The following is a 461,373-nucleotide window of genomic DNA, read 5'->3' as shown; positions in this document are numbered from 1 at the left end:
GGTTCGCGTTCCACGAGAGCGACGAAGGTTGGTGGATGCGCGAATCGGAAGGCCGCGTCACCAAGCCCGGCCCGCTGCCCAAGGAGCTAAAGCCCGGCGAGAAGTGGATCGACGTCAGCCTCGAGACGCAAACGCTCGTGGCCTTCGAGGGCGACAAGCCGGTCTTCGCGACGCTCATCTCGAGCGGCAAGAAGGACCGGCAGAACAAAGAGAAGAACTTCGAGACGAAGCCCGGCAGCTTCCGCATCCGCGAGAAACACATCGCCGCGACCATGGACGGCGACGTGGCGAGCGACGGGCCCTACTCCATCGAAGACGTGCCGTGGATCATGTACTTCAACGGCAGCATCGCCCTGCACGGTGCCTTCTGGCACACGAACTTCGGCAACACGCGCAGCCACGGCTGCATCAACCTCGCGCCCTTCGACGCGCGGGCGATGTTCTACTGGACCGAGCCGCAGAACCCGGAGGGGTGGCACGGCGTCTGGAGCAGCGGCGAGAAGCCCGGCACGTTGGTGGTCGTTCGGGCGGCGCCGGAGCACTGACGCGCAGCGACGCCCCTCGAAGTCTCTCGACGGACCGCACCCTTCAACAAAATTCGCATCGCGCCCTCGACTGATTCCGCGCACTTGGGCGGCTAGGCCTTGACGAGGGAGTCGGCTTCAGGAAAAAGCTGAGGGGTCATGGACCAACTCTCCGCGCACCTCGACCGTGGTTGGGATTTGGCGCAGCGCGGCGATGCAGCCGGCGCGGCGTCGTGCGCGAAGCGCGCCCTCGAGATCGATCCCCAGTCTCCCGAGGTGCACAACCTCCTTGGCTACACCGCTGCCCTCGCCGGCGACGGCGACGAAGCCCTCGAGCACTACCGTCAAGCCATCGCCCTCGATGACACCTACTTCGAGGCCATGCTCAACGCCGCCGAGGTCTTGCTGCACCCGATGGGCGAGTGGGAAGAAGCCATCACGATGTGCGAGGACGCCTACGAGATCTCCGAGACGCCGGAGGAGCGCGCCGATTGCTTGCTGCTCAAGGTGGAAGCGCTGATCGCGCTCGGTCGCACCGACGACGCCCTCCTTGTCATGGCCCGCATCCCGGACAAGTCCTACGACAACCCGAGCTACACGTTCCTCATCGGGCGGAGCTACTACGAGCTGGGCCGCGCCGACAAGTCGGCTCCTTACATCGAAGAGGCGGCGCGCAAGGATCCTCTGTCAGCCGACGCTGCGTACTACCTGGGTCTCGTGCGCGACGAGCGCGGCGACTCGCGCGGCGCCACCGAAGCGCTGCTTCGCTCGCGCGGCCTCGACGTCTCGCGTCCCCCGCCCCAGTGGGCTCCGTCCGCCGACACCTTCGCGTCGATGGTCCGGGGCATCTTGGGGCGCCTCGACGCCGCCCTCGCGCGCTACGTGCGCGGTGCCGAGGTCTTCGTGGTCGATCTGCCGGGCGCCGAAATTGTCGTCGATGGCGTCGACCCGCGGGCTCTCCTGCTCCTTGACCAATCGGCGACCGAGCTCGGCGAGCCGGGGCCGCTGCGGCTCTTCGTCTACCAGCGCAACGTGGAGCGCGTCGCCGGGTCGCTGGAGGCCATGGAAGAAGAGACGGGCGCGGCGCTCGAGCGCGAGATCGCGTCGTTCTTCTTGGAGCGCGACGCCCCCATCGCCGACAAAGAGACCGACAAGCGAAACCTCAACTGAGCCGTCGCTCGCTCGCGTCAGTCCTTCTTCTTGTCGCCGAGCAAGAATTTCACGAGCGGCTCGGCGTCGAGCCGCGCCGTCGACAAGAGTACGTCGAGGAGCTGCCGACCGAGCTTGGCCAGTTCTAGGAGATTGCCGATGCGCTCTCGCTGCAGCGCTACGCGCGCCTTCGTCGCCGCGTCGCTGGCCTCGATCGCGTCGAGGGAGCGGAGGGCTTCGGTGAACGCCTCGATGGCGCTGCCGATCTCCGCCTTTTCACGCTCGCTGTAGACGCGCGAGATCATCTTCCAAAGCTGCACTTCGGCCGTGTAGAAGTCCTTCCGCTCGCCTTGGACCCAGACCTTGCGGACGACGCCCCAGCGCGAGAGCTCCCCGAGCGTCATGCTGACGGCCCCGCTCGAGAGCATGAGCGAGTGGCGAAGATCTTCCGCGCTCATGGGCTCCGGCGAGAGGTAGAGCACGGTCCAAACGCGGCCCATGTTGCGCTTGAAACCCCAGAACTCGATGAGGCGACCCACGACGTCGCCCACGAGCGCCTCGCTCGGCCAGAGCGTGTGTCCGCCGCGCGCCGAGCCGACGTCAGACGCGGAGGCCGGCGCGCGCTCGCTGTCGGCGCGATTCATCGGCCGCGCCCCGTGAGCTCTCGCGCCACCGACGCGAGCAGGTCCCGCGCCGGCCCCGCTGGCGCTGCCGCGAGGGCCTCGAGGCAACGCTCCGTGTGGAGCTTCGCGAGCTGCCTCGTGTCGCGGCATCCGGTGCCAGCGCGCACCGCGACGAGGAGGCGCTCGACGGGCTCGCCGTCGTCGCCCGCGCGGACGGCCTCGACGTCACGCAACAGCTCCGGTCGTGTCGCCAGCGTTCGCAAGAGCGGCAACGTCAGCTTGTCTTCGCGAAGGTCACCGAGCTTGGTCTTCCCGGTGTCGCCCTCGTAGTCGATGGCGTCGTCGACGAGCTGAAACGCGATGCCCAGCTCCTCGCCGAAGGTGCCCATGGTCTGCGCTTCAGAAGCGCTCGCCCCGGCGGCTCGGGCCCCGGCGCGCGCCGCCCAGCCGAAGAGCGACGCGGTCTTGTTTCGGGCGACGTAGAAGTAGGTCTCTTCGCTTGGGTCGAGTTGCGTGCGGCCTCGCAGCTGAACGACCTCGCCGTCGACGAGCCGCCGCAGCGTCCGGAAGAGGTCCTCCATGACGTCGCTTATGCCCACGCGGCTCGTCCGCTCGAGCGCGTGGGTGAGCAACAGATCGCCTGCGAGGACGCTGACGGCATTGCCCCAAAGGCGTCGCGAGGTCGGTTGACCGCGCCGCTCGAGCCCGTCGTCGAGGACGTCGTCGTGGAGCAGCGTCGCGAGGTGGATGAGCTCGCTGACGGCGCCCAGCTCAACGGTCGCGGCTACGCCCGCGGCCTGACCGAATACGGCCGCCGAAAGCAGCACCGTGAGGGGGCGCACGCGCTTGCCGCCGGCGGCGAGGAGGTGTTGCGCCGCGTCCGTGGAAGGCGCCATCCCCTGGCGCGTCGCGGCGAGGAGCCGTTCTTCGATGCGAGCGAGATCGTCCGCGAAGAGCGCGGCGACCTCACCCAGGCGTGAGCGCACATCCGTGGAAGCCTGGGCCGCCGGGTCAGCCAGCAAGGCGACCGCGTCCCTCGGGACGAGGAGCCCATCGGATCCAAGATTCATGGCGCTCGCAACCTTCAAAACAATTTGAACTATGTGGGGGCTTCCGTGGGGGGTCAAGGCCCATCGGCCTGCCCATCTTCGTTGACGGCACCCGCAGGGTGCGGGAACAAGGAGCATGGATTCGCCGGCCCCTTCGGAGCGCGCGCCCGGGACGCCGCCGCCGGCGCCGCCCATGGGGCCAGGGCAGCGTGTCATCCTGGTCGGCTACCTGGCGGTCCTGCTGACCTTCATCGCCTGGACCTCGGCGGTGGTCGTTCCCCAGATATTCGCCAACGATCCGAAGGTCGGGCCTGACGTTTCGGAGCCCTGCGCACGGGAGCTACGAGCGCTCGCGCAGGCCCTCGATCGAGGGCTTCGCGCCTCGCTGTGGGCTCGCGACGAAGAGGACGCGGCAACACGTTTTCGCCGCGCCGTGGACCCCGATTGGGACCGTGGGAACGAGGCCGCGCGCGCCTGCGGCGGACCCGGGGAGGCAGACGCCCTGAGCGCCGTCATTCGGCAGCGGCGCATCCAAGAGGGCTGGGCACGTCGCCACGCCCGCGAGACCGGTCCCCTCGGCCCTTGGCTCGAAAGCCCCCCGGCGGGCGGCGTTTCGCGCTAAGAAGGCCGCCGTGACTGAGAATTCCCAGAGCGCCGAACCGAGCGCGCCCCCACCGGCCAAACCGACGTTCGACGTCCTTCCCCTTACCCCCGAGGTCCGACGCGCCATCGACGCGATGGGCTACGCCTCGCCGACGCCGGTGCAGCTGGCCGTCTACGAGCCCGCTGTTCGCGGGAAGAACCTCGTGGTTCAAGCGCGAACCGGTACGGGAAAGACGGCGGCCTTCGGCCTTCCCATCATCGATCAGCTCGTCCGGCGCGGTGAGCCGCGCGTGCAAGCGCTCATCCTCGGGCCCACGCGCGAGCTGGCGCTTCAAGTGTCGCGCGAGCTCGAAAAGCTCGCCGCGCACCGCGGCATCAAGGTCCTCCCCATCTACGGCGGCGCGCCGATGGGTCAACAGATCGAGGCGCTCAACGGCGGCGCTCAAATCGTCTCCGGCACGCCGGGCCGCGTCCTCGACCACATTCGTCGCGGGACCCTCGACACGAGTGGCATTCGCATCTTCGTCCTCGACGAAGCCGACGAGATGTTGTCGATGGGCTTTGCCAAAGAGCTCCACGCCATCGCCGATTCGCTCCCGAAAGAGCGTCAGGGTCTCTTCTTCAGCGCGACGATCCCGCCGGACATCGAGCGCCTCGCCGAGCGTCAGCTCAAGGAGCCCGAGTTCATCACGCTCTCGAGCGATCAGGTCGGCGCCCTTGAGATCAGCCACTTCGTCTACTTGGTGCCGTCGGGCGTCGACAAGCGCAAGGAGCTGGTGCGCATCCTTGAGGTCGAGGATCCGGAGAGCGCCGTCATCTTCTGCAACACGCGCGACGAGACGGAACGCGTGGCGGAAGCCCTTCAAAACCAAGGGTACGACGCCGACTGGCTCAACAGCGACTTGGGCCAGAACGAGCGCGAGCGCGTCATGGCGCGCACGCGCGAGGGCAAGCTTCGCTTCCTCGTGGCCACCGACGTCGCGGCCCGAGGCATCGACATCTCGCACCTTACGCACGTCATCAACCACGACTTCCCGGAGGCCGCCGAGTCGTACGTGCATCGCACGGGGCGCACCGGCCGCGCCGGCAAGACCGGCATGGCCATCTCGCTCGTAACCGGGCACGACGTCGGCAAGCTCTACCTCCTGCGGCTGACCTACAAGCTTCGCCCCATCGAGAAGCAGCTCCCCACGCCGACGGAGATGAAGACGCGGCAAGAAGCCGATCTCGTCCAGACGTTCGTGGAGGCGTTCGGTTCGCGGGATGTTCACCTCGAAGATCTCGCGCTCGCTCGCCGATTGCTTACGCACGCGAAGGGGGAGGTCGTCCTTGCGTCGCTCTTGCGCGAGCACCTCGGGGCGCGACCGGATACGACGCGCGAGGCCGCCGAGGCACGTCGCGCGAAAAATCCCAAGCCCGTCGCCGACGTCGTTCCGGCATCCGCCGTCCCGTCGACCGTGGCGGTCTCGTCGCTGCCGGAAGGTGGCCGCTCGTCGGCGCAGCGGCCGACGCGTGAACGCGACCGCGACCGTGATCGCGGGCGCCGTGAAGGTCGTGACAGTCGCGGCTCGGCCGACCGCGCGGAGCGCACGCTGCGAACGGGCGGCGGTCCCGATGTCGTCGTCGTCACGAAGACGGAGCCGCCGCTCGATGCGGCGAACACCATCGTGGCGCCGCCGCCCAAGGCCGCCACGACGCCTCGCCGCCGAGCCGACGCGACGATGCCGGCCCCGCCGCCCATGGTGGAGTTTGAACGCGAGACGCCGGAGCTCCCGGGCTATCGCGAAGAGCCCGGCCCCTTTGCGGCGCCGGCGCCTGCGACGGTCGCCGACGCGTCCGACGAGGCCTTTGCCCGCCTCTACGTCAACGTCGGGCGGCGCGACGGTGCCAAGCCCGACGACATTCAGCGACTGCTCACCGACGGGGCCGGTATCGAGCGCGCCGACACGGGGCCGATCCAGGTTCGCGACCGCGCGACCTTCGTCAATGTGCGCCGCGAGATGCTCGCGAAGGCCATTGAGGCGCTCTCGGGGCGTGTGATCGGAGGTCGTACGATTGTGGCCGAGGCGGCCCGCGAGCGGGCCTGATCGTTCCGGTGGCCAGTAGCCGGGACTAGCGAACGTCCTGTATTCTGACTCGATGTCGATGTCGTCTGCGGCCCAAGCCCATGGGCCGGCGCCTCTCGCCGGTGCTCCGCTGGGCACCACCCTCCGGTCCCTCTTCGAGAGTCGCTTTCGAATGGGGCAACGCCTGAGCGTCGGCGAGGCCATCGGCGTCTTCGTGCCCGTTTGCCTCGACGCAAAGGCCCGCCACGAGCGCGGCGAAAAGCTCTACCTCCATCCCTCGTGCATCGTCGCGAGCCCCGACGGCGCCCCCCGCATCGAGCCCTCGCTCGCCGTCGTTCCCACCTCTCCGCGCGATCGCGCGTGCACGGCCCCCGAGCTTGGCCGAACGCTAGAGCCCGGAGGCAGCCGCGGCAGCGTCTTCGCCATCGGTGCGATGCTCTACGAGGCGCTCACGGGTCAAACGGCGGGCACGGGCATGGCGCGGCCTCGCGAGATCGAGCCTTCCATCACCGAGGCGCTCGAGACGTTGCTCGCCAAGGCCCTCGTGGCCGATCCGGCTCATCGGCCCGACGACTTGGGCGCCCTCGCGAGCGCGCTCCACGGCTTCGCGCCCGAGCGGAGCCTCCCGCCGCCCCCCGTGGACGCCTCGCGGCTCGACAAGGGCGGTGACTTCGAGGTCGACATACGCCTCTCGTTTATCCCGTCGAACGCGCCGGCGCCTTCGCACGACGCGGTCATCGTGCCGACGGGCATTCCCAACATCAACGCGAGCGGCGCTGCGCTGGCGACGCCGCCCTTGCCGGCGCCCATGTCCTCGAGGCCTTCGTCGCGGCCGCCGCCGGCGCCAGCGTCGTCACGCGGGGATCTGAGTGATCCCTTCGCCGCCGCCGCTCCCGCCGCGCCGCAGTCGGCGCGCACCGTGGCCAACCCGACGGCGCAGCTCGCGGCGCTCAAGGAGCGCCTCGAGTCGGACCAGCGGCCGCGGTACGTCGTCCACAAAGATCGCATGGACCACGGCCCCTTCGCGGCCGTCGAGCTCTTGCAGCAGATCATCTCGCACCGGTTCTTGCTGACGGACGTGCTGCGCGACGAGATCTCCGGCGACAGCAAGGCCATCGCCGATTGGGCGGACTTCGCCCCCTTCGCCGACCAAGCCGAGCTCAAGCGCGAGATCGTCGCCGAGAAGAAGGCCGTCGCCGCCGTCGCCCAAAAGGACAAGACCGCCGGCATCATGAAGACCGCCGTTGGCGCCGTCTTGATCCTCGGCATCGTGGGCGCGGCCGGCCTCTTCCTCTACAAGAAAGTGGGCGAACGCAAAGACGACGTGAACGTCGAGAACGAGAACAGCGTGAGCGTCGACGTGCAAGGCGGCGTGAAGGGCCAGAAGCGCGCCGGCGGCGCCGGTGGGCGAGCTGGCAGCGGCGGCGCTGGCGGAGGTTTTCCATCGGGCATGAGCTACGAGGCGGCGCTCAACTCGAACGTGCAAGAGATCCAAATGGGCAAGTCGTCGGGGCCCGATCTCACCAACGCGCAGCTCTCGGGGCCCATGGCCAACGCGTCGTTCATCAGCGGCTGCGGCGCCCCCGACAGCATGAAGGTGACCGTGAAGATCGCCATCAAGAACGGCCGCGCCGTTGGCGTCAGCGTTTACACGAACCCGAGCGACGGCAAGGTCGCGTCCTGCGTCGACCGCCACGTGCGCGGCCTCGGCTGGCCCAACAGCGCGAAGATGGACTCGTTTACGACGACGTACTGAGCGGACGCGCGGGACTCACTCCGTGACCTTCGCTACGAATGCGCACCTGGTTGGAGAGGACACCGCTCGGCCCGGGTGGGTCCTCCCTCACGTCATCGATGCGGTCGGCTCGCGAGCACGGCGCTGGGGGGCGCTCCATCGATCTCGATGACCCGCATGTCTTCGCAGCGAAACCACGTGATGACGCCCTCTCCGTCGCAGGTGGCCATCATCGTCACGGGTACGCTGCGCGATGCGTGACTGGTCTCGCGTTGAGACTCTGCCTTAATGGGAGGGCTGGGCGTGAACATGCGGATGCCTCCGCCCAAGATCACGTATTTAGCGCCTGACTCACGATGGACGGCAATGATGGCCATGTCGATGATGCTACTGCGGCATAGGCAGCGCCAGACGGGCTAACCGACCCGAGTCGAGGAGCGTTCCCCCCCCCCGCCCTCACGTTCGCTCGAAGAGCTTCCCGTAGTAGTCCGCGACGGCGTCGCCGCCGAGCTGCGAGAAGAAGCTCGAATACGCCATCCAGATGGCGAGGCCGTTCAGGTCCCGGAACATGCTCGGGAGGTACCTCGGCGGCTTCACGACGCCTTCGTTCACCCGCGCGTAGAGCACCGGCACGTCTTCGTGGGCGACCTTGCCGATGAAGAGGTACGGAATCAGCTCGGCGCGGTTGTGCTGGATGGCGCTGCGGATGAACGCGTAGTTCAAGACCACGCCGCGGCAGTACGAAGCGTCCTTCGTGAAGGGCGCGCCACCTTCCACGACGCCGCCGCGGAAGATGCGCCGGGCGCTGTGGAAACACTCCTCTTCCTCGTAGCCCTCGGTGCGAAACCACTCGAAGACCTCCAAGAAGCTCGCGCCATCCTCCGCCTTGTCGACGGCAATGACGCGATCGTTGAGTCGCCGTGCGCGCCTCGGGTACGTCCGGAACGTGAAGATCTCGAGGAGCGCCGCCAGCCCTTCTTGAACCGCCGTCGTTCGCGGTGGCCCCTTCGCGAGCCACTTGGCGACCGGCTGCGCCTGCCCGTTGAGCGACGTCGCCACGTGAACCCAACCCTCGTGCACCTCGAGGATGTCGATGTCGCGCATCGAGAATTTCGCGCCGCTTCGGATCTTGACGTAGTCGCTGCCGGCGGCCGCGTCGGCCAAGAGCGAGTCGTCGACGTGGACGCGCACTTCCGTGTCGGCGAAATAGCGGCCGAAGCGCTCGTTCAGCTCGTCGGCGCACTCGGTCGCGCCCAGCGTGCGTTCCTGCGCCGGGCCCAGGACGCTCTCGTCGGCGTTGGTGAGAATGCCGTAGAGCACGTGGCCCAGATCGCGAACGGTGCTCTTGCCGTCCGGGAACTTGTCCTTCGGTGAGCCATAGAGCTTCCGCGCGTAGGCGTAGAACGTCGGCGTCCCGCGGGCCGCGAGCATGCGCACCACGTCGCGGTACTCGAGCGCCGTCGTGCGCAGGATCCCGCCGATGGCGTCGCCGTCGCCGATGCCCTGCTCCACGTCACGGGCGATCTCCTCGAACTCCTCGGCTTTGGCCTTCGGGTCGAAGCCGAGGTCGACGGTCTGGTAATACGCCGCGTCGACCTTCGGGAGCTCCTTGCACTTGCTCTTCCAGAACTGCTCTTCGACCTGCCCGTCCCAGCGAATCGACTGGAGGATCCGCACGGGGCGCTGCGCTTCGACGACACGAGCCGCGAGCTGCGAGACGATCTCCTTGTAGCTGCGCCACGGCCCGGCCGCTGGAATCGGCGGAATCGACGGGACGCGCTCCGAGAGGCTCTCCTCTGCGTCGAGCTTCTTGGAGGATGTGGCGGCGGCCGGGACGGGCTCCGCCTTGGGCTCCTTCGGATCCTTCGGCTCCTTCTTCGCGGAGCCACCTTTGGCGCCACGTTCGTCGCCAGGCCCGCCCGTTGGTCCTCGTTCGGCCATGGATGCATGCATTTTTCAGCCTTTTGAGGCTGAGGGCCAATTTATTCGGAAACGGGCCCCTCCACCCGACACGCGCTCACGTGGCGACGGAGGCCACAACGCGCTGCACGATGTCGAGATCGCGGACGCCCTCGGCCTCCGCCCGATAGCTCAAGACGAGGCGGTGGCGAAGGACGGCGACGGCCACAGCGCGAACGTCTTCGACGTCGGCGGCCGCTTGCCCTCGGATCGCCGCGCGGGCCTTGGCCGCGAAGATGAGGGCCTGCGAGCCGCGAGGGCCGGCGCCGAAGCGCACGTATTCGGTCACCTCGCGGGGGACGGCGCCCTGCCCTTGGGAGCCGCCGCTGGGCCGCGTGGCACGGCCCAGCGCGACGGCGTGCGCCACCGCCGCGTCGGTCACCGGCATGCGCGGCACGAGGCCCTGAAGGGCGCGCACCTCGTCGGCGCGGAGCACGCGCGGCACCGACGGCACGTCGGCGCTCGTGGTGCGGCGGGCGATCTCGCGCTCCTCGTGCTCCGACGGGTAGTCGATGTGGATCTCGAGGAGGAAGCGGTCGAGCTGCGCCTCGGGGAGCGGATACGTGCCCTCTTGTTCGATGGGGTTTCGCGTCGCGAAGACCTGAAAAGGATCGGGCAAGGTGTGCGTCGTGGTGCCGACGGTCACGCGTCGCTCCTGCATAGCCTGAAGCAGGGCGGCCTGCGTCTTCGGCGGCGTTCGGTTGATCTCGTCGGCCAAGACGAGGTTGTGAAAGATGGGGCCCGGCAAGAACCGGAGGCGCCTTCGCACGCTGCCGCGATCGTCTTCGTCCTCCTGGAGCACGTCGGTCCCGGTGATGTCTGCCGGCAAGAGGTCCGGTGTGAACTGCACGCGTCCGAAGCCGAGGTCGAGCGCCTCCGCCAGCGAGGCCACGAGGAGCGTCTTCGCGAGTCCCGGCACGCCCACGAGCAGCGCGTGCCCCCGGGCCAAGAGCGCGATGAGCATCAAGTCGATGACCTGCTCTTGCCCCACGACCTTGGCGGAGACGGCCTCCTTCAACCGACGACACGCGGAGGCCGCGCGGTCCAGGAGTTCGATGTCGGAGGGAGCCTTTGGAGAATCGACGGGCGCTTCGTGGGACACGGCGTCCCAAGGTACCAGGTTGCCGGGGCCTCTGCGCGACCCGACGTCGATCTCGACCGCGTCTTGTCGCCCCCATTGCGGTGAAGGGCGCGGCAATCAGGCCTTGCGGCGCCGAGAGAGTCTTGGCACGACGCGCGAGAAGAGCGCCGAGGAGCGTCGGCTCCGTCGCGAGGCAACCTGTGCAAGAGGCCAACACCGTCATCGTCAAGCGCCCCGAACCCGGCCTCCGGCGCGGTCTTTGGGAAGCGCCGCCGTGGTTCTTCGCCGCCGCGGCGGTGCTCGGCGTCGCCCTCGTGTTCTCCATGTTCGTGCCGCGCATCCTTCGTGCGCGAAGGTCAAAGCGATGAGTGACGTTCCGCCCACCAGCGGGTCCACCACCTCACCCAAGCCCGCCGGCGTTCCGCTGCGCAAGGTGTTGGTCGTGATGATCCTCTTCGTCCTGGTCTACGGCGCCTTCGCCATCTACCGAGGCGTCGGTGAGATCGGCGAGCGCCTCCGCGACTACGCATGGAGCACCTTCGTGCTCGGCTGCGCGCTGGCCTTCGGCAACTACGTCCTTCGCTTCTTCAAGTGGGAGTTCTACCTCGCGCGGCTCGGCCTCTTGCGAAAGGCCGACGGCGAGCGCGCCATCACGGCAAGCGACAGCTTCCTCACGTTCCTCTCTGGCTTTGTGCTCACGGTGACGCCGGGCAAAGTCGGCGAGGTCTTCAAGTCACTCGTCCTCCTCGAGACCCACGGGGTGCCGGTCGCCAAGACCGCGCCCATCGTCGTCGCCGAGCGCGTCACCGATCTCATCGGCATCATCGCGCTCATCGTCGTCGGCTCGCTCGGTTTCTCCGGCGGCCTCGTCTGGGCTGGGGTTGGCTCGGTCCTCGTCTTGACGTTGCTCGTCATCGTGGCGTCGCGCTCCATCTCGCTCACGATCATCGGCATCGTGGAGAAGTTGCCGGGCCCCTTCGCGAAGCTCGGCCCCAAGCTGCACGACGCCTACGAGAGCCTCGCCGTCTTGGTGGCGCCGCGAAACCTTTTGTGGCCCACGGTGCTCTCGGTCGTCGCGTGGTTTCTCGAGTGCATGTCGCTCTACGTGATCCTTCGCGGTTTTGGCGCCAACGTGTCGATCCCGCTCTCCACGTTCTTCTACGCGACGAGCACGCTCGCCGGCGCCCTCGTGCCGGTGCCCGGTGGCCTTGGTGTGACCGAGAGCGCCCTTCAGGGGCAGCTCATGGAGCTCGGCAAGGTTCCCGGACCTGCGAGCACGGCGTCCATGATCCTCGTGCGCTTCTCGACGCTTTGGTTCGCAGTCCTGGTCGGCTTCATCGCCCTGTCGGTCCTGAAGCGTCGCTACCCGAAGCTGCTCAAGGGGAGCTGAGGCTCCGGAGGGCCGCGAGGGCTTGGAGGAAGTCTTCAGGCAACGGTGCCTCGAAGCGCACGCGCTTGCCGCTCTTGGGATGGTCAAAGCCCAAGACCCGCGCGACGAGCGCTTGATGGCCCAGCGCTTCGCCGACGCGTGCCACCTCGCTGCTGCGATGACCGGCGCGCTTGCCGTACAGGGGATCGCCGACGATGGGCGTCCCGGCCTCCGCGAGGTGGACGCGAATCTGGTGCGTGCGCCCCGTCTCGAGACGGCAGCGTACGTGGGTCGCCAACTCCCCTAGCCGCTCGACCACTTCGACGTGCGTGACGGCGCGCTTTCCCTCGCGCACGCGAGTCGTGAAGCGCTTTCGATCGGTGGGGTGCCGCCCGTGAAGGGTCGAGTGCGTCTTCGCCTCGGCGACGCCGAGCGTCAGCGCTTCGTACACCCGGTCGATGGAGTGGGCCTGGAACTGCGCCTTGAGCGCTTCCCGCGCCGTCGCCGTTCGCGCCACGACCATCACGCCTGCGGTCCCCGCGTCGAGCCGGTGCACGATGCCGGGCCGAAGGTGCCCTTCGCGGTCGCGCTCATCGGCGATGTCGCCGCGAAAATACCCGCGGGCCAAGAGCCCGTTTACGAGCGTCCCGCTCTCATGCCCACGGGCCGGGTGCACGACCAGGCCCGCAGGCTTCCACACGACCAAGAGCGACGCGTCCTCGTGCAGAACCTCGAAGACGACCTCGGCGTCGGGGACCGCCGCCGAGCGCGGCTCTGGGCCGGGCGTGGCGACCACGCGGTCACCCTCGGCCACGCGGACGTTCGCGCTCGTGGCCGTCTGCCCGCGGACGAGTACGAGGCCCTCTTGGATCCACCGTTGGACCGTGGCGCGCGAGGGCGCAGGGGTCGCGCCGGCGAGCGCGCCCACCAGAAACTGATCGAGCCGCTTGCCCTTTTCGGCGCGCGGCACGAGGAGGTCAAACGGCTCGGAGGACACGTCAGCCCCGAGCCTGCCGAAGCAACGCCCCGGCTACCAGAGCTTCGACTTGATGTGACCCTTGTTCTTGATCACAATGTCGATGAGCGCGCGGTCGTAATAGTTCTTCGGGTAGAGCTCCGGCGAGACGCGCTTCTTGAAGAGAGCCCGGCCCTCCTCGATCTCTTCGGCCAACGACGTGAAGAGGTTGTCGTTGGTGATGCCGTTGACGATCTTCTCCTCGTTGTAGAGGGAGATGTCGCTGGCAATGGCGCGCGCCAAACGGCGAGCTGCTTCGTCGTTGTCGATGAGACCCATGGCGGAAGTATCCCAAGGAAAACCGAGCCCTGTAAAGAGGGTCGCGACGCCCCGCCGGAAGGCGCTCGGCCCTTTGCCTACGTTGTCCCCGGCGCTTGGGCGCCTGGACATCAGTTGAAGTTGTCGACGCGCACCGCACCGGTGGCGCGATTCATGGTCACGTAGAACGCGTTGTCGCCCCAGATGCTTGAGGCGCCTAGCTGCACTTCTGTCGACGGGTCGAAGCCCACCGGCGAGGTGGAAGGCGTCATCGCCTCGAGGCCCGACGCGCTTGCGAAGCGCTCCACGGAGCGCAGATAGACCTCGAGCTCGGCCCACAGGCCCGCTTGCGCCGCGAGACCCAAGGCTGATTCGACGACGAGCGCCGGGGCCAATTGGCGGAAGGCGCCTTCATCGTAGGCCCACGGGATGCGCACCGACGTCGACTCGCTGGTGGCCTGTATGGCAACCGTCGACCGGCCCGCGACGTTGTCGACCACAAGCTGCCAGACCGGTGCCATGCCGTTTGGCGAGCCGTGGGCTTTGATGCGGCCGCCAGCGAGCCCGAGTCCGCCGAGCTGGCGCTCGAAGCGATTCACCGTCCACTCATCGGTGAAACGGGGCCGATCGGTGATGGCGATCAGCTCCACGGCGGCGCCGAGCGCAAATTCCGCCGCGCCATTGCCCACGGACACCTGAACGACCGTGCGCTGGCCGTCGACGCGCGTCGAGAGGACCGCGGGATTGAAGGCGACGCCGGTCGCTGTTCCGACGGCGGCGGCGATGCGCGCTGCCACAGCCGCGTCCCCCGGATCGGGAGGCGGCGGCTCGTATTTGCAGCGCTTGACGGCGCGATAGCTGCCGCATTCGCCGAGGTCCGTCGCGGCGCCCTTCCGTGCGAGGCATCGGCGAACGGTGGCCTCGCACTTCTCCGGGAACGCGGTGTCGAGCTCGCCCGTCGTCAGGGCCACCGCGCGAAGCCTGAGGTCCATCGTCGCTGTGGCGGTGAGCGGTGCGGCGTGGGCGAACGCTGCCGTGAAGGTTGCTGCCGCGGGCGCGACGAGCGGGAGCTGATCGAAGCCGAAGTCCACGTCAAAGACGCGCGGTGAGCGCTGAAGTGTCGTGGCGGCACCGCCGACGCCTACCACCGAGAGGCTCGCTGGCGTTCGAGCAGCGACCACGCGCGTGCGGTACCGCAGCGGATCGCTTGCCACGCCGGACCAAACAGCGTCGATGGAGCCGTCGACGCGAAGGGGCGTCGGCGAGGACTCGAAGTGCCCGCCCAGATAGAGAGCCGCCTCGTAGACCTTTGCGGCCCCGCTCGTCGTTTGAACCGCGAGCCGCAGCGGCATGCCCGAGAGGATGGTGTTGATTTCGTGACCACCCTGGAGCCGAATCTCGAAGGTCCGCGGGCCCGTCAGAGTTGCCTTTCCGAAAGCGTCGTCGGGCACGAACGACAGGAGCGACGATAGGTTTCGACTCGCCTTTCCGCGGAGCGTAAGGGCGGGCTCCCCGTCGACGACCTCCTTCGCCAAAGGGCCCTCGAAGGAGAGCGTGAGAACGCCGGCTCGCACCGACGCACGGCCCTCGGCGTCTGCGTCAGCACGAGCGTTGGGGGGACCTACCCGGAGTTCGTCGTCGGTCTCGCCGTATTCGGCTGGGGCGGACGTGCCGCACGCGATGGACGCCCCGCCAAGTGCGAGCGCCAGGAATGCCACAAGCGAGCGAATCGACGCTGACGGGGGGGGCCGCATGGCCCGTGCTGTTGCACGTGCTCGGCCAAGGGCAAGCGACGATTTCGTGGCCATTTCTCCAACCCAGCCCTGGCCACGGACGAAATCGGGTGTCCGTGGCCAGGGGAACGGAATGACGCGAGCGCGCTGGCTCCGCCCTCACCGCCGGCCACCCGCAAGCGCCGCCTCCGGCTTGAGTACACGGCGGCCCAGGCTCCACGTTTGCGCCAAACCGCTTCTGGACGCCCGGGGCCTCTGGTAAGGAGCCGAATCCATGGCAGCGCGCACTCTGGTTCAGGCCATCGAAGACGCCGCAAAGGCGGACCCGTCGCGAGGCTTTCGCTTCGTCCCGGAGACCGGCGTTCCCGGCACCCCCGGTGCTGAGGGCACCAGCGAGACCTCGTTCTCGTTTACCGCCATCGAGCGCGCCAGCGGCCGCTATGGCGGCGCCTTCCAGGCGCTCGGCCTAAAGAAGGGTGATCGCGTCGCGCTGATCCTGCCGGCCAACGAGGACTTCATCCTCTGCTTCTTTGGCGCCCTGCGCGCGGGTCTCGTGCCGGTCCCCATCTACCCGCCCTTCGGCCTCGGCCAGTTCCAGACTTACCTCGACAACACCCGCCACATCGTCGCCAAGAGCGGCGCGCGCGCCCTCATCACCGAGACGCGCATCAAGCGCATGCTTGGCACTGTGCAGGCCGCCTGCCCGGCGCTCGAGCAGGTGGTCGCCATCGAGGCCATCCGCGAGTCGATGGAGGCGCTTCGGCCGGAGAAGATCACCATGGACGACATGGCGTTCTTGCAGTTCACGAGTGGCTCGACGTCTCGCCCGAAGGGCGTCGCCCTCACCTACGGGAACCTCGCCGCCAACATTCAATGCATCATGCACGACGGTCTGCGCATCAACCCCGACGACGTCGCCATCTCGTGGCTGCCGCTTTACCACGACATGGGACTCATCGGCTTCGTGCTCGCCCCGCTGACGACGGCGACGCCCGTCGTGTACCAGCCGCCGCTGCTCTTCTTGAAGCGTCCCGTCACGTGGCTTCAGACGATGTCGCGTCACAAGGGCTCCATCGCGTACGCGCCCAACTTTGCCTACGCCCTCTGTGTGAAGCGCATTCGCGAGAAGGATCTCGACGGCATCGACCTCTCAAACTGGCGCGTCGCCGGCTGCGGCGCCGAGCCGATTCGTCCTGAAACGCTCGAGGCGTTCGTCACCGCCTTTGGCAAGGTGGGCTTCAAGAAGGAGGCGTTCCTGCCATCCTACGGCATGGCCGAGTCGTCGCTCGCCATCGCCTTCACGGAGCTTGGAGAGGGTATGAAGACGCTGTCCGTCGACGGCCCGACGTTGTGGGCCGACGGCGTCGTGAAGACGGTGCCCGAGGACGCCGAGCAAGCTGTCCGTCTTGTCTCGTGCGGTCCAAACTTCCCCGACCACTCCATCGCCGTCTTCGCGCTCGAGGACGAGACGAGCGGCGCTCCCCTTTTCCCCGGCAGAGGTTGGAGAGCTACGCATCAAGGGTCCGAGCGTCATGAAGTCGTACTGGGACGACAACGAGCGCACGCGCGAGAGCTTCGCCGGCGACTACCTGCGCACCGGCGATCTCGGCTTCCTCCACGACGGTCGTGTCTTCATCTGCGGTCGCTCCAAAGAGGTCGTCATCGTCAACGGACGCAACTACTACCCGCAAGACATGGAGTGGGAGGCGTCGAAGATCGCCGGCGTTCGAAAGGGCAACGTCGTGGCTTTCGGCGCTCGCGACCCGAGCGGCAACGAACGTGATCGGGAGCGCGTCGCGCTGGCCTTCGAGGTGCAAGCGCCGGAAGATCTCGCGCGCGCCGCCGAGATTGGCCAAGCCGTCCGCCGCGCGGTCCAAGAAGGCCTCGGCCTCACGCTTGACGACGTCGTCGCCTTGCCTGCGGGGACCCTGCCCAAGACCTCCAGCGGCAAGCTCCAGCGCGCCAAGACCCGCACGCTCTACGAGGCCGGCGAGCTCAAGAGCGAACCGAAGGGGCGTGATACGAGCAAGCTCGACGTCGTGAAGCAAGCCGCGGCGAGTCAGCTCTCGTACCTGAAGCTCGCGGTCCTTGGCGGCCGCCGCCCGAAGCCCTGAGCTGGCGGCTGGCGCGCACGCGGGCCTTGTCATTTAGAATCATTCTCACTAAGGTGACCGCGTGTTGCCCGAGAAGAGCCCCGCTTCGCTTCGCATGCTTGAGGGCCTGCGGGCGGCAGGCTTCAAGATCACCGCGCAGCGTCGCGCCATCGTTGAGCTGTTCGCCGACGACGCATCCCACCCGACGGCTCAGTCGATCTACGAGCGCCTGCGCGACGCGCATCCGGGCCTGAGCTTCGCTACCGTCTACAACACACTCGACGCGCTCTCGAGCGCTGGCACAGCCGGCCTGTTGCGCGTCGGCACCGCGTCTCGATTCGACCCCAACACCGCGCCCCACGAGCACGCCATCTGCAGCGTGTGCGAGAGCATCCTCGACCTGCCCTTGCTAGACCGCGGTGAGGTTCTGCCGGACCGCCAGGACGCGCTCGCGGCCCACGGCTTTCAGGTCGCCGCGGTCGAAACGCTCTACCGCGGCGTCTGCCGTGAGTGCCAAGACCGCGCCGCCGGCGACCGCGCGCACTGACTCCTGAAAACGTGACTAGCGACAGCGTAGAAGAAAGGGACACCGTCATGCCGAAGCTTGCAGGAACCAAGACCCACCAGAACCTCAAAGACGCCTTCGCCGGCGAGAGCCAGGCGAACCGCCGTTACATGTACTTCGCAAAGGTTGCCGACATCGAGGGCCTCCCCGAGGTCGCCGGCAACTTCAAGGAGACGGCCGATGGTGAGACGGGGCACGCCCACGGGCACCTCGATTACCTGAAGCAAGCGGGCGACCCCGCGACGGGCCTCCCCATCGGCAGCACCGAGCTGAACCTGAAGGCGTCCATCGCCGGCGAAACCCACGAGTACGAGACCATGTACCCGAGCATGGCGAAGGCCGCGCGCGAAGAGGGCTTCGACGACATCGCCGAGTGGTTCGAGACGCTCGCCAAGGCCGAGAAGAGCCACGCGGGGCGCTTCACCAAGATGCTCGACAGCCTCAAGGGCTGAGTCCGGCGCGAGATCAGGGGCTCCCGCTCGCGGGCGGGGCCCCGCGGTCTCCACCCACCAAAGGCGGCGTTGGGAGAGGCGCCGCCAATGTTCGACGAGTGGACGAGGACCTGATGTCAAAGATCGACCCGATGCCGCATGCGCCCCCGGTCCGCTCGCCGAGCGAGGACCGCTATTGGGACGCGGCCGACCTCACCGTCGAGATGCGGCGCGTCCTCGAGATTTGCCACAACTGCCGCATGTGCGTGAACTACTGCGGCTCCTTTCCCGACATCTTCGCGCGCATCGATCGCGACATCGAGAAGCGTGGGGCGGAGGGCGCCGAGCTCCTCGACGACAAGGACTTCGCGAGCGCCACCGACCACTGCTGGCAGTGCAAGCTTTGCTACATCAAGTGCCCGTACACGGTCGACGAAGGCCACGCGTGGCAAGTGGACGTGCCGCGGGTCTTGGCGCGCGAGAAGGCGCAGCGCTCTCGCCGGAACGGGATTCCGATCCAAGACCGTGCGCTCGGCGAGCCGGGCCTCCTTGGGAGCCTCGTGAGCGGCTTCTTCGCCGGGCCTACGAACCTGGTGCATCAGAGCCGCCTCGTCCGCAAAGTCATGGAGGCGACGGCCGGCATCTCCGCGGAGTTCCCCCTTCCGCCCTTCGCCGTGGAGCCCTTTGAGAAGTGGCTCCGGCACCACACGCCGGTCGACGGAGCGGGCCGTGAAGGGACCGTGGCGCTCTTCGCGACATGCCTCGGTGACTACAACTTCCCCGCCGTCCCGGCCAACGCCGTGCGCGTGCTTGAGAAGAACGGCTTCGCGGTCGTTCGACCGCGGCAGGAGTGTTGCGGCATGCCGAACGTCGACGGCGGCGACGTCGAGGGCGCCGTCGCCAAAGCGAAGGCGAACGTCGCCGCGCTGCTTCCCGAGGTGCGTCAGGGCCGCAAGGTCGTCGTCACGCAGCCGACCTGCAGCTACATGCTGAAGAAGGAATACCCCGAGCTTCTTGGGACCAAAGACGCGCAAGAAGTCGCGCTCGCCACCATGGACCTCATGGAGTTCCTGGACGACCTTCGGAAGCAGAAGAAGCTCAACAAGGACTTTACCGGTGGCCTCGGCAAGGTCGCGTATCACGCGCCTTGTCACCTCCGCGCACAGAAGATCGGCGTACCCGGCGCGCGTGCTCGGGCTCTTGCCCGACACGGAGGTCGAGATCATCGAGCAATGCTCCGCCGTGGACGGCACGTGGGGCATGAAGGCGCAGTACTACGAAGAGGGTCGCCGCTACGCGGGCCGCCTGGTGCGTGGCGTCACCAACGCCGAGGCGAAGGTCGTCGTCACCGACTGCCAGCTCGCCGGGCAGCGCCTTGCCAAGGAAAACGGCGTCAAGCCCGTCCACCCTATCGAGTCGCTGGCAGAAGCCTATGGCATCGCCGTCGGCGTTCACTGAAGCCCCCCGCCGGTCTTCCAGGCGTGTTCCCCACGGTGTTCTTGAAGCGAGGTGCAGCATGAAGCTTGTCGAACGAGCGGAGATCCTCGGCATCGGAGAATACGAGCCGATTCGTCCTGCCTTTCGGGCGCGCGTGATTGAAGAGAAGAAGGCGCGAAGGTTTTCCATCGGCGCGCGCATCAGCGCCGTCTTCGAGACCCACGACTCGGTGCTGCTCCAGATTCAAGAGATGGTCCGCACCGAGCGCATCACCCGCGAAGGCGCCGTCCTCCACGAGCTCGAGACCTACAACGAGCTTGTGCCGCGCGAGGGCGAGCTGTCGGTCACGGCGCTCATCGAGATTCACGACAAGGAGGAGCGCGAGGCGTTCCTTGTGCGCGCCCGCGGCATCGAGAGCTCCTTCTATGTCGAGTGCGGCGGCGAGCGATTTGTGGGCGTTGTGGCGAAGGACCGCCTCCTCGAAGACCGGGCGTCTGCCGTCATCTACCTGAAGTTCGCGTTGTCACCGGCGGTCGCGCAACGACTCCGTGACGGCGCCGTTGGTGAGCTCGTGATCGGAGTCGAGCACGACGCGTACCGCGAAAGGGCCGCGCTAGCGGCGTCCGTCGTGCTCGCCGTAGCTGCCGATCTCAAAGAGCCGTCCTGAGAATGTTCGCGTACGAGCGCAAGGTTCATTTCGAGGATGTGGACGCGGCGGGCATCGTCTTTTTCGCGCGCTACCTCAACTACTGTCACGAAGCGATGGAGGCGTTCTTCGGGCCACTCGAGGGCGGCTACGAGCGGCTCATCACGGAGCGACACATCGGCCTCCCAGCGGTCCACGTGGAGGTCGACTACCGGGGCCCGCTGCGCTACGGCGATCAGGTCACCCTTCATGTGACAATCCCGCACGTGGGCCGCTCGTCGACGAAGCTGAAGTACGACTTTTTTCGCAAACGCGACGGCGCTCACGTCGCCACCGTCGTGCACACGTGCGCCGTCAGCGATCTCACGATTCTGAAGTCGATCACGATCCCCGACGACATGCGCGCGCTCTTGCTTCAGCACGCGCCGTAGCCCGAGGCCATCGCGCCGCTCGCGGTCCTAGGCCGGCGCTGCGCCGACGGGTGTCTCCGGCGGCGCGAGCACGCGATCGGTGAGGTCAATGCCACGCTTGTGAAGCGAGCGGGTCCAATAGAGCGTGACGAGGCCGATGGCGAAGAGCCCGATGCACGCCCATTGGCCTGGCGTCATGCCCAGGTAGCGCGGGTCCGCCGCTTCGCCTTCGGTGATGCGCAGCCGGTCCATCGCAAAGCGTACCGGCGCGTACGACAGGCAAACGGCCACGATGTACGTGCCCGTTGGCAGGCGCCGCTTCCAGGTGAGCGCCAGGAGCGCCGCCAGCACGATCGTAAACGACAGCTCCATCAAGCCGAGATCGTAGCGATGCGTATTGCCCTGGAAGAAGTCGATGGCGTTGTCCCATTGCGGCCGATCGCCAGGCCCTGGGTAGGCCACGGAAAGGAAGGCGCCGGGCGCGGACTTCGCGCCCATGTGGTCGTGCACGACGGTGCAGCCGCTGCGGCCGAAGATCCACGCCACCGGAAAGACCGAGAGGATCACGTCCATGAACGGCACCGTCGTCTCGGGCACGGCTCGGCGTCGAAGGCCGAGGAACCCGCGGCGCTTGTCGCCCTTGGGAGCCACCTCGAGGAACTTCCACATGGCGATCCCGATGGCGCCACCGGTGAAGCCGCCGAAGGAGCTAAGGCCTTCCCAGAGCCGGATGAGGGAGAGCGGATCCTTCAGGACCTGCTTCGGGTGGTAGAAGATGCTGTCCAAGACGTGGCCGCCGATGAAGCCTGCGACGAGCATCCACGTCACAAAGGAGTTGAGCTTCACGAGGTCCATCCCACGCACGCGCGCGCGCCATGTCGCGAGCCACGTGCCGAGCACTACGCCGAGGGCGACGAGGATGCCGAAGGGATGAAGGGTCAAGGGACCGATCGCGAGGTCTTTGACGTGTATGTAAGGGAGCATCGCGGTGCGCGACTATACCGCGTCAGACGCTCAGGGGGTGGTCCTCGCCACCTCAATGACGTCGTCGTCGCCGAGCCCAGTTCCGGCCGCGACCCTGACGCGGAAGCCGTCGCAGGCCCGCTCGAGGAGCACCTCCGCGGCGCGCGCCTCCGCACGAGCTCCGGCACAGCGCTCACCGGGGAAAGTGCCTTCGAAGAATCCCGTCAGCCGCTCTGTGGCGTGAGCGTTGGCGCGGCGACGTTGCGCCGGGTCGGCGGGGTCGAGGGCCAGCATGGCGTCGGCTTCCAGCCAATGGACGTAGAGGTCCGGTCCCGAGAGACGGGCACGCCGCACGCGCGCGCCGTCAAGGACCAGGCTGAGGGTGAGCGTCGCCAGGCGAGACTCACGCTCGAGGTTGGTGGGGATCACGAAGAAGAGGTCGCGCGTCGTGCTGATGGGCATCGGCCCCCAGGTCGCGCCCCCGGAGCCTGCGAGGAAGCGCTTGGCTGGCTCCGGCAGCGTCTCCCGCGTGCGGTTGTAGAGCTCGCGATCGCCAATGGCCTTGAGCCCCTCGAAGATCGTCTCGCCGACGAGTTGCCGCTGAATCTGGGCACCCGCAAGGCGCGCTTCGGTGCGCCGCGCTTCGGCGAGGAGCGTGACGCCCTCACCCTCTTCGATGCGCATGTTCCAGGCGACGAGGAGCGAATGAGCCGCGTCGGCGTGCGGGCCCCTCGGCAGGAACGTCAGGTATTCGAGCGTTCCGCCCTGCGATGTCTTGGCGGTCTCGAAGTAGCGCGCCTCTTCCTCGTCGAACAGCGCCTTGAGCTCGTCCGCGAAGGCGCCCTTGGGCCGCGCCTTCAGGTACTCCTCGGCGGCACGCAGCCGACCGCCGAGAGTCAGCGCCGTACGAACCCGTCGGTAGTCGCGGTAGTCATCAGGAGACGCCACAAAGCGCTGCGGGTTGCACGCGGCGAGCCACGCGGCAACCCCCAAGGCACCGAGGACAGCGAGGAGCTTCACGGTCAATCCCTGCCCGAAGCGCTGGCGTCGGTGACAAATGAGACGGCGCCGGCGTCCGAAGTCTCAACGCAGAAGAGGCACTCGCCGGGGGTCCGTGGCGCGCGGTCGTCGACGGCGCCGGCAAACTCGTCGCACGAGAGCGCGAGGAGCGCGCGAAGGCACACCGTGCCGTCGTGCACGAGCGGGCGGCACGTCTGAGGCAACACGACCTCGGGCTCCTTCTTTGCGTCGCACGCCCGGCGGCACCGATTCGACCCGAGCGAGCACTCGCGGCATCGTTCACACTCGAGATTCTTACGGGCGCGGCCGTAGCGCGCGCTCGAGAGCTCCTCCGGCTCCGTTCCGCAGCCGCCGATGTCGCCCACCGTCGGCGCGAGCGATAGAGCGCCGAAGAGGGCGGCGGCCACGATGGAACGCTTACCGACGGAGCGTAGGCTCGGCACGTCGGAGGACGGGGCCTCGCTCATCGCAGCACCTCGTAGGAAACGACGACACCAAGCTGCCCCGACACGATGGGGTAAGCGGGATACGCGACCTCTCGCGTGGCGGCTCCATAAAAGAGGCTCGCGTTCGCCTCCGCGAGGACGCCGAGGCCCGCGCGAAGGTAATACGAGACGCCCAGCCCCACCTCGACGCCAGCGTTCGAGTCTTGCGCAAGCACGATGGGAACACCGACTCGGGCGCACGGCTGGAAGGAGCCGACCTCACGGCAGACCAAGTAGGACGGGGCGAGGATTTGTTCGGGCACGCCCTCTAGGCCGACCGACAGGCGCAGCGCGGGACCGTGCTGCACGAGCGTGGGTGCGCCGAAGAGCACAGCAAGACCCGCGTCGACGTAGGCGGCCGTGCGGGAGACCGATTCGGCGCTGTCGCCGAGCGGCGTGGCCAATCGATAGGGGTTGTTGAAGCGAAGGCCGGTGCCGCCCTGCAGCGTCCCGAGGAGTCGAAAATAGGGCAAAAAGCCCGCGGGGGCCGCCACTGGCTCGGTGTGCACCGGAGAAGCGGCAGCAGACGTTTCGGAGCGGCCCTCGGCCTCGCCGCCGGCAAGCGCGGCCTTAGGCACAAGCGCGAGCGATGCCACCAAGCAGATCGCTTGGCCCCGTGCGAGCCTGTGCGCGTCGAGGATCATGGCTTGGAGCGTTGCGGCAGGTCCGCCGAAACGCGACGAGCATACACGCCTGGCCGTCAGTCGCGGAGGACTCGCACGCGTCGCTTCTCGCCGCTCAAGGCGAGCTGTCCGCACGCGGCGCTCACGTCATCGCCGCGCCGGCGCCTGATGAAACAAGAGTATCCAGCGTCGACGAGGACGCGTTTAAACGACAGGACGCCCGTCAAGTCCGGCGGGCCGAGCGTGCTCGCCTCGATGGGGTTCATGGGAATGAGGTTCACCTTGACGGGGATTCCCCGCAAGAGGCGCGCGAGCGCCTGCGCCTCACCAGGCGTGTCGTTCTTTCCGGCGACCAGCGTGTATTCGATCGTGATGCGCCGCCGCTTCGGGAGCGGATAGGCCCGAAGCGCGCCAAGGAGCGCGTCGAGCGGGTACTTCTTGTTGATGGGCATCAGCCGCGAGCGCGTCTCGTCGTTCGTCGCGTGAAGCGAGATGGCCAGCCCGATTTGTCCGCCGAAGTCCTCGCCGAGTCGCGCGATCTCTGGAACAAGGCCGCTCGTTGAGACGGTCACGCGGCGGCGCGACAGGCCGATGCCCTCTCGGTGCGTGATGAGCCGGAGGGCGCGCCGCGTAGCTTCGTAGTTGTGGAGGGGCTCGCCCATCCCCATGAGAACCACGTTGCTGAGCCGCTCGGTCGGATCGAGCTCGGCTTTCGCGAGCAGCACTTGGGCGACGATCTCGTCGGGGCCCATCTGCCGCTTCAGCCCGGCGACGCCGCTCGCGCAGAAGACACATCCCATCGCGCAGCCGACTTGGGTCGAGATGCACTGCGTGACGCGCACCGCGGCGTCGTCTTTTGGGGCCGACGTTGCGTCGGCATCGGCGGGGTCGTCTTCGTCTTCGTCCGCGGCGGCCGCGTCGGCGTCCCCTTCGAGCGGTGATGGAAGCGAGGAGCGTCCCCCCGTGACCCCGGGAATGAGCACGGTCTCGACGGTGGCGCCGTCAGCCATCGCTACGAGGAGCTTCCTTGTCGCGTCGGCGGCGCGGCGAACGTCGCGCACCGTGACGACGGTGGGGAGCACCAGCTCACGGACCGCGTCCCTCAGCTTTCCCGGGAGGTCCGTCATCCGGTCCGCGTCGAGCACGGCGCGCCCCTGGACCCAGCGAAAGATCTGCTGCCCGTGGAACGTTCGCCCACCGTGTGCGGTCGCGAAGCGCGCCCACTCCTCGGGCGTGCGCGCGAGCGGCGGGACTTCGGCGGTTTCCGTAAAAGCAGGCATGGCGCGTGTCTCCCGCCCGTATAGCGCGTTTTTGCGCCTGCGCCTGCGCCTGCGCCTGCGCCGCTGGCCGGTGACAGGCGGCTGCCTAGCCCCAGCAGCCGGCGCTCAGGTGGCCCCAGGCGCCCTTCGCGGCGCCGCAAAAGGCGCTACTTGCGTTCGAGCCGCTTGGCCTCTTCCCAGTAGCCATCGAGCACCGCAAGCGGGTGTTTTGGTTCGCCCGGGGCGCCCCAGCCGCCGTGGACCTCGCGAACGCGTGCTTCAACGTGTTCGAAGCGGCGACTGAACTTATCGATGGTCTTCCGCAAGGCGCCTTCCGCATCCACGTCGATGTGGCGCGCCAGATTCACGAGGGCGAAAAACACATCGCCGAGCTCCTCTTCGATGGCCTCGCGCGAACCCGACAGAATGGCCTCATCCAACTCTCGAACTTCTTCCGTGACCTTGGCTCGTGAGCCGCTTCGATCGTCCCAATCGAAGCCCACGCGAGCCACCTTCTCGCCGACGCGTTGGGCCCGCATCAACGCTGGAAGACTGCGCGGAAGGCCTGACAGGACGCCGCGCTCGCCCTTCTCGGCGACCTTTATCTTCTCCCAGTTGGAGAGGACCTCGTCGGTGTTCTTGGCCTCGACGTCGCCGAAGACATGCGGATGCCGCCGAACGAGCTTCGACACGATGGCTTCCACGACGTCGTCGATGGCAAACGTGCGCTCCGTGCGCGCCAACTCCGCTTGAAAGACGACCTGCAAGAGCAAGTCACCCAGCTCGTCCTTGAGCGCCGCGCGGTCGCCGGTGTCGATGGCGTCCATCACCTCGCAGGCTTCTTCGAGCACGTAGCGCTTGAGGCTCGCGAAGTCCTGCTCGCGGTCCCAGGGACAGCCGTCGTCGGCCAAGAGGCGTCGCATGACGCCCACCAGGCGCTCCAAGGTCGTTCCCGATTGGGCGCCGAGCTCGGCGATGGGGCGAGGGGCGTTCTCGTCGAAGCGCGGGAGCGTCATGATGCGCCGTGGGTAACCCGACGCGCAGGCGGCTGCAATCGGCCTCGCGGCGCGCGCTAGAGCGACGTCGAGTCGCTGTCGGGCAACTCAGACGCGCAACTCAGAAGGCCAGCTCAGAAGGCGCTCAGAAGGCGCGCTGCTCGACCTTGATCGTGTCGCCAGCCTGTAGCGGGATGTCCGCCTGCTGGTTCTCGATGATGCCGTCGAGACTCACGAGGACGCGCAGGCTGCGGCCGTCCTTGGTCCGTCGAATGAGGACCACGCTGTTGCTGTTGGCGAGTTGCGTGACCCCGCCCACTTGCGAGATCGCCTTGAGGAGCGTCACGCCTTCCGACCACGCAATCTGCCCGGGCTTCTGCACCTGCCCGATGACGCTCACCGACTTCGAGGCGTAGAGCTTGACGATCATCGTGACCTTCGGGTCGACGAGGATCTTCTGCTCCTTCAAGCGTGCCTTGATCGTCTCGACGACCTGTTGGGGCTCCTGCCCCGCCACGGCGACCTTGTCCAGGTACGGGAACTCGATCGAACCGTCGGAGAAAACCTGGTATTCCCGCGGCAGATCCTTCTCGCCCACGACATCGATCTGGAGGAGATCGCCAGGGCCGAGGGTCGTGTTGCGCTCGAGCGGCGGCAGCTCAGGCGGTGGCGGCCGGTTGCCGGAGCAACCAGCGGCCATCACGACGGCGAGCGTCAGCAGTCCAACGCGGAGCACTGCGAGCAAGACTCAGAGGAACCAGCGCGCGCCGAGGAACGCTTCGAACCGACGCCAGCTCAGGTCGAAGAGCCCAGCCGTACCCGGCGAAGCGGTCCCAAGCGGCAGCTGCTTGTTACTGAAATTCTCGATGTAGGTCAGGGTCGTGTTGAGCCCAAACGAACTCGTGAACCGGTACTCACCAAACAGCGTCGCGTCGGCGCGGATGTCCGTGAACTTGTCCGCGACCTGCGCGTTGGTCCCCGTCGCGAAAACCTCGGGGTACTGTATCGCGCCGACGCCGCCTTCGGCGCTCAGCAGGAAGCGGCCGCCAAACATGTAGACAAACTTCAGGTAACCACGGTCAAGGCCGTAATAGTTGCCGAGAAAGCTCGTCTGAAAGTCACGGTTGTAGCCCAACGCCACCGAAGAGACGGTGAGGCTGACGGGCTGATCGGGTGAGTCCGGAGCTGCGCTGAGGAAGTAGCGAAGTTCCGCTTGCCCGATGACGCTGTCGAACTGGCGAACCGTCAGAGCTTTTCCATCGTCGAAGAACGTGGTGCCGTAACCGGCGATGCCGAGGAAGCTGAGGCGCGGAGTCACCAGGCCCGTGAGGCCCAAGCGCGCACGTGTCGGCGATCCGTTGTTGAGGACCGTCGTCGCGCGCTGCTTCTCAGAGTAGTTGAGCCATCGGAACGAAGCGTCGTAGAGGAGCGCCGTACGCGGGCGGAAGCGCCAGCGACCCTTCGTAAAAATCTCGTGATTCGTGTTGGTGTACGGGACACCCAACGTGTCCTCGAACAACGAGGCCCGGAACTGGTACCCGAGCCGCCAATCGAGCGTGCCGCCACCGGGCTGCATGACAAGCTCGCCGCCGGCGGAGAGATCATTGCGATTGAACGAGAGGTCGGGATTACCCGCCGTCGATGGGCGAATCGTTCGCTCGTAGCCGCCAAAGACGCCGAAACCGATCGGCTTCTCCGGCAGGACGTCAAGGCGCGCCGAGACGTTCGCCGAAACGTTCCGCTGATCTTCAATCACCTTGGCGCCGAAGAAGTGGCGGTACGTACCAGCGAGTCCCATCCGGAACTTGATGGTCGGCGGCGCCACATCAACATCGCCCTCCTTGCGCTGCGCGCCCAAGGTCGAGAGCGACAACGACGGCGTGATGCGGAGAACCGCTGCCCCTTCAACAGGGGACGTCGGCGCCGAATTCGAGAACCCGGTCTTGTGCGAGCGCAAGAGGTAATTCGAATCGTAGCCAACCTCGCCGCCCAAGCCCGGGTGGAGTTCCAAGTCCCCCGTTCGGACGCCCGCCCCCTCCTGGTATTGGCGGTCCTTAAGCCACTCCTGGGCGCTTGCCCGCGAAGAGCCTAGGGCAACAACTGCAAAGGTCACCGCAACTAACGACGACCGCCTCGTGCCAAGTTCGAAGGTTTTCATTCCTGTTACGCGAAGAAGGGACTGGTACACACGTTCGCGCGTGCGACGTCGTATCACCAATAGTGAACTGCGGGATCGACTACCGGACGCACGAAGTGCACTTCGGCACTTCGGTGATCAGTGTCGGGTCAGTGGGAGGGAACTCGGTCTCCCTGGAGGGCGGGGCAAGGTTGTTGTCGCGGGTCTCAACGACCTTCGAGACACCCAGGAACGCGTCCTCCTGCCCAACGCAGGAGTTGCCTTCCGAGGCCAGCTGTTCGACGCGACGCTGAATGGTGAGAAGGATGGTGAACTCGTGCGTCGCAACCTCTTTGGATTGTGCGGCGCGCAGCGCGTTCACCGTGTCCAGGGCAGCCTGAGCTGCCGCCTTGAGAGCCGCCTGCCGGTCCTTGGCGGTTCGCTTGGCCACGTCCACCTGGTTCAGCTTGTCGTTGAGGCAGAGGCTCTTGACGACGTCCCTGCCCTCCCGGGTGACGCGCAGTTGTTTGCCGATGGATGCCGCAACGCCTTCGATCCGCTGCATCAGGAGTTCGCCGTAGGCCACCTGCTCCTGTGTCGACAGCTTCGCGGGGGTGATTACGTCCAGCTTGGCGTCCGTCGCCTTGCAAACGCCGTCGACGCAAGCGCCTGTAAAGCACTGCCGATCATCGGTGCATTTCGTCTGCTGCTGCGCGATGGCCGGCGTCGCCGCCAACCCGAGCGCCGCAAACGCCACTACCCACTTTAGCTTGGTGCCGAGCGCCATCTAACCCTCCGAGCCCTACCCCACTGAGCGGCAGGACTTACCCACGCGTTCACTCCTAGAGCACACGCAATCTATCGACTGAGGTGCTGCGGTGTCAACGTCTGTTCGGTGTGATTGTAGATATTGGAAACTATTGTCGGATTTCCGATCAACAAGGTTCGCCAGAGGATAGGTGCAGCAAGGGCCCCGCCGGTTCAACCGACGAGGCCCTTTTTGCTACCGAGCGTCACGTGTGCCGTGAACTTCCGTGCAGGACTCGCTACTTCCCCTGCTGCACGAACTTAACCGGAATGTTGATGGTCGACCCGCTGCCGCCGGGTGCCTCGAATTGGGCGCCCTTCACCGCGCGCTGGATGCACGTCACGACCTCGGCCGAGAGGCCCGAGTTGCCCTGCGCATCGGCGGCCGTGACTTCTCCGTTTGAGGAGACCTTGGTCACGATCGTGACGGCGCCAGACATCGACGGGTCGCTCTGAAGACCCTTGTCGTAACAGCGCTTGAACTTCGTGCGCAGCCCCGCGACGGTGCGCTCGGCGTTTGCCACGGGAACGCTCATTTCAGCGCGCCCGATGTTCGCGACGCCGGTGGGGCCTTTGACGGCGCCTTCCGCGCCGGCCGTGCCACCAGTGCCGCCACCACCCGTGACGCCGATGCCTTGCAGCCCGTTGCCGGCTTTGCCCGGCGTGACCATCCCGCCGCCCGCGCTACCGAGCTTCAGGTCGCCGCCCGTATTGCTGACGCCGGCGCCGGAGCGCGCGGCTTCGCTCAAGTCGGCCGGCGGAATGTCGCTGCGGTTGAGAGCGCCTTGCACTGCCGATGCGCCGCCGAAGGCTGCGAGCATTTGCATCTCCATCGCCTCGGCTTTTTGGGAGAGCGCCGCCGCGGTCTTCTCGCTCACCTTCCCTGCGCCCTTGTCACCGGGGCCCGCGGGCTTTCCGCCGGCCTTCGGCGCTTCCGCCGCCGGCGCTTTCTCCGTGGGTGCCGTTGACGTTGGTGTGTCGGGCGGCGTCTCCACCGGTGGCGTCGGAACGTTGCGCATTTGATCGATCAGCCCCGCGAGGGACACGTCGTCGCTGACCACCGGGTCAAGCCAGTCGGAGTACATCGCGCCGATGAACCCGAAGTGGAGCAAGAACGAGAACGCCGCGATGATGGTGAGGTTCCAGTCGATCTGGCTTGCGAGCCCGCCCTTGACGGCGAGCGGCAACTGCGGGCGCGGTTGCGGCGGGGGCGGCGCGACGAACTGAAACAAGAACGTCGTGTCGCCGACGACAACTTTGCCGCGGGCCTCTTCGGTGAGCTTCACCTGGTAGGCGTTGCCGGCGCGTTTCGCTTGCCCCTTCAGGCCCGCGAGATCGCTGATGCCGGTCTGCAGCGCGACGCGGCCCATCATGCCGTCCAAGAAGTTCAAGTAGTAGTCGTTGCCGACGAGCTCGAAGAGCTTGAATTGCGGTCCCACGGTCTGCGCCGTGATGACGAACATCGCCTTTTCGCTCGCGCCGATGGTGACGCTCGTGCGCTGCTTGATGATGCGCTCTTCGACGACTCGTCCGCCTTGGACGAGGCCGATGCGAAGCACCTTGGGGCCGGTCTGTTGCATGACCGCCCGCATGACGGCGGTCATTTGCCCGGGGCGTCCCGGCTGTCCTCCCGGCTGCGGTCCGACGTTCATCTCGAAGACCTTTCGCGCGCTCGCGCAGTGCAATCAACAACGTCGCGGCTCGAAGGAGCCAGTGGCCTTGCGGCTGATAAGAGTACGAGAGGTAGACTCCTCGACTCGCGCGATGTTCCCATGAACTCGCGCCGCTCGGAAAGTAAACGAGATTTCATCTGCAGAGAAGAGCCTTCGGCGGCGCCTGCTGTAGGGAAACTACCCCGGGAGGGCGAGCAGCACTTCCAAGCGCCGAGTGAGTTGATCAAACGCCGACCGGCGTGCGCGGCCGAGCCTCCGCGCTTCGTACACAACGGCGATGCACGCGATCGTGCCGACCGCGCCCACCCCCACGACCGCCAGCGCCTGACCGATGGCGGCCTCGACGGCGCCGTTGAAGGCCTCGTCGCCTAGCGCCGGTGCGCTGCCGAGGGCCGCGCGCATCGCCCATGTCGCGAAAAGGAGCCCCGTGCTGCTCGCAATGCTCGCACATACTCGTGGCACACGCGCCCAGCGCTCGAAGCGGTAGTCGAGCTCAAGGAGGTGCTCGGAAAGCATGCCCGGATCGGCGTTCGAACGGATGGCCACCAGCAAGTCCGATTCGTCGGCGACGTGCCCTTCCTTGACCATCGCATCGACGAGGGGCCCCACCAGACGCTGACCCGCGTCACCGCGCAACGCGTTGAGCAGCAGATCAGGGTCGAACGCCGACGCGTCGAGAAGGAAGACGAGGCGGCGCGCCGCCGCGGCCACGCACGCAACGCTAACGAGCGCCGCTACGCCGAAGGCCCACACGATCGATCAGAAGGGATCTTTGAGCGTCGCCTGCTCGATGCGATCCAAGAACGGCTGCCTCAGCTCCGCCAAGGTCAGCTTCGCCTGAATCTTCGACACGTCGACGGAGGCGATCGGCTTCTGCACGCGTCCGACAATCGTGACCTCGCCGATGGTGATGACGCGGCCGGCTTGCTGCGCCGAGGCGGTGCCTTCGGCAAGCGTGCTCGCGAAGAGGCCGACGAGCGCCGCCGTTGCGAAAGAAAATGTCTTCATCGTCATGGCTCCTTCGGTCAGCTTACTTCTTCGGGGCCCCAGCGTCGGCGGCGGCGGCAGGTTTTGCTTCTGGAGGCGGACTTGAGCCGGCAGGGGCTGGCTTCGCACCGGCAGGCGGGGCTGCGGCCGCCGAGGACCCAAGCTTCAGCTCGGCCTGCTTCTGCTTGGCGCGGTTGAGAAGTTCGTCGACGTCTTCTGCACCGCCCGGCGCCCGGCCCTTCATGGTCTTGTAGGTCTCGAACTCACGAATGGCGGAGGTCACCTGCTGGTCCGACGTCATGCCGGGCATGTTGGGCGCGAAGAGGTACATGAGGCCCATGTTGTAGTGCGCCGCCGCCAAGCTCGAATCCAGCGACAACGCTGTGTCGAACTCCTTCTTCGCGTCGTCGGTACGCGTCGACAGGCGGTACGCGTCACCGAGGTTGAGATGCGCGATGGCGCTCTTGGGGGCGTAGCGTGCCGCCGTCTCGAGCATCGGCAGCGCTTCGGTGACGTTGCCAGCTTCGAGCTTCATCGCACCGGCTTGGATCTGCGCCTCGACAAGGTCCGGTCGCTTGGCCTTGGCCGCTTCGAAGTCGCGCATCGCCGCGAGCCGTTGACCTTGCTCGCGACCGATGATCCCCCGCAAGAGGTGCGCCTCCGCGTTGCCCTTGTCGCGCGGCGGGCTGGAATCGCCGAAGCCATCGAGGATCGCCTGGAGCGCATATTTGGCCAGATCGATGCGGCCCGCACGGTAGTGATCGCGCGCGATGACGACCATCGCCTCTTTGTAGTCGGGGTTGATGCGCAACGCTTCTTGCGCGAGCTGCTGGGCCGTCGCGCTGTCCTTGGCGAGCGACTTCACCTCGGCCAGGCAGGTGAGAACGCGCGGGTTATCCTTCTGCTTGTTGTTGCGGTCCGTCAGGAAGGTGTCGGCTTCGCCGCCGTGGCCCGATCGCGCCAACGACAGTGCGAACGCGCTCGCGGAGGGCTCGTGATCGGGCTTCGCGGAAAACGCCGCGCGGTAGGCCTGTTGGGCCCCCGCCGTCTCCCCTAGCCGCTCGAGGACCACACCCAGCGAGTGTTGCGGCGCGGGGTTCGTCGGGGCCTTCTGCGCCGCCTCGGTGAAGGATGCCTTTGCTGTAGCAAGGTCACCCGACAGCCACGCCTTCCAGCCGCGGTCGTAGGCTTCGCGGGCGGCGCCCGTGAGGCCGGTCCCCCCGCCGCCGGCGGTCTCTCCTACCACGGCCGACTGGCCGCTCGAGTCCGCCGGTCGAACCACCGCGGCACCGCCGGCGTCGGTCGTGGGGTACTTCACCTCTTGCGGATCGCCACCGCAACCGGCGAAGGCACCGGCGGCAGACATGGAGGAGGCAATCAGCAGGAGGCTTGTGCGTAGCGCGTGGCGCATCGGTTCCTCGTCGTTCTCAAGCGAGCGCCGCGCGGGCGCGATGGGTGGACATCCGAATGAAGGTGCGATGCGTCAAGGCGCGATGGGCAGCGGGTCGGCTGCCCCCGAGGGTGCCGCCACCTGGGGAAGCCCCGGGCGCGATTGGAGGTACTGACCAGGACGGTAGTCGAGCTTCTTGGACTTTGAAGGGTCGTTGGGGTCGATGGTCTTGGTGACGTACTCGCCAAGCTTCGCGTCCCCGATGAGGTCCGTGAAGTAAGCCAGGCGTCCGATGGCGTGGGTCACGGCCGCGTTCTTGACGTTGTACTGGCGCGCAAGCGCGACGGCCGTCGCATACCGACGAACCATGATCTCGTCCGACGCCGCCAATTCGTTGTCGCGCTTCTTTCGCCAACCCTCACGGATGGTCTCGCGCAGTTGGTCGGCCTTGTCGGCGAGGTCGTCGCGACCGCTGTTCTCCATCTGCTTCAAGATCCGCTCCTGCTCCGGCGAGAACAGCTTCACGGCCGGGGGAACGGAGTTGAAGAGTCCGGTGCGGAGCGAGTCGAAGAGGGCCCCCTGCCGCGCGATGGCGGCCGGCACCCACTCGACGCTCGGATACGTGGAGACGACGTGTTGAAGCTCCTTGTCGTACTTCTCCGCGTCTTTGGCGTTCGTCTGGTACCGACCGGGCTTCTGCACCTGGCCGGTCTTCGGGTCGAACTTGCCGATGACGTCTTCCGTGGACCCGACGTACTTGTGGCGGTCGGTCTCGTATTTGGCGCGGATTTCTTCGTCTGCCAACACGAACTCCGCTTCCGCGGGGTAGTCCGCGAAGGGCGGCGTGAGCGCCTCGTTCTTGCCGTCTTTCGTCGTGGTGCCGCGCGACTTGAACGTCTCCCAAGCCGCGATCGTGTTCTTGTACCAAGTGCGGTAGCCGGCGTCGCCCGCCGAGCGCTGCATCTTGGCGTTCTGGTAGGCGGCCTGCAGCACGTACTTCGACGCTGACGCGTTCGCCTTGTTGAGGTTGAAGAAGCCCGCCAGCGACTGTTGGGCCGCGAGTCGCGATTGCCGGTTCTGCCCAGCGTCACCGCCGGCGGGGTTCCACTGCGCGTAGTCGTAGTTGGCGACGAGGAAGTCGGCGTTCGATTTCTCCTCCGCCGTTGGGCGAAGCTTTAGGAAGATGTTGTATTGTCCACGCATCTTCTCGCGCTGCGCCATGTTGGCGTAGAGGATCATGGCGTTCTTCGCGGCCGTCTTGCGACGGGCGTCGTCGAAGCGCTCGTTCCCGGCGACCTTGTCGTAGGTCTCCGCGGCCCTCTGGTAGTTGAAGAAGCCGTAGTACGTGGTTCCGAGTTCGTCGTAGGCCGTCGCGAGGAAACCCAGACGCTCTTGGTAGCGCTTCGGGTCGGGAGCGGTCTTCGCCTTTGCATCGCCCTTCTGGAGCGTCTGAAGACGCGTCTCGCTGCCGTACTCAGCGATGAACTTGTTGTAGAGCTCGATGGCCTTGTTGAACTCGCCCACCTGCTTGTACGCGTAGGCCGCGTTCATGGCCGCCTCCGGCGCCTCGTCACGGGCCGGTGCCGCCGAGAGCGCCGCTTCGTACATGCCCGCCGCTTCGCGCCAGAGCTTGTCGCGCTCGGGTCCCGGCTTCGCGTCCTTGGCCTGCTTGAACTTCTCGCGGGCCTTGATGTACGCGGCTTCCTGCAAGGTCGGGTTGATGATGAGCCCGCCCGAGGCCTTCTGCTCCTCGTTGACGGCGCAGCTCTTCTCCTTCTCGGCCTCGGCGAGCTGACGCGAGCGTTCGCTGTCTCGCATCATGTTGCTCATGCTGATGAGCTTTTCCCAGGCCTTGTACCCGTACTCGTTCTTGCCGCAGTTCTCCTTGTACATGGGCTCGAAGCGGGCGCGCGCCTCGTCGAATTGCCCGTACACGAAGTACATGTCAGCCGAATAGAACTGGTATTCGATGCCGCGCTTCTGCGCGTCGAGTTGCTGAGGAACGCGGCTGACGTATTCGTCGCGCGCCTGCATGCTCGTCAAGACCACGGGAGGAACGGCGTCCTTGACGACCTTGCGATCGGGGCCTTCCGCGTCAAAGCGGACCTGGTCGCGCTTGGCGACACCGGATGTCCCCTTGGAATCTTCGAAGCGCTTGTATTCGAGGTCGCGGAGGATGTCCGCCTCTTCGACCACGAAGAAGGCGGCGTTGTCGAGGTACTTGTCGTCCTCGTTGGAGTCACGGACGTCGATGGCGGCAGCCTTGGCGTCCTCGACCTCCTTGACGGTCGGTTCGGGGAAGCCCTTGCCCACCTTGTTCAGGAGAACGGTGATGCGGACCTGCTTGTGGCGAGAGTCGGCGAGCCAATAGCGACTCTCGTACGCGTCGGGCGCGTTCTCGTCCTGCTTCAGGTACCCCTGCCAGCCGAGCGCCGCGAGCTTGTACTCTGCACCAGCACGATTCAAGAGCTCGATCTGCTGCTTCGGATCGCCGGTCTCGTTGGCGGCCACGAGGGCTTGGCGGCCGTTGTTGGTGTGCTGTGCCGCAGCCTGACGGAGTCCGCCGCGGACGAGGCGCTCAGCATTCTGGATCGCCGCAGGGTTCTCCTTGTTGGCGTCGACCCACGGCGTGTTGCCGATGTAGTTGGCGAGCTTGGTGCGCGCTTCGAGCGCCTTGCCGGAGATGGCGTCGTGCTCGGGCGTTCCCGGCCGCTTGGTGATGGCCATCTGGTCGTAGGTCTCGGCGATGGCGTTGTGAACGGCCGGCGCCGTCGGGTCCATGGGCCACTTGGAGAGGATCAGCTCGTAGGTCTCAACGGCGTTCTTGAACTGGTTGAGGCTTCGGAACTCCTGCGCCAACGATTTGTAGATCTCGATGGTCCAGGCCTTATCCTGCGGGATGAGGGCCGGGTCCTTGACGCGATCGAGCGCGACACGAAGCTTTTGCTCAGCGACTTCCGGCCGGGGCTCGGTGTCGATGATGTCGGGCCGCTGGATGTACGGGTCCTCCGGGTCGGGGCCCTTTGAAGTCGATGACCGTCAACGAGCCTGCGATGTATGTGTAGGCCTCGTTGCGGAAGTCGGCGCCGGGATCGCCCGTCAGCTTTTGCTGCTCGTCGGTGTAGAGCAAGAGCCTCACGAACTCAGCGGTCGCGGCCGAGTAGCGCTGCTGCTTGAAGAGCGTCCATGCGTACTTGTAGAGCGAGACCCGTAGAGCGGTGGCTTGCGGAACTGGAGCGCGTGTTGGTACGCGCTCGCGGCGCGGTTGAACGCGAAGACGGCGTTCGGCTCGTCGCGAACCACGCCGGCACGCAGGTCGAGCTGGTCGAACTCCCAGTTGCCGATCTGCCACCAGACCTCCGCGACGTACTTCGGCTCCTCGCCGGGGCGAAGCGCGGACTGGGCCACGTGTTCGCAGTCGTTCGCGTAGACCTCGGTGTACTTGGTGTCGGGCCCGCCCTTCTTGAGGGCCTTCGGGTCGGGAAAACGCGAGCGCCACGCGGTCCAATAGGCTTCGGTGTTGTCTTGAGGCATCGGGACGACGGTGTCCGCGTCCGGCTTCTTCGGGTCCGGCGGCGTCGGGTACGCGTACTTGTTGTGGCAGACGAGCGAGCGCCAGACCTGCTGGGCCTCGTCGGTGCGCCCCGAGTCGTTGTAAGCGTGGCCGAGGAAGTAGAAGACGCCCGCGAGCTCGCGATACTTGGGAAACTCGTTGATGATCCGCTTGTAGAGGCCAAGGGCAGGCCGGAGGCCAATGGAGAGATCGAGCGACGAGTCCTCCGAGCGAGCCTTCTCCTCATAGAGAGCCGCGAGGCGGTACATGGCATCCGGGGTGGCTTCCGGATGCGCCGCGTCGCCCTTGTATTTCTCGATGAACTCTTCGAGGCGCTTGATGGCGTTGTCGCGCGCCTTTCGGAGCTCGCCCTTCTCGACGACGATCTCCTTGTCGAGCCCCGAGAGGACCTCGCGCTTCTTGGTCTCGTAATGGAGCTTGATGATCGACGTGATCGCGTCGCGGTAGCCCTTCGCGCCCTTTTCGAAGGCGTCGGCCTCGAGCTTCATCGAGTCGAGCGCCTGTCGCTGCTGCGCCGAGGGGGGCGGCGGCGGCGGCAACGACTTGCGCGCCACCGGTCCCGTCGCGGTGGACGCGGGCGTCGCCTGCGTCGTGGCACCTGCGTCTCCGCTCGCCGTGGAAGACGTCGCTGACGTGGGCGCCGCGGCACTCCCCGCGTCGGCGGCTGCTTTTGGAGCCGAAGTCGTCGCGGGCGCCGTCGGCTGTTGCGCCGACGAGGACACGCTGAGGGCGAGCACGAGCGCCGTCGTGCTGCCTGAGATCGTGAGCCACTTGGAAGAGAAGGTCATCTCGATGTCCCTTGAGAGAGATGAAAACAGTGTCGCGAAAGGCGCCGCCGCAGCGGCCGCCTACTTCGGCGCGTCGCCCGAATCGTCGAGGACTTCGCGCAGCTCCTCATCGAGGATCTGCTCTTGGCGAGCTCGTTCCGTTTGAAGCGTACGAACGCGCTCGAGCTCCTCTTCACGAACCTCCCAGGCCTGTTCCGTAATGCCGACGTCAGAGCGCAGCACGATGCTGCGTACCTTGTCCCGGACCAGGAGGAAGTTGCGCTGAGCAACCCTGCCGACGAGGTCTTTGGCCTCCCCGTCGAGCTTGAGGAGGTCACCCTGGTAGCCGCCGAGCTTGACGCGTTCGGCGTCAACCTTGCCCTTCAGCTCAGCGACGCGCCCTTCGACTTGCTTCTCCAGGTCGATGAACGCTTGGGTGAGTCGGTCCTCAACGGCGCGCGCCTGGACGAGGATCGGCCAAACGCGCGACGCATATCGTTGCGCCTCGGCCCCCGCCTGCCCTTGCTGCGCGAGCTGCACCTCGCGGTCGAAGGAGTCGCGGAACGACGCGCGCGCCGTGCCGTCGCTCTGGTACCGCGCGTCGCCGAGGCCGACCTGAGCGCGACCGATTTCGATCTGTCTGCGAAGGTCTGCCGCTTGCTCGCGAAAGACCTTGAGCTGCTTCTCGTTCGCCTCGATCTCGGCCTGGAATCGCTGCACCGACTGCGCATCACGCGTCACGCCGCGCTGGGCGTCTTCGCGCAGAATTCGCCGGAGGCCGTTGGCGACGGCCTGAAGCCGGTCCATCTCGAGGAGCCGCCTTGAGAGCTCTTGCGAGACGGTGTTCCACTGCTTCATGCCAGCGGCGTCACGTTGCTCGAACTCAGCAGAGAGGACCGGCATTTGTCCGACGCTCGCCATGAACTGGCGTCGCTGAGCGCGCACCGATTCAATCTCGCCAGACATCTGCGCCGGCTCAACGCCGTCGAGCGCCTTCGCAAGCTCAAGGCGAGCTTTCGCAATCCGGTTGAGGAGGCCGACGGCCTGCTGTTCGCCGGCCTTCAACTCGGGAAAGGCGCGAATGCGACTCGGCGAGTTGATGACCGTGATGAGCTTTTCGACGAGCTCCGACGAGCGGATGAGCTGCTTGCACTCGTTGATGTCGTCGATGATCCGGAAGGCCGCAGGCCCGTCTTCCATCTCGCGCGCCCACTTGAGCGTGATCGGCGGAAGCTGTTCGCTCTGGTCGAGCGCGTCGAGCTGCTGCTTGGAGATCTTCTCGTAGAAAACCGCGGGGTCGGTCGTCGTGGCTAGAAAGGTGTCGAGCTTCGCGCGCGTCGGCTCGAATTCGTCGCGAACCTTGAGGTAGAGCTCCAGCGCCTTGTCGAACGCGCCCGCTCGGAGGAGGAGGTCGGCGCGAAGGAGCGTGCCGTCACCAACGAAAGAGGACTCGGGATCGCTGATGGCGAGGACCTCGAGGGCGCGTTCGGCTCGCTGGACGTCGCCCATGCGGACGAAGACCCAGGCGAGCTCGTAGAGCATGGTCCCGAACTCGGGCGATTCGCGCGCCACGCGTTGGTAGGCGTCAGCCGCTTGCTGGTACTGCTCCATCTCGTAGAAGAGGCGCCCGATGGCCATCCAGGAGAGATCGATGACGTGGCGGTGCTCCGCCGTGTCGGGTGCGAGGTCGGTGACCGCGCGGAACGCCTCGACGGCGCTCCGGTAGTTCGGGGGAACGCGCGCGCCCGTCGCTGCCGGATCGGGCTTCGACTCGCGCATGCGCAGCAGGCCCTGAAAGTAGCGAGCCTGGTGACCGTAGAGCGTTCCGACGCCAACCTGCGAGAGCGCCTGGTTGGCGTTCGCGTAGTCCTTCTTGAAGTAGTACGCCTTGCCCTTGGCGTAGGTGAGCGCGGCGTCGACCTGCGAAGGCGGCACCTGGTTCAGCTTTTGAAAAATGTCGTCGAGGCTCGCGAAGTCCTGGAGACGAATCGCGACGTCGATGAGTCGCGCGACGGCTCGCCCCGCAAACGGCGAGTAGCTGCCGTCATTCTGCCGCTCGACGATGGTGCGATAGTCCCGACGCGCCGAGAGGTATTCGCCCGCGGCGTAGTAGGTTTCGCCGCGAAGGAACATGGCGTCGGGCGCCGAACGGGTGTCGGGGAACCCTTCGATGATCTCGCTGAAGACGAGCTGCGCGCGATCGAGGTCGCCGCGCCGGCGGCCGGGGTCGCTCGTCGCGATGGCCGTGCGGTAGAGGATCTCGCCGTTGGCGAGGCGCTGCTCGACGGTGACCAGCTGAGCTTGCGTGCTGCGGACCGTGGCCTGCACGGAGCCTGACTCACGGTCCGCCGCCATGACCTCAGACTGCGCGGTTGACGCGCTCTCTTCGGGCCCGGCCCACGCGGGACTGGATTGAACGACGGCCAAGAGACCCACACCCCACGCGCCGAGGCGGGCGAAGGCGTGGCGAGCCGACGTGCGGTCTTGCCCGTCGGTTCCCTTTGCGCGCCGCCTTCTCGCTTTCACGAGACGCGATCGCGTTGTCACTTCGTCCCCCCTCCGATCGAGAATCCGCCCGACGCGCCGCCGGCGCCGGCATTGACGCTACCCGATGCGCCGCCGCCTGATGCCGGCGTGGCAGCGGCCGTTGGTCCGGCCCCGAGCGCTTGCACCTTCTCTTCCCATTGGAGGGCGGGCCGTTCGTTGAGCGGCGTCGTAACGCCACCCTTCTCGAGCGCCGTTACGATGATGTGCATCGTCTTGCCTTCGACGGCCGTAAAGGAGTGGTTACCAGGCACGTCCCAGCGGTAGCTCTTCAGGTAGGTGAAGACGCCGTAGCCGTTTCCTTGAAACGTGAGCTTTACACCGATCGTGTGATCGCCGGCGGGCACCGAGCCGGTGAAGACGGGAATCTCTTTTTGTTCGGCGAGAGCGCCGGTGTCGTCTTGCCGGTTGTATTGCATCGCGCCGTCGAGCGTCAGCGACGCACGAACGAGCTTGAACGCGCTCGACATCTCGTTCTTGAAGACGATCTCTGCGCGGGAGCCGGCGATGCCGCCCGTCATGATCGTGTCGGACAAGAGCGCGAGCCGCGTGTGGCTGCGACGGATCTGATCCTTGAGCTCGTCGACACGCGACTCGAGATCTCTGAGGCGCACCGCGTACGTCGAGCCGTCCATTGACGGTGCGGCCAGCGGCGTGGCAGGCGCGGCGGCCGCTGTCGCCGTTGCGCCGGCGTCGCCGGTCGGCGTCGCCGCGGTCGCGGCAACGGGCGCACCCGCGTCTGCCGCTTTGGCGGTCGGCTTCGTGTCTTTCGCCGCGGGCTTTGCCGCAGGCTTTGGTGTCGCTGCGGGCTTCGCGGCCGCCGGTGCAGCAGCGGGCTTGTCACCGGCTCCCTTCGTCTGCGCGATGGAGTTTGCGGCGACTCCGGTCACCAAGACGGCCGAGAGCACAAAGGCGAAAGATGTCACCACGCCACGTCGCATCGAAGTCCCCTTGCAGAAAGCAAGTACGCCAGCGGCTCGTACGCTCGGTTGTCGCCAGGTGGCGAGCTGGGCGGAAGTGTAGTGGTCAAGGCGGCGGACTTGCAACGGGGATTGGTGGCCCCCCCCCCAGTCAGTCTCTGTCGCCGTCAGTCGGCCCGGCGGTCGCTTTCGGTTCCCGGCGGGAGCGCAAAAGCGGATAGAGTGAACCGCCGCTGCCTGGGGTGTTCGAGGGCCACGAAAGGCGGGGCAAGTGGGTCCTATGGCAATGCACTCGGGCGTCAGCGCACCGGCCGCGCAGCTAGCGTGGCGCCTCGGCGGGCAAAACCTGCAGGGACACGCGTGCGGGGGCAGATCTTTGGTCTCCCTCGAACGTCAGTCATGGGGTGAGCGTAAGGCCTCGTTATTCCAGTCACCTGCGCGACGCCGTGCCGCCTCGTGTGCCGGCCACCGCGTGTGGGACACTCGATGACCGAGGTGTCCGACGAGGCGCTCATGGAGCGCTACCAGAGGGGGGACCAGAGCGCCTTTGGGCAGCTCGTGCGGAAACACCAGGGGCCCCTCTTCCATTTTGCTCTGCGGCAGCTGCGTTCCGAACCGGCCGCGGAAGAAGTCGTACAGGACGCGTTTGTGCGGGTCGTCCAGAGCGCCGCGGACTTCAAACACGAGGCGAGATTTTCGACCTGGCTCTACACGATCGCGCGGAACCTGTGCATCGACCAGATTCGCAAGCGGGCGCATCGGCGACACCCCTCGCTCGACGAACGGGGCGAAGACGACGACGGCCCCACGCTCGGGGAGCGCACTCCCGATACGAAGGCGAGCGTCGAGCGCGAGGCGACCGGCAACGAGCTCAAGGTCCGCATCGCGGCGGCCGTCGACCGACTTCCCGAAGACCAGAAGGAAGTCTTTCTCTTGCGCGAGGTTGCCAACCTGCCCTTCAAGGAGATTGCCGATCTCGTTGGGGTGCCCGAAAACACGATCAAGAGTCGCATGCGGTACGCGCTCGAACGGCTCAAGGATGCCCTCGCTGAATACGAGGAGTATGCGCGGGCGCTCCGTTGACTTCTAACGAATGACACCAAACGTTTTCTTGGCTCTTGCCGTTGCCCTGACCCTCTGGTCGCTACCTCCAGCCAACACCCCTGACCCACACGCCGAAGCCCCGACCATGGATTGCGAGAAGTTCCAAGATGCGCTGATGGACGAGCTCTACGGAGAGCTCGACGAAGTCACCAGCGCCGCTCTGCGACGGCACGCCAGCGCGTGTTCGCGGTGCGCGGAACAGCTCGCGACGCTTCGTGCGACTCGCAACTCCGCCGTCGCCGCGCTAGCGCCCTTTGAGGCGCCGCCGGGGCTCGAAGCTCGCATCCTCGAGGCCGCGCGGGAGGCGCGCAAGGTCGTTCCGATTCATCGCGCAGGCTTCGTGTCGATGGCGGGCCGCTGGGCGATGCGCCCGCAGACGGCGATGGCGGCGGTCTTCCTCCTCATGATCGGGTCGAGCGTGGTTTTCATGAAGGGGGGTAGCTCGTCGATGAGCGCGGTTACGGTGACGGAGCAGGGCGCACCAGCCGCCGCCGAGGGCCTGCTCGATTCGCGCGAGAGCTTGAAGAAGGAGCGCGATTCGAAGGGCGCGTCCGTCGCCCATGGGCCGCAGCCACCCCCTTCGCCGCTTGCGTCGGCGACAGCGCTCCCCGTCGCGGCCGCAACCGCGCCGGCAGCGCCACCGCCAGCGGCGGTGGCCGCCGCTCCAGCCGACGCCGTCGCGAAGGGGCGCGCCGACAACGAGCTTGCGCTCAACGCGGAACCGCGGGTCGTCGGAAAAAAGACTGCCGAATGGTCCGCCCTTGCCGACGACGAAGCTCGCGGCGGGCCCGGCGCGGCCCGGGGCCCGGCCCGGGCTCCGTCGCCCGCTGCGGCTGCCGCGCCGGCGAGCCCCGCCAAGGCCGGCGCCGTGGGCCGCGCGAGCGCGGGCAGCGGCGGGTCCTCGTCAGAAGGCTTCGCCGATGCGATGGCCGCGTACCGAGGCCAGCGTTACGGTGACGCGGCGCGCCTCTTCGACGCGATGGCCGCTCAAGGGGACGGCACAGCGGCGTTGTGGGCGGCGCGCAGCGAACGCGAAGGTTCCGGGTGTTCCGCCGCGGTGGCCCGCTTTGATCGCGTCGCGACCGCTAGCTACGGCACCAGCGCCGGGTACGACGCGACCTTCGAGGCGGGACGCTGCTATCGACAGCTCGGATCGTTCGAAGCAGCACGCAACCGCTTCGCAAGGCTCCTCACGGTGCCGTCGCATGCGCCGCGGGCGCAGATGGAGCTCGACGCCATGAGCCCGCCGCGGGCGAGGCAGGCGCCGGCGGCGACCAAGCCCGCAGACCCGCCGCCGGCGACAGCGCCGATTCAAGTGGAACAGGCAAACTGATGGCGACGGAGGCCGCGAAGAGCGCGCTGGCTCGTTGGGCCGAGCACGACAGGCAGTGCGCGTGGCTGCCCAGCGACTCGCTGGTCATCGACCAGGCGGAGCCGCTGCGTCAGCTCCTTGCGGAGCGATTCGTCGCCGCCGGAGCCGGTCAAAGCGAGGGGGAGCGGGACCTCTACCATGCGTGCCTCCGCTACGGCCGGGCGCTGGCCGAGCTCGATGCGTCCCCTACCCTCGCCGCCGGCGCTCTTGAAGGAATCCTAGGCGCGCGAGACGTGAGCGCGACCGTTGCGAGCGGTGCACGGGCCGCGCTCCTGGAAGGCTACGTTCGCAGCAACCGCGAGCGCATCGAGAGCGCATGCTTCGACGCGTTCGAGGCGCCTCGCTGTTTCACCCTCATCGACACGGGGGTCGCGGCGATGGCGACGTCGCACCCCTCGACCGACATCGAGCTCCTCGGCCCGTGGGCGGGCCGCGTGGCCGGCGCTCTGCTCGCTCGCGGCGTTCGTCGGGTCATCCTGGGTGGAGGCGGCGACGGCGCCGCCACCGCGCCGCTCCAACGCGAGCTGGCGGCCGTGGGAATCGATTGGAGTTTCGAAAAGCCTCGGCGCAACGCGTAACGCGAGCACCACTCGCGTGCCTGCGAACGAACGAGGACCGATCCGATCTCGACGAGAGACCCTCGCGAAGGCCCGTCTCGCCTACCCGGGCCGTTCTTCGATAGGTCGATTCAATGGATCTCCTCCGGAGCGCGCTCCGTCGGCGCTGCGCGGTTCGGTGCCGCCGCTCGAACCCCGGCGCGCGGTTCCTTGCGGTCGCGCCCGGAAGTCGCGCTATAACCTTGTCCGACGATGCGTCGCGCGGCCCAAGTCCTCTCCGTTGGAGCGATCGCCGCGCTTTTGCCGTGGGGCTGCACCGTCAGCGGCGACGCCGCCGTTGTCGTCCTCCCAACGGTCGTCTTTCCCCGCGGCATCTTGGACCAGGTGACGAGGCTCTCTTTGTCGGTCGCCGACAGCGCGTCGGGTGTGACGTGCGATCCCGACCTGGGCCTCACGACGGGTGATCTGAGCCAGCCCGTCCTGGCGCAAGATCTCGCGTCCGAGGGGTGCGCCTCGGGGGTGCGGTTCTGCGGTGAGCTCCAAGTGCGCCGCGCTCAAAACCCTTACGTCTTTGCGGCGCGGGCCGAAGACGGCGCGGGCAAGCTCCTCGCCGCCGGGTGCTCCAGCGCAACGATCGACGACGCGCGGGTGGACCTCACGATTCAGATGCGGCGCTTCCTGGAGCCAGCGATTTGCGGCAACGGAAAGCTCGAACCCACAGAGCTATGCGACCCGCCGGGCAAACCTGACACTTCCGTTTGCGATGCGTCATGCAAGACCCTGGACGTGCTCCTCTCGGGTGGCAAGGGCACGCCAGGGACGACCGCCGATGGCAAGGCCGGTGACAAGGAACGCCCCATCGCCGTATGGCCAGCGGCAGCTGACAAGGCCGGGAAGTTTCTCGCGCTCTTCACCGACAAGACCCCCGCGACGCGGGAGATCACGATGCGCGTGCGGGGTGACGCCTTCGGCCGCTATGGCAGCCAAGGCGCCGACGTCGCCGACTTCTCGTTCTTCATGCCCCATACGCCCGGCGCGGCGTTTCCGCCGGCTGAGCAGCCGGCGAATCAGTCGGCACCGGCCGCCGTCGCCGTGGGGGAGCGAACGTGGATCGCGTTCGAAGACGACACCGACGGCAACATCGACATTCGGCTGCGATCCATTGACAGCACGCTCACCGCCGAACAGCCGACCGCGGCGCTCCGTGTCAACGGCGTTGGGACATCGGGCGAGAGCGGCGATCAGTCCCTTCCCGCCATCGCGGTGAACTCGCAGGGCATCCTCTTCGTCGCGTGGCAAGACGACCGTGATGGCTCGATCCAAGGGCGCACGTACAACCCCAGCGATGGCACGCGGGGCGCGACGCGGCTCCTCAGCACATCGGGCACGGCGAACAAACTCGTTCGGGTCGTGGGACGAGGGACCGGCTTCGTCGCGACCTGGGAGAGCGGGACCGACGCGAAGTTCGCGCAGCTAAGCCCCGACGGGACGCCGACGGCAGAACAAAAGCTCAACGGCGCGGCTCGCACCGGCCCAGTCTCTCATCCCGACATTGCGGCGCTGCCTGACGGCCGCTTCGCCATCGTCTTCAGCGACCGCGGTGACATCTTCGTGCAGCGCTTTGGCGCAGACGCGAAGGCCGTCTCCGGTGACCAGGACGCGCGCGTCAACGCCGTGGCCGTTGATGGTGATCAGTATGCGCCGGCCGTCGCGGCGCTCCCCGCGTCGGCGGGCTTTGCGCTCGCGTGGATCGACGGAGCGAGCGGCGACGTCCGCGCCGCCTACTTGGGCCCGAGCACGGGGTTCCTGTTCAACCCCGTCGACGCCCAGGGCGCCGAGTTTGTTGCGAGCGCCACGCCGGGACGGCGGCGGGCCAATCCGGCCATCGCCGTGGGCGGGGTTCCGCCCTCATCGTTTGTGGCAGTCGTGTGGGAAGACACGACGGCCGACGCCAAAGCCGGCATCTACGGAAGGCGCCTTCCGACGAGCGGCGGCCTGTAGCGCGACGCGCCGGTGCGCTCACGCGAGCGGCGACGCGTTGGGCGAGTGAGTGCGCCGAGGGGTCGGCGAACCCCGCGACTGAGCCGGAAGCTACTGGACCCGAAGGGAGCCGCCGAGGACGCGGTTGTCGCCGTCGCTCGGGCCGCTCTTCACCTTCATGCGACTCTCTCCGAGGAAGAGGCCCATGTAGATGGTGTAGTTGCCGGGCGAGAAGTTTGGCTCGAGCTGGAACTCGTGAATGTCTACGAGGATGTCGTCCTTGAGCCACTGACCGAAGGGGTATTTGCCCTGCATGATCTTGTGGTCGCCGTTGTGGCGTCGCTGGAAGCCGTCGATGTGAATGAAGGCTTCCCATTCGCTGGTCACTGGCCCAAGGCACCGGTAGTACGTCTTGATCTGGTACTTCCGCCCCGGTGAGACGACGTCGACGAGGCGGCCGTTGGCGTCGAGGAGGTCGATGCCGATGACCTCAAGTTTGTCGTCGAGGTTTGTGCCGAGCGGCCGCTGCGGCTTCGGCGCCGTCGCGAGGACGACCTTATCGAGGGGGCTCTGGCTCTTCTCGCTTCCGACAAGGCGAGAGGTGGCCAGGATGATCTGGCTGGAGCGTCCATCGAGGACGGGGACGTTGGCGTGGAGACGCTCGCGGTAGACCTTGTTGAGCCGGCCGAGCTCGTCGGCTCGCATCGCGAGGTAGCGCCGCTCGCCGCCTTCCGCGCCAACGAGCCACTCGAAGGCGCGCGGCGCATCCGAGAACGAAGGCGGCTGCCCTCCTGCGTAATACGCAGCGGTGCGACTGCCGACCCCGAAGAGCCCAAGGGGCTCGCCGCTCTTTCGAACCAGCGTGTAGCTCTCGAACACCTCCTTCGGAGAAAGCTGGTTGGCGAGCGCCGGGTAGTAATAGCCGCTGATCGCAGCGGCCACGCCACCTCCGAGGATGACCATGCCGGCTGCGCGGCTGCCGCGCACCAGCTCACCCATGGCCCCGAGGACCAAGAACGCCCCGATGCCGGAAGGAAACGCGAGCGCGAGTGCGATGGCGGGCTTGGTCCCCTGGAGGAAGAGGCCCGCGCCGACGGCGGCAGGCAACGCGAGGACCATGAGGGGGAAGAGCACGACGGCGTAGATGACTCGCAGCTCCTTGTCGGTCTCGTTCTTGAGGCGGGCGAAGAGCTCCTCGAAGGGCTCGAAGCCGCGGGTGAACGAGCCCCACGAGGGCGGCTTTGAACGGTCGAAGGCCCACACCCAAACGTCTGCGACGAAGAGGAGGCCGAAGACCACAGCAAAAGGAGCGAGCGCCGCGATCCACCAGGCGTTCAGCAGGTACTCGCTGACTTGCTTCGGGAAGACCGGGATCCACTTGAGCTTGGTCCGCGCGCCCAGGAAGACGAGGAGTCCCGCCAAAGAGGCGCCGGCAACGAGTGCAAAATACACAAGCGACAAGAGCCCGTCCCACGCCTCGCGGAGGGCCCGTAGGACCTTCAGGTACATGGCCGCGTCAAACGGGGTGCGCTTGCCGGACCGCTCGCCCCAGGTGACCAAGGTCACGGCGGCAAAGCCCATGAGGAGGATGGCCCACAGGACCACCGAGGTGTTCTTGAAGCTCTCCGGGAAGGTCGTGGTCGTCGTGACGCCAAAGACTTGGAACGCCTTGTCGGGCAGGTGCTTGAAGTCGTGGCGAAAGAGAAACAGAAGGAGGAACGTGCCCACGCCCACGGCGATGGACGAGTGGGCGCCCCGCTCATAGTCGCGGAGCGCGATGCCGCAAGCGGCGGCGGCGAGCGCCGGCCCCGCGAACGCCGTTGCGTCGACCTTGCCGACGACGAAGCCTTGCGTGACGAAGACGACGGCGAAGGCGATGAGGAGCGACGCGCGAACCGCCGTGCCCTTCGTGGTCGTGCCCTTAGGCGCGAAGAAGAGGCGACCAAAGGCGAAGGCCGCGAAGGCGCTCCACGGTGCCATCGCGTGGGCGACCTGGCCGAGCATGAAGTCGTGCGTCGGGAACTTCCCGCCGTTGCGAATCATGCCCCCCAAGACCGTGCTCATGTTCAGTCGGTCGGGATGGTCGAGCGCTCCGTACACCGTCGGCATGGTCGCGATGGCGAGCACCAACGACAGCCCCCCGACAGCGTGGCCAAAGGCGTCGAGACCTTGGCCGCTGCCGCGGAGCGAACTCACGACCAGCGCGTAGAGGAGGCCCGCGGAAAGCAGCGGCGCCGTGACGCCGAGCGCCAGCCCTCGTGAATAGTAGCCCGCGGCGAGGCCAGCGAGGGCCACCGCCAAGAAGCCAAGGCGGGGCAGCGCTCCGCGCCGGTCAAGGCCCTCAAGGGTCGCCGTGACGAGCCCCAGGAACGACATGGCTACGGCAGACATGATCACGATGTCGCCGATCATCGTCCGCGCCTGAACTGTGTAGAGCGGCGTCGTGGCGAGGACCACGGCGGCGTAAACGCCGGCGCGGCGGTCGATGAGTCGCGCCAGCGACGCGTACACGGCGCCGATGCCCGCGAGCGCCCAGATGCCAAGCGGCAAGCGGCCAGCCCACTCGTGAAGCCCAAAGAGCTTGAAGCCCAGCGCGATCGACGTGAAAGGCAGCTCAGGTTTGCCGAGATCGTTCAAGTGCGGGAGCGAGTTGTCGGTGCCGCTTAGCGCCAGGTTTGACGCTCCGTAGAGGTTGACCGCCAGGCGACGCGCCATGTCAGCGACGTTGAGCTCCGGCGGGTCCCAAAGGCCCGCGCGCGAGAGCGGCGGCAACAGGAGAATGATGACCGCGGGAACGAGCAGCGCGAGGGCCGCCGCGAGCATCGGCGGAATGTCGCCGTCGGTCGCCGCCCTCGACGGCGGCGTCGAAGTGCGGGCGGGCTCGAGCGGCGTCGCTTCTTCCGCGGGCGCCGTGACCGGCTGTTCGTTGGTGGTCGGTTGCGTCGTCATCATGGCGCTCGTGACAGTGAAGAGCCGGCGAGCTTTTCACAAGGAAGGGCGGTGGAATTGAGGCGTGTCGGCGATAGACTTCGGGCGCCGGGGACCTTAATCGCAACGCCCGTAAGGGTAAAGGCCACTAACACGCCCTTCCGTCGACCCGATCGCGCGCCCCTCGAGCGGCACGGGTCGGCCGATTTTCCCCGTGCGCCCAGCGAAATGGCGTATGTGGCGGGCCATGGCCTCGCGTCGGTCGCCCAGCCCGCCGCCTGCGGCGTCACGCGCCGGACGCGTAGCCCTCGTCGGTCGCCCGAACGTCGGCAAGAGCACCCTCCTGAACGGACTCGTCGGTGAACACCTCGCCATCGTAAGCCACCACCCGCAAACGACGCGGGAGCGGGTCGCGGGCGTGGTCAACGACGGACCGCTGCAGATGGTCCTCGTCGACACCCCCGGGCAACACACGGCGAAGAACCGCCTCGGGCAGCGCATGAACCAAGAGGTCGCCGACGCCATGGCGGGCGCCGATGTCATCGTCCTCGTGAGCGACGTCACTGAAACGCCGACGCCGACGCTCCCGGCTCTGGACGCCGCGATCGCCGCCTCGGCGCCTCCCGGCAAGCCCGTGATCTTGGTGGTAAGCAAGATCGACCGCGTGAAGATCAAGGGCGATCTGCTGCCGGTCCTGGCGGGGCGCGCCGCGGCCTTTCCCTTCGCCGCCGTCGTTCCCCTGTCGGCGAAAAAGCGCGACGGCCTCGAGCGACTCAAGCAGGAAATCGCGAGCCGACTGCCGGATGGCGAAAAACTCCTCGACGAAGAGGCCATCAGCGACCGGCCAAGCCGGTTCTTCGTGCGCGAGTACGTGCGCGAACAGGTCCTTCGGCGCACCCGGCAAGAAGTTCCGCACGGCGTTGCCGTCACCATCGATCGCTGGGAGGAGAGCCCGAAGTTGACGCGCATCGACGTGACGGTTCACGTCGACAAGGAGAGTCACAAGAAGATCGTTCTCGGTGAACGAGGGCTCCTGATGAAGGATATCGGCACACGCGCGCGCGAACGCGCAGAGGCGTTGCTTGGGCAAAAGATCATGTTGAAGATTTGGGTTCGTGTGACGCCACGCTGGTACGAGTCCGACAAGCTCCTCGCCGAGTTCGGCTACGGAGACGAGGGATGACGAAGCACCGAACGAAACGCGGGATGGGACCCCGCGCGCTCCCCGGTGGCTCGAAGGGCATGCCCATCGTGGCTGTCGTGGGGCGACCCAACGTAGGCAAATCGACGCTCTTCAATCGGCTCGCCCGCAGGCGTCTGGCCATCGTGCACGACGAGCCCGGCGTGACGCGTGATCGCCACTACGCCGACACGATGGCGTTTGGCCGCGCCTACACCCTCGTCGACACCGGCGGCTTCGACCCCGAGGACGACGACCCCATGCGCGCGGGCATCGCGCGCCACGTGCGGGAAGCCATCGCCGAAGCCGACGTCGTCGTCTTCGTGACCGACGCCACCACGGAGTTGACCACCGGCGACCGCGCCGCCGTCGACCTGCTGCGAAAGGCGAAGAAGCCAGTCTTCTTTTGCGCGAACAAAGCCGACCGCCCCGGCCTCGACGCGGAGGCTTTCGGGCTTTACCGGCTCGGCGTCGAGAAGGTGCACCCCGTCAGCGCGCTCCACGGGCGTGGCGTTGGCGAGCTCGAGGCCGACATCGTCGAGGCCCTTCCCGATGAGTCGCCCGCCGAGTCGCCGCACGCCGATGCCACGCGCATCGCCATCATCGGCAAACCGAACGCTGGGAAGTCGAGCCTTCTCAACCGTCTGCTCGGTGAGAACCGGATGCTCGTCGACGATAAGCCGGGCACGACGCGCGACGCCATCGATACGTACGTGGAGCGAGATGGCAAGGGTTACGTCTTCGTCGACACCGCGGGGATTCGCCGCAAGGGCAAAGTCCACAAGGCCAACGACGACATCGAGGCGATGAGCGTCTATCAAGCTATCCGCGCCATCGAACGCTGCGAAGTCGCGGTGCTCCTCTGCGACGCCAACGACGGCGTGTCTGAGCAAGATGCCAAGATCCTCGGGCTCGCGGAGGAGCGCGGCCGCGCCATGGTCGTCGCCCTCAACAAGAGCGATCTGCTGACGAAGCCTCAGCTATCCACGGCTGAGACCGACGCGCGCGACAAACTTACCTTCGCGCCCTACGTCCCCGTGGTGCGCATCAGCGCCAAGACCGGGCGCGGCGTGGGCGAGCTGCTCGGCACCGTCGCCACCGTTCGCAAGGCGTTCGGCGAGCGGGTGTCCACGGGCGAACTGAACCGCTTCTTCGCCGAGGTCATCGAGACACGCTCTCCGCCGACCAGCGGCGGCAAGGCGCCGCGCCTCTATTTCATTACGCAGGCGGAGTCGTCGCCGCCGATGTTCGTCGTCATCGCGAGTCATCCTGATTCGGTTCACTTTTCCTACCGGCGCTACGTGACCAACCAGTTGCGGCAGCGCTTCGGCTTCGAAGGCGTCCCCATTCGCGTCGTGTACAAAGAGAAGCGACGCGGACGGAAGGAGCCGACAGAAGGCGAAGGCACCGACTGAGCTCGCGCGATCGGCAGAGAGGTGACGCGGGTCGTCGCCGCGGCGTTGCCGCACCGCAGCCTCCGGCTCCGGGCGCCGATGAGGTCGTGTTCGGCCATCGCGCGGTCTTGGCGGCCATCGCCGCTCGTCCCGGCGATCTTCGACGGGTGCTTTGCACCGCGGCGGTGCGACGGGAGGCGGAGGCGGCGCTGCGTGCGGCGCCGGCTCGCGTGCAGTGCGAAGTGCTGGAGGACGGGGCGCTCATCCGTGCCTGCGGCTCACCGCAGGCGGAGGGGCTGTGCGCCTTCATGGCGCCCCGTCGCTTTGCATCGGCCGTTGACCTCGCCGATCGGCTCGTTTCGCGGGGCGGCGTGGCCATCGCCTTCGACCGGGTCCGTAATCCGTACAACATCGGCGCGATCTTGCGCACCGCCGCGTTCTTCGGGCTCCATGGCGCGGTGCTCGGCGCGCCGGCACCTCACCCCGCGCTGCCGCCCGACGCCGTTCGCGTGGCCGAGGGAGGCGCAGAGCACTTGATGCTGACGCGAACCACGGATCTGGCGGACACGCTCACTCGGTTTCGCTCCCGAGGGATCACGGTCTTGGGCGCCGAGAGCGAAGACGCGGAGCCGGCTCTCGGAAGGCGCTACCCGCGGCCGGTCGTTCTCGTCGTGGGACACGAGCGCGAAGGCGTCAGCGAGCGCGTGCGCGCCAGCTGCGACGGAGTGGTCGGTCTTGTGGGCGCCGGCGCCGTTCGCTCGCTCAACGTGGCCGTCGCCGCGAGCATCCTCATCGCCGAACTCACGCGGAAGACGTGAGCGCTAAGTTGGGGCGCGCGGACTTCTAGACGCCGCCGCCCACGAGCAAGGCGGCCACGTCGCCAAGCAGACGAATGTCGCGAACGTCCGACGCGAACTCCGGGATCCGCACCACGGGCACGCGCGAGCCGGCCGCCGTCGCCAGCCGCTCCACGTGAACAGCGTCGAGGCGCGCGAGCCTCGTGTGGTCCTTGTGGGCCTGCGCGAGCCGCTCTTCGGCGCCCTCGTCGAGTATCACCGACCGCGTCGCGAGCCCGGCGGCCAGCGCCTCGCGCTCGGCGCCATCGGGATGCCTCGATGGCACGCGGAGCCGATTCACGATGAACGCTCCCCGCGTCATGCGCGACGCCTCGAGCCGCTCCGAAAAGTAGAGCGCCTCACGTACGCTCATTGGGGCCGGCGAGGTCACGAGCACGAAGACCACGTCGCTCCCACGGAGCTCCCTCTGAACGACGACGGCGCGCTCGCGGAAGCCACCGAAGAGCTCGTTCAGCTCGGAGATGAGGCCCGCCATGTCCTCGAGGAGACCTCCGCCGGTGATCTTGCCCATGGTGCGGAGCGCCATGGCGGCGGACTTCGCGAGAATGTTGAACGAGAGCTTGCCCGTCGACTGAAACGCGTCGACGAACCAGCGCATGGCGGCCGAATCGAGGGCGCCCATCATGCGCTCCGGCGCGTCGAGGAAGTCGAGGGCGTTAGCCGTCGGCGGCGTGTCGAGGACGATGAGGTCGTAGCGGGCGTCGCCCTTGACCATCACGAGCTTCTCCATCGCCATGTACTCCTGCGTGCCGGCGAGGGACGTCGAGACGTACTGGTAGAGGCGGTTCTGGAGGAGGCGCTGCGCCTTTTCAGGGCTCGACGAGTGCCTTTGCACGAGCTCGTCGAAGGTGCGCTTCGTGTCGAGCATCATCACCGTGAGGCTGCCCTTGTGGGCCACGCCGGCGCGGCGAAACCGTTCTTCGTCGACGGTGACGGCCTCCGTCTTCATCGCGTCCAAGCCGAGACTCTCGGCGAGCCGCTTTGCGGGGTCGATGGTGAGGCAAAGGACGCGCTTGCCGGCGGAGGCCGCGGCGACGGCGAGCGCGGCCGCGGTCGTCGTCTTGCCAACGCCGCCGGCGCCGACCACGACGACCACGCGGTGGTTGGAGAGGAGCGGCTCGACGGGTCCAAGAGCAGGCACGACGGGGAGCGTATAGCACTGAACTCCGCAATCGCGGCCGCTCGTGGCGCCTTGGGCGGCGGGACTCGGTTCCGCCCTAGCCGGGCTCCTCGTCGGGGTATTCACCTTCCGCCAGGTTGTCGAAGCGGGTGTACTCGCTGTCGAAGCGGACCTTGACGGTGCCCGTGGGACCGTTGCGCTGCTTCGCGATGATGAGCTCCGCGATCTTGCGCTCGGTCGTGGCTTCCTTGTTGTAGTACTCGTCGCGGTAGATAAAGACGATGTTGTCGGCGTCTTGCTCGATGGCGCCAGACTCGCGAAGGTCGGAGATCTGCGGTCGCTTGGACTTCTCACTCCGGGTCTCGACGGCGCGATTGAGCTGCGAGAGGGCGATGACGGCGACGCGAAGCTCCTTCGCGAGGCCCTTCAGTCCTCGCGAGATCTCACTGATCTCTTGTTCGCGGGACTGTGCGCCGTCGCGGCCCTTCATGAGCTGCAAGTAGTCGACGACGACGAGGCCGATCTTGCGCGTCTTGCGCCCCTCTGCGTCGGTCCGGTCGAACTCGGCCTGAAGGCGCCGAACCTTGGAGCGAAGCTCGAGCAGTGAGAGCGACGGCGTGTCGTCGATCCAAACCGGCAGGCTCCCCAAGAATGACGCCGCTTGCGTGAGGCGGTTCCAGTCTTGCTGACCGAGGAAGCCGCTTCGGACCTTGGAGACATCGACGCGGCCTTCGGCGCACACCATACGATTCGCAAGCTGCTCTCGGGGCATTTCGAGGGAGAACACCGCCACGCCGTAGCCCGGCTCCTCCCAGCGCTGGTTTGGGTCTCCCTCTACCTGCCGGCCTCGCGGGCTCGCCACGTTGACCGCGAGGTTGAGTACGAAGCTCGTCTTTCCCATGCCGGGACGCGCCGCGACGATGCTCAGGTCACCCTCGTGGAGGCCCGCCGTGAGGCGGTCGTAGCGTTCGAAGCCCGTCGGCATGCCCGTGATGCGGTTGCCTCGTTGCATCGCCTCCGTGAGGGCACGGAAGGACTTCTTCATGACGCTGAGGAGCGGCTCGACGCTGCTCGACTCGCTGGTGCGCGCGATCTGGTAGACGGTCTGCTCGGCGTTGTCGATGAACGACTGGGCCTCGCCGTAGTCGATGTACCCGAGGGCCGCGACCCGCTGGCAGGCGGCGATGAGCTGCCTGACGCGCCACTTCTCGTGGATGGTCTTTGCGTAGGCCGTGATGTTCGCCACCGCCGGCGCCGCGTTCAGAATCTCGGTCAGGTACGCCATCCCGCCGATCTGCGCGATGCGCTCGCGGTTCTTGAGCCAGGTCGCGATCTGAACGATGTCGACGGGCTGCCCCACGGCGTGGAGCTCGGCGGCGGCTTCGTAGATGCGACGATGGGCCTCCGAGTAGTAGTGCTCCGCCTTGAGAAATTCCTGGACCCGGTCGAGGGAGCCGGGGTCGATCATGATGGCCGAGAGGACGGCGGCCTCCGCGTCGAGATCGTGCGGCGGCACACGGCCGTCGACGATCGGCGGCCCCGGATCCTCACGTTTCGCCCAGGGTCTCTGCATCTTTTCCACAGGTTGTCCCTCGGAACGAAGAACGCCCGCGCCGATGGACTCGGAGCGGGCGCTCGAAACGTCGCGCTACCCTGAGGAAGCGCGGCGGCCACACGGTGCTTACTTGCGGACGACCTCGACCTTCAAGGTGGCCGTCACGTCGGCGACGAGACGCACCGGCACTTCGAAGGTACCGAGCGCGCGGATCGGCTCCTTCAAGACGATCTTCTTCTTGTCGACGGTGATCCCCTTGGCGGTGATGGCGTCGTGGATCTCTTTGCTCGTGACGGAGCCGAAGAGCTTGTCGTCTTCGCCGACCTTGTGCGCGATCTTGATCTCGAGGGCGGAAAGCTTGTCGGCAATGCCGCGAGCCTCCTTCTTCGCCTTCTCGGAGCGGACGAGCGCTACGGCCTTCTCGTGGTTGACGCGGTTGATCTCCGCCGTCGTGGCGGGCGATGCGAGCTTCCGCGGCAACAGGAAGTTGCGCGCGAAGCCGGGACGAACCTTGACGAGCTCGCCGGAGGTTCCGACGTTCGTCACATCCTCTTGCAGGATGACTTGAATCGTTGCGGGCATGGCTGACTCCTCAGGACGTCACGGTGAAGGGAAGGAGCGCGATGTTGCGGGCGCGCTTGATGGCCTGCGTGACCTTGCGCTGGTGCAGGGCGCAGTTGCCGCTGATGCGACGGGGAACGACCTTGCCGCGATCCGTCACGAAGTACTTGAGGGCTTGCGGATCCTTGTAGTCAATGAAGGTGATCTTGTCCGCGCAGTACTTGCAGACGCGCTTCTTGCCCGCGCGCCGACGTCCCGAGACGTCTGCGTTCAGGTCTGGCGTGCGGCCAAAGTCTTTGTCGTCGTCGAAGGCGCTCGGCCCGGTGCTCTGATTTCGCATGGCTCAGCCCTCCTTCTCGCCGTCTTTGGCTTCGGCTTTGACTTCAACCTTGTCCTCGGCGCGAGCGATGGTGCTCTCCGGGGCTTCCTCTTCGTCGACAAACTCGTCTTCGCCGCGGGGCTCGCGCATGGAGCGCGGGGCGCCTTCGCCGAAGTCGACGAGACCGAGTTGACGCTCGCGCGACTCTTCCTTCTCGTCTTCTGCCGCCTCGATGCGGGTGTACTTCACTTCTTCCGGATCGACGGTGACGGCCGAGGCGTTGACGTCCTCGGCGAGGACCACGGTCTGGAACTTCAAGACGCTGTCCTGAAGCTTGAGGTTGCGCTCGAGCTCTTGCACGAGGCCGCCCTTGCCGACGTATTTCACGTAGACGTAGACGCCCTTGCGGAGCTTCTTGACCGGGTACGCGAGCTTGCGTCGGCCCCAGGACTCGACCTTGACGAGCTTGCCGTTCTCGCGAGCGACGACCTCGTTCACGCGGGTCTGGACGCGTTCGGCGGTGTCGGGATCGACGTCGCCGCGGAGTACGTAGATGGTCTCGTACTCCTTCGTTTTCAGGATTTGTGTGGTGCTCATGAATGTTCCCTATGGACATGAGGCCCTCGGGGGTCCGAGAGCAGGGATCGCCTCCAACGGAAGCGAGGGGCACGGCTTCTAGCACGGAAGGTGCTGAGATCAAAGGGTCAGACGCGCCACCTGCTCCCCAGGCACGCTGGCGCGGTCGGGCGGCTATGAGCCGCTGTTTAGCCGGTTCATGGCTGTCGCCACGCCGCCTTCCGCGATGGCTTCAACCATTTCGGCCGCGCGTGAGACGAGCCCACCCAGCCTGGCTCGTTCGCTGGCGTCGAAGGCTGAGAGGACGAAGGCGGCTACGTCACCACGGAAGTCAGGGGGCGGGCGCCCCACGCCGAAGCGGATGCGCACGAAGTCGGCGCCGAGGCGCGCGATGATGCTCCGGAGCCCGTTGTGGCCGGCGTGTCCCCCACCCTGCTTGATCCGCAGCGTGCCGAACGGTAGGTCGAGCTCGTCGTGGACGACGACGACGTCCGAGACGGCGCGCTTGTAGAAACGCGGCGCAGGGCTGCACGGCGTCGCCCGAGGCGTTCATGAACGTCATGGGCTTGAGCAGCGAGAAGCGGTCACCCTTCGCAAACGCGCCCGAGAATTTCTCACGAAACTCGGGCGCGTTCGCGCGTCGGCGCAGGTCGTCGATGACCATGAAGCCGACGTTGTGACGGTGCTGCTCGTATTTCGGGCCAGGATTGCCCAACCCAACAACGAGCATGACGCGTGACTACTTCTTCTTGGCGTCCTTCGCGGGTGCGGCAGCGGCGGGAGCCTTCGCGTCCTTCGCGCCGGCAGCGGCGGCGGGAGCAGCTCCAGCAGCAGCGGCGGCGGCGCCGGGGGCGGCCGCGGCCTCTTCTTCGGCCGAGCGATCCTTCTCGGGCGTGACCACAGCGACGAGCGTCAGCTCCGGGGAGAGGAGCGCGACGACCCCTTCGGCGAGCTTGAGGTCCTTCGTTGCGATGTGCTCACCGAGCTCGAGGTGGCTCACGTCGCACTCGATCTTGAGGGGGATCTTGTCGGGCACGCAGCGGAGCGGCACCGAGCGGAAGACCTGGCGGAGGAGCCCGCCCTTGGCGACGCCAGCGGCCTTGCCCGTCGTGAAGAGCGGAACGCGCACGTCGACCGGCTCATCGAGCTTCACCTGGACGAAGTCCACGTGCTCGAGCGAGCGCTTTACCGGGTGGTGGGTGAAATCGCGAACCATGACGAGGAGGTCCTTGTGACCCTCGAGGTCCATCTTGATGACGGTGTTCTTGCCGCGCTCGCTCATGAGGATCGCCGTGACCTCTTTCGGGTGGACCGAGATGGCGGTGGCAGCGAGCCCCTTGCCGTAGGTGATGGCGGGCACTTGTCCGGCGGCGCGGAGGCGGCGCGCCTCGCTCTTTCCGGAGGCTTTGCGGGGGGTTGCCTTGAGGTTTGCGATGGCCGTGCTCATGATCTCTCCTGGCCGCCGGTGCGGGGTTCTGCGGCTGCCGGTGCGCGCACGACGCGTGCGGACATCGAAGTGCCGTTCCCAACGACGGGTCGCCGGACATAGCAGAACGGCTCTTCTCCGCCAAGCGGTCCTGCTCGCGTATGCTTCCGAGATGACCGGCGCGGGACAGTTCGTGACGCTTACCCTCTTTTGGCCCGAGTCTTTTGCTGCGGCGATGCGCGAGCAGTCGGCCCGCCTGGGCCGAAGCCCCGGGGGCATCGTGGAGGACGCGTGGCGTCTCGCCGCTGGCGCCCTCGCCGCGGAAGACGACACGCAAACGATGGACGAGGGGCGTCCGCAACCTCATGTCGTCGAACTCGACGCAACGGTCTTCGGCGCGATTCAGGCGCGCGCTGAGCAGGAGCGTTGCAGCTTCTCCTGGATCATCCAGCGGACGCTCCAGGTCGCCTGGCCCAAGGTCGTCGCGCTGCCGCCCCGGCCCTGACCTTCAGACGAACAGGCTGCTGACCGAGTCCGAGCTGTGGATGCGCTTGATGGCCTCGCCGAGGAGCCGCGCAATGCCTACCTGCTTGATCTTGCCGCAGGCTTTGGCGGCATCGCTCAGCGGAATCGTGTCCGTGACAACGACCTCGTCGAGCGCTGACTCGACGATGCGCGCGATGGCCGGCCCCGACAAGACGCCGTGCGTCGCGCACGCGACCACGCGCTTCGCACCGCGATCGCGGAGCGCCTGGGCGGCTCCGCAGAGCGTCCCCGCCGTGTCGATCATGTCGTCGATGATGATGCAGTCGCGACCTTTGACGTCGCCGATGAGGTTCATGACCTCGCTGACGTTGGCCCGCTCACGACGCTTGTCGACGATGGCGAGGCTGGCGTTCAAGCGCTTCGAATAGGCGCGCGCGCGCTCGACGCCGCCGGCATCGGGCGACACGCACACGGCCGACGAGTCGAAGCTCTTCTTGAGGTAGTCCTCGAGCATCACCGGCATGGCGTAAAGGTGGTCGAAGGGGATGTTGAAGAAGCCTTGAATCTGCCCCGCGTGGAGATCGACGCTGACGACGCGGGTGACGCCGGCGGCTTGCATGAGATCGGCGACGAGCTTCGCCGTGATGGGCGTGCGCGGCGCCACCTTGCGGTCCTGGCGACCGTAGCCGTAGTAGGGCATCACGGCCGTGATCGAGCCCGCCGACGCGCGGCGAAGCGCGTCGACCATGATGAGCAGCTCCATCACGTTGTCGTTGACGGGGCTCGCCGTGGGCTGAATCACGAAGGCGTCGACGCCGCGGACGTTCTCACCGAGCTCGACGAACGACTCGCCGTCGGAGAACCGCGTCGTCTTGGCGCGGCCGAGGGGTGTCTCTAGATAGTCTGCGATCGCGGTGGCGAGTGAGGGGTTGGCGTTGCCGGAGAAGAGGCAGACCTTCTTGAACACGGCGCGGGCTTAGCGCTCGCGTTTGGGGGTGTCAACGCAGCGCCTCGATCTTGTGACCGAGGCGCCACATCGCGCCTATTTCGTGATGAGTGTTCCGACGTCTTCGCCGGCCAACGCACGCGTGATCATCCCGCGCTTGAGGCCGTTGATGATTTGTAGCTCGGTGCAATAGCGAGCACGCTGAAGGTATTCGATGACGACGCGCTCGAGGATGAGGTCGTCGAGGTTACGCGCCAAAAGCTCCGCCGCCGTGATCCTCGGGATGTGGGTCGCGTGCTTGTTCTTCTTCGGGTCGTCGGTGTAGAGGCCGTCTTCGTCCTTAATGAAGATGGCGCGCTTGGCACCGAGCACCTCGGCCGAGAGGAACACGCCAGCGTCGGTGCGGTGTTGCGGAATGCGGCCGCCTTCGGCGGGCTTCTCCCAATAGCCAAAGGGAGGCATGCCCGTCATGATGGGAATGCATCCCAAGCGGAAGTAGAGCGGCAGCTTCTCGAAGTCGTCGTGCAGCATGAAGAGGCCGCCGTGTTTCGCGAGGAGCATCTGCAGCATGCGCGCGTTCTGCCGTGGAACGTAGCCGCCGAGCGCGGCTAACACGCCGGTCGGAAGCTCCAGGTCGGAGCCAACGGCGTAGATGTGCCGCGCGCGCGTTCCGCCGCCCGTGCAGAGCAGGAGCTTGTATTGATCCTTGGCCGCGACCAGTTCGTCGAGGATCGGGAAGACCGCCTCGCGACCCCGGTCCATGATCGACTGCCCGCCGATCTTGCAGACCCTGACGTCGGGCATGAACGTGACGGGTTCGTAGGCGACGCTGCCGCCGGCGGTCATGGTGGTGCCCGACAGCGTGCTCTCGATGACGCGGCGGCTCGGCGCCTCAATGCGGTCAACCATGGTGCATCTCCTTCGTGATGACGGTGCCGACGTCTTCGCCCGCGAGAGCGGCCGCGATTTCGCCGCGGCGTAGGCCGTTGACGATCTGGACGCGGCGCACGTGCCGCGCCGACTTCCAGGCCATAAAGAGCTGCCGATCAAGGATCAGATCGGCGTCGTGGGCGCCCGGCTGAAGCGCCGGGTGCGTCTCGAGCAGCTCGTCGAGCGTGGCCTTCCTGATGAGCTTTGCGCCGGGATGCTTCTTGGGATCCTTGTCGTAGAGCCCGTCTTCGTCCTTTACGAAGACGATGCGATGCATGCCCATGACCTCGGCGTGAATGAAGAGCCCGAAGTCCGAGCCGTGCGTAGGCAACGGGCCGTCCTCCGGCGGCGGCTCCCAGAAGTGATAGGGCGGAATCGAGATGACGATGGGGAGCATGTGGCTCTCCAGGTAGAGCGGCAGCTCCCAGAAGTGCTCGCGCTGCATCACAATCGAGCCGCTCTTCGCGAGGAGCGCGTTTAGGAAGATCGCGTTCGCTTCCTCCATGGCCCCGACGAGTTGGGCGATGCCCCCGGTCGGCAGACCGAGGTCGAGCGCCATGGCGACGGTATGCCGCACGCGGGTGCCACCGCCGACGCCGATCACCATCTTGTGCTTCGAGCGCACCTCCGCGAGCTGTTCCGCGACGGGCAGGAGCGCCTCCTTGCCACGGTCGAAGATCGAGTGCCCGCCGATGCCGACGAGCGTGACGTCGGGCAAGATCTCAAACTCGCGCTCAGAGTTCGTCTTGGCAATGACGCGACGGTCGACGAGGGACTCGCGCATGAGCGACGACTGGATGTGCGTGCGGCCGTCGCCCTTGACGAGCTCGGAGGCCTTGCTGGGGTGAGGACCTGGGTTTGACTCTTTGATCATGCACTTTCCTTGATGTCGGAGGCCTTGATGTCAGGGGACTTGAACTCGGGAACTGTGAGGGGAGGAGCTGCGACGGTGTTGGGCGTGGGGGGCCCAGCGCCGACGGCGGCTTCAGGCTTGTTGGGTAAGAGGAGCAACAAAAGCGCGCGGCTGACGTAGCCCGAGATAGCGCCAAAGGTCGTGTGAATGGCGAGGCCGGGGAGGAGGAACGCAAAGGCAATGGCCGGCGGCTGAACGAGGAGGGTGACCGAGAAGATCGTCGCGAACCGCGCCGCGCCGGCGGCGGCGCCGACCGCTGCGAGGGTCCATCGCCCCGGGTCTCTGCCGGTAACCATCGCGCGGGTGACGAGGAGCGGCACGAGTGCGTCACAAACGAGACCCGGCGTGATGTGTTTGAGGATCTCGAAGACACCGTACTTTCCGTCGCCGAGGAGGAAGGCCGCGACGCCCATGGTGAGCCCGGTCCACGTCGCGCCCAGCCGGGACTTTGTGAGCGGCACGGCGGCGACGTAGAGCGGCGTCAGAAGCACGAGCTTGTGCCCCGGCGCAAAGGGCACGTTGGGAAGGATCTTCAGCGCCTTGATGCCGAGCATCGTGAGCGCGATGCCGGCGACGATGGCGACATCGCGGCTCGCTCCCGAGGCTTCGCCGTGAGCGCTCGCGCGAGCGATGTGCCGGTCGATGCGGGCCTTGATGGGACCGACGTCTCCTTTGGCGATCCGCTTTGCGGCGGCGAGAATGCCCTCGCCGGGTGGTGAGCTACTCTCGGCCTCTGCACGCCGTCGACGGCCACCACCGCCACCACCGCCACCACCGCCACCACCGCCACCACCACCACCACCCCCACCACCACCACCGCCGCCGCCGCCGCCGCGCTCGTCGACGTCACCGCCGAGCAGCGCCAGCACCGCGTCGAGGGACGCGGCGAAAGCCTTCGGTGCGCCGAGCCGCGCAAGGCCCAGCGCGATGGCTCGCGGATCGCCGGCGCGGGCCACTTGCGACGCAAGCACCAATGCGACAACGCGCAGCAGCATCGCCAAGCCCGTGGCTAAGCCGCTCAAGTTGATGGCCACTCGGAATCCGAGCGCGGAGACCTGACTCCAGCGGTCGAGCGCTGGGTCCTCCGCCGTGAGCGCGTACGAGACGAGGATCAGCGCGGCGAAACCCCAGAGCTTGGTGAACTGCCGTAGGAGGCGCCGCGCGCCGAGTCCAACGAGCAGCCAGCAGGCGGCGAGCGCGAGCGCGATGGCGCCAAGGAGAGGGAGGCTCTTGGCCGCAAACGCTGCCCCGGCCACGCCGAGGAGGAAGAGCACTCGGAGCCGCGCGTCGAGCCGTGCCACGCGTCGAGAATACGCCCCGCGACGCGCCCGTCGTGGGGTGACCCGGTGAGGTCACAAAACTGTAACCGCCCTCGTCACACGGGGACCGTCGCCGAGCTACTTCCCGCAGAGGCCCGCGGCGTAGTTGTTCAGCGCCGCTTGCACGAACACGTTGAGCCGCTGCTCCATGTCCGCTGGAATCGTGAACTTCGGGTGCGCTGCGTATGCCGGGGCGATGGCAACGACGGCTTGCTTGGCCTTGATCCCAAAAGACGGGACTGCCGCTGTGCCGTTGAGGCCGATGTACTTTGCAATGAACGGCATCACCTGCGACTTTGTAAACGTATTGGGGTCGAAGTTCGATCCGACGCCCATATAGAAGCCCCCGTCGCCGCCGGTGTGGCACGTGTTGCACATGGCCTTGTTGCAGCCGGTGCACTGGTCCGTGTTTTCACCGTCGCGGGGCTCCGTGAGCAGCTTCTCGAAGCCGATTTGCTGGAACAGCGCGCCGTTCAGACACTGACCGACCTTGTCGAGGATGTTGACGGGTGCGGCCTGGCCCACACGCTCCGTTGCCTCGAGCGCGAGCCATTGGTCTACCAGGGTGCGTTGATTGGCGTCGAGCGCCGGGCCCGTGTGTTGACCCTTCGTCACGAGCACGCTGTTTTTCGTGATGTAGGCGCGTCCGTCCATCGTCTGGTAGGCCGTCGCCGCGTCAGCCTGGATGAAGACCGGTGCGCCGGCTGCGCCCGACGCGTGGCATGAGGCGCAGCTTCCGAGCGCCGCGTGCACCTTCTCGAGATAGAACTTTCGCGCCGGTGAGCCGCTGCTCGCGGGGCCCTGCGAGGGCACGGGCAGCGGCGGTGGCGTCCACACAGACGACGTGGGGGCGGGCTGCGTCGTGGCCGCCGGCGTCGGCTGCGCGCCAACGACGGGGTCGAACGACCCGCCGGCCAACGTGGTGGCGGGCTCCGAGCTGCAGGCGGCAGCGGCAGCGGCGACGGCGATGCTGGCGAGGAGCTGAGCGAGTGCCGATGGTTCACGACTTCCTCCGCATCGTGCGGCGGGCGCGGCCCGCGAAGAGCGCGAGGGCCACACCGAGGAGCGCCGCCGCGTTGCCGCTCGTTTCGCGACCCGTGGTGCTGCACGCGCATCCCGTGTTCGTCTCGCCGGTGGGCAACACCGGCAAGCCCATGACAGGGACCACCGGGCCGGCATCGGCTCCGGTCCCTGGCAACGCCGCCGTGGCGGTCGGTTGCGGCCCCCTCATGCCCGGATCGCTCGCCTCCGTCACGGGGCCAGGGACGGCGTTGACCTTCTCGTCCCAGGTGGCCGGCACGAGGGAAATCCACAGGCTCTCTCGGTTGGTCTCGGGAGCCTGTTGGGGGTCCTTCGCGTAGCCGGGCAGCGCCGAGAGGAAGAACGTACGGACCTCCGGCAAGAATCCTTGCGGCTTTCCGTAGCCGGGGTTCTCGATGCCGCCGATGCCATTCAAGAAGCCAGCGCCCTGGTCGTTGGGGTTCCGCTTTCCGCGCGCCGGCAGGTTGGCGACGTCTGAGAAGCGCGAGACCTCAAGCTTCGCGTCGGTCGCGACAACAGGCTTCCCTACCGCATCGACCTCGACAATCTGAATGAGGCCCTTGCCCGTGCCCGTCGATGAGCCGCCCATGACGGCGACGGCGGGTTTGCCCGCGCCGGGCCCGAACGTCATCGGGAAGCTGAAGGCGTGCCGTTGGTAGGGCGCAACTCCCGTCGCGCGGTCGATGACGCTCATGTCGCTGATGCGAAGCGTCGCGAGAACCGACATGTTGGCGCCGCCGCCGTGGCCGTTGCCGTTGTCGCGCTTCTGATTGGAAGACACCTGGTAGCCAACCGCGGCGAGGCCGTTGCCGAGGTGCACGAGGCCCGAGTTCTGGACCGCGTAGAGGCTGCCTTGGCCGAACTTCGTGCCATCGGGATCGGACTCGGCGATGACCTTCGCGCCCAGCGCGTCACCCGTGATGGGGTTGATGGCGACGACCTTCACGCCGACCTCGGCGGGCTGATTGTTCGCCTCCACGGTCGTGAGGTACGCGTACGGAATCCCGGGCTGCGGGCAGGTGATCTGAGGGCGGCAGTGCCGCGCGTTGTCGACGACCTTCTTCAAGTAAGGAACGGTGACCTTCGCGCCCGTCGCCGTCGGTTCGACCTTCACCTTCATGACGTAGGCGTTGGCGTTGTTCCGCTGCATGCCCAAGAGGAACGACTCGCCGCTGCCGTCGGTGCCGAGCGAGCAGATGCTGTGGGGACCGTATTGTTGGTCGTCCTGTGCGCCCGAGAGTTGAATGAGGTTGGTCGGCTTCTGAACGTTGCCTGCGCCGCGCGTCGAATTTTCGATGGGGAGGAGCCCGCCGTTCAGGTCAGCAACGTACGCGACAGCTTGGGGGTTGTTGGTCACGCCGTTGTCTTCCGAAGCGGCAACCAGGAGCGTGAAGGTCAGTTGGCGCCCGTAGTCGATGAGCGGTCGCATGAAGGCGCGCTCGCCGTCGAGCTTCGGGAGCATCACCGTCCCGCGGTGGGTCAGGCCCGTTTCCGTGAGGTCGCTGAGGGTGAGCGCGCCCTGCATGTGGCTGCCAGCGTCGTTCGCGGTCGGCGACTCCACCGTGAACAGCGTCCCGATGCGGAAGCCGTTGGAGTTCGGAAGGCGCCGAAACGCCGGCTTCGCGTCCATGACTCCGGCGCCGGTGTTCTTCGTGACGGCCGCTGCGCCATTGGGCGCCACGTACGCGAGCGAGGTCGCCGTGCGGAGCAGGACCGACTTTTTGTCCTGCGCGCTCGTCGTGGCGGCGAAGAGCCCCGTTGCGGCGACGACGGCGAGGGCAAGGTTCGAACGCTTCGACATGAAATTCCTCCGAGACTGGTTCATTGCGAGCTCGCTTGCGGCTCGCTCGATTCGGACGGGGGCGCGTCCGAGATGTCAGTAAGGGGGCGGCCCGTGGACGCCTTGGATCGGAAGACAAGGATGGCCGTGATCTCGGCCGAACGTGTGTTGCTAGAAGCAGGTGCCTGCCACGTCGAGGGAACGTCGAGGAGCACGCGCCCCGACTGGCGTTGCGGCAGAACGAACGCGATGCCGTCGTTCTTCGTGGCGACGTCGTTGCCGCGCCCGACAAGCGCGTCGCCAGCGAGGAGTTCGACTTCACGCACCTGAGCGACGTCTACGCCGAAGCTGGTGAGGAGGCGCCCGAGGCCGAAGACGCTCTTGCCGGCGCGTTCGCCAACGACGAGGTCGCTCGTCAGCTTGCGCCGTTTGACGTGCCCCACGAGCTTGCCGTCGAGGTAGACGCGCGTGCCCTTCGGTGGCGCTTCCTCGGCGTATGGGACGGCGTCGGAGCAAGCCTTGGGTGCGCCTTCTGCTTGCGGGGCGAGGTAGCAGCTCTTGCGCGCGTCGAGCGCCGGCGCCGGCTGGTCCACGTAGACGAGGAGCTGCCGAATCTCATCGACGCGAAACGTATTGCGGAGCCCCGTCGTGTCCCACGCGACCTTGGCACCACCCGACGTGCCGCCCAAGAAGTCGAACACAAGGCGGTCTTGCTCTCGCGCGAGCTCGTCTCCCTCGATGCTCGCGATGCGCCACGCGTTTCCGCGCACGTGAACCGCGCGAACCCGGTCGACGTCGACGCCGATGGTCTTGAGGTACTCGTAGAGCCGAAAGTACCGGGCCGGTCCCGTTGGCTCGAGGCGCCGGACGAGGAGGTCCGAGGGCAGCTCTCCGAAGGACAGGCCCGCGACCGCCTTGCCGTCGACGAGCACCGGCGCGCCGATGAGCTCCTTCTTGCGGCTGCCGTGCGCATCGACCGCGGTAGCGCTCGCGCTTGTCGTCGTCGAGCTACCGACTGTCGCCGTCGCGCGACCTCCGCACGCGGAGGCGGCGAATGCGCACGCGAGGAGCGTCGTGCCGAGCGTCGAGGGACCCATCACGGGAGAGCTTCTGCGAAGCGTGTGCCGGCGTTCAGCTGTCTCCGGCAAATTCGCCCCGCGCGGAAAAATCCGAAATGTCCTGGAAAAGCCGCGTTGCGTTCTCGAGTCGCCGCAAGCGTTTCGGGTTTTGTTGAGGGCGCGATGATCCGGGATGGGCTCGTGACGCCTCTGCGCTCGTGTAGGACAAGTATTCCGCGCGGTTGTCGCGCTCGGGCGACGATCGCCCAAAGGACGATCCGGCTCCGCCCGAGAACGCGGTGCTTCGCTAACGGCCGCCCTTGCCCTTGTCGGACTTGTCAGCCTTCGCTTTGTCGGCCGGGACCGGAGCGGGCGAGAACTTCTCGATGCGCTCAAGGGTCTCCTTCTTGAGCTGAGCGAGCTCGCCGGGCTTCTCCGGCTTCACAGTGAACGCCATCCCGAGGGGGATTTCCTTGCTCTCCACCACCGTGTCTTTGAGGACGACCGGGCATCGACCGAAGCCGCCTCCGCCCGAGCCATCGCCCTTGTGCGTGACCTTCTTCGCCTCGAGCTTCGCCGCTGCGATGACCTGCTTGCCGCGTTCGCGGATCTCTTTGGCTTGCGCCTCGTTCGTACCGACGATGGTGACCTCGACGGCGTCCTTGAGGTCCTTGGCCGTCGTCTTCGCCCCGTCGGTGGCCGACGGACAGTGAGCCATCTTGCCCTGGCCCGCCTCCTTCGCCGCCCGGTCGCCGAGCTCGGCGAGGCGCTCGCGTGCCTCACGCTTGAGCCAATCGAGCTCCTTCGGGTCCTTCGGCTTGACCACAAGCTCGGCGCCGCCCTCTACGTCCTTCAGCTCGACGGCGGTGTTCCGCATGACGACGGGGCAGCGCCCAAAGCTGCCGCCACCCTCCCCGCTCCCGGTGTGTTTGACGTCCGGCGTCATGTTCTTCGCGGACTCGGCGAGGACCTTTCCGCGCGTTCGGATCTCGGTGACGCTCGCCGGCTCCTTGGCCGTGATGGTCAGCGACACGCCACCCTCCGCATCCTTGATGACCGTGTTGGCGCCCGGCACGATGTTCGGGCAGTGCGCCATTTTGCCCGCGGCGAGGGCGGCGCTCGCGGCCGGGCTCGCGGCGCTCGGACTCGCGCTCGCAGGCGGTGCGTTCGCTGCAGTGGTCGCTGCAGAAGGCGCGGCGGAAGGTGACGGGCGCGCGGTGGTGGACGACCCCTTGTCGCACGCGACGAGGGCGGTGAGCGTCGCAAACGCCCAAGAAACGCAGACTGCGTGACGCATGAGGCTCTCCTTGGCCCCGCGCTGAACGAGGCGTGCGGAGCCTATCGCAACGCTCGACGTGAACGGAAAGAGTTGCGTTCGCGCTTATTGCAGCATGGCTCGGCACTCGGCCATCGGGCCTCGTTTGCCAAGCTTGGAGCAGGATTGGAAGGCACGCCGGGCGTCTTTCTGATTGCCCTTCTCTTGGTAGGCCGCGCCGAGAATCAGCCACGCCTCGCCGTCGCTCGGATCGAGCGCAACGGAGCGCTCGCCGGCTTCGATGGCCAGCGTCGCCTTCCCTCGCTCCAACAGGCCACGCGCCTCGACCTTGGCGGACGCGGCCGCTTTCGGATCGACGGTGCCAGGCTCAACCGGCGTCGGTTCGGGCTTCGCGTCGACTTTGGTTGGCTCGGGCTTTACGTCCACCTTTGCCTCGGCCTTCGGCTCCTGCTTGGCGGGCTCATCCGCCTTCGCGGGGGCCGCGGGAACGGCCGCGGCAGGCGCCGCAGCCTTCGCCGTCTCGGGCGGTGCTTCAACGGGCGGGGGCGGCGGCACGTTCTCGGCGACGAGCGGCGCCTGCGCCGCCGTCGTGGCGACGGTCTGCGCAGGGGGCGCCGCTGGGGGGGACGGACGGGGAGCCTCGGCCAGCGCGACGGGAGCAAAATTCTCAGGAACCCGGTCCGCGTGGCCGACGACCATCCGGACGCCCGCGAGCGCCAAGATCGCGCAGCCTGCGACCATGGCGCCCTTCACGTAGCGGGAAAAGCGCTGGCGACGGGCTTTCGCCGTCGCCGACATCTTCGGAGAGGGCTTGCGCACCTCCGGTTCGAGCAGGTCGTCTAACGCGAACGTGTGCGGTGTCGGAACGCGTTCGCTGCTGAAAAAGGCCTCGTCGTCGAGCTCCTCGCCCGACGAACGGGCGGGCGGAATGCCGCTGTCGGTGTCGCGCGTGTCGCGGGCCAGCGCCACGGCGGCGGAACCTTCCGTCGCGTCGGTCACGTCCGCAGGCTCTTGCCCCGCAGGAGAGGAGTTGGACACGAGGACTAGGCGCGGCTGATCCGTGCCGCCCGAAGAATCGCGTCGCCGCTTCGACTTGTTGGAGCGCTTTTTACTCATCTTCGTACTGCGATCTCCGGGGCGCACCCACGACTTGGAAACCTATGAGACCTATGGAACGAGGGGGCCAGTTCTATCGTCTTAACTGCGTCCCGGCCCAAGTCCGGCCCCGACGAATTCTCCGGCGGCCGGGAGACAGAACTTGTAAGCAAACACCGTGCACAGACAAGGAAGTGCCGAATTTCCTGGGGACGCCCCCACGCCGTCAGAAGTGTCACGACAGGGCGATCCCAATCCCTGGCGCCTCGCGTCAACGTGGCACACCCTCGCCCCCTGCGAGCCGCTTCGATGACGCGCGAGGTCGTCATCGCTGAGCGGGCGGCCGTCGCCGTCCGGCGAGGCCATCCCTGGGTCTTTCGCGAGGCGCTGACGGAGCGGCCAACGCTACGAACAGGCGAAGAAGTCCGGGTGATGGACCGAACGCGAACGCTGCTCGGGCATGCCTGGGCCGACGCCGATTCGCCGCTTGCGCTACGAATGTGGACGCACGCGAACGTCGCCATTGACGACGCTTTGTTGGCGCGGCGCTTCGAAGCGGCCCTCCGCATTCGCGACCGGCTCTTCAAGAACGGTTCGACCTCATCCCTGCCTAGTGGCGCGACGACGGCATTTCGGATCACTCATGGCGAAGGAGATCGCACGCCCGGCGTTGTGGTGGACCGGTATGGGCATGTGGCAGTGTTGCGCCTCGACGGCGCGGCTGCGGAGGCGCACAAGGACCGCCTCATTTCGGTGTTGTGGCCGAAGCTTGAGCTTCGTGGCGTCACGACCCTCATGGAGAAGTCGCGCAATCACGCGGGCTTGCCCCCGACTCTCAAGGGCGCTCCGGGACCAGAGCGCATCGAGGTCGAGGAGCACGGCATGCGCTTCTGGGTCGATCTCGCCGAGGGGCAGAAGACCGGCGCGTTCCTGGATCAGCGCGAAAATCGCCGCCGCGTGCGCGGACTCGCGGCGGGCCGCCGGGTCCTCAACCTGTTCTCCTACGCCGGCGGCTTTTCGCTCTCGGCGGCCCTTGGCGGGGCGCGGCAGGTGGTCAGCGTCGACATCGCGGCCAAGGCTCACAAGACCGCCCAAGAGAGCTTCCGGCTCTCGGGTGTGGATCCCAGCGCCCACAAGTTCGTCGCCGCGGACGCCTTCGCATGGTTGGCGTCGGCCGCCCAACGCAAGGAGACGTTCGATCTGATCATCAGCGATCCGCCGAGCTTCGCCCCCAACGAGAAGTCCGTGCCTCGCGCCCTCAAGGCGTACCGCGACCTCCACGGCGCTGCGGCCAAGCTCTTGGCGAGCGACGGTCTCCTCTGCGCGTCGTCCTGCTCGAGCCACGTGGACCTCGAGGCGTTTCTGTCGACGCTCGACGACGAGACCCTTGGCTTCGCAGGGCTGCGCGCTGTCGAGACCTTCGGTTCGCCGCCCGACCACCCGACGCTGCCGGCCTTCCCCGAGGGCCGCTACCTCAAGTTCGTCGTCCTCGAAGGCTCGTAGCGTACGCCGCTCACGACGTGGCTTCGAGCTCGTAGAACGAGAGCGGGCCGCTCCGCCGATAGAAGAGGCCGCAGCCCACGGCCTGAAAATGGGGTTTGAGACGGCTCTTGTAGAAGTGCCCCGACCGGCCTCGCATGCCTTCCGTATCGGTTCGCTCACGGTCGACCACATCTCTCAGGTCTCGCGTCGTGATGGCTTCGAGGTAGAGAAATCCGGCGCACATGGCGGCGAGGTTCTCGATGGCGCGCGCCGCCGCGTCGTCGTCGAGGTACGGCAGGACCCCTTGGCACACGACGAGGTCGAAGCGCTCCTTCGCGCGCCACCGAGAAATGTCGCGGCGCTCGTGCCCGTAACGCTCGCAGGCGTACGCGCTCCACTCCGTCGACCGGTACCGCACGGCGGGCTTGTTCTTTCTAAACCAGTCGCGCCAAAGGCCGGTGCCAGCACCGACGTCGAGGACCGAGCGAAGGTCGGCTCCGTACCATGCGAGCAGTTCGGTGACCCCGCGACAAAGGTGCTCGACTTCGTGGTGGCCGTAAACCCGGCTCGCGTGACTCTCGTAGAATCGCTCGTAGTAGGACTCGTCGAAGGTGCCCGACGCGTCGTGGACTCGGCCGGAGAGAGGCGAGTTCTTGGCCGTGGAACGCGGATTTCGGGCTGGCTTGGTGGGCACGCTAGGCACAGCTACTGCTACCACGCTTACCATAGGGGGCTCTGCTTGAGCAGCTTGGCCACGAGCGCCGTCCAGCCCGTCTGGTGACTCGCGCCGAGCCCCTGCCCAGTGTCGCCGTGGAAGAATTCGTAGAACGTGACGGCTTCGCGAAAGTGAGGATCGTTGGCGAGCGGCATTCGCCCGTCGGCAGGCCGGCGTCCGCTTTCGTCCCGAAGAAAGATCGAGACGAGGCGTCGCGAGATCTCGCTGGCCACCTGCCAGAGGTTCATGCGAACGCCGGAGCCCGTCGGACACTCCACAAGGAGGTCGTCACCGAAGAAGCGGTGGTACTTCTGGAGCGACTCAAGGATGAGGAAATTGACGGGGAACCAGACGGGGCCGCGCCAGTTGCTGTTGCCGCCAAAGATTCCCGACGACGACTCGCCGGGCTCGTAGCTGACGCGGTGACTTGTGCCGTCGATGAAAAGTTCGAAGGGCTCGTCAGCATGCACACGCGAGAGGGCACGAACACCGAAGGGCGATAGGAACTCACGCTCGTCGAGCATCCGCTCGAGGATTCGGACCAGACGCTCGCGGGAGAGGAGCGACAACATCAGCCGGTCCGAGTGACCCCGGTCCACCATGTTGGCGTAGCGGCCCAGCTCCGGCCTGTTCTCGACGAACCACGACATGCGCTTTGTGAAGGCGGGAAACCGCTCCAAGAGCGACCGGTCCAGCGTTTCGACGGCGAAGAGCGGGATGAGGCCGACCATCGAGCGGACCTTCATCGGCACGCGGCGGCCGTTCGGGAGATGCAGCACGTCGTAGTAGAAGCCGTCGGTCTCGTCCCACAACGCGACCGAGTCACCCGACGTGTCGTTCATGGCGCGTGCAATGTGCAAGAAGTGCTCAAAGAACTTGTTGGCGACGTCTTGGTAGCTCGCGTTCTCGCGAGCCAGCTCGAGCGCCATGGCGAAGAGGTTGAGGCAATACATGCCCATCCAGCTCGTCGCGTCGGCCTGCTCGAGCTGCCCCCCCGCCGGCAACGCGTTGGAGCGATCGAAGACGCCGATGTTGTCGAGGCCGAGGAAGCCGCCCTCGAAGACGTTGCGACCCGCCAAGTCCTTTCGATTGACCCACCAGGTGAAGTTCAGCATCAGCTTGTGGAAGATGCTCTCGAGAAACGGGCGGTCGCTGCGTCCGAGTTGCCGCCGCTCGATCTGGTAGACGCGAAGCGAGGCCCACGCGTGAACCGGTGGATTGACGTCCTCGAACTTCCACTCGTACGCGGGTAGTTGCCCGTTTGGATGCATGTACCACTCACGCAAGAGGAGCGTGAGCTGCTGCTTGGAGAACTCGGCGTCGCAGAGGGCCAGCGGAATGCAATGAAACGCGAGGTCCCAAGCCGCGTACCACGGGTACTCCCACTTGTCGGGGACCGACAGGACCTCGCTGTTGTAGAGGTGCCGCCAGTGCCCGTTGCGGCCCGCGGCCCGCGACGGCGGTGGTGGCGGAAAGGCAGCGTCGCCGCGGAGCCATCGGTCGACGTCGTAGAAGTAGTACTGCTTGGTCCACAAGAGGCCCGCCATGGCTTGACGAAAGACCGCCCGCTGCTCGTCGCTCAGCTCATCGGGCGCGAGGCTCGCGTAGAAGGCGTCGGCCTCGGCACTTCGTTCATGCACCACGGCGTCGAAGGCCTCGAAGGGCGCATCCACGCGCGCGTCCGAGAGGCGCAGGCGAAACACCCTCGCCTCCCCTGATTCGAGCTCGACGCGCTCGTGCCCTGCGGCCTTCGTGCCACGTTGGCCCGGGTTGATGGCCCCCTTTTCCCCGGCGACGACGTGCCGGTGGAAGGCGTCCTTCGTGAAGCGGGCGCGATTCGGCGCGCCGTAGAGGCGCTCGAAGTTCGTCTCGTTGTCCGTGAAAAGAAGAGCGGGGTCGCCCTCGAGGTAAAGCCAGCGCGGGCCCAAGTGAGGCTGTTCGAGCGCCACAACCGTGAACCCTTCGCGAACCCACTCGGCCCACATCGAGCAGTCGGGAGCGCTCCCGGTCCAAGACCAGGTGTTCCGGAACCACACCGTTGGCAGGACGTGAAGCGCGGCGCGGGGACCGCGATTGGTCACCGTGATGCGAATGAGCACGTCGTCGACGTCCGCCTTCGCGTACTCGACGAGCACGTCGAAGTACCGATCCCCGTCGAAGACGCCCGTCTCCCAAATCTCCTGCTCGGGGCGTCCCGGGCCGAGGTCTCGGGCGGTCTTGCGCAGCTCCTCCACAGGGAAGCGCCCGTGCGGATACTTGTAGAGCGCCTTGCAGTACGAGTGGGTGGGGGTCGCGTCGAGGTAGAAGTAGAGCTCCTTGACGTCCTCGCCGTGGTTGCCCTCGGGGCCCGTGAGGCCGAAGAGGCGCTCCTTGAGCTGCGGATCCTGCTCGTTCCAGAGGGTCACGGCAAACTGTACGAGCCCGCGGTTGTCCGAGAGGCCGAGGAGTCCGTCTTCCCCCCATCGATAGGCGCGTGCGGCCGCGTCCTCGTAGCTCAAGTAGCGCCAGGCCTCGCCGTCGGGCGAGTAGTCCTCGCGGACGGTGCCCCACTGCCGTTCGCTGAGGTAGGTGCCCCAGCGCCGCCACTTCTTGCCCGACTTCGCTTCGTCGAGGCGCACCGCCTCGGCCAATCGCTTTCGCATCGCCGGCGATGCTACGCGGTCTGGCGCGGTGTTGGCGGCGGCGCTCGTGGTAGGGCCCGGCGCCGCGTGAAACTTCTGATTGTTCGGAACACTCGGGTTACAGTGAACGCGTGAGTGGCGACAAGCGGCTGCGCACGAGCCCGATGCTCCCGAAGCTCCCGGACCTGCCCGCGCCCGTTGGCGGTTCGCTGCAAAGCGCACCGCCCTCGGCGCCATCAACGGGACCGCTGCCGCCGACTTCGCAGCCGCACCTTTACGGACCGCCGCCCGTCGGGCCGTCGTTCGCAGCACCACCGCCGCCGCCGCCCCCCGGGTTCGTGCCCGTGCACATGCCCCAACCGGGCGCGACGCTGCAGTCGGCTCGCGGCAACTACTTGGTGCGGTCGGTCATCGGCGCCGGTGTCTTTGGCGCCGTCTATGAGTGCGTCGGCCCCTTTGACCAAGTCTACGCGGTCAAGGTGATCCGCCCGGCCAACAGGCCGTACGCGGATGTGCGGCACGAATGGGAGAGTGAGGTCCGCCGCCTCATGTCGCTCCGGCACCCGAACGTCGTCTACATCCACGACGCGTTCGAGGAAAAGAGCCTCTTCTTCCTCGCCCTCGAGCGTTGCGATCACCCGCTCCACGCGATGCTCGGCGCCCCGATGCAGGAGGGCCTCGTGGTCGAGCTCGCGAGGCAGCTGCTCGCAGCCGTCCAGTTCTTGCACGAGAGCGACATCGTCCACGACGACCTGCACCCCGGCAACGTGCTCATCAGCCAGCGCGACCGTCCCGTGGTGAAGATCAGCGACTTCGGGATCAGTCATGAGCTTCGGGGCGCGGTCGCGATTCGTCCAAACGTCGTCCATCACAACATCATGGCGCCGGAGGTCGTTGCCGCTGGCTATACCAGCAAGCAGAGCGACCTCTACCAGGTCGGCCTCTTGCTTTACTGGATGGTCACCGGCGAGCCGGCCATAGTGCCGGGGCTTCCCTACCAGGAGCTCGTGCGAATCGTCTCCGAGGGCGAGCCGCGAAAGCGGGCGGAGCGAATCGGCACACCCCTCGGTGACATGATCGCCAAGCTCCTAAGACGCCGCGACGCGTACAGGTACACCTCGGCGCGCGAAGTGTGGGCGGACCTGCGCGAGCACCCCGCGTGGCGCGGGCACCCTATTTTTCAGCTGCGCTAGCCGCCGCGGCCGGTGGTCCGAAGCTGACCGTCGCCGGCAATAGCCGAAACCCGCAAGAGGCGGTACTCGCGCGCGAAGTCGTTTAGACTAGGGCTTCTTGGTGTCCACCGTGGGGACAGAGAGCGGCGATGGCTTCGGTCATTTGCGCGTGATACGGCGCCTCGCGAGCACCGCTGGGCACGAGCGCGTTCTCGCGCGCTCCGGGACCGACACCCGTGAGCTCTTCGTGGAGCGTCTTGTGCTCGGGCGCCTGAACGCGACCGAGCGCGAAGAGCTCGAAGCGCGCGTCGCTCTCATGCGGCCCATCGTGAGCCCGCATCTGCCGCGGATCATAGACGTCGCGCACGACAAGGACTTCATCCTCGTCACGAGCGCGGCGGTGACCGGCGAGTGGCTGTCCGAGCTGGCGAGCACGGAGCTGAAGCGGGGCACGCAGTTTCTCTCGCTCGCCGTTGAGCTGCGCATCCAGTTGGATGTGTTTGCTGCGCTGAGCGCGCTGCACCTTCAGGGCTTCGTCCACGGCGCCCTGGGCCCCAATCAGATGCTCGTTGGGGTCGATGGTCACACTCGCCTGGTGGGCCTGCTCCGCCAACCGAGCGCGCGCGTGCCGGCCGCTTACGCGGCGCCCGAGATCCTCCTCTCGGACGGAACGGCGGACCACCGCGCCGACCTCTACTCGGCGGCGGTTCTCCTCTGGGAAGTGCTGTCCGGGGCGTCGTTGTTCGGCAACGCGGACGTCTCGGCGATTCTCGCGCGGCAGCTCGCGGGGCCGATGCCGCGGCCGGTGGTGCGCGCGGCCTGGGCCGAGCCGCTCGTCGACATCGTGATGCGCGGCCTGTCGGTGAACCCAAGCGACCGTCCCGAGGCGGCGAGCGACTTCGCTTCGGCGATACGCCTCGTTTCGCAGGCCCGCCTCGCGGCGACGACGCGTGTCGGTCGCACCGTGGAGGCCTTGGCGGAAGAGGCGCTGGCCATGCGCCGCCTCGGTCAACCCGCCGCCATCTCGTCGTCGGGCCTTCACCGTTCCATGTCGCCGAGCTCGGGCGCAATCCGCGCGGCGGGACCGTCGCCCGCGGCCGCGCCGCAGCTCGCTGGTCATGCCTCGCGAGACGGCGAAGGGAAAGCGCACCCGGACGACGAAGTCACGTCGCAGCGCGCAACGCCGCCTCGAAAGAGCGATCCGAACCTCTCGGCGACGGCCGCGACCAAGGTCTTAAAGCCTGTCACGCCGACCGCTGAGAACCGAGTGTTCGAGGGCCAAACGGTCGAAGCGCGCACGTACCTGCCGGACGCGGGTCCGTCGCCGGAAGCCAACATAGCGGTAGCCGCGACCGACTCGCGGTCGCGCGAGGCGGCGAAGGTTGCGGCCGTCTCGCCGGCGAAGCCCGCCGCTCCGCGCAAGCCTCCGCCTCCCGTGCGGCGCCCGACGGCACCAGGCATCGCGCCCGTTGATGTTTCCATCGAGGTAGAGACCAGCGAGTCTGTGCCGCCGGCCGCGGCGTTGCCCGTGCCTCTGCCGGCGCCAGAGGCACCGCTTCCCGCCGTCGCCGCGATGTCGGAGGTCTCGGCCGCTGCGGCGTCGGCGCCGGCGTCCCGCGAGCTTCCGCCGGTCCAGCCCCACGCCGTCGCCCTCGCCGTAGCGTCACCGGCGCCCGCTGCGCCCCTCTTGCTTCCGGCGGTTGCGGAGGACGCAGCGTCCCCCGCGCCGCGGCGACGCGGAATCGTCGCCGCGCTCCTCTCGGTGGCGCTGCTCGTGCTGGTCATTAGCGGGCTGGCGTTCGCGCGGCGTGTCGGCTCTGCCAGCGTGGTGCCGCCGGCGATGACAGCGCCGGTGCCGCAGGCGCTCCAGGCGGTCCCGCCCGTCGACGCGCCTCGGGAGGACACCGACGTTGCTCGCAGTCTTCCCGACGTTGCCCCGCCCGTCGACGCGCCGCGCGTCAGCGTTTCTCCGGCATCCAAGCCGAGTGCGGCTCCTCCGCGAACTCCAGAGGCGACGCCTCGCAGCGTCGCTCCCGCAAAAAGCCCACCACGCAAGGTCACTCGTTCCTACGAACCGGAAGGCATCTGATGCGTCACGCGCTTCGAGCGCTCGCCGTCGCGAGCGCGCTCACACTCGCATCGCCAACGCATGCCGCCGGCGTCGACCCGGGGGCCGCTACGTCGGTGCAGCGCGAGCAAGCGCAGGCGCGCTTCCTTCGCGGTCGACAGCTGTTCGACGCCAAGCGTTTTGAAGAAGCGCTCGCGGAGTTTCGCGCTTCTCATGAAATCGTGGCCAGCCCGAATTCGCGCCTCTACTTGGCGCGGGCCCTCGTGCAACTCGGCCGAGACGTCGAGGCGTACGTTGAGCTCGGTCGCGCCGAGGTCGAGGCGCGGGAGCAGGCGCGCGTTGACAACCGCTATGTGAAGGCCGCCGACGCCGCGGCCGACGAGCGTTCGGGCCTCAAGGGTCGCCTAGCCTTTGTGACGGTGCGAATCCAAAACGCAAAACCCGAAACACGGCTCGTGGTCGCGGGCGAGGAGATTCGCCGCGCCGGTTGGGCCGAGCCGATTCCCGCAAAACCGGGCGCCACCGAGATACGCGTCGAGTCGCCAGGGCGCGCGCCCGCGACCCACGTGCTGAGCCTCACGTCGGGACAAACCTCCGAGTTGCCCGTCGACGTCGACACGCTCGCCCCCACGGGCGATGCCGCGCCGGCCTCGGCGCGCGTTGAGGCGCCTTCGAACCAAGGTGAGGGGCCTACCAACCTCATGCCCTACGCCATCGCTGCTGGCGCCGTTGGCGTGGTCGGCATCGCGGGCTTTGCCATCGCCGGCAGCATGTCGAAGAGCACGCACGACGACCTCGCGGCGCGTTGTCCTGACGGCCGGTGCTCGACCGACCCAGCTTCCGACGTGTCGAAAGGGAAGTCACAGCAACTGATCGCCAACGTCAGCCTCGTCGTCGGAGCCGTGGGCCTCGCCGCTGGTGGGGTCCTGTTCTTCATGCAGCCCAAGGCTCGCCCGGCGAGCGCTGGCGTCCGCCCCTCGCTAGGCCTTGGGCATGCTGGCGTGAGCGGCTGGTTCTGAGCTGCCCGACGAGGTCGTCCTAGAATACCGGGTCTTCCGCGTCCCTTGCCGGAGCCGGCGTAGCGTGCACTTTCTTGACGAGCCGGAGGCGCTCTTTCTTTGCGGCCGCCAGGCGGCGGACCGCGAGTTCGCGCCATCGGTCACGTTCGGTGGCGCGCGCCACGTAGTCCGCGAAGTGACTCTCCGCCTGCTCCGCGAACCGCAGCGCTGCCCGGGCGTCGCGTGCCATGCGTGCTTGCGCCGCGTCGCCGAGCGCGAGGTACCAGGAGCGCTCATAGGCCGGCACGAAGAAGGTCTTCTCCGTATCGCTGATGGACCGCTTTCCCGGATCGAGCCTCATGGCGACCTCGGCTTCGCGCTGCGCGGCGCGAGCGTCACCGTAGCGATCGAGGGCCACGACTAGGCCCCACTGCGCCAACACGTAGTTGTTCCACGCCGTCGGGAGGCGTTTGGCGCCGTCCATCGCTGCGCGGTAGGCCGCGATGGCGTCGCCGAGCCGCCCGAGCCGCATCTCCGTCTCTGCGAGGTTGAGCGATGCCACGCCGCGCTGCTCGGGCGACGTGGCGTGGGCGAGGAAGCGCAGGTAGGTCGCGCGCTCAAGGGCGGGCTGATCGAGCTTGGCGTAGCTGAGCGCCAAGTGCCAGTAGGCGTCATCGGCAAGAGGGTGCTCCGGCGCGAGCGTCAGGGCGGCTTCAAGGACGCGGACCGCGTCGTTGTAGAGACCGAGCTCTTCGTAGACAATTCCGAGGTCGAAGCGCAGTCGAGCGTCGCCGGTGTGTTCCACATCGGCTCGCTCCAAGGCCTCGCGCACGCGAAGCAACACCACTTCGCCGAAGCTGCGGGTCGCGCTGGCTGTCCGGCGCCACCCGGACACCTCACGATGCAGGCGAGCCTGAGCGCCGACGCTCGGTTCCTTCGCCCGCGCCCAGACGTCGGGCTTCGAATCGGCGCGCGCCGATGCGGCCCAAAGGGTCGTGGACAACGCGAGCAGCGCGGCGAGCGGCCAACGGTGCCGCGTCATTTGGCTCCCCGCGCCGCATCCTTGCGGTCCCGCTTTTCCTTGGCGTGGCCGCGCCACGGTGAGTTGACCGCGGCATCGAAGTAGCTCCGCCACGCCTCTCGCGATTGGGCCATCGGCCGGCCCTCGAGGCTCATGGCCCGCAGCGCAAGGGCTTCCGGCTCCGTGGTTGATGGCCCGAGGTGTCGCTTCGCGCGCGCAGCGTCGATGGCGTCGTCGGCGCCGGCGAGCGTACGTTCGTCCAGGATGGCGCGGGCTTCGCGCGCATCGCCGCTGCGGTCCAACGCGAGGGCGAGAGCGACCGTGGCTACGAGTTGGAGGTCGCCGGTGGCCACGCGGCGCGCTTGCCGAAGTGTGACGACGGCGTCGGCCAAGCGGCTCGGTCCTGCTGCCAAGAGCAACATGCCGGCCTCGACGTACGCCGCCGAGCGCTCGGCGGGGGGCAACGCGTCGGCGCTCGCGAGGAGCGCGCCGTAGGCTTGCAGCGCTTCGGCGCCGTGGCCTGTGCGCGCCGCGGCCCGAGCCAAAGCTAAGAGCGCAGGCGGATCATCGAGGCTCCGCTCTCGGCGGGCCATGGCCTCGCGGAGTGCCGCGTAGGCCAAAGGCGCGTGGTCGAGGCGAAGGTGCGCGCGCGCCTCGAGGACCTTCGCGGGGGCGCGACCGGGCAGAATGTCTTCGGCCTCAAGCGCCGCGCGCAGTGCCTCGTTGGGCATTCCCGGCTCGGACGCGAGCTTCGAAAGACCTCCGGCAACGCGCTCGCAATAACGCCGGAGCGGTGGCGATTTCACGCGCTGCCAAACGACCGCGCTGCGCCCCCCCTCTAGCGGCGGCGGCGCGCACTCGTCGGGCGCGCGTCCGTAGCCGGTCGCTTGGGCGCTTAAGACAACGACGACGCCGATGGCAGCGAGGAGCACCCGCCCATTCTAGCCTACCGAAGCGAGCGCCTGGGCCTGCTCTCGGCCCGCGGCCCCGCTCCGCTAGGGCCCGAACGGATGCGACAGCAAGATCGTCTCGTCGCGGCTCGAGCCGACGCTGACGATGCCCAGCGGCACGCTGGTCTCGGCGGTGATTCGGTCGAGGTAGGCGCGAGCCGCCTTGGGCAGGTCCGCGAGTGTTCGGACCGCATCGAGCGGCTCGGACCAGCCGGGCATCGCTTTGTAGACAGGCTTCGCCGTGTCCAGCGCGTCGATGGGAAACTTTGTGGTGCGATCTTCCGGCGTGTCATACGCGACGTACAGCGACAACTCGGAGAAGCCGGTGAGCACGTCGAGCTTCGTCACGGCGAGGCTCGAGAGGCCGTTGATGCGCGCCGCGTAGCGCAGCGCCGGGAGATCGAGCCAGCCGGTGCGGCGGGGCCTCCCAGTCACCGAGCCAAACTCGGCACCGACGGACCGGAGCCGCTCACCAACGGCATCGGTCAACTCGGTTGGGAACGGGCCGCCACCGACGCGAGTCGTGTAGGCCTTCGCCAAGCCGACCACGTGCTCGATGGCCGTGGGGCCAATGCCGGCGCCGGCGCAGGCGCCGCCGGCCGTTGCCGTGGAGGAGGTCACGAAGGGATACGTGCCGTGATCGATGTCGAGCAGGGTCCCCTGCGCCCCTTCCAGCAAGACGTTCTTCTTTGCGCGGATCGACGCGTCGACGAGGCCCGCCGTTGACCGCAAGAGCGGCAAGATGCGCTCGCGAGAAGGAGCCATGGCGTCGAGCGTCTCTTGGACCGTGGGAAGCTTAACCCCGCCCGCGAATGCGACCGGCGCCCAAGCGTCGGTCAAGCGCTCGATGAGGCCGCGGAGCACCGACAGATCGCGGAGCGCGCCCATAAGGACGCCGCGTCGCGCCATCTTGTCTTCGTAGCAGGGACCGACGCCGCGTTTCGTTGTTCCGATGGCGCCAGCGCCCTGTTCGCGCATGGTGTCGATGGCCACGTGCAAGGGCAAGATGCAGTGAGCGCGGTCCGACACGACGAGCTCGTCGTTCTTCAAGTAGCCGCGCGCCTCGAGCGTCTGAATCTCGTCGTGGAGGGTGCGCGGGTCGATGACCATCCCCTGGGCGAGGACGCACCGCGTGCGCCGCAAGACCCCGCTCGGTATGAGCCGGACGATCACCTTCTCGCCGCCCGCCACCAGCGTGTGGCCGGCGTTGGGACCGCCGGCGAATCGAACGACCATGTCGGCCTTCTCGGTGAGAAGGTCGATGACCTTGCCTTTTCCTTCGTCGCCCCACTGGGCGCCGACCACCACAACGCTCGCCATCGGCTCTGACGTCTATCACGAAGGGAGCCGCGCGCCTGCTCCGAGTGCGCAAGAGCGGACGGGCAGGCCTTGCGGAGACCCGTTCCCCGGTTGATAAGGGGGCCGTGGGCTACGAGGCCGTTCTCTTCGACCTGGATGGCACGCTCGTCGATTCCCTCGACGACATTGCTGCCGCGTGCAACTTCGCTCGTTCGCGCCGGGGCCTCTTGCCTCAACCGAGGGAGACGCTCCGCTCGTTCGTCGGTGATGGAGCCCGATGGCTCGTTGCGCGCTCCTTTGGCTTGCGCGCCGACGAGCCGAAAGACTCCGAGGCGTTGGACGACGCGATGCGGGACTTTCGCGAATTCTACCGGGCGCATCCCGCCGATCATGCCGTCGTGGCGCCGGGCGCAGCGGCCATGCTCACGCAACTCGCGCCGCTTCCCATGGCCGTCGTCACGAACAAGTCACGCGCGCTCGCCGTCGCGCTGCTCGAGGCCACGGCGCTCTTGGCGCATTTCCGCGTCGTGCGGGGCGGCGGTGACGGCGCGCTCAAACCTGCGCCGGACCTGCTCGTTAGCGCCATGGCTGCCATGGGCGTTTCGCCCTCAAGGACCGTCATGGTTGGTGACGGGCATCAGGATCTCGACGCGGGCCGCGCCGCCGGGTGCGTCACCGTCGCCGTTCGCGGTGGCTTTGGGAGCGATGCGTCTCTGGAGGCGTGCGCCCCCGACTTCACGCTGGCGCGACTGGCGGAGCTTCCCGCCTTGCTGCGGCTGTGACGGCAGCGAAGCGCTCAGCCGGGGCCGTCTCGTACGATGGCCTTGGCTGGGGGGCACATCATGTCGAGCCGCATCCGAAACTCGCTCGGCACGTCGTGAAACATGAGACCCACGCCGGGGCCACGCTCGCCGGTGGGGCGGAGGCGAACCACCGTGGAGTCCGCCTCAAAGCTCCCGGCGGGCAAAGCGAACCGAACGTTGACCCTGCTTCCTACGATGAGCAGGCTGGGGACGCTGAGGAAGACGCCGCTCGCGGAGACGTTCTCCGTCCGAGCGTGAACGATGTTGGTCCCGACGCGCAGCTCCGCGTCGACCTCGTAGGCGATGCGGTCTGCGGTCCTCCGCTCCGACCCCCCAACGACGATGCGAGGTGCAGATTGCAAGTCATTGTCGGCCATCGCCCGGAGCATATCGTTCCGCTGCGGCCCTGGGAAGCGGCGCGCTCGCTCCCGAGCATGACATCTGGACGGCCTATGGCGCAGCCGGTTTCACGTCCACTTCGCGCAGACGGCCACGAAAGCGCTCGAGCTTCTCTTCAAGCGGACCGAGCATCGCGGGCTGCTCTGCGAGGTCGGTGAGCTCGCCGGCGTCGCGGCTCAGGTCGAAGACCTGAAACTGAGTCCCCCCGAAATGGAGGAGTTTGACGCCCGCGCCAGGGCCCGAGATGAGAGCGCGCCGAACGCCATTGTAGGGGCCGGCGGGCATGTCCAAGTAAACGTCGCGTGGCCCCGGCGACGGTTCACCGAAGACATCGTCGCTCATGGATTCGCCAGAGATCTGCTCGGAAGGCGCCGGCGGCAGGCCTAGCAGGTCCAGCACCGTGGGCACGAGGTCGATGAGCGCCCGCCGATCGGCGACGCGGTGCGCAGGCTGCCCCGGCACGTGGACCAAGAGCGGCACGCGCACCAAGGACTCCCAGAGCTCGACGCCGTGCCAGTTCATGTTGTGTTCGGCGAACGCCTCGCCATGGTCCGAGGTCACGACGACGATGGTCCGCGCGCCAAATGGCGACGACTCGATGCGCTCGAGGAGCCGCCCGACGTGCTTGTCGGTGAACCAGACCTCCTTGTCGTAGGCGGCGCGCGTCGACTCCATGAAGGTTGGTTTGGCGCCGGGGCGGAGGAACGTCGGCCCCCCGGGATGGTCCATGTATTGCGCATGCGGATCGAAGTAGTGGACCCACATAAAGAATCGCCCCCCCGTATTCTCCTTCTTCGCGAGCTGGGCCAGCGCGGCATCGGTGAGCTCTTTGCTCGTCACTGAGGTGTCGGTGTCGCCCTGTCCCGACGACGGCTTCGCCGACAAGTCGAACTCGTCGAAGCCTTGCGTAAGGCCGCTCCAAGGCAAGAAATACCAGTGCGACGCGGCTCCAAAGGTCCGAAGCCCGGCCGCTTTGAGCCGCTCCGCCAGAAGGACGTTGTCCTTTTCATACGTGTTGAAGTGGCTTCCGTTGCGAAGCGTCTCACTCGGGTACTTTCCGATGAGGACCGGCGCCAGGCTCTTGCCGGTGTAGGACGCGGGCGCGTAAGCGCGTTCGAACACCGTGCTCTTGGCGGCGAGGCGATCAAGGTTTGGGCTCACCGGCAGGTCGTAGCCGAGGAAGCCCAAGTCGGGCCTTAGCGTGTCGATGGTCACGAGGACGAGGTTGAAGTCGGTGGGAGCCTTGCGCGCCTTGACCTGCTTCGGTTGCGACGGGACCGCGAGCGGAGTGTCGGCCCCGCTGCAGTCCTCGTCGATGCCGTTGCCCGGCACGTCGAGCGCGCTGGGGGAACGGCGTGCGTTGCCGTCGTCGCAGTCGCGGCCCCCAAACGTGCGCGCCGCGCCGTCACCGTCCCGGTCTGTGAGGCGCCTTGCCCCGGCGAGCGCCAGACGCCCCAGGGGGGCACGCTTCTCGACGGCCCTCGCGAGGGTCGCGCTCCCGTCAAACATGCGAGCCGCAGGCATCGCGAGCGCGAGCGGCAAGAGCGCTCCCAAGAACAGCGCGACCAACTCCGCGACGGAGCCGCGAGGGCGAATGACGAGCGGCGCCACAAAGGCAAATGCCGCCATCAGCGCCCCGTGCCCCACGGGCCGCAAGTCGAGCTCGCTGCGTGCGAGGACGCCGAAGATCCCGAGCGCACCTCCCCCTCCGCCGACGTCGCCGTTCTTCACGCCCCACGCGATGGTCGCGACCGACGCGGCGACGGCGACGGCGCTCGTGAACACAGGGTCCACAAGCTGCGGGAGCCGTTCGGCCCCGAGCGCGAAGAGCCGCCTGAGGGGCGACACGAGCGCGAGCGCGAGGGCAAGTGCCAGGAGGGCCAGAAGGCCGCCGACGCCGACAAGTTCGGCGGCGGCGACTCTCCCCTCGCCCTGGCCCAGCAAGTCCCTCGCGACGTGCGCCATCGAGACCACCCAAACGAGCCCCGAAAGGATGGCGAGTGGAGCCGCTGCCGCCACGCGTGACCGGGTCCAGAGCGGCTCCGCTCGAACGAGTCGAGCCAGGTCACGCGGCCCCGTGGGGCCTCGCGGATCGAGCAACAGGAGCGCCGCGGCGACGGACGCGCCGACCACCAACCCAAGCGGCGCGAGGATTCCCCAGAGCGCGAGCAATCCGTCAGAGCGGCCTGTGCCAAGGCCCCGCGCCTCGACGAGGGCCACGATGGCCGTGGCCAACTGGGCCCCGAAGGCGGACGCGAGCGTGCGGCGGAGACGAGGCATCGGCGCCGACGACTCTACAACATGAGGGGCCGCTCTCGCCGCGGGCAACTCACCGCTTGACGGCTTTGGACGCGGCGCTTTTGGCCAACGGATGCGCAGCGTCGTAGGCCTTGAGGAGGTGCTCGACGGACACGTGGGTATAACGTTGCGTCGTTGACAGTGACGAGTGTCCGAGAAGTTCCTGAATGGCGCGGAGGTCAGCGCCGCCGTCCATGAGATGCGTCGCGCAGCTGTGCCGCAGCGCATGCGGGTGGAGATCGGCTCGGCCCGCTCCCGCAGCGCCCCAAGCGCGCACGAGCTTCTGCATCGCACGCGGCGTCATGCGATGCCCGCGGTGACTGACGAAGAGCGCGACGGGATCAGGTTCTTTGCGGCGAGAGCGGAGCGTCGGACGAACCTCGAGGTAGGCGCGGAGCGCCTTCTGGCTCTCTGTTCCTAGGGGAACGACGCGCTCCTTGTTGCCCTTGCCCAAAACGCGGACCTCGCCTCGGCCATCGTCGACATCAGCGGCATCGAGCCGTACCAACTCGCCAACGCGCAGCCCGGATCCGTAGAGCACCTCGAGAATCGCGCGGTCGCGGAGGCGCCTTGGCGACACTGCTCGCCGACAGCGTGCGCGAGAGCTCGCCAAGCCACCCGCGCAAGACGTACACGTCGAGGTCGTCTAGATGGGGGGGCCTGCCCGATTTCTCTCGGCGGGCGGCCACGAAGCGAACGAGCGTGGCGAGGTCGCGCCGGTAGGCGTCGAGCGTGTGAGCCGATACGCGGCGCTCGGTCTCGAGGTGCGTGAGAAAAGCGAGAACCGCCGCCTCAAGGTCCACCCCTCTCGACTAGCAGCGCGCGCCGGGGACGCAAAGAAACGCGCAGCCCGTCAGAGCTTCTGGCGACACGCACGCTCGACGTCGGCCACGGTCTTGGGGACGGACTCGGTGAGGTTGATGGGACCGTCGGGCCCGACCAGGATGTCATCTTCGATGCGAACGCCGATGCCGCGATACGCCGCAGGAACGTTTGCGTCCTTCGCGATGTAGAGACCCGGTTCGACGGTGAGGACCATCCCCGCCGCAAGCGGTCGCGGCTCGCCGCCTTGGAAATACGCGCCGACGTCGTGAACATCCATGCCCAACCAGTGGCTTGTGCGATGCATGTAAAACGGCTTGTAAGCCTCTTCGCTCACGAGCTTTTCCACCTCGCCGGTCAAGAGGCCGATGCGCACGAGGCCCTTCGTTAGGCTCTCGACCGTTGCTTGATGAATCGCGTCGATGGTCGCACCGGGCTTGGTCTTTTCGATCGACGCAAGCTGCGCCTCGAGGACGATCTCGTAGACCTCCCTCTGCTCGCGCGAGAAGGTGCCGTTGACGGGGAAGGTCCGGGTGATGTCGCTCGCGTAGTGCCCAAACTCGCACCCCGCGTCGATGAGGAGGAGGTCGCCGTCTTCGAGGCGGCGGTCGTTCGAGCGGTAGTGCAAGATGGTCGCGTTGACGCCCGAGCCCACGATGGCGCCGTAGGCCTGGCGCTCGGCGCCACCGCGCCGGAAGGCCTCCATCAAGGCGGCCTCCACCTCGTATTCGAAGAGGCCCGGCCGCGCCATGGCCATGGCCCGCGCGTGCGCCTCGCCGGAGATGGTCGCGGCCCGGCGCATGCGCGCCACTTCGTCGTCGTCCTTGAGGAGCCTCATCTCACCGAGCAGGCTGGCCGGATCCACGACGACGTGCGGATACGTCGTTGCCGTGCGCGAGCGGGACTTGAGCCGTTCGAGGGTCGAGAGGACTCGGCGGTCCATCGCCGCGTCGCGGCCAAGCCGATACACGAGCCGCGCATGGTCGCCGAGCAGCCTCGCGAGCTCCTTGTCGAAGTCGGCGACGGGAAACGCCTCGTCGAAGCCAAACGTCTCCACGGCGCCGTCGACGCCGGCGCGAGGCCCGTCCCAGATCTCGCGCTCAGGGTCGCGGGGCCGAACGAACAACGTGGCCTTACGGTGGCGGGTGGATAGAACAAGGACGCTTTCGGGCTCCGCGAAACCGGAGAGATAGAAAAAATCCGAGTCCTGGCGGTACTCCTGCTCAACGTCGCCGTTGCGCATCTGCACGGGCCATGACGGCATCACGACGAGGGCCTCGCCCAAAGCGGCGCCAGAGTCGGGAGCAGACAGCGCCTCGAGCAGCCGTGCCCGGCGGCGGCGGAATACCTCGAAATTCATCGCGGCGACCTTTGGCGATGCGCCGCGGTCGGTCAAGTGGCGAGAACGGTCTTGCTGAAAGTTTTCCTACATGGGACTACATGGCGCACTCTTCGGGGGCATGAATTTCGAAGAACGCCGCCAGAAGCGCAGCTCGGACCCTCTCGTTGCGCTCCACTATCAGCTCGCCACGGCGCGAAAGGACGCCTCCGTCGACACGTTGATCCTCGCCGACGCGTCGGGCGTGATGGTCGCCGGCGTCGGTGCGTGGGCGGCATGCGAAGAATTGGCGGCCTACGCTCCGCTCCTGCGTGAGGACGCGGCGGCCCAAGAGCCCTCCCGCTTCGCGAATTTGCGCACCGAGGTCGAGCTTCGGACACTCCGCATCGACGGCCAGGACGTCTTGCTCTGCGCCCGCGCGGCACGCCGTCGCGCCGGGCCAGCGCTGGACGCCGCCCTCGAGCGGGCCGCCCGCGGCGTCGCGCGCATCCTCGCAGCCTGACGGCCGCGTTGCGGGCTTCGTGCTCACGGGCCGGCGCCGCGATTTCGCGCAGGCTTCCGTTGACCCCGGCGCCGTGAGCCAGGTATTCCCTGGCCATGTCTGGTGACAAGCGGCGACGGCTCGAGGGCGTCATTCCAGACCTCTTGAAGCGCGCCGTCGAGATCGGGGTCGAAAAGGCCACCGAGGCGCCTGACTCGATCAAGCAGTTCATGCACGATCGCAAGGTGCCCAAAGAGGTTGCCCAGCTCCTCTTTGCTCAAATGGAGGAGACGAAGAACGGGATTCTTCGTGTCGTGGCGAACGAGTTTCGCGACTTCCTCGAACAGACGAACATCGCCGCCGATCTGCAGAAGCTGCTGACGAGCGTGCAGTTTGAGGTCAACACGACGATTCGCTTCACGCCCAACGAGCCCTCGGCTGCGGCCGCGGACCACGAGGCGGAGGGCGATCCCGAGGCGTTGCCAAAACCCCAGGTGAAGACAGACGTCTTCGTCAACAAGCGAGACGCAAAGCGGAGAAATCGAGAATGAAGTCGCTCAAGACCGGGGGAGAGGTCGACAGCTGGTGCACCAAGTGCCGGCTGGTTCTAAACCACCGCATCATCGCCATGGTGGGGCCGAAGCCCGTTCGCGTGGAGTGCTCGACCTGCAGCTCGCATCACAATTTTCGCGCTCGCCCGCCGGGGGAGAAGGAGGCTGCGTCGCCGCGCTCCACCAAGAGCGGCATCTCCGAGCCGCGGGCTCCGCGCATGTCGTCGGCCACGAAGGCCGAGCAGGCGCGCGTGACGCGCGAGGTCACTTGGGAGAAGGCGGTCACCGGGCGCGCCGTGGCTGACTTCCGGAAGTACACGATTCACGAGACGTTCCGCGAGGGCGATCTCATCAAGCACACGCGCTTCGGCGACGGCGTGGTGACTCGAATCATCGATGCGAACAAGATCGAGATTCTCTTCAAGGACGAGTCGCGGACGCTCGCACAGACGCTTCCCAAGGGATGACGCTCGCAGCGGGCTCCGCGGCGCCCGGTCGCGGCGCCAGCGCTTCGGCGAGATCCACGGAGAGCGCCCTCCGGCGCGGCATCCTGGCGCTCTTGCGCGTGGTCGCTCGCGTCTATTTTCGCAAGATCAGCGTCGTCGGGGATGTGCCTCGAGGTGCTACCGGCCGCGTCCTCTTGCCGAATCACGTCAACGGCCTCGTCGATCCGCTGCTCGTTCTCACGACGGCAGAGACGCGGGTCGCGCCCATCTCCAAAGCGCCGCTCTGGAAGATCCCGATCCTCGGGGCGCTGCTCGACGCGCTCGGTGCGGTCCCCGTCGTGCGCCGCCGCGACGATCCGACGAAAGCCGGTGGAGCGAACGACGAGCTCTTCAAGACCGTGGGGCATCACCTGGCCCGCGGCGGAAATATCCTCATTTTCCCTGAAGGAACGAGCCACAACGAGCCTGGGCTGGTCAAGCTGCGAACGGGGCCGGCCCGCATGATGCTCTGCGGCGAAGGCGTCGCGCCGGCGACGATCAGCTTTCAGGCGGTGGGCCTCGAGTTCGAGGCTCGGGATGTCTTTCGGTCCCGCGTCCTTGTGTTTTATGGCCCCGCCCGCACGTTCGCGTCGGTGGCCCCCGCCTCGCTGTCCGATGAGGAGCGCGTGCAAGCGGTCACGCGCGTGATTCAGGAGGACCTCTCGCGAATGCTGGTGACCGCCGACAACTGGGAGGAGCGGCGGCTCACCGAACAGGTCGCCGAACTCTTGGCGCACGAGGCCGGCGAGACCTCCTTCGAAGGCTTTGCCGAGCTGGCTCGGGCGGTTCGCGACGCCGGGGGAGCGCTCCGTCTTCACGCACCGGCTCTCGTGGACCCCGTGAAGGAGCGGACCGCTGCCTATTTCGCGGTCCTCGAACGCGAGGGACTCAGCGACCAAGACGTCACGTCGACGAACGTTCCGCTGCGCGCGGGTCGCGTCGCCCCGTGGCTCATGTTGCTCGTGCTGCCGTTGGCGACGCTCGGCTTCTTTCTCTACGCGTTGCCCTATCGCATTCCCCGTTGGGTCTCGGCGCGGGCTGGCGGCGAGGGCGACCTCGTCTCGACGCTGAAGCTCGTGGCCGGACTCGGGGTGTTTCCCCTCTGGGCATGCGGTTGGAGCGTCGCCTTCGCGTTCGGGTTGCCGGGAATGTGGCCGCTCCTCGCCATTTTCCTCGTGTGGACGACGCCGCTGCCAGCGCTCTGGTGGCTCGACGCGCTCGAGGACGGCTCCCTGGAGCGACGGCCGTCGAGACACGACGTCGTCGCCCTAAGGCGCGCCGCCGTCTCAGCCATCGAAGAGGCCAGGGTCGCCCTGCTCGCGGCCAAGGCGGTGTGATGCGCGAACGAAGCTGGGCCCCACTGCTCGTGTCGCTCGCCGTCGCCGCGGCCGCGCGCCCCGCGTTTGCGGCCGGGGAAGCGCCTGTGTCCGGGATTCGCTGGGCGCCTTCGGTGGAAGGGCGCCTTGGCGCCTGGCTCGTGGCTGGCCCCTTCCGCGAAGCCGAAGGGAAGAAGGGCATGAAGGCGCGGCCGCCGCAGCTCGCGTTCGTTCCTCCGGGGCTCGACGAAGCACGCCTCGCACCAGCGCTTGGCGCGCCCGTCGGTGTCGAAGGGAGGCCCTTCGTCGCGGTCGCGAGCGACGGTTCGAGCGGCGTCGACGTCCGCGGCGCCTTGGGCCTCGGCAACGGGCCGCGTGAGGCCGAATACCTGGCCTACGCGGGCATCCTGCTTGAAGCGAGCACGGCTCAACGCGGGTTCTTGCTCCTTCAAGGGGCAGAGGCGCTCCAGGTCATCGTGGACGGACGCGTGCACTATGCACGCGAGTCCCCGCTCGCCTCCGGCGACGAGGATCAGGTCCCGCTGCGCCTCTCGCGGGGCGCTCACCGGGTCGTCCTGAAGGTACGTTCGCAGGGCGGTGGGCTCCTTACGCTGAGGGCTCGGCTCGTTGACGAAACCTTTCGTGCCCCCGCCGGCGTCGTGGCGGTGCTGCCAGGCGCCCAGTCCGCGGAGGCACAGCGGCTCGCGCAGCGCGCGGCGCAGGTGTCCGTCGACCGAGGCCTCACCCCTTCGGGCTACGAGCCGAAGGTCCTCGTGCGATTTCCTGACGGCTCGCCGGTCGACGTCGTCGGCTCGATGGTGGCCCGCGTGGTCACGCGGGAGCGCGAGCTCGCGTCGACGGGGCCGGTGCCGCTTGGGGCCAAGGCCGCGGCGCGCGGCGAGTGGGAACTCTCGCTCCCCGCGCTCGAGGGCCCGCTAGCGGAGGCCGCCGAGGACCAACTCGCCAGCGTCGAGGTGGACGTGCTGGGACGAAGTTGGCGCTTCCCCTTCCCGGCTCGCGGCGCGACGCGCGCCGCGACGCGGCGGGCGCTCTTTGCGCTGGCCGCGACACCGTCCGATGCTCCCTGGTTACGCCGCGGCAGCTTCGCGAGCGTTGAACATTTACGCCGCCGCCTCGTCGACCTCGTGGGCCGCGGCGACGACGACAAGGACGCGCAGCTGCGCGAGGCGAGCGACCTCGAGAGCGTCGCGGCGCGCCTCGAGGCGAACCGTGATCCGTTCGAGGGCCGCACCGGCTTCCTCCGCCGGGCCTATCGCTCGCCTGTCGACGGTGAGCTTTCGCCGTACGCCCTCTACGTGCCCCCGGGATACCGTGAAGGGACCAAGCGGTCCTACCCGCTCATCGTTGCGCTTCACGGTCTCAACGGCAAACCGATGGCGATGCTCCGTTGGTTCTTCGGCGGAGACGATCCGAAGCGCGATCAAGAGTGGGAAGACCGTCACACCGACGGCCTCGCGCCGCTGGATGCGTTCGTCGTGGCGCCGGCGGGCCACGGCAACACGATGTATCGCCACTTGGGTCAGGACGACGTGCTGCGGGTCGTCGACGAAGTCACCGAGTTGTACCCCGCCATCGATCGCGGGCGCGTAAGCGTCACGGGCCCCTCCATGGGCGGCATCGGCGCGGCGGCGTTGGCGCTCCGGATGCCGGACCGGTTCGCAGCCGCGGCGCCGCTTTGCGGGTACCACAGCGTCTTCGTTCGGCGAGACGTGCTCGGGAAGGCGCTGCGACCATGGGAGCGCTTCCTCGCCGAGGAGCGGTCGAACGCGTCGTGGGCCGAAAATGGTGCGCGCACGCCCATGTTCATCGTTCACGGGACCGAGGACTTGCCGGTAGAGAACAGCGGCGTCTTGGTGGAGCGCTACGAGGCGCTCAAGTTTCCCGTCGTCTTCGAGGCCCCCAAGCTCGGGCACAACGTGTGGCAAACAACCTACGAAGAGCTCAAGGCCGCGAAGTGGCTCATGGCTCACGCCCGGGACCAGCACCCGCGCACGGTTCGCTTTCGCACAGCGCGCACGCGCGACGGGCGCGCGGCCTGGGTCACGGTGAGTGAGCTAGAACGACCCGACTCGTGGGCTGAGGTTGACGCTCGCGTCGTCTCTCGTCGTTCCATCGCGGCGACGACGCGAGGCGTCGGCGCCCTGGAACTCGAGCGCGACCCTCGGCTCCTCGACCCGGCCGCCCCGACCTCGGTGACCGTCGACGGGCAGACGTTCCACGTTGCGAGCGATGCGCCGCTCGCCTTCCACAAGAACGCCGGCCGCTGGTCCGCGGGCGTGCGACCGGCCTCCGCGACGCCGCGAAAGCAAGGCACCCTAACGGGGCCATTCCGCGACGTGTTCCACGAGCCCTTGCTGTTCGTCTACGGCGCGAGCGATCCGCTGGTGGCTCGCGTTAACGAGGACGTTGCGCGAGCGTTCGCTCGAGTGCGCGGCGGTGTCGACGTGCAGTACCCAATCCTGAGCGACGTCGAGTTCGTGGCGCGAGGCGAGCCGGTTGGCCATTCGCGCCCCCTCTTTCTCGTGGGCACCGCGCGGTCGAACCTCGTCTTGCGAGCGCTGGCGTCGGAGCTTCCAATTCAGGTCGACGAGCGCGGGATCAGCGTCGGTGGGCGGCTCGTCACCAACGGCGAGCGCGACGCCGGCACGGCCTTCGTCTTTCCGAACCCGAAGCGCCCGGACCGCTACGTCGCCGTCGTTTCGGGGATGACGGCGCTGGCCACCTACCGGGCGTTGTCCTTGCCCGACCTACTGCCCGACTTCGTGGTTTACGACGAGCGGGTCAAGTCGGCTCGAGGCCAGATGATCCTCGGCTCCGCGAGCGTCATCGCGGGCGGCTTCTTCACGAGAGACTGGGCCGCGCCGAGCGGCCTCGTCGATCCCTTTGCGAAGAGCTCGGCGTCGCCGGCGAAGGCGGGGCTGTCGCCGAGCGACGGCGAGATGTAGCGCTCAGAGCCCAGCGAGGACTCGCTCGAGGGCGCGCTCTTGCTCGTCATCGAGGGCGCCCCAACGAACCCCCACGGCCTGCGGCGCGCGGATGCCGCAGCGCCTGAAACGAGTGACGGTGCCAGGAAGGGTCAGCTTCTCGTCGCCCACCGTCAGTTTGACGATGATCTTGTCACCGATGTCGAGGATGCAAGGCGACCGGAGCAGCGCGCCGCCCCTCGAAATGTTCTCCGTCATCATGAGGACGTGGCCGCGCGGCGCATCGACCCCCGCGATGGCGTGGAGTGGCAAGCGCTCCTCGTCGCGTCGTTCGCCGAGCGAACCGCCGACGTGGGCGATGATGAGGCCCCAGCGCTCGAGCTCGTCCATGCTGAGGACGTCATCAAGGGGGACGGTGAGTTCTCCCGAGAAGCTGAGGCTGCCCCGCTCCCAGCTTCCCTCTACCTCGCGCATCGATAGGAGCGCCTTCATGTGAGCCCGCACGTCGTCGGAGAGCGCAGCGGAGAGCGCGCCGGCGTCCGCTAGCTCGAGCCGCAACAGCATCTCGATGAAATTCAGCTTCTCGGCCTTGCAGAGCGCGAGCACGAGGTCGAGTTCGTGAGCGCCGACGATTTCGCCGTCGATCAGCCGACGCGCGAAGCTCGGGAGGCCAAAGCCCGTCGTGCTGACCCAAGCCACCTCACCGTCGACGAGGTGAATGACCCCGCTACCTTGCTGGCCGCGTAGCCGCACGGTGTCGCAAACGCGCGGCGCGGCGACGGGGAGCTCGCGCTCGCGCGCGAGGAACTCGTGACCTTCATCGTCACCACGAACGGCCCGGTATTCGCCGGAGCCCATCGGGAGGTCGAGCGCGTGCGTGCCCGACATGCCGCGGGCGCGCGGGCCCAGCTGGCGCGCGGCCACGATCTTCTTCTGCGGTCGATGAGACATGCGTGCTGCACCTGTTCGCGTTTGGGAAGTCGACCTAGGCCCCTTAACGGGGACGCAAAAGGGACGCGCGAGGCCCTTCTTCTATGACCGAGCGCGTCCGCTTTCGCTGCAAAGGAAAGCCTGGTCACTGCATTTTCCTGCGACCGAGTGGTTCGTGTACGCACGCCGGGTACACGTGGACGAGGTCGGTCCGACGTATCGCACCCGCTGGCGCGACACGTCCTAGGGTCAACGTCCGCGCCGCTTGCCTCGCATCGAGAAGTCGCCGGCGCCAGCGCCGATGCCACCACCGGTACCCGTGGTCCGCGTGCGCCCTCCCCGCCCCGGCGGCCGCTCCTCGGTGGGGCCCTCGGCGGGACTCGAACGACCCCGGCTCGAACCGCCACCCCAATCTTGGCGGACCTCGTAGCTCCGCCGCCCCGGCGAGCCGCCGCCATAGCGAGGTGTCTCGCCGCCCGCGGCGGGACGTGCCCCTTCGCGAGTGCCGCGATTCGCTCCGCGGGGGCCCCGCCCCGGGCGCTCGTTCGTGTCGGTGTGAGGGGCTTTCTTGGTGGACCGCGCCGGCGTGCGGCGCGCGCGCTGCGACGAGTCCACCTCGTCGGTCGAGCGAATGCGCTTCGGCACCCCGTACTCCTTCTTGAGCAGTGTCAGCTCGTCGCGCGTCAGCGCACGAACGCGGCCGGGAGCGAGGCCTTCGGACGTCACGCCGGCGAAGGCCGTCCGGGCGAGGCGCATCACGGGGAAGCCGGTCGCTTCGCCCATGCGCCGAATCTGTTGGTTCCGTCCTTCGAAGATCGTGATCTCGAGCCAGGTCTTGCCGCCTTCGTGACGGAGCAGCTTGGCGGCAGCGGGGAGAGTCTTGCCGTCCTCGAGGTTCACGCCGCGGCGCCAGACCTCAATGTCCTCGTTTCCCATCTCGCCGGAGACCTTGAGGACGTAGGTCTTGGGGACCTTCTTTTTGGGATGGAGGAGTCCGTTGGCAAATCGCCGTCGTTCGTCGCCAGCAGGATCCCGCTCGTCGCGAAGTCGAGGCGCCCGATGGGATAGACGCGAGCGCCAAGAGGCGACAGCATCTCCGCCACCGTGGGCCGACCCTCGGGATCACTCAGCGTGGAAACGACGCCGCGCGGCTTGTGCAGCGCGTAATAGGCGAACTCCTCGGCGACGACCCGTTTGCCGTCGACTTCGATGCGATCGGTCGTCGGATCAGCCTTGGAGCCGAGCTCCTTGACGATGCGACCGTTGACGCGAACGCGACCGCTGGTGATGAGCTCTTCGGCGGCTCGCCGTGACGCCAAGCCGCCACGGGCGAGGATCTTCTGGAGGCGTTGAACGGTCATGGAGGCGCGATCAGCGCGCTCCGGCGTCTGCGCCCATTTGCTCGCGGGCTTGGCGCTCTGCTTCCTCGACTTGCGCCAAGTGCAGCTGATCGCGGTCCCAACGGTCGACGTGGCCATCCATGGTCTCGTCGAGGCCCATGCGCTCAAGGCGTCCGCGCGTGTAGATCTCCCAGACGTCGGGCTTGCCGTCGCCGTTTCGATCGCGCTTGATGCGGGCGAGGGTGCCGTTGGTGTAGGCCTTCCAAACGTCGGGCCGCCCGTCAGCGTTGGTGTCGAGGTTCTCTTCAGCGAGTCGGCCCTGGACGAACGAGATCCACACGTCAACGCGGCCGTCGTAGTTGGTGTCGGCCTCTTCGCGGAGGGCCTCGCCCTTGTTGTTGAACGTGCGGACGACGTCCTTGATGCCGTCGAGGTTCGTGTCGATCTCGCGGCACACGAGCACGCGGTGGCGCGAGTCGGCCTCGCCGAAGGTGCGGTAGATGCGTCGGACATTGGGCTTCACGGCGCCGGGCCCCGACGTCTCCACGTGGTCGAGCTCAGGCTTGTTGCGCCAATCGCACATCGACCGATCGTCTTTCGGCCAGTTGCTCGGATCTTTCGACCCGCCGGGGGTCACGGTGGCGGTCTTCGGCGCGGGTTGTCCCCCGCAAGCGGCCACGAGCGCGAGGGCTGCTACGGCTGAGTAGCGCACGAACAATCGCTTCATCACTTGCCCTTCCCCTTCGGCGCCGGCGCCGCTGGCTTGTCGGTGGCCTTCGGAGCGGCCTTGCCCGGGTCGGCCTTTGCGGGCGTCGCCGATCCGGCGGCTGCCGGTGCCGGCGCAGGTACCGGCAGCGGTGCGGCGCTGGGCGCTCCGGCGTCAGCGACGGCGACGTTGGACGCCGCGGGCGAGGTCGGCGCTCCGCCGTCGGCGCGGGACGCATCGCCGCCAATGGTGTCAGACGGATCGGGCTGACCGTCGCCGTTGCGGTCAAACGCGACGGTGACCTTCTCGCCTTCCCAGGTCCACCACTGATCGACCTTGCCGCTGCCGCGCGTATCGCGCTCGCGCCGCACCAGCTTGCCGCTGGCCGTATCGTAAAAGTCCCAGGTGTCGATCTTGTGGTGCGCGAGCGTGTCGTATTCGACGCGCGCCAACTTGCCGCCTTCGAAGTACTCGATGGCATCGACCACGCCGCTCTCGTCGTAGTCGGCTTCGCGGCGGCGCAAGGTGCCCGACGCGTCGAAATACTGGAAGAGGTCCGGCTTGCCGTTCCGGTTCAAATCGGTGACGCGGCACATCTCCTTGCCGCCGGCCAGCACTCGGCGAATGTCGGCCTTGCCGTCGCCGTTCACGTCGACAGCGTCGACGTTGCTGCCCTCGCAGGGCTCGTGCTGGATGGCCGTCGAGCGAACGGGCGCCTGCGCTCCCCCCCCACCGGTCGACACCGAGAGGTCCGAGCTTCCACATCCGGCCAGGAGCAACGCCCCCAGCAAAGCGACCGCCGCCGAGGGGCGAGGGAGGAGAACGTGCGTGCGATCCATGAGTGTTGGCACGATACCGACCCGCGCGGCTCGCCTGCAAGCACCTCTTTTCCCTTTTGGCGGGGGCAGCCAGGGCCAGGGGGCCCGCGTTTTGGTGCGCACGGGCCCCTAACGGAGGAAAATTCCAGCGCGAAGCGACGCTCAGCGTGAACTTGGCCCTCCACAATAATCACAAGGAATCCCGGCCACATCGATGCCATCGAGCGGCCTCCCCCCTTGAACGGTCACGTATGTTCACGTATTGTATGTTCGTTCGATGCGAACGATGGGCTTGGCGCGACACTCGGCAGGACGGTACGACGATGTCTCGTAAGAAGATTTCGACGACCATCTACGTAACGCCGGAGCAGAACGACAAGCTCAAGCTCTTGCACGAGCGCACGAAGGTGCCCGTCGCCGTCTACATTCGCGAAGGCATCGACCTCGTGCTTCGGCACTACGCGCACGTCCTTCCCGGCCAGCTGCCGCTCGATGCACCGCGACCCGCGACGGCAGAGCGCGAGTCATCGTCGAACCTGCGACGTGAGCGGACCGCCGAGGAGCGTCGGCCGCGCGACGAGGGTGATGGCCCCGTCAAGAAGGCGGGCGGCTGACGGCCCTGGACGGCGCGGTCGGAAACCCCGTCGCGAACAGCTGATGGTTGTCATCGTCGCGCGCGTCTGCTTGAAGTAGCTGGACGTCCGCCCCACCTCCGATTCAGAGAACGCCAGGCCCCGTGTCCACGCCGCAGCCCAAGATTCGCAATTTTTCGATCATCGCGCACATCGACCACGGAAAATCCACGCTGGCCGATCGCATCCTCGACGTCACCGGCGCGCTGACGCAGCGCGAACAGCGCGATCAGTTCATGGACAAGATGGACATCGAGCGCGAGCGCGGGATCACCATCAAGGCTCAGCACGCGCGGCTCCGGTTTCAGGCCAAGGACGGCGAGGTCTACCAGCTCAACCTCATCGACACGCCGGGTCACGTCGACTTCAACTACGAAGTGTCGCGGTCCCTCTCGGCGTGTGAAGGCGCGATCTTGGTGGTCCACTCGACCCAGGGCGCCGAGGCGCAGACGCTGGCGAACGTCTATCTCGCCATCGACCAGGGCCTCGAGATCATCCCCGTACTTAATAAAGTCGACCTCCCTTCGTCCGACGTCGAGCGGACGAAAGAACAGATCGAGCAGGTCGTTGGCCTCGACTGCAGCGACGCTGTCTCGTGCAGCGGCAAGACCGGCGTCGGTGTTCCCGACATCCTCGAGCAGATCGTGGCGAAGGTCCCGGCGCCGCGCGGCAACCCCGCGGCGACGCTGCGCGCGCTCATCTTCGACACTTGGTACGACAGCTATCGCGGTGCCGTCGTCATGGTGCGCGTCGTCGATGGAACCCTAAGGCGCGGCGACAAGATTCGCTTCATGGCGACCAAGAGCGACTACGAGGTCACCGAGTTGGGGACGTTCCAACCGTTCCCTGTCGCCCTCGATGAGATCGGCCCGGGAGAGGTCGGCTTTCTCGCCGCGAACATCAAGAGCGTCCACGACACGAAGGTCGGCGACACGGTAACCCACACCGGCAAGCAGGCCAGCGAGATGCTCCCGGGCTTCAAAGAAGTGAAGCCCATGGTCTTCGCGGGCGTCTGTCCGACCGACAGCTCCGACTACCCGGCGCTGCGCGACGCGCTCGAGAAGCTGAACCTCAACGACGCAGCGTTCACCTTCGAGCCCGACTCCTCCGAGGCGCTCGGCTTCGGCTTTCGCTGTGGGTTCTTGGGTCTACTCCACATGGAGATCATCCAGGAGCGGCTCGAGCGCGAGTTCAATCTCGACCTCATCACGACGGCGCCGAGCGTCGTGTACTCGGTCTACAAGACCGACAACACGGTGCTGCGCGTGGAAAACCCTGCGAAGCTGCCGTCGACGCAGTTCATCGAGCGCATCGAAGAGCCGATCGTCAAGATGACGATTCACGTACCCAGCGACTACGTCGGCGTGGTGCTCTCGCTTTGCCAAGACAAGCGCGGCGTCCAGAAGGGAATGCAGTACGCGAGCGCCGATCGCGTGATCATCACCTACGAGCTCCCCTTCGCCGAGGTGCTCTTCGACTTTCACGACAAGCTGAAGAGCATCTCGCGCGGCTACGCCTCGATGGACTACGAGGTTGTCGGGTATCAGCCTGGCGATCTGGTTCGCGTGGACCTCATGGTCAACGGAGAGCCCGTCGACGCGCTGTCGATCATTGTCCACAAGGAGCGCGCCTACAACCGTGGCCGAGGCCTGGCCGAGAAGCTGAAGGAGTTCGTTCCGCAACAGCAATACGAGGTGGCCATCCAAGCGGCCATCGGCGGCAAGATCATCGCTCGCGAAACGGTCCGCGCCCTCCGCAAGGACGTCACGGCGAAGTGTTACGGCGGCGACATTTCGCGCAAGCGCAAGCTCCTCGAGAAGCAGAAGGAGGGGAAGAAGCGCATGAAGCAGGTGGGCAGCGTCGAGATTCCCCAGAAGGCGTTCCTCGCGATTCTGAAGGTCGACTCCTGACGCGGCGGGTGCAGGCCCGCGCGCAGGCTGGGTTTCGTAAGCCGGCCTCTTGTCTGTTACCGTGGTGGGGTCCGCTTGAAGAAGCCCCTTCGAAGGCGCTCGTCGCCGACCAAGAAGACCCCTCGTACCGGTCGCGTTGACCCGGCGAAGGTGGCCGCCTCCGCGCTGGACCGCATTCGCGCGCTCCTCAAGCGGACCGGTCATCTCGGGCGGATGGGGCCGCCCGTCGATCCGAAAGAGCTGCTCGAGCGCGACCGTGTCTTGGGACAACCGCTGCCGCCGAGCTACCTCGCCACGATGGATGTCACGAGCGCCATTGGGGCCCCCGAGCGGCTCCTGACGGCGGCGCAAATGCGCTCGGCGCTGGTGGTGCTTGCGGCGGAAGGGGGCGACGAGACGCGCCTCCTGCCCTTCTGCGAAGCGCCGGGACTGCTCGTCTGTTTCGATCGGCACATTCGCGACACGCGCGGCGAGTTGGGCATCGTCGAACACACGGGCGGCGCGTCTCGCTTCGCGGCCCCTAGCTTCGGAGAGTGGCTCGATCAGGTCGCGGACGACCGCGAGGAGAACATCACCCGCGCCGCGTCGATTCCCGACTCACTGCGCCAGCTCTTGATCGACCTCGGCTTCTCGTTTGACGATCCGGTGATGGGGCGACTCGAGACGGGCGATGTCGACGCCGTCGAGGGGCTCCTAGGCAAAGAGCTCGCCGACGAGGTTCGCGGAGCCGTCAATCGGCTCTTCGATTCGAGCGGCAAGGCGTCCCTCACGCTGAACCTTGACGAGTTCACCGTGGCCGCGTCCGTTCGCACCGGCATCTACGTGTTTGAAGCGGCGCAAGTCTTCCGCTGGTTGCGTCAGTTCCGGGACCAAGACTTCTTTCGCGACCCACGCCGGCGAGCCGACGGCGACTCGGTGCGCGATCTGCGCGCGGCGCCGCGCGAGCCTGCGCTCGTGCAACGCGGGACCGTCGACCTCCACGGCCTCCCCTCGATGCGCCTCGTCTTCCGTGCCGCTAGCGGCCGCTCCGTTGACGACTTCTTCGTGCTCGGTCGGACGCCTTCGATGCGCGGCGGTAGCTGCGTGGTGCACGTCGAGCGCGGCGCGCTGGCCGAGCTTCGAGAGGTGCCAGACCCTCTTGCCGACATTTACGTCACGGACGATGGGGCCGCCTGGGGCTTGAGTCAGGAAGGTACCGCCATTCGCTTTTCCGGCGGCGAGGCGAGGGCCTTTCCCCTGAAGCGCCCCACAGCCGGGCGCACGGCCTGGTACGGAATTGGCGGCGATGGCCAGCGGATCCTCGTTTGGGGCGCCGGCGCGTTGCTCGAGTTTGATGGCACCAAGTTCGCGCCGTTCGTCCCCGACGCGAAGCTCGCGACGTCCGAGGTGATCGCGGCGCTTGCACCCGACGGCACGGGCCTGTCGATGCTCGTCCTCGACGATGGCATGGGGGCTGTCGCTCGCTTCGACGGTCGACGGTGGCAGCCGATCGACGAGGATCAACTCATCGAGGCCCCGCTCTTGGATCTAGACGCATGGCGCGGCCAGACGCTCGTCTTGACCCGCGACGGGCGCGTCCTCTCACTCGATGAAGCCGGCACGCCCAAGCCGGTCCCGCTGCCCCAGCGGGCCGACGCGTTCCAAGTCGAGCGCGGCAAACCGCGAGCGTTGCACGGCCTGCGCGGCACTGTGGGCGGCGTCCTGTTCGCCACCGAAGGCGGAGTCATTGCTGCCGTCGGCGGTGAGCCCGTCTTCTACTCGGTGGCCGGCGAGACGCGTCCGACGCGCCTCGCCCGCGTCGGTGGTCGGGTCGTGGGCACCGACGGCGTGACGGAAGCCGCCACGGCGATCCTCGTGGGCGCAAACCTGTGGCTGTGGCGCGGCGGTGCCTTGCACGTGGTCGACGCGACGGCCATTTGAGCCGGCGAGACGGCGGCGGCGGGTTCCCTGCTTCTTGAACCGCGAGTGGTGCGATACGGTGCTCGCGAACCGAGGCACGAGGACCCCCCAGCGATATGGCCACAAGCAGCGCGACTTTCGAAGAAGCCTTTCCGTTCGGCGCTGGCGCCGTCAAACGCTACCGCCTCGGCAACGGTCTCAGGGTGCTCATCCTCGTTGACAAGAGCGCGCCCGTGGTGAGCTACCACACGTGGTTCGGCGTCGGTTCGCGGCACGAAAAGCCGGGGAAGACGGGCCTTGCACACCTCTTCGAACACCTCATGTTCAACGAGACCGAGTCGATGAAGGCCGGTGAGTTTGATCGCAAGCTGGAAGAGAGCGGAGCCGAATCGAACGCCGCCACGTGGGTCGACTGGACGTACTACCACGAGGCCTTGCCCAAGGACCGGCTCGCACTCGCGGTCAAGCTCGAGTCGGAGCGCATGGCGCGTCTCGTGTTGCGTACGCCTCAGGTGGACAGCGAGAAGGAGGTCGTCGCCAACGAGCGGCGCTACCGAGTCGAGGACGACGTCGAGGGGGCGGCTTCGGAGCTCCTCTACAAGACAGCCTTTCGGAAGCACCCGTATCACTGGCCGACCATCGGCTGGATGAGCGACATCGAGGGCTTCACGCCGGAGGACTGCGCCGCGTTTTATCGAACGTATTACGCGCCCAACAACGCCGCCGTGATTGTCGTGGGTGACGTTCGCGAGGCCGACGTGCTCTCGCGCATCGAAGGCGCCTACGGCGCCATCCCGCGCGCCGAGATCCCCGCCGAAGACTACGAGCCCGAGCCGCCGCAAACGGACGCGCGACTCGTTGAGCTCAAGAAGCCCACGGCCTCCGAGAAGCTGTACCTCGGCTATCACGGTCCTGCCTTAGGCGACGCCGATCACGTTCCACTGACGTTGCTCAGCGAAATTCTCTTCGGCGGCCGCGCGTCGCGCGCGCACCGAGCGCTCGTGCAAGGCGCCGAGCTGGCTAGCGATGTGCGCGGTTGGGTCTCGACCTTTCGCGACCCCGGCCTCTTCGAGATGCACGTGACGGCGAGGCCGGGCGTCGATTCGCACGTGGCCCTCGCGGCCCTCGACAAGGAGATCGAGCGCGTGAGCCGCGAGCTCGTTACCGACGACGAGCTCGCGCGCGCAAAGGCCCGCCTCGAGCTTGGGCTCCTTCAGTCGCTCGACACTGCGTCGGGTAAAGCCGAGACCATCGGCTTCTACGAAACGGTTCTTGGCGACCCGAGCGCCGTGTTTCGCCGGCTGAGAGAGACGCGGCACGTGACGGCGAGCGAGCTCCGCGCCGCCATGCGCCGCACCCTGCTCGGACAACGAACCATCGTGCGCGTCATTCCGGACGGCTCGGAAGGCAACGAATGAGCTCAAAAGCAGGCACGCGGCGCGTTGAACTCGAGGGCGGCGCGACGCTGCTCTTGGAGGAGTCCCATCTGGTTCCGCTGGTGGCGATCACCGTCGCCCTGCGCACTGGCGCGCTCTACGACCCGGAGGGCCGCGAGGGACTCTACCGGTACGCCGGTCGCATGCTCCGTCGCGGCGCCGGCGCGCTCTCGTCGTCGGACATCGAGGACGCCATCGATCGGCTCGGGAGCGAGATCGGCGTCGATGCGGCGAGCTCTTCATTCTCCTTCGGAGGGCAGGTCATCCGGCGGAGTCTCGACCCGTTCGTGGAGCTCGCAGGCACCCTCCTCGCGTCACCGACGTTCTTCGAGGACGAAGCCGCCAAGCTCCGACGCGAATCCGTCGCGGAGCTCGTTGAGGCGCGCGACAACGACCGCTCGCTGGCGCAGCGCGCGTTTCGACGGGCCATGTTCCCGAACCACGGCTACGGGCGCTTCGCTTCGGGGACGCCGGAGTCGGTGGCCGCCATCACGGCCTCCGAGGCGCGCGCGCTCCACGGCCAGCACTTCCGTCAAAAGAACGCCATGGTGACGTTCTCCGGCGACGTCGACGAGGCGACGGCCGTCGCGGCGGCGACTCGCCTCCTCCGGGGACTGCCCGCCGGCGAGCCAACACTCATCGAGACGCCTGAGCCTCCGAAGGTCGCCGGCCGTCGACTCGTGTTCGTCGACAAGCCGGAGCGCACGCAGACGCAAATCCTCATCGGCACCCTCGGGACGTCGGCCACGGATCCCGATCACGTGCCGCTCCTCATCGCCAACGCGGTCTTCGGCGGCACCTTCACGTCGCGCCTCATGCGCGAGGTTCGGTCGAAGCGAGGCTGGTCCTACGGGGCCTCGTCACGGCTCGGCATCGACCGTCGACGCCAATCCTTCAGCATGTGGACCTTTCCCGCGGCCACCGACGCGGCGGCGTGCATTGCCCTCGAGCTCGAGCTCTTCGAGGCTTTCGTCAAGGACGGCATCACGGCTCGCGAGCTCGGCTTCATTAAGAAGTACCTGACGCGTTCCTACGCCTTCGAGATCGACACGCCGCACAAGCGCGTTCACCAAGCGCTGGACGTGGATCTCTACGGATTGCCCGCCGACTATTACTCGAGCCACACGGCCCACGTCGACGCGGTGACGGTGGACGCCGCGCGAGAGGCGGTGCAGCGCCGCCTCGATCCCGAGAGCTTGCTGTTCGTTGTCGTGGGGACCGCGAAGGACATCTTGAAGCCTATTCAAGATGCGATCCCGCGGCTCTCGGAGACGACGGTCGTGCCCTTCGACACGCTGTAAACAGGTTCGTCAGCCGGGGCGCTTGGCAAAGGCCTCGGCGAAGGTCGTGTCGTACTGACCCGATCGGAACTCAGCGCTCGCGAGCACGTTGCGCAAGAACGCAATGTTGGTCGTGGCCGGAGCGATGCGGGTGCCGGCGAGGGCGCGGTCGAGTTCGTCGATGGAGCGCGCGCGGTCTTCGCCCCAAGCCACGAGCTTCGCGATCATCGGATCGTAGAACGGCGTGATCTTGGAACCGGCGCGAACGCCCGATTCGACGCGAAGCCGCGGCGATTGGACCTCGCCGGCGCCGTCGCACCAGACCAGCTCGTCGATGGCGCCGGGCTTCGGAATGAAGCCCTTGGCCGGATCCTCGGCGTAGATGCGAACCTCGATGGCGTGCCCGTTGGGTCGCACAGCCTTGAGATCGGGCAAGGCTTCGCCAGCGGCGACCCGGAGCTGGAGCTCGACGAGGTCGAGGCCGGTCACCATCTCGGTCACGGGATGCTCGACCTGAAGCCGCGCGTTGACCTCCAGGAAGTAGATGTTGCCGTCGGCGTCGGCGATAAACTCGCAGGTGCCTGCGCCGACGTACCCGACACTCTTCATGACTCGCAGCGCTGATTCGAGGAACTTCGCGCGGCGCGCGGCGCCTGCCTCGCCCTCGAAGAAGGCGGCCGCCGAGGGGCTCTCTTCGAGGATCTTTTGGTGGCGCCTCTGCAAGCTGCACTCGCGCTCGCCGAGCGTGTAGCCGTTGCCGTGCCGGTCGCAAAACACCTGGACCTCGACGTGCCGCGGCGACGAGACGTAGCGCTCCATGTAAACGCGCGCATCGGAGAAGGACGCCTTGCCGCGGTCGGAGCAGCTCTTGAGGGCGCGGTCCAGGGCCGCTTCTTCGCGAACGACCTGCATGCCAATGCCGCCGCCGCCGCCCACGGCCTTGACCACGATGGGAAAGCCGATGCGGTTGGCCTCGGCGCGCGCGCTCACGAGTTCCTCCGGCGTGTCGATGCCGATGGGCTCGAGCGTCCCCGGGACCGGCGCAGTCCCAGCGGCGTGCGCCACGTGGCGCGCCTTCATCTTGTCGCCGAAGGCGTCGAGGACGTCGGGCGGTGGGCCGATGAACGTGACGCCGCGCGCCAGGACCTCGCGGGCGAAGGCGGAGCGCTCGCTCAAGAATCCGTAGCCCGGGTGGACCGCCGTGGCCTTCGTGCGGTCGATGGCCTCGAGGATCGCCGGCACGTTTAGGTAGGAGTCTTTTGCCGGCGCGGGGCCCACGAGCACCGCCTCGTCGGCCTCCTCGGTGTGCGGAGCGCCCGCATCGGCCTCCGAGTGGATGGCCACGGTCTTGATGCCGAGGCGGCGGCAGGTGCGGATGACCCGGCGCGCGATCTCGCCGCGGTTGGCTACGAGAACCTTGTCGAAGAGGGGCATGTGCCCCGCGTATCAAAGCAGCGAGGCGTCGTCACGCTCCAAAGTCGGCGGCGACGCTGACTCTGGCGTCGCTCACTTGGGGCGCTCGGTCGTGGTTTGGGTCACGCCGAGCTCCCAACGGAGGTTGTCGAGCAGGACGCTCGAGTCGAAGCTCGCGTCGCCCGTGTCCCAGATGAGAAACTCGAGGGTGACTTCCTCGCCGCTACCCACGGGAGCCTTGGACGTCAGCCATCCGGTCGCGCCGCCGCCGGTCGTCGTCTTGCCACCGCAGTAGCTGCCGCGCTCTTCGAAGCCCGTGCCCGCGAGCTCCGACTCACCGCCCGCGCACGATGCGGTCTTGATCTTCGGCGGCGAGCCGTTGCAGCCGGTCTGCGCGCCCGGCGTGCAGCGGTCGAAGAAGCCGTTGTTGACGCTGACGGGGTTCTGCTGCGCGTCGAAGGAGATGTTGTCGGCCTCTCCGTCGTTGAACTCCTTCGACGTCAACATGGCGACGAAGCCGTCGTTGTAACGGGAGCAGACCCATTGGGGCCATTCGCCGGAGAAGAAGTTGAAGTCGAAGGCGACGCCCTTGGCGTTGGCCGGCACCTTGATGACGAGCTTCAGGCTGATGACGTCGTTCACCGTGCTCTCGACCTGACAGCCGGCGGCAGGCTTGGGGAATCCGGGCGGCGCCTTGCCTGGCCCCGCCATGGTCTCGCCGCGCTGAAACGGCTCCGAGCCGCCGGGGCCGTTGAACTCGCGAGCCCAACCCGAGCTGAGTACGCCGAGTGCGCCGCCTTCTTGCGGCTTCAGCTTGGCGCCAAAACGCCTGAGGATGCCGTGTTGGTTTGGCTCGGCGGGGACCTTGGAGCCGTAGCCCGCCGAGAACGTCGCCGAGACGAGGCCCCAAGAGCCCTCCTCGGCCATCTTGCAGATGCCGAGCGCCTTGGCGAAGTCTTCCGCGTCGCCGTCGACGGCGAGCTTGCCGTCGCAGTCGGCGACGTTGTCGACCTCGCCGTCGTCGTCGTCGTCGCAACCGTTGTCAGGAACCTCGAAGTTGGCCTTCGACTTCTGGCACGCGCCCGCGCCGGCGTCGCCCTCGGCGAAGGCGGGCGGCGCGCCACCGGCGTCGGTGGTCGTGGGAAAACTACGGTTCGTGCCGGCGCTGCAGCCTGCGCTCAGAACGACGCCACCCAACACGGTGAGAACCCCAAAAGCCAAAGCCGTTCGCATCGATCCACCTCGGAAAGCCCGCGAACTCTGGTCCACGAACCGCCTCGGGTCAACCGAAGCAAGCCCGCGAACGACCTCAGCCGCGAAAAAAAGGCAGCGGCCCTCCATGTGGCCACGCGCGCGGCCGCCATCCCTGCCCGCGCCGAGCACCCTCCGTCGGCGCGCTAGATGAGCCAATCCTTGTCGCGGATCTTCTTCGGAATGTACTCCTCGCTGATGAAGGAGATGCTCTTGCTGAGGAGCGAGTCGACTTCCATCTTGAAGCCGTTCTTCAGAAGCTCGTTGATCTCGCGCTGCCACTTCTTGTCGGCGAACCACTGGTAGGCCTTCATCTGCTCAGCGCGAGCGATGTCTTCCTTCGAGAGCTTGATCTCGACGGCGTCGGGCAGCGTGAACTTCTTGTAGTCGAAGGCGCTCATGCCCAAGAAACGCACGTTCGGGACGGCGAGGCGCATCGATTCGTAGGCGAGGCTGATGGAGCCCTGCTTCAAGACGGAATAGATGTAGAGTCCCCACGGATCGTTGTCGACGAGCACGTAGACGGGCAGCTTCACCTCAGTGGCGAGTCGTTGGAGCAAGCGCCGCACGCCGCGGGCCCCCTGCCCTTCGCTCGTCATGAGGATGCAGTTGTGCTTCTCCCAGAAGCGGTCCTCGTTGAGGCGAAGCCAGATGGCCTGCTTCTCAACGAGCAGGACGAAGTCCGCCTTGTTGGAGACGAACTTGAGCTGGTCGTCTTCGCAGATGCTCGGAATGCCCCAGCCGCCGCGTCCCATCTTCGTGAGGTCGATGACGTCGCCGGCGTCGTTGACGACCATGGCGCCCGCGATGAGGCCCTTCTTGTTCGCGTACAGGTGGAGCTCTTCGCGGAGCGAGTCGGTTGCCACCTCGAGGTCCTCGATGATGGGATCGCTCTCGCTTTGCTCGTCGAAGGTGTTCTCGCTGGTGCCCTTCAGCGTGTGTTTCGTCATGTAGAACATCTGACGAATGCTGACGGTCTTGTTCTGCTCAAGGAGCGTCTTGCAGCCGTTGGCCACGAGGAACGTCTGCATGAACTTTCGCGCCATGTTCGTGTTGAAGAACTCGCGCGACTGCGTCTTGTCACCCAGCTCAATGATCCGCTTCTTCTCGTTGAAGGAGACGTTCGACAACGCTCGCGTGCGAATCTCGAGCGTCGGATTCGAGCCGCCCTTGACCTCGGCGAGCGTCTGCGCGGCCAGCTTGCGTATGCGCCCGAGGGTCCGCTCGTCTTTGGCCGACGGCGGACTCTCCTTCGGGAGCGAAGCTCGGGGGGCCGCCTGAGGCGTCTCGGGCGCCTTAGGCTGGGGCGTCTTCTTCGTGGCAGCTTTCTTCTTGGCGGCCATGGCTTGGCGATCCTCTCGATGTCGTGGCGGTGACGTGGAATGCGGCCTCGCGTGGGGGCTCCGAGCACCCGCTCAGACGAGCGAGAGCTGCTCCGGGGCGCCCTTCTTGCTCTTCTTGGGCGACGCCGGCGCGACCTTTGCCGCCTTGCCTTTGCCGCCCTTCGTGGGGAGAGCTGCGGGCAGCGCTGGCGGCGGCATCGTGCCGTCTCGAGGCGCGGGAGCTGGCGCCGCACCGCCACCGGGCCCGCCGCCCGAGGGCGGCGCCTCGTCGTCGGGTTGGAGCACGATGTTCACGTACTTGGGGAGGGTCTCGTAGAAGACCTTCTCGACCTTGTCCTTGGGGACGCTGAGGATCGCGCCGAGGGCTCCGGCGACCTCAGGGATGTAGCGCTGGAAGATGCTCATGCGCTTGAGCTCGTTGTCAGCCTTCGCCTTGGCGCGAACGTGCGCGCCAAGCTTGCGGCCACACTCCTGAAGCGCCAGGCGCATCTCACGAAGGAGGTCGTCGTAGTGGGCGACGGCCTCTTTTGCCTCGCTCGTGAACGGCACCCAAACGCTCGCAAGGTGCACGACGATGGCGAGCGGTCCGACGGGGAGGCCGCCCTTTGGCTGAGCCAACCCGTAGGCTTTCCAGTTGGTGTCGTAGACCGACTCGCTGATGGCGCAGGCCTTGGGTTGGTACTGCAAGGGCACACGATTGGCGAAGCGCAGAATCTCGCCGGGCTCGTCGAGCGGGAGCTCGCCGCCGTAGGCCACGCCGACCTCCACCACGAAGGGATTGCCGCGATAGACCGAGGGCGGGCGCGTCGAGGAGAAGTAGACCTCGGCCTTGAAACGGCGCTTGAGCCCCTCGATGAGGAGCTCTTCGCCGATAGGAACGATGCACGACGCCGGCGGCGCCATGACCTTGACCTGTCCAAGAGCCTTATGGAGCGCCTCAACGGCATCGCCGTGAATGCTGCCAGCCTTGGCCTTGGAGCTGACCTTGGCCATGCTGCAGATTTGCTCGGCGATGGCGGGACTCACGCGCGAAAAGGACTCCGTGAGGACGTGTTTCACCGTCTCGCCCGCGTGGTCGTTGAGCATGCTGATGAGCATGCCGAGCTCAACGCCGTGCGGGTGGGGCTTGATCTCCTGCGCTTCTCGCGGAAGGTCGTTGGAGACGCGCGGGTAGTCGGTCACCTCGCCCTTCGGGGTCTTGTAGCGGAGCGCAAGGTGCGGGTTGGCGACGACCGTCTGCTCGAGATACGCGTCAACCCCGGTGCGGCCGCCTCGATAGGCTCCGACAAGCTCGATTTCGACGCGCGTTCCGTGCTCCTTCTCCCACTCGACGGTGTCGTCTTTCACGACGTCCGGCTGATTCCGCTTGTTGTCGATGCGGATCGCCATGCGGTGCGCGGGCCGCCCCTTGCCCGTCTTCGAGATGATCGTGACGGGCTTGCCGGTGGTGAGCTGGCCGTAGAGGCCCGCGGCGCTGATACCGATGCCTTGTTGACCGCGCGACTGCTTGAGCCGGTGAAACTTGGAGCCGTAGAGCAGCTTGGCGAAGATCTTCGGGATCTGCGCCTTGACGATGCCGGGGCCGCTGTCTTCGATGGCCACGCGGAAACGGTTTTCACTCACCTCGTCGATCTCGACGATGATCTCCGGAAGGATGCCCGCCTCTTCACAGGCGTCGAGGGCGTTGTCGACGGCTTCCTTCACAGTCGTGAGGAGCGCCTTGGCAGGGTTGTCGAAGCCAAGGAGGTGCCGGTTCTTCGTGAAGAACTCGCTTACGGAAATCTCGCGCTGGCGCGAGGCCATCGTCTCGGCGCTGGCGCGGCGCGCGGGGCGAGCCTTGTCGGTGTCGACGGACTCCGGGGCATCTTCCGGGGGCTCCGTCTTCACCGGGGCCTTGGCCTTGCCCCTCGGGGCTGGCGGGGCTTCGGCTCTCGCCGCGACCTTCGGCGTCTCCGCCTTTTTTCCCTTCGCGGACTTGGCGACAGGTGGCGTTTTGGCGGCCGGGAGCTTCTTTTTGGGTTCTTTTGCCATGGTGGTCCTATCGACGCGGGCCCAAACCGGTACACGGGTAACGCGCCACGTGAACGAATGTCAAGCAAAGGGCCGGGGCTGGCCTGGTATGGTGCTCCTGGGCCATGGCGACCCGACGCTCGACTGCAGGCTCGACGGAACGCGCAACTGAGCGCACGCATGACGGCGGTGACGACCGTTTGCGCGCGCGCGCCCGCGGACGCGGCAAATACGACCGCTCGCTCGCCGCCGACGAACGCACGCGCGAGAAACGGCAAATCCTCTATCAGGCGGCGACGCGGGTCTTCGCATCACGCGGCTACACGAAGTCGACGGTCGACGACGTGTGCGACGCCGCGGGCGTGAGCCGCCGAACGTTCTACGAGCACTTCCGAGATCTCGAGGACCTCTTCATGCGCCTCCACGATCGCCTCGGTCGCATGGCCTTTGCGGCCGTCGAGGCATTCGTGACGGCACACGAGGACCCGGATGATCAGACGCGCGCTGGTGTCGAAGGGCTCTTGGGCCTCGTCGCGCGATTCCCTGCCGAGTCGCGGGTCGTGTTTCGCGAGCTATGGGGCCTCGGCCCCGAGGCATTCCGCCTCCGCTACGCGCTCCTCGCACGTTTCGCTGCGCTGATGACGCGGGGCCTTTCGGCGGCCCACGCGGCAGGTCGCTATCGGAAGCCACCGGACGAAATCCGCGTCTACGCCCTCGTGTCGGCCATCGAGGCGGTGGGAATGAAGTACATGGATTCGGGCGAGCACGAACGGGCCCTCGAGGCCGCGCCGGCGCTAGTCGACATGATCATCGCGGCCTTTCGGTGATCACGCCGGCACGGTGATTCCGGCGCGAGCGGTCTGTTACCTCGGGTATGGTCCGTCGCGCCGATGATCAAGAGCCCCGCGAAGGTCTTGGCCCTGTTAACGGGCCTGAACCTCCTCAACTACCTCGACCGGTACGTGCTCTCGGCGGTGCTCCCCAAGATCCAGGAGGATCTGCACCTCTCGAACTTCACGGCGGGTCTGCTCGGCGCCGTCTTCATGGTGAGCTACTTCCTGGCGAGTCCGCTGTTCGGCTCCCTCGCGGATCGCGGACGGCGCACGCCGCTCCTCGCGCTCGGCGTTTGTGTCTGGAGCGTCGCAACGGTGATGTCGGGGCTGGCTACGGGGACCGTGTCGCTCTTCATCGCGCGCGCGTTCGTCGGCGTTGGAGAGGCTAGCTACGCGACCATCGCGCCGACGCTCATCGACGACCTCGCGCCGATGGAGAAGAAGGGGCGCTGGCTCGCCATCTTCTTCGCGGCAACGCCCATCGGCTCGGCGCTGGGGTACCTCATGGGGGGCCCAGCGGCCCAGGCCTTCGGCTGGCGCTCGGCGTTCTTCATCGCCGGCGGCCCCGGCATCCTCCTGGCCCTCTCGTGCCTCGCCATCGTGGAGCCGGCGCGTGTCCTCGCGCCGGTGCGCGTGTCCGTACTTGCCGAGCTCCGTCCGCTCTTCGCCGGCGTGACCCGGCTCTTTGCGCGCGCCGACGCCAAGCTGACGTCTGTCTCGCCGCTCCTCGAGATCCCGCTCTATCGGGCCGCCGTGTTTGGCTATTGCGCGCAGACGGCGGCTGTCGGGGCTTTCGCGTTCTGGGCGCCGAAGTTCCTCTACGCGACGCACGGCCTCTCGCTCGGACGTGCCAATGTGCTTTTCGGCGCCGTCACCGTCATTGGTGGCGCCGTGGGTACGTGGCTCGGTGGAACGCTCGGAGATCGCGCCGGGAAGAAGCTCGCCGGCGAAGACGGCATGGTGCGCGGCTACCTGCGCGTCTCGGCGTGGGGCGGCATCATCGCCGCGCCCGCTGCGATGCTCGCGTTCCTCGCGCGGAGCTCCACGGAGTTCTTCGTTGTGGCGTTCATCTGCGAGGTCGGACTCTTCGCGGCCACCTCGCCCATCAACGCGGCCATCTTGCGCGCCGTGCCGGAAGGCCGCCGCGCGAGCGCCATGGCCCTCACGATTCTTCTGATCCACCTCCTCGGCGATTTGTGGTCCCCCGCCGCCGTTGGCTTCCTCGCCGATCAGCTGCCGCTGCGCATCGCCATGCAAGTGCTGCCCGTGGGCATCGCGCTGAGCGCACTCTTCTGGTGGCGCGTGCCGCGCACGAAAGCAGTCCCAAGCGCTTAAGACCCGCGCGCGAGGGACGTTCTAGGAGACGTACCTTGCCCCCTCTTCGAACGCTCCTTCGTCCGAGAGACGTCGCGCTGGTCGCGCTCGTCCTCGGCGGGTGTGCGAGCGCCCCGGAGGAGGTTGGCGAGGTGGGCAACGCGCCGGCGAAGGGCACGTTGAGCGTTGCCGCAGACGCGGGGACAAGTTCGGCGGTGACCTTCGACGAGATCTGTCTCGACGGCGCACCCTTGGCTCCCGCTCTCGGCTGCGACGGCTCCGATGCGCTAGACGACGCATTGGCGGCGCTGTCCTTGGACCGGTGCCGCTTCGGTGTCGATCCCGCGGCTGCCCTCATCCCCGCCAGTCCTCTCCGGAGCCCGAGTCTGGCGGCCGCGTTAGCAGGACCCCTGCGTCAGACGGTAGCGGCGCGGACGCTGGCCCAAACGTTGGGCGCGCGCGTCCGCCTCGCAGCGCCCGCGAGTCGCGTGATCACGACGCTGCGCGGACAGGCCCCGACGTGTTGGCCACGTTCGCCGCAAAAGGATCTTGTCGGCGCCCTCGGGACGGGCCTCCTCGCCGACGCCGATCGTGCCGCCGCGCTAGAAGCCGCCGCGTCGCTGCCGCCGGACATGGCGCGCGATCTCGGCGGCATCGTCCTCGCGCTCGCCGGCGCCTTTGACGAGGTCGCGCGCCTCTTGCCGCCAGCCGATCGCAACGCTTTCGAGCACTACACCAACTGGGTCCTCTACTCAGCGCCCACGGCCCCGTCGGCGGAGCAGCTCGCGTCGGTCGCGGCTTTCGATGATTCGGCGCTGACGCTCGCGGCTGCGAAGCTCAGCTACGCCGTGGAGAGCGCGAACCTCATGCGCTATGCGGGCCGTGATGTGCCCGACGTGACGATCCCGACGCGCCTTGGCGACATCGTCGTGCGAGGCCCCAGGGGCCACGAGACGCGCGCCGTGACGAGGCCCGTCGCGTTCTGGCTCGACACCGGAGGCGACGACGTCCTCCTCGTTCCCGCGGGGGCCGCCAGCCCGACGCAGCGCGTCTCTGTGCTCGTGGACCTCGCGGGCAACGATCGCTACGGCTACGTGGAGGGCGACAAGGGGACGAAGACCCGTCTGCCCGCCGACGCCAGCGGGCGCCTAGCCGAGGGGCGCACGAAATCGCGCACGGCGCGCCAAGGCGGCGCCTTCATGGGCATCGGGCTCATGTTTGACCTCGGCGCCGGCAAGGACGTGTATCGCTCGCTCGCACTCTCGCAGGGCGCGGCGGCGTTTGGCGTAGGCCTCGCCTTCGATGACGGTGGCGACGATGACTTCGCCGCCGAGACCTTGTCGCAGGGCGCCGCGGTGGCGGGCCTCGGCATCCTCATGGATGCTTCGGGCAACGATCAGCGGCGCGTCTTTACGCGTTCACAAGGCTACGGCGCCGCCCGCGGGACGGGCCTACTCCTCGATGTGAGCGGGAACGACGCGACGCGCGCCAACCCGGGCGACCCGAAGCTCGGCGGCGAGCTCTTGTACCCCGCCGATCCGGACTCCTACGTCCGCGCGTCGGCAAAGCCGAACCACAGCGCGGTGCAAGGCTTCGGCGAAGGCCGGCGCGGCCTCTCGGGCGACGGCGTCGGTGCCGGCGGCCTCGGGCTCCTGGCGGACCTCGCCGGCGACGATCGCTACGAGGCCGGCGCGTTCGCCCAGGGGGGTGGTCTCGAGGAGGGCCTTGGCATGCTGTTCGACGGCGGCGGCAACGACCGCTACGACGCGCTTGCGTATGCCCAGGGTGCGGGCAGTCACCGTGCCTTCGGGGTTCTCGTCGACGAGGGCGGCGACGATCGCTTTAATGCAGTTTACACACCCATCCGAACGGCTCTCGGCGTCGGCCACGATTACGGCGCGGGAGTGTTTCTCGACCTGGGCGGAAAGGACGCAGTCCGAGCGCCCACGCTGGCGCTTGGCGCCGGCAGCATGGGCGGCGCGGGCCTCTACCTCGCGCGAGGCGGCGACGACGCCTTTCAGGCGGCCTCCGCGGCAGCCTTCGCGACCACCGTTGCGACGGACAAGGTGACGGCCTCCACGCTCGCGGTCTTCGTGAAGGCATCGGGTAAGTCCAGCTACCGCGTCGCGAACCACGACGAGGACCTCGCCGGGTCCCTCTGGAAGAAGGACAAGGAGCCCACGCGCGAGCGCGCCGTGGGCCTCGATGCCCCATCGGGCAACTTGGACCTCTGAGTCGGAGCTGCCTCCGAGGCGGCGGAGCCCATCCTTTCGCGCGGTTCGCGTCGGACGCCTTTGAGCCACCGTCTGATCGGTGCTAACCAACGGCTCAGGTTGCTAGGGCCCCGTGGTCCCGCTTGGCGCAGAGGTTTTCGTGAGCTTCATCGACGAAAAGGCACGCAAAGAGCTCGCGCGCGTGCGCGAAGCTCGGGAAAATCAGGTCTACCCCTACTTCCGCGAGTTCGAGACCGGCGGCCTGCACACCCAAATTGCTGGGCGCCCCATCGTCAACTTCAGCTCCAACGACTACCTCGGCCTCACCAATCACCCGAAGGTCAAGGCCGCGTCCATCCGCGCCGTTGAGAAGTACGCCTGCGGCCTTTCGAGCTCTCGCGTTCAGGCCACGACGGTCGAGCACGTGGAACTCGAGAAGCGCCTCGCCAAGTGGTTTGGCTTCGAAAGCTGCCTCATGTTCACCACCGGGTATCAGGCGATGCTCGGTACGCTCGTGTCGCTCGCCGACAAAGATACGACCATCGTCCTCGACAGCTTGAGCCACGCCTGCATCCTCGACGGGACGTTCCTCGCCGCGGGCATCCCGAAAAACGGCTGCGAGGTCCGCTTCTTCAACCACAACTCGGCCAAGAGCCTCGAGCGCATCCTCTCCACGCGCGAGCGGAAGAACGCGCTCGTGGTCGTTGAGGGGATTTACTCACTCGACGGCGATCGCGCCCACCTGACCGAGTTTGTCGACATCTGCGCCAAGTACGACGCGGTCCTCGTCGTCGACGACGCCCACGGCACGGGCACGCTCGGCGAGCGCGGCACGGGCATTCTTGAAGAGATGAACCTCGTCGGGAAGGTGCCCGTCGTGGTCTCGACCTTCTCCAAGACCTTTGGCGGCATCGGCGGACTCTTGCTCGGGTCGACTGAGGTCGTCGAGTACATCAAGCACACGGCGCGCTCGTTCCTCTTCAGTGCATCGTTGCCGGTGCCCGTGGTGGCCGCCGCGAGCACCATCTTGGACATGCTCGAGCTGGAAGGCCCGGCGCTCGTCAAGGAGCTCCACCAAAAGGCCGGCTACATGCGCAGCCAGCTCACGAGCATCGGCTTCGATCTCGGAGCCTCGAACACGCACATCATGCCGGTCATGTGTCGCGAGGAGCGCAAGACGCTGTTCATGCACGTGGCGCTCCTTGAGTGCGGGGTGATGATGGTGCCCATCACCTATCCGGCGGTCAAACACGGCGAAGAGCGCCTTCGCGTCAACGTGACCCGAGGCCACACGCAAGAAGACATCGACCTCGCCTTGGAGTTGCTCAAGAGCTACGGCGAAGCGTTCTTCGTCCTCTCCGGCGAAGAGATCGGCCCGATGGAAACCGCGTGAGGGCCGGCAACGCCTAGCGCCTCGTGCCGGCCCACGAGCCGCCGTCTGTGTCGCTGTCGCCGTAGCCCCACATTCCCGTGATCGCCCGCCCGGCCTCTCCGCGCTCGAAGTAGCCACGGCCGCGCTTGCCCGAGTCGTCGCCTACCCAGATGTATGTGAACCGTGCGCCGGACACGGTGCCGGCGAGTCGTCCTTCGCCAAAGCGAGACGGCTCTGACGGCGTGCCGTAGTAGCCGACCAGGCCGGTGCCGTTGTCGGCGACGGACAACGTGAGTGGCCCCCAGTTGGTGTCGTAGTGGCCAACGAGCTCGTCACGCCCGAGCGCCTGCGCCAACGGGTGCATAGTCCCCGCGTCGACGCTGTCGGTCGTGTCTGGCAGCCCGACCGTGCACGCCGACGTGACGGCGGCGAAGGCGAGCAGGGGTGCCAAGGAGCGACGCATCCTCCTTCTTCGGAGCAAGCTTCGGGCCCAAGCGCCGACGTCGCGTTGATCTCACGCGGGCAGGCGCCCGCGACGAAAGCCCTCGTGGCCAAGCTGCGTACGCACATTGGCGACCTCTGCCTACTGGATCGGGGGCGAGCCTGGCGCCGGATCAGCTCGTTGGGGCCTTCCATGACGCCAGAGTTTGCCGCGCGTAAGCTAGTGCCAATGGTTCGCTCGGTGCGGCTCAAGGTCGGCGCAGGTGTGCTGGCGCTGTGCGGGCAGGTTCACGTCATTGGATGCCTCGACACGAGCGTCCTCACCGAGGGCGGGCCCCGACCGACTTGCGACGGCGGGGCCTGCGATGGCGGCTCCGGCGTCCTGCCGACGGGCGACGCGGCCTCCCAACCGACCCCCGACGCGGCGTTGGTTTGCAAAGCCGGTGATGTCACGACGTTCGCCCCGCAGTGGAAGCCGCCCAAGAATCGCCAGACCGTGTGCACCGCGGGTCAGGTGGACTCCTTCGCCGGCTGCTTCTTTGGGCCTGCCGCCAACAGCCCGACGTGCGTCTCGTTCGTGGATGCACCGACGAATGCACTCTGCAGAGACTGCCTCCTCTCCGACATCACCGACGCGGCCTACGGCCCCTTCGTGAAGCTCGGCACCGACGCCATCACGGCCAACGTTGAGGGATGCGTCGCGCTCGTGACGGGGCAGAAGAGCGCCAGCGGCTGCGGCGCAAAAGCGCAAGCGCTCGCCCAATGCACCGCCGCTTCGTGTGGACCGACCTGCCCCGTGTCGACGCACGCCCAAGTCGTCGAATACACGAAGTGCCTTGACGCGGCGGGCAAGACGACCTGCAAGTCGTACGCAACGGCGGCCGAGTGCATCAAGGCGGAGCTCGCGCCGGGACAACCTGCGGAGGGCTGCGCGAGCGGTGCGTCGATTGAACTGGCGGCGGCGGCGCTGGGGAAGTTTTTTTGTTCGCCTTAGGGCGCGGACGAGCTCGGGCGCGTCTTAGACCGCGGTCAAATACCGCGTCTCGGGGTTTTCCCTGCGCCAGATGACGAAGTCCATGAAGTAGTGGTGGATGTTCACGAAGGCGTAGAGCGCGGCGAAGTAGGGCGTGGGGCCCATGTCCGTGAGGCGTGACTTCTTCGGCACGAGGAGGTCATCGAGCGCTGTCGGCGCGCCGTGGAAGAGCACCCACCCGAGCGCCAACGCCGAGACCGCCAGGATGCCCATCCGTACCTGCGCCGACGTCTCGAACCAGGGAGGTCCCTCGCGTTCGACGGCTTCGCCGCGCCGCAACAGCCACACGAAATAGAGATACTGCACGGAATGCAGCGCGGGGATGACGTACCGCACCAGCGGATCGGCGCTCGAATAGATCGACCAGGTCCAGACGCTGACGAGGAACGCGGTGAGCGGCGTCGCGATGGGAAGCGCGCCCTCGCGGCGCCACTTCCGGGCGAGCATGACGACGACCACGGCGGCGCTGGCGAAGCAGAGCGTGCGCGTCAGGGCCTCGAGCCCCGCGGGGTGGCGCACGCTCCAGTAGACGACGCCCTTCTCTTCAATGGCCCGCCCCGGGTCGAAGGGGCTGGCCCAGGCGTAGGCCCACCCCAAAAACGCGTGGGCAAGCAGGACGCGTCGCTCTGCGGGATCGAAACGAACACCTCGCCGCGCGGCGAGCACGGTCATGACGCCGAAGCCCTGCTTGACGTAGTGCCAGCCGACGAGGAAGAACATGAGCTGGATGAGCAGACCAAGGGCGAACGCCGAACGCGATGACAGCGCATACGCAGCCCAGAGAGCGAGCACGAGCGGCACCACGAAGCCCGCGAGGAGGTATCGGACTCGCTGAAACGGTGGGAACAGGTCGCCGAGGGCTCTCCCGCGAGCGTTCTTGTAAAAGAGCAGGTAGGTGACCGCGAAGTGGGGGTCGTTGATGAGGTGGGCTCCGTAGAAGGTCAGAAACCCGATGGCGTATTCGGTGGGGCCGAGTCCGAAGGACCTCCGCAGCGCATAGGAGAGGGCGAACAGGAGCGGCGTGGCGCCGCCCACGAGCAGGAACTCGACAGCGCGCCGCGTGCCGCTCTCCGCAGGGACGGCCGCCGTGGCTGAGCGGGGTGCGGCCGTAACGGTCGTTGCCATTCGCGCGCCCGATGATACCGCGCCGCGCCGCTCGGTTGCGAAGCGCGTAGGATGTGGTCATGCACTGCGCGAGGCACACGTAGGCGTCGTGGGGCGCTACCGGGCTAGAGACGCGGTTCGCCTGCCGAGCCTCATCAGCTGGTCCAGGGTTCCGCTCGCGCTGCTGTTCCCCTTCGCGGTGCACGACCCTTGGCTCGCTGCGACGGTGCTCTTGGCCGCCGCCTTGAGCGACGTCGTGGACGGGGCATTGGCCCGCCGCCTCGGCCTCGTGACGGCCACCGGGGCCGTCATCGACGGGCTCACCGACAAGCTCTTCGTCGCCACCGTAGTCGTGACGCTCGTTGTTGTGGGCACCCTCCCGGCCTCGGCGACGCTGCTCTTGGGGGCTCGCGAAATCGGCGAGGCTCCGCTCGTTGTCTGGTACGCCGTGAGCGCCCGGCTCCGGCGCGCCCGCGTGCAAGCGCCGGCGGCCAACGTGCCTGGCAAGGTCGCGACGGTGCTTCAGTTTGCCGCCGTCGTGTTCGCGATCTTCGGCTCGCCGCACACGACCGCCTTGCTCTGGGGGACCGGGGCGGCCGGTGTCATCGCCGCCATCAGCTATGCGCGGCGGGCGGTGGGCCTCTACCGAGCCTTCCCGTAGGCCGCCACCGCGCGGGTGCGTTACCCTGCCCTCGTGACCACGACCACGGAACGCGTCGCCCTGCCGCTCTCGGGTGGCAAGCTGCGCCTCGTGGTGGTCGCCGACACGCACAGCGCGCCGCACGCGCGGAGCGCCGCGCTCGTCGCCGAGCAGCGCCCAGACCGCATCCTCCACGCGGGTGACATCGGAGACCGCTCGGTCGTTGTTGACCTTGCCAAGGTCGCGCCGACACTGGCGGTGCGCGGCAACATCGATGACCTGGAGCTGCCCGACGAGCTCGTCGTCGACGTCTGCGGCGATGATGGTGCGTCCCTGACGCGCATTTTGCTCCTTCACATCGCGGTCAACGGACCGCGGCTCCGCGCCGACGCGGCCCGCCGGGCGCGCGCCGAGGACGCTGCGCTGGTCATTTGTGGCCATTCGCACGTGCCCTTCCTTGGCCAAGACGGTCCCTTCGTGATCTTCAACCCTGGCTCCATCGGCCCCCGCCGCTTTGACCTCCCGATCGTCTTCGGCGTCATCGACATCTCACGCAGCGGCGTGGAGCTTCATCACGTCGACTGCGAAAGCGGGCGCCGCTGGGTGCCGAAGCGGCCTGTCTGAGCCGGATCCACCGGTCTCGGGACCCGGGCGCGTTGTCGCGCTAGAATGCGCGTCATGCGCTGGTTGGCTCCTGAATCTCTTCGCCCGACGACCCCGCGGCCCCGGCTTCAGAGACTTGGGGCACTGGCGTTCGCCGTCGCCGCGATATCGGCGTGCGCTCAGGACTTCGACGCGTTCCAGCTGGTCGCTGACGGGAGCGCTGGTGCCGAGGGCGCTTCGATCACGCAGGCCGGCCCGGACGGCGGCGCGGTCACGGGCGAGGGCGGCGCGGTGACCGATTCGTCGGCCATCGACGGCGCCCTCATCACCGACGCCACCACCCCCGACGCTGCGCCTGGCGACGCGTCCACGCCTGATTCGTCTGTGCCGGTAGACGCTAGCGCCGACGCGCGACTGCCGGCTTGCACCGAGTCGGGGGCGGTCTTGGCTCTAGGCCATTGCTACTTCGGGCTCGCCGCCAACCAGTCTTGGGATGCGGCGAAGGCCTCTTGCGAAGCCGCTGGCGCGCACCTCGTCACGATCACGAGTGCGGCCGAGCAGACGGTTGCAGCGGGCTTCGCCAGCGGCAAGGAGCGCTGGATTGCGCTGCGCCGGCCCAACGGCTCCGCCGCCAACGATGCGTCGTACACGTGGTCGACCGGTGAGGCGCGCGGCGGCTTCAGCAGTTGGGCGAGCAACGAACCCAACGGCTCCGGGGAATGCGTGCGATTGACCAACGGCGGCTCCTGGGGCGATACGTCCTGCAACGGTGGCGGCGGCGGTCGTTCCGGACTCTGCGAACGCGACTGAGCCGCACGAGAGCGGAAGCGCGCAGGCCGCGTTAGACGCCCTTCGCCCACGGTTGGTAGAGAGCGCGAGCCGAGGCGGCCACGTCTTTGGCACCCAGCAGCGCCCGGATCACGGCGACGCCGTCGGCCCCCGCCGCGCGGCAGCGTGACACCTTGTCGGCTTCGATGCCGCCGAGCGCGTACACGAGGAACCTCGCCTTGCCGATGTCCTTCGCTTCGCGGAGCGCCGCCGTGCCGCGGGCCGTCCCCTTCCCAGGGCTCGCGTAGATGGGGCTGACGAGGACGGCGTTCGCCCCGTCGATGAGCGCGCGGCGAAGCTCATCGGCGGTGTGTGCCGAGACGGACACGAAGGTCTCGGGACCGCACGAGCGGCGCGCATCGGCGACGGACGGGGCGCCACGCCCGAGGTGAACACCGTCGGCGCCGACCTCGGCGGCCGTCGCCGGGTCTCCGTTGATCAGCAACGGGACGCCGAGGCCTTCGGTGAGGCGGCGAAGCTCGCGGGCGCGAGCGCTGAAGTCCGCTGGCTTCTTTCCTTTGGCGCGGTATTGCACCGCGAAGGCCCCGGCCGGCAACTCCGTCGCGACGCGGGCGATCACGCGCGCGGTGTGCGCGTCCCCGTAGGCAGGATCCGTGATCAGGAGCAGCGGAGGGAACGTGAGTGCCATAGGTTCGGCCGGCGCCTCATGCCCTCCCCCGCGGAGCACGCTGCCAAAGCCAGAAAGCACAGTTTAGAAACGATCGCGCCGGGAAGCCACCGGTGACCGACTTGACTTCAATCTTGCGGTCGCCGACCGCACTCCGACGATCTACTCGCGCCGGTCGAGCTCCTCGCGGGCCGCAGGGACGTGACGACTCGAAGGGTACCGCTCCACCAGGAACCGGTAGGTCTGCCGCGCCGCGCGCGGCTCACCGGCGTCGGCGAAAGACTGGCCCAGGGCCCAGAGCGCGTCGCCCGCCGTCTCCTCCTGCCGGAGGCCCGGGTCGATGCCGCGCCCGCACTGGAACGGCGCCGTGGCGACGGCCGCGCTGAGGGCGCCCATGACGACGATGCGCGTCATTCGATGAGTCCTGCGGTAGGGCTCGAAGCGTTGGCGTATCGGCTCTTGGGCATTCGCCCGGCGAGGAACGCCTTGCGTCCTGCGCCTACCGCCTCACGCATGGCGGTTGCCATGAGGACCGGGTCTTTCGCGTGAGCGATGGCGGTGTTCATCAGGATCGCCTGGCATCCCAGCTCCATGGCCACGGCGGCGTCACTCGCCGTGCCGACGCCAGCGTCGACGATGACGGGGACGCGAGCCTGTTCGACGATGATCGAGAGGTTGTGCGGGCTCGTGATGCCGAGGCCGCTGCCGATGGGCGCCGCGAGCGGCATCACGGCGGCGCAGCCGACGTCTTCCAACTTCTTGCAGAGCACCGGATCGTCGATGCAGTAGGGCAGCACCGTGAAGCCCTCCTTCACGAGGATCTTGCAGGCCTCCAGCGTCTCCTCGTTGTCGGGATAGAGCGTCTTCTTGTCGCCGATGACCTCCACTTTGACGAGTCCTGCGATGCCCAGCTCCCTCGCCAGACGAAGCGTCCGCACCGCTTCGTCGGCCGTGTAGCAGCCCGCCGTGTTGGGCAGGAGCGTCCAATCCTTGCGACGTGAGAGGAGCGTCGCCAGCGAACCCGCGGAGCGATCGCCGAGATCGACGCGACGCAGTGCCACTGTCACGATCTCGGCGCCGGAGGCGTCGATGGCCTGCTCCGTCTCTTCCGTGGACTTGTATTTGCCCGTGCCCACGATAAGGCGGCTTTGGTAGGTCTTGCCTGCGAGAACGAAGGGGTCGCTCATGTGGGGAGCTATAGCGCACCTCGCGGCCCGTGATGAGGCTCGGGTTCGCTCCTCGGCGGAACCGTCACCCGAGCGGCGGCTCCTTCCAACGTCGGTGCAGCCAGAGCCAACTGGTGGGGTGGGCGCAGATGAACCGCTCGAGCGCCGCGGTCGCTTCGCGAGTGGTCGCCTCGATCCACGCGGCATCGGCTCGCGCGGGGGGCTCGAAGGTGGCGAGCGTGGAAATGACGTGCGTCCCGTTGGGCAAGCGTCTTCCCGCGGCGACGAGGAGCGGCGCACCACTCCGGGCCGCCACCGTGGCGGGCGTCTTGTCGAGCCACGCCGTCGCGCCAAGAAAGCTGCCGCGCACACCGTGCCGTCGCCGCGCAGGGACTTGGTCGAGCATCATGGCGACGGCCCCGCCCTTCTGGAGCTGCGAGTGTGCGCTCCGGAGCGCGCCTCTGGGCTCCACGAGACGGACCCCTCGCGCCGCGCGAGTGCGCTGCCAGAACGCGTCGAGGAACCTGACTCGGAGGCGCTTCGTGACGACGACGAGCGGCAGCTCGCGAGCCACGGCGCACGCGGCCAAATCCCAATTGCCGGTGTGCGACGCAGCGATCACCACACCGCGCCGACGTTGGCGAATGTCGTCGAGGCTTCTGCGCGCGGCCTCGTCGAACGTCACCCAGGGGCTGATGTCGGTTCGTCGGTTGGCCGACCACAAGAGCTCGATGAGGCCGGCGCCCAAGGAACCGTACATGCCCCTAGCGGCGCGTGGGTCGAGACCGGCCCGTACGAGGCAAGCTTCCACGTGGGCCCGCCGCACGCGCAGAAGCGTGCCGGCGAACCACGCCGCGAAGGCGCCGAACGCGGCGCGGGCGCGCCATGGGAACAAGGCCAAGGACCGGGCGAGACCCAAGAGGAGCCACTCGCCCGGTGCTCGCCCCGCTGGCACAAGCGGGACGTCGAGGACGCCGTCGCTCTCGCGCGGGGAGGTACCCACGAAAGCCGGCTGGGCCATGGCCTCGAGGGCGTTAGGAGCCGAAGCCGGGCCGGCGCGTGGGCGAGCCGGCGGTGCCTTCGACGAGGACCGCGAAGACGTCCGCGGTGACGACCGCGCCCATCTCCTTCTTGCCATTCTTCACCCAGAGCAGGTCGCCGTCGCGCTTGACGGCTTCCACCCGCGGCATCGACATGCCGGCGCCCCCGTGGGCGACATGGAGCGTCAACGTGGTGCCTTCCGGCATCACGCGAAAGCCGTCCTTCTCTTCTTTGACCTGGGCCTGCTTGAGGATCATGTCGAGGTGCTCGGGCGTCATGGGCGCGACGATAACCCCACCGGCCGCAATTCCCCAGCGCTCATTCAGGGAACAGCGCCGCTCTGCGCGAAACACCGAAAAAGACTTCGCGGGGCGGCCTTCGGGCCGGTTGTGGGAATCGCCGCCTCGGGCCATGATCCCGACCTCCCCGTGCCTGCCGGTCTTAAAGTCGACGTTCCCAAAGACGTGGTCGTGCGCCTCGACGACGTGTCCAAGTCGTTCGGCGAGCAAGACGTCCTGAAGCACATCAGCTTCGACGCGCGCCGTGCCGAAACGACCGTCATCATTGGGGGCTCCGGCGCCGGCAAGACGACCCTCATCCGGATCATCGTCGCTCTCGAAAAGCCGACCTCCGGGCGGGTCATCATCGACGGCGAGGACATCGTCCCCATGCGCGACAGCGCCCTCAACGCCGTCCGGCGCAAGTTCGGCATGGTCTACCAGTACGCGGCGCTCCTCGACTCCCAGACGGTCATGGAGAACGTCGCGTTCCCGCTCGTCGAGCACACGAAGCTGAGCGGCAAGGAGATCCGCGAACGCGTCCTCGCAAAGCTCGAGGTCGTGGGTCTCGACCCGCTGGTCGTTGAAACGAAGTTCCCTGCGGAGCTGTCCGGCGGCATGCGCAAGCGCGTCGGTCTCGCTCGCGCGTTGATGCTCGAACCAAAGGTCCTCGTCTACGACGAGCCCACCAGCGGACTCGACCCGGAGATGAGTCGGCTCGTCGACGACCTCATCGAAGAGACGCGTGATCGTTTCGGGGTGACGAGCCTTGTCATCTCGCACGACATCGCGAGCTGCTTTCGTATCGCGCACCAGGCCATCTTGGTCATCAAGGGCGAGGTCGTGGCGCGGGGAAAACCGGAAGAATTGGCCCACGGCGACAACGAGGTCGCCAAGCACTTCATCCGCGAATCGTGGGTCGACGTCGATGCGGTTTCGTCGCGTCGGTAACGTTACGCGACAGCCGAGTCGTCCGTGGCGCCACTATCCGCGAGCATCGTGGGCCCCTGCGGTTCGGGCGGGGGCGCGACCGGTTCGGGCGCGACCGGTTCAGGGGCGGCCGCCGGCTGCGGCGCCGTCGGCGGCTCGCCGAAGGCGCCGTAGTTCGTCGCCGTGGGCGCGTAGTTGTACGTGGGGCTCGCCAGGTCTTCGTAGCCGGCGAGCGCCTGCTGGTTGTATGCGGCCTGATCGAAGGCGGGCTGGAAGCGCTCGTCCGTGGCGCGCGTCGCCGGGTTCGCATACGAAGCCGCCACCTCGCTGCCGCGGGTCATCGTCGGGCTCGCCAGGTCTTCGTAGCCGGCGAGCGCCTGCTGGTTGTACGCGGCCTGATCGAAGGCCGGCTGGAAGCGGTCGTCGGTGGCGCGCGTCGCTGGGTTCGCATACGAAGCCGCCACCTCGCTGCCGCGGGTCACCGTCGGGCTCGCCAGGTCTTCGTAGCCGCGGAGCGCCTCGCGGTTGTAGGCCGCCTGATCGAAGGCCGGCTGGAAGCGGTCGTCGGTGGCGCGCGTCGCTGGGTTCGCATACGAAGCCGCCACCTCGCTGCCGCGGGTCATCGTCGGGCTCGCCAGGTCCTCGTAGCCGCGGAGCGCCTCGCGGTTGTAGGCCGCCTGATCGAAGGCCGGCTGGAAGCGGTCGTCGGCGGCGCGCGTCGCCGGGTCCGCATACGAAGCCGCCACCTCGCTACCGGCACGGGTAAGCTTGGGCTCGCCAAACGCACCGAAGTTGTCCTGAGTCGGCTTGAAGCGATCGTATTCGGACGGCGCGGCAGGCGCAGGACGCGCTTCCGTGGGGACGTCTCCGCCGGGGCCCGGGCGACTGGCGTCCGGGCGCGGCGCGGTCGTCGGTCCCTCGTCTTGTCCGGGGCTTTGCCCACCAGGACTAGGCGCGCGAGGCGTGGCGCCTCTCGGCGTCGGCGTTCGCGCTGCCGGCTGAGCGTTGTTCCCGCCGCGCAACTGGTTCAGCGCGTCGCCAAGCGCGTTGGCGGGGTTTGCCGCCGGCGTCGCGGCCGGCGTGGCGGGGCGCGGCTGCGTCGCCGGTTGAACCGCCGGGTCGAGCGTTGGGTCCCCGACGTCCCCTACGAGGAGGGCTCGCATGCGCTGTGCAACCTCTTGCGGGGTCGCTCCGGCACGAATGGTCGGCGCGTTCGCCGCACCGCCCTGCACCGCGTTGAGGGCAACCAAGTCCAGGCTTCGAAATTTGCTCATTGGGCCTCGCACCGAACGCTGCAAGGCAGGTGCCGCGTAGCTTCTGCGGGCGCAGGTGCGCTTCCCGCGAGGATTTCAACGGATCGCGCATCACGGGAATTTGGCAACGTCGGCCTCGCTTGGATCCAAGTCGCCCCGCGGATACATCCATGCCTAGTCCCTGCCCTATGACCGAAGCCTCCCGCATCGTCGCGTTCCTGGGGCCGACGAACACAGGCAAGACCCACCACGCCGTCGAGCGCATGCTCGAGTGCGACTCGGGCATGATGGGCTTGCCGCTCCGCCTCTTGGCGCGAGAGGTCTTTGACCGTGTGGCCAGCCGCGTGGGGCGTGACCGCGTGGCCCTCGTCACGGGGGAGGAGAAACACATTCCGCGGCGACCCCGCTACATCATCGCCACCGTCGAGGCGATGCCCCAGGGCGCGGGCGCGACCGGCGCCGACGTCGACTTCGTCGCCATCGACGAGGTGCAGCTCGCGGCCCATCGTGAGCGCGGCCACGTCTTCACGCGCTGCTTGCTCCACGCGAGGGGCCGTGAGGAAACCTGGCTCCTCGGCGCCGACACGATGCGGCAGATGATCCGCGCGTTGGTGCCGACGGCGACTCACGTCGAGCACCCTCGCCTCTCGTCGCTGCGCCACACGGGTCAGCAGAAGTTGAATCGGCTGCCACCGCGAAGCGCCATCGTCGCCTTCTCGATGGACCGCGTCTACGAGCTCGCGGAGCGGGTGCGCGTAGCGCGGGGCGGCGCTGCCGTGGTGCTCGGGGCGCTCTCGCCCCGGACGCGCAACGCGCAGGTCGCCATGTTTCAAGCCGGCGAGGTCGACACGATCGTGGCGACCGACGCCATCGGCATGGGGCTCAACCTGGACATCGCCCACGTCGCCTTCGCCGCGACGACGAAGTTCGATGGCCGCGAGAGTCGCCCTCTTGAGGATGCCGAACTGGCGCAGATCGCGGGCCGCGCGGGACGTTACCTCGCCGATGGGACCTTCGGCAGCCTCGCACCGCAAGAGATCGGTGGCGCGCAGGTCGCCGCCGTCGAGCGTCATCAGTTTGCTCCCATCACGGCGCTCCGCTACCGGCCACACGTCCTGATTTTCTCCAGCACCACTGCGTTGCTCGACTCGCTCCACGTTCTGCCGCGGCGCCCAGGCCTGCAGCCGGCCCCCAAAGCCGACGACGAGCTAGCGTTTGAGGAGCTGGCCAAGGAGCCGAGCGTCCGCTCGCGGCTCCGCAGCGAAGACGACGTCCGCCTCCTCTGGGACGTGGCAAGCGTCCCCGACTTTCGAAAGCTACTCTTTGAAGTTCACCTGGCGACGCTGCGCTCGATCTTTCTCGAGCTCATGGACCGGGCGCGCGTCTCGAACGACTTCCTCGAGAACGTGACGGCCACTCTGGGCAGTGCGCCCCGCGACGTGGAGGGCCTCCTGTCGCAGATCACCGAACTTCGCACATGGAGCTACGTCGCCAACAAGCAGGAGTGGACCGCCGAGCCGCGTCGCTGGCAGGAGGAGACGCGTGCCCTCGAGGATCGGCTTAGCGACGCGCTCCACGTCGCCCTCACGAACCGCTTCGTGAGCATCAAGGGCGCGCGCCACTCGTCGTCGGCGGGCCCAAAGAAGCCATCGGTTGCAACGCCGGAAGAACGCCCTTCGAGGCCCGGGCACCCGTTCGCGGTGCTCGCCACCTTTGCGGTGTCGGGAGCGATCGATGCGCCGCGCAAGGTGACCCACCATCCCCTCGAAGCCTTCGTCGACGCGGCGCACGACGCCTTCACGCTGACGCCTGATGGGGCGCTTCGCGCGGACGGTCGCGCCATCGCGTGGCTCGCGCGAGGCCCGAAGTTGTCGCTGCCGACGGTGCGCATGGCGGAGCTCGACGACGTCGGCGCGGGGCTTCGAAGTCGCCTCGAGCGCCGCGCCCTGGCCTTCGCCCGCGATGTCGCGGGGCGACTGCTAGCGCCCCTCGACGGGCTCGCGACGTCGACGCGAGCGCCGCTGCGCGGCCTGGCACACGTTCTCACGGCCGGCCTCGGTACGGCGCGCGTGCGTGACGTTAGCCACCTGCTACCGGAATACGATGAGCGCGACCACGAACTCCTTCGCGAGCAGGGGATCGTCCTCGGCGTCCTCTCGGCTTACGCAAAGGCGCTCCTCGATGAGCCCATGCTCGAGGTGCGGCGGCTGCTCGTTATGGCGGCGCACCCGCGGCTCGCCCGCGCTTCCACGGCGAGGGTAGCGTTTCGCGCGACGCGCGCCGACCGCACCTTGGCTCATTCGCTGGGCTTCGTGGTGCTCAGTGATTGGGCGGTTCGCGCCGACGTAGCCGAGCGGATCGCGGCGACGGCGGCCTCGTCGGCGGAGGTTGCGGCGTGGGTTGGCTGCGGCGCCGTCGAGGCCGAGCGCATCGTCGCCGCGGCCGACCGTTCAAAACAGGAAGTAGACGAGGAGCGCGATCCCGAGTGACAACACGAAGCTGCCGATGACGACGGCGGCCACGACGAGCACGACCTTGCGCTGTGCGTCGGCAAACATCTGTTGCCCGGCGGCGTACGGGTTCGCTGCTGGCGGCGGGCCGCCCGCCACGTACCCGATGGTGGGCTGTGACCACGGAGCGGCCCCCGCTGGCGGAGGCGCCGCGCCAAACGGCACGGGACCGCCCGTCAAAGGCGGGCTCGGCGGCGCGTTCGGCATCACGACGCCCGGCAGGATCGGCGACGGCCCGTGCGCCGGGCCCTGCACAAGGACGCCGCCCATGAGCCCGTGAACGATGGCGACCTTTTCGGCGGCTCGCGCCACGTGCGCGTGGATCGCGCCGCAGTAGCGGCACGCCGGCTGGCTCAGGTCCTCGATGCTGAGAACGCCACCACACTGGGGGCACCGGCTCGCGTCGGTCACGTCTTGCTCACAGCGTGCTCCGGCACCCACTGCTGCTGGCCGTTGCCGAAGGCAACGAGGACTTGTCCGCCTCCGACTTGAACGACGCTCCCGGGGTACCGATTGCCGTCGGACCATTGGACGAGGACGGCCATGCCGGGGCCGATGCCGCTGGCGATGGCGCCCATGCCCATCACGCCGAGGGCACCGCGGCCGAGGAAGCCCATGTTCTGCGCCGCCTGACCATAGGCCGCTTGGGCCTGTGCTTGCGCCGCGGCGATGTGCGCGTTCACGTTCTGCTGCACCGCCGCGCCCATCATTTGGTTCTCCATGCGCTGCTGCGCTTGCGCCGCCGTTTGCGGCGCCTGCGCAGGGGCCGCACCGCCGCCGCCGGCGACGCGCTGGATGCTCACCGGTCGTGGCGCCCCGCCCTGCTGGATTCGCATAGCCTCTTGCTCGATGCCGCCGCTGTACGCGGCGCCGTATTGCATGGGGTTCTGCATCATCACCTGCTGCCAATGGCCGGAGATCTGCGTCCACGCGCCCTGATCAATGCCGTAAGTTGCGAAGGTGCGCTCGTAGCCGAGGGCCTTCATGACGCCGGCCATCGCCACGAAGTCGTCGAAGCTCACCTGCACGGAGCCCTTCTTCCGCGCAAGGGATGCTTGGTAGAGCGGCATGAACGCCTGCGCGACGCGGCCCATGAGCGCGTAGTCCTGCATGCGCGCCGTCCAGCCATTCTTGGCGGCCTCCCAATCGGCGCGGCTCACGCCGAGTCCCTCGACGACGCGCGCCTGCGCCTCGGGGTCGTTCGCGTGATCGGAGACGTCGGCGCTGAGATCGGCGTAACGCTCGAGAGAGATGCCTTGAATGGGAGCAAACGGATCCATGTCGCGCATGCGAGCGCGCGCCAGAGGCCCCGTCAAGGTCAACATTCGTACGGATGCGCTGGCGCTACCGGCGAGCGAATTGCTGCGCTGCCTCGCCGAGCGTGACGAAAGCGTATCCGGCCTCGCGCAGCGTCGTGAAGACAGCGTCGAGGGCGGCGAGCTTCCGCTCCTTGGCCACGCGCACGTCCGGCTGGTGCGGCCTGAGGGGCTCGAGCCCGTCCGCGGCGTCGAGGACATCGATCCCGTGAAGCTCAAGGTTCACGAGCGGCTCACCGAGGCACATGCGCGTAAGCCAGCGGGCCTTGTCGGGGCCCGCCAAGGTGACCGTCGTGCCGATGAACGGCAAACGCAGGCCGCGCGTGACCTGGATCGGCAGCTCCAAGAGGCCGCCGCCCTCGCGCGTGTAGGGCCGCGACACGCGATAGGGGCGCGTCGACGCGGTGAGGACCGCCGGGTGGTCCACGATCGAGTGGCTCGTTCGGCCGCGGAGGCCGATGAGCCCGATGGCCGCAGTCTTCGCCAGGTAATACGCGGGGCACGGGAAGACAGACGAGTCGTACGCGGCCCCAAGCTCGCCCAAGACGTCGAAGACTTCGTCCGTGATCGTGTATCCGGGCGCACGAAAACCTACCGGCTTGTCTCCCGTCGCTCGGAGGATCGCTTGCGCGCCGTCCTCGATCTCGGCCGCGATCTCGCGGCGCGACAGCCGCGTTAGGTCATACCGATGCGACAGCGTGTGGTTCGCCATTTCGGCGCCGGCGTCGCGGGCGACCCGCAGCGCGGTCGCCGACTCGGCGCGCGCGAGATCCGAGCCCACCGCGAAGAGCGTGAGCGGAACATCCGCCGCCTTCGAGAGCGACGTGAGCCGAGGGACGGCGATGTCGTAGACCGCGGTCTTGGCCGCGCCCTCCGCGAGAAGGCCGTGGATGGCGTAGTAGTTCGGGATCTCGTCGAGGTCGACGCTGACGGCTGCAAGCTTCATGGGCGCCAAATGAAAGAGGCCGCTGAGCCCGAGGACTCAGCGGCCAACGTTATCGGAGCGATGGCTCAGCCGCCGGTGAGCTTCGCGACTTCCGCCGCGAGGTCGTCGGTCTTCTTCTGGATGCCTTCGCCGAGGCCGAAGCGCACGAACTCGTGAAGCTTCACCTCACCGCCGAGTTTCTTGCCGAGCTCCGCGCGGACCTTCTCGATGGTGCCGAGATCGGGCGACCACACGTTGTCTTGGCCGAGGAGCGTCACCTCCGTGTACCACTTGGCGACCTTGCCCTCGATGATCTTGGGCCACGCCGCTTCCGGCTTACCCTCTTCCTTGAGCTGGCCGGCGTAGATGTCCTTCTGCTTGGCGAGCATCTCTTCGGTGATCTGCTCCTTGGCGACGACGGCGGGGTTCATGGCCCCGATCTGCATGGCGCAGTTGTCGATGAAGGCCGAAAATTCCGGGTTCTTGCGGGCGTCGCCGTTGGGCGCTTCGGCGCGGATGAGGACCGCGAGCTTGCCGCCCATGTGGATGTACGCGTGAACGAACTCGGACGGCGTCTTCGCTTCGATGGCGTCCCAGCGACGAATGACGGTGTTCTCGCCGGTCTTGGCCACCATCTCTTGCCGAACGACGTCGAGGGCCTTGCCACCGACCGATTGAGCAGCGAGATCGGCGCCGCGGGCGAGGCCCTTGGCGACGTCGACACAGGTCGCGACAAAGCCGCGGAAGTCGTCGCCGCGGGCCACGAAGTCCGTCTGGCAGTTGACCTCAACAATGACGCCGCGCTTGTTCTCGGCGTCGACCCAGGTGCGCACTTCCCCTTCCGTCGCGATGCGACCTTCGCGGGAAGCGGCCTTCACGATGCCCTTCTTGAGGATGATCTCGACGGCCTTGTCGACGTTGCCTTCCGACTCGGTGAGCGCCGACTTGCAGTCGCTCATACCGGCCTGGGTGCGCTCGCGGAGCTCCTTGATCATCGTGGGGGTGATGGCTGCCATGTTCCTACCTCGGGTGTTGCTCGGGTTTCGAAATGTTGGCGGGCTTGGCCCGCGCACTTACGTGACGTTCGTGCGCGCAGGTGGCGACGCACGAAGGCGAAGCAGCGGGCGCGGGGCGAACACGCAACCCCACCGCTTCGCCTCGAACGGCTTCGCACCATGCGAAGCCGCTCATGGAATGGGAAGCACGCCGCGATGGCGTGCGAGCCTCAGTCAGTTCGCGGCTTCGCCGCCGCCGGGCGCCGGTCCGCCATCGCGGCGAGCCCCGCCGCGGCGGTAGACGTCGGCTTGCGGAGCGCCGCGATCACCGCCGCGGCCCTCGCGGCCCTCGTTGGCGTTCACGTCCTTGCGTCGTTGCGCACCTTCGTGGATCGCGTCGGCGAGTCGCGCGGTGATAAGGCGAATGGACCGGATGGCGTCGTCGTTGCCCGGGATCGGGTAGTCGATGAGGTCCGGGTCGCAGTTCGTGTCGGCGATGGCAAGGATCGGAATCTCGAGCTTGCGCGCCTCTTGAACGGCGATGGTCTCCATGGCCGGGTCGATGACGAACACGGCGGCCGGGAGCGAGTTCATGTTCTTGAGGCCGCCCAGGTACTTCTCGAAGCGCTCGCGCTCCTTCTCAAGACGCGAGACTTCCTTCTTCGGAAGCTGGAGGTGGGTGCCGTCGTCCTTCATGCGCTCGAGTTGGCACATGCGCTCGAGGCCCTGCTTGATGGTGCGGAAGTTGGTGAGCGTTCCGCCGAGCCAGCGGTTGACCACGTAGTGAGCGCCGCAGCGGCTCGCTTCTTCCTTGATGATCTCTTGCGCCTGGCGCTTGGTGCCGATGAACAGCACGTTGCCGCCGCGCGAAACCGTCTCCTCAACGAAGTAGAAGGCGCGCGAGAAGAGGCGCACCGTCTGGTCGAGGTCGATGATGTGGATGCCGTTGCGGGCGCCGAAGATGAACTGCTTCATCTTGGGGTTCCACCGCTTCGTCTGGTGTCCGAAGTGGACGCCCGCATCGAGGAGCGACTTGAGGGGAAGCGGGAACTCGGGGCGACCGACCGAGGTGGTCGGCATTTCTGCTTGGGTCATGGGAGCGCGTTCCTTTCGGTTGAGCCTCCGCTCCCCTCCCTTGGCCAGCGCTTGCGCGCACCGGGCCGCAGGTTTGCGCGGGGGAGCGTGTGGAATTTCCCAGGGCGGAACCGCCCCGGGCCCTCTTCGCGGGGCTAGGCTCGTGCCGAGGAGGCGCGGGCAAAGTCACGAGGAGAGAGGGCGCACACGCTAGTCGCCCTGCATGGGAAGTCAATCGGGGGATTTTCCTCGTTGCGCGCCTTAAGTTCCCCTCTTACAAGCTCCGGAGCCCGTGACGTCCAAGAAGCCCCGCACCAAAGCCCGCCCTTGTCGGCGTCCACTCGCCGCCTTGGGCCAATTGGCCTTGGCCCTCTGCTTGGGCGCCTGCGCTTCCAGACCGCCTCGGCCGCCTGGGCCGGCGCCCGAATACGAAGAGCCGCCCGACGTGGGCCGCCCCGTCGTCAGCCCTGACGGGGGTGCCGAAGCGGCTGCCGCCCTTGTGATACCGTCGCCGTCGCCATGGACCACGGGTTCACTCGCCGCGATCTCGACCACGTTGCCACGCTCGCCGCGCTGACGCTCAGCGACGAAGAGGCCGCCGGCCTCGCGACCGACCTCGCGCGCATCCTCGCTTACGTCGACGAGCTCGCCGCCGTCGACACGTCGAGCGTTGCCCCAACGATGAACCTGGTCTTTGGCCCCGCCGGGCAAGAGGCGACGCAAGACAGCGCGCTCCGCCCCGACGAACGCGAGCCGAGTCTCGTTCGCAGCGAGGTCATGGCGGGCGCACCCCGCGCCACGGAGCAAGGGTTCCTCGTTCCCACCTTCGTGGAGACCTGATCGTGAAGCCAAGCACATGGACCGTCTCCGAGATCGCGGCGCGCGTGCGCACCGGCGAGGTGTCGGCCGTTTCTGTCGCAGAAGACGTGCTCGGAAGGATCGCCAAGCTCGACGGCGAGCTCGGCTCGTTCCTTCACGTCAATGACAAGCTCGTCGACGAGGCGCGCGCCATCGACGCCGCCCGCTCTCGCGGCGAGCCGCTCGGGCCCCTCGCCGGCGTGCCCATCGCCATCAAAGACGCCCTCGCCACGCGAGGAGCGCCAACGACCTGCGCGTCAAAGGTCCTCGCGGGCTACATGCCTCCCTACGACGCCACGGTCGTCGCGCGGCTCAAGGCCGCAGGCGCCCTCGTGAGCGGCAAGACGAACATGGATGAGTTCGCCATGGGCTCCTCCTGCGAGAACAGCGCCGCCAAGATCACACGCAACCCGTGGGACCTTGGCCGCATCCCCGGTGGCTCGTCCGGCGGTAGCGCCGTAGCGGTTGCCGCGCGCCTCTCGCCCGCCTCCCTGGGGAGCGACACCGGCGGCTCCATTCGCCAACCGGCCGCGTTGACCGGCTCCGTCGGCGTCAAGCCGACGTACGGCCGCGTCTCGCGGTATGGCCTCGTGGCCTTCGCCTCAAGCCTCGACCAAGTGGGGCCCTTTGCCACCGACGTTCGCGGCGCCGCCCGCGTCCTCGCCACCATCGCTGGCAAGGACGCCCACGACGCGACCTCGCTCGATGTTCCCGTCGACGACTACGAGGGCGCTTGCGAGAAGAGCGTGCGCGGCCTGCGTCTCGGCGTGCCTCGCGAGTATTTTGCCGAGGGCCTCGACGCCGAGGTCGAGGCGTCGGTGCGCGCCGCCATCGCCGCCCTCGAAGAAGAAGGGTGCACGGTCGTCCCCGTCGATCTTCCGCACACGCGCTTCGCCGTGGCCACCTACTACGTCCTCGCGACGGCCGAGGCCTCGAGCAACCTGGCGCGGTTCGACGGTGTTCGTTACGGACGACGCGCCGAAAAGGCCGGCGACGACATCCGAACCATGATCGGCAGGACCCGCGACTTGGGCTTCGGCACCGAGGTGAAGCGACGGATCTTGCTGGGAACGTTCGTGCTCTCGGCGGGCTACTACGACGCGTACTACCTGAAGGCGCAGAAGATGCGGACGCTCCTTCGGCGCGACTTCGAGCAAGCCTTCGCGTCCGTCGACGCGCTCATCTGTCCCACGGCGCCGACGCCGGCCTTCCGGCTTGGAGAGAAGACGGCCGACCCGCTCGCCATGTATTTGAGTGACATCTACACGCTTCCGGCGAGCCTCGCGGGCCTGCCCGCGGCGAGCGTGCCGTGTGCCCCAACGAAGGCGGGCCTGCCCGTTGGACTTCAGCTCATGGCGCCGGCGCTCAAGGAGACGACGCTGTTCGCGCTGGCCGCCGCGTGGGAGTCGCGCTGCCCGGGGCGCGTGCCGCCCATGGCCTCATGAGCGACGCCGCATCGCTCGCCGTCCGTTGGTCTGGCGCCGCCGACGAAGCTGCCATCGTGTCGCTCTTCGAACGCGACGGCTCGCCGTGTTTCTGTCGCTACTGGCACTTCGAGGGTGACAAGAACGCGTGGCTGGCGCGGTGCGCCGGCGAACCCGAGGTGAATCGGGACGCGCTCTCGGTCGATCTTCGTTCCGGCGCCGACGGCGCGCGCGCCCTCGTCGCGCTGACGCCGCAAGGCCAATGCGTCGGATGGATGAAGCTCGCGCCGCGAAGGGCCGTACCCAAGCTCCGGAAGCTCCCGGTGTACCGAGCGCTCGACCTCGGCGACGATGACGGCGTCTGGTCTGTCGGTTGTTTCCTCGTCGACGAAGCGTGGCGCGGCCGCGGCGTCGCGCGCCGACTGGTGAGCGAAATCCCGCGTGCGCTGGCGCCGCTCGGCGCCCGCGCCGTCGAGGCGTATCCGCGGCAGGGGCTGCACGCGGCCGAGGCCTGGACTGGGCCCGCCAAGGTCTTCGAAGCCTTCACCCGCGTCGGTGGCGACGACGCGTACCCGGTGCTTCGCCTTGTGCTCTAGGCAACGGCGCCTGACGCGCCGTGCGTGGTGCGCTCGGTCAGCCCGTCGCGGCGACGGTCATCTGCTCGCTCTTGTCGCGCAAGAGCTCCGTCGCGCGGTCCGACGCGAACTCAAGGTACTCGTGGATCGCGAGCTCCAAGAGCTCGTCCTTGGCACCGCTCGCGACGGAGCGGAGCAACGCGTCGACGACGAAGGCGCCGCTGGCGGTAAATTCGGCTTCGCGGAGCATGGCCGCAACGGTCGATGTCGTGGCGAGGAAGTCTTCGAGGTCCGCGCGGAGCATGGCGCCCACTTTCGCGCGGTCGCAGCGACGGTGCATGTTGACGAGCGCGTCGTTTGAGACCTTGAGCACGTCGGTGGTCGAGCGGATCCGTGGCTCCAAGACATCGATGAGCTCGCTGGTGGCGAGCCGGTGGATCGCGTGCATGATCTCGAACTCGAAGAGACCAAGCTCAACGGCGATCTCGCCGATGCTGTGCTCACCGTCGCAGTGTTCCAGGACCTTGACGAGATCGGGGGCAACGGAGCCAGCCTCTTCGCGGCGCACGGGGACGTGGTCGAGGGTGCCGATGGTCTGCCGGAAGACGCCCATGTTCTCGGAGCGCCGCGTGGCCTCCATCATCAGGCTGATGACCGTGCGGGGGGTGCCCGGCGCGCGCGGCACGGTGAGATCGTCGAAGAGTGCGAAGGCGCCGACGTCGATGCGGAGGGCGGCCATGAGGATCTCTTCCGCCTGGCGCCGCAGCGTCTCGTCAAGGGTGGCGCGCTCGAGCTGCCCGGCTTCGACGAGGACTTCACCGAGCACCTTGCCCGCGAGCGCGGCGGTGTAGGCGGCGGCCTCGAGATCTTCTCGCGACACGTGCCCGGCCTTGCGAAGGAGATCGCCGATGCGCTCCTGCGCGCGCGTCGTCGCGGCGCCGATGAGCGCGCCGCTGTCGAAGCCGATGGCTCGCACGATCTCACCGGAGGCCACAATGAGCGTGCCGCTACGGCCCGCGTGGGCGATGAACGAGACGATCTCGACGAGGGCGCCCGAGGCTGTGACCTGGCCGGAGAGGCGGAGCGGGCTTTCGGGACGACTCCACTCGGGCGGCAGGAGGCTCTCGGCGGCGTCGCGGAGTTGCCGACCGGTGTACCCGAGGGTCTGATGAATTCCGGAGCTTCGCATGGGAGAGTTCCGCTGCAGGTGTTGTGCCGCAGTGTAACTGGAAGTCCGCCACCAACATTCGCGCACTTACGGCGCGTGACGGTGTGACAATTGCCCCATGTCACGTGTCAGTCCCTGAGATCGTACGCGTCACAGGCCGTGGGGCGTCCTCTGCAATGCGGGCCGCGTCGCCGAGCGAAGCCGATGTTGTTCGCTTACGCGGGCGACGGAATCAGCGTCGGTGGCGCGCCCACCCAGTCGTCGCAGACGAGCAGCTCGAACGAGAGCCCGATGACAAGGGCGCGCTGAGCATCGACCACTTCAACGCCGCTCGGGCGGGCGTCTACGAAGTCGGCGACCGTCGTCGCGTTCGAGAGGTCCCGAAGGAGCAGGCCCTCGCGCTCGGGCAGGCGCAGCGCGTCGAGCCTCACGCTCGGATGCGGCACCGGCTCCACGAGCGCGCCCTCGAGGCCCGCGAACATCTCGGCGAGCTCGCCCGGCGTGTATCGCTCGTGGATGCCGCGGGCGATGAGCTCGACGCTGTCGACGCCGAGCGGAAAGGTCTCCTCGTGGGAGCGCGCGCCGCGAACGAAAGCCATCCGTCCCCGTCGCCACGCCAGCACCTCGACGAAGCGCTCCTGCGTCTGCTCGTGGATCGCCCTGAAGAGCTCGATGGGGCGCAGCACGCCGAGACCCACGAGGGCCTCACCGAGACGCCCGCCGAACTTCGGCAACATCGCGAGGGCCATGTCGACTTCCATGCGAAGGACCTGGCCGCGGCGCACCAAGAATTGTCCGAGGAGCTCTTCGCGCTCGCTCGAGGAGACGAACTCCGGCACCCCGTCGACGAGGTAGATCTTCTTTCGCCGCTCGCCGTCTTGGAGAAGCACAACGCCCGTCTCTCGGAGGTGGGCCAGGCGGAAGAAGCCGCGCCGGCAACGTCACGCGGTCGATGGCGATGGCCTCGGCGAGTCCATCTCCTCCTGCTCCCAGCGGAGCGCGGGGCTCTTCACGAAGCGCGCGAACTCGGCGAAGGTCGTGGCGCTCTTGAAGGGCGCGAGCTCGCGCGAGACCTCGGTGCGCGCGCCGATCTCGCCCGTCGCGAAGAGCTCGATGACCCGGGGGTAGCTAAGCGGCCCCACGACGATGCCGTCTTTGCGCACGCGATAGATCTGCGGCGCCACGTTCTGCATCGCCTGCCCGGTGGGCTTTTCGGCGCTCGGGGTGGCAGGCTTCGCTTCGGCGTGGCGCCGCCCGTTTGGGCGTCCGTCGTCACGCTGTCGGGCGTCGTGAGGCCGAGCCGCTCGAGGATCCCAGCGAGCTTGCTGGGGCCGACATGGAGGCGCCGTCGTCGCACGATTTCCTCGACCGCTTCGGCGAAGGCGCGCGCGCTCGGGAACCGGTGCTCGGGCTCCTTCGCGAGGGCGCGGAAGAGTACCGCGCGGAGGTCGTCAGGCATGGGGCGGCCGGCTCGGTCGATGGCGCTGACGTCCGCGTCCCGGATTCGAAGGAGAACGTCGAGCTCACGGCCGCCGGTGAAGAGCGGTCGCAACATCACCATCTCGGCCAGGACGATGCCCAACGTGAAGATGTCGCTGCGGTGATCGAGCTCGCGGCCGACGACCTGCTCCGGCGACATGTAGCCGAGCTTGCCCTTGAGCTGGCCCGCGTCGGTGCGACGCTCGATCTCGGCGGCGCGCGCGATGCCGAAGTCGGTCAGCTTCACGGCGCCGGTCCGATCGATGAGCACGTTGCCGGGCGACACGTCGCGGTGCACGAGCTTGAGCGGGTGGCCGCGTTCGTCGCGGGCGCCGTGAGCGTATTCGAGGCCTCGGAGCACGCTGAGGGCGACGTGAAGCGAGGCCTCAAGCGGCAGCTCGATGTTCTTGGCCGCCGCGGCGCGCACGAGGCGCGCGACGGTGGAGCCCTCCACGAACTCCATGGCCATGTAGAGCTCCTCCTCGTGATCGCCAAAGTCGAACACGTGGACGATGTTCAGGTGCGCGAGGCGCGCGCAGACGCGCGCTTCGTCGACGAACATGGCGAGGAAGTCCGGCTCCCGCGCGAACTGCGGGAGGATGCGTTTGACGGCGACGAGCTTCTGAAAGCCGTGCGGCCCGGCGCGGCGCGCCAGGTACACCTCCGCCATTCCGCCGGTCGCGAGCAGTTGGAGGAGCTCGTAGGGACCGAGCCGGTCGGGAACCGGGGAGCTCGTCAGGTCCAAGCCCAAGGAGCGTATCAGGAAACGCCAGCTCTTCCCCCAATGCTTTCACCGAGGTCACGGGTTCGCGGCCGGTGTAGGCTTCCGGCCCTACGGGGACCTGGTGACCGACCGAGCAAACGATCCGAAGCGGGCCATGGCGAAAGATGACCCTTCCACGTCTCTGCGGGGGTCGGCGCCGGTCATCGCCGTCACGGGGGCGAGCTCATTTCTGGGGGCCAACCTCATTGGGCTCCTCGAAGAGGACGAGCGCATCGGGCGCATCGTGGCCGTTGACACCAAGGCGCCATCGACGGCGGGCCGGAAGACCCGCAGCTACGAGGTCGACCTGACCGAGCCGTCGGCGGAGGCGCGGCTCGTCGAAATCTTCGTCGCGGAACGGGCCACGACCCTCGTTCACCTGGCGTTCCTCGGATCGCCACATCGAGCCGCCTCTTGGGCCCACGAATACGAGAGCGTAGGCACCATGCGCCTGCTCGTCGCGGCGACGCAGGCGAAGATCGCCAAGCTCGTGCTCTGGTCGCAGACGCTCCTCTATGGCGCCACGCCTTCGAATCCGAACTTCTTGGCCGAGCACCAGCCGCTCCGCGCGACGCCCGACGAACCCTATTTCGCCGACAAGATCGCCGCCGAGGCCGAAGCCGCCCGCTTCGCGCAGCGCGCGCCGGGGACTGTGCTCACAGTGCTTCGCACGGCACCGATCTTGGGACCGACCGTCGACAACTACGTGGCGCGATACCTGTCGCATCGGCTCGTGCCTACGATGCTGGGCTTCGATCCGCTCGTGCAGTTCGTTCACGAGATCGACGCCATCGCGGCCCTCAAGCTGGCCGTCGATCGCGACATCGCGGGGACTTTCAACATCGTCGGTGACGGCGTCTTGCCGCTCTCGACCGTGATCAAGCTCGCGGGCCGCATCGCGATGCCGTTGCCGCATCTGTTGGCCGATCCGCTCGTGGCCGCAGCGTGGATGGCCCAACTCGCCGACGCGCCTCCGAGCTTTCTCCGGTACCTGCGGTTTTTGTGCGTCGCCGACGGAGCGCTGGCGAGGCGGCGCTTGGGTTTCCGACCCGCGTACACGACACGCGAGGCCGTTGTCGATTACGCCAGCGCGCAACGCCTGCGCGACCTAAAGCTGCTCCAGGAGGTCTCGTGAGCCCAAAGAAGCCTCCCCGTGCCGAACCGCGTACCCGCGACGTGAAGCCGCGGCCCAAGTCGTCGGCGACGGCGTCGAAACGCGTCGTCGTCGAAGTGCCCGCCCGCACCAAGGGCCGAAAGCCTACGGCCCGGCGGGCCGCCAAGGTGGACGCCCCCAGCGGCGTGACGCCAGAGCCGACGCCGGCGCGCGAGACCGTCGCGTCGGCCCTTCTCGAGGCCGACGAGCTCATCGCCGCGAACCGTAGGTCGAGAGATGCTGCCGAGAGCGCCTCAACGGAGGGTGCCGCAGCGGCGCAGCCGGAAGCGCGCACGAGCCCTTCTCGCGAAGAGATTCAGTCTCGCATCACAGAGCTCGAAGGCCGTCTCGACCGAATGCTCGAAGCCGCATCGCAGGGCTCCCTTCCCTCACTGGATGGGGACGAGGACGACGACGGGGACGAGGCGTGGCCCTCCCAAGTGGCGGCCACACACGCTGCGGCGCCGCCCTCGCCGGCGACCGACGAGCTGCCGGAGCCGCCCACCGAGCGCTTCCCCTCGCCGGCGCCGCTCCCCCGCCCTTCGGTGCCCGCCGCGCCGCTGTCGGCGCGCAGCCTCGGTGGCGAGATCGAGCCGACGGTGTTCGACACCGCGCGCGAACTCTTGTCGACCAACTATTACCTCCGCAAGTGGGGCCGCCTGGGCATGCGGAACCGCTCCGAGGAGGTCGACGACTTTGGCTACGACCCCGTCTACGAGGCGCGGGTAAAGCCGTTTTTGGACTTTCTCTACTCCACCTACTTCCGCGTCGAAGCGGAGGGCGTCGAACATGTGTGCGAGGCGGGCCGATGCCTCCTCGTGGCGAACCACTCGGGCACGGTTCCGCTCGATGGCTTGATGATCCGAGCCGCCGTCAAGCGACTCCACCCGCGAGAGCGCGACGTCCGGTGGCTCGCGGAGGACTTCATTTTTCATTTTCCGTTCCTCGGCTCGCTCACGACGAGGCTCGGTGCCGTCCGCGCGTGTCAGGAGAATGCCGAACGCCTCTTGCGGCAAGAGGCGCTCGTCGCCGTATTCCCCGAAGGGATGAAGGGCACGGGGAAGCTCTTCCGCGAGCGCTATCGGCTCCAACGTTTTGGGCGCGGCGGCTTCGTCAAGCTCGCGCTGCGGACGCGTACGCCGATCGTGCCTGTGGCCGTCGTCGGCGGCGAAGAGACGCAACCGCTCCTGGCTCGCCTCGACGCGCTGGGCAAACCCTTTGGCTTGCCGTACGTGCCAGTCACTCCGACCTTCCCGTTGCTCGGGCCCGCGGGGCTCATGCCCGCGCCGACCAAGTGGCGCATGCGCTTCGGGGCGCCCATCGTCGTCCCCGGAAGCCCCGACGACGCCGACGACGAGCTGCTCGTCGGACGGCTCGCGGAAGAGGTTCGCGGGACGATTCAAGAGATGGTCGATGAACTCCTGGGCGCGCGAAAGAACGTCTTTCTGGGCTGATGACTGCGCTGCCCTCGGTTCACGGCGTCCTCGTCGTCGACAAGCCCGCCGGGTTGACGAGCCACGACGTCGTGCAGCGCGTGCGGCGCCGGCTCGGAACGCGCGAGGTTGGGCACGCGGGCACGCTCGACCCCATGGCGACCGGTGTGCTCGTCGTGGTGGTCGGTGAAGGGACGAAGCTTTCGACCTACCTGACGGCCGCCGACAAGCGCTACGCCGCCGAGGTCACCTTCGGCCGCGCCACCGACACCCTCGACGCCGACGGAACGACCACGGCCGAGGGCCCGGTGCCCGAAGATCTCGAGGAGCGCCTCGCGGCGGCGCTATCCCATGAACGGGCTCGCACTGAGCAGGTGCCGCCCGTGTACTCCGCGATTCATCAGGGCGGCGAGCGCGCGCACGCAAAAGCGAGACGCGGCGAGGAGGTCATTCTGGCGCCACGCACGGTGCGCGTCCTCTCGCTCGCGCTCGACGGGTATGGCGCGGCGTCGCATCGCGCCGCTCTTACGCTCCACGTGTCGAAGGGCTACTACGTCCGCGCGCTGGCGAGGGACCTCGGCACCACGCTCGGCGTCCCTTCGCACCTGACGGCGCTTCGCCGCGAAGCGTCGGGCTGCTTCAAGGTCGACGCGGCGTGCCCCCTCACGACGGCGGACCTGGCTTCACGGTTGATTCCCGTGCGAGCGGCTGCCGCACTGGCCATCGGCGAAGTGCAGCTCACCGAGCGGGGAGAGGCTGACGCCCGCGCCGGGCGCCCGGTCCAGCCGGCGGACCTGTCGGCCGCTTGTGAAGGGCCGCGCGCTTGGGTGGCGCCGGGCGGCGACCTCATCGCCATTGGCCACCTCGTCGAGGGGGTGGGGCGCGTCCTCCGAGGCTTTCGAACGCGCTAAGCGGCGGCCTACTTCTTCTTCTTGGCGCGCTCTCGCGCGACCTTCGCCCGCTCCTCCGCTTGCTTCGCGAGATCGCCCTTCGGGGCGGCCTTCAGGTAGGCCTCGTACTCCTTGACGGCCTCCGCAAACTTGCCGGCCTGAGCCAGGCGATTCGCCAAGTAGAAGTGCGCGGGGCCGTAGCCCGGCTCCTTCTTTACGGCGGTCATGAGATCGTCGAGGGCGCCGGCGTCGTCCTTTGCGCCAACCTTGCAGAGTGCACGGTCCGTTCGGAGCTCGGCGATGTCCTTCTGCTCGATGGCCTTCGATAGGGAGCTCGTGCAGTCGGCGAAGGCGCCCGCAAGGCGCTGCTCATGGCCGATGCTCGCGAGCGTGCCGAGGTCCTTCGCATGGGGCGCGGCGGCCTTGAGCTGCGCGGCGGCTTCGTCGAGCTTCTTCCACGTTCGCAGCCATTGTGCGTAGGTGAGGCGAATCAGAGGATCCTGCGGGGCAGCGCGCGTTGCCTCCTCGAAGGCGTTGGCGGCCCCGGCGTCGCCCTTGGTCGCCAGCGCGATGCCGAGGTTCGTAAGGAGCGAGGCATTCTTCGGCTGCTTGCCCAGGGCCTTCTGCGTGACCGCGAGGGCTTCGTCGTGTTTGCTCGCTTCGATGTACATGGCGCCAAGGTTGATCGCCGCCGCCTCGAGATCGGGCCGCAGAGCCAGCGCTTCCTTGTAGTGCTTCTCGGCGCCGGCCTTGTCGCCGGACTTCTCCAGCGTGACGCCCAAGTAGAAGTGCGCGTCGCCGTCCTTCGGGTTCTTCTTCACGGCGCCTTCAAAGGCGCTCTTCGCGCTGCCGATGTCACCCGCCTCGAGCGCCTTCATGCCACGCGCCACGTCTTCGCTCGACGGCGGAGCGGCTCGTTCCTTCTTTGGCGTGGGCGGCGCCTCGTCCGCGATGGGCTCCGGTGGCGTGGCTCGATGGGGCGGCGTTGGTGTCGGTGCCGCGGGAGCGCCCCCGCATGCGGACAAGAATCCAGCCAGTGCGCACGCCCGGAAAAGACGACCCGCCATCAGAGACCTCCTCAACGGGGCGAGTCTACCCGACGCGCCAGCCGGCGGAGCGCCTTAGCGCTCAACCCTCTGCGGCGAGCGTCAGACGCTCACGAATTTCGCGAAGGCGGGCCTGGTCGACGGCCTTGGTGCCGTCGATCTCGCTCACGTAGAAGACGTCGGCGACGCGCGTGCCTTCCGTATTGATCTTGGAGACAGCGATCGAGAGGGAGAGTTCGTGGAGCGCCCTCGCGAGCGAGTAGAGGAGCCCGGGGCGGTCGCGCGCAAAGACCTCGATGACCGTGTGGCGAGGCGAGGCGCGCTCGTCGATGACGATCTCCGTGGCGACGGCGGGCCCTCGCCGCTCACCCCACGGTGAGCTCGAGCCGGTGCGCGCCCGCAGGAGAGACTCGGGCTCGACGCGTCCGCTCGCGACGTCTTCGAGGTCGCGCTGCAAGCGTGGGAGCAGGTCCGCGACCTCACCGGCACCGCTCGATCGTGGCCGTACCCAGAAGACGTCGACGGCCTCGCTGCACTCCGAGGCCCGGAGCGAGCCCTCAGCGCGCGTCCTCGAGTGGATCTGCGCCGCGAGGACCTCAAGGCGTGCGCACACAAGCGCGGCGGCAATGCCGGCAAGGAGACCAGGACGATCCTCGGCCACCACGCACAGCTCCACCGCATCCCCGTGCGCCGGTCCCACGAGCTCAACGGAGGCCGCGCGCGCGCCGCGGTTGGCGACAGCGGCGGCATGGGCCGCCAAGGACTCTGGCGCCGTCGTGAAGGGGTACCGCTCGGGCATGGACTGAACGAAACGTTCGATCACGTCCGGCGTCATACCAACGCCGCGCGGCGATTGCGCCGCGGCCGCCAAGATCCGAAGGCGCCGTTCGTCGTCATACCCGGGCGCGCGCTGCCCGCTCAGGTACGCGTCGGCGGCGACGTAGAGGTTCTCGAGCATCTTCGCTTTCCACGTTGTCATCGCCGTGGGTGACGTCGTGGTGATGTCGGCGATGGTCAGGAGGTAGAGCGCTCGAAGTCCCTCGCGGCCGCGCACGCCGCGGCAGAACTCCTCCACCGTCGACTCGTCGTCCAAATCGCGCCGAGTCGCCACGTGATACATCGACAGGTGCGAAGCGACGAGCGCTGCGACCTCGTCGATCTCGAGCGTCCATCCGAATCTCGGCAAGATCTTCCGCACGAGGTCCGCGCCGCTCTGCGAGTGGTTCTTTCGTGAGCCTTCGGCGTCGGGGTACCCCTTGCCTACGTCATGCAGCAACGTCGCGAGGAAGAGCACCGGCGCGTCGGCGAGCTCGGCCGCTAGACGGCTCGCCAAGGGATGCATGTGCGCCAGCTCGCCGCGAGCTAGGGCCCTCAGGCAATCGATGGCGGCGACGCTGTGAACATCGACCGTGTACACATGGTAGACGTCGTGGTGCACGCGGCCCGTCACCGGGAGAAACTCCGGGATCATCGCCAACAAGAGGCCCACGTCGTGCAGCTCCCCAACGATGGAGCCCCGGCGCGTCGGCACCTCGCCGATGGTGCACACGATGTCGACGAAGAGCTTCGCGGCCTCCGGGCTTGCGCGAAGCGCCTCGCACCACGCCGGATCGGTCGCCGCGCGGGCGACGGCGTCGCGCGCGAAGGCGAGGACCGGCGCGCGCTTCTGGACGCACGCATCGTAGAGCCTGAGCGCCAAGGCCGGCTCCTCCTGAAGCTCGCGGCTGCCGGCAACGGTGACGTGCCCGTCGAAGAGGCGCACGCCCCCGCCGAGGTCTGTCTCCACGGGCCGCGGCCGGCGTCGCGGCGGTTTTGCCCGTTCGAAGATGCGCTCGCGGAGCCGTGTGATCGCACGCGCGTGAACGTAGAAGTCTTGCATGAGCCGCTCGGCGGCGGCGGCGCGCGTGCGGGCGTCACGCTGGGAGTCGGGGGCTCCGCGCTCCGCCGACTCGGCGCCATCCCCAGACCGGGGCGCGTAGTCCATCGCGATGGCAATGGCCTCTTGAGCGTCGAACGTCAGTCGATCGCTGCGGCGTTGCCCGCGGAGGTGAAGGCGATTCTTCACCCGCCACATAAACGCCGTAGCGGCCTCCAGCTCCTGCGCCTCGCGGGACACGAGGACGCCAAGCCGCAAGAGCTCGCGGAGGAAGCCGTGCTCGCCGTCGGACACTCGATACCGCGCCCGCGCGACCCAGCGGATGGCGTCGAGATCCCGCATGGCGCCGGCGCCGCTCTTCGTGTCCGGCTCGAGGAGGTAGACGGACCCGCCGAAGCGCTCGTGGCGTCCTGCGATTTCAGCCTCGAGCCGATCGATGAATCGCTCGATGCTACCCGCTTCGAAGACGCCTTCGTGGGCGCGGTCGAGGAGCTGCGCGAGGACGGTCTCGTCGCCAGCGACAAAGCGAAGATCGAGAAGCGTTGTCGCGCTCGCTAGATCGTCGTGCGCGAGGCTGAGCATCTCCGATGCCGTCAACACCTGATGGCCGACGGAGAGCTTCGCGTCCCACAAGGGATAAAGCAGCCGCTCAAGCCAGGCCTGCGCGGCCTCGGCGGCGTCGGCTGACATCACGAGGCGAAGATCAACGTCGCTACGCGGCGCGAGGGCGCCGCGGCCGTAACTCCCCACACCGGCAAGGACGTACGCGGGCAAGGTGGGCCCGTCGCCGATGATGCGAGCCGCCTGGCCTTGGAGCAGGCCATCCATCCATCGGGCGTGGGCTTGGGCAAGTCCCAGTCCGTCGGTCCCGCTGGCCGCGGCCGACCGGAGTTCGTCCTCGTGGAGCCGAACGAGGTCTCTCAGCGTCCCGGACGAGCTCACCCTCGAACGGTAGGCGAATTCAGGGGTTCGGGCGGGCGAAATCGCGGGCTTCCGCCGCCGCGAGAGGGCCGCCGAAAAACGGAGAGTTGCGAGACGACCATGAATTCCCCTAACCTGCCGCCCGTCCGAGACGAGGGCCCGCTGGGCCTTCCGGACGGCCGGCCCTTAGGCCCGGCGCAATCCATGCTTAGGAGGCTCCGTTCATGATCCGCAAAGTGATCTCCCCGCTGCTCGCCGTCGCCACGTTGAGCCTCGCGTTCTCGTTCAACGGGTGCAGCTGCCGCGCGCAAATCGGTGAGCAGCAGGCCAAGGCGCCCGAGCCGCCGCCGCCGCCCCCCCCGCCGCCGCCCCCGCCGGCGCCCGCCCCGGAAGCGCCGAAGCCGAAGCTGTTGGCCGTTGGCAAGGCGAAGATCCAGGAGAACAAGGTCGAGATCCCGGGCCAGCTCGAGTTCGACGTCGACAAGGCGACGATCCGTCAGACGCCCCAGTCGAAGGAAATCCTCGGCACGCTGAAGGAGTTCATGGAAAAGAACCCCAACGTCGAGAAGATCCAGATCCAGGGCCACACGGACAACTCCGGCACGCCCGACCGCAACAAGACCCTCTCGCAACAGCGCGCGGAAGCCGTCTCCAAGTGGCTCGGCGAAAACGGCGTGAAGGGGGATCGCGTGGTCGCTCAGGGCTTCGGCCAAGACAAGCCCGTCGCCCCGAACGACACCCCCGAGAACAAGCAGAAGAACCGCCGCACGGAGTTCCACATCATCAAGATGGACGGCAAGGATGTCGCGCCGGCCGCTCCCGCGCAGCCCACGGGTGGCGGCGGAGCGGGCGCGAGCGCTCCCCCGCCGGTCACGCCGCCCCCCACGGGCAGCCCCACGGAGAAGAAGCCGGACCTCGCCCCGAAGCCGGCAGGCGCTACGCCCAAGATGATCAAGAAGCCCTGAGCGCGGCTTCGCCGGCGCTGCCTACGGGTGGCGCCCTCGTCGAGTGCCGTCGCGCGTCGCGCGGCGGCATTCGCCTTTTTGTACGCCGCTTTCTTGGACTCGAGCGACGTGGCTGTGATGATCGCCGCCGCTCGTCCGTCGAACGTGAGGGACTTGCGCTTGCGTCTCGGCGCAGGCTCGGTCGAGGATACGTTTCCGCGGCTGTCCAATCTGGTACCCGCAAGCCCGTCACGCCCCCCCCGCCCCCCCCAGAGGAGTCGTTCATGGTTCGCGCTCTCGGCACGGTTCTCTTCGCCGCGTTGGTTTTTGCCTGCAGCTCCACCGAGGAGGAGGAGGCCCCGAAGTACCCGACCGTCGACTCGATGTGTCAGGCGCGGGCCACCGAGGAGTGCCAGGTCGCCTCGAAGTGCGGCGCGAAGCTTGAGACCTGCGTGGCGTCCCGCAAGGCCACCTGCGCGACGTCCGCAGCCGCATCCCAGACGGGAACGCGGGCGTACCGCGCCAAGGTCGGTGAGACGTGCGTCAACAAGGCGAAGGAGGTCTACGCGAAGGCTCCCATCACGCCCGACGACATCGCCAAGCTCGACGAGACCTGTCAGAAGGCCTTTCAGGGGACGCAGGCGAAGCTGCAGGCTTGCACGACGAGCTACGACTGCGACGGCGAGCTGATCTGCGACAAGCAAGTGTGCGCGGGCAAGGTGGAGAAGAAGGAAGGCGAGTTCTGCGGCAACCCGGGCGAGGTCTGCGCCGCCGGCTCCTATTGCGTGGCGAGCGCCGCCGGCGCCTTGCAGTGCGCCCCCAAGAAGAAGAAGGGCGAGATCTGCGACGCCAAGAGCCCGTGCCTTGAGAGCTTGCGGTGCAACAACACCTGCTTGGAGCGCTTCGGCAGCGGCGAGGCTTGCGCGAGCAACGACGACTGCGGCGCCAGCGCGCCCCTCTGCGACAACATCAACTTGGGCTCAAAGTGCGGCCCTGGTGTCACGCCGGTGGCCGGCGTCGCGGCTTGCAAGGACTGCCCCGCCGGCGCCAACCCGGCCTACTGCGGCTTCGGCGGGTGAATCGCGACCAACGCAGCCCGCAGGGCGCCTATGGCGACCAGTCCCAGCGAAGGCCCACGAGCACGAGCCGATAGGCGCCGGGCTGAATGCCCTCGGGTCGTCGCGCGGCGATGTACGTGGTGTCGAGCGCGTTCTTCACCGTGAGCCTCGCCGTGAGGCCGCTCGCCTTGTGGCGGTAGTGTGCCGCGAGGTTCACGAGGTGGAATGGGTCCAACTCGCCGATGCGACCGGTGACGTCCTCACCCGCTGTGTTCTTCGTGTCGGTGAACTGCGAGCCAACGAACGAATAGCTCACCTGCCCGCCAACCCCGCTCTCATGCTCGACGTCGACGTTCGCGCTGCCTGAGTGCTGCGGCGCGTACGGCAAGAGTCGGCCTGCGTCGACGCCGTAACGGAACGTTGATCGCGCGAACGTGTAGCGCGCGCCAACGTCGACGACGGTTGGCCAACCAAAGGCCTTGCCCAACTCGAGCGTGGCGGCCGTCTCGACGCCCTTCAGCGTGGTGGCCCCCGCGTCGACCAGGTTGACGTCGGCCGAAGGGTTCGTGTTGACGATGACCTGATTTTGAAACGCGGAAAGGAACCCGGCCACTTCAACGCGCAGCGCCTTCACGATCGACGCGCGCGTCCCGAGCTCGACGTTCGTGCTCTCGTCCACGCCGACCGGCGCCGGCTCGCCGCGCGAGCTGATGGCCGAGCTGACGCGCGGCGGCGCGAAGCCGCGATGCAGGCCGAAGAACCCGTGCACGCGGCGCGAGCCGGCGACGAGGCCGATGCCCGGCACGAAGCCCGTCACATCGCCCTCACCTTCTCGGTAGACGTCGAGCGACCGCCCATCCTCGATGGTGTGAAGTTGCACCCTTCGATACCGAAGGTGCTCGAGGCGAACGCCCGGTGTGACGAGGAGAAAGTCGGTAAACGCGATGCGGTCTTGGAGGTAGCCGGCGAGCCCGAGGCCGCGTCGTCGCTCCGCGCTCTCGAGGGCGCCAACGTAGGTCTCGGGGTAAGTGCCCGAGCGTTGCTGGTAGTCGGCCACCTCGACGAGCCCTCGCCCGCCGACCTCGAAGGTGTGCCGAACGTCGCCCGTCTTCGCCTTGATCCGAAGTCGTGGCTCAACGCCGGCGACATCGTAGCTGCGGTCGAGCACCACGTTGGTGGGTTGAAAGTAGAGAGCCCCCAACGCGACCGACTCGTCCCCCTCAACCCTGTCGATGAAGCCAACGGGTCTCTGCCTCGCGTAGTCCTGCCGGCGCCAGAGACGTGCCGTGCGGTACGCGTACGCCAGCGACGTGAGCTGCACCTGCTCGGAAAAGCGATGCTCATGGGTAAGGGCCACATCGAAGCGCTCGAGCTTCAAGTGGCTCGTCGGCGAGAGCGTCCCGTGCTTTGGGTTGGCTCGGAACATCGCGGACGTCAGTCCGACGTCGTCGGAGGCCGCGTTGTCCAGGTGAACACCGAGCTTGACCGTCGCGGTGCCGCGCTCACCGGTGGGAAAGAAGATCTTGGCGAGCCCGTTGGTGGAGGAAAACGGCAGGTCGCGATAGCCGTCGCCGCGGCGGTGGAGCGCCTGCACCACGTAGCGCGTGTCGCCGACGGCGTCGCCGTAACGCACGAGCCCGCGCGCGTAGCCATAGGTTCCAGCGTCGGCGTCGAGGGTGAGTGTTCGCTTCTCCGGCGGGGCCAGCGTGACGAAGTTGATGGTGCCGGCGAGCGTCTGCGGACCAAAGAGGATGTTGCCGCCGCCTTTGACGACCTCGATGGCCCGGTAGCGCTCGATGGGCGGCGCGAAGTACATGTCCGGCTCGGTGTAGGGATTGAGGGCCATGGGCATCCCGTCCTCGAGCAACAGCACGCGTCGGCTGCGGCCCGCGTCGAGGCCGCGAACGCCGATGTCGAGCCGGCCGCCGCCGCCGAAGTCCTCGCGAGCCTGAATGCCGGGCACGCGACGGAGCAGCTCGGCGGTCTCGACGGCTTGCGCGCGCTCGATCTCCTTGCGCGACACGACGGTGCCGGAGCCGGGGACCTTTGGCAGCGAATCGGCCTTGTCGCCAATCACGCGAACCTCCGCCACGTCGTCCTTTGCGGCGCGAGCGTCGACGGCCGCGCCGGACGGCACGCTGGGGGCGCTCGGGAGCGTCGGTTCCGTCGGCGCCGCCTCTGCGGGCTGCGGCGGCGCGGCCGGTGGCGCGCCGGGGACGGCGCCCGCGTCACCGGCGGCGGGGCTATCGGCCGGTTGCGCGCCGGCGGATGCGCTGAGGCCGAGCCACGCGAACACCAGGGGAATCGCGAAGGTACGCACGCTCACCCGGGCTTCCGGCAGAAGCCTTGGTTGTTGCATGTTGCATCGAACGCCGGCGCGAGGCAGACCGACGCCGCGTTCTGCGCGTTGCAAGCCAGCGAGCAATAGCTGCTCTTGCCGCCGCGAAAGCAGTGGCCGCTTTCGCACTCGCTGTCACCGGTGCAGTCGGCGGCGAGACCCTTCTTGGTGATGGCGGCGTCGGGGGCGGCGTCGCCGTCGGTTCCCGCGTCGAAGACGAGGTTGATCGGCCCGCTCGGTCGGCCGTCGTCGGGGGCACACGAGACAAGCGCGGCAACGAAAGGAACTGCGCTGGCCAGCCACCTCGACATCGGTCCCGCTAGGGTAGCGAGATCCCGCGAGTGAGCGCCACCTTGCGACGCTCAGGGAGTCAGCAAAAACGTACTTGAGGCCCCGCAGCCGTCTGGGTCACCTTGGACCTCGAAAGGGCCTGCGGAGCCGGAGCCGCTTCGGTGGTAGTGGGCGATGGCTCCCTGGTCGATGCGCTCGAAGCCCGCGAGGGGTCCGAACGGGCCAGTCTTGGTCGCGTCAACGAAGGTGAGCAGCAAGAGGCTGTTGAGGCCCGTCGTGGCGGCCGGCCGCCCCCAACCGTCCCCATCGAAGCCAGCGCGCTGCAGGGGGGGCACGCTCGTCGGCGAAGCCGCCCCGCCAAAGGCGAGCCCGGTCATGACGAAGTCTGCGACCGAGTCGAGTTGCACGGCGATGGGGCTGGCGGGCGGCCCCGTGCGGTGCATCTGCAACACGGTCCATGAGCCGCCGCACCCACGCTCGTTCATCACCGCGTGCTTCCATTCGGCACCGAGGGTCGTCAAGGCGGTCTCCGCGAGATGCTCCTTGGCGCGAAGGGTCACGATAACGATGTCCGTCGCGGCAATGGCGGTGCCGAGGGGGAGCGTCGCTTCGAGCGCGCGCTGCTCGTTGCTCCACGAAGCTCTCAGAAATACGCTCCCTGAAGCGTCCGCTGGTTCCGGACTCGCCAACGCGTCGGACGCAGTGCCAGCATCCCCCACCCCTCCGCCAGGCCCTCCGCCAGGGCCAGAGGGCTCGGTCAGGAGCCACTGGCAGCCGCTCAGGGCGAGCGTGAGCGCGAGGTTGCTGACAAAGGGTCCGGCGCGCGCCATCAAACGCCCATCGAGAAGTGCGGTGCGAGGGAGGGGACTTGAACCCCTACGAGAGTTACCCCACTGGAACCTGAATCCAGCGCGTCTGCCAATTCCGCCACCCTCGCGACGGGCTCACACCCCTACATAAGGAGCACCATGCGAGTCAAGGGCGAGCGTTCTCCTGGGTGACGCTGGCGGCGCCAAGCGCCTCGCCTCGCGGCACTTCGCGGCGCCCAGCCGATTCGTGATACGACACGGGTCTTCGCGGCGCGCGGTGACGCAGCGCCGGTCTTCAGGAAAGGTGTCGTCGATGCGCTTCGTTACGCGTCTCCTTCCCATCGCTCCCCTCGCCTTCGCCATGGCCCTTTCAGCGGCACCGGCGGCAGCCCAAACCGACGCCGACAAGGCCACGGCTCGCCAACTTGGCATCGAGGCTCAGGAGGCGCTCGACAAGAAGGACTTCAAGACCGCCGAGGACCGCTTCCGGCGCGCGGATCAGCTCTTTCGCGCCCCGACCTTGGCGCTCGGGCTCGCACGCGCGCTGTCGGCGAACGGCAAGTACGTCGCCGCTCAGGAGACGTACAACCGGATCATTCGCGACGGGGCACCGGCCGGCTCTCCGCCTGCCTTCGTCAAGGCCGTCGAGGACGCGAAGGCCGAGGTCACCGCCGTGTCGGCCAAGATTGGCTCCGTGGTGATCACCGTGACGGGCGCGGAGAACCCGAAGATCACCCTCGACGATCAGCCCTTCCCGGCGGCCGCGCTCGGCGTGAAGCGCCCCGTCGATCCGGGGGCTCACGTCGTTCGTGCAAGCGCCGACGGCTACAAGCCTGCGGAGGTGCGCGTCACCGTCGGCGAGGCTGGCAGCGCCAACGCCACGCTGACGCTCGAGAAGGATGCCAACGCCGTTGCCGCTGCTGCGGTCCCCGCCGCCGGTCCCGCTGGCGCTCCCCCCAACGCCGACCAGGGGAGCACGCCGCCGCCCATCAGCACCGAGGGTGGCTCGCTCAACAAGCCGCTTGGGTTCGTTGCGCTCGGTGTTGGCGGCGTCGGCCTCGTGGTCGGCGGGATCACAGGCTTCATCGCGCTCGGAAAGCACGCGGATCTCGAGAAGGCGTGTCCCGGCGGCGTCTGTCAGGCGGACAAGAAGGACGAAGTAAGCCGCTACCGGTCGATGGGCACGATCTCCACCATCGGCTTCGTCGTCGGCGCCGTGGGCGTCGCCGCAGGGACGGTCCTCTTGCTCACCGCACCCTCTGGCGCAAAGGCTGCCAGCGTTCGCGTGCCTTACGTCGCCAAGGGCGCGCGGCCCGAGATCAGTCCCTACGTCGGCGCGACCAGCGTCGGTGCCCTCGGGCAGTTCTAACGCGTCGTGAGCGAGCAGGTCGCGCTCGTCTTTCGGGGGGCCCGCGCCGTCGACGAATCCGGCGAGCGTGACGGCGCCGTCGACGTCGTCATCGAAGGCGGCCGCATCACCCGTCTCGGCCGCGACGCGGCGCGAGCCATGCCCGCGAGCGAGCGCGTACGCGTCATCGACGCCGCTGGCCTCGTCGTTGCGCCGGGCTTCGTCGACCTGCACGCCCATCTCCGAGAGCCTGGCTTCGAGCACAAGGAAGACATCAGGAGCGGCCTCGCGGCGGCGGCGGCCGGCGGTTTCACCGACGTCTGCGCGATGCCAAACACGAACCCCGTCAACGACTGTCGCCTCGTGACGGAGTTGATGCTCGCCAAGGCGAAGGAGGCCTCGCGCGTTCGCCTTCACCCCATCGGCGCCATCACCAAGGGGCAAGGCGGCGAGTCGCTGGCCGAGATCGGCGAGATGCGCGCGGCCGGCGCCGTCGCCATCTCCGACGACGGCCGCTGCGTGACGAACAGTCACGTCATGCGACGCGCGCTCGAATACGCCGCGACCTTCGACCTGCCCGTGATCCAGCATGCCGAGGACCACGCGCTCACGGCCGGTGCGGTGATGCACGAAGGTGCCGTGTCGACGCGCCTCGGTCTCCGCGGCTGGCCGCGCGTCGCCGAAGACATCATCGTGGCGCGCGACGTCCTCCTCGCCGAATACGTCGGCGCGCGGTACCACCTCGCGCATGCGTCGACGGAGGGCTCGGTGCGCATCCTCCGCGAAGCCAAGAGCCGCGGCTTGGCCGTCACTGCCGAGGTCACGCCGCACCACCTGCTCTTCACCGATGCGCGCGTCCTTGGCTACGACACGGCGTGCAAGGTGAACCCGCCCTTGCGCGAAGAGCGCGACGTCGAAGCGCTCCGGGCGGGCCTCGCCGACGGCACCATCGATTGCATCGCCACGGATCACGCGCCGCACTCGCTGGGCGACAAGGCCTGTGAGTTCGTCGACGCCCAGATGGGCATGATGGGCCTCGAGCTGTGCCTTCCCGCGCTCCTCGGCCTCGTGGAGCGCGGTGTCCTGTCGCTCCCGCGCCTCATCGGCGCCTTGACGTCGGGCCCGGCGCGCATCGCCGGGCTCGGCCCGCGAACTCTTCGTGAAGGGGCCGCGGCCGATCTGGTCATCTTCGACGGAGCGCGCTCGTGGCGCGTCGAGGCACGAGAGCTCAAGACCAAATCGGCGAACACGCCCCTGTGGGGCACCGAGGTCAAAGGCCGGGTCCTCTTCACCCTTGTCGCCGGCAGCCTTGTGCACGAGATTGCGCCGGGCCCATGAGCGAACCCATTCATCTTGTGCTCGAGGACGGCACGGTCTTCGAGGGGCGAAGTTTCGGCGCGGTCGGAACCACCGTCGGCGAGCTCGTCTTCACGACCACGATGACCGGCTACCAGGAGGTCCTCACCGATCCTTCGTACCGCGGGCAGATCGTCGTGATGACGGCGCCCGAGATGGGCAACGTCGGCATCAACCGCGAGGACGCCGAGTCGACGCACGAGCGGCCGCTGCTCGCCGGCTTCTGCGTTCGCGAAGCCAGCCCCCTGGCGTCGAACTGGCGCAGCGACGAGGCCCTCGACGCGTACCTCAAGCGCCACGGCGTCGTGTCGATCGCAGAGCTCGACACCCGGCGCCTCGCCCGGCACATTCGCGATCGCGGTGCCCAGAACGCCGCGCTCGGCCCCGGAGACCCTGCCCTGCTCCTCCAAGCGGCGCGTAAGGCGCCCAACATGAACGGGCGTGATCTCGTGAGCGAGGTCACCCCTAAGGAGCCCTACTCGTGGACCGAGGGTCGAGGTCCGTGGGCCGCGCCCTTCGGTAAGCCTGCCGCCGCCGCAGCGAGCGGCAACGCGCCGCACGTCGTGGTGTTCGACTACGGCGTCAAGCGAAACATCCTGCGCTGCCTCGTTGACGTCGGCTTTCGCGTCACCGCCGTTCCCGCGTCAACGTCCGCCGACGCGGCCCTCGCGCTCGCGCCCGACGCGTTCTTCTTGTCGAACGGCCCCGGCGATCCTTCGGCGGTGCCGCAGGCGGCCGACACGGTCCGGGCGCTCTTGGGCCAGCGACCGATCTTCGGCATCTGCCTCGGACACCAGATCCTCGCGCTCGCGCTCGGCGCCAAGACGTACAAGCTCAAGTTTGGTCATCGCGGCGCCAACCAGCCGGTGAAGGATCTCAAGACGGGTCGGGTCGAGATCACGACGCAGAACCATGGCTTCTGCGTTGACCTCGAGACGCTCCCGTCGGGCGTGCTTTCAAGCCACGTCCACCTGAACGACGGCACCAGTGAAGGCTTGTCGGTGGAGAGTGCACGCGCTTTCAGTGTGCAGTACCACCCTGAGGCCGCCGCGGGCCCCCACGACTCCCTCTATTTATTCGAGCGGTTTCGGGCACTTGCAAGAGTCTAAAAGTAAGGTGGCCGGTGCAAAAAGGCGCGCTAAGCTGCACTTGTCCGATGTTCTCCTACCGTCTCCGCGCCCTTGTGGTGTGCGTCGTGGGCCTGGGCTTCCTCGCCGGAGCGTTGGCGTGCGGAGAGGTTCCGGCACGCAAGGCGAAGGCCACGAGCGACGGCGGCGATCTGCTTGAAGAGGACTTCGGCTACGAAGACGAGCAGACAGAGCCGGAGACCAACGTCACGAGCTCCTCGAAAGACGCGGGCACCATCACGATCCCGTCGCGACCGAGCGATGGCGGCGTTGACGTCGCCAAGCCCGCCAGCGACGGCGGAGCGTGCACCGGCGACATTGCGCCGGGCGATCTGAACGTCGTCGAGATCATGGTCGCGTCCAAGACGGGACAAGGCGACACCGCGGAGTGGGTCGAGATCCAGAGCTCGCGCGGATGCCGCCTCAACGTGAAGGGCGTCAAGATCGCCAGTCCGCGAGGCACCAGCGGCGTCGACGCGGTGACCGTCGCCACGGACCTCGAGCTGCCTCCCTACGGCACCTTCGTCGTCACCGGCGACGCCGACCCGCTAAAGAATGGCGGCCTGCCGGGCCCGCTCGTCGCCTGGGGCACGAGTGACGTGCTCAAGAACGACGGCGACACCATCGAAATCACGAACGCAGCCGGCGCCGTGATCGACAAGGTCACCTACCCGTCGACCAACCCCGCCGTCACGCCGGGCGTATCCATCGCCTTCCCTGCCAATTGTTCGTGGAGCGACCGCTCCAGTTGGGTCCGCTGGAGCCAGTCGCCGGTCACGTCGACCTACGGCTCCGCGTCGCTGAAAGGCACGCCCAACAAGGACAACACGGACGTCGTCTGCTACTGAGGCGGCACAGAGCGCGGCGCCCCGCGCCCCGCCGAGCAGGTCATGGCCAAAAAGAGCATCTACTTCGTCAGCCTCGGCTGCCCGAAAAACCGCGTCGATAGCGAAGTGATGATCGGTGTCGCCAAGGGCGCCGGCTACCGCCTCGTAGACGCCCCCGAAGACGCTCAAGCCATCGTGGTCAATACGTGTGGCTTCATCGGTGAAGCGAAGAAGGAATCCATCGACACGATCTTCGAGCTAGCCGAGCTCAAGCGAAGCGGCGCCTTGAAGAAGCTCGTCGTCGCTGGTTGCCTCTCGCAGCGCTACCCCGACGAACTGTCCCGCGAGATGCCCGAGGTCGACCACTTCCTCGGCTCCAGCGACATGCTCCGCCTCAAGGACGTTCTGAGCGGTGACGAAGAAGAGCGCATGCTCGTGGGCAACCCCGCCGATTGGGTCGTCCGCGCCTCAGACCCCCGTGTCATCACCGGCCCGCGCGCCAGCGCCTACGTCAAGATCGCGGAGGGCTGCAACCGGAGCTGCGCCTTCTGCACGATCCCGCAGTTTCGCGGCAAGCAGCGCTCGCGGCCCATCGACGACGTCGTGCGCGAGGTCGAACAGCTCGCCGCCGCCGGCACCAAAGAGGTCAACCTCATCTCGCATGACACCATCGCCTACGGCCGCGACCTGCGCGGCGAGCGCGAGCTGCCCAAGGAGGAGCGCACGAAGCTTGCGGCGCTCGTGCGGCGCGTCGCCGAGGTCCCCGGCATAAGGTGGGTTCGTATTTTCTACCTCTACCCAGAGACGATGGACGACGAGCTCGTCGAGCTCATCGCGAGCCATCCCCGCGTGGTCCGCTACGTCGACATGCCGCTTCAGCATGCCTCCGACGCGATGCTCAAGCGCATGAAGCGCGGCCACGGCATCGACCGCCAGCGGCGTGTCGTCGAACGCCTCCGAAACGCGATCCCGGACCTCGTGTTCCGCACCGCGTTCATCGTGGGCCATCCCGGCGAGACCGACGCCGACTTCGGCGAGCTCACGGCGTTCGTCGAGTGGGCTCGCTTCGAGCACATGGGCGTCTTCCGCTACTCCGACGAAGAGACCTGCAAGAGCTTCCTCATGGATGAGAAGGTCCCCGTGGGCGTAGCCGGCGCGCGGTACCGCAAGCTCATGTCCGTCCAGCGCAAGATCGCGCGGGCGCGGAACAAGGCCCGCGTGGGCTCGACGCTCGAGGTGCTCGTCGAGGGCGTCAGCGAAGAGCACGAGTTCGTCATGAAAGGACGCCACGCGGGACAGGCGCCGGACATCGACGGGCAGGTTTACCTCTCAGGCGGCGAAGCGCGCGCCGGGGAGATGCGGCGCGTTCGCATCTCCCAGTCGAGCGACTACGACCTCGTCGGCGAGCTCGTGGAAGAGGAGGTCAGCGCGGCGACCAAGAAGGCGGCGCCTAAGAAGAAGGTCGGCCTCCGCGTCGTGCCGTGAACAGTGCGGCCGCCTTCAAGTTCAGGCGGAACCGGAGGCGCCAGCGCTAGGGATCGCCGAAAAATCGCAAGCGGCCTAGCGCGACGGAAGCTTGATGGTGATAGGCGGGCTGCGCGTCGATTCGCCCTCCTGCCAGATGTCGACGATGTCGTCGGGCGACGCCGCGATCTCTTGGCGCCACGAGCCCTCGGCGTCGGCCTCGGTGGCCTCGACCCGGTCGGCCAGCGTCATGGCCGGGTTCCGATTGTAGATGACGACGATCGCGTGTGGTTCGGCGCCGCGCTCTCCAACGAGGAGGTAGCGGCCCGCGGCGAGCTCCCGCACGGAAGGCGTAGCGGGCGGTGGTAGCGGCAGCGTCGGCGCGGCACATGCGGACGCAAAGGCGAGCGCCAGCGCGCCGCGCATCATTCGCTGGGCCACCGAACCGGACGCTGGCGTCGCGGGAAGCATGGCCCTTCGTTTAGCACGCTCCGCGCCAAGCCCCAACGCGGCGCAATTGCCGGGCAACGCGCGGGGGCCTCCGGCAACTTCGTTGGCGGTCGGACACCGGAGATGCCGCCAGCACCGTCCAAACTGGGTCTTCCAAAACTGGATTCGAGGTGAAGAAGCTGGTACCCGCGAGCGTTGGAGTCGCGTTGGCCGACGAGCAGTCCCACCGTTCCGGGTCATCATTCCCTCGGCCGATCGAGACGGCCGCGGCGCGGGTGATGAGGAGGGCCGAGGCCGCCCTGACGCGCCTTCCCTGGCGCGTCCGACCCGTGCCGTTTGCGCTCCTCGTGGCCCTTGGTGCGGTCACGCTCGGGCGGCCTGGCGCTCCGCCGGCCAAGAACCGCTCCGAGGCGTTGGCACGTGCGCTCGACGCCGAAGGCCTCGTGGCGACCGACAAGGACGTGGTGTGGCTCACGGCCGCCGGTGGCCTCGCAGGCGCGCTCCGCGCGAGCGGTCGCGCCATCGTGCGGGCCCACGCGCGTGGCGAACCGAACGACCTCTGGCTCGCAACGGTGCGCGCGTCGCCGGAGGGCGTCTTCTTGGAGCTTGGGGCCCTCTACAACCTGACGCGCTCGTCCGGCGTCGACGAGTCAGCGCCGGTGCTCTCGCGTGAAGGCGCCTTCGCGGCCTACGTGTCGAACATCGACGGCGTCGCGACGGCGGTCTCGGTGGTTGGTCTCAACGGGCGCTCGCCCGACGAGTTCGCTGATTTTTCCCGAGTGCAGCGTTGGCAGACGGCTATCGCCAACCTTCAGCAAACGGGCCAGCGAGACGGCATCACGAAGAACGCGTTCGCCCTCGACCCGCCGGCGGAGGGCGCCGAGCTCTCCTTCGAGGAGGCGGCGCCAGGCGCCGTTTCGACGCCGCGCCTCGTGGCCGTCGCGGACGGCCGCCGCATCGTCGCCAACCCTGACACGGGCGCCGTGCTGGAAGGAGTGAGCTTCGTCCGAGCGACCCCCTTCGTGCGTGCGCGCCCTGGCAACCTCGTGACGTGGGCGGTGGATCGTGTTCGCGGCCTCTCGTGGTTCGGCGAGGAGAAGATGCAGGTCGTCAAGGCCATCGCCTTCACGGCCCGCGATTGGCTCTCGCGCTTTGGCACCAAGCTCGTGGGCGACAAGGGCGAGAAAGCCGTGGCAGAGGAGCTCGGCGTCCTCACGCCGCCGACGGAGAAGGTCGTCTTCACCGATCCCGTGCTGGGATGGCCACCGGACGCCCTTGTGCCGATGCTCGCGCCGCCCCTGCCTGGCGAGGGCAAATGGATCACGCTCGAGTCCGATCCGTTCATCGCGCACAACGCCGGCTTGCCTTCGGCGTTCATCACCACATTCCTTCGACCTGACAAGCAGCGGCCGCAGACGCGCATCTACATCACGTTGTGGGATCCGCGGCAGGTCGCGCTCCACATGGAGGCCGGCACCGTCGAGCCGGTGAGCGCTACCGGCGAAGCGGGGCCCGGTGTGATCCCTCGAACGCCGGAGGTGATGAAGCGCGTGGTCGGCGGCTTCAACGGCGGCTTTCAGGCCATGCACGGCGAGTTCGGGATGCAGGCGAGCGGCGTCCTCTACCTGCCGCCCAAGCCCTACGCGGCCACGATCCTCGAGATGAAGGACGGCACGACCGGATTCGGCTCCTGGAACGCGAGCGCCGAGGTGCCGGACGACGTCCTGTCGTTTCGGCAGAACATGACGGCACTGATTGAAAACGGAAAGCACAACCCGTGGGGCCGCACGTGGTGGGGAGGCACGCCGAAGGGCTGGGCCGACAACATCCACACGACGCGGAGCGCGGTGTGCCTCACTCAAGAGAATTTCGTGGCGTACTTCTGGGGGCACGACACGTCGGCCGAGGCCCTCGCCGGCGCGATGCTCGCGGCACGCTGCACCTATGCCGTGCACCTCGACATGAACCCAGGCCTCGCCGGCTTCGAGTTTTATAACGTGCGGCCCGACGAGTCGTTCGCGCCGCTCGGAAGGCCGCTGCAGGCCGACTGGGAGTTCGAGGGAAACATTCGCGACATGCCGGGCTTTCGCTACCGCGCGCGCCGGATGATCAAGGGGATGATGCACATGAACTTCCCCCAATACATCCAGCGCGACGCGCGCGACTTCTTCTACCTCACGCTTCGCAACATGTTGCCCGGCGTGGAGGTGACGTCGGCCGTTTCGCCGGCCCAGCCGGGCGAGGGTGCGTGGCGAGTGAAGGGCCTCGCGCAGCATGGCTTTCCCTACGCCACCGCGACGACCTGGGTGCGTTTCGACGCGGCGCATCCTGAGCGAAAGCTCCGCCTGCTCCGGGTCGATCCGAAGGCGGTGCGTGCCGCAAGCGGAACCGCGGCCGAGAGCCCCACGGTTCTGACCATGCTCGGCCGTAGAGCCAAGCGCGGGGAAACGGGCCTTTACCTCTCGCGAGGGTTCTTTGCGATCGGTGACAGCCAGAACCTCACGGACGCCGAGCCTCTCGCGGCCGGTGGCCCGCTGTTGGCGTCAGTCCCAGCGTCGGTTGGGACGGTCGCTGGCGTCCAAGACGAAGACGGCATGCTCCTGTGGGGCGAGCTCGCGCCCGACGTCCCGCGCGACGGGGCGACGGTCGCTGCGCTCGACGCGTTCTTCGCTCGTCTGGGATGCAGCGTCCGCATCGCCGTCGTTGACGGCCGCGCGTTGCTCGGGGGCGCCAACGATCTCGCCGGCGAGCCGGCGGCGCCCGCGAAGGAGCCGCTCGCAGCGCGGCTGGTCCGCGGCGAGACGCCGGCCGCGCGGAAGGTGTTCGACACGCCGATCGTGACCCCGGCCGTTTGGCAGCCCCTTCAATCGCAGCGTGTCCGCTACTTCAAGAAGCCCGCGAAGGCTGCGCCCGCGCCGTCGGGGTCCAGCTCGGCGGGCAACGCACCGCCAAAGCCGTAGGCGCTGCCGCCCGGCCTCGGGTCGAGCCAAGCCAGCGATGCGAAAGGTTTCCAAATCCCGCGGAAGTTCCTCGCCAACGTTCCCGACGGGCGCTAGGGTGGGCGCGCCGGCGGCGAACCCATACCCTGGATGCCAACGTAGGCTAGAAATAGACTACTGGTTTCCGAAAGTTAGCTTGTTGGCGGCAAGCAGGAGAGCGCGACGATGTCAGCAGAGAACAAGGGCGGATCGGACCTCGACATCTTCGAGGGGCTCGGCAAGAAGTCCTCGGCTTCCCCAAGCGTTGGGGCACCGCCCCCGCCGCCGCCACCCCCGCCGCCTTCCGGGGGCATGTCTGCAGCGGTTCCCGTAGGGAAGAACACCTTGATGGGCGTCGCTCCGGACGCGGCGTTCGCGGCGCCGCCGCCTCCGCCGCCACCTCCTCCCGGCGCTTCCGCGCCGCCGGCGCCGCCCGCGACCTCAGCCGCGCCGCCGCCCCCGCCGCCTCCACCACCTCCCGCGGCGTCGCCCTCCGCCGCGCCTGCCCAGGCAGCTCCGGCACCGGCTGCCAGCGCGCCTCCGCCGCTGCCGCCGCCGCCGCCTGCGCCCGGGTCGGTCTCCGCGGCACCGCCGCCTCCGCCTCCGCCGCCACCTCCTCCCGGCCCTTCCGCGCCACCGGCGCCGCCCGCGACCTCAGCCGCGCCGCCCCCGCCGCCTCCTCCCCCTCCGGCCACGAGCTCGGCCTCGGGACCGCCACCGCTTCCTGCACCGCCCACGGCGGGCTCGGTTTCATCGCCGCCTCCGCTCCCGCCGCCAGGTGGCGGCCCGCCGTCCACGCGGCCGAGCGGCACGACGAAAGCCGCGCTCCCCGCCGTCTTGCCGCCCCCTAAACCCGGAAGCCTCGCGCCCGCGGCGGCCCAGGCTGCCCCCCCGGCCGACAAGGCTCCGCCCTCGGTGCGGCCAAGCTCCAGCAAGCTGCCTGCCGCGGCGCCCGCGCCGTCGGGTGGCAAGGCCAGCGACAGCAAGATCCCTGCGGCCGCGTCTTCCCAAGACGCGCCGGCGCCCGCCGCCACGGCGCCAGCGCCGTACGCAGCCGACGCCAAGGCCCCGTCGGGCCCGGGCCTCGACATGGAGTGGGACGACGAAGAAGAAGCCACCCATGTCCTTCCTGAGAAGGACGCGAAGGACGCCAAAGAGTCGGTGACCAAGACCGACACGCGCGTTGAGCCCATCAAGAACGAGATGACCAAGGTCGAAGGCGCGCCGCGCCCCGATGGCGCTCCGTCACGCGTTCCCGCTCCGCCCGGTGCCGGAGCGCCCCCGGCGCCGCCAACGATGCCTGGCATCGGCTTCCGTCCCGTGTCGGCGCCGCCGCCGAACGCCCTGGGTGGTTTCGCCCGTGCGTCGGCCATGCCCGCGCCGCCCCCGCCGCCGCCCGGCATGAGCGCACCCCCGGGAATGCCCGGCGCCCCGCCGCCGCCACCCGGAGCCACCACGTCGCCGATGGGGCCCGTCGGGCACCTCGGCGGCATGGCCAGCGGCGCACCGATGCCGCCGCACATGATGCAGGGTCAGGTCCACACGGCGCCGATGCCGATGCCCGGCAACGGCCCGCCCATCCATGCGGCTCGTGCGCTCGAACAAACAGCGCTGGTTCATCCTGCACCGAGCCGCACCGGTCTCTACGTCGGCGTGGGCCTCGTCTGCATCGTGGCTGTGATCGGCGTCCTTGCGCTCGGCATTCCGCGCAACGGCAAGCTTCGCGTCAACGCGACCGACTCGAAGGGCGCGACGCTCTCCCGCGTCGAGGTCTTCGTCGACGGTCGGAAGGTCTGCGAGACCTCGCCGTGCCTCGTCGAAGATCTCTCGCCCGGCAACCACATGGTGAAAGCCATCGTCGGCAACGACGCCGTCGACCAATCGGTCACCATCGAAGCGCGCGCCGAGGCGGTCGCAAACCTCAGCGTCGCCGGTGCCTCGAGCGGTAGCGGCACGAGCAGCGCTCCGCCGAAGGGCACGGGCCTCCGCGTAACGGGAACTCAGCCCGGCGTGCGCCTCCTCGTCGACGGCCGCGAAGTGGGAGCGCTCCCTCAAGACTTGCGCGATCTGTCCCCCGGCGAGCACAAGGTTCGCGTCGTCGGGTCCGAGCGCTACGAGCCCTTCGAGAAGTCGGTCACGGTGGCGAAGGATGAAACGCTCAGCCTCGACAACGTGGTCCTCAAGGTCCTCAAGGGCAAAGCCACCATCACGCTCGCCACGACGGGCGCGAAGGTGACGCTGGTCTCGGGAAACATCCGCAAGGACATCCCCACGTTCCCGATCTCGGTGGACATCGACACCACGCAAACGTGGACCCTCGAGGCCTCGAAGAACGGCTTCGTGGACTTCAAGCTTCCCATCAGCTTCGCTGACGGCCAGGCCGAAAAGACGATTCACGTGGAGCTTGAGCCCAAGGGCGCCGCCGTCAACAAGCCGGATCGCACCGAGAAGCCCGCCGTGGAGAAGCCCGTGGCGGCCAAGCCGACGGAGAAGCCCGCGGAGAAGCCTACCGAGAAGCCCACGGCGGCCAAGCCGACCGAGAAGCCCACGGAAAAGCCCACCGAAAAGCCGGCGGCCACCGCCGCGTCGGGCGAGGGCACGCTCGACATCAACTCGGTGCCGGCCTCTTCGGTGCTCCTCGACGGCAAGCCCATCGGAAACACGCCGAAGATGAAGGTGCCCGTCTCGGCAGGCAATCACACGGTGACGTTCGTCAACAGCGAGCAAGGCCTCAAGAAGGTCGTCCAGATCACCGTGAGCGCCGGCGAAAGCAAGAAGGTCATCCAGAAGCTCCGCGAGTAACGCCCTCTGAGCGCGTCACCGACGTCGCCGTATCGAAGGCCAAGGGGCCGGCGCCACCCACGGCGCACGGCCCTTGGGAGGCCGAGACAAAGCGTGAGATAGTGGGGAGCGATGGCCGCTCCTCCGCACGCCGCCGCCAAAGTGTCGGGGGCCCACGTGCTCGTCGTCGACGACGAGACGGGGCTCCGCGACATGCTGGGCATCCTGTTCCGACGCGAGGGCTACAAGGTGACGCTCGCGTCGGGGCTTCGGGAGGGACTCGAGGCCGTGACCTCGGCGCCAGATCCCTTCGGGCTCGTCGTCACTGACCTCATGATGCCCGACGGCTCGGGCATGGACCTCTTGACGGGCGCCAAGGCCCGCCACGCCGCGACGGAGGTCATCGTGATGACCGCCCACTCGAGCGTCGAGACGGCCATCTTGGCCATGAAAGGCGGGGCCTACGACTTCATCACGAAGCCGTTCGCAACGGCCGAGCTGCGGGCGCTCGCGCAAAAGGCGCTCGAAAAGTCCGACATCGTTTCGGAGAACAAACGGCTTCGCGCGCGCGCCGAGCGGGACGCGCCGAAAGATCTCCTGGGCCAGTCGGCTCCGATGCGCGCCATCGTCGATCTCGCCCGACGCATCGCGGCGAGCAAGAGCACGGTGCTGATCACGGGGGAGAGCGGCAGCGGCAAGGAGCGCGTCGCGCGCGTCATTCACGAGCTCTCGGACCGGGCGACCAAACCGTTCGTCGTCGTGAACTGCGGAGCCTTGCCCGAGGCGCTCATGGAGAGCGAGCTCTTTGGGCACGACAAGGGAGCCTTCACGGGCGCGACGGCGCGGCACACGGGCCTCTTTCGCGAAGCCGATGGCGGCACGCTCTTCCTCGATGAAATCGGCGAGCTGCCACCGCCGCTGCAAGTGAAGCTGCTTCGCGTGCTTCAAGAGCGGAAGGTTCGCGCCGTCGGCTCAACCGCCGAGACGCCCGTTGATGTGCGCGTCCTCGCGGCGACGAACCGCAACGTCGAAGACGACGTCAAGACGGGGCGCTTCCGGCAAGATCTCTACTACCGCCTCAACGTCATCCGCATCGAGATCCCGCCGCTCCGCGACCGACGAGAAGACATCACCCTTCTCGCGAGCCATTTCTTGGAACGTTGCGGACGCGAACACGGAAAGGACGTTCGCAGCTTCCATCCCGACGCGCTGCGCGTCATGAGCGACTACCCGTTCCCTGGCAACGTGCGCGAGCTCGAGAACCTGGTGGAGCGCGCCGTCGCCCTCGCGTCGGCGCCGATCATTGGCCTCGGGGACCTGCCGGCCGAGATCAGCGGTGCCGCCGCGCGCGCCACGCCGGCCTTGCTCACTCTTCCGGAGGAGGGCTGCAACCTGGACGACGTCATGGCCGAGGCCGAGCGCCGTCTCATCGTGGAGGCGCTGGAGCGCGCCGGCGGCGTGCGGACCCACGCGGCCAAGCTCTTGGGCGTCACGCTGCGGAGTCTGCGCTATCGCCTGCAAAAGCTCGCTCTTGACGTCGGCGACGCGGACCTCGCGAGCGACTCGTTTGAAGCGGCACCCGAGAGCGCCCGCGACGACGAGTAGGCGCCACACGCCCGTTGCCGGACCGCCGCGCTGGGCCGCTCACCTGTACGACGGACAATTTGCGTCCCGGCCGGCTCAGCCGATGGACCATTCTCGGTACCGCGCCGGCGTGCGCCAAGGTGCGAGCAATTCCGAGTGCTCGCGATTTCAGTTGTTTGACCTCCGGCGCGTCCGCGTGGGAGTCTTGGCACGTTGGCTGCTTTGCAATCTACCCGAGTGACGCGAACGACAAAGACGGAAGCCGGCGCGACGCGGTGGCTTGGTTCGGTCTCCCCCGCGGACGCGCGTCGTCTTCGGAAAAGGGGCTTCACGCTCATCGAGTTGATGATCGTGGTGACCATCGTCGGCATCCTCGCGACCCTCGGCGTGGTCGGTTATCGAAAGATGGTCAACTCGGCTCACGTCGGCGAAGCCACACAGATGATTCAGTCGATCCGCGTGGCGCAAGAGAGCTACCGCGCGGAGACAGGCTCCTACGCATCCATCTCGACGAACCTCAACGGGACCTTGTGCCCCGTCGCCACGGTGAAGTCCGAGAAGGTTCCGTGGGATCCCGAGTGCAGCGGCGGCACGGCCAAGTGGTCCGTGTTGCCGCTTCACGTCGACGGTCCCGTTCTCTTTCGCTACACGACCGTGGCCGGCCGCGCCGGGGATGCGCTCCCCGCGTCACCGACCGGAATGCCGAGGGCCGCTGACTTCGGGGGCTCGGGCAAAGGCCTCAACGATTGGTTCGTCTCCGCCGCCAAGGCCGACACCGACAGCAACGGCGAGTACGTCTTCGTCGTCGGCACGTCTTGGAGCAACGCAGTGTTCGTGGATAACGAGGGGGAGTGACCGAGGAAACCGCCGTCCGCTTTGTCTCGCTGGGTAGACTGAAGGCGCGCCGGAGGATGTTGTTCGAAACCAAGGAGAAACGCATGCGCTACTTCATTCGCAAGGGCAAACAAGGCTTCACCCTCATCGAGCTCATGATCGTCGTGGCCATCGTCGGCATCCTCGCCGTCCTCGCCGTCTACGGTGTTCGTAAGTACCTCGCCAACGCCAAGACGGCCGAAGCCCGCAACTCACTCGGCCAGGTCTCCAAGGACGCCATCACGGCCTACGAGAAAGAGGCCATGTCCGGCACGGTCCTCGGCCAAGGCTCGTCGACGGGCATCCTCCGCGCGCTCTGCGACAGCGCGAGCGCAAAGGTCCCGAGCAGCGCCGACGGCATCAAGGGCAAGAAGTACCAGGCGAGCTCGAAGCCGCGTGAAGACTGGAGCATCGACTCCACGACCAACAAGGGCTTCTCGTGCCTCAAGTTCTCGATGGATCAGCCCCAGTACTACATGTACAACTACGTGGCCGCGGGCGTGGCTTCGGGCTCCGACTCCTTCGAAGCGACGGCGAACGGCGACTTGAACGGTGACGGAACGCTGTCCACGTTCTCGATCGTCGGCAAGGTTCAGAACGGCTCGCTCAACGTGGCGCCGAGCCTCACCGAATCGGCTCCCGAAGAGTGATCTGAGGTTCGGCGCTCCTCGCGCCGAAGACTGCGAGTTTCGCGCCGCCTCTTTCGGGAGTCGGCGCGAAGCGCTTTTGTGGACCATCGTCGCGCGAGCGGCCGCCCCAGCGTGTCGAAGAAGGAGACCGGGAGGGCCCAACCGCGGTAGAGTGCTGCGGTGCGTTGGGCGTCGGTTTCGTGTCGTGACGGCGGGAGGAACACCGGTCCGCGCCCCAAGCGTCGTCGCGCGCCTGGCTTCACGCTGCTCGAGCTGATCAACGCCCTCGCGCTAACGTGCGTCGTGGCTGCCTTGGGCATGTATGGCACGGCGCGCTGGGTGCGGCACTCGCGGACCGCCGAGGCCATCGGTTCGGTGCAGGCGCTCGCCGCCGCCGCCGCCGACTATTACGACAAGTCCGATCGCGATCAGCCCGCAGGAACGAAACCGGAGCAAGGGCGAGCCATGCGGCACTTCCCGCCGACGTCCCGCGCGAGCGTGCCGCCCTCAGCGGAGGATGTGAAGGGCAAGCGTTACCAGAGCAACTTCGCCGACTGGTCGAGATCTCCTTGGGTCGAGCTTCACTTCAGCATGGCCCAGCCCCAACACTACGCGTACTCGTTCGAATCGCAGGGCCGGGGCCGCGAGGCGCGCGCCACGGCCACCGCGCATGGCGATCTCGACGCCGACGGGAACATGTCCACGTTCCGGCTTACGGTGGCCCCCGACGACCAGTTCAAGGCCGTCGTCTCACCGAAACTTGAGCGGGAAAACCAAGAGGACTGACGCGTTTACGCGCGGCCCGGGGGCTGGTATCTGGTGAGGTGACCGCCATGTCGAGCCGAGCTTTCACGTCGGTCGAGATCGCCGCGGGCGTCGCCATCGTCGGGTCCCTGCTCGGCGTCGCTGTGCCCGCCTTCATCCGCAACTTACACGCATCACACCTCACCGAAGCGACCGCCGGCCTCGCGAAGCTGCAGACGCGCGTCCTCGGAGTCGTCGAGACCACCGGCGTCGCGCCCGCCCCCGCGCCGCTCACGCCGGCCGTCGTGGCGCGAGGCGCCCGCTCCGTTGATGCGCCGGGAACCTGGGAGCACCCCACGTGGCGCCAGCTTGAATTCGCGCCGGTGCCCGACGGCATTGCCCACGCGTATTCCTTCTCGCTCGAGCACGACGGCGCCGACGTCGTGGCGCGCGCGCGAGGGGATCTCGATGGCGACGGGGTGACCAGCCTCTTCGAAGCGCGCGTGCGCACCGACGGAAAAGCCGCGCGACTCCTCCCCGGCTTGTACGTCGAGGCGGAGCTCGAATGACGGCCGCAGCGCGAGGTCCCTCCCGCGCTGTCTTCGCGCTGGCCTGCGCGGCTGTCGTGAGCGCCCTCGGTGTGGCGTCGCTAAGGCCGTCGCTTGCCAGCTCCGTGCATCGCATCAAGACCCGCGACGACGTCTACGCGCTACCGCCGCCGGAGGAGCTGAAGCTCGCCACGCTCGGCTATCGCTCCGCCGCCGTGGACCTCCTCTGGGCGACGCTGCTGGTCGAAAACGGACGTCATTGGTCCGAGAAGCGCCCCTTCCCAGACCTCGAGAAATACATCGACGCGATCCTCGCCCTCGAGCCGGGCTTCCCGACCCTCTACGCGTACGTCGACACGCTGCTCGTCTTCCGACCGATACTCGGCACCGAAGAGGACGCCCGCAAGGCGCGCGCCTACCTCGAGCAAGGCCTTCGCGAGCACCCCACCGATCACCGCCTTTGGCTTCAATACGGCCAGTTCGTCGGCTTCTTGGCGCCCTCGTTCCTTTCGTCGTCCGAGGACAAGGAGGCATGGCGCGTCTTGGGCTCGGAGGCGATCCTCCGAGCGGCGGAGCTGGGCGCGAGCGTCGACCGCTCGCTCAGCGCGACGGCCATCTTGTCGCGCGCGGGGCGCCGCAAGACGGCCCTCGAGTATCTCGAGCGGGCGCAAGCGCTCACGGAAGATCCGGTGACGGTCGCCGAGATCGGGGCGCGACTCGCGCGCCTCGAGCGCGAGATGGGACAGAGCGACAAGGAAGAGCCGGAAGCCAGGCGCGTCCTGCGGCAGCGCCGCGAGAGCCGCGCGCGCTACATCGACGGGCGTTGGCAGGCGGAGCTCCCGTTTATCTCACGGGGCGAGTTTCTCCTTCTCGGCCCCGTCCCCGATCCGCTGACCTGCACCGTGGCGGCGCGGCAGACGAGGCCCGAGTGCGCTCGCTCCTGGTCGCGAGCCCTCGGCGTCGCCGAGCGCTGACCGCCCGGGCTATACTCAGCCCGATGGCGGCGTTCGCGACCTTCCAGAGCGCCATGCGGAGGCTCATGCTCGCCGCCGCCCTCGCGGCGTGCGTCGACGACGGTTCGGTGACGCCGAACGCGACGCCGGCGCCCGTGCTCTTGGAGCCGCTACGTTTCGACCAAGGCGACGCGAGCGAGCTTCCTCCGGGGAGCCGTGTGAGCCTCTCGCTGGTCGGCCCTGCGCTGCCCGGCGAGGTTCGACTGTGGCTCGAGGGCGAGTACCTCGACGGCTCCCTCGACCGCGGCGGCCTTGAGCTCGTCGACGGCCGTGGTCAGCTCACCTTGGTTGTCCCCACCTCGCCCACGAAGTTCGTCGTGCGCGCGCGCCAAGGCGATCGCTTGGCCCGCCTCGAGGTCACGGTGACCGCAACGGGGCTCGCCTCAGTTCGCGTGTTGCCCAAGTACCACGGGCCGCGAGAGACCCCATCGGTCGTGGCAAGCACGTTCCTCGCGCGCTCATGCGCCGAACTTTTGACGACGACGCTGGCCGACGGCGCCCCCAAAGCGAACGGTCCCGGGGGGTGCCATCGAGCTCGCGGCGGTGCCGGCGGCCCGCTCGCTGGCGATCCTCGGACGCATCGAGAGCTACGCCGTCGGTTGCGTCGAGATCGCGCCCGTCGCCGCCGGCACCACGGCGGAGGTGACGCTAGAGCTCTACGATCGACCGCTCGATCTGTCGCACGGGTTCCAGGTGACGCTCTCGATGGAGCCGACAGCCCTCGACCTCGCGGCCTGGGAGAAGGCGCTCGCGCCTGCGGGCACGGCGTGGGTGGATGCCTTCGTGCCCGCCGCGGCCAACGAGCCCCAGTGGCTCCTCGACGCCATGACAACGGTGGCGGCGGCGCAAGCGGCCGGGGCCGGCGCTCAATTTCAAGCGCAGCGAACGGCGGCAAGCTTCGACGCCAAGGCGACCACCTGGCTCGCGGCTCACGCGCCCACGATCCGTGCGAGGGCGCGAGCCCGGATGACCGATGGAAGCAAGGCGCCTCCCTCCCCGCTCCTCGTGGACTTTCTCCCAAGCGCGGCAGCGACGCAGGCTCAGGTGACGCCAACGACCTTCGCCGGGCGTCCCCTCACCACGTCCGTAAGCGCCCTCGCGCCCTTCGATTGGAGCGCCGACGCCGCCGACGTGATCCGTCTTTCGGGCGTCTTTGGACTCCAACTTGGCGCGCTGGCAAGCCTCATGGCCGACACGACCACGACGTCGACGCTGGCGGCGCAGCTCGCCGTCGACCTCGACTGTGCGGGCCTCGCGCAGGCCCTCGTGGGTCCGGGCGAGAGCTATCCGTCGTGCGGCGCGAGCTGCACGACGACACTTTGCAAGGACGCCATCCAAGGCCGCGCCGCCAGCGCAACAACGAGCGTCGACGCGGCGCTCGCACGGATGTCGCTGGGCGTGACCGCAAGCGCGACACCGAAAGTCGGCCCGCACGCCGAGGTCGTCAGCTTTGGTGGCTCGTTCACCGGCACGGCTCAGGGCGTCGGCACCCCGTTCGGCCTCCGCGGCACCGTGAACGGCACGCCGAAACCTTAACGCGCGGGGCCGCGCGCGCTGCGTGTCGTTGCCGCGCTATTGCACGACGACGGTACGCACAGAGATGGCGCCGTAGCTCTTCTGGCCCGGATGCTGCGCGAGGATCGTAATCGAGTAGAGCCCCGGGCCGCGCGCCAGCGGGACCGTGATCTTGAAGTTCTGACCATGAACCTCAACGGGCAGCGGCGTCTTGTAGCCGCGGGGCCAGTAGATTTGATACGGCTCGGGGAACGTGTAACTGCGGCGCTTGTTGAGGTCCGAGGGCGCGAGCGGCTTGGGCAGGTCAACGCGGCCCACGCTGACGCCACCGAACTTCACGTTGCCCGTCACGGCTCCGGAGACGGTGAGCGACTCGCCGGCCTTCGCCTGCTTGGGCAGCGGGGCGTAGGTGCCGTAGGGATCGATGAACTCCTGCGTGAGGCACAGCGCCGGCAGCTCAGTGACCGAGCCGCGGGTCTGCGCGATGCCGATGCCGACCCTCTTGTGCTCCGCCTTGAGGATGTTCTTGCGGTGCCCGTCGTTGGGCGGCACCTCGCCAAAGAACATTCCCTCCGTGCGCTCGAGCGCCTCCTTCTCGATGGACGGCGCCGCGTCGATGTCGCGCGGCTTTTCGTCGGTCACGCACGCCGCGTTCTCCATCACAAAGTCGACGCCGCCGGCCTCCGAGTGGCGCTGCTCAGGCACCGAACCATCCGAGCCCCAATGGCCGAGAAACCCGAGCCGCGCCATGTCCTCGGCGTGGCGCTGGCCCGCCTTCTGGGCGGCGCCTTCGTCGAGCACGACGGGTGAAAGGCCCTCGCTCGCGCGGTCTCGGTTGATGAGCGTGAGCATGTGCGCGCGAGCCTCGGCAAGCGAGAGGCGTCCGTCGGTGCGGGCGGGCATCGCCCTAGTGGCCGTCGATGGCCCCGTCGCGCTCGGCGCCGCAGCGTCAGGTCGCGCGAGCTCGGGCGCGACCTTCGCCGGCACGGCGCCAGGTGGCGAGCCGCACGCCCACAACGAGAGCGCGGCGAGAGCGAGCGTTGTGCGCGGGCGGAGCGCCGCCCAGGCCGCGAGAAGACGCCGACGCGCCGGCCGAGGAGCTTCGTGGGCCATGCTTGGAAGTGTCGCACGAGAGCGGCCGTGATAGAAACCGAGGCCGTGAGCCACGCATTCCTGGGGACCGACGTCGGGCAGCTCATCGTCGCGGGTTTCGACGGCACCGAGTTGCCCGTGGCGGCGCGCGGCGCGCTCGCTCGCGGCGAGCTCGGCGGGATCATCCTCTTTCGCAGGAACCTCACCGGCGACCCGCTGGAGGTGGCCGCCGTCACGGGTGCCGCAAGGGACGCTGCCTCCGGCGCCCTTCCCCCCTTTGTGTGCATCGACCAAGAAGGCGGTCGCGTCGCGCGGCTCGGCCCACCGATCGTGCGACTGCCGCCGATGTTGCGCCTCGCGGGCGCCGCCAACGCGGATCTCGTCAAGCGCGCGGGCCACGCGCTCGGCCGCGATCTCGCGGCACTCGGCTTCTCGAGCGGCCTCGGGCCGGTCCTCGATGTCCACTCGAACCCGCAAAACCCAGTCATCGGCGACCGTGCCTTCGGCGAGTCGGCGGAGCCCGCCACAACGTTCGCCCTGGCCTTCGCGGCGGGCCTCCAAGAGGCCGGCGTCGCGGTCTGCGGGAAGCACTTTCCCGGTCACGGCGACACATCAACGGACTCGCACTTTACGCTGCCCGTCGTGACCCATGGGCGGGAGCGACTCGACGCCGTTGAGTTCGCGCCCTTCCGCGGGGCGGCGAAAGCGGGCTTCGACGCCATGATGACGGCGCACGTCCTCTACACCTCGCTCGACCGAGAGCGCCCAGCGACGCTCTCGCGCGTCATCGCTACCGACCTCCTGCGCGGGGCCATGGGCTTCCAAGGCGTTCTCTTCTCCGACGACCTCGAGATGAAGGCGCTGACGCTCTCCATCGAGGAGTCCGCGGTGGCTGCCATTGAGGCCGGCTGCGACGCGCTCCTCGTTTGCTCGCGGCTCGATCTGGCGGAACGGGCGCGCGAAGCCCTCGTGCGGCGATGCGAAGCGAGCGGCGCCTTCCGCGCGCGCTGCGAAGAGGCCTTCGGTCGCTTCGCCGTGCTTCGCCGCCGCGTCGCGCCCCGTCCGATGGCGCCGGCCGAGCTCTCACGGCACTTTGCAGCGCCGGAGCGTGCGATCTTCGCCGAAGAGCTTCGCTCCGCATCCTCGGAGTTTGGCGTCGCATGAGCCCAGCGACGTCAGCCGCACGCGTCGTCGTTCGCGCCGGCCGCGTCATCACGTGCGTCAACGACGACGCGTTCGCGGGGGGCGCTATCGACGACGGGGTCGTCGTTGTCGAGGGTGGGCGCGTCGCGTGGGTCGGGCGCGCGACCGAGTGCCCCGCTGGCCTCCACAAAACCGTCACGCTCGCCGGCCCTCACGGCGGGGGCCTCCTCACGCCTGGGCTCGTGGACGCACACACGCACGCGGCGTTCGTGGGCTCCAGGCACGCCGAGTACGCCGTCCGCATGGCCGGGGGCGACTACGAGGCCATCGCCAAAGCCGGCGGCGGAATCCTCTCGAGTCACCGAGCCATCGCCGCGGCGTCGGAGGACGCGATCGCCGAAGAGCTCTGCGCGCGCCTCGCCCGGATGGCGGCCCTCGGCGTCACGACCGTCGAGGTGAAGAGTGGCTACGGCCTAACCGAGGAGCACGAGCTGAAGCAACTCCGTGCCATCGCGCGCGCCGCAAGCAAGCCCGGCCTTCCTCGCGTCGTGCCGACCTTCTTGGCCCTGCACGCGCTGCCGCCGAACGTCGACCGGGCTGCCTTCGTGGAGAGCGTGGTGGAGCGTACGCTGCCGGCCGTCGCGGAGGCCAAGCTCGCGCGCTTCGTCGATGCCTACGTCGATCGCAACGCCTTCCGCGTCGACGAGGCGCGTCTCGTCGGCGTGCGCGCGCGGAGCCTCGGGCTCGACGTGCGCCTTCACGTTGGCCAGTTCGCCGACATCGGCGGCGCGGCCTTGGCGGCTGAGCTTTCGGCCCTGTCGGTCGATCACGTCGAGCACGTCGGCGACGACGGCGCCGCGGCGCTGGCGAAGGCCGGGGTCACGGCGGTGCTCCTGCCCATCGCTAGCTTCACACTCGCGCAGGCGCCGCCCGATGTGGCGCTCCTGCGGCGACACGGCGTGCCGCTCGCCGTCGCCAGCGACGCGAACCCAGGCACGGCGCCAACGGAGAGCTTGCCGCTCGCGATGGCCTTGGCAGCGCGCCTCTACGGTCTTTCAACGGAGGAAATATGGCTCGGCGTCACGCGGCGCGCAGCGGCCTCTTTGGCGTTGCCGACGCACGGTCAGCTCAAGGTAGGCGCGCCGGCTGATCTCACCGTGTGGGACTTGCCCCACGAGGCTGCGCTGCTCCAGCCGTGGGGTTCGCCGCGCGCGGTCCACGTCATGCGCGACGGCGTGTGGCTCGTCGGCGGAGCGTGACCCTCCCAGTTGCCGTCACCAGCGCCCCCATGGCCAACGCCAGCGACGCACCGAGGAGCCACGCCTCGTAGCGCGGCCGCGCGTAGGCAAGCTCCAGCCGACGGGCCCCGGGTGGAACATCGACGACGAGAAACCCGCCCTCCTCTCGCACCGCTGCGGGCGCCCCGTCGACGTCGGCGCCCCAGTGCCGGCTGAAGCCCTCGACGACGCGCAGCGGCCCTTGGGGTGGAGCCGCCACCGTGATGCGCTCCGCCACCACGCGCTCGAAGGCGACGGCCGCTCCGCCGCTCGTCGCGAACCTCGCGCCATCGTGAAGCAAGTTACGAAAGACGCGGGCGCCGTCCCCCGGCGCTCGCGCAACCAATCCCCAACCGACGAGTCGCTCCAGGTCGCTCCCTTGTGTGCTCACGAGGTAGCGAACATCGTCGACGGCGAGACGCTCCAGTGCGCGTTGCGCAGCTTCTCGGGCGTCCGGCGCATCGACGCGCACGGCCATCGCGTCTTGCAGCAGGCGGTAGTCGGCCGCAAGGCGCTCCACCGCGGGCCGCGAGGCGGCCCAGAGGAGCCACGAAGACGCGCTCGGGCGCCGGGCCTCGCGAAGCGCGAAGGCCAGCTCCGCGAAGGACTCGACGTGCGGGTACGGCAGGTAGCGACCGGAGCGTGGATCGTTGTCGAGCGCGCGGGCGGTGGCTTGGCCGCGCTCCAACGCGCCGTCTTGGACGCGACTCTGAGGATGTTTGTACGCGAGTTGGTCCACGACGAAGAGCGCAACGAGGAGGCAGAGCGTCGCGGCAGCGACGAGGCGCGAGATCGTGAGGCCCCGCAGCGCGTCGAATGCGAGCGCAGCCACGACGGCCAAGAGGAGCGGTCCGGCGACGTGCCAATACCAGCGCGTGTTGGCAACGTGCGACAGGACCGGCAAGTGCGCCACGACCGCCCCCGACGGAACGAGCAGGAAGAACAACGCGAGACCCGCGACGGCGAGTTTGACGCGCAGCGGCTTGCTGCGCGTCGCAGCAAGAAGAACGGCGAGCGCCGCGCCCGAGAGCAATACGCCCCCGCAGAGGCTCTTCGCCTCGCTCGCGGGAAAGAGCCGAAAGCTCGCGAGGAGCCATCCCGGTCGAGGTGTGGCGAGCCACAGCGCGACCAGCGCCCCTGCCAGCAGCGCCGGCCCGTGGGTTCGAAGAGAGGACTCTGCCGAGCGCTCGGCGGCAGCGCTGGCGCGCGCCCCCGCAAGGTCGAAGCGCCAGGCGGCCGCGCCTGCCGCGACGCCGACCAAGAAGAACGACTCGCGGAGGCCCGTCGCGCCCGCGGGACGAGGTTCGCCACCCGCGTAGAGAACGCCGCCGCCATCGAGGAGGTAGAGCGGATGAGAAAACTCGCCGGTGGCGTGCGACGGGAAGAGGAACGTGTTTCGAAGGAGCGCGAGAGCACCTTGTTCGAGGAGGAGCGGCACGGCGCCCGCGGCCGCGATCCCGAAGGCCCACACGCCCGCGAGCGCCAGCGCGCCAACCGCGGCCCAACCCGCGCGCGCGCCCCTCGGCGCGACCGCCACGCCGACGGCGGCGGCAAGGACCGGCAGCAGACACGCGGTCCGCTCGTTGTCGCTGAGGACCCCCCAGGAGAGCGCCAGCGCCAATCCCGCCACGAGCCGCGACGTTGGCGCGCCGGCAGCGCACGCCTCGACGAGACGGAACGACAAGAGGAGGACGAGCGGCTGAAGCGCGAAGCTGACGGCGAGCTGCCAGTGACCGGCCACGGCGAAGCTCAAGAGGTGCGACGGCGCGACGGCGTAAAGCGCCGCTCCCAAGGCCGCCGCGCCGGTCGAGGCGCCGAGCGCACGCGCGAGGCGGAAGAACAGCGCCGCCGCCGCGACGTAGAGGGCCAGAAACCAGGCCTTCGCCGCGACGAGGGACGACAGCCCCGCGCCCTGGAGCAGCGCCGAGGGCAAGAACAACAAGACGCTGCCGCGTTGCACGGTCGACGCGCGCCCGAAGGCTTCGCCGGCGAGCCAGTCGTCGAAAAGCGCGCCTCGCGCGAGGCTCTTGGCGAGCGCCTCTTGGTAAACGACGTCGCCGAGAAAATCCTGGCTCGGCACGGCGCGGGCAAAAGCCGCGAGGTGCAGCGCGGCGAGCGAGCCCACGAGCACCGTGGCGGCCGTCATGAGCCACGGAGTGCGGTTCGGACTCACGATCGACGCAAACCTCGCCGGAGGTGTCGATCGTAGAGGCCCGGCGCGACGCGGTCGGCGAAGCGAATCGTTCGCTCACGCCACCCCAAGACCGGCGAGCGAGGGCGCCCCTCGAGGAGCGCCACGGCACGCTGCGCGACATCGGCGGGCGTCGTTCCGGAGCCGCGCACCGTTGGCGGAGCCATGCCGTGGAAGCCGCCGCGTTCGAAGAAGCCGGTGTCGATGTACCCAGGCGCGACGTAGTGCACGTCCACGTGGCTCGCCGCGAGCTCGAGCGCCAAACACTCGAGGTATCGCGCTGCCGCAGCCTTGCTCGCGGCGTAATACGCCTCGAAGGGAACGGCGCGCAGCGCAGCGAGGCTCAAGACCGCGAGCACGGCGCCGCGGCGGCGCGTTTGCATCCCGGGCACGACCGCGCGCACGCACTGATCGAGGCCCCAGAAGTTCACTGCGAAGGCCCCGGCTGCGACCTCCTCCGGCACATCGAGCGTGCGTCCCATGGCGCCCGCGCCGGCTGCGTACACGAGAACGTCGATGGGGGCGCGCTCACCGGCCCGCGCGAGGGCCTCCGTCGCCGACCCTTCGAGGGCGACGTCGCACGCGAAGCCAGCGGCGTAGGGCGCTCCTGCCGGGGCGCTGCGCGCGAGGCCCGACACCACGAGTCCTCGCCCCGAGAGCGCTTCCGCGATGGCGCGACCAATCTGGGACGAAGCGCCGACGACAACAGCGTGGGCGCCGGGAGCGAGGACCGTCATGCGTGGAAGTACCGGTCGAAGGTGAGCTGCCGAGAAAAGTCGTACTGCGCAAGGCCGAGTCGCTGAAACGTCTCCTCCACGGCGAAGACGTTGCTCATGGCCAGGACGGCGAGGCTCGGCAAGCGGAGCCCTCCCCTCGCCCGGCCGCTCCAGAGCGCCTCGCTTCGGCGCACCGCGCCGAGCGGGATCGGCACCACCGCCGCCGCCCGACCGCGCAGCCGGAGGTCCCGATTCTCGAGCACGAACGGATCGGCGAGCAGGAGCGGCCGCGGCCCCGCGGGGCTCCTGACGAGGCGGGCCATGGCGGCGACTAGGAGCTCGATGTGGAGCAGGTGCTGATAGAGCCGACCGGGCAACAGGCGAAGCGAAACGCGCTGCCGCCCCAAGCGAAGCAGTGTCTCGAGGGCGCTGTCGACGTCCGGGCCGTAGACCATCGACGGCCTCACGACCGAAAGAGCGAGGCCGAGCGAGCGCGCAAGCTCGGTCGCCTGTCGCTCGGCGGCCCATTTCGCGTGCGCGTACTCCGGCATCGGGAAGCGCTCTGGCATGGGCTCGCTGTCGGCCGAGAGCGCCACGCCGCGCGCGCCGAACACGGCGGTGCTGGACACGTGCACCAGGTGCGCGCCGCGTCGCATGACGCGGGCCACGGTGTCCGTGACGCCGACGTGTTCGCGCAAGTAGTCGCTCGCTGTGAGACCGGGGCGCACCCGCGGGCCGCCGACGTTGATGACGACGTCGGCACTCGCGAGCTCGCTGCGGTCGTGCTCGCTCTCGCCGTCCGCGCGAAAGTCGACGCCGACCGTCTCGTCGGCGCCGCTCCCGACAGACCGGGCCGTGAGCGCGCGCACAAGGCGCTCTCCCAGCGCGCCGCGGCTCCCGGCCACGACGACCTTCATGGCTCCTCGTTCGCCGAGTCCGCGAGGCGCAGGCGGCGCCGCTGCTGCGGCGTGCGCGGCGACACGTCCACGAGAAAGGCATGCAGGTGGCCCGCGAGCGCCTTCCAGCGCGACGTCGCCAGCCGATCGAACGACGGGTGCCTCTTCAGCGCCGGCCCGAGCTCGTCATCGAAGCCGTCGTCTCCAAAATACGGCCAGCGGTCGGCGCCGTAGACGAAGCGACGAGCCAGCTCGGGCGCTTGGGCTGCGTCGGCGGTGAAGGTCACCGCCTTTCGTCGCGACAAGACGAGCTTCTTCGCGCGATCGGCCAGGCTCTGCCCCGGCGAGACCTGCAGGTCGGGCCACCAGGGGCAGTCGAAGAACTCGTGCTCGCGCACGCGACCGAGACGCCACAAGGTCGGGGCCAGCGCGTCGGTCCGCCAGCGGTCCGGCGGCTCGAGCCCTTGGATGCCTCGCAGCTTGCCGACGCTCCGAATGATCTCGACGCCCCAGTTCTCCGGGTTGCACGTCGTGATGACGAAGCCCTTCTGCGCGCGCTTCGCGACGCGCTCGATGAAGGCGCGCCAATCCGGTACGAACTCAAGGGCGTGGTACGCGAGCACGAGATCGGCCTCGGGCAACGACTCCATGTCGTCGAGGTTCGGTAGAACGCGAACCTCCACGTTGCCGCTCGGCGCGGCCCTCCGATAAACGGCGCGCGTGATCGCCGCCTGCGCCTCCGTGCGGACCACCGAGATGACGGAAGCCCCCCTCCGCGCGAGGCCCACGCCGTGGACGCCGGGCACGCCCGCCATGCCATCGAGGGGCCCCTCGAGGAACGTCTTGGCGCCAAGCTCCCGGTGCCACCGGTCCAAGAGCTCGTAGAAGTAGTAGCGCTCGTAGGCGCTGCCGAGGCCGCGGTCGGCGTCAATGGTCTCCGCGAAGCTCATCGCGCACGACCTCCAGGCGCCCGCACACCGGTGAGGTTGCCTGTCACGCGGACGAGCGAGCCGGCGTCGAGCAAGAGGTTCGTGTAGCTGGCGTTGGCCAAGGGGCACGAGCACTCGTGCCTGCGCACGCTCTCGCGGAAGGCGTCGGCTTCGGGGCCACGCCAAATGGCCGCGAAGTCGTAGCCCATGTCGCGGACGTTGCCGAGCGACTCGGCCCGCGTGCAGCAACCCCACACGTGGCCGTCGGGGGCTAGATGGGCGCTGGCCCAGCCCGCGTAGCAGTCGATGACTTGCCGCTTCTCTTCAAGGATCTTCGCGGCGAGGTCGTAATACTCGAGGCGGAGCGACTGCACGAGCCGCGCCACCGGGTGAAGCGACCGGTGGTCCCAAACGCTGCGCTTCAGGTGCTCGGTGGCCCGACGGTAGGCCGCCACGTCGGGCGTGATGTCCTTCTCCATCGTCTTTAGCTCGACGCGATTCTCGGCGACCTCCGTGATGTACGAGTCGGGGCGAAAGATGCTCCGCGCTTCGCGCTCGATCTCGGGGATGCGCTCGACGTTGAGCTTAGAAATGACCGTGTGAACGCCGAGCACGACGTGGGGATAGGTCTTCTTGAGATCGTGGATGAGCTCGGCGACCCCGAGGAGTTTGTCGAAGTTGCCGGGCGCGCCGCGAATCTCGTCGTGCTTCGCGCCGATCTCGTCGACCGACAGGTTCAGCACGAGCTGCGCACCCCGGCTCACGTCGGCGATGCGCGGGAGGAGCGTAAAAATGCGCTCCGTGATGATGCCGTTCATCGGAATGTTGATGATGCTCGGTTCGATTTCGGTGCGCACGAGGCGAACGATTTCGTCGAGCTCACGGCGAATAAATTGATCACCGCCCGAGAGCGTGACCCAGATGGGAACCTTCTCGAGGGTACGAAACGTCTTCGCGTATTCGTCGACGCTCATGTCGTCGACCTTCTTCTGCCAAATGTCGCAGGTCGCGCAGCGCGACGGGCAGCTGTAGGTGACCGACACCGTGAGGTTGATGGGCAGCGGCTTGATACGCCCGGTGGCGTGCGCCACGCGGTACTCCGCCAATTTCGCCGCGAGGGGCGCCTTCACGGCCGGCCTCGCCGCGAGGATGGTGCTGGCGACGCCGCGTCGACGGCGCGTGACGAGGGTGGCGGCGGCGCGAAGCGCACGCTCGGTGGCGGCAACGGAACACGCGCCGATGCTGGTGGTTCAACGTCGTCGCGGAGCCGCTTGGTCGACGCGAGTGGCTTCCAGGTTCGGTGTTTGCCGCCGACGACGCGCGCGTCCCAGAGGCCCGCCACGCGCGCGAGCGCTTCGGTGCCCACGGCGACGGCCAGGGCGGCCCGGCCGAAGGCGCCCTCCTCCTTGGCAACCTCGCTGAGCGTCCCGAGTACGAGGCCGCGATCGAGCGTCGCCACGCGGTAGCCGAAGGCGAAGTCGAGCCAGTAGTGGCCGCGGGCGATGCGCCGGCGCTGTTCGAAGAACTCGCGCAACGTCTCGGGCCCGTGATTCTGCACGACGGCGTCGGGCACGTACGCGAGGCGGTAGCCCTTCGAGCGAATGATGTCTTCGATGCTCGCCTCGTCGACGACGCTCAGCTCGCTGACGCGGTCGACGAGCGCCGAGCGAAACGCCACCAGCTCGCCCATCTTGGGTACCGAGAGCGCAACGCGGTGGTGCATCTCCCAGAGCAGGTGCACCATCTTGCCGACGAGCTGACTCGTGTCGTTGTCGGGCACGGGCCGCGCCCCCACCATGCCCACGTCGGGGTTGTCGCGGAAGCACTGGACGATGCGCTCCACGACGTCCGGCGCGACGCGCAAGTCGGCGCTCGACAAGACGACGATCTCGGCGCGTGGGTCGCGCATCTTGAGGTACTCGTTGATGGCAGCGACCTTGCCGGCGCGGACCTCTTGCACCTGCACGTGGACGCCGGGCCGGCCCTCGGAGACGTCGCGGGCGCGTTCGGCCGTGTCGTCGGTGCAGCCGCTGGCCACGCAGACGACCTCGATGATGCGAGCCTCGCGCGTCACCTGCTCGACCAAGGAGCGCATCACATGTTCGATGTTTCCCGCTTCGTTGTGGGCGGGCACGACGATGGATACGGTCATCATGACGGCGGCGTCCTCACGGCAGAGAGAAGTCGAAGCAGCGCCCCCACGATCCCGGAAAGATACCAGAACGCTCGGTAGAGCAGGCACGCGCCGAGCGCGACCTGCGGCCGAAGTCCGGCGAACGCGAAGAAGAACACGAAGGCCGCATCGGACGTCCCCCAACCGCCGGGGAGCACGGGCAGCGCCGCCACCATGAAGGCCATGGCGGTGCCGAGATAGACCCAGCGTGGCTCCACGGGAACGGCGCCGAGCGCGTGCACGAGCCCCCGGAGGACCAGGAGCTGCGTGGCGCTGACCACAAGGCTCACGACGAAGGCCCGCAAGATGGCGCGCGGGGCACGGTCGCTGGCGATGTAGGCGGCCGCGTCGCGGGCGTACTTCGCGAGCGGCCCCTCGGAGAGCCAGCGTGACATCGGCGGGCTTCGAAGGATGATGAGGCCCACGCCCAGCCCGAGGGGACACGCGGCCAAGACGGCGAGGACGCGCCCGTCGATGGCGCGGTCTCCAGCCCCGAGCGCCAGCGCCGCCGCGACCATCGCCAGCGTCACGAGGCCGAGGGCTCGGTCGAGGAGCGTCGACGCGACGACGACGGAGAGTGGAATGCCGCGCCCCACCATGGAGCCGATGCGAAGGGCGTCGCCGGCCACGCCGCCGGGCAGGAGAATGCCGCCGGCCTGCGCCTCGAGCGTGATGCGCCACACGAAAAGCGGCCCTGGCGCCTTGGACTTCTCCGTCATGGCCAAGCCCAGAAGCTCGCGCCAGCGGACGGCCCAGGCGAAGGTGCCGAGAAAGTACAAGGCGGCCATGGCCGCGAGCCAGCTCGGGCTCGTCCCGCGGAACGTGGACCCAAGGCCCGGCTCACACGCGAGCGCGCTGCACTCGGCCGAGCTCAAGCGGCGCACCACCTCCCCTCGCCTCGCGAGCGAACAGCCGCCCGGCCGCTCTCCGCTTCCCTCCGCGCTCCCCACCGGCCCGGTCTCGACGCGACTCATGCGCGTACCCGTTTCCGGGTCGACGCAGGTGTCGCGAACCGGCACGACATAGGCGACGAAGGCCAGCGCGACGCCAGCGATGCCGATGGAGAAGAGCGCCTTGGCCCAGCGCTTCGTCGGCGCTCTGGAAGGCGACGGCGCGGGCGACCCCGTCATGAGGGCGACGTGCCTCGCGCTGCGAGGGTCCGTCGCACGCCTTCCTCGTAGCGAACGCGAGGCTCATAACCGAGGAGCGCGCGCGCCTTCGCTGGATCGAAGGCGATGGAGACAGTCATCACGTCGAGTTTGTCGTGGTTGACGGGGGGCTCGTGCGACACGAAGGCCCAGCCTCGGTACGCGGCCAGATCGATGGCCGACGCGGCGAGGCGCGCCACCGGCAGCGGCAAATGCATCCGCGGAAGGCGAACCCGAAGCTCCGCCGCGACGAGCCGTGAGAGCTCCGCGAGCGTCGTCGTTTCAGGCCCCGCGAGGATGAAGTCCTCGCCAGCGGCCTCCCTGCGAAACGCCGCGAGCGTGAGCCCGCGAACAACGTCGTCGACGTGAGTGTGATGAAGGACGTTGGTGCCGGGCCCCACGATGAGGTAGCGCCGCGCGGCGATCACGTCGGCCAGCTTGTCGAGCATGCCGTGGCGATCGCCGGGGCCGTAGACGATGGTGGGCCGCACGATGACGAGCTCGAGGTCGAGCTCCGCCGCGAGCAGCCGAGCAGCCTTTTCGGCGTGCACCTTCGTGGCTGAGTAGAGCGTGCGAGGCGCGAAGCGATGACGCTCCGTGATGGGCAGCGCCGTGGGGAAGCCATAAACGCCGACCGAGCTGACGAGCACGAAGCGCCGACAGCCCATGGCCTTGGCGCGCCGCAGAAGGTCGCCGATGAGCTCGATGTTGGAGCTTCGGTAGGTGTCGGCCGACGCGCCGTAGCGATGACGCACAGCGGCCGCGTGAACCACGATGTCGGCCTCGTGCGGCCCTTGCCCGGCGAGCAACTCTGACATGGTCACGTCGCCCGGGGCACGCGCGGCGCGTACGATGGGATAGACCTCGTGGCCTTCGCTGCGCAGCGAAGCCGTGAGATGCGAGCCCACGAAGCCTGCGGCGCCGGTGACGAGCACGCGGCTCACGGCGTGACCCCTATGTCCTCGGGCCGCTGAATGCCGCGCTCGATGAAGAAGAGTCGCCGCGCGAGCGTTTCGGGGCGCGGCGTTGGGAGCGGAACGTCGGGCGCGTCGAGAGGCACCACGGGGAGCCTTGACTCAAAGAGCGCCCACTCTCCGGTGACCGCCACGAAGGAGGCCTCTTCGCCGACGGCCGCTCGCACCGTCGCGATGCGGCCCGGGTTCGACGAGTGGAGGAGAAGGTACCGAAAGCGCGTGAAATCGTGTTTGGGTCGGAACTTCGTGTTGTCGAGCATGATCCGCGCCGAAGGCTCGTTCCACTGGTAGCGCGGCGCCAAGATGACGGGCGCCACAGTGGATTCGCTGAAGGAGTAGAGCACGCGGCCGCCGCGACGCACGAGAACCCGTGAGAGCCCCGAGGCCACCGTAAACGGCCGCCCGCCCTGGTTCTTGTCGAGGTCCACCGCCGCCACCGAGCTGTTCGGCGTGATCCGCTCGAAGAGTCGCTCCATGTCGTGGTAGTTGCGGGCGGCGTCGAAGTAGTGCGGCAGCTGCACCGACAGCGCCGCTAGCGGGAGAATCGCGCCGAACACGCGGATGAGCGCGCTCTCGCCGCTTCGCGCCAGCGGTCCCCCGAGGTCCACGTGGCGCGCGACGGCTACGGCGCCGATGGCGAAAGCCGGCGCCAAGAAGCGTTCGTGCACGAGCATCGCGCCGTTGAAGGCAAAGGGGCCGACGAGGTAGAGCCCGAAGACGGCGATGGCGAGCAGCTCAAATCGGCGCTCCGAGAGGCGCTCACGAAGGCTCGCGACGGGGGCCGCTGCCGAATCGCGCGCGGCCGCGCCGCGCCGTGCGTGGCGGCGCCCGACGACGAAAAGCGCGATGAAGAAGCCCAAGAGCAGCGCGAAGAGCGCCGTGCGCTCGGGCAGCTCGACGCCCCCGACGAGGACCGCCGGGATCTCGCGGAACTTCTGCGAAATCGGAAGCCAGATGTTGGGTATCGAGCGCACGGTGGTCGTCTTGAGCCCCTCTTGCGCTCCGATTTGCCATAACGCCGCCGCGAGCCCGAAGCCCGCCGGCGCAGCCCTGACGGCGAATCCGCCGAGCGAGCGGGCCGTCAAGAGCGCGAAGAGGCCGACGGCACCAACCGCCACGAACATCATCAACTCGTGGGCGAAGTAGAGGAGCAACACAGCGAACGACACGCGGACGGTGGCCCCGAGCGCGGGCCGCTGCGCGAGCCGATCGATCTCGGGGAGGGCAGCGAGCAAGATTCCGAGGCCGAGCAGGTTGTTGACGAAACCCCACGAGAAGAGCCAACCAACCGCGAGAGGCGTCACCGCCAGGGCCGCAACGCCGGGGGATGAGACGCCGCGCGCAAAGCGAGCTGCTCCCAGCGGCACGCCCGCTACCGCGAGCGCGGCAGTAAGCTTGCAGGCCATTGTCACACCGACGACGTACGAGAGCGGCCACGCCAAGAAGTGAAAGAGCTGGTTCGGCTGGCCCAGGTTCTTGACGTAAATCGCCGGGAACATCGACGCGTCGCCGTGGTGACGGAGGAGCGCCACGAGGGCCTCGTGGTGCGGCAAGTCGGTCATCGGCGGGTACGCGAAGAGCACGACCGGCAACGCGAGCGCGAGGGCGGCGAGCGCCGCTGCCACGCGGTCTTTGACGGGCGACTTCATCCGGCGGCGAGGGCCTCGATCGCGCGGCACAGGCGCGACACGCCCAGCGCCGTGCGCTCCAACGGCACGCTCGTGAAGCAAAGGCGGCCCCATGTGCGGTACGCGTCGCCGAACGCCTCGCCAGGGGTGAGCAGCACGCCCTCCTCCACGGCCGCTTCGAGGAGCCGCGTGAGCGGTGCGCCACCTAACACCGGCGCGAAGTCGGCGAAGACATAAGCTCCGCCTTCGGGAACCGCGAAGCGAGGCCTGCGGCTCGAAGGGCGCCGGTCATCGCGTCACGCGCCTCGCGATAACGAGCCCGAATCTCGTCGTGCCACGTCGGCGGCGCACGCAGCGCCGAAAGCGCGGCGCGCTGCATGGCCACGGGCACGTTGAACACCGTGTGCACGGAGACGCGGCGGGCCGCGGCAATCACGTCTGCCGCGGCGAGCGCAAAACCGATGCGCGCGCCGGCCAGCGCGTGGCTCTTCGACGCGGAATAGGCGCTCACGGTGCGCGCCGCCATGCCCGGCAGCGAGGCGATCGAGCGATGCGCGCCGTCGTAAACCCAGTCGGCGTAGGCCTCGTCGGCGAAGACCCAGAGGTCGCGCTCGATCGCGAAGGCGGCGAGTTCTTCCAAGGTGGCCGCCGAGAGGACCTTGCCGTCGGGGTTGTTGGGTGTGATGAGGTAGAGGGCACGCGTTCGGTCCGTGCAGGCCGCGCTCAACTGAGCTGTGACGTCGAACGACGGATCGTCCACACGGTCGGTGAACGGCACCTCGACGGGGATGGCGCCGGCTTGCGTGATGATGCCGTGGGCGAGCGGCCAATAGGGCGCCAGGAGAAGGACCTCATCGCCCTCCGAGAGCACGGCTCGCGCCGCACACGCGAGGGCGTGCGTCGCGCCGGCGCCGACGAGCACGTGCCGTTCCGGGTCGACGTCGGCTGGGCCATGGCCGAGGGAACGCAAGCGTTCCGCAGCCGCGTGCCGCAACTCAGAGAGCGCGGTCGTCGCGCCGTAGGCGCTAAGCGAACTTTCTCGCGTCCAGTCCTCGCCGAGCGGCGGGGCCGCGGCGCACGTGTCGCCGATGTGCAGCGGCACCAGATCACGCCCGCTGGCGACGGCCGCGTCGATGCGGGGCTGAAGCTCCGCAAAGACGCCGGGGCGCAAGCGCAAGACAGCGCCCGAGAGGCTTCGGCTCATGACTCTTTCCCAAGCGCCGCCGGCGCGCGCGTCCAGTCTCGGCCGGCCGCGGCGATGCCGCCGCGACTGTCGCGAGGGCGCGCCGCTACGCCAAGGAGAATCAAGGTGACCACGTAGGGGAGCATTGCCAGGAGATCTTGCGCTGAACGCATCCGATCTTGGAGGACGATCTGCGCCGCGTCGAGGCCTGCGAAGGCGCCGCAGAGGAGCGCAGCACGACCGGGCCGCCACCCCGAAAGGACAACGGCTGCGAGCGCGATGAAGCCTCGCCCGCCGCTCATCCCCGACTGGAACTGGTGCTGGTCGTACGCGAGCGCGACGCCGCCGAGGCCGCAGATGGCCGAGCCGACGATGACAGCGCCGGCGCGAAGGCGACCCAGCGAGAGGCCCGCAGAAAGCACCGCTTCGGGACTCTCGCCGGCGGCTCGAATGCGAAGGCCTGTGGGAGACTTGGCCAAGAAGTGAGCCGTGGCAACGGCCAACACGATGGCGAGCCATAGAATCGGATCGGCGAACGTACGCACAAGGAGCGACGAGCCCTCGGCCACGCGGAAGGCGCTGATGGGCGGTGAGTTGGAGCTCGAGCGGTAGAGCGCCCGGAGAAGAAACCGCGTCCCCGCGACGGCGAACAGGTTCAGCGCGAGGCCGCTCAAGATGGCGTTGGCACCGGCGCGCAGCACGAGGAGCGCGTGCAGCGCGCCGAAGGCCGCCCCTACCATCACCCCGGCCGCGAGCCCCGCCACGGCGCTCCCCGTCGAGACGTGAACGACCACGGCCCCGAGACCGCTCGCGAGCAAGATGCCTTCGAGCGCGATGTTGACGACGCCGCTTCGCTCGCTGAGTGCGCCGCCGACGGCCGCGCACACGTACGGTACGAGCGTGCGCACGGTCTGCGCGAGCAGCAGCGCGAGCAGCGTGATCACGCGGCGAGCCTCCGCTCATGGTCGAGCGCGCCAAAGAGCCGCGTCAGCTTTCGGTCGGCGATGGCGACGGCGACGATGAGCACCGCCGACACAACGTCGATGATTTCCATCGGCACGCGCGCGTTGATGACGAGACCGCCTTGTTGAAGCGTGCCCAGGAGCAGCGCCGCGGCGAGGAGGCCGCCGAAGCTTCCTCGGCCCAGGAGCGCCACGGCGATGCTGATGAAGCCCGCGCCGGCGCCGAGTCCCTGCTCGAAGGCGCCCTTGTAGCCGAACACCGTGGCGCTGGCGGCGAGACCGGCGACGGCGCCCGAGAGCACGAGGGCTTCGAAGCGCCGGCGCGCGACGGGGATGTGCTCGGCGGCGCACGCCTCGGGTCCCTGCGCCACCTGCTCGAGCTCACGGCCAAGGCGCGTCCAGCGGGCCGACACACTCCAGAGCAGAAGGAGCGCCACGCCAAGTGGCAGAGCGTAGCTGACGGCGCTGCCGGCAAGCGCCGGCACGACGGTCTCGAGACGCGCGAGGCGCGTGCTCGGCGCGATGGCGGGCGTGCGCACCGAGGCGGGCAGCGCGAGGCCCGCCGCCAAGAGGAACGTCACGACGCCATCGGCGACACGGTTCAATAGGATCGTCGCGATCACCTCGTGGACGCCCCGCCGTGCACGAAGCAGCGCCGCGGGGGCCGCCCAGAGCGCGCCGAAGAAGGCGGCCGCCGCTAGCGCGATGGGCACCGCGAGCCACGGCGATAGGCCCGAGAGCCGTGCCGCCACGACGGCGGCGCCGAGGGCCGCGATGCTCATTTGCCCTTCGACGCCGACGTTGAAGAGACCCGCGCGCAACGCGATCGAGACCGCGATCCCTCCAAAGAGGAGCGGCGTGGCCTTGTACAGGACCTGCCCGATGCCGTAGGCGGTGCCCCAGGTGCCGCGGACCAGCAACACGATCAACTGATGCGGCGACTCGCCGTAGCCGATGACGAGCAGATCGAAGGCGAGCCACGCGATCGCGAGGGCGAGCACAGCGACCAGGAGCCCCGCGACGCTGCCGCGCAAGAGGCCGCTCATGCGCGCACCTCCGCGCCGAGGCCGAGCATTTGCTCGCCGATGGCCAGGTCGCTCGCGTCGGGCGAGAGCTCGGTCGCGATGGTGCCGCGCGACAGCACCAAGAGACGGTGCGAGAGCGTTCGCAGTTCGTCGAGATCAGAGCTGAGCACAAGGGCGCCGATGGGCCGATGCTCCACGAGGCGCCGCACCAAGTCGTGAATCGCGCGTGCCGCGCCGAGGTCGACGCCGCGGGTGGGGTGCGCGAGCACGAGGAGACCGAGCCCCGACTCGGTTCGCGCGAGGGCGCGCGCCACCACGACCTTCTGCTGATTGCCGCCGGAGAGGGCTGAGACCGGCAGCGAGAGGTCCGTCGGAACGACGCCGACGGCGTCGCGCCTTGCGGCGGCCGCATTGGCGAGCAGGCCCGGGCGCAGGAACCCTACGCGGACGGGGCCCAGCCGAGAGAACGCCGCGAGCTCGCCAAGCACGAGGTTGTCGGCCACCGAGGCGCCAAGCACCAGGCCTTCGCGGTGCCGATCGCCGTGCACCACCGAGACCGTGCCCGCGTGCGTCACGCGACCGGCGTCGGGGACCGCGAGGCCGGCGATGATGCGCACGAGCTCTTCCTGGCCGTTGCCCTCGACGCCAGCGACGCCGACGACCTCGCCTTCGCTCACTTGGAACGAAACATCGCGCAGCGCCGTTCCAAGAGAGACGCGCTCGACGCTGAGCACGGGCGCGCCTGCGCGGCGCGTGGGTCGTGGCGGCGGCACCAGCGGCTCGGTCCCCATGATGGCGCGAGCCAGCGCGCGTGATTCCTCTTGGCCGGAGCCCCGATGTACGGGCCGCGTCTCCACGATGGCCCCGCGGCGCATGATCGTCACGGTGTCGGCGAAGGCGAGGACCTCGTCGAGCTTGTGCGTGACGACGACAATGCTGCAACCGGAGCCCGCCAGGATCCGGAGCTTGCCGTAGAGCCGCTCGGCCTCGCGGGCCGTGAGGACGGCGGTGGGCTCGTCGAGGATTAGCGTGCGCGCGCCACGGAATAGCAGCCGCGCGATCTCGACGCGCTGCCGATCACCTACCCCGAGCGCCTCGACGCGCGCATCGAGGGGCACCGATGCGCCGATCTGCTCGAAGGCGCGGCGCGCCGCCTCACGCACACGCTCCAGCCTTAAGCCGAAGAACCCGCCGGGCTCACGCCCCAGCACCATGTTCTCGAGGACCGTGAAGACGGGAACGAGGGCGAAGTGCTGCTCCACCATCCCCACGCCGCGCGCCAGCGCGCCGGCGGCCGTGAAGCCAAGCTGCTCCTGGTCTTCGACGAAGATGCGCCCCGAGTCCGCGCGAACGAGGCCCGCGGCGATGCGGAGGAGCGTGCTCTTGCCGGCGCCGTTTTCGCCGACGACCGCGTGCACGCGCCCCGTCTCGAAGGCGACGTCGACGTCACGCACGGCGTGCACGGCGCCGTAGCGTTTCGAGATCTGACGAAGCCGGAGCGCGTCCAAAGGCTACCTACCTCCCAACGGGCGCGACGCGGGCCTAATCGCGAAAGAGGAGTTTCACGAGCTCATTGAAGCGAGCTTCTTCTTCGTCGTCGCGCGATTCGCCCCGCGCTTCGAGGCGCGTGTGCTCGACGTCGGCGGTGGCAAAGGCCTCCGCCGACAGCACGGGCAGCTTGAGCCCCGCTCCGAAATACCCGTGCCGCTCTCGGTAGTCGAGGTAGCGCTTGTGAGCTTCGCGGGGGTCGAGCTTTTCGGTCATGACGCGGGCTGGTGTGTACCACCCCCGCGAGGCCGCATCAGCCGACGCGGCGTTGCTTGGCGGCGGTGCGGGTGCGCGAGGAGCGAGGCGCGGCTTCGGCCTTTTCCGTCAGCGCGACGCGCGAGATGCGCGACGTGCGCTTCTCGACGCCGAGGGCGCCGTGGAGCGCTGCCCCCTCGAGGATCGACTCGCAGAGCGTGGCGTAGTCGACGCCCGCCGCCTGCGCGATCTTGGGTAGGAGCGACGTCGGCGTCATGCCGGGGAGCGTGTTGACCTCAAGGACGTACTCGTTCTCGCCCTCCGTCACGAGGACGTCGACGCGGCAGGCGCCGGTGCACCCAAGCGCCTTGGAAGCGCGCTCGGCGAGGTTCATGACACCGCGAACGCGCGTCGGCGGCAGTCGAGGCGGCGCGATGTACTCGGTCGCGCCGGGCGTGTACTTCGACGCGTAGTCGTAGATGCCGCTCTTGGGCACCACCTCGATGGCGCCGAGGACCTTGCCATCGAGGAGGCCCACGTGAACCTCGGCGCCCTTCACGAAGCGCTCGACCAAGACCGAGGGGTCGTGCACGAGCGCTGCGTCGATGGCGCGGGCCAGCTCGGCGAGGTTGTCGGCCTTCGCCATGCCCACCGACGAGCCTTCAGAGCGCGGCTTGACGATGACGGGAAAGCCGAAGCTGCCGTGGGTCTCTTCGAGCTCCGGAAGGTCGGCGGCCGAGACCACGTAATACGGAGGCGTCGGCACGTTGTGGAGCCGGAAGAGCTCCTTGGCCTTCAGCTTGTCCATGGCCAAAGCGGAGGAGAGGAGCGGCGAGCCGGTGTAGGGCAATCCGAGCAGCTCGCAGAGGCCTTGGACGCAACCGTCTTCGCCGCCGCGCCCGTGGAGCGCCAGGAAGACGACGTCGATGTCGGCGCTTCGCAAGAGGACATCGATGCCCGGCGTTTCAGGGCCCCATTCGATGGGGACGACGTCGTGTCCGCGACCGCGAAGCGCGTCGATGACGCCTTCACCAGTGCGGAGCGAAACGTCGCGTTCCGCGCTCAATCCCCCCATCACGACACCCACGCGCCTTTTGCTCATGCGCTCTCCTTGATGCAGGTGGCGAGCCGACAGCCCTGCTCGCGTTCCGGAGCCGGTTTCCGTGCCTGGAGCGAGAGCGAGCGCGGCAAGGCGGCCACAGAGGCGCGCCCCGTTTCCCACGCCACGTCGGCCCCGGGCCTGGGAAGGCCTAGGCCGCGTACGCTTGCGACACCAATCACGCCCCACGCCGTACCCTGAGGCGCCCCGAGGGGTCAACTTTTCGCGCGACGCGTCACGGGAGCACTGGCGCGTCCAATCATGCCTTTCATATCGGCCACATAGTGGCTCATGGTTGGTGCAACGAACGAGGTATCCAGTCGCAGAACCCGCCTTAGCAACCACGCACAGGCATGCAGAAGTTCTACGCTTTTCCGCGCCGACACGAAACCCAGCCCGCGTACGGAAAAGGCTCAGTCCAGCTCGACCAGCACGGCCGTGATGTTGTCGCGACCGCCGCGCACGTTGGCGATGTCGACGAACCGCTGCACGGCCTCGGCGCCGCCCAGCTCGACGAGGGGCACGATGTCTTCGTCGCGGAGGTACCCGTGGAGGCCATCGCTGCAGAGAAGGAACCGATCGCCTTGAGTCAAGCCGACGATGCGCGTGTCGACCTCAACGTAGTCGCGGCTGCCGACAGCACGGGTGATCACGTTGCGATGCGGCGAGACGGTGGCCTCTTCGTGGGTGATGAGCCCCTGCTTGAGCTGCCACGCGATGAGCGTGTGATCTTCCGTAAGCTGTTCCGGGTTGCCGCCGATGATGCGGTAGACCCGGCTGTCGCCCACTTGCCCGACGACCGCGTAGTCGCCCACGACGAGGAGGACGCTGATGGTGGTGCCCATCCCGCTCTTCCTGCGGTCCTGTTCGGCCATCGAATAGACCATGTAGGTCGCGCCCTGCACCGCTGCTTCGACGAGGCGGCAGGCCGCGCGGGCGTCGTCCTCGGACAGCGGGTCGGTCAGCATGCGCAGATCCTGAGGCCGCGCTTGACCATGCCGAAGATCGCGTCGACGGCCTCTTGGCTCGCAACCTCGCCGGCGGCGTGACCGCCCATGCCGTCGGCCACCACGAAGAGGCCCAGGTCGTTGTCGACGAGGAAGGCGTCCTGATTGGCCTTCCGCTTCCGCCCAATATGGGTGAGCCCATACCCGATGCGCTTGGCGACGGACGGGATCGCCTCGGCGCCCTCGAAGGGCGCGGCGAAAGGAATACGACCGTGGGATTTCGTCCGCTGCATCAACGCGCGCGTGGCGGCTCGTGGGGGGTACGGGCCCGTCCTCGCTTGGGCCAGAAGTATACCGAAGCGGCGGCTGCGGTCCTAGTGGAGCGTTCAGCCTCTCGCGTGTCGCACATCGTGACGGGGCCCGACGAGGCGGAGGCTGCCACAGGCGTCGAGCCGGGGCCGGGGGACGGAGCCTGAACGCGGTTTCCCGCCGCGGGCGGCTGCGATACGGTCCGGCGCTCGTGGCTCCGACCCCCTCACCTGCCCGCGCCGCGCGCGCCGCCGTCCGGCGCCAAGGCGGCGCGCTCGCCTCACCCGACGCCGCGCTCGCGTTGCTCGTGCTCGCCGTCGTCGGCATGATGATCGTGCCGCTGCCGACCTGGCTGCTCGACGGCCTCATCTCGCTGAACCTCTCGGCGGCGGTGACCTTGTTGCTCGTCGTTCTCTACGTGCCTGACGCGCTCGCCATCGCGACGTTTCCGACGGTGCTGCTCCTGACGACGCTCTTCCGGCTCGGGCTCAACGTCTCGGCGACGCGTCTCATTCTTCTGCACGGCGACGCCGGCGACGTGATTCGCGCCTTCGGAACGTTCGTGGTTCAGGGCAACTACGTCGTCGGCGCCATCGTGTTTCTGATCCTGACGATCATCCAGTTCGTCGTCATCGCCAAGGGCTCAGAGCGGGTCGCCGAGGTGGGGGCGCGCTTTGTCCTCGACGCGATGCCGGGCAAGCAGATGGCCATCGACGCCGAGCTGCGCACCGGCGCCATCGACAGCGCCGAGGCGCGGCGCCGCAGGCGGACCTTGCTGCGCGAGAGCCAGTTCTACGGCGCCATGGATGGGGCGATGAAGTTCGTGAAGGGCGACGTCATCGCGTCGCTGATCATCACGGCGGTCAACATCTTCGGTGGCCTCGCCATCGGCGTGGGTCAGCGAGGCATGCCCGTCGGCGACGCGCTAAAGCGCTACGGCCTCTTGACCATCGGTGACGGCCTTGTCTCGCAGATCCCCGCCCTCGTGATCTCGACGGCCGCCGGCGTGCTCGTCACGCGCGTCGCCAGCGAGGAGAACGAGACGCCGCTCGGCCGCGAGCTCAGCACGCAGCTCTTGGGCTCCCCGAAAGCGCTCTTCGCGGCATCGCTGTTCGTCGCGCTGCTCGGCGTCGTGCCCGGGCTTCCTACGCTCCCCTTCCTCGTCGTGGCGGCGCTCTTGTTCGTCGCCTCGCGCCGAGCCACGCGGCGCCTCGAGGAGGCGCGCCGCGAGCGTGAGGCCAACGTCGAGGGCTCGCGCGACGGCTTCGCGCCGCTGGTGCCGCTTTGGCGCGTCGAATTGCCAGCGGAGAGCACAGCCGCGCTGGGCGACGTTGCCACCCAGCTCGACGGCGTTCGCCGCGACCTGTTCCTCGAGCTCGGGCTTCCTTTGCCGAAGGCCGTCTTGACGCTCGCGTCAGGGCTCCCGTCGGGGCACCTCGCCATTTCGCTGCGCGACGTGCCGCAGGCGATCGTGCCGGCTGGCGACTTGGGCGCGGCCACGGAGGCGATTCGGAACCTTCTGCGGCGCCGCGCTGGTGAGCTCTTGGGGCTCTCCGAGACGCAAAAGCTGCTCGACGAGCTCGAAGGGGTGCAGCCGGCGACGGTGCGTGCCGTCGTGCCGAAGCCCGTGTCGCTCACGCTCCTTACGGACATCCTGCGACGACTCGTCGACGAAGGGATCTCGATCCGCGACCTGTCGGCCATCCTGCAGTCGCTCTCGGGCCACGCCGCGCTCGAGAAGGATCCGCTCTCGCTCGCGGAGCTCGTGCGGGCCGATTTGCGCCGCGCCACGACCTTCCGACTCACGCGCGGTGCAGGGCATTTGGAGGTCGTGACGCTCGATCCAACGGTCGAAGACATCGTGCGCCGATCCGTCACGCGAACGACGGCGGGAGCGTTCTTGACGCTCGCACCGCAAGCCGCGAGAGACATCGTGAGCGCCATGCGCCGCGCCGTGGCGGAAGCGAGCGCGAGCGAAGGTCGTCCCGAGGGAGCCGAGCCCCGGACCATCGTGCTCACGCAGCCGGACATTCGCCGCTTCGTGCGCAAGCTCGTCGAAACCGACTTGCCCGAGGTCGCTGTGGTGAGCTTCGCGGACCTGCTCCCGGAGATTTCGGTGCGTCCCGCGGCGCGGGCGCACTTGGCAGATTTGGGCTGAGCTACGCCGCCGCTGCGAGTGCGTTGGGGGCCGTGCTTCGTGGTACGAGCAAGCCATGGCCCGCCCGCAATGCTCGGTCTTCATCGCCGCGAGCCTCGACGGCTTCATCGCTCGACCCAGCGGCGCCATCGACTGGCTCTCCATCGTCGAGCGTCCCGGCAAAGCCTACGGCTGGAAGGCGTTCTTTGACTCCGTCGACACCCTGCTCATGGGGCGGAAGACCTACGAGACCGCGCTGGGCTTCGACGCATGGCCCTACGCGGGTAAGCGATGCGTGGTCCTCACGCACGAGGCACCGCGCTCGCGGCACGGCGAGGCGTTCTATCGCGGCGACTTCACGGAGCTCGTCGAGCGCCTCGGCGCCGAGGGCGCGCGGCGCGTTTACGTCGACGGAGGCACCGTCATCGCGCAGCTCCTCGGCGCGCAGCTCATCGACGACGTCACCGTGTCCGTCATCCCGGTTTTGCTCGGCGAAGGCGCGCCACTGGCACCCGCGATCGGTCGCGACGTTCGGCTCGCGCTCACCGGACATCGCGCCTTCGAGAGCGGCTTGGTGCAGCTCCGCTATCGGGTGATGGCGGGCGTGGAGCAAGCCGCCGCCGATTGAGCGACCGGTTGCGCGACCTACCTCCCGAGCCGCGACGTGGGGCGACTCCATGCCTCTTCGGCAAGGGCGTGAGCGCCGAGATCGATCTGTTGCGTTGGGCGCCCGACAAGCTGCCCGCCGAGGCGCGCTGAGAGCGCGCCGCCGAGCAGGCCTACTGCGGAGGCGGATTCGCCAGAATCTCGGAGGCCGTCAGTGCGTACGGCGGCTGCGCGTAAGGCGACGGAACGCTGTAGTCGCCCCATGGCGGCGGGAGCGCGCTGCCGCCGAAGGTCGGCGACATGGAGATCGCCGTCACGGTGATCCAGGAGCCGTCGGTGGGGATCTTGCGATATCGGCCGCCGAGGCCGTCCATGACGACGTACGGATAGCAGGTGTCGCAGACGCCGGCCGTCAACTGGCCGTTGGCGATGTTGATGTAACGCGCGCGTGCGCCCGGATAGTCGCTGGCCGCGAGCGACTCCGCCGTGTAGAAATCTGCACCGACCTTCACGATGAACTCCGACGACGCGCGATCGTCGATGCCTGAACCATCGGTGGTGACGCTGAGTTGCGTGCTGAAGAACCACGCCTTGGCGTCCTGAAACGCTGCGTGACCGATGGTCGCTTGGCCCCACAGCTCGTACTTGTAGAAAGCATCGGGTTTGAGCGATGTGGTCATCGCATCCACGGCGACTTGCGTATCGGGGTTGAGCTGCGCACCCGTGCCGGTCGTCTCGTCGATCTGCTCAGGAACGCCAACGGGGCGACTCTCGAAGGCGAGAACCCACTGCCCCGTCGACTTCGACAGGTAATAGCCGCGGGCGCGGCGCGCCAGCACGAGCGAGTGCGAGGCATTGTTTTGGGCCCCGGCCCAGATCCAGGTCCACGAGATCGCGCCCGCCACGTTCTGTGCGAAGTGATCGCACACGCCCGAGCAGATGCCGACGATCGAGTCGTAGTTTCCGCCCGTGCCGCCGATCGAGCCGAGCGACGCATAGGCCGTCATCGTCCCCGAGCCTCGCTTCGCCAGCGTGGCCTCCGACGCCGTGGTCATGTCGTCGATGACCGCCTGCGCCCATCCGGGCGAGGTCGTTGGCGGCGTGACGGGAAGCGTAGGTCCGCCGGCCGTTGTCACTGCGACGGTTCCGATGGCGTAGCGGTATCCGATGGCGCCCGCCGCGAAGCGCTCCGCCACGGCAGCCGTGGCGGGCGACATGCGAATGTTCGCGGTTTCGGCGCCGGGCGTAGCGTGGTGCACCCCCGCCATCACCGTGTACGTGCCCGACGCGCTCGCGGGGATGGCGAGCGTTCCCGAGAAGGTCGTCACGCCGGCCCACGTGGAGCTCTTCGGGCCCGGCACCGGGTACACCGCATGGTCGAACCAGTCAGGCTTGCCGGGACCGACGAGGTGCAAGAAGACCTCGTAGTCGTCGGTGAGCGCGGGACCGACGTACGCGAGCTTGATGGCGAAGCTGAACGTCCCTCCCGGCGCGACGGAGCTCGCGCTCGGCGAGAGCGGGTAGATCGTGAAGCCCGGTCCCGGCGCTGGCACCGTGGTCGCGTCCGCGGCTGCGGCGTCCGCCACGGACGGGGCGAGCCCCGTGTCGCTTTGGGCGGGCGCCGGCACCAACGAGCGACGCAGCGGCGCCAACTCTTCGGAGCAAGCCTGCATACCGAGGATGCACACGAGCCCGCACGCGACGACAACGGGGCGTACCGCGCCACGCAGCGCGAGCTCATCGACCAGAGGCTCGCGCGGGACTGTCTCGTTCGCCTGCATCTGTGGCCTCCTACGACCGAGCGTCGCCCAGGTCGTGCAGTGCCGTGCACGTGGCGGACCATCGCGCACACAAGAGAATCACCGAGAAGAGCCCGCGTCTCTCGCGCCGCCAGTGCGACGACTCGGTCGCATCTGCGTCCTCGCCGTCGCAGCGACGGCAGGACCGGCTAGCCCGACAAGGCCGGGCGCCGACGCGCGTCAGACCTTCTGGCGGACCATCTTGCGCGGTACGGCGCCGCTCTGCATGAGGACCTGCTTGGCCTCACGCTCCAAGAGCGGATGCACCTTCTTCTGCTGGACGAACATCGCGAGCAGTTGCGGGCTCGTATCCGAGAGCTTCTTCAGACAACGCTGCACGCCCTTGATGTCGTTGAGCGACGCGTGGGCAAAGGCACGCGCGCGCCACATCTGGATGCGCATTTCGCCGAGCTCGGGGTCTTCGGGGTTGAAGAGCTCGAGGGTCTCGAGGCCCTTCTTGGCGTTGCCGGTGCGGGCCCAGGCTTCGCCAGCGACGGTCGCGAACATCGCGCGAGTCTTGACGTCCTGCTGCTTTCCCAACTCGAGCTTGTCCACAAGGGGCCGCGCTTCCGCCGTCTCACCGAGGGAGAGGTGGAGCATCGCCCGTAGCGCCCGAACCTGATCCGCAACCGGCGTGAGCTGCTTGTCGAGGGGGATACTCTCCAGCGTAGCGAGGGCCTTGCGCGGCTCCTCCTGCATTTCAAGCTGCGCGCGAGCGAGCGTGGCCTGCACGTCGCCCTTCTTGAAGTCCGCTTCGAGCTTCTTCAGCGCGTCCTTGCGCCCCTCGGCCGTATCGGCGCCCCGAAGGATGCTCCCGAGCGCTTCGGTCTTTTTGACGTAGCGAACGAACCAGAGCCCTGCCCCGGCGGCCGCCACCGTCACGGCGGCCATCACGTACTTCGGAATCGGAGAGGGGATGAAAAGGGCGATGAGCCAAAGGATCACGAGGACCGCGACGACCCGCAGCGCGCCCTTCCTGAGGTTCACGGCCGGCGGCGGCGCCTTGCTCTGCCCGGATTGCAGAGAGCGAAGCTCCTCCTGCATCTCGGCGGCGCTCTTCTTCTTCTTCGCCTTCGAGGCAGGCGCTTGGGACGGGGGGCGTTGGCTCGGGGTCTCAGTCACGGGGGGCGCTGTACCGCGGCGCGCGGCCGCGCGCAAACCCAGGTGATCGGGCAGGCGCATGCGCCCGGGCGGGCGGACCAGCGAGGGCCGGGGGGGGCCAGGCACCGCGAAGGCCGACAATTAGCATGCTAATTGTCGAGCTGCGGTCGCGCCCCCCCAGCCCGTCCGCCGGACAGCCACGGACGGGCGCGGACAGGCGGCGCGAAGAGTCCACTTAGCATGCTAATTGTCGACCGCCGGGCCGCCCCCGCGCCCGCGGCCGCGCCGCCGTCGCCTCTCCGCCGCTTCTTAGGCCTGCCGCCCGCCGCGCGCGCGAGCCCAACCCGTGCGACCCTATGCGCGGTGGTCGACGACGACACATCTCGCGCCCAGACGCCTCCCTCGCGCGCGGCCGGAGCCGGACTCCCGCCAAGCATTGTCTCGCCGAGGCCCCACGCTGCACCCGGCGCCCCCCTCGCGGCGCCCCTCGTCGCCCCCGCCACGGCCCTCGCGCTCCTCCTCGCGACCGCGCTCGCCCTCGTCGCCGTAGACGCCGCCTCCGTACCTTGGGCCTCGCTGGCGCGCGCCCACTCGATCGCGCTCCCGCTGGGCCAGACACTCTCGCTGTTGCTCCGAAGCCTCGTCTACCGCTTCGGCGACCTGCTCGCGCTCCAGTTCGTCGTCGTTCTCCTGCTCTTGGGCCGACAACGTGGGGCCTCCAAGGGCCTGCTCCTCGCCGCGGCCCTGGCGGTTGCCGTCTGCGTAGCCGGCTCCGCGCACCTCACGCTCGTCACGTACCCGAAGTTCCGCGGGTATCCCCCCTTCGTCGTCGCTGCGGCGTGCCTCTTCGCGTTCTCCGCGGCCAGCTCCACGCTCTTGCTCACCTCGGTCGGCGGCCGCTGGATGCGACGACTCGTCGGTGCGAGCGGCCTTGTCGGCGCGGCGCTCGCGCTAGGCTTTCACCTCACCCGCTTCAAGAACCTTTACCCGTCGCTCCATCAGTCCCTGTTCGCTGGCGCCCTTGTCTTGGCCAGCGCGGGCGCCTGGACCTTCGCGTCCGCATACCGCCCGCGCCGGCCAGATCGCCCGCAGGCGGCCTCGCGCACACCACGTCGCTTCGCGGTCGCCCTCAGCGCCCTTACCGTGGCGCTCTTCGCCCTTGAGCGCGCGCTGCCGCTACCCTCGCCGTTCGTGGCGCACGTCGCCGCCACCACGCTGCTCGGCACTCCCCAGGGATTCGCGCTGATGGGCGGCCGCGGCGAAGGGCGCGAGAGCGCGGCCGTCGAGGTGCCGTGCGTGACTTCGCCCCTCGAGTCGCATGCCGGCCCGCGCGGCGCGCTCGACGACGAAGCTCTCTTTCGTCGCGTCGCCGCCGTCCCGTCGCTTCGCGACGACTTTCGCTTGAGCGAGCACAATGTCTTGCTCATCAACGTCGAGGCCACGCGCTTTGACAAGACGAGCCTCGGAAACCCGCGGCTCGGCACGACGCCGTTCCTCGCGGAGCTCGAGCGCCGCGGGGCCTTCATTTTTCCCCGCGCCTATGCGCCGTCATGCCGCACGCTCGCCTCCATGGGCAGCGCCTTCACGATGACCTTCCCGTCGCACGTGCCCATGACCGTCGAAGAGTCCGACTGGTGCGGCGAGATCGCGCCGCGCGCCGACACCGTGGCCGAAGCCTTCTCGCGCTCCGGCTACCATACGTTCCACGCCGTTCACGTCGGCGGCCCCGAAGATCGTTGCGTTCGCGGCCTAAGCCAGGGCTTCGCGGCGCGCACCTTCGAACCGGCACCGGAAGACAAGGCCGACGTCGTGATGGGCGTTGATGAGCGCGTGACGGCCCACGCGGAGGCGGCCTTCGAATCGGCGGCGCGAAGCGGCAAACGCTTCTTCGGCTGGCTCTTCTACGTGTCGCCGCACCATCCGTACCGGCCGCGGAAGGCCGGCACGCCCCAAGGCTCGCTCGCGGCTCACCTCGAGAACATCGAACACGTGGACGGGCAGCTCGCCCGAGTCTTTGCGGCGTTGGAGCGCACCGGCCTCGCGAAGAACACCGTCGTCGTCTTCTACGCCGACCATGGCGAGGAGTTCGGAGAACACGGCGGCGCCGTCCACGGCACTACGGTCTACGAAGAACAGGTGCACGTGCCGCTCGTCGTCTGGATCCCCGGCGAGCGCGGACGGCGCATCGACGCGCCGACATCGACGCTCTACGCGTTGCCCTGGCTCATGCTTCACGGCCCATCCCCACTCCGCGACGCCGCCCTCGCGCGCGTCTCCAGCGATCTGGCCCCCATGATGCGCGCCACCGACGAGTCCGTCGTCATCGAGCGCATCGGCACGACGCGCATGCTCGTTTCGCTGGTGAAGGGCCCGCTCAAGTTCGACTACGATCTGAACTCGCGCCTCGCGGAGCTCTACGATCTCTCGAACGACCCCACCGAGACCTTCACGCTCTTCGATACCGACCGGGCGCGCGCTCAACCGTTCTTGACGCGCCTCGACGCGTACCGCGCGGCGCGCGCGTGTCGCCGCGCGTACCGCCTCCCGCCGTGAACCGGGCCGCTCCCCCGCGGCCGCGTCTGTAGCGGTCGGGCAAGCGCAAGCGCGAGGCCCGCGAGTCGACGGCACGAACTCCACGCCGGCGCCTTGGCCCAACGGGAGGCGGGGCCAGGACGGCGGCGCGCCGGAGCCCCTGTTGGCCACCTTTCGGTTGCGCGGAGACGCCGATGGTGTAGAGGTCATTCGCAACTCGGTTGCATCAAACCATCAGTTCAACGACTGGTGAATCGTCCCTATGTGCCATCACGAGCACCTCGCGCCCCCCCACTTCCAGCGGTACCTCGCGAGGCTCGCCGCACGGGCCGTAGCGGCGGGACTTCTGGCGTTGCTCCCCGCCGCGGCGCAAGCGCAATCGCCGCCTCCGCAGCTTGTGGCGCCTGTCGTCCGCACCCACGTCGACGCGACGTACCCCGAATCGGCCCACCGTGAGAACAAGCACGGCGACGTCGTCCTCGCCGTGACCGTCGACGTCCACGGCCACGTGAGCGCCGTGGAGGTCCTCGAATCGGCGGGGGCCGATCTCGACCAGGCGGCCATTGTGGCTGCGCGTCAGTGGACGTTCGACCCCGCGCTCCGCAACGGAAAGCCCGTCGCGGCGAAGATCCGCGTGCCGTTCCACTTTTCGCCGCCCGCGGCCGCTGTCGAGGTCGTCGAGGCGCCAGCGCCACCGTCGCAGGCCTCCTCCCACGCGCACAGCCACGAGGAGCCGAAGGCCCCCGCCAAAGCGTCGGACGAGGTGCTCGTCCACGGGCGGCCCATGCCCCCCAGTCGCGGGGCCTCCGACTTCAACCTCCGCATCGGCGAGTTGGCCCGCGTCTATCGCGGCAACGCCGCCGAGTTGCTCAAGCTCGCCCCCGGCATCCTGTTGTCCAACGAGGGCGGCGAAGGTCACGCCCAGCAGGTATTTCTGCGTGGCTTCGATGCGCGCGAAGGGCAGGACATCGAGTTTACCGTCGACGGTGTTCCCATCAACGAGCCGGGCAACATTCACGGCGGTGGCTTCGCCGAGACCAACTTCATCATCCCTGAGCTTGTCGAATCGCTAAGGGTCGTTGAGGGCCCCTTCGACCCGCGGCAAGGCAACTTCGCCGTGGCCGGCAGCGCCGACTACCAGCTCGGTCTTCAAAAGCGCGGCACGACCATCGGCTATCGCGGCGGCAGCTTCAACACGCACCGCCTCTTGCTCCTCTGGGGGCCGAAGGACGAAAGCGTGCACACCTTCGGTGGCGCTGAGCTGTATCGGACCGACGGCTTCGGTCAGAATCGCGGGGCCGACCGCGCCACGGGTATGGGGCAATACGAGGGCCGCATCGGCGAGCGGGGCTCTTACCGGCTCACGACGCAGGCCTACACGACCAAGTACTTCTCGGCGGGCGTGCTCCGCCAAGACGATCTGCGCGCTGGGCGCGTTGACTTCTACGACACCTACGATCCGCGTCAGGGCGGCTCGTCGTCGCGGTATTCGCTCGCCGCGGACATCGTCTCGCGGGGCCAAGACACCACGTACACGCAGCAGCTCTTTCTCATTCGCCGGGACCTTCGCCTGCTGAAGAACTTCACTGGCTTCCTCGAAGACACGCAGGAGGCCATCCAGAGCCCTCACGGGCAACGCGGCGATCTCATCGATCTGAACAACGGCGTGTGGACCATGGGCGGCCGCGGCGCCTCGCGCATCGCCGGGAGCGCGCTTGGCCACAAGCAGGAGCTCGAAGTCGGCTACTTCGCTCGCGGCGACCTCGTCGACTCGTCGGAGCAAAGGCTCGAGGCGACCACGTCGGTGCCTTACAAGACCGAGACGCTGCTCTCGTCGAAGCTTGGCAACCTCGGCCTCTACGGTGACGCCAACCTGCACGCCACGCGCTGGCTCACGGTTCGCGGCGGACTTCGCGCCGAGCTCTTCTCCTTCGACGCGCAGAACCTCTGTGCGGCCCAAGACGTGTCGAAACCCTCGGTGAAGAACCCGCCCGGTGACGCGAGCTGCCTCACGCAGTCGCGGTTCGGTGTGCACCGCGAGGCGAACCAACGCGCTTCGACGGTCGGCACTGCGCTCTTGCCGCGGGCGTCAGTGCTCCTTGGCCCCTTCGACCACTTCACCTTCAGCGCAGCCTATGGGCAGGGCGCCCGCTCCATCGACCCGGTCTACGTCACCCAAGACGTCCGAACGCCCTACGCGAGCATCACCTCGTACGAAGGGGGCGTCGGCTACGCGAGGGACAGCGAGACCTCGAGCCTCGTCGTCAAGTCGATCTTCTTCCAGACGCACGTCGACCGCGATCTCATCTTCAACCAGACGGCGGGGCGAAGCACGCTCGCCAATGGCACGTCGCGCACTGGATGGGCCGGAACGGTCCGCTACACGGGCATGTGGCTCGATCAAGCCGCGAGCCTCACCCTGGTGCGCTCGTCTTTCGACGACACCAACCTGCTCGTGCCCTACGTGCCCGATCTCGTTTTCCGCTCCGACACGGCGCTCCACGCGGACTTTCCCGTGAGAATACGGGGCGACAAACTCCGCGGCGCGTTGGGCTCCGGCATCACCTACGTCGGTCGGCGCGAGCTGCCCTTCAGCGAGCGCAGTCAACGAATCCTCACCGTCGACGCGTCGGCGACGCTTGGCCTCGGCAACGTCGAGCTGGGGGTCATCGCGTCCAATCTCTTGGACAACCGCTACCGGCTCTCCGAATACAACTACTCGTCGGTGTTCCAGCAGGGCGGCCCGCCGACGCTCGTCGCCAGCAGGCACTTCGTCGCGGGGGCGCCACGCGCCGTGTTTGGGACCCTGACCATGACCCTGGGGGGCTCGTGATGGGCTCAACACGGCGACGGTTCGGGCTGCGGCACGCGCTCGCCGTGCTTTCCCTTGTCGTGCCCACGGCGGCGACGATGACGGGCTGCATCGGCAGCTCGGGTGGCGAGACCTTCGACTTCGAGGGCGGCGCAGCGGGCCCCGCGGATGCGCATTCGGGAGCCCCGCTAAGGTTCACGACGCCCCGGGGCTACGACGTCGAGCTGACCCGCGCTTCGCTTCGCATCGGCGCCGTCTACATGAACGAGCTGCTTCCGGTGTCGAACGCCCAAGCCGATTCATGTCTGTCGTCGGGCCGTTACACCGCCGAGATCAGCGCCGGCCTCGACGTCAACCTGCTGGACGAACGCCCGCAACGCTTCACTCGGCGAGGATCTGCGACGACGGCGCCCGCGCGCGCCGGCGAGGTTTGGCTCACCGGCAGCGGCGACGTCTACGACGAGAGCGACACGACGCCGATCTTCGAGGTCGAAGGTACCGCGACCCGCGATGGGCGCGCGCTCCCCTTCAAGGGGCGCCTCACCATTGCCGAGAACCGCAAGCGCCCGCCGCCGAGCCCCGCCCAGCCGGGGGCCAATCCCTTGTGTCGCGAGCGCATCGTTGCGCCCATCCCCCTGTCCATCGCCCCGTCTGCCGGCGGCGCGCTACTGGTACGCGTCGATCCGCGGCGTCTCTTTCTGACGGTCGACTTCCAGGAGCTGAAGCAGTTCTCGAAGGACCCTCCGCTCTTCGGCTTTCAGGACGAAGCCGCTGACGGCCCGAGCGTCGCGGTCTTCGCCGCCCTCCGCTCCGCTGCACTCTACACGTTCGAGTGGCGCGCTCGCCTCTAGCGGGCGGCGAACCTCGAACGGTTCATCAAATCATCAAGTCACCAAACGGAGTTTATCCCATGGCCTTCTTTTGTCTTTCGAACGCTACGCGCACCTTGTTCCCGCTCACCCTCGTGGGCCTCGTCGCTGGACTGACCACGCAGGGGTGCAGCGACGACGCGGAGAACCAGTCGGGAACGCAGCCAGCGGCAACGACGGATGGCGGCGGGTCGGCGGAGGCGAGCGCCGTCAGTGACGGTGGTGGCGGCGCCGACGTGGTGACGACGACCGACGGTGGTTTCGCCCTTAAGGCCTTCACGGCGCCGCCGGCGACTCCTGGGAACGGGAGTGTGCTCTTCACGATCTCCGGCGAAGCCCTCGCGACGGAGGGCTTCGCGTTTCCGCCGGCCGTCGACCAAGAGGTGACCTTCGTCGATGGTTGGGAGGTCAAGCTCGAGCGGCTCATCACGACCGTCGACGCCCTTTCGCTCGCGGAGGCGCCGGACACCGACCCTGCCGATCAAGCGAAGACCGGCAAGGTGGTCGCAGAGGTCGATGGCCCCTTTGCCGTGGACCTCGCCAAGGACGATCCCACCTATCCCGCAGGAAAGGGCGGCGAGGGCAAGGCCGTCCCGCTAGCCGTCGTAGCCAACCAGAACAAGAACGGCGGCGCCGCCTTCGATACGGCCGGGGCCCGCTACGCCTTTGGCTTCAAGAGCGTGGCCGCGACCGCGAACGCACAGAACGTGAACTTGGGTCCGCAGGGCCTCGCCGACTACGCCGACATGGTGAAGGAGGGGTGCTCGATTCTCTATGTTGGCACCGGGACCTTCAAAGGCAGTGCCGGCGGCGTCACCTGCGCGCCGGCGCCGGGCGCCAACGCGGCCCTCGATGCCCTGCCCTCGGTGGTCAACTTCAAGCTGTGCGTCAAGGCGCCGGTCGACAGCGCGAACTGCCAGAACCCCGACAACGACCCCGCGGCACCGCTCGGTGGTGAAGACCATCAGCGTGGTGTCGCCGTCAAGGGCAACACCTTCGTGACGGCTCAGGCAACGATCCATCCGGATCACCTCTTCTGGATCAGCGTCGAGGAAGACGCTCCGGCCACCTTCAACCAATTCGCCGCGGCGGCCCAGGGGGGCGGCGACGGCGGCACGGGCACCGTCACGATGAAGGACCTGGAGGCGCTCGACTACCAGGCGCTCAAGAACAAGGGAGGAGCCGCTCTCCCGTGGCGCAACTGCGTGGGGGGCGACTTCACGCCACCGGTGGGCAACATGTCGTTCAACTCGGGCGCCGTCCTTAACGTCGGACCGACAGGAAACCCGGCGACGGGACTCCGACATACCGCCGACTTCGTGACGTTCATCACGAGCACGCAGGGACACCTCAACGCCGACGGGCTCTGCGCCGTGAAACGGAACTATTCCTCGCCGAACTGAGGGGATTGCGGCGGGGAAGGCTGCGCAAACGGGGGGGCAGGCGGCCGGCGGGGTCGGGCGAGAGCGCCGTGCACGGGCACGGGCACGTTCACGTTTGCGGGGCTGCGCGCAGCGGCACCGACTTTGCTCCGTCGGCTGCATGGACGAGATCACGAGCGCAGTCCGCGCCATGTACGAGCAGTTCCCCTACCCGCCTGTCGCGACGCCGCAGATTCGCGTCGGGAGCGACGCGCGCCAGCTCCTTTCCTACGGCAAGCTCGCGAGGAAGAAGGGTCGCCCGCTTCGCGTGCTCGATGCGGGCTGCGGGCGAGCTGCCGGGCTCTTGGGCGCCGCCGCCATCCAGCGAGACGTCGAGTTCGTGGGCATCGACCTCAACCGCGTCGCCCTCGAAGAGGCCGAAGGCGCGGCCAAGGCGCGCGGCATCACCAACGTGAAGTTTCGCACCGTCAACCTGATGACGCTCGAGGAGCTCGACGTGCCCGACGGGGGCTTCGACGTCATCGTCTCGTCGGGGGTGCTTCATCACCTCGCCGACCCAGCGCAAGGCCTCGCGCGCCTCAAGGCCGCGCTCGCACCGCACGGCGTCATCTCGCTGATGGTCTACGGCCGCGAGGGCCGGCACGCGCTCTACCGCACCGTGCGGGCGCTCGATCTGTTGGCGCCGCGGACCCTCCCCGTGGAAGAGCGGCTCAAGACGGCCCGACAGCTCGTCAAGACGCAGGCCGCCGACGCGCTCTTCACGGGGCCCTTCGCGGACGCCGCGACGGTGCCTGACGCCGAGCTCGTCGACCGCTACCTGCATGTCCACGAGACGAGCTACAACGTCCCCGAACTCTACGCGCTCCTCGCCGACGCACACCTGACGCCGCTCCGCTGGAACGAGCCCGAGCTATGGGACGTCTCGCAGATCCTCCCGCCGGCGCTCGCCGCACGAGCCATGGAGCTTTCGCCGTGCGAGCGGTACGCGCTCGTCGAGACGCTCACGCATCGCTCGATGCTCGACCTCGTCGTCGCCCACGACGAAAACGGGCCACGGCCGCCGCCGAGCGAGGCCGCCGTAGAGGACGCCACCTTCGCGGTGAATCCCGACGTAGCCTTCTCCGTAGAGACGCGCAGCTTGCGCGGCGAGGTACGCCCCGAGCGAGTGGTCGTGAAGCGACGCCGCCAGTCCTTCCCGCTGACCTCTCCGACCATGGCGGCCGCTGCGCTCATCTTGCGCGAGCAGACGGCGTCTTTCCGCGGCGGCGAGCTGGCTGCGGCGCTCAAGCCCTTTGGCGTCGGGCGCGTCGAGGCGCGCGCCCTCATCCTCGAGCTCTTGCGCGTCGATGTCCTCTACGCGCCCCACCCCGCCGACGCGTGAGGGGCGACAGCAACGACAGCGCCGTGGCTACAGGCCGCTCGCGATGGCGACGCGCACCACCTCCATAAGTCGCGCCACGGCGGCCTTCTCGTCGCCGGCGGCGGCGGTCGCGAACGACCCCGTGTCGATGGGCTCATGGATCGTGACGGCGACGGGCACCTTGGTGCGTGTTCCGACGCTGTGCGGCGGCAAGAGTGCGAACGTCCCCTTGATCGAAATCGGCAGAATGGGCAGTCGGCCCCGAAGCGCGAGGTAGAAGCCGCCCTTCTTGAACGGGCCGAGCGTTCCCGTCGTCGACCGCGTGCCCTCGGGCGCGATCCAGACGCTCGAACCGGACTCGAAGAGAGCGCGAGCGCCCTTGTCGAGGTTGCCGATGGCCTTCGACCGATCGTTGCGATCGACCTCGATCATGCCGGCGCCGCGCATCGCGCCGCCGACGATGGGAATGCGGAAGAGCTCCTTCTTGGCCACCATGCGGAGCTTGCCGCCGAAGACGGCGTAGACCACCGGGATGTCGTAGAACGACGCGTGGTTGCTCATGAGCACCATGGGCCGATTCGCGGCGAGGTGCTCTTGGCCCAACACCTCGAGCGTCACCCCCGCTCGCGCGAGGACGCGGGGCGCCCAGTTGGCGAGGCGCGCGTCGCAGACGTCGCGGTCGACGGTGCCCATGGCCGCCTCGACGACGACCGGTGCGCAGATGCCGAGCCAGTCGGCCACATTCTTGACGGAGACGATGACCGATGCCATGGGCTTCTCCTCCTCGCGGGTGCCTAGCGTGTTAGAGCTTGCGTGACGACGGCGGAGGCGGCGTCGAGTCGGGGCGCGGCGGCGGCGGCTCGATGCTGGAACGAATGGGGTCGCGCGACAGCTCCGGGTCCATGTTGTGAACGAGCTGGCGGAAGTGCAAGAACACGCTCTGGGTGATCGACATCACGGGGACCGCGAGGAGGGCCCCGGTGGTTCTGAAGAAGTGCTCGCCGACGAGCAACGAGAAGATCACCAGCACCGGGTGAATCTTCGCCGCGTCCCCCATGATCTTGGGGTTCAAGAAATTCGCCTCGATCTGGTGAATGCCAATGATCCACGCGAAGACGAAGGCGCCGGTGAAGAACGACTGCGTGAGACCGATGGCCACCGCCGGAATCGTGCTGATGATCGAGCCGAAGATCGGGATGAGCGAGAGCACCGTCGCGATGATGGCGAGCACCGGCCAATACTTCAGACCTGCGATGCCGAAGCCGATGGCCGACAAGACCCCGTTGACGAGGCAAATAATGAGCTGCCCGCGGACCACGCCCGAGAGGCCGCGATCGATGCGCGTGAGCAAGAACTCAAAGGACGGCCGCGACGCCGGCCGAGCCAGCGACAGGAAAAACGCCTCGATGCGCTCCTTCGTGAGCATCAAGTAGGCGGCGATCATCAGCGTGAGGCCGAAGATGAAGAAGAAGCGGCCAACCCCGAAGACGATGCCGCTGCCGATGCGCGCGAGTTCGAGCGCGTTCTCCTTCACATAGGCCGCGCTCGCTTGAATCGATGCGTCGACGACCTTGTCGGGATCAAAGCCCTCGGGCCCGTCGTCGCGCTCGATCACGTGGCCTTCGCGCGTCTTGCGGACCTCGATGCCCGACGCGAGCTCCACCGCGAAGGAACCGTCGCTGCGTGGCCGGATGACGAGCGCGGGCTCGCGCGGCGCCACCGGTACGCCTTCGTCGTGTTGCGGCGAGAGCACGCGCAGCTTCTCTTTGACGACGGGGATCCAGTGTTGGCGAGCCTTCGTCGCCATCGTGGGCAGCTCCCGCGCCAGGCCCGTCAGCTCGTGGGCCATGCGCGGCGCGATGGTGCGAATGAAGAGGCCCATGGTGCCGAGCACCAGCACGTAGACGAGGACGATGGCAGCGCCGCGTGGGACGCGCTTCTTCTCGACCCACGACACCACGGGCATGAGCACGTAGGCGATGAGGAGCCCGAGCACGACGGGCAACATGACATCGCGCGCCAGGTAAATGGCGAGCACGAGGGCGAGCGCCGAAACGCCGAGGAACGTGGGGCGAGCCGCGCGTGAGCCGCGGAGCGCTCCTGAAAGGTCGAGCATCATGGGCGCGAGTGCCGGAGGGCCATGTCGCTATACCGTAGAAGCGGGCCGGATTCGAGCCCTGAGCGGGAAGAGCCGAGGTCCGACGGCCTGACAAAATGCGAGAGGCGCGGCCCCTTTCGAGGACGCGCCTCCGCGTTGGGCCGCCGGTCAAGCGACTCCGGAGACCGGAGCCGTCACCGGCGGTAGCCGCGAGCGACTACTTCTCGCCCTTTTCTTCCTTGAGGTTCAGCTTCTCGCCGAGCTTCTGCTTGATGAGCTCGCCGATGGTGCCGCCGCCCTTGGAGTCGCCGTCGGACTTCTTCGGAGCCTTGGACTCGCGCTTCGGAGCCGAAGCGGAGCTTTGGGAGCTCGTCTGTTGACCGGCCTCACCGATGCGCATCGAGAGCGTCATGCGACGGTCTTGCGTATCGAGGTTGGCGATCTCGGCCTTCACCGCGTCGCCGATGGCGAGCTCGCCCTCGGTGCCGTCTTCCGCCTTGGGGAGGATGACGTCGCCTTGCGAGATGAGTCCCTCGACGCCCTCGCGGACGCGAACGAACACACCGTAGTCGACGAGCGAGATGACCTTCGTGTCGACGACCTTTCCGGGGGGAAACTCGTTGAAGATGGTCGGCCAGGGATCGTCCCAAAGCTGCTTGATGCCCAGCGAGACCTTCTTCTCGTCGTGGTTGATGCTGAGGATGATGGCCTCGACATCGTCGCCCTTGTGGAAGAGGTCGGCGGGGTTGTTGACCTTGGCCGTCCACGAGAGGTCGCTCTTGTGAACCATGCCGTCGACACCTTCTTCGATGCCGATGAACACGCCGTAGTCGGTGATCGAGCGGACCTTGCCGCCGATCTTGTCGCCCGGGTGGTACTTCTCGGTGAAGAGCGTCCAGGGATCGGGCTCGAGCTGCTTCAAGCCGAGCGAGATGCGCTTCGACTTCGAGTCGACCTCGAGGACCTGGCACTCGAGCTCCTGGCCGATCTCCATGAGCTTCGACGGGTGCTTGACCTTCTTGGTCCAGCTCATCTCGCTCACGTGGATAAGGCCTTCGACGCCCGGCTCCAGCTCGACGAACGCGCCGTAGTCGGTGATCGACATGACCTTCCCCTTGACCTTCTTGCCCGGGGGGTAGGCCTCTTCGGCGTGGGTCCAGGGATCTTCCTGGGTCTGCTTGAGACCGAGCGACACGCGCTCGGTCTCGGCGTTGTACTTGAGGACCTTGACCGTGACTTCGTCGCCCACCTGGAACACTTCGTTCGGGTGATTGACGCGGCCCCAGCTCATGTCCGTGATGTGGAGCAGGCCGTCGATGCCGCCGAGGTCGACGAAGGCGCCGTACTCGGTGATGTTCTTGATGACGCCCTTGACGACCTTGCCCTCTTCGAGGGTCTCCAAGGTGCGCGTCTTAATCTGGTCGCGCTCCTTCTCGAGGAGCACGCGGCGCGAGAGGACGATGTTTCCGCGCTTCTTGTTGAACTTGATGACCTTGAATTGGTAAGTCTGCCCGATCAGCTTGTCCAAGTTGCGGATGGGGCGGAGATCGACCTGGCTTCCGGGGAGGAACGCCTTCACGCCGCCGCGAATGGTGACCGAGAGGCCGCCCTTCACGCGCTGGCTGATGGTGCCCTCGATGAGCTCGTCGCGCTCGCAGGCGCTCGAGATCTCATCCCAGACCTTCATCTTGTCGGCCTTCTCTTTCGAGAGGGTCACGAGGCCGTCGTCGTTTTCGCGGCTCTCGATGTAGACGTCGACGTTGTCACCGGGCTTGACCGTGACTTGGCCCTGCGCGTCGGTGAACTCGCTGGCGGCGATGATCCCTTCGCTCTTGCCACCGATGTCGATGATGACGTTGTCGCGGTGCACCGCGACGACGTAGCCCTTGACGATCTCTCCTTCTTTGGAAAATTCGCCAGTTTGGACCTTGAGGCTCGCCTCGAAAAGCGCGGCAAAGCCTTCGCCGCCGCTGCTGCTGCTGATCTCCGTAGTCGTCATGAGGGAAAAAAAGCCTTTTCTGTTGAGATCCGGGAACGAAGCTTCGCTCTCGCGAGTCTGTGCTTGCGCCCGGTTCCAGCGCCGAAGCCCTTCCGGGAGCCGGCGCTGGGTTGGGGTTGCCCGCGTGCATCGAAGATGAGCGCGGCCTTAGTCAGGCCACAAAGACCCAACGGGGGAGGTCGGGTACCTAGCTTGCATGGGGTGCCCTGTCAAAGGGCGAGGCCCGGCGGTCGGTCTAGCGAGGCGCCTCGATTTGCGTCGGCGCTGGCGCGGGCGGCGGAGGTCGGGGCGCGCGGGCCCGAACCCAGAAGGCGACTCCCGCCCCGACGGCGGCCAGGACGGCGCCCACAAGGGCCCCTACGAAGAACCACGCGCCGCTGCCGGAGCGTCGCCTCCGCTTCTTCGAGCGCCCGGACTTTGAAGAGGACGAAGACGCGGCGGACTCCTTTTTGACGGGCTCCTTGTTGAGGGGCGTGGGCTTGAGGGGCGTGGTCGGTGGCCGCGGAACGGTGACCGGCTCGGGCGGGTCGAGGAGCTTCGGCGTCTGCGGCGTGCGGGGCTCGGCCGTCGCGCTCAGGGAAGAGCGCAACATCGCCGGAGCCGTCACGTCCACGAAGGAGTCCGCACCGGTCCGCCTCGCCGTCGCCTGGGCCGCCGCCAACAGCGCCTTGGAGAAGTCCGCCGCCGTCGGCCAGCGGGCGTCGGGATCGCGGGCGAGGCCCCGATCGATGGCGCGCGCGAACTCCGGCGGAACGTGCGGCGCTTGGGCGCCCAGCGAGGGAGCCCGCTCGCCCTTCACCTTCATGAGCCACGACTCGTAGGTCGCGGCCTCGAAGGGCAGCCGCCCCGTCAGCATGGCGTAGACCGTAGCCGCCATGCCGTAGACGTCGGCCCGCGCATCGGCCGCGTAGGCGCTGCCGTATTGCTCGGGCGCCATGTAGCCCGGCGTGCCCACGGCCGTTCCCGGCAGCGTTCGGTCTTGTTGCGACGTTGTGCCGAGGCCGGAGCCCATCTTGCTCACGCCGAAGTCGAGGAGCCGCGGCACCTCCACGCCCCCGGCATCGCGACACAAGAAGATGTTCCCGGGCTTGACGTCGCGATGAACGATGCGGCTCTCGTGCGCCGCCGAGAGGCCATCCAAGACGCGAAGCGCGATGTCGAGCGCGCGCGGCAGCGGCAAGGGGCCGTCATCGATGGCGTCTTGGAGCGTGCGTCCCTCGAGCAGCTCCATGGCGACGTACGCGCCGTCGGGCACGACGCCGCACTCGTAGACGCGCACCACGTTCGGATGCGACAACCGAGACACGGCGCGCGCTTCGCGCATGAGCCGCCGCACAGACTCTTCGTCGGTGCCGGGAGGCACGACCTTCAGGGCCACGAACCCGCCGCTGCGGAGGTCGCGGGCCCGGTAGACCGAGGCGAAGCCGCCGCTGCCAAGGCACTCGAGCGCCTCGTAGGGACCGAGCTGGAAGGAGCTCGAACCGGGGCTCGAAGCAGGGCTCGAACCAGGGCGCGAACCAGGCGGAAAGTCGCGGTCCATGGGCGCCGCACATGTTCGCACGGCTGCCGGTGAAATTCCCCGTAAGTTGCGGAGCCGCGGCCGCTCGTGCCTGCGTGTCCCGGCGGATTGGCAGCAAACGCCCCGCAGGCCACCACGGCTCCCGGCGCGATCAGCGGTTCATGGGCAGCGAACCTTGCGATAAGATAACGTTCCTCGCGCGTCCCAAGCGACGCGGTGGCGCCCGTCGCCAGCAAGCGACCGACTCGCGGAGACCTCCTTGAAGAAGCCCGGATCGACGACCATCCGCACGCAGCCCGCGCAATTCAAGCCTCGCGAGGCGCGCATCGCGTTGGTCTTCTACCATCGCGACGGCGCCAAGGTCTTCACCATGCCCGAGGGCGGCACCGTCGTCGTCGGCCGCACGTTCCCCGCCGACGTGGTCGTCGAGGACGCCAGCGTGTCGAGGAGTCACGCGCGCTTCACCATCGAGGACTCGGAGGTGAAGTTCGAAGATCTCGGCTCCACCAACGGCACGTGGCTCAACGGAGACCGTGTCGAGCGGGGCACGCTGAAGGCCGGCGACGAGGTCCGCCTCGGCGACGTGTCGGTCGCGTTGCACGCCGCCAAGCGCCCCCAAGACGCCGAACTCCATGGCCTCGATAGCTACGAAAACTTCTCCGAGCACGTGGAAGAGGAGCTGACGCGCGCGCGCCAATTTGGCCGCCCCCTCGCCGTCCTCGCGCTGAAGGTCGAAGCCGGCAAAGACGACGCCTTCCCGGTTCGGCGTTTCGCGCCGCAGGTGCTCGCGGCGGTGCGTCCCGTCGATCGCGTCGCGATGTATTCGCCGAGCACGCTGGTGGTGCTGCTCCCGGAGACCACCAAGGCCGCCGCCCGCGACTGGGTCCAGGGCATCGTGAACCAAGACGCCGACCTTCGAGCGGCCGTCGTGGCGTTCCCCGACGGTGGCGCCGCTTCTCTTGAGGAGCTGCTCGGCCAAGCCCACGACTCGCTCTCCCGCGCGACAGCGAAGAGCACGGTCTTCGCCGCGAGTGACGAAGATCAGGGCAAGCCCAGCGGCAAGCTCGTGGTCAAGAGCGCGCGCATGCGTGAGCTCTTCGAGCTCATCGATCGCGTAGCGCCGTCGAACCTGCCGGTCCTCGCGCTCGGCGAGACGGGCAGCGGCAAGGAAGTCGTCGCCCGCGCGATTCACGACGCATCGGGCCGTCGCGATCACCCGATGCGCTCCGTCAACTGCGCGGCCATTCCCGCCTCGCTTCTTGAGGGATTGCTCTTCGGCCACGAACGGGGCGCCTTCACGGGGGCCGAGCGGACGACCAAGGGCATCTTCGAGCAGGCGCACCACGGCACCGTCTTCCTCGACGAGGTCGGCGAGCTCTCGCCAGCGGCGCAGGCCGCGCTCCTGCGCGTGCTCGAGACCAAGCAGGTGGTACGCGTCGGCTCCGACCGCGAGATCGACGTCGACGTTCGCGTCGTGGCGGCCACCCACCGCGACCTCGAGACGATGTGCGAGGCCGGCACCTTCCGCTGGGACCTCTTCTATCGGCTGAACGCCATCATGCTCCAGGTGCCGCCCTTGCGAGAGCGCCCGGAGGAGATTCGCCCGCTCGTCGAACACTTCATCGCGGAGGCCAACAAGGCCAACGGGCGCAGCGTCCGCACCGTCGAGGAGCGCGCCTACGACCTGCTCGCGCAATACAAGTGGCCGGGCAACGTCCGCGAGCTCAAGAACGTCATTGATCGCGCCGTGGTCATCGCTCGCGGCACGGTCCTCACGGTCGCCGACTTGCCCGATCGCTTGAAGCGCGACATCACCTCGACGGTGGCCGGGCGGCCGAGCATCCCGATGCCACAGATGGCCGCCCCGAGCGGCATGCCCTCCGTGAATCCGCCCATTAGCCCCATCGAGATCACCAACTCCATCGAGGGCGATCTCGATCTCGAAGAGGGTGCAGACTACAAGGAGCGCCTGCGGGCGCACATGGCGAAGATCGAGAGCGACATCATCCTCGAAGCGCTCCAGAAGGTCGGCGGCAACCAGACGGCCGCCGCGAAGGCGTTGCAGATCCCACTGCGCACCCTACGCCACAAGCTCCAGACGCTGGGCATCAAGAAGAAGTACGAGTAGCGCCCGGCCTATCGCGGTGCCGAAAGCACGAGCTCGACGACGAGTTCCGCGCCTTCGCGGAGCACGCGCGGCACCACGGGGAGCGTCCAACCGAGCGCCTTCGGCATGATCTCAACGGCCCGCCGCACCGTTGGCTCGGCGCGCTCCGCCGCCTCCGCTGTCTCGTAACGCAGGGTGGCGCGCACGCTCGACTGCGCCGCCGCCGCCCCCGCCGACGCCGTCGGTGCCACCGTCAGCGCCGCCGCCGCCAGCCCCACAAAGCTCGGCCTGAGCTGCGGCCCCGCGCGGCTCCGAAGCGCGCCGAGCGTCTCGCCCGCGAGCTCGACGGCGAGGGGCCGGTGGAGCTTCGGCGTGTACGACGTGACACCGCGTTCGAGAGCGGCCCGCACGTCCTCCGTGCGAGGCCCGACGGCTACGACCCACACGCCCTGGGGCAATTCGAAGAGCTTCGCACGGAGCTCTGGGCCGCCGGTCGCGAAGGCGCGAACACGACCGCGCGCCACCTCGCCGGAGGCCGTGAAGAGCGCTCGGCCGCGCTCGTCCTTCAAGTCCGTCGGTGACGTCCCCGTGGGGAGCCCCGACGCGACCGCCACGACGTCGCGTCCCTCGCGGTCGCGCACGGCGACGACGAGATCTTCCGCCTTCGAAACGACCGCGAGCGTCGAACCGCTGCTGCCTTCCAGGCGTCCGTGCTCGAGGGTCCGCTCGAGGGCTCTTGCAAAGAGAGGTCCGAGCACCGGGTCGCGGACCAGTTCACGCGGCGCGACGCGCACCACCAGATCACGCCTTGCGTCGACGAGCACATCGCCAAGGTCCGTCGCTGCCGAAGCCGGCGCGGCTGATTTCGAAGGGTTTCGGGCCCCTGCGCTGTGCGCGCTCTGGCAAGCGCTCAGGGCGAGCGCACCAACCAGCGCGAGGCCGCCAAGACGCGCGCGCGCGCACGCAACCTGGGTCAAGTCAGCCGGCGCGATACGCGCGCGCCTTGTCGACGACGACACGAACGGCCTCTTCGATGCTCATGGCCGACGAGTCGATCTCCTCGGCGTCGTCGGCTCGCCTTAGCGGCGCCGCCTGCCGGTTCGTGTCCTGCTCGTCGCGACGAAGCACATCGGCGAGCGTTTGCTCCAAGGACACGGTTTCGCCCTTCGCCGAGAGCTCGTCGAAGCGACGCTTCGCGCGCACCTCAGCCCGCGCCGTCAGGAAGAACTTCAGCTCTGCGTCGGGGAACACCACGGTGCCGATGTCGCGACCTTCGAGCACCACGCCGCCTTGCTCGCCGGCTTGCCGCTGGAGCTCGAGCAGCGCCGCGCGAACCGGCGGGTGCGCTGACACGGTGCTGGCATCCATGCCCATTTGTGGCGTTCGGATCGCGTCGGAGACGTCTTCACCGGAAAGGAAGACACGCACACCCCGCGCCGCGTCGCGCTCGAGCACGATGGCGTGGTTCGCCGCCAGCTCGCGCGCGAGGGCGCCAACGACCTCGCCGTCACCGGCGGCTGCGCCTTGCCGGCTCGCCGACAGCGCCACGGCTCGGTACAAGGCGCCGGTGTCGACGAGGACGTAGCCCAAGGACTCGGCGACGCGCCGCGCGACGGTGCTCTTGCCTGCACCGGCAGGGCCGTCGATGGCGACGATGGGACGCGCTCGCATGGCGCGCACGCTATCGCAAAGCGACCGCCGGCACCACCGGCTCGCGCCTCTTCGCGCTAGGCCGCGGCCGCCGCGTGAGGCAAGGGAGCGGGCAGGTCCACGGGCACGGGGTCACGGGGAGGGAGCTCCGAGGATCAAGCCACGTCGATGCGGGCCCCCAGCGCGCGCATCGTGCCGACGAAGCGCGGGAAGCTCGTTCGGATGTTGTCGACGCCACGGATCCGAGACGGTCCGTCGGCGAGGAGGGCGAGCACGCACGACGCCATCGCGATCCGGTGATCACCCGCTGCGTCGACGTCAGCGGCCGAAAGCGGCCCCTCGCGACCTTCCACCTCGATGCCATCGAGGCGCTCTTCGGCGCGAACGCCAAACGCGCGGAGCGCTTGCCCCATCGCCGCGAGGCGATCGCTCTCCTTCACGCGGAGCTCGCCGGCGTCGCCGATGCGCGTGACGCCCGCGGCCCGCGCCGCGAGGACGAGCACGATGGGGACCTCGTCGATGGCGCGGACCAAGAGCTCACCGCCCACGGCGATGCGCGACAAGGGCGCGTAGCGCGCTTCCACATCCCCCACCGGCTCCGTCATCACCTCGCCGTGGTGCTCGATCGTAAGGCCCGCGCCCATGTCCCGCGCGATCTCGAGGAAGCCGGTCCGCGTCGGGTTGAGGCCCACGTCGCGCACGACCACCGTCGAGCCCGGCACCAAGGTCGCGGCGGAAAGAAGGAACGCCGCCGCCGAGAGATCGCCGGGGATGGTGCCGAGGACCGGCGAGAGGCGTCCGTCCCATCCGCTCGGGTCCAAACACAAGACGCCGGCTGCGGTTCGCAAAGGTGCGCCCGTCGCCGCGAGCATTCGCTCCGTGTGGTCACGCGAGACAGAGGGCTCGGAGAGCGTCGTGATGCCGTGGGCCATCAAGCCCGAGAGCAAGATGGCGCTCTTCACTTGCGCGCTCGCGATGGGGCTCTCCCACTCGAGGCCCGCCAGGTAGCTCCCCTCGTCGACGCCGGCGATGACGAGCGGCGCCGTCACCGAGTCGCGCTCACCTTTGGGATCGGCGCGGCGGCCCTCGATGCGCGCGCCGCGAGCTGAGAGCGGCGCGAGGATGCGTCGCATCGGCCGCCGCGAGAGCGACTCGTCGCCGACGAGCGTTGACGAGAAGGCTTGCCCCGCAAGGAGCCCGGCAAGCAGGCGCATCGACGTGCCCGAGTTCTTGCAATCGAGGGGCGCCTTCGGCGGCACGAAGCCGAAGAGCCCCCTTCCCTTCACGGTGACCTGACTTTGACCGCCCGGTCCCGTCTGCTCGTCGATGTCGACGCCGAGCGCGCGGAGGATCTCGCCGGTGGCGCGGTTGTCTTCGCCGACGGAGGCGATTTGAAAGCGGCTCGTGCTGGCGCCGAGCGACGCGATCATGAGCGCGCGATGGGCGATGCTCTTGTCCGAAGGGAGCGGCACGCGCCCCTTGAGCGGCGCCGCTTGCGGATGGACGAGGAGATCAGTCACCGAAGGAGGCGAACACGAGGAGGCCGCCGGCGAGAGCCGCCGAGGCCCCGACCATCCAGACGCCGAGGGTGCGCGCCTTCGTCCGTCCGCCGTGACGAATGAGTGAGCCGCCCACGAAGCTCAGCGCAAAGCCAGCCACCGCGAGCACCGCAAAAATGAGCGAGAGGGCTCGAATTCCGTTTCCCGACACGAAGCGCCAGAGGAACAAGGAGACGAACGCGAGGTGTGACGCCGAGCTGGCCGTCCCAAGCGCTCGGGCCGCCAAGAGGAACGCTCCGCCGGGTTTGGGTAGGGCCATAGGGGAAAGGATGCCTCGATTCGCGGCTGCGAGCCAGTGTTCGCCTGGAGGGGCAGCGATCAGCCGCCGCCGAGCCACCGCTTCGCGTTGTCGAGCAAGGACGAGATGCCCCGATCCTCCACGCGGAAGGAGGCCTCAACCTCGCCCCCCTCGGCCTTGATTTGCGTGTCGGCGAGCCGCGGCACAACGCCCGTAATCGACAAGGCTCGCGCGATAAGCTCCGTCTGCTTGAGGCCACGCTCGGCCGCTTGAGCTTGGTCTGGCGTCGCGAACTTCAGGAGCCCTTTGACGCGCACGCCGCCATCGGGGGTACCGACGACCTTGGCGGTCTTCACGTTCTGCAACCACGCGACCGGCAGCTTCAGCTGCGACGGCATGGGCTGAGTCTCGAGGTCCGCCGCGGCGGCGAAGAGCGCGCTTGGCGTCGCGAGCGTGTCGAGCATCCAACCAGGCACCGAGCGCTTGAGGTTGCCCGCTTGCACGCGATCGATGGAGCGCCGAATCGACGTCTCGGTGCCGATGAGCGCCGTGCGCGGCGTCAGGATGACCACGCCCACGTTGGACACCGTGTAGACCTTGCGCTCGCCGTAGGTCGATTGAACGATCGCGCCGCCGGGCGCCGCGGTCCGCTCGGCCGCCGCCTTGAGCTTGGCTTCGTCGAACTTGCCTCGCGCAACGACGAGGCTGTCGAGGCCTTGCCCGCCATACGACGCGGCCCAGAGCGTCTCGATGTCTCGCGAAGGAAGGAGGCCCGCGTCAGCGCTCGCGGGCACGAGCCGGTCGACGAGCCGCGACAGCGATTCCCCGTAGGGAGCCGCGAAGGCCGCCTTCGCGTCTAGGTACGCGGTCGCCAGCGGCTCGCCGGGGAGGAGGGCGACGGGGTCGGCATCGATCTGATCCGCCGACGTAACCGCCGGGGCCTTGGCCGTGACCGAGTCCTTGGCGCCGCCACAAGCCGGCGCTAGGAGGAGCGCGGCGAGGACGAGGGCGCCCCGCGCGCAGAAGCCTGCATAGCGCACGCGTCGTTCGTTCATGCGTCGGCCGGGTACGAGCCCAGCACCTTGAAGAAGCGCGTCAGCTTCTTCACCTCTTCGAAGGCCGTCACCAGTGAACGGTCGGTCGAGTGTCCGTCGACTTCTGCGAAAAATACGTAGTTCCATCCGTCGCCGGCCTCGGGGTGTGATTGCAGGGTGAGCATGTTGATGCCCCGCTCGGAAAACTGACGAAGAACATCGAGCAGCGCGCCCGGCGTGTCCTTCACGCTGAAGGCCAGGGCCATGATGTCGCGCCCCGTGCGACCGCTCGGTCGTCCGCCAACCACGGCGAAGCGAACCTCTTCATGGCCCGGGTTGCGGCGCGCCATCTTGAGGCCCGCGGCAACACCGATGGGCTCGGTGACCAGCGCCGCGACGCCTTCCTCGGCGTTGGCCAGCGCGCAGGCGGCGACAGGGCTCTTCGCGTCCACCGAAAGGAGGCGCGTGGGCCCCGAGGCGAGGAAGCGCTCTTCACGTGCCGCGTCGGCGGCGGTGGCCGCGACGCGCACGACCGTGGACGCGTCGCCGGTCTTGTTCATCAAATGGCAGGTCGCGCTCGACTCGACGACCGATGCGATGCGCAGGTCGGACGCCATCAAAGACTCGATGGTCGCCTGAATCGGGCCATCGGTCTTGCCCTCGAGGGGCACCAAGCCGTAGTCGGCGCGCCGCCCCGCGACCTCCGCGAGGACCGCAGCGGGCGTCTCTTGGGCCGTCACGGCGACAGCGGCGCCGAATCGGCTCCGCGCCGCGACGAACGCCGGACCGCCCTCGGGGCCGAGGACCGAAATGGTGAGCGGCATCTCCAGCGTCTGGCACGCGGCCAAGAGCTCGCGAAACACGGCGCGCAGTGAGGCTTCTGGCATGTCACCACCGGCCCGAGCGACGAGCGCGTCGAGCAAGCCCTCGATGGACGAGAGCTGCGCCGGGTCGCCGCCACGAAGCTCACCGGCTCGCCGCGCGAGCCGGGCCCGCTTGTCGATCAGCGAGAGCAGGTCGCCGTCGATCTTGCCGAGGGATTGCCTTAGCTCTTCGAGCTCGCGTTTGATGTCGCTCATGGCCTCGCTACCTCTCGGCGGAGTCTATACGGAGTTGCGACGACCGGGCTGAACGGAATCGCCCTGGCCCACTGGCGTCGCGACGGAGACCGAGCCATGGTCCCGACGTGAACGTCGAGCGCGTGAACGTCGAACCGCTTTGTCGCAAGTACGCGGAGCTGCTCCGACTCCGGCGAACGCCGCTAGGCGCCGCCGAGGCCCGCCCTGCGATGCGCCGCCTCGCCGAAGAGTTCCCGGGCGCGCTCCGCGAGCTCGACGCCGCGCCGCTGGGTGAGCTCGAAGAGCGCTACGCAGCCGTCGAGGTCGCGCGCCGCGACGCCGCATCGACGCTCCCCTGGATGGAGGCGCAGCTGGCCTACCACGCGCTCGCGCGGGGGGCGCTCAAGGCGAAGCGCCTCGTCGTGGCGCGCGAGCGCGCGGCGGCCGGAGCGGCGCGCCACGCGGACGGCGACCCCGAAGTCGACGCCTGGGGCCGCGATCTCGCATCGGTCGCCGCGCCGCCGCGAGGCCGCCTCTCAGTCCTCGTCTTTCAGCGCCTCGCCGAACAGCTCGGCGTCGACGTCCCTACGGCGCGGAGCCTCGTGCTCAGTCCGTCAATGCCGCCGTCCGCTTCGGCCTCCTGACGGTCGCGGCGGCCTCGGTCAGGTGGCCGCAGTCGAGCTCAGGTCGACGAACCGCCGCCGGAACCGGAGGTGCCGCCCGAGCTCGGCGTGGACGTCGCGGGCGCATCCGCCTTGGGCGCTGCCGACTCGCTCTTCGTCTCGGACTTCGTCTCCGTCTTCGTCTCGGACTTCTTGGGCGACGACGAGTAGAGGTCGGCGTACCAGCCTCCCCCCTTCAAGATGAAGTTGCCACCGCTCACCTGCCGTTTGGCCGTCTCGCCGGAGCACTTCGGACACGTGGTCAAAGCGTCGGCGGTCATCCGCTGCTCAACCTCCCAGGCGTGTTGGCAGCTCGTGCAGAGGTATTCGTAAGTCGGCATGCTGACAGCGAGTTATGGCGCCAGGCGGCGCCTGTCAAGGAGACCGCCGCGCCATCGCCCCGGAATCCGCGATCGAAGACTCGCAGATCGCACCGACCGCGCCGAGCAGCGAGCGCGCCGGACGCCGCGGACGTCTCATTCGCGGCCGCCCCTTTGTCCTGTGGATAACCTGTGGAAGGCTGCCGCGCCCCAAGCAGCGTGCGATTTCGTGGACTTTCGGGTTGCGAGGACCTGATCTTCTGCGTAGTCTTTCGTGACCATAAGTGACGTGACACTACATCCGGTGAGGGCCTCCACCCAAACCGGAACATAGTGAACGATTCTCAGAGGTTCAATCTTCTCACGGCCGAATGCGGCCGTTCGGTAGGTACTGAACATGCGCGACCAGACTGCTGCTACCCGAAAGCGAGACCACGCATGAAGCTCCGCAAGCTCGAGATGTGCGGCTTCAAGTCCTTCGTCGACAAGACGGTGATCCGCTTCGATCACGACGTGCTCGGCATCGTGGGTCCCAACGGGTGCGGCAAGTCGAACATCGTCGACGCCATCCGCTGGTGCATGGGCGAGCAGTCCGCCAAACACCTCCGTGGCCGGAGCATGGAAGACGTGATCTTCAACGGCTCCGAGTCGCGCAGCGGCAGCGACTTCGCCGAGGTCACGCTCACGTTCGACAACGAAGATCCGGCCGACGTCCCGCTCGAATACAAGGACTACGCCGAGATCGCCGTCACGCGCCGCCTTCACCGGTCCGGCGACAGCGAATACCTCATCAACAAGACCCACGTCCGGTTGAAGGACATCACCGACCTCTTCCTCGGCACCGGCGTCGGCACGAAGGCCTACTCGATCATCGAGCAGGGCAAGATCGGCCTCATCGTCAGCGCGAAGCCCGAAGACCGCCGCATGCTCATCGAAGAGGCGGCCGGCATCACGAAGTACAAGTCGCGCAAGAAGCAGGCAGAAAAGAAGATGGAGCTCACGCAGCAGAACTTGCTGCGCGTCGGCGACATCGTCGCCGAGATCGAGCGAAACCTCGGCTCGCTGAAGCGGCAGGCCGCCAAGGCGGAGCGTTACCTCTCGTACCGGAAAGAGCTCGAGGACCTCAAACTCCACGACGCATCGCACCGCTACCTTGAGCTTGTCGGCTACATCAAGATGGAGGGCGGCGAGGTTGAGCGCATCGCCGAGGTCCACGAGCGCGCCCGCGGAACGCTCGCGGTTCGCGAGGCCGAGCTCGAAGGCGCGCGCCTCGAGGCCCACGCCGTCGAGGAAGAGCTCGAAGGCGCGCAGAACGTCAGCTTCGCTGCCGAAAACGAGGTTCGCTCGCAAGAAGCGGCCATCGCCCGCGCCACCGACCGCATCACCGCGCTTCGCGAGCGCGAGGTCCAAGGCAACGCTGAAGCCGAAGAGCTCAGCGCCGAGTGGGGCCGCCTCGAGGCTGAGCGTCACGCCTTCGGCGCCGACATGGCCGATCGCGAGACCGAAGAAGCTCAGCGCGCGGCGCAATCGGCCGAAGCGGAAGAGCGCCTGTCCGAGCTCTCGCGTGAACTTGGCGCTGCCGAGGGAGAGGTCCAGGGCATTCAGCGTGCGCAGGCTCAAGCCGGCGCCGACGCCGCGAGCGCCGAAGCCAAGCTGACGGGCTTCGAGCGACGCCTCACGGAGATGCAGGCGCGACTCGAGAAGCACACGCTCGAACGAGAAGAGCTCGAGTCGCAGCGCATCGAGCACGCGGCGCGCGCCAAGGAGCTGGCCATCGAGGTCGACGACCTGCGCACCGGCAAGGTGACGAGCGCCGACGAGCGCACGCGCCTCGAGACCCACCTCGCCGAGCTGCGGGGCGCCATTGGTCAGAGCGAGCGCCTCCTCGACGAGGCGCGCGCCGAGCTCACGAAGAAGCGCTCACGGCTTCACGCGCTCGAAGAGATCGCGGCACGGCTCGACGGCGTCGGCGCCGGCGTCAAAGCGCTGCTCCTCGCTGGCGACGAAGCCCTGGGCGGACTCGTGGCCGACCGCATCGAAGCGCCTTCCGCGCTTACGGCCGCCGTCGCTGGCTTGCTCGGGACGCGCCTGCAAGAAGTCGTCGTGACCGACGTCGAGCACGGGGTCTCGCTGCTCGAGTCGCTTGCCGCGAACAAGCGCGGCCGCGCCACGCTCGTGCCGCGCTTCCCACGCTACGTCGCTGGCGCGCAAGCCGCGCTCCCCGTCGACGACGACGTCGTAGGCCGACTCATCGACGAGCTTCGCTACGACCAGGACGACGAAGCGCTCGTCGTGTCCCTCGTCGGCGACGCCGTCGTCGTCCGCGACACGGCGGCCGCCGTGCGCCTCCGCAGCGGCGACCTCGCCCGCGTTCCCCTCGTGACGCTCTCCGGCACGGTCTTCCACCCCGACGGCCGCATCTCTGGCGGCTCCGGCGAAGAAGTCGCCGCCGGCATGCTCGAGACCAAGCGCGAGATGCGTGAGCTCGCCGAGGCCGTCGTGGGCCTCGACGTCATCGCGAGCGAGCGGCTCGCGCAGCACCAAGCGCTCCGCGGGGCCATCGCCGAGACGCAGGGCGCCCTCGAGCGCGCGCGGCATCAGGCCCACAAAGACGAGTTGGCGCTCGTCACTGTCGAAAAGGATCTCCGCGCCGCCGAGGCGCGCATCGAGCAGATCCAGAAGCGCCTCGAGCAGCTCGTCGCCGAAGCGACCGACCTCGAGCAGAAGGTGGCCGAAGCGCACACGGAGCGCCTCGAAGCGGAGCGCGTCTTGGAGGCGGCCCGAGCCATCGTCGAGGATTGCCGTGGTCGGCTCGACGCTGCCGTCGCCGTCGCCGCGTCGTGGCGCGAGCAAGTCGACGCAGGCCGCGCCGTGGTCACCGAGAAGAAGGTCCTCTTGGCCGGCGTCCGCGAGAAGCTGACGGCCACGCGCGGGGCCATGTCGCGCCTCGAGCGGAGCGTGGGTGAGCTTGCCGCGCGCAAGCAGCGCCTCGAAGACGATCTCGTGCAGAACGCACGCGCCTTCGGCGAGGTCTGCGCCACGCTGGTGCAGCACAAGGAGCTCTTGGGCACGGCCCTCGACGCGGCCCGGGTTGCGCAAGACGCGCTCGTTCGCGTCCGCTCCACCTACGACGCCATGCGCGCCCAACTGGGCGAACGTGAAGGCACCCTCAAGGACCTCCGCACGGAGGTCGAACAGGCGAAGGAAGAGCTGTCGGCCCACGAGATGGCGCTCCGCGAAAAGCAGCTCGCGATGGAGCACCTCTTGGGCGCCATCGCGGAGCAGTTCCGAGGCCTTCGTCTCGCCCGCGTCGTGGGCGACTACCACCTCCGGCCCCCGCCCGACGACGAGCTCCGCTCCCGCATCAACGAGCTGGGGCACCTCTTGGAGCGCATGGGCTCGGTCAACCTCGACGCGATGCGCGAGCATGAAGACGCCGAGAAGCGCTTCACGTTCTACACCGAGCAGAAGGCTGACCTCGAGAAGGCCCTCGCCGACCTCGAGAAGGCCATCCAGCAGATGAACAAGGAGTCGAAGCGCCTCTTCCAGGGGACGTTCGCGGCGGTCAACGAGAAGTTCCAAGAGATCTTCCCGCGCATGTTCCGCGGCGGTCGCGCGTCGCTTCGAATGACGAACCCCGACGACTTGCTCGAGACGGGCATCGACATCTTGGCGCAGCCGCCGGGCAAGAAGCTCTCGAGCATCGAGCTCATGAGCGGTGGCGAGAAGGCCCTTACGGCCGTCTCGCTCATCTTCGCCCTGTTCCAGTATCGGCCCTCGCCGTTCTGCATCCTAGACGAGGTCGACGCCCCGCTCGACGAGGCCAACGTCGCTCGTTACAACGACATGATCCGCGCCATGACGGACCGGTCGCAGTTCATCCTCATCACGCACATCAAACGCACGATGCAGCTCGTCGACGTGCTCTACGGCGTGACGATGCAAGAGTCCGGCGTTTCGCGGCTCGTCAGCGTCAAGATCAACGAGATGGCAGAGGCGAAGAAGCCGCTCGCCGAAGCCGCGGTGGCGTGACGACCGCGCCGCCTACGGCGACGTGTCCGGGCTACATGGGCCGCGCTACGCGGACCTCAATTGGAGTCGCCGCTCCGGTGCTGGGTACCCGGCCGCTGAGAAGGTCTCCACGATGGCTGTGTTGGTATCAAAGTAGACTTGCCAGTAGTTGTCAGTGTGCGTGTACGGACGCACGCCGAGCACGGGTCCGAACTCCGTGAACTCCAAGATCTCGATGCTTGGCTCGGGTGAGGCGGCAACGTTCTTGATCTTGGCGACGGCGATACGAAGCTTGTCGATGGCGTCCTTCGGATTCACGCTCGGATGGAGCTGGGCCTTGAGCTCGACGCGACGCGCCGGTGTCGCGCTGTAGTTCAATATAGTGCTGGACAGAATCTTGCCGTTCCCGACGTGCGCCACGACGTTGTCAGGCAATTGAATGGTCGTAGCAAAGAGGCCGACGGTCGTGACGGTACCGGTGCAATCGCCAGCCGACACAAAGTCGCCAACCTTGAACGGCCGAAGAACGACAAGAAACGCTCCCGCGGCGAAGTTGCTGAGCAAGCCACCCCACGCGGTGCCAATGGCGATGCCAGCGCCCGCAAGGAGCGCCGCGAAGGTCGTTGTTTGAACGCCAAAATAGCCAAGAATGGCGACCACCAGCGATAGGTTGAGCAACACCCCAACGACGGTGCCCGTGTACCGAAGCACGGTCGGGTCAACCTGTTGGCGCTCGAGCGCTCGCTGGATCAGGTGGACGACGAACGAGATGAGCCAACGCCCCGCGATGTAGAGTGCAACGGCGGCCACGACCTTGAAGGCGGCGTCCACGACGATCGTTTGCGCCGACCGGACGACCGCGTCGAGGTCGAGGCCGCCGGGCCCGAGGTTGGCGTTTAGCATGAGGTCACCTCGAGACGGCCCGCACGGGCGCCTCGTGCAGTTCGTGCGGTGGGGAGCATGGGCGGGGAGCTGGGATGGGGCGAGGCGTTGCGCATTCGCGCAGCGAAGCACGCGCTGTGCCGACGGACGCACCATCGGTACCCCCTCCATGCACCTGGTTGCATCCGCGCTCGCCGAGCGTGCCGCGGAAACTCTGAGGCCGTAAGCCCTCAGCTTCGATGCCGCGACACCTCAGGAGCCTTTCAGGAGCGTGACACCGGCACGCCCTCGGGCCATGCGATGCGGCTGCTTTCCGTGCGGAGGCCCACCTGCCCGCCGAGTGCACGGGGTACACGTTCGATGCATCGGCGCATCGCGAAGGTCCGCTTCAGGGCGGCGCTCACCGAAAGATCGGCTTTCCCTTTTGGATGGCCGTGGCGAGCTTCTCCGAGTCGAGCTCGCCGTCCTCGAAGAACGCCGGCAAGAGCACCTTCTGGGCGCTTTGCGCCTTGGGGGCGTCTTCGTCTTCGTCGGCGTTCTCGTCGCGGATGTAGCGAACCTTGGGCTTCTTCCCGAACTCGATGCAGCCTCGGCCCATGCACTCGATCCACGCTTCGGCGGTGAGGGAGCCTTGGACCACGAGGTGGCCGGCGTCGGTGAGGTTCGTGAGGAGCGTGTCTTTGACCGCCAGGGACTTGCCGACGAACAGGTGGCAGTCCCACTCGCACACGAGGCTCTTCACCGTCATCGAGCCGGTGACGTAGAGCACGTTGTAGACGTCGGAGCTGTGGAACGTGAAGGGGCCGTCGACCTCGAGATCACCGTCGATGACGCAAACGGTGAAGGTGTCGGGGTCTTCTTTGACGGTCTCGCCGTACGAGTGGGCGCCCGAGAGCTTCACGTTGCCTTTGAAGACGAGGAACTCTTCCGGCGGATCGCCGAGATCGTCGAGGTCGACGCTGTCGTTGCTTGCGGTACCGACGTCGTATTTCTCGGCGGCCTCTTCCGTCTCGATCTTTTGCCACTTCACGCCTTTGAGCATCGGAGCCTCCTTCTAAACCGAACGTTCCGGGCAAGCAGCGTACGAGAGCGCCCGCGAAAGAGAAGCGTCGCGGGCAACGTTCTCCGTGTTCCACCACCAAGAGCCGTGAGCCATGAGGCCGCGCGTCCTCGAGGTCGATGAGTTCGCCTGGGCGCTGAGCGCTAGGCGCAGGCGACGAGAGCGCGAGGGCGTGAGAGCAACCTCAGTGAAAATCACGGCTCATGGACGGCATCGTTCGGCCGTCGGGCTGGTGCGCGAGGCGCTCGATGGGCTCGAGCGTCTTTACCACGACGTAGACGACCTCCCCTTCCCGCTCGACGGTGCCGTGGGCCGCGAGCAGGTGCGCCGTCGTCGCCACGTGGCGCTGTTCGTCGAAGACGCGCGCGTAGAGGATGAGGTTCAAAAATCCGTGTTCGTCCTCCATGGTGATGAACACCATGCCGCTGGCGGTGGCAGGGCGCTGGCGACAAATGACCAACCCCGCCACGCTGATGGCCGAGCCGTGCCGCGCCTTGGTGAGCGTTTTCGAGTCGGCAAAACGGGGCGACAGCTCGGCCCGCAGGAGCTGCATCGGGTGGTCATTGACCGAGAGCCCGGTGCGCTCGTAGTCGAGGGAGAGTTGCTCGGCGCGCGACAGCGGCGGCAACACCGGCGTGGCCGAAGAGGGCGACATGCCCTCGAAGAGCTCGCCTTCGCGAGCGCGCGGCGCGCGGGCAGCCCAGAGCGCCTCTCGGCGAGCGGCGCCGCCGGACATCGCAGCGCGCGATTCGGGCCGCGTGCGCGGATCATCGCCGCGGACGCCTTTCGCACGAGACGCGCGAGACGGCGTCCTCTTCTCGAGGACGGCGTCATCGTTGCCGCCCTCGCGAGCATCGTTTGTGGGCGAGCCCGTGGCGGCTCGCCCCTTCAGGAGCGACGAGCCGAGCGCGTCGAAGGCTCCCGCCTCGGCCAGCGCCTCAAGCTCCTTGCGCGTGACTTTTGCGCCGTGCGCCACCGACGCCACCTCGATGGGGAGATGCGCCAAGCGAGCGTGGCGCACAAATGCCTCGACGCGTCGGCCGGCCTCTTCGCCGAGCCCTTTGACTTGCCGAAGGCCAACTCGAATCGCGGGAGACTTTGCCGGAGTCGCGGCCGCGGTCGCGTGCTCGGCTTCGAGGGAGCAATCCCAGCCGCTCTCGAGGACGTCGATGGGGCGGAGCGTCACGCCGTGCCGCTGGGCGTCTTTCAAGATCGTGTTGGGTGAGTAGAAGCCCATGGGCTGGCTGTTGACGAGCGCCGCGGCAAACGCCGCCGGGTGATGGGCCTTGAGCCACGAGCCCGCGTAAACGAGCAGCGCGAAGCTCGCCGCGTGGCTCTCGGGGAAGCCGTATTCGCCGAAGCCTTGAATCTGCGCGTAGAGCCGCTCGCCAAACTCGCGCGAGATGCCGCGTTTTTGGAAACCCTCGAGGAGTCGTTCGCGGTGCCGCTCGAGGCGCCCGGTCTTCTTCCAGGCGGCCATGTCGCGACGAAGCTGATCGGCTTCGCCGCCGGTGTAGCCGGCACCGACGATGGCGATCTGCATGACCTGCTCTTGAAAGAGCGGCACGCCAAGCGTTCGGTCGAGGATCGGCGCGAGGATCGGGTGAGGCGCCACCGCCGGCTCTTCGGCGTTGCGACGACGCAGGTACGGATGAACCATCCCGCCCTGGATGGGCCCGGGGCGAACGATCGCGACCTCCACGACGATGTCGTAAAAGACGCGAGGCAAGAGCCGCGGGAGCATCGCCATCTGAGCGCGACTCTCGATCTGGAAGACGCCGACGGTGTCGGCCTTGCAGAGGGCGTCGTAGACGGCGGGATCTTCGGGCGGGATCTTCGCCAGGGCGTCGATGGCGCTCTCGGCGCGAACGCGCGGGTCGTCTTGTGCGGCGAAGGCGAGCGCCTTGCGGATGGCCGTCAGCATCCCGAGGCCGAGGACGTCGACCTTGAAGAAGCCGAGCGTGTCGAGATCGTCTTTGTCCCAGGGGATGATCGTTCGTCCCGGCATCGTGGCCGGCTCCACCGGGGCGACTCGAGAGAGCGGCTCGGCCGAGAGCACGAAGCCGCCGACGTGGATCGACAAGTGGCGCGGCGTTCCTTGGAGCGCGGCGGCAAAACGAAGCACGAGCTCGATGCGACCGTCGTTCGGGTCGAAGCCCGCCGAGACAAGCCGCGCCGGCTCGATGGCCGAGACGCCGTCCCACCAAGAGACGAGCGACGAGAGGCGATCGACCTGCTCGAGCGAAAGCCCAAAGACCTTACCAACCTCGCGGAGCGCCGATTTGCCGCGGTAGGTGATGACCTCGCTCACCATGGCCGCGCGTTCGCGACCGTATTTGGCGTAGATGGCCTGAATGACCTCTTCGCGCCTTTCGTGCTCGAAGTCGACGTCGATGTCCGGCGGCTCGCTCCGTTCGATGGACAAGAAGCGCTCAAAGAGCAGGTTTGAACGCGACGGGTCGACGGCGGTGATGCCAAGCACGAAGCACACGGCGCTGTTCGCTGCGCTGCCGCGCCCTTGGCAGAGGATGTCTCGTGAGCGCGCCATCTCGACGATGGCGTGGACGCTCAAGAAGTACGGAGCGACCCCGAGCTTGCCGATGAGCACCAGCTCCCGCTCGATCTGCACGAGGATCGCCTTGGGCGGCTTCTCTCCGTAACGACGAGCCACGCCCGCGTACGCCACGCGGCGCAGGGCTTCGTCGGGGGTCTCGCCTTCGAACGCGGGCTCGTCGATCTCGCAGGGGAAGCGGTAACGAAGCTCGCGGAGCGAAAACTGACAGGCGTCGGCGATGACGCGCGTCCGCGCCACGGCCTCGGGGAGATCGGCAAAGAGCCGCACCATTTCGCCGGGCGACTTGAGGCACGCCTCGGCGTTCGGCAGAAGCGCGCGACCCGCTTCGTCGAGCGTTTGGCCCTCACGAATGCACGAGATGACATCGTAGAGCGGGCGGTCTTCGGGCGTCGCGAAGAGCGGCGCGTTGCTCACCACGATGGGTACGCCGGTTGCGCGCGAGAGCTCTTTGATGAGCTGAAACCGCGCGCGATCTTCCCCGTCGAGATGACGCGTCAGAAGCAAGCTCGCGCGCTCGCCGAAGGCCTCTTTCAGGCGAAGGACATCATGGCGAGCGCGCTCGAGAACAGCGGAGTCTCTTGCAGCCGCGAGCACAAGGGCACGCGACGGCCGCAGCGTGGCCCAAAGGCCGGAAGGCAACGCGAGCACACTCGAGAGCGGCACGCCGGCGAAGGTGTTGCGCGCGCGCGGATCAGGATCGAAGGGCTCGGTCCGTTCGGCGTCAGAACGACCGCGACCCTTCGGGTGCCTCGCATGGCTCTCGCTCAAGAGGCGGCACGCGCCCTCGTACCCAACGTGATTCTCCACGTGCAGGATCACGCTGGCAAACAGCACACGCGGCTCCGCGTCGTTCGCGAGCGGAGGCGCGAGCGGAGGCGCAAACGACGGCGCGAGCGGACTTTCAGAATCGACAACTCCAGCGTTCGCGGCTTCCCAGGCATTGGCCTCGGCATCGAGCGTCAGCTCGCAGCCGAGCACGAGGCGCGTCCCCGGCGGCGCCTCCGCGCGCTGCCGCTCGCTCTCTTCGAGGGCACGGACGGCACCGTAGAATCCATCCAAGTCGGTGAGCCCGAGCGCGTCGTAGCCAAGTTGGTTGGCTCTCGCCACGAGCGCAGCGGGCGCCGACGCGCCCGCGAGGAACGAGAAGTTGGAGCGCGCGAAGAGCTCCACGAACGGCGCTGACAACGCCTCGCGCCCCTCAGGGCCACGGACCGAGGGCCGCACCACCGGCGCCGAACGCTCAAGGATCGTCGACTGCGCCGCCGGCTCAAAGGGCATGCGCGAGCTTGGGTCGATGCGGACGCGGCCCACGGAGCGCTACTCCTTCCAGCCGCGAAGCCACGCGCGCCCCTCGGCGCGGTCGAGCTCGAGCCACGCGGCCGCTTGCCGCTCCTCATCCCAGGCGATGACGAAGTCGCGCGTCTTGCGCTCTCCTTGTAAGTTCGCAGAGGGCAGGCTCGCAGAGGGACGCCGCCACCACTCGAGGCCTTCTTGCCTTTGGACCAGCGGCGCCACGCGTGGAAAGGGACGCGGAACCGGTGTTCGGACGAAGCGCAGCGGCTCTTCTCCGCCCCAAGGGCGACCTCGCGAGGCGCTCGACGGTCGCGTCTTGGCCCGCTCGGCGAAGGGTACGAGGCTCGTTCGCTTCTCCAGAGCCCAGGTATCGAGCGGAGCCAAGACGCCCACGTTCTCGCGACCGAGGAGAGTCGTAAGCTCGGCGGCAAGCTCCGGCAGCGCGCGCTCGGCCTTCGGCTCGGCTTCGAAGAGCGCGAGCGCCTTGCCGCGAGCGGGCGCCAGATCGCGGCACCGAAGGATGATGGCGCGAACGGGCGCGATCACCTCAAACGACTCGAGGCGCGCCCGCACGATGGCAAAAAGCTCAGAGGGCGCGCCGATGGGCGCCGCAAGCTTGAGCGACAACGACGGGGACGCCGCAGGCTTGTCTCGCTCCGCTTCCGGCACGAGGGAGCGTTCGAGTAAGAACTCGAGCTCGACGTGGTTGGCCCGAAGTCCACGCGCCAAAAGACGCGCGCCCATGCGATCGGTGAGCCCTTTGGCGACGAAGAGCAACGCTTCGGTATGCTCGAGCGGGTCGTCGAGCGAGGCGCGCTCTTCGGGCACCTCGGGCGGCAGATACGCAGCGAGCGGCGTTCCGTCGATGCCACGGGAGAGCAAGAGCGCATCGCTCGCGCCAGCGCCGAGCCGAGAACCGAGCGCATCCTGAGGCAGCGCAAGAAGATCGGCGACGGCGAAGAGCCCCAACTTTCGCAGGTATCGCTCCGTGTCTTCGTCTTGTGCGAGCGCCGCCATCGGCAAGACGCCCATGGCCTCGCGCTCGGTTCCGGGAGCGACGACGATGGGAAGAGGCGTGGTCCGCTGACGAGAGCGACTCTTCGCGTTGCGCCCAGGCTCGCCCTCCAAAGCTGCAGCCTGTCTGCGAACCGGCGAATGGCGCGCGATGGCGTGGGCGATCTTGGGCCCGTTCGCGATGGCGACACGCCCCGCAAACCCGAGCGCCTCGACATGAGCCCCCAGCTTTGCAGCGAGGCGCCGTTCGCCCGTGGGATCTTCGGCGCACGCATGCAGGTGCGCGCATCCCGTCACGTCGACGAACACGGCGTCGTCGTTGACGAGGGGACGCGTTCGGCCAGCTCCTTTGATGACATAAGAGACGGTGGCGCCGAAGGCCAAGAGCGTTTCGGCGAGCGAGGCGACAGAGGCCTCGATGGCGTCGGGAGGGACGACACGCACGAGGAGATTTGCGGAGCGAGCGCGCGCGGCGGCGAGCGTCATGCCCGGGCGCACCCCCAGCGCGAACGCTTCTTGCGACACTTCATCGATGCGCGTCCCGCCTTGCAGCGAGCGCTCTGATTGCGTACCGACCACGATCGCGAGCGGAAGATGCGCCTCGCTGGACGTTGCCTGCGAGGCCATGCGCGTCCGCGCCACGCCAATGCGCAGATGAAAAAGCGCGACGCTCGCGATGCGTTTCGGCGCCGTCATCGTTCACCGACCAAGAGGCGCACCGGGGACCGCACCGGCTCTTTGCGTTCTCTTCGGTCGCTGAGCTCGGCCACGGGGATCCACGTCTTGACGACGCTGGCGCGGCCTCGACGATCTTTGGCGACACGGACGCTCATGGCGTCGGGGCGACGCTCGAGCTCGAGGCGGAGCGCGACGGGCCACGGCATCGTGCGCGCTTTGGTGGCGTCGGTGAGCAGAAGGAGCGTTGTGCCGCTCTCTTCGGCGGCGAGCGCTAGTTTTCGTACGACGATCTCGGAAGGGAGCGCACGGCGACTGCGCGACGTAGACGTGGCAGCGCGCGAGCCACGAGAGGAGGGCCCGCCCATCGACGATGTGCCGGGATAAGGCGGCGGCCAAGCCTCCACTTCACCCAGCGCATCCATGTCGACGACGATGAGATCGAAGGCTCCCGAACGGGCGACTTTGACGGCGATGCGCCCGAGTTCTGCGCGCTGTGGCCTGACGACGAAGAGGCGCGCGAGGTCGATGCCTGAGCGTGCGAGCCCAGGAGCGTGGAGCGTTGCTTCCGGATCGAGCCACGCGCACCAGGCTTCCGGGGCCCTCGCCTGCGCGGCCGCTATGGCACGAGCCGCCAGGCGCGTAGGCCCACCAAGTGCACCGCGCGACGCAACCTCGACGACACCACGAGGCAGCCCGCCATCAGGCAAGAGCGCATCGAGCGAGGGCCACCCCAACGAGAGGATCTGCGACGACGGTAGCGCCCGCGCCCGTTCAGTGGCCTCATCGACGCGAGAGACGCCCCGAGGAAGCTCAAACGAGATCGGCAACGCGGACATGCACTGAACATACTATCAGGTATCGCCCTTGGCAAATACGGCGTGGCTGCTGGGTGAGAGGCCGTTTGGTTGCGCGCTCTTGTCGCGCCCTCCCCCGCGAGACATAACCCTTCCCATGCTGTCTCCCGCGCCCGGCGCCCCATCCCCGACGCCGCTTCACCGCCTCCGCGGTCTCCTCGAAGAGATGGGCTCGGTGCTGGTTTGTTATTCCGGCGGCGTCGACAGCGCGTTCGTGTTGGCCGTCGCTCACGAGGTCCTCGGCCCGCGCGCCGTGGGGATGACCGCCATCAGTCCCAGCCTCGCGTCCTTCGAGAAGGAAGCTGCCGTGGCCCTCGCGACGCGCATCGGCGCGCGCCACGAGCTCGTGGAATCGAGCGAGATCGACGATCCCGGGTATCAGGCCAACGGCGTCGATCGGTGCTTCTACTGCAAGAGCGAGCTTTACCGCATCAGCGAGAAGAAGCGCGCCGAGTGGGGCCTCGCCTTTGTCTTGAACGGCACCAACCTCGACGACCTCGGCGATCACCGGCCGGGCCTCGACGCGGCGAGCCGCGCCGCCGTTCGCAGCCCCCTCGTCGAACTGAAGTTCACCAAGGCCGACGTTCGCAAGTACGCCGCGGAGATCGGCCTCAGCGTCTGGGACAAGCCCGCCTCCGCGTGCCTCTCGAGCCGCATCCCCTTTGGCACCACGGTGACGCGTGATCGCCTCGCGCAGATCGGCGGTCTCGAGGCGGAGCTTCATGCGCTGGGCCTTCGCCAGGTGCGCGTTCGGTGGCACGCGCTCTCCGCCACGAGCGGCACCGCCGGCGCCACCAAGGAAGGCGCCATCGCGCGCATCGAGGTGGCCAAAGACGAGCTGCTCTCCGCCTTCGAGAAACGCGACGCGATCTCAGCCGCCGGCCGCCGCTTCGGCTTCACGTACGTGACGCTCGACCTCGAGGGCTACCGCACCGGGAGCCACAACGAAGTGCTCGTCGGCAAGAGTTTGCGCATCGTCAGCTAGCGGGACCGTCTGGTTTCGGAGCGCATTCACGTTGTGAACTGCGCTCTACTCGCCTCGCAGCTTCGCCTCGAGCTCCGCCACTCGCGCCGCCAGCGCGCGGGCCTCGCGCTCAGCCCGGTCGCGTCCTTCATCGGGCGCCTCCACCATCGTGCCATCCCGCGTCAACCGGAGCGCCGAGGGAAATTCGGCGAAGGGCGCGACGGTCCACAGGACTCGGGCGCCGAGCGCGCCCGACAGCGTAAGGCACGGGGTGGACTCCCCTTCGACGATGCGCTCGACGAGGTCGCCCTCGATGAGATCCCATACGCGAAGGCGCTCGCCGACGTGCCCATCCATGTTGAAGCAAACGAGCTCCCGCACGCCGAGCTCATGGTAGCGCTCGAGCTTCTCTTCGAAGGTCCACCGCTCTGGCGTGTCCGACGGGCTCAGGATCTCGACCGCCAACTCGGGAATGCCCCGCTCCCAGGTCTTCCAAGAGTTGATCAGCTCGTCGACAACGCACAGCTTCACGAAGGCATCGGGCGCTAGCTGCCTGCGGTTGCTCCGAGCGTTCCAATAGACGAACTGATCGGAGCCGCATGAGTGCTGCGGCGCGACCAGACGCTTCAAGAGCGCGAAGAGGAGGAAACAAAGCTCCAGATGCCGGCGCGACTGTCCCAAGTGCTCCTCCCATGGCTCGGCCGACGGAAAGTCGGCGGGCCGCACGGGACGAACATGCGCGAGCTTGAGAGCAGGGCTGTCTGCCATGGGCTCTAGCTTAGTGTGCTCGTCCGGCCTTCGCTCGTGCGGCTGCATGCCGGACGACCGAGCACGCGCCGCGCCACGAGGGGACGCGCGAAACTTCACGCTATTTCCCGCGCCGAGGCTGGCCGCGGACGGTTCTGGGTGGCCATGGACGCGACGGCCGCGCGCGGCTAGTCCCCTTCGTCGCGAAGCCAGCGGGCCAGGGTGTTGCGATGGACGCCGAGGCGCTTCGCGGCTTGCGACTGGTTGCCCTCCGCGGCGGTGAGCGCTTCGGAGGCGCGCGCGCGCTGTCGCGTCGGCCCGTCGGCGATACCGAGACCGCGAGGCGACGACGGACGCGCCGAGTCCGACTCTGCCAACGCCGCCTGCGCCGCGGCGATGTCATGGGCCGCGTCGAAGGTCACGAGGCGCGCGACGTCGCGTTCGAGTTGGCGCACGTTGCCGGGTAGTCGCGCGACGCGAGCCATTGAACGACGTCTTCCGCGAGAGCCCGAGAGCGGCGCGCCGCGAAGGCCGTGGCGAGTTCGCGCACGTCTTCGCGCCGATCGCGAAGCGGGGGCACGTAGAGCTGGTAGACGGCGAGGCGATACAAGAGGTCCGCACGAAAGGCTCCCCGCTCCACCTCGCGCGACAGCTCGATGTTGGTCGCGGCCACCACGCGGGCGTGCACGTCGAGGTCGTGGGAGCTTCCCATGCGGCGCACCTCAAGACCGCCATCGCGCGACTCGAGCCGATGAGCCCATCGGACACGGGAGGCGGCGACGGCGAGCGCTCGACTAGGGCGCGAAGCAAATCGGCCAACGCGTCGGTGTCCTGACGGCCCTTCTCGACGACCAGCTCGGCGCCGCTTCTCCGGCGACGTTCCTTGCGATATTCCATCCGGCAAAAGGGGGGTTCTCGGGAGCATGCATCGGTCGTTTCGCGCACCAGCCTTGGCTGCCTTCGTCACGCTCCTTGCCGCCACTAGCGCAGCATGCGGTGGCGCACCCAGCGCACCGTCGCCGCCGCTGCGCCTGCCCCTCGAGGTCTACGATTACACGCTCCCAAACGGGCTCCGCGTGATCCTCGACGAAGACCGGAGCGCGTCCGTCGTCGCCGTCAACGTTTGGTACAAGGTCGGCAGCAAGGACGACCCGCCAAGGCGAGCGGGCTTCGCTCACCTCTTCGAGCACATCACCTTCGGCCCCACGCGCAACGCGCCGCGCGGCGTCTCGGTTCCCGTCGTAGACTTCGGGGCGACCGAGGTTCGCGGCACGACCTCGCTCGACCGAACCGAGTACCACTCCACCGTCCCGAGCAGCGCCCTCGAGATCGTTCTCTGGAGCGAGGCCGAGCGGATGGCCACCTTGAGCGAAGACCTCAGCCAACTCGACTTCGAGCGCGAGCGCGCCGTCGTAAAGAACGAATACGGGCAAAACTACGGCAACGTTGAGTCGGGACTCGTTTGGGCCCACGTGAGGCGCGCGTTCTACGGCGCCGACCACCCCTACGGGCATTTGGCCATCGGAAGTCCCGACGACCTCGATCGCGCAACGCTCAAAGAGGTCCGCGCATTTCACGAGCGCTACTACAAACCGTCGAACGCCGTCCTTACGCTGGTCGGGGACTTCGACCGGCGGAACGCCGCGGCGCTCATCGCTCAGCACTTCGGGAAGATCCCTCGAGGCTCCGACGCGAACCCAGTCCGGACGCACGCTCTCGCCCCTTGGAAGGGTGACCGCCGCGCGACCATCGAAGCCAATGTGCCGCGTTCCCGTATCATCGTGAGTTGGCCGCTGCCGCCCTTCGGAGCGCCCGAATACCCAGCCATTCGCGTCATCGCTCGGAAGCTCGCACACGACATGGAGTGGTTCCTCGTGGAGCAGCGCCATCTGGCAGAGCGAGTGCGCTGGGAACTCGACGACGACCTCTTGGGCGGAGCGTTCCACCTCAACATGACCTTCCGAGAAGGGGCCGACGTCGAGGAAACGCTCCGCGTCCTCGACCACACGATCGTTGAACTCTTGCCGAACTGGGTAGGCGCCATAAACCCTGCCTTGAGTGATGAGCTCGTCGGTACAATCCTCGACTTCGAAGGGTTCCAGAAGCGAGCGCTCATCTACGCCGAGCACGACGACTTCACGGGGAACCCTCTCTTCACCGCGCGCCGCGTCGAGCACATCGAGCGCACGACGCGTGCTCAGGTGCTCGCCGCGCGCACCCGGTTCTTTCAGTCGAAGCCACGGCTCGTCACGCTCGTCCGACCGCTCGTCTCAGCCCCACTAGCCGGCCGCCTCGTCGAGGTCCGATGATCCGCTCACGACCGACGCTCGCATTCGCGCTGGCACTCGCCTTGCTCCTGGACGCCACCGCTACACGGGCCGACGCACCCCCGCGAACTGCGCCGGCCGACTCCGCCGTGACCTTCACGCTCGCCACGCCCGAGATCACCGAGTTCAAGCTGAGCAACGGGGTCCAAGTGTTTCACGTGTTGCGACCCGACTTACCGATCGTCGCGGTGCACGTCGCCTCGTCGCGTGGCTCGACAAGCGCGGAACCAGGCGTCGCCGTGCTCGCCTCGGAGGCAGCCGTGAGTTCGGCCTACGACGCCTATTGGCTGAGGAACCGGAGGCGATTCAATCAGCGTGGCGCCCGTCTGGACAGCGACAGCCACCGCGACGTCACGTCCGTCTCCGGCGAGACACTGAGTCCGAATTTCCCGGAGCTCGCGGACGATTTGATGGAGGTCTTGAACGCCGACTACGGTGACGGTGACACCATCAGCGCCGCGCGACAGCGGCGAAAGAGCGCCATCGAGCACGACGCACGCGCGTCCGGCGTGCCCCTCGCTCGGGAGGCGCTCTACCCGAAGGCTCACCCGCACGCCCACGCCGCCGAAGGCTCCTTCGCCGACCTCGACGCTGTCAGCGCAAGTGCCATGCGCGCATTCTGGGCGAACGCGTTCAGCGCGGGCTCCGTGACCGTCGCCATTGTGGGCGCCGTCTCGCTCGATGAGGCGCGGCGCGTGAGCGAGCGGACCTTCGGGACGCTGCCGATGCGGGCACTTCCAACGCCACCGGCTTCGAGCGCACTGACGCCGCTCTCGCCGGGCCCCGCGATCCTGCTCCTCGACCGACCGGGTGCCACCCAGGCGCGCGTGGTCGTCTCCGGGCGCGCCGTCGAGGCTAAGCATCGGAGGCGTGCCGCGTTGCGCCTCGCCGTTAGACTCGTGCAGAGCGAGCTCCAGTCGCGCCTCGTCGCGGGCCACGGGTCCAGCTACGAAGTGACCTCCAGCGTTGACACCGGCACGGCGGCGCCCCCGTTTTGGCTCAGGAGCAACGTGGAGTCCGTTGAAGCGCCAGGCGCCGTGCAGGAGGCGCTGGCTACCATCCAGCAAATCCGACGCGGAGACTTCTCGCCGCATTGGGCGGCAAGGCTCGCGCTTCTCTTGGCCGTCGAGCGCTCGCGTGAATTCGAGACCAGCGGGCGCGCTGCCAAGTTGATCGCCGGGGCTATGGCGCAAGGGATCTCCTTCAAGGCCTTCGCGGAGCAGCCTGCGTTGATGGCGCGAGTGCCGAAAGCCGACGCGGTCGCCGCCGCGCGCGACTATCTGGATCCAGCGCTTCTCCGTGTCGTGGTCGTCGGCGACGCATCCCTTCTCCGTCCAAAGCTCGAAGCGCTCGGCCTGGGGAAGGTTACGGTGCGCAAGTGAGGGCGCGCTGGGCCTTGCTGGCCATAGTGGTGGCCGCTGCTGTGTCCGCTGCGGCGTGCGCGCGCCCCCCGGCGAAGTCGAGCATCGTGAAGACGCATCCCTCGTCGGCCGTGACCGTGACCGTGCGCGCGCCAAATCCAGCGAAGCGTCGCCTGTGCGCCCAGGGCCCCGACACCGACGCGTCGGTGCCCTCAGGGATCGTGCCGGACGCGCCGGCGTCGGGAGCGGCGCCCATTGGCACCGTCCCAACGGAAGCCGCCGAGCGCGTGCTCCGTGAAGGCTACGGGTGTTTCCTCCTGTGCCTCGACGAGGCACGTGCGCGGATCCCGTCCTTGACCTACGCAGACGTCACCGTCGAACTCTTGATCGCGCCCGACGGCCGCGTGGCGCATGTGGGAACGACACCAGCAGCCAGCGACGCGGGGCTTCGGAGCGCCGATCCGCTCTTGGAGGCCTGCATCGCGAGGGAGTTCCTTGAGCTCCGCTTCGACGCCCCCGACGGCGGCGCGGCAAGAGTGTCGTACCCGTTGTCGTTCTCCCGAGGCCCGTAGCGCTCCATCGAGCCGTGCGGAGCGGTCGCGGCTCGCACGTTCGAGTGCTAGGTTGTACGCATGTCCGCTGGTGAAGCGACCGCGCGCGAGGCCGCGTTCTGGGACGGCGTGCGCGACGCTGGGAGGTTTTTCATGGGCGATGCTGACGTCCACCGCGCGCTGCTGAAGCTCACAAGTGTGCTCGACGACGCGAGCATTCCCTATGCGATCGCCGGCGCAATGGCCCTGAACGAGTATGGCTATCGACGGGTGACGACGGTCGTCGACGTGCTCTTGAGTCGCGAGGGCCTCGATGCCCTGCGGCGGCTCGTTCTAGGGCGCGGCTACCTTGAGAAATTCCCAGGAAGCAAGGGACTGCGCGATACCGAGAACGGCGTGACCATCGACATCCTGATCGCGGGTGAGTACCCCGGCGACGGCAAACCCAAGGCGGTCCGATTTCCCGACCCCGCGGAGGTTGCGGTCCGTGGAGAGCGTGGTGCGTTCTTGCCGCTGCCAAAGCTCCTCGAGCTGAAGCTCGCGTCCGGGATGTCGGCGCCCCACCGGCTTAAAGATCTCGCCGACGTACTTGAGCTCGTTCGAGCCGTCGCAATCCCACGCGACATGGCGTCCGAGCTCGACGCGTCGGTGCGCGACAAGTTCATCGAGCTTTGGGAAGCCGCCCAAACTGAGGAGCGCGAGTAACCGCCCGCGCTCGATCTCGCGCCGCAGTCCTCACCGTCGCCACGCGACCACGGGCAACAGTTTCGCGCCCATGAGAGTCCGCTGCGGTCCGCCGGCACCTACGCCAGGCGCGTCCGACTCGTGGCGCGCTTTCGCCCTCGCGCTTTCCTTGGAAACGGCCGCGGCTTTCGCTTCTGCGGCTTCTTCGGAGGAAGCGTCGCGACGAAATCGAGCGCGCGTTTCAACCAGGCGCCGAGCGTCTTCGCGGTCCGGAGCCCCCCGACGTCGACGTAGACGTAGCCCTTGAGCGGCTTGCCCGTGAAGTCCATCGGCCGGGCGTGAGGCAACGAGAGTGCCTTTTCATAGAACGCGGCGCCGACACGAACCATGAGAGCGTCGCCCGCGAGACCGACGCACATGTGGCCGCAGACCATAAAGGCGACGCCGCCGAACATCTTTCGCTCATCGAAGGGCGCCCGCGCGATGAGCTCATCGCGAATTCGCCGCGCCAGTTCTTCGTCGTAGGCCATAGGGCTTCATCATGCCGAATTTTGCCGACTGCTCGTTGCGCGAATGCGCGGGCGCCCAAGAGAAGACCACGTGCGCGCAGCGAGGCGCAGCGTCACCGCACCTCTGGGCTCCCGCAACGATTCGGCACGCCGTTCGCGCCGCACGTCTTGCCCGGCGGGCACGCGCCGCAGTCGAGCAAGCCGCCGCAGCCGTCGCCCACGGGACCGCAATCGGCGTTCACCGACGCGCAGGTCCGTGGCGGGCAAACCTTGGGGACACAGACGCCGCCGGAGCACGTCTCGCTCGCGAGGCACGCCCCGCAATCGAGCAGCCGCCCGCAGCCGTCCGCGATACGGCCACACTTGACCGCCGCGACGGCGCACGTCGTTGGGGCGCACGCGTGAGGCGCGCCGCAGCGGCTCGGTCCGCCGCTGCCGCAAAGCTCACCCGGCGGGCACGTTCCGCAAGAGAGGACGCCCCCGCAGCCATCGCCGGCCTTGCCGCAAAAGACGTCCTGCTCGACGCACGACTTTGCGGCGCACGGCTTCGCGCACTGGAATGGCGTCGCGCCGCCGCAGATCTCCTGCGCCGCGCACGCGCCGCAGTCGAGCACGCCGCCGCACCCATCACCCGCTAGCCCGCACCCGTAGCCGAGCTTGGCGCACGTGTCGGGAACGCAACTCGAGACGCCGGTGCTGGCGCTCGTGGAGATGCAGGTCGTCAGATCAAAGATCGCGTAGGCGAGCGCCTTCTCCTTGGGCGTGAGCGGAAGGCTGTTGCAGGACTGCGGGAACGTCCCCGTGCCGGTGTTGGTGACGTGGTAGTCGCTGAAGGTGACGCGACCGCATTGCTCTTCGGGCTTCTTGCCCCAAGGCGTATTGAATGCATATTGCAACAGCGTCGCGTCACTCTGAAGCGAACCGGCGATCCATCGCTCGGAGCCGCTCGGCAAAGGCCCACGAAGGTTGCCCTGCCCTGCCATCGTCAGCTCCGGCGGGTAGGAGACCGAGAGCGCGTCCACGGCACCGAGCCACGACGCGAACCGCTGCCCCTTGGCCGTGCTCGTGTCGACGAGGCCGCGCGTCGGACGCGGAAGGGTCCCCGTCGTGTTCCAGATGGCCGTCGCGTCCCACGGCGCCTGGTTGTAGAGCCACACGTAGCTGTAGTGCGTCGCGAAGATGCGCCGCCCTTGTCGGCGTACGCCTGAACGCGCGCGATGTCGGCCGGAGCTGCTCAACGGGCCGCCCGACGCAGGAGAAGATGACGGCGTCGAAGCGCTCGAGCTCGCCCGCCGTGCCCGTTAGCGCGCTGGCCGAAGGGCCACCGCCGCCGGGCGGCTCTTGGCCGTTGTTGCGGTAGAGGCGCACGCGCCCGTCGCCGTCGCCGGCCGTGAACTCGGCGTCGTCGACGCCCACCTTGCGCATCACGCACTCGATGGCGTCGACGGAGCCCGTCGATATCGCGAAGAGTGGAATGTCGCCTTCGGCCTTCGTTCGCGGAAGCCGCGTAAGCTCCGCCGCGATCGGTTGGCGCGCGCACGGCTCGATGGATGGGAGCGTAACTTGCCTCCGCCAGCGACCGAGCTGAACGACGAGCGGGACGTTCGCGCCCGCGGGCACGTTCTTCAGCGTGAACGTGCCGTCCGAGGCCGTCGTCGTCAGCGCGAGGGGCGCTCCGCTCACGGGCGCACCGCATTGCTCGCACAGGGCCCCCGCCGCGAAGGCGTCCACGGAACCGTTCGGTACGTAGACGATCGCGCCCGGGATCGGCAGCGCGCCGAAGGGCGACCCCTCCCCGCTCGGCGCCCAGACGGTTCCCGTCAACATGGTCGGCGTCGCCGCGTCGCAGGCTGGAACATCGAGGCAGCGCCCCGTGCATCCGCTGTCCGCGATCGACGCGTCGCCCACGCCGCAGCGACTGTAGCCACCTCCACCGCAGACCTCCGGCGCGGTGCACGTGCCGCAAGGCGGAGTGAGGCTGCCACAACCGTCTGCGACTTGACCGCAGTTCGCCCCGAGCGCCACGCACGTGGCCGGCACGCAAACGCCGCCGTCGGGCAAGGCGCCCGCGCACACGTTTGGAATCACGAGACCGCAACGCTCGCCGATGCCGCAGACGCCGCAATCGAGGAGCCCGCCGCAGCCGTCGGCCACGGGCCCGCAGTTCTTGCCGAGCGCGGCGCAGGTCGTCCGCTTGCAGGCGCCCGCGTCGTCAACGCCGCAACGGCTTGGCCCTCCTCCGCCACAGAACTGGGGCGTGAAGCAGGCGCCGCAAGAGATGACGCCGCCGCAGCCGTCGCCTTGGCTTCCGCAGTCGACACCGAGGTCGGAGCACTGCTTGGGCTTGCACAAGGGCCCGGGGCCGCACTTGCTTGGGCCAGCGCCGCCGCATGTGTCCGGAGACTTGCACGTGCCGCAGTCGATGACGCGACCGCAGCCGTCACCTTGCGGGCCGCACTCGGCGCTGAGATCGGCGCACGTGCGCGGTGGGCACGTCGCGTTCTCAGAGCCGGCGGCGTCCGTGAAGAGGCCAACATCGCGAGCGCCAGCTTCTGCCGTCGGCGCGTCTCCTTCGCCATTCTTCTTGTTCGCAGAACCGCACGCAGCGACCGCGCCGCAAACCAGAGCCGCGAGCCATGCGACGCGAGCGAACGCGCGACGTGAGGCGCGGTGCGGCGGAGGCGACATGGCCTCAGGATACCGAAGCTGGCGACCATTCGGGGTCCTCGGCGCAGCCGCCGGGGGGCCAGCCGACGAGCGAGAGGCCTTGCAAACTGCATGATCGTTTCGCGCCGTGCCTAGGTCGATGAGCTCCGCACGCCTGCGCGCCGACGTTTTTCCCAGGCGCGCACTCAACGGCTCCTTGGCACGTCGATTGCTGGGCTCGCGCACATGATCAACGCCAACCAGATTAAGCCCAACACACCCGTCGTTTGCTCCGACAACGGCCAGTTCGCCGTGGTCGACCACATGGAGGGAACCGACACCATCAAGCTAAACAAGGACGAGAAGGGCACGCACCACTACATCCCGCTTAGCTGGGTCAAGACCGTTGACGACAAGGTGCACATCGACCGTCCGGGCGACCAAGCGATGCGCGAATGGACGACGTCGCCGAGCAGCACCGCGAAGCGTTCGTCCTAACGAATCAAGCGCGCCGCGCCTCGTCAGCGTGCGAGGCGCGCTCCGGCCTTGGCCTCTCTTGCGCCCTGGGCCGCGAGGGCGTCGGCGCGTTCGTTGCCAGCGTTGCCCGAGTGACCGCGAACCCACTGCCAACGCACCGAGAGCGCCTTCGCGTCGATGGCATCGACGATGCGCCGCGCGCTGTCGGCGATGGAAGGGTCAACCTTCGCGAAGCCGTGCTCGCGCCAAATCGCCACGTACTTTTCAAGCGTGTGCACCAACGATTGATTGTCGGAGAAGATCACCGCGGTCACGCCGGCCGGCAGCGCAGCCAACGCCTCGGCCACAGCGCGATACTCCATCGCCTTCGCCAGCGTTCGGACGGCAGCGCCGTGCCCCTCCACGGCCGGGCCGCCGGGCGGCCTCACGACGAAGCCCCAGCCACCGGGAGCCTCTTCGCCGGCCTTGCACGAGCCATCGGTGTAGCAGAGATACTCTCGGCCGCTCACCGAGCGACGATACGGCTGCAGCGAGGCACCATCAAGCTCACGACGGCGCTGGGGTCCGATCCGCGGTGAAGGTCTTGCATGGCAACGCCCCATGGACCTCTCCTCGACCACCGTTGGGTCATTCCTGCGACCGCGCCGGCCGCTGCGCCCTCGCCCGCTCCGGCAGACGCAGCGCGTCGTCCTCTTGAGGGAGTTTGGCAGCGCAGACCGCCTCTCGGTCGTCGATCAGCCCATGCCTTCGCCGGGCCCCGGTGAGGTCCGCGTACGCGTTCTGGCGACGAGCGTTCAGTTTACGGACGTCATGATCCGCAAGGGCAGCTACCCGGGGCTAGCGCGCCAACTACCGCTCGTGCTCGGCTACGACGTCGTGGGCGAAGTCGATGAACTGGGGCCCGGCGTGGCCGCCGTATCCGTCGGTGACCGCGTAGCCGCCCTCACGGTGACCGGTTCACATGGACGCTATCGAACGCTTCGCGCCGAGCAGGTCGTGCCCGTACCAAAGTTCGTCGACCCAGCGGAAGCGGTAGCGCTCGTCTTGAGCTGGACGACGGCGTACCAGCTTCTGCATCGCGTGGCACAGGTGCGCCCCGGGCAACGCATGCTCGTGATCGGTGCCGGCGGCGCCGTCGGGCAGGCGCTGTTGACGCTCGGAAAGCGCGCTGGCCTCGAGATGTGGGGAACCGCTCGCCACGGGAGCGCGGAGTTGGTGCGCTCGCTCGGCGCGACGGCGGTGGACTTTGAAGCCGAGGACTGTCGAACGCTCGTTCGCGGCGGCTTCGACGTCGTCATGGACGGCATCGGCGAGCGTGGGTTCACGCGCTCGTGGGCATCCGTGAAGGCAGGCGGCACCCTCTGCGCCTACGGAATCGCCGCCGCCGTTCGTGATGGCACGAACCAGGCGACCGTCGGGTTGTGGCTCTTGCGTCTCTTCTTGTGGGACCACCTACCCAACGGAAAACGCGCGAGGTTCTATTCGATCACCGACCTCAAGCAGCAGCATCCCGCTTGGTTTCGCGCCGACCTCGAGGATCTCTTCGCCCTCCTCGCCGACGGCAGCATCCATCCAAGAATTCAGGGTCGCATCGACCTCGACTCCGTCGAGGAGGCGCATGGTCGCGTTGAAGCCGGCGGCTTGACCGGCAAGCTCATTCTTTGTCCGTAGGACGGGCCGCAGCTCGTCCGAAGATCAACCCGGGTTCTGAATCGCCCAGGTGCGGGCCGTTCCGGTCACCCAGATGATGCGTCCCTGCGAGTTCGGGTGAGTGCGCAAGAACCCTACGGGGCTGAGCAGCGGCACGCCGTCGAGCTTCGCGAAGAACTCGAGCAACATGAGGCTGTTGCGCTCCGTCCATCGCGTGCGAGGCCGGCGGGCCTTTCCCGCGTTCAAGATGTTGAACGTGCCCTCGGTGTCGGCCTGAGTCTCCACCGGCTGATTCAAGAGGGGGATGATCCGCGTCGCCAAGTTGGCGATGGCGGCAGGGTTCGGTCCTGGTCCAGCCGCTTGGCCGTTGGCACAACCCGTGTGGCCCATGTAGTGGTGCGCGAGCTCGTGAGCGAACGCGAAGGCGACGATCTCGTCGAAGAGCTCCCTCGCGCGCGACAACCGGCGTGGATCGAAGGCGTGTTGCGGTTGGAGGATCCCTTGCGGCAACGCGGCGCCACCCTTGCCCTGTTGCAAGCGTGGCAGCACGAACCTCAGGTAGGCGTCGTAACTCTGCGTCCCGAACAGCTCGTCGCTCGCTCTCGTCTGCGCGATGCCGTCGATGGCGTCGAGGATCCCAACGGTGCCGGCCATGAACGGCGACCCTCGATCGTCGCAGCCGGCGAAGGCGTTGATCTCCTCGGGGTTCGGGTCAAACGCCAGCGGAATGCCGCGCACTCGCGCTTGCCGATCGGGGGGCAGCGCCGCGATGAGCTCCTGAAGGATCGCCGCGACCTCCTGCTTCTGCATCTCCGTTCCAACGAGCGGCGCCAAGAGACCACCGGTTGCCGGTGGCGCGCTGGTGGGTGTTGGCGTCGCCACGCCGGGGATCGGGAACGGAAACGGAAACGGCAACCCAAACGGCCCCGTCTGCGGTGCCGGCTGCCCTTGCGCTTGGCCCTGCGGCGTGGGCTGGTGGGGGGCTGGTGGGGCGCGGGCTGAGGCTGCTGCGCGACGGGGCCCGTCGGCCGTTGCTGCGGCGGCGGGTACGCCTGCGGGTAGGCTTGCGGTGGGTACCCGGGCGGGTAGCCCTGCGGATACCCGGGTTGAGGGTAGCCCCCGCCCTGAGTCGGCGGCGCGTTCGACGGCGGCGTGTTCGACGCAGGCGACCCGCACGCCAGCGCGGAGAGGGCGACCGAGAGAGGTACGAGCGCAAGAAGCTTCTTCACGGAACCTCGAGGGAAAGGGCGGCGTCACGGTAGGACGAGCGAACCGACGGAACCATTCTTGCGCGGGCGCGGTCTGTGGCGAGCAGCGCCCTCATCCGCCCTCGGCCACGGCGGCCCGACCCGCCTCGATCTCGCGAAGCGTCTGCGCAATCGAGCGCGCGTCCTGATACCGGTCTTCAGGGCGCGCCGAGAGGGCCCGCGTGACGAGCGACGACCAAGCAGGCGGCAGCTTCGCCAGCTCTTCGGCGACACGGTTGTTCCTGGGGGCCCCTTCTGTGACCCCCGCCAGCCAGAGACCGCTCGGCGTCGGCGGCGGAGGCTCGCCCACCAGGCACTCGAAGAGGACCGCGCCGAGCGCGAAGACGTCGCTCCGCGCATCGATCGTTCCGCCGGCCTCCTGCTCGGGCGACATGTAGCCCGGCGTTCCCAGCGGGGCGCCCATGTTGGTGATGCGCGTCTCTTCCCATTCGACGCGCGCGATGCCGAAGTCGAGCAGCTTGACGATCTCGACGTCGTCCTTGAGCGCAAGAAATATGTTCGCGGGCTTCACGTCGCGATGGACGATGCCAGCGGCATGCACGGCCCCTATCGCGTCGCATACCTGGATGGCGATCGGCAAGAGCTGCGCCGGCGTAAGCGGTCCCTGCCTGAGTCGCACCGACAACGACTCACCGCGCAACAGCTCCATGACCAAGAAGGCCGAGCCGTCGGGCAAGTGGCCGTGGTCGATGACCTCGACGACGTTCGGATGCCACGCCAGGCCGAGGGCCTCCGCTTCGCGGCGGAGTCGGTCCGAGGCGACGGCCTCGTGCGCGGCCACGGCACGGAGAAGCTTGAGGGCGACGGGGAGCCCGTCGCGGAGACGCTCGGCTTCAAAAATGACGCCGCTCGCGCCGGCGCCCATCCGCTCCTTGATGCGGTACTCGCCGGCGACAACGGTGCCCTCGAGGGTGCCCGACGCCGTTCGCTGGCGCCACTCCTTGAGGGCCAACGTGCGCTCGAGCGCCTGCACGCGAATGTGCTGCGCCCCCGCCTCGGCGCGCCGTTGCCGCTCGCGGCCCCAGAGGGCCCCCAGGGCGCCGCCGCCCGCCACGCCGAGCGCGAAGAGCGCCGCGCCGACGGTGGGCGGTGCTCCGAGGAAGCCTGCCGACGAAACAGCGGCACCGGTAAGCGCGCCCACAGCGGCGGCGCGCGCCGGAGCCGGCACGTCCCACCGCACCTCAAACTCCTGCGAGATGCGGCCGAGCGCGATCTCGCCATCGCCGAGACTCGTGACGACGCCACGGCCAAAACCAAAGAGTGCGGGCACCGCCGCGAGCTCGGCAGCCCGCGACAGCGTGAGGAGACCATCGGCCTCGATGCTCGGGTCGTGCGCAATCGTGACGCGGCCACGCCACGAGGACGTCGTCGACACGAGCGTCGTCCACCGCGTGGTTCGTCCGTATTCGCTGTCGGTCGCGTCGAGTCGCGCGAACGCGTCGTGCGGGCCGTGGGTGCCCCGCAGGATGCGCATCCAGAAGCCGAGATTCTCGCTTGCGATGATGAATCGCCAGGTCTCGGCCACGGTCTCGCGGCTCGTCCGCGAAACAAACTCGCGCAACGCATCGCGATGCGACGTCAGCGGCAGCCCGCGCGTCTCGTCCTCAAGGTCGTCGCGCAACATTTTGATGGCTTTGAGCCACTCGTCGGTGACAGCGGTGCCGCGTTCGGCTTCGAGGAAAAGGAGCAGCGCCTTCACGAAGCACGCGCTCACCTGACCCGAGGGGAAGCTCGTCCGGTTCACTGCCGGAAAGCATACTCCTCCTTCCTTCAACGCGCCTTGGTGATACGACTTTCGCGGTGCGACTTTTCGAAGTTCTCAGCCGCTGGTTCGGGCGTGTCGAGATCGCCTTGGCGCTCGCCGACGACACCTTGCGCGAGGCCGAGGCGGCCCTCGCACGCGGCGACGCGCTCCGGGCCGAGGCCGCCGCAAAGCAGGTCCTCGAGCGCGTCCCGGGCTCGGTCTTGGCGCTGGCGCTCTTGGCCGACGCGCGCGAGGCGGCGGGGCTCTACGACGACCTACTCGCTACCCTCGACGAGCTCGTGACACGCGTCCCGTCGCGCGCCGAGGTCTGGACCCGCCTCGGCGCGGCGCGGCGGCGCCTCGCGCGACCTTCCGCTGACGTGCGGGAGGCGTACCTGAGGGCCCTCGGCGTCGCGGCTCCGGGGAGCGAAGCGCGCCGCGACGCCTTGCTGGCGCTCTGCGATCTCGATCTCGCCGAGGGCGACGTAGGACGCGCCGAACTCTGGCTCGCCGGCATCGCGCCAAACGCCGCGCACGCCGTCGACGTGGCGTTGCGGCAAGCCGAGCTGGCACTCGCACGAAACGATGCGACGCGCGCGCTCGCCGAACTCGAGCGAGTCGTCGCGGCAGACGCCACCGATGGTCGCTTCGCGCTCGCGCGCGCTCGCGCGTTTGCACTCGCGGGCAGGGCCGACGTTTTCGCGCCGGCCACGCGCGCGTACCTGCTCGACATGCCCGGCGCCAGCGAGTTGCTCTCGTCGAGCCTCGGGTGGATCGCGACCGACGCGCCGACGCGTGAGCGGCTGCGGGCCCTCGTCGACGCGCACGGCGAGCTTGGTCACGCGCGCTGGCGCGCCGCTTTTGCCCGCGCCGAGGGGCGCCGCGACGAGGCCCGCGCGGCGCTCGGAGATGCCCTCGCAGGCGGCGATCAGTCCGCCGCCATGCCGCTCCTCGAGGCGGCCCTCGACGATCGTGACATCGGCGCTCTCGGAGCGGCGGTGCGCGCCGCGCCGGCGTCGCCTCTCTTGGCGGACGCCGACGTGCTTGTCCGCGGTGCCGCAGCCAAGGACGCTCCCGAGGCCGAGTGGCCGGCGATGCTCGCCGCGCTGGCGTCCGTCGAGGGCGCGAGGAGCGAGGCCTTCGCCGGCGAGATCCTCACGCAATTCCTCGAGCACCTGGTGCCGCCCACGGGGTTGTCCCAATGGTCGTTCGTGTTGTCCCGCCTCGATGCTCACGCCCGTTCGCTCCACGATCTCGACGCCACCTCACGGGTCGCTGAGTTGGCTGCGCTGCGCGCGAGGCCCGTGCGGCTCGCGATCGTCGGGGAGTTCAACGCCGGCAAGAGCACGTTCGTCAACGCGCTCATGGGGCAAGATGCGGCCCCCACGGGCGTCTTGCCCACGACGGCAACGCAACACCTCCTCCGCTACGGTCCCGACGAAATCGCGCGGATCCGCCTCCACGAAGCGACCCCCGGGCCTTCCGGCGAGCCCCTCACGACCCGCACGGTTCCGCTCTCGGAGCTCCGTCGAACGCTCGCGGCGCTCGGCGACGCGAACGTCGACGGCGTCGAGATCGAGCTTCCCCTCGCGTCCCTGACGCGCGTCGAGATCATCGACACGCCAGGCTTCAACGCGCCGAATCGCAAGCACACCGACGCGGCGCGCCGCGCCCTTGAGGAAGCCGACGTACTCCTTTGGCTCCTCGACGCGTCGCAACCGCTCAAGCAAACGGAGCGCGTCGTCCTCGAGGAGGCGAAGGCGGCGCGCATTCCACTTCAGATCCTCGTCGGCAAGGCCGATCGCATCGCGCCCGAGGATCACGCGAAGGTCCTCGCTATGGTCGAGGAAGCGCTTCGTGAGACAGGGCTCCCGTCGCTGTCGCCGCCGCGGCTCTTCTCGGCGCGCGTCGCGCTCGCGGAGAAGCTGGGGCAAGCCGGCGACAGCGCGTCCCCGGTCCGCTCTGGCTGGGCCGAGGTGGAGCGGATTTTGGACGAAGAGGTCGTCGCGCGCAGCGATGCGCACAAGGAGCGCGCCCTCAGGCGCCGCGCCCACGCGCTCGTGGAGCGGCTGCTTGGTGCGGCCCGTGCCACCTGGGACCGTGAGCGCACCGATGAGACGGCCCGGAGCGAGCGAGCGCGCGCCCTCGCCACGGCTGCCGCGGAGATCGATCGAGACGCCGACGCTATCGCGGCGGCCCTCGTTCGGTCGCTAACACCTGCCGACAAGGCGCTCGAAGGAGACCTCGCCGTCTCGCAGGTCGCGCCGTCCGCGGACGCCGATGGCGCGCTGTTTCGCTACCGAATGGACCGGGCCATGGCTCGCCTGACGCCTACGCTCGCCGCCGCGCTCTCCGGCGTGGCCCAGGGCACGGGCCTCGCGCCAGCGGACCTCACGGCCCTTGCTCGGCTCTTGGTGCGCACGGTCTCGGCCAGCTTGAAGCCGCCGTTCACCGAGGCGCTGGCGCGTGCCGCGCTCCCGGCCCTCACAGAGCACTTGCGCGCGCTCGCCCTCGCGACCCCCACGAGGAGCGGAGCCGCCGCCCTGGCGCGGGAGCTCGGCGCATTCGCGCACGTGATGAGGTAGGCCAAACGCGCTATAGTTCGTGGACCCATGCGGACGCCCCCCCAACGCGTATGGCCCCTTCGGTGGCTCTTGCCGCTCGTCGCGGCGCTGTCGCTCTCCGGGTCGCCGGCGCTCGCGGGCGATCCCTTTGCCGCCGTGGGCGAAGGCGCGCTGGCGGTGCAGGCGGAGCGCCTCGAGGTCGATGTCCTGGCGCAGACGGCCATCCTTACCGGGAACGTGTCCCTCACGAAGGGATCGCTCAAGGTCGCGTGCCCCCGCATCGATCTCAAGTTCGACGGCGCGCCTTCGGTCAACTGGGCGAAGGGCTCCGGTGGCGTCACGGCCGACGTCAAGGGCGTTCACGGCGAAGCTCCCGAGGTCGAGCTCGATCTCGCTCGCCAGTCGCTCGAACTGCGCGGCGGCGTTCGTCTCACGCGGGGCCAAGGCTGGCTCCAGGCCGATCGGGCGACCATCGAAATCGCTACCGGGAAGGTGCAACTGACGCAGGTCAAGGGCTCCATCCCCGTGCCGCGCTAGCGCCCGCGATTCCCATGGCTCGCCTCGCCGCCAAGGGACTCTCCGTCACGCTCGGCGGGCGCCAGCTCCTCCGCGACGTCAACCTCGAGCTTGATGGCGGCGAGGTCGTGGGGCTCTTGGGCCCATCGGGCGCCGGCAAATCGACCCTGTTCCGCGCGCTCGTTGGCGAAGAGCGGCCCGAGGCCGGCGGCGTTTTCTTCGAGGGGACGGACGTGACCACCGAGCCGCTTTGGAAGCGAGCCCGCCGCGGGTTGGGTTACGTGCCCCAAACCCCGAGCGTGTTGTGGGAGCTCACGGTGAGCGAGAACCTCTCGACGTTCGTGCGGTTTGCACGCGATCACTCGCGAGGACGTTCACCACCGGCGGCGAGCGAGCTGGCCTCGCGCCTCGAACTCGGAGATCACGGCACCGTCGTCGCAGGCCGCCTCTCCGGCGGGGAACGGCGACGCCTCGAGCTCGCGCGGGCCCTATCGATGGCGCCCAGCGTCCTCGTCTGCGACGAGCCCTTCGCCGGCGTCGACCCCAAGGGTGCAGCCCACCTCGGCGCGATCCTTCGCGGGTTAGGTGAAGCCGGCGTGGCCGTGATCTTGGCCGATCACCACGTGGCCGAGGCGCTCGCGGTTTGCACCCGCGCCATCTTGCTGCTCGACGGTGCCATCGTCACCGAGGGGACGCCCGCGGCGTTCGTGGAGCACCCGCTCGTGAAGGGCCGCTACCTGGGCACGCTCGAGTCCGCCGCCGACCGCGGCTGAGAAGTTGGCCCCGCCGCGGGGGAACGAATACCCCGTCGTGAGCGTTCCAATCTCGGAGGTCCCATGAAGCTCGCCGCCACGATGCAAGGTATGGCTGTCCTCGCGCTCGCCGCGCACATCTTCGGTTGTGCAAAAGACGGCGCTATCGCGAAGCCGAAGGCTCCGAGCGTTGCGACGACCGGCGCATCGGCCGCCGACGTTCAGGCGGCCGCCGACAGGGAGGCGGCCCGCGCCTTGGCAGGCGCAACAGGTCCCGGCGTCACGACGGAAGGCCTTCACCTCTCCGAGACCATCGCGAAAGCCTGCAATCTGCCGCGAACGGAGCCCACGGCGCATTTCGCCTTCGACTCGACGGCGCTGCCTGAGGGCGATCGCGAGATCCTCGCGGCCCTCGCCAAGTGCCTCTCCGGGCCGCTAACCGGAAAGAGCGTTCTGCTCACGGGCCGCGCCGACGCCCGCGGCGAATCCGAGTACAACATGGGCCTCGGCGAGTCGCGCTCCAACGCCGTCAAACGCTACCTCGTCGATCTGGGCGTCGCCGACGGCCGCGTTCGCGCGAGCTCGCGCGGCGAGATGGACGCCGTGGGCACCGACGAAGAGTCGATGGCCAAAGATCGGCGCGTTGACATCGACGTCCAGTAGGACTGCGCAGAGCGCACTCGCCTACCCGCCTTGAGCGGCGCAGGCCCGAATTTGGCGTCGTCTAGACGTGAAATGCGCTGTAGTGAACGGGATGTTTCCCGAGACACTCCTCGCGCCGTCCCTCGATCTCTCGCGCTTCGCGCGGATCCTCGACGAGCTCGGCCACACGGGCCGCCTCGACACGATCCGGCACTTGACGGCTGCCGACATGGCCAGGCTCTTCGAGGCCGCGAAGGGCCACCGCGCGCTGTCGCTCGAAGACTTCGTGCCGGCGGCCGTCGCCGCGGCGACGCCTGTGATTCACGAGGGCAAGAACTCGCTGCCGCTGTTCCACGATTTCCAGAAGCACATGGTTCGTCCCGAGCCCGACGCCGACCACCTCTGGGGAAGAAACCTTAGCTCCACGACGCGGTTCATCGGCCCCGGTTGTTTCGTCGCGCAAGGCTCGCGCCGGAAGAGCCCGGCGCCCTGCGCATCGACTACGGCGAGCTGCCCAAGGGCAAGCCACCGACGTGGCCCGAGGTCGTCCCGCCCCGGCTCATCGGCTGGTTCGTCTTCGGCGGCCTCGTCGACATCGTGCGGGGCGTATCCAGCCATGTCGCCATCGGTCGCGGCCACCGTCGCGGCAAGGCTCTCGACGCGTATTTCGCGCCGTGCCGCGTCGACGCGGAGCCCTAACGCCGAGCCGGCCGCCGCGCTGGGAATGATGATATGAAGGGACCGTGGCCGAGACTACGCCGCTCGAGGGCGCCCTACCGGAGCAGGAAACGCGCGAGTTCATTCGTGAGCACCGCGCACTCTTGTTCAAGCACGCGCGCGCCTACGTAAGGCAGAACGTCGAAAAGACCTCCGTCGAGGACATCGCCCGTGAGATGGAGCTCATGCTCGCGCAGCTCGGCGCTGCGGGCTCAAGGCTCACAAGCATCGCCTCCGCGGACTCGTATTTTCGAACGCTCGTGAGGCACGCTGTGGGCCGCGCGCGACGCCGCCACACGCTCATCCAACAGGTGGCCGCCGGCGACGACCTGAACGCCGTCTCCGACGACCTGCGGGCCCTCGACGCCGATCTGCCCCAAGCGCCGACGCGGGAGGACTCGGAGGCGCACGAGGCGCGCGAGCTCCTCGACGCGCTCAAAGAGCGACTCTCGGCCTCCGACCGGCTTGTCTTCGCCTTGCTCATCGAAGACGACGAGACGCTGGAAGGCGTGGCCACGCACCTTCTCTTGCCCTTCGTGGTCGTCGACGACGCGCGCTCCCGCATCCTGAAGGAGGCGGCGGCGCTGCGCGTCCACGCCGATCCCGATCGGCGCGATCCCGCGGCGAGCCCCGAGCTCCGTCGTGAAGCGAAGCTTCGCGTCTTGGCGCGCATCGCTGGCTCCGTCTCGAAGATGCCGCACGTGGCCGAGCCGCTCATCGCGCTGATCCGCAACGGCGACATGTCCGATGACCTCGAAGACGCCGTCGTCCATCTGGCGGAATGCGCCATCTGCCGCGCGCGGCTCACGGAGGGTGAAATCGAACACCAGAGCTTGGTGGTCATGGCCATCGAGGCGCCCAAGAAGAGCTCCACCGATTTGGCGCGCGCTGCGGAAGAAGCGGGCGCCAAGCTCCTCGACCGCGGGCCTGGGCGATGGACCGCCGTCGTCGACGCCGAGCGCGCGGCAAACTTCAAGACGTCGCTCGAAACCGGCGAACAGTCGCAAGTCACCAGGCTCGCCGTGGCGACCCCCGTCGACGTCCCCCGCGCCGACCGCACCATGTCGCTCCCGCCACCGGGCGACGGCGCGGGCACCGACGCCGCCGAGGTCGCCGCTTGGGTGCAGGTTGCACGTGCGCCCAAGCTGCGCTCCGGCGGCCCAAGCCCCGCGTGGGCCGCCTTTGCGGTGGCGACGGTGCTCTTCGCCATGGCGCTCGCCTACGTTCTCGCGACGCGATAGCGCGCCAAGGCCGACCGAGGTCCGTGGTCATGAGCGAAGTCCGCGTCCTTGAGCACATCCACGACGTCGACGAGGCGGCGTGGAACGGGCTCGTCGGGCCCGAGGACACCCCCTTCGTCGATTGGCGATGGCTTGCCGCGCTCGAAGAAACGGGGTGCGTTCGCGCCGAAGTCGGCTGGCTCCCTTGCCACCTGGCGGCCTACGAGGACGGACGCTTGGTCGCCGCCGCGCCCGCCTACTTGAAGGGAAACAGCGAAGGCGAGTTCGTCTTCGACTGGCGCTTCGCCGAGCTCGCCGCTCGCTTTGGCGTCGCGTACTACCCGAAGCTCGTGCTCGCGGTCCCTTTCACGCCGGCGACCGGGACCCGCTTCTTGGTCGCGAAGGGATTCGATCGCGAGCGCGCGACCAAGCTCCTCGGCGCAGCGGCCATCGAGCTCGCCAGGAGCGCCAACGCGTCGAGCGTCCATGCGCTCTTCCTTACTGAATCCGAGGTGAACGCGCTCGCGGGCCTCGGCTTTCGAGAGCGTCACGGTCTGCAGTACCATTGGCACCGCCGCGGGGCCCAATCGTTCGAGGACTTCCTCGGCCGGCTCCCGACGAAGAAGCGGACGCAGCTCCGCCGCGAACGGCGCAGGCCCGCCGAGAGCGGCATCGAGGTTCGAACCCTCGAGAGCGACGAGTACACGCCGACGATGGCGAAAACGATGCACCGCTTCTACTTGACCACTGTCGACAAGTTCATGTGGGGGCGTCGGTATCTGAACCCGTCGTTCTTTGAGCGAGTCGCTGAGCGCTTCCGCGATCGGCTCGCGTGGGTCGTCGCCACACGCGGCGCCAAGCCCATCGCCGGAGCGTTCAACATCGCCAGTGAGACGACGCTCTACGGTCGCTATTGGGGCGCCGACGAGGAGCTCCCGTTTCTTCATTTCAACGTCTGCTACTACCACGGCATCGATGAGTGCCTCCGCCGCGGCCTCGCCACCTTCGAGCCGGGCGCCGGCGGCGAGCACAAACACGCCCGGGGCTTCGACGCCACCGTGACTCGCTCCGCGCACCTGGTCTTCGAGCCGCGGCTTCGGGGCCTCATGGAGCGCTACTTCGACGACGAACGAGCCGCCATCGCGCGGCACCTCGAACACGGCGCCGACGAGGATTGACCCTTGCTGGAGCGCCGCTGAAACGACTCGCGGGCGCGTTGGCTCAGCGGCCGCCGTCCGGCACAAACGGCGGCGACAGCCCGTAGACCGGGCAGCAGGCGCCAGCGTCGTCAGGGGGCTGACCGTATTCCGCCATCACTCCGCCGTCGTCGTCGACGCGGCCATCAAAGGCCGCGGCGTCGCGCGCCCCGGCCTCAGAGGCGAAGACCGCTCCGTCGCGGACGGCGCCTCCGTCACCCGCCGCCGAGGTCGTCGCGGCGCCAGCGTCAGCGGCCGGTTCGTCCTTCACCGCGCCGCAGCCAGCCGCGAGCGAAAGCGCGAAGGTGAAGGTCGCCACGCGATCGAGCCGACCGCGAAGCGGCGGCACAGCCTTCGCCCCGAAGCCCGGAGCGACGGGCGCTGCGCAAAACGGGCACGCGTGATGATCCACGCGGATGTGGCGCTCGCAGGCGGAACACGGAAAGAGGGCAACGCGCATCCGGGCACGGTGCGCCGATGCCGCCGCGGGGCCAAACACCTTTGCCTCGCGGGACGTGGCGGGGACGCGGGCCGCATTCCGCGCCGGAATACGCCCGCTCCGCCGGCGCGTTTCGGTCAGCGAAACGAGTCTTTCGCGGCCCGCGTCTGACCGAGGGCCGTAGCGGCGTCGGCATCGGGCGAGACGCCGAGCGTCTTTCGAAGCTCGACCGACGCGGTACGCAAGAACGGGTTGGTGAGCAACTCCTCGCCGAGCGTGCCAGGGACCGTAACCTTCCCCGCGGCGCGCGCCGCGTCGACCTCGGCCGCCCGCCTCTTCACGTCATCGTTTTCGGGCTCGACGTGCGCGGCGAACCGCAAGTTCGAGGCCGTGTATTCGTGCCCGCAATAGACGCGCGTCGCTTGCGGAAGCGCGGCGAGCTTTTGGAGCGACGCGTGCATCATGGCCGGCGTCCCCTCGAAGAGGCGTCCGCAGCCCGCGAGGAAGAGCGTATCGCCAGTGAAGAGAGCGGCCGGCGCGCCGTCCTTCGACTCCACGAAGTAGGCCACCGCCCCCGTCGTGTGGCCGGGGATGTGAAGCACGCGTACGGAGAGCTCGCCGAAGGTGAAGGCCTCGCCGTCCTCTAGGAAGCCCGTCTGCTCGGGGATGCGCCCGCGGTCAGACACGTGCCCGAGGACGGGCACATCGGGGTTCGCTGAACGAACGCCGATCACGCCCCCCACGTGATCAGGATGATGGTGCGTCGCCCAGATAGCGTCGATGGGGAGCTTGTGGCTGGCGGCGCTCGAAAGAACCGGCTCCGCCTCCGACGGGTCGATGACGGCTGTCTTGCCGGTCACCGTGCAAGTCAGGAGGTACGCGTAGTTGTCCGAGAGGCACGGGATCGTCACAACCGCTGCGCTCATGCTCCACCGTCTTTCTTGAGGTAGGCGCCGTTGAGGCAACCTTCCTTGCACTTGGTCGGGGGTATCTCTTTGACGGCGTCGTCCATGGCTTTGAAGCGTTGGAGGGCGTCGCCCATGTCGTCGCGCTTGAGCGGCGTGGCTTCGGCGGGGTCGGCCACCACGTCAAAAACACGTTTCAATCCTTGGGCGCCGAACGAAATGACCTTCTTGTTGCCCGCCACAACGGCGCGGCGGCGATCGTTGTCGCTGGTTGGCGGCAGGTCGATGAAGACGTCGCGCGCCTCAGCTTCGGCGCCGTAGAGCTCGCCCACGAGACTCTTCCCTCGGAACTCCTTCGGCGCCTCGACCTCCAACAGTTCAAGGATCGTTCGCCCGAGATCGATGTGGCTGCGCGGCGTCTCCACCGTGCGAGGCGCCGCGTCCGGCGCGACGAACAAGAGCGGCACACGCACCAGCGGCTCCCACAGCTCGAAGCCGTGCGCGTAATGGTTGTGTTCCCCGAAGGCTTCGCCGTGATCCGCCGAGAGGATGAGCACGGTGCGGTCACCCCACGGCTTCGAGCGCACGAGGTCCACGAGCTTGCCCACGTAGTCGTCGGTGAAGGTCACCTCGGCGTCATACCGGTCGCGGAGCGACTTGCCGTACGGCCCCACGCCGGGGTGCGGCAGGTATTTGTCGTGCGGATCCATGAAGTGGTACCAGCCGAAGAACCGCTGCTTGTCGAGGGCCGGGTCGGCGAGCTGCTTCTCCGCCAGCTTCATGAGCTCCGGCGCCGTGATGTTCTCGTCGGTCGTGTTGTTCCACTTGAGGTTGGGGACGATCTCCCATCGCGCGAAGCCCTGATCGAAGCCTGCGGTCTTGAAGTAGCCGTGCGCGTGCGCTCCAAAGGTCGCGACGCTCTTGTCCTTCAGGACCTCGGGGAACATGAGGTTCTCCTTGGGGTAGGTCCCGAAGAAGTAGCCATCTCGCACGAGCTCGCTGGGGTACCGGGCCGCCAACAAGGCGCCGAGGCTCATCGACGTGTACGAAGAGACGGCATACGCGCGCGTGTAGACGACGGCGCGCTTGGCGAGCTCGGTCATCCGCGGCGCGATGGGGCGGGCGTAGCCGGTCCACGGCATGTCGGCTCGCAAGGAGTCGACGGTCACGAGCAGCACGTTGAGGCCCTTCGGCGGGCCCTTGCGCGTCGGTGCCCGCGCGGTGAGGGCCGAAGGCGCCGCGGCGGCCTGCGACAGCGACGCCCCCTGCGTCATGGAAGCGAGCGGGGTCGCGCCGCCCTCCGCTGCGGGAGGTGCGGTCACGACCCCGGACGGCGTGGGCGCGACTGAATGGCCGCACCCCCACCCGCCCGACGAAGCGGCGGCGAGAGCCATGACCAGCCCCGCACCGCGGTGGTGCAAGCGCTGAGTCCCCCGCCGCGTCTTCGTCGCGCTCGAACTCACTCGAAGAATGCGCGGTACACCGAGAGGGTGCTGTTGCCCTTCGGTTGGAGCTTGCCGGTGTACGTGACAGCGCCCTCAGAGACGGGGAACGCCTTCTGCGTGCACTTCGAGTAGGTCACCTTGATGGTGAGCGGCGCGTCGGGCGTCGCGTTGAAGACCACCGCGGCCGGGTCCTCGCCGCCTTGCGCTTCCGTAAGCGTGGGGTTGGGCGTGCCCTTGTAGTAGACGACCTTCGCGTCCGGTTGACCCTCGACCTCGATCTTCGCGCCCTGCGGGAAGTCAGCGGCCTTCGCGCTGCACGCGCCGCCGAGGTCCTTCATGGCGAAGCTGACGACGCCCTTGGCCGGGTCCGCCTTGAGCGTCGAGAGGAGGATGTCACCAACGCCCTTGTCGACGAAGCGGAGGCGGCCGTGATCGTAGTCGCCGGAGATCTTCATCTCCTGATCCACGAGCGTGAAGAACTTGCCCGCCGGGTCGCTGACCACGAGGTTGAACGCGGAGTCCTTGGCGACGTTGAGGACGTAGCCGCCCTTCGTATCGGTCGTCGCCTTGGCGCTGCCAGCCTCCACCGAGATGCCGGAAACGCCCGTCGCGCTCGAGTAGCCAATGATCTGGCCTTCAAACTTCGGGGTGCCGCTGCTGCTGCCCGAATCGCCCGAAGCGCCGCCATCACCGGCCGTGGTCCCCGGCGTCGTTGTCGCGTCACTGGAGCAGCCCCAAGCGCCCGCCCCGACCAAGCCCAACACAAGCACGCTACGAATCATCATGAAGCACACTCCTCTATTGAAAGACGGAACTCCAACGAGCCCCCCGTTACGTTAGCAGCGAAACGAGCGCCATGCTTTGAGGCGCTGTGGCGCCTCAGCGCGGGAGCGCGCTACGACGCGATGGTCACCATGAGTCGCTCTCGAAGCGCGAAGTACTCTTCGCTCACGCCGTAGAGAACGATCTCCTTCATGCGCTCCTTGACGGGAATACTCCCGTCGTCGGTCGCCCGAATGGCGTCGGCCGCGACGGCCAGATCGTGGGCCAGCGCGAAGCCCACGCGATCGCCGGTGAGGTCGATGGAGGTGACCCACTTCTTGAGGTCCAAGGAGCCGCCGCTTTGGAGCAGCTTCGAGACGAGGCTCGTGAGCATCTCCTTTTGCGTGCCCTGGAAGTCGCCCTGCATCGCCGCCATGGCCTCCGAGACCGGCCCCTGCACGTCCGGCGCGATGGGGAACTGCGGCACGCAGAGCTTGATGGCGGCGAAGAGCCAGGCCTTCAGCCCCGTGCCCGTCGGGACAAGGTGGCGGACGTAATAGCCAGGTCGGTACGACGCGAGGTGGCGACCGACGAGGTAGGCGAGCGCCTGCGGCGCCACCTGCTGCTCGAAGGCCGCGCGGCCGAGCACGATCGACGGCGTCGACGCGTGGAGGAAGCCGAGCCCGGCCGGGTCGTTGGGGTTCTGGAACACCGGCGGGGGCGTCATTCCGAGCACGCCGGCGGCGTAGTAGAGCGTCTGCGACACCGGGTACGGGTGCAGCGTGAGATCGATGGCGTAGCGGGCGTCGTAGCCCATCGCTTCGATCGGCTTCGTCCGCGCGCGCAAGATCGTGGGCTGGATCATCGCGAAGATCTTCGTCAGGAGCGCGTCCTGGTCGTAGTGCGCGATGCGGTCCCACTCGGCCGCGTCGAAGGCCGCCTTCGCCGGCGCCGCCGACTCCGACTTGTGGCGCTTGTAGAAGCGCTCCTCGTCGGGCCCCGCCTGGTTGAGCACGCTCAGCGCCTGGCACATGCACCACGCGGCATCGGCGCGCTGCGCGTCCGTGTAGAGCGTGCGGAGGAGCTTGTAGCTCTCGATGCGATACGGGTTGCGACGGAGGATTTGCGTCTGCGACTTGACGGCCTTGTCGAGGTATTGGGCGACGTCGCTGGCGTAGAGCTCCGCCAAGAGCTCGCTGCGCTGCTTGTTCTCGGGGTCGAAGGCTTGGGCCGCCTCGTAGGCATCAACGGCCATGTCCGGTTCGTTCAAGAACTTTTGATAGAGCTCGCCGAGCTGGTCGAGGATTTGGGGCAAACGCGACCGATCCTGCGCTTGCTTCGCGTGGTCAAGCTGGAGCTTGAGCATCCGCTCGACGCCGTCGTGATCACCCTCTTGGCGCCTTAGCTCGAGCGCCTCGTCGATGGTCTTCGTGAGCGACGGGTCGAACTCGATGGCGCGATCGTAGTAGACGAGCGCTTGCTTGCGCTCGTTCAATTGCCGAGCCGACACAATGGCGGCAGTCTGCATGTACTTCGCCCGTTGCTTCTTGTCCTCGACGAAGTCGGCGAGGCGCACGACGACGTCGACGAGCTTCGCCCAGTCTTTCTCCTCGGAGTAGAGCTGCATGAGGCGCGTCAGGAGCTTGCGATCGTCGGGCTTCTCCTCGAGGGCCGCGACGTAGGTCTTGGAGGCGAGGGGCTTGTCGTTCAGCTTCTGCAGGTAGACGTCGCCGATCTCGAGCAAGAGATCGAAGCGCTCCTGACCGGAGGCCACGTCGAGGCGACGCTTCTTCGTTTTGACGACTTCCTTCCAGTCGCTCTTGTCTTCGTAGAGCTTGGCGAGCGACCGGAGCGGGAGCGGGCTTGAGGGATCGCACTGGCTCGCCTCCGTGAGCAGCGGGATGGCAGGCCCGAACTCGCCGACACGGCGCATCGACTCGCCGAGGCCGTAGAGCACCTCGGCGCGCTCCGCGCCGGCCAGCGCCTTGTCGTGCTTGCCGACAAGATCCCCATAGACCTTGCGGGCGAGGTTCGCGTCGTTCTGATCGAGGAGCACGCGCGCAGCCTTGGCCAGCGAGTGGACGTCGTCGGGCGCGAGCCGCTGCAACGCTTCAACAGCGGTGACGATGCGCGCGCTCGCTGCCGTCGGAGGCACGGTCATGCGAGGCGCTGCGGTGGAGGCCGGCGGGAGCGAGTCGGAGCTCCGCGACTCGGGCGACGAGCCGGGCGCCGTGGACTTGGACACGGACTCGACGAAGCGCACCAGGGCGCGAACGGCGTCGTCCTTGGCGAGGACGCCGCTGCGGCCGGCGAGCGACTCGTAGGCCTTGGAGGCCTCGAGCATACGACCGGCTTCGAAGGCGAGATCGCCGAGCACCAAGAGCGCGTCGGCGTTGGTGCCGTCAAGCTCGAGGGCGCGCTTCGCCATTTGTTCGGCCTTCAGATCTTCCTTCAGCTTCGTGAGGTAGACCTTGGCTTGTTCGCCGAAGAGTCGTGCCTTGGCGAGGTCGCCCTCAGCCGTCGCGAGCTCCTTCTCGATGAGCGTGAGCACCGACGCGTAGTCGCCGCGGTGACCGAAGGCCTGCCGCAGCGCGGCGGAGGCCGCCGCGTCCCTCGGGTTTGACTCGAGGGCCAGCTTGTAGCGCTCGATGGCGCCATCCTTGTCGCCGCGGGCGTCTAGGAGGCGAGCCGCGCGGAGCCACTGCTCCGCCTTGAGCTCGGGCGTGGCGGCCTTGGCGGCCAGCGATTCGATGGCCGTCAGCGCCGCGTGGGCGTCGCCGCTCATCTCCTTGAGCTGGGCCAACGCTTCGAGGGCGCCGGCGTGGCCCGGCTGCAGCGCGAGCACCTGTTCGTACGTCTTGATGGCGCGCTCCGGTGAGCCGACCTGCTCGGCGAGCATGCGAGCCTTTGCGACGAACAGCTCGACGCGACGACCGTCGTCGTGCGTTATTCCAGCGTGACGCTCGAGGAGCTTCACGGCGTCTTCCCAACGGTTGAGCACGCGATAGAAGCGCGGCAACGACGTAAGCGCCGCGTCGTTCGCAGGATCGATCGCGAGCACCTGCTCGAGGCACTCGGCGGCCTTCGCCTGATCGAGGAACTCCTCGTCGTGGATGGCGGCCATTCGGTCGAAGAGGTTGATCTTCTGCCGCGGCGTGGCGGCAACCGCGATCTGACGCTCGAGGACCTCGAGCAGCTCGCGGTACTTGCCGGCGCGGTTGAAGATGCGGTCGAGGCCCTTGAGCGCGCCGAGGCTTGCGGGGTCGATGGCGAGCGCCTCTTCGTAGCGCTGCGTGGCCGCACCGAGATCGCTCAGGTGGTCTTCATAGACCTCGGCGACCTTGACGAGCGCGTCAGCCTTTTCGTTGCCACGTCGCGCCTCGGCGCGACGCTCGAGGATGCGCACGAGGCCCTGGAAGTCCCCTTCCCGCTCGGCGATCCGGCCGAGCGCGTCGCTGGCCTTTCCGTGGCCCGGGTCCTCCGCCAGGACCTGCTGGAAGATCTCCTTGGCGCGAGCGAGATCGTTGAGGCGAACCTCAAAGAGCTCGGCGGCCTCGGTGCGAAGGTCGCGGGCCCGCGGCGTGCTTGCGGCGGCGTCGGCGCGCGCGACAAGGACCTGAGCCAGCTCGGGCCACTGCTGTGCGCGGCGATAGATGAGCGTGAGCCCCTCTTGCGCGGCGTCGTTCGCCGGCTCCGTCGTCAGGATCTGCTGGTAAGCCATGAGCGCCATGTCAGGACGCTTGGCGCGCTCGTCGTACCAGCGCGCGGCGCGCGCCAGGAGCGCGTTCTTGTCGGTCACCGACAGCGTCTCGGCCTTGATGCCTTCGGTGACGGTCCCGAGGACCTCGCCCCAGCGCGTGGCGTTTTGGCCTGCGATGCGCTCGATTTCGCTCGCGTACTCGTCGGTGGAGGGCGACTCGCAGAGCGCCTGCGTGTAGGCCACGAGCGCCTGCTCCGCGTCGTCGAGCTCGTTGGTGTAGAGGCGGCCGATCTCGGCCATGATGCGAGCGCGCTCTTCGCCGGGCGACGCGCTCTCGCTCTTGCCGAGGAGCATCTCGACGATCTCGTCGAACTTGCCGAGAGCCTTGCGCACTTCTTCTAGCGCCACCGACGCGATGTCGTCGGATGGGTCGAGCTCGAGGACCTTCAGGTACGCGGCCTCGGCTTGCGCCTTGTCTTGCGCGGCGGCGTCGAAGATGCGCCCGGCGCGGAAGAGGAGCGATTTCTTGTGCTCCACCTCGCCGGCGTCGACGGCTTCGGAGGCCTTGAGGAACGCTTCCGCCACGGGGAGCGCGTCGGCGCCTTGGTCGATGGCCTTCTCGAGCGACATTGCCGCGTCCGAGTTGCCCGGCGCAGCCATCAGTGCCGCGATGAGCGCCTCGACGTCGGAAGCGGTGATCTTCGCGCCGCCGCCGCTCGCCGTGGCGCCGCGCCCGAGGCGTTCGAGCGCGTCGAGCAGCGCCTGCGCGTCACGCGGGCGTTGCGACGGATCCTTGGCGAGGAGCGACAGCACCCACTCGTCGAGCTCTTTTCCGACCCAACCGCGCGGCGCTTTGGCGCTCGGCGGCTCGGGCTTCTGAGCCGCGTGGGCGAAGGCCGCGTCGGTGGGGCTTTCGACGGGAAAAACCGGCTTGCCGCTAAGCAGCTCGTAGACCATGGCGCCGAACGAGTAGACGTCGGTGCGGGCGTCCGACGGCCTGCCGCGGACTTGCTCTGGCGCGATGGTGCGCGGCGAACCGAAGACCGCCAAGAAGCCAAAGCCGCTCCCGTTGGCCGTGGCGAGCCGCGGGCGCAGGCGGTCGCCGCCGAAGTCGATGAGCACCACCTTGGGATCGCCGCCCATGACTTCGGGCTTGGGCAAAAGCACGTGGTCGAGCTTGAGGTCGCCGTGGCATAGCTGCGCCTTGTGGAGCGCCGCGAGGGGCTGAAGAATGCCGCGCAGTAGCGCCTTCAGGTCGTTCATGTGCGTCGCGCCCATGCGCGCCTGGCGCTGCGCCAACGAGGGCGCGTCAACGTGCTCGTAGGCCACGTAGAACGTGCTGCCACGCGGTGACGTGAGCTCGCCGGCGTCGATGTCCTGCGGGAGGCCCGCGTGCTTGACGCTCGCGACGAGGCGATTCGCCGTCAGGAAGCGATGGACCGCTCGGCGATCGCGCGCGGCCTCGCGGCGCAGCGTCTTGAGCGTATAGGCCTTGCCCCCCTGCCGCGCGTTCTTCGCGAGATAGACGACGCCTAGGTCGCTCGACGAGAGCTTCTTCTCGATGAGGTAGGGCCCGAGCTCCGTTCCGACGGCCAGCTCGCCTTCACCAACAAGCGCGCCAATGTCACGTACGCGCGGGTCGACCTCGTTGCGCGACGAGAGGATGACGTCGACGAGCGCCTCGATGCGATCTCCGTCGACGCAGCGCTCTGTGAGCGCTTTGGCGAAACTTCCCTTCGCGGAAGCGCCGCCCACGTCTTTTGGGTCGAGCCCGAGGAGCCGTTCGCTCATCTGGGTGAGCTCTTCGAGCGAGTAGAGTCTCTCGAGTTCGCCGCGCAGGATTTCGATCGTCGTCATCAGATCCTCGGAACGTCCGTTGTCCCTCCCCAGGCACATGCCAGAGGAGTCGTCGCTAAGCCGGGGCCGAAAAGGTGGCCAAAGCTCTCACCCAGGCCAGGCAAGGGCGCAAGTGCGGCCTCGCGCCTGGGCCCGCGGGTTCTAGCGCAAAGGCAGGACGGAGACAGCGGAAAACTGCCGTATTTCGGGCACAGTACGGCGCTTCGGACCGCGCGCTAGCGCGGTCGAGATGCAAAGGAGACGCTCGCCGGATAATCGTGCGGCGTCGGAGCGCCGCTGGCAGACTGTGCGGATGCCTGGCACCAATCGCACGGCTCCGGCCGTCGGCCTCGTGCTGGCCCTGGTGGCCGGAGGCCCTCTCTGGGCGTGTCAGCTCCTCTTGACCGCCTCGACCAACGTTGTGACAGATCCGGGCGGCGCCGACGGACGTGCCGGCGATTCCTCAGAGGACGCGCCGATTCCGGTGGGCGACGACGCTGGTGCCGCCGACGGAGAAGCGGCCGACGCGCCCCAAAGGAGCATTCGTTGCGACAACGCGGGCACCGTGACGTGCACCGCAGCGACGCAGCGCTGTTGCTGGCGGGCGGATGCATCGCAGGGCAGCTGCGTCACCCTCCCCGGCTCCTGCGCCACGGACCAGGCCGCCCTCGACTGCACGACGTCCCTGAGCTGTGCCCAAGGGAACGTCTGCTGCGTCGAGACTTCGGCGCTTCCGACGCCGGTTTTCCGCCTCAAAGCGACGTGCCGCCCAGTTGAAGACTGCAACATCGCCGCGAAGGGCATTCTCTGCGACGTCGTTGAGGACTGCGCTGGCGTCGGCGATGGGGGCTGGATATGTCGCGGCGCGGGGGGCGGCGAAGACATCTACCCCGAGTCCCTTAGCCGCGAGTGCTACCCACGGTAGCTGGTGGCCGTTGGAGCAACGCTGCCGCTCAGTGCGCGCGCAAGCGGTCGACGCCCGGGTGCGACTTGTCGCCCGGCTCGTGGCGCGGGTTCGCGCTCTTCACCGTGCCATCGGCGCCTGGCTGGTTGAGCAGCAAGTCCTTGGCGTAGATGAACTGATCGCGCGAGTCGTACGGCGTCGCGTGGAGGCCCGTATCCATCCGGATCGCGTCGCACGGACACGCCTCCACGCAGAAGCCGCAGAAGATGCAGCGCAGCTCGTCGATGACGAACTTCACCGGGTACCGCTCGTAGCCGCGGCGCTTGTCGCCCTCGGCGTATTCGCCAGCCTCGATGAAGATGCATTGAGCGGGGCACGCCGTGGAGCAGCACAAACACGCAACGCAACGCGGACTCCCGTCTTCGCGCTGCGTGAGGCGATGCAGCCCGCGGAAGCGCTCCGGGTACGGGCGCTTCTGCTCCGGGTACGAGATGGTGCTGATGCCGTCGTCGTAGCGCTCGAGCACCGGGTCGGGGCGCTCGCCGCGAACCATCTCCTTCGTGTTCTTGAAGAAGTGCTTCATCGACACGCCGAGACCTTTGACGATCTCCGGCAGGTACGACTGCGTCGTTGGCGAGCGGTCGACGTACTCGACGACGACGGCAGCGCCCTTGGTGACCGGCGGCTTCTTGGGAAAGGTCGAGGTGGCCATGATTTAGATTTCCGTCTCGTTAGGCCTGCATCGCGGACGACTGGGTGCCACCGAGCGCCGCGGCCAGCTTGGCAGAGGAACCGATGACCAAGCGCTCGCGGCGCTTCGGTTGAACGAAGAGGACGACCAGGGCCACCACCATCGCCGTGAGGAGCCCCGCGACGACCGCCTGGGTGACCTCGCCGGCAAGCTTGAAGCCGTCGTGCACGTTGGCGCCAGCTTGATCGATGGCGAGGTAGAGGACCCCCGTCACCATCACGTTGGCAAGCGCTGCCGGGAGGAGCACGCGCCAGCCGAGCTTCATGAGCTGGTCGTAGCGGAAACGCGGCAGACTCCAGCGCACGACCGCCTGGAACCAGCAGACGATGAGCGTCTTGCCGAAGAAGGCCACGATGCCAATGCCGGTCATCGCGAGGTGCGAGATGGGCAGTCGGACGAGCGTATCTCCCCCGAAGGCGAGCGTGAAGCCGTCGCGGTGGAAGAACGGGAGCGCCCAGCCACCGAGGAAGATGGTCACGAGCAGCATCGAGCTGGTCACGACCTCCATGTACTCGGCGAAGTAGAACATGCCGAACTTCATGCCCGAATATTCGGTGAAGTAGCCGCTGACGAGCTCGCTCTCGGCCTCCGGCAAGTCGAAGGGAATGCGCTTCTGTTCGGCCACGGCGGCGACGAAGAAGAGCACGAAGGCGACCGGCTGGACGAAGACGCCCCAGGCGTTTTCGCTCTGCCAGCGGACCATGTCGTCGAGGCGAACGGTGCCGTAGATCATCATGGCGCCGATAAGCGAGAGGCCCATGGCGACTTCGTAGCTCACCATCTGGCTGGCGGCGCGGAGCGCCCCGAGGAGCGCGAACTTGTTGTCGCTCGCCCAGCCGGCGATGGCGGCGCCGACGACGCCCGTGCCCGCGATGGCGAACACGTAGAGGATGCCGACGTTGAGCGGCGCGACGGCCATCTCGACGGGGGCGACGGTGCGAACGACGCCGGCGGCGTTCTTGAGCTCCATCGTCATGGAGGGGCACACGCCGTAGCGCGGCACCACGGGGAGCTTTCGCATCCAATCGAAGAGGCCGTCGGGCTCGGCGAGCGGCGAGAGGAACTGCGGGCAGACGGTGTCTCCCATCGGGATGACCGCACAGAGCGCCAGCACCGGCGCCATGGAAAGGATGGGCGCGATGGCGAAGAGCAACTTGTCGGCCTTGGGCGGCACGAAGTCTTCCTTGAAGAAGAACTTCACGCCGTCGGCGGCCGTGTGCAGGAGGCCGGCGATGCGGAGCTCAAACTTGCCGATCTTGATGACGGCGCGGTTGGGCCCGACGCGATCTTGGATCATCGCGCCTTGCCGGCGGTCGACCCACGTGAGCAAGCCCCCCACGTTGATGAGGAACCCGAACATGAGGACGATCTTGATGATCGCCCAGATGAGATCCGCTGAGGTCATCGCGTCATTCCTCTTCCGGTGCCGCTGCTGGTGATCGCCGTCATGCGCTTGCCGTTGGGGGCGCCGCGTGGACGGAGCTGGACGAGGGCGCGAGCAACGCCTTCACGGCGGCGCGCACCTCCTTGAGTTTTGACCAGGAGGCCTCGACGCCGATGCTCTGGCCAACCTTCGCGGCGTGCTCCCACGCCGGCCGACTCGCGCCCATCGGCTCGAGGGCCTTGTCGGCCACCTGGCGCAGGCCCTTCGCGTTCACGAACGTGCCCGAGGCTTCCGCCCAGGAGCAGGCCGGCAGGACGATGTCCGCCGCCTTCGTCAACGCGCCTTCGTGCGCTGCGATGGTGACGAGCGTCGTCGCGTCCGCGAGGTTGGCGCCGTCGTCGTCGAGGCGGCCTGGCGTCGAACCGCCGAGCGCCACCACGTGGGTCACGCGACCGGCCTTCACGTCATCCATGAACGTCGCAAACGGCTTCGCCGTCGGCGCCAGTTGGGCCACGCCGAGCGTGTTCGAGTTCTTGTCGGCGGCGATGAGGATGTCGTCGGCGTAGCCGGCGCCGCGCCCGGACCAGTAGAGGGCCTTGGACCCGAAGAGGGTCGCGCCAAGCTCGACCATCGCCCAGTTGTCCTCAAGCGAGTGCTGCGCCGACAAGATGACCGCAATGCTCGAGTGCGGAACGCCCTGGAAGCGGCGCCGCAATTCCTCGTGAGCTTGCGCCTCCGTGACGACGTTGCCGCCCACGCGAGGCTCCGTCACGCGGTGCTCGTGCGCCTCTTTGTAGGTCACCATGCCGTCGTCGCACATCCAGTACTTGTTGACGGCCTCGTTATCGCGCGGCCTATACCGGTGCGCCTTGTTGTAACGCGGGTCGAAGTCGAGGTGCGTGTTGCAGCCGGTGGCGCAGCCCTGGCAAACCGACGACGCCGTGCGCAAGAACCAGACGCGCGCCTTGAAGCGGAAGTCCTTGGTGGTGAGCGCGCCGACGGGGCAGACGTGCTCGGTCATGAACGTGTATTTGCCTTCGAGCTGGCGGCCGGGCGCCACCATGATCTCGTTCAGGTTGCCGCGCTCGCGCATCTCGAGGACCGGGTCCTTGGCGACCTCCTCCATGAAGCGGATGCAGCGCGTGCACATGACGCAGCGCTCGGCGTCGTAGACGATGGTCGACCCGAACTCGACGGCCTTCGGCTTGTGCACCGGCTCGTCCCGCATGCGCTTCTGGAAGCGGCCGTGCTCGAGCCAATAATCTTGCAGTTTACACTCACCCGACTGGTCGCAGATGGGGCAGTCGACGGGGTGGTTGAGCAGCAAAAATTCCTGGACGGCGCCGCGGGCCTTCTTGACCTCTTCGCTCGTCTCGCCCCTCACGTCCATGCCGTCTTGCGCCGCCATCTGGCACGCCGGCTGGAGCTTCGGCTTCTTCGTCGGCCGGTAGTCGCCCACGGAGGCGTCCCACTCGAGGATGTCGAGGAGCATCGGACGCTGGCCCGCCGGCGGCGCGATCTCGACGAGGCACATGCGGCAGTTGGCCGGCGCCGAAAGGCCCGGGTGCCAGCAATAGTGGGGGATCTCGATGCCCTGCCGAGCCGCGGCCTTGATGATGCTCTCACCGGGCTCGAAGGGGATCTCGCGTCCGTCGTACTTGAAGGTCGGCATGGCGCTTTCGGTTCGTTGCGATGAGGTCAGTCGAGGAAGATGCTTGGGCGTCGTGCGCGATCAGTGATCGCACTCTCCGCCGATCATGTTGAGCGAGCCGAAGGTCGGCACGATATCGCTGAGCATGGTGCCGGTGATGAGCTGTTCGAGGCCGCTCGTGATGGCGAAACACGGCGGCCTGATTCGCACGCGGTACGGGGTGCCGCTGCCGTCGGAGACGAGGTAGAACCCGAGCTCGCCGTTGCCGCCTTCGGTGTACGAATAGACCTCGCCGGCGGGGATCTTTGCTCCCTCCATGATCAGCTTGAAGTGCTGAATCGTGGCCTCGATGGTCGTGTAGACGTCCTTCTTCGGGGGCAGAACGAAGCGCGGGTCGTCGCAGTTCATGGGGCCGTCGTCGGGCATGCGCTCCAGCACCTGCTCGAGAATGCGTCGCGATTGGCGGAGCTCGGCGAGGCGCACGAGAAAACGATCGAGGGTGTCGCCGTTCTTGCCGACGGGGACGTCAAACTCGACCTCGTCGTACTTCAGGTACGGGTGCGCCTTGCGCACGTCGTAGTCGACGCCGGTGGCGCGGAGGCACGGGCCCGTCCACGAGAGCGCAATGGCGTCGGCTTGGCTGATCTTCCCGACGCCTTCGAGGCGGTCTAGGAAGATGCGGTTCTTGAGGAGGAGCTTCTCGCCCTCCTCGATGAGACCGATGACCCGAGGCATCGCCGCGCGGCACGCTTCTTTGAACGACGGCGTCGGCGGCGCCGCCATGCCGCCGATGCGGCCGAACGAGTGCGTGAGCCGCGCGCCGGTCTCCTCTTCGAGGATGTCCCAGATCATGTCACGCGCCTTGACGAACCAGAGGAACGGCGTGAACGCGCCGAGCTCCATGGCCATGGCGCCGGTGGAGGTTATGTGATCGCTCATGCGAGCGAGCTCCCCGAGCGCCATGCGGTACCACTGGCTCCGCTCCGGGACGACGAGGCCACAGAGCTTCTCGACGGCCAGCGCGTAGCCGACGTTGTTGAGCATCGGCGACACGTAGTTGAGGCGATCGGTGTACGGGAAGACCTGCGCCCAGGTGCCGCGTTCGCACATCTTCTCGAAGCCGCGGTGCAGGTAGCCGATTTGCACGTCGGCTTTGGTGATGGTCTCGCCGGAGAGCTCCAAGACAATGCGGACGGTGCCGTGCATCGCCGGGTGCGAGGGCCCCATGTTGAGGTGCATGGGCTCGGCGGGAAGCTCGAGCTCTCCGTCTTCGAGCTCGATGTCGATAGGCTCCATCAGCTCGCTCCGTTTTCGTCTTTGGTGGCGGGAAGCCAGTTCTGTCGGCCGAAGCTCATGCCTTCGTCTTCGCGGAACGGCGCGAGCTTCTCGAGGGGCAAACCCGCCTCCTCTTCCGTGCGGTAGGCCACGAGCGGCTGAGTCTTCTGCGCCGGATAGTCCTTGAGGAGCGGGTGCCCCGTGAACTCGGGGTACATGAGGATGCGGCGCAGGTCGGGGTGGCCGCGGAAGGTCACGCCGCTCATGTCGTAGACCTCACGCTCGAACCAGTTGGCGCCGGCCCAGATGGCCGTGACGCTGTCGAGCTCCGCGCCTTCCATCTCTTCGTCGCCGACGCGCGTCTTGACGCGGATGCGGTGGCGCTTCGTCGTCGAGTAGAGGTGCATGACGACCTCCATGCGCGGCGTGCGCTTGGGAAAGTCGACGCCGCACAGATCGATGAACATGTCGAAGTCGAGGGCTGCGTCTTCCCGGAGGAAGGCCGCGACGGCGCGCCATACGCCCGATTCCACGATGGCCGTGTCGTCGCCGAGGTTGTCGTGCGTCTCGAGGATCGCCGCGCCGAAGCGCGCCTTCAGCTTGTCGAGGGCAACCTTGCTCACTTGCTCGCTCCTTCGCGGTCGTCGTGGGCGAGATCGCGCCCGCTGCGGAGCTGCACGAGCGCCGGATCTTGGCGAGGCTTCACGATGCCCGGCGTGCGATCGCCGTGGGCGATCTTGTCTTGCAGCAACATCAGGCCGTCGAGGACCGCTTCCGGCCGTGGCGGACAACCAGGCACGTAAATGTCGCAGCGGATGATTTTGTCGATGCCCGGCACCGTCGTGTAGTTGTCGTAGAAGCCGCCGCAGCTGGCGCACGTACCGAAGGCGAGCACGTACTTCGGATCCATCATCTGCTCGTAGATGCGACGGAGCACCGGCGCTTGCCGCTGGCTGATGGTGCCGACGACCCACAGGAGGTCCGACTGGCGCGGCGAGAAGCGCGGAGCCTCGGCGCCGAAGCGCGCCACGTCGAAGCGAGGCCCGGCGACGCTCATGAACTCCATGCCGCAACAGGCCGTGACGAACGGGTATTGAAAGAGCGAGTACTTGCGCGCCCAGTTGAGCAGGGCGTCAAGCTTCGTGGTCGCGAAGCCGCTCTCGGAGCCGGATAGGGTGACGGTGCGGTTCATCAGGTCTCCCAATCGAGTGCGCCCTTGCGCCAGACGTAAACGAGGCCAACGACAATGACGGCGAGGAAGCCGCCCATCGACGCGAGCGCAGTCCAGCCGAGGGACCGGAACTGAATCGCCCACGGGTAGATGAAGACGGTCTCGATGTCGAAGACCACGAAGAGAATCGCCGTGAGGTAGAACTTCACCGACAGCTTCACGTGCCGGCCGCCGGTGCTCTCCGAGCCGCACTCGCACGGCTGCCTCTTCTCGGCCGTCGGGTTCTTGGGCCCGAGGAACGTGGCGCCGGCCCAGAAGAGCCCCGCCAGCCCGAAGGCGACGAGGATCATCAGGACCAGCGGTCCGTAGGTGGCGACCAGGTTCATCGCGGTCTCCTGTTCGGCGCGCGGCGTGCGCGACGAACGTTCATGGGGCTGTTTCTACTTCTAGGAAGCTGCTCCTAGCGAACCAGTCCACCGAACCTCACGCGACCGACTGCGAAGAGCGAGGGCCGGCGCCCGCAAAGTCCGAGTCTTTCGAACCGGAACTGTGCGAGAAAGCGCGGAAAATCGGACAACGTGTAGTCGTTCCGCGGGGTTATGTCAATGAGTCCCGCGCCCCGGTTCAAGCGAATCGGAGGGCACGACCCCGACCGATTGCGCGTGGCCTTCAGCGCGTGGCTTGCGTCGCGACCCAGGACGTCAGCGCGGGGCCGAGGACCGTCTCGATGCGCCTCATGTCTTCGGCGATCTCGCGCTCGCCAACGCCCGCCGCGAGGGCGTCGCGGAGGCAGGCATAGGCCGCGAGGTGACGCCCGCGGCGAAGGAACGCTTTGCCTAGCATCGGCATGATCTCGCTGGCCGCCCCCCCAAAAGCGAGGGCGCGACGGAGCGGACCCACGGCCTCGCCCGCGCGATCGTTGATGAGGAGCGCCTCGCCGAGCCGACGGAAGAGGTCGGCCGCGGCGACGCCCTCTTGCGCGTATTGAATGCCGATGCGGAAGACCTCTTCCGCTTGCTCGTACTCACCGAGATGGACGCAGGCCGAACCTAGGAGCCCGAGGCCCTTCGAGATCAGCGCGCGCGCATCGGGCGAGAGTGTCTGGCCCTCGGGCGTGCGCAGGAAGATCGAGAGCGGCGCGGGCCACGCGCCCAGGAGACCGATGACCTTGGGCCACTCCTTCTTGAGAGCGGCGGCCTCGGCCTCCGCGACCTTCGACAGATCGATGGCGCTGCGGGCCGGTGCGCTGACGCGGTCGAGCTCCTCGCGGACATGGAGGCGCACGCGCGTGCGGAAGGCGTCGAGATCGTAGAGCTCGTCTTGGCCGTCGCGGGAGACGCCGATTTCGGTGCCTTCCTTGCTGAATACGAGGCGTGTGAGCGAATAGCCGAAGAGCGGCGAGAGCAGGAGGTAGCGGACGCCAATGAAGAGCTGGACCGCTTCGACCTCCGTCTCACGCGTCGGAACCGGCGGGTCGCGATCTTCCTCGATGAGCAAGGCACCGACGAGGCGACGACGGAAGTCTGCGAGCGTCAGCCTTTGCGGCTCAAGCTCCCCTTCTCCGTCGCCCATGCCGACCACGAAGTCGACGAGCGTTTGGTCCGGTGAGCGTCGGTCAACGGTGAGGGCCGTGATGCGAGCGCCGACGATGATGGAGAACGCGAAGAAGCGCTCGCCGACGATCTCGCAGAGAGCCTGGAAGCTCCCGATGCCCTCGCCGATGCGCTCGAACCAGCCGTCGGTTCGGACCGAATCGAGAGAGAATTCCTGACGAAGATCGTTGTCGTGCATGAGGGAAGTCGCCGTGCAGGCGCTCGCGCGGCGCATTCAAGGTACACGAACCACCCGCTCCTTTGTACGGAGAGTTTTCGAGCTTGGGACGCGCCCCTTCGCCGAGCGCGCCGCCTCGCCACCCAACCGGCCGCTTCCACGTCAGGCCCAGTGCCGACAGACCGCTTTTACCCCACAACCCTCGCACCGCTTTAGGTCCCGTCGCGAGGGGCAGCGCTGGAGCATGCCCAGGTGGCAAAGGGCGAAATCGTATTTCGTTGGGTCGGCCGGGTCGTAGATCGCGAGGGCCCGGGTGATTTCCTCGGTCGTCTGCCACGAGAGCCCCTGCCGCTTCGTAAAGCCGAGGTTCCGAGAGAGCTTGTGGATGTGCGTGTCGACGGGGCACAGCAAGACGGCCGGGTCGACGGGCCAGAGCCCCAGGTCGACGCCATCGTTGGGGCGAACCATCCAGCGCAAGAACAGAAAGAGGCGCTTCGAGCCGCTGCTCCGCCTGGGATCGGGCAAGAGGTGCGCGGGACCCCGCCGCTCCTTTGAGGTGAGCTGACCGTGAGCGCGGATGGCGTCGCAGAGCTCTGCGAGCGCTTCGCGAACCGTGCCCTTCTCCTCGAGTCGCGCCGCGAAGAAGCGGCCGATGGAGCCGGCCTCGCGCTGCACGCGGCGCGCTCCATAGAGGAGACCCACGATGTCTTCGTCGCGAAACACGCGGTGCTTCCAGCCGGCGAGGCGCCGCATCAGGTCGTCTCGGTCGTCCGCGACGCGCGTCGGCGTCGGCCCGAGGCGTTGAGCGAGATCCTCGACCTTGGCGCGAATGGTCTTCACGTTCCCAAAGGCGACGAGCGCGCACACGAGCCCCATGAGCTCTTGGTCGAGGGGACGACGAAACCGGTGCACAAGGCCGACGGGATCGGCCGCGAGACGCCGCTGCACATCGCACGTCGCGAGGACCTCCTCGAGGACGGCGCCGATGCGGCGGAGGCGCGCGGCCTCCTTCCCTTCTCCGCGTGCCGGTCTCATCGCTAGCCTCGTCGTGGTTGAGAGGACCCATGGATAGAATCAAGCCGGCGGAAAAACCAGGGTCGCGGCCCCGGCGAAAGGACCCGCATGGCGCCGACAGTTTTCTGTATCGTAGCCGGCGGTGGATGATCGGCTGAAGACCCTCGACGAGCTCTCGCTCTCGGATCTCGAGGCCGTGCGCCTCATCTTGCGCGGCGACTCGGTCATCGATTGGCACCGGCTCAACTTCGCCGACGACGACGAGATCCGCGAGTTCATCGCGGCCCAGGAGTTCCGCCCCGACGACCCCAACGACCGCGCGCGTCTCGAGCAAATCAAGACGGAAGCCATCGTCTACCTGCGCCGCAACTTCGACTACCCGATCCCCAAGCCCGTCGAGGTGGCGAGCTTCGAGGAGCTCTGCCGAATCGCCGGCGGCAAGGGCCATCGGCAGATGTGCGCCTGCACGATCTTGAAGTGCATGCACATCATCCACCACGTGGCCGGCCGCGAGCTGCTCTTCACGCTCCCGCTCTCTGACCAAGAGGTCTTCCACATCGTCGAAGAGAAGGTCTACCGGGTCATCGGCAGCATGCTGGCCGGTGGGTTTCCCATCACCGAGTTCGTCGGCGGCCGCAAACACCAGGACTCGCTCTACACGAAGCTCCTGTCCAAGCAGGAGACCATCGCCGCACAGATCTACGACAAGTTGCGGTTTCGCATCGTGACGCGAACCTTCGACGACATCATTCCGGTCCTCGAATACCTGACGAAGAAGCTCTTCCCATTCAACTACGTCGTCCCCGGTCAGAGCATCAACTCCATGGTGCCCTTCCGAAACTTCGCGATGAACAACCCAAGCCTCCGGGCCATGCTCCCGGAGCTGCAGGGGCCGCGCGACGACGACTTCACGCCCACCGACAACACCTTCACGGCCGAGTCGTACAAGGTCATTCACACAGTGGTCGACATGCCGGTGCGCTTGCCGCCGCGCCTCCTCGAGAAGGCGCCGCCGTCGGCGTGGACCCTCGGCCCCGTCATCTTCGTCATCTGCGAGTTTCAGATCATCGACCGCAACACCGAGGCCAACAACGAGCTCGGAGACGCGTCGCACGCGCAATACAAGGAGCGGCAGAAGAAGGCGGTCATGCGCCGGCTGCAGCTCGGCGTGCGCGAGATGAAGACGCCGCCATCGCGCGTCCCCGAATCGAAGCGCGCACCGAGCGAGCGGCCCGAGACGAAGGAGCCGCCGGTGCGCGAGCGGCCCCAGGCGGCGGCGCCATCGCGGCCGAGCCGCGTCCCGCCGACGGTGCAGAAGCCGGCGCCGCCGCCGTCGAAGCCAACGTTGCCGCGGGCGAGCACGCCGCCGCGCGCGTCGACGAAGACGAGCCGCTCGCCGAGGCCTACGCGCCGCAGGGGGTGAGCGCTACTCAGTCGTCGTCGCCGTCGGCCTCGGCGGCGCGAAGCCCCAGTCGCGCCAGCGTGCGCTGCAAGAAGCGCCGGCTCACGCCGGAAAGCTCGGCGGCGCGGCTCACGTTGCCGCCGGTCTTTTCGAGCATCGCGCGCACGTAGATGCTCTCAAAGGCCTCGAGCCACGCCTCGCGCGCCTCCTTGAGCGGCAGGTGAAGCGGCACGATGGCCTCGATGCCCGCCGGCAGCGCGCGCTTGGCGCTCGCGGCCGCCTGCGTCGCCGGCGTTCCCGTCGTGGGGCCGAAGGCGACGGCGCGCTCGAGCGCGTTGCGCAGCTCGCGCACGTTGCCGGGCCAGGCGCGCTGCTGAAGCGCTTCGACGTAGGCCTGCGGCAACTCGCCGACGCCGCCGAGCTTCTCGTAGAAGCGCGCGGCCAAGAGCGGAATGTCGTCGCGGCGAGCGCGCAGCGGCGGGAGGCGGACCTCGAAGACGGCCAATCGATAGAAGAGGTCTTCGCGAAAGGTGCCTTCGTTGACGGCCTTCGCGAGGGGCCGGTTCGTCGCCGCGACCACGCGCACGTCGATCGGTGTCGCCGTGTTGGCGCCGACGCGCCGAACCGATTTGGTCTCGAGCGCGCGCAGAAGCTTCGGCTGGAGCGCGACCGGCATCTCGCCGATCTCGTCCAAGAAGAGCGTGCCACCGGAGGCCTCCTCGAAGACGCCGCGCCGGTTGGAGACGGCGCCGCTGAAGGCGCCGCGCACGTGACCGAAGAGCTCGCTCTCGACGAGGTGTTCGGGGATGGCGCCGCAGTCGACGGGCACGAAGGGGCCTGCATGGCGCCTGGATGCGGCGTGGAGGGAGCGAGCCACGACGTCCTTGCCGGTGCCCGTCTCGCCGGTCACGAGCAACGTCGAGTCGGTCGGTGCGATGCGCTCCAAGGCCGAATACACGCGCCGCATCTCGAGGCTCGCGCCGAGGAGCTCGCCAAACTCGCCGCGCTCCGAGACGGGCACGAGCATCGGCTCGTCGCCGACCTCGACGCGAAAGGCGCTCTCGCCGACGCGCACGACGGAGCCCGCCGGCACCTCGGCGTCGCGGAAGCGAATGCCATCGACGACGACGCCGTTGGTGCTCTCGCAATCGCGAACGACGATGCTGTCGCCGCGCACGAAGACCTCGCAGTGAAGTCGCGAGACGGTGCGATCGGCGAGCGTGAGATCGGTGCCGGCGCCGCTGCCGACGCGCGCGCCAGAGGCGGGCACCACAGCCCGCTCGCCGCGAGAAGGCCCTTCGACGACGACGAGCTCCACCGAGAGGACGCGTTCTCGACCGGCGAGCTCTTGCGCGACGCGCTCCGTCTTGTCCATGGGCATGGGCTTGAGCATGGGATCCTACCGGAGACGCCCACGGACATGAACCGGCACCGCTCGGCGTGGGGTTGGGCGTCAGCGCCGCTCGGCCTTGGCCAAGAGATCCGCCGCGCCGCGGAGCAGCGAGACAAGCGCCTCGGCCGTCTCGGCCGGCGCCTCCAAACGCAAGCTACCGTTCGGCAGGCGCTCCACGACGAGGCTCTCGAAGAGCGCCCGCACCGCCGCCGCCGACGTCGGCGAAGCGCCCTCGGTCGCCGTCGACAATCTCGCTGGCGGAAGGCTCTCGGGTGCCGGCGCGATGGGATCGTCGGTGCCCGTTGGCGTCGGCGCACCGCCCTCCACCGCCGCGTCGGCTTCCGGCGCCGCCACGGCCTCCGGCGGCAGCACCTTGGCGAGCGACGTCAGAAACGAGGCCGAACGCTCGAAGCGGATCGAGTCGTCGTCGCTCTCGAAGAGTCCGCGAAAGAGCGCTCGCTTGTCGCCTACGAGGCCGCGCACGCGCGCCTCGATGCCGTCGGCCGACGAGAACAGGTAGACGGACACGGGGCGCTTCTGGCCAAAACGATGGACGCGGCCGATGCGCTGTTCGAGCACCGCCGGGTTCCAAGGGAACTCGAGGTTGACGAGCGCCGACGCCGCGCGCTGCAGGTTGAGGCCCACTCCGCCAGCGTCGGTGAGGAAGAGCAAGCGGAACGCCGGGTCGTCGTGGAAGCGGAGCACGTTCTCGCGTCGGCGCTTGTCGGGCTCCGCCCCTGTGAAGAAGCCGGTCGTCAGCCCGCTCGCGGCCACGAGATCGTGCACGGCCCAATTGGCCCACTTGAGCATGCGTCGCCACTGGCTAAAGACGACGACCTTGAGTCCTTGCGCCACGACCAGCTCACGAACGAGCTCGCGAAACTCCTCGAGCTTGGGGCTTCCGAGCGTGGCCAGGGTGTCCTTCGGCGAGACATCCTTGAGCGCGGCCCAGTGTTCTTCGTCGGCCGGCAAGATGGCGGCATTGCAAAGCATCCGCTGGAGGTTCAAGAGCTTCATGAGCTGCAGGAACTCGGGCGGCCGGAGCGGCCGCCTTTGCCTTATCGACACGAGGGCCGCGATTTCCCGGTTGTAGAGATCATGATCAGCGCGCTGCGCGGAGCCCATGGGCAATGCGCGCTCGTGATCGCTGCGCTCCGGGAGCTGCGAGAGGACCTCGGCGCGCGTGCGCCGAACCACGAAGGGTTCGATGCGCTCTCGCAGCGTCGCGAGGTTCTTCGCGCCAGTGACGGTGGTCGAGCCGTCGGAGCGCTCCGCGTGGAAGCAGTCGAGGCGCCACTTGGGCTCCATGGCGTGGTCGTCGAGCCACTCGACGAGCGAGGCGAGCTCGTCGAGGCGATTCTCGAACGGCGTGCCGGTGACGACCCATCGGTAGGTCGGCGTCATGGACTTCATGACGAGGCTCGTCTTCGCCGCCCAGTTCTTGATGCGCTGCGCTTCGTCCAAGACCATGAGGTCGGGCCGGAACGCGCGCACCGCCTCGGCGTCACGAACCACCTGCTCGTAGTTCATGAGCACCATGCCCCGCTTGGTGCTTCGCAGGGCCCGCTCGCGGTCTTTCGCTGGACCGTCGACGAGCGTCACCTCTTCGCTCGAGACCTCCTGCCATTCGCGGGCCCACTGATCTTTGAGCGGCGCCGGCACGACGATGAGCGCTCGCTCGATGGAGCCCGAAGCGAAGAGCGCGCTCGCGGCGGCAATGACCTGCGTCGTCTTGCCGAGTCCCATGTCGTCGCCAAGGAGCAGGCGACCGCTGTACAAGAGGCGGCTCACGCCTTCCTTTTGGTAAGGAAAGAGCGCGCGCTTTCCGCGCATCGCCCGCGAGTGGCGCGCCGAAAGCGACGCGTTGGTGGCAAAAACGGTCTGCCGCGCGACGCGTGCGTCGAGCTCCTCGACGACAGCGGCCGCCGCAGGGCTCACGGCGTCGCCGAGCTTGCGAACGAGCTTTCGCGCGTGAGCGGCGAACGGCGCCGCGGAGGCGACATCCCCGTTGGCGCGGTGGAGGCCTTCGTAGACCTCCTGGAAGAAGAGCTCGGCGCCCGGCACGCGCGCTGTCAGGAAGAGCCTCCAGAAGGGTTCGCCGGCGCCGAGCCAAGGGCGGATCGGGTCCCAGTCGAGCGTGGGCCGCGGCGCGAACTTGGAAGCGCCCGCTCCGCTCGCCGCGTCGCCAGCATTCGCGCGCACGAAGACCGTGTGTTTGCAGAGGCCAAGCGCGTTTCGCAGAAAGTCGGCGCAAGAGCACGACGCCTCGCCGGGGCCGTCGCCATACACCGCGACGTTGTATTCGCGCGCCGCGCCGGTCTCGACGACGTAGCGACCAGCGGCCACGCGCCGCGCTTTCCCGGCGAAGGCCTCGCCCGATGCGACGCGCCTCTTGATGGCTTCGGTCATCCCGAGGCGCGCTTCGACGTCGTCGGGCGAGCGCTCGAGGACGTAGCGGGCCCAGGCGCCGGGCGGTGTGATCTTGGCCGCCGTGAACCGCGCCAAAAGCTCGCGCGCCATCTCCGTCGCGGTCTCCACCGGGGCCGCACGCCGCGACGCGTTTCCGTCTTTCATTTGCGACCGTAAGGATTCGGCGGGGGGCGGCGGCGGGTCGGCGAGATCGAGCGGAGGCCTCGCTTTGCCATCGGGCCGCACCGACTTCGGACGCCCCGGCGCAGGCGCCGTAGGCGTTGGCGCGGGGGCGGACGGTAACGCTGCGGCGACGTTCTTCTCCGGCGGGGGCGTCGTCGTCGCTTCGACTGTGGGCCCGTCGCTGGTCCTCGGCGCCGCGATCCGCTCGGGCTCGGAAAATGCTGCCGGCATAGACCGTGCGGGAACGGACGGTGGCGCCGAAGTCCCGCGAAGCGCGAAGGCCAAGGCGGCCACCAGGACGACGCCAACGAGCCCCGCGGCCACGAACGTGCCCTTCGGCGTGCGGCGCGGAAGCCCCACGCCGCGAAGCGATATGCTCCCTTCCACGACCGGCCCCGCGGGCGGCGGCGTGACCGCGATCACAGTGGACGCCTCGGGTATCATGGTCGGGCCCGAGCCGGCGTCCTCGGGGTTGCGCATCCGCTCGCGAAGCTGTTCGCGACGAGCGTCGAGGGCCGGGCCGAGGACGGCTTTCACAAAGGCCGCCACGTCGCGATGCGTCCCGACGAGGCCGACCGACGCCCTCTCGAGGGCGGACAGAAGCTCGGTCATCGTGCTGAAACGCGCCGACTTCGACTTCTCGAGCGCCTTCGCGATCACCTCATCGAGGGGCCGCAACGCAAGGTTGACCTCCGAGACGGGCCGGGCCTTGTGGCGCTGCACGCGTTCAACCGTTTCGAGGTCGCCGTCGACGCGAAAGAGGCGCTTTTGCGATAGCGCTTCCCAAGCGACGACACCCAACGAGAAAACATCGAGGCGCGCGTCAATCGCCTGACCGCGGAGCGCCTCCGGGGCCGCGTAAGCGATCTTCCCCTTGAAGACGCCCTCCGACGTCGCGTAGCCGTCGGCGCGCTTGTATTTCGCAACCCCAAAGTCGCCGACGCGCGTGACGCCATCGGCGCCAACGAGGAGGTTCTCTGGCGAGACGTCGCGATGAACGACCCCGAGCTTCACGCCAGCCTCGTTCTCGAGCTCGTGCGCGGCCGCGAGGCCCGCCGCGGAATCGAGCAAGATACGGAGTACGACGCCGATTGGCGCGGGTACGCCGGCTTCAAGGGCCCGCGACAGGAGCTGCGCCAGCGAGGCGCCCTCGATGTACGGCATGACCAGCGTCACGGTGTCGTCGGACACTTCGACATCGCGAACCTCGACCACGTTGGCGTGATGGATGCGCGAAGCGAGCAGCGCCTCTTCGACGATGGCGCGCCGCGCGTCGATGTCGAGGGCGAGGTGCGGGTGCGCTTCCTTCAACGCCACGAGCTGACGGAAACCGAGCGCGCCCTCCAGGACGCCGACATGCACCGTGCCCATCCCGCCGGCCGCGAGGCGAAGGAGCTTCTTGTAGGCGCGCGGGGCGCGGGGAGCTCCACTCGCGGTCACGCTAGAAGCTCCCAAGCGCGAAGACGCCGTTCGGTGTCACGCCGACGCGCGCGCGCGCGGGGCGCCAGTCGACAAAGACGAGACCAAGCGCCGCGGTGATCACGCCAAGACCGCCGGTGGCCGCGAGGAGCACGTTGGTGCGCGTCCTTGCCGACGTGCCCTCACGGGAGAGCGCCGCACACCCGTCGCTCTCGAACGAGCTGCACCTCTTGGCCACGAAGTCGTCGTGGAGGGAGCGAGTGTCAAGGGCGGACCAGGTGGCAGCGGCCCCCGCGAGGACGGTGAGTCCGCCGGCTGCAAAGAAGAACGCCGGAGACACGCCCCCCTTTCGGGCATCTTCGCGTGGCGGCGTCGGATTCGGCGCCGCGCCCGGCGGCGTCGGCGGCGTCGCAGGCGCTGATGCGGGAGCGCCCTCGGACGCGGCGCGCGCGGTCTTGCCCGAGAAGGTCGCTTCTGTCGTCGCGCCTGCACCAACGACGATGAGGCGCTGCTCTGTCTCACCGGCCACCTGGACCACGACGGTGTGTTGCCCCGCGCGCACCCATTGCTCTAGCTCGACGGGAAGCGGCGCACCGTCGAGCGTCGCGAGGCACGAGCCCTTGGGCAAACACGCGATGCGGAGCTGGCCCGCCCGCGCGATGAACTTGGAGCGCGCCGTCTCGACGCGGGGCGTTGTCTTCGCGTCGAGCGCGCGACCTCGGGCTCGCGCGACGAGCTCCATGCCGAGGCCGGGTTCGTCGGCCAGCATCGCTGCGTCGAGCGCTGCCGCGAACGCGACGTCGCTGGGCACCTCCGCGTCAGCCCGCGCAAAGGCCTCGGCGGCGCGCCGGTAGTTGCCCTGCTTGTGGAGCCGTGCACCTTGGGCGTAGGCGTCACGGGCGCGCGACTCGGCATCTTCGGCGCCGGCGTGCGGTGACGCGCAGGCCGCCGCCGCGGCGACCGCCACGCCTAAGACGCGGGCGAGCCGCGGCCGGGCTGTCTCGACGCCTCGCGCTCTCATCGGCTCATTTCCCTCGCTCATTCGCCACGGTCACTCGACAGGGTCACTCGACAGGGTAGAGCGGCGGCGGCTTGTGAGGGCACGAGCACGCGCACAAGCGGAACGCCTACCACGAGGAGGAGGAACACGACGCCAGCCACTGCGGCCGCCGTGTAGCCGCGCTTGACGACAAGCTCGTCGGCGGAGGCGATGGCCTTCTCCACCTGCAGAACGGCGCGCTCCTTCTCTTGGCGTTCGCGCACGAGGCCCTCAACCGACATGCGCGCGCCGTCGAAGTCGGCGCCGAAGGTCTTGTTGTCCATGAGCGCGGTGCGGCCGAAGTCGCTGAGCGCCACGCGAAGGCGCTTGTGCGCGTCATCGACGCCCGCCGACCGCGTGCTCGTCTGCCGGCGCAGCCGCTCGGCCGCGTCGCCGCGAGCCTTTCGCAAGGGTCCCGCTTCGCGCTCGACGGCGGCGCGTGCGGCGCGAGGCGCGTCGAGCTTGCGCTTGGCCGCGGCGAGCAGCGGCGTCAGGCGTTCGAGCTCAGCCTCTTGCGCCGCGCGCTCGGCGTCGCGCTCGGGTCCCACGGCCCCTGCCCTCGCCTCAATCTCGAGCCGCTTGAGTCGCGCCTCGGCCCGCTTCCTAGAGTCTTCGAGCTTGGCGAGCTCCGCCTCGAGGTCCTTGGAGTCGGCGTCGATCTTGGCGATGCGCGCGTCGAGCGCCGACAGCTTCCCGTCGACCTCCGCGCACACCCTCTTGAAGTTCTCGTGCTCGCTCGCCAGCGCGCTGTCGCGCGAGAACAGGAGCGCCTCGACCTCCGCGATGGGCATGAGGGCGCGCGAATAGACCGGATTGGACTCGGCGACGCTGCGGGCGCGCTCGGCGAAGGCCACGATGGCGTCTTCGACGCTGGATTCGAGGGCTGTTACGCGCGCCTTGCGCTCCGCGAGCTCGAGGCGAAGCTCCGCCTGCCGCTTCCGCACGCGCAAGCTGTAGAGCGGCGTCAGGTAGATCTGCGTCGGCGGTTCGCCGTAGTCGGCGAAGGCGCGGATCTCGAAAGGGTCGAAGCCGTCTTCATCGAGGCCGATGTTCCGATGCAGCGCCGTTTGCGTGGCCGCGCGCGGCACCGCCAGCTGCCCGTCGGCGCCGATGCGAAGGCCCGTCTGCTTGCCCTGCTGCCTCGCGAGGCCAGGGGCCAAAGACCCGCTCGGTCCCTTGAGGTCGAGGTCGAAAGCGCCGACGGCGGAAATCGCGGCGCCGCAGCGCGGGCACGCCGTCGCTTCGGCCGGCAGGCTCGATTGGCACCGGGGGCAATCGCTCATTCGATGGCCCAAGATGCTATCGCGGTCCCGCGCCCCGGGCCCAGCGGCCGGCGGTATTTTTCGGCGTGAGAACCGGCGGTTTTCCCGAGCGGGCCGTGGAAAAACCGGTAACCTCCGCGCCCATGAAGCTCTACGGGAGCCACGTGACCCCCATCGCGCAAGAGATCGTCCGCTTGCTGACCTCTACGACCGACCACGGCATCGAGGCGGAGAGCCCGCGCGAGGTCATCCTGGACATCGAGGCGGTCCTCAAGAACTACCTCGCCGTCGAGAAGGACGTGAACGACAAGGCCAAGGAGCTCCTCGATCGGACAGGCCGCTCGATGGATCAGTACCAGAAGGTTCGCGAGCAGATCGCCGAGTCAAAGGGCATCCGCGTCGGCGACGAGATGCTCGACCACCTCTTGGACGAGATCGTCTCGAGCTTCCACCGCTCCCCCCACGTCGACGAGATCTACGACGAAGACGTCGAGCTGCGCCGCAAGATGGCGCCCATCTTCAAGAAGCACTTCGGCGCCGAAGACAGCCTCGAGTCGGAGATTCGCGCCCAGCTCAAGCACGTTCAAGAAGGAACGCCGCTATGGGAAATCGAGCACGCCCGCGTCGCCGAGCAAATCCGGCGCAAGCGCGGCCTCGCCTGAAGGGCGCGACTTCTTCGATGAAGAGCAGGCCATGAAGAGCATGACCGGCCACGGTCTCGGGTCGGCGCCGCTCAGCGACGAAAACCCCGCCCGCGGCGCCCTCGAGGTCGAGCTCCGAACGGTCAATCACCGCTTCCTCGACGTGCGTGTGCGCGTCCCGCGCGAGCTCTCCGACTACGGCACGCTCTTCGAACAGATGGCCCGCGAGGCGCTCGCTCGCGGCCGCGTCGACATCACCGTCCGCGCCGAGCTGCAGGCCGGCGCGCGTCCCGTCCTCGACCGCGACCGGGCCAAGGCGGCGTACCGCGAGCTGTGCGCCTTGCGCGACGAGGTGGCGCCCGGCGCCGACGTGCCGCTGTCGCTGCTCGCGGGCATCCCTGATCTGTTCGCGAGCACGGTGCGCCGCGAGGACGAAGACGCCATCCGCCTCGCGGCGCGCAAAGCCTTCGACGCCGCGCTCGCGTCGCTCGGCGAAATGCGCGCGCGCGAAGGCGCCGCCCTCGCCGCCGATCTGCTCTCGCGGCTCACGCGCATCGGCGAGCTCGCCGACGCCGTCGAGGCGCGGGCCCCGGAAATCTTGGACGGCCACAAGAAGCGCCTCGCCGAACGGGCCCACCGGCTCAAGGCCTCGGTCGAAGGCGGCGGCGCCATCGACGACGCCCGACTCGAGACGGAGATCGCCCTCTTCGCCGCCCGCGTCGACGCCCCCGAGGAGCTGACGCGGCTCCGCGCGCACTGCGCCCAAGTCGGCGGCATGTGGGCCAAAGAGGGCAGCGTGGGTCGGCGCCTCGAGTTTTTGCTGCAAGAAATGCAGCGCGAGGCCAACACCACGGCGGCGAAGTGCGCCGATGCTCGCGTTTCTCACGCCATTGTCGACATCAAGGCGGAGATCGAGCGCATGCGCGAACAGGTCCAAAACATCGAGTAACGCGCTTCGCGATCCCTGACGAGGGAAGGTGGTTTTCTGGAGGCCTCGCGGCCGCCAAGAGGGCTAGAATGGCGCTCCCCATGCTTCCTGCGCCGACGGTCCTCACGGGCCTGACTCACGCGAGCGACTTTTTGCTCATCATCCTCTCGTCACCGAGCGGCGCCGGGAAGACGACGCTGTGCCGGCGGCTTCAGGAGAAATTCCCCGACCTCACCTTCAGCGTCTCGCATACGACGCGCAAGGCGCGACCGAAAGAGGTCGACGGCCGCGACTACCATTTCGTGTCGCGGGAGCAGTTTGAAGGGCTCATCGCCGAGGGCGCCTTCGTCGAGTGGGCCGAGGTGCACGGCAACCTCTACGGCACGTCCCTCGCGGAGATCGAACGCGCCAAGCGCGCCACCGATTGCGGCGGCCTCATCTTCGACATCGACTACCAGGGCGCTCGCCAGATCCGCGCGAAGGTCCCCGACGTCGTGGCCGTCTTCATTCTGCCGCCGTCGATGGACGAGCTCTTGCGCCGCCTTCGCGGCCGCGCCAGCGAGACGGAAGACGTTGTGCAGCGGCGCTTTCAGGTCGCCAAGCGCGAGATCGAGCACTACGCGCTCTTCGACTACATCCTCGTGAACGACACGCTCGACCGCGCGTCGGAGACGCTCTTTGGCATCGTCCACGCGGAGCGCACGCGCCGCGAGCGACGCGCGCCTTTGGCAGAGATGCTCCTTCGCGCCGACGTCACGTCGCCGGGGCGAGAGCACAAACACGAGCGGGAGCGGGAGCCAAAGGACTCATGAACGTCCTCGGCGTCATCGGCGGCAGCGGCCTCTACGAGCTTCCTGGCCTCGCCAACGTCGAGACGGTCGCCGTCGACACGCCGTACGGCGCGCCGAGCGACGTCCTCGTTCGCGGGACCCTCGGCGACACGGTGCTCCTTTTTTTGCCCCGCCACGGCCGCGGCCACCGCGTTCCGCCCCACCGCATCAACTACCGCGCGAACGTGTGCGCGATGAAGCTCTCGGGCGCGACGCACCTCGTGAGCGTCAGCGCCGTGGGCTCGATGCGCGAGGCGATCGTGCCGGGGCACCTCGTTGTGCCCGATCAAACCATCGACCTCACCAAGGGCCGCACCTCGACGTTCTTCGACGACGTAGCCGTCCACGTGCCTTTCGCCGACCCCGTGTGCAAAGACCTCGCCGAGGCCCTCGCGACGGCGGCGGAGCGCGGAGACCCCACGGGCACCGTGCACCGCGGCGGCACGTACCTCTGTATGGAAGGCCCGCAGTTTTCGACGCGGGCCGAGAGCTTGCTCTACCGGTCGTGGGGCGTGTCGGTCATCGGCATGACCGCGCTTCCCGAGGCGAAGCTCGCCCGCGAGGCCGAGCTGCCTTACGCGACGTTGGCCCTCGCCACCGACTACGACTGCTGGCACGAGAGCGAGGAGGATGTCTCCGTCGAAGCCGTCTTGGCCGTGATGCGGGCCAACGTGGAGCGCGCCAAGCGGGCCTTGGTTGAGCTGGAGCCGCGGCTTCCGGACGCCAAAAAGAGCCGCGCTCACGACATCTTGGCGGGGGCCTGCTCACGGCGCCGGCGGCCATCCCGGAAGATGCGCGCCAGCGCCTCCGGTGGCTCCTCAAGGGACCGCTTTCGGAGTAAGGTCCCGCCCGCCGTTTCGTTTGTTACGCAAGCTCGCCTCTGACTAGCCGGTGCTAGGCGGCGGCGCGCCCTGCCAGGAGTCTCCGTGCAAACAGAATCATCCGCGCTCATCGTTGGCTCGCTCGCGTTCGACGACCTCGAAATGCCCACCGGCAATTTCGATAACGTCCTCGGCGGCGCGGCCACCTATTCGTCGCTCGCCGCCTCGCTCTTGGCCCCGGTCCGCATCGTCGGCGTCGTCGGGTCCGACTTCGGCGAGGAGCACCTTCGGATGATGCAGGCCCGCGGCATCGACACCCACGGCGTCGAGCGCGCGTCAGGCAAGACCTTCCGCTGGCGTGGCCGCTACGCGGCCGACCTCCTCAGCCGCACAACGCTCGACACGCAGCTCAACGTCTTCGCCGACTTCCGCCCGAAGATCCCCGCCGCCTACAAGAAGAGCGACTTCGTCCTCCTCGGAAACATTCACCCGGCGCTGCAGCTCGAGGTCTTGGACCAGATCGAAAAGCCGCGGCTGACGCTCGCCGACACGATGAACTTTTGGATCTCCGGCGAGCCCAAGCTCCTCGCCGAGATGCTCCGCCGCATCGACCTCTTGATCATCAACGAGGAAGAAGCGCGCGACCTCTCGGGCATCCACAACGTCTCGCGCGCCGCCGCCGACATCCTGCGCCGCGGCCCGTCGCGCCTCATCATCAAGCGCGGCGAATACGGCGCCATGCTCTTCGACAACTCCGGCATGTTCTTCGTGCCCGGCTACCCGCTCGAGGAGGTCCTCGACCCCACGGGCGCCGGCGACACCTTCGCGGGAGGCCTCCTGGGCTACCTCACGAAACACTCCGACCCGTCCCCCAACGCTGTTCGCCGCGCCATGTTCTTCGCGTCGGCGCTCGCGTCGTTCTGCGTCGAGGAGATCGGCACGCGGCGCCTCACGGGCGTATCGAAGGCCGACCTCAAGAAGCGCGTCGAAGGCTTCGTCCGGCTCGTCGACTTCGGCGGGAACCTCGTGCTCGCGGACTGACCCGCGGCTCGTCCCCCTACGCCTCTCTCTCCTCGCCAAGACTCTTCGCTTGTTGCCGCCTGCCTCGGAGCTCCGGTCCATGAAACGATCTCACTTCATCGTTCTCGGTCTTGCCACCACGGGCCTCACGGCGCTCGTCTTCGCCTGCGGCTTCGACCCGCCGGAGAAGAACCCGACGCCGCCGACGGGCGCCAGCGGTGGCTGCTTCGCAGGCCCCGGAGAGTTCCCGACGCCGGACTGCGATCCGCGCCCCGCCGGTCCCGACGGCAAGCCCCTCGCCGAGTGCCCGGCGACGGCGAGCGGCATCTGCTCCGAGACGAAGACCTCGAGCTGCTGCAAGATCGAAGCGAAGTGCGGCGATCAGTCGACGTGCATGCCCCTCTCGGACAACAAGGGCAAGTCGGTCATCGATCTGCGCATGCGCCGCCTCAACATCGCAGCGCCGGCGGCCCTCGCCGATCCGTTCATCCAGAACGTCGTCGTCACCAAGAACCTCGACCTCAAGGCCAATGGCAAGGGCGGACCCTTCTGTGGCGAAACAGGGCAAGGCGCGTTCAACTGGCTGCTCCGCGTCGACAAGACAGCCGGCGAGATGACCACGGGAGGGGCGCCGCCCGTCGATGATCCGTTCGCCAAAGGCTATTGCTTCTACCAGCAGAAGCGCGGGTCCATCACCGTCGAGTCGGCGAAGAGCAAGGCGACGTTCACGGGCGACAGCTTCGACACGGCCTCGATCCCCAAGCTGAACGTGCCGATCTTCGTCGGTGGCGACATCAACAATGTCGTCGTTTTGCCGCTCAGCGACGCGACCTTCAAGAAGATCACCATTTCGGCTGACGGCAATTGTGTTGGCAAGTTCGCGCCCGGTGGCGTCTCCAAGGACTGCAGCGACGACCCGACGGCGTGCCAAAAGTGGCACACGGCCGGGAGCCTTGGCGCGTACATCACGATCGAAGAGGCCGACGAGGTCGAGGTCCGCGACTTGAGCTCGAGCTTGTGCGTCGTCCTCACGAAGGCGCCCAAGAACGCGCAGAACAAGTGCCCCCGCGGCGCCGACGGCAAGGTGGCGGCGAAGGGCGACTATTGCTCGACGTCGAAGAAGGCTGGCGACTGCGCCGACTCCTTCTGGCTCGCGGCCACGTTCGCGGCTAGCGCGTCGATCATCAACGACGGGTCCAGCACGCCGGAGTGCCAGGGCAAGACGACCACGCCCCCGGACGCTGGCAGCGATGCCACGACGGATGCGTCGGTTGACGCGCCGAGCGACGCACCGGCGTCGACGGACAGCGCGACCGACGCGGCGCAAGACGCGCCGAGCGACGCCGCCACCGGCGGCTGAGCGGCTCGCGTCGCTGACGTCCTCCGCTGACGCAGTCGGCACGCGCGCAATCGCGTCTTCGCCGACGCACGAAGCGGCGCGAATGGGTCCGTCCCCGGCCCAGCGTCAAGGGCGATCAGGATGACCCAAACGGGACGGTTCGTACGCGACCGCACGCGACGCTTTTCGGGCCCCTGTTGATTTGCGGCCCAGGTGAAAGAGCCGCCGGGTCGGGCCCCCAACGGGACCGTAAATGCACCCCGCCCGCGCTGGCACGTGCCCTGCTCTACCTCTCGTCGCGGACCCAGACCCCCGCCTCGAAAGGAACTCATCATGAGCACCACCACTTCGGCAAAGACCGACTCGCTTCTGATGGGGCTCGAAGGCGCCCAGCTCGACGCCGTCGTCGGTGGCGACAACCCCGGCATGGGCCCGTACACGCCGCCGTTTCTGTGGTTCCAGCGCGAATCCGAGAACGTCGAAGACTGGCGACACGACGGCGCCTGCTACCGCTTCGAGTACGAGGACGACGACGGCGAGTGAGCTTGCTCGGACACTGACGCCGCGCGGGCGCGCACGCCGACGGACGATTTTCTCCCGCGAGGCGGGCGCGACGGGAGCAGCGTATTACCCCCCAAACGCCGGCGAAATCCCGTGCGACCCCCCTGTGAATGACGTAGACCACGCCGTCCGCGTACGGCGTGTTTTGCCGCCCGACGGCCGCTTTCCTTGGGGTGAACGATGTCACGGTCGCTACAGAAGCTCCTCCTTGCCATCGCGATCCTGCTCACCGCCTGCGGCGGCGCCGGCACGGCGGCCTCAGGCTGCGGTACGTCTTCCCCTGAGGCCTTCGCGCGAAACGAGCGCGTCCCCGGCGCCGGCGCGGTGCGCGTGACGCGGAGCGGCCTGGACTTCCTTGCCGAAAGCGCGCCCTCGCTCGCGGGGACGCTCCTCGCGGCCGACGGCGGCGTCGTCGATGCGGGCGGCGTCACGACCTTCCCGATCCCGACGTCGCAACAGGCGGGCGCGGCCGACGGCGGAACGCCGTACACGATCCGCATTTGCCCCGCGGGCCCGAAGCCCAACGCGACGCCGCCCGATTGCGAGGTCGAGGTCGACATGGGCAAGGCGAGCTTCCAGCTCGACGCCGTGTTGCCCAACGTGGTGCGCCTCCACGGCGAGGTGCCCGTTCGCCTCTCGAAGCTGCCCATCGCGGTCGACTATACGGGGGTGCCCGGCCTGCCGGTCACCGACGTGGTCACCGGCGCTGTGGGCGTCGGCGCCGTGAGCGACGCCGGTTGCTTGCATGATCCCGCCAACGGCAATCCGCTGACGAAGACCGTCCCCGACGTCGCATGGAAGAAGTTTCCCCTCGACGTGACGCTCCCCATCGTCGCCGAGACCCTCGAGCCGCGCGACGGCTACACCAAGATCGACATCGACGCGGCGAAGATCGACGTGAAGATCGGCGGCGAAGACATCGCCATCTGCGCCACCTGCGGCGCCGTCTTCGACACCATCGGCCTGTGCGGCTTCATCGTGGACCAAGCCAAGAAGAGCGCCGTCGACGCGCTCCAAACCGGAGCGCTTGGCGATCAACTGAAGGCGCAGCTCAAGACGAGCTTGTGCGAGCTCCCCGACGTCACGAAGACGCCGCAATGCCCCAAGGGCACGTTGCCGCGCGACGGCCTCTGCGTCTTCGCCACCAAGACGAGCGTCTGCGCCGCGAAGCTTCTCGGCACCGCAGGTCGCCTGGAGTCAGCGCTCGGCGGATTGTCTGGTGACGGCACGCTCGACTACCTGTTCGCCGCGAACGGTCCGCTCGATCCGGCGCCGGGCCTCGGCGCCGACGACGCGGGCTACGCGGGCCACACGCCCAACGGCATGACGTTCACGCTCTTCGGCGGCTCGAAGCCCACCGTCATCTCGAAGTGCGTGCCGCCGGTGACGCCCACCTTCCCCGTCGGCATTCCCACGCCCGACGAGCTCCGCGCGAACGCCATCACGCCGTGGCCCGCCGGCACCACGGGGCCCCACTTGGGCTTCGCCCTCTCGGGCCGCTTCCTCGACTACCTGCTCAGCGGCATCTACTCGAGCGGCGCGCTCTGCCTGGGCGCGACCACGGAGCAAGTCGACGCGCTGAAGACGGGGCTCCTCAGCGTCGTCATACCGTCGCTCAAGAACCTCACCTTCGAACAGCGCGGCGCCGCCATGGCCATCGCGACGCGGCCTCAAGTGCCGCCCCGCATCGAGCTCGGCACCGGCGCCGACCTCAAGACCGATCCGCTCTTGCGTTTGAAGCTCGATCGCTTCGCCATCGACTTCTACGTCTTCCACCTCGACCGATTCGTTCGCGTCTTGACGTTCACCGCCGATCTATCGATCCCGATCAACCTCCAGACCGCGAAAGACGAGAAGAACCCGAACGGCGGCCTCTTGCCGGTCGTTGGTGAGATGGGGGTCGCGAACGCGAAAGTCACCGCCAGTGAAATGCTCTCGGAAGACCCGGCCAAGATCACGAGCGCCCTCGAGACCGTCGTCGGCGGGCTCACCAACCAGGTCGGCGGCAACATCGCGCCCGTCGATCTCGCCGGCGCCCTCGGCACGCCGGGCCTTCGCCTCACGATCCCCGATGGCGGCATTCGGCGCCTCAAGAAGGGCGAAGATCTGTTCCTTGGGATCTTCGCGAACCTCGAGAAGGGCCCTGCCACACCGGCACCCGCCGGCGCCCGCGCCGATCTGGAGGAGCTCGAGGTCCAGAAGGACGGCATGAGCCTCTCGACGCTGTCGCGCGCCACGTTGCCGCGCCTTCGGGCGCGTTTCTCGTCGGCCAGCGATCGCGACGGCGAAGGCCGACCGCGCGACGTGGAGTTCTCGTACGCCATCGACCAAGGCGCCCGCAGCGCGTGGTCTGCGGCCCGCGAGGTCGACATTCGCAAGGACGAGCTGTCGCTTCAAGGGCGCCACAAGCTCCGCGTCTGGGCTCGCGTGGCCGGCCAGGCCTCCACCGAGGACGTGACGCCTGCCGAGGCGCCCTTCGTCATTGACGCGCTCGCGCCCGATCTCGACGTGGCCGAGCCGCGCTCGGGGACGCTCCGCGTCGACGCCCGCGACTTCGTCTCGGACCGCGCGGCGCTCCGCGGTCGCGTTCAGCTCGACGACGACGCCTTCGGTCCGTGGCTCGCCGTGGACAACCTCGCTTCCATAAGCACCGGCTCGGCGCGCCGCGCGACCGTCGAGGTCAAAGACGAAGAGGGCAACATCGGCCGCGTCGCCTTGACGCTCATCCGCGGGCGAAACGATCCCACCCTGGCGGGTGCGGCTCCTGCGGCGGCGTGCGGATGCCGCGCTGCGGGCCTCTCGCCCGTCGGCGCCGGCGAGGGGCTCGCGCTCTTCGGTGCCGCAACGCTCTTGGGCATCGCGCTCCTTCGCCGTCGTCGCGCGGGCGGCCGAGGGCTCGCCGTGTCCTGGCAGGCCGTGGCCGCCGTGTCGGGTCTCGCACTCTTGCCGCTCGTGCCCGCGTGCTCGTGCAGCGACGAGGCGGAGCCGGCCCTGTGCGGTCCGTCATGCAAGGACCCCTGCGGTCCTCCGCTACCCGTCGGCATGGTTGGCGCGTACACCTCGCTCGCCAAAGCGAAGAGCGGAACCCTTTACGTAAGCGGTTATGCCGACGCGAACATCGGCGACGTAGCCACCGGTCTCTACGGCGACTTGGTCTTCGGCACCTTCGACAAGGCCAAGGGCGCCGTTGCGTGGGAGTTCGTCGACGGTGTGCCAGCACGCACCGATGGCACATGCCCGACGGCGGACCGCCAAGGGTTCCGCGGTGGCGAGACGGAGCCGGGCGATGACGTGGGCCTTTGGACGAGCCTCGCGCTCGGCGAAGGCGAGACGCCGCTCATCGCGTACCACGACGCGACCCATCGAACCTTGAAGTTTGCCCACAAGGGTGAAGGTCGCTGGCAAAGCCATGTGGTCTTTGAAAAATCGAAGACCGACATCGGCCGCTACGCGAAACTGCTCGTGGTCGAAAACAAGCCCGTCGTGATCTTCCTCGTGGTCGAGCCTGGGCAAGGCGGCAAGCAACGGAGCCGCATCGTCCTCGGCAAGAGCCGCACCTCCCGCCCGAACGCGCAGAGCGACTGGACCTTCACTGACGTGTCCGTCGACGACGACACGCCGTGTTGGGCTGGCACATGCGCCGGCGGTGAGGCCTGCTCGAAGGCGATGCGCGCGTGCACGAAGACCCTCGGCGGCTGCGCGCCCGCGTGCGCAGCCGGCACGGCGTGTTTGCCAGGCGACGGTGGCGTGCCGGCGTGCCTCGACACGCACAGCGATCCGCTCGTTCAATCGCACCCCGACGCGGTGGGGATCTACCTCTCGGCGGCCGTCGGGCCCTCCGGCATCGGCATCGTGGCCTACGATCGGCCGCACGGAAATCTGTTGTCGTTCACGCCGCGCGGCGACTCCTTCGAGCGCCACATCTTGGACGGCGAGACCGGCTCGCGCGCCGATGGCTCGGCCAAAGACACCGGAGACGTGGGCCTCGGCGCGTCGCTCTTCATCACCGCGTCCGACGAGTGGCACATCGCCTGCGTCGACGGCACCAAGGAGAGCCTCGTGCACCTCGTCGCGAAGGGCGGCGTCAACGTGGTGGCGCGCGACGTCGTCGACGACGGCACGACGCCCACTGGCGCGGCCTTCGCCGACGGAAAACACGTGGTGGGCGACGACGCAACCATCCGCGTCGACGACGCGGGCGCGGTCACCATCTGCTACCAAGACGCAACGGCGCTGGAGCTTCGCTGCGCGGTGAGCGCTCCGGGCCAGGCTTTCGTTCGCTCGACGGTCTCGCAGCCAGGGAGATTCGGAGGCTTCTTCCCTCAGCTCGTGCCGGGCTCACGCGAGGTCGTGAGCCACTGGCGCTCTCTCGATCGCGGAGCAAGGGTCTACACGGGCGACGTGTCAGTGCTCCCGTTCTGAGAGCGCTAGGCCGCGGCGGTCTTCGCCGGTTCACTGGCGATCGCCATCGGCGGCGCGTCGGTGCGCGGCGTTCCCGCGTCGATGTCGACGGCGGTCATGTCGAGTGACTTGCCGGGCACGTTCACGGGCACGTTCACGGGGGGAGAGGGGAACGGATCGGCCACCACCGCAAAGGGTCGCATCGCAGGGCCCGAGGATCGCTCGCGCTCGGCGGCGACAATCTCGACGAGCTCTTGCTTGTCCGCGAGACCCGTCTCGATGAGGGCGCGCATGTAGCCATCGACGTAGCCATGCGCGCGAGCGAGACGAGCGTGCGTCTCGCCGTTCGACTTCGCGACGAAGATGTCGCGGAGCATGTTCCGGAGGTCGCCCAGCACTTCGGACTTGGTACGCATGCTCACCCGGTAGCCAATGGCCTTTCGTCGGGCCAACTTTGTGCGCGGAAATCCCACGTGGGCGTACGGCGTCCAATGTCACGGGACGCGTTTTTCAAGGCCCAGGCCGACGATTGAGGTAACGTGACGCCCCGCCGCCGTGGACCGCGCCCTCGCCGTATTCGACGCCCTCGCCAAGCACCCTCGCCTCGACGTGCTCGCAACGATCGTGGGCGAGGAGGCGCAAGCCATCGCGTCGGCGCGAAGCTACACCGGCTGGCCCGAGACCGCGAAGACGAAGCTCGACGCGCTCGGCCTCTCGGAGGACGAAGGCACCACGCCCTTCGGTGATCTCCGCGCGCTCTTGCGCCGCGGCCCCGAGACGGAGGGCGACGCCCACTTGCTCTCGGCCCTCGCGGCCCACGCCCTTGCCGGCGCGCCGCTCGACGATGACGCGGCGCAGACCAAGGCCGCGACGGATCTCTTGTGGCTCGCCGCCAACACGCCCTTCGTGGCGCTCGCGCACCTCGACCGAGCCCTCGGCGACGAGCTCGCCGACGGCATGTGGGGCGCCATCGCAGCCCGCGTTCGGCGCGTCGAGACAAGCCAGCTCGCGCGCGCCGAGGCCCTCGTGGGCGCCGCCGCCATCGCGTCGTCGTCATCGCGCGTTGCCAAGAAGCTCGCGGCGCGCCTTCGCCGTGAGGTATCCGACCGCTGGGTGAAAGCCGCGCTCGGCCGCGAAGAGGGCGCCGTGCTCGACGGCCAACTCGCCCCTTCCCCGCGCTCACCCATCGTGACGGCGATGCTCGCCGTAACCGGCTTGCTCTTCTTGTCGGCCGGCGCGCGCGCGTTCGCCAAGGTCGCGCTGGCGCTCAAGCGACCGGCCACCGTTACGTTCTCGCCCCTCGGCGTCGAGATCGAGACCAAGACCGAGCTGCTCGGGCGCACGCTCCGCGAGCGACGCGTTCGCATCGAGCGGACGAGCCTCATCCACGCGGCGCGCGAGGTTCGCTACCCGGCGCTGGCGTTCTACGCAGGGCTCTTGGCGCTCGCCATCGGCAGCTACCTCGGGGTCTCGCTCTTCGTCGACGGTACGCGCTCGGCGTCGCCGTCGCTCTTGGCCTTGGGCCTCGGCATTGTCGTTGCGGGCGTCGCCATCGATTTCGTGCTGACGGGCCTGGCCCCGGGCCTTCGCGGCCAGTGCCGCTTGCTCTTGGTGCCGCGTCGCGGTCCCACCATCGCCATCGAAGGGCTCGACGCGGCCCCGACCGATCGCGCCCTCGAGTCGCTCAAGGCGTAGCCCATGGGCGCCGCGTCGTTCCTTCATCGCCCGATGCGGGCCGTTGGAAAGGACGTCCACCGGGTGGGGCTCTCGCTGAACTTCGGCCTCCCCCTCCCCGGCGTTGAGGCGGCCTTCGAGCGCGGCATCAACTACGTCTTCTGGCAACGGAGCGCGAGGCGCGCGCTCCCGATCATGAGGCGCGCTCTCGCCCGCGATCGCGAGAAGATGGTCATCGCTGCCGGTCCGACGCTCGCGTATTTCGGAGGCTCGGTCCGCCGCGGCGCCGAGGCGCTCTTGAAAGAGCTCGGGACCGACTACCTCGACGTGCTCCAGATCTACTGGGCCGGCCGCATGTCGGTGCTCAGCGAGGCGGTCTTGAGCGAGCTCGTGAAGCTCCGCGAAGAAGGAAAAGCCCGCTCGATTGGTCTCTCGATCCACGACAGGCCCCGCGCCGGCGAGCTGGCGCTGGCGTCGCCCTTCGACGTCCTGATGATTCGCTACAACGCGGCGCACCCGGGCGCGGAGAAGGACATCTTCCCGAACCTCGCGAAGCGGCAGCCGTCGGTGGTGGCGTACACGGCGACGTCGTGGCGCAAGCTCCTCAGGGCGCCGCGGGGCTGGGACGACAAGCCCGCGACGGCCGGCGACTGTTACCGCTTCTGCCTCTCGAGCGAACACGTCGATGTCGTGCTCATGGGGCCTCGCAGCGAAGCCGAGCTCACGGAGAACTTGGCGGCCCTCGAGAAGGGCCCGCTCAGCGCGGAAGAAGACGCGTGGATGCGGCGCTTTGGAAACGCGGTCCACGGGTAGCCGCGCGCCTGCCACTCGGGGAAGAATCAGGAGCGGTGACCGGTGTTTTCTGCAGTCGCGCCTCGGTCCGACGGGCGACTGATCCACCCGAACGTCACAAGCCCACGACGGGCCGTGCGTTCCTTCGTGCCTTCGCGCGGCGAACAAGCGGCTCGCCCCTTGCTTCATGGGCAACCATGCGGACGGGGCTTATTGCTGGCGCGCTCACGGCGTGCGTCGTGACGCTCCTCGGCTGCGGCGCTCCCGCCCTCGCGGAAGAGGCGGAAACCGACGACGCGCTCATGCAGGTCGAGCCGACGACCGTCGTTTGGACCGACGAGTCCGGCAAGGGCGCGCCGCCGCGCAGCGGTCCGCGGCTCGTCGGGGCTGGCGCCGAGCTCATCGCGCGCTCCGCCGACGCGACCCGTATGGTTTCCCTTGGAGCCGCATCGGGTGGAGCCACATCGGGCGCCGCCCGCGTGGTGTCGACGGGGACCTCGCTCAGCGAGCCTGCGGCGAGCAGCAACGGCGTCGCGTGGCTCGAACGTGCGGCCGATCCATCGAGCGCGCGGCTCGTGCGCTTCGCGGGAGGCCAAGCGCAGCCATGGGCCACCCTCGAGGGACTCTCGGACGGTGCCCGCGTGGCGATGGATGACGCGGGCGCGTACGTGACCGTCCGCGACGGCGACGGGAGCGAATACGTCGCGGAAGCTCACCGCGACGGCACGCTGACGAGGCGCGCCACCGTGTGCGCCGAGCGCAGCGACTGCACTTCGACGGCCATGATCCTCGACGCGTCGTCGATCTACGTCGCCACGGGGGGCGCGGCCGGCGGCGGCTCGGTGGTGCGCATCAACCGTGCGTCCGGCGTGTCGGATCGTGTGCCGCTCCAAGGCGGCACGCTCGTCGTCGCCACGCGCATCGTCGCGCTCGCCGCGGACGCGAACTACCTCTTCATCTCGCTCGGTGGCCAAGGCCTCTTACGATTCGACAAGGCGCGCGGCACAACGCGCGTCGCGTGGGCCGAGGCCGCCGATAGTCCCCTCGCGATGGACGCGGCGTACGTCTACTTCAAGACCAAGTGGGGCGACGTCTTCTCGCTCGACAAGGAGATCGCGCATCCACCGCAACGCGTCGCGCGGCTCCCCGACGGCAGCGCTTTCGACTTCGTGCTCGCGACGGGCGCCATCTACGCGTCGATGCGAAGCGACGACGGCGCGCTGATCGTCAAAGCGCCGCTCACGGCGCGAAGGCCCGAGCGAGCGCGGTAGCGGTCGAACGATTTGCGCCGGGACGGCGCGCGGATCACGGCTCAGCGACGCGGCGCCCGCATGATGGACCCGCCGCGCGTATTGGAGACGCCGGTGTTGGCCCAGTAGACGCACGATGCGTCGACGAAGACGCCGTGGGGCGCAGAGCCGGTGCCGATGAGCGTCGCGGCGCCACCGCGCTTGGGCGCGCGGAAGATGTTGCCGCGACCGTTTTCCGCCCAATAGACGTCGTCCTCGAAGACCGCCACTCCTCGCGCAAAGAACTGCTTCGCAGCGAGCGTGGCCACGGGCCCGCCGGCCTTGGCCACCGAATACACGCCGTCGTTGCTCGTGAAGTAGACCGAGTCGTCGTCGAGGGCGACGTGGTACGGCGTGGCGACGCGCGTGGCGAGGAGCGTCACCGCGCCGCCCGTCACGGAGACCCGCGAGATGGTTCCGCTCGGGCTCGTCGTTGGATCGCCGGACTGCACAACCCAATACACCGACGTGCCGTCGGTCGCGATGCCGTAGGGATCGGCGCCGCGCGCGATGAGGTCCGGCGCAGCGGCGCCGGTGTCGAGCCGCATGACACGTCCGTTTCCGACGCCTCCACCGGTCCAATAGAGCGCATCGGACGTGACGGCGATGCCCTCGGGGAAGCGCTCCCGTGACGCGAGCACGGTGGGGGCTCTGCCGGCCGACAGCTTGGGTGCGCGCAGGACTTCGCCACCGATGACGTTGGTCCAGTAGACGAACGCATCGTCCACGGCGATGCCGCGCGGCCTCGCTTGCTGAGTTGCGATGATCTGTACGGCACCGCCTGTCTTCGGCACGCGAGAGACCTCGCCGCCGCGGCTGTTCGCCCAAAAAACGTGCGTCGCGTCGGCGACGACGTTCTCGGGGAAGTCTTGCCCCGCGGCGAGCACGACGGGCGCTTCACCCACGCGACACGGGCCGGGCAAGGGCCCCGCGTCTCTCACGGGGCCGTCAGGCGTTGCGTCTCGTCTCGCATCCGCGCCGCCGTCGGTGCGGGCAGCGCTTGCGGCGTCGACGGTCGAGGCTGCGCTCAGCTCGTCTCCAGCGGACAAGTCAGAGCGCGCACCGCACGCGGCGAACGACGCCTGCGTCGCGAGCGCAGCAAGGAGTAGGCGGCGCCGCATGGGTCCAGTCTCAGAGCGCGTACTTCGCCTTCAGGTACGCTTCGACGCTCGCAAGCTGCGTATCGGAGAGCGCGGCCTTAACGATGATGACCTCGGCGAGCTTGATGAGTCCTGTGGGCTGGTTGACCATCACCCACGAGTCGCCGCCCGCGCTGAGATCGCCCGTGGAGGTTGGGCCGGTTGCACTGCTGGTCCCGACCTTCAGGCGCAGAGCCGGACCGCGCACGGAGTAGATCTGCCAAGACGGGATCGTGGGCGGGATGAGGACGCTCGCCAGGCCGCCCGCGTTCACGTCGAAGTGGCCCGGCGTGGCGGAGATGGTCACGAAGAACGAACCGCCACCCTTGACCAGCAGGTTCGTGGCCGCCGCGTGGTTAGGCTGAACGTGCGCCAACCACACCATGCCAAACTCTCCCGTTCCAATCTTCAGGCTTGGGCTGTCGGCGAAGGCGAGGCCATCTTGATCCGCGTTGCCCAGATCGACGACGTCGATGCCGTTGAGTGCCTGCGGATCGTGAACCGGACCATCCACGCCCCACTTTTCAGCGTGGTTCGCGTTGCCCGACTGGTCGAGCCAGCGCTTGACGCGTCCCGGCGCCTGGAGGTCGTCGACCACCCCGACGTCGCCCTTGAGCCAGACCACGAGGCCCGGAAGCGTGGCTACCGAGAACGGAGCGCCCGCTTCTCCGCCGGCGTCGGGGAGCGCGCCCGCATCGGGACACGCGCACGGTCCGAAGCTCAGGCCATTCGATGCGCATGTTTGGAAGCCGCTCGCGCCGCTCGGGCAGAAGCACCCAACCTGGGCGTTGGGCGTGCAGCTCGCGAGGCCGCCATCCGGAGAGACGGCGGCGGCGCCGGCGGGCCCCGGCGGTCCTTGAGGCCCTTGAGGGCCTTGGGGTCCGGGTTGTCCAGCGCCGGACGCTCCTTGCGGGCCGACCTCACCCGCCGGTCCCGTGCACCCCAAAGCCAACGCCACCACGCTCAGTCTGAGCCACCGGATCATTGAGCACCCTCCCCCGGGTCTCATAGCACGAAGGGGCTTGGCACCCTCGCGCTGGAGCTCGAAGAGCCCCGCGCCGACCTTAGACGTCACAAGCCCGTCGTCGGTGGACTACGCTCGCGGCGAAAAACTGAGCCAATGCAAGCAGCTCGCGTGGGGCGCGAAGGCGCCGTGCCCTCGAGTGCGCTGGTTCGCGGCGACGCCGCCGATGCATCCAAAGAAGGTTGTGGCACGCGAACGACAAGGTCATCCTTTCAACGCACCTCGCATGCGACTCCCCCGCTCACTCGTCGCGTTCGTTGCCGCGCCGCTCATCGCCGTGGCGTGCGCCAAGGCGGAGCCCACGTCGCACCTGGCGGCGCAAGATCTGGCACCGGCGGAGGGAGAGCCGTTTGACGCGAACCACATTCTCACGCTCGATGAGCTCACCGACAGCAGCGTCACCGGGGAGCTCCTCCGCGCGCTCATCACGTACCGCGCGACGGAGAAGACCAGCCGCAAGAACCCCTACGGACGCGACAGCTTTCTCGCGACGTATTTCTCGAACGGCCTCTCCGCCATCGACGCGTTGCTCAACGCCTCCGAGCAGTACCGCATCAATCCGCTCGTGCTCCTGGTGCGCGCCGAGATGGCGGAAGGCCTGGTCGCGCTCGACTACTACCCCATCGATGCGCCGGGCCGCGTGGAGTACCTCTTTCGCTGCGGTTGCCGTGGCCCGGGCACGTGCGACGCGGCCCTCGCGGGCTTCGATCGGCAGGTCGACTGCTTGGCGCGCCAATACCGCATCATCCTGACGGACATGGAGAACAACGGCGGCGTCACCGCCGGCGGATGGGCCAAGGAGCGCGAGGGCCGCACCGTCGACGGCAAGAGCGTTACGCCAGCCGACGAAGGCACGGCGGCGATGTACCAGTTCGATCCACGGGTGGGCGCCCTCCGAGGACGGCGGCAACCGGCTCTTTTGGAACATCTGGAAGCTCTACACGCGGGCCGCCGCGTACCAAGGTCCCAGCGGGCAAGGCCCAACGGGCGCGTGGATCGGCGATCCGTGCACGCGCACCGAAGCGTGCAAGGCCATCCCCGGCGGCGTCTGCGTCAACAACTACCCCGGCGGCATGTGCTCGGCGCGTTGCAGCACGTCGAGCGACTGCCCGCCGCGCGAAGGCCGCGAGTCGGCGTGCATCGACACGGGCTCGGGCGCGTATTGCTTCACGCGATGCAATTCGAACGTCGCCTCGTCGTGCCGCGGCGGCTCGGGCGAGTGGGCGTGCTGCACACCGCCCACGTACCCGCCGACCTTCACGGCCGAGAACGAGCGCGTCACGCAAAGCGTCTGCACACCTGCCGACCGGACCACGCAGACCTGCCCGAAGTGAGGGCGTCGGCGCCGCACCAAGAGCGGCGCGCGACGCGCACTTTGCGGAAGTGCGCACGGGCGCCCTGCCCGGTCCTGGCGCGTCAGTTCGAAGGAAAGCGGTGAACGAAGACGTCCCGACCTTCGGAGGTATCGGCGTCGTCGTCGAGCACGCCCGTCGCGAAGCCGCGGCCGACGAGGTCAATGACGAGCGCGCTCGGAACGTCGTTGCCGGCGGAGCCAAACTGCACCGGATATCCACCGCGGCTAGTCCCCGAGGGATTGACCGCGGTCACGACCAAGTCACGGGCGCCGACCTTCGTCGGCCCGAGATCGCCGCTCGATTCGCCGAGGAAGTACAAGTTCCCCGTGACGTCGCCGGCGTGAACGAGGACGCGCGTGTCGGGAGCCGACGGCAACGTGACCGTGAGCGGGAAGCCCGCTCGGTTTGCACCACTCTCGGTGAACGACCACACCGTGGAGGTTGCAGCACCGGTCGTGCCCAAGACGAAGACGTTGCCTGTCGGATCGACTGACAGGCTGCTTGGAAAGGCGTCGGCGGCACCGGTCGTCAGCTCGATGGGCCACACAAGGCCCGCTTCGGCGATCCGGGGGACGCCCGCCGTCGTGAGGCTCGAGACGAGGCCCCGTCGCGGTCCCGAGCCTGACGCGTACCGGGAGCCGACCATGACGAAGAGATCACCGGGACTCCCCGTTGACGTGGTGTTGTCAGGCAGCCGAAGGGAGCCGGCGAAGTGGTCTTCGTCGGCGGCGGCCATGGTGCCGCTGACGTCGACAGGGGCGAAGCGCTGCAACCCATCGCCGGTGTACCCGTGCACGAAGGCCCGGAACGCGACGGTCTTGCCCAGGCTCCGATCGCCGCTGTTCGCGAGGAGCCAGACGTTGTCTTGGATGTCCACGGCGAGGTTCATGGTCCCCTGGCCTGCGCCGCGCGGGTTCACGACTTCGACCGGGAAGCCTGCCCTCACCGCGCCGCTCGAGTTGTACGACTGGAGCACCACGCGCTCTTCGCCGCCACCGTCGGCCCCGGCAAAGCTGCCCCGCGTCGTGAAGGCGAGGAAGACATTGCCGGTAGGACCCACGGCGACGTGCGCGCGGCTCGTCGTCGAGCCCTCGGGGCCCGGCGTCCCCATCCGCTTGGCCCAGAGGACGTTGAGAGAGCCCCCATTGATCTTCGCGACGAAGGCGTCGCCGTTGCCCGCGTGGGCGCCGTCGATGTCGTCGCGCGTGATTCCTGCAATGTACACATTGCCTACGAAATCCTTCGCGATGCTGCTGGGCGTGGTCGCCGGCCAGCCGAGCCGCTTGGTGAGCGGCCCCGTGGGCGGAGGCGCATCGGCGGCCGCGTCGACCGGCGGCCCAGCGTCCGAAGCGACCACCGGGGACGTGGGCTGGGTCGTGGGCTGGGATGTCGGTGCCGGAGGCGTGGAGGCCGCGGGGAGCGGGGCGGCGGGCGCGGGATCGCTCTCGGTGCACGCGAACGCGAAGCCCACGACCGCAGCAAGCGCGAACCCAACGACGGGAAAACGCGGCAGCAAGTCCATGCGGAGCTATTACCCGAGGCGCGTGCCGGTGTCGAACCTCGGTCCGGGCGGGCGGCGAGCGACTGCGGGATAGGGGAGACGTGAACGCGACCTCATCTCGTCTCGCGGCTGTCACGACGCACCGTCGCAGCGCATTGGCCGGCCTCAGCCAGCCCCGGCGTCTCGAATCGCATTCGCAAGCGGCACGCAAACGGCGCCCGCGACGTCGCATCGCTGATTGGGGCACTGCGCATCGGAGACGCATCCCACGCGGCAGCTAAGCGTGGCCGGATCGCAAATGGGCGCCGCGAGCCCGCAGTCGCTGTTCGAGGCGCACTGCTCGCAGGTGCCGCGCAGCGAACGGCATCGTGGCAGCGTCGCCGGGCAGTCGTGGTCGTCGCGGCAGGCTACGCACTGCTTCGTGCGTGGTCCGCACACGCCCGAGGGACAATCGGCGTCGCCACGGCACCCCCAACACTGCCCGCTTGCGAGATCGCAGATGGGGGCTTCGCTTGGGCACTCGGCGGCCGACGCGCAACGGGCATGGCACTGATGGTCGCGAGGCCAACACGCTGGGGTATCGCTCGGGCACGGCGGCGCATCCGCACCGGCATCCGCAGCGGCATCGCTCGGCGCGCTGCGGCAGCTCGCGCAGCTGCCGCTCACGCAGGAGGGCGCCGAGCGTGGGCACTGTTCATCGGTCGCGCACTCGACGCAGCCTTCGTCCACGTCGCAGATCATGAAGGGACCGCACTGGTTTTGACCGTTCACGCCGCACCGCGCGCCACTTCCCCGGCCACCGGCGGGCCACGCCTCAACGCTGGAGTCCATGCTGGCATCCGTTAGAAGCGCGACGCCGCCGGCTTCACCGCGCAGGTCCAGCGGCGCGGAGCCGCCGTCACCCGCAAACAGGATGCAGCCGTCGAGAAGGAGCAATGCAACGATGAGTAGCGCCGAGAACCTTCCGGACCGAAACAAGGGACTGCAAACCATGCGGCGTGCGCCAGCAGCATCCGTACCGCGCGCGCCCCCTCTCCATCGCCGATGTTTCTGCGGCATTGTGATCGCAGCAGTGCCGAGTTGTCGTGTCGCAGGGTGGAGGTTCACGCCGGCGTTGACGATCTGTCACTCGGCGCGTCGCCTCGCTCGGCGAGCGCGGGCGGCGCCTCCGTGGGCCTCACCCAAGCTGGCCTTCCTCCCTGCGAGAAAGACATCGCCGCCCTCAAGCGCCGTCCGCCTCGCACCGCGGCGCGCCCCGCGCGACGCACTCGCTGACACGTCCCCGGGCGCCGCCGCGCCCGCTTGCGCTTCGGCGCAAATTGCGGACGCCGCACCGTAACGTCGGCGCCCGCGGGAAGCTTCCGCCGGCCCCTTCGTATAGCCCGGTGCCATCCATGCGCACCTCGCTCCCTGCCCTCCTCCGCCTGTTGTCCGCGTCGGCGCTGCTCGCCACGCTCCTCTCGGTCACGACCGGCTGCGGCGTCTTGGCCGCGGCGACGAATCCGAAGGTCGCTTGGGCCGTTGGCGATCCCGCGCCGATGAGCGTCGTGGTGCGCCGCGCCGACGCCGCGGAAAAGACCTCCTTGGAGGTCGACCGCCTCCTCACCGGCACCGCCACGCCCGATGACGCGACCTGGCTCGACAAGACCGCGCCCAACAAGGAAGACGCGACGCAGAAGCTCCAGTCGCTCCGCATGCACCCGATCTACCAGGGGCAGCAAGCGCGCATCGTCGCCGCCGAGGTGTGGAGCGATCTCTTGCCAAAGGTTGGCCGCGAATCGAAGGCCGCGCCCGCTGCGCCCACGCCCGTCGCCACCAAAGGCGATGCAAAGGCCGACGCGAAGAGCGGCAAGAAGACCAAGGCGGGCACGACAACGACGACCGCCGCGAACGTGAGCGCCGCGTCGAGCAAGGCCCCAAAGGGCGCGAAGACGACGCCGGCCGCGGCCGCCTCGGCGCCCAAGGCGAGCGGCCCCGCTCGCAGCGTCCTCGCGGTCATCGACCCGAACCTCGGCATCGCCTGCGAAGAGATCATGGCGCTCCGTCGCGAGATCGCCCAGGCGCGCGCCAAGACCGCGCAGCTCGAAGCGCAGAAGGACGAGAAGGGCGTCTCCGCGTCTCAGAAGGCCACGCTCCGTCGTGAGATCACGGCGAGCGAGAAGGCCACCTCGGAGCTCGAAGCGAAGGTCTCGCCCAAACAAAAGGAGCTGCTCACGCGCGCCAAGACCTCGTCGGGCAACGTGCCGCCCATCTACCGCGATCGCATCGGTTCGATGCTCGTGAACCTGCGCCAAGCCATCGACGACGCGAACATTGCCAACGGCGCCGCCGCTGTCCGCTACCCGCTCGCCATCCCGAGCTTGCCCGACTCCACGAAGGCCATGGTCCCCGTGTTCGTGGCCGACATCGTGGAAGAGCAGACCGGCAAGCGCCCCTCGCTCCAAGGCTTCCAGCCGGGCGTCTCGCTTGACGGCGGCAGCGTGAAGCTCACGCTCAACGGGCTCTCCCAAGACGATCTCGGGAAGCTCTCGGTTGGCCAGGTCACGGGACAGACGCTCGATCGCACGCAAGCGTGGGTCGGCCGGGCCCTCGGCCTTCTCGGCACCGTCGGTGCGACGAAAGACACGCTGGACTTCCAGGCTGACCTCGTCGACGCGATCCTCTCGGGCATGAAGGCCTCGGGGTACGCCGCGCCGGCTCCGCCGGTCCTGCCGGAAGCGCCTGCACCCGGCGCGACGCCGACGCCCGCGAGCTGAGCCCTTCCCGTCGCGCTCAACAAAGGGGACGATGCGCCGGTGCCGCGCCGGACCCTCGAAGAGCTCCAGACCCTCTCGGAGGAGGAGCTGCTCCGGACGCTGGGCTTGTCCTCGCCGAGGGATAGCGCGGGCAAGACCGATCCCCTCGCGACCATCGAGCCCAATCGCTCCGCCGACACGGGCGGCCTGAAGGCGCTGCAGGAGTTGGCGCAAGCCTCCGCCGGTCGCACGCTCGCGCAAGGCCTCGAGGTCGGCACCACGCTGGGCGAAGGCGGCATGGGCATCGTGCGCCTCGCGGTGCAGCGCTCGCTCGGGCGCGAGGTGGCCGTGAAGACGCTCCGGCCGACGCTCACGAGCGAGTCGGCGGTCTTGCGCCTCGTGCGCGAGGCTTGGGTGACCGGCTCCCTCGAGCACCCGAACATCGTACCCGTCTACGACTTGGCCATCGACACGAGCGGCGCGCCCACCATCGTGCTGCGCCGCATCCAAGGCGAGACGTGGGATCGACTCATGCACGCCCCCGACGAGCTCGCGCGGCGCTTCGGCGTCGTCGATCCGCTGGAGTGGAACCTCGGCATCTTGAGCCGCGTCGCCAGCGCCGTGAGCCTCGCCCACAGCCGCGGCATTGTGCACCGCGATCTCAAGCCCGAGAACGTCATGATCGGCTCGTTCGGCGAGGTCTACGTCCTCGACTGGGGCGTGGCCGTCAGCCTCAAGGAGGATCCCGAGGGGCGCCTGCCGACCAGCTCGAGCGACGTCGCCGGCACGCCCGCGTACATGGCGCCGGAGATGTTCGGGCTCACGATGCATCGCGTCTCGGAGCGCTCCGACGTCTACCTCTTGGGCGGCATGCTCTACGAGATCCTGACGGGTCATCCACCGCACCCGTATGGGTGCCAAGAAGGCCGCGAGCCCGACGCGTCAGTGCGCGCCATGCTCGTCTCGGCGAGCCTCTCGAAGTTTCCGTTCCCTGATTCGGCGCCCAAGCCGCTCGTGGGCGTCGCCGAACAAGCACTAGCCGCCGAGCCGTCGGCGCGCTTCGCGTCGGCCGCCGACTTTCAGAAGAAGGTCGAGTGGTACGTGAGGCACCGAGGCTCGCTGTCGCTGAGCCTCGAGGCCGACGCGCGCGCGCGCGAGCTCGACGACGCGCTCACCAGCGGCGATGGCGATCGCGTGCACCGCATCTTCGCCGAGTGCCGCTTCGGTTACCGGGCCGCCTTGCGCGCGAGCCCCGACAACGGCGAGGCGCAGACGGGCCTCCGCCGCGTCACCGAGGCGGTGGCGCGCTTCGAACTCGCGCGCAACGCGCCGCAAGCGGCCGCCGGCGCGCTCGCGGAGATCTCCGACGCGCCGCCGGAGCTGGAGCAAGCCGTCGCCGCCGCGCTACGGGCCGCCGCCGACGAGCGCGCGCGCTTCTTGGCCATCGAGCAAGACCAAAGCCGCCTCACAGGCCGCCGCACGCGGCGGTTTGTGGCGATGCTCCTCGGCGTTCTGTGGGCACTCGCGCCGATTCTGGGGCACGACCTCGAGCTTCGCTACAGCGAGCCCGCGGCCCAGGGTCACACGCTGCTCATCGGCTGGTCGCTCCTCGTGGGTTCGATCTCCTGCGCTGTGGCCTTCTGGGCCCGCGACTCGCTTCTGCGGACGGCCGTAAACCGTCGCTTCGCGTCGGCCATCGTGTTCGTGTTCGCGGCGCAGCTCGCGCTGCAGCTCGGCGCGCGCCACATGGGCCTGTCGGTGGCCAACACCGTCACGCTGTTCATCTTCACGTGGTTCCTCGTGGCGGCGTTTCTCTCGGTGCTGGTCGAGCGGCGCGTCTACCCGGCAGCCATCGTGTACCTGCTCGCGTTCGTGGCAGCGGCGGCCGAGCCAACGTGGCGCTGGGCCGCGGCCAGCGTGGCCAACTTGGGCATGGCCGTCGTCCTGGGTTTCGCCTGGCGCGCGCGCGCGGAGGCGCCGGAGTGAGCGGGACGGACCGCGCTACCGCCCGTTGAGCTTTGCTTCGAGCTCGGCCACGCGCGCGGCAAGCGCGCTGGCCTCGCGCTCCGCCGCGTCGCGCTGCTGAACGGCCTCGTCGCGCTCCTTGGCAGCGGCATCGCGTTGGTGCGCCGTCGCGTCTCGCTCTTGGGCCGTCGCATCGCGCTCCTCTTCTGCCGTCGCCACGAGAGCGCCGTCGCGCGTCAAGCGGAGCGCCGCCGGAAGCCCAGCGAACGGCGCGACGGTCCAGGCCATCGACGCGCCGAGCGCGTGCGAGAGCACAAGGCACGGCGTCGACTCACCTTCGACCACGCGCTCGACGAGATCGCCCTGGATGAGATCCCACACGCGAAGGCGCTCCCCCGCGCGGCCGTCCACGTCGAAGCACACAAGCTCGCGCACACCGAGCTCGTGGTACCGCTCGAGCTTCTCCTCGAAGGTCCACCGCTCCGGCGTGTCCGAGGGGCTCAAGATCTCCACGGCAAGTTCCGGGATCCCCTTCTCCCACGTCTTCCAGGAGTTGACCGCCTCGTGCGGAACGCCGAGCTTCACGTAGCCGTCGGGGGCGAGCTGCCTGCGGTTGCTCCGAGCGTTCCAGTAGACGAACTGGTCCGAGCCGCACGAGTGCTCCGGCGTGACCAGACGCTTCAAGAGCGCGAAGAGGAGGAAACAAAGTTCGAGGTGGCGCTGCGACTGTCCCAAGTGCTCCTCCCAGGGTTCCGCCGACGGAAAGTCGGCGGGCCGCACGGGACGAACATGCGCGAGCTTCAGAGCAGGGCTGTCTGCCATGGGCTCCATCTTACGGTGCGCGTCGCGCCTTCGCTCGTGCGGCTGCATCCCCACGACGCAGCACGCCGCGAGCCAAAGGCCGCGCGCGAAATCTCACGCGATTCTCCGACCCGACCCTGGCCGCGGCCAGTTTGGGGTGTCCGTGGATACGCCTACGGCACCAGCGTCACCGTTCGCTCGCCGACGACCGCGTCGAGCGCGCCCGACGTCGCGCGCAGCTCGAGCTTCACTTCGCGCGGGTGGTTCGGCTCGGCGCACGCGCGCGCGTTGGCGCCGCTGTCGGCGCCGGAGCGATCGAGCTCATCGCCGCTCTTCGCGTCGAAGAGGCGCAGGTCGAGCCCTGTGCCCTGCCCTTCGGCGCCCACGGCCACGCGCAGGCACTGCCCGGCTGCCACGTCGCGGGTCACCACGTCGCGCGCACCGGCGTCGAGGTGCACGGCGCGCACGCTCATGGCACGCCCCTCGTGGAGCGCAAAGGTGCCCGACGTCGCGCGGCCCAACATGCGCGCCGACGCCAGCGGACTCTTCGCGAAGACGGCGCTCTGCCACGTTTCGGGTCGGAGCATCACGCTGAAGGGCCCAGGCCGACCGCGCGTCTCGAGCTCGAGTTCCACCTTGGGGCGACCGCACACGAACAGCGTGAGCGCGCCCACGCCTTCGCTCGACGCGAGGAGCTGACCGCCCTGCCACGCCGACGCGTCGATGAGCGCCAGCGGCGCGCCCGCCACGACGTCGATGCGGTTGCAACCCGTTTGCGTCGGCAACTTGAGCGGCACCGTTGTGCGACGACCGAGCACGAGCGCGCCGCTCTCGGTCGAGGCGGCCGGCGGATAGGCCGCCTTCGCGAGCTCTCGCTCGCGTGCCCCGCGCGCCGCTTCAAGCGGGAGCGTGGCCGCGGCCCACGCGACGCTGGTGCGTGTGGCAACGTCGCGCGCCACCTCGCCGCGAGCGCGGGCGAGGATCACGGCGACGTTGCCGCTGCCGGTGTGCGGCCGAAGCGCCAGCGAGCCGTTCATCGCGATCGGCGAGCACAAGGTGAGCGAGCGCTGCCGCCCGCCGTCTTTCGCGCGGCCAAGGACGCGTCCGCGCTCGTCGAGCGCCTCGACCTCGAGCGGCCCGACCTCGTCCTCCGGCACCATGAACGCGTCGACGCAGGTACCTTCGTCGATGGCGAACGAGAGCGCCGTCGTACTGCGCGCGTCCACCGACAGCGCCACCCGCTTCAGCTCCTCCCAGTGGCCGCCGGTCTCGGCGCGGTGCGCGCGCACGCGCTCCTCGAGGCCCGGCCACGCCTCCGGTAACTTGGGACCGCCTTCGCTGCGACCGCGAGCGCCGAGCTTCTGAGCGACCTCCGCGGCCCGCGCGCGCGGCACGAAGTGCGCGGCCAGCGCCACGAGCCCCTGCCCCGTCGGCACGTGCACGGCGATGTACACGCGCTTCGGAACGGGCGGGCACAAAAGTACCGTGGGCTGCGCGTCGGGCCGCTCGTCGGCCGACAAGGGATGCCCCTCTTCGGCAAAGACCGCGACGTCCAAGTCATCGACGCTCGGCGACCCGCGCGCGTAGGCGAGCAGGCACATGTCCGGCGCGAGCTCCACGAGGCCGCCGCCGCGCTCGCCTTCGATGACCTGGCCCGCAATGACCACGCGGCCCGGTCCGGCGCCGAGCTTCACGGCGCGCGTGGGCATGTCGCCGAGCACGACGCGCGCATCGAGGCTCCCGGACACGAGCTTTGGGATCGGCAGCTCAGGCGTCTTTGGTATCGCCGGCTGCGGCGGCGCGCCGCAGGCCACAAGCGCGCCCGCGAGCGCGCCGATCCACGACACCGGCAGCGAGAGAGCGCACGCGCTGCGCATCATCGTTTGAGCTCCCACACGCCACTCTGCACGCGATGAAGCGCCAGCGCCCACGTCGGGTTGGCTCCGCGCGCCTCGACTTCGAGGCGAACGAAGCGGCGGTCGCGCGCGCAGAACGCGATGGCCGCGCCCTCTTCTTGCGCGCCGCGTTCGTCGGCCGACTCGAGCGCGCCAACGCTGGCGCGAAGCGCGAGCTGCCGCATGCGGCCGCGCGTCGCCGCCACCACGGCGACGTAACAAGCGCCTGCCTCGACGGGCACCGGCGTGGCCGTGAGCCCTGAGCCGCCCTGCCCGAGCCAAACCGGCGCGCCCGGCAGCCTGGTGAGCCCACGCGACAAGAGCGCCCCGGCCATGCGCGCGCGCGCGTGGGGCCCAAAGGCGCGCGTCACCGCGTCGGGGATGGGCCAGCTCGCATGCACGCGGCTCACCTTTCCCGATGACGGCGCGCCTGCGAAGGCCACGGCGCCGAGCACGGGCACGCCGACGCACGCATAGAGCCGAGCGTCGGCGGCCTCGCTTCGATCGCGCGCGAGGAGCGTCTCGTCGTCGCTGTCACGGAGCTCCGCGTCGACATCGAAACGGGCGCGGGCGCCCCCTTCGACCTCGTGCGCCAGGAGATCGATGCGGTGGCAGCCGGGATCGAGTTCGACCTCCGTCATGCCGGTACCATCGCTGCGAACGTTCACCTTTTCGGTCGCTTCAATGTGAGCGCCTTCGCTCTTGGCGCGAAGCTCCGCCGACTCGACGCGCTTGTGCGCAGGCGCGAGCGTGGGTTGCGGCCCCGGCTCCGAGGTCGTGAGCACGACGCCACCGGTGCGCTCAGGCAAAATGCTACGGAGCGTCGGCGCCACGAAGAGCCCGCGCGCGACGATGATCTCCACGGCGCCGCGCCCCGCGTCACCGCTCACGACCACGCGCTCCACGGGCGCGTCGTCGCAACGCGAGAGCTCCGTCACACCGGCGATGCTCGCGCCGCGATCCCGCGCTTCACGATCTTCGATGCCGCCGAGGCGCGCCCGAAAGCTGGTGCCGCGCGCCGCGACGAGCGCCACGGTGGTGCAAGTCGACGGCTTCGGATCCAGGCGCACCGTGAGGACCTCTTCGTCCCAGAGAAACCGCGTGGGAAGCACCTCGACGTCGGCGCCCGAGGCTCGGTAAGCGCGCTCGACCCGTGCGACGTCGAGTGCGAGATCGGCGCGGGCCGGGGCTGCGTCGGTGAGCGCCACAAACAAGGCGGCCGCGCCCAGGCAGCCGCTCCGCACCGCACGCATCCAGGGATCGTGACACGCTTCGGCTTGGGGCCCAAACACAAGGCGCTGAGGGCCCGACGAAAGGCCTCACTTCATGAAGTCGGCGGCGCCGGGGGCGCGGGGTTGGGCAAAGGCGACGAGTCCGCACGGGACAGCACGTGCGCGAGCGCGCGGTAGGCGCCGGCGGCGGCGTCGCGAGCGGTCGGGTCGGTGAGGCCGAGATCGGGAGAGGGACACGCAGAGGGAGAGGGTGAGGGAGAGTCCACGGGCACGGGCACGTTCACGTTTACGGGGAGGGCGGAGACGGGGAGAACGGTGATGGGGAGGGAGCTGTTGAGGGTGCGGAGGGGGGCGGCGGCGGATTCGGTGGGGACAATCACGGGGACGCCAGCGCCCACCAAGTAGAGCGACTCGACGAGCGCGGAGAAGTCCTCGCCTACCGCGATGGTGCGGGTGCGGAGGCGCTCTTGCGTCGCTAGGCCGAGGACCTGGATCTGCCGGAGGTAGCGGTAGTGTGCAGCTTTCTCGTCGCTCACGAGGCGCACCTTGGGGCCACGTAGCGCGCGGCGTCTTGTGGATCGAAGGCGCGCGCGTTCGCGCACAGCGCGCAGCCGCGTCGTAGCGGGACCGCGCGGCGCCGCAGGTCGAGGCGATTCACCTGGACGAGCGTCCCGCCGACGGCGCGGCCATCGACAAAGCCCAGCGCCAGGTCCGCCGCGAGCGCCGCGACGAGGCCGACGAGCGGGCCCACGACGCCGGCCGTCGCGCAGTTGGGCGCATCTCCTTCGGGGACGTCTTCGAAGAGGCAGCGGTAACAAGGCGCCCCGCTCGTGGACACCGAGAGGACCGTGCCCACGAGGCCAAGCGCGGACGCGTGCACCACGGGCCGGCCCACCCAACGGCAGGCGTCGGCCACGAGAAACTTCGTGGGAAAATTGTCCGCGCCCTCAAGCACCACGTCGTAAGCCTGGGCGAGCTTCGCGGCGTTGGCTGGAAGGAGCCGCGTCGCGTGGGCCTCGAGGGCGACGCCCGCGAGACCGAAGCGGCGGAGGCCCTCGCGGAGCGCGTCGAGCTTCGGGGTGCCGACGTCGGCCTCTCGGTAGAGGACCTGGCGATGCAGGTTGGAGCGCTCGACGCGATCGTCGTCGACCACGCCGAGCGTGCCGATGCCGGCGCGCGCGAGGACGAGCGCCGCGGGAGCACCTATGCCGCCGGCGCCAACGAGGAGCACGCGGGCGGCGCTGCGCGACGTCGACATCGCGGGGGAGCTTACACCGGCTTGACGGGCGCGGCTCGACGGACGCGGCTCGGCCTGCGCTATGCTCGCGCCACGATGCTGGGCTCCGACGAAGCGCGCGCGCTGCACGGCGAATATCCGGCCATCGATTTGCATGCCGACACGCTCATGTGGTCGCGGTGGCTTGGCTACGACCTCCACAAGCGGCACACGCCGCCTTTGCCAATGGCCGCCCTCGGAGGACACGTCGACGTGCCGCGCCTCCGCGAGGGCGGCGTTGGAGCGCAGTTTTTCGGTCTCGTTTCGCTCCCCGTTGCCGGCAGTGAGCGCGGTCTCGCGCGCACGATCTTCGAGCAAATCGACGCCCTTGACGAGGCCATCGCACGGAAGCCGGGCGAGCTTCACCTCGCCCGAACGGCTCACGACATCGAGCGCGCACGACGTGCCGGCGCGGTGGCCGCGCTCCTCGGCATCGAGGGTGCGCACGCGCTCGAGGGCGACATCGAGCGCCTCGCAGACTTCGCGCGGCGCGGCGTTCGCTATCTCGGGCTCTTGCATTTCAGCGACAACGAGGCCGGCTTCCCCGCCTACGGACGCGGCGAGCGCCATGACGAAGGCCTCACGCCTTGGGGTCGCGCCCTCGTCGAGCGGGCCGAGAGCCTCGGCGTGCTCGTCGACCTCGCGCACCTCAATCGCCGCGGCTTTCTGGACGCATGTTCCATGGCACGCAAACCCGTGCTCGTCAGCCACACGGGCGTCCTCGGCGTCTTCGACCACTGGCGCAACATCGACGACGCTCAGCTTCGCGCCGCCGCCGAGACCGGCGGGTGCATCGGCGTCATCTTTTGCCCTCGCTTCGTCGGCAAGGGAGGCCTCGACGCGGTCGTCGCGCACCTACGGCACATCGTCGATGTCGCCGGCGAAGACGCGCCGGCCCTCGGTAGCGACTGGGACGGCTTCATCGTGCCGACGAAAGAGCTGCAAGATCCGACGGGCCTGCCGCTCTTGACCGACGCGCTCCTGAAAGCCGGCTTCCGTCCCCAGCTCATCGGCAAGATCCTGCGCGGCAACGTCATGCGCGTCCTTGACGAGGCCTGAGCCGCCGCCTCGCGCGGCGACGTCGGGTCACGCCCGAGTCAACGCACCGTGAACCGCTCCACGCGAATGCCGCGGCGCGCGAGGGCCGACGTGACCTTGTCCTCAAGGCGCGCCGCGTCGAGGCCCTCGTCGCCGCTCAGCTCGATCTCCACCGACGAGCCTTCGGCCGTCACCACGATGGCGCTCCCTTGCGCGCGCGTACCGAGCTCCATCCGAAGGGTCGCGCGACGCGCCCCGTCGGTGAGCTGCGTTGCCGTCACGAGGCGCGCGAACAGCTCGCCGAGCGGCGCGGAGTCCAACTCAGGCCGCGCGGCGCTTTGCGCCGAAGTGGATGGCGCCAGAGCGCTCATCGGCGGCGCGGCCTCGACGGGTTCGCCCGTGGTGTCGCGGGCGCGCTCTTCGTCGAGCGCATCCTTCGACGAGAATGGCTTTGCGCGCTCCGACGCGGCAGAGCGCGCGAGACTAACCCCCGTCGAGTCGGCCTCCGGCGAGCGCCACAAGACCTCTGCGAACGGGAGACGCTCGAGGGCCGCGACAGGAGGCCGAGGCTCCTTTTCGATCGCGAGCGTCCCGTTCGTGGCCGCTGGCGTCTTCGAATGGTGCAGCGCTTGCGCTTCCGTGGGCGCGGTCGTTTTCTGAATCACACCTCCTTATCGGCGGGCGCTCCGACGAAGTTGCGACCAAGTTTGCGGGCGCGCCCTTGCCTACATGGGAAGCTTGACCATGTGGCATACCGGGATACCCTGCAGAGGCGGGGTGGCGCCGGGAGGCGACAAGGAAAAGTGCTCGACAGTCCAAGTGCAGGCACGGTCGGCGTGTGGCTATCTCTTGCGGTGGGCACGGCGGCCGTCGGTTCATTTTTCGCCGCCGCGGACCGCGCGCTCGTCCTCTTGCCCGAGGCGCGCCTGCAAGTCCTCGTCGAGGGCGACGGCACCGAAGAGCGCGGTCAGGCCGAATCGCCCTTCCTGCGCTTCGCCGCCGACCCCCAGCGCATCCTAGGCCGTTGGCTCGTCTGCCGCGTCGTCGCCATCAGCGTCGCGTCGGTCTTCCTCGCGCGCGCCGCCGACGCCTTCGGTCTCTCGCTTGCGGCGAGCCTCGTCTTGGCCGTGCTCGGGACCATCGTGACCTACGGCCTTTTGGCCGAGATCCTCATCGCCTACGCGTGCCGGAGGGTCGAGTCGTTCGGCGCCACGGCGCTCGCGCTCCTTCGGCCCATCGAGTGGCTGGTGATGCCCGTCGCCGAGCCCTTGGCCTACGTCGGCAAGCTCATCTCGCGCAACGTCACCGAGGTTCGCGCCGTCGACGCACGCACGACGCGCACCGAGGTGGAGCTCATCGTCGAGAAAGGCCAGCGCACTGGCACACTCGCCAACGAGCCCGCCGAAATGATCCGCAACGTGCTCGAATTCAAGGACATCACGGCGCGCGAGGTCATGGTCCCGCGGCCGCGCATCAGCGCCATTGAGATCACGACGCCCATTCGCGAGGTCCTCGCGCTCGTGACCAGCGAAGGCCACTCGCGATATCCCGTGTACCGTGAGTCGCTCGACAACCTCGTGGGGCTGCTCTACGCGAAGGATCTCTTCGCCGTCGTGCGCGACAACAAGGAGGCGAAGCTCGAAGAGCTCGCCCGCTCGCCGGTCCTCTTCGTCGTCGAGTCGCAACCGATCTTGAGCATCCTGCGCGAGATGCGCGCCAAACGCCTCCACATGGCTGTCGTCGCCGACGAGTTCGGCGGAACCAGCGGCGTCGTCACCCTCGAGGACATCATCGAGGAGATCGTCGGTGATATCCGCGACGAATACGACACCGACGCGGAAGCGCCGATTCAAGAACTCGGCGAAGGGCGCCTCTTGGCCGACGCCGCGCTCCCCATCTCCGATCTCGAGCACAAGCTTGGTCGCGACTTGCCGACGACCGGCGACGTCGACTCCATCGGCGGCCTGATCGTGCAGCGCTCGGGCCGCGTGCCCGAGGTTGGCGCATCGGTCACCATCGAGGGCGTGAAGCTCATCGTCCGCGACGCCGACGAGCGGCGCGTCGTCAAGGTTGAGGTCATCCCGGGCCGCTCGCCGGCCCCGTCGGTGCCATGACTCCACCGTCGGCGCTGCGCCTCGTGCCCAGCGGATCCGCGGGTTCGCGCCCACGCCCGCCGTTTGGCCTCGCCGCCTTCGACGACGCCGCCGAGGCTCGAGCCTTCGAGGTCGCGCTAACGGACACGCTCGAGTCACTCCTCGAGCGGCTGCCAGCGGCCGCCGAACTTCTGCCGGGAACGCCAATCATCATCCTGGACGGCGAGCGGCACGGAGGCTTCGCGAAGGTGGCGAAGGCGTTTGGTCGCGCCCCCGCGTACCTCTCGCGCACGGTACGAGCGACGGCGCTCCTCGCCCGCGGCTACCGCGAGATCAGCGCACAAAAAGACGAAGGCGGCGACGATCTCGTCACCGCCCTCGCGTAGACTACCGAAGCCGCTACTTGTTGACGGCCTGGAGGCCCTTGGCGAGCTTGTCGGCGCGCTCGAGCAAGCCCGGCTTCGCGTCGAAGTTCTCGTTTCCGGGCGTGGGCGCCGGCGCCTGATCGCCTTTGACGTCGCGGATGATGTTCTGCATCTGGGCGCCGAGCTGCGCCGTGGCGCCGGAGGTCTCGCTCGGGCAGACCTTGTTGAAGCTGCCGGGGACGACGTAGATGGCGCCCGGTTGCTTCGAGAGATCGCCGCCCTTGAAGACGGGCGCGTTGGCGTTGCCTGAGCCGCCGGGGTTAGCGAACGTGAACTCGGCGCCGAGGTCGAGCTTCTGCGCGGTGCCCTTGATCGGCGCCGCGAGGTTCGTGATGAAGCCCGCCATGTTGCCCGCGGGATCCTTGCTGACCGCGATGACGTGTTGAACCACGACCTCGCCGGGCGGCGCGTTGAACTGCTCGGTCAGCGGCTTCTGCAACCGAGAGAGCAGGCCCTGGAGGACGCGCTTGCGGTCGTTGAGCTGCTGCACCTGCGTCACGAACTCGACGAGGTTGCTGGTCGTCTCTTGCGGGAAGCCGCTGAAGCGACGACCGGCGAGCTTGGTGCCGTCGAAGTCGATGTTGATGCCGCCAAGCTCCTTGCCGAGCTGGTCGGGGTACTTGCGCTCTTTGATGAGCTTCGTACGCGCTTCCTCGATCTTGGTCGCGAAGCTCTCGAGGCTCGCACGAGTCTTTGCGACGTCGGCGGCGAGCTCGCTCGCGTCGGCCTTGCTCTTGGCGCGCGCCGCGCCGGCTTCGGAGGCCTGGCCACCCACGTACCCGACGCCCGCGAAGGCGACGGCCGCGATGGCCGCGATGACGAGGCCCTGCTTCTGCGCGCCCTTGCGCGCCTGCTGCACGGCCATCTCATCGACTTCGATGCGCTGGGCCTGGGGCGGCGGCGCCGGCTGCGGAGCCGCCGGCTGCGCGAAAGCCGCGACGAGCGGGTTCGACGCGTCCATGTTGGCCGGGCGCCCCACGGGCACACCGGGCACGGGCGCGCGGACCCCGCCCATCCCGGGCACGGGCGGTACGACCGACGCGGGCGGTGCAGGCACCGGCACGGGCGCTCCCGGTACGGGCGTTCCTACGGCGGCCGGCGGAGGCGTGGCGCCCCCGGCGGCGTTCTTGCCGAGGCGAGCCTTGAGGTCGATCTTCGGCTTCTTCTCGTCGGCCATCGAATCTCCTGAGATTCCGAGCGGCTCACTGGCCCCTATGGGGAGGGAGCCCCCGCAACGGCGGCGAAGGTAGTGGGGCAGCGGCTCGGATGTCAAACGCCGTTCGCACGCGCGGTTCATTCTCGGGAGCGTTCTCGAGACGTCGCGGGGCCAAAGCGGGCCATTCTGGGCCCTCGGACCAAGAACACCCTGGAGCGCCCAAACTTGGGATCGCTCCGAAGAGCACCCGCGACGCGGGGCGGTCACCCCAACCGGCGGTCGCGACTTGGACGCGAGTTGGCCCGGCCCCGCCCGAGGTCGGACAATGCGCGCCAGCTAGACCGTGACGGCTGCGCCGCCAGGCTAGCTCGGAGGCTCGGCCCATGAGTGAGCGACGGAACATCGATCGAAGCGCGTTGCACGGCATCCTGGTGAACAAGTACGTCGAGGGCCGGCCCCACGTCGTTCGCCTGCTCGACCTGTCAGAGACCGGCGCCCGGGTGTGTTGCCTCTTGGAGCCCGACAGCTCTGCTGACCGCTTTGCCCTGGAGCTCGAGGTTCCCGGCACGAGCGACCGCCTTTGGCTCTGGGCCCGTCAGGTTTGGCGGCGCGGCCGCAAGCAGGCGCTCTCCTTTTCGGGCCTCACCGAGGGCGATCGCTCGATGCTGCGCGCCCTGCTCGAGACCGGCGAGCGCCTGGTACCGCTTCGTCAGCCGGTCCAGGCCGTCGGCCAGTCATGAACGCGCGGCGCGGCGCGCTCTTCGGCATCGGCCTGCTGGGCTTCGCCGCGCTGCATGCGGCGTGCGTCAAGGACGACCCGCGCGAAGCCGAGCGGAGCGACGCGCGGTCGCTCGAAGGCGTCTTGGCGGCGGACCAACGCCTGGAGACCGAGCTTCGCAAGGCCGATGGCCTCTCGCGCACCGACGAAACCAAGGCCGCCGAGCTGCTCGAGACGGCGGCGCGACCCCTCGCCGAAGCCGTCGTGCAAGCGGCGACGACCACGCAAGTGCGGTCGCCGTGGGGCAGGACCGGCGCGTCGAGCTCTTGCGGCTCGCCGAGCAGCGACGCGATGAGTTGCCTCGCTACGCGCAGGCGCTGCGCAGCCCCGACCCGAAGACGAAGCTCGAGGCGTTGCAAACACAGATCGAGCTACAAAAGAAGCTGCTCGATGCGGCCCAGCGCATCACGATCGTTCCGCCGTAGCCCTTCGCCGCGATGTTCGCTCGGAAGTGTGAGCGCCGCGCGGAGGCGCGCTACTCTTTCGCGTGATGCGGCTCGTCTTGGTCGACAACTACGACTCGTTCACGCACAACTTGGCGCAGGCGCTCGGCAAGCTCGGCGCTTCTGTCGACGTCGTGCGCAACGACGAGGTCTCGGTGAGCGACGTCGAAGCGGCACGCTACGACGGCATCGTGCTCTCACCCGGCCCGTGCGCTCCGGAGAGCGCAGGGATCAGCGTCCCGCTCGTGACGCGCCTCGGCGGCAAGAGGCCCATCCTGGGCATCTGCCTTGGCCACCAAGCCATCGCCGCGGCCCACGGCGCACGCATCGTCAAAGGTCCCCTGCCCGTCCACGGCCGCGCGAGCGACGTGCGTCACCAAAGCGAGGGCTCACTCGCCGCCGTCGGCTCTCCCTTCGTCGCGGGCCGGTACCACTCGCTCGTCGTCGACGAAGCGACGCTGCCGGCCAACCTGCGCGTGACCGCGAGATCGACCAAGGACGGCGTCGTGATGGCGATCTTCGACGCGGCGCGTGAGCTCGAGGGCCTGCAGTTTCATCCCGAGAGCATCATGACGCCCGACGGCGAGCGCATCCTCGCGACGTGGCTTGATCGCGTTGAGAAGGCCCAAAGCGCATCGGACGAGGCGCCCTCAGGGCGCGGAGCCAGCGCATGGAACTGAGCGGCTGGATCGACGCGTACCTCGACCATCTTCGCGTTGAGCGCGCCCTCTCGAAGAACACCCTCGACGCCTACGCGCGCGACCTCAACGCGCTCGCCGAGTCGGTCGGCGAGACGCCAGTGGAAGCCATTGGTCCCGAGGCCCTCGGCGCGCTCCTCGCGAGCAACCTGAAGCGCGGCTTCGGCGCTCGCTCGAGCGCGCGGCAGCTCTCGGGCCTTCGCGGCTTCTTCAAGTTCCTCGTGCGTGAGCGCGCCGTGCCGGAAGATCCGACGCTGCTCCTCGAACGTCCGAAGCTCGGACGGCGCTTGCCCCGCGTGCTGTCGTTCGACGAGGTCGAGCGGCTCCTCGCCATGCCCGACACGTCGAAGGCGCGCGGCGTCCGCGACGCGGCGATGCTTCACGTGCTCTACGCGTCGGGCCTCCGGGTGAGCGAGCTCACGGGCCTCAAGGTGGCCGACCTCGACCGTCGCCGCGGGCTCGTGTCGGCCTTCGGCAAAGGCGGCAAGCGCCGCCTCGTGCCCATGGGCGAGGTCGCGCTCGCGCACGTCGATCGCTACCTGACGGAGGTCCGGCCCAAGCTCGCAGCGCGCGCCGGCGCCGGCGAGCACACGCTCTTCTTGTCGCCAAGCGGAAGGCGCATGACTCGGCAAGCCGTGTGGAAGAACATCAAGCGCATGGCCGCCGCCGCCGGCATTCGCGCGGCGATCTCGCCGCACAAGCTGCGGCACTCCTTCGCGACGCATCTCTTGCAGGGCGGCGCGGATCTGCGCGCCGTTCAAGCGATGCTCGGCCACGCGGACCTCGGCACCACGGAGATCTACACGCGCGTCGCGCAAGATCACGTGCGGCGGCAATACACGCGAGCGCACCCGCGCGCCTGACGCTATTCGCAGGTGTTAAAGATGGCCGCTTCGATGCACTTGCCGCCGTCGGGGCAATCTTGGTTCGACACGCACGTGCGTTTCCATCCGGCAACGCAGTCGGTCACAGGCATGCATTTGAACTCGTCAAAATAGGGGGCCTTGGGCAACCCGCAACAGACCTCACCGATGCGGCCCATGGCCGAGCAGTGCCCGCTGGTGGTGCAACTGATGGGGTAGCTCTTCGCAGGGCACGCGTTTCGGTCCCACTCGCAGACATTTTCCTCGTCTGTTTTGAGGTAGCAGCAGGTCTGTCCCACGGCGCAGTACCTCGACGGGGTCATGTTGCACCGAAAGCACCCCGGCATCGGATCAGCGGCGGGCCCGCTGTCGACGACGCCGACGGCGGAGTCAGCCGAGGCTTCGAGCCCCGACAAGTCCACGGCCCCGCCATCGGCCCCCGCCGATGCCTCATCGAACGCCAAGAACGCCTGGCACGCCGCGACCGCACTTAGCGACGCAAGCGCCAAGGCGGCTCCTGCAGTCCATCGGCCGACCATCGGCGAAGTGTACGGGGACATTTGGCCAGGCGGCATCAATACCTCGCCCCGCCGGGGCGCCGGCAGAGCGAGGCATCAGAACTCTCCCGCCGACTCTCGAGACCGATGATAGGAAGGGGCCGTGGATCTCTTTAGCGTCTTCGAGCCGACGGGTGGCGAGTCGCCCGTTCTCGTCGAGGTGCCGCACGCGGGCACGTGGATCCCTCCGGCGTACCTCGCGGCGATGGTCGCGCCGGTCCGGTCCTTGGGCCAAGACGCGGACCTCCACGTCGACGCGCTCTACGCCGACGCTCCCGCCGAAGGCGCCACACTGATCGTGGCCAACACGTCCCGCTACGTGCTCGACCTCAACCGCGCCGAAGACGACTGGGACGACGCCGCCGTCGAGCCGCGGCCCGGGAGCCTGCCGCCGCGCTCGCCCGGCTCGATGCCGCGGGGCCTCGTGTGGCGGCTCACCACCGACGGCGAGCCGGCCCTCGCGCGTCCCCTGCCCCGCGCCGAGCTCGACGCTCGCATTCAGGCCCTCCACCGCCCGTATCACGCGGCCGTGCAGGCCATCTTGACGCGCAAGCAGGCCAAGTTCGGCTTTGCCCTGCTCCTCGCGGCCCACTCGATGCCCTCCAACTCGACCGCCGCGGCGCGGCGCGGCCTCCGGAGCCCGGCGACCGTCCCTCGCGCGGACGTCGTGCCCGGCACCCAAGGCCGGACCACGGCCAGCGCGGCGTTCATCGACGCCGTAGACGCCCACGCGGCCGCCCACGGGCTCTCGGTGCGGCACGACGACCCGTACAAGGGCGGCTACTCGACGCGCCACTACGGCCGGCCCCACGCCGGCCAGCACGCGGTTCAGGTGGAGCTGGCCCGACGCCTCTATATGGACGAGCAGACCCTCGTCTGTTCGGCCCGATTCGCTCAAACGAAGGACTTTTGCACGGGCCTCGTAGGCCGGCTGGGGCGGCTGGAGCCGAAATAGGCGCCGGGGGCCTCATCCCGCTTGACATTCCGCGTGGTTCCCTTAGTTTGCGCGTTCCCTTCGGCGGCCTAACACCTAGGTTGCCAAACATCTTCAAGGGTTCGAGTCATGGCGAAGAGCGACATCACGGGCAAACGCAAGCTGAAGGCGCAAAACGTCTCTCACTCGAACATCAAGACGAAGCGCTGGCAGAACGTGAACATCCAGACGCGCCGTCTCTACGTGCCCGAGCTGGGTCGTTTCGTGAGCCTCAAGCTGACGACGCGCGACATCCGCACGATCGACCGCATCGGGGTCATGGCCTACGCCGAGCGTTACGGCGTCAAGGTCGCCTGAGCCTTCACTAGGCCTCGCGCCCCCGGCACCTGCCCGGGCCTCACCTTCCGAGCGCCGCCACGCATTCGCGGGCGGCGTTCGTTCGTTTTGTGGCCATCCGTGCGAGCGGCCCCGCGCCTCCGCGGCGCGGTCACGGAACGCGTGGATCGCCACGCGCCCCGAGGTGGCGGGGTCTGGCCTGCCGCCCAAGAGGGCGCTGCCACCGCGCCACCGGGACAAATGCGGGCCCGGCTCTCCTGGCGTGCCACGTGCAGCGGTGTGCGGTGCGACTCAACGCCGGAGCCCCCACCGATGAAGACCTTAGAGATCCTTTCCATCGCCGCCGTCACCGCTATCGCCCTCGTCACCGGCTGCGCGAGCAACACCTCGAACGATGACACCGACCAGGGCGCCGTCGCGGGTGGGACTCGCTGCGGACCGCCGCGCGGGAGCGAGGACGCCCGGGCGCAAACCCGCTGCGTGGAGCCGCAGGAGCTCGCGTCGCGTCAGACGGTCATCACCGTTGAAGCCGACACCATCCCCGGCAAGTACACGTATCGCCTCGAAGCCACGACCGCGAGCGGCAAGGTCGCGTTCCTCTATCCAGAGAAGCCTTACAACACCAAGGCTGCCGCCGAAGAGGGTGTGTCGGCGCTCTTGCGAGCGGCGCTGAGCCCCGCCGCGTTCGTCATCGATGAGATCGATCGCGAACACCAGTCGCTCTTCATCAAGGCGCGCAACGGAACGCCGCTCGCCATCAGCACGCTCTTTCAGCGGCACGAGAAGTCCGCCGTCGTGAGCGCCGTCCAGAAGGCCCTTTCGAGCGCCGATATCGCGATCCTGTCAGAGGTCAACCGTTCGCGCTGGGCCTTCGAACCTGAGAAGAAGAGCTTCCGGCTCATCGCCGGCAACGGGCAAACGCTGCTCGAGAGCGCCCCTCTTGCAGAGCCCCTCGGCCCGACGTCGGTCGACGATGCGGTCTTCTCGCTGCATGAGCTGGTCGCCCGCGACTACGGCCCGGCGCAAGCGGCCGACACTCGCCGCATCTGCGACGACTTCCTCCTCGTCCTGCCCGACGGCGGGGGACCGCGCGAAGCCACCGTGAGCGCCAGCATCGGGCTCGCGGAGTCGCTCGCAGGCGGCACGCCGACGGGCTCGGCGAAGCTGGTGATCACTCAGAATCGAAAGGTCATCGCCGAGAGCGCGAGATCGTGGCCCGTCGACGCGTGCCCCCAGATGATCGACGCGGCGAGGACCTTGACCAAGGTCTTGAGCTCGATGCCCCGGGGCTAGCTAGCGAGCCCCGAAGTCGCTTCACGCGCTCCCGAGGCCCTTGGCGCCTTGCCGCGTGCGGCGAACCCCCACGACGCCAGCGGGCACGGCCCAGCCGACCTCGGTCGTGCGACGTAAGAGCTCGTCGACGTCGTCGCGCTGCGCCTTCCCGGTGCGACCGAGGACCGCGTACACGGTGCCTGCATCCATGTGCACGCCGATGGGCGCCGCCGCCGGGCGCGGCGTGCCGGGCCGTGTGCGCACTTCGCCGCGGCGCACCGGCTCGGAGAGCCGCGGCACCACCACGTCGAGCACGGGCAGCTCGATGCCGCTCTCGCCGGCGTCTTCGTAACACGCGACGGCAAAGCGGCCCCGCGCGTCGCCGGCGGCCACGATGTGAACCGTCGCGTCGCTCGAAGGCGCGTCGCCAAGCCAGGGCACCCGCGACGCAGCGGCAACGGCCTCCGTGTCCGGCGAGACGAGATCCTCGGCCGTCAAGAGCCCGCCGGCGGTGCGCCCAAAGGCCACGACGAGCTCTTCCGCGAAGGCCCGCTCACCGAGCGCCGCAGCGCCGCGTCGACCGATGGCGCGCAGCAGCTTCGTGCGCATCTCGGAGCGGTCCTTCGCGAGCTCGATGGCTGGCGCGGCGATGCGCGAGAGCGTCGTCGTCCTGACGAGCGCCACACTCGCCGCAACGGCGGCCGGCAACGCCGGAGCGGCGACCCACGCGGCCTCCGGGATCTCATCGCGCTCAAGGAAGCCGCGCGGGCGGGGCGCTCCGCGGCCTGGCTGACGAACACGGCCGTCGATGGCGAAGGAGCCGAGACCTCCGCCGGCCATGAGGATCTGGAGCGGTCCGAAGAGCACGCCCGGCGACGTCGCCACGGCCGCCAGGACGGCGGCGAGCACGCGATCCACGGCGCTCGCCGACGGCCCTAGCTCGAGGGCCGCGAGGGCCACGCCCGGTTGCGACGCGACGACGGCGCGACGTTCGTCCATCACTCCTGCTCGTCGTCACGAACGCGAAGCGCCGCGGTTTTCGGTCGAAGGACGAGGGCGCCGCCGCCGACCTTCTTGCTGCGTCCCATGGTGAGCTTGCGGAGCGCCTTGCACTCCTTGAGCGCGGAGGTCGTCTCGATGAACACGTAAGCCTCGCGGCGCTCGCCGATGGAGTCGACGACGCGCTCCAGCGACGACTCGCTGTAGGCGCGGGCGGCGCCGATCTGCGGCAAGCGCACGTAGGCGACAGGCCCCGCCGGCACCGGATCGCGCGCCGCGTCGACGCAGAGCACGACGCCGAGACGCTTGGCGGCGCGCGCCGCTTCGTCGGTCTCCCAGAGGCCGTGCGGCTCCCAAACGACCTGCGTCGCGTCGGTGGGCAACCGCGCCACGAGCTTCGCGATGCGATCGCGCCACACCTGGGCCGGCGTCACTTCCGTTGGCGTCGAGAGCAGCACGACGCGCGCCTGCAAGGCGGCGATGGCCGCGAGCGTCTCTTCGAGGGCCGCTTCAAAGGCTTCGCCACCCTTGAGCGCCGCGAGCGCCGGCGGCGCCACGACCACGAAGTCGAAGTGAGGCGGGACGTCGGCGCGGTAGCGGCGCAGCGTGGCGCCCTTAAGCTTCCCCTCGCCCTTCGTGCTCGCGAGGTGCACCTCGAGCGCGTCGAACCGCTTCGCATAGGAGGAGAGCGCGCCCTTGAGGCTCTTCGCGCCGACGTGGAAGCGGGTCGTCATGTTGGGGGCACGGAGACAAGCATGCACCCGGGGCGGCTGAAAAGGGGAAATGGGCAACGCGCGATTCCCAGGCCAAATGCCCTACAAAACGGCCGCTTACGGGGCGACGTCAGCCACCGCGAGGACACCTCAGAAGGAGACGCCGACGACGCGACCGCAGAGCGAGCCGCCGAGCTGGCCACCATTCTGCGCGAGCTCGAGATCGCAGGTACGGTCCGAGAGCGGCGTCGGCGGGTCGTAGATGGAGCCCGCGACGCTGATGGCTTCGCTGCGAAAGGCAAGCGCCGTCGTCGCGCCGGCGCTGACGGCGAGGACGCCCTCTTGGCGAAGCGAGCCGGCAAAGACGACGTCGAAGTTTGACCGCGGCTCGGCGTCGCGCTGCACGACGCCGCACTTCGTGAAGGTGTACGTGAGGCGCACGTCCGTGGTGCCCTGAAGCGCGTTCGACGTCGCTTCGCCGACGACGCGCACCGTCCCCCCCCGCAGGCACGGCACCGTGACGTCGTGGGCACCGGCGTCCTTGCCCTGCAAGGAGAAGTTGTACGCCAGCTTCACCGTCTCCCGGAGCGCTCGCACCGTGATCTCGTCGCGGCACGCGTCGGTGTCGCAGGGCGGCGGCGACGGCGTATTGGCGCTGCACGCCAGCGCCGGCCCCGCGAGAAGGAGCGCGAGCATAGCTGTGAGTTCGAAGCGAAGACGCGCACGCATCAGAAGCCTCCTTCAACGCCGAGGCTGGGAATCGTCACGGGACCAATCATCTGTGCCTCACAGCCATTGAGCGTGCAACGAGACGCGATGGCCTCCTTGCTCAGTGTCGCGTTCATCCACTCGGCGACGCCCGCTATCCAAGTCTTCTTGCCGAGCTGCCACCGCTTTTCGAGGCGCAGGTCGACGCGAAAGAACGCCGGCAATCGATCGCTGTCGATGCCCGGCCCCGGCGCCTGCGGGAGGCCCGTGTAAAAGACCGTGCGCGCGCCGGCTCGCCAGCCGCGCCCCAGATCGTAGGCCGCGGCGACGTTGCCAACGTGCGTGCGATCGAACGACGCCACAAAGGTGCGCGTCCCGAAGCTGCGCGTCGAGCGCGAGAGCGTGTACGAAAGGAAGCCGCCGAGCCGCTGGGTGAGCTTCCGCTTGATGAAGAGCTCGAGGCCGTAGGCGCTGCCGAGGGTCCGCGCCTCGAAGGCCGCCGCCGCGTTGCGCGTGCCCACGCTGTCGGCGCCACCACCGCCGCCGCCGGTGCGATCGGGGCCCAGCGTGCCGGGGCGAAACCGCGGTGTCCCGCAGGCCGTCCCGCCGCCACCACCGGCGCCAGACAGGCCACGATCGCCTGCCAGGGAGCCCGTCGGCAGCGAGCCCGGCGGGCAGCCGCTCGGATCGCGCGCCTGAGTGCTCAGCGAATCGGTCATGTCGAAGAACGCGTTGTGAAAGAGCGTCACCGTGGCGACGGTCCCAGGCAAGAGCTCGTGTTCGATGCCTACGCTCTCTTGCATCGCGCGCTGCAAGCCGCCGCGCAGTCCGCCCGGCTGAACGCCCGGCAGCGGAACGACGAAGGACGGCGCTTGGTGCGCGAGCCCCAGCGCCGAGAGAGGAGCTTCGTCTTCTCGCCCAGTGTTGTGCGCGTCGCGAGCCTCGGGTCGACGCCCACGGCGCTCGCGCCGGAGGAGGTAAACACGTCGGAGCGAACACCGGGCACCAGTTCGAAGCGCCGCGACGCGAGCACGACCGCGTCCGCACGAACGCCGAACGTCAAGTCGTCGCGACTCGGAAACTGCGCGGCGATGCGCGCCACCGACGGCCCGAAGGGGTCGGTGCCGGTCTCCACCTCGAAGGACTCCAAGAGCAGATCGGTGCCGGCGCGAAAAACGACGTCGGGATGCACCCTTTGCTCGAACTCGGTGCGTGTCCCCAAGAGCCTCGAGCGCACGAAGCGATCGTCTTGCACCCGCGTCCGGTCGAGGCCCAGCGTGACGGCGGTGCGGAGCGAGCCGGCATCGCCGAAGCGTCGGTCGTAGCGCACGTCGATGCGATGAAACTCTGTCTCGAAGCCGGTCAGCGTCGTGGTCGCCGTGCGCTCGCCGAGAAAGTCATAGGATCCAAAGGAGAAGACACTGATGCGATCGCGAGGCGTGACGTCGTAGCCGACGCGGCCCTGGTAGTCCCAATACTTTAGCGTCGTGTCGGGCGAGAGCTGCGTGAGGAGCGCCGCCGTGTACGAGTAGCGGCCGCCGGCGAGCGCAGCCCCGCGGCCGCCATCGAAGGGCGCCTCCACGAGCGCGCCCGCGTCGAAGAGCCGCAGGTTTCCCTCGCCGCGGACCTCCGTCGATGGCGGCCCGGTCTCGCCGGCCACGATGCCGCCGGCGTAGCGCCCGAAGCGCGCCGGGTAGCCGCCGGGGTAGAGATCGACGCGCTCGATAAGCGCCGGGTGCACCACCGACGGGCCCGCGCCGACGTGAAACAGGACCGGCACGCGAACGCCGTCCAAGAAGTAGCCCACGTTGCCGGGAGGCGCGCCGCGAATGAAGAAGAACGGCAAGCCCGAGACGATGGGCGTCACGCCCGGCAAGACCTCGACGGCACGAAACGGATCGCCGAAGACACCGGGGATCTCGCGCACCTCAGCCCGACCGAGCGAGGCCGTGCGGCCCGGTTCGACGCGGACGCCGCGAACGCGCACCTCTTCGTCAGGCTCGGAGGCCCACTTCGGCGCTGCCGCTTGAGGCGCCAAGGTCGGGTCGTCTTCCGGTGGTGGCGTCGGCTCCGTGAAGCGAACCTCGATGCGGATCCTCGCGCGCACCGGCTTGCCCCCACGGGTTGCCGGCGCGTAGCGAAAGCCTCGTGCCGCGGACGCCGCCGCGCTCGCGAAGGGCTCCTCGCCTTCTTCCGTCGCCGCCGAGAGCACGGTCCCGTCTTCGATGACGAGGAGCAGGAGTCGCACCACGCCGTCGCCATGCGCGCCTTCCGGATACGCGACCTCGGCGCTCGTCACGAGCTTCGGCGGCTCGATCGTTTGCGCGAGCGCCGACGTCCCCTGCGCCAGCGCCACCGCGCAACTCACCGCGGCGGCGCCGATCAGTCGGCGAAGTGAAACCATTGCGTCGGGTGCTCGCGCAGAAACACCGTGATGGCGTCGGCCACCGTCTGCGCGGCGCGCGCCACGGCGGCGTCGTCGGCGCGGCGCTCGATCTCGATGGCCTGGCTCGCTTGCACGACGTACTTTCGATAGCCGCGGCGGGCGCTGAAGATCGGCACCACCGGCGCGCCCGAGACCTGCGCGAGGCGAAACGGGCCCACGGGCATTCGGAAGGGCCTGCCGAACATCGTCACTGGAACGCTGCGCATGCCCTCGGGCACGCGGTCGACTTGCAAGGCGACCGTGTTGCCGTCGCGCAGGTGGCGAAGCAGCGGCAACGAGGAGAGCGGGTCGTCGCCGACGTGCGCGACGGAGAGGCCGCTCTTGCGCCGCGCGTCATCTTGAAGCTCGCGCGCCTTCTCATCGCGCTCGCCTTCCATGACCATCACGAGCTCGCTCTTCCGGTAGCTCGCGAGCAAAGGCCCGACGAGCTCCCATCCGCCGCTGTGAATCGTGGCGACCAGGATCCCCTTCTTCTTCGCCGCCGCGAAGTCGAGGTGCTTGCGCCCCACCAGGACGACGTCGGGGGCTCCCGCGTTCTTGGACCCGGTCGCCAAGATCTCCGCGAGGCAACCGGCGTACGAGGCGAACGTGTGGGTGACGTCGCGCGCTTCGCGCAGCGGGCCGTATTCGCCCTGGATCTGCCTGAGGTTTCGGAGCACGCGGCGCCGCTGCGTCGGCACCAGGGCGGCCGCCATGGCGCCGATGACCGCCGGAGTGTAGCGCACCCACCACGGCGGCAGGCGCTGCGCGCCCATGGCGGCGAGGCTCCGCAGGAAGTGTCCGTCAACGGCGAGCGAGGGCATGCGAAGCGCTAGACGCGCAGCGTCTCCGGGCTCTTCCGGAGCAGATGGTGGAGCCAAGCGTCGGTGAGCTTCTCCTGCATCGAGTTGGCTCGCAGCCGGTCGTGCAGGTGCTTCCAGTCGACGTGGTCGAGCTCTTGGTCCTGGTTGAAGCACGAGAAGACCACCGTCTCGACCTTGGTCACCGGGTCCACGTGCTTCTGCAAGCACTGCGCGCAGACCTCTTTCATCATGCACTGCATCGGCGAGTTGATGCTGCCGATGGCGCGCGGTCGCTTCGAGAGGTGCGGCTCGAGCACACCATGGCGGGCGTTCTTGACGGCCTCCATCATGCGGTCGGAGCCGATGGCGATGATGCGGTTGACGCTCGAGAGCGCGAATTTTCGTTCACCGAGCTTGCCGCTCGCGTACGCGACCATCGCCTCGACGATGTTTCCTCGAAAGTGCACGTCCCCGGCGCGGCGCGGCTCGATGCTCTTGCCCGTGTCGGTCGCCCAAATCACCTGATCGGTGAAGCGCTCGATGTCGTCTTGCTTGAAGAGGTCTTCACCCTTCTTGTAGCCGGCAAAGTAGAGGACGTTCGAGCCCATGGCCTTGAAGGCGCGCGATGGAGAAGAGGACCGCGTTGCCGAGGCCACCGCCGCACAAGAGCACCGTCTCGCCGCGCTCGATCTCCGTCGGCGCGCCAGTGGGGCCCATGAGCACGATGCGCTCACCAGGCTTCAGCGCCGCGCAAAGGCGCGAGCTTGCGCCCATCTCGAGGACGATGGTACCGAGGAGACCTTTGTCTTCGTCGATCCACGCGCCCGTGAGGGCCAGGCCCTCCATGGCCAAGCGATTGCCCGAGACGATGGGCGCCGCTGTCTCGAAATTCTGGAGTCGATAGAACTGCCCCGGCTTGAACTTCTTCGCCGCCAGCGGCGCCTTCACGACGACCTCGACGATGGTCTGCGTCAGCCGGTTGACCGCCACCACCTCCGCCGAGAGCTCCGCGTCGAGTCGCCCAAAGAGCGCGTCGCGCGCCGCGTCGCGCTCCTTCTGTTTTGCAGGATCGAGCGTCGCGAGCTCAGGAAAGAGCTCCACCACGCGGGCGTAGCCGTCTTTGGCGCTGGCCATGGCCTTCACGACGCTGCCTGCGTAATACGGGTGGTTGTCGCCGTAGAACGACACGGTCTTGCCGTCCTTCAAGTAGCTCGTGAAGAACCCTTCGGCGGCGTTCGTGGTCGGCTCGAGCGTGAGCGTCCCCGCCTCATTCCGAACCGCGCGGTGCGCCTGGAAATACTGCTTCTTCCGGTCGAGCACGAAGGTCCCTTCGTATTCGCGCTCGTAGGTGATGTTTGGGCTCGTCCCGGCGGCGACGCAGACGGTCTTCGCGGGGAGCTCGAGCGGCTCGCCGCCCTTACGCGAGAAGCGAACGCCACGCACGTGGCCGCGTTCGTCGAGGAGCGCTTCTTCTGGCGAGACGTTCTCGACGAAGCGAACGCCCTCCTCGAGGCACTTGACGATCTCTTCGTGGTTCAGGCGATACGCTGGCGAGTCCTTGATCGTCTTTCGGTAACAGATGGAGACGCCACCCCACGACGCGAGGAGCGGCTGAATCGCCGGCGGGCGCCCTTCACGGGATGCGCGCTCGCGTTCGGTGCGAATGGCCGCGGCGTGGGCCCGGTGCTCCGAAAGCGTGGCCCACTCTTCGTCGTCGAAGAGCGCCCGAACGCCCGACTCGCCGAGCTCGGTGCGCAAGACCTGGTAGCGCTGCTCTTCCTTTTCGACCTCGACGACGTAGTAGGCGAGCAGCTCCGTCGCCGTGTCGATGGCCGTGAGACCGCCACCGATAACGATGGCCGGCAGGCTCACCTGCAGGTTCGCCAGCGAGCTCTTCTTGTAAGCACCGGAGAGTTGAAGGGCCATCAAGAAGTCGCTCGCCTTGCGAATGCCGCGCGAGAGGTTGTTCTTCATGTCGATGACCGTCGGCTTGCCGGCGCCGGCCGCGATGGCGACGTGATCGAAGCCGAGGGCCCATGCGTCATCGAGGGTGAGCGTGCCGCCGAAGCGGACGCCGCCGTGGATGCGAACTTGCGGGTTGCGCGCCAAAGTCGCGTAGAGGACCGTGAGGAAGTTCTTGTCCCAGCGAACGGTGATGCCGTACTCGGACACGCCGCCGAAGCCGAGAAGCACACGCTCGTCGAGCTCGAGCGTGAGTTCTTGGAAGTCGCGCACCGGTCGCCGACCGCTGGCGGAGACGAGGGCGTCGGGCAACGGCTCGATCTTGAGACCGTCGACGGCGACGACGCCGAAGCCCTCGCACGCGAGGTGATGCACGAGCGTGTAGCCAGCGGGGCCGAGCCCCACAACCAGCACGTTCTTGCCGGAATACGGCTTGGCGTGGGGCCGCGCGATGTTGAGCGGGTTCCAGCGAGTAAGAAGGCCGTAGATCTCAAAGCCCCAGGGCAAGGCGAGGACCTCGGTGAGGACGCGCGTCTCGATCTGCGGGATGTTGACCGGCTCCTGCTTCTGAAAGATGCAGGCCTTCATGCAGTCGTTGCAGATGCGGTGACCGGTGCCGGGAAGCATCGGGTTGTCGATGGCGATGAGCGCGAGGGCGCCGAGCGAATCGCCGCGGCCGCGCACCAGGTGCATCTCGCTGATCTTCTCGCCGAGCGGGCAGCCGGCGAGCGGGACGCCGATGGGGTTCGCCTTGAACGGCCCAGGCTTGTGCGGCGGTCCAGAAGGCGCGGCGGCCGCTTGGGCCTTCGCGTCGCGCATGCCCTTCGAGCACGAGTCCTTGTCGCGATCATGGCAATAGAGGCAGTAGTCGATCTCTTGCTCGACCTCGCGCGCGCTTCCTCGGCGGTCCGTCAGCGCGAAGCCGTCGCGCTCGCGGGCGTGTGACGTCGTGCCGACGAAGGCTTCCGGCAACGCGGGCTCGGGACGCCGCAGCTCGACGAGGTTCTGGTAGTCGAGCGTGTGCGGCACCTTGAGCGAGGGCCACGTGTGCACCATGTCGTGCCGATCGGCGCGCCGCGCCGCGAGGTGCGCCTCGATGGCGTCGAGGGCGAAGGCCACGGCGGCTTCGTCGGTGAGCGACGCGGCCTCCGCGCCTTGCGCCTTGCGAATGGCGTCGCCGACGAGCTTGGCGCGAAGGCTGAGCTCCTCGGTCCACGTGGCATCCCCGCCCTTTTGAACCTTGCGGGCGACCTCATCGACCTCGTGAAGCAGGAGAACCGTCCGCGCCACGCGGAGCTCTTCGTCGAGCGGCGCGGGGACGAGCGCGGCCTGTGCAACCGCCGTGAGCTGCGCCGCGAGCTCGAGCGACGTTCCAGCTTCGCGGAACGCCTTGCCGGCGCCGTCTTTGAGCACGCGCTTCTTGGCGAACTCCTGCTTGAAGCGCCAGAGCGGCGCGCGGTCTTGCGCCGCTTGCGTCAGCGCGGCGACGTCGGCCTCGACGTTGAAGAGCCTCGCCACGAAGGCGCTCACCCACGGCGCCGCCGCGATGAGCGCCTCGCTCTTGTCCTTGTCAGCGAGCGCGCCGGACTCCCTGCGGTAGGCGTCGAAGGTCGCGAAGGCCTCGGGCGAGCGCTCCTTGAAATACTCGTCGAAGGAGGCTGAGAGATCACGGAGCCGCTCCGGAACGAAGAGGTCTTCGTAGCGATACCCGGCAATGCCGAGCACGAGCTCGTTGGGATCTCGGGTGCCGCCATCGGCGGGGAGCATGCTGGGGCGCTTCGCGTTCATGGAGTTCGCTCGACCGGTCAGTGTTGTCGCCGGCGTGACCGGCGCCTTTGTCAGCGGCGGGGACGAAGGCGGTCTGCGCCTCTTCGCCCTCTTCGAAGCCGAAGTAGACGGCGCACTGCTTGAACATGAACTCCTGACCGGCAGGCGTCGTGAGGTCGTATTTGCTGCCGGGGCCGCAATACGTGTTCACGAAGCGGACCGAGTGCTTCACCCACTCGGCCCAGGCTTCCTTGGAGACCTCCTCATAGAGGCGTCGCCCGAGGTCGTTCTTGTACGGCGGCTTGGCGAGGCCCGGCAGATCCTTGCCGAGCTTGCGACAGTGAACGATGCGATCGGACATCAGAAGTACCTCGTCGTGGTGGGCCGGGTCGTGGCTCCAGAGGAGGCCGGGCAAGCCGGTCGCCTGTGGGGAATACCCTTGGGTTTTTCAATAGTCGGACCCTCGCCCAGACGAAAGAGAAAGGAGGCTCCGCGGAGCCACCACGCAAGGGCCCGTCCCGGCCAGCCTTAGGCGAAAAGCGCGAGCTGAACCGCTCGCCGGGCACTCCCAACCTCGAATTGCGCCGTGCCAGCGTGCGGAATCACGTCCAAAAGCAGCTTTTGGGCCCTTCGGCGCACGGCCCGGAGGGCCCGCTCCGGCGTGTTGTTGACGGCCGAGAGGTGCCCCAGAACGATGCGCTCGACGCCCTCGCGCTCGAGCCGCGCCGCCAGCTCGGCGCTGTCTTCGTTGTCGAGGTGCCCGAGCGGCCCGCCAACGCGGCTGCGCAGCCGCGCCGGATAGGGCCCCGCGTCGAGCATCGCGCGGTCGTAGTTCGCCTCCAGAAGGACGGTGTGGCACCCCTCGAAGAAGGCCACGAGCGACTCGGGCACATGCCCCATGTCGGTGACCCAACCGAGGGCCGAGCGCCCCGCCTCGACGCGCAGCGCGATCTGCGTCACGTCGTGCGGGACCCGCATGGTCCGCACGGAGAACGGGCCCACTTGGTAGCGGTCGTCGACCTGCGTCGCGACGAAGGGGAAGCGGGCGCGGACGCGCGGAACGTGGAGGCCACGATGCAGGTAGACGGGCGCTTTGAGCGCGCGCGCGAGCGACTCCAACTTGGCAACGTGATCGTCGTGCTCGTGGGTGATCACGATGGCATCGGCGGCGCGAGGCAAAAGGTCGACCCCCATGGCGGCGAGCGTGAGGGCGGAGCGCTTCGGCCCAATGCCTGCATCGATGAAAATGCGGTGGCCTTCGTGCTCGACGAGGGCGGCGTTGCCGGACGAGCCGCTGCCCAAGAGGAAGACCTTCACGGCCCGAGAGCGTTGCTCGAATCCGTCGCGCGTTCAAGCGGCTGCTGCGCCAAACGGGAGCACCGGGCGCGTCGTCCTGCGCCGATTCGGCGCACCGCGGAGCGGCGCGGACTGCAATTGCCACGGGTTGGCCCGCGCACGGTCCTTGCGTGACGTCGAGCGTGCCCCCGCCCCCTCCCCACGCTCCGCCGGTCGTCGCGGCGCGGCCTCACCGCAACATGGCGACGCGAGCAAGCGGCGTCGACGCGCTCGAAGGCCACGCCGGCCCCTTGCCGCGCGTCCCTAGAGCCCCCTCGCCAGCCGAGACCTGTGCGTGGGCCAAAACGATGCACCGCGTGATGCCAGCACCAAGCGGCCCCGGACACCGCCTCTATTGGGCCACGGAAGGCACGTTTGGCGCGCGCGAGCTCGTCGCCGGCCCCGGTGCGTTCTTCATCGTCGGCCGCCATACGACCTGCGACGTCCTCTTTGACCTCGACCCTGGCATTTCGCTCCGGCACCTCCTCGTCCGGAGCGAGGTCTTGAGCGACGGGTGCCTCGTGCTCTCGATCCTTGAACTCGACACCCGCGAAGGTTTTGTCATCGCTGGGACGCGCCACCACTCGGTGGCGGTGACAGGTCCCGTGGTGCTCCAGGTCGGCGCGTACGTGCTCGTGGCCGTCCCCAGCGGCGAAGCACCGCCGGCGCCAACCGACGCGCCGGAGCTTCGGCGCGTGCATCCCTACCGCGAGCCGCCGCGCCGCGCCCTCGGCCGGAGCGTGCTCACCGACCTTCAGGCGGCCATTGACCTGAGCGCCCCCGCAAGCTCGCGAGAGCCACCGCGAGGCGAGCGGCACGAGCTCCGAGTGGGCAAGAGCGGGCTGTGGGCGCACGTGCCGCTCTCAGACCCCGAGCTCGAACGCGGGGTGCTCGTGGGCCGCGACCTTCGGTGCATCGACAGCGGCGCTCGCCAGTTCGTCACCATGGGGATCTCGCGCGTCCACGTCTGCATCTTGAAGACAGCGCGCGGGATCTTCGCCTTCGACACGGCCTCGACGCAGGGCACCTACCAAGACGGCGCGGCCGTTCGCCAGATGCGCCTCGAAGAAGGGACCGAGCTCGTGCTGGGGGTCCATGGCTCCATGAACCTGTCTTGGCGCTAGCTAGCGCGCTTTTTCACGGAGCAGAAGCGGCGGCGGGAGGATAGTCTCCCTCCGATGGCGATGCCCTGCCCTCAGTGTGGCACCCCAAACCAATCGAGCCCTGGGTTCTGCGCCCAATGCGGGACCGCGCTCGCTACCGCGCCGGCCCAAGCGCCGCTGCAACCTTCCGGTGCCGCGAAGACGGTCCTCGGGATGTCCGTCAACGATCTGCTCGCGCAGGCTCCGCCCCCCGCACCGGTGGCGCCGCCCGCACCAGCCGCGGCGCCATCGGCCGCCGGAGCGAGCCGCACGGTGCTCGGGATGCCGGCCATGGGTGGTCCCGTCGGGGTCGCGGGCGCGCCGCCCGGTGTACCGGCAGCCCCCCAAGCCGCGCCGATGCCAATGCCTCCCGGCATCGACGACGGCCGCGCCAAGACGATGCTCGGCGTCGCGGTGCCCGGCATCGCGCCCTTGCAACCCGGAGCGTCCATGCCGGCGCAGCCCAGCGCCGTCCCGGCGTCGGGGCCGGCGCGCGTGTCAGTGGCCAATGAGCACCGCACGATGCTGGGCGTGCCGGTGCCCGGACAAGCGGCGCCGGCCGCGCCCATCGCCACGGGCATCTTCATCGCGCCGGCACCGGCGCCGCTCGCGCTCGAGGCGTTGCCCGAGCCGCCGAGCCGCGTGACCAAGCGCGGCGCGCCGCTCGGCATCGTCGCCGGCGCGCTCTTCGCGCTGGTCCTCGGCATCGGGGGCACGGCCGCTTACTTGATGCGCGGCGGCAATCCGCTCGTCATTCAGGCCCGCCCGTCACCGCGCGGCACCGATTTGTTGCACATTGCATGCGACAGTTGCCCCGACGGGACCAAGCTGTCGGTCGGCGCCGCCGCCAGCGAGGTGAAGGCGAAGAGCTCCGACCTCGAGCTCCAGACGCCGCTCGTGGTGGGCGAAAACGCGCTCACGCTCCACATCGACCGCCCCGGTTCGGGCCGCGACGAAGACGTGAAGGCTGTGGTGCCCGTGGGCTTTCGCGTCCGCATGGACCTCGACAAGGTCGGCGAGAGTCCGCCGGCCGCGAAGGTCGTCGTCGAGGCGGCCCCCGGGGCCACTGTCTCGCTCGACGGCAAGCCGCTGGCGCTCGAAAATGGTCGCGGCACATGGCCGCTCGACCTGTCGGCCGACTGCGCCGGCATGGCCGACGAGACGCGCGCTGTCGAAAAGACCGTCACCTACGAGGTGACCCTCAAGGGACAGACGGAGAAGGGCGCTGTAACGGCGAAGGTCGGCGTGCCAGCGCTGCGCATCGACGCGCCCTTCGCCGGAACGGTGCTCGCATCCGAGAAGTTCACGGTGTCAGGGCGCACCATCAAGGGAGCCACCGTGACGGTGAACGGTCGGCCCGTCACCGTCGACGCCGCCGGCGTCTTCGCCGAAGGCTTCAGCGCTCCGACGTCGACGCCGCTGCCCGTCGAGGTGCGCGCCACGTTGCCCCAATCGGCGCCGCGAACGGTCTCACTCAAGGTGCGTCGCTCCGACCGCCTCGAGGCGGAGGCGCGGGCGGCGCAAAAGGCCGCGCTCAGTGCAAAATACACCGACATCTTGAAGGACGCGTCGTCCGTCGCGGGCAAGCCCTTCGCCGTCGAGGGAGACTTGGTCGACCTCCGCGCCACCAACCACCAGGCGGTGCTCCTCGTGCGGAGCGCCACGTGCGACCGCCCCGAAGGCTGCATCTTTCGTGTCCTGTCGGGGGCGCCGGCGGAAGGCAAAACCGGCACGCGGATCCTCGCGACGGGCCGCATCACGAAGCTCTTTTCCGGTGGTGGCACGGCGGTGCCGGAGGTCGAGGCCGACATCGTGGTGCCCGTGGGACGGCGACTTTGAAGGGTCGGGCCACGCTCGTCGCCTTGGCCATCGCCACCCTTTGCGGCTCCGTCGCAGCGTTCGCCCAGCGCGTCGATCCAGCTTCGCCCACGACCTTCGTCGTGGGGCCACCGCGCGGGAATCCTCGCGCTGACGCTGCGCGGCGCGGCCAGGCGGCAAGCTTGCCGAGCTCACCGCGCGTGGTGTGGCGCAAGACGCTCGAGCGCGCGACACCGATGGCCCCGCTGGCGCGGCACGACGGCGGGCTCGTGGCGCTCTCCACGGCGGGCGAGCTCATCGAGCTGGATGAGCTCGGCGTCGAGAAGGCCCGCGTCAACCTGACGCTCGCGACGCAGCGCACCGATGGTCGAGAGCCCGAGACGCCGGTGGCGGCCGCACTGCTCTCCGACGACGCGGTCCTTGTCGCCACGTCCTTTCGGACGCTCTACGTGGTGCGCGGCGGCGCCGTTCGTGCGCGCGCGCGCGTGGCCGACGATCGCAACGCCGCCGCGAGCGCCAGCGCCTCCGCGCGCGCCGAGCCGGAGCAAGCGTCGGCCGTCGGGCTCGACGACGGTGGCGCCGTCGTCGCCTTCGATACGGAGCTTGTGCTCGTGGACCGAGACGCCTCGGTGCGTGCGCGCGCGGTGCTCCCGGGCCCCCTGGGAGGTCCGCTCGTGACCGGTGACGGCGTCGTCTACGCGGTGCTCCAGAGCGGAAGCATCGCGACGTGGCGGCCGGGCGGCGAGGTGCGGCGCGTGGGCCGCTTTGGCGGTCCTGTCACCGGCCGCGCGCTGCCACTCGGGCGAGGCATCCTCGCGGCGGTGGTCGAGGGACAAGTGCTCGAGCGGTTCGATACGGCGCGGCAGACCGGCGGGGCCGTCTTCGCGTCCACGACGATGTGGATGGGGCCCGCCACGCTCGCGCAGGGCGGGCTCGCGATGCTCGGTTGGCAAGCGGGCCGCGTCTACGCGCTCGAGATGGACTTGGAAGGGCGCGAGCGACGTCGAACGGCCGTCGCGACGGGAGCGGGAACAGACGCTGGCGCGCCGAGCGGTGCGCTCGGCGAGGTGCTCGTGGATCGCGAAGGCCGCATCGCGTTCGTGGCCCCGGAAGGCATCGGCGGCGTGGTCGAGCGCGACGGGACCGTGCGGACCCTGGGCGAAAGCGTCTGCCCGAAGGGTGCGCGGCGAACCGGGACGAGCGGCCCCGCCGGCCTCGTGGCGACGAAAAAGGGATTCGTCATCGCGTGCGAGAACGGGCTCTTGATGGCCATCGAGTGAGCGGCGTGTCGGGCGACGGGAGCGAGGCTGACGTGGCCGGCTCCTCCTGCGGATCAATGGATGATCGAACGCGTGCAGCGACGTATCAGGACCTGCTCCGAGTAGCTGCGCTACTTGAGGCTGAGCACCAAGCGGACGCCGAGGCCATACGCCGGGCCCTTGGGCAGGTTGACCAACGCGGGACGCCCGCGTCGCCCCGCCCGCAGCCGTCAGGTCTCAGACCGAGAAGCTGCTGCCGCAGCCGCAGCTGCCCTTCACGTTGGGGTTGTTGAACTTGAACCCCGAACCGTGCGCGCCCTCGACGTAGTCGATCTCGGTGTCTTCGAGGTATTGGTGGCTGAGGGGATCGACGTAGAGCTTCACGCCCCGCGACTCGTATTCCTCATCCATCTCGCCGACCGTCTCTTCGAAGTAGAGGTCGTAGCTGAAGCCGGCGCAGCCGCCGCCGATGACGCGGAGCCGAAGCCCCTGCCCTTCGAGGTTCTCGGCGGATGCGATCTCTTTGACCTTCTCGGCGGCGCGTTCGGTGATCTGAATCATGACTTCCTCGGTCGGTCGGCACCGGTTGGTACGACCCGGAGAATATAGGGGATCGTCCCGCTGCTTGCCAGGACCGTTTCGGTCCTCATTGGCTGACCGTGGCCTGCTGAAGTGCGGGTACTTAGCACGCAACCCTCTCGCGCTCGCACAAAAGCAGAACGCCCGACTTTCGCCGGGCGCCTGGTCGACGTCATCCATAAGCCGAGTTCTGTCTCACCTAGGGTCGCCCCGTTGGCGAGAGCGGTCATTCCTCTAGGGTGGCCGTTGCCGGACACCTCGAGCAGCCTACCCGCAGACTTGGGCGAGCAACCCTTCGCCCCCTTGCGGAGGCGCGCCTGCCTATGTGGCCTTGCACCAGATGGGGTTTGCCGTGCCGGAGCCGTTACCGACTCCGCGGTGGGCTCTTACCCCGCCTTTTCACCCTTACCTCGCGCCTTGCCGCAAGCGGCTCGGAGAGAGGCGGTCTTCTTTTCTGTGGCACTGTCCTCGGCGTTTCCGCCACCGGGCGTTACCCGGCATCTCGCTCTACGGTGCTCGGACTTTCCTCCCGCCGCTCGGCTTGCGCCGAGTGGCCAGCGATCGCTTGTTCGGCGTCGACGCGGTCATCCTGGCATCGGACGTGCCCCTTCGCAACGAGGCCGGCGAGGGCTGCGACGAAGGGCGCGGCCACCAGGCCGTAGCGCCCAGCCCCAAAGAAGACTCCGTGGATGAGCGCGACGGAAGCCACGACGGCCGCCGTCACAGGCCAAATGGCCTCGCGTGCGCTGTACGGGCCCGCGAGCGCGATGAGGACTAGCAAGCCCGCGTAGCCGGGCGCCGCGTGGCGCGTGAGCGCGGACACGATGGACACGAGGAACACCACGAACACGACGGCGCGTCGAAGCGGCAACGGCCCTGCGACCGCGGGCTGCGCGCTGGCGTGCGCGGAACGACTCGGCGCACGAGCCCTGCGAAACGCAGCCACGAGCGCCAGCGCGAGCATGACGCGGCTCGCGACGAGGTCGAGCGAACCGAGGACAAGCTTGGCGCGCTCGCCAAAGGCGGCGGCGTTCGACTCGTGAAAGTACCAAGGCGCGCCGCCGAAGTAGTCGAACGTCACGGAGAGCTTCCGCGGCACACGCGCCAGCGCCGCCGGCACGTCCGCGCGAATGGCGCGCCACGCTTCGCGCTCGAAACACGCGTCCTTCTTCGCCTCGTCCCACACCTCTCGGCACGGCGCGGGCACGCGCAACTCCTCCCACGCCCCGCTGGTTGTTTGAGCGCCGATCAACAGGTTCCAGCCCCCGTTCACGCTCACGACCGCGCACCGATCCATCGCGCGGCAGTTCCGAAGCGTCCACGGCGCGACGACGACGACGGCCCCGAGGACGACCGCGGCGGCGGCGACGAAGCGCCCCGCGTGGCGCAGGCCCGCGGCCGCGAGCCAAGCGAAGGCCGGAACAAGCAGGAGGAGTTGCGGCCTAACGAGCGTCGCCGCACCGAGCAGCAGCCCGACGGATGCGGCCGCGACGCGCGCCCGCGCCATCGACGCCGCCGCCGCACCGACGAGCAGGGCCGTCGCGAGGCCGATGAGCGCCGCCGCCACGACCTCCGTCATGAGCGCCGCCGCGTAGGGCACGAGCGCTGGCGACAGCGCGACGAAGAGCCCCGCGAGCGACGCAGCGCGCACGCCCCATGGCCGCGCCGCGACGTAAGCCGCGCCCGCGAGCGACGCCCCCAGCAGCGCGCCAAGGACCATGGCCCAGGGCGACGATGCCCCGAAGAGCACGTAGCCCGCGGCCAACAGCCCGGGGTAGCCCACCGGATAGTGCGCCACCGGCGTCACGGCTCCGTCGGGCCACAGCCACGTGTAGCCAGCGCCTGAAGCGATGCGCTCGGCGAGCAGGTGGTAATACTTGCCGTCAGCGGCCGGTGGAAAGCGCCCAAAGGCCCACGTGACCACGGCGAGGCGCGCCGCGAGCGCCGTCGCGACGACGAGCACGATGCGACCGCGCTCGCGTTTGCGCATCCCAGCCGCCGCCGCCTCGGTCATCGCGCGTCAGTCCCAGAGACCGAGCGAACGGAGAGCGGTGAGCACCTCGGCTAGCGGCAAGCCGACGACGTTCGTGTACGAGCCCTCGAGGCGCGTGACGAAGGAAGCGGCTCCGCCCTGAATGCCGTAGCCGCCAGCCTTGTCGAGTCCCTCGCGAGAGGCCACGTACGCGTCGACCTCGTGGCTCGTGAGGGCACGCATGACGACGCGCGTGACCACGCTCTCCGCGTCGAGCACGCCGCCGCCGGCGGCACCGATCACAAAGCGCGTCACGACATCGTGCGTCGCGCCGGAGAGCAAAAGGAGCGCGCGGCGCGCAGCCTCCGCGTCGGCCGGCTTGTCGACGATGATCCCGCCCTCGGAGACGACCACGGTGTCGGCCACGAGCACGGCCCCGAACGACGCGGTCGCAGCGCGCGCCAGCGCCACCGCCGCCGCCAGCTTCGCCGCAGTCACGCGCTCGAGATAGCGCGCCGGAGCGTCGTTCGGCCCCACTGTTTCGTCGGCGCTTGGCGCCACGATCGCGAGCGGCAGACCAACAGCCGTCAACATTTCCCGGCGGCGCGGCGAGGCGCTGCCGAGGAGCAGCGGCCGCTCGGCCGACAATCGTTCGGGCGGGGAAGACACCACGACGGGACCTTGTAGAACATCCGCGGCCTCATGGTAAGGTCGCCCCGCCGATGCGTCGTTTTCCGTGCGTGGTCTCGCTGGGCGGTCCCTCCTTGGTTTTCGCCCTACTTTGCGCCCTTGGCGCGAAGACAGCCCACGCGGGCTCGTGCGACCGCCCCCTCGTCAGCGCCTGCGTGAACAGCGACACGCTCTGGCCCTCGGCAGGGCCCACCCGTTTCGCCACCATCGCCGGCACCCAGACGACGGCGCCGCAGCAGTTCTCCATGGGCCTCGTGGCGACGTACCTTCAGCGCCCCATCGTCTTGGCAGTGCCCTCGCCCGGGCCCACCGGCAGCAAGCAGAACGCCGTGAGCGATCAGGTCAACGGCAACTTCCTCTTCGGCTACGGCGTGACGAACCGTCTCGCACTCCACATCGCGCTACCGGTGACCTTTGGTCAAGCTGGGAGCGGCACCGCCGCCATCACCGGCGGCGAAGACTTGCGAGATACGGCGCTGCGCGACGTTCGCTTCGGTCTCGCGCTCGCGCTCCTCGCGGAGCCCCGCAGCGACGCCGCCGTCGCCACACCGGATCGCGCGCCGGCGCTCAACGGGGCGCTCACGGCGCGCCTCGACGTCTCAGCCCCCACCGGCGATCGCACCCAGTTTGCCGGCGAGCGCGGCGGCGTCTTCGCCCCCTCGCTCGCCTTTGGCGCGACCTTCGGTCGCTTCTTCGGCGGCGGCGAAGCTGGCGCGCGCCTTCGCGGCGTGTCGCAGTTCTCGGGCGCCCGCGTGGGGACGCAGCTCGCGTTCTCGCTCGGCCTCGGCGCGTCGATCCTTCCGCGCGACCTGCTCGCAGCGTCCGTCGAAGCGCGCGTCTTGCCGACGCTGACGGAGCAGTCCGACACTGTGCAAGGCGCAACGGGCCTCGTGAGCACCCCCAACGGCCTCACCATCACGCCGGCCGAATGGATGCTCGCGCTCAGGACGGCGCCGCTCATGGGTGGTGATTTCGTCGTGACCGGCGGCGGCGGCACGGGCCTGCCGCTCGGCGGCGAAGCGGTCACCCGGCCCCGCCTTCGGTTTCTTCTCGGCGTCACTTACGCGCCCCGCGCCTTCGACTCCGACGGCGACGGTGTCCTCGACAAGGACGACGCGTGCCCCGGCGTCGCCGGGATTCGCACGGTCCCCGCGGAGCTCGCAGCACCAGGCAAGACGCCACCTCGCAAGGGTTGCCCCTTGCCCCGCCAAGAGGACGGACCGCCCGTCGACTTTACGGCGCCGCTCGGCGCACCGGGAAAATCGCCATGAAGGGTTCGCTAGAGCAACTCCGCTCACCAGAGCGCCTCCCCGACGCGCTTTCCCGCTTTGGTAGCAGCCAGGCCTGGCTTCGCGGCGGCGGCACCGTCGCCGACGTCGTGCTTCGTTGCATCAAGCCCGATGGCGGTCTGTCGGACCGTCACTTCAGCGGAACGGCGCAGCTCATCTCGCTTGAAGCGTACCGGCTCGGCAGCACCGTCTCCGCGCCGAGCGTGGTGATCGCGCGCGACGCCGAGGGCGGCCTCGAGACCCTCGCCGGCACGCTCGTCGAAGCGCGCGTCGTCGATGTCACCCTCTTGGTCGTGGATCTCGCGCCGTCGGCGACGGTGCAGGCGGCCCCAGCTCCCGCTGCGACGGCGCCCGCTCCAGCGCCGGTCGTGCGAGAAACCCCGCCGGCGGCCCCCGTTGTCACGCCGCGCGTCGGCGAGGCTCCCCGCGAAGCGTTGGGCCTTTCGAGCCCGATGCCGCAGCGCCCCGCGCGACGCACCGAGTCGGATGCGCCCGGCACCGTCGTGCCCGACGCGGGCGACGTCGTCGAGCACTTCGCCTTCGGGATGTGCGACGTCCTCAAGACCGACGGTGATCGGATCCACCTTCGCGTGCAGAAGGATCAACGCATCAAAGAGATCGCGCCGGAGATGCTCCGCATCGTTGCCATCGACCTCGAGGGCACGCCGCGGCGCTTCCGGCTCGAACGCAAGCTCTGACGGTCCCTCGCTCCCTCAGACCGCCTTGGTGTGAACCCTCGCAACCGATTCACCGGCGCGAAGTTCGGTGCCCGGCTCAGCGAACGCCAGTTTGACCATCGCGAGCGCCGATGGGCTGCCCGGCGTCGCGCCAGCCACCACGCTGGTCACCTCCCCTGCCTCGCGGCCGTCGGGCGCCGTGAGCGCGGCTCCCGGGAGCAGCGGTCCTTCGAGCACGAGAGACACCAGCTTGCGCTTCACATGACCGCGAAGCTGCAACATGCACACGACCTCTTGCCCGAGGTAGCAACCCTTGTCGAAGGACACGGCGCGCGTCTCGAGGCCCGCCTCCTGCGGATACGTCGACGGCCCAAAATCGGCGCCAAAACGCGGCACCGCTTGCTCAACGCGGAGCTGCTCCATGACCGCCTCCGTCGCGAACGATCCGCCGGCGGCGCGGGCCGCAACAGACAGCACCTCGGTCACCGCCGGCCCGCGCGCGCGCGCACACGCGACGACGCCGCCGCCGAGGCCGAGGCGATCGCCGCGAACGACGACGATGTCGGGCTCGCCCTGAACGGTCTCGAGCACGCGGTCCGCGAGGGGCCCGTGCACCGAGAAGATCGCGAAGCCGTCGGTGGAGGCTTCGATCTGGGCGTCCTCCATCACGAGGTAGCGGTCGAACGTCTTTTGAAGCGACCCGGCCTCCGCCTTTGGCACGAGGGCCAGGATGCGATCGCCGTCTTCGAAGAACACGAGGTCCGCGAGAATGCGGCCCTTGGGTGACACCGCGAGCCCGTATTGCAGCACCCCCGGCGCGAGCTTCGTCAGGTCACTGGTCACCAAGCCGTTGAGCCAACTCCGGCGGTCGGCTCCGGTCGCGACGAGCACCCCCGTCTGGTTCGACTCGTCGGCGACGACGACGGTGGCGCGCGCGTGCCCCAAAGCGACGGAGGGATCAGGCATCACGGTGACTATCCCCCGACTCGTCACGGCCCGCAATCAATCCGCGCCGATCCTCCGCCCGCCGGCGTCGGGTTGGCTGGCCGCACCTCGGCAAGCCCGATTTCGGCGTCGTGTCGTCGTGCGATCCGCTCTAGCCTGTCGACCGATGCGGTGGCGGCCCTCCTCGATCCTCGCGCTGGCGGCCGTTGCCCTCGCGACGCCGGCAAGCGGCGGCGGAGAGCTCACCGACGACGAGACGCGGCGACTCTTCGCTGGGGACGCGATTCAGCGACCCCAGACGGTCCCCATCGGCGAGCGCCGCTACATCGGCGGTCTCGCCTACGCCGTCATCGAGACCTCGCCCGACGAGCTGACGGCGCTGCTCTCCGATGAACGGGTTCTCGAGCAAATCCTCCCGCGCACCAAGCACGTCGCTCGCGTAAGTCCCCTCGGCCGCGACACCCTCTACCAATTCGCGCAGGGCAACGCGCTCGTGACCGCCGAATACACCCTCCGGGTACGCCACGAGCCGGAAGCCCATCGCATCCGCTTCTGGCTCGAGCGGAACCGCCCTCACGCCATCGACGACGCGTGGGGCTTCTTCCGCTACGAACCCTTCGAGGGGCCCAGGGGCCCAGCCGTTCTCCTGAGCTACGGTGTCCTGGTCGACCTCGGCTCGGGCGTGGCGCACGCGCTCTACGAGGACCGCATCCGCGCCTTGGCCTTGACGGTCCCGGGCCGGTTGCGCGAATACTTGAGCCACCGTCCAAGGGGACCCGGGCAAGGTCCCACGACGAAAACCGTTCAACGGCGACCCTAGCCACCTCATCCATGTTCGGTCGAGTCCTCGCCATCGCCATGAACACGTACCGCGAAGCGGTACGGGCTCGCGTCCTCTACGGCCTGCTCGCCGCCGCCCTGGCGACCTCGCTCTACTCCGTTCTCGTGGCGACCCTCTCGCTGCGCCAGGAGACCCGCGTCGTGGCCGACCTCGGAGCGGCGTCGCTGTCGCTCTACGCGGTGCTGGTCGCCATCGTCCTCGGCGCCACGTCGCTCCACCGAGAGCTCGAGTTGAAGACGATCTTTCCGATCCTCACGCGCTCGTTGCGACGACACGAATACGTCGTCGGGAAATACCTCGGCACGCTGCTCGTGCTCGGGGTGTTCCTCGCGCTCGACGGCGCGACGGTGCTCGTCATTCTCGGAGTCATGGCGGGTCAAAGGATCGCCCTGCTCGCCAGCGTTGGCGCGGGCCTCGTCGCCGTGCTCGCCTTCGCCCTTCTCCGGGCGAAACACTCGCGTGTCTTCGTCCTCATTCCCTGGTCCGCGCTGCTTCTAGCGGCCGCGCTCGTCGTGGCGGAGCCGGCCGGCGCCGAACGACGGCTCGTGGCCGCATCGCTCACGCTCACCTTCGCCGAAGTCGCCATCGTGGCTGCCGTGGCGACGCTCTTCTCGTCGTTTTCGAGCCCCTTCTTGACGGCCATCTTCACCTTCGGCGTCTTCGTCGTGGGGCGCTCCGCTGACATGCTCGCCAACTTGCCCGTGAAGGTCTTCGGCGAGGGCGTCCGGACGGTGGGCGGCATTCTGGCGCGCGTCTTTCCGAACTTGCACCTCTACGTACCGCCGCGACCGCTCCTGCTCGGTCAGGCCCTCGACACGCCCTTGTGGTCCTACGTCCTAGGCGCGGCGCTGCACGCGGCTCTTTTCGCGACGCTGCTCCTCGCCGTCGGCGCGCTCATTTTCCGGAAGCGCGACTTTCAGTGACCAAGTCGCCGCAGCGCTCGCGCATCGCGCAGGGGCTGTCGGCTCTCGCCGTCGCGCTCGTCATGGTGGCTCTGATGGCGGCAAGCCTCGCGCTCCGCGGCCGAGCCGCCATCGCACAGAGCGACGAGGCGCGCGATCGCGGTGACATCCCCTCCGCCATCGTGCTCGCGAAGCGGGCGGCGCAGGCGCGCCTCGTGGGGAGCCCCTACCCGTCGCTCGGCTACGAGCGGCTTTTCGCGCTAGCCCAGGAGCGAGAGTCCGCTGGCGACGTCGACCTAGCGAAGAGCGCCTACCGCGCCGCCCTAAGCGCCGCCCGCTCCACCGACTTAGGCGACGCCGAGGTAGCGGCGCGGGCGCGGGACGCGCTCTCGCGCCTCGAGGGAAAAGCCGCGCCGCCGGCCCTTGAGCCGCCGCCTCGCTCACAGCGAGGGGTCTTGGCCGCCGGCAGCGTCCTCTTCTTCGGCGGCCTCGTGGGCATCGCGAGGCGCATGCGCTTCGCGACCTGGGCGTTTTGCATCGGCGCCGCGCTGACGCTCGTCGCCGCGCTCATGTAGCGGCAACGCGTCGTCACAAACCGAAGGGCACGTCGAGCGTGCGGTGCTTTCGCCAGTTGCGGTCGCCGCCAGCGATCTTTCGCTCCGCCAGTTCGTGCATCATGAGGTTGATGGGCCAGTAGGCCACGTTTTGGATCCACGAGTGGTCCAGTCCGAAGTCGTACCGCCGGCGGATGTTGCCGTAGGAGTACATGGCGCGCCACGCCTTGACCCATCCGGCCCTTAGCTCTTCGCGGCTCATCTGCAGCGGCTTGTAGAACGGCGCGTCGGTGTCGTGGTCGGGCGTGAGCCACCACCTGGGGCGCGTGAGCCGCCCCTCCGCCTCGAGGCGCTTGTAGAGGCGCGTCCCCGGGTACGGCGTCAGGAGCGCAAAGAGCGCCATCGTCAGTTGTGACTCGACGCAGAAGTCGACGGTGCGATCGAAGGCCTCACCGCTGTCTTCGTCGAGGCCAAAGATGAAGCTCCCCCAAACGGCGATGCCGTGGTCGGAGAGACGGCGCACGATGTCTGTGTACTTGCGAGGGCGATTCTGCCGCTTCCCCGCTGCCCGAACGACGTCGTCGTCGACCGACTCGAAGCCGATGAAGAGCGCGCGGCATCCGGCGCGGGCCATGACCTCGATGTTCTCGACACGATGCAACGCGGCAAGTGAAACTTGCGCCACCCACATCTTCTTGAGCGGCACCATGGCCTCGAAGAGCTCGTGGCTGTACTTCGTGTGGATCATCACGTTGTCGTCGCCAAAGAGCACGCGCGGGCCAACCTCCTCGAGCTCGGCGACGACCTCGCGCACCGGGCGAAAACGAAACGACGAGCCGTTGTAGGTCGAGACGCTGCAGAACTCGCACGGGAATGGACAACCGCGCGTCGTCTGCACCACGTCGAAGGGCACGTATTTGTACGACGACAAGAGCTCGCGGCGCGGCCGCGGGAGGCCCACGAGCTCGGGCCACTTCTCGTGTTTGTAGATCGCTCTGTGGATGAGCGATCGCGACCGACCGAGCTTGCCGGCCTTCGCATCGAGCACGACGTCACGCCAAAGCCACTCGGCTTCGCCGACGACCACCGCGTCGGCGTGCAGAAGCGCCTCGTCGGGCAAGGCCGTCGCGTGAATGCCGCCCAGCACCACCGGCACGCCGCGCTCACGATAGGCGTCAGCGATGGCGTAGGCGCGTGAGGCCGTCTTCGAGTTGACGCTGATCCCGACCAGGTTCGGCGTGTCGGAGACGTTCGCGAGATCGAGCGGCGAGAGGCCGTCATCGTGAAACGTCAGCTCGACGTCCGACGGCGTGTGCGCGGCCAGCGTCGCGACCCAGAGGGGCTTGATGTACGTCGAGTCCTCGTTGGAGGGCGCCACGAGATGCACGTGCATCCTCCAGGGATTGCACCGATGCCCTTCGGCGATCAAGGGGGTGTCGCAAAAGGCGGGTAATTTCGGCCCGTTTAGCCGGTCCGCCGCTATACTGCGTCGATGGGTCCGTTGCCGCCCCCGCCGGTCGCCAAGGGCGACATGCTCGCGGGGAAGTACCGCGCCCTGGATATCCTCGGCGCCGGTGGCATGGGCGTCGTGGTGGCGGCGGAACACACGCAGCTCCACCAACGCGTCGCCCTCAAGTTCCTCTTGCCCGAGGGCCTCGTAAACGCCCAGGTCGTCGCGCGCTTCGAGCGCGAAGCCCGTGCCGCGGCCCAACTTCGCAGCGAGCACGTGGCGCGCGTCATCGACGTCGGGCGGCTCGAGACCGGCGGCCCCTACATCGTCATGGAGCTCCTGGACGGATGCGACCTCTCGGCGCTCCTCCAGCAGCGCGGCCCGCTCCCTGAGAGCGAGGCTGTGGACTACGTCATCCAAGCCTGCGAGGCCATCGCCGAAGCGCATTCGCTCGGCATCATTCATCGGGACTTGAAGCCCAAGAATCTCTTCGTGACCAAGAGCGTCGACGGCAGCCCTCTCATCAAGGTGCTCGACTTCGGCATCTCGAAGACCGCGGCCGACGATCTCTCCCTGACGGGGACCACCGAGGTGATCGGCTCACCGAATTACATGTCCCCGGAGCAGCTCAAGGCTTCGCGCGACGTCGACGCGAGAAGCGACATCTGGTCTATCGGAGCGATCCTCTACGAGGTGCTCGGAGGCCGCGTTCCGTTTGTCGCCACCACCCTTACGCAGCTCTGCTCTCTCGTACTCACGGAGGCGCCTCCTCCGCTAGGCGAGCTCCGCGCCGATCTGCACCCCGAGCTCCTTCGCGTTGTCGACAAGTGCCTCGAGAAGGATCCGGCCCGGCGCTTCGGCAGCGTGGGAGAGCTCGCCATGGCGCTCGCCCCCTTTGCCAGCACGGCCGGGAGCGTCCTCGCGTCACGCGTCGCCATCGTGGGTGGCTCGGGGCGCCTACCTCCGAGCCCCCCGGCGTCGTCATCGGCGCGGGTCGTGCCGGCAGGGCAAGGCGGCTCCACCTCCGTCTCGTGGGGCGCCACGGAGCTCGCGCGAGGCACACCACCGCGGCGGGCGATGGCGCTCGGCGTGCTCGTTGGCGCCGCCGTCGTAGGGGCGTTGGCGACCTTCGTCCTGCGCGCGACCTCACAACGCGAAGGCACGCTAACGCTCGCACCGGCGCCCTCGAGCGTCGCTGCCGCAGCGGCGCCGCCGCCGGTCCTCGCAGCGGGCGGGGCAACGTCCGCGACGCCCGCAGCGTCCGCGGGACCGTCGGTCCCGTCGAGCGCGCCATCAAGTTCAACGCCGCCCGTGACACCGGGCCCGAGCGCGGCTCAGAAGCCGGGGCCGAGGCCACCCAAACACGCCACGCCACGCGTCGCCAACGACGACCTTCCTGGTGATCGAAAGTGAAGACGGTTCACGCCGCTACGCTGCTGTCACTGCTCCTGTCGACGGGCGTTGCCGCCGCTCAGAAGGCGCCGAGTCAAGCTGCCGCGCAGGCGCTCTTCGAAGAGGGGCGCCGATTGATGACCGCTGGCCGCTACGGCGACGCGTGCCCGAAGCTGGCCGAGAGCCAGAGGCTCGACCCCGGCGCGGGCACCTTGCTCAACCTCGCGGCGTGCTACGAGAAGAACGGCCAAACCGCCAGCGCGTGGGCGACCTACAAGGAGACGATCAGCGAGGCGGAGAAGTCGAACCGTCGCGAATGGGCCGCCAAGGCGAGGCAGCGAGCGCTGGCGCTCGAGCCGACACTCGTCAAGCTGTCCATCGTGGTGCCACCCTCGGCGCGGAGCGCGGGCCTCGTCATCAAACGCGACGGTAGCGAGGTGGGCGCCGGCGAGTGGGGCGTCGCGATCCCCGTCGACCCGGGTAGCCACAACATTGAAGCGTCGGCGCCTGGCTACAAGCCGTGGACCACTGTGGCGCAGGCGGTCCGCGCGAAGGAGACGGCGACCGTCTCGATCCCGCAGCTCGAGCGCTTGCCACCGGCAACGCAAGCGGTCGCCACGGCGACGCCCCCAGCGCGAGGACCTGTCGGCGCGGCACCGCTTCCGGGCCCCGAGACGCCGGATGGCGCGCCCTCGGGGAGCACGCAACGAACCCTCGGCTTCGTCGCCGGCGGTGTTGGTGTGGCGGGCCTCGCCGTGGGGGCCATCTTCGGGCTTCAGGCCATGTCCGCGCGGAAGGACGCGGAGCCCGACTGCTCAAGCGATCTTGCGCGGTGCAACCAGAAGGGCCTGGACGCCGTCGACGACGCCAAAGGCAAGGCGCTCATCTCCACCGTCGGCTTCGCCGCCGGCGGCGCCCTCGTCGCAACAGGCCTCGTGCTCGTCCTGACAGCTCCTCGCAACCGCGAGGCGTCGGCGCTAACGCTCAACTTCTCGCCGCGTGGGGCGCTCCTCTCTGGGGGCTTTCAATGACGCGCCGCGCACCGCTTCGAGCCGTACTCCCGTTCCTTTTGGCGCTTCCGGCGTGCGCCGCGCTGCTCGACTTGCCGGACCCCATCCTGGACAACGGCCTCCTGCCCGATGGCGGCGATCCTGCGAACGCAGAGACCGGCAGCTCCGCCGACGGCTCCGCGGACGACTCGGCAAGCGGCACCGATGCGCCCGGCGACTCGGCCGCGGCCGCCAATGGGGACGCCGACACGGGAGCCCCCACGTGCAGCGCCGATCTCATGACGTCGCTTCAGAACTGCGGCGCATGCGGCCACGACTGCAGCGGTGGCACGTGCGACAAGGGCGTTTGCACCGTTGCGCGCGATGGCGTCGTCACGTTTTACGGGGCCCTCGGCTTGGGGCAGGTCGGCGATCAGCTTGTGATCGGCAGCGGGTCCAACTCGAACGCGGGTGCTTTTTCGTGTTCCAAGGCCGGCTGCGTCGCAAGCGGTGTCACGCGCCTCACGACGGACGTCGATCCCGCCACAACGACGGTCCGGTCGGTCGCGGCCATCGGCAGCTACGTCTATTGGGCCGAGAACTACAAGGCCGGTTACGGCGCATACCGAACAGACCTCGCCGGCGGAAACACGGTGCGAGTGAGCCAAGGCGACGTCTTCTCGAAGTCGGCCTCCATCGCGGTGAGCGACGCGGGCATCGCTTGGGGACAGAACGACTCGAACCAGCGCGTCGGATTCTGTCCGTTGCCGAGTTGTTCGGGGGCCGCCACCTTGTTGCCCAACGCACCGGGCAACGCGACGCTGGGCTATTCCAGCGCGGTAGAGTTTGCGCCCGACGGCTCCATCGTCTGGGTCGAGAACAGCGCGATCGTCCGCTGCACCACGCCGGCGTGCGGCGGCGGGCCTCAGACCATCATCAACGGGACGGGGCACGCGAACCTTGGATTGGCGATCTCCGGCACCACCGTCTACTGGACCGCCGCGACCGACGACGCCATCAAGAGCTGTCCCATCACCGGATGCCCCGGCGGCGTTGCGACGGAGGTCATCAGCGGGCAGAGCGAGAGCACACTCGTGGGCCTCGCCATCAGCGGCTCCACCCTCGCGTGGACGCTGTCAGGCACTCTCAGTGGCGACGGCGGCCTCACCACCGACGGCATCGTGCGTAAATGCGACGTCTCCGATTGCCCGGGCACCGTCGTCACCATCGCGGCCAACGAGGCAGCCCCCATCCGAACGGTCATCGACGCGAACAGCATCTATTGGCTCAACGAAGGGCGCACGAACCGCCTCGACGGCGCGTCGTCCATCAAGAAGGTCCCGCGATGAAGCCGGCGCGTCTCCTCGCCCTTGCCGCCTTGGCGGCGGGCGCCATGCACGGCGCGGCGGCCTGCGGTGAGACGCAGGCGGAGCCGCCGACGCCAGTCGTCGCCGACGCTTCGACCGACGGCGCGCTAGCGGCCGACGGCGGGCTCGAAAAGGAGGCAAGCGCCGCGGACGGGAGCACTCCGACGGGCGACGCGAGCGTCGACGCGGCCTTGTGCAACGCGGACCTGGCGACCTCCCTCCAGCACTGCGGCGCCTGTTTTCACGACTGCAGCGGCGGCGCCTGCGCGGGGGGTCTTTGCACGTTGAGCGGCGGTGCCACCGCGCTCTACGGCGCCCTTGGCCTCGGCGCCTTCGGCGGAGATCTCTTCGTTGCCAGCGGCGGTGACGCAGCGGGAATCCACTCGTGCAAGAAGACTGGCTGCCTCTCGCTCGGTCCCACTCGCGTCAACGCCGACGTCGACGCCGCGGGGACGGTTCCGTCGAGCGTCGTCGGCTACGGCGGCTATGTCTACTGGACCGAGCGCTATCAGACGGGCGGCGGCGCCTACCGCACCCCCCTCGACGGTGGGCCCACGGTTCGTGTGAGCAAGGGCGATAGCTTCTCTTCGTCGGCCGGCATCGCGGTGAGCGACGCGGGCATCGCGTGGGCCAACGACGACTTCGACCAGCGCGTGGCCTTCTGCCCCTTAGGTCTTTGCGCAGGCGCGGCAGCGCTCCTGCCCAACGCCGTCGGCAACCTCTCCAAGGGCTTTTCGAGAGCCATCACCTTCGCCCCCGACAATTCCATCGTGTGGACGGAGAACGGGCACCTCGTTCGGTGCGCTGCGCCCGCCTGCCCGACTCCCCACACGATCGTCAACAGCACGGCGCTTGGCGCGCTGGCCATTTCTGGCACCACGGTCTTCTGGGCCGCCTCCCTCCTCGACTCAATCTTGAGCTGTCCACTCACAGGGTGTGTCGGCGGGATTCCCACCACCGTCGTGGCCAACCAAACCGAGGGCACCCTCTCAAGCCTCGCGATCGCCGGCACCACGTTGGTTTGGACCCTCGAGGGGAGCCGCGGCGACGCGGGGCCGACGATCGACGGCGTCGTTCGGCGCTGCGATCTGACGAATTGCGCAGGCACCGTGCGGGACGTCGCCACCGCCCAAGCGGCCCCCGTCGACGTCCTCGTCGACGAGACGAGCATCTATTGGGTAAACGAAGGCGGCGTCGGCAGCCTCGCCTTCGCGTCCACGCTCATGAAGGCCCCGCGCTAGGTCCCCCGAGCGTCGTCGCGAGACGGCGATGGGCGCTCGCAAAAAAACCAACCGCTTTGCCCGAAGCCGCGAATGTGCGAAACATCGGCCATGGCCCGTGTTCCCGTCGACGAACGCAAGGTTGCCGAGTGCCGCCTGCTCGCCTCTGAAATCGGTGGCGACGTCCAGAAGTACATCGACCGTCATACGAGCGTCGGCGTCGAGCGCACGATCCTCCGAGCCTTCGGTGTGGACGGTGTCGACGACCAAGGCGCTCCCATCGTGAACCTCGCCGTGGAGCGCTACCACAAGGCGGGACTCCTAGGCCGCGGCATCTCCACGTTCCTCGCGCGCGCCCTGCACGGCGGAGCCAAGACGATTCAGGAAGCCGGCGAGCGGCTGGCGTTCGGCCACGACCTCGACGACGGCGTCGGCGGCCCCGAGGGTGCCGTACTCGCCGGCATCCTCAAGCCGCACGTCGACGCGGCGCTCGGGCGCATCGACTCTGCGCGCGAGGAGCGCGAAGCTAACAAGCGCGCCTCGCTTCCCGGTCCCAACCCGCTCAAGTACGTCATCGTCGCGACGGGCAACATCTACGACGACGCGCTCCAAGCCAAGGCCGCCGCCCACGGTGGCGCCGACATCGTTGCGGTCATTCGCGCGACGGCCCAATCGCTCCTCGACTACGTGCCCCACGGCGCCACCACAGAGGGGTTTGGAGGCACCTTCGCGACGCAGGAGAACTTCAAGATCATCCGCCGCGCCACCGACGAAGCGACGAAGGAGTACGGGCGCTACATCCACCAGACGAACTACTCGTCAGGCCTATGCATGGCCGAGATCGCCTGGATGGGCGCCGTGGAGCGCCTCGACATGCTCCTCAACGACGCGATGTACGGCATCCTCTTCCGCGACATCAACATGTGCCGGAACTTCGTCGACCAGTACGTCGCCAGGCGGTTTATCGCGCGCGCTGGCATGATCATCAACACCGGCGAAGACAACTACCTGACGACCGCCGACGCCGTTGAGAAGGCGCACACGGTCCTCGCGAGTCAGTTCATCAACGAAGCCTTCGCGCTCCGCGCGGGCCTTCGTGAAGAGCAGATGGGCTTGGGCCACGCCTACGAGATTAACCCCTGGCTCGAAGACAGCTTCCTCTTGGAGGTGGCGCAGGCGCAGCTCATTCGCCAAATCTTCGACCGTCACCCCATCAAGTGGATGCCGCCGACGAAACACAAGGTTGGCGACATCTTCTTCGCTCACGTCCACGACGCGATGTTCAACCTCGTCGGCGTCACGACCGAGCAGTCCATCGAGCTGCTCGGCATGTTCAGCGAGGCCATCCATAACCCCATGTTGATGGATCGGTACCTGTCGCTGAAGGCGACCAAATACGTATTTTCAGCCTGCAAGCACCTCGGCGAAGAGATCGAGTGGAAGCGAGACGGCCGGGTCGCCAAGCGCGCGGAGGCGGTCCTCGACGAGGCGCTCACCGAGCTCCGGAGCGTCCACAAGGACAGCATCTGGGACGCCATCGGACACGGCGCCTTCGCCGACGTGAAGCGTACGCGCACCGGTGGCAAGGGCTACGCCGGCGTCGCCGAGCGGGGCGCCGACTACATGAACCCCATCCTGGATGCGCTCGAGAAGCCGCGTCCGACCGCGTCCTGAGGAGATCGCCATGCACCCCACGTCCGCAACGCACCCGCTCCGTGCCTACGGTGATCGCGAAGGCGATGGCATGGTTCAGATATCGTTCACGCTCGCGGTCCCCCCGTCGGCCCGGGCCCGAGAGGCCGCCCGGCGCTTCGCCGAGATGCACGGCCTAAGAGAGCCGCTCGTCGCCACGATGGAAGAGTGCGCCGAGGGCTATTCGTTCTTCGTCGTCTACGGGCACTCGACGCACGCCGTCGACATCGCGAGCATCGACGTCCCCGAGATTCGAACGTCGGCGCTCTCGCGCGAGGAGATCGAGTCACGCATCCACACCCGACTGGGCCGCAAGATCGTCGTCGTCGGCGCGTGCACCGGCTCCGACGCGCATACCGTCGGCATCGACGCGATCCTCAACTACAAGGGCTTCGCAGGGGACAAGGGCATCGAGAGCTACAAGGGCTTTGAGGCCTACAACCTCGGCGCCCAAGTTGAGAACGAGCAGCTCGCCGAGCGCGTCGTGGCGCTCAAGGCCGACGCCGTGCTCGTGAGTCAGGTCATCACGCAGCGCAACTGCCACAAGGAGAACGCCGCGGCCTTCGTCGAACTCGCCAAGGCGCGCGGCTTCCGCGACCAGATCATCTTGCTCCTCGGCGGCCCGCGCATCGATCACAAGCTGGCGCTGGAGCTGGGCTTTGACGCCGGCTTCGGCCCCGGGACCAAGCCGGGCGATGTCGCGAGCTTCCTCGTCGAACGCATGACCTCCACCTGACCGACCCGACCCGCCCTCGGCGCTCGCGACTCACGCGCCGCCGGGAGACGACGTTAGGCGGCCCGGTGTCGAACCAAGCCGTCGGCGGCCACCAGCCGGTCTTCGACGAGGTCCTCAATCATGCCGCAGCAGGCGCCGCAGTCGCCGCCGGCGCCGCACATCCGAGTCACCTCTTCACGCGTCGTCGCGCCGCCATCGATGGCCTGGTGAATCTGGGTGTCGGTGACGGCCTTGCAGACGCAGACGAACATGGCTCCGTGAGGATATTGAAAACCATTTTCGTTTTCAAGTGGAGTCGTCGCACTGCTGCAACAGCATGAAATCACTAGGCGGCAAAAAGCTGTGGTGGTCTCAGGGGCGGATCTGCTGGGCCAGGTAGTGGGCTTCGCCAACCTGCTTGATGAGCTCGAGCTGGGCCTCGAGCCAGTCGACGTGCTCTTCCTCGCTGACCAGAATCCGCGTGAGGAGGTGCTCCGAGCCGTTGTCCCCCACGTCGCGGCAGAGCTGGATGCCGCGATTCAAGAGCGGAACCGCAACCAGCTCAGCCCCTAGATCGTGCTTGAGGATCTCGGCGACCGTTTGGCCGATCATGACCTTCCCGAGGCGCTGCACGTTCGGCAGGCCCTCCAGGAACAAGACGCGCTCGATGAGCTCGTCGGCGTGCTTCATTTCGTCGATCGACTCTTTACGAATCTTCTCGCCGAGGGCCTGGTAGCCCCAGTTCTTGCACATACGCGCGTGCAAAAAGTACTGGTTGATGGTCGTCAGCTCTCCCGTGAGAACCTCGTTCAAGAGATCGATGACCTTGCTATCGCCTTTCACGCGTTGCCTCCGAGCCGCGAGGGGAACACCCCCGCCGATACTTTGCAACCTCCGTCGCGATTCGCGCGCCAGAGTGGTGCTCACCTAGCGAATGACCGTCTCGCCCAGCTCGAGCGCGAGCCACACGTCGACCCCGTCGCGACCAAGCCGCTGCGAACCGAAGAGCCGCAGCGTTACGCAGCCGCAGCCGTCACGCAGATCGATTGAAGCACGCGCACCGAGCAGCGCCTTGGACACGGCGTCGAAGTCCGCGCCGGCGCGTGTCGTCAGGTGCCTCGTCCAAGGAACGACCACGGCGGCGCCGGCGCTGAGACCGTCCCCCGCGAAGTAGCGCACCCCTGGCATGGCCAAGGCAAAGCTAGGCGACAGCAAGCGCGCCAGCGTGGGGTCGGCGCCGCCTCGGCCGCCAAGGCGTCCCTCCAGGTGGAGTCGCTCGACGGCGCCGAGGCGTGCCCGCAAAGACCCGGCGACGCCCGGTCGCGCGCTCAGGGTCGCGCCCGCCTCCAGGCCGACGAGAACGAACGTCCCGCCGGCGGCGATCTTCAGGCGAGAGAACGGCTCCTCGGAACTCACGGCATAGCCGAGACCCGCGTCGACCTCCGCGCCGTCGCGGGCGCCGTAGCGGCCCAGCGCGCTTGACGCACCAACGAGGGGAGCCACGGAGATGCCCTCGCCGAGGGCCTGAACGTCGAAGGCCGAGCGCAGGAACCCGGCGCGCGCTAGACCATCGACAGCGTCGCGACGCGCCGCTGCGTAGGCCAGCACCCCGACCTGTGGCTCGACGCGGTGACGCCACGGGTCCGCCACGTCAGCGCTCGCGTAGGCGCGCACAAGCGGGACGCCCACGCGCACCTGGCCCGACGCGGTGGCGAGGTCGGCGGCTCCGAACGACGTCGCGACGTGGGAGCCCTCGGCTCCGGCATCGACGCGCGCCGCAAGGACGCCCAACGGCCGCGCCATGGAGGCGCGAGCGCTAGCGCCGACAACGGTCATCGGTGCCTCACCAGGGCGCGACAAGGCGCCGGCGCGGAGGCGAGCGCCGGCGCTGACGCCGCGTGCGAGCGCATCCACCAGGGCGAGCTCGAACGACGGACCGTAGGAGCCGGTCTCGGTGTCCGCTCCCCGCACCATGGTCCCTGTGATGGCCGCCGAGGCCGAAAGAGGGCCTTCGCGCGCGAACGTTTCGCCGCGAAGCCGGTCGAGCGGCCGGGCCGCGTCGTCCAACGACGACGTTGACGCGAGCGCGCGCGCGCCGCGCATCGCGTCGACGTCCCACGCGGCGCCACTCATGGCACCGTGACTGCCGCGAGCATCCACCGCGACGCCGCTGCCGCCGAGCCAATCGACGCGCATGCGCGTTCGCGAGCGCGGCGCGCGCAACTCGGCGTCGATGGCGGCGCCCCCCACGAAGTAGGCGCCGCCGCGAAGGTCGAGGCCCAACTCGCGATCCTCGGGCGCCACGGGCCGCGTTCGGTCGAAGGACCACCACGGGAGGTGCACACCGGCGCCGGCGAAGAGGCCGTCTTTCGCACGGTAGGCGAGCACCGGAGGCAAGAGGCCCGGCCGCTCCGCGCCGCGAAGCCAAAAGTACGGCAGCGCCATCACGGGGACGCCGTACACCTCGAGTCGTGGCGACTTGAGGATGAGATCGCTCGGCGGCCCAACGAGAACCTCCTTGAAGCTCAGGGTCAGCGGCGTGCCGAGGCACGGGCAAAACGCGAGTTTTCCGTCGCCGAGGATTTCGATTCCATAGCCCGTTCGCCGCAGCCGCAGCTCCTCCGAGCGAAGGTGGAACGGCGAAGCCTCGACCGTCACACGGCCTCGCAACAGCAACTCTCGACGCTCCGTGTCGATGGTCACGTCGTCCGCGTGAGTCTCGAGGTCGCCGAGGCCCGGCGGCGCAAGAGCCGCTGTCGGCGCGAACAACGCCGCGAGCGCTGCCCTCGCCAGGAGACTCGCCGCGATCACAATGGGCGAGCTTACGTCAGCGCTGCGCCGCGCGGCGCGCTGTCATCGGCGCCGCTCAGGGCGTCGGGCCTCGCCCAGCCTTGGCCGGCGTGGCGGGCTGCTGCGAAGGCGCAGCCGCGGGCCCCGTCCCCTCGCCGTCGGCCTCGGGGATCGCCTGGGGCGCGTCTTTCACGAAGGCGCCACCGGCGAAGTCCACCTGCAGGACCGCGTGCCCCTCCTTGCTGGTGACGAATCGATGCGTCGCGGGAGCGTCTTGACGCAGCTCCATCTGCAAGATTAGGTCGCGCCCCGCGGGCACCAACCGAGCGCGCCGCACGGGCGTGTTGAAGTGCTCGGTGACCAGCGGATTGAAGTTGTTTCGCACCGAATTGTGCGCCCCCTTGAGGACGAAGGTTAGCCCTCCCTTCGCCTTGCGCTCTTCAACAGGAACCGCCTGGCCGAGTTCCACGAAGATCCTCGAGCCACCGGCCTCCGTCCCTTCGAAGCCCGGCTGGATGACGAAACCGCCGGTCTTCGGTCGCTTCACCTTGGCGGCCTTGGGCGCCTTCGTGCCGCCGATGCGTTTCGTCGTCTCACGACGAAACGGCGCCGGTGCATAGCCGGTCGCCTCGCGCGCTGGCTTCGTGGGCGCCGGCGCGACCGCTTCGCCCAACGCGCCCGCCGGCGCGCTTCCGGGAGCAGCGGCACCGGCGCTCGGGCTCGCGGCGGGGGTCGTCGACGGCGGCGCTGTTAGCGCAGCCGCGCCCGCAGGCGCTGGAGCGGGCGGAGCAGGGGCAGCCGTCGTGGCCTGCGCGAGCGCGGCCGACGGCACGATGAAAAGAGACAGAGCGACGGCCCACGAACGAAGCCCAAGGCGCATCGGGAAAGTAGACCACGACCGAAGCTCTCGGCCCAACTTTGGCAGGCGAAGTCGATACGGCGCAGCGAGGTGGTCACGCGCCCGACACGGGCGCGCATGTCACCGGATCACTGTGCAGCAGCGGAGGGGCCCGTCGCGGTCTTCTTCTCTTCCGGCTTCTTGATGCCGGCGGCGCGCTCGTAGATCTTGTCGAGGTTCGCCGTGACCGTGGCGAAGACGCGAGCCGAGGGGCTCCACCAGATGTTGTCGGAGCCCACGATCCCGCGTCGTTGACCGTCCGGGGCGATGATGCCGGCGAGGTTGTAGTACCCGATGCCGACGCCGAGCTCGTCCATGAGGTCGTAGTCGCTCGAGAGAATCACCCAGCTCGACTGCGTGAAGGTCGCCGCATCGCTGTTGCGCGGAACCTCGACGGTCCCCGTCGCGGTGCGGACCGTCGCGCCACTGGTCGGAGCGTAGAGCCAGTTGTTGATGAAGATGAGCGAGAGACCAGCGTCCCATTTGTCGGTGATCGACACCTTGCCGCGTGCCACCGCCAAGACCGTGTGGTTGGGCATCATGCTGCCGCTCAGTTGGTCGGTGGAGACGGTGCGACCGCCGGCGTCCTGCCGCAGCGTTTCGAAACCGCCGAGATCGGTCGGCGTGGTGCTGCGCGTGATGGGATGCTCGTAGCCCACGGACAGGCCCGCCGACGCGCCGGGAAACCACTTGGCGGACTCGCCCTTAAGCGGGATCTTTTGGCTAAGGCCCACGCCGGCGCCGGGCTTGAAGTACGTGCCCTTCGCCTGGCTCTCCTTCGAGAGCGGCAGCTTAATCGTGCCGGAGAACGAGATCTTGGTGTCCTTCAACCGCTCGCTGATCGGCATTTCGTAGCGGACCGTGTTCCACACGTCGCCGAGGACATTCTCCCGATAGAGCGCCGTCTCGTTCGCGTTCGTCATCTCCTTGTAGAGGTCGGCGCGGAGGTTGTACGAGAGACGCTTGTTGAAGGCGTAGCGCGGCTGGAACGAGAACCACCACTCGTACGAGGGCGTGTAGCTCTGCTGGGCACTCGGCTCGAGCCGCGCCGTCTGAGTCGACGTGCTGTGATCCCAGAAAAGGATGGAGCCGGCGAAGGGATTTCGGTTCCCCTCGGCGTCGTCGCTCTTCTTGGTGTCGACCTTCGCCTCGTCTTTGCGGGGCGTTCCGCTGCCGAGGTCGAGCGAGACGCCGCTCTCGCCGACCGTGGACGACCCCGCGGCGCCAGGTGAAGGCGACGCGGTATCGCCCCCCGTGGCTTTCTTCTTCTTCGACTCGTCGTCGTCGGCCTTTTTGGGCTCCGCTTCCTTCTTTTCCGCATCGCTCTTCGGCGCGTCAGGCTTCGGCGCATCGGCCTTGGGCGCGTCAGCTCCCGCAGGCGTAGCCGGCGGGGCTTCGCCTTGGGCGAAAGCAGGGGTTGCGCAGAAAGCGGCCACCGCGACCAGCGCGAGGCTCGAGAGTTCAGGGAGGATGCGGCGGTTCACGGATGCTCCGAAGCCGAAACCAAGAGGTTCGGCGTGGGTTCGAGTGCCCGTTCGCCGCCCCGGCGTCAACCGAAACCCACGGAAAGGCCCGAGGGAATCGAGAACGCCGGCCGCGATGCATGCAGGTATTGGGCCGTGTGCCAAACCCCCGAAAACTTGGCCGCTACGACACCTGGACAGACGGTCCGTTACCCGATTGACGGCATCCGGTGCGCGGCCGCTAACGACCGGCGCGCTTTTCCCGTGAACGTGCCCGATCACGGAAACCCGGGCTTCGCGGGACCGTCCACGGGCACGGGCACGTTCACGTTCACGGGAGAGGCCGCGGGACCGTCGCAGGCCACCTTGCGGGACCGGCCCGGGAGCGCTACAGCGGCCGCGACATGGACCCCAACGACATCACGACGCTCCTTGGCCCTGGCACCCAGTTCGAGGGCAAGCTTCACTTCGAAGGTCGCGTACGCATCGACGGAGCCTTCAAGGGCGAGATTCGGAGCGACGACACGTTGATCATCGGTGAAGGCGCCGACGTGCATGCTGAGATCGACGTGGCGACTGTGATCGTTCGCGGCGGGACCGTTCACGGCAACGTGCGCGCGAAGCAGAGCATCGAGGTCCACGCGCCGGGCCGACTCATCGGCAACATCCACTCGCCCTCCGTGTTCATCGAGCGCGGCGTGGAGTTTCAGGGCAACTGCCGCATGGATGCCCTCGACGCCCCGAAGGCCGTCGCCGCGGCGCCCGTCGCGCAAGCCTAGCGCCCCCCGAGCGTCGGGCCGCCGGCCGCGCGCCCTCGAAGTCTCCCGGCCGCCGCTCGCGAGTCTGTGAGAGCATCCCTGCGCCTTGAAACTGGTCCACGCGGCGGATCTGCACATCGACAGCCCCCTTGCGGGCCTCGAACGCTACGAAGGGGCTCCCCTCGCCGAGGCGCGCGAGGCCACGCGTCACGCGTTTCGCAACGTCGTGAACCTCTGCCTCGCAGAGAAGGCTCGCTTCCTCATCCTCGCCGGTGACGTCTTCGACGGCGACTGGCGCGACGCCAACACGGGTCTCTTCTTCGTTCACCAGCTCGCGCGCCTTCGAGAAATCGATTGCCGCGTCCTCTTGCTGCGCGGCAACCACGATCATGAGCTCACCCGCACCCTCGTCTACCGGGTGCCCGAGTTCGTCCATGTCTTCGGGCCGCCCGACGACCCCTCAAAGCGCAGCTTCGTGTTTCCCGACGACCGGGTGGCCTTCCACGGCGTGAGCTACCCGACGCGCAAGGTCGACGACAGCTTGCTGCCGCACTATCCGAGGCCGCTGCCGGAGCTGTTGAACATTGGTGTACTCCACACCAATTGCACCGGCTCGACGGCTCACGACCGCTACGCGCCGTGCACCGTCCAAGAGCTCTCGGCGTTCGGTTACGGCTACTGGGCCCTCGGGCACGTGCACACGCACCAGGTGCTGAGCCAGAGGCCCTGGATCGTCTATCCCGGCAACACGCAAGGGCGCCACGCCCGCGAACCGGGACCGAAGGGCTGCGTCCTTGTCACCGTCGACGGCACCGACGTCGTCGACGTGGCGTTCCACGAGACCGGCACCATGCGCTTCGCCCACGTCGACGTGGTGCTCGGCGAAGGGGACGACGAAGAGGAGCTCTTGCGCCGTGCCGACGCTGCCCTTGACCCCCTGCGCCAAACCGCGAGCGAACGCCGCGCCGTCATCGCCGTGCGCCTCACGGTCCGCGGGAGCACAGCACTCCACCGCGTGATCGTTCGCGAGCCGACCCGCGTCGCGCAGAACCTTCGCTCCCATTGGCTCGGCCGCGCCGAGAGCATTTGGCTCGAGAAGGTGATCTTTGATACGCGTCCGCTTGTCTCGCTCGATGAGCTCCGCGCATCGCCCGGGCTCGTCGGCGATCTGATGAGGAACCTCGAGCACCTCCGCTCCGGCGACGGAGAGCCGGACCTCGCCGCGCTGGCCGGTGAAGTGCTGGGCCCGCTCCGCAAGAAGCTCCGGGCCGAAGCCGACGCGCTCGGCCTTCCGCTTCACGACGTCCCGACGCTCGCCGGCCTGGTCGAACAGGTCGAGACGCTCCTCGCCGAACGCCTCGTCGAACGAGAAGGTCGCTGAAGTGCGGCTCACCCGTCTCACGGTTCACCGTTTTGGAGCGCTCCGTGACGTCACGATGGAGCTCGGAGGCGTCGCTCGCACGCCGACGGCGTCGAAGCCCGCGAGAGGCAAGCGGACGCCGAAGGCCGCGCCCGAGGGAGCCGCTGGCTTCACCCTGCTCCGCGGCGCCAACGAGGCCGGCAAGACGACGCTCCTTCGAGCCATTCGCTTCCTCCTGCTCGGCGACGACCGCGGAAGCGACGGCCGCCGCATCGCGGCTACCGGCCCTTTTGGCGACGCGAGGGTTTCCGGCGTCGTCACGCTCTCCTCGGGCACGGAGCTCGAAATTGAGCGGCGAAAGGGCAAGCCGGCGTTCGCTGGTCGTGTCACCGGCGGCGGCGATGAGGCTCCCGCAGACTGGTTTCTTGCGGCCCTCGGCAACCCTGACGCGACGGTCTTTCGCAACGTCTTCGCCTTCTCCCTCGACGAGCTCGCGGCCGGCGCGCGCATCCTCGAGAAGAAAGAGGGCAACCTGTCGGGACTCTCTTCGGATCAGGGCTCGGCGGGTCCGTACAGCCCAGTACGATCCTCGATGACTTGGACAAGGAGATGGCGCCCCTCTTCGTGGCGGCTGGGCGGGTGCAGGCGATTCCTGCCCGCGTCGCTCGCATCGAGGAGCTGACGTCGGAATTGCGTCGCGTCACGACCACCGCCGACGAACTCGACCGCCTCGACCGAAGCCTTGGCCAGGCGGAGGAAGCCGTGGCGCTCGTGCGGACGCGTGTCGATGAGCTCGAGACCCAGCGGGAGCGGCTCCAGACCCTGTCGAAGGCCGAAGAACCCTTCGCCACGTGGCGCGCCGCGAAGCACGAGCTCGAGGCCCTCGGAGCCGTGCCTGCGCTTCCTCCCACGGCACGCGTCGACGCGGAGACCGCGAGGGCGGCCCGAGCCCTCGCCGAAGAAGAACTCTCGCGCTTCGAAGAAGCGCGCCCTGCCCTTCTGGACGAGCTGTCTCGCCTCCACGTTGACGATGAGATCCTCGCGCTCGACGCTGAGATCGACGCGCTCGCGACGGAGCTTGGGCGCGCCGAGGCGGCCACGGGGCGTAAGAGTGAGCGCGCCCTCTCGCGAGCCCGACTCTTGGCGCGAAGCGAAGCGCGCCTCGCCGAGCTTGTTCCCTCCCTCACGGCGGCGCGCCTCCTCGCGATGCCGCTCAGCGGCGACGCGCGCGATCGCGTGGTGCGTCTGACCGAGGAGCTGAAGCGCGCGGAGGCGGCGATGGGCGACGAGGCTCGCGCCGTGCGGACGCGGCGCTCGGAGCAGGAGGCCCTCGCCGCGATGCGCGCGGCGCTGCCGACCCCCGTTGAAACGGCGCGCGTCGAGGCATGGCTCGAGGACGCGAAAGGCGCGCTCACGCTGGCCGATCGACTGGCGGCACTCGAGGCTGATCATCGGCGATTGCGGCGGCAGGAGGAGAAGGAGCGACGCCGCTTGGATCCGCCGCCGCCCCAGACCGCCGACGCTGCGCTCTTGCCGCTTCCCAGCGATGGCGAAATGGACGCCTTCGACCGCCGCTTCGGTGAGCTCGAGGACAAGCGGCGGCGCCTCGAGCACGAGCTTGCACGCGTCGATGACGAGCTTGCATCGCTCCGCGGCCAGCTCGCCGAGATCCAGGCCGACTTCGAGGTCCCAACGGAAGGCGACCTCGTCGCGGCGCGCGCCAAACGGGATGAGGGCTGGGCGCTCGTCGTGCATGCACTGACGGGCCATGTCGACGTCGCCGCGGAGCTCGAATACAACCCCGAGCGACCCCTCACGTTGGCGTACGAGCGAGCGTCCCTTGAGGCGGACACTCTCGTGGACCGCATGCGCTTTCACGCAGATGCGGTGCAGCGGCGCACCCAGAAGGTCGCCGCCGTCGCGCATCGTGAGGCGGAAGGCGTGCGCATCGCCGCGGCGCTCGACGCTCTCAGCGCGGAGGAGGCGAGCGCCCGAGCCGCGTGGCTCGGCCTCTTCGCGCCCCTCGGTATCACGCCGCGCGGACCGTCAGCGATGCGCGGCTGGCTCACCGATCGGGAGCGCTGGATCGCGACCCGCGAGGACCTGAGGCGCACCGAAGGCGACGGCGCGGCGGCTCGCGAACGTGTCGCCGCCACCGTTGCGCGCGGTCGCGCGGTCCTCGCGAACGCCGGTGCAAGGGTAGACGACGATGGGCTCCTCGCGCTTCTGTCTTTGGCGGAGCGCGTCGTCGCGCAAGAGCGGGAGCGCAAGGGCCATGCGGCCCAAGTCGCGGCCCGCGAGGCTGAGCTCGCCGCGGCGCTCGCCCTGGAGACACGACGGGCCGCGCTCCTTGAAGCGGACCGAAGTGCCTGCGAGCAAGCGCTGCGCGACGCGCTAGGGGCGCTCGGGCTCGAGGCTTGCCGGAGCATCGATGCCGGCAGCCGCGTGGATGAGCTCGCCCGCATCGCCGCCGCGCTACGAGACGCGGACCGAGAGGACGCGCTACGCGACGCCGGCGACGACGACGCGGTGCGAGCGATGACCAAGCGATGCGAGGCGCTCCGCGCGCGCCTCTCCGTCGTCGACACCGACGACGCCACGCTCGCCGCGCGGCTCACCAAACGCCTCGACGCCGCCCGGGCCGCCAAGCGAGAAAGGGCAACCCTCGAGCTGCGACGCGCGCAGTTGGAGCGGGAGTCGGCTCGACACCGGGCCGCGGCGTCGGCCGCAAACGCGCGCTTGCGCGACCTCTCGCTCGCCGCTGGAGTGGGCAAAGGCGAGCCAGAGGGCGCGCTCGACGAGGCCATCGCGCGGGCGGACCGAGGTCGCGAGCTCGCGCGGGTCATCGTCGATGCGGAGCGCGAACTCGCACGCTCACGCGGTCCCTTTACCTTCGAGGAGTTGTGCCGCGAGCTCGCGACGCCGGCCCGCAGCGAGCGCGTCTCGCGTGAGCTTTCGGCCATCGAGGTCGAACGACGCGCGCGCACCGAGGAAGAGGACCGGGCGCGGAGCGACCTTGCCGCGCTGCGACACAAGCGGGAGCGCCTCGATGGCAGCGATGCGGCCGCAGGGCTCGCCCTCGACATCCAGAGCGAGCGCGCCTCGCTCCGCGCCGACGTGGAGCGCTACGCGACGTTGGCGCTCGCGAAGGCCTTGCTCGAGAAGAACATTGAAGCCTTCGAGCGCGAAAACCAGCCGGCGCTCGTGGCCGAAGCGTCGCGCCTGTTCTCGCAGATGACCGGCGGCCGATACGTGCGCATCCGCGCCACGGGACGGCGCGAGCTGTTCGTGGAGCGCAAAGACGGCAGCCGCGCGTCGCCCGACGAGCTCTCGACGGGCACGAGCGAGCAGCTCTTTTTCTCGCTTCGACTGGCCTACGTGTCGCTCTACGCCGAGCGCGCGGAGCCGCTTCCCGTCGTGCTCGACGACGTGCTCGTGAACTTCGACCGCGAGCGCGCCCTCGCGACGCTCCGAGCGATCGCAACGGTGGCGAACCGCTTCCAGGTCTTGTTCTTCACGTGCCACGACTACCTGGCGGATCTTGTGTCCGAGGCGATACCGACGGCGCGCATCCTTGACCTGGCGCCCCAATCGTCCTGAAGGTCCTCCCGCGGCAGGCGCCGTATGTGAGCGAGAGTAGGCGCTTAAGTCGCGGGCCGATGGCACGAAAATCGCTCCCGACGGCGTCCGTCGATGGTACCGTCTTCATGCCCGCCGTCTGCGCGCGACGAAACAGGAAACACGCGCTCCCCTCCCGCGCCGGCCCTGAGGAAACTCGATGGAAATCAAGCAGCAGCTCAAACTCAGCCAGCAGCTGGTGATGACCCCGCAGCTGCAGCAAGCCATTCGGCTGCTCCAGCTCTCGCGCCTCGAGCTCATCGACGAAATCCGAAAAGAGCTCGACGCAAATCCCGTGCTCGCCGACGAAGAGATCGACCCGCGGGCCCGGAAGAGCGACGAGATGTCGGGCAACGCCAGCGCCGAGGTCGTCGCCTCGAACGACCGCATCGACCGCTTCGACGAACACGAGCGGCAGAAGTCCAACGACCCGAGCACGACGCGCACCGACAACAAGGCCGTCGCGGAGATCGACTGGGAGCAGTTCCTCGAAAATCGCGTCCTTCAGCAGCCACTGCCGGCGAGCCGCGGCGGCTTCGACGAGCTCCCGCCCATTGAGCAGAACCTCACCAAGGCAGCAAACCTGCAGGACCACTTGAAGTGGCAGCTGCAGATGAGCGACTTCACCGACTCCGAGCGCCGCTTCGCCGAGCTCGTCATCTGCAACCTCGATGACAACGGGTTCCTCGATCTGAAGGGCATCGACCGCGGCGACGGCACACGCACGCCCGACCTCACCATTGAGGAGCTCGCCTCGGAGGCGGGGCTCGATCCGGAAGACGCACCGGAAGTGCTCCGCATGATGCAGGAGTGGGATCCCGTCGGCGTCGCGTCACGCGACCTTCGCGAGTGCCTCAAGGTGCAGGCCGAGTTCTTCGGCTTCGACGACATGGAAGTCGAGATCATCGACAAGCACCTGCACAACCTCGAGAAGCACAACTACCAGGCCATCGCGCGAGACCTGAAGATCCCCGTCGAGGAGATCTACGAGTGCGTCAAAGAGATCCAAAAACTCGAGAGTCGCCCGGCCCGTAACTTCACCGAGACCGACGACAAGAGCATCGCCATCACGCCTGACGTCTACATCGTCAAGGACGCGGAGAAGTTCGTCGTCAGCGACAACGACCGCGGCGTGCAGCGGCTCTACATCAACGAAAACCTCACCAAGCAGCTGCTCAAGGATCCCGGCGCCAAGGAGTTCGTGAGCGAGAAGCTCAGGAACGCCCAGTGGCTGATTCGCGCCATCGATCAGCGGCGCAAGACCATCATTCGCGTCACCGAGTGCATCGTCGAAAAGCAGCGTGACTTCTTCGAGAAGGGCGTCGCGTTCCTTCGGCCGATGATTCTGCGCGACGTCGCTGACGCCGTGGGCATGCACGAGTCGACCATCAGCCGCGTCACGACCAACAAGTACGTTCACACGCCGCAAGGGCTCTTCGAGCTCAAGTATTTCTTCAACTCTTCGATTCGTCGCGTCGCCGAGGAGGACATCGCCTCCGAGAGCGTCAAGCAGGCCATCAAGAAGATCATCGATGGCGAGGACAAGCAGAACCCGCTGTCGGACCAGGCCATCGTCGAGCTTCTCGCCAAGGACGACGGAATCCAAATCGCCCGGCGAACAGTCGCCAAATACAGAGAAATGCTAGGCATTCTCGCATCCAGCAAGCGCAAGAAGCTCTTCTAGGCGCGGCGTCCAACGACACGCCGAGCGCGCTCGGGGGCGGGACCGGTGCGACGTCGCCTTGAGGCGTACACCGTGGCGCCCGGGCCTGAGAACGCCACCGCGGCGAGATTTCGCGCGGGCCGCTCGACCGAGTGGTGACGGACACCGAAAGCCTGTTTATTCTCAAGGGCAGTCCTGGCTCGTGGCGTGACGAGCCTGCTGCGGAGGCCGAATGAACATCTCGATCACGTTCCGTCAGATGGAGGGGAGCGACGCCGTCAAGGCATACGCTTCTGAGAAGGTTGGAAAGCTCCAGAGGCTCCTTCGCAGCCCCATGAAGGTGCAAGTCACGCTCAGCACGCAGCACCGCGCGCACAGCGCGGAGGTCGACATTCACTCGGGCGCTGAACACCTTCACGCGCACGAGACGACGGAAGACATGTACGCGACCATCGATAAGGTCACCGACAAGCTGGAGCGGCAGATTCGCGTCGCTCACGAGGCCCGCAACAAGAAGGGTCAGGAGCGAGCGTCGGAGCGCCTCATCACAGGCGTCGAAGGCGACGAAGACTGAAGCGCAAACGGGACAAAGCCCAGCGAGTCTCCCGGGGGGGAGAGGCTCAGGTCGCGTGCCATGCTCGTTACCGAACTACTCAGCGCGGACCGCATCCAGGTCCGGTCTCCCCACGATCCGAAGCTCAACAAGCGTGCGGCGCTGTCGCTCGTGGCCGAGCTTCTCGACAAGGGGACCGGCGTGGGAACACAGGTTATTTTGGACGCGCTCCTCGAGCGTGAGTCGCTCCAGTCGACGGGCATCGGCGAAGGCGTCGCGATTCCACACGAGAAGCTCGAGACGGTGCAAGCCCAGTGCGCGGCCTTCGTCATCGTGCCCGAAGGGCTCGCCTTCGACGCCATCGATGGCGAGAACGTTAACCTGATCTTCGGCGTGGTCGGACCGCGCAAGGCGCTCGTCGAGCACCTCAAGGTGCTCGCGCGAATCTCGAAGCTCCTCCGCAATCGCCCGCTCCGCGAGCGATTGCTCGCCGCTCCGTCGGGCGCTTCTGCCTACGAGCTGCTCGTGGCGGAGGAGTCTCGCCCGTGACCGGTGGCGCCCCAGCCGAGCCAGCCCTTCGCGAAGTGACCGCCGGCTCGCTCGAGACCGATGCCGATCTCGCCGTCGAGCTTCGGCGCGTGGCCGGCGAGGCTGGGCTTGGGCGACCGCTCCGTCACCCGCGCGTTCAGAAGTCCGGCCTGGCGCTCGCGGGGCACTACTACGGCGTCGTGCCCACCCGGGTCCAGGTCCTCGGCGAGACGGAGCTCTCCTACCTCGACACGCTCGACCACGACGGTCGCAGTCGCGCGGCGCGCGGCTTCTTCTCGCTCGGACTCTCCTGCGTTGTCGTCACCTGCGATATCGCCCCACCGCGCGAGTTGGTGCTCGCCGCCGAGGCCACGCACACGCCGCTCTTCGTTTCCCGGGCGCGCTCAAGCCGCACCATCAACGCCATTCACGCGCTGCTCGACGAGCGCCTCGCGCCGCAGGTCTCGCTCCACGGTGTCCTCGTCGACGTCTTCGGCGTGGGCATCCTGCTGCTCGGCAAGAGTGGCATCGGGAAGAGCGAGTGCGCCATCGAGCTCGTCTTGCGCGGCCACCGGCTCGTCGCCGACGACATCGTTTTCTGCGACTGGCATCCCCCTGGCGAGATCTACGGGCGAGCCGCGGAGCTGCTCGAAAACCACGTCGAAGTGCGGGGCCTCGGCATCCTCAACCTGAAGGCGCTCCTCGGTGTGACGAGCGTGGTCGCGAAGAAGCGCATCGACCTCGTGGTGCAGCTCGTCGAGTGGGCCGACGGCGCCGAATATGATCGGCTCGGCCTCGATGAGCGGCGCTTCGCGATCCTGGGCACGTCGATTCGCGAGCTGTCGGTCCCCGTGCGACCGGGCCGCGACATGGGCACCATCGTTGAGCTTGCGGCGCGCAGTCAGTTGCTCCGCAACGACGGGTCGCACCCGGCCGGTGACCTGATGGCGCGCCTCGAGAAGCAACTCATCACGCGCGCGGCCGTTGAGGTTCAGATCCCGGGCTCGCGCCCGCCACCGCCGGTCGCTCCACCCTCCCGGCGGGACGAGTCCTCTCCCTTGGACCGGGGCGGACAAAACGAGAGTTCGGCGTGGATTCCCGTCGTGAGGCCGAAGCCCGAGGGCAAGCCATGACCGACAAGCACGGGCACCAAACGGTCGTCGTGGTGACGGGCATGTCAGGCGCCGGCAAGACGACGGCGCTTCACACCCTCGAGGACTTAGGATTCTTCTGCGTCGACAACCTCCCGACGGTGCTCGCGCCGCAAGCGGTGCTCGCCTGCGAGAGCGGCGGCATGACCCGCGTCGCGCTCGGTATGGATGTCCGGGTTGGGACGTTCTTGGCGTCCGTCAGCTCCGTGCTCGCGGACCTCCAAGACGGTGGCACCCGCGATGTGCACGTTCTCTTCTTCGACGCGTCGGACGAAGCGCTCCTCCGTCGCTTCAGCGAGAGCCGGCGACCTCATCCCATGGGCTCGCCGCAGATCGCCGGTGACACGAGCGCCGCCGTCGCCGTCCTTGACGGCATCCGCCTGGAACGGGCACGGCTCGCTTCGCTCCGGGCGCGCGCCACGCGGGTCTACGACACGACGCACCTGTCGGTCCACGAGCTGCGGCGAGCGATCATCGCGCAGTTCGGCCCGTCGAACGAGGCGGGACCGCAAATGCTGACGCGGGTCCTGTCCTTCGGCTTCAAGTACGGCGTCCCAACGGACGCCGACATGCTCCTCGACGTGCGCTTCCTCGAGAACCCGTATTTCATCCCCGAGCTCAAGCCGCTGCCGGGCACCGACGAGCGCGTGAGTCGCTTCGTTCTCGGCTTGCCCGAGGCGCAAGAGTTCCTGCAGAAGACAACTCAGCTCATCGACTTCGTCTTGCCGCGCTATCAACGGGAGGGAAAGAGCTACCTGACGCTCGCCATCGGCTGCACCGGTGGCCGCCACCGCTCCGTGGCGCTGTCCGAGGCCCTCGGCGCGGAACTCGGGAAGCGCCACGCAGGGCTGGCCGTCGTCCACCGCGACGTCAGCCGCGGTGACGTCACGCGCCCGCCGGCCGAGAGCATCCACACGGAGCTCAAGGGCGCCGCCAATTCCCTCCCCGTTCCACTGGCAAAGAAACCAAAGGGGACGCCATGAGCGTGGCCACCGGTCGCTTCACCATCATCAATGACCTCGGGCTGCACGCGCGCGCCGCGACGAAGCTCGTGCAGCTCGCCGCGAAGTTCCCCTGCGAAGTGGAAATCTCCCGCGACGATCAGTCGGCCAACGCCAAGAGCGTCATGGGCGTGTTGCTCCTTTGTGGCGCCAAAGGGACAACCATCGACCTCAAGGCGACCGGCGAGCGCGCCGAGGAGTGCGTTTTGGCCATCGGCGAGCTCATCAAGGACCGCTTCGGCGAGCAACGCTGAGCATGAGCGACAACCTCGGCACCTTTCCGCCGCCGTCGGCGCCTGACGTCACGGTCACCGAGACCGTGAAGGGCATCGCCGGCGCGCCGGGCGTGGCCGTCGGAACGGCGCTCGTGATTGGTGAAATGCGCGCCGCGTACACGCGTCGCAACGTTCACACGGCGCAGATCGAAGGCGAGCTCTTGCGCGTCCGCGAGGCGGCCGATCGCGCCAAGGAGACGCTGCGACTGGTCGCCGCGCGCCTCCCGGTAGAGACGGCCAAGAGCCAAGTATCGATCCTCGACGCGTACCTCGCGATGCTCGACGATCCGATGCTCCACGAGCGAGTCGCGAAGAAGATCCGCGGCGAGAAGAAGGGCGCCGAGTGGGCCGTGGCGAGCGCGGCCGAAGAGATCCTCGCCATGTTCGAGCGCGCGCCGAAGGACGCGTACATCGCCGAGCGGCGTCATGACGTCGAGTTCGTTTGCGATCAGCTCATGCGCGCGCTCCGCGGCGAGATCGGCGGCATCATCCCGAAGCTCGACGCGCCGACGATCATCGTGGCGCGCGATCTGTCGCCGGCCGACACGGCGGGCATGGTGCGCGAGCCGGTGCTCGCGTTCGTCACGGAGGTCGGGTCCCGCACAAGCCACACGTCCATCATGGCGCGCGCGCTGGAGATCCCTGCCGTCGTAGGCGTAGCCGGCGCACTCAACAGCATCCGAACCGGCGACACGATCATCGTCGACGGGCTCCGTGGAGAGGTGACGATCGCGCCCAACGAGGCGGCCGTCGCCGAGGCGCGCGCCCGCTCTGCTCGGCACTTGGAGTTTGCACGCACGCTCCTCTCGGCGCGCAACGAGCCGTGCGTCCTCGCTTCCGGCGAGGCCGTCGTGCTCAAGGCAAACGTGGAGATGCCGGCGGAGGCGGTCTTGGCCGTCGACCACGGGGCGCAGGGCATCGGCCTCTACCGAACCGAGTTTCTCTACATCGATCGACTGACCCCACCGAGCGAGGACGAGCAATACGAGGTCTACCGTGCCGTCGTGGAGGCGGTCGGCGACCACCCGGTCACGTTGCGCACCTTCGATATCGGCGGCGACAAGTTCGTCAGCTCGTTTCCGGTCCCGGAAGAGATGAATCCCGCACTAGGGCTCAGGGCCGTGCGTCTCGCCCTAAGCCGCCCCGACGTATTCCTCGTGCAGCTCCGAGCGATGCTCCGCGCTGCCGTTCACGGTGACGTCCGCATCATGGTGCCGATGATCACGACGACGCGCGAGCTCCGCGAGGTGCGCGCGCTCCTCGCGCGCGCGGCGCGTGAGCTCGTGGAGCGCGACGTTCCTCACGGGCAAGACGTCCCCTTGGGCATGATGGTGGAGGTCCCGTCGGCAGCCGTTCTCGCCGACGTCTTTGCGCGCCACGTCGACTTCTTCAGCATCGGCACCAACGACCTCCTTCAGTATTCACTGGCCATCGACCGGACGAGTCGCTCGCTCGCGAGCCTCGCCTCGCCTTTCGACCCATCGATCTTGCGCCTCGTTCACAACGTCGCGCGCGTCGGACTCGAGCGTCCCATACCGGTCGCGCTTTGCGGGGCCATGGCATCGGATCCACTCGCCGCGGCGCTCCTCGTGGGCCTGGGCCTTCGTGAGCTCTCGATGGAGGCGGCGGCGATCCCCGAGATCAAAGAGGCGCTCCGACGGATCTCGCTCCAGGAGGCCGAGGAGGCGGCGCGCGAGTGCCTCTTGCAAGAAGCCGCCGAGGCCGTGGAAGCGTGCCTCGCGAGCCGCTTCGCCCTTCGATTCTTCGACCTCTTGGCCGGCGGTCCCGAAGAAGCGCTCTCGCGGAACGAGCGCTGACGGAGCGCCGGGACGGGCATGCGCGAGTGCCACGCTGTGCCAGCGAAGCGCACGCTCGAACCGCGAGAGCCTGCGTGAGGTCGACACCCGAGGCCAAAAGCGCACTGACGATGGCCAAAAGGCCATCGTATGAGGGCGGCCCGGAGCTTGCTTTCCGCGTCGCAGGAGGACTTCCCATGAAATCGAGTCGCATGCTTCCGGCAGCGTTCGCGCTGTTTGCCTTCACGCTGGCGGGCACCGCCAACGCCGACGCCATCGTACCGGAGGAGGGCGCCTGCCAAGGCAAGGCGGCCGGCGCTGCCTGCGACAACGCCGGTGTCCCAGGCAACTGCACCGCCAAGAAGTGCACCCGGCTCGACTACAGCGATGGCTCGCCGCCAGGCACCAAAGAGGTCGACTGCGTCGTGTGCGTGAACACCGGCGTGGCGACCGACGCCGGTGGCGACAGCGGCAAGCCAGCCGCCGGCTCCGATGGTGGCAGCTCGACAGCGGCCGTCGACGGCGGGACCAAGGCGACCGAGACCAACGACGACGGCGGGGGCTGTTCGATCATGGCGACGCCGGCGGCACGCGCGGCGGGACCATGGCTCCTCGCGCTCGCGCCGATGCTACTCATGCGCTTCGGTCGCCGCGGACGCAAGGGCACCAAGCCGTAGGCGGCGGCGCGGTCTCCGCATGAAGCGCTGGCTCTTCGCGTTCGTCTTCACGCAGCTCGTGGAGGTGCCGATCTACCGGCGCTTCCTTGGGGCGACGTTTCTCGAAGCCTTCGGAGCCAGCGCCATCACCCATCCCATTGTTTGGGGGGTGTTCATGTTTTGGGGACGCCAAGCGGGCTTCTCCTATCCATCGCGAGCGATCTCCGCTGAGCTCTTCGCGTGGCTCTTCGAGGCCGCCTACTTCGTCGTCGTCCTCCGCCCGAAGCCGGCGCGGACGCACGCCATCGTCGTCAGCTTGGTGGCCAATGGCGCAAGCCTCGGCCTCGGGTTTCTCGCGTACGAGCTCTTCCGGTGGCCGTAGGTCAGCTGTGCCCCCGAGCGCGACAATGACCTGGCGACAAAGACACCGCGGGCCCGCGATCGATTCGACCGCGAGCCCGCCGCGCGCGAAGCGTTCGCTCAGGGGAGCGTCACGACCTCGTCCTTGGTCTTCGAGCCTTCCGCCGTGTTGTAGGTGATGACCAACCGGTAGGTACCCGGCGGAAGGTCAAGGCCCGTCCCCGTCGGCGCCGACCATGCCCCACGCCCGCCGTTGCAGCCGCCGTAATACGACGTCTGGTACTGCGTGATGGGCAGCCACGAGTTGTTGGGGCCCTGCTTGTAGACCACGTATTGGCCCTTCACGTTGTAGGTCGAGCCGTCTTCTTTCTCGACCTCCACATCGTCGACGTCGAGGCGCTCAACGGGCACCGTGATGGTCTTGCCGGGTTTGACGTCGAGCGGCACCGCGACGCTGTTGACCACGTACTCGTAGTGCATCGCGCCTTCCGTGGAGGCGAAGGGAAAGACTCGAAAATCCGTGTCCTTCGTGAGCGGCAGGGCCTGCCAGGCGACGATGCCTTCGCCGGACGCAGCTCCCGCGCCCTGCTGCTGGACCGAACCGTCGGGCTCGCCGTAGTTACCTGCCGCGTTGTCGATGCTGCGCTGCACGAGGAAGTTGCGGTAGGCGCTCCCGCAGCCGAAGGCCGCGTTGGGAAGCTCACGCGTCGGGGCCTTGACCTTGATGGTGGCGCGCTTCTCCGCCGGGTCCAGGTTCACCGTCTCGAACTTACCCTTGGCGAGGCTCTCGTTCTTCTCATCAAGGATCGGGAGGCCCCACGAGAAGACGTAGTCGCCCGGCAGCGTGATGACACCGCGCGTGTTCGAGCCGTTGAAGTAGCCCGAGTTGCCTTGGTTCCAAATCACAGGCTCCGACCCCGGCGACGCGGGGTTCTTGCGGCGAATGCTGAGCGTCGGCTTGGGGCCGAAGTCCACCGCGAGCTTGCCCGTCGCGGTCGCGTCGTAGGTCACCTTGAGCGCCGAGAGGTCGAACGTCGTCGTCTTGTTCTTGGTGAGCGCGACGGTGCAGTCCTGGAGCGTCGCGCCGAACTTCGTGCCGAGCGCGATGCAGCCGTCGCCTTCCTTGAGGCGGCTCTGCACGCCAATGACGACTCCGCCGTTGCGGTAGGTGACCGTCGCGTCGTCGGCGGCGTTGATCGCCGCCTGCCACCCCTGCGGCCAGTTCACCTGCAGGCGCCCCAGGTTCTCCGAGTCCTTCGGCTTGATGCGCTTCTCGGCTTCGTCTTGACCGAGCGACTCTTCGGAGTCGGTGTCGGCCGAACAAGCGGCGGCGGCCGCGGAGAGCGTGAGCAACAGGGCGACGGAAAAGCGGCTTCGCATAAGAGGGCTCCTGCGCGCGTTGGTTTTGCGCTGCGCACCCGCTCTTACGTTTCGTCTAACTGGATCTTCCCAGTCCCAGCGGCTCGCGGAGAAAGGCCTCGTCCGACACGCCGCCGAATTTCTCTCGCGATGCCTCAGGCGTTGAGCGCCATCTGCGCGGCGCGCTGCAAGTTGCGCTCGAGCTGGAGACGGCCCGCTTGGTAAGGCTCAGGCCACACGACGCCGCCGTAGCCCTGCGCCGCTGCGGCGTGCAGCGTCCAACTCGGGTCCGCAAGGTGCGGCCGCGCGAGCGCGCACAAGTCCGCTCGGCCCGCCGCGATGATCGTGTTCACGTGGTCGAACTCGAAGATGTTACCGACGGCAATGGTCGGTACGCCGAGGGCGTTCCGGATCTGATCCGAGAGCGGGACCTGAAACATGCGGCCATAGACCGGCTTCTCGTCTTTGCTGACCTGGCCCGACGACACGTGGATGATGTCGGCCCCGGCGTCGCGAAAGAGCGCGGCCACCTGAACCGCCTCGTCGGGCCCAAGTCCACCGGGAACCCAGTCGTGCGCGGAGATGCGGACGGACATGGGCTTATCCGCGGGCCACACGGCGCGCATCGCGCGAAAGACCTCGAGCGGGTACCGGCAGCGCCGGTCAACGCTGCCCCCGTAGTCGTCGGTTCGCACGTTGGTCAAGGGCGAGATGAACGACGAGAGCAGGTAGCCGTGCGCCGCGTGCAGCTCGAGCATGTCGAAGCCGCACGTGGCGGCCCGCCGCGTCGCGGCGACGAAGTCCAAAAGCACGGCATCCATGTCGGCGCGGCTCATCTCGCGCGGAATCTGCGACTGGCCCGGCACGTAGGGCAGCGGCGACGGGGCAATGAGCGGCCAGTTGCCCGCCGCGAGCGGCTGGTCAACCCCCTCCCACGAGAGCTTCGTCGAACCCTTCCGGCCCGCGTGGCCGAGCTGCAAGGCGATCTTGGCGCCGCTCATCCTGTGAACGAACGAAACGATGCGCTGCCACGCAGCCGCTTGGTCGTCGTTCCACAAGCCCGTGCACCCGGGAGTGATGCGCGCATCGGGGGCAACGCAAGTCATCTCGGTAAAGAGCAGCCCCGCGCCTCCCATGGCGCGGCTGCCGTAGTGAACGAGATGAAAGTCGTCGGGGAGCCCGTCTGATGCGCTGTACATGCACATCGGCGAGACGGCGACGCGGTTTCCGATCGTGAGCCCGCGAAGCGAGAGCGGCGTAAACATCGGAGGAGCCGCCACGTCGCCGAGGCCGCTGGCCTTCGCCATAAAGCGATCGACGCTCTCGATGTAAGCCGGGTCGCGGAGCTTTTGGTTCGCGTAGCCGACCCGTTGGCTCCCCGTCAGAAGGGAGAAGACAAACTGCTCCGGCTCGAGGCCTACGTAACGGTCGATGTCCTCGAACCACGTCATGCGGTTGCGCGCCGCGCTCTGCAGCTTGAGCGCCTCGACCTCTCGCTCGCGCTGGTAGCGCTCCAGCCTCGCGGGGACGTCGCCCTCTCGGCTCGTGAGCACCTTCACCAGCGCGATGGCGTCCTCCATGGCGAGCTTGGTGCCCGAGCCGATGGAAAAATGCGCGGTGTGCGCCGCGTCGCCGATAAGGACGATGTTGTCCTTGTACCAACGCTCGCAGAGCACCCGGTTGAACTTGAGCCACATGGCCGAGCCCCGGAGGTGTCTCGCGTTGCTGATGAGCGCATGCCCGTCCAGGAGATCGGAGAAGAGCTTCTCGCAGAGGGCGATCGAATCGCTCGGCTCCATCTGGTCGAGGCCGGCCCTCTTCCAGGTGTCCTCGTGCGTCTCGACGATGAACGTCGACCAGTCCTCGTCGAAGCGGTACGCGTGGAGGTTGAACCAGCCCCACTCGGTCTCTCGAAACGCGAAGGTGAAGGCGTCGAGCTTCTTCTTTGTTCCGAGCCAGATGAACCGACACTTGCGAACGTCGATGCGCGGATTGAAGTGGCCCTCATGGGCGGCCCGCGTCACCGAGTTGACGCCGTCGGCGCCGACCACCAGATCGTAGTCCTTGGCGTAGCTGGCGACGTCCGTGAACTCCGTTTCGAACCTGAGGTGAACGCCTAGTTCCCGGGCGCGCCGCTGGAAGATGTCGAGGAGCTTCACGCGCGCGATGCCGCAGAAGCCGTGTCCGCCAGAGGTGATCTTCCGACCCTTGAAGAAGACGTCGATGTCGTCCCAGTGACGGAACGCGGCCTCGATCTCGCTCACGACCTGGGCGTCGGCCTCGCGAAAGGCGTCCATCGTCTTGTCGGAAAAGACGACGCCCCAACCAAACGTGTCACCGGGACGATTGCGTTCGATGACGGTGATGTCGGCGGTCGGGTCCGCCTTCTTCATCAGGATCGAAAAATAGAGCCCGGCGGGCCCACCACCCAGACACACGATACGCATGCGGCGCCTCTGACGCCGTTCCTACCACGTTCCAACTCTGGCGCGGGTGGTCCCCGCCTTTCGACCGACCCCAGGCCCCGCTGCGTCGAGTCGACTGCCCGCGCGAATCATCGTCCGCGTGCACCGAATGGTCTCGAGCGCGTGGCTTGGCTGGGGCAGATGAAGGTGTCGCCTCGTCTCGACGTTCCGTCCGTCGAATCGATGGCTGAAGCAAATCCTTTCCACACCCCGTACGTTCAATGGCGGAGCCCATCGCCAAATGAACGTCGCCACCCCCTCCCCGTCCGCTCGCCGCCCCGTGAAGCTCTTGCTCCTGGGAGGCCTGGCCCTCGCGGCGCTCGCGCTCCTCGTGGCCTTCGGCGCATCGCGCGCAAAGACCCCCACCAAGTCGAGGAGCCTCGGCGCGAGGCTCGAGCTCGCGGCGGGGGATGTAAGCATCGTTGACGACGCTGTCAGGGCCGCGGCCCTGAGCGGCACGCCGCTCCCGAAGGGTGCCCGCATACAGACGGGCAAAGGCGCCCGCGCGCTGGTCCGCACGGGGGAAGGCGCAGCGGTCTTCATGCGGGGCGAGAGCGAGATCGTGCTCCGCGACAAGGGCATGGCCGTCGAGCGCGGCGAGGTCTGGCTTGAGGCGCCGCACGAGGGCGGCGAGGCCATCGAGTGCCTCCTCGGGAAGAGCGTCGTCTCGGCCAGCGGTGCGGGTCTCTCCATCGAACGAACGGCCAACGCCGCGAGCGTGTACGTCGCGCGTGGCCTCTCAATCCTGACGACGCCCGGCGGTCGCCTTGAGATCAACGCGGGGCAGCAAGGCAAGGTCGTCGGCGACGCTGCGCCGACGGTCGCCGCCGTGGCGTTTTGGCAAGACTGGACCGGCGGCATGGGCGATGCGCGCGGCGGGCGCGCGAGTATCGGCTCAGGCAGCGGGCGCATCTATGGCCTCGATCCGAACGCATCCTTCGGCGCCCCGGCACGAACCCTCGGCATCGCCCAGCAATCGGTGCGGGCCGTCGTCCGCGACGGCATCGCCGAAACGGAGGTCGACCAGACGTTCTCCAACCCCGGCAGCACGCCCATCGAGGGTTGGTACTGGTTCACGATCCCCTCCGCCGCGACGGTGACGAGCTTCGCCCTCGAGACCGACGGCCAACTCGTCGAGGGGGAGGTCATCGAGAAGCGAGAGGCCGCCGCTCAATACGCGGTCGCGGTGAAGCAGCGCAACGATCCGGCGCTGCTCGAGTGGATCGACGGACGCTCGTACCGCGCGCGCATCTTCCCTGTCCCCGCCAGCGGCACCAGGCGCGTAGTCCTCCGCTACACCGAGCTGCTCGGAAACGTCGATGGCAAGACGCGCTACGTCTACCCGCTTCGCTCCGAGGACCCCGTTCGCTTCGACGAGTTTTCCCTCTCCGTCGACCTCGGTCCGACCGAAGGCGTCCAGGTCGCCACGGCCCTCGACGCTCGCGTCGAAGAGGGTGGTCGACGCGTGACGATGCGCCGCAGCGGCTACGTTCCACGCGCGGACTTTCAGCTGGAGATGACGCAGAAGAGCGCTCCGAAGCCCGTTCGCGCGTGGCGCTTTGAGTCGGGGCAGGACAAGGCCGACTACGTCATGTTGCGGGTCTTGCCCGAGGTCGACTTCGCGAAGCTCCCTCCCGTCAAAGGCGAGCTGGTGGTCGTCGTCGACACGTCCGCCGGTGGCGACGAGAGTGCGCGTCAACTGCGAACCGCCGCCGCCGAGGCCACGCTGCGCGCCCTCTCCGACCAAGACCGCTTCGCGCTCATCGCGCTCGACGTAGCGCCGCGCGTCGTCTACCCGAAGCAAGGCCTCGCGCCCGCCACCGAGAGCGACATCTCAAAGGCCCTCGAACGCCTGTCGGACCACGCCGTCGCCGGCGCAACAGACCTCGGCTCGATGTTCGAACCGGCTCTTGAGCGCCTCCACGGCGCCGAGCAGCCGGCCATCGTGTACGTAGGCGACGGCGCGCCGACGAGCGGCGAGACGGGGCCCGAGGCGCTGATGGATCGACTCCGTCGATCGCTCACCGGCGCGCGCGCGCGGCTCTTCTCCATCGGCGTCGGCGCCGATGCGCGGCACGACCTCTTAGGTCAACTGACCCGCACCGGCGGCGGACAACACTTCCGCATCGACGAGGCCGAGCAAGTCACGGGAGCGGCGCTGCGCCTCACGAGCGCCATCAAGACGCCGACGCTCACCGACGTAGAGGTCGACCTCGGCGCTGGCCTCGACCAGCCGTTTTACTCGTCGACGGGCAAGCTGTCGCACGGCGAAGAGCTGGTGCTCCTCGCGCGAACGCACCACCCGCTTCCACCAAAGGTGAAGATGAAGTGGCGCGCCGGAGGGCGAGACGTCGGGGCGGAGTATGCGCTCTCGCTTGACGCAGGCGTGACGACCTCGCTGGTGCCGCGCCTGTGGGCCGCCGAATACATCAGGCGACTGCTCGGCGGCGGTCCTGCGGCGGAGGAGAACCGCAGCAAGGTGCTCGACCTAGGCGTCGAATATGGATTGATGACGCCCTACACGAGCATCCTCGCGCTCGACAGCGAGGCCGCCTACGCGCGCCAAGGGGTGCAGCGAAAGCGCTCTCGGCTCCGGGGCGTGCGGCTCACGAGCATCACCAGCAGCGAAATGGAGCGCGCCCTCGAGGCGCCGTTCGTCGCGCCGCCCCTTTCGGCACCGGCAGCTGCGATGGGCTGCTCCAAGAGCGAAGCTCCCGCGACGACGGAGCAGCGCGAGCAAACGGTAGCGACTGCCGGCGCGAAGGCCGCCGACCATCGCGCGACGACGCCCGTCGCGAGCCCGGCGCCGTCGCCCATCGCGCCCGCCGATCCGGCCCCGGCTGCAACGGCAACGGCGGTTGCAGGCCTGGGTGACAAGGGCGGCGCGCCGGGTGGTCTGGCGGATCTCGAGAGAGACGCGCCGACCGAGCTAAAGGTCGGCGCCGCCGGCGGTGTCGGGGGGCCACCACGGCAGGAGTCGCTAGCTCGGCCGCGCCCCGTCGCCCCCCTCACCCCCGCGCCGCCGCAGGCTGCGAAAGGAAAGCTCGAGCCCATGTTCCAGCGCCCCGACAAGAGCACCGCCACCGCGCGGCCCGCAACGCTGGAACCGGCCAAGGCCCCAGAGCCCGTCACCGCCTGGCGCCGCACGCTCGCGCGCTGCAGCGACAGCGCGAGCCGACCCCTCGCGGAACGCATCGTGCTCTGGCAGCGCCGCATGAAGCAGGCCGCCGACGCGCGCGCCGTCGTGGGACAACTCGAAATGGCCCGCGCCGCGTGCGAGCTGCCCGATTGGCGCGACCAAGCGGCGTTCCTTGACCTCGTTCAGCAGCGCGTCGACACCGAAGGCGCCGCCGAAGTCGTGCTCTCGCACCTCTCAGGTGATCGAGAGGCGCAACGCTTCGTGGCGCGAGCCATCCTTCGCCGCACGGTGGACATTCGCCTGGCGGCCGCCGTGTCGCGGGTGCTCTTCGGCGGCATCGTCGATTGGAGCGGTGTCGATCGCAGTCTGCTCGAGCTGAAGACCCCGGAAGAGCGCGTCCTGCGCGTCCGGGCGGCGATGCTCCGCGCAGAGGGCGATCCTCAGGGCGACCTGCGGCTCGTACGTCTCTTGGCCAAGGCCGGTGATCGGCAGGAGGCGCTGGCCCACGGGCGACGACTCCGCGATCGCGGCTTCATGACACCGAGCCTCGCCAAGCAATTGGGCGACGTCCTCTCGAGCGCTGGCGAAGTCGACGAAGCGGTCCGCACCTATTCGGAGATCGTGGAGTTCGACGACAAGAGTCCGCTCTCGCGCCGAGTGCTCGGCGACGTGTACCTCCGGCACGGCTGGTATGACGCGGCCTATCGTCAATACAAGACCCTCACGGACCTCGATCGGAAGAGCTCCGTCGGATGGCTCCGGCTCGCGGCCGCGGCCGCTGGTGCAGGGCGCATCGACGAAGCGCTCCGCATCGAGCGCGACGTCGCCACCGGCGAAGGCAGCCCCGGGCCCAACGATCCTCGCTACTGGGCCCGTCTCTGGTCCGCCGCGCGCCTCGGCGCTCTCTTCGCTGACCCAAAGGCAGCGGGCGGCGACGGCGCTCGCGAAGGCATCGGTCGCAAGCTCAAGGAGCAGGGCCTGTTCAGCGGCCCGGGCACCATGGCGATGCTCCTTTGGGAAGATCTGGACGCAGAACTCGTCCTCGTCGCCGCCGACGACAACAAGGAGACCTTGCCCGGCGAGATCACGGACGCCGGCAGCACGGGCCTCTACGCCGCGCTCATGCGCCCCGACGCGTGGGGCAAACAGGCGTGGGCCGTTCGGTGGAAGAGCGAGCCGGTCGATCGGCCCGTCCGCTTCCGCGTCGTCACGGTCCACTGGGATGGCCGCGCGTTCGCAGTCACGGTTCAGCCAGGCGAGCTTCTGGCGCAAGACCGACAGGCGGCTCTGAAGCCCTGACGCGAAAAAATAGAGCGCCCTGCGCGGCAGCTAAGCCGCAGCCCGACTCCGCGGAATCCCATTGCCTTCGGGGCACCGAAAGGGCATTGGCACGGGGCGTATGCAGGTCGCTGACCGGTCCCCGTCCGTCGTCGCACAGCACCTTCGTCGAATCGCCGGCGCGCTGGTCCTTTTGGCCTTGGGACTCCTCGTCACGCTTGGCACGCCGGGCTGCGGCGACACAGTGACGCCGGGCGGTGGCCTCGAGAGCCCCTGCCCCGGTGGAGGCACGTGCCAGACGCGGCTGACGATCCTTCACACGTCGGACATCCACTCGCGCCTCTACAGCTACGACCAGATCATCACGAAGGTCGACGCCGACCTCGGTCTCGGAGCCATCGACACGGTGCGCAACATCGGCGGCGTGGCTCGCATGGGCCACGTGCTCGGTCGCGAGCGGGCGCGCGCGAGTCGCGTGGTGCACCTCGACTCGGGCGACTGCTTTCAGGGCGCGCCGATCTTCAACTTCTACGCCGGCGAGCCCGAAGTGCGGGCGCTCACGGCCATCGGCACGAACGCCGCCGTCATTGGCAACCACGAGTTCGATCGTGGCGCCCTCAACGTGACGACGCAGTTCCAGAGGTGGGCCGGCTTTCGCGCCCTCGCGGCGAACTATCGCTTCGACGATCCCACAACGCCGCAGAGCCCCAAGCTCGGGACCATCTCACAACCCTTTCAGGTCTTCGACCTCGGGGGGCTCAAGGTCGCGGCCATCGGCATGGCCAACCTCTCGAGCCTGACATCGGTCTTCGACCAACCCAACCGCCTCGGCATCGAACCGCTCAACACCGTAGAGACCGCGCAGGCGTACATCGATTTGCTGAGGCCCCACGTGGACCTCATCGTGATGGTGACGCACCTGGGCCTCGAGGTCGATCAGCGAATGGTGCGCGGCACGACGGGCATCGACGTGGTGGTGGGAGGCCACAACCACATCGTCCTCAACCCACCGCAGGAGATCACCGACTGCGCCGCCGACCCGCTGGCGCCAGGCTACGTCTGGGTCACCGATCCCGCGCTCGAGGTCAACTTGGGCGGCGAGCCGCCCAACGACGCCGACCACCCGGATCCGAAGTTTCACCCGTACATGCGCAAGCGCGCGTGCAAGCCGCGCAAGGTCCTCATCGTCCATTCGGGCGCCTTCAGCAAGTACGTCGGCCGGCTGGACTTGGTGGTCTCGAACATCGCCGCAGAGGTCTCGCCGACAGGTGCCGCCAGCGACTACAACCCGACCGATCGCTTCGAGGTCGTCTCGAATCGCTACCAGGCGATTCCCATCGACGACACGCTGCCGGAAGACCCCGTCGTCGCGAACATGCTCGAGCCCTATCGCCGGACGCTCGACGTCGTCGCGGACCTCGACATCCTCGCGGGCTTCGCCCCCACGGTGCTGAAGCGAAGCTCTCCCATCGGCGGTGACTCGCCGCTTGGCAACCTCGTCGCGAGTTCCATCTGGCTTCGCCTCGGCGTGCAGACGGACTTCTCGCTGACGAACACCACGGGCATCCGCACCGACCTGAACCCGGGACCGGTCTCCGTCGAGAGCATGTACAACATGTTCCCCTTCGACAATTCCATCTCGAAGATGCAGCTCTCCGGCAAGGAGGTCCAAGATCTCTTCGACTTCGTGGCGCGCCGGTCTTCCCTCCGCGGTTGCAACGCCCAGGCTCAAATCGGCGGTGCTCGCGTTCGCATCAACTGCGCCGGCTGCACGCGTCCCGACGCCGGCGCCGAGTGCAAGAGCAACGACGACTGCCCGCCCAACTCGACCAACGGGTGCGACACGTCCCGCGGTCGGTGCCGCCTCGTGGCCTGCGCCGAACAAATCTACATCGGCCATACCCAGACGAAGTGCGCGGCCGATGCCGACTGCGCCATCGGCGGCAACGTGCGACCCGGCGTCTGCGACAAGGACGGCGCGAAGCGCTGCATGTCACCGGTCGAGGAGACCAACCTCTACGAGCTCGCGACGAGCAACTACCTCGCTGGCGGCGGCTCGGGCTATCGCGTGCTCCAACGCAACACCACGCAGTTCGACACGAAGATCCAGCAACGCGACGCGCTCATCGACTACATCCGCCAGGGCAAGCCGTGCGGCTGGCGCGATCCCAACGCGAACGGCGCCTCTGCCGACGGCATCGCCGCCGACGGCCTTAAGGTGTGCCGCACCGACGAAGACTGCGGCTCGGATTTCGTATGCGCATGCCAGGGACGCGTCGTCGCCGAGGAGAGCCCCACGGGAACGGTCTGTCGCACCGACGGCGCTTGCGAAGGGGTGGTCGGGCGCTGCGTGCTCAAAGCCTGCCGCGACGGCGTCGCTGAGTTCCACAACAAGGTGTGCCGTGACTCGCCGTTCAAGAGGGCCTGCCAGGTCGACCTCAACGCGTGCTCCCTCGCCGGCGAAGAGTGCAAGATCCTCTCGTGTGTCGACAGCAAGCTCGGAGCCGCAAGCGACAATCGCATCGAGATGCTCGGCCGATGAATCAACGACCCAAGCCCCAGCTAGCCAACATGCCGAAGCGAGCCCTCGCAGGCCTGATCGCGGCGTTCGCCATCGCACCAGCGGGCTGCACCGCAGGCTTCGGTCAGGCGCCGGGCGCGAGTTCCATACGCGTGCAAGTCGTTCAGGGTGACGTCGGCACGGCGACAAAGCGCCTGCCCATCACGTTCACCGACGCGACGCGCTTCACGGTCCGCATCGAGGCCCTTGGCGCGGACGGCAAGCCCGACGGTAAGTTCTCCGGCTTCGTTCGCCTCTCGACGAAGCCCGGCACCATCTTCCAAATGGCGGGCGGCGGCGTGCGAGGCCGGAACGTGCAGCTCAGCGGCGGTGTCGCCGAGGGCGTCGTCGTCGATCTCGTGGCCACCTACGGCGACTCGCGCATTTGGGCCGAAGACGTCGGCTACGCGCCGAGCGGCGCCGACAAGCCGCGCTGCTCCGACGGCGTCGACAACGACAACGACGGCCTCGTCGACTTTCCGACCGACCCCGGCTGCGCCTTCGCCGACGACGACACGGAGAATCCGGGCGGCTTCGCCACCGGCGCGAGCGAGACGTTGTTCTTCCAGTATCCGCGCATCGCCGACGTCCGCGGTGTGGGTCAGGGCGGCGCCGCCACGCCCTTCCCAAAGGAGCAGGTTCAGATCGACACGGGCTACGACCGCGGCGAAAACAAGTTCAACCACTCGCTCGTGGTCACGCGGATCGCCTCCGACGGCTTCTACGTGACCGACATCGACGACCCGCGCGGCTACACATCGATCTTCGCCTACACCTTCAACCCGCCGGCGCGCTTGGGCGTCTGCGACCGCCTCGTGACGCTCTCCGGCACGGCCGTCGACTTCTTCGGATTCACCGAGCTCTCGTTCCCCGCCTGGTCCGTCGAAGAGCGCGTTTGCAAGAAGAACGGCGACGCCCTCGAGTGCAACCGGCCTTGCTTCGTCCCCGAGCCGCGCGTGCTGGCGCTCACGGATCTTGCGAACCTCAAAGAGAAGCTTCGCGCGTCCGCCTCCCTTGTGCGCGTCGAGTCGAAGGGCGATGTCGAGGTGCGGATCGCCCAACACTTTGGCAAGGGCGACGCGCCGAAAGACGGCGGCCAGTACTCGTTCACCAACGAGGCTTCCAACTGCGACTTCAACCGCAATGGTCGCGTCGAGTTCGATCGGCCCGACGAAGCCGAGTGCTCCAACGCCTGCGACAAGGATCCCGAGTGCGTCGAGTGGTCAGCCTTCGCGCAGCGGAGCGACTTCGAGCTCGTCATCGAGGAGAAGCGCGCCGCTCAGGGCTCACGCTCCGTGAAGGTCCAGGCAAACGCCACGGCGGCGCCCGACTTCGACGTCCTCGCGGCGCGCGGCAAGCCGCTGCGCGCGTACAGCGGGACCCTCCGCTACTTCTCCGACGGCTCGCAGTTCACCATCGAAGCGCGCTGCCAGGATGACGTCGTCGCCGACATGGGCGCGTCGCCGAAGGCCTCGGACCAGGCCTGCGTCTTCCCCCGTCTCGACACCGACAACAACGCGGGCACCCAATGACCTTTTCTCGCCGTTTCGCCGCTCGTTCCGCGATGGAGAGCACACCTCGAGCCCCCATGAACCGCCCCCCCTCTTCGATCCTTCTTCGCCCCGGTCACGCGGCTGTCGCGAGCCTGCTGGCGCTTCTCGCCGCGCCCAACCTCGCCTTCGCGCAAGCCGCCCCGACCGACGGGACCAAGTCGACCGACGACAAGACGTCCGACAAGGCCGGCGACAAGGCCGGTGACAAGCCGACCGACACGAAGGGTGACGGCGCCGCGGCGAGCGGCGGCATCGGCGTGGCAGCCTCCGCGGGCACCGACGCCAAGGGCGACGCAAAGGTCGACGCGGACAAGAAGCCCGAGGACCTCGCCCTCGGCTCCGCCGGCGCCCGCGCCGCCGGCACTGCGCCGCCGGGGACCAACTACGGCAACTTCATGGACACCCGTCTCACGTGGACGCTCGGTGAAGACGACTTCCTCCATCGCACGGGGGAGATCACGCCCATCTCGCAGAACCTCAACATCGGCGACAGGCCCCAATACCGCCTGCCCGCCGACGGCTTGAACTCGCGCTTCGCGGGCCGCGAAAACCTCACGCACCTCGTCATGTACAAGAAGATGCCCGCCTTCGTGGAGGGCCTCACGACGGAGGCGGCGCTCGTCCTGCGCTTCGACCTCGCGTCGTTGTCGGCGAACACGGGCTCGCTCAACTCAGCGCTTTACGACTCTGGTTCATACATTCGCCTGTTTTACGGGACGAGCGCCACCAACAAGAAGCTCGGTCTCTCGACGGTCCTCTTTCCGCTCGACACCGACCGCTTCCGCCTCGGCTACCTCTACGACATCAGCTGGGGTGGCACCGCCGCCAACATCAACCAGTCGATCTTCCCGCGCATTCAGGGCTCATCGCCCGGCGCCAAGGTCCAGTACGACGGCGAGGGCTATTACGTCTTCGCAGGCTTCAAGACCGCCACCATCGTCCAGCCGCAGCAGGTGCTCTCGCCGGGCGGCGAGAGCGAGGTCGAGACGGTGCGCGTGGGTGAGACCAACTACGGCGGCCTCTTGGGCGGCGGCGTCGATCTCGGTCCCGTCGTGCGCGTCGACCTCGGCGCCGGTGCGTTCCAGCAGGGCAAGTTCGACCTCGAGGACGTCCGCGGCAAGTCCGTCTACACCTACGGCGGCTCGGCGCGCGTCGTGGTGCATCACAACATGCCCGTGCCTTCGTCGGTCGACTTCCAGCTCTATCGAAACGACCCCAACGCGCCCCAGATCCTGTTCGCACCCGAGAAGTACAACGCCGATGAGTTCGCCGTGGCCGTCAGCGGCGAGACCTCGGTCTTGAATCAACACCTCAAGGACTTCGATCGCTCCGGCACGACGAAGGATCAGAGCGCCGTCGCCGGCGCCCTGCAGAGCGTGTTCAAGGTTGGCTACGCGCGGCTCTCCGTCACGGGCCTCTACAAGCAGCTCAACTTCATCGTGCGCAACGTGCCGGGCTTCATTCCCTTCGAGACCTTGCCGGCCAACGCCAAGAGCGATCCCGAGCTCTTCGGTGCCCTCGCCGCCGACTACCACATCGCGAGCCTCAAGCTCACGCCAGGCATCAGCGGCGGCATCCAGCTGCCGGCGACCTTCCGTAGCGAGTTCGCCGACGGCGGCAGCGTGCCGGCCTCGCGAACGATCATCGTGCGGACGCAGGGCGACAACTCCATCCTTCCCTACGGTGCGGAGCGAAGTGTCGCGGTCCAGGGGCGCCTCAGCCTCCGCTGGACGATGTCCGACATGCTCGGCGCGGTCCTCTGGACCCAGGTCATCAACGACAACAACGGGACCCTCGTCGTTCGCGATCCGGTCGAAGGAACGGCGTCGCTCCGGAAGTTCCAAGACCCGTTGCGCATCGGCGCCGGCCTTTCGCTCCAGGCCCGCTTCTGACCCGCCGAGCGTGACGGGCCGCGCCCGGCTGATTTGGGTTTCGTCGCCCGCGCCGCCGCACTCCCTCATTGACGACGGCCCCGGGGCGCACAATACTCCGCGAGCCTTTCTCGGTACTGAACGCATGATGCGTCAGGCTACGGGGAAATGGCCGGGCGGCTTCGGCCGCGCGAGACCTTGCGGTGGCTCTTCTGCATCACGCAGGAAGGCTTCTGCCTGGTGACGGGGCGAGTGCCCCAGGAGTTCTCATGCCGCTTCACACCGAAAAGAAGTCCGAGCTCATCGGCAAGTTCAAGACCCACGAAAATGACACCGGCTCGCCCGAGGTTCAGGTCGCGCTGCTCACCGAGCGCATCAGCTACCTCACAGAGCACTTCAAGACCCACGCGAAAGATCACCACTCGCGCCGTGGCCTCTTGAAGCTCGTCTCCAAGCGCCGCCGTCTCCTCGACTACCTTCGCAAGACCAGCCTCGAGCGCTACCGCAAGGTCGTCTCGACGCTCGGCCTCCGCAAGTAGTCGCCGCACCCGTCGTGGGGCTCTGCCAAGGCGGCGCCCCGCGGCGCGACGACCGCGCTCGATCCCAGCTTTTGTCGCCCCCGGCCTTGCTCTTCGATTCCTGCGCTCGAGCCTCTCGAGCCCAGCAACCGAGGACCAAAGGCGAGCCCGACGAAGGCACTCGTCAACAACCGACGCCCCCGTGCGTCTTGGTCTCGCGGGAAGCGAGACAACCGCGCCGGCGCCATGCCTCTAAGGCAACGTCGACGCACCAAGGAGCCTCTCATGGCATTCGTTCGAGAATCCGTCCTCATCAACGGCAAGCCGCTCACCTTTGAAACGGGCCGCCTCGCCAAACAAGCTCACGGCTCAATCCTCGTCTCCTACGGCGAGAGCATGGTCCTCGTCACGGCCGTCTCCGGCGACGAGCGCCCGGGCCTCGACTTCTTCCCTCTCACCTGCGAATACGTCGAAAAGACGTACGCAGCGGGCAAGATCCCCGGCGGCTTCTTCAAGCGCGAGGCTCGTCAGCGCGACGAAGAGATCCTGACCTGCCGCCTCATCGACCGCCCCTGCCGCCCGCTCTTCCCCGAGGGCTACAAGAACGACACGCAGGTCATCGCGACGGTCCTCTCGTCCGACAAAGAGAACCCCACCGACGTCCTCGCCGTGTGCGGCGCCAGCGCGGCCCTCAGCATCAGCGACATCCCGTGGGCGGGCCCCCTGGCGGGCGTCCGCGTCGCCCGCGTCGGCGGCGAGCTGATCCCCTTCCCGACCTTCGAGCAGCAGTCGCAGGCCGACATCGACCTCGTCGTCGCGTGCTCCAAAGACGCCATCGTGATGGTCGAAGGCGGGGCCGGCGAGGCCTCCGAGACCGACATCATCGACGCATTGTGGTTCGCCCACCGCGCGGCGCAGCCGATCATCGAGCTCATCGAGAAGATCAAGGCGGCCGTTGGCAAGCCCAAGCGAGCCTTCGTCCCCAAGGCTCTGCCGGCCGAGGTCGCGAGCCGCGTGGCGAAGCTGTGCGACGCGGGCATCCTCGAGGCTTCGCTCATCAAGGAGAAGGCGAGCCGATACGGCACCTACAAGAGCGTCAAGGACAAGATGGTCCAGGCGCTCACCGCGGAGCTGGGCGCCGAGAAATTCGCCGAGCACGAGAAGCTCATCAAGGCCGAGTTCGACGAGCGCAAGTACCACGTGGTCCGCGACTACGTGCTCAGCAACATGAAGCGCATCGACGGCCGCGGACCCAAAGACATCCGCGCCATCGTCTGCGAGGCGGGCCTCCTGCCGCGCACCCACGGCTCGGCGCTCTTCCAGCGCGGCGAGACGCAAGCCATCGTGACCACGACGCTCGGAACGTCGAGCGACGAGCAGAAGATCGACGCGCTCACGGGCGAGCGATGGAAGCGCTTCTTGCTTCACTACAACTTCCCCCCCTTCTCGACCGGTGAGACCAAGCCGATGCGCGGCCCCGGTCGTCGCGAGATCGGGCACGGCGCCCTCGCCGAGCGCGCCCTCGTGCGCATGCTCCCCGAGCAAGAGAAGTTCCCCTACACGGTCCGCGTCGTGTCCGAGACGCTCGAGTCCAACGGCTCGTCGTCGATGGCCAGCGTCTGCGGCGGTTCTCTCTCCCTCATGGACGCCGGCGTTCCCATCAAGGCGCCCGTCGCGGGCATCGCGATGGGCCTGATCTCTGACGGTTCGCGCACGGCGATCCTTAGCGACATCCTCGGCGACGAGGACCACCTCGGCGACATGGACTTCAAGGTCTGCGGCACAGCCAAGGGCATCACCGCGATCCAGATGGACATCAAGATCGCCGGTCTCTCGCGCGAGATCATGACGACGGCCCTCAGCCAGGCCCGCGAGGCGCGCCTCTTCATCCTCGGCAAGATGCTCGAGACCTTGGCGACGCACCGAAACGACCTGTCGAAGCACGCGCCGCGCATCACGACGGTCAAGGTCAAGCCGGACCAGATCCGCATCATCATCGGCCCCGGTGGCAAGACCATCAAGGGCATCATCGACCAGACCGGCGTCGCCATCGACGTGAACGACGACGGCACCGTCAACATCGCGTCGTCCGATTCCGACGCGGTCAAGAAGGCGCTCGACATCATCCGCGGCCTCACGGCCGAGGCCGAGGTCGGTCAGACGTACAAGGGCCCGGTCACGCGGCTCGAAGACTTCGGCGCCTTCGTCGAAATCATGCCTGGCAAGGAGGGACTCCTCCACGTGTCCGAGATGTCGCACGAGCGCGTTGAGCGCCCCAGCGACATCATGAAGGAGGGCGACGTCGTCGAGGTGAAGGTCATCTCCGTCGACGTGCAGCTCGGCCGCATCCGCCTCAGCCGCCGCGAACTCTTGCCGCTCCCCGAGGGCGAGGCCGGCGAGATGGCCAAGGCGCGCATGCTCGCGGCCCGCGAATCCGGCGGCGGCCCGCCGCGCCGCAGCGGCCCCGGCGGCGGTCGTGGCGGTCGCGACGACCGTCGCGGCGGTGGCGGCGGCGGTCGCGGACCGCGCTGAAGCAAGAGCCGCCCGGGCTTCACCCGGGCGGAGACACGAAGCGGCGGTGACGCGAGTCGCCGCCGTTTCTTTTTTTCAATCAATTCGCGCGGCGACTTTTTCGCCACGCCATCAGCTCGTCGGCCGTTTTGGTGGTGAGCACATGCTCGGGCCCCAGCCACGCGCGCCTCGCGATGCCGACGCCATAGCGCAGGTGGTCCAGCTCGCGCGTCGAGTGGGCGTCGGAGTTGATGGCGACGGGGACGCCTCGTTCTCGTGCCATGCGGGCACCGTTTTCGGAGATGTCGAGCCGGAGCGGCGACGCGTTGAGCTCGATGGCGACGCCAACGCGGGCCAGCGCCTCGAGGATCGCGTCCAAGTCCATGGGGCTGCCGTCGCGCCCGCCCAAGAGGCGGCCCGTGATGTGGCCAACGCAATCGATGAGCCCCGACTCGATGGCGCGAACGATGCGCTTGGTCATCTCGTCTTTGGGCATGTCGAGCTTCGAATGGACGCTGCCCACCACCCAATCGAGCCCGCCGAGCTCCTGCACGAGGTCGAGGCTGCCGTCGGCGAGGATGTCCGCCTCGACGCCGGCGAGGATTCGGAATCCCGCCTCCTCTTCCGCTTGGCGAATGCGTTTCACGTGCTCGCGGAGACGCTCCGGGGTCATCCCATTGGCGATGCCGAGCGCCTGCGAATGGTCGGTGACGGCGATGTAGCTGCGGCCCTTGGCCTTGGCCGCGAGCGCCATCTCGACGATGGTCGCGGCGCCGTCGGTCTCTTTGGTGTGCATGTGGAGGTCGCCGCGAAGGTCGGCGAGCTCCACGAGGCGCGGCAACGAGCCATCCTTCGCGGCCTCAATTTCGCCGCGATTCTCGCGCAGCTCGGGCGTCATCCAGCGGAGACCTAGCGACTCGTAGACGCCCTCTTCGGTGTCGCCGGCGACGGCGCTGCCCGCCGTGTCGTAGACTCCGTACTCGTTGACCTTGAGACCGCGGCGTACCGCCAGCGTGCGCATGGCCACGTTGTGGTCCTTCGAGCCGGTGAAGTACTGAAGCGCCGCGCCGAAGGATTCCTTCGGCACCACGCGCAGATCGGCCTGGAGACCGCTCTTGAGGACGACCGTCGTCTTGGTGTCGCCCTTGCCGAGGATCTCGGCGACCTCGGGCATCGTGGCCCAGGCGTCCATGATGCTCGCGGTCGCGTCTTCGCTTGCCGCCACCAAGACGTCGAGATCGCCCACGGTCTCGCGCCTGCGGCGAAGGCTCCCGGCGTATTCGCATGCCAAGACCCCCGGCAGCGCCCGGACGCGTTCGCAGAGGAGCTCAGCGAGAGCCAAGGCTTCCGCCATGGGCCAACGCTTCGGCGCGCTGGCGCGCGCCCGGTACGCCGTGATGGCGCCGAGGAGCTTCTCCTCCTTCTTCTTCCCAAAGCGCGGCAGGCTCGCCAGTTCGCCGGCTCTCGCGGCCGCCTCCAAGGCGTCGAGAGTCGTGATGCCCCGCTCGTGCCACATCTGCTGCGCCGTCTTGATGCCCATGCCGGGCACGTTGATGAGCTCCGTCAGCCCTGGCGGAAGCTTGGCGCGCGCCTCCTCGAGCTCGCGGAGCGCGCCCGTCGACACCAGCTCTTTGACGCGGCGAAGGACGCCGTCGCCGATGCCGGGCACGCCCTCGAGGGCGCCCCCGCCGCTCTTGAGCGCCTCCACGAGCGATTCACCGAGGCCTTCCACGGCGCGCGCGCCATTGCGAAAGGCGCGCACCCGAAAGGGCGCCTCTCCCCCGAGCTCCAGAACGTCGGCAAGCTCCAAGAGCGCCCTCGCCACCGCGTCGTTATCCATGCCGCGATGGTAGGCGAAGCGGCGCCCTACCACCTTCGCTTTTCCGCCGTCCAATCCGCGACATACGTCGCAGAAAACTACCTCGATTGGGGTGGCGTTCTTAGGATTCGGCTCGGGTCTTCGCCGGCAGCGGCGCGCCCGCTCTCTCCCTCGCAGTTCCCCTACCCGCGGACCCCACCAAAACCGAATGCGCAGCTTCGAGATCTTCGTCGCCGAAGACCGAGAGACGGAAGTCTCTCCCAACGACACCCACGCAGCTCCCGCCTCGGGCTCTCGTCCCAAGAGGAGAGGTGACGGCCGCGACGCCCGCGAGGTACTGGACGTGTTCGTGAGCGGCGAGGACGCCGACGGAGTGCGCGCCCGCGTCGGCTCGCGGCACGCGACGGCCGCGCTGCGCGACCTGGCCGTGGCCGCGGCGGCGCTCGGCAAGCGCGACACGGGCAAGACGCTCGTGCGCTTCTACGACGAGCCCTGGGAGCTGTGCCTCGAGCGGTTCGGAGACGCCGCGAGCTTGAGCGTCTATCGCGCGGGCCCGTGCCCGCGCGTCACGGTCCACGACGCCAGCGTGCCATTCCTCGATGTCATCGACGCGCTGACGGCCGCCGTTTCAGGCGCTCTCGCGAAGGAAGGCCACGCCGACGCGCTGCACTTCGACCTCGAGCAGGCGGCCCTCGCGCTGGCCTCCGTTGACCGTTCGCCGCGCGGCACTTCGATGCAGCCGGCGTCGGTCGTGACCGTCGACATTGATCGCGACGCGCCGGTGGCCCTCGGCTGCGATTTCTCCGTTCGACCCTCCACGGTGCCGGCGGCGCCGGAAGCTGCGCGAGTCGAGCGGACGGATCTGCACGCGCTCCTGTTCCGCGGGCGCCTCCGCGCCGAGGCCCGGGGTCGCGCCGTGGAGCTCGGCGAAGGGCACCCCTTCGTGTTCGCCGAACGTTTCCTGGAGTTGGCCGTAGCGTCGCTCCACGCCTGGGAGCGGGGACGCGAACACTTCGTACGGCAGGAAGGCGGCGGCGTCCTCGTCGGCATTCGCGTCGCGGAAGGCGGCACGGCGCTCCTTACGCTCTCCGCCGTCGCAATCCGCGGCGACAGCGGCAAGAGTGCATCTTACACCTTTCCAGCCCTGACCGTCGTCGACATCGTCGAGTGCGCCATTTCTTTTGGTCGCTCGCTCGTGCGGGGCGTTCTTCGCCGCGACCGGAGCCAGTGCATGAACCTCCGTCTTGGGGCGTTCCGAAGGGCGCTTCGCGACGCGGAAGCAGCGCTCCGTGAGGTCTACCGAGACGACATGTTGCTCAACAAGGAGCCCGAGCCCTACCGCGCCTTCGCGGAGCGCTCGCGGCCCGCCGTCTCCACCGCCGACCTCGCCGGGACACGGCTTCGCTACGCGCCGCGTTGGCGAGCGCTCGTGCCCGGGATCGATCTCCGCGCGACGTTCCTGTGCGGCGATCGCATCGTCGTCGGTGCCACCCTCGAGACCTTCTGCCTCGATCGAGCCTCGGGCCGGATCTTGTGGCGCGTTCCCACGGTTCGCGGCACGGCGGTGGTCACCCCGGGCGGCATCGCGCGCGTCGTCGCCGACGGGCACATCGACGTCCACGACTTCGGCACCGGAGAGGTCACCCTGCGCGCCCGCATTAGGCCACGGCTCGGGGGCCCGCCAGCGGGGACCGTCGTCAACGCACCGGGCCTCCCCAAGCTCTTGGTCGTGACCGAGGGCGAACGCCACCTCGTCGCCATCGACCTCGCGAGCGGCGAGCCGCGGTGGCGCTACGCCTGGGGGCGCGGAGGAGCGCCTCGCCTCCGGCGCCACGGCCGTCTGCTCTACGTCGCGAGCGGCGACAGCGCGCTCACGGCCATCGACGTTCAAACGGGCGAGGTCGTGTGGCGCGTCCGGAGCCGCTTGCGCTTCCGCAGCGCGCCGGTCCTGGGCAACGAGGTGCTCTTCGCCGTCGCCGGCGGCATGAGCTCACTGGCAGAGCTCTGGGGCATTGACCCCTATTCCGGTGAGGTTCGCTTCCGCAGCGCCATCGCGGAGGGGCCCGCCAACGTGGAAGCAACTCCCCTCGCGGCGGGGCCTTTGGCCGTCTGCACCGTGCGCGATCGTTATGGCGTGCGCCTCGTCGCCTTCGATCGCGAGTCGGGCGCCACGGCTTGGCGACAGGACTCGACGCTCGCGCCCGTTGGCACCTCGTGGCTTACCGTCGACGACCTCGTCATCGGCAACTCACCGACCGGTGAGCTCATCGCGGTCCACGGCGAGACGGGAAAGATTCACTACCGACACCTCCTCGGGCGCGTCATGGAGAGCGACATTCCCCGACGCTTGGAGCCGGTCTTGCGTTCCGGCGCCCTCTTCGTGCCCCACACCGACGTGCACGTCTTCCGCCCCGCAGACGGCGCCCAGTTGGCGACCATTGGGCCCTGCGACGCGATCCCCGACTTGCTTCGCGTCGATGAACGCTGCGACGTCTACGTCGCCGAAGAGAGCGGACACGTCGCGTCGTTCGCCGTCGGACCGCGCCTCTCGCTCGTTCGCTGACCTCAGCGAGGGGGGCGCGCGAACCGGTTTGACTCGCCGGGGAAAGGGCTGGCGCTGTCGCGCATCTCGAGTTCGCTGTCGGTCCACTCGGCTTCGCCTCGTTCACGGAAGAACGCGAGGCCGATGACCCCGACGTTGCGCGTCGAGCCGCCGGACTGGGCCGCATAGGACTCGGAGACCTTCGAGAAGCGGAAGGCAGCGACGGCGCGGTCGCTCTGGCGGAAGCCCTCGATGCGGAGCGTCGCGAAGGGCAGCAGCACGTAGCCGCGCTGCTCGAACGAGGCGGAACGCCCCGAGATGACGTCGAGGCCATCGACGCTCGCGACCGTCTCGAAGCGACGGCCGGTCCGGTTCGTGAGCACGATCGTGTAGCGCTGGCCAGCGGAGCCGAGGACGACGCTGCGATCACCGACGCGGAAGGTCTCAAGCGACGAGCCGCCCTCCCCTTCCAAGGTCACGCGGACCGCGCCACCGAGCGCCGTGAGGCTGCCGGCGGGGATGGGGCGGGCACCTTGGAAGCTGGCGAGCGCGCGAGCGCCATCGCGATCGTTGTAGTGGAGCGAGACGACGCTGCTCGGCTCATCGCCGCCGCGAACGAAGCCCACCTCACGGATGCGCGAGGCCCGCGACTCGCCCCATTCGGTACCCAGACCAGGACGCTCCTTGCGCGCGGGGGCTTCGGCCTCGGCGCGGGTGCTCGGGGCGCTCTCAGCTGCCCGGCGATCCAGGCTCGCACTCGCCGGAGCGGGTTGGGCCCCGCCGCCGGGAGCCATGTCGGCGCTAGCGTAACTGGATGGGTAGCCGGCCTGGTTGGGGGCCGGCGCGTCGGCCGGCGCCATGGCGGTCTTGGCGGCTGGCGACATCGCACCGCCGCAGCCCATCGAAGCAACACCAAGACCCAAGACCAGAGCGAAAAAGCGCATTGTCCAACCCTCCAATGCCTAAGAAACGCGGCCCGCAGCGACGCCTTACAGGCGCCGCGCTAGTTTTCTGGAGGCGCCCCAAACCGCTGCCATTCCGCGCGATTGCAGGGTCAAGAGCGGTGGCCGGCGGCGCCGCCCCCGGGTCAGCGTCGGGTCACCAGCGCGCACTTGAGGTGCGGCTCCACGTTGGGCGGCGTCGGATAGTCCGACGGGTCGGGCAGGTCCTTCGCCTGGGCCACGTCGATCTCGGCCAACCGGCCGGCGTCGAGGAGCATGCGCCGGAACTTTGCCCGACGGATCCCGCGGTGGTTGGTCGACGCGAAGAGCGCTCCACCGGGCGACACGACGCGGAGAGCTAACGCGGCGAGCTTCGCGTAGTCGCTGTCGGCAACGAAGCGATGCTTCTTCGACTTCGAATAGCTCGGCGGGTCGAGGACCACGAGGTCGAACGTTTCCTTCTTGCGGGCCGCGCGCTCTAAGTAGGCGAAGGCATCCTCCGCAACAAAGGTGTGCGCCTTGAGGTCCGCGCCGAGGCGCATCAGGCCTTGGCGGCCGCGCTCGAGCGCCGCCGTCGACGCGTCGACGCTAACGGTACGCGTCGCTCCCCCCATCACCGCTGCGAGCGTGAACCCGCAGGTGTAGGAGAAGAGATTGAGCAGCGACTTCGACGCCGCCATTTCCCTGATGCGACGGCGATTCGCGCGCTGATCAAGAAATACTCCTGTCGAGAGGCCGTCGCCAAGGCGCACCTCGACGGGCATGCCCTCCTCAAGAACCACGAGCTCGACTGGCGCTGGTGTGCCGCGAACCGGTTCACGCGGCGCGAGGTCATCGCGACGCGTATCCACCAACGTGTTCGCCTGACGCGGCCGCACCTTCAGGTAAATGCCATCGAAGCCGAGTTCGTGGACGCGGTCGAGGACTCGCTCGCGACGCGCCTTGTCGGCCCAGGGTCCATCGTCGCGCCCATCGTCGTTGTCACGGTAGAGCTGAACCACCAGGTGCTCGGCGTAGGCATCGATGGCAAGTCGAGGAAGGCCATCACCGGCCTCGTTGACGAGACGAAACGCCGTGGTGGCGCGAGGCCCGGCAGAGCGCGCGAGTCCGTAGCGGCGAATCAGGGCGCGCGCGAGGGCACGGCGAAGCGCCGCGTCGTCGTCGTAAATGCCTTCGCCGAGGTCACCTCGTTCGAGCCACAACGCAAAGTCCGCGGGGACGCGGCTCTCGAACGCCACCGGCCGCTTCGTGTCCGGGTGCACGACCGTGAGGGACCGCGCGTGGAGCATGAGGCGCGGCGCTGGGGCGCCCCCGTAGAGGACGTCCCCCGCGATGGCGAAGCCGGCGTGTGCAAGCTGCACGCGCGCTTGGTGCGTCCGGCCAGTGACGAGCGTCAACTCAAGCAGCGCGCGCTCCCCGCGCCGCTCGAGGACCCGGACCACAGTGCGGGCACGCTGCGCGCCGCGCCGGCCGCTGGGCACAACGACCATCAGGCCTTCGTCGCCGCGAACGAGGTGGTCGTCGAGGGTGACCTCCTTCCGGCGCTCCGACCAGCGCGAGACGGCAGCCACGTAGCGCTTGCCAACGGTGCGCCCCTCGAACTGCGCCGCGATGGACGCGTTGGCCTCGCGGCGCCGGGTGAAAAGGAGGAGCCCGGAGGTGTCCCGATCGAGGCGCTGATGCGTCCCGAGGTAGTCGTCCTCGTGGGTGGCCTCGAAGTGACGCTTCAGGCGGGTGACGAGATCATCGGGGACCGCTGGGTCGGCCGCCTGCGTCGGAACTCCCTCCGGCTTGTCGACCACGAGGAGCGAGCGGTCGTGGTGGACCAGCCACGTGGGGTCGATGTCGAAGAAAACGCGAGCGCGGTCCACGGAGCGTCAATAGCTCATCGCAGGCCGCGCATCACGGTCGACTGGTGTCCGGCCTTGTCCTGGTATCCAGCGCATTCGGGAACGGGCGCGTTAGACCTGGCTAGGCATCGCGACGCGCGCGGCGAGATCGCTGTCGCTGTCGGGGCCGAGCTCCGTCTCCGGCTCAGGTTCGAGGCGCCAGATGTCGGGAATCGCGTCGGCGTCTCGTTCGAGGCGATCGAGACCGCGCTTGTGCACCACCAAGGTCACCGACTCTTCGGTCCGGACGCCGTCGCAGCTGAGGACCAGCTTCACGGGAAGGCGGTAGCAGCGCGGGGCGTCGACGAAGCGAACGCGACGCGACGTGGGCTCAAGCACCGGCACCTGTTTGATCGAGTCGTCGAGGCGAGCGAAGAGCGGCGAGAGATCGTAGCGGAAGACGTGCTTGATGCCTCGCACGCCCTCTTTGGTCAAGGTCGGCTGCGGCGAGACGACGCCCTTGTGGACGTAGCGGATGACCGTGGCGTTGACGCGCGCGCCGCTCTCGGGGTTGAGCGGGTCGGGGTGACTCTGCGTGGCCTGTTCGAAGGATTCGCGCGCCGAGACGACCACATCGCGTGAGGTCAGGCGACGAACGGGCGCGCGATAGCGGGCCACGCGTTGCGCGTAGAAGCGCCCCATTTGGCCGAAGATCCAGGAGCGTCCCATCTCCTTCAAGCGGTCTTTGACGACGTACACGACACCGCCCAAGACGCCGATGAGCAGCAAGCCCGAGCTGATGGTCGTCGTGGTGGACGCGGGTTGCGACAACAAGAACACCTGCGCCGCGAAAGCCCACGACGACGCGATCAGCGCCGCGACGCCCGCGGCCCAATGGTGAATTCGCTCCGAGACGACGATGCGCTCGGCTTCGAGGAAGAGCACCTCTTGGAAGTGCTTCTTCAGTTGGCTCGCTCGATCCAGGTACCGCTCCAGCTGAACCGCAGAGCCTGCATCGGCGCGGACGTAGCCGCACGCTTGACGGTGCCCGAGCTCCAGCTCGAGCGCGTCCGCGACGCCAGCTTCGAGCACGTCGACGAGGGAACGGAAGGTGTCGGCGTGGGGTGCGCGTGACTCGAGCATCGAGCGGAGCGCGCGCTCGACCCCCGCGAGAAACTCAAGGAGGCGAACACTGACGTATTCGTCCGCCAAGCGGCGCTCGCGCGCGAGCTCGGCGGGATCGTTCTCCTGGCGGGCTCCAAAGTGAACACGCGCCTCCTCGACGACGGTGCCGACGGTCTCGGTCCAGCCGCGGAGACGTTCTTCGAGGTCGGCCGGCGGCGCGCGATGGATCAGGGAAGCCGCGAGGCGGCAATCACGGGAAAAGCCATCGCTCGCTCGCGACAGGCAAGCGGCGATGGCCACGGCGCGGCGACGAAGCGCGTCGATGGTGACCGGATCGCCGGAGCGCACCGGCTCGGCCGGACCGTCAAGCCGGGTAAACGATTGGAGCTGGTCCCAGGGCGCGTGCTTCGCGAAGGCGTTCGACGGGATCTGGAGGACCGCCTCGAGCTCGTAGCGAACGGAGCGGCTCTCCGGCAGAGGTACCGATGCGCTCCACTCCAGCCGGCTGGCGTCGTGGATCCCGACGCGGACTTCGGCCTTTGCCGACTTCGCATCAAGGAAAGAAAGCGCTCGTGTGATCTGTGCTGCTGCCATCCCCTGGTTTGGGCCGCCCCGGGGCTGCTCGGGCGAACCGTATCCACTTGGGATGCGCGCTTTGTGGGGAAGTTGCAAACAAAAATGCGGGTCTGGAGGCCGAAAAATAGGCCTCGGCTGCGAAGCGAGCTTCGCGGGAGCGCCGCCGGGGCCACCAGCGGCCCGCGGCCTCATGGATCGGGCTACCCTCTCGGGCACTCGCACGCACGCGGGATCGCGTTGGATGAGGAGGCAAACTTGGCACCCTTGAGCCTGTCGCGGCGGCGCCCGACTCTGCACGCACTTTGCAAAGGACGCTCTAGAATGCGAGCGCGCTTCCTGATCGTCGTCGCTGTGGCGCTCGCCTCAGTCCCCGCGTGTGGCGAGCGCACCCCGGAGGAAGCGGAGGAGGGCCCGACGCCTTCCGAGGACGTCGACGCCGGCTCTGCCGACACTGCGCTACCGGCTCCGCCAGACACGGGAGCCGCCCCTGACGCGGCGAGCCCCTGCCCGGTCCTCACCTTCCCCGGCGATGTGGCCCTGCGGACCGTCGCCGACGCCACCCTCACAGCCGCGTACGCGCCCCTCGCGGAGGAGCCGAACTATCCGCTGCCGCGCTGCTTCATCGACACCGACGAACTCACCGACGCGGTTACGGGCACTCGCTACGACCTCGACGTCAAGCTCGGGAAGTACTTCACCCTTCGGGAGTTAGTCGGCACCTCGTTGCCCTACACGACGAAGGTCCTGCTCTCGCCGCTGCTCGTGGAGAAGCTCAACCGCTACCGAGAAGCGCTCGGCGAAGCCGTCCGCGTGACGAGCGGCTACCGTTCGCCGGCGCACCAGAGGGCCGTTTGCCAGAGCATTTGCTCAAAGGACGTCTGCCCTGGCATCTGTGCGGCGCGCTCGAGGCATAGCTGGGGCGACGCCGTCGACCACGGAGTCGCGCCCCGAAAGAAGCACTCCGACGCGGGCTGCAAGGCAGACTTCAACTACGTGTACCGCGAGGGCGACCACGTCCACCTGGACTTGAACCCCGAGCACACCATCTGCACGGTCGACATCCTGTGACGCACGGCTAGGCCGCGGCCAAACCGCGGCGGCTGGGCGTTCGCCGAAAGCGGTGGTGGACGAGGGCCGTAGCGCGCGCCGGCGGGTTGGGGGCCGGGCCGCGACGACAGTTTGCATGCTAACTGTCAGTCTCGAGGCCGGGGCCTAAGCCCCCCAAGCCCGCGCCGGCGGTGACGCCCGGTGACGCGCAGCGCTGCGTGCCTCAGCCGAGCTCGCCGCTGAGCTCGCCGTTCTGGTGCATCTCGGTCACGATATCGCAGCCACCGACGAACTTACCCTTCACATAAAGCTGAGGGATTGTCGGCCAGTTTGAGAACTCCTTGATGCCTTCTCTGAGCTCTGGATCCGCGAGGACGTTGACCCCCTCGAACGCCACGCCCTCCTTCTTCAGGATCTCCACGACCCGGCTCGAGAAACCGCACTGCGGGAAGGACTTCGTGCCTTTCATGAACAGCACGACTTTGTTCGAATCGATGAGGGTTTGGATCTTCTGTTTGATGTCGTCGTTCATGGTGCTCTGCCCGCGCCGTTCCCGTTCTGAGCGCTCCTTCGTAAGGCCGACTACATGCTTAGGCCGCCATCGACGTCGATGGTGCGGCCGTTGAAGTAGTCACACTCGAGCACGAACTTCACGGCCACCCAGATGTCCTCCGGCAACCCGATACGGGCCACCGGGATCGCCGCGACCAGCGCGTCGCGCGCCTTCTGGTTCATGCCTTGCGTCATGGGCGTCTCGATCATGCCGGGCGCGATGCAGCCAACGCGGACCCCGAAGCTGGCAAATTCCCGAGCCCACGTGACGGTGTTCGCGGCAAGGGCGCTCTTGGCGGCGACATAGTTCGACTGGCCGCGATTGCCGTGACGCGCGATGCTCGACATGTTGACGATGACGCCTGGTCGAGTGTTCGTTTCGACCATCTTCTTCACGGAGTCACGAACGAGGAAAGTCGCTCCCGTCAGGTTCACGCCGAGGACCGCGTCCCATTGCTCCTTGCTCATCGTCTTGACCTGGCCGGTCTCGCGGTCCTTCTTGACGAGGAGTCCGTCGCGAAGGATGCCAGCGTTGTTGATGACGCCGTTTAGGCCGCCCATGGCCTCGTGAGCCCACTCAACGAAAGCCCCCACGTCGGCTTCGCTCGAGACATCCAGCTTGCGCGTGTGCACCTTTCCGGGGCCCTTGGCCATGCCCGCCGTCTCCGCGAGTCCCGCCTCGTTGACGTCGCCGACAGCCACCTGGGCGCCGGCCTCCGCCAGCCGCATCGCAAAGTGCCGCCCCATGCCCTGAGCTCCACCGGAAACGACAATCTTCAAGTCACTGAGCTTCATGGCGATCCTCCTCGCACGAGCGCGGTCGTCGTGACCGCCCGGGGCGCGAACGCGGGCGTTATAGCTCGCTTTTGGGCCCGTGAGGAGGGCGCCCTACCAGGTCATCAGGCCGAGACGACGGAGTGCCAAGAGGAGCACCAGCGCCAGGGCGAACTCGATGGCGATCCGCCCGACTTTGCGCGCAACCCGCAGCGCGAGGACGAGGGCCAACGCGGAGAGCATGAGGAGCGGCAGGCCAGTCTTCAGCGAGAGCCAGGTCGCAGCCCGCCCCAGGTCAGTGAAAACCTTCGCCAAGGACGCGGCAAGGCCCGCCGCGCCCTGCCCAAAAGGGGCCGACAGCGCCAACGCCGACGATTCGAGCCACGCCATCGCCGGCACAGTTCGCCACAGCCAAGGGCAGCGGGGCAAACTTCCTTCTTTCAAAGGGTTGCCCTTCCAAGTAGGGTGCGTTCGCCGTGCTTCGGACCCGCCCCCTCGTAGCCGCCCTCGTGTCCTTGTCGCTGGGCCTCTTGGCTTTGGCGGTCGCTTGCTCAAGCCAAGCGGAGGGTGATCGCTGCCAGCTCGACAGCGACCGCGCCGACAAGACCAACGAAGACTGCGCCGATGGCCTCGTCTGCATCGCCTCGAAAGACCTCCCGCTCGCGCCCGAGTTTCGCGGCCAGGTGAGCGATCGCGAGGGGCGTTGCTGCCCGTCGGACCGCAGCAGGGCTACCGTCGACGTCTGCCGCCAGCCCCCGCCTACGCCGGGCGGCGACGCCGCGATACCGGCGGAAGGCGGCTCGACCGCCGATGCCAGCACCGACTCGAGTGTGCCCGGCGCCGACGCCGGCCCTGACGCCGCACCGGACGGCGGCTCCGTCGATGGCGCCGTGAACGATGCGGCCTCCTCTGACGCCGGTCCCGCCGACGCCAGCGACGCCGGATAGCAAGCTCCAACGCCCCCCGCGTGCGCCCTAGCCTTCGGTCGGACCTACCGCGATGCCCGCGACGACGCTCCTCCTCGAAGCCCGCGAAGCCCTGCTGATGGCCCTCGCCCTTTCGGTGCCAGTGATCCTCGTGGCAGCCCTGGTCGGAGCCGTCGTCGCGTCGTTCCAAGCCGCAACGCAGATCCAGGACGCGACGCTCGGGCACTTGCCCCGCCTCCTGGCCGTCGCGGGGGCGCTCGCGCTCTTGGGCCCGTGGATGGCGCGCGAGCTTGGTCAGTTCGCGGAGCGCGTATTTTCCCTCGCGGGGCGCTGATGGGCTCGTCCCGCGCGAGCGCGAAGGCGCGCCCTTCGCCGTCGGCGAAAAAGGCGAGCAAGACCTCCGCCAAAAGCGGCGACAAGCGTGACCGCATCCTCGACGCCGCCGTGAAGGTCTTCGCCAAAACGGGCTTTCACGGCACCAAGGTCTCCGCGATCGCGAAGGCCGCAGGGGTCGCCGACGGGACGATCTACCTCTACTTTCGCTCGAAGGAGGAGCTCCTCGTGTCGCTCTTCGAGGACCGCGTGGAACGCCTCCTCCGGTACATGAAAGACGAGCTCGCGAAGATCGATTCAGTGCCGGAGAAGTTCCGCCGAATCATCGAACTCCAGCTCGGCCTCCTCCAGGACGAGCGCGACCTCGCCGAGGTCGTGACCATCATCTTGCGCGAGTCGACGAAGCTCATCAACGAGTTCGCGGCCCCCAAGTTCATGATGTACCTCGACGCCATCGCTCGGGTGGTCGCCGAGGGGCAGGCGCGCGGCGATTTCCGGCCCGATGTCGCGCCACACCTCGTGGCGCGCGCCACCTTTGGGGCCTTGGACGGCATCGCGCTCACGTGGACCGTGGGACGCGGCGAGCCGGAGGCGCTCACGCGAGCGGCCGCGCAGCTCGCCGACCTGCTCCTTCGCGGCTTGTCGCCGACGCCGAACGAGGCGCGGTGAAGCGCCTCGCCGAACGGGCCCGCATTCTCACCACGCTCCGCGCGTTCTTTGCGGCGAGAGACTTCCTTGAGGTCGAGACGCCGCTGCTCGTGGTCTCCCCGGGCCTCGATCTGCACCTCGACGCGTTTGCCGTGGACGCGGGCGCGGGCGCGACGCTCTACCTGTCAACGTCGCCCGAGTACCACATGAAGCGGCTCTTGGCCGACGGTCACCCGCGCATCTTCCAGCTCACGCGCGCCTTCCGACGCGGCGAGCGCGGCTCACGTCACAACCCCGAGTTTGCGATGCTCGAGTGGTACCGCGCCAACGCTGGCGTCGAGGCAATCATCGCTGACACGGAGGCGCTCATCGCCGAGGTGACCGGCGGCGCCGTTACGCTGGCGGGCCGGGTTATCGACACCACCCCGCCCTTCAAGCGCATGACCGTCTGCGAAGCCTACGAGCGCTTCGCCGGCCTTCGTCGCGACGAGACGCTTCGCATCGCGGAGAACGACGAAGACCGCTTCTTCAAGCTCCTCGTCGACGTCGTCGAGCCGGCCATCGAGGCCTTGCCCCACGCGCTCGTGCTCTGCGACTACCCGGCCTCCCAAGCGTCCCTGGCGCGCCGACGCCCCGACGACGAGGCTGTCGCCGAACGTTTCGAGGTGTACGTAGCGGGCGTCGAGCTCTGCAACGGATTCGGCGAGCTGACCGACCCGAAGGAGCAACGAGCGCGCCTCTTGCGGGACCAGCGCGAGCGCGCCGCGCGGCGCTTGCCTGTCTACCCCATCGACGAACGGTTCCTCGCGGCGCTCGAGCGCGGCTTGCCGCCGAGCGGCGGCAACGCGCTCGGCGTCGATCGGCTCGTGGCCTTGGCCTGCGGCACCACCGACATCGGCGACGTCATGGCCTTTACCGCCGACGAGGGCTGAGGCCGGTCCTCGAACGAGGGCGCAGCTCGCCGCGGCGGGTGCACGCACAGGCGCCGGTGCGGTAAGGTCCGTCGATGCTGCGCTTCGAAGAGGCTCGCGAAAGGCTCCTCTCGCTCGCTCGACCGCTTGGCCAAGAGCGCGTCGGCCTCGACGACGCGATGGACCGTGTCCTCGCCGACGACGTCGTCGCGGCGGCCGACTTTCCCGCCGCCGACACGAGCGCCATGGACGGTTACGCCGTCACCGCCGCCGACGTCGTCGGTGCCATCGCGCTCAAGCTCGCGGCGGAGGCGCGACCGGGCGGACCGCCGGTGACGCACGAGCGAGGAACGGCCACCCGCATCTTCACCGGCGCGGCGCTTCCGCGGGGCGCCGACGCGGTGGTGCCGCAAGAGAACGTCGTGGCAGAAGCCGGCGACGTCTCCTTCCCTAGCGCCGTGGCCGCGTTCGCACACGTTCGGCGACGCGGTGAAGATCTCGCGTCCGGCACCCTGGCGCTCTCGCGCGGAACGCGCCTCGCGGCGGCCCAGATCGGCCTACTCGCCTCCCTCGATCGAGCGTGGGTGAACGTCGCGCGAAGGCCCCGCGTCACCGTCTTCGCGACCGGCGACGAGCTGCGCTTGCCTGGAGCGTCGGGCCCAATGGGGAGCATCGCCGAGTCGGGCACCTTCATGGTCCGCGCCATGGCGCGGCGCTGCGGCGCAAACGTCGTCGCCCTCCCCAGTGCCCCCGACGACCTAGCCGCCATCGCGCGAACGCTCGGCGAGGCGCTCGCGAGCAGCGACGTCGTGATCACCATCGGCGGCATGAGCGTCGGCGATCACGATCTCGTGCGGCCCGCGCTGCGTACCCTTGGCGTCGAGCTAGACCTCTGGAAGGTCGCCATCAAGCCCGGCAAGCCGCTTGGCATCGCGAGCGCGAACGGCGCGCTGATGCTTGGTCTGCCGGGCAACCCCGCGGCGGCCTTCGTCACCTTCGGACTCTTCGGCGTCCCCCTCTTGCGCCGCCTCCAGGGCGCCGCCGAGGTGGTGCCGGCAGCTTGGCGCGCCACGCTGACGCGCCCCATCGCCCACAAGCCTGGTCGCCTCGAGTTCGTCCGGGCGACGCTCAGGCGCGAAGCGGGCGAGCTCGTCGCGACGCCCCTCGCCCACCAATCGAGCGGCTCGGTGGCCTCCGTGGGGCAGGCCGACGCGCTCGTGGTGGTGCCGCAAGACGCCGGTGCCCTCAGCGCGGGAGAGCGCGTCGACGTGGTGCTCTTCTCGGACCTTTCGTAAGCGTGGTGGCAACCGCCACCGCGCCTCTCACGCCTCGGGCACGTCGATGCCAACGGCGCGCATGAGGCGCAGCGCGTTGGAGCTCTGTACGACGCCGGGGCGAAGCACGAAGTCGAAGGTCATCGTGCCGCCGTGGACCTGCTCCTCGAAGTGCACGTTCTTCACACTCTCGGGCATCTCGGCCTCGAGCTCGCCGATGGCCAAATCGTGCGTCGAGACGGCGCCCATGGCCCCAACCCGGAGGAGGTTTCGAATCACCGCCCGCGCCCCCACGAGGCGCTCCCGGGCGTTGGTGCCGTGGAGAATCTCGTCCAAGAGAAAGAACACCGGGGGCCGCGACGACGACGATTCGCCGCTCGACGCCGCCATGTCGAGCGCGAGCTTGAGGCGCTGCAACTCGGCGAAGAAGTGCGAGACGCCGCGTTCGAGCGAGTCCGCGATACGCATGCTCGTGACGAGGCGCACCGGCCCCACGCGAACACGCTTGGCGATGACCGGTCCGCCCGCCAGCGCGAGGGCGGTGGTGATCCCCAGCGCGCGAAGCAAGGTCGACTTGCCCGACATGTTTGAACCGGTCACGATGAGGCCGTAGCCGGGCCGCGGCAGCGAGACGTCGTTGCCGACGCGCCGCGACTTCGCGATGAGCGGATGCGAAAGCGCCTCGGCGTCAAAGACCGGCGCAAGGACGATCTCCGGGAACGTCGCGCCCTCGTCTTCGAAGGCCAACGTGGAGAGACTGGCGAGCGCCTCCACCTCACCCAAGACGTCGAGCCAGCCGCGCACGCGTGCGCCGGCGCGGGCACGCCAACCTTCGAGGGCGATGGCGCACTGAAGATCCCAGAGCAAGAGCGGCGCGATAAAGATCTTGAACACCTCGTTGTGCCGAGCTTCGGCGAACGAGACGATGCGCGCCAAGCGCCGCATTTCGACGGTGGCTTGCGTCGCCTGCGCGCCTGACGCCGCCCCCGTCGCGAGCAGGGCGCGCTTCTCTTTGGTGTACGGCGCGTCGAAGGGTTCTCCTTCGAGGTGCATCAACATGTCGCCGTACCGAGCGAGGCCGCTCTCGCGCGCGGTGACGGCGGCGACGACGCGCGCGACCTCGGCGCGGAACGGCAGCGTGAGCGCGAGCTGAACTGCGATCATGCCCACCCACGTCCCGCGAGGCAGGACACCGGCGAACGCGATGGCGAGGAGCGTGAGCACGGGCATGACGCGAGCTACGACGCGCGCCGCCGTGGTCACCTCGAAGCGAAGCTTGCCCTCGGCCCAATCGAGCATCGGGCCCGGGTCTGGCTTTTCGTCGCCGAGCTGGGCGCCGAGCGCGAAGAGGCGCTCGCGGAAGGCGACGCGCCCGGCCAAGTCGCGAACGGCTTCCTGGCGCGCTCGTACGGCGCCCGCGTCGGTGACCGTCTTGAGCCAGAAGGCTAGCTGCGCGGCGCCGAAGCGCGTCTGCGCTTGGGAGATGCGATGAAAGAGCGAGCCCTTGCCGAAGAGGTCGAGATCTTCGGCGTAGGGATGATTGGCGACGGCGAAGTCGCTGCCGTACTCGAAGGTCGACACGTCTTCGCCCTGCCAGGTGCCGCGAATGCGCGCCAGGCCGCGTTCGTGGAAGCGCTTGCCCGCGGCGGCGACGGCCTTGTTGGCCTCGACACGCCCGTGCAGCACGACGAGCCCCACGAACGCGAAGACGACCCCGATGAGGACGCCCCAGGTGGCCGGCGGGAGGCGCCCCCACACAATTCCAACAAGGAGCCCCAGCGCCGCAGCGACGAGCGCGAGGCGGAGCGTTCCGACGAGCCGCGAGCGACCTTCAAGCGCGGCGTAGTCGGCATCGCGAGCGCTGCGGCCCGCCTCGTAGGCCTGCTCCGCCTTGCCAGGCGCCTCTTGCGAGGCGGGGGCCGCGAGGGGCTCCGCCGTCACGCCGCGCGACGCTTGGCGGCGGCTCGCTTCGGGGCACGCGCGCGGCTTTGTGCCGCGGCCCTCCCCACGCGCGCAACTTGAGCCACCGCGACGGCGAGGCCCGCGAGCGTGAGCCGAGGCGCGGCGCCGCTGCGGAGCTCCACGAAGCCGGCCGCCGCGAGGGCGGCCAGGCTCGCGTCGAGCGCACCTTCGGTTCCGCCTACGCGCACGAGCAGGGCGTCAGGCGTCGCCGGCTCCTGGCGGCGAGAGAGTCGCAACATGGCCCGGAGAATCGCGAGTTCGTTGATCATGGGAAGACCCTATCGCGCACCCTGAACATGCGTCCAGTTACGTGCGTCGATTTAGCGTAAGTGTTTGATTCAACTAGACGATGGGCACTGCGCAAGGCGCTGGTCGCGCGTGTAGGGTGAACAGCAGCTCTGTATGTCAGATCACGTGCATCCTGCAAGCGAAAAGCCCAAGCGGGGGCTCGCGGTCAGGAAAAACAGCCTGATCGGCGCCGGTCTACATCGCGCCGAGTTCGTGGAGGACGAACGAGAGCTCGTCGGCGAGCTGGGCAATGACCTTCGTGGTGGGCTTGCCGGCGCCGTGGCCCGCCTTCGCCTCCACGCGCAGCAGCACCGGGTTCGCTTTCGCGGCCTGCGCCTCCTCGAGCCGCGCCGCGAACTTTCTCGCGTGCATCGGATCGACGCGCGTGTCGCTCTCGGCGGTTGCGACGAGCACCGATGGGTAGCGCGTGCCCGGCGCCACGTGGTGGTAGGGCGAATACGCCTGGAGGAACCGAAAGTGCTCCGCCTTGTCGGGGTCGCCGTATTCGGGAATCCAGAGGCGCGCCAGTTGGAAGCGCGTGTAGCGAACCATGTCCGTGAGCGGGACCAAGCTGAGCGCCGCCCGAAAGAGCTCCGGTCGCTGAACGACCGCCGTCGCCGTCAAAAGGCCGCCGTTGGAACCGCCGCCGATGGCGAGCTTTGCGGACGACGTGATGCCGCGCTTCACGAGCTCCTCTTCGTATGCGATGAAGTCATCGAAGACGTTCTGCTTCTTCTCGAGCATGCCCGCGCGATGCCATGCCTCGCCCATCTCGCCGCCGCCGCGTAGGACCGCGCTGACGAAGACACCGCCGCGCTTGGCCATCACGAGCGCTCTCGAGCTGAAGGCCGGCGTCTGGTTGACGTTGAAGCCTCCGTAGCCCCAAAGGAGCGTCGGCCGTGGGCCGGCGCTTCCCTTCGACAAGTCGCCGGCGGCCACCACGAACATCGGCACGCGCGTGCCGTCTTTGGAGGTCGCCGAGAGCTGCGTCACGGTGATGCCCTCGACCGCGAGGTCGCCGCCCACCGAGTCCCAGATGGCGGGACTCTGCACGCTTCGGGTCACGACCCCGGCGGGCGGCGGGGCGGGCGGGGCCTTCTTGCCAGCGGAAGCCAGGTCCACACGCAACACGCGCGGCGGCGTCACGAACGACACAAACTCCACGAAGGCTTCTCCGCCTCGCACGGGCGCCGTGACGTGGGCGGTCCCGAGTCCCGGCAGGGCCACGTCCATGAGCGGTTTGCCGTCGGGCGTCGCGACGGCCACGCGCGAGGCCGCGTCGTGGAGCGTCCCGAGCACGAGCGCGCCCTCCGTGACGGCCACGTCGGTCAGGACGTCAGCGCCCTCGGCGACGAGCTCCTTCCAGTGGGCGCGCTCCGGCTTCGCGTAGTCGACGGCAAAGAGCCGGTATCGCGGCGCGCCGTCGTTCGTGTGGATGTAGAGACGGTCGTCGCGCACGATGGGGTTGAAGATGGAGTCCGCTTTCACGGCCACTGGCACGAAGGCGCCAGGTTCCTTGTTGGCGGCGGCCTTTTTGGCGTCGCCCTCTTTGCCAGCCTTGGGCGCGGCCTTCGGGAGCGTCGAGAGGTCCTTGAGGTACACCTCGCTCTTCGCCCACCCCTGGTGGACGCGCACCACGAGCCAGCGACCGTTGGGCGAGATCGAGACCTGCGGCATATCGGTCTTGTCGCGATCCTCGCCGAAGACCAGCGGATCGCTCTCCGGATCAGCGCCGAGCTCGTGGCGGTAGACCCGCACATGGTACCGCTCGTCTCCCGGGGCCACCGTTCCCGGCGTCGGGTAGCGCGTGTAGTAGAACGCCTTGCCGCTGGGCAGCCACGCGACGGAGGAGTACCGCGTGCGGGGGATGCGGTCCGGCAGGTCGCGCCCCGTCTTGACGTCCCGAACGACGAGCGTGCTCTCCTCGCTACCGCCTTCGCTCCGTCCCCACGCGAGCAGCGTGCCGTCCTGCGACGGGTACCACCAGTCGAGCGAGACGGTCGCGTCCGCTGAGAGCGTCGCCACATCCAGGAGCGGCCGGTCGGTGCCGCGAACGCCTTCGCGCACGTACAGCGTGGGTTGCCGTTGCGCGCCGGTCCGCTTGGTGTGGAAGTAGCGTCGCTCCTTCCCCGTGCCACGCACCGCCGGCGCCGCCACGTTGCCCACTTGAACGAGCGACGCGATCTCGGCCTCGAGCTCCTTCTTGCCCTTGATGCCTTCGAAGTAGGCCGTCGTCTTCGTCATCTGCCGGGCCACAAACTGCGCCGTCTCAGCCGATTTTTCGTCTTCAAGGCCGCGATAGGGGTCCTCCACCACGACGCCGTGAAGCGTCTCCTGAACGCCCTTCCCCGCGAGCTTCGCCGGTGCTGGGGCGACGGAGGGCGCGGTCGTCGGCCCCGCGGCCGGCGGCGCTTGCGGTTCGACGTCCGGTGCCCCGCAGGCGGCAACGGTGAAGAGGAGGGCTAGTACCCCGACACTTTGAAATCGGCGGGTTCGCCTGGCCCCCCCGGCGAGCGCGGGGCCCAGGCGAACCTGCCTCGCTTCCACGGGTTTGTGTCTGGGAGTTTCGTTCTCATTTGCCGTACTCGACCCATCAGAATCGACGGGTCGAGGTACTAGGAGCGAGCGGCGGTGAACCATGGCCCGCGAGGCTAGAGCGGATTTCACGACGACACGACGCCGAAATCAGGCGACCGAAGTGGCTCCGCGCTCACCCGCTCCGCGCCCAAACGCGATATGGTCGGTCCCGCATCGCGTTCGCCTTTCCGTAAGTAACGCCTCCGCAGCCACGAATGAGCCGCCCCCTCGTACTGCTCTCCAATGACGACGGCTTCGCCAGCCTAGGCCTCCGCGAGCTTCGGCTCGCGTTTCAGCCCCACGCCGACGTGGTCGTCGCCGCGCCCGAAACCGAGCAGAGCGCCGCCAGCCATGCGCTCACCCTCCATCGACCGCTCCGGACGCGCGCTGTCGAGGAAGGTGTATTTGCCGTCGACGGAACGCCGGCTGACTGCGTGTACATTGCACTACACAGCGGAACGGTACTTCCACGGATGCCGGATCTCGTCGTGTCGGGCGTGAACCACGGGCCGAACCTCGGACAAGACGTCTTCTATTCGGGCACCGTGGCGGCAGCGCGCGAGGGAGCCCTGCGCGGCATTCCCGCGCTCGCCGTCAGCGCGCACCCGAAGGCCGACTTCGCGGCGGCGGCGCGCCTCGCGGCCCAGCTCTCCCTGCTGCTCCTGAAGAATGGCCCCGCGAGCAGCGCCAAAGCGGCGCCCAAGGACCGGGCGTGGGCTCCGCTCCTGAACCTGAATGTCCCGAAGGGCCACACCGGCGAGCTCGTCGGGACGCGGCTTGGCGCGCGCTACTACGACGAGGTCGTCGACGTGCGCACCGACCCGCGCGGGCGTGACTACTCATGGATCGGAGGGCCCGGCGTCTTTCACGACGAGACCCCCGGCACCGACACGGCGGCGTACCACGAGGGCAAGGCCTCGCTCTCGGCGCTGATCCTCGACCTCTCGAACCTCGCCGGCGCACCGCTCGTCGAAGCGATCCTCCGCGCCTTGCCATGAGCGTGCGCCGCCGGGCGCGAGCCCTCGCATCGCTCTTCATCGCACTCGCATCGCTCTTCGCGCTGGCGCCTGCGAGCGCCGACACGCTCAGCGAGGTGAAGAGCCGGGGCGTCTTGCGGTGGGGCGGCGACATGCAGGGCGGCGAGCCCTACGTGAGCCAGGAGCCGTCGGGAAAGCTCGTTGGCTTCGAGGTCGACCTCGCGGCGGCCCTCGCCCTCGAGCTCGGCGTGCGCGCCGAGTTCGTTCAGGCCGATTGGTCAGCGCTCGTCGCTTCGCTGGAGCGCGGCACCTTCGACATCGCCATGAACGGTCTCGAGGTCACCGCGGCCAGGCGCGCGCGCCTCTTGTTCACGCGCCCCTACTACGCCTTCGCGCTGAGGCTCGTGGCCCGCAGCGGCGACGACCGCTTCACTTCGAAGGACGCGAAGCTCGGCGGCTTACGCGTCGGCACGCTGACGGCGAGTCTGTCGGACGAGCACCTGCGGGCTGTCGGCGCGGAGGTTGTGCTCTACGAGGGCGTGCAAGAGCCCTACTTCGACCTCACCCAGAAGCGCACCGACGCCGTCTTGCTCGATGACATCATCGCCAAGCGCTACGGCGAAGGGCCAGGCCTTCGCGTCGTCGGCGATCTCGCGGAGGGCAGCTACGCCATCGGTCTAAGGCGAACCGACGCGGCCCTTAAGGGAGCCCTTGATGATGCGCTCGCTCGTGTGATGGCACGAGGCGAGCTTGAAGCCATCTTGAGGCGGCACGGCATCTGGAACGAGAGACAGAGGGCGCGCCCGCAAGCTGCAACGGCGCAAGCCGCAACGGGCGCGGCGACGGAGACGAGTGCGCCGCGCTTGACGGTGGGCCACGCCCGCTTGTTCCTGCGTGGGGCCGCCGCCACGCTCTTGGTGACCGTCCTGGCCATGGCCATCGCCATTCCGCTCGGCCTCGTGCTCGCGCTGCTTCGCCTCTTCGGTCCCCGTGCCGCGGGCGCTCTCTCGCGAGGCTACGTGGAGATCTTTCGTGGGACGCCGGTGCTCTTGCAGCTCTACGTCCTCTACTTTGGCCTCGCGCCCGTCATCAAGCTCTCGCCGCTCACGGCTGCGGTGCTCGGCCTCGGCCTCAACTACGGCGCCTACGAAGCCGAAGTGGCGCGCGCGGCGATCCTATCGGTCCCCAAGGGCCAATACGACGCGGCGGCCGTCTTGGGTATGGCGCCGGCGCAGGCGTTTCGGAGCGTGATCTTCCCGCAGGCGCTCCGCGTCGCGTTGCCGGGCACCACCAACGACTTTATCGCGCTCCTCAAGGACAGCTCGCTGGTGAGCGTCATCACGGTCGTCGAGCTCACCAAACAGATGACCATCACGGCGGTGGACGTTCGCGGATGGCTCGCTCCGGGGCTCCTCTGCGCGGCGATGTATTTCGCCATGAGCTATCCCTTGTCGCGGCTCTCGAGCGCGCTCGAGGCGCGGCTGGCCCGAGGTCGCGCGTGACGCTCGTCGCCAAAGGGGTCAAGAAGACGTTCGGCGACCGCATCGTCTTTCGCGACGTCACCTTTCGCATCGAGCCGGGCACCTCGACGGCTCTTCTCGGCGGGTCCGGCTCGGGCAAGTCAACGCTGCTGCGCTGCTTGACGGGCCTCGAACCCATCGACGAGGGGGCCATCGCCGTCGGCACTGTCGAGGTGGCCGCCGCTGCGCTCGCGCGGCGCGACGGAGCGGAGGAGCTTCGAGCGCGGCTCGGGCTCGTCTTTCAGGGTCTCCATCTCTTCCCGCACATGACGGCGAAGGAGAACGTGATGGTCGGTCCCCGCGTGGTCAAGCACTGGCCCTTGGCGCGGGCTGAGGCCCAGGCGCGCATGCTCCTCGAACGCGTCGGCCTCGGACGGCGCGAAGACGCGCACCCGAGCGATCTCTCGGGCGGCGAGCAACAACGGGTCGCCATCGCGCGCGCCCTCGCGATGGAGCCCGACGTTCTTCTCCTCGACGAACCAACGAGCGCGCTTGATCCTTCGCGGCGACGTGAAGCGGCGACGCTCTTCCGGTCGCTCGTGGCCGGTGGCGTGACGCTGCTAACGGTCACGCACGAGATGGCCTTCGCGCGTGCCGTCAGCGATCGAACGCTCGTGCTCGCCGATGGCTGCATCGTGGAGGATCGCGCCACCGAGGAGCTCTTCCGCGCCCCGCGCGATCCGCGATCCAAGGCCCTCGTCGAGGGTTAGGCGAGAGCCCATCGGCGTTGCGCGGTGCCTCTACGCCTTTGGCGGTGACGTGCCGGCGCCGACGCTCCGGAGGCGCGCGTAGATCGCTTCGGCGCGGCGCGCGGCCTCGTCGGCGGCGGATTTCGATGCCGGATCGGCGTTGCGATCGGAGCCGCGCACCAGGTCCACGAAGGCCCGCAGGCTCCGCGCCAGCTCGACCTCGTTGCCGATGTCTTCGAAGATGGCGACGGAGCGCGAGAGGTGCTCTTCCGCCTCCACCATGCTCGGGCCACCGGCGCTCGCCGCGGCGGTGACCTCACCGAGGGAACGAAGCGCGATGCCGAGCTGCACGCTGCTCTGGATCTCCGTGAGGATGTCGACGGCGCGCCGCGCGCTCTCGCGTGCCTTCGTCAGCTCGCGCTGAGCCAGGTACGCCTTGCCGAGACCGCGGGCGACCTCGGCGAGGCCAAGCGCATCGCCCAGCTCTTCCGCGATGGCCTCGGCTTGCTTGAGGTGAACGACCGCCTTTTCCGAGTCACCGAGCCGGCTGTAGGTCTCTCCGACGTTGGTGAGGATGACGGCGATGCGGTTCCGATCGCCAGTCTCTTTGGCCACGTCGTAGGCCTCAAGGAAGAGCTTGAGGGCGCGGGCGTCGTCACGCTCATCTTGCGCGACGGTGCCGAGGTTGTTGAGCGAGATGGAGACGCCGACGAGGTCACCGATCTCGCGGCGCGTGCGGAGCGCCTGCTCGAAACACTCGAGCGCCGGTTTGAATTGCCCCGAGTCTTGGTACACGAGGCCGAGATTGTTCAAGCTGAGCGCAATCGAACGGCGGTCGCCGAGCTTGCGGCGCATGGTGAGGGCCCGCTGCGTATGCTCTAGCGCCTGCGGGTAGTCGCCGCGCAGCCAATGGAGCTTGCCGATGTCGTCGAGGGTGCTCGCGACGCCGCGCTGATCGTCGGCCTCCTCGAAGAGCGAGAGTGCCGCCGACAGGTGCTTTGCCGCGTCGGCGAGGCGCCCCGTTTCCCGGTGCAGGCGACCGATGCGGCTCTGCGCGGCGCCGCCCTTCGTGCGCAGGTCGAGGCGGTATGCTTCCGTAAGCATTTGCCGAAACGCGGCCAGCGCCTCGTCGTTTTTTCCGAGTGACTGCAGCACGTCGCCGTTGTGGTGCAGCGCGCGAAGGAGCACCTCCGGCTCGATGGCCAGCTCGTGCTCCCGCACGAGCGCGAGGCCTCGCTCGTAGTACTCGGACGCCTTGCCGTTGGCGTAGTGGGAGCGCGCCACGTCGGCGGCGTCGAGGAACGCCACGGCCGCCAGCGCCAGCGCCCCCGCTTGCTCGCGGTGCTGCGCGAGCATCGCGAGGTATTCCTCGTGGGAGCGAACGCTGCCCTGGAACGAGAGCCAGTCGCCGATGGTCGTGTGGTACCGGCGCTGCACGTTGGCCGGCGTTCGACGCGCGAGGTTCTCGCGTTCGCGGTTGTGCTTGAAGACGTATTCTTCGTCACCGGCGAAGGCGCTGTCGGGCAGCCGGAGCACGTAGTCGCGCTCCATGAGGTCTCGAAGGATCGCGCGCACGCGCGCGACGTCGGTGGTCTCGCCCGAGATCCACATCTCCGGCGGCGCCTTGCCTTGCCGGAGCAAGGTCACGAGCCCGCCGAGCCAGAAGACGCCGCCCATGGTCGCGGCGCGCTCCAAGAGGTCGCGCTCGTCTTGCGCCAGCGCGCCGATGCGCGCCTGAACGGCGTCTTCGACGGTGAGCGGCAGGCGCACTTCCTCGAGACGATTGACGTGGACGACCCAGCGCTCGCCGCGCATCGCTCCGAGGTCTTGGTCCGTTGCCGGCTCGACGACCCCCATGTCGCGGTGGATGCGGACCATCTGCTCGAGCAGCGACGGGTTGCCCCCTGCCATCGAGCAGGCTGCCTCGACGAGCTCCTCGACGTTCTCGTCGTCGCCGCAGGGCGCCAAGAGGTCGTGCATCACGGCGGCCGCATCGTTGTCACCGAGAGGGCTCAGCTCGATGACACGGTGCCGCGCCTCTTCCCCTTTGCCCCAGCCGTCCTTGCGCGCTACGAGCTCCGGCCGCGCGAGCGCCAGGATCAGGATCGGCGCGTCCAACGTCGCGCGAAGGTAGCCGAGCAGCTCGAGCGAATCATCGTGCGCCGCGTGGAGGTTGTCGAAGACGAGAACCACCGGCGTGCGGTGCGGCACGGTCCCCGGCGGCATCGAGCCGTTGCGCGACGTGAGCGGGGGCGGCGCGAACGACGGCGAGCCGAGCCCGCGCGCGTCGGCCTCGAAGAAGCGCTTGAGGACCGCGCGCCGCAGCGAGCGGAGCTCCTCACGGTCGCCCTCGACGGCGGCGATCAACGGCGACGACGGCAGCTCTAGGTCGAGCAGCTGGCCGAGAAAATAGATGACGTCGCCGACCTTGCGGTCTTCGAGGACCTCGGCGACCTGGCCGCGAATGTGCAACGCCGCCGCCTCGGGGTTCATGCCCTCGACGAGACCAAAACGAGCCCGCAGGATCCGAGAGAAGACTTCGTAAGATGAGCCCTCAGGGCGAGCCTCCCCCATGACGACGCGCGCCCCGGCGCCGACCTTGGCGAGGAACTCTTGAACAAGGCGCGTCTTGCCAACGCCGGCGACGCCGAGGACCGTGACGATGCGCGTGCGACGCTTGTGGCGAACGGCTCGCAGCGCCTCTTCGAGGACTCCGAGCTCGGCGGCGCGGCCGACCAAAACGGCCCGCCCCTCGATTCCAGATTGGCTAGCAGCCATCACGATCGCAAAAGTATACGGTCACATGGGGCCGTCGACGTCATCGATCGGCGAGGCTCCCGTGCTCTTTTCGTCAGCGTCCCCGTGTGACGGCTCAGCCGGGGCCTCGACGGCCTTTGCCGCAGCCGCGGGCTCTCCACCGAAGAAGAGGGCGCCGAAGGTGCTGCCCGACGTGGGCTCCGGCTTTTGCGCCGCATGGAGCCGAGCCGACGGCGGCGGCGTCGCGAGGCCCCGTGCGGGTCCGCGCGGCTCGTCGCGATCGGCCGTCGCCGCCGCATGAGCGCGAGCTCGACCGTGCGCGATAGGCACCTTGGCCACCAGCGCTGGCTTCTTTCGCACCGGCACCTCGACGCACTCGCGTTGCCATGGTGGACAGGAAATGCGCACGTGGAAGTGGTCGTCGTGCGGCAGTGCGCCCTTCGGCTGGAGCATGGCGAGGGCGGCGCGGTCGCGCAGCTCGCGCGAGGCGCCGCTCTTGGCGGCGTAGGCTAGGAGGCGGGCGCGAAGCGGTGCGGCCACAAAGATGTGCGTCACGTGGGCCTGCCCATCGGTGAGCAGCGCGCGTACGAGAGCCCAATTGCGCGCGTCGTCGAAGAACGCGCCGGGCCAAGACTTCGCCGTACCGTCGCCCTGAAAGGGCACGAAGTGGTCCGACGCGAGCGGCTTGTCTTGCGCGGACCGCACGTAAAAACCGATGTCCACGTCGCGGCCGCTCTCGTGCGAGACGTGGCGGTCAACCTCGCCGCCACCGGGACGCGACAGGTGCCCGACGTTGAGCACCGCGTTGGGATAGGCCTTCCGGACGCGCTGCGCGGCCCGGTCGACCATCGCGACGAGCGACCCAAGCCCCCAGCGAACGTCGCCGTGGGCGTAGGCCGGCGCGATGCGCAGGTAGGGCGCGTCAGCGAGCCGCGCCCCGCCGAGCAGGTGGCCTGCCGTTGGCGAGCCGACGCTGCGTCCCATGGCGAACACCGGCGTGAGGGCCGCGCTCGTCTCACTGGAACGGCGGCCACCAAGGGACCATGCCCCCGGCGACGCCGTGAGCAGAGCAAGGACCGTCAACGCTCGAAGGGAAGCGTGCACAGCTCCACTAGCCATGGTTTCGCCCGTGCGGCCAAGAAACGGGCGGTCCGCGGCGGGGGCAAAACACGCCCGGGCGAGCCCGCTCGGCGGTCGACGGAGGCGATCGCTGCGAATAGCCTGGCGCCATGGAACTGGAACGCTTGGTGCTTGAGACCTCCGATGCGCGCGCCGAGGTGCTCCCCTCCTTGGGCGCGCTCGTCACGCGGTTCGCCGTCGGCGAGCGCGAGATTCTCTATTGCGACGACGCGAGCCTTCGAACGGACAAGCGCCGCGGCGGTGTTCCAGTCTTATTCCCTGCGCCGGGCCGTCTCAAAAACGACCTCTTCGAAGCCCACGGCCGGTACGGCAAGCTCCCCCACCACGGCTTCGCCCGAGACCTCCCCTTCCGCGTCGCGGAGAAGACCGCGGCGTCGGTCGTGTTGGAGCTTGAGGGAACGGACGCAACGCTCGGGCGCTTTCCGTGGGACTTCCTCCTTCGGCTCCGCGTCGAGCTCAGCGCGACGTGCCTCACCTACGCCATCGACGTCGAGAGCCGCGACGAGGAGCCGATGCCATTCGCCTTCGGCCTGCACCCGTACTTCTCCGTGCGCGACAAGAACGCGATGCGCGTGACGACTCCGGCGACGCGCGCCTTCGACAACCGCACGAAGCGTCACGTCGCGGTGCCTTCGCCCATCGACTTCGCCCACGAGGAGGTCGACCTCCACCTTGTCGACCACGGCGCCCAGGCGCTGCGCTTCGACACGGGGGCCGGCGCCGTGACGCTCCGGGGCTCGGACGAGTTTCGGACGTGGGTGCTCTGGACACTCCCCGAGCGGCCCTTCGTCTGCGTCGAGCCCTGGACGAGTCCCGGCAACGCGCTCAACACGGGGACGGACCTCCTCGAGCTCGCACCGGGCGCCACGCGGCGCCTCAGCCTGTCCATCCAGACCACCTAGAACGCGTTTCACAAACGGCGAGACGCCGCGGGCGAGTCAGCGACGGGGCCGCCATGAGGTGCGCTTCGACAGCAGCCGCTCGAGGACCTTCTTTGAGTCGCTCGTGAGCGAGACGAACTGCACGCCCACGCCCACCGGATCGGCGCTCATGCGCACCACCTCGCCCACGCCCTCGATGGTGTAGAGGTCGTCGTCGACGATCGTGAAGTTGAGGTCGATCGTGGCCCCGATGGCGAGCGGCTTCTTCGTTCGGATGAACGCCCCGTTGCGACTCACGTTGGTGACGAACTGCCCCATGTGCTCTTCGCCAGCGCCGTATTCGTGTTCCACGGGAATACGCGGCGGCCTCGGGACGCGTTCGGACATGCGTTCAGCATACGGTGCAGTACGATTTCGCACCACGGTTGGGCTTGCTGCCACCTGCAGAAGCGCTTCGATGTGCGATGACCTCGCATGTCTCCCTTCGGCAACGGAAGATCCGCCACTTTCGGTTTCCGGGAAGAGCTCTGCGAGCAAATTGCCGACATGGTTCGCCATCGTCCACCAAGCGAAGCAAAGCTCAGACCAACGCGCGGTTCTGGCGACCGCGGAAATTGCCTGGCTCACTGGGTGGCGACGTCGCGAATTCGTTCCCGCAAAAGGCTCGAGTCGAAGGGCTTCGCCAAGACTCGCCGGTCGTGGAGCTCAACAAACCGCCGCGCATCCTCGGTGACAGGGCCGCCGGTCATGAAGAGGAAGCGCCTCGCCAACCGGGCGTCGAGGCGCTCGGCGGCGGCGAAGACCTCCATCCCCGTGAGGACAGGGAGCATCAGATCGCATAGGACGACGTCGTAGCGCCCGGTCTCGAGATCCTCGACGGCGGAATCCCCCGACTCGGCGACGGTCACGGTGGCGCCCGCGAGCATGCGGCGGAGCGACGCCGCGACCTCCGGATCGTCTTCGACGACGAGCACGCTGAGCCCGCTCACCGAGTCATCCTGCACGCTCGTCCGCGCGCTCGCAGCGGGGGCAGCCGACTCCTCGCGCGCCCGCGCCAGGGGAGCGGCGTCGCTCGGCGGGAGCCGCATGCGCATCGTGGTGCCAACACCTTCGGCGCTCTCCACCGAGAGCTCGCCGCCAAAGCTGCGAACGATTCCCAACGACACATACAGGCCCAACCCGGTGCCTTGCCCGTGCCCCTTGGTCGTAAAGAACGGCTCAAACAACCTTTGCTGCGTGGCCGGGCTCATCCCCGCCCCTTCATCAGCCACCGCGATCTCAACCCACCCGTCGGGTGCTCGACGCGTCGTCACGCGGACCGGCGTGCTGCTCGGTCTACCGGCTTCAGCGGTCGCGTAGGCCGCGTTGACGACTAGATTGACCACCACCTGGGCGAGCTTGGTCGCATCGCACGCAACGGCGGGCAGCGCTGACTCGGATTCATCGCGGAGGATGAGCGTGGCTCGATGGCGAACGGAGTGCTCGGCCAAGCGCAGAGCGCTGGCGAGAACCGGCCCGACGGCGACCGGTCGCATGGCCCCTTCGTTGGCGCGACCGAACACGCGCATGTCGGCGACGATGCGCTCGATGCGTTGCGCCGCATCGCGACTCTCGTCGATGGTCGGCATCACGCGCCAGCTTGAGGCCAGTGGCCAGCATCGCAGGCAAGAGCCCGAGACTGAAGCCTAGGTGCACGAGCGTGGGCCCCGGCGCGCCCACGAGGAGCGCGACCTCGCGCACGACCAAGAGCGCCAGGATCCCAGCGCCGACGGCGTGGATCCAAGCGCCCGCGACGCCGCGTTTCGCGACCAGCGAGTGCCGCACGAAGACGGCGAACGAGGCAACGACGATGACCCCCGCCATCACCTCGCCGACGGGCGTCGCGATGGGCCACGACTGCTTGAGGCCCATCACGACCCGAGTGGTGGCGCCCGAAAAACACAAGCCAGGCACCAGGGTGGAGGCGGCCACGACGAGGAGGCTGCGTTCCAGCCAACGGGCCGCCGCCGACGGCGTCTCCCCATACTGCTCGTACGCGTAGCGAAGCAACGCTACGAGCGTGAGAGCCGCTACCAACAGGCTTGAGCTGGCTTCGAGGACCATCACCGCGGGCGAGGGGGTGTGGGTCCACGTCGACCCCTCAAGGAGTGAAAACGCGGTCGCGCCGAGGCCGGCCCAGCCGAGAAGGCTCAGGTGCTTCCAGCGCTGGCTGCGCCCGAGAGCAAAGGCCACGGCGGCGAACGCGAGGGCGGCCCCGGCGCAGGCGGCCGCCAGCGCGGCGAAGATCGACTCTCCGTGAGGGGCCATCGCTCGAGTCACACTAGCGCGCGCGATCCGCCGCGTCGACGTTCCCCCTTGGTGGTCCATCCGCCGACATCGGGCGACGTTCGGGCCCCGAAGAGAAGAACTGTCTGGCGTGAGGCGCCCTCGACGTGGCCCCGCGACCTCGATACCCTTCGGCGCCGCAACGAGGCTCCCTATGAACAAGGTCAAATTGAGCGCCCAAGAGGCGTGTGCAGACATTCAAAACGGCGCGACGGTCCTGGCGGGAGGGTTTGGCCTCTGCGGCATCCCGGAGAACGCCATCCGCGCCATCCGCGACCTTGGTGTGAGAGAGCTGACGTTCGTGTCGAACAACTGCGGCGTCGATGACTTCGGTCTCGGCGTCTTGCTCCGCGCCAAGCAGATCAAGAAGATGATCTCGAGCTACGTCGGCGAGAACAAAGAGTTCGAGCGCCAATACCTGAGCGGCGAGCTCGAGGTGGAGCTATGCCCGCAAGGCACACTGGCGGAGCGCGTGCGCGCCGGCGGCGCGGGCATCCCGGCCTTCTACACGCCCACGGGCGCCGGCACGGCGGTCAGCGACGGCGGCCTCCCGCTGCGCTACGCCGCTGACGGTAGCGTGGCCAAGGCCTCGGCCAAGAAGGAGCTGCGCGAGTTTGACGGGCGGACCTACGTCCTTGAGCCGGCCATCGTTGGCGACTTCGCCATCGTGAAGGCCTGGAAGGGCGATCGCTTCGGCAACCTCGTCTACCGGCACACGGCCATGAACTTCAATCCGATGATGGCGACGGCGGCGAAGGTCACCATCGCCGAGGTCGAGGAGCTCGTGGAAGTCGGCCAGCTTGATCCGGACCACATCCACACGCCAGGCATCTACGTGCAGCGCATCTTCAAGGGTGCTTCGTACGAGAAGCGCATCGAACGCCGAACCACGCGAAAGGCCAGCTGAGCCAGCTGCGCATTAGGATCCACCATGCCGCTCTCTCGTGATCAAATTGCCCAGCGCGCCGCGCTCGAACTCAAAGATGGCTACTACGTCAACCTGGGCATCGGGATGCCCACGCTCGTCGCCAACTTCATCCCCAAAGGGGTCGAGGTTGTCCTTCAGAGCGAGAACGGCCTGCTCGGCATTGGGCCCTACCCGCTCGAAGGAAAGGAAGACGCCGACCTCATCAACGCCGGCAAAGAGACGGTGACGATGCAGCAGGGCTCCGCGATCTTCTCGAGCGCCGAGAGCTTCGCGATGATCCGCGGGGGGCACGTCGACCTATGCATCCTCGGCGCTATGCAGGTGTCGGAGCGCGGCGACCTCGCGAACTGGATGATCCCCGGGAAGATGGTCAAGGGGATGGGCGGTGCCATGGACCTCGTCGCCAGCGCGAAGCGCGTCGTCGTGATCATGGAGCACGCCGCGAAGGACGGCGCGCCGAAGATCTTGAAGGAGTGCAACCTCCCGCTAACGGGTCGCGGCGTCGTGCACCGCATCATCACCGAGCTCGCAACGCTCGACGTCACCGCGCAGGGCCTCGTGCTCCGCGAGGTCGCGCCGGGCGTCAGCGCGAGGGACGTGCAGGAGCGGACCGAGCCCACGCTGCTGGTCTCGAGTGACTTGTCGACGATGAAGGTCTGACGCTCACGTCTTCGTCCCCGCGAGTGGCTCGGCCAACGTCCGACGCGTGGCCGTAGGTTTCAAATGCATCGATTCAAGTGAATCGTGCATATACTCCGCCGTCGCATGGCGTCGGTGCGCAAGACAGCGAAAGCGAAGGCTGCGCCCAAGGGCAAGGGCAAGAAGGTCGCGCGGCCACGCCGCGCGGTGCCGTCCAAGGCCAAAGGCAGGCGAGCGGCGGCGCCCCGCAAACGGAGCCACCTCAACGGCGAGAGCCCGTTGCTCGTCTTGCTCGAGCTCACGCGCAAGCTGACCGACGAACGCCCCCTCGAAGAGGCGCTCCAAGCCGTAACCGACGCGGCGCTCGAACTTGTGAGAGGCAACCACTCTTCGATTCGGCTGCTCGACGCCAACGAGACCGAACTCTTGTGCGGCGCCCGCTCGGGCTCGGGCCGCGACATCCCGCCGATGACCTTTCGCCGCGGCGAAGGCCTCGTCGGCTGGGTCGTCGACCACCGCCGCGGCGTGCTCGTCGACGACGCGCTGGCCGATTCGCGCTTCAAGCCCGACGAGCGGCGGCGAGGGCAAGGGTTCCGCGTCCGCTCGCTGCTCGCCGAACCGCTCTGGTCAGCGGGCCGGGTCATTGGAGTCCTGTCGCTCTCTGGCGAGGACGCTGGCGTCTTCAGCCAACAGGATCTCTTGCTGGCGCGGCTCCTCGCCAACTGTTCGGCGCCGCCCATCGAGCGAGCGCGACTCCGGCGCTTGGCCATGACCGACGATCTGACGCTGGCCTACAACCAGCGGTACCTGCACCCTCGCATCACCGAAGAGATCGAGCGGTCTCGTCGCAACGAGACGCCGCTCAGCGTCCTTCTGATGGACCTCGACCACTTCAAGAACGTCAACGACCGACACGGCCATGAGATCGGCGACGTGGTCCTTCGGCTCTTCGCGGACCGTGTTCGACTCCTCGTGCGGCGCGTCGACATCCTCATTCGGCGCGGCGGCGAGGAGTTCTTGCTCCTGATGCCCGCCACGACCCTCGAGCACGCGGCCGAGGCGGCGGAGCGCATTCGCGCGGCGCTCGCCGATCATCCGCTCAGCGTCGGCGAGGGCCTCGACATCGCCCAGACGGTGAGCATCGGCGTCGCAACGTGGAACAAGAACGAGTCCGGCGATCTGCTCCAGCGGCGCGCCGACGCGGCCATGTACCGCGCCAAACAGATGGGCCGCAACCAGATCGCCATCGCCAAAGACGACGAAGGCTCGTCGCCGGGGCGGCCGGCGCCGCCGCTCATTTCTTCGTGATGTCGGAGCTCTTCATGTCGGAGCTCTTCATGTCGGGGCTCTTCATGTCGGGGCTCTTCACGGCGTTCGCAGCAAGCGCCGTCGCGCTGAGCTTTGGGATGCCAGCCCACGCGGCGCCGTAGGTGCAGCCCGGATCCCACAGGAGCCAGCCGGTTCCTGTGGCCTCGGCGTGTTTGATCTCGTCGGCGACGTATTTCGGACCATAGGCCGAGGTGCGCCACGAGAACGCCTGAAGCCAAGAGCGCACCACCGTGGTCTTGTTGCCGGCCTTCCGGAGCTTCTCCACCGCCGCCTTCGTGCCGATGCCGATGATCTCGGGGTGGTTGGCCGGGTCCTTGAAGCCGTAGAACCCGGCGTCGTAGTGCGACGGGTACACCATGGGGCTGATGGCGTCCGCGTCGACGCTCATGATGCCGATCTCCTGACCGAGCGCTTCGATGTCTTCCTGTTGACCCGTCGAGGCGACGCCGAAGATGTCGAGCGAGAGCTTGACGCCCTTCGGCTTGACGACGTCGGCCACCTTCTTGACGAAGTCACGAATGACCCGCGAGCGGATGCCATCCTTGGCCGGCGGCAAGACCGCGCTCTTCACCGGTCCTTGGACGGGAAAGCGCACGTAGTCGAGCTGGATCTCGTCGGCGCCGGCGTCGGCCATCTCGCGCGCGAGCTCGATGGCGTAGTCCTGCGCTTCTTCGTTCACCGGGTCGAGCCAGCTAAGGGGAAACGGCTTTCCCCAATTGCCCATGACGCTGAGCCGCGGCGCGCGCTTCTGCGCCCACGGGTCGTGGAAGCACGGAATCCGCATGATGACGCGAACGCCGCGCGCGTGGGCGAAGCGGATCGTCCGTGGCAGGTTGGGGATGAGGATGTTCTTCGTCGCGCCCGTCTCGAGGGCGATCTTCGCCTTCGAGGCGTAGTTGACGGGGCCCATGTAGTCCTTGCCGTCGAGGACCACGGCGTTCAAGCCGCGCTCGGCCAACTTGTCGAGCGTCGGGACGTACTGTCGGCCCGCCATGAGGCCGGTGAGGAAGACACCGCGCAAGACGCTGTCGGCCGGCCATCCGAGCCGGTCTTCAGCCGGCTCCTTGTAAGGCTCGCGGAGCAGGCTTGGGATCTCCACCTCAGCCCCCTCGGAGAGAGGTCCGCGCTTCTGAAGCAGCGCCGCGAGGTCTTCGGCGAGGTACACGTCGGTCAGATCGAGGTACGCCTGAGCGATGCTGGCGTGCGTATCGCCGGAGGCGACCTTGTGAACGACGCGCACCGGGTTCTCGTCGACCTTGCCGCCGGCCGGGAGCTTTCCCTTGAGCCACGCGGCGAAGGAGAGCGCCGGCGACGCCTTCGGCGACGCTTCTTGCTTGGGTCCCGCGTCGGCAACCGCGCTCGAGCTCACCCGATTGGCGGCGCCAGCGTCGACGGCCTCGACCTGGGGAACTTCGCGCGGTACCGCTTCGGGGCTCGACTCGGCGGCCTTCTTCCGCGACGCCTCACCGGACTCGCGCGAGCACGCAAGGGCCCCCGCGAACAAGAGGAGGAGCCAGGGCTTCGTCGGCCACTTGTCGTTCGCCACGCGCATGGTTGCTCCTCGCGTCCGGGACGCCACCTAAGCTTTCCGCGGCGCGCCGCTGCCGGCAACTTCTCGGTGCGAGGGCGCTCGGCGACCGGCTTCGAGCCGCGGCGGCCAGGCGCGCCGCGGGCAAGCAAGATCGAGTGGCCGCGGTGACGCGTGCGCCTTTTGTGGTGTAATGGTTTCCCCATGACCGATTGGCCTACGAACCGGCCCGCAGACCTCGACGCGAGCGAGAAGCGCAGCGTTGGCAAGGGCGTCTTTCGCAAATGCGACGGCTGCGGCGCGACCCACACGGCGGAGGTCATGCACGAGCGGTTCGAGGTCTGTCCGGATTGCGGCAAACACCATCGCCTCGCCGCGGCCCGGTGGCGGGCGCTGCTTCTCGACGGTGGCGTCCTCGAGCCCTGGGACGATCAGCTTCGGCCCGCCGATCCGCTCGGGTTCACCGACGGCAAGTCCTACGGCGACCGTGTGCGGGACGCCACGTCGCGGTCCGGCGCGTCCGAGGCCATGGAGATCGGCGCGGCCGCCATCGAGGGTCACCCCGTCGCCTACGGGGCCTTCGTCTTCGCGTTCATGGGCGGGTCCATGGGCTCGGTCGTGGGGGAGAAGATCGCGCGCCTCTTCGAGCGCGGCGAGCGCGATCGCCTGCCCGTGGTGCTCCTTCAAGCGTCCGGTGGAGCGCGCATGCAAGAGGGCATCTTGAGCCTCATGCAAATGGCGAAGACGGTGTCGGCGCTCGAGCGCTTCAAGGCCAGCCGGTTGCCGTTCCTCAGCGTCTTGCTCGACCCGACCACGGGCGGTGTGGCTGCGAGCTTCGCCCTTCTCGGCGACGTAAACATCGCCGAGCCCGGGGCGCTCATCGGGTTCGCCGGCCCACGCGTCATCGAGCAGACGATTCGCCAGACGTTGCCGGAGGGCTTCCAGCGGAGCGAGTTCTTGCTTGCGCACGGCATGGTCGACCGCATCACGAGCCGCCTCGAGATGCGGCAAGACCTCTCGCTCTTGCTCTCGCATTTGTCCCCACGCAAGGCGCCGCCACCGCTCTCGAGTCGCGTCATTGGCGATCCCGACGACGAAGCGTGACCGGCGTGTCGCACGCGAATCCGCGATGAGCCACCAAGCCCTCCTGGCGGAACTCTACGCGCGCGCCCCCCGCGGCATGAGGCTCGGTGTCGAGGCGATGCAGGCCGCTTGTGACCGTTTCGACAACCCCGAGCGGGCCTTCGCCGCAGTTCACGTCGCGGGGACCAACGGGAAGGGCTCCGTTTGCGCCATGCTCGAAGCGGCGGCGCGGGCCGCGGGCCGGCGCACCGGGCTCTACTCCTCCCCTCACCTGTCGCGCTTCGCCGAACGCATTCGCGTGAACGGCGAGCCGCTCGACGACGACCGCTTGGGCCGCACGCTCGGCGAGGTCCTGCGCCGCGAGCCCGAGCTCAGCTTCTTCGAAGCCGCGACGCTCACGGCGTTCGTCGCCTTCCGCGAGGCGAAGGTGGACCTCGCCATCGTGGAGGTCGGACTCGGCGGTCGCCTCGACGCAACGAACGTCCTGCCCAAGCCCCTCGCCACGGCCGTCACGCGCATCGCGTTCGATCACATGGACAAGCTCGGGAGCACCCTCGTGGAGATCGCTCGCGAGAAGGGCGCCATCGCCAAGGCGGGCGCTCCGATGTTGGTCGGGCGGGTCGACCAGGACGTCTTTCAGGCCATCGAGATGACGTCACGATCGCGTGGCGCGACGGCGCGATCCATCGTCGATGAGCCCTCCGCGGTCGCCTTCGCGAGGGGGGCTCGGCTCTCGCTCGCAGGCGAACACCAACGAGACAACGCGGCGCTCGCCTTCGCCCTCGCCCAGACGCTGGGCATCGACGACGCGACGGCGGCCGGCGCCATCGAAGGCGCGAGGTGGCCAGGCCGCCTCGAGCGCCTCGAGACAGAGCGCGGCCCGGTGCTGCTCGATGCGGCCCACAATCCCGACGGGGCGCGCGCCCTCGCCGCGGCACTCGCCGACGCGCGCCCCGAGAATACTGCGCTCGTGTTCGGCGCCCTGGCTGACAAAGACGCGGCCTCGATGCTCGACATCCTCGCCCCCTTGGCCCGCGTGCGGGCCTACGCGCCGGCGCGAGGCCGCCTCGCGACGCCGACTGCGCTGCTCGCCGCGCGCCACAACGGCGCGACGTGCGCGACGGTGATGGAGGCGCTCGGCCACGCACGAAGCGCCGTTGACCAGGGAGGCCTCGTCGTCGTGGCCGGCTCGATTTCGCTGGTGGGCGAGGTTCGCGCCAGCCTGCTCGGCGAGCCGATGGACGAGCCGGTCGCCCTCTAGGGAGGCGCCGCGAATTACTTCAGCCGCGCGCCAGGTGCCGCTGCTGCATCGACCGACGGCAACACGAGCGCTTCGCTGGGGCCCGTCGCCAGGATCATGCCGTGGGAGACCAGGCCCTTGCCGAACTCGCGGGGCGCCAGATTCGCCACGACGACGACGCGCCGGCCGACGAGATCCTCCGGTTTGAAGGTCAGCGCGAGGCCCGCCACGATGGTGCGCGGCGCAGGCTCGCCGAGGTCGACGGCGAGCTTGAGGAGCTTGTCCTTCTTGGGCACGCGCTCGCAGGTGGTCACGAGCCCGACCCTGAGGTCGACGGCTGTGAATTGGTCGTAGCCGATGACGGGAGCGGCCTCGGTGGGGGCCGCCGCCGTGACCGGCGCGCTCGCCTCCGCGGACTTCGCGGGCTCCACCGGAGGAGCGTCTTTCGCTTCCGCCGGCACGAGCTTCAAGAGCAGCGCCGCTTCTCGCTCGTCGTCGATGGTGGGAAACAGCGTCGAAGACGCGCCGAGCGCTTCGCCAGCGGGCCGCGGACTCACCTTCACTGGCCACTGATCGACGCCGAGCGCCGGCACGACGGGCGCGAGGCCCAAGAGCGCGCGCATTTCGTCGGACTTCTTGGGCATCGCGGGCCAGAGCATGACGCTCAGGAAGCGAAGCGCCTCCGTGAGGCTCGCCAAGATGGTCCCGACGCGAGCGGTGTCGTTCGCCTTCGCCGCGGCCCACGGCGCCGTTCGGTCGACATAGAGGTTGGCCGCGTCGCCGAGAGCGCACGTCGCCTCGAGGGCGCGATGCGGCGCCATGGCGAGCCACGCCGCGCGAGCCGCCGCAGCCTGCTCCTCGCAAGCCTGGAAGAGCCGCTCCTCGTGCTCGGTGCGCTCGCCCACGGCCGTCGTTACGTTACCGGCAAGCTTCTTCGAGAGGCCGAGCGTGCGGCTGAAGAGGTTGCCAATGTTCTTGGCGAGGTCGGCGTTGTAGCGACCGATGAGCCCGCCGTGGCTGAAGTCGCCATCGAGTCCGAACGAGATGGCGCGAAGGAGGTAGTAGCGTAGGGCGTCCACGCCGAGCTCCTCGGCGATGCGCAGCGGGTCGACGGCGTTGCGCAGCGCCTTGCCCATCTTGCGCCCTTCGACGGTGAGAAATCCGTGGGCAAAGATCTTCGACGGCAGCTCGTCGAGCTTGTAGCCGGCGCCGAGCAGGAACGCGGGCCAGTAGACCGCGTGGAACCGAACGATGTCCTTGCCCATGAGGTGCACCGCCTCGCCGCGCGGCGGCCAGAAGCGCGTGAGCTCGCCGTGGCCAAGCGCCGACCGATAGTTCACGAGCGCGTCGAACCAGACGTACATGACGTGGCGCGCGTTGCCCGGGACCGGGACTCCCCAGGAGAAGCTCGTGCGCGAGACGCTGAGGTCCTTGAGGCCTCCCTCGACGAAGCTGATGACCTCGTTTTTTCGCGACTCCGGCTGGATGAAGTCGGGATTCTTCGCGTAGAGCTCGAGGAGGGGCTTTTCGTACTTGGAAAGGCGAAAGAAGTAGGTCTCTTCTTTGACGCGTTCGACGGCCTTCAAGTGATCGGGGCACAAATTCCCCGGCTGGATGAGCTCCTTCTCGGTCTTGAAGGACTCGCAGCCGACGCAATACCAGTCCTCGTATTCGCCGAGGTAAAGGTCGCCGTTTTCCTCGGCCTTCTTCCACAGCGCCTTGACGAACTCCTCGTGACGCGGCTCTGTGGTCCGGATGAAGTCGCTCGCGACGACGTCGAGCTTGGGCCACGCGTCCGAGAAGCGCTGGCTCATCTCGTCGACGAAGGCCTGAGGCGCTTGCCCGCGCTCGGCGGCGACGCGCTCAATCTTGAGACCGTGCTCATCGGTGCCCGTCAGCATCCGCGAGTCTTCGCCGAAGACGGCGTGAACGCGCCTCAAGGCGTCGGCGGCCACGGTCGTGTAGGCGGTGCCCAGGTGGGGCACGTCGTTGACGTAGTAGATGGGCGTCGTGACGTAAAAGGGGCGCATCCGGGTGGCAGCTGAGTACCACGACCTTCGCCGCTCGTCGCGAGGGAGTCTTTGGCGAGGCGCCGGTCTTTCTTGCGAGCAACGCCAGCGACGCTTGCGTTAGCCTGCACCCTCCGCCGGACCGACGCCGGAACCAGGAGCCCCCCATGCCGAGCTTCGACATCGTCTCCAAGGTGAAGTGGCACGAAGTCGACAACGCCCTTCAGCAGGCGCAAAAAGAGATCGTCCAGCGCTACGACTTCAAGGACACCGGCACCGAGCTGGAGAAGACGCCCGAGGGCATCGTCATTCGGTCCTCGAGCGAAGATCGCGTCCGCGCCGCCCTGTCGGTGCTCCAAGACAAGCTCGTCAAGCGCAAGGTCAGCCTCCTCTGCACCGAGGAGAAGGACATGGAACAGACCAGCAAGGGTGGCGCGAAGATGCTCCTTTTGGTGAAGGAAGGCATCGAGCCGGACGCGGCGCGCGACATCGTCAAGCGCATCAAGGACGCCAAGCTCAAGGTCCAAGCGTCGATCCAAGAGCAGCAGGTGCGCGTCACGGGAAAGAACCGCGATGACCTGCAGACGGCCATCGCGCTCATCCGCGCCGCGGCCATTCCCCTAGACCTTCAGTACATCAACTTTCGCGACTGAATCTCTTGCGTGTGCCGGGGGGCATGCGCGAAAGGCCGGAGCCCGACATCCCATGGCAAAAAAGAACGGTAGAGAGGCGCCGCCCGCGCGCCGATGGTTCGGCACCGACGGCATTCGCGGCATGGCCAACGCCTCGCCCATGACCCCGGAGCTCGCGCTACAGCTCGGCCGCGCCATCACCTTCGTCGCCGCCCGAGGCCGCACGCACTCGCCGCGCATCTTGATCGGCAAGGACACGCGTCTCTCGGGCTACATGATCGAGACGGCGCTCGCGTCGGGCATCTGCTCGATGGGCGGCCGCGTGATCCTGTGCGGCCCCGTTCCTACGCCGGCCATCGCTCACCTGACGGTCAGCATGCGCGCCGACGCCGGCATCGTCATTAGCGCAAGCCACAACCCCTACGCCGACAACGGCATCAAGATCTTCGGCAAAGACGGCTTCAAGCTCCCCGACGAAGCCGAGGCGGAGCTTGAGGCGATGATGCAGGACGACTCGCTCTTGGGTCAAAGGCCCACGGGCCCCGGCATCGGCAAGGCCGAAAAGCTCGAGGACTCGCGAGGGCGCTACGTGGTGTTCGCGAAGCAGACCTTCCCGAGCGACCTCACCCTCGACGGCATTCGCATCGTCGTCGACGCGGGCCACGGCGCCGCCTACCGAACGGCGCCGCTCGTCTACGGCGAGCTCGGCGGAACCATCACCGCGCTCGGCGTCAAACCCAACGGCGTCAACATCAACCACAACTGCGGCGCGCTCCACCCCGACAACCTTCGCGCCGAGGTCGTCAAGAAGAAGGCCGACATCGGCATTGCCTTGGACGGCGACGCCGACCGGCTCATCGTCGTCGACGAAAAGGGCCAAGTCGTCGACGGCGACGCCGTCATGGCGATGTGCGCCGCGCGAATGATGAAAGACTCCGAGCTCCGCAAGAAGACGCTCGTGGCGACGGTCATGAGCAACCTTGGCCTCGAGCGCGCCATGGAGAACATGGGCGGCAAGCTCGTCAGGACCGCCGTCGGCGACCGCTACGTTGTCGAGGCGATGCGCTCCGGCGGCTACAACCTCGGCGGCGAGCAGTCGGGTCACCTCATCTTTCTCGACCACGCGTCCACCGGCGACGGCACCATCGCAGGCCTTCAAGTGCTCGCGCTCATGTTGCGAACCGGTCAGCCGCTCTCGACGCTGGCGAAGAACGCGCTTGAGCGCGTGCCGCAGGTCCTCGAGAACGTCACGCTACCCCTGCGGATGCCGCTCGAGGAGATGCGCACGCTCCAGGCCCTTGAAGCCAAGGTGAAGAAGAAGCTCGGCTCGAACGGTCGCGTTCTGATTCGCTGGAGCGGCACCGAACCGAAGCTGCGCGTGATGCTCGAAGGTCCCAACGAGGCCGCGCTTCGCGAGTACGCGCAGGAGCTCATCGAGGCCGCCAAGCGCGACGCGGTGCCGAGCACGAGGCGCTCCGCGGCGCCCCGCGCCAACTGAGCGCACCACCGGGCGACGCTTAGGGCTCAGGCGGCACCGGCACGACTTCCGGCGGCGATGCGGCAGAAAGGGGCGGCGATGAGCGGGGCGAAGCACGATGGGCAGTTCAGGTTGCTCACGGCGGGCCGACCGCGCCGCGAACGGCGCGCGCGAACTTCTGCGGCAGAAAGGGGCTCACCGATGGCCTTCACCCGGCAGTTCAGGCCGCCCTCGTTGAGGAGGTTTGCGTTGACGTCAGCGGGCAAGAAGTAGACGCGGTCGATGCCCGACGACGGGATCTCCTTGAGGCGGCCTTGCACGTAGGCTTGGGCCCTGGCGTCCCCGCCCATCATCACCAAAAACGACTGGTCATCGGCGCCGACACCAGCTTCCGTGTTGAAGAAGTTCATGGGCAGCGAGCGTCCCGGCGCGGTGGACGGGAAGACCCCGGCCATTCGGTGCACCTCGAAGCCCTGCGCGCGCAGCGCGTCGGCCACCTGATCCTCGTAGATCGCACGCTCGTTCGCGGTGCGTTTCAACCGCGCGATCCTCGCCTCAAGGCCGGTCGCGTACCCGCCGTGGAGCATGCCAGCGTCCTCACGCAGCCAGTGGGCTTGCAGCGCTGCGGCTTCGCGGGCGTCGTTCACGACAATCTGACCGCCGCCAAGTGGCAACATGGCCATGTCGAGGTGGAAGTCGCCCGGCTGCTCGACGGGATACAGAAGCGTTGGCGCCACACCGAGATCGTGCGCGATGGCTTCCTCCGCTTCGGTCGCGGAGACGGGCCTCCCAAGGTCTCGCGCGAGCACAGCGCGCGTCAGCTCGACGGTGTCCTGCCCCACGATGGCGTAGGGATCGCCGGCGGCGTTCGCACCACGGAGCACGTTGCCGCCTTCCGCGTAGCTGAGGTTCTCGCGGAGCGGCTGCTCCGTCGCGATCGAGCCCTCCACCGCGTCGCGCGCGCCCAGGTAGGCGACCATGCTCTGGACCCCAAAGTTGCCGTAGACGCCGCGCTCCGTGCGAGCGCGCTGCTGGAGGGTACGCACCTCGTTCAGCGTTTCCTGGCGGCTCGGTGCGCCCCACCGGGCCGGGATGCGAACGTCACCGTCCACGCCGTACTCGCGGTCGTCCTCGGTCCACGGCGAGGTCGCCGTCCGCTGCACAACCGAGAGAGACGCTCGCTCATCAGGCGCAAGGACCTCGGCGAGCGTGCTCATGCCTCCTTCAGGGACCTCGGCGACGACTTCAAACCCTTCGCGACGACCGATCTCGATGGCCGAGCGCAGCAACGTGAGGTCCGTCGGGTTGTCTGGGTTAAAGGGCCATTCGCCATGTCCGCGTGCGCATGGAGCCGTCCTCGGGCATCGTTGGCGACAGCGCGGGGAGTTCGCCGGAACGGATCGGCGTGTTGGCTTCCCTGAAGCGCTGGAGCGTCGCCTCGCGGGCGCGCCGCGCGCGCTCGGCAGCGTCCGCTGCGGCGAAGACGACCGGGACCGTATTCGCCACGCGGACCGAGCGCATGCCACCGCAGTGAGGACAGCTCTTGTCGTGGATCTCGGCGATCCGAGGGCCCACGAACTGACGCTCGTCGGGACGACCCACCCCGCTCGAAGGCGGCCCCGAACAGGTGGAGCAACTCCCCGACGGTTCCGGTGTGGCAGGCGCACGCAGCCACGGTGTCGCGTTCACGCCGGAGGTGCAGCAGGTTCCACGCCAAGCGCGATCGGGCGAAACGCGCACGGAATTGTCGCGCCTGCTCAAGCGGCCGTTGGCGCCGTGTCCACACCGGTGCGGCCGATGCGCAACCATGCTCGGTGCATGCACGCGCGCTTGCGCAAAGGCGCGAAGGGTTGCGCGAGAACCTGCGCAGGGCCTCGCGCAGATCGCCGCGACCACCCTCGTTTCCTGCGCATTTCTCTCTGGCCGTGCTGGGCACCCCTCGTGCACGGCAGGCCCCCATGGCCCCCACCAGCTCGCCCACCCGCGCCGCGTCCCAGCGTGCCACGGTCGCACCGAACGGACGAACGTCGCGACACCGACGCGCCGACTCGCTCTCCTTCATCGTCGTGCTCAGCGCCATGGCATGCGCTTGCGGGGAGGAGTCGTTGGGCGAGCTCGCGCCGAGCACCGCCGGACCCGGCGCCACAGAGCACGGCGGCCCGCCCCTTCAGACTGACGCCTCGGTTGCAGGTTCAGACGGCGCGTCCGGAACGCCCGGGGCCCCGGGGACGACGCCGCCCCCTGGACCGGGAACTCCCGGCTCGCCTGGCACCGGCACCATCCCCGCGCCACCGACCGCAGCCGAGGCCTACCGCAGCACGCATCCATCGCTGTTCGTTGACCTGAACTCGACCACGCCGACTCAGGTGGCGGGCAACCTGACCGAGGTTCCACCCAAGGCCAGCACGCCGGCGCCCGCGGCGAGCTACGAAGTGGCGACGGTGGGGCCTTCCTACACGAACGTAGAGCAGTCCGCGGATTGGCGCTGGGCGCATCCCGGCGGGGACTGGCTCGACAAGAGCGGCGTGGCGCAGGGTCCGGCCGCGCACTTCGAGATCGCCGCGAACGCCGTCGCCAGCGGCCAGGCCGCGTATACGGTGCCGCTCACCGAGGGCGCTCAGGCCGCGTTCGCTCGCGGCAAGTGGAACGCTTACATCGTCAAGGTGACCGGTGGCGGGCGGGCGCTGGCCACGCACCGTCACTCAGCGGCGACGGCGCCTCGCATCAACGTGACCTACGGCGACGGCACGACCGCGGTTCTTCCGGCGCGCGCCTGCGTTCAGCTCGTGCCCGGCACCGCGTATACGCGCATCGGCAGCAAGGAAGCACCCATCGACGAGTCCGTCGCGCTCGAGTTCGAAATGCCAACCAAGCCCGTCAAGGCCGCGACGCTCACGGTCACGGTCACACGCCACACGGCGAGCGCTTCGACCATCAAGGGTTACCTCGCGAACCCGCCGGCCAACAACTCGCCCGTGACGCTCGGCGTGGCGGCAAACTATCCGAACGACCTCGGCCTCAAGGGCGACCCCTCGATCCTCTTCGCGCAGCGCTACGAGGATGGGACGACACTTGCGGACTACATCCTCAACGCGCCCTACCTCAACGTCTGGGACCTCAGCAACTGGGACCCCGAGCTCTTCGGGACGGGCGCCGCGAACCCAGCGAAGCTGCCGACGGCCTTCAACGGCACGCCCATCGCAGGAACGCACAAGTGGTTCCTCAAGCAGAACACCGGCAACACCATCTCCGTCGTCCCGTCGACACACAGCGGCGACGGCTTCGCCCCCTCCTCGCCGGGACTCGGCGCGATGCGCATCGTCATCCCCCGCGACAACGGCGCCGACGGCGCATCGGTAGGTTATGGCGGCTCCACGGGCTCCGACCTGTGGGCGCTGTTCCCGAAAGCCGTGGCGGGTCTGCTCGACGAGACCTACGTGCGCTTCCGCGTGCGCTTCGCCGTGACGCCGAAGGCGCTCGCGAACACCAAGGCGTTTCGGACGGAGGGCGGCGCGACAGCGACCTACGCCATTCGCGAGGGCAAGTGGGGACTCGGCACGCACCACTGGACCTTCTTTGGCGGCAACAACAACGTGGGCGGCGACAACCTCGGCCACACCAATCGCCTTGGATTTCGTGTGCACCCGAGCGACGTCGGGCTCATGGGCGTTCAGCCCTACGTCCACTCGTGGGACATGATCAAATACGACATGCCCTTCGGGGCTGGCGACGGCCTCGGCGCCGCCTTCTATCCGAACCGTTGGTACTGGGTCGAGGTTCGAAAGAAGCTCAACACGTACAACGCTTTCGGGCCCCGTCGGCTCGAGCCCCGCCGATGGCGTCATGGAGGTGTACATCGACGGTCGACTCGCGGCGCGGCACACCAACTGGAAGTACCGCGACGGCAAGCTCGACTACGTCGGGGAGACGCCCATCGCGCAAGGCAAGCTCGTTCCCTTCCGCCAAATGGGCGACATGGGCTTGCTCCTCAATCTCTACAACGGCGGCGTCAAGGCGGCCGACGAGGACACCGTCATGTTCTTCGCGCAGGTCGCGTGCGGCACGAGCTACATCGGCTTGCCGAAGTGACGAGGTAGAGAGCGCGCGAACCACTGCCCCGCACCGAGGAGCGATCATGCGAACTCACTTGAACGGTCTCGCCACAGCCATCATCGTCACCGGAGCCAGCGGCGCGTGCACCGCTGAGACGCTCGCGCCGGCGCACTCGCGCCGGAGAGTCCCAACGAGAGCGACGCGACTGCGAGGCACGACGCCGGCGGCCCCGGTGGCGCAGGCGGCCCGTCGAGCGACGCATCGGGCGGCACGGTTGGTCCCAGCGACGGCGGCGCTGCCCCCGGTGTCGGTGGTCAAGATGGGGGCAAACCAAAGACCGACGGTGGCAGCGCCGGCGGGCCGCCGCTCGCGCCCCCAACTTGCATCGCGAAAGCTGGGCTTCCCGCCTGGCGTGCGCCAATGGTCGTCGGCGCGTGGAAGGTGCTCTCGAGCGCGGACCTCTCGAAGGTCACGCCGAGCCCCGCCCCTACCGGCAACCCGGTGCACCGCATCGATGCGTGGAACGGTATCGCCGCCGACACAGAGAAGAGCCACCTCTGGCTAGGCGGCGTCGGCGGCCACGCGGACTACGCGGGCAACGAAGTCTACACCCTGGATCTCAACGCCGCGGCGCCCGTGTGGTCTCTCTTGTCGCAACCGTCGCCTGCGTCGACGTACACGTACAACGAGGAGTACTTCTCCGACGGCCGCCCCTCGCCGGCCCACACCTATTACAGCCTGTGGTTCGTCGAGCCGCGGGGACAACTCTTTCGCTTTCCCACGGGAGCGACCTGGGGCAACGGCGCCGGCGGCACGACGTACGTGGACCTATGGGACCCGGCGAAGAAGGACTGGGGACTCAAGGGCACGCGCCCCACGATGGGAACGAACGGCGGCGTCGAAATGCCGACGGCGAAACACGCGCTCACCGGCGACGTCTACCAGATGCAGACCGACGCGCATCTCTACCGATGGAACCAGGCGACCGATACAGTCAGCGACCTCGGCGCAAGCTCCATCGGGAGCGGGACCTTCTACGACACCGACTACGCGCCGGCCGTCGTCGATTCGAAGCGCAACATTCTCTACTTCATGTCTGACAACGACGCGCCGGGGCCACAGATTCGCGCCTACAACATCGCAACGAAGGCTTGGTCGCGGGTGACGCTCACGGGAGCCGGCGCCGCCGTGGCGTCGGCCAAACGGCGCGCGAATCAAGGCATGGTCTTCTACGATCACTGCGCCGACGCGCTGGTCTTCAAGTCCAAACAGGGCGCCGAGGTCGTCTTCGTCGACGCCGCGACGTTTGTCGCGACGCCCCTGGTCACGAGCGGCAGTGCGCCACCGAGCCCGCACAGCCTCGGCTCAGAAGACGCCGGTGTGCACACGCTGTTTCAGTACATCCCCAAGCTCGGCGGCTACGCGTACCAACCGCTGGGTTCGAGCCCGCTGTACTTTCTCGCGACTCAGTAGACCCGCACCGCCAAGGTCCATCGCTTAGCCTTAAGGGGCGGCCGGCGCCGACGGCCCGCCGCCCCTTTCCTTTGTCCATCTGCATCCATCAACGCAGACTCAGGGCTTGCGCGACGCGCCAAGGACCCAGCCGGGGTTCTTGCCTTGCGCCCCGTAGGCGCCGCGCACGGTGTGTCCGTGGCCGATGCCGTTGAAGTCCAAGTCGGCGTCGAGGCCCTTTCGCGCCGAAGCCGCGAGCGGCGCGCCGCCCAGCGCGCCCGCCTTCGGCGAAAGGTCGAGCGTGCCGAGCGCCCCCGTCGGCGCGTTCAGCGCAGCCGCCGCCGCAGCGACCGAGCCTACGACGTTGTCGCTCGCGTTCGGCCCCGCGAGGCTTCCGCCGTAGACCACGTTGCCCGAGACCCGCTGGGTGGTGCCGGCGGCGCCGCCGGCGACGGACACGCCGCCCGACGAGACGACGACTGTGTTCTCGAAGACGAACACGTCGCGCACCTTGCCATTGTGTGGCTGAATCAGAATCGCACCGCCCTGGTCGTTAAAGAATACGTTGTGGTAGGCGCTGACGTTGCCTTCCGCCTGAAAGAGGTTCTCCGTCGGGTTCCGATAGAAGAAGTTCCCGTACACGAGGTAGTCGTCGCTGCTGCCGGCGCCAGACGGCGGCACATCACCCAGCAAGAGGTTCGGGCGCGCGAGGCCCCCGGTCGAACTGTTGGCACCCTTCATGAGGACGTTGTGGCGAAGGACCGTGGTGTTCGGGTTGGTCGGCATGCCCGCGACGGTGGCGCGTGCCACCTGATGCTTGATCTGCACGTTGTAGCCGATGGTGTCGTGCACGTAGTTGTGTTCGAGGAGTCCCGCCACGAACGGGTCCGTGCCGTCGGAGTTACCCAGGTACATGCCGGTCCCGGCGCCACTCACTTCGCAGCCACGGATGGTGAAGTTCCAGGTCGGCGCTTTGGTCGAGATCCCGACGATCTGTTGGTCGCTACCTACGCCGTGGACGTAGAGATCTTCGAGCGTGATGTGGTGCGCCACGCCCTGCGCGTTCACGCCGTCGCCCCCGAGGTCACGTCCGTCGATCTCGAGGTGCCGAATGACGACATGGCTCGCGTCGTTCAGACGAATCGTGTTGTAGCTGCCGTTGCCCAAGAAGACAGGCCTTGGCTTGTTCGGATCCCCCATGATCACGGTTGGACAACCGGGGGCGCCGTGGAGGCCGAAGATGGGCAGTCCCGGCGGGTTCGCGCCTGGATCATAGGTCCCCGGCGCGAGCACGAGAGCGTCGCCAGGCGCTAGCCGCGCGAGTTCAGCCCGATAGGTCTGCGGATCGCCGTAGTAGGTCTTTCCGCAGACGGTCGGAACACCGGGCGCGACACCGGAACCGGCAGCGGTCGCGGAAGACGGCGTGGCCGGTCCCGCATCGGACCCCGGCGCGTTGGCCCCGTCGGTGATCACGACGCCACCAGCGTCCGCCGCGCCGACGGGGGCCGCGCCATCCGCTGCCGCGTCGGCGCGTCCCGCAGCCGCCGCTTCAGCGCCGGGCGCGCCCGGCGCTCCGGGGTCGAGCGACTCGACGGCGCAGGCGGCCACCAGGAACGGAGCCACGGAGAGGAGGTGCTTTTGGTGAAGGCTCATGGGCGCGGGCACGCAAGAAGCAGACCCTCGCGCCCGTGCGGTCGGTTCACGCGGGGCGCAGCGCCATCGTGACACCGAAGGTGCGCGAATGGGCAGCTTGTTGCGCAGCGCGAGGCGCTTCGCCGATGTGCCAGTGGGACCGCAGCCGGGCGGGCCTGGTAGACTCGCGGCTCGAGATGGAGCGCCTCGGTCGGTACGCGTTGTTCGACCTGCTCGCCTCGGGTGGCATGGCGTCCGTGTACCTCGGGCGTCTCGCCGGGGCGGCGGGCTTCTCCAAGACCGTGGCGGTCAAAGGGCTCCATCCGCACCTGGCCCGCGACCCTGACTTCAAGTCGATGTTCCTCGACGAGGCTCACCTCGCGGCGCGCATCCGGCATCCCAACGTGGCGAGCACCCTCGACGTCGTGTCTCGCGGCGACGAGCTCTTCATCATCATGGAGTTCGTGCACGGCGAGTCGCTTTCGCACCTGCAGAAGGCCAGCCGCGAACGAGGACTCGAGGTGCCGCTTCCCGTGGTCTCGGCGGTGATCAATGGCGTCCTCGCAGGGCTCCACGCGGCTCATGAGGCCACGAGCGAGACGGGCCTCGCGCTTGGTATCGTTCACCGCGACGTGTCTCCGCAGAACGTCATCGTCGGGGCCGACGGCATTACGCGGGTCATCGACTTCGGCGTCGCCAAGGCGGTCTCACGCGTCCACTCCACGCGCGGCGGCGAGATCAAGGGGAAGCTCTCGTACATGGCTCCCGAGCAGATCAACCGAGGCGAGGTCGATCGTCGCGCCGACGTCTACGCTGTCGGGGTCGTCCTTTGGGAGGTCCTCACGGGCCGACGACTCTTCGTCTCCGACGACGCGCTCGGAGTGATCCAACACGTGCTCACGGGCGAGGTGGCGGCCCCCTCGACGCTCCGGACGTTGCCGCCGACGCTCGACGCGCTGGTCGCTCGGGCCATGGCCAGGTCTCCCGGCGAACGCTTCGCCTCGGCGCTCGCCATGGCCGACGCCCTCGAAGCCGCGATTCCACCCGCGTCACCGCTCGCCGTCGCCAATTGGGTCAAGACCCTGGCCGGGGAGCGTTTGAACGCGCAGGCGGCGCGCATCGCCGAGCTCGAAGGCATCCCGCTCAAGGACGACGGGGCCGCAGACGCCGAGGTCATCGGCGGCGCAGCACTTCGCACGAGCGAGATCCTTCGCCTGTCCGACGCCGCCACCGCGGTGACGCCCGCCGCCGCTCCCGGCGCAAGCGCGGCGCGGGCCGAGCTCGTCTCCGCCCCGAGCGGGTCAACTCCATCGCCAAGGCCGCGACGATGGGTCATCGCTGCCCTGGTGGCCACGTCAGGCGCCGGGGCGTTCGCTGCCACGCGCATGCTCGCGCGCCCTGAGACCGTGCCGGCCGAAGCCGCGACGCTCGAGGCGCAGCCACCGTCCGCGCTTGCGCTCACCGTCGCGTCGTCGTCCGTCGACGCGGCAAGCCCAGTTCGGCTCGACGCCGCCGTGTTGGGGGACGCGGCCGCGGTGATGGCCGCGACGAGCGCCGCACGTGCCCCCTCGGGGATTGCGCCCCGGCAAAAACGCGTCAAGCCGGGCTGCAGCGTGCCGTTCAGCATTGACCCGCAGACGGGCGTTCGCCGATACAAACCGGAATGCCTGTGACTCGCCGCGCCCTGGCCGTGCCCGCGACACTCGCATGCCTCGCCCTCACGCAGGTCGCTGCTGCCGACACCGACCCGCCGACCAAGGAAGCATGCGTCGAAGCGCACGCGTCAGGGCAGCTCCTGCGCCATGAAGGCAAGTGGCTCAAGGCGCGACAGCAGTTCTTGACCTGTGTCGCGGACAGTTGTCCTGCGGTTTTGCGACGCGAGTGCTCTCCCTGGCTCCTCGACCTTGAAGCCCGCACGCCGACCTTGCTCGTGGTCGCCAAGGATGAAAACGGTCAGACGCTACGCGACGCGACGGTGACCATCGACGGCGACGCGGCCGCCGCCACGATCGCCATCACCTCGGTGCCGGTCGACCCCGGAGAGCATGTCATCCGGATCACCGCCAGCTTCGCGCCGGCGCTCGAGAAGCGCATCGTCCTCCCGCGACGGCGAACGAAATGCGCGGCTCGACGTGGTCATTCCTTCTCCAGCAAGGGCCGCGCAGTCAGCGGCGATGGATCGCTCTTCCGAGCCGCCAACGGCGCGTCGAGCTAGCTTGGTGCCGCCGCTCGTCGCCTCGGGCTTCGCGGTCCTCGGGCTCGGGGTCTTCACGACGTTCGCCCTCGTCGGCAAGTCGCAAGAAAACGCGAGAGCAGCGTCTTGCGGGCCCCGCTGCAGCGATCAGCAGCTTCGACCGGTCGAACAGAGCTACCTCATCGCGGACATTGGCCTCGCGGTGGGAGTCGTTGCAACGGCGACGGCGGCCGTCTTGTTCCTCACAGGCAACGGCGGAAGCAGCGCGCTGAGGCGCCAGCTCAAGGACCGCGGCGCTTCGTGAGACCGTACGCCGAGAGACGCGAGACCAACGTTCGACGCGAGATGCCAAGGATGTCAGCGGCCCGCCCTTGGTGGCCTCCCGCTTGCTCCAACGCCGCGACGATCTTTGCCCGCTCGAAGTCAGCGACTTCTGTGCGCAACGCGTCGCCGCGGTCGGGCGCCGCCGGAACGGATGGGGACGCCGGGCCCGGTGGCGCCATGGGTCGGTAGGGCGCCTCCACCAGCAGGTGCTCGCGGCCGATGGTCTCCCCTTGCGAGAGCACGACGGCGCGCTCGACGGTGTTCTTGAGCTCGCGGATGTTGCCAGGCCAGGTGTGGGCCTGGAGCGCGGCCTCCGCGGCGGGCGTGAAGCGGGGCGCGCTCATGCCCTTAGGCGTGGCGCGCGCGACAAACTCGCGCGCCAGAGGCATGATCGCGTCGGGGCGTTCGCGAAGCGGCGGAATCGTCAGGGTGATGCCGTTCAAACGGAAGTACAGGTCGCGACGGAACGCCCCTTCCTCGACGAGTCGCGGGAGCTCGCGGTTCGTCGCCGCAACAAATCGCACGTCGATGGGGCGGGGCTCGAGGCCGCCCACGCGGAGCACTTCGCGGTTCTCAAGGACGCGGAGCAGTTTCGCCTGCGTGGAGAGCGGCATCTCGCCGACCTCGTCGAGGAACACGGTGCCGCCGGCGGCGGCCTCGAAGAGGCCCATCTTGCTCGCCACGGCGCCGGTGAACGAGCCCCGCTCATGACCGAACAGCTCGCTCTCGAGAAGTGTCTCGGTGAGCGCGGCGCAGTTGAGCCGCATGAAGGGCCCGGAGGCGCGGCGCGAGCCCCGGTGGATGCGCTCCGCCATCAACTCCTTGCCCACCCCCGTTTCGCCAACGAGCAACGTAGACAGTTCGCTGTTCGCGACGAGTTGCGTGAGCCGCTCGGTGTCGAGGCCTGGTGTCTTGGAAGCACCGGACGTCTCGGGTGACGAGGCGCCGCCGTGGCGCTGCATCACGATGACGACGGCGCCCGCCTCGATCACCGCGCCGTGCTCCACGCCCACGCGAACGTGCGGCGGGATCGGGCGCCCCGCGACCCGTGTACCGTTGCTGCTGCCAAGGTCTTCAACGGTCAACGCAGCCCCGACATGCACGGCAACATGCTTGCGTGAGAGCGACGGGTGGAGCACGTGCAGATCGCACTCAATGGCTCGGCCGATGACGAACGATGTCCCTTCGGCGATCTCGCGGACCGCCGTGCCCCCCTCCCAGAGGATCGTGAGGCGTGCGCCAACGGGGCCCGCCGACCAGGCAAAGGACTGCGTCTTCTGGTTCGTCGGATCGGTCACCGCCTCGGAGCCTACCAGGGTCCAGGGGCTTCGGCCCTGAGCCACCGACCACCGCTCGCCCCTCTGGTAGGATCTCGCCACGCATGCGTTGGCGAGCGCCGCTCCTCCTCACGCTCCTGCTCGCGGCGGGACCTTCGGCCTGTACGCTGCTGAACGGCCTCGACTATCTCAAGGATGGCGCAAGCGCGCCGGTCGCGCTCGTCGAGGCCGGCGCGGCTCTTGAAGCGAGCATCGTTGACGGGAATCCGGAGGGCGGCGGCCCCGCCGAAACGCTAGCGGTCGCCGCCAACTACGGTGCGTGCGCCGTCACGCGCTCGGGAGACGTGTTCTGCTGGGGCGACGGGGCCATCCTTCCGGACCCCGAATTTCTGCCGCGAGACGACGCCGGGAAGCCCTACGCGGCCACCCCAAAGCGCATCAACGTCGGCGAAGCGGCCCGCAGCGTCGGCGTCAGCTGGGGCGCCGCTTGCGCGGCGACCGCCTCGGGCAAGGTCGTGTGCTGGGGCCTCGCCTCGTACGGCCAGTTGGCACGGGGGCCCGGTTTCAACTTTGCGTCGCAGCGCCCGGGCCCTGCCCTCACGCAAGCCTCGACGGCGCTCGAAGGAGCGACGGCGGTCGCCGGCGGCGCGCACCACCTCTGCGCCCTCGCGGGGGTCGCGACGCTTTGCTGGGGCCTCAACAACTACTACGAGATGGGACTTCCCCTGCTCGACAGCTACGCCTTTGCAACGGCAACGAACCTCGGCGCCGGCAAGGCGCTGACGACCGGCGCAGACTTCACCTGCATCCTGACCGCTCCGGGCGCGCTGCGATGTGTCGGCTCGAACAACGAAGGCCAGCTGGCGGGCCCCATCGCAAAGGCGGGCGATCCTAGCGAGAAGTCCTTCGCCCGCCCCCTCGTCGGCGTAAGTGCCGGAGAGCACCATGGCTGTGTGGTCGACGATGCGAACACGCTCCGCTGCTGGGGAAGGAACACGGCGGGTCAGGCCGGAGGTGGCGCCTCGCCGGCACCGCCACAAGAAGTCACGCTGCCCGACCCGGTTCGCAACGTCGCCGCGGGCCGCGACTTCACGTGCGCGACACTCACGTCAGGGAAGGTCGCGTGTTTCGGGGTGAACGATGCTGGTCAACGCGGCCTCCCGCCGGGGACGGCGCCGAGCGCCGCGAATCTCGTCGCCGGCGTCGAAAGCGCGGTCGGCGTGACGGCAGGCCAGAACTTCGCCTGCGCGCGGCTGGCCGATGGCGCTGTGCACTGCTGGGGCGCTAACGACGTCGGGCAACTCGGCGACGGAACGACCGTGTCGCGGCACACCCCACGCCCGATCCTCACGCCCGACGGCTGACCGCGACAAAGACAAGGGCCGCGGCGCACTGAACGCCGCGGCCCTCGAATCGATCCGCGCGAGGCGGTCGGCGATCAGTAGCGGTAGTGCTCGGGCTTGAAGGGGCCGTCTTGCGGGACGTTGAGGTATTCGGCCTGGTCCTTCGAGAGCTGCGTCAGCTCCACGCCGAGCTTGCCGAGGTGGAGCGCGGCGACCTTCTCGTCGAGCTTCTTCGGGAGCACGTGCACGCCGAGGGGGTAGTTCTTCGTCTCGGTCCAGAGCGCGATTTGCGCGAGGACCTGGTTCGAGAACGACGTCGACATGACGAACGACGGGTGGCCGTTGGCGCAGCCGAGGTTCACGAGGCGACCGCGGGCGAGGAGCGTGATCTTCTTGCCGTCGGGGAAGACGAACTGGTCGACCTGCGGCTTGATGTTCACTTCCTTGATCTCGGGGTTCTTCTCGAGCCACGCGACGTCGATCTCGCAGTCGAAGTGGCCGATGTTGCACATGATGGCCTGATCCTTCATGGCCTTGAGGTGCTCGGGGCGAACGACGTTCATGCAGCCCGTCGCCGTCACGAAGATGTCGGCTTGCGGGGCCGCCTTCTCCATCGTCGCCACCTGGAAACCTTCCATCGCCGCCTGGAGGGCGTTGATGGGGTCGATCTCCGTGACGATGACGCGGGCGCCGTAGCTGCGGAGCGAGTGCGCGCAGCCCTTGCCGACGTCGCCGTAGCCGGCGACGCAAGCGACCTTGCCGGCGAACATGACGCCGGTGGCGCGCTTGATACCGTCGGCAAGCGACTCGCGACAGCCGTAGAGGTTGTCGAACTTCGACTTGGTGACCGAGTCGTTGACGTTGATGGCGGGGACCTTGAGGGTGCCCTTCTTGTGCATCTCGTAGAGGCGGTGCACGCCCGTGGTCGTCTCCTCGGACAGGCCGCGGATCGGATCGTTGCCGGTGAAGAGCTCGGGGTGCTTCTCGTGGCAGATGATCGTGAGGTCACCGCCGTCGTCGAGGATCATGTTCGGGCCCTTGCCGCCCTTGAACGCCTTGAGCTGCATCTCGATGCACTCGTTGTATTCCTCCTCGGTCTCGCCCTTCCAGGCGAAGACGGGGATGCCGGCGGCGGCGATGGCCGCGGCCGCGTGATCCTGCGTCGAGAAGATGTTGCACGTCGTCCAGGTGACTTCCGCGCCGAGCTCGATCAGCGTCTCGATGAGGACAGCCGTCTGCACGGTCATGTGCAAGCAGCCGGCGATGCGCGAGCCCTTGAGCGGCTTCTGCTTGCCGAACTCCGCGCGGAGCGCCATGAGGCCCGGCATCTCGGTCTCGGCGATGGTGATCTCTTTGCGGCCCCAATCGGCGAGCGAGATGTCTTTGACCTTGTAGTTCATCGTCCTTCTCCTGTTTCTCAAAGCTCGCGACGTGAGGGTCCGAGCACCGTTGTTCGTGTCATGTCTCGGCGGGCGAACCCGCGGATCTCTTCTTCGCGACAAGGACCTGCCATGGCAGATGCGCGTCGGGCCCAGCCGCGCCAACGAGCGCGCCGAAAATGGGCGCGACGCGAGCTTCGGCGAAGCCGGCGCCCTCGGCCATGGCGCGAAGGTCCGTCGGTTCGAAGCCGAGCCACACGTCCGCATGGGCGCGCATGGCCTCGTCCTCGTGGGGCGCGTAGTCGACCACAACAGCGGCACCGCCCGGCGCCAGCAGTCGCAAGAGCGACGCGAGCAGCTCCGGCGGTCGCGGCGCATGGTGGAGCAATCGGACGGCGAAGACGACGTCGGCGCCACCGCGCTCCGCAGCCATGCGCTCCACGTCAGGGGCACCCACCTCGCCGAGCGCCAGGGCGACGTTGCCGAAGCCGCGGCGCGTGATTCGCTCGCGCGCGCGCGCGAGTTGCGCCTCCGAACGATCGAGGGCGACGACCTCGTCGAAGGAAGGCGCGAGCACGTCGAGGAGGCCACCGTCGCCGGTCCCGGCGTCGATGGCGAAGCGGCGGCGCGGCAGGAGCATCGAGAGCGCGGCGAGGTAGGCGCCGAGCTCGCTCGCGGGCCCCGCGTCCGTCTTGGAGCCGCGTGGGCTCTCGAAGTACTCGCGCGACGCGGCGTCGCGAGCGCGCACCACGTCGAGCACGCGGGCCAAGCTCCCATCGGCGGAGCAGAGGCCGTGGCCGCTGCCGAGCGCGTCCGCGACCACGGGATCGCGCCGCACTTCGTCACGGAGCTTCACCAGCGAACGTGTCCCCTGCGTCCGGAGCGCGACGAGGCCGGCGGCGCGGAGCGGCGCCACGTGCCGTGACACGTTCGGCTGGCTCTCGCCGAGGATCTCCGCGAGCTCGCCGATGGTGAGCTCCTCCGCGGCGGTCAGGGCGAGGAGCCGCAGGCGCACGGGCTCCGCGAGGACGCGGTACAGATCCCAGCGGGTCGCGGTGACGTCCTGCACACGGCGCATTTATACACGCATACGAATAGATGCAAGCATCGGCAGCGCCCGCAGGGGCAAGACCGACACTTTGCATGCTAATTGCCGGCCTTGGGCGAGGACCGCCGGCCGCCGAGGCGAGGCTATTTGTCGATTCGTTACCGATTGTTACGACGCCTGCGAAGGACGAGTCCCACGAGCGCGGCGAAGGAGCCAAAGGCGGCGACGCCGGAGGCGCCCGCCGTCCCTATTGTGCAGAAGGTCCCGGACGAAGCGCCATTCCCGATGCCGAACTGCGACTTGCCGTTCACTGGCTTGAGGAGAACTCGCGGAGCGCCGCCGAGGGGCGAGGAGATGACCATGGCTGTCGCACCGCTGTCGCCGGCGTCTACCGTCACAGCTTGCTGCGGCCAAACGAGCATCGCGCCCCCGGCCACCCAACGTGGTCCCACGGTCATGTGGGACGAGCCGTATTGCGGAACGCCGCGGTCCGGCGCGCCCGGATAAGGCGACGGCGGAGTGAGGCCGTCGACGGACAACTGCCAGATGGCCATGTTGCTCACGCCCGCGCCGGCGTCGAAGCCAGGCTCGCCGCGGGTGAAGGCCACTTGCGTCCCATCGGGGGAGAGCGCGAAGTCCCCCACCAAGGCGGCCAGGGGTCCGCCATCGGCGGGCGGCAAGTTCGTGAGGTTGCGAACGACGGAACACGCCTTCGTTGTGGGATCGGGGCGCATGACCACAAGATCGCGAGCGCCCGGTTTGCCCGCGTCGTTCATCGCCGTGCGCACCGCGACTAGAACGTCGCCGCCCGGGAGGAACGCGAACTGGATGGGACGCGTATCCGGCACCGCGCCACCATCGCCCTGCAGACCGACGCTCTTGCAGGTCATGTGAACGGCCGGTGTCGCGCCATCTTGATCGCTCGCGACGACGATGCGCCAGGCGTTGCCACCGAGGAGTTGCACCCATCCAACTTGCGTGTCGTTGACCCAGTCGATCGACGTGTCGGTGTACGAAAACAGGCTCACGGACGCGTCACCAACGGCGCCACCGTCCGCGCGCGCGACATAGGGCGCCAACACCTTTCGTTGGGTCGCATCGGGGGCGATGGTGATCACACGGTCACCGCTCGCCTGGCGCAACACGTAAGCGATGCGCTGCCCGTTGGGCGAAAACTGCGGGTGGAGGAACGTGTCGCCGCTGGTCGCTTCATCAAGTTTGAAGGGAGCCTGGCTACACGTGGCGTTTGCGCCAACGAAGAACAAGCGCGAGACGTCGCCCCCCGCGTCGCCGCCCCGAGCGATCCCCGCGTAGACGACCTTCGACTCGCCGCCCGGCGGCGCCTCCCAATAGTCGGAGCTGAGATACGAGCTGGTGAGGGCCGTCGTGTCGAGGCTGCCACCGTCGTAGAGGTTGCAGCTCAGGTTCTTGACGCCCGCGTCGGTAATCGTGGCGGCAGCGCGCACGCCGCCGCGATAGAGCGCGCCTCCGGCGCCAGCGTCCTCCGAATAGAGGAAGAACGCCTGCGCTTCGAAGGCCTTCACGGTTACGATCTTTTCGCCCGAGACTCCGCCCGCCGTGATCACGAGCTTGAGGACGTAGTCGCCGACCTTGTCCGGCGCAAAGGACGGCTTCGCGCTGCCGGCGTTGAAGAGCGCCGCGCTTACCACCGCGCTGCCAGCGGGAGCGGACTCCACGGTCCACTTGTAGGTCGAGGGCGCGGCGGGCACGACAGAGCTGCCGCTCCCGTCAACGAGGGCCTGCTGACCCAGGTAGACGTTGAGATCGGAGGCCACGACGGTAATGACGGGCGGCGACGCGACGTCCGCGACGGTGCCATCCACAACCGTCGAACCATCAGTCGAGGTGGGGGAGCCCGTGTCGGCGCCCGGGGAAACAGCGCCGTCTTCCGCGGGTGCCGGGGACGAGCCGCCGCCGTTCGTGTCGGAGTCGCCGCAGCCGGCCACTCCCGCGGCGAGCTGAGCTCCCATCGCACCGAGGACCACAACGAATCGATATGCGCGCATCTCTCCTCCGAGGCCACGACGGCGCCCCCAAGGGGGCCGCTCGCGGCGCGGGTAGGCTACGGGCACCGTGCCCCCCTCTCAATGCGAAATCGCAGCGCCTTGCCGGAAAATCGGCCCCGTGGTCTAGTCCCTTCGCGCGGACCGTCACGCTCCGCCGCGAGACCCTCGAGCCCCGCCCTGTGAACGAAGTACGGCAGCACCCGGGCGCACAAGCGGGCCCCTCCCCGGCCCTCGAGCCAGACGTCGAGCGACGTGTGGCATCGGCCTCGTCGCCGTCGCCGTCGCGCGCGCGGGCCCGCGCCAGGGCCCGCCGCTTGCTCGGTTACGGCCTCCTCGTCGTCCCCGCCCTCGCGGTCCTTGCCCATGACCTCGCGCGACGCGGCGATCGCATCCGCCACTTCGACGCCAACGGACTCTTCTTTTACGCCGCGTCCTTGCTCTTTGGAGCGGTCCTGTGGGGCGGGCTCCTCGTCGCGGCGTCACGCCGTCGCGGTCGTGGCCGCTGGGCGGCCTTGGTGGCGGCGGCCTTCGGCGCCGCGTTTGCGATCGGCTGCCAGGGCTACACCTTCGCGCGCTACGCCGTTTACATGGACCATCAGGCGGTCCTCGTCGGCACGTCGATGCTCCCGAGCATTGGCCAACAACTCTGGAGCGATCGCGCGACCTTCGCCGCGACCCTCTTGCCCCCGCTCGCCCTTGCGCTCGCGCTCCCCATGCTGTTGCGCGCCGTTGCGCCCACGAGGCCGACGGGCGCGCGACGCGCCCTCGATCTGTCCGTCGTGGCGTTCTTGTGCGCGACCCAGATCGACCCGGGTCGGGGCGCCGAACAAGGGCAGCCGCCGGACGTGCTCTACCTCTCCGCGATGGGGCAGCTCTCGCGAGCGAAGTGGGAGAAGAACGAGACCGTCGAGCGCGTTCACCCGGGGCCGCGAACGCCCATCGCCGTGCCCCGACTCGAGGCCGCGCCCAAGGCGAAGCGCAACGTCCTCTTCGTGGTGACCGAATCGGTCCGAGCGCAGAGCGTGTGCAGCGCTCCGCGCGAGGAGTGCCTCGTGACGCCGTTCTCCAATCGCGCCGTGCCGGCGCGCATCGGCCTCGAGCAGATGCGCGCGCTCGACTCGACGACGGCTGTCTCACTGGCCGTCATGTGGACCGGCCTTCGCCCCGAGGCGCCACGCGGCGAGCTCCACTCGGCGCCGCTCGTGTGGGAATACGCTCGGGCTGCGGGCTTCGACACAGCCTATTGGACGTCGCAAAACCTCATGTTCGGCAACAGCGGCGTCTGGCTGGAGGGCATTCCGTTCTCGAAGTTCATCAGTGCGACGCAGCTCGAGCCGGGATCTACCCTCGAGATTGGCGCCGACGACAGCGCCGTGGTGGACGTCGCCCTCCGGGAGGTCGCTCAGCTTCGCGCGCCGTTTTTCGCCGTGGTGCACCTTTCGAACACGCACTTCCCCTACAAGATCGACCCTTCCTTCGCGCCCTTTCAGCCGCAAGAAGAGGCGACCGGCCCCGGCTACGAGGTGGAGATCAAGAACCGTTACCACGACGCGCTCTACCTCCAAGACCGCGCGCTCGCGCGCCTGATGACCGGACTCCGACAAGGCGCCCACGGAAGCGACACGGTCGTCGTGTTCACGTCCGATCACGGCGAGCAGATGCGTGAGAAGGGTGCCGTGGGCCACACTGGGACCCTCTATGAGGAGGAGATTCGCGTGCCGTTCTGGGTCGACGCTCCGCCGGCGACACTCGCCGCCGATGAACGCCGGTCGCTCGAAGCGTTGACGAAGACGCCGCTCACGCACGCCGACGTGTTGCCCACGCTGCTTGACCTCATGGGTGTGTGGGACGCTCAACCGATCGTCGAGCGCAAGCGAGCGATGTTCGGGGAGAGCCTGCTACGCGGCGGCTCGACGCCCGATCGGGCCGTCTTTCTGACCAACTGCACCGAGCTTTGGCAATGCGCCTTCAAGAATTGGGGCGCCATGCGCGGCACCAAGAAGCTCATCGCCAACCAGGCCGATCACACGTGGCGCTGCTTCGACTTCATCGCCGATCCGGAGGAAACGCAGGATCTCGCCTTGGAGCGCTGCGGGCACGACCTGCTCGGGTTCGCCGAGCGCGTCGGCAAAGGCCGCCCCTTCGGCCGATAGCGCTCGCGCCGCTTATTTATCTACCGAGCCCGGTCCGCCGCGAGTCCACGATTCGCCTTACGCTCCCGCCCCCTATCGTGCGAGCATCGACGCCGTGGACAACCGGCGTGATCCACCGGGCAGCAAGGTCGACGGGCGAAGCAAGCCGCCGCCGCTGCCGCCGAGCGTGCGCCCTCGCAGCGTGCCTCCTCCGCTTCCTGTAGCGGCGCCGCCCTCCGAATCGGAGCTCCCCATCGACGTGGAGATCCCCGTCGACATCCCCATCGCGCTCGACTCGGCGTCGGACCTCCACTCCATCGATCAATCGATCGATCGACTCTTGGCCATGGCCGACTCGGACTGGGATCCCGACGCGCAGGCCTTGACGCTGAAGCGCGTGGCGGCTCCGAAGGCCAAGCTTCAACCGTCCTCGCAGTCGAAGCTGCCGGCGGTACAAATCCCGACGCCCTACGAGTTGGCGCCGACCCTCTTGCCGCGCACACCGTCCAAGGCTCCCCCACCCTTGCCGGGCCGCCCTAGCAAGGGACCGCCGCCACTTCCGCCGGGCGTGTCCTCACCACCGGCGCGCGCCGATCAGACCTCGCCGCCGCCCGCGGTCCGCGCCAGCGCCGTCGGCACACCGAGCCAGAGCGAGCTCGTGGATCTCCTGACGGCACGCATCTCCGTCCTCGAGGCCAGCGGCGATCGCGTCGGCGTCGCCCGCGCGAACCTCGAGATGGCCATCGCCGCCGACATGCTCCTCGGCGACGACACGCGCGTCATGGCGCACGCGGAAGCGGCGGTGCGAGCCGATGGTCACCTCGCTGCGGCGCACGCGGTGCTTCGGCGCAAGAAGCACGGACGCGCGAACCTCGGCGCGATGTTGGGCCACTTGGAGCGCGAGATCAGCGCCGCCCGCGACGAGACCGGCGCCATTGCGCTGCTCGTCGAGCGCGCGCGGCTGAAGGACGCCATGGGTGAACAGCCGGAGCAAGTCCGCTCCGCCTGGGAGCACGCCCTCGCGCGCGCGCCGCATCACCCGGCCGCGCTCAAGGGGCTCGAGGTCGAGCTCTACAGCGAAACGAGCCGACCCGACGCCGACCGACGCGGCGACGCCTTTGAGAGTCTCGCCGGACACCTTGCGCGGATGGCGGACGCCTACGCCGATGCGCCGGGGCTCGCGGCGTGGTTGCACGTCGAGCGCGCGAAGCTCCTCGAAGGCCGACTCGGTCGCCTCGACGCGGCGCGCGGCGCCCTTGAGCGCGCCCTCGCGCTGGACTCATCCATCGGCGCGGTGCGCGACGCCTGCTTCCGGCACGTCGCAAGCCACGACGACGCCGCGTCGATGGCGGGGCTCTTGTCGGAGGAGGCCGAGCTTGAGCCGTCGCAGGAGCGCGCCGCTCGCCTCGATCTCTACGCCGCGGCCATTCTGAGCGAGCGCCTCGACGACCGCGCCCGCGCCGTCGCGCTGCTCGAGCGCGCGACCAAGCGCCCCCACGCGGACCCGGTCGTTCATCGAATGGTGCTCGACGCCATCGTGCGCCTCCGAGAGCGCGAAGGAAATTTCGAAGCCGCCCGCGAGGCGCGCCGCGCGCGTCTCTCGCACATGCGCGATCCGGCGCTCAGGGCCCACGAGCACCGCACGTTGGCGCGCGTCTCGGAGCGCATCGACGACCGCGAGGGCGCAATCCTCGAGACCACGTCGGCGCTGGCCATCGACCCCAACGACGCGACGCTCGCGGAGGCGCTTGATCGCTTGTTCGCCGCCGCGGGGCTCCACGAGCAGCGGGTGAGCTTCTGGAACAACGAGGCGGCGCGCCACGACGAGCCGGCGAAACGCGGTCGCGCGCTCCGCCGCGCAGCACAGATCACCGACAGCGTCTTGAACCGCACGCACGACGCCATTCGACTCCTCCGCGGAGCTTGGGTCGCGGCACCGGGCGATTGGGAGGTGCTCGACGCGCTGTCGCGGCTCCTCGCGGCGCCACCCACGGAGACCGTTGATCACGACACGCGTGCCCGCATCGACCTCTTCGTGCAAGCGGCCGAGAGCACCGCCGACGTCGGGCGCAAGCTCGCCTACCTCGAGAAGGTCGCCTTCCTCTGGGAGGAGGTCGTCGGCGATGCGCGGCGCGCCGCCGCCACCTACGACGAGATTCTCAAGCTCGATCCGAATCGCAGGACGGCCATCTTGGGCCTCGGCCGCGCCGCTGCGCGAGCGGGAGACGATCGGGCGCTCTCGCGAGCGCTGCTCGACGAGGCGCGCCTCGCCGGCGACGGCGTCGACGCCCTCACGTTGCGCGTACGTGCGGCCTCGGCGCTGGCCCGTGTCGACGCCGACCGGGCGCTCGCGCTGGTGCGGCAGGTCATCGAGCAGGATCCCGCGCACAACGCCGCCGGTGCCCTCGAGACGCGCCTCCTCGAGGAAGCCGGCCAGTGGCCCCGCGCCGCCCAGTCGCTCCTAAGGCGCATCGACACGTTAGGCCAAAGCAAGGACGCGCTGTCGCTGTGGCTCGACTTGGCGCGCGTGCTCGAGATTCATCTCCGCGACGTCAAAGGCGCCCTCGAAGCGCTCCGCGAGGCGCGGCACCTCGACCCGCTTCACCCGGTACCTCCAGAAGAGATCGCTCGCCTCCTCGAAACCGCGGAGGATTGGGCCGGGTTGCGCGACGCATTCGAGAACCTCGCGTCGTCGGCGCCAACGGTCGAGGAGCGGCTGCGCTTCTTGATCCGCGCCGGCGAGATCGACGAACTGCGCTTGCGCGACGACGCGCGCGCCGCCAAGACCTACGCCCAAGCCTATGAGCTCAGCGACGTCGGCGAGCTCGTCGGCGAGCGACTCGCCGCGGTGCTGGCGCGCCGCGCCACGCAAGCGCGCATGAGGGGCAATCACGCCGACGCGGTGACGATCGTGGGCGAGCTGGCGGCGCTCATGCAACGGCGCGTCGAGCGGGCGCCCGAGCCCAGGCGTCCGCACCTCGCCTTCGACCTGGCGGAGCACCTGCTCGAAGCCGGCCGCGACACGACGCAAGTGTTGAGGCTCGCGGAGCTCGTGCTCGAGGCCATCCCCGCTCACGTGGGCGCGCACCGCATTGTTGAGCACACGACGGCGCGCACCGGCGACTGGACGGCACACGGCAAGGCCCTCCTCAGGCAGGCTGAGATCCTCCCCGACGCGAGCGCCAAGGTCGGTCTCCTCTGGGAGCTCGCGGCCCTCGAAGAGTGGAAGCTCGGCTCGGCGCAGAGCGACGTCACGTACGGGCGCATCCTCGCCATCGACCCGTCGGATCCGGGTGCCCTCGAGGCCCGGCTGCGGCGCGAGCTGCCGTCGGCGCGACGCGGCGACGCGGACGCACAAAAGCACGTCATTGTCGCCCTTCGCTCGCTCATCGCCAGCGCCTCCGACGATGGCTCGAAGCTCGCCATGGAGCTGCGCCTTGCGCTCCTCCTCGAGGGCGCCACGGGAGGGGATGGCCCGGCCTCGCGCGAGGCGCTCTCGCACTACCGCGCCGCGCTCAAGCTCGACGACCTGTCGGTGACGGCCGCCACCGGCCTCGCGCGCACGGCGACGCGCCTGCGCGACACCGAAGGCGCCGTGGCCGCGGCCTGCGCCCTCGCCGAGCTGGCCACCGAACCGGTCGCACGGGGGCGCTACCTCGTGGAGGGCGCCGAGCTCCTGCTCAGCACCGAGGCCGACGACCGCCTCGGTTCCTATTTCGAGCGACGCCAGAAGGCCTGCGGCCTCTTGGAGCGGAGCCTCGAGGGCGACGCCGACTCTCTCCCGGCAGCGACGCTGCTCGCGGCGGTTCGCGGCGAAGACAACGCCGGCGAGCGGCTCATCGACCCCTTGCGCTCTGCGCTGCGGCGCGCCACCAGCGTCGATGCCATCGTGTTCTATGGAGGCGAGATCGCTCGCATCGCACGCGACGATCTCGGCGACCTGCCGCTGGGCATCGACGCCTTGCGGCGCGTCCGCGCCGTCGCGCCCGACCACGCGGCGTCACTCCTTACGCTGAGTGAGCTCTTCATTGCGCAGCGCTCCTGGCCGGAAGCCGTCGACGCCCTCGAAGCCGTCGTGCAGCTCGCCAAAGAGGTCTCGCCTCGCCTCACTGCCCTCTTCGCCCTCGCGAGCATTTACGAGCACGTCCTCGAGAAGTCCGACGAGGCGGAGCGCGCGCTCCGCGCCGCCTTGGACCTCGACGCCACCAGCGCGCGGGCCCTGCGCGCTCTCATTCGGCACATCAGCACGCATCACGCGCCCAACCTCGAGGCGCTATCGCAGGAAGATCTCACGGAGGTGACGCACCTCTTGGCGAAACTCGGCGAAGTCGAGGAAGAGCCTGAGGCGCGCTGCGACATTTTGCTGCAGCTTGCAGATATTCGCCTGCGCCTCGGCAACGCCGCCGGCGCGGAGCTGGCGCTCATCGAAGCGGTGGCGCGCACCCCGGCAGCGACAAGGCCTTCCAAAGGCTCCAGTCGATTCATCGCATCGGCAATGATCCCTTGCGCGCCGAGCCGCGGGCGCAGATCGCCTACGCTCGAGCCCCTTGGACAAATCGTCGCCCGTGGCCGCGAGCTGGGCGTGAGCCACGGCCCCTGGTACGCGACGCTTGGCGCCCTCGAGACGGAAGCCTTGGGTCGCCTCCGCGACGGCATCGCGCACCTTCAACGCGCCGTTCAGCTCGACCCGGAGCGCGGCGAGATCCGCCATCGGCTGGCCCGCGCCTTCGCGAAGTCGGGCGCCCACGACGAGGCGATCCGCACGATCATGGCGATGGTAGCGCCATCGCCGGCGTTGCTCCTCTCGGTCGCCGACCCGCGAGCGCCGCTCGCCGATCTCGAGGCCTCCTTCGCCGCGGAACGTCGCGGTGAGGAAGCCCTCGTCGTCAGCGAGCTGCGCGCCCTTGGCGGCGACCTCGACGAAGGCCGCCTCGACTGGCTGAAGAAGCGGCGCCTCCGGCCGCGCGAGAGCAACGCCGGCGAGCTCGACCGCCCGACGCTCGTCAGCCACGTGCTGCCGGCCGAGGGACGCCACGTTCTTCTTGAGGTTGCGGCCGCCGTCGCGGGGCTCGAGACAAAGGTCCTGCGCGCCGACGTCGCCGAGCTCGGGCTCTCCTCGCGCGATCGCATCTCGTCGCGGAGCGGCACCCGACGCGCGCGTTGCTCGACCGCCTGCTCGACACGCTCGGCCTCGCGGACATCGAGCTCGTCGTGACCCACGCCGTCGCTCGGACGCGCGTCTTGGCGCAGGACACGCTCTGGATCGTCGCGCCGCTGAGCCTCGCCGAGGCGCCCGAGCCGGTGCAGCTCGCGGCCCTTGGGCGCGCTCTCACGCGCATCTCGCTCGGGGCGCCATGGCTCGAAGAGCTGCCCGCTCCCCACGTCGAGGCGTATGTCGTGGCTTGCGCGAGGCAGGTGGTCCCAGGGTACGGCGGCGACGACCTCGACGTCCTCGCGACCAAGCTCGTCGCGCACTACGAACCGCTCGTGGCTCGCTCCATTGGACGCAAGCAGAAGAAGCTCCTCGAAGAGCTCGCCGTTCACCTGACGTCGCCCGACGGGCGGCTCGTCCCCATGGAGCCCTTCATTCATGCACTGGCGCGCGCCGAGGTCCGGTCTGCCATGCTGCTGACGGGTGACGTTCTGGCGACCCTGGAGGACCTACGAACCCTCGATCCGGGCCTCGCCCGCGCAACCGAGGTGCCGGGGCCCCGCTGCCTCGGGAGCTTCCTGGAGCACGCCTTTGGCGGCGACGTTTGCCGCTACGCCATGAGCGGCGAAGCCATCGCTCTGCGGCGTCGCATCGGGACGACCTGGACTAGCTAGGCCCTTTGCCCTTACCCTGCACCGGTCCGGCGGCCTCTTGCCAAGCCGGCCTCACGGAGACCTCGATGCGCGGCCATTTGTCCCCCTCCATCAAAGCCCAGATCACGGACGCGCAGAAGCGCTTCCAGACGCTCAGCCGCGCCAGGCGCTCGAAGCTCGCCAAGGTCGCGCAGACCACGCTCCTCAAAGCCGATCGCTGGGCCCACGGCGGCCAGGTGACGAGCGAAGTCGCGGAAGCCATCGAACGCGCCCTCAGCGCCGCCGGCCCCAAGAAGAAGTAGTAGGGCGAGCCGGAGCCGATCGTCGGTCGCGAGATGAAGGAGCAGTGGCAAAAGATCGAGCTCTGGCTCGGTGCCAACGTGGCGGGGGTCCTCGAGACGCTCTTGCCCGGGGCCACCTTGCCGGAGATTCAGCGCGCCGAGGAGATCCTCGGCGTGACGCTGCCCGACGAGATGCGCGAAGCCTACGCCATCCACAACGGTCAGGCCCTCGACCAAGCCACCGCGGGCTACGGCCTCGTCGCGGGCCATGAGCTCCTGCGCCTCTCGCACATCACAGCGGCGTGGCGCGGCTACAAGCAGCAGTACGACGAAGGCACCTTCGACGTAATGCCCGAGCCGGCGGAGGGCGTGAAGGACGACTTCTGGAACCCGCGATGGATTCCCATCACCACCATGGGCGCCGGCGAGCATTACTGCATCGACCTCGACCCAGGCCCCGGCGGTTCCGTCGCGCAGATCATCCTGTGGACCCGCGACGGGCATCGCAGCGTGGTCGCGCGGAGCTTCCACGACTGGTTCGCGCAGTTCGCGAGGGATCTCGAAGAGGGCAACTACACAGTGGCCCGCCCGAGCATGACCAACGAAGCGGACTGAGCGAGCCGCGCAGAAAGGCTAGCGCTGGGCGCGGCCCAATGCCGAGCGCTCGGCGGTCCGCTCAGCCTCCGAACGTTTTCATGAAGTCGGCGAGCGCCTTTGCCCACTCGACGCTGACGGCGTTGTAGAGGGACACGCGGACACCGCCGACGCTGCGGTGGCCCTTGAGGCCTACCATGCGCGCCTTCTTGGCCTCCGCGACGAAGCGGTCTTCGAGCTCCGGGGTCGGCAAGCGGAAGACGACGTTCATCACGGAGCGCGACGCCGCGTCCACGGGGCAGCGATAAAAGTCAGATCGCGCGTCGATGGCGCCGTAGACGAGCGCGGCCTTCTCGCGGTTCCGCTTCTCCATGGCCGGGAGGCCGCCTTCGCTCTTCACCCACGAGAGGACATTGCGAACGAGGTAGATCGCGAAGGTGGGCGCCGTGTTGTAGAGCGACTTGTTCTCAGCGATGGTCTTGAATGAGAAGATCTTCGGCAGCGCAGCGCCGGCCCGGTCTAGGAGATCTCTGCGAATCATCGCGATGGCGACGCCGCTCGGCCCCAAGTTCTTCTGCGCCCCCGCGTAGATCATCGCGTAGCGGCTCACGTCGACGGGGCGCCAGCCAAAATCGCTCGACATGTCACAGATGACCGTGTCGCCGAGCGCCGGCATCTCATGGAACTGAATGCCGTGGATGGTCTCGTTGCTGGTTACGTGCCGATAGACGGCCGCACCGTCGAGCTTGAGTTCGTCCTCGCGCGGCACGCGCCGGTAAGACTTGTCGGACTCCACGGTCGTGGCGGCGACGCGGAGATTCGCGCCGACGAGCTTCGCAGCCGGCGTGCCTTCGCTCATGGCCTTCTCACCCCAAGCGCCGTTGACGAGCACGTCGGCCGACTCGCCGGGGCGGAGGAAGTTCATGGGGATCGTCGCGAAGGCCTGCGTCGCGCCGCCCTGGAGGAACACGATCTCGTGGGAGGCCGGCACGGCGAAGATCTCGCGCAGCAGCGCCAGCGCCTCGTCGTGGACCGCTTCGTACTCCTTCCCGCGGTGGCTGTGCTCCATGACGCTCATGCCAGTGCCCGCGAAGTCGAGCAGCTCGTCTCTGGCGCGCTCGAGGGCGGCGAGAGGAAGCGTGGCGGGACCGGCGTTGAAATTGAGCGCACGCTGCATAGGAGGGTCTCCTTCGAAGGACGCCAGAGACTACCACCGGGAGCCGAACCCAGCCGTTCCGCTTCGAGCTGAAGACGCCTAAGCTGCTCGGCCCATGTCGGTTGCGCTGCTGCTGGATGCCCTCGAACGACACTTGCCGCCGGGTACGCTCTCGCGCGAGGCCGGGGATCTTGTCACCTACGGCCGCGACTGGACCAAGGTCCACGAGCCGGCCCCCTGCGCCGTAGCGCTGCCATCGTCAGCGAGCGACGTCGCGACCGTCGTTCGTTGGGCTAACGAAAACAAGGTCGCGCTCGTCCCTTCGGGCGGCCGCACGGGCCTCGCCGCCGGCGCGGTTGCGGCGCGAGGCGAGCTCGTCGTGTCCCTCTCGCGGATGCGCGCCATGGGTGAGGTCGACACGGTTGGCGCGACGTTGCGAGTCGAGGCTGGCGCGATCACCGAGGCGGTCCACGAGCACACGAAGCCGCACGGGCTCACGTGGCCTGTCGACTTTGCCTCGAAGGGCTCCAGCACCGTCGGCGGCAACATCGCCACCAACGCTGGCGGCGTGAAGGTCATTCGCTACGGGCTTACGCGCCAGTGGGTGCTTGGCCTCGAGGTCGTGCTCCCGAACGGCGAGCTCATCGCGCCCGGCGGCTCCCTGGAGAAGAACAACAGCGGGCTCGATTTGCGTCAGCTCTTCATCGGCTCCGAGGGCACGCTCGGCATCGTCACCGCGGCGACGCTCAAGCTGACGCGCATTCCCGAAGCCCTCGACGTGATGCTCTTCGCTGTCGCCGATCTCACGGCGGTGCTGACGCTCTTTTCCGCGGCCCGCAAGGGCCCGTTCACGATCTCGGCTTACGAGTGTTTCACGGACGCGTGCCTGTCGCGGCTCATGCGGCACCGCAACGTCGCATCGCCCTTTGGCGAGCCGCACTCCCACTTCGTCCTCCTCGAGGTCGAGACGGCCGAGCGCGCGGCGCTCGAGGCATGGGTCGCCGACGTCTTCGAGCGAGGCCTCGCGAACGACGGCGTCATGGCGCAACACGGCGGCGAAGCGGCCCAACTTTGGACGCTGCGCGAAGGGATCAGTGAGAGCCTCTCGGCGACGGGGTTCCCGCACAAGAACGACATCTCGCTCCCCATCGCCGAGCTCTTGCCGTTCACGACGGCGCTCGAAGAGCTCATGGCTTCGCGCTATCCGGGCTGGGAAATCTGCCTCTTCGGTCACATCGGAGACGGCAACTTGCACGTGAACATCATGAAGCCCGACGCGATGGCGAAGGACGACTTCTTGGCGAAGACGAAGGACGTCGACGGTGACATGTTCCGTTTGGTGCAACGGCACCGAGGGTCCATCTCGGCCGAACACGGCATCGGCCTCTTGAAGAAGCCGTACCTGTCGTTCACTCGCTCGCCCGAAGAGCTGTCGGTCATGCGCGCCGTCAAGGCCGCGCTCGACCCGAACAACGTCATGAATCCTGGAAAGATCTTCGACTGAGGCCGACGACCGACAGCGGGCTGGAACGTGTGCGCCACCGCTTCAGCCAAACCATCGCCTCTCCCATTTGGCTGTGCGACACTGAAGCCATGCGGCAAGGGTGGCGTCTCCTCGCGCTGCTCCTCCTAGGTGGCTGCCTCGACGTCGACTCGCTGGTCGGTGCCCCGACCGCGAGCGATGGTGGCGGCCCCGACGGGTCGCTCGTCGGCGCTGACGCTGGCGCCGATGCTCGTACCATCGAGGGCGGCCCTGTCGTGGTGCCGCCCTTGGGGTTTGCGCTGCGCCTGTCTCGGAGCGCGTCACGCTAGATCGCGGTGACGCCTTC

At 68.4% G+C, this 461,373-nt stretch carries 381 protein-coding genes, 1 tRNA gene, 1 other RNA gene and 9 pseudogenes (1 of these 392 only partly in view); 184 read left to right on the top strand and 208 right to left on the bottom strand.

The annotated features are described in order from the left end of the window. Positions 1–545 carry the final stretch of a L,D-transpeptidase gene (locus tag IPG50_01960; protein MBK6690965.1) on the top strand. 1,228 nt of this gene lie to the left of the window's left edge, so only the last 545 of its 1,773 coding nucleotides appear in the window; the start codon falls outside the window, past its left edge; it ends in the stop codon at positions 543–545. 138 nt (positions 546–683) lie between these two features. Further along, positions 684–1,694, top strand: coding sequence for a tetratricopeptide repeat protein (locus tag IPG50_01955; protein ID MBK6690964.1), 1,011 nt, complete (start codon positions 684–686; stop codon positions 1,692–1,694). A gap of 17 nt (positions 1,695–1,711) precedes the next feature. On the opposite strand, the gene IPG50_01950 is transcribed toward IPG50_01955, so the two are convergent. After that, positions 1,712–2,317, bottom strand: coding sequence for an ArsR family transcriptional regulator (locus IPG50_01950; GenBank protein ID MBK6690963.1), 606 nt, complete (start codon positions 2,315–2,317; stop codon positions 1,712–1,714). Then, positions 2,314–3,366 carry a polyprenyl synthetase family protein gene (locus IPG50_01945; protein ID MBK6690962.1) on the bottom strand — a complete coding sequence of 351 codons (1,053 nt, stop codon included), beginning with the start codon at positions 3,364–3,366 and terminating at the stop codon, positions 2,314–2,316. The genes IPG50_01950 and IPG50_01945 overlap by 4 nt, the downstream gene beginning before the upstream one ends. Positions 3,367–3,481: 115 nt before the next feature. Between IPG50_01945 and IPG50_01940 the strand changes: the two genes are divergently transcribed. From IPG50_01940 to IPG50_01930, 3 genes are all read left to right on the top strand, one after another. Continuing rightward, entirely contained in the window at positions 3,482–3,967 is a 486-nt protein-coding gene (locus IPG50_01940) for a hypothetical protein (GenBank protein MBK6690961.1), read from the top strand. A gap of 115 nt (positions 3,968–4,082) precedes the next feature. Continuing rightward, the gene (locus IPG50_01935) at positions 4,083–6,035 is read left to right on the top strand and encodes a DEAD/DEAH box helicase (protein MBK6690960.1); all 1,953 of its coding nucleotides are present in this window, start codon (positions 4,083–4,085) and stop codon (positions 6,033–6,035) included. 52 nt (positions 6,036–6,087) lie between these two features. Then, a complete protein-coding gene (locus tag IPG50_01930) occupies positions 6,088–7,770 on the top strand; it encodes a hypothetical protein (GenBank protein ID MBK6690959.1) in 1,683 nt (560 codons plus the stop codon). A gap of 92 nt (positions 7,771–7,862) precedes the next feature. Here IPG50_01930 and IPG50_01925 read toward each other — a convergent pair whose 3' ends face one another. The 3 genes from IPG50_01925 to IPG50_01915 all read right to left on the bottom strand — a co-directional run bounded on the left by IPG50_01925 (position 7,863) and on the right by IPG50_01915 (position 10,828). After that, positions 7,863–8,126: a hypothetical protein gene (locus tag IPG50_01925; protein ID MBK6690958.1), complete on the bottom strand. Its 264-nt coding sequence runs from the start codon at positions 8,124–8,126 to the stop codon at positions 7,863–7,865. A 79-nt stretch (positions 8,127–8,205) separates the two neighbouring features. Beyond that, positions 8,206–9,702: a flavohemoglobin expression-modulating QEGLA motif protein gene (locus IPG50_01920; protein MBK6690957.1), complete on the bottom strand. Its 1,497-nt coding sequence runs from the start codon at positions 9,700–9,702 to the stop codon at positions 8,206–8,208. Positions 9,703–9,766: 64 nt separating this feature from the next. Then, on the bottom strand, positions 9,767–10,828 hold the full coding sequence (locus tag IPG50_01915) for a MoxR family ATPase (GenBank protein ID MBK6690956.1): 1,062 nt from the start codon (positions 10,826–10,828) through the stop codon (positions 9,767–9,769). 161 nt (positions 10,829–10,989) lie between these two features. On the opposite strand from IPG50_01915, the gene IPG50_01910 reads away from it, so the two are divergent. Next, entirely contained in the window at positions 10,990–11,157 is a 168-nt protein-coding gene (locus tag IPG50_01910; GenBank protein ID MBK6690955.1) for a hypothetical protein, read from the top strand. Beyond that, complete coding sequence (locus IPG50_01905; protein ID MBK6690954.1) at positions 11,154–12,179, top strand: flippase-like domain-containing protein; 1,026 nt, start codon at positions 11,154–11,156, stop codon at positions 12,177–12,179. Before IPG50_01910 ends, IPG50_01905 begins: the two co-directional genes overlap by 4 nt. On the opposite strand, the gene IPG50_01900 is transcribed toward IPG50_01905, so the two are convergent. The 3 genes from IPG50_01900 to IPG50_01890 all read right to left on the bottom strand — a co-directional run bounded on the left by IPG50_01900 (position 12,166) and on the right by IPG50_01890 (position 15,185). Beyond that, positions 12,166–13,155, bottom strand: coding sequence for an RluA family pseudouridine synthase (locus IPG50_01900; GenBank protein MBK6690953.1), 990 nt, complete (start codon positions 13,153–13,155; stop codon positions 12,166–12,168). The genes IPG50_01905 and IPG50_01900 overlap by 14 nt on opposite strands. A 33-nt stretch (positions 13,156–13,188) precedes the next feature. Further along, entirely contained in the window at positions 13,189–13,452 is a 264-nt protein-coding gene (locus IPG50_01895) for a hypothetical protein (protein ID MBK6690952.1), read from the bottom strand. A gap of 110 nt (positions 13,453–13,562) precedes the next feature. Continuing rightward, positions 13,563–15,185 carry a hypothetical protein gene (locus tag IPG50_01890; GenBank protein ID MBK6690951.1) on the bottom strand — a complete coding sequence of 541 codons (1,623 nt, stop codon included), beginning with the start codon at positions 15,183–15,185 and terminating at the stop codon, positions 13,563–13,565. A 253-nt stretch (positions 15,186–15,438) separates the two neighbouring features. Here IPG50_01890 and IPG50_01885 point away from each other — a divergent pair. The 6 genes and pseudogenes from IPG50_01885 (at position 15,439) to IPG50_01860 (ending at position 20,767) form a co-directional block, all read left to right on the top strand. Continuing rightward, positions 15,439–17,278: pseudogene (locus tag IPG50_01885) on the top strand (fatty acyl-AMP ligase). 94 nt (positions 17,279–17,372) lie between these two features. Next, positions 17,373–17,804, top strand: coding sequence for a transcriptional repressor (locus IPG50_01880; protein MBK6690950.1), 432 nt, complete (start codon positions 17,373–17,375; stop codon positions 17,802–17,804). 47 nt (positions 17,805–17,851) lie between these two features. Continuing rightward, on the top strand, positions 17,852–18,274 hold the full coding sequence (locus tag IPG50_01875; protein ID MBK6690949.1) for a rubrerythrin: 423 nt from the start codon (positions 17,852–17,854) through the stop codon (positions 18,272–18,274). 113 nt (positions 18,275–18,387) lie between these two features. After that, positions 18,388–19,711, top strand: a pseudogene (locus IPG50_01870) (4Fe-4S dicluster domain-containing protein). A gap of 58 nt (positions 19,712–19,769) precedes the next feature. Continuing rightward, positions 19,770–20,357 (top strand): DUF3501 family protein, encoded by a 588-nt coding sequence (locus tag IPG50_01865; GenBank protein ID MBK6690948.1) that lies wholly within the window; start codon positions 19,770–19,772, stop codon positions 20,355–20,357. A 2-nt stretch (positions 20,358–20,359) separates the two neighbouring features. Then, positions 20,360–20,767, top strand: a complete 408-nt coding sequence (locus tag IPG50_01860) for an acyl-CoA thioesterase (protein MBK6690947.1) — start codon at positions 20,360–20,362, stop codon at positions 20,765–20,767. 27 nt (positions 20,768–20,794) lie between these two features. Here the strand turns inward: IPG50_01860 and IPG50_01855 are convergent, their stop codons facing one another. From IPG50_01855 to IPG50_01770, 18 genes and pseudogenes are all read right to left on the bottom strand, one after another. Beyond that, a complete protein-coding gene (locus IPG50_01855; GenBank protein MBK6690946.1) occupies positions 20,795–21,730 on the bottom strand; it encodes a prolipoprotein diacylglyceryl transferase in 936 nt (311 codons plus the stop codon). A gap of 30 nt (positions 21,731–21,760) precedes the next feature. Beyond that, positions 21,761–22,729 carry a hypothetical protein gene (locus IPG50_01850; protein MBK6690945.1) on the bottom strand — a complete coding sequence of 323 codons (969 nt, stop codon included), beginning with the start codon at positions 22,727–22,729 and terminating at the stop codon, positions 21,761–21,763. A 2-nt stretch (positions 22,730–22,731) separates the two neighbouring features. Further along, the gene (locus IPG50_01845; GenBank protein MBK6690944.1) at positions 22,732–23,196 is read right to left on the bottom strand and encodes a hypothetical protein; all 465 of its coding nucleotides are present in this window, start codon (positions 23,194–23,196) and stop codon (positions 22,732–22,734) included. Continuing rightward, a complete protein-coding gene (locus IPG50_01840; GenBank protein ID MBK6690943.1) occupies positions 23,193–23,858 on the bottom strand; it encodes a hypothetical protein in 666 nt (221 codons plus the stop codon). The genes IPG50_01845 and IPG50_01840 overlap by 4 nt, the downstream gene beginning before the upstream one ends. Before the next feature lie 56 nt (positions 23,859–23,914). Next, complete coding sequence (gene rlmN / locus IPG50_01835; GenBank protein MBK6690942.1) at positions 23,915–25,117, bottom strand: 23S rRNA (adenine(2503)-C(2))-methyltransferase RlmN; 1,203 nt, start codon at positions 25,115–25,117, stop codon at positions 23,915–23,917. A gap of 146 nt (positions 25,118–25,263) precedes the next feature. Then, positions 25,264–26,112 (bottom strand): nucleoside triphosphate pyrophosphohydrolase, encoded by an 849-nt coding sequence (gene mazG, locus IPG50_01830; protein ID MBK6690941.1) that lies wholly within the window; start codon positions 26,110–26,112, stop codon positions 25,264–25,266. Positions 26,113–26,236: 124 nt separating this feature from the next. Then, a complete protein-coding gene (locus tag IPG50_01825) occupies positions 26,237–26,836 on the bottom strand; it encodes a polysaccharide export protein (protein MBK6690940.1) in 600 nt (199 codons plus the stop codon). A 3-nt stretch (positions 26,837–26,839) separates the two neighbouring features. Further along, positions 26,840–28,249: a hypothetical protein gene (locus IPG50_01820; protein ID MBK6690939.1), complete on the bottom strand. Its 1,410-nt coding sequence runs from the start codon at positions 28,247–28,249 to the stop codon at positions 26,840–26,842. Positions 28,250–28,328: 79 nt separating this feature from the next. Continuing rightward, complete coding sequence (locus tag IPG50_01815) at positions 28,329–28,994, bottom strand: hypothetical protein (GenBank protein MBK6690938.1); 666 nt, start codon at positions 28,992–28,994, stop codon at positions 28,329–28,331. A gap of 259 nt (positions 28,995–29,253) precedes the next feature. Beyond that, a complete protein-coding gene (locus IPG50_01810; protein MBK6690937.1) occupies positions 29,254–30,666 on the bottom strand; it encodes an AgmX/PglI C-terminal domain-containing protein in 1,413 nt (470 codons plus the stop codon). 198 nt (positions 30,667–30,864) lie between these two features. After that, positions 30,865–31,440: a hypothetical protein gene (locus IPG50_01805; GenBank protein ID MBK6690936.1), complete on the bottom strand. Its 576-nt coding sequence runs from the start codon at positions 31,438–31,440 to the stop codon at positions 30,865–30,867. Positions 31,441–31,446: 6 nt separating this feature from the next. Further along, positions 31,447–31,626, bottom strand: a pseudogene (locus IPG50_01800) (hypothetical protein). A 91-nt stretch (positions 31,627–31,717) separates the two neighbouring features. After that, on the bottom strand, positions 31,718–33,040 hold the full coding sequence (locus IPG50_01795; protein MBK6690935.1) for a tetratricopeptide repeat protein: 1,323 nt from the start codon (positions 33,038–33,040) through the stop codon (positions 31,718–31,720). Positions 33,041–33,157: 117 nt separating this feature from the next. Continuing rightward, entirely contained in the window at positions 33,158–35,923 is a 2,766-nt protein-coding gene (locus IPG50_01790) for a hypothetical protein (GenBank protein ID MBK6690934.1), read from the bottom strand. An 88-nt stretch (positions 35,924–36,011) separates the two neighbouring features. Beyond that, complete coding sequence (locus tag IPG50_01785) at positions 36,012–36,203, bottom strand: hypothetical protein (protein ID MBK6690933.1); 192 nt, start codon at positions 36,201–36,203, stop codon at positions 36,012–36,014. After that, on the bottom strand, positions 36,200–37,426 hold the full coding sequence (locus IPG50_01780) for a hypothetical protein (protein MBK6690932.1): 1,227 nt from the start codon (positions 37,424–37,426) through the stop codon (positions 36,200–36,202). The genes IPG50_01785 and IPG50_01780 overlap by 4 nt, the downstream gene beginning before the upstream one ends. A 60-nt stretch (positions 37,427–37,486) precedes the next feature. After that, positions 37,487–39,931 carry a tetratricopeptide repeat protein gene (locus IPG50_01775; protein MBK6690931.1) on the bottom strand — a complete coding sequence of 815 codons (2,445 nt, stop codon included), beginning with the start codon at positions 39,929–39,931 and terminating at the stop codon, positions 37,487–37,489. 17 nt (positions 39,932–39,948) lie between these two features. Next, positions 39,949–40,890 carry a hypothetical protein gene (locus IPG50_01770; protein ID MBK6690930.1) on the bottom strand — a complete coding sequence of 314 codons (942 nt, stop codon included), beginning with the start codon at positions 40,888–40,890 and terminating at the stop codon, positions 39,949–39,951. A 465-nt stretch (positions 40,891–41,355) separates the two neighbouring features. On the opposite strand from IPG50_01770, the gene IPG50_01765 reads away from it, so the two are divergent. The 4 genes from IPG50_01765 (at position 41,356) to IPG50_01750 (ending at position 45,903) form a co-directional block, all read left to right on the top strand. Beyond that, entirely contained in the window at positions 41,356–41,952 is a 597-nt protein-coding gene (locus tag IPG50_01765; protein MBK6690929.1) for an RNA polymerase sigma factor, read from the top strand. A 106-nt stretch (positions 41,953–42,058) separates the two neighbouring features. After that, on the top strand, positions 42,059–43,306 hold the full coding sequence (locus tag IPG50_01760; GenBank protein ID MBK6690928.1) for a zf-HC2 domain-containing protein: 1,248 nt from the start codon (positions 42,059–42,061) through the stop codon (positions 43,304–43,306). Then, positions 43,306–43,923: a hypothetical protein gene (locus IPG50_01755; GenBank protein MBK6690927.1), complete on the top strand. Its 618-nt coding sequence runs from the start codon at positions 43,306–43,308 to the stop codon at positions 43,921–43,923. The genes IPG50_01760 and IPG50_01755 overlap by 1 nt, the downstream gene beginning before the upstream one ends. A 231-nt stretch (positions 43,924–44,154) precedes the next feature. Continuing rightward, on the top strand, positions 44,155–45,903 hold the full coding sequence (locus IPG50_01750) for a hypothetical protein (protein MBK6690926.1): 1,749 nt from the start codon (positions 44,155–44,157) through the stop codon (positions 45,901–45,903). A 90-nt stretch (positions 45,904–45,993) separates the two neighbouring features. Here the strand turns inward: IPG50_01750 and IPG50_01745 are convergent, their stop codons facing one another. After that, positions 45,994–48,834 carry a glycosyltransferase family 39 protein gene (locus IPG50_01745; GenBank protein MBK6690925.1) on the bottom strand — a complete coding sequence of 947 codons (2,841 nt, stop codon included), beginning with the start codon at positions 48,832–48,834 and terminating at the stop codon, positions 45,994–45,996. Positions 48,835–49,057: 223 nt separating this feature from the next. On the opposite strand from IPG50_01745, the gene era reads away from it, so the two are divergent. The 3 genes from era to IPG50_01730 all read left to right on the top strand — a co-directional run bounded on the left by era (position 49,058) and on the right by IPG50_01730 (position 52,202). Then, the gene (era, locus tag IPG50_01740; GenBank protein MBK6690924.1) at positions 49,058–49,993 is read left to right on the top strand and encodes a GTPase Era; all 936 of its coding nucleotides are present in this window, start codon (positions 49,058–49,060) and stop codon (positions 49,991–49,993) included. Then, positions 49,990–51,405 carry a ribosome biogenesis GTPase Der gene (gene der / locus IPG50_01735; GenBank protein MBK6690923.1) on the top strand — a complete coding sequence of 472 codons (1,416 nt, stop codon included), beginning with the start codon at positions 49,990–49,992 and terminating at the stop codon, positions 51,403–51,405. Before era ends, der begins: the two co-directional genes overlap by 4 nt. Before the next feature lie 86 nt (positions 51,406–51,491). Next, positions 51,492–52,202 carry an RNA methyltransferase gene (locus tag IPG50_01730; protein MBK6690922.1) on the top strand — a complete coding sequence of 237 codons (711 nt, stop codon included), beginning with the start codon at positions 51,492–51,494 and terminating at the stop codon, positions 52,200–52,202. Between the two features lie 25 nt (positions 52,203–52,227). Here IPG50_01730 and IPG50_01725 read toward each other — a convergent pair whose 3' ends face one another. The 7 genes and pseudogenes from IPG50_01725 to IPG50_01695 all read right to left on the bottom strand — a co-directional run bounded on the left by IPG50_01725 (position 52,228) and on the right by IPG50_01695 (position 57,819). Next, on the bottom strand, positions 52,228–53,337 hold the full coding sequence (locus tag IPG50_01725; protein MBK6690921.1) for an AAA family ATPase: 1,110 nt from the start codon (positions 53,335–53,337) through the stop codon (positions 52,228–52,230). A 121-nt stretch (positions 53,338–53,458) separates the two neighbouring features. Next, entirely contained in the window at positions 53,459–54,934 is a 1,476-nt protein-coding gene (dnaB, locus tag IPG50_01720; protein ID MBK6690920.1) for a replicative DNA helicase, read from the bottom strand. A gap of 108 nt (positions 54,935–55,042) precedes the next feature. Beyond that, positions 55,043–55,486, bottom strand: a complete 444-nt coding sequence (locus IPG50_01715; protein MBK6690919.1) for a 50S ribosomal protein L9 — start codon at positions 55,484–55,486, stop codon at positions 55,043–55,045. A gap of 22 nt (positions 55,487–55,508) precedes the next feature. Continuing rightward, positions 55,509–55,817, bottom strand: a complete 309-nt coding sequence (locus IPG50_01710; GenBank protein ID MBK6690918.1) for a 30S ribosomal protein S18 — start codon at positions 55,815–55,817, stop codon at positions 55,509–55,511. Between the two features lie 3 nt (positions 55,818–55,820). Further along, positions 55,821–56,393: a 30S ribosomal protein S6 gene (gene rpsF, locus IPG50_01705; protein ID MBK6690917.1), complete on the bottom strand. Its 573-nt coding sequence runs from the start codon at positions 56,391–56,393 to the stop codon at positions 55,821–55,823. A gap of 153 nt (positions 56,394–56,546) precedes the next feature. Continuing rightward, positions 56,547–57,102: pseudogene (locus IPG50_01700) on the bottom strand (aminoacyl-tRNA hydrolase). A gap of 9 nt (positions 57,103–57,111) precedes the next feature. After that, the gene (locus IPG50_01695) at positions 57,112–57,819 is read right to left on the bottom strand and encodes a 50S ribosomal protein L25 (GenBank protein ID MBK6690916.1); all 708 of its coding nucleotides are present in this window, start codon (positions 57,817–57,819) and stop codon (positions 57,112–57,114) included. 151 nt (positions 57,820–57,970) lie between these two features. Between IPG50_01695 and IPG50_01690 the strand changes: the two genes are divergently transcribed. Next, complete coding sequence (locus IPG50_01690) at positions 57,971–58,303, top strand: hypothetical protein (protein MBK6690915.1); 333 nt, start codon at positions 57,971–57,973, stop codon at positions 58,301–58,303. 3 nt (positions 58,304–58,306) lie between these two features. Here the strand turns inward: IPG50_01690 and IPG50_01685 are convergent, their stop codons facing one another. From IPG50_01685 to IPG50_01645, 9 genes are all read right to left on the bottom strand, one after another. Further along, on the bottom strand, positions 58,307–59,251 hold the full coding sequence (locus IPG50_01685) for a ribose-phosphate pyrophosphokinase (protein ID MBK6690914.1): 945 nt from the start codon (positions 59,249–59,251) through the stop codon (positions 58,307–58,309). A gap of 75 nt (positions 59,252–59,326) precedes the next feature. After that, complete coding sequence (locus IPG50_01680) at positions 59,327–60,139, bottom strand: uridine kinase (GenBank protein ID MBK6690913.1); 813 nt, start codon at positions 60,137–60,139, stop codon at positions 59,327–59,329. Further along, a complete protein-coding gene (locus tag IPG50_01675; protein ID MBK6690912.1) occupies positions 60,132–61,034 on the bottom strand; it encodes a uridine kinase in 903 nt (300 codons plus the stop codon). The genes IPG50_01680 and IPG50_01675 overlap by 8 nt, the downstream gene beginning before the upstream one ends. After that, positions 61,031–62,374, bottom strand: a complete 1,344-nt coding sequence (locus IPG50_01670; GenBank protein MBK6690911.1) for a hypothetical protein — start codon at positions 62,372–62,374, stop codon at positions 61,031–61,033. The genes IPG50_01675 and IPG50_01670 overlap by 4 nt, the downstream gene beginning before the upstream one ends. 96 nt (positions 62,375–62,470) lie before the next feature. Continuing rightward, positions 62,471–63,310 carry a hypothetical protein gene (locus IPG50_01665; protein ID MBK6690910.1) on the bottom strand — a complete coding sequence of 280 codons (840 nt, stop codon included), beginning with the start codon at positions 63,308–63,310 and terminating at the stop codon, positions 62,471–62,473. 82 nt (positions 63,311–63,392) lie between these two features. Beyond that, the gene (locus IPG50_01660; GenBank protein ID MBK6690909.1) at positions 63,393–65,234 is read right to left on the bottom strand and encodes a hypothetical protein; all 1,842 of its coding nucleotides are present in this window, start codon (positions 65,232–65,234) and stop codon (positions 63,393–63,395) included. A gap of 20 nt (positions 65,235–65,254) precedes the next feature. Continuing rightward, positions 65,255–66,310, bottom strand: coding sequence for a hypothetical protein (locus tag IPG50_01655; GenBank protein MBK6690908.1), 1,056 nt, complete (start codon positions 66,308–66,310; stop codon positions 65,255–65,257). Between the two features lie 268 nt (positions 66,311–66,578). Next, positions 66,579–67,568, bottom strand: a complete 990-nt coding sequence (locus IPG50_01650; protein MBK6690907.1) for a hypothetical protein — start codon at positions 67,566–67,568, stop codon at positions 66,579–66,581. 84 nt (positions 67,569–67,652) lie between these two features. Beyond that, positions 67,653–68,585, bottom strand: coding sequence for a hypothetical protein (locus IPG50_01645; protein MBK6690906.1), 933 nt, complete (start codon positions 68,583–68,585; stop codon positions 67,653–67,655). Between the two features lie 366 nt (positions 68,586–68,951). Here IPG50_01645 and IPG50_01640 point away from each other — a divergent pair, with 366 nt between their 5' ends. Continuing rightward, positions 68,952–70,145, top strand: coding sequence for a class I SAM-dependent rRNA methyltransferase (locus IPG50_01640; GenBank protein ID MBK6690905.1), 1,194 nt, complete (start codon positions 68,952–68,954; stop codon positions 70,143–70,145). Positions 70,146–70,155: 10 nt separating this feature from the next. On the opposite strand, the gene IPG50_01635 is transcribed toward IPG50_01640, so the two are convergent. Next, positions 70,156–70,851, bottom strand: a complete 696-nt coding sequence (locus IPG50_01635) for a class I SAM-dependent methyltransferase (GenBank protein ID MBK6690904.1) — start codon at positions 70,849–70,851, stop codon at positions 70,156–70,158. Then, a complete protein-coding gene (locus tag IPG50_01630; protein ID MBK6690903.1) occupies positions 70,845–73,481 on the bottom strand; it encodes a glucosidase in 2,637 nt (878 codons plus the stop codon). Before IPG50_01630 ends, IPG50_01635 begins: the two co-directional genes overlap by 7 nt. Positions 73,482–73,810: 329 nt before the next feature. Here IPG50_01630 and IPG50_01625 point away from each other — a divergent pair, with 329 nt between their 5' ends. The 3 genes from IPG50_01625 (at position 73,811) to IPG50_01615 (ending at position 77,719) form a co-directional block, all read left to right on the top strand. Beyond that, the gene (locus tag IPG50_01625; GenBank protein ID MBK6690902.1) at positions 73,811–74,653 is read left to right on the top strand and encodes a serine/threonine protein kinase; all 843 of its coding nucleotides are present in this window, start codon (positions 73,811–73,813) and stop codon (positions 74,651–74,653) included. A gap of 97 nt (positions 74,654–74,750) precedes the next feature. Continuing rightward, positions 74,751–76,721, top strand: coding sequence for a protein kinase (locus IPG50_01620; protein MBK6690901.1), 1,971 nt, complete (start codon positions 74,751–74,753; stop codon positions 76,719–76,721). Further along, on the top strand, positions 76,721–77,719 hold the full coding sequence (locus IPG50_01615) for a hypothetical protein (protein ID MBK6690900.1): 999 nt from the start codon (positions 76,721–76,723) through the stop codon (positions 77,717–77,719). The genes IPG50_01620 and IPG50_01615 overlap by 1 nt, the downstream gene beginning before the upstream one ends. A gap of 19 nt (positions 77,720–77,738) precedes the next feature. On the opposite strand, the gene IPG50_01610 is transcribed toward IPG50_01615, so the two are convergent. The 3 genes from IPG50_01610 to IPG50_01600 form a co-directional block, all read right to left on the bottom strand. After that, a complete protein-coding gene (locus tag IPG50_01610) occupies positions 77,739–78,740 on the bottom strand; it encodes a tetratricopeptide repeat protein (GenBank protein ID MBK6690899.1) in 1,002 nt (333 codons plus the stop codon). Next, entirely contained in the window at positions 78,737–79,651 is a 915-nt protein-coding gene (locus IPG50_01605; GenBank protein MBK6690898.1) for a hypothetical protein, read from the bottom strand. Before IPG50_01605 ends, IPG50_01610 begins: the two co-directional genes overlap by 4 nt. A gap of 63 nt (positions 79,652–79,714) precedes the next feature. Continuing rightward, positions 79,715–80,989 (bottom strand): adenylosuccinate synthase, encoded by a 1,275-nt coding sequence (locus IPG50_01600; GenBank protein MBK6690897.1) that lies wholly within the window; start codon positions 80,987–80,989, stop codon positions 79,715–79,717. 104 nt (positions 80,990–81,093) lie between these two features. On the opposite strand from IPG50_01600, the gene IPG50_01595 reads away from it, so the two are divergent. Further along, complete coding sequence (locus IPG50_01595) at positions 81,094–81,750, top strand: HAD-IA family hydrolase (GenBank protein ID MBK6690896.1); 657 nt, start codon at positions 81,094–81,096, stop codon at positions 81,748–81,750. Between the two features lie 14 nt (positions 81,751–81,764). On the opposite strand, the gene IPG50_01590 is transcribed toward IPG50_01595, so the two are convergent. From IPG50_01590 to IPG50_01575, 4 genes are all read right to left on the bottom strand, one after another. Further along, complete coding sequence (locus IPG50_01590; protein ID MBK6690895.1) at positions 81,765–82,148, bottom strand: PilZ domain-containing protein; 384 nt, start codon at positions 82,146–82,148, stop codon at positions 81,765–81,767. Positions 82,149–82,221: 73 nt separating this feature from the next. Then, on the bottom strand, positions 82,222–84,450 hold the full coding sequence (locus IPG50_01585) for a sulfatase-like hydrolase/transferase (protein ID MBK6690894.1): 2,229 nt from the start codon (positions 84,448–84,450) through the stop codon (positions 82,222–82,224). 49 nt (positions 84,451–84,499) lie between these two features. After that, positions 84,500–85,081, bottom strand: coding sequence for a tyrosine-type recombinase/integrase (locus IPG50_01580; protein MBK6690893.1), 582 nt, complete (start codon positions 85,079–85,081; stop codon positions 84,500–84,502). A gap of 240 nt (positions 85,082–85,321) precedes the next feature. Further along, positions 85,322–86,650, bottom strand: coding sequence for an aminopeptidase P N-terminal domain-containing protein (locus IPG50_01575; protein MBK6690892.1), 1,329 nt, complete (start codon positions 86,648–86,650; stop codon positions 85,322–85,324). A gap of 100 nt (positions 86,651–86,750) precedes the next feature. Between IPG50_01575 and IPG50_01570 the strand changes: the two genes are divergently transcribed. The 5 genes from IPG50_01570 (at position 86,751) to IPG50_01550 (ending at position 92,428) form a co-directional block, all read left to right on the top strand. Beyond that, a complete protein-coding gene (locus IPG50_01570) occupies positions 86,751–87,131 on the top strand; it encodes a hypothetical protein (GenBank protein MBK6690891.1) in 381 nt (126 codons plus the stop codon). 95 nt (positions 87,132–87,226) lie between these two features. After that, positions 87,227–87,661: a hypothetical protein gene (locus tag IPG50_01565; GenBank protein MBK6690890.1), complete on the top strand. Its 435-nt coding sequence runs from the start codon at positions 87,227–87,229 to the stop codon at positions 87,659–87,661. Further along, on the top strand, positions 87,658–88,128 hold the full coding sequence (locus tag IPG50_01560; GenBank protein MBK6690889.1) for a hypothetical protein: 471 nt from the start codon (positions 87,658–87,660) through the stop codon (positions 88,126–88,128). The genes IPG50_01565 and IPG50_01560 overlap by 4 nt, the downstream gene beginning before the upstream one ends. Beyond that, positions 88,125–89,483 (top strand): 1-acyl-sn-glycerol-3-phosphate acyltransferase, encoded by a 1,359-nt coding sequence (locus IPG50_01555; protein ID MBK6690888.1) that lies wholly within the window; start codon positions 88,125–88,127, stop codon positions 89,481–89,483. Before IPG50_01560 ends, IPG50_01555 begins: the two co-directional genes overlap by 4 nt. Further along, the gene (locus IPG50_01550) at positions 89,483–92,428 is read left to right on the top strand and encodes a prolyl oligopeptidase family serine peptidase (protein ID MBK6690887.1); all 2,946 of its coding nucleotides are present in this window, start codon (positions 89,483–89,485) and stop codon (positions 92,426–92,428) included. The genes IPG50_01555 and IPG50_01550 overlap by 1 nt, the downstream gene beginning before the upstream one ends. A 3-nt stretch (positions 92,429–92,431) precedes the next feature. On the opposite strand, the gene IPG50_01545 is transcribed toward IPG50_01550, so the two are convergent. The 4 genes and pseudogenes from IPG50_01545 to IPG50_01530 all read right to left on the bottom strand — a co-directional run bounded on the left by IPG50_01545 (position 92,432) and on the right by IPG50_01530 (position 96,222). After that, positions 92,432–93,358: a PilZ domain-containing protein gene (locus IPG50_01545; GenBank protein MBK6690886.1), complete on the bottom strand. Its 927-nt coding sequence runs from the start codon at positions 93,356–93,358 to the stop codon at positions 92,432–92,434. Positions 93,359–93,586: 228 nt separating this feature from the next. Then, positions 93,587–94,698: pseudogene (locus IPG50_01540) on the bottom strand (rRNA pseudouridine synthase). A gap of 10 nt (positions 94,699–94,708) precedes the next feature. Beyond that, positions 94,709–95,404, bottom strand: a complete 696-nt coding sequence (locus IPG50_01535) for a hypothetical protein (protein ID MBK6690885.1) — start codon at positions 95,402–95,404, stop codon at positions 94,709–94,711. Continuing rightward, positions 95,404–96,222: a hypothetical protein gene (locus tag IPG50_01530; GenBank protein MBK6690884.1), complete on the bottom strand. Its 819-nt coding sequence runs from the start codon at positions 96,220–96,222 to the stop codon at positions 95,404–95,406. Before IPG50_01530 ends, IPG50_01535 begins: the two co-directional genes overlap by 1 nt. A 302-nt stretch (positions 96,223–96,524) precedes the next feature. Between IPG50_01530 and IPG50_01525 the strand changes: the two genes are divergently transcribed. The 5 genes from IPG50_01525 to IPG50_01505 all read left to right on the top strand — a co-directional run bounded on the left by IPG50_01525 (position 96,525) and on the right by IPG50_01505 (position 103,379). Continuing rightward, positions 96,525–96,815, top strand: coding sequence for a ribbon-helix-helix domain-containing protein (locus tag IPG50_01525; protein MBK6690883.1), 291 nt, complete (start codon positions 96,525–96,527; stop codon positions 96,813–96,815). Between the two features lie 122 nt (positions 96,816–96,937). After that, complete coding sequence (gene lepA, locus IPG50_01520) at positions 96,938–98,743, top strand: elongation factor 4 (GenBank protein MBK6690882.1); 1,806 nt, start codon at positions 96,938–96,940, stop codon at positions 98,741–98,743. A gap of 75 nt (positions 98,744–98,818) precedes the next feature. Further along, positions 98,819–100,663 carry a hypothetical protein gene (locus IPG50_01515; GenBank protein ID MBK6690881.1) on the top strand — a complete coding sequence of 615 codons (1,845 nt, stop codon included), beginning with the start codon at positions 98,819–98,821 and terminating at the stop codon, positions 100,661–100,663. Positions 100,664–100,758: 95 nt separating this feature from the next. Further along, on the top strand, positions 100,759–102,060 hold the full coding sequence (locus tag IPG50_01510; protein ID MBK6690880.1) for an insulinase family protein: 1,302 nt from the start codon (positions 100,759–100,761) through the stop codon (positions 102,058–102,060). Continuing rightward, a complete protein-coding gene (locus IPG50_01505; protein ID MBK6690879.1) occupies positions 102,057–103,379 on the top strand; it encodes an insulinase family protein in 1,323 nt (440 codons plus the stop codon). The genes IPG50_01510 and IPG50_01505 overlap by 4 nt, the downstream gene beginning before the upstream one ends. A gap of 9 nt (positions 103,380–103,388) precedes the next feature. Here the strand turns inward: IPG50_01505 and IPG50_01500 are convergent, their stop codons facing one another. The 4 genes from IPG50_01500 to IPG50_01485 form a co-directional block, all read right to left on the bottom strand. Next, entirely contained in the window at positions 103,389–104,792 is a 1,404-nt protein-coding gene (locus IPG50_01500; GenBank protein ID MBK6690878.1) for an ATP-grasp domain-containing protein, read from the bottom strand. 72 nt (positions 104,793–104,864) lie between these two features. Continuing rightward, the gene (locus IPG50_01495) at positions 104,865–106,004 is read right to left on the bottom strand and encodes a choice-of-anchor L domain-containing protein (GenBank protein ID MBK6690877.1); all 1,140 of its coding nucleotides are present in this window, start codon (positions 106,002–106,004) and stop codon (positions 104,865–104,867) included. A 164-nt stretch (positions 106,005–106,168) separates the two neighbouring features. After that, positions 106,169–107,365: a DNA topoisomerase IV subunit A gene (locus IPG50_01490; GenBank protein ID MBK6690876.1), complete on the bottom strand. Its 1,197-nt coding sequence runs from the start codon at positions 107,363–107,365 to the stop codon at positions 106,169–106,171. 72 nt (positions 107,366–107,437) lie between these two features. Continuing rightward, complete coding sequence (locus tag IPG50_01485) at positions 107,438–109,396, bottom strand: DNA topoisomerase VI subunit B (protein MBK6690875.1); 1,959 nt, start codon at positions 109,394–109,396, stop codon at positions 107,438–107,440. Positions 109,397–109,500: 104 nt separating this feature from the next. On the opposite strand from IPG50_01485, the gene IPG50_01480 reads away from it, so the two are divergent. The 4 genes from IPG50_01480 to IPG50_01465 all read left to right on the top strand — a co-directional run bounded on the left by IPG50_01480 (position 109,501) and on the right by IPG50_01465 (position 115,128). Continuing rightward, complete coding sequence (locus IPG50_01480) at positions 109,501–110,202, top strand: TetR/AcrR family transcriptional regulator (GenBank protein ID MBK6690874.1); 702 nt, start codon at positions 109,501–109,503, stop codon at positions 110,200–110,202. A 63-nt stretch (positions 110,203–110,265) separates the two neighbouring features. After that, a complete protein-coding gene (locus IPG50_01475; GenBank protein ID MBK6690873.1) occupies positions 110,266–111,543 on the top strand; it encodes an MFS transporter in 1,278 nt (425 codons plus the stop codon). A 35-nt stretch (positions 111,544–111,578) separates the two neighbouring features. After that, complete coding sequence (locus IPG50_01470) at positions 111,579–113,756, top strand: hypothetical protein (GenBank protein ID MBK6690872.1); 2,178 nt, start codon at positions 111,579–111,581, stop codon at positions 113,754–113,756. A 139-nt stretch (positions 113,757–113,895) separates the two neighbouring features. Further along, complete coding sequence (locus IPG50_01465; protein ID MBK6690871.1) at positions 113,896–115,128, top strand: pyridoxal phosphate-dependent aminotransferase family protein; 1,233 nt, start codon at positions 113,896–113,898, stop codon at positions 115,126–115,128. Positions 115,129–115,141: 13 nt separating this feature from the next. On the opposite strand, the gene IPG50_01460 is transcribed toward IPG50_01465, so the two are convergent. Beyond that, positions 115,142–115,558 (bottom strand): hypothetical protein, encoded by a 417-nt coding sequence (locus IPG50_01460; protein MBK6690870.1) that lies wholly within the window; start codon positions 115,556–115,558, stop codon positions 115,142–115,144. A gap of 219 nt (positions 115,559–115,777) precedes the next feature. Here IPG50_01460 and IPG50_01455 point away from each other — a divergent pair, with 219 nt between their 5' ends. Next, entirely contained in the window at positions 115,778–116,542 is a 765-nt protein-coding gene (locus IPG50_01455; protein MBK6690869.1) for a hypothetical protein, read from the top strand. Positions 116,543–116,566: 24 nt separating this feature from the next. Here the strand turns inward: IPG50_01455 and IPG50_01450 are convergent, their stop codons facing one another. Then, a complete protein-coding gene (locus IPG50_01450; GenBank protein MBK6690868.1) occupies positions 116,567–117,706 on the bottom strand; it encodes a hypothetical protein in 1,140 nt (379 codons plus the stop codon). 88 nt (positions 117,707–117,794) lie between these two features. On the opposite strand from IPG50_01450, the gene IPG50_01445 reads away from it, so the two are divergent. The 3 genes from IPG50_01445 to IPG50_01435 are packed head-to-tail and all read left to right on the top strand — an operon-like array spanning position 117,795 to position 119,738. Beyond that, positions 117,795–118,346, top strand: a complete 552-nt coding sequence (locus tag IPG50_01445) for a CDP-alcohol phosphatidyltransferase family protein (GenBank protein MBK6690867.1) — start codon at positions 117,795–117,797, stop codon at positions 118,344–118,346. 33 nt (positions 118,347–118,379) lie between these two features. Further along, a complete protein-coding gene (locus IPG50_01440) occupies positions 118,380–118,949 on the top strand; it encodes a metallophosphoesterase family protein (protein ID MBK6690866.1) in 570 nt (189 codons plus the stop codon). A gap of 54 nt (positions 118,950–119,003) precedes the next feature. After that, a complete protein-coding gene (locus IPG50_01435) occupies positions 119,004–119,738 on the top strand; it encodes a C-type lectin domain-containing protein (protein ID MBK6690865.1) in 735 nt (244 codons plus the stop codon). A gap of 31 nt (positions 119,739–119,769) precedes the next feature. On the opposite strand, the gene IPG50_01430 is transcribed toward IPG50_01435, so the two are convergent. From IPG50_01430 to IPG50_01410, 5 genes are all read right to left on the bottom strand, one after another. Continuing rightward, positions 119,770–120,405, bottom strand: a complete 636-nt coding sequence (locus IPG50_01430) for a thiamine phosphate synthase (GenBank protein ID MBK6690864.1) — start codon at positions 120,403–120,405, stop codon at positions 119,770–119,772. A gap of 141 nt (positions 120,406–120,546) precedes the next feature. After that, positions 120,547–120,798, bottom strand: a complete 252-nt coding sequence (locus tag IPG50_01425) for a tetratricopeptide repeat protein (protein ID MBK6690863.1) — start codon at positions 120,796–120,798, stop codon at positions 120,547–120,549. Then, positions 120,795–121,571 carry a thiazole synthase gene (locus IPG50_01420; GenBank protein MBK6690862.1) on the bottom strand — a complete coding sequence of 259 codons (777 nt, stop codon included), beginning with the start codon at positions 121,569–121,571 and terminating at the stop codon, positions 120,795–120,797. The genes IPG50_01425 and IPG50_01420 overlap by 4 nt, the downstream gene beginning before the upstream one ends. A 64-nt stretch (positions 121,572–121,635) precedes the next feature. Next, on the bottom strand, positions 121,636–122,571 hold the full coding sequence (locus IPG50_01415; GenBank protein MBK6690861.1) for a lysophospholipid acyltransferase family protein: 936 nt from the start codon (positions 122,569–122,571) through the stop codon (positions 121,636–121,638). A 13-nt stretch (positions 122,572–122,584) separates the two neighbouring features. Beyond that, positions 122,585–122,869: a hypothetical protein gene (locus IPG50_01410; GenBank protein ID MBK6690860.1), complete on the bottom strand. Its 285-nt coding sequence runs from the start codon at positions 122,867–122,869 to the stop codon at positions 122,585–122,587. Between IPG50_01410 and IPG50_01405 the strand changes: the two genes are divergently transcribed. Then, positions 122,768–123,820, top strand: coding sequence for an ATP-binding cassette domain-containing protein (locus tag IPG50_01405; protein MBK6690859.1), 1,053 nt, complete (start codon positions 122,768–122,770; stop codon positions 123,818–123,820). The genes IPG50_01410 and IPG50_01405 overlap by 102 nt on opposite strands. Positions 123,821–123,822: 2 nt before the next feature. Here the strand turns inward: IPG50_01405 and IPG50_01400 are convergent, their stop codons facing one another. Then, positions 123,823–125,073, bottom strand: a complete 1,251-nt coding sequence (locus IPG50_01400; GenBank protein ID MBK6690858.1) for a hypothetical protein — start codon at positions 125,071–125,073, stop codon at positions 123,823–123,825. Between the two features lie 167 nt (positions 125,074–125,240). Between IPG50_01400 and IPG50_01395 the strand changes: the two genes are divergently transcribed. Further along, positions 125,241–127,541 carry a helicase gene (locus IPG50_01395; protein MBK6690857.1) on the top strand — a complete coding sequence of 767 codons (2,301 nt, stop codon included), beginning with the start codon at positions 125,241–125,243 and terminating at the stop codon, positions 127,539–127,541. On the opposite strand, the gene IPG50_01390 is transcribed toward IPG50_01395, so the two are convergent. The 5 genes from IPG50_01390 to rpsB form a co-directional block, all read right to left on the bottom strand. Then, complete coding sequence (locus IPG50_01390) at positions 127,503–127,973, bottom strand: hypothetical protein (GenBank protein MBK6690856.1); 471 nt, start codon at positions 127,971–127,973, stop codon at positions 127,503–127,505. The genes IPG50_01395 and IPG50_01390 overlap by 39 nt on opposite strands. Continuing rightward, complete coding sequence (locus tag IPG50_01385; GenBank protein ID MBK6690855.1) at positions 127,970–128,878, bottom strand: hypothetical protein; 909 nt, start codon at positions 128,876–128,878, stop codon at positions 127,970–127,972. The genes IPG50_01390 and IPG50_01385 overlap by 4 nt, the downstream gene beginning before the upstream one ends. A 28-nt stretch (positions 128,879–128,906) precedes the next feature. Continuing rightward, positions 128,907–129,824 (bottom strand): polysaccharide deacetylase family protein, encoded by a 918-nt coding sequence (locus IPG50_01380; GenBank protein MBK6690854.1) that lies wholly within the window; start codon positions 129,822–129,824, stop codon positions 128,907–128,909. A 65-nt stretch (positions 129,825–129,889) separates the two neighbouring features. After that, a complete protein-coding gene (gene tsf, locus IPG50_01375) occupies positions 129,890–130,819 on the bottom strand; it encodes a translation elongation factor Ts (protein MBK6690853.1) in 930 nt (309 codons plus the stop codon). Positions 130,820–131,032: 213 nt separating this feature from the next. Beyond that, entirely contained in the window at positions 131,033–131,878 is an 846-nt protein-coding gene (gene rpsB, locus IPG50_01370; GenBank protein ID MBK6690852.1) for a 30S ribosomal protein S2, read from the bottom strand. A gap of 513 nt (positions 131,879–132,391) precedes the next feature. Here rpsB and gatC point away from each other — a divergent pair. From gatC to IPG50_01355, 3 genes are read left to right on the top strand one after another with little or no spacing between them, the layout of a single operon-like run. Continuing rightward, on the top strand, positions 132,392–132,712 hold the full coding sequence (gene gatC, locus IPG50_01365; GenBank protein ID MBK6690851.1) for an Asp-tRNA(Asn)/Glu-tRNA(Gln) amidotransferase subunit GatC: 321 nt from the start codon (positions 132,392–132,394) through the stop codon (positions 132,710–132,712). Between the two features lie 2 nt (positions 132,713–132,714). After that, on the top strand, positions 132,715–134,175 hold the full coding sequence (gene gatA, locus IPG50_01360; protein MBK6690850.1) for an Asp-tRNA(Asn)/Glu-tRNA(Gln) amidotransferase subunit GatA: 1,461 nt from the start codon (positions 132,715–132,717) through the stop codon (positions 134,173–134,175). Further along, positions 134,172–134,750, top strand: coding sequence for a GNAT family N-acetyltransferase (locus IPG50_01355; GenBank protein ID MBK6690849.1), 579 nt, complete (start codon positions 134,172–134,174; stop codon positions 134,748–134,750). Before gatA ends, IPG50_01355 begins: the two co-directional genes overlap by 4 nt. A 37-nt stretch (positions 134,751–134,787) precedes the next feature. On the opposite strand, the gene IPG50_01350 is transcribed toward IPG50_01355, so the two are convergent. The 3 genes from IPG50_01350 to IPG50_01340 form a co-directional block, all read right to left on the bottom strand. Further along, positions 134,788–135,918: a DUF4388 domain-containing protein gene (locus tag IPG50_01350; GenBank protein ID MBK6690848.1), complete on the bottom strand. Its 1,131-nt coding sequence runs from the start codon at positions 135,916–135,918 to the stop codon at positions 134,788–134,790. Positions 135,919–136,112: 194 nt separating this feature from the next. Next, positions 136,113–136,787, bottom strand: coding sequence for a hypothetical protein (locus tag IPG50_01345; GenBank protein MBK6690847.1), 675 nt, complete (start codon positions 136,785–136,787; stop codon positions 136,113–136,115). 119 nt (positions 136,788–136,906) lie between these two features. Beyond that, positions 136,907–138,121: a serine/threonine protein kinase gene (locus tag IPG50_01340; GenBank protein MBK6690846.1), complete on the bottom strand. Its 1,215-nt coding sequence runs from the start codon at positions 138,119–138,121 to the stop codon at positions 136,907–136,909. Between the two features lie 133 nt (positions 138,122–138,254). On the opposite strand from IPG50_01340, the gene IPG50_01335 reads away from it, so the two are divergent. From IPG50_01335 to truB, 3 genes are all read left to right on the top strand, one after another. After that, the gene (locus IPG50_01335; protein ID MBK6690845.1) at positions 138,255–139,274 is read left to right on the top strand and encodes an NAD-dependent epimerase/dehydratase family protein; all 1,020 of its coding nucleotides are present in this window, start codon (positions 138,255–138,257) and stop codon (positions 139,272–139,274) included. A 374-nt stretch (positions 139,275–139,648) separates the two neighbouring features. Continuing rightward, on the top strand, positions 139,649–140,746 hold the full coding sequence (locus IPG50_01330; protein MBK6690844.1) for a 1-acyl-sn-glycerol-3-phosphate acyltransferase: 1,098 nt from the start codon (positions 139,649–139,651) through the stop codon (positions 140,744–140,746). Further along, positions 140,746–141,636: a tRNA pseudouridine(55) synthase TruB gene (truB, locus tag IPG50_01325; GenBank protein ID MBK6690843.1), complete on the top strand. Its 891-nt coding sequence runs from the start codon at positions 140,746–140,748 to the stop codon at positions 141,634–141,636. Before IPG50_01330 ends, truB begins: the two co-directional genes overlap by 1 nt. Before the next feature lie 8 nt (positions 141,637–141,644). On the opposite strand, the gene IPG50_01320 is transcribed toward truB, so the two are convergent. After that, positions 141,645–142,682, bottom strand: a complete 1,038-nt coding sequence (locus IPG50_01320) for a tetratricopeptide repeat protein (protein ID MBK6690842.1) — start codon at positions 142,680–142,682, stop codon at positions 141,645–141,647. A gap of 61 nt (positions 142,683–142,743) precedes the next feature. Further along, positions 142,744–145,479, bottom strand: a complete 2,736-nt coding sequence (gene glnD / locus IPG50_01315; GenBank protein MBK6690841.1) for a [protein-PII] uridylyltransferase — start codon at positions 145,477–145,479, stop codon at positions 142,744–142,746. 203 nt (positions 145,480–145,682) lie between these two features. On the opposite strand from glnD, the gene IPG50_01310 reads away from it, so the two are divergent. Together IPG50_01310 and IPG50_01305 are read left to right on the top strand one after the other, a co-directional pair. After that, positions 145,683–146,423, top strand: coding sequence for an OmpA family protein (locus IPG50_01310; GenBank protein ID MBK6690840.1), 741 nt, complete (start codon positions 145,683–145,685; stop codon positions 146,421–146,423). A 263-nt stretch (positions 146,424–146,686) separates the two neighbouring features. Next, entirely contained in the window at positions 146,687–147,481 is a 795-nt protein-coding gene (locus IPG50_01305; protein ID MBK6690839.1) for a hypothetical protein, read from the top strand. 28 nt (positions 147,482–147,509) lie between these two features. Here IPG50_01305 and IPG50_01300 read toward each other — a convergent pair whose 3' ends face one another. From IPG50_01300 to IPG50_01285, 4 genes are all read right to left on the bottom strand, one after another. Continuing rightward, a complete protein-coding gene (locus IPG50_01300) occupies positions 147,510–149,780 on the bottom strand; it encodes a TonB-dependent receptor (GenBank protein ID MBK6690838.1) in 2,271 nt (756 codons plus the stop codon). A gap of 2 nt (positions 149,781–149,782) precedes the next feature. Then, positions 149,783–150,109, bottom strand: a complete 327-nt coding sequence (locus tag IPG50_01295; GenBank protein ID MBK6690837.1) for a hypothetical protein — start codon at positions 150,107–150,109, stop codon at positions 149,783–149,785. Positions 150,110–150,160: 51 nt separating this feature from the next. Further along, on the bottom strand, positions 150,161–150,919 hold the full coding sequence (locus IPG50_01290) for a hypothetical protein (GenBank protein ID MBK6690836.1): 759 nt from the start codon (positions 150,917–150,919) through the stop codon (positions 150,161–150,163). A 23-nt stretch (positions 150,920–150,942) separates the two neighbouring features. Further along, positions 150,943–151,026, bottom strand: a tRNA-Leu gene (locus IPG50_01285). A gap of 233 nt (positions 151,027–151,259) precedes the next feature. Here IPG50_01285 and IPG50_01280 point away from each other — a divergent pair. From IPG50_01280 to rimO, 5 genes are read left to right on the top strand one after another with little or no spacing between them, the layout of a single operon-like run. Further along, on the top strand, positions 151,260–152,267 hold the full coding sequence (locus IPG50_01280; GenBank protein MBK6690835.1) for a hypothetical protein: 1,008 nt from the start codon (positions 151,260–151,262) through the stop codon (positions 152,265–152,267). Positions 152,268–152,273: 6 nt separating this feature from the next. Further along, complete coding sequence (locus IPG50_01275) at positions 152,274–153,584, top strand: dihydroorotase (GenBank protein MBK6690834.1); 1,311 nt, start codon at positions 152,274–152,276, stop codon at positions 153,582–153,584. Continuing rightward, positions 153,581–154,711 carry a glutamine-hydrolyzing carbamoyl-phosphate synthase small subunit gene (gene carA / locus IPG50_01270; GenBank protein MBK6690833.1) on the top strand — a complete coding sequence of 377 codons (1,131 nt, stop codon included), beginning with the start codon at positions 153,581–153,583 and terminating at the stop codon, positions 154,709–154,711. The genes IPG50_01275 and carA overlap by 4 nt, the downstream gene beginning before the upstream one ends. Positions 154,712–154,758: 47 nt before the next feature. Further along, entirely contained in the window at positions 154,759–155,577 is an 819-nt protein-coding gene (locus IPG50_01265; protein ID MBK6690832.1) for a lamin tail domain-containing protein, read from the top strand. 42 nt (positions 155,578–155,619) lie between these two features. Continuing rightward, complete coding sequence (gene rimO, locus IPG50_01260) at positions 155,620–157,041, top strand: 30S ribosomal protein S12 methylthiotransferase RimO (protein MBK6690831.1); 1,422 nt, start codon at positions 155,620–155,622, stop codon at positions 157,039–157,041. A gap of 75 nt (positions 157,042–157,116) precedes the next feature. Here the strand turns inward: rimO and IPG50_01255 are convergent, their stop codons facing one another. Next, the gene (locus IPG50_01255; protein ID MBK6690830.1) at positions 157,117–157,491 is read right to left on the bottom strand and encodes a hypothetical protein; all 375 of its coding nucleotides are present in this window, start codon (positions 157,489–157,491) and stop codon (positions 157,117–157,119) included. A gap of 308 nt (positions 157,492–157,799) precedes the next feature. Between IPG50_01255 and IPG50_01250 the strand changes: the two genes are divergently transcribed. Next, the gene (locus IPG50_01250; protein MBK6690829.1) at positions 157,800–160,430 is read left to right on the top strand and encodes a hypothetical protein; all 2,631 of its coding nucleotides are present in this window, start codon (positions 157,800–157,802) and stop codon (positions 160,428–160,430) included. Between the two features lie 170 nt (positions 160,431–160,600). Here the strand turns inward: IPG50_01250 and IPG50_01245 are convergent, their stop codons facing one another. Next, positions 160,601–161,260 (bottom strand): hypothetical protein, encoded by a 660-nt coding sequence (locus tag IPG50_01245; GenBank protein MBK6690828.1) that lies wholly within the window; start codon positions 161,258–161,260, stop codon positions 160,601–160,603. A 103-nt stretch (positions 161,261–161,363) separates the two neighbouring features. On the opposite strand from IPG50_01245, the gene IPG50_01240 reads away from it, so the two are divergent. The 8 genes from IPG50_01240 (at position 161,364) to IPG50_01205 (ending at position 170,156) form a co-directional block, all read left to right on the top strand. After that, entirely contained in the window at positions 161,364–163,250 is a 1,887-nt protein-coding gene (locus IPG50_01240; protein ID MBK6690827.1) for a PEGA domain-containing protein, read from the top strand. A gap of 111 nt (positions 163,251–163,361) precedes the next feature. Continuing rightward, on the top strand, positions 163,362–164,834 hold the full coding sequence (locus IPG50_01235; GenBank protein ID MBK6690826.1) for a sigma-54-dependent Fis family transcriptional regulator: 1,473 nt from the start codon (positions 163,362–163,364) through the stop codon (positions 164,832–164,834). A gap of 216 nt (positions 164,835–165,050) precedes the next feature. Then, positions 165,051–165,668 carry a prepilin-type N-terminal cleavage/methylation domain-containing protein gene (locus IPG50_01230; GenBank protein ID MBK6690825.1) on the top strand — a complete coding sequence of 206 codons (618 nt, stop codon included), beginning with the start codon at positions 165,051–165,053 and terminating at the stop codon, positions 165,666–165,668. 95 nt (positions 165,669–165,763) lie between these two features. Further along, complete coding sequence (locus tag IPG50_01225; protein ID MBK6690824.1) at positions 165,764–166,336, top strand: type II secretion system protein; 573 nt, start codon at positions 165,764–165,766, stop codon at positions 166,334–166,336. Positions 166,337–166,495: 159 nt separating this feature from the next. Continuing rightward, a complete protein-coding gene (locus tag IPG50_01220) occupies positions 166,496–167,101 on the top strand; it encodes a type II secretion system protein (GenBank protein ID MBK6690823.1) in 606 nt (201 codons plus the stop codon). 47 nt (positions 167,102–167,148) lie between these two features. Beyond that, a complete protein-coding gene (locus IPG50_01215) occupies positions 167,149–167,628 on the top strand; it encodes a hypothetical protein (GenBank protein ID MBK6690822.1) in 480 nt (159 codons plus the stop codon). Then, positions 167,625–168,581, top strand: coding sequence for a hypothetical protein (locus IPG50_01210; protein MBK6690821.1), 957 nt, complete (start codon positions 167,625–167,627; stop codon positions 168,579–168,581). Before IPG50_01215 ends, IPG50_01210 begins: the two co-directional genes overlap by 4 nt. Before the next feature lie 582 nt (positions 168,582–169,163). Beyond that, on the top strand, positions 169,164–170,156 hold the full coding sequence (locus IPG50_01205) for a hypothetical protein (GenBank protein ID MBK6690820.1): 993 nt from the start codon (positions 169,164–169,166) through the stop codon (positions 170,154–170,156). Between the two features lie 36 nt (positions 170,157–170,192). Here the strand turns inward: IPG50_01205 and IPG50_01200 are convergent, their stop codons facing one another. After that, positions 170,193–171,248, bottom strand: a complete 1,056-nt coding sequence (locus tag IPG50_01200; protein ID MBK6690819.1) for a CAP domain-containing protein — start codon at positions 171,246–171,248, stop codon at positions 170,193–170,195. A gap of 45 nt (positions 171,249–171,293) precedes the next feature. On the opposite strand from IPG50_01200, the gene nagZ reads away from it, so the two are divergent. Both nagZ and hutI read left to right on the top strand, forming a co-directional pair. Further along, a complete protein-coding gene (nagZ, locus tag IPG50_01195) occupies positions 171,294–172,391 on the top strand; it encodes a beta-N-acetylhexosaminidase (GenBank protein MBK6690818.1) in 1,098 nt (365 codons plus the stop codon). Further along, a complete protein-coding gene (hutI, locus tag IPG50_01190; protein ID MBK6690817.1) occupies positions 172,388–173,629 on the top strand; it encodes an imidazolonepropionase in 1,242 nt (413 codons plus the stop codon). The genes nagZ and hutI overlap by 4 nt, the downstream gene beginning before the upstream one ends. On the opposite strand, the gene IPG50_01185 is transcribed toward hutI, so the two are convergent. The 17 genes and pseudogenes from IPG50_01185 to IPG50_01105 form a co-directional block, all read right to left on the bottom strand. Beyond that, complete coding sequence (locus IPG50_01185; protein MBK6690816.1) at positions 173,592–175,820, bottom strand: hypothetical protein; 2,229 nt, start codon at positions 175,818–175,820, stop codon at positions 173,592–173,594. The two genes, hutI and IPG50_01185, sit on opposite strands and share 38 nt — an antisense overlap. After that, positions 175,817–176,575 carry an SDR family oxidoreductase gene (locus IPG50_01180; GenBank protein ID MBK6690815.1) on the bottom strand — a complete coding sequence of 253 codons (759 nt, stop codon included), beginning with the start codon at positions 176,573–176,575 and terminating at the stop codon, positions 175,817–175,819. The genes IPG50_01185 and IPG50_01180 overlap by 4 nt, the downstream gene beginning before the upstream one ends. Beyond that, positions 176,572–177,471 (bottom strand): NAD-dependent epimerase/dehydratase family protein, encoded by a 900-nt coding sequence (locus IPG50_01175; protein ID MBK6690814.1) that lies wholly within the window; start codon positions 177,469–177,471, stop codon positions 176,572–176,574. The genes IPG50_01180 and IPG50_01175 overlap by 4 nt, the downstream gene beginning before the upstream one ends. Further along, complete coding sequence (locus tag IPG50_01170; GenBank protein MBK6690813.1) at positions 177,468–178,400, bottom strand: hypothetical protein; 933 nt, start codon at positions 178,398–178,400, stop codon at positions 177,468–177,470. The genes IPG50_01175 and IPG50_01170 overlap by 4 nt, the downstream gene beginning before the upstream one ends. After that, complete coding sequence (locus IPG50_01165; GenBank protein ID MBK6690812.1) at positions 178,397–179,509, bottom strand: radical SAM protein; 1,113 nt, start codon at positions 179,507–179,509, stop codon at positions 178,397–178,399. Before IPG50_01165 ends, IPG50_01170 begins: the two co-directional genes overlap by 4 nt. Then, positions 179,506–180,534, bottom strand: coding sequence for a glycosyltransferase (locus IPG50_01160; GenBank protein ID MBK6690811.1), 1,029 nt, complete (start codon positions 180,532–180,534; stop codon positions 179,506–179,508). Before IPG50_01160 ends, IPG50_01165 begins: the two co-directional genes overlap by 4 nt. Continuing rightward, positions 180,531–181,682 carry a flippase-like domain-containing protein gene (locus IPG50_01155; GenBank protein ID MBK6690810.1) on the bottom strand — a complete coding sequence of 384 codons (1,152 nt, stop codon included), beginning with the start codon at positions 181,680–181,682 and terminating at the stop codon, positions 180,531–180,533. Before IPG50_01155 ends, IPG50_01160 begins: the two co-directional genes overlap by 4 nt. Beyond that, positions 181,679–182,644, bottom strand: a complete 966-nt coding sequence (locus tag IPG50_01150) for an NAD(P)-dependent oxidoreductase (GenBank protein MBK6690809.1) — start codon at positions 182,642–182,644, stop codon at positions 181,679–181,681. The genes IPG50_01155 and IPG50_01150 overlap by 4 nt, the downstream gene beginning before the upstream one ends. Then, positions 182,641–184,323 (bottom strand): hypothetical protein, encoded by a 1,683-nt coding sequence (locus IPG50_01145; GenBank protein MBK6690808.1) that lies wholly within the window; start codon positions 184,321–184,323, stop codon positions 182,641–182,643. The genes IPG50_01150 and IPG50_01145 overlap by 4 nt, the downstream gene beginning before the upstream one ends. After that, entirely contained in the window at positions 184,320–184,514 is a 195-nt protein-coding gene (locus IPG50_01140) for a hypothetical protein (GenBank protein ID MBK6690807.1), read from the bottom strand. Before IPG50_01140 ends, IPG50_01145 begins: the two co-directional genes overlap by 4 nt. Beyond that, positions 184,508–185,506 (bottom strand): pyridoxal phosphate-dependent aminotransferase, encoded by a 999-nt coding sequence (locus tag IPG50_01135; GenBank protein ID MBK6690806.1) that lies wholly within the window; start codon positions 185,504–185,506, stop codon positions 184,508–184,510. The genes IPG50_01140 and IPG50_01135 overlap by 7 nt, the downstream gene beginning before the upstream one ends. Continuing rightward, entirely contained in the window at positions 185,503–186,429 is a 927-nt protein-coding gene (locus tag IPG50_01130) for an ABC transporter permease (protein ID MBK6690805.1), read from the bottom strand. The genes IPG50_01135 and IPG50_01130 overlap by 4 nt, the downstream gene beginning before the upstream one ends. Continuing rightward, positions 186,426–187,493, bottom strand: a complete 1,068-nt coding sequence (locus IPG50_01125; protein ID MBK6690804.1) for an ABC transporter permease — start codon at positions 187,491–187,493, stop codon at positions 186,426–186,428. The genes IPG50_01130 and IPG50_01125 overlap by 4 nt, the downstream gene beginning before the upstream one ends. Then, complete coding sequence (locus IPG50_01120) at positions 187,490–188,980, bottom strand: ATP-binding cassette domain-containing protein (GenBank protein MBK6690803.1); 1,491 nt, start codon at positions 188,978–188,980, stop codon at positions 187,490–187,492. Before IPG50_01120 ends, IPG50_01125 begins: the two co-directional genes overlap by 4 nt. A 34-nt stretch (positions 188,981–189,014) precedes the next feature. Beyond that, positions 189,015–189,236, bottom strand: coding sequence for a hypothetical protein (locus IPG50_01115; protein MBK6690802.1), 222 nt, complete (start codon positions 189,234–189,236; stop codon positions 189,015–189,017). 37 nt (positions 189,237–189,273) lie between these two features. Then, positions 189,274–190,317 carry a D-alanine--D-alanine ligase gene (locus IPG50_01110; protein MBK6690801.1) on the bottom strand — a complete coding sequence of 348 codons (1,044 nt, stop codon included), beginning with the start codon at positions 190,315–190,317 and terminating at the stop codon, positions 189,274–189,276. A gap of 410 nt (positions 190,318–190,727) precedes the next feature. Beyond that, positions 190,728–191,554 (bottom strand): annotated as a pseudogene (locus tag IPG50_01105) (serine/threonine-protein phosphatase). Between the two features lie 341 nt (positions 191,555–191,895). On the opposite strand from IPG50_01105, the gene IPG50_01100 reads away from it, so the two are divergent. Continuing rightward, positions 191,896–193,728, top strand: a complete 1,833-nt coding sequence (locus IPG50_01100; GenBank protein ID MBK6690800.1) for an FHIPEP family type III secretion protein — start codon at positions 191,896–191,898, stop codon at positions 193,726–193,728. A 55-nt stretch (positions 193,729–193,783) separates the two neighbouring features. After that, a complete protein-coding gene (locus IPG50_01095) occupies positions 193,784–194,335 on the top strand; it encodes a dihydrofolate reductase (protein MBK6690799.1) in 552 nt (183 codons plus the stop codon). A 151-nt stretch (positions 194,336–194,486) separates the two neighbouring features. On the opposite strand, the gene IPG50_01090 is transcribed toward IPG50_01095, so the two are convergent. Continuing rightward, entirely contained in the window at positions 194,487–196,094 is a 1,608-nt protein-coding gene (locus tag IPG50_01090) for a hypothetical protein (protein MBK6690798.1), read from the bottom strand. Positions 196,095–196,292: 198 nt separating this feature from the next. Beyond that, a complete protein-coding gene (locus tag IPG50_01085) occupies positions 196,293–197,156 on the bottom strand; it encodes a hypothetical protein (GenBank protein MBK6690797.1) in 864 nt (287 codons plus the stop codon). A gap of 297 nt (positions 197,157–197,453) precedes the next feature. Between IPG50_01085 and IPG50_01080 the strand changes: the two genes are divergently transcribed. From IPG50_01080 to IPG50_01060, 5 genes are all read left to right on the top strand, one after another. Beyond that, entirely contained in the window at positions 197,454–199,766 is a 2,313-nt protein-coding gene (locus IPG50_01080) for a sulfatase-like hydrolase/transferase (GenBank protein MBK6690796.1), read from the top strand. Positions 199,767–200,007: 241 nt separating this feature from the next. After that, positions 200,008–202,578, top strand: a complete 2,571-nt coding sequence (locus tag IPG50_01075; GenBank protein MBK6690795.1) for a TonB family protein — start codon at positions 200,008–200,010, stop codon at positions 202,576–202,578. A 44-nt stretch (positions 202,579–202,622) separates the two neighbouring features. Beyond that, positions 202,623–203,408: a hypothetical protein gene (locus tag IPG50_01070; protein MBK6690794.1), complete on the top strand. Its 786-nt coding sequence runs from the start codon at positions 202,623–202,625 to the stop codon at positions 203,406–203,408. Positions 203,409–203,467: 59 nt separating this feature from the next. Beyond that, positions 203,468–204,829, top strand: a complete 1,362-nt coding sequence (locus tag IPG50_01065) for a hypothetical protein (protein ID MBK6690793.1) — start codon at positions 203,468–203,470, stop codon at positions 204,827–204,829. A gap of 139 nt (positions 204,830–204,968) precedes the next feature. Continuing rightward, the gene (locus IPG50_01060) at positions 204,969–206,189 is read left to right on the top strand and encodes a class I SAM-dependent methyltransferase (protein MBK6690792.1); all 1,221 of its coding nucleotides are present in this window, start codon (positions 204,969–204,971) and stop codon (positions 206,187–206,189) included. Between the two features lie 27 nt (positions 206,190–206,216). Here IPG50_01060 and IPG50_01055 read toward each other — a convergent pair whose 3' ends face one another. The 4 genes from IPG50_01055 to IPG50_01040 all read right to left on the bottom strand — a co-directional run bounded on the left by IPG50_01055 (position 206,217) and on the right by IPG50_01040 (position 211,805). Beyond that, complete coding sequence (locus IPG50_01055; GenBank protein MBK6690791.1) at positions 206,217–206,939, bottom strand: 1-acyl-sn-glycerol-3-phosphate acyltransferase; 723 nt, start codon at positions 206,937–206,939, stop codon at positions 206,217–206,219. A 31-nt stretch (positions 206,940–206,970) separates the two neighbouring features. Next, complete coding sequence (locus tag IPG50_01050; GenBank protein ID MBK6690790.1) at positions 206,971–208,287, bottom strand: AI-2E family transporter; 1,317 nt, start codon at positions 208,285–208,287, stop codon at positions 206,971–206,973. A gap of 196 nt (positions 208,288–208,483) precedes the next feature. Then, a complete protein-coding gene (locus tag IPG50_01045) occupies positions 208,484–210,265 on the bottom strand; it encodes a 30S ribosomal protein S1 (protein ID MBK6690789.1) in 1,782 nt (593 codons plus the stop codon). A 235-nt stretch (positions 210,266–210,500) separates the two neighbouring features. Next, the gene (locus IPG50_01040) at positions 210,501–211,805 is read right to left on the bottom strand and encodes a serine/threonine protein kinase (protein ID MBK6690788.1); all 1,305 of its coding nucleotides are present in this window, start codon (positions 211,803–211,805) and stop codon (positions 210,501–210,503) included. Positions 211,806–212,154: 349 nt separating this feature from the next. On the opposite strand from IPG50_01040, the gene IPG50_01035 reads away from it, so the two are divergent. After that, positions 212,155–213,912 (top strand): sigma 54-interacting transcriptional regulator, encoded by a 1,758-nt coding sequence (locus IPG50_01035; GenBank protein MBK6690787.1) that lies wholly within the window; start codon positions 212,155–212,157, stop codon positions 213,910–213,912. Positions 213,913–213,920: 8 nt separating this feature from the next. Here IPG50_01035 and IPG50_01030 read toward each other — a convergent pair whose 3' ends face one another. The 6 genes from IPG50_01030 to IPG50_01005 all read right to left on the bottom strand — a co-directional run bounded on the left by IPG50_01030 (position 213,921) and on the right by IPG50_01005 (position 219,451). Next, entirely contained in the window at positions 213,921–214,868 is a 948-nt protein-coding gene (locus IPG50_01030; protein MBK6690786.1) for a hypothetical protein, read from the bottom strand. 1 nt (position 214,869) lies between these two features. Continuing rightward, complete coding sequence (locus IPG50_01025; GenBank protein ID MBK6690785.1) at positions 214,870–215,562, bottom strand: (d)CMP kinase; 693 nt, start codon at positions 215,560–215,562, stop codon at positions 214,870–214,872. 134 nt (positions 215,563–215,696) lie between these two features. Beyond that, complete coding sequence (gene aroA / locus IPG50_01020; GenBank protein MBK6690784.1) at positions 215,697–217,061, bottom strand: 3-phosphoshikimate 1-carboxyvinyltransferase; 1,365 nt, start codon at positions 217,059–217,061, stop codon at positions 215,697–215,699. After that, a complete protein-coding gene (locus tag IPG50_01015; GenBank protein ID MBK6690783.1) occupies positions 217,054–217,359 on the bottom strand; it encodes a hypothetical protein in 306 nt (101 codons plus the stop codon). Before IPG50_01015 ends, aroA begins: the two co-directional genes overlap by 8 nt. A 59-nt stretch (positions 217,360–217,418) precedes the next feature. Next, the gene (locus tag IPG50_01010; GenBank protein MBK6690782.1) at positions 217,419–218,393 is read right to left on the bottom strand and encodes a hypothetical protein; all 975 of its coding nucleotides are present in this window, start codon (positions 218,391–218,393) and stop codon (positions 217,419–217,421) included. Further along, the gene (locus IPG50_01005) at positions 218,390–219,451 is read right to left on the bottom strand and encodes an ACT domain-containing protein (protein ID MBK6690781.1); all 1,062 of its coding nucleotides are present in this window, start codon (positions 219,449–219,451) and stop codon (positions 218,390–218,392) included. Before IPG50_01005 ends, IPG50_01010 begins: the two co-directional genes overlap by 4 nt. A 107-nt stretch (positions 219,452–219,558) precedes the next feature. Between IPG50_01005 and IPG50_01000 the strand changes: the two genes are divergently transcribed. Further along, entirely contained in the window at positions 219,559–220,074 is a 516-nt protein-coding gene (locus IPG50_01000; GenBank protein ID MBK6690780.1) for a hypothetical protein, read from the top strand. A 257-nt stretch (positions 220,075–220,331) separates the two neighbouring features. Here the strand turns inward: IPG50_01000 and IPG50_00995 are convergent. Next, positions 220,332–220,433, bottom strand: a pseudogene (locus IPG50_00995) (zinc ribbon domain-containing protein). A 417-nt stretch (positions 220,434–220,850) separates the two neighbouring features. On the opposite strand from IPG50_00995, the gene smc reads away from it, so the two are divergent. Further along, positions 220,851–224,444 carry a chromosome segregation protein SMC gene (gene smc / locus IPG50_00990; GenBank protein MBK6690779.1) on the top strand — a complete coding sequence of 1,198 codons (3,594 nt, stop codon included), beginning with the start codon at positions 220,851–220,853 and terminating at the stop codon, positions 224,442–224,444. A 45-nt stretch (positions 224,445–224,489) separates the two neighbouring features. On the opposite strand, the gene IPG50_00985 is transcribed toward smc, so the two are convergent. The 5 genes from IPG50_00985 to IPG50_00965 form a co-directional block, all read right to left on the bottom strand. After that, positions 224,490–225,326 (bottom strand): mechanosensitive ion channel family protein, encoded by an 837-nt coding sequence (locus IPG50_00985; GenBank protein MBK6690778.1) that lies wholly within the window; start codon positions 225,324–225,326, stop codon positions 224,490–224,492. Between the two features lie 379 nt (positions 225,327–225,705). Beyond that, positions 225,706–226,347, bottom strand: coding sequence for a hypothetical protein (locus tag IPG50_00980; GenBank protein MBK6690777.1), 642 nt, complete (start codon positions 226,345–226,347; stop codon positions 225,706–225,708). Positions 226,348–226,549: 202 nt separating this feature from the next. Continuing rightward, a complete protein-coding gene (locus IPG50_00975) occupies positions 226,550–230,251 on the bottom strand; it encodes an error-prone DNA polymerase (GenBank protein MBK6690776.1) in 3,702 nt (1,233 codons plus the stop codon). 6 nt (positions 230,252–230,257) lie between these two features. Then, on the bottom strand, positions 230,258–231,943 hold the full coding sequence (locus tag IPG50_00970) for a DNA polymerase Y family protein (GenBank protein MBK6690775.1): 1,686 nt from the start codon (positions 231,941–231,943) through the stop codon (positions 230,258–230,260). Beyond that, complete coding sequence (locus IPG50_00965; GenBank protein ID MBK6690774.1) at positions 231,940–232,761, bottom strand: recombinase A; 822 nt, start codon at positions 232,759–232,761, stop codon at positions 231,940–231,942. The genes IPG50_00970 and IPG50_00965 overlap by 4 nt, the downstream gene beginning before the upstream one ends. A gap of 115 nt (positions 232,762–232,876) precedes the next feature. On the opposite strand from IPG50_00965, the gene larE reads away from it, so the two are divergent. Continuing rightward, entirely contained in the window at positions 232,877–233,764 is an 888-nt protein-coding gene (gene larE, locus IPG50_00960; GenBank protein ID MBK6690773.1) for an ATP-dependent sacrificial sulfur transferase LarE, read from the top strand. Positions 233,765–233,809: 45 nt separating this feature from the next. Here larE and IPG50_00955 read toward each other — a convergent pair whose 3' ends face one another. The 3 genes from IPG50_00955 to IPG50_00945 all read right to left on the bottom strand — a co-directional run bounded on the left by IPG50_00955 (position 233,810) and on the right by IPG50_00945 (position 235,415). Further along, on the bottom strand, positions 233,810–234,424 hold the full coding sequence (locus IPG50_00955; GenBank protein ID MBK6690772.1) for a Uma2 family endonuclease: 615 nt from the start codon (positions 234,422–234,424) through the stop codon (positions 233,810–233,812). 254 nt (positions 234,425–234,678) lie between these two features. Continuing rightward, positions 234,679–234,945: a hypothetical protein gene (locus tag IPG50_00950; GenBank protein MBK6690771.1), complete on the bottom strand. Its 267-nt coding sequence runs from the start codon at positions 234,943–234,945 to the stop codon at positions 234,679–234,681. Beyond that, the gene (locus tag IPG50_00945; protein MBK6690770.1) at positions 234,909–235,415 is read right to left on the bottom strand and encodes a sigma 54-interacting transcriptional regulator; all 507 of its coding nucleotides are present in this window, start codon (positions 235,413–235,415) and stop codon (positions 234,909–234,911) included. The genes IPG50_00950 and IPG50_00945 overlap by 37 nt, the downstream gene beginning before the upstream one ends. Between IPG50_00945 and IPG50_00940 the strand changes: the two genes are divergently transcribed. The 4 genes from IPG50_00940 (at position 235,414) to IPG50_00925 (ending at position 239,434) form a co-directional block, all read left to right on the top strand. Continuing rightward, positions 235,414–236,799 (top strand): insulinase family protein, encoded by a 1,386-nt coding sequence (locus IPG50_00940; protein ID MBK6690769.1) that lies wholly within the window; start codon positions 235,414–235,416, stop codon positions 236,797–236,799. The genes IPG50_00945 and IPG50_00940 overlap by 2 nt on opposite strands. Further along, complete coding sequence (locus IPG50_00935) at positions 236,796–238,199, top strand: insulinase family protein (GenBank protein ID MBK6690768.1); 1,404 nt, start codon at positions 236,796–236,798, stop codon at positions 238,197–238,199. The genes IPG50_00940 and IPG50_00935 overlap by 4 nt, the downstream gene beginning before the upstream one ends. Positions 238,200–238,285: 86 nt before the next feature. Next, positions 238,286–238,750, top strand: coding sequence for a hypothetical protein (locus IPG50_00930; protein ID MBK6690767.1), 465 nt, complete (start codon positions 238,286–238,288; stop codon positions 238,748–238,750). Positions 238,751–238,810: 60 nt separating this feature from the next. Continuing rightward, a complete protein-coding gene (locus IPG50_00925; protein MBK6690766.1) occupies positions 238,811–239,434 on the top strand; it encodes a hypothetical protein in 624 nt (207 codons plus the stop codon). A gap of 98 nt (positions 239,435–239,532) precedes the next feature. Here the strand turns inward: IPG50_00925 and IPG50_00920 are convergent, their stop codons facing one another. From IPG50_00920 to IPG50_00910, 3 genes are all read right to left on the bottom strand, one after another. Then, positions 239,533–239,943: a TfoX/Sxy family protein gene (locus IPG50_00920; GenBank protein MBK6690765.1), complete on the bottom strand. Its 411-nt coding sequence runs from the start codon at positions 239,941–239,943 to the stop codon at positions 239,533–239,535. Positions 239,944–240,035: 92 nt separating this feature from the next. Next, complete coding sequence (locus IPG50_00915; protein MBK6690764.1) at positions 240,036–240,818, bottom strand: hypothetical protein; 783 nt, start codon at positions 240,816–240,818, stop codon at positions 240,036–240,038. 10 nt (positions 240,819–240,828) lie between these two features. Then, entirely contained in the window at positions 240,829–242,610 is a 1,782-nt protein-coding gene (locus IPG50_00910) for a hypothetical protein (GenBank protein ID MBK6690763.1), read from the bottom strand. Between the two features lie 204 nt (positions 242,611–242,814). Here IPG50_00910 and IPG50_00905 point away from each other — a divergent pair, with 204 nt between their 5' ends. Then, complete coding sequence (locus tag IPG50_00905; GenBank protein ID MBK6690762.1) at positions 242,815–243,066, top strand: DUF2171 domain-containing protein; 252 nt, start codon at positions 242,815–242,817, stop codon at positions 243,064–243,066. Positions 243,067–243,089: 23 nt separating this feature from the next. Here IPG50_00905 and rnhA read toward each other — a convergent pair whose 3' ends face one another. Next, entirely contained in the window at positions 243,090–243,554 is a 465-nt protein-coding gene (gene rnhA, locus IPG50_00900; protein ID MBK6690761.1) for a ribonuclease HI, read from the bottom strand. Positions 243,555–243,645: 91 nt separating this feature from the next. On the opposite strand from rnhA, the gene IPG50_00895 reads away from it, so the two are divergent. Further along, positions 243,646–244,716 (top strand): zinc-binding dehydrogenase, encoded by a 1,071-nt coding sequence (locus tag IPG50_00895; protein MBK6690760.1) that lies wholly within the window; start codon positions 243,646–243,648, stop codon positions 244,714–244,716. A gap of 24 nt (positions 244,717–244,740) precedes the next feature. Here the strand turns inward: IPG50_00895 and IPG50_00890 are convergent, their stop codons facing one another. Next, positions 244,741–245,610 (bottom strand): hypothetical protein, encoded by an 870-nt coding sequence (locus IPG50_00890; GenBank protein MBK6690759.1) that lies wholly within the window; start codon positions 245,608–245,610, stop codon positions 244,741–244,743. 405 nt (positions 245,611–246,015) lie between these two features. Continuing rightward, a complete protein-coding gene (locus tag IPG50_00885; protein ID MBK6690758.1) occupies positions 246,016–247,707 on the bottom strand; it encodes a serine/threonine protein kinase in 1,692 nt (563 codons plus the stop codon). A gap of 56 nt (positions 247,708–247,763) precedes the next feature. Between IPG50_00885 and IPG50_00880 the strand changes: the two genes are divergently transcribed. From IPG50_00880 to IPG50_00865, 4 genes are all read left to right on the top strand, one after another. Next, on the top strand, positions 247,764–250,292 hold the full coding sequence (locus IPG50_00880) for a dynamin family protein (GenBank protein ID MBK6690757.1): 2,529 nt from the start codon (positions 247,764–247,766) through the stop codon (positions 250,290–250,292). A gap of 27 nt (positions 250,293–250,319) precedes the next feature. Continuing rightward, positions 250,320–250,808 carry a hypothetical protein gene (locus tag IPG50_00875; GenBank protein ID MBK6690756.1) on the top strand — a complete coding sequence of 163 codons (489 nt, stop codon included), beginning with the start codon at positions 250,320–250,322 and terminating at the stop codon, positions 250,806–250,808. Positions 250,809–250,822: 14 nt separating this feature from the next. Then, positions 250,823–251,560, top strand: a complete 738-nt coding sequence (locus tag IPG50_00870; GenBank protein ID MBK6690755.1) for an ATP-binding cassette domain-containing protein — start codon at positions 250,823–250,825, stop codon at positions 251,558–251,560. A 63-nt stretch (positions 251,561–251,623) separates the two neighbouring features. Next, positions 251,624–252,202: an OmpA family protein gene (locus tag IPG50_00865; protein MBK6690754.1), complete on the top strand. Its 579-nt coding sequence runs from the start codon at positions 251,624–251,626 to the stop codon at positions 252,200–252,202. Between the two features lie 61 nt (positions 252,203–252,263). On the opposite strand, the gene IPG50_00860 is transcribed toward IPG50_00865, so the two are convergent. Beyond that, a complete protein-coding gene (locus IPG50_00860; GenBank protein ID MBK6690753.1) occupies positions 252,264–252,506 on the bottom strand; it encodes a hypothetical protein in 243 nt (80 codons plus the stop codon). 122 nt (positions 252,507–252,628) lie between these two features. Here IPG50_00860 and IPG50_00855 point away from each other — a divergent pair, with 122 nt between their 5' ends. The 3 genes from IPG50_00855 to IPG50_00845 are packed head-to-tail and all read left to right on the top strand — an operon-like array spanning position 252,629 to position 255,296. After that, on the top strand, positions 252,629–252,880 hold the full coding sequence (locus tag IPG50_00855) for a hypothetical protein (GenBank protein MBK6690752.1): 252 nt from the start codon (positions 252,629–252,631) through the stop codon (positions 252,878–252,880). A 44-nt stretch (positions 252,881–252,924) separates the two neighbouring features. Further along, positions 252,925–254,139 carry a sigma-70 family RNA polymerase sigma factor gene (locus IPG50_00850; GenBank protein MBK6690751.1) on the top strand — a complete coding sequence of 405 codons (1,215 nt, stop codon included), beginning with the start codon at positions 252,925–252,927 and terminating at the stop codon, positions 254,137–254,139. A 29-nt stretch (positions 254,140–254,168) separates the two neighbouring features. Next, on the top strand, positions 254,169–255,296 hold the full coding sequence (locus IPG50_00845) for a GNAT family N-acetyltransferase (protein ID MBK6690750.1): 1,128 nt from the start codon (positions 254,169–254,171) through the stop codon (positions 255,294–255,296). 43 nt (positions 255,297–255,339) lie between these two features. Here the strand turns inward: IPG50_00845 and IPG50_00840 are convergent, their stop codons facing one another. From IPG50_00840 to IPG50_00820, 5 genes are all read right to left on the bottom strand, one after another. Further along, complete coding sequence (locus tag IPG50_00840) at positions 255,340–255,774, bottom strand: hypothetical protein (protein ID MBK6690749.1); 435 nt, start codon at positions 255,772–255,774, stop codon at positions 255,340–255,342. Between the two features lie 116 nt (positions 255,775–255,890). Next, positions 255,891–256,679, bottom strand: a complete 789-nt coding sequence (gene gloB, locus IPG50_00835) for a hydroxyacylglutathione hydrolase (GenBank protein MBK6690748.1) — start codon at positions 256,677–256,679, stop codon at positions 255,891–255,893. Continuing rightward, complete coding sequence (locus IPG50_00830) at positions 256,676–257,980, bottom strand: sulfatase (protein MBK6690747.1); 1,305 nt, start codon at positions 257,978–257,980, stop codon at positions 256,676–256,678. Before IPG50_00830 ends, gloB begins: the two co-directional genes overlap by 4 nt. Positions 257,981–258,117: 137 nt before the next feature. Further along, positions 258,118–258,888 carry a hypothetical protein gene (locus IPG50_00825; GenBank protein ID MBK6690746.1) on the bottom strand — a complete coding sequence of 257 codons (771 nt, stop codon included), beginning with the start codon at positions 258,886–258,888 and terminating at the stop codon, positions 258,118–258,120. Between the two features lie 110 nt (positions 258,889–258,998). Beyond that, positions 258,999–264,422: a protein kinase gene (locus IPG50_00820; GenBank protein MBK6690745.1), complete on the bottom strand. Its 5,424-nt coding sequence runs from the start codon at positions 264,420–264,422 to the stop codon at positions 258,999–259,001. 292 nt (positions 264,423–264,714) lie between these two features. Here IPG50_00820 and IPG50_00815 point away from each other — a divergent pair, with 292 nt between their 5' ends. Further along, positions 264,715–265,326, top strand: coding sequence for a hypothetical protein (locus IPG50_00815; GenBank protein MBK6690744.1), 612 nt, complete (start codon positions 264,715–264,717; stop codon positions 265,324–265,326). 28 nt (positions 265,327–265,354) lie between these two features. Here the strand turns inward: IPG50_00815 and IPG50_00810 are convergent, their stop codons facing one another. The 9 genes from IPG50_00810 to IPG50_00770 form a co-directional block, all read right to left on the bottom strand. Beyond that, positions 265,355–266,017, bottom strand: coding sequence for an NADH-quinone oxidoreductase subunit I (locus IPG50_00810; GenBank protein MBK6690743.1), 663 nt, complete (start codon positions 266,015–266,017; stop codon positions 265,355–265,357). A 19-nt stretch (positions 266,018–266,036) separates the two neighbouring features. Next, positions 266,037–267,461, bottom strand: a complete 1,425-nt coding sequence (locus tag IPG50_00805; GenBank protein ID MBK6690742.1) for an NADH-quinone oxidoreductase subunit H — start codon at positions 267,459–267,461, stop codon at positions 266,037–266,039. Positions 267,462–267,501: 40 nt separating this feature from the next. Further along, the gene (locus IPG50_00800) at positions 267,502–269,112 is read right to left on the bottom strand and encodes a (2Fe-2S)-binding protein (protein ID MBK6690741.1); all 1,611 of its coding nucleotides are present in this window, start codon (positions 269,110–269,112) and stop codon (positions 267,502–267,504) included. Positions 269,113–269,172: 60 nt separating this feature from the next. Then, positions 269,173–270,387 (bottom strand): NADH-quinone oxidoreductase subunit D, encoded by a 1,215-nt coding sequence (locus tag IPG50_00795; protein ID MBK6690740.1) that lies wholly within the window; start codon positions 270,385–270,387, stop codon positions 269,173–269,175. Continuing rightward, on the bottom strand, positions 270,387–270,989 hold the full coding sequence (locus tag IPG50_00790; protein ID MBK6690739.1) for an NADH-quinone oxidoreductase subunit C: 603 nt from the start codon (positions 270,987–270,989) through the stop codon (positions 270,387–270,389). Before IPG50_00790 ends, IPG50_00795 begins: the two co-directional genes overlap by 1 nt. Beyond that, on the bottom strand, positions 270,986–271,558 hold the full coding sequence (gene nuoB, locus IPG50_00785; GenBank protein MBK6690738.1) for an NADH-quinone oxidoreductase subunit NuoB: 573 nt from the start codon (positions 271,556–271,558) through the stop codon (positions 270,986–270,988). Before nuoB ends, IPG50_00790 begins: the two co-directional genes overlap by 4 nt. Next, positions 271,558–271,923, bottom strand: coding sequence for an NADH-quinone oxidoreductase subunit A (ndhC, locus tag IPG50_00780; GenBank protein ID MBK6690737.1), 366 nt, complete (start codon positions 271,921–271,923; stop codon positions 271,558–271,560). The genes nuoB and ndhC overlap by 1 nt, the downstream gene beginning before the upstream one ends. A gap of 283 nt (positions 271,924–272,206) precedes the next feature. Continuing rightward, a complete protein-coding gene (locus IPG50_00775) occupies positions 272,207–273,328 on the bottom strand; it encodes a hypothetical protein (GenBank protein MBK6690736.1) in 1,122 nt (373 codons plus the stop codon). A gap of 141 nt (positions 273,329–273,469) precedes the next feature. Beyond that, positions 273,470–274,294 (bottom strand): TIGR02757 family protein, encoded by an 825-nt coding sequence (locus IPG50_00770; GenBank protein ID MBK6690735.1) that lies wholly within the window; start codon positions 274,292–274,294, stop codon positions 273,470–273,472. A 169-nt stretch (positions 274,295–274,463) separates the two neighbouring features. Here IPG50_00770 and IPG50_00765 point away from each other — a divergent pair. Then, positions 274,464–275,495, top strand: a pseudogene (locus tag IPG50_00765) (TIGR04552 family protein). Positions 275,496–275,751: 256 nt separating this feature from the next. Here IPG50_00765 and IPG50_00760 read toward each other — a convergent pair. The 4 genes from IPG50_00760 to IPG50_00745 are packed head-to-tail and all read right to left on the bottom strand — an operon-like array spanning position 275,752 to position 283,449. Continuing rightward, the gene (locus IPG50_00760) at positions 275,752–277,116 is read right to left on the bottom strand and encodes a sigma 54-dependent Fis family transcriptional regulator (protein ID MBK6690734.1); all 1,365 of its coding nucleotides are present in this window, start codon (positions 277,114–277,116) and stop codon (positions 275,752–275,754) included. 60 nt (positions 277,117–277,176) lie between these two features. Beyond that, positions 277,177–281,148 (bottom strand): protein kinase, encoded by a 3,972-nt coding sequence (locus tag IPG50_00755; GenBank protein MBK6690733.1) that lies wholly within the window; start codon positions 281,146–281,148, stop codon positions 277,177–277,179. Position 281,149: 1 nt separating this feature from the next. Further along, on the bottom strand, positions 281,150–282,148 hold the full coding sequence (locus IPG50_00750; GenBank protein MBK6690732.1) for a hypothetical protein: 999 nt from the start codon (positions 282,146–282,148) through the stop codon (positions 281,150–281,152). 17 nt (positions 282,149–282,165) lie between these two features. Continuing rightward, on the bottom strand, positions 282,166–283,449 hold the full coding sequence (locus IPG50_00745; GenBank protein ID MBK6690731.1) for a hypothetical protein: 1,284 nt from the start codon (positions 283,447–283,449) through the stop codon (positions 282,166–282,168). A gap of 122 nt (positions 283,450–283,571) precedes the next feature. Between IPG50_00745 and IPG50_00740 the strand changes: the two genes are divergently transcribed. The 8 genes from IPG50_00740 (at position 283,572) to IPG50_00705 (ending at position 293,990) form a co-directional block, all read left to right on the top strand. Next, a complete protein-coding gene (locus IPG50_00740; protein MBK6690730.1) occupies positions 283,572–284,090 on the top strand; it encodes a DUF507 family protein in 519 nt (172 codons plus the stop codon). Positions 284,091–284,121: 31 nt separating this feature from the next. Then, the gene (locus tag IPG50_00735; protein ID MBK6690729.1) at positions 284,122–285,018 is read left to right on the top strand and encodes a YicC family protein; all 897 of its coding nucleotides are present in this window, start codon (positions 284,122–284,124) and stop codon (positions 285,016–285,018) included. Positions 285,019–285,098: 80 nt separating this feature from the next. After that, the gene (gmk, locus tag IPG50_00730) at positions 285,099–285,809 is read left to right on the top strand and encodes a guanylate kinase (GenBank protein ID MBK6690728.1); all 711 of its coding nucleotides are present in this window, start codon (positions 285,099–285,101) and stop codon (positions 285,807–285,809) included. Further along, positions 285,806–286,711 (top strand): S-methyl-5'-thioadenosine phosphorylase, encoded by a 906-nt coding sequence (gene mtnP, locus IPG50_00725; GenBank protein ID MBK6690727.1) that lies wholly within the window; start codon positions 285,806–285,808, stop codon positions 286,709–286,711. The genes gmk and mtnP overlap by 4 nt, the downstream gene beginning before the upstream one ends. Before the next feature lie 42 nt (positions 286,712–286,753). Continuing rightward, positions 286,754–287,689: a sugar kinase gene (locus IPG50_00720; protein MBK6690726.1), complete on the top strand. Its 936-nt coding sequence runs from the start codon at positions 286,754–286,756 to the stop codon at positions 287,687–287,689. A 79-nt stretch (positions 287,690–287,768) separates the two neighbouring features. After that, a complete protein-coding gene (locus tag IPG50_00715; GenBank protein ID MBK6690725.1) occupies positions 287,769–289,028 on the top strand; it encodes a hypothetical protein in 1,260 nt (419 codons plus the stop codon). A 312-nt stretch (positions 289,029–289,340) separates the two neighbouring features. Further along, positions 289,341–289,550, top strand: a complete 210-nt coding sequence (locus tag IPG50_00710; GenBank protein MBK6690724.1) for a hypothetical protein — start codon at positions 289,341–289,343, stop codon at positions 289,548–289,550. A gap of 198 nt (positions 289,551–289,748) precedes the next feature. After that, the gene (locus IPG50_00705) at positions 289,749–293,990 is read left to right on the top strand and encodes a hypothetical protein (GenBank protein ID MBK6690723.1); all 4,242 of its coding nucleotides are present in this window, start codon (positions 289,749–289,751) and stop codon (positions 293,988–293,990) included. 5 nt (positions 293,991–293,995) lie between these two features. On the opposite strand, the gene IPG50_00700 is transcribed toward IPG50_00705, so the two are convergent. Next, complete coding sequence (locus tag IPG50_00700; protein MBK6690722.1) at positions 293,996–294,385, bottom strand: hypothetical protein; 390 nt, start codon at positions 294,383–294,385, stop codon at positions 293,996–293,998. A 139-nt stretch (positions 294,386–294,524) separates the two neighbouring features. On the opposite strand from IPG50_00700, the gene IPG50_00695 reads away from it, so the two are divergent. The 3 genes from IPG50_00695 (at position 294,525) to IPG50_00685 (ending at position 297,706) form a co-directional block, all read left to right on the top strand. After that, a complete protein-coding gene (locus tag IPG50_00695; GenBank protein MBK6690721.1) occupies positions 294,525–295,664 on the top strand; it encodes a hypothetical protein in 1,140 nt (379 codons plus the stop codon). 3 nt (positions 295,665–295,667) lie between these two features. Further along, positions 295,668–296,456, top strand: a complete 789-nt coding sequence (locus IPG50_00690; GenBank protein MBK6690720.1) for an aldo/keto reductase — start codon at positions 295,668–295,670, stop codon at positions 296,454–296,456. Between the two features lie 176 nt (positions 296,457–296,632). Then, on the top strand, positions 296,633–297,706 hold the full coding sequence (locus IPG50_00685; protein MBK6690719.1) for a hypothetical protein: 1,074 nt from the start codon (positions 296,633–296,635) through the stop codon (positions 297,704–297,706). A gap of 41 nt (positions 297,707–297,747) precedes the next feature. Here IPG50_00685 and IPG50_00680 read toward each other — a convergent pair whose 3' ends face one another. After that, positions 297,748–298,845, bottom strand: a complete 1,098-nt coding sequence (locus IPG50_00680) for a hypothetical protein (GenBank protein ID MBK6690718.1) — start codon at positions 298,843–298,845, stop codon at positions 297,748–297,750. Positions 298,846–298,855: 10 nt separating this feature from the next. Then, positions 298,856–299,848 (bottom strand): hypothetical protein, encoded by a 993-nt coding sequence (locus IPG50_00675; GenBank protein MBK6690717.1) that lies wholly within the window; start codon positions 299,846–299,848, stop codon positions 298,856–298,858. A gap of 265 nt (positions 299,849–300,113) precedes the next feature. Here IPG50_00675 and IPG50_00670 point away from each other — a divergent pair, with 265 nt between their 5' ends. Further along, on the top strand, positions 300,114–301,325 hold the full coding sequence (locus IPG50_00670) for a hypothetical protein (GenBank protein MBK6690716.1): 1,212 nt from the start codon (positions 300,114–300,116) through the stop codon (positions 301,323–301,325). On the opposite strand, the gene IPG50_00665 is transcribed toward IPG50_00670, so the two are convergent. Both IPG50_00665 and IPG50_00660 read right to left on the bottom strand, forming a co-directional pair. After that, positions 301,304–302,764, bottom strand: coding sequence for a hypothetical protein (locus IPG50_00665; GenBank protein ID MBK6690715.1), 1,461 nt, complete (start codon positions 302,762–302,764; stop codon positions 301,304–301,306). The two genes, IPG50_00670 and IPG50_00665, sit on opposite strands and share 22 nt — an antisense overlap. Positions 302,765–302,908: 144 nt before the next feature. After that, the gene (locus IPG50_00660) at positions 302,909–303,679 is read right to left on the bottom strand and encodes a hypothetical protein (protein MBK6690714.1); all 771 of its coding nucleotides are present in this window, start codon (positions 303,677–303,679) and stop codon (positions 302,909–302,911) included. A gap of 458 nt (positions 303,680–304,137) precedes the next feature. On the opposite strand from IPG50_00660, the gene IPG50_00655 reads away from it, so the two are divergent. Then, the gene (locus IPG50_00655) at positions 304,138–305,499 is read left to right on the top strand and encodes a hypothetical protein (GenBank protein ID MBK6690713.1); all 1,362 of its coding nucleotides are present in this window, start codon (positions 304,138–304,140) and stop codon (positions 305,497–305,499) included. A 39-nt stretch (positions 305,500–305,538) separates the two neighbouring features. Further along, positions 305,539–307,464 (top strand): serine/threonine protein kinase, encoded by a 1,926-nt coding sequence (locus IPG50_00650; GenBank protein ID MBK6690712.1) that lies wholly within the window; start codon positions 305,539–305,541, stop codon positions 307,462–307,464. Between the two features lie 15 nt (positions 307,465–307,479). On the opposite strand, the gene IPG50_00645 is transcribed toward IPG50_00650, so the two are convergent. From IPG50_00645 to IPG50_00625, 5 genes are all read right to left on the bottom strand, one after another. Next, entirely contained in the window at positions 307,480–308,178 is a 699-nt protein-coding gene (locus IPG50_00645; protein ID MBK6690711.1) for a Uma2 family endonuclease, read from the bottom strand. Positions 308,179–308,417: 239 nt separating this feature from the next. Beyond that, complete coding sequence (locus IPG50_00640) at positions 308,418–310,124, bottom strand: hypothetical protein (protein ID MBK6690710.1); 1,707 nt, start codon at positions 310,122–310,124, stop codon at positions 308,418–308,420. Next, positions 310,121–311,392, bottom strand: a complete 1,272-nt coding sequence (locus IPG50_00635; GenBank protein ID MBK6690709.1) for a hypothetical protein — start codon at positions 311,390–311,392, stop codon at positions 310,121–310,123. The genes IPG50_00640 and IPG50_00635 overlap by 4 nt, the downstream gene beginning before the upstream one ends. A 71-nt stretch (positions 311,393–311,463) precedes the next feature. Next, positions 311,464–311,907 (bottom strand): hypothetical protein, encoded by a 444-nt coding sequence (locus IPG50_00630; protein MBK6690708.1) that lies wholly within the window; start codon positions 311,905–311,907, stop codon positions 311,464–311,466. Continuing rightward, positions 311,904–312,629, bottom strand: a complete 726-nt coding sequence (locus tag IPG50_00625; protein ID MBK6690707.1) for a HesA/MoeB/ThiF family protein — start codon at positions 312,627–312,629, stop codon at positions 311,904–311,906. The genes IPG50_00630 and IPG50_00625 overlap by 4 nt, the downstream gene beginning before the upstream one ends. A gap of 75 nt (positions 312,630–312,704) precedes the next feature. Between IPG50_00625 and IPG50_00620 the strand changes: the two genes are divergently transcribed. Continuing rightward, positions 312,705–313,706 carry a dipeptidase gene (locus tag IPG50_00620; protein MBK6690706.1) on the top strand — a complete coding sequence of 334 codons (1,002 nt, stop codon included), beginning with the start codon at positions 312,705–312,707 and terminating at the stop codon, positions 313,704–313,706. Positions 313,707–313,744: 38 nt separating this feature from the next. On the opposite strand, the gene IPG50_00615 is transcribed toward IPG50_00620, so the two are convergent. Further along, the gene (locus IPG50_00615) at positions 313,745–314,350 is read right to left on the bottom strand and encodes a hypothetical protein (GenBank protein ID MBK6690705.1); all 606 of its coding nucleotides are present in this window, start codon (positions 314,348–314,350) and stop codon (positions 313,745–313,747) included. A gap of 171 nt (positions 314,351–314,521) precedes the next feature. Here IPG50_00615 and IPG50_00610 point away from each other — a divergent pair, with 171 nt between their 5' ends. Next, positions 314,522–315,799: an HlyC/CorC family transporter gene (locus IPG50_00610; GenBank protein ID MBK6690704.1), complete on the top strand. Its 1,278-nt coding sequence runs from the start codon at positions 314,522–314,524 to the stop codon at positions 315,797–315,799. Further along, positions 315,796–316,164, top strand: coding sequence for a hypothetical protein (locus IPG50_00605; protein ID MBK6690703.1), 369 nt, complete (start codon positions 315,796–315,798; stop codon positions 316,162–316,164). The genes IPG50_00610 and IPG50_00605 overlap by 4 nt, the downstream gene beginning before the upstream one ends. A gap of 13 nt (positions 316,165–316,177) precedes the next feature. On the opposite strand, the gene IPG50_00600 is transcribed toward IPG50_00605, so the two are convergent. After that, complete coding sequence (locus tag IPG50_00600; GenBank protein MBK6690702.1) at positions 316,178–317,380, bottom strand: hypothetical protein; 1,203 nt, start codon at positions 317,378–317,380, stop codon at positions 316,178–316,180. Between the two features lie 362 nt (positions 317,381–317,742). On the opposite strand from IPG50_00600, the gene IPG50_00595 reads away from it, so the two are divergent. Further along, positions 317,743–318,099 (top strand): PilZ domain-containing protein, encoded by a 357-nt coding sequence (locus tag IPG50_00595; protein ID MBK6690701.1) that lies wholly within the window; start codon positions 317,743–317,745, stop codon positions 318,097–318,099. On the opposite strand, the gene IPG50_00590 is transcribed toward IPG50_00595, so the two are convergent. Beyond that, positions 318,069–318,347, bottom strand: coding sequence for a hypothetical protein (locus IPG50_00590; GenBank protein ID MBK6690700.1), 279 nt, complete (start codon positions 318,345–318,347; stop codon positions 318,069–318,071). The genes IPG50_00595 and IPG50_00590 overlap by 31 nt on opposite strands. A gap of 29 nt (positions 318,348–318,376) precedes the next feature. Here IPG50_00590 and IPG50_00585 point away from each other — a divergent pair, with 29 nt between their 5' ends. The 3 genes from IPG50_00585 to xerD all read left to right on the top strand — a co-directional run bounded on the left by IPG50_00585 (position 318,377) and on the right by xerD (position 320,141). Next, a complete protein-coding gene (locus IPG50_00585) occupies positions 318,377–318,562 on the top strand; it encodes a hypothetical protein (GenBank protein ID MBK6690699.1) in 186 nt (61 codons plus the stop codon). Between the two features lie 65 nt (positions 318,563–318,627). Then, positions 318,628–319,260, top strand: coding sequence for an aminodeoxychorismate/anthranilate synthase component II (locus IPG50_00580; GenBank protein MBK6690698.1), 633 nt, complete (start codon positions 318,628–318,630; stop codon positions 319,258–319,260). Then, entirely contained in the window at positions 319,251–320,141 is an 891-nt protein-coding gene (xerD, locus tag IPG50_00575; GenBank protein ID MBK6690697.1) for a site-specific tyrosine recombinase XerD, read from the top strand. The genes IPG50_00580 and xerD overlap by 10 nt, the downstream gene beginning before the upstream one ends. 2 nt (positions 320,142–320,143) lie before the next feature. On the opposite strand, the gene IPG50_00570 is transcribed toward xerD, so the two are convergent. Further along, positions 320,144–320,680: a hypothetical protein gene (locus IPG50_00570; protein MBK6690696.1), complete on the bottom strand. Its 537-nt coding sequence runs from the start codon at positions 320,678–320,680 to the stop codon at positions 320,144–320,146. Positions 320,681–320,801: 121 nt separating this feature from the next. Here IPG50_00570 and IPG50_00565 point away from each other — a divergent pair, with 121 nt between their 5' ends. From IPG50_00565 to IPG50_00555, 3 genes are all read left to right on the top strand, one after another. Continuing rightward, a complete protein-coding gene (locus tag IPG50_00565; GenBank protein MBK6690695.1) occupies positions 320,802–321,653 on the top strand; it encodes an N-formylglutamate amidohydrolase in 852 nt (283 codons plus the stop codon). 108 nt (positions 321,654–321,761) lie between these two features. Next, positions 321,762–321,989 carry a 50S ribosomal protein L28 gene (rpmB, locus tag IPG50_00560; GenBank protein MBK6690694.1) on the top strand — a complete coding sequence of 76 codons (228 nt, stop codon included), beginning with the start codon at positions 321,762–321,764 and terminating at the stop codon, positions 321,987–321,989. A 291-nt stretch (positions 321,990–322,280) separates the two neighbouring features. Continuing rightward, the gene (locus IPG50_00555) at positions 322,281–323,261 is read left to right on the top strand and encodes a hypothetical protein (GenBank protein MBK6690693.1); all 981 of its coding nucleotides are present in this window, start codon (positions 322,281–322,283) and stop codon (positions 323,259–323,261) included. Between the two features lie 21 nt (positions 323,262–323,282). Here the strand turns inward: IPG50_00555 and IPG50_00550 are convergent, their stop codons facing one another. From IPG50_00550 to IPG50_00510, 9 genes and pseudogenes are all read right to left on the bottom strand, one after another. Continuing rightward, positions 323,283–324,239, bottom strand: a complete 957-nt coding sequence (locus IPG50_00550; protein MBK6690692.1) for a hypothetical protein — start codon at positions 324,237–324,239, stop codon at positions 323,283–323,285. Then, a complete protein-coding gene (locus IPG50_00545) occupies positions 324,239–324,973 on the bottom strand; it encodes a DUF72 domain-containing protein (protein ID MBK6690691.1) in 735 nt (244 codons plus the stop codon). The genes IPG50_00550 and IPG50_00545 overlap by 1 nt, the downstream gene beginning before the upstream one ends. 129 nt (positions 324,974–325,102) lie before the next feature. Further along, positions 325,103–325,681, bottom strand: a complete 579-nt coding sequence (locus IPG50_00540) for a hypothetical protein (GenBank protein ID MBK6690690.1) — start codon at positions 325,679–325,681, stop codon at positions 325,103–325,105. Further along, the gene (locus tag IPG50_00535) at positions 325,681–326,463 is read right to left on the bottom strand and encodes a hypothetical protein (GenBank protein MBK6690689.1); all 783 of its coding nucleotides are present in this window, start codon (positions 326,461–326,463) and stop codon (positions 325,681–325,683) included. Before IPG50_00535 ends, IPG50_00540 begins: the two co-directional genes overlap by 1 nt. Continuing rightward, complete coding sequence (locus IPG50_00530; GenBank protein ID MBK6690688.1) at positions 326,448–328,064, bottom strand: TonB-dependent receptor plug domain-containing protein; 1,617 nt, start codon at positions 328,062–328,064, stop codon at positions 326,448–326,450. The genes IPG50_00535 and IPG50_00530 overlap by 16 nt, the downstream gene beginning before the upstream one ends. Then, positions 328,043–328,909: a lysophospholipid acyltransferase family protein gene (locus tag IPG50_00525; protein MBK6690687.1), complete on the bottom strand. Its 867-nt coding sequence runs from the start codon at positions 328,907–328,909 to the stop codon at positions 328,043–328,045. Before IPG50_00525 ends, IPG50_00530 begins: the two co-directional genes overlap by 22 nt. Before the next feature lie 8 nt (positions 328,910–328,917). Then, a pseudogene (locus IPG50_00520) lies at positions 328,918–332,617 on the bottom strand (FAD-dependent oxidoreductase). After that, positions 332,517–332,978 (bottom strand): Fe(2+)-trafficking protein, encoded by a 462-nt coding sequence (locus IPG50_00515; protein MBK6690686.1) that lies wholly within the window; start codon positions 332,976–332,978, stop codon positions 332,517–332,519. The pseudogene IPG50_00520 and the gene IPG50_00515 overlap by 101 nt, the downstream one beginning before the upstream one ends. A 167-nt stretch (positions 332,979–333,145) precedes the next feature. Continuing rightward, on the bottom strand, positions 333,146–333,934 hold the full coding sequence (locus IPG50_00510; protein ID MBK6690685.1) for an MBL fold metallo-hydrolase: 789 nt from the start codon (positions 333,932–333,934) through the stop codon (positions 333,146–333,148). 218 nt (positions 333,935–334,152) lie between these two features. Here IPG50_00510 and IPG50_00505 point away from each other — a divergent pair, with 218 nt between their 5' ends. From IPG50_00505 to IPG50_00495, 3 genes are read left to right on the top strand one after another with little or no spacing between them, the layout of a single operon-like run. After that, positions 334,153–335,076, top strand: coding sequence for an FHA domain-containing protein (locus IPG50_00505; protein MBK6690684.1), 924 nt, complete (start codon positions 334,153–334,155; stop codon positions 335,074–335,076). Positions 335,077–335,130: 54 nt separating this feature from the next. After that, positions 335,131–336,933, top strand: coding sequence for a zinc ribbon domain-containing protein (locus tag IPG50_00500; protein ID MBK6690683.1), 1,803 nt, complete (start codon positions 335,131–335,133; stop codon positions 336,931–336,933). Continuing rightward, entirely contained in the window at positions 336,930–338,192 is a 1,263-nt protein-coding gene (locus tag IPG50_00495) for a hypothetical protein (GenBank protein ID MBK6690682.1), read from the top strand. The genes IPG50_00500 and IPG50_00495 overlap by 4 nt, the downstream gene beginning before the upstream one ends. 216 nt (positions 338,193–338,408) lie before the next feature. Here IPG50_00495 and erpA read toward each other — a convergent pair whose 3' ends face one another. From erpA to IPG50_00480, 3 genes are all read right to left on the bottom strand, one after another. Beyond that, positions 338,409–338,732, bottom strand: coding sequence for an iron-sulfur cluster insertion protein ErpA (erpA, locus tag IPG50_00490; GenBank protein ID MBK6690681.1), 324 nt, complete (start codon positions 338,730–338,732; stop codon positions 338,409–338,411). A gap of 181 nt (positions 338,733–338,913) precedes the next feature. Continuing rightward, an RNA gene (gene rnpB, locus IPG50_00485) (RNase P RNA component class A) lies at positions 338,914–339,328 on the bottom strand. Positions 339,329–340,770: 1,442 nt separating this feature from the next. Further along, entirely contained in the window at positions 340,771–341,316 is a 546-nt protein-coding gene (locus IPG50_00480) for a Maf family protein (protein ID MBK6690680.1), read from the bottom strand. A gap of 128 nt (positions 341,317–341,444) precedes the next feature. Here IPG50_00480 and IPG50_00475 point away from each other — a divergent pair, with 128 nt between their 5' ends. Beyond that, positions 341,445–342,683 carry a hypothetical protein gene (locus IPG50_00475; protein MBK6690679.1) on the top strand — a complete coding sequence of 413 codons (1,239 nt, stop codon included), beginning with the start codon at positions 341,445–341,447 and terminating at the stop codon, positions 342,681–342,683. Further along, entirely contained in the window at positions 342,680–343,399 is a 720-nt protein-coding gene (locus IPG50_00470) for a hypothetical protein (protein ID MBK6690678.1), read from the top strand. Before IPG50_00475 ends, IPG50_00470 begins: the two co-directional genes overlap by 4 nt. A gap of 15 nt (positions 343,400–343,414) precedes the next feature. Here the strand turns inward: IPG50_00470 and IPG50_00465 are convergent, their stop codons facing one another. Beyond that, positions 343,415–344,344, bottom strand: coding sequence for a folate-binding protein YgfZ (locus IPG50_00465; protein MBK6690677.1), 930 nt, complete (start codon positions 344,342–344,344; stop codon positions 343,415–343,417). A 145-nt stretch (positions 344,345–344,489) separates the two neighbouring features. Between IPG50_00465 and IPG50_00460 the strand changes: the two genes are divergently transcribed. Genes IPG50_00460 through IPG50_00450 form a run of 3 tightly spaced genes read left to right on the top strand, consistent with a single transcriptional unit; the run spans position 344,490 to position 346,641 of the window. Next, the gene (locus tag IPG50_00460; protein MBK6690676.1) at positions 344,490–345,143 is read left to right on the top strand and encodes a hypothetical protein; all 654 of its coding nucleotides are present in this window, start codon (positions 344,490–344,492) and stop codon (positions 345,141–345,143) included. A gap of 11 nt (positions 345,144–345,154) precedes the next feature. Beyond that, on the top strand, positions 345,155–346,087 hold the full coding sequence (locus IPG50_00455; protein MBK6690675.1) for a hypothetical protein: 933 nt from the start codon (positions 345,155–345,157) through the stop codon (positions 346,085–346,087). Beyond that, positions 346,084–346,641 (top strand): hypothetical protein, encoded by a 558-nt coding sequence (locus tag IPG50_00450; protein MBK6690674.1) that lies wholly within the window; start codon positions 346,084–346,086, stop codon positions 346,639–346,641. The genes IPG50_00455 and IPG50_00450 overlap by 4 nt, the downstream gene beginning before the upstream one ends. Before the next feature lie 13 nt (positions 346,642–346,654). On the opposite strand, the gene IPG50_00445 is transcribed toward IPG50_00450, so the two are convergent. Further along, positions 346,655–348,007, bottom strand: a complete 1,353-nt coding sequence (locus tag IPG50_00445; protein MBK6690673.1) for a B12-binding domain-containing radical SAM protein — start codon at positions 348,005–348,007, stop codon at positions 346,655–346,657. Between the two features lie 105 nt (positions 348,008–348,112). Here IPG50_00445 and IPG50_00440 point away from each other — a divergent pair, with 105 nt between their 5' ends. The 6 genes from IPG50_00440 (at position 348,113) to IPG50_00415 (ending at position 355,466) form a co-directional block, all read left to right on the top strand. After that, the gene (locus IPG50_00440; protein ID MBK6690672.1) at positions 348,113–349,483 is read left to right on the top strand and encodes a serine/threonine protein kinase; all 1,371 of its coding nucleotides are present in this window, start codon (positions 348,113–348,115) and stop codon (positions 349,481–349,483) included. Beyond that, on the top strand, positions 349,480–350,493 hold the full coding sequence (locus IPG50_00435) for a carboxypeptidase regulatory-like domain-containing protein (protein MBK6690671.1): 1,014 nt from the start codon (positions 349,480–349,482) through the stop codon (positions 350,491–350,493). Before IPG50_00440 ends, IPG50_00435 begins: the two co-directional genes overlap by 4 nt. Positions 350,494–350,531: 38 nt before the next feature. Further along, the gene (locus IPG50_00430; GenBank protein ID MBK6690670.1) at positions 350,532–351,800 is read left to right on the top strand and encodes a hypothetical protein; all 1,269 of its coding nucleotides are present in this window, start codon (positions 350,532–350,534) and stop codon (positions 351,798–351,800) included. Continuing rightward, entirely contained in the window at positions 351,797–353,059 is a 1,263-nt protein-coding gene (locus IPG50_00425; GenBank protein MBK6690669.1) for a hypothetical protein, read from the top strand. The genes IPG50_00430 and IPG50_00425 overlap by 4 nt, the downstream gene beginning before the upstream one ends. A gap of 90 nt (positions 353,060–353,149) precedes the next feature. Continuing rightward, positions 353,150–354,712, top strand: coding sequence for a D-lysine 5,6-aminomutase subunit alpha (locus IPG50_00420; protein ID MBK6690668.1), 1,563 nt, complete (start codon positions 353,150–353,152; stop codon positions 354,710–354,712). A gap of 10 nt (positions 354,713–354,722) precedes the next feature. Then, a complete protein-coding gene (locus IPG50_00415) occupies positions 354,723–355,466 on the top strand; it encodes a cobalamin-dependent protein (GenBank protein MBK6690667.1) in 744 nt (247 codons plus the stop codon). Between the two features lie 53 nt (positions 355,467–355,519). Here IPG50_00415 and IPG50_00410 read toward each other — a convergent pair whose 3' ends face one another. From IPG50_00410 to IPG50_00390, 5 genes are all read right to left on the bottom strand, one after another. After that, positions 355,520–355,717 carry a (2Fe-2S)-binding protein gene (locus IPG50_00410; protein ID MBK6690666.1) on the bottom strand — a complete coding sequence of 66 codons (198 nt, stop codon included), beginning with the start codon at positions 355,715–355,717 and terminating at the stop codon, positions 355,520–355,522. A 100-nt stretch (positions 355,718–355,817) separates the two neighbouring features. Then, a complete protein-coding gene (gene bfr / locus IPG50_00405) occupies positions 355,818–356,288 on the bottom strand; it encodes a bacterioferritin (GenBank protein ID MBK6690665.1) in 471 nt (156 codons plus the stop codon). Positions 356,289–356,372: 84 nt separating this feature from the next. Continuing rightward, positions 356,373–358,256 (bottom strand): hypothetical protein, encoded by a 1,884-nt coding sequence (locus tag IPG50_00400; protein ID MBK6690664.1) that lies wholly within the window; start codon positions 358,254–358,256, stop codon positions 356,373–356,375. A gap of 55 nt (positions 358,257–358,311) precedes the next feature. Continuing rightward, on the bottom strand, positions 358,312–359,115 hold the full coding sequence (locus IPG50_00395; GenBank protein MBK6690663.1) for a hypothetical protein: 804 nt from the start codon (positions 359,113–359,115) through the stop codon (positions 358,312–358,314). A gap of 107 nt (positions 359,116–359,222) precedes the next feature. After that, positions 359,223–360,617, bottom strand: a complete 1,395-nt coding sequence (locus IPG50_00390; GenBank protein MBK6690662.1) for a hypothetical protein — start codon at positions 360,615–360,617, stop codon at positions 359,223–359,225. Positions 360,618–361,000: 383 nt separating this feature from the next. Between IPG50_00390 and IPG50_00385 the strand changes: the two genes are divergently transcribed. From IPG50_00385 to IPG50_00325, 13 genes are all read left to right on the top strand, one after another. Beyond that, entirely contained in the window at positions 361,001–361,375 is a 375-nt protein-coding gene (locus IPG50_00385) for a polymer-forming cytoskeletal protein (protein MBK6690661.1), read from the top strand. Positions 361,376–361,460: 85 nt separating this feature from the next. Next, positions 361,461–362,735: a DNA repair exonuclease gene (locus tag IPG50_00380; GenBank protein MBK6690660.1), complete on the top strand. Its 1,275-nt coding sequence runs from the start codon at positions 361,461–361,463 to the stop codon at positions 362,733–362,735. A 1-nt stretch (position 362,736) separates the two neighbouring features. Continuing rightward, complete coding sequence (locus IPG50_00375; GenBank protein ID MBK6690659.1) at positions 362,737–363,396, top strand: AAA family ATPase; 660 nt, start codon at positions 362,737–362,739, stop codon at positions 363,394–363,396. Beyond that, positions 363,324–366,314, top strand: a complete 2,991-nt coding sequence (locus IPG50_00370; protein MBK6690658.1) for a hypothetical protein — start codon at positions 363,324–363,326, stop codon at positions 366,312–366,314. The genes IPG50_00375 and IPG50_00370 overlap by 73 nt, the downstream gene beginning before the upstream one ends. Before the next feature lie 178 nt (positions 366,315–366,492). Next, positions 366,493–368,016 (top strand): RNA polymerase factor sigma-54, encoded by a 1,524-nt coding sequence (gene rpoN / locus IPG50_00365; protein ID MBK6690657.1) that lies wholly within the window; start codon positions 366,493–366,495, stop codon positions 368,014–368,016. Positions 368,017–368,227: 211 nt separating this feature from the next. Next, on the top strand, positions 368,228–368,569 hold the full coding sequence (gene raiA, locus IPG50_00360; GenBank protein MBK6690656.1) for a ribosome-associated translation inhibitor RaiA: 342 nt from the start codon (positions 368,228–368,230) through the stop codon (positions 368,567–368,569). 60 nt (positions 368,570–368,629) lie between these two features. Further along, on the top strand, positions 368,630–369,097 hold the full coding sequence (locus IPG50_00355) for a PTS sugar transporter subunit IIA (protein MBK6690655.1): 468 nt from the start codon (positions 368,630–368,632) through the stop codon (positions 369,095–369,097). Then, on the top strand, positions 369,094–370,209 hold the full coding sequence (gene hprK, locus IPG50_00350) for an HPr(Ser) kinase/phosphatase (GenBank protein MBK6690654.1): 1,116 nt from the start codon (positions 369,094–369,096) through the stop codon (positions 370,207–370,209). The genes IPG50_00355 and hprK overlap by 4 nt, the downstream gene beginning before the upstream one ends. Then, positions 370,206–371,210: an RNase adapter RapZ gene (gene rapZ, locus IPG50_00345; protein MBK6690653.1), complete on the top strand. Its 1,005-nt coding sequence runs from the start codon at positions 370,206–370,208 to the stop codon at positions 371,208–371,210. The genes hprK and rapZ overlap by 4 nt, the downstream gene beginning before the upstream one ends. Continuing rightward, the gene (locus IPG50_00340) at positions 371,207–371,482 is read left to right on the top strand and encodes an HPr family phosphocarrier protein (protein MBK6690652.1); all 276 of its coding nucleotides are present in this window, start codon (positions 371,207–371,209) and stop codon (positions 371,480–371,482) included. The genes rapZ and IPG50_00340 overlap by 4 nt, the downstream gene beginning before the upstream one ends. A gap of 2 nt (positions 371,483–371,484) precedes the next feature. Continuing rightward, positions 371,485–373,320 carry a phosphoenolpyruvate--protein phosphotransferase gene (ptsP, locus tag IPG50_00335; protein ID MBK6690651.1) on the top strand — a complete coding sequence of 612 codons (1,836 nt, stop codon included), beginning with the start codon at positions 371,485–371,487 and terminating at the stop codon, positions 373,318–373,320. 176 nt (positions 373,321–373,496) lie between these two features. Next, complete coding sequence (locus IPG50_00330) at positions 373,497–373,976, top strand: hypothetical protein (protein ID MBK6690650.1); 480 nt, start codon at positions 373,497–373,499, stop codon at positions 373,974–373,976. A 19-nt stretch (positions 373,977–373,995) separates the two neighbouring features. Continuing rightward, the gene (locus IPG50_00325; protein MBK6690649.1) at positions 373,996–374,337 is read left to right on the top strand and encodes a hypothetical protein; all 342 of its coding nucleotides are present in this window, start codon (positions 373,996–373,998) and stop codon (positions 374,335–374,337) included. 98 nt (positions 374,338–374,435) lie between these two features. On the opposite strand, the gene IPG50_00320 is transcribed toward IPG50_00325, so the two are convergent. Continuing rightward, on the bottom strand, positions 374,436–375,695 hold the full coding sequence (locus IPG50_00320; protein ID MBK6690648.1) for a hypothetical protein: 1,260 nt from the start codon (positions 375,693–375,695) through the stop codon (positions 374,436–374,438). Positions 375,696–375,829: 134 nt separating this feature from the next. Further along, positions 375,830–378,121 carry a bifunctional salicylyl-CoA 5-hydroxylase/oxidoreductase gene (locus tag IPG50_00315; protein MBK6690647.1) on the bottom strand — a complete coding sequence of 764 codons (2,292 nt, stop codon included), beginning with the start codon at positions 378,119–378,121 and terminating at the stop codon, positions 375,830–375,832. A 259-nt stretch (positions 378,122–378,380) separates the two neighbouring features. On the opposite strand from IPG50_00315, the gene IPG50_00310 reads away from it, so the two are divergent. The 6 genes from IPG50_00310 (at position 378,381) to pnp (ending at position 391,590) form a co-directional block, all read left to right on the top strand. Further along, positions 378,381–382,577: a hypothetical protein gene (locus IPG50_00310; GenBank protein ID MBK6690646.1), complete on the top strand. Its 4,197-nt coding sequence runs from the start codon at positions 378,381–378,383 to the stop codon at positions 382,575–382,577. 178 nt (positions 382,578–382,755) lie between these two features. Continuing rightward, positions 382,756–385,098 (top strand): bifunctional metallophosphatase/5'-nucleotidase, encoded by a 2,343-nt coding sequence (locus tag IPG50_00305; GenBank protein ID MBK6690645.1) that lies wholly within the window; start codon positions 382,756–382,758, stop codon positions 385,096–385,098. Further along, positions 385,095–386,648: a hypothetical protein gene (locus tag IPG50_00300; protein ID MBK6690644.1), complete on the top strand. Its 1,554-nt coding sequence runs from the start codon at positions 385,095–385,097 to the stop codon at positions 386,646–386,648. The genes IPG50_00305 and IPG50_00300 overlap by 4 nt, the downstream gene beginning before the upstream one ends. A gap of 56 nt (positions 386,649–386,704) precedes the next feature. Next, positions 386,705–388,561, top strand: coding sequence for a hypothetical protein (locus tag IPG50_00295; protein ID MBK6690643.1), 1,857 nt, complete (start codon positions 386,705–386,707; stop codon positions 388,559–388,561). Positions 388,562–388,809: 248 nt separating this feature from the next. Further along, positions 388,810–389,079, top strand: a complete 270-nt coding sequence (rpsO, locus tag IPG50_00290; protein ID MBK6690642.1) for a 30S ribosomal protein S15 — start codon at positions 388,810–388,812, stop codon at positions 389,077–389,079. A 264-nt stretch (positions 389,080–389,343) separates the two neighbouring features. Next, entirely contained in the window at positions 389,344–391,590 is a 2,247-nt protein-coding gene (gene pnp / locus IPG50_00285; protein MBK6690641.1) for a polyribonucleotide nucleotidyltransferase, read from the top strand. A 79-nt stretch (positions 391,591–391,669) separates the two neighbouring features. Here the strand turns inward: pnp and polX are convergent, their stop codons facing one another. Continuing rightward, the gene (polX, locus tag IPG50_00280) at positions 391,670–393,409 is read right to left on the bottom strand and encodes a DNA polymerase/3'-5' exonuclease PolX (GenBank protein MBK6690640.1); all 1,740 of its coding nucleotides are present in this window, start codon (positions 393,407–393,409) and stop codon (positions 391,670–391,672) included. Positions 393,410–393,596: 187 nt separating this feature from the next. Here polX and IPG50_00275 point away from each other — a divergent pair, with 187 nt between their 5' ends. Next, the gene (locus IPG50_00275) at positions 393,597–395,951 is read left to right on the top strand and encodes a PQQ-like beta-propeller repeat protein (protein MBK6690639.1); all 2,355 of its coding nucleotides are present in this window, start codon (positions 393,597–393,599) and stop codon (positions 395,949–395,951) included. A 2-nt stretch (positions 395,952–395,953) separates the two neighbouring features. Here the strand turns inward: IPG50_00275 and IPG50_00270 are convergent, their stop codons facing one another. The 3 genes from IPG50_00270 to IPG50_00260 all read right to left on the bottom strand — a co-directional run bounded on the left by IPG50_00270 (position 395,954) and on the right by IPG50_00260 (position 400,419). Next, the gene (locus tag IPG50_00270; protein MBK6690638.1) at positions 395,954–396,874 is read right to left on the bottom strand and encodes a hypothetical protein; all 921 of its coding nucleotides are present in this window, start codon (positions 396,872–396,874) and stop codon (positions 395,954–395,956) included. 143 nt (positions 396,875–397,017) lie between these two features. After that, the gene (locus IPG50_00265) at positions 397,018–398,742 is read right to left on the bottom strand and encodes a class I SAM-dependent methyltransferase (GenBank protein ID MBK6690637.1); all 1,725 of its coding nucleotides are present in this window, start codon (positions 398,740–398,742) and stop codon (positions 397,018–397,020) included. 90 nt (positions 398,743–398,832) lie between these two features. Beyond that, on the bottom strand, positions 398,833–400,419 hold the full coding sequence (locus IPG50_00260) for a hypothetical protein (GenBank protein ID MBK6690636.1): 1,587 nt from the start codon (positions 400,417–400,419) through the stop codon (positions 398,833–398,835). 303 nt (positions 400,420–400,722) lie between these two features. On the opposite strand from IPG50_00260, the gene IPG50_00255 reads away from it, so the two are divergent. Further along, positions 400,723–401,469, top strand: a complete 747-nt coding sequence (locus IPG50_00255; protein ID MBK6690635.1) for a hypothetical protein — start codon at positions 400,723–400,725, stop codon at positions 401,467–401,469. A gap of 202 nt (positions 401,470–401,671) precedes the next feature. On the opposite strand, the gene grxD is transcribed toward IPG50_00255, so the two are convergent. The 3 genes from grxD to IPG50_00240 form a co-directional block, all read right to left on the bottom strand. Continuing rightward, on the bottom strand, positions 401,672–401,980 hold the full coding sequence (grxD, locus tag IPG50_00250; GenBank protein ID MBK6690634.1) for a Grx4 family monothiol glutaredoxin: 309 nt from the start codon (positions 401,978–401,980) through the stop codon (positions 401,672–401,674). Between the two features lie 50 nt (positions 401,981–402,030). Continuing rightward, complete coding sequence (locus tag IPG50_00245) at positions 402,031–402,795, bottom strand: SDR family oxidoreductase (protein ID MBK6690633.1); 765 nt, start codon at positions 402,793–402,795, stop codon at positions 402,031–402,033. A gap of 93 nt (positions 402,796–402,888) precedes the next feature. Then, on the bottom strand, positions 402,889–403,164 hold the full coding sequence (locus IPG50_00240; protein MBK6690632.1) for a hypothetical protein: 276 nt from the start codon (positions 403,162–403,164) through the stop codon (positions 402,889–402,891). A gap of 86 nt (positions 403,165–403,250) precedes the next feature. Between IPG50_00240 and IPG50_00235 the strand changes: the two genes are divergently transcribed. The 5 genes from IPG50_00235 (at position 403,251) to IPG50_00215 (ending at position 406,887) form a co-directional block, all read left to right on the top strand. Beyond that, a complete protein-coding gene (locus IPG50_00235; GenBank protein ID MBK6690631.1) occupies positions 403,251–403,721 on the top strand; it encodes a hypothetical protein in 471 nt (156 codons plus the stop codon). Between the two features lie 52 nt (positions 403,722–403,773). Next, positions 403,774–404,034 (top strand): flagellar biosynthetic protein FliQ, encoded by a 261-nt coding sequence (locus IPG50_00230; protein MBK6690630.1) that lies wholly within the window; start codon positions 403,774–403,776, stop codon positions 404,032–404,034. Continuing rightward, entirely contained in the window at positions 404,034–404,702 is a 669-nt protein-coding gene (locus IPG50_00225; GenBank protein ID MBK6690629.1) for a TetR/AcrR family transcriptional regulator, read from the top strand. The genes IPG50_00230 and IPG50_00225 overlap by 1 nt, the downstream gene beginning before the upstream one ends. After that, positions 404,597–405,613, top strand: coding sequence for an EF-P lysine aminoacylase GenX (genX, locus tag IPG50_00220; protein ID MBK6690628.1), 1,017 nt, complete (start codon positions 404,597–404,599; stop codon positions 405,611–405,613). Before IPG50_00225 ends, genX begins: the two co-directional genes overlap by 106 nt. 74 nt (positions 405,614–405,687) lie before the next feature. Continuing rightward, positions 405,688–406,887 carry a molybdopterin molybdotransferase MoeA gene (locus IPG50_00215; protein ID MBK6690627.1) on the top strand — a complete coding sequence of 400 codons (1,200 nt, stop codon included), beginning with the start codon at positions 405,688–405,690 and terminating at the stop codon, positions 406,885–406,887. A gap of 27 nt (positions 406,888–406,914) precedes the next feature. On the opposite strand, the gene IPG50_00210 is transcribed toward IPG50_00215, so the two are convergent. The 3 genes from IPG50_00210 to IPG50_00200 all read right to left on the bottom strand — a co-directional run bounded on the left by IPG50_00210 (position 406,915) and on the right by IPG50_00200 (position 411,756). Continuing rightward, on the bottom strand, positions 406,915–408,807 hold the full coding sequence (locus IPG50_00210; protein MBK6690626.1) for a DNA mismatch repair protein MutS: 1,893 nt from the start codon (positions 408,805–408,807) through the stop codon (positions 406,915–406,917). Beyond that, complete coding sequence (locus IPG50_00205; protein MBK6690625.1) at positions 408,804–409,097, bottom strand: hypothetical protein; 294 nt, start codon at positions 409,095–409,097, stop codon at positions 408,804–408,806. The genes IPG50_00210 and IPG50_00205 overlap by 4 nt, the downstream gene beginning before the upstream one ends. 214 nt (positions 409,098–409,311) lie before the next feature. Further along, positions 409,312–411,756, bottom strand: coding sequence for a S9 family peptidase (locus tag IPG50_00200; protein MBK6690624.1), 2,445 nt, complete (start codon positions 411,754–411,756; stop codon positions 409,312–409,314). 152 nt (positions 411,757–411,908) lie between these two features. Between IPG50_00200 and surE the strand changes: the two genes are divergently transcribed. From surE to IPG50_00185, 3 genes are read left to right on the top strand one after another with little or no spacing between them, the layout of a single operon-like run. Beyond that, complete coding sequence (gene surE / locus IPG50_00195) at positions 411,909–412,691, top strand: 5'/3'-nucleotidase SurE (GenBank protein MBK6690623.1); 783 nt, start codon at positions 411,909–411,911, stop codon at positions 412,689–412,691. Continuing rightward, a complete protein-coding gene (locus IPG50_00190; protein MBK6690622.1) occupies positions 412,688–414,172 on the top strand; it encodes an ABC transporter permease subunit in 1,485 nt (494 codons plus the stop codon). The genes surE and IPG50_00190 overlap by 4 nt, the downstream gene beginning before the upstream one ends. Next, on the top strand, positions 414,064–414,900 hold the full coding sequence (locus IPG50_00185) for an amino acid ABC transporter ATP-binding protein (protein MBK6690621.1): 837 nt from the start codon (positions 414,064–414,066) through the stop codon (positions 414,898–414,900). The genes IPG50_00190 and IPG50_00185 overlap by 109 nt, the downstream gene beginning before the upstream one ends. 30 nt (positions 414,901–414,930) lie before the next feature. Here the strand turns inward: IPG50_00185 and IPG50_00180 are convergent, their stop codons facing one another. After that, complete coding sequence (locus tag IPG50_00180) at positions 414,931–417,660, bottom strand: tetratricopeptide repeat protein (GenBank protein MBK6690620.1); 2,730 nt, start codon at positions 417,658–417,660, stop codon at positions 414,931–414,933. 18 nt (positions 417,661–417,678) lie between these two features. Further along, complete coding sequence (locus tag IPG50_00175) at positions 417,679–418,719, bottom strand: penicillin-insensitive murein endopeptidase (GenBank protein ID MBK6690619.1); 1,041 nt, start codon at positions 418,717–418,719, stop codon at positions 417,679–417,681. Positions 418,720–418,865: 146 nt separating this feature from the next. Here IPG50_00175 and IPG50_00170 point away from each other — a divergent pair, with 146 nt between their 5' ends. Continuing rightward, on the top strand, positions 418,866–419,678 hold the full coding sequence (locus IPG50_00170) for an aldose epimerase (GenBank protein ID MBK6690618.1): 813 nt from the start codon (positions 418,866–418,868) through the stop codon (positions 419,676–419,678). A gap of 36 nt (positions 419,679–419,714) precedes the next feature. Here the strand turns inward: IPG50_00170 and IPG50_00165 are convergent, their stop codons facing one another. From IPG50_00165 to IPG50_00155, 3 genes are all read right to left on the bottom strand, one after another. Then, positions 419,715–420,044 (bottom strand): PilZ domain-containing protein, encoded by a 330-nt coding sequence (locus tag IPG50_00165; GenBank protein MBK6690617.1) that lies wholly within the window; start codon positions 420,042–420,044, stop codon positions 419,715–419,717. Positions 420,045–420,280: 236 nt separating this feature from the next. Beyond that, positions 420,281–421,192, bottom strand: a complete 912-nt coding sequence (locus tag IPG50_00160) for a response regulator (GenBank protein ID MBK6690616.1) — start codon at positions 421,190–421,192, stop codon at positions 420,281–420,283. After that, positions 421,098–421,964 carry a hypothetical protein gene (locus IPG50_00155; GenBank protein ID MBK6690615.1) on the bottom strand — a complete coding sequence of 289 codons (867 nt, stop codon included), beginning with the start codon at positions 421,962–421,964 and terminating at the stop codon, positions 421,098–421,100. The genes IPG50_00160 and IPG50_00155 overlap by 95 nt, the downstream gene beginning before the upstream one ends. A gap of 172 nt (positions 421,965–422,136) precedes the next feature. Here IPG50_00155 and IPG50_00150 point away from each other — a divergent pair, with 172 nt between their 5' ends. From IPG50_00150 to IPG50_00140, 3 genes are all read left to right on the top strand, one after another. After that, entirely contained in the window at positions 422,137–422,889 is a 753-nt protein-coding gene (locus tag IPG50_00150) for a CoA transferase subunit A (GenBank protein ID MBK6690614.1), read from the top strand. Positions 422,890–422,913: 24 nt separating this feature from the next. Beyond that, positions 422,914–423,570 carry a CoA transferase subunit B gene (locus IPG50_00145; protein ID MBK6690613.1) on the top strand — a complete coding sequence of 219 codons (657 nt, stop codon included), beginning with the start codon at positions 422,914–422,916 and terminating at the stop codon, positions 423,568–423,570. Between the two features lie 105 nt (positions 423,571–423,675). Then, a complete protein-coding gene (locus tag IPG50_00140; protein MBK6690612.1) occupies positions 423,676–424,857 on the top strand; it encodes a GGDEF domain-containing protein in 1,182 nt (393 codons plus the stop codon). Here IPG50_00140 and IPG50_00135 read toward each other — a convergent pair. Continuing rightward, complete coding sequence (locus IPG50_00135) at positions 424,844–426,430, bottom strand: hypothetical protein (GenBank protein ID MBK6690611.1); 1,587 nt, start codon at positions 426,428–426,430, stop codon at positions 424,844–424,846. The genes IPG50_00140 and IPG50_00135 overlap by 14 nt on opposite strands. Before the next feature lie 180 nt (positions 426,431–426,610). Between IPG50_00135 and accD the strand changes: the two genes are divergently transcribed. Both accD and IPG50_00125 read left to right on the top strand, forming a co-directional pair. After that, a complete protein-coding gene (gene accD, locus IPG50_00130; GenBank protein MBK6690610.1) occupies positions 426,611–427,510 on the top strand; it encodes an acetyl-CoA carboxylase, carboxyltransferase subunit beta in 900 nt (299 codons plus the stop codon). Positions 427,511–427,535: 25 nt separating this feature from the next. After that, a complete protein-coding gene (locus tag IPG50_00125) occupies positions 427,536–428,750 on the top strand; it encodes a bifunctional folylpolyglutamate synthase/dihydrofolate synthase (GenBank protein MBK6690609.1) in 1,215 nt (404 codons plus the stop codon). 14 nt (positions 428,751–428,764) lie between these two features. Here IPG50_00125 and metG read toward each other — a convergent pair whose 3' ends face one another. Then, positions 428,765–430,759: a methionine--tRNA ligase gene (metG, locus tag IPG50_00120; GenBank protein MBK6690608.1), complete on the bottom strand. Its 1,995-nt coding sequence runs from the start codon at positions 430,757–430,759 to the stop codon at positions 428,765–428,767. 146 nt (positions 430,760–430,905) lie between these two features. On the opposite strand from metG, the gene IPG50_00115 reads away from it, so the two are divergent. Next, positions 430,906–431,391, top strand: a complete 486-nt coding sequence (locus tag IPG50_00115) for a YajQ family cyclic di-GMP-binding protein (protein ID MBK6690607.1) — start codon at positions 430,906–430,908, stop codon at positions 431,389–431,391. Positions 431,392–431,443: 52 nt separating this feature from the next. Then, positions 431,444–432,868, top strand: a complete 1,425-nt coding sequence (locus IPG50_00110; GenBank protein MBK6690606.1) for a phosphoglucosamine mutase — start codon at positions 431,444–431,446, stop codon at positions 432,866–432,868. A 26-nt stretch (positions 432,869–432,894) separates the two neighbouring features. On the opposite strand, the gene IPG50_00105 is transcribed toward IPG50_00110, so the two are convergent. Continuing rightward, positions 432,895–434,064 carry a hypothetical protein gene (locus IPG50_00105; GenBank protein ID MBK6690605.1) on the bottom strand — a complete coding sequence of 390 codons (1,170 nt, stop codon included), beginning with the start codon at positions 434,062–434,064 and terminating at the stop codon, positions 432,895–432,897. Between the two features lie 97 nt (positions 434,065–434,161). Next, positions 434,162–434,422, bottom strand: coding sequence for a hypothetical protein (locus IPG50_00100; protein ID MBK6690604.1), 261 nt, complete (start codon positions 434,420–434,422; stop codon positions 434,162–434,164). 383 nt (positions 434,423–434,805) lie between these two features. Here IPG50_00100 and IPG50_00095 point away from each other — a divergent pair, with 383 nt between their 5' ends. After that, positions 434,806–436,944: a hypothetical protein gene (locus IPG50_00095; GenBank protein MBK6690603.1), complete on the top strand. Its 2,139-nt coding sequence runs from the start codon at positions 434,806–434,808 to the stop codon at positions 436,942–436,944. Positions 436,945–437,320: 376 nt separating this feature from the next. Continuing rightward, positions 437,321–438,373 (top strand): hypothetical protein, encoded by a 1,053-nt coding sequence (locus IPG50_00090; protein MBK6690602.1) that lies wholly within the window; start codon positions 437,321–437,323, stop codon positions 438,371–438,373. 99 nt (positions 438,374–438,472) lie between these two features. Here the strand turns inward: IPG50_00090 and IPG50_00085 are convergent, their stop codons facing one another. Beyond that, positions 438,473–440,005 (bottom strand): hypothetical protein, encoded by a 1,533-nt coding sequence (locus tag IPG50_00085; protein ID MBK6690601.1) that lies wholly within the window; start codon positions 440,003–440,005, stop codon positions 438,473–438,475. A 125-nt stretch (positions 440,006–440,130) separates the two neighbouring features. Between IPG50_00085 and IPG50_00080 the strand changes: the two genes are divergently transcribed. Genes IPG50_00080 through IPG50_00070 form a run of 3 tightly spaced genes read left to right on the top strand, consistent with a single transcriptional unit; the run spans position 440,131 to position 442,482 of the window. Beyond that, positions 440,131–441,657 carry a serine/threonine protein kinase gene (locus IPG50_00080; protein MBK6690600.1) on the top strand — a complete coding sequence of 509 codons (1,527 nt, stop codon included), beginning with the start codon at positions 440,131–440,133 and terminating at the stop codon, positions 441,655–441,657. Continuing rightward, positions 441,654–442,199: a hypothetical protein gene (locus tag IPG50_00075; GenBank protein ID MBK6690599.1), complete on the top strand. Its 546-nt coding sequence runs from the start codon at positions 441,654–441,656 to the stop codon at positions 442,197–442,199. Before IPG50_00080 ends, IPG50_00075 begins: the two co-directional genes overlap by 4 nt. After that, a complete protein-coding gene (locus IPG50_00070) occupies positions 442,159–442,482 on the top strand; it encodes a hypothetical protein (GenBank protein ID MBK6690598.1) in 324 nt (107 codons plus the stop codon). Before IPG50_00075 ends, IPG50_00070 begins: the two co-directional genes overlap by 41 nt. Here the strand turns inward: IPG50_00070 and IPG50_00065 are convergent. Next, positions 442,460–443,728, bottom strand: coding sequence for a sigma 54-interacting transcriptional regulator (locus tag IPG50_00065; protein MBK6690597.1), 1,269 nt, complete (start codon positions 443,726–443,728; stop codon positions 442,460–442,462). The two genes, IPG50_00070 and IPG50_00065, sit on opposite strands and share 23 nt — an antisense overlap. A gap of 155 nt (positions 443,729–443,883) precedes the next feature. Here IPG50_00065 and IPG50_00060 point away from each other — a divergent pair, with 155 nt between their 5' ends. Continuing rightward, positions 443,884–445,143, top strand: coding sequence for a hypothetical protein (locus tag IPG50_00060; GenBank protein MBK6690596.1), 1,260 nt, complete (start codon positions 443,884–443,886; stop codon positions 445,141–445,143). 74 nt (positions 445,144–445,217) lie between these two features. On the opposite strand, the gene IPG50_00055 is transcribed toward IPG50_00060, so the two are convergent. The 3 genes from IPG50_00055 to IPG50_00045 form a co-directional block, all read right to left on the bottom strand. Next, entirely contained in the window at positions 445,218–446,522 is a 1,305-nt protein-coding gene (locus IPG50_00055; protein MBK6690595.1) for an adenosylhomocysteinase, read from the bottom strand. 58 nt (positions 446,523–446,580) lie between these two features. Beyond that, entirely contained in the window at positions 446,581–447,570 is a 990-nt protein-coding gene (locus tag IPG50_00050) for a metalloregulator ArsR/SmtB family transcription factor (GenBank protein MBK6690594.1), read from the bottom strand. A 137-nt stretch (positions 447,571–447,707) separates the two neighbouring features. Then, positions 447,708–449,576, bottom strand: coding sequence for a PD40 domain-containing protein (locus tag IPG50_00045; GenBank protein ID MBK6690593.1), 1,869 nt, complete (start codon positions 449,574–449,576; stop codon positions 447,708–447,710). A gap of 179 nt (positions 449,577–449,755) precedes the next feature. Between IPG50_00045 and IPG50_00040 the strand changes: the two genes are divergently transcribed. From IPG50_00040 to IPG50_00020, 5 genes are all read left to right on the top strand, one after another. Continuing rightward, a complete protein-coding gene (locus IPG50_00040) occupies positions 449,756–451,729 on the top strand; it encodes a sulfatase-like hydrolase/transferase (GenBank protein ID MBK6690592.1) in 1,974 nt (657 codons plus the stop codon). A 94-nt stretch (positions 451,730–451,823) separates the two neighbouring features. After that, positions 451,824–456,923, top strand: a complete 5,100-nt coding sequence (locus IPG50_00035; protein MBK6690591.1) for a hypothetical protein — start codon at positions 451,824–451,826, stop codon at positions 456,921–456,923. Next, positions 456,869–457,534 carry a hypothetical protein gene (locus tag IPG50_00030; protein ID MBK6690590.1) on the top strand — a complete coding sequence of 222 codons (666 nt, stop codon included), beginning with the start codon at positions 456,869–456,871 and terminating at the stop codon, positions 457,532–457,534. Before IPG50_00035 ends, IPG50_00030 begins: the two co-directional genes overlap by 55 nt. 5 nt (positions 457,535–457,539) lie before the next feature. Then, complete coding sequence (locus IPG50_00025; GenBank protein MBK6690589.1) at positions 457,540–457,815, top strand: hypothetical protein; 276 nt, start codon at positions 457,540–457,542, stop codon at positions 457,813–457,815. Positions 457,816–457,848: 33 nt separating this feature from the next. Continuing rightward, positions 457,849–458,409, top strand: coding sequence for an SMI1/KNR4 family protein (locus IPG50_00020; protein ID MBK6690588.1), 561 nt, complete (start codon positions 457,849–457,851; stop codon positions 458,407–458,409). 61 nt (positions 458,410–458,470) lie between these two features. Here IPG50_00020 and serC read toward each other — a convergent pair whose 3' ends face one another. Then, on the bottom strand, positions 458,471–459,565 hold the full coding sequence (gene serC, locus IPG50_00015; protein ID MBK6690587.1) for a 3-phosphoserine/phosphohydroxythreonine transaminase: 1,095 nt from the start codon (positions 459,563–459,565) through the stop codon (positions 458,471–458,473). Positions 459,566–459,659: 94 nt separating this feature from the next. Between serC and IPG50_00010 the strand changes: the two genes are divergently transcribed. Beyond that, positions 459,660–461,048, top strand: a complete 1,389-nt coding sequence (locus IPG50_00010; protein ID MBK6690586.1) for an FAD-binding oxidoreductase — start codon at positions 459,660–459,662, stop codon at positions 461,046–461,048. 89 nt (positions 461,049–461,137) lie between these two features. After that, positions 461,138–461,356: a hypothetical protein gene (locus tag IPG50_00005; GenBank protein MBK6690585.1), complete on the top strand. Its 219-nt coding sequence runs from the start codon at positions 461,138–461,140 to the stop codon at positions 461,354–461,356. Positions 461,357–461,373: the final 17 nt, after the last annotated feature.

It is taken from the genome of Myxococcales bacterium (genome assembly GCA_016703425.1).
In the GTDB taxonomy this organism is placed as follows: Bacteria; Myxococcota_A; Polyangia; order Polyangiales; family Polyangiaceae; genus JADJCA01.
Note: the sequence above shows the minus strand (reverse complement) of the source record. Positions and strands in the feature narration are given on the sequence as shown.

Excerpts from the sequence above, each read along its gene's own strand:
- IPG50_01955 (MBK6690964.1), top strand. The coding sequence starts at position 684 with ATGGACCAACTCTCCGCGCACCTCGACCGTGGTTGGGATTTGGCGCAG.
- IPG50_01950 (MBK6690963.1), bottom strand. The coding sequence starts at position 2,317 with ATGAATCGCGCCGACAGCGAGCGCGCGCCGGCCTCCGCGTCTGACGTC.
- IPG50_01945 (MBK6690962.1), bottom strand. The coding sequence starts at position 3,366 with ATGAATCTTGGATCCGATGGGCTCCTCGTCCCGAGGGACGCGGTCGCC.
- IPG50_01940 (MBK6690961.1), top strand. The coding sequence starts at position 3,482 with ATGGATTCGCCGGCCCCTTCGGAGCGCGCGCCCGGGACGCCGCCGCCG.
- IPG50_01935 (MBK6690960.1), top strand. The coding sequence starts at position 4,083 with ATGGGCTACGCCTCGCCGACGCCGGTGCAGCTGGCCGTCTACGAGCCC.
- IPG50_01930 (MBK6690959.1), top strand. The coding sequence starts at position 6,088 with ATGTCGATGTCGTCTGCGGCCCAAGCCCATGGGCCGGCGCCTCTCGCC.
- IPG50_01925 (MBK6690958.1), bottom strand. The coding sequence starts at position 8,126 with ATGGCCATCATTGCCGTCCATCGTGAGTCAGGCGCTAAATACGTGATC.
- IPG50_01920 (MBK6690957.1), bottom strand. The coding sequence starts at position 9,702 with ATGCATGCATCCATGGCCGAACGAGGACCAACGGGCGGGCCTGGCGAC.
- IPG50_01905 (MBK6690954.1), top strand. The coding sequence starts at position 11,154 with ATGAGTGACGTTCCGCCCACCAGCGGGTCCACCACCTCACCCAAGCCC.
- IPG50_01895 (MBK6690952.1), bottom strand. The coding sequence starts at position 13,452 with ATGGGTCTCATCGACAACGACGAAGCAGCTCGCCGTTTGGCGCGCGCC.
- IPG50_01890 (MBK6690951.1), bottom strand. The coding sequence starts at position 15,185 with ATGCGGCCCCCCCCGTCAGCGTCGATTCGCTCGCTTGTGGCATTCCTG.
- IPG50_01880 (MBK6690950.1), top strand. The coding sequence starts at position 17,373 with ATGCTTGAGGGCCTGCGGGCGGCAGGCTTCAAGATCACCGCGCAGCGT.
- IPG50_01875 (MBK6690949.1), top strand. The coding sequence starts at position 17,852 with ATGCCGAAGCTTGCAGGAACCAAGACCCACCAGAACCTCAAAGACGCC.
- IPG50_01865 (MBK6690948.1), top strand. The coding sequence starts at position 19,770 with ATGAAGCTTGTCGAACGAGCGGAGATCCTCGGCATCGGAGAATACGAG.
- IPG50_01860 (MBK6690947.1), top strand. The coding sequence starts at position 20,360 with ATGTTCGCGTACGAGCGCAAGGTTCATTTCGAGGATGTGGACGCGGCG.
- IPG50_01855 (MBK6690946.1), bottom strand. The coding sequence starts at position 21,730 with ATGCTCCCTTACATACACGTCAAAGACCTCGCGATCGGTCCCTTGACC.
- IPG50_01845 (MBK6690944.1), bottom strand. The coding sequence starts at position 23,196 with ATGAGCGAGGCCCCGTCCTCCGACGTGCCGAGCCTACGCTCCGTCGGT.
- IPG50_01840 (MBK6690943.1), bottom strand. The coding sequence starts at position 23,858 with ATGATCCTCGACGCGCACAGGCTCGCACGGGGCCAAGCGATCTGCTTG.
- rlmN (MBK6690942.1), bottom strand. The coding sequence starts at position 25,117 with ATGCCTGCTTTTACGGAAACCGCCGAAGTCCCGCCGCTCGCGCGCACG.
- mazG (MBK6690941.1), bottom strand. The coding sequence starts at position 26,112 with ATGACGCTCCCGCGCTTCGACGAGAACGCCCCTCGCCCCATCGCCGAG.
- IPG50_01820 (MBK6690939.1), bottom strand. The coding sequence starts at position 28,249 with ATGAAAACCTTCGAACTTGGCACGAGGCGGTCGTCGTTAGTTGCGGTG.
- IPG50_01815 (MBK6690938.1), bottom strand. The coding sequence starts at position 28,994 with ATGGCGCTCGGCACCAAGCTAAAGTGGGTAGTGGCGTTTGCGGCGCTC.
- IPG50_01810 (MBK6690937.1), bottom strand. The coding sequence starts at position 30,666 with ATGAACGTCGGACCGCAGCCGGGAGGACAGCCGGGACGCCCCGGGCAA.
- IPG50_01795 (MBK6690935.1), bottom strand. The coding sequence starts at position 33,040 with ATGTCTGCCGCCGGTGCCTTCGCCGGTTGCGGTGGCGATCCGCAAGAG.
- IPG50_01780 (MBK6690932.1), bottom strand. The coding sequence starts at position 37,426 with ATGACCTTCTCTTCCAAGTGGCTCACGATCTCAGGCAGCACGACGGCG.
- IPG50_01770 (MBK6690930.1), bottom strand. The coding sequence starts at position 40,890 with ATGCGACGTGGCGTGGTGACATCTTTCGCCTTTGTGCTCTCGGCCGTC.
- IPG50_01765 (MBK6690929.1), top strand. The coding sequence starts at position 41,356 with ATGACCGAGGTGTCCGACGAGGCGCTCATGGAGCGCTACCAGAGGGGG.
- IPG50_01760 (MBK6690928.1), top strand. The coding sequence starts at position 42,059 with ATGGATTGCGAGAAGTTCCAAGATGCGCTGATGGACGAGCTCTACGGA.
- IPG50_01755 (MBK6690927.1), top strand. The coding sequence starts at position 43,306 with ATGGCGACGGAGGCCGCGAAGAGCGCGCTGGCTCGTTGGGCCGAGCAC.
- IPG50_01750 (MBK6690926.1), top strand. The coding sequence starts at position 44,155 with ATGCGTCGCGCGGCCCAAGTCCTCTCCGTTGGAGCGATCGCCGCGCTT.
- IPG50_01745 (MBK6690925.1), bottom strand. The coding sequence starts at position 48,834 with ATGATGACGACGCAACCGACCACCAACGAACAGCCGGTCACGGCGCCC.
- era (MBK6690924.1), top strand. The coding sequence starts at position 49,058 with ATGGCCTCGCGTCGGTCGCCCAGCCCGCCGCCTGCGGCGTCACGCGCC.
- der (MBK6690923.1), top strand. The coding sequence starts at position 49,990 with ATGACGAAGCACCGAACGAAACGCGGGATGGGACCCCGCGCGCTCCCC.
- dnaB (MBK6690920.1), bottom strand. The coding sequence starts at position 54,934 with ATGCAGAGACCCTGGGCGAAACGTGAGGATCCGGGGCCGCCGATCGTC.
- IPG50_01710 (MBK6690918.1), bottom strand. The coding sequence starts at position 55,817 with ATGCGAAATCAGAGCACCGGGCCGAGCGCCTTCGACGACGACAAAGAC.
- rpsF (MBK6690917.1), bottom strand. The coding sequence starts at position 56,393 with ATGAGCACCACACAAATCCTGAAAACGAAGGAGTACGAGACCATCTAC.
- IPG50_01695 (MBK6690916.1), bottom strand. The coding sequence starts at position 57,819 with ATGAGCACGGCCATCGCAAACCTCAAGGCAACCCCCCGCAAAGCCTCC.
- IPG50_01690 (MBK6690915.1), top strand. The coding sequence starts at position 57,971 with ATGACCGGCGCGGGACAGTTCGTGACGCTTACCCTCTTTTGGCCCGAG.
- IPG50_01680 (MBK6690913.1), bottom strand. The coding sequence starts at position 60,139 with ATGGTTGACCGCATTGAGGCGCCGAGCCGCCGCGTCATCGAGAGCACG.
- IPG50_01675 (MBK6690912.1), bottom strand. The coding sequence starts at position 61,034 with ATGATCAAAGAGTCAAACCCAGGTCCTCACCCCAGCAAGGCCTCCGAG.
- IPG50_01660 (MBK6690909.1), bottom strand. The coding sequence starts at position 65,234 with ATGTCGAAGCGTTCGAACCTTGCCCTCGCCGTCGTCGCCGCAACGGGG.
- IPG50_01655 (MBK6690908.1), bottom strand. The coding sequence starts at position 66,310 with ATGGGTCCCTCGACGCTCGGCACGACGCTCCTCGCGTGCGCATTCGCC.
- IPG50_01650 (MBK6690907.1), bottom strand. The coding sequence starts at position 67,568 with ATGCGTCACGCAGTCTGCGTTTCTTGGGCGTTTGCGACGCTCACCGCC.
- IPG50_01640 (MBK6690905.1), top strand. The coding sequence starts at position 68,952 with ATGACGCGCGAGGTCGTCATCGCTGAGCGGGCGGCCGTCGCCGTCCGG.
- IPG50_01635 (MBK6690904.1), bottom strand. The coding sequence starts at position 70,851 with ATGGTAAGCGTGGTAGCAGTAGCTGTGCCTAGCGTGCCCACCAAGCCA.
- IPG50_01630 (MBK6690903.1), bottom strand. The coding sequence starts at position 73,481 with ATGCGAAAGCGATTGGCCGAGGCGGTGCGCCTCGACGAAGCGAAGTCG.
- IPG50_01625 (MBK6690902.1), top strand. The coding sequence starts at position 73,811 with ATGCCCCAACCGGGCGCGACGCTGCAGTCGGCTCGCGGCAACTACTTG.
- IPG50_01615 (MBK6690900.1), top strand. The coding sequence starts at position 76,721 with ATGCGTCACGCGCTTCGAGCGCTCGCCGTCGCGAGCGCGCTCACACTC.
- IPG50_01610 (MBK6690899.1), bottom strand. The coding sequence starts at position 78,740 with ATGACGCGGCACCGTTGGCCGCTCGCCGCGCTGCTCGCGTTGTCCACG.
- IPG50_01600 (MBK6690897.1), bottom strand. The coding sequence starts at position 80,989 with ATGGCGAGCGTTGTGGTGGTCGGCGCCCAGTGGGGCGACGAAGGAAAA.
- IPG50_01590 (MBK6690895.1), bottom strand. The coding sequence starts at position 82,148 with ATGGCCGACAATGACTTGCAATCTGCACCTCGCATCGTCGTTGGGGGG.
- IPG50_01585 (MBK6690894.1), bottom strand. The coding sequence starts at position 84,450 with ATGCCTCGTCTCCGCCGCACGCTCGCGTCCGCCTTCGGGGCCCAGTTG.
- IPG50_01575 (MBK6690892.1), bottom strand. The coding sequence starts at position 86,650 with ATGAATTTCGAGGTATTCCGCCGCCGCCGGGCACGGCTGCTCGAGGCG.
- IPG50_01570 (MBK6690891.1), top strand. The coding sequence starts at position 86,751 with ATGAATTTCGAAGAACGCCGCCAGAAGCGCAGCTCGGACCCTCTCGTT.
- IPG50_01565 (MBK6690890.1), top strand. The coding sequence starts at position 87,227 with ATGTCTGGTGACAAGCGGCGACGGCTCGAGGGCGTCATTCCAGACCTC.
- IPG50_01560 (MBK6690889.1), top strand. The coding sequence starts at position 87,658 with ATGAAGTCGCTCAAGACCGGGGGAGAGGTCGACAGCTGGTGCACCAAG.
- IPG50_01555 (MBK6690888.1), top strand. The coding sequence starts at position 88,125 with ATGACGCTCGCAGCGGGCTCCGCGGCGCCCGGTCGCGGCGCCAGCGCT.
- IPG50_01550 (MBK6690887.1), top strand. The coding sequence starts at position 89,483 with ATGCGCGAACGAAGCTGGGCCCCACTGCTCGTGTCGCTCGCCGTCGCC.
- IPG50_01545 (MBK6690886.1), bottom strand. The coding sequence starts at position 93,358 with ATGTCTCATCGACCGCAGAAGAAGATCGTGGCCGCGCGCCAGCTGGGC.
- IPG50_01535 (MBK6690885.1), bottom strand. The coding sequence starts at position 95,404 with ATGAAGCGATTGTTCGTGCGCTACTCAGCCGTAGCAGCCCTCGCGCTC.
- IPG50_01530 (MBK6690884.1), bottom strand. The coding sequence starts at position 96,222 with ATGGATCGCACGCACGTTCTCCTCCCTCGCCCCTCGGCGGCGGTCGCT.
- IPG50_01525 (MBK6690883.1), top strand. The coding sequence starts at position 96,525 with ATGTCTCGTAAGAAGATTTCGACGACCATCTACGTAACGCCGGAGCAG.
- IPG50_01510 (MBK6690880.1), top strand. The coding sequence starts at position 100,759 with ATGGCCACAAGCAGCGCGACTTTCGAAGAAGCCTTTCCGTTCGGCGCT.
- IPG50_01505 (MBK6690879.1), top strand. The coding sequence starts at position 102,057 with ATGAGCTCAAAAGCAGGCACGCGGCGCGTTGAACTCGAGGGCGGCGCG.
- IPG50_01500 (MBK6690878.1), bottom strand. The coding sequence starts at position 104,792 with ATGCCCCTCTTCGACAAGGTTCTCGTAGCCAACCGCGGCGAGATCGCG.
- IPG50_01495 (MBK6690877.1), bottom strand. The coding sequence starts at position 106,004 with ATGCGAACGGCTTTGGCTTTTGGGGTTCTCACCGTGTTGGGTGGCGTC.
- IPG50_01490 (MBK6690876.1), bottom strand. The coding sequence starts at position 107,365 with ATGGCCGCCAAGAAGAAAGCTGCCACGAAGAAGACGCCCCAGCCTAAG.
- IPG50_01485 (MBK6690875.1), bottom strand. The coding sequence starts at position 109,396 with ATGGCAAAAGAACCCAAAAAGAAGCTCCCGGCCGCCAAAACGCCACCT.
- IPG50_01480 (MBK6690874.1), top strand. The coding sequence starts at position 109,501 with ATGGCGACCCGACGCTCGACTGCAGGCTCGACGGAACGCGCAACTGAG.
- IPG50_01475 (MBK6690873.1), top strand. The coding sequence starts at position 110,266 with ATGATCAAGAGCCCCGCGAAGGTCTTGGCCCTGTTAACGGGCCTGAAC.
- IPG50_01455 (MBK6690869.1), top strand. The coding sequence starts at position 115,778 with ATGGTTCGCTCGGTGCGGCTCAAGGTCGGCGCAGGTGTGCTGGCGCTG.
- IPG50_01450 (MBK6690868.1), bottom strand. The coding sequence starts at position 117,706 with ATGGCAACGACCGTTACGGCCGCACCCCGCTCAGCCACGGCGGCCGTC.
- IPG50_01435 (MBK6690865.1), top strand. The coding sequence starts at position 119,004 with ATGCGCTGGTTGGCTCCTGAATCTCTTCGCCCGACGACCCCGCGGCCC.
- IPG50_01430 (MBK6690864.1), bottom strand. The coding sequence starts at position 120,405 with ATGGCACTCACGTTCCCTCCGCTGCTCCTGATCACGGATCCTGCCTAC.
- IPG50_01425 (MBK6690863.1), bottom strand. The coding sequence starts at position 120,798 with ATGACGCGCATCGTCGTCATGGGCGCCCTCAGCGCGGCCGTCGCCACG.
- IPG50_01420 (MBK6690862.1), bottom strand. The coding sequence starts at position 121,571 with ATGAGCGACCCCTTCGTTCTCGCAGGCAAGACCTACCAAAGCCGCCTT.
- IPG50_01415 (MBK6690861.1), bottom strand. The coding sequence starts at position 122,571 with ATGGCCCAGCCGGCTTTCGTGGGTACCTCCCCGCGCGAGAGCGACGGC.
- IPG50_01405 (MBK6690859.1), top strand. The coding sequence starts at position 122,768 with ATGGAGCGTCAACGTGGTGCCTTCCGGCATCACGCGAAAGCCGTCCTT.
- IPG50_01410 (MBK6690860.1), bottom strand. The coding sequence starts at position 122,869 with ATGACGCCCGAGCACCTCGACATGATCCTCAAGCAGGCCCAGGTCAAA.
- IPG50_01400 (MBK6690858.1), bottom strand. The coding sequence starts at position 125,073 with ATGAGCAAATTTCGAAGCCTGGACTTGGTTGCCCTCAACGCGGTGCAG.
- IPG50_01395 (MBK6690857.1), top strand. The coding sequence starts at position 125,241 with ATGACCGAAGCCTCCCGCATCGTCGCGTTCCTGGGGCCGACGAACACA.
- IPG50_01380 (MBK6690854.1), bottom strand. The coding sequence starts at position 129,824 with ATGAAGCTTGCAGCCGTCAGCGTCGACCTCGACGAGATCCCGAACTAC.
- tsf (MBK6690853.1), bottom strand. The coding sequence starts at position 130,819 with ATGGCAGCCATCACCCCCACGATGATCAAGGAGCTCCGCGAGCGCACC.
- rpsB (MBK6690852.1), bottom strand. The coding sequence starts at position 131,878 with ATGCCGACCACCTCGGTCGGTCGCCCCGAGTTCCCGCTTCCCCTCAAG.
- gatC (MBK6690851.1), top strand. The coding sequence starts at position 132,392 with ATGGACCACGGGTTCACTCGCCGCGATCTCGACCACGTTGCCACGCTC.
- IPG50_01355 (MBK6690849.1), top strand. The coding sequence starts at position 134,172 with ATGAGCGACGCCGCATCGCTCGCCGTCCGTTGGTCTGGCGCCGCCGAC.
- IPG50_01350 (MBK6690848.1), bottom strand. The coding sequence starts at position 135,918 with ATGCGAAGCTCCGGAATTCATCAGACCCTCGGGTACACCGGTCGGCAA.
- IPG50_01335 (MBK6690845.1), top strand. The coding sequence starts at position 138,255 with ATGGCGAAAGATGACCCTTCCACGTCTCTGCGGGGGTCGGCGCCGGTC.
- IPG50_01330 (MBK6690844.1), top strand. The coding sequence starts at position 139,649 with ATGCTCGAAGCCGCATCGCAGGGCTCCCTTCCCTCACTGGATGGGGAC.
- truB (MBK6690843.1), top strand. The coding sequence starts at position 140,746 with ATGACTGCGCTGCCCTCGGTTCACGGCGTCCTCGTCGTCGACAAGCCC.
- IPG50_01320 (MBK6690842.1), bottom strand. The coding sequence starts at position 142,682 with ATGGCGGGTCGTCTTTTCCGGGCGTGCGCACTGGCTGGATTCTTGTCC.
- IPG50_01310 (MBK6690840.1), top strand. The coding sequence starts at position 145,683 with ATGATCCGCAAAGTGATCTCCCCGCTGCTCGCCGTCGCCACGTTGAGC.
- IPG50_01305 (MBK6690839.1), top strand. The coding sequence starts at position 146,687 with ATGGTTCGCGCTCTCGGCACGGTTCTCTTCGCCGCGTTGGTTTTTGCC.
- IPG50_01295 (MBK6690837.1), bottom strand. The coding sequence starts at position 150,109 with ATGTCGAGGTGGCTGGCCAGCGCAGTTCCTTTCGTTGCCGCGCTTGTC.
- IPG50_01290 (MBK6690836.1), bottom strand. The coding sequence starts at position 150,919 with ATGGCGCGCGCCGGACCCTTTGTCAGCAACCTCGCGCTCACGCTCGCC.
- IPG50_01280 (MBK6690835.1), top strand. The coding sequence starts at position 151,260 with ATGGCCCTTTCAGCGGCACCGGCGGCAGCCCAAACCGACGCCGACAAG.
- carA (MBK6690833.1), top strand. The coding sequence starts at position 153,581 with ATGAGCGAACCCATTCATCTTGTGCTCGAGGACGGCACGGTCTTCGAG.
- IPG50_01265 (MBK6690832.1), top strand. The coding sequence starts at position 154,759 with ATGTTCTCCTACCGTCTCCGCGCCCTTGTGGTGTGCGTCGTGGGCCTG.
- rimO (MBK6690831.1), top strand. The coding sequence starts at position 155,620 with ATGGCCAAAAAGAGCATCTACTTCGTCAGCCTCGGCTGCCCGAAAAAC.
- IPG50_01255 (MBK6690830.1), bottom strand. The coding sequence starts at position 157,491 with ATGCTTCCCGCGACGCCAGCGTCCGGTTCGGTGGCCCAGCGAATGATG.
- IPG50_01235 (MBK6690826.1), top strand. The coding sequence starts at position 163,362 with ATGGCCGCTCCTCCGCACGCCGCCGCCAAAGTGTCGGGGGCCCACGTG.
- IPG50_01215 (MBK6690822.1), top strand. The coding sequence starts at position 167,149 with ATGTCGAGCCGAGCTTTCACGTCGGTCGAGATCGCCGCGGGCGTCGCC.
- IPG50_01210 (MBK6690821.1), top strand. The coding sequence starts at position 167,625 with ATGACGGCCGCAGCGCGAGGTCCCTCCCGCGCTGTCTTCGCGCTGGCC.
- IPG50_01200 (MBK6690819.1), bottom strand. The coding sequence starts at position 171,248 with ATGGCCCACGAAGCTCCTCGGCCGGCGCGTCGGCGTCTTCTCGCGGCC.
- hutI (MBK6690817.1), top strand. The coding sequence starts at position 172,388 with ATGAGCCCAGCGACGTCAGCCGCACGCGTCGTCGTTCGCGCCGGCCGC.
- IPG50_01180 (MBK6690815.1), bottom strand. The coding sequence starts at position 176,575 with ATGACGGTCCTCGCTCCCGGCGCCCACGCTGTTGTCGTCGGCGCTTCG.
- IPG50_01175 (MBK6690814.1), bottom strand. The coding sequence starts at position 177,471 with ATGAAGGTCGTCGTGGCCGGGAGCCGCGGCGCGCTGGGAGAGCGCCTT.
- IPG50_01170 (MBK6690813.1), bottom strand. The coding sequence starts at position 178,400 with ATGAGCTTCGCGGAGACCATTGACGCCGACCGCGGCCTCGGCAGCGCC.
- IPG50_01160 (MBK6690811.1), bottom strand. The coding sequence starts at position 180,534 with ATGATGACCGTATCCATCGTCGTGCCCGCCCACAACGAAGCGGGAAAC.
- IPG50_01155 (MBK6690810.1), bottom strand. The coding sequence starts at position 181,682 with ATGACGGGGTCGCCCGCGCCGTCGCCTTCCAGAGCGCCGACGAAGCGC.
- IPG50_01145 (MBK6690808.1), bottom strand. The coding sequence starts at position 184,323 with ATGAAGTCGCCCGTCAAAGACCGCGTGGCAGCGGCGCTCGCCGCCCTC.
- IPG50_01135 (MBK6690806.1), bottom strand. The coding sequence starts at position 185,506 with ATGAGCCGAAGCCTCTCGGGCGCTGTCTTGCGCTTGCGCCCCGGCGTC.
- IPG50_01125 (MBK6690804.1), bottom strand. The coding sequence starts at position 187,493 with ATGAGCGGCCTCTTGCGCGGCAGCGTCGCGGGGCTCCTGGTCGCTGTG.
- IPG50_01115 (MBK6690802.1), bottom strand. The coding sequence starts at position 189,236 with ATGACCGAAAAGCTCGACCCCCGCGAAGCTCACAAGCGCTACCTCGAC.
- IPG50_01110 (MBK6690801.1), bottom strand. The coding sequence starts at position 190,317 with ATGAGCAAAAGGCGCGTGGGTGTCGTGATGGGGGGATTGAGCGCGGAA.
- IPG50_01100 (MBK6690800.1), top strand. The coding sequence starts at position 191,896 with ATGATGATCGTGCCGCTGCCGACCTGGCTGCTCGACGGCCTCATCTCG.
- IPG50_01095 (MBK6690799.1), top strand. The coding sequence starts at position 193,784 with ATGGCCCGCCCGCAATGCTCGGTCTTCATCGCCGCGAGCCTCGACGGC.
- IPG50_01090 (MBK6690798.1), bottom strand. The coding sequence starts at position 196,094 with ATGCAGGCGAACGAGACAGTCCCGCGCGAGCCTCTGGTCGATGAGCTC.
- IPG50_01085 (MBK6690797.1), bottom strand. The coding sequence starts at position 197,156 with ATGCAGGAGGAGCTTCGCTCTCTGCAATCCGGGCAGAGCAAGGCGCCG.
- IPG50_01080 (MBK6690796.1), top strand. The coding sequence starts at position 197,454 with ATGCTAATTGTCGACCGCCGGGCCGCCCCCGCGCCCGCGGCCGCGCCG.
- IPG50_01075 (MBK6690795.1), top strand. The coding sequence starts at position 200,008 with ATGTGCCATCACGAGCACCTCGCGCCCCCCCACTTCCAGCGGTACCTC.
- IPG50_01065 (MBK6690793.1), top strand. The coding sequence starts at position 203,468 with ATGGCCTTCTTTTGTCTTTCGAACGCTACGCGCACCTTGTTCCCGCTC.
- IPG50_01060 (MBK6690792.1), top strand. The coding sequence starts at position 204,969 with ATGGACGAGATCACGAGCGCAGTCCGCGCCATGTACGAGCAGTTCCCC.
- IPG50_01055 (MBK6690791.1), bottom strand. The coding sequence starts at position 206,939 with ATGGCATCGGTCATCGTCTCCGTCAAGAATGTGGCCGACTGGCTCGGC.
- IPG50_01050 (MBK6690790.1), bottom strand. The coding sequence starts at position 208,287 with ATGATGCTCGACCTTTCAGGAGCGCTCCGCGGCTCACGCGCGGCTCGC.
- IPG50_01045 (MBK6690789.1), bottom strand. The coding sequence starts at position 210,265 with ATGACGACTACGGAGATCAGCAGCAGCAGCGGCGGCGAAGGCTTTGCC.
- IPG50_01040 (MBK6690788.1), bottom strand. The coding sequence starts at position 211,805 with ATGGACCGCGACTTTCCGCCTGGTTCGCGCCCTGGTTCGAGCCCTGCT.
- IPG50_01035 (MBK6690787.1), top strand. The coding sequence starts at position 212,155 with ATGCCCGAGGGCGGCACCGTCGTCGTCGGCCGCACGTTCCCCGCCGAC.
- IPG50_01025 (MBK6690785.1), bottom strand. The coding sequence starts at position 215,562 with ATGCGAGCGCGTCCCATCGTCGCCATCGACGGCCCTGCCGGTGCAGGC.
- IPG50_01015 (MBK6690783.1), bottom strand. The coding sequence starts at position 217,359 with ATGGCCCTACCCAAACCCGGCGGAGCGTTCCTCTTGGCGGCCCGAGCG.
- IPG50_01010 (MBK6690782.1), bottom strand. The coding sequence starts at position 218,393 with ATGAACGAACGACGCGTGCGCTATGCAGGCTTCTGCGCGCGGGGCGCC.
- IPG50_01005 (MBK6690781.1), bottom strand. The coding sequence starts at position 219,451 with ATGAGCGACATCAAACGCGAGCTCGAAGAGCTAAGGCAATCCCTCGGC.
- smc (MBK6690779.1), top strand. The coding sequence starts at position 220,851 with ATGAAGCTCCGCAAGCTCGAGATGTGCGGCTTCAAGTCCTTCGTCGAC.
- IPG50_00985 (MBK6690778.1), bottom strand. The coding sequence starts at position 225,326 with ATGCTAAACGCCAACCTCGGGCCCGGCGGCCTCGACCTCGACGCGGTC.
- IPG50_00980 (MBK6690777.1), bottom strand. The coding sequence starts at position 226,347 with ATGCTCAAAGGCGTGAAGTGGCAAAAGATCGAGACGGAAGAGGCCGCC.
- IPG50_00970 (MBK6690775.1), bottom strand. The coding sequence starts at position 231,943 with ATGACGGCGCCGAAACGCATCGCGAGCGTCGCGCTTTTTCATCTGCGC.
- IPG50_00965 (MBK6690774.1), bottom strand. The coding sequence starts at position 232,761 with ATGTCCGCGTTGCCGATCTCGTTTGAGCTTCCTCGGGGCGTCTCTCGC.
- larE (MBK6690773.1), top strand. The coding sequence starts at position 232,877 with ATGCTGTCTCCCGCGCCCGGCGCCCCATCCCCGACGCCGCTTCACCGC.
- IPG50_00940 (MBK6690769.1), top strand. The coding sequence starts at position 235,414 with ATGCATCGGTCGTTTCGCGCACCAGCCTTGGCTGCCTTCGTCACGCTC.
- IPG50_00945 (MBK6690770.1), bottom strand. The coding sequence starts at position 235,415 with ATGCTCCCGAGAACCCCCCTTTTGCCGGATGGAATATCGCAAGGAACG.
- IPG50_00935 (MBK6690768.1), top strand. The coding sequence starts at position 236,796 with ATGATCCGCTCACGACCGACGCTCGCATTCGCGCTGGCACTCGCCTTG.
- IPG50_00925 (MBK6690766.1), top strand. The coding sequence starts at position 238,811 with ATGTCCGCTGGTGAAGCGACCGCGCGCGAGGCCGCGTTCTGGGACGGC.
- IPG50_00920 (MBK6690765.1), bottom strand. The coding sequence starts at position 239,943 with ATGGCCTACGACGAAGAACTGGCGCGGCGAATTCGCGATGAGCTCATC.
- IPG50_00910 (MBK6690763.1), bottom strand. The coding sequence starts at position 242,610 with ATGTCGCCTCCGCCGCACCGCGCCTCACGTCGCGCGTTCGCTCGCGTC.
- IPG50_00905 (MBK6690762.1), top strand. The coding sequence starts at position 242,815 with ATGATCAACGCCAACCAGATTAAGCCCAACACACCCGTCGTTTGCTCC.
- IPG50_00895 (MBK6690760.1), top strand. The coding sequence starts at position 243,646 with ATGGACCTCTCCTCGACCACCGTTGGGTCATTCCTGCGACCGCGCCGG.
- IPG50_00875 (MBK6690756.1), top strand. The coding sequence starts at position 250,320 with ATGCGGACGCCCCCCCAACGCGTATGGCCCCTTCGGTGGCTCTTGCCG.
- IPG50_00870 (MBK6690755.1), top strand. The coding sequence starts at position 250,823 with ATGGCTCGCCTCGCCGCCAAGGGACTCTCCGTCACGCTCGGCGGGCGC.
- IPG50_00865 (MBK6690754.1), top strand. The coding sequence starts at position 251,624 with ATGAAGCTCGCCGCCACGATGCAAGGTATGGCTGTCCTCGCGCTCGCC.
- IPG50_00845 (MBK6690750.1), top strand. The coding sequence starts at position 254,169 with ATGAGCGAAGTCCGCGTCCTTGAGCACATCCACGACGTCGACGAGGCG.
- IPG50_00840 (MBK6690749.1), bottom strand. The coding sequence starts at position 255,774 with ATGCGCGTTGCCCTCTTTCCGTGTTCCGCCTGCGAGCGCCACATCCGC.
- gloB (MBK6690748.1), bottom strand. The coding sequence starts at position 256,679 with ATGAGCGCAGCGGTTGTGACGATCCCGTGCCTCTCGGACAACTACGCG.
- IPG50_00825 (MBK6690746.1), bottom strand. The coding sequence starts at position 258,888 with ATGATGATTCGTAGCGTGCTTGTGTTGGGCTTGGTCGGGGCGGGCGCT.
- IPG50_00820 (MBK6690745.1), bottom strand. The coding sequence starts at position 264,422 with ATGACGACGATCGAAATCCTGCGCGGCGAACTCGAGAGACTCTACTCG.
- IPG50_00815 (MBK6690744.1), top strand. The coding sequence starts at position 264,715 with ATGCCTGGCACCAATCGCACGGCTCCGGCCGTCGGCCTCGTGCTGGCC.
- IPG50_00810 (MBK6690743.1), bottom strand. The coding sequence starts at position 266,017 with ATGGCCACCTCGACCTTTCCCAAGAAGCCGCCGGTCACCAAGGGCGCT.
- IPG50_00805 (MBK6690742.1), bottom strand. The coding sequence starts at position 267,461 with ATGACCTCAGCGGATCTCATCTGGGCGATCATCAAGATCGTCCTCATG.
- IPG50_00800 (MBK6690741.1), bottom strand. The coding sequence starts at position 269,112 with ATGCCGACCTTCAAGTACGACGGACGCGAGATCCCCTTCGAGCCCGGT.
- IPG50_00795 (MBK6690740.1), bottom strand. The coding sequence starts at position 270,387 with ATGGAGCCTATCGACATCGAGCTCGAAGACGGAGAGCTCGAGCTTCCC.
- nuoB (MBK6690738.1), bottom strand. The coding sequence starts at position 271,558 with ATGAACCGCACCGTCACCCTATCCGGCTCCGAGAGCGGCTTCGCGACC.
- ndhC (MBK6690737.1), bottom strand. The coding sequence starts at position 271,923 with ATGAACCTGGTCGCCACCTACGGACCGCTGGTCCTGATGATCCTCGTC.
- IPG50_00775 (MBK6690736.1), bottom strand. The coding sequence starts at position 273,328 with ATGCACGACAACGATCTTCGTCAGGAATTCTCTCTCGATTCGGTCCGA.
- IPG50_00760 (MBK6690734.1), bottom strand. The coding sequence starts at position 277,116 with ATGCTCAAGCCCATGCCCATGGACAAGACGGAGCGCGTCGCGCAAGAG.
- IPG50_00750 (MBK6690732.1), bottom strand. The coding sequence starts at position 282,148 with ATGAGAGCGCGAGGCGTCGAGACAGCCCGGCCGCGGCTCGCCCGCGTC.
- IPG50_00745 (MBK6690731.1), bottom strand. The coding sequence starts at position 283,449 with ATGAGCGATTGCCCCCGGTGCCAATCGAGCCTGCCGGCCGAAGCGACG.
- IPG50_00740 (MBK6690730.1), top strand. The coding sequence starts at position 283,572 with ATGAAGCTCTACGGGAGCCACGTGACCCCCATCGCGCAAGAGATCGTC.
- IPG50_00735 (MBK6690729.1), top strand. The coding sequence starts at position 284,122 with ATGAAGAGCATGACCGGCCACGGTCTCGGGTCGGCGCCGCTCAGCGAC.
- gmk (MBK6690728.1), top strand. The coding sequence starts at position 285,099 with ATGCTTCCTGCGCCGACGGTCCTCACGGGCCTGACTCACGCGAGCGAC.
- mtnP (MBK6690727.1), top strand. The coding sequence starts at position 285,806 with ATGAACGTCCTCGGCGTCATCGGCGGCAGCGGCCTCTACGAGCTTCCT.
- IPG50_00715 (MBK6690725.1), top strand. The coding sequence starts at position 287,769 with ATGAAACGATCTCACTTCATCGTTCTCGGTCTTGCCACCACGGGCCTC.
- IPG50_00710 (MBK6690724.1), top strand. The coding sequence starts at position 289,341 with ATGAGCACCACCACTTCGGCAAAGACCGACTCGCTTCTGATGGGGCTC.
- IPG50_00705 (MBK6690723.1), top strand. The coding sequence starts at position 289,749 with ATGTCACGGTCGCTACAGAAGCTCCTCCTTGCCATCGCGATCCTGCTC.
- IPG50_00700 (MBK6690722.1), bottom strand. The coding sequence starts at position 294,385 with ATGCGTACCAAGTCCGAAGTGCTGGGCGACCTCCGGAACATGCTCCGC.
- IPG50_00690 (MBK6690720.1), top strand. The coding sequence starts at position 295,668 with ATGGGCGCCGCGTCGTTCCTTCATCGCCCGATGCGGGCCGTTGGAAAG.
- IPG50_00685 (MBK6690719.1), top strand. The coding sequence starts at position 296,633 with ATGCGGACGGGGCTTATTGCTGGCGCGCTCACGGCGTGCGTCGTGACG.
- IPG50_00680 (MBK6690718.1), bottom strand. The coding sequence starts at position 298,845 with ATGCGGCGCCGCCTACTCCTTGCTGCGCTCGCGACGCAGGCGTCGTTC.
- IPG50_00675 (MBK6690717.1), bottom strand. The coding sequence starts at position 299,848 with ATGATCCGGTGGCTCAGACTGAGCGTGGTGGCGTTGGCTTTGGGGTGC.
- IPG50_00670 (MBK6690716.1), top strand. The coding sequence starts at position 300,114 with ATGCGACTCCCCCGCTCACTCGTCGCGTTCGTTGCCGCGCCGCTCATC.
- IPG50_00665 (MBK6690715.1), bottom strand. The coding sequence starts at position 302,764 with ATGGACTTGCTGCCGCGTTTTCCCGTCGTTGGGTTCGCGCTTGCTGCG.
- IPG50_00655 (MBK6690713.1), top strand. The coding sequence starts at position 304,138 with ATGCGCACCTCGCTCCCTGCCCTCCTCCGCCTGTTGTCCGCGTCGGCG.
- IPG50_00640 (MBK6690710.1), bottom strand. The coding sequence starts at position 310,124 with ATGATGCGCAGCGCGTGCGCTCTCTCGCTGCCGGTGTCGTGGATCGGC.
- IPG50_00635 (MBK6690709.1), bottom strand. The coding sequence starts at position 311,392 with ATGCGTGCGGTGCGGAGCGGCTGCCTGGGCGCGGCCGCCTTGTTTGTG.
- IPG50_00625 (MBK6690707.1), bottom strand. The coding sequence starts at position 312,629 with ATGTCGACGTCGCGCAGCGCCGCCCGCGTGCTCCTCGTTGGCGCCGGC.
- IPG50_00620 (MBK6690706.1), top strand. The coding sequence starts at position 312,705 with ATGCTGGGCTCCGACGAAGCGCGCGCGCTGCACGGCGAATATCCGGCC.
- IPG50_00605 (MBK6690703.1), top strand. The coding sequence starts at position 315,796 with ATGACTCCACCGTCGGCGCTGCGCCTCGTGCCCAGCGGATCCGCGGGT.
- IPG50_00600 (MBK6690702.1), bottom strand. The coding sequence starts at position 317,380 with ATGGCCGACGAGAAGAAGCCGAAGATCGACCTCAAGGCTCGCCTCGGC.
- IPG50_00595 (MBK6690701.1), top strand. The coding sequence starts at position 317,743 with ATGAGTGAGCGACGGAACATCGATCGAAGCGCGTTGCACGGCATCCTG.
- IPG50_00580 (MBK6690698.1), top strand. The coding sequence starts at position 318,628 with ATGCGGCTCGTCTTGGTCGACAACTACGACTCGTTCACGCACAACTTG.
- xerD (MBK6690697.1), top strand. The coding sequence starts at position 319,251 with ATGGAACTGAGCGGCTGGATCGACGCGTACCTCGACCATCTTCGCGTT.
- IPG50_00570 (MBK6690696.1), bottom strand. The coding sequence starts at position 320,680 with ATGGTCGGCCGATGGACTGCAGGAGCCGCCTTGGCGCTTGCGTCGCTA.
- rpmB (MBK6690694.1), top strand. The coding sequence starts at position 321,762 with ATGGCGAAGAGCGACATCACGGGCAAACGCAAGCTGAAGGCGCAAAAC.
- IPG50_00555 (MBK6690693.1), top strand. The coding sequence starts at position 322,281 with ATGAAGACCTTAGAGATCCTTTCCATCGCCGCCGTCACCGCTATCGCC.
- IPG50_00550 (MBK6690692.1), bottom strand. The coding sequence starts at position 324,239 with ATGGACGAACGTCGCGCCGTCGTCGCGTCGCAACCGGGCGTGGCCCTC.
- IPG50_00545 (MBK6690691.1), bottom strand. The coding sequence starts at position 324,973 with ATGACGACCCGCTTCCACGTCGGCGCGAAGAGCCTCAAGGGCGCGCTC.
- IPG50_00540 (MBK6690690.1), bottom strand. The coding sequence starts at position 325,681 with ATGCGTGCGCGTCTTCGCTTCGAACTCACAGCTATGCTCGCGCTCCTT.
- IPG50_00535 (MBK6690689.1), bottom strand. The coding sequence starts at position 326,463 with ATGCAAGAGAGCGTAGGCATCGAACACGAGCTCTTGCCTGGGACCGTC.
- IPG50_00530 (MBK6690688.1), bottom strand. The coding sequence starts at position 328,064 with ATGGTTTCACTTCGCCGACTGATCGGCGCCGCCGCGGTGAGTTGCGCG.
- IPG50_00525 (MBK6690687.1), bottom strand. The coding sequence starts at position 328,909 with ATGCCCTCGCTCGCCGTTGACGGACACTTCCTGCGGAGCCTCGCCGCC.
- IPG50_00515 (MBK6690686.1), bottom strand. The coding sequence starts at position 332,978 with ATGTCCGATCGCATCGTTCACTGTCGCAAGCTCGGCAAGGATCTGCCG.
- IPG50_00505 (MBK6690684.1), top strand. The coding sequence starts at position 334,153 with ATGGCGACGCGAGCAAGCGGCGTCGACGCGCTCGAAGGCCACGCCGGC.
- IPG50_00500 (MBK6690683.1), top strand. The coding sequence starts at position 335,131 with ATGGCGATGCCCTGCCCTCAGTGTGGCACCCCAAACCAATCGAGCCCT.
- erpA (MBK6690681.1), bottom strand. The coding sequence starts at position 338,732 with ATGATTCAGATCACCGAACGCGCCGCCGAGAAGGTCAAAGAGATCGCA.
- IPG50_00480 (MBK6690680.1), bottom strand. The coding sequence starts at position 341,316 with ATGTTGACGGCTGTTGGTCTGCCGCTCGCGATCGTGGCGCCAAGCGCC.
- IPG50_00475 (MBK6690679.1), top strand. The coding sequence starts at position 341,445 with ATGCGTCGTTTTCCGTGCGTGGTCTCGCTGGGCGGTCCCTCCTTGGTT.
- IPG50_00470 (MBK6690678.1), top strand. The coding sequence starts at position 342,680 with ATGAAGGGTTCGCTAGAGCAACTCCGCTCACCAGAGCGCCTCCCCGAC.
- IPG50_00465 (MBK6690677.1), bottom strand. The coding sequence starts at position 344,344 with ATGCCTGATCCCTCCGTCGCTTTGGGGCACGCGCGCGCCACCGTCGTC.
- IPG50_00460 (MBK6690676.1), top strand. The coding sequence starts at position 344,490 with ATGCGGTGGCGGCCCTCCTCGATCCTCGCGCTGGCGGCCGTTGCCCTC.
- IPG50_00455 (MBK6690675.1), top strand. The coding sequence starts at position 345,155 with ATGTTCGGTCGAGTCCTCGCCATCGCCATGAACACGTACCGCGAAGCG.
- IPG50_00440 (MBK6690672.1), top strand. The coding sequence starts at position 348,113 with ATGGGTCCGTTGCCGCCCCCGCCGGTCGCCAAGGGCGACATGCTCGCG.
- IPG50_00425 (MBK6690669.1), top strand. The coding sequence starts at position 351,797 with ATGAAGCCGGCGCGTCTCCTCGCCCTTGCCGCCTTGGCGGCGGGCGCC.
- IPG50_00420 (MBK6690668.1), top strand. The coding sequence starts at position 353,150 with ATGGCCCGTGTTCCCGTCGACGAACGCAAGGTTGCCGAGTGCCGCCTG.
- IPG50_00415 (MBK6690667.1), top strand. The coding sequence starts at position 354,723 with ATGCACCCCACGTCCGCAACGCACCCGCTCCGTGCCTACGGTGATCGC.
- IPG50_00410 (MBK6690666.1), bottom strand. The coding sequence starts at position 355,717 with ATGTTCGTCTGCGTCTGCAAGGCCGTCACCGACACCCAGATTCACCAG.
- IPG50_00395 (MBK6690663.1), bottom strand. The coding sequence starts at position 359,115 with ATGCGCCTTGGGCTTCGTTCGTGGGCCGTCGCTCTGTCTCTTTTCATC.
- IPG50_00385 (MBK6690661.1), top strand. The coding sequence starts at position 361,001 with ATGGACCCCAACGACATCACGACGCTCCTTGGCCCTGGCACCCAGTTC.
- IPG50_00370 (MBK6690658.1), top strand. The coding sequence starts at position 363,324 with ATGGCGCCCCTCTTCGTGGCGGCTGGGCGGGTGCAGGCGATTCCTGCC.
- rpoN (MBK6690657.1), top strand. The coding sequence starts at position 366,493 with ATGGAAATCAAGCAGCAGCTCAAACTCAGCCAGCAGCTGGTGATGACC.
- raiA (MBK6690656.1), top strand. The coding sequence starts at position 368,228 with ATGAACATCTCGATCACGTTCCGTCAGATGGAGGGGAGCGACGCCGTC.
- IPG50_00355 (MBK6690655.1), top strand. The coding sequence starts at position 368,630 with ATGCTCGTTACCGAACTACTCAGCGCGGACCGCATCCAGGTCCGGTCT.
- rapZ (MBK6690653.1), top strand. The coding sequence starts at position 370,206 with ATGACCGACAAGCACGGGCACCAAACGGTCGTCGTGGTGACGGGCATG.
- IPG50_00340 (MBK6690652.1), top strand. The coding sequence starts at position 371,207 with ATGAGCGTGGCCACCGGTCGCTTCACCATCATCAATGACCTCGGGCTG.
- ptsP (MBK6690651.1), top strand. The coding sequence starts at position 371,485 with ATGAGCGACAACCTCGGCACCTTTCCGCCGCCGTCGGCGCCTGACGTC.
- IPG50_00330 (MBK6690650.1), top strand. The coding sequence starts at position 373,497 with ATGAAATCGAGTCGCATGCTTCCGGCAGCGTTCGCGCTGTTTGCCTTC.
- IPG50_00325 (MBK6690649.1), top strand. The coding sequence starts at position 373,996 with ATGAAGCGCTGGCTCTTCGCGTTCGTCTTCACGCAGCTCGTGGAGGTG.
- IPG50_00320 (MBK6690648.1), bottom strand. The coding sequence starts at position 375,695 with ATGCGAAGCCGCTTTTCCGTCGCCCTGTTGCTCACGCTCTCCGCGGCC.
- IPG50_00315 (MBK6690647.1), bottom strand. The coding sequence starts at position 378,121 with ATGCGTATCGTGTGTCTGGGTGGTGGGCCCGCCGGGCTCTATTTTTCG.
- IPG50_00310 (MBK6690646.1), top strand. The coding sequence starts at position 378,381 with ATGAACGTCGCCACCCCCTCCCCGTCCGCTCGCCGCCCCGTGAAGCTC.
- IPG50_00300 (MBK6690644.1), top strand. The coding sequence starts at position 385,095 with ATGAATCAACGACCCAAGCCCCAGCTAGCCAACATGCCGAAGCGAGCC.
- IPG50_00295 (MBK6690643.1), top strand. The coding sequence starts at position 386,705 with ATGAACCGCCCCCCCTCTTCGATCCTTCTTCGCCCCGGTCACGCGGCT.
- rpsO (MBK6690642.1), top strand. The coding sequence starts at position 388,810 with ATGCCGCTTCACACCGAAAAGAAGTCCGAGCTCATCGGCAAGTTCAAG.
- pnp (MBK6690641.1), top strand. The coding sequence starts at position 389,344 with ATGGCATTCGTTCGAGAATCCGTCCTCATCAACGGCAAGCCGCTCACC.
- polX (MBK6690640.1), bottom strand. The coding sequence starts at position 393,409 with ATGGATAACGACGCGGTGGCGAGGGCGCTCTTGGAGCTTGCCGACGTT.
- IPG50_00275 (MBK6690639.1), top strand. The coding sequence starts at position 393,597 with ATGCGCAGCTTCGAGATCTTCGTCGCCGAAGACCGAGAGACGGAAGTC.
- IPG50_00270 (MBK6690638.1), bottom strand. The coding sequence starts at position 396,874 with ATGCGCTTTTTCGCTCTGGTCTTGGGTCTTGGTGTTGCTTCGATGGGC.
- IPG50_00260 (MBK6690636.1), bottom strand. The coding sequence starts at position 400,419 with ATGGCAGCAGCACAGATCACACGAGCGCTTTCTTTCCTTGATGCGAAG.
- IPG50_00255 (MBK6690635.1), top strand. The coding sequence starts at position 400,723 with ATGCGAGCGCGCTTCCTGATCGTCGTCGCTGTGGCGCTCGCCTCAGTC.
- grxD (MBK6690634.1), bottom strand. The coding sequence starts at position 401,980 with ATGAACGACGACATCAAACAGAAGATCCAAACCCTCATCGATTCGAAC.
- IPG50_00245 (MBK6690633.1), bottom strand. The coding sequence starts at position 402,795 with ATGAAGCTCAGTGACTTGAAGATTGTCGTTTCCGGTGGAGCTCAGGGC.
- IPG50_00240 (MBK6690632.1), bottom strand. The coding sequence starts at position 403,164 with ATGGCGTGGCTCGAATCGTCGGCGTTGGCGCTGTCGGCCCCTTTTGGG.
- IPG50_00230 (MBK6690630.1), top strand. The coding sequence starts at position 403,774 with ATGCCCGCGACGACGCTCCTCCTCGAAGCCCGCGAAGCCCTGCTGATG.
- IPG50_00225 (MBK6690629.1), top strand. The coding sequence starts at position 404,034 with ATGGGCTCGTCCCGCGCGAGCGCGAAGGCGCGCCCTTCGCCGTCGGCG.
- IPG50_00215 (MBK6690627.1), top strand. The coding sequence starts at position 405,688 with ATGCTGCGCTTCGAAGAGGCTCGCGAAAGGCTCCTCTCGCTCGCTCGA.
- IPG50_00205 (MBK6690625.1), bottom strand. The coding sequence starts at position 409,097 with ATGATCAACGAACTCGCGATTCTCCGGGCCATGTTGCGACTCTCTCGC.
- IPG50_00200 (MBK6690624.1), bottom strand. The coding sequence starts at position 411,756 with ATGGTTCACCGCCGCTCGCTCCTAGTACCTCGACCCGTCGATTCTGAT.
- surE (MBK6690623.1), top strand. The coding sequence starts at position 411,909 with ATGAGCCGCCCCCTCGTACTGCTCTCCAATGACGACGGCTTCGCCAGC.
- IPG50_00190 (MBK6690622.1), top strand. The coding sequence starts at position 412,688 with ATGAGCGTGCGCCGCCGGGCGCGAGCCCTCGCATCGCTCTTCATCGCA.
- IPG50_00185 (MBK6690621.1), top strand. The coding sequence starts at position 414,064 with ATGGCTCGCTCCGGGGCTCCTCTGCGCGGCGATGTATTTCGCCATGAG.
- IPG50_00170 (MBK6690618.1), top strand. The coding sequence starts at position 418,866 with ATGGAACTGGAACGCTTGGTGCTTGAGACCTCCGATGCGCGCGCCGAG.
- IPG50_00165 (MBK6690617.1), bottom strand. The coding sequence starts at position 420,044 with ATGTCCGAACGCGTCCCGAGGCCGCCGCGTATTCCCGTGGAACACGAA.
- IPG50_00160 (MBK6690616.1), bottom strand. The coding sequence starts at position 421,192 with ATGCGACCGGTCGCCGTCGGGCCGGTTCTCGCCAGCGCTCTGCGCTTG.
- IPG50_00155 (MBK6690615.1), bottom strand. The coding sequence starts at position 421,964 with ATGGCCCCTCACGGAGAGTCGATCTTCGCCGCGCTGGCGGCCGCCTGC.
- IPG50_00150 (MBK6690614.1), top strand. The coding sequence starts at position 422,137 with ATGAACAAGGTCAAATTGAGCGCCCAAGAGGCGTGTGCAGACATTCAA.
- IPG50_00145 (MBK6690613.1), top strand. The coding sequence starts at position 422,914 with ATGCCGCTCTCTCGTGATCAAATTGCCCAGCGCGCCGCGCTCGAACTC.
- IPG50_00140 (MBK6690612.1), top strand. The coding sequence starts at position 423,676 with ATGGCGTCGGTGCGCAAGACAGCGAAAGCGAAGGCTGCGCCCAAGGGC.
- IPG50_00135 (MBK6690611.1), bottom strand. The coding sequence starts at position 426,430 with ATGCGCGTGGCGAACGACAAGTGGCCGACGAAGCCCTGGCTCCTCCTC.
- accD (MBK6690610.1), top strand. The coding sequence starts at position 426,611 with ATGACCGATTGGCCTACGAACCGGCCCGCAGACCTCGACGCGAGCGAG.
- IPG50_00125 (MBK6690609.1), top strand. The coding sequence starts at position 427,536 with ATGAGCCACCAAGCCCTCCTGGCGGAACTCTACGCGCGCGCCCCCCGC.
- metG (MBK6690608.1), bottom strand. The coding sequence starts at position 430,759 with ATGCGCCCCTTTTACGTCACGACGCCCATCTACTACGTCAACGACGTG.
- IPG50_00115 (MBK6690607.1), top strand. The coding sequence starts at position 430,906 with ATGCCGAGCTTCGACATCGTCTCCAAGGTGAAGTGGCACGAAGTCGAC.
- IPG50_00110 (MBK6690606.1), top strand. The coding sequence starts at position 431,444 with ATGGCAAAAAAGAACGGTAGAGAGGCGCCGCCCGCGCGCCGATGGTTC.
- IPG50_00105 (MBK6690605.1), bottom strand. The coding sequence starts at position 434,064 with ATGAGCACGCTCGCCGAGGTCCTTGCGCCTGATGAGCGAGCGTCTCTC.
- IPG50_00095 (MBK6690603.1), top strand. The coding sequence starts at position 434,806 with ATGGCCCCCACCAGCTCGCCCACCCGCGCCGCGTCCCAGCGTGCCACG.
- IPG50_00090 (MBK6690602.1), top strand. The coding sequence starts at position 437,321 with ATGGTCGTCGGCGCGTGGAAGGTGCTCTCGAGCGCGGACCTCTCGAAG.
- IPG50_00085 (MBK6690601.1), bottom strand. The coding sequence starts at position 440,005 with ATGAGCCTTCACCAAAAGCACCTCCTCTCCGTGGCTCCGTTCCTGGTG.
- IPG50_00080 (MBK6690600.1), top strand. The coding sequence starts at position 440,131 with ATGTGCCAGTGGGACCGCAGCCGGGCGGGCCTGGTAGACTCGCGGCTC.
- IPG50_00070 (MBK6690598.1), top strand. The coding sequence starts at position 442,159 with ATGGATCGCTCTTCCGAGCCGCCAACGGCGCGTCGAGCTAGCTTGGTG.
- IPG50_00060 (MBK6690596.1), top strand. The coding sequence starts at position 443,884 with ATGCGTTGGCGAGCGCCGCTCCTCCTCACGCTCCTGCTCGCGGCGGGA.
- IPG50_00055 (MBK6690595.1), bottom strand. The coding sequence starts at position 446,522 with ATGAACTACAAGGTCAAAGACATCTCGCTCGCCGATTGGGGCCGCAAA.
- IPG50_00045 (MBK6690593.1), bottom strand. The coding sequence starts at position 449,576 with ATGCGCGCATATCGATTCGTTGTGGTCCTCGGTGCGATGGGAGCTCAG.
- IPG50_00020 (MBK6690588.1), top strand. The coding sequence starts at position 457,849 with ATGAAGGAGCAGTGGCAAAAGATCGAGCTCTGGCTCGGTGCCAACGTG.
- serC (MBK6690587.1), bottom strand. The coding sequence starts at position 459,565 with ATGCAGCGTGCGCTCAATTTCAACGCCGGTCCCGCCACGCTTCCTCTC.
- IPG50_00010 (MBK6690586.1), top strand. The coding sequence starts at position 459,660 with ATGTCGGTTGCGCTGCTGCTGGATGCCCTCGAACGACACTTGCCGCCG.
- IPG50_00005 (MBK6690585.1), top strand. The coding sequence starts at position 461,138 with ATGCGGCAAGGGTGGCGTCTCCTCGCGCTGCTCCTCCTAGGTGGCTGC.